The following is a 461,373-nucleotide window of genomic DNA, read 5'->3' on the forward strand; positions in this document are numbered from 1 at the left end:
CAAGACAGCGGCGGTTTCGTGGACCAGCTTATCGCCGACGAATCAGGGCGTAGCGGGTGGCTGCTGTTGCGGCTGCGTCGTCGGCGTGGCGGTGGTGCTTGCCGGTGGGGGAGCCGGTGTGGGCAGCACCAGCGCCGGGTTGGCCTGCACGGCTTCCAGTGCGCGGATCTGCTGCTTCACCGCATCGAGCTGCGCATTGGTGTTGTGCAGATCGCTACTAAGCGTGACGGCCTGCTGGCGCGACTGTTCCTGCGCCTCGGCCACCTGGCGGGCCTGTTGTTGCTGGTTGTTCGCATCCTGCTGCAGGCTACGCAGCTTGGCTTCGTTCACCGAGATCATGTGCTCGGCGTACTTGTTGCCGGCATCCAGGCGCAAGGTGTCGATTTCGACCTGGCCCAGCGTCTGCGTCTGCGCCACAAAGGTGCGGTAAAGGCTTTCGGCATCATCGAAGGAGTCTGTCTGCATCACGCGCCAGAACTCCTTGCCGTGAAACAGCACCACGTAATAGCCCAGCGTTTCCGGACGGAACAGCAGGCTTGCACCGTAGGTGCTGTTGTACGTCGTGCGTATTTCGGTGAGCTGGTGGTTATCGATCAGCTGACGCAGGCTCTCGACCGTATTCAACGGCACCCTGGGCGGCGTGGCGGCCGGAGCGGCCACCGCCTGGGGCATCGGGTTGTTGGCCGTGGCGGGTGCGCTGGCGCAGGCCGACGTGGCCATGAGGACCATGGTGCCCATGGCGAACAGCACACATCGTGGGCTCGCGCTGCGAGTCAAAGCCTTCATCCCGTCTTTCCCCTCTGATCGTGGTCGGCCCCGGGGCGCGCTTGGGCGCGCACTCCCTCCATGGCCGGGCCATCCGGGACAGTCTAAGGGTCTGCCCGGGGCGGTCAAGGGGCGGCGGCTTACAACGGGCGCCAACTAGTAGACCAACTGCACACCGTGACACTGCAATGACTGCAGAGACACCGTGCTGACGCCCAGGTTGATACCCAGCGCGCTGGTCAGCAGTGGGGTGAGGACCTGGGAGCCCAGGCTGTTCAGTGGCCCTTGCAGGGCCTGCACAACGAAGCCAAGCACCGCCACCAGGCTGTTGGGGAGCGAGGTCGATCCACCATTCATGGCGGTCTGGATGGCTGCGATGCAGGACGGCTGGTTGCCCAGCGCACAAACTGTCTGGGTGAGGACACCGCCCAGCAGGTTGACTACGCCGCCCAGCAGGTTACCCGTACCGGTGAGCAGGCCCGGTATGTTGAGGGTCAGCGTGCTGCCGAGGATGTTGCCAACGCTGCTGGTGGTGTTCTGCAGGAAACCCTGCAAGCCCGTCGTACTGCTCGAAAGCTGGTTCAGCGCCGCCGAAAGCTGGTTGAGGTTGGGGGTGAGTCCCGTATGGGATGCGACGTTGTTGTTCCACAGATCCGTTGCTAAAGGCAGGGAGATCCCCGACGAGCTGGACGGCGTCGTCGACTGGGTGATCAGTGCAGTCGTCAGCGCCGTGAACAGGTTGCTGACGGCCGTGCCGATGTTCAGCGTCGTGCCATTGGAAGGAATGTTGGCGGACGTACCGGCAGTGAGTGTGCCGGTGCCGTTAGCCGACAGGCCGGTCAGCGTGAATGGGTTGCCCACCTGGGCGAGCACCGCGCCGGCAGCCTTCACTGTCAGCAAGGGATTGGTGTTGGTGATGGGAATCTGCGCGCAACTACCCGCCGTACTGAAAGCGCTGGCCTGGGTGATGCCGCCCACACACATCTGCAGGATCGACGAGGTGACGTTGAACGTGGCCGTCTGCGGGCTGCCGTTCGTTGATGTGCAAAGGCTGGCGACCGTCGCCTGCGCGTTGACCAGGTCGATAGCGATGGGCAGGTTGAGGCTGATCGATACCAGCGGACTTAGCAGCGCCCCGACCAGCGGGATACTGGCGGAGTTGAACTGCACGTTGACGAAGGCACGCACCTGCGCGGTCGACGCCGTGGCACCGACACCGCCAATGCCGATCTGTGGTGGCTCGATCACCGCAAACGCGGTGCTGATGCTGAGCCCGGGTATCGCGCCGGCCGGCGTGGATAGGTTGCCACTCAACGCGTGCTGCCCCGTCGCCACGGCGACCGCCGTGCTGATCAGTTGCAGTGCGCTGACTTGAGCATTGAGCGCGGATTGCAAACCGGCCGAATCCGGCGCTGTGATCTGCGCAAACAAGCCCGATGTCGGCCCGTTGGAGCCCAGCGTCACCTGTCCGGGTGCACTGCCAATAGCCGCAGTAACCGCGTTGACCAGCGTCGCGTTGGCGCTCAGCAGTTGTTGTTGGCCTGCGGCATTGACCACGGCATTGAGCACGTCGATCAGGGCATGGGCCTGCACCGACGATGCGAGAAGCTGATTAAGCCCACCGACACTGATATTGGCCGGTATCTGCACACCAAGCTGATTGAGCAAGCCGGACGGCGTAATCGTGGCATTGGCGAGCCCCTGGTAGCCCACCAGCGACGCCTCGGGAATAGTGAGCCCGACAGCACTCAACGCCTGGCCCAGTGGCGATTGCCCGCTCACCGTCGCCAGCGTGCTGCCAATACTGAATACCGCGGTGGGCTCCTGGCTGGATGCCACTGCTTCGGCACTGACGTTGGGTAGGTTGCCGGCAAAACCCCAGATGGGCAGCACCGGGCGTTGTGCCACCACTTTCACCGCATTGGGCGTGGAGCCCGATACCGTCGTGCTGAAATGGTCGCTGATGCTGGCATTGGCGACCGGATCCCATGTGCCGCACTGGATCGTTAGCGTGCCGCTGCTGGTGAACTTGTTCTCGACCAGCGCGTTACCGCTCGCCGCGGTGTTGCCCATGTTGTTCGATGCGCAGGCAGTAAGCTGTTGCGCGCCCGCGAGCGCAGCCAGGTCCGCCACCCTCTGTGTGTCACGTCTGGCCCAGTAGAGATAGCCCACCTCAACCATGCCAAGCATGCTCAGGAGGAACAGCAGCATCAGCAACATGGTGACTGCCGTGGCGCCGCGCTGCACGCGGCCCGAGTGGTCGCGTACCCAACACCGTGATTTCCGTTCGTGGAAGGCGTATGGCATGGCGGTCACGGCATGTTTGAGGAGCCTGATCCGCCGGTGCTGTTCTTGGACACTGCGGCCTCATAGAACTCGGGGATCGGGTGTTCGAAGCTCTTGAGGTAGCGCTGATAGCTCGCCGAGGCTTGCTGGCCCGGTATGGGCAGCAGCTTGCCTGCGTGCGTGCCCTGCGCCTGCATGCTGAGTAACTGCCTCGTCACGTCACCGATCTGGGGCGTTGCATCGGCAACCGGCGTCGGTTGGACGGGCGCAGGCGTCGGTGAAGTGGCGGGCGCATTCGCGGCTGCGGGTGAGTCGGTGGGCCCAAGCATCTGTCCGGTGATCGGCGCCTGTTGCGCGCTCACACCAAGGCATGTCGTAGAGGCGATCAGCGCGATGGCAATCCATCGTGCGTGCACGCAAATCGTCGATGGCATCATGGCCGTGCCTCGTAAGCGGTGGCGTCGGTGGTGAAACGTTGCAGCATGCTGGCGGGCACGTCCGCCTTGGTGGATGTGCTGCGTATATCCGTGGTCGCGGCAATTGGCATCGCGGCGCGAGCAGGCGGCACGGCGGCCTGTCGCTGGCGTGAGGCGAGCTGCACCGCTAGTCGCCGCACGTCATCCTGGCTGTTGGCCGGTAACTGGCCGCGCTGCATGATCGCGTCCGCGCGCGTGGTGTCGCCGGTCAGCATCGCCCACAGGGCGAGATTGGCGATCACCTTGGCATTGGTTGGATCGAGCTCGGCTGCCATCGCCAGTGGATCTTTCGCTGTCGTCACTTGCCCGGCGCACAGGCGTGCGTAGCCGAGATCGCTGAGGTAGGCCGCATTCACTGGTTCCAGTTCGGTGGCCTTGAGCAGCGCTTCGTCAGCGCCTACTGGGTTATTTGATTGCGCATCGACCAGACCCAGCCCATGCCACGCCGCCGCGGCCTGGTCGCCGCTGAGCAGGCCGCGGTAGATGGTGCGCGCTGCGTCGAGCTGTCCCGTTGCCCGCAACGCATCGGCCTGACGGCGACGCAGCTCGGGCGCATCGCCGTAACGCTGCCGATAGGCATCGATGTGCGCGAGCGAGGCGTAATACGCGCCCTGTTGCTGCATCTGACGGATAAGGTCCATGTACACCGTCTTGTCATCGCGTGCGCTGGTGCTCGGCGCCACCAGCGATGCCGTTGGTGTGTGATTGGGATAGCCGCCAAGCGTCTTGCCGCAGGCGGCGAGCAACACGCAGGCCGACGCGGCGAACAGCCAGCGATAGACGGAGGGGCGATGGATCATGGTCAGTGTCCTTGCAGCTTGGTCATGCTGGCGATGAGCGAGATAACCGCCGGCCCTGCAAGCACGACCATCAGCGCCGGTATCAGGGTGAGCATCATCACCACGGTCATCTTCACGGAGAGCTTGCCGCTCTGCTCCTTCATGCGCAGCTTGCGCTGCTCGCGCAAGCGGTCACCGAACTGACGCAGCGGCTCCTGCACGGCGCCGCCGTGTTCGTGCACCTGCACCAGAATCTGCACGAGGGTCTTCAGGCCGTCGTTGTCGAACTCGCACAAGCGATGCAGTGATTGCATGCGTGAGCGTCCGCGCAGATACAGTGCGTTGGCGTCGCCTACTTCGCGGCTCAGCAATGGCATGGCTTCCTGGAAGCGATCGGCGACCATCTGCAGGCTCTGGTCCACGCTGAAGCCCACGCCTTGTAGGAGACGTAGCAGATCAATCAGGAGCGGTAGTTCGCTGTCGGCGCGCTTGCGCAGACGCTGGGCCCAGGCGCTCAGCGCAAACTTGGGCGCGATCAGGCCGAAAGCGGCCGCACCGATGAATACTACGAATGCACGGAATCCGCTCGGCGCTTGCCACAGCAGCACCGGCAAAGGCACCGCCATGGCCAGCGCAAGCCGCAGGCCCAGAAACACGGCGCGTCCCTCGCCCGTGTTGCGGTTGATCTGCCCGAGTAGCATGCGGTCTTCCGGCGTAATCAGCGCCTGCCCCAGCCGGCTGCGTTCAAAGCGCTTGCCCAGCAAGTCGAGCCAACGCACGACGACCTGCCAACCATGTTCCTCATGCTCCGTTTCGGCATCGGTGGTGCCGCTGGTGGAAGGAAGTTGCAGCGCGCGATCGATCACGCGGCTCTCCACGCGCCGTTGCCGCACGTGCCGCACCGCTTCGTTGGCGAGCAAGGCGAGGCCGGCGACCAGCGCCACGACCGCAACCACCATGATCCAACCCGTCTCCACGGCACACCCCCTGTAAGCAATCCCGTGCTGGCGCGACGCGCGCGACTACAGCGATTTGGCAAGGCGATAGAGCAACAGACCGCCGGTCAGCTCCAACACGAGCGCCACGAGCAGGAACTTGTGCCCCAGTGGTTCATAGAACATGGGCTTGAAGAAAACCGGATCGACCAGCGTCATGAAAGTCGCCACCGCTACCGGCAGCAGCGCCAGCACCCAGGCAGACATGCGCGTTTCCGATGTGATGGCCTTCAACTCGGCGCGCGCATGCGCGTGATCGCGCATGAAATCGCCCATGCGCTGCAGGATGTGATCCGAGCGGCCACCCACGCGCATGCCAATGCCAAGCACGGCGTGGAGCAGGGAAAGCTCTTCCAGATGGTAGGGCCGGGTCGCCAGCGCTAGCGCCTGGTCGAGATCCGCACCCGCGTGCATGGATGACAAGGTGCGATCCAGCAGGCTTCGCAAGGGCATCGCCACCGACTTGGTTGTGGTCTGGAATGCCATTGGCAGGCTGTTGCCCACGCTGGTCATGCGGATCATGCCGTCGAGAAAATCCGGCAACTGGGCAAGCAGCTTCTGTTGTTGCTTCTCGATGCGTCGGCGTAGCCAAAGCCATACCAGCGCGCTATACAAGCCAAGTACCAGCGGCATGGCGAGCACGCTGCTGATACGCCACCATGCGAGTAGCGCAAGCACGAGCCCGAAACACGCGATGACGGCATAAATTGCGCGGTTGGGCGGAAGATCGGCGCGCATCAGCAAGCCATCCGCGCTCTGAAGTAGCGCCCGCTTGCGCTGACCGGGTAGGGGCGGCGGCTGCATTCGCCGCTCGGCGGGTTGGTGTGTCACCAAGCGCTGCTCGATGCTCTCCAGACTCTTGCGCTGTTGCAGCCGTAGCGCGCTACCCCACCACAGCTCGATCGCGCCAGCGAGCAGCAAGAGCGTGATGGCGGCAAGGGCAAGCGACTGGATCATGCGAAAGGCCCGCTGCTTTCGCGCAGCATCTGCCGGAATGGCTCCAACTTGGTGGTATGCGGTTGCAGGCCCAGGCTCATCCAGCGGTCGACATCCTTACCGTCGCGGTCGACGAACGGGTCATGCCGGTACATGTCCTGCGTGGTGAGGATGTTGTCACCAACGCCGGTGACTTCGGTGATCGAAGAAATCACGCGACGGCCGTTGCTGAGTCGGGCGATCTGCACGATGAAATCCACCGCGCTCGCGATCTGGCGACGCAGGCTGTTCTCACTTCCCTGGAAGCCGGCGAAACCAGCGAGCATCTCGAGGCGATACAGCGCATCACGCGGCGAGTTGGCGTGGATGGTAGACATGGAACCGTCGTGGCCGGTGTTCATGGCCTGCAGCATTTCCAGTACTTCGGTACCGCGTACCTCGCCCACTACGATGCGGTCGGGGCGCATGCGCAGGCTGTTTCGCACCAGGTCGCGAATGCTCACTGCACCCTCGCCGTCGAAGCTGCCCAGGCGGCTCTCTAGGCGCACCACGTGCGGATGATTAAGCGAAAGCTCGGCAGTGTCCTCAATGGTGATCACACGCTCTTGGGACGGAATAAAGCTCGCCAGTGCGTTGAGCAGCGAGGTCTTGCCCGAGCTGGTACCGCCGGACACGATGATGTTGCAGCGACCGAGCACCATCGCTTCCAGTAGCGTGCGGATCGCGCGATCGAAGGTGCCTTTCTCCTGCAACTCGTCGGGGGTGAATGGGTCCTTGCGGAATTTGCGGATGGAGACGCAGGGCCCGGTGACCGACAGCGGCTCGATGATGGCGTTGAGGCGGCCGCCATTGGGCAGGCGGGCGTCCACCATGGGATTGGAGTCGTCCAGGCGACGTCCGAGCGGTGCCAGGATGCGACGCACGATGCGCAGCAGATGGTGGTTGTCGCTGAAACGGATGTTTTCGCGCCGGAGTATGCCGCCACGTGACACGTACACGTCATCGTGTCCGTTGATCAGGATGTCCTCGACGTCTGCATCCAGCAGCAGGTCGTCGAGGGGACCGAAACCGGTCAGTTCCTTAACTAGTGCACCGGATACCTGCTGCATCTCCGATTCGTTGACCGGGATGCGCCACTCCTGCACGAAGCTCGCGGTTTCCGTCTCCACGTACTTCGTAACGGTGCTGCGTGACCATGACGCAATGTCGATGCGCTGGTCTTCGATGCGATTGAGCAGGAACTCGTGCGCGGCGGACAGCACGTCCTGGAATTGCTGAGTTTGCTCGAACGGCAAGTCCGCCCCGTGCAGTCGGGCCGACACGTCCGCCCTGCGCAGCGCAGCGGCCAGCAACGCACTGGACGAGTTCAGCGGCGTTTCCATAGGTTACCCCCCAGTCGGTTGAGCAACGCTTTCAGGGACCCCTTGTCGGCCTCGCGCTTCACGCGCAGACGGAAGCGGGAGAGCAAGGGCGAGAGCGCGCGTACATAGGCATCGTTCGGCGAGGTTTCGTGCAACAGGGACCCGCGATTGGCCGCCGCGCGCAGCGGGCGCGAACGTTCCGGCAGGGTGGCGAGCAATGGCAGACTGAAGCGTTCCGACATGCGGGCGCCGGTAATGCCGCAGGCTTCGTCGTAGCGGTTCACCACCAGTGACACGCGCAGGTCGCGTGCTTGCGCACGTTCCAGTTGGCGCAGGCACGCATCCAGCGCCACCATTGAGCCAATCGACTGGTCGGTCACCAACCAGATTTCATCGGCCAGCTTGAGTAGTGAGTGAGCGACGTCGTCCAGTGCTCGACTGTCGAGATCGCACAACACTAGGTCGAACATGGAGAGCAGACGCTCCAGCAAGGGAGCGACTTCAGCGCCGGCGAGGCTGATGTTCCGCTCGCGCGGCTGCCCAAGCACGGCGGTGCCACTGGCATGGCGCGGCACCGCGGTACGGACCAGCGTGGCGTCGACCCGATTGGCGTTGCGCAGGGCGTCGTCAAGATGGAAGTCGCCGCCGGTGCCCAGGTAAAGGCCGACGTCGCCGCTGGAATGACCGAGGTCCAGCAGCATTACGTTGTTGGCGCTGTCCGGCGCATCCGTCTGCGGTTTGGCGGAAGCGGCCAGTGCGCCTAGATGCGCCGCCAAGGTGCTGCTACCCAAGCCGGGGCGAACGCCACACACCAGCACGAGCTGTCCGCGCTTCACTGCGCGGGCTGGCTGGCCCGAAGCAGCCGTTTTCAGCTGTTCCAGCGCGGTCTTCAATTGCTCGAGGATTTCCTCGTCGCCTGCGTCGATGTCGATGAATTCCTTCAGACCCGCGCGCATCGCACCCAGCACGCCCGCGCCGCGATCGGACGCAGCCGCGCCGATACCCAGCAGGGTCAGACCGGGGTCGAGTGCCATCAGCTGGCGCGCGATCTCTGCGGATGCATCCGTATAGCCCTTGGAGAAATCGAGCAGCACAAGACGAGGCTGATGTTGGTCCAGTACGCGGCGACTGGCCGAGAACTGGTTGCTGTCGCACCACGACAACGTCACCAGGTTGCGTAGGCGGGCAGAGAAGCGCTGCGCGTTGTTCTCGTCGGGCGAGTACAGCAGCAGCGTGGGTTCCAGTGTCGGCTTCGCGAGGGTCACTACAGTGGGATTCGCCTGCATCGCCATATCCTCAACGCGAGAAGCCAGGCAGTTGATCGGAACCTGCGGGGTTGAGCAGCCATGAGCCCCACACCGGCAGGTTGTTTTTTTCTTCACGCTCACCGGGCAGCGGAATCTTGGTATCCCTGGCGATTGGACGCACCAGATGCGGCGTCACGACCAACACCAGTTCCTTGTCCTGTCGGCTGTACTTCAGATCGCGAAAGAACGATCCGAGAATAGGGATATCGCCCAGCAAGGGAATTTTGTCGACTTGGCTGGTGATGCTCTGGCTTACCAGACCGCCGATGACGAAGGTTTCGCCGTCGCCCAGTTCCACGGTAGTGTCGGCCCGACGTGTGCTGATGGCTGGCACGGAGACGCCGTTGAGCACTACGGCGTTGGTGTAGTCCAGGTCGCTGGCCTCCGGCGCCACCTTGAGCGCAATGCGATCGGGCCCAAGTACCGTGGGTGTGACCGTGAGGCCGATGCCGAACGGCTTGTACACAATGGTGACGGTGCCCAGGCCCTGCGGCTCGGGAATGGGCAGCTCGCCGCCGGAAAGAAAACTTGCGCTCTGACCCGACAAGGCCACCAGCGTGGGTTCGGCCAGCACACGCGCCATACCGTCGCTTTGCAGCAGGTCGAGGTTGGCATTCCACGCATGCAGGCCGTTGGCGCTCTTGTGGCCCATGACCAGGTTGAAAGCTGAGGAGATCGCGCCACTGGTTGTGTTGGTTGAGGTGGCCGAGGTCAGCGGTGAGGTGAAGCCGTAGCTGAAGCCGTTATTGGTAGCATTGAAGTTGATGCCGATCTGGCTCATCACGGTCTTGTCGAACTCGACCACCTTCACTTCCACCTGTACCACGCCACCGCTGGAGACGCTGGACGCATCGATCACGGAGCCCTTCTCGCCAACGGCGTTCGTAGCAGCGGCCACGCCCCGCTCGTGCTCAAGCATGCTGTCAGCCTGGCCGTGCAGTACGGCCTCGTTGTCCTGCACGGCAATCTGCAGCCCGCTGTCATTCTGCAACGCAGCTTGCCCGGCACTGCGCACCTGCACGGACAGGCGCTGTGGCGTGGCATCGCCGCGCCGCCATAGCAACAGAGTGGTTTCGCCGGCTTTCTTACCGACCAGCAAGGCATCGCGCTGGCCTTTGAGCATGACGATGTCGGTCACCGAGGGATCAGCGATCGCCACGCGCTCGATATCGCCGGGCAGATGCCACGGCCGTTGTTCGTGCACCTGCAGCGCGATGGCTGCGTCGCTCACGCTGGCTGCTTGGCCTGCGGTCAACGGCAGAGCGGCGCACAGCAGGGTGATCCAGTGACGCTGACTCATGGGTTCACCGCCAGCGACGTGTGTGGAGCGGGTGCTGCGCCGGAGCCGCGGATGATCTCCAGTCCAGCAGGCGCCGATGCGCGCGACGTCGGCCGCGGTGCGGTCACCTTCGAGCGGCCGATCAGGCTCGGTTCGTCCACACCTGCATAAGCGCGATTCTCTGGCGAGGCCAGCCAGCCGCGCTGCTCACCAGTGAGATCGCCACGTGGCGCCAGTACCGTGGCTGGGGCTGGAAATAACAGGTTGCTCGGCATGCCGTCGTCACCGGGATGGCGCAGCGCGAGCGATAGCTTGCCGCTCTGTGCGCCCAGCACCAGTGGATCGATATCTTCCAGCGGCACCGCCAGCACGGCCATCTTCGGTGGTGGCTCGGCCTGTTCGGGTTTGGCGGGTGCTGATGTCGCCACGGCGCCGACGTTAGGCAAGTCGCGCACGCCATAAGCCAGCACGCGCAGGCGCGAGGCGAGCAGGCGACTTTCTGAGTGCTCTTTGGTGATGACCATGCCCGTGGGCGAAGGGTCGGCGATCTTCAATGTCAGCACCACATCGACGTAGTCGCCTGGTTGCACGCGGTAGCCGACACCAGAGATCTCGTCTACCGGCACCGCCAGCGCGCGCTCGCCAGGACGGATCTGCATGGCGATGGGATTGGAAAGCAGCGACGAGGTGATGACCGTGCCTTCGGGAATATTCACCCGCGGTACTTCGCCCACCAGGACATCGGGCTGCTCATAGCTGCCCTCTGGCGCAGCGGATACGGTGACTTCGCGCAGCGACGATGCCGCGATCACTTCGCCACCCGGCAGCATCTGCGTGGCCACCACGACATGGGCGACCTTGGTTGGAATGAGTGGTGCAGCTGGCGCTGCGGCCACGGGCGGCGGGACGGTTTCCGTTTCCTGTCGGCGCTTTCCGAGCGTAAAGGCAACCAGCGCCAGTACCGTCGCGAGGACGACTAGCAAAATGGCGGCGATGCGTGACACGTTGTGCATCTGAAGCGTCTCCTCCGGTTCGCGGTATTTGTCAGCTGCCTGCGGGGTTCATTTGCACGGTGGCCGAGCTGCTGAGGCTGGAACTCAAAACCCATCCGTACAGGGCCGTGACGCCGGGAATAAATGGGTGATTGTTGTAGTCGAACGAGGTGACCACGGTGATGCATTGCACGTTGGCGTTGCTCGGGCAGGCCGCGGCGGCGGACACTGCAACAGGCGTATAGGCGCCGCCAGGTGTGGGTGGCGTAGCGCAGCTGGCGGTTTCACCGGAGAACGTCAGCAGCCATGCCATGGCGTTCTGCGCCGCATTGCAGGCATTGGCCTGGCGCTGTGCCGGTGTGCCGTACTGGAGTGCCGCGCGCGCGCCCTCGGCAGAAGCGAGGGTCAGCGACTGCTGCGCTGCGAAAATCATCACGCCGTTGATCGTGATGAGTAGCATCGGCAGGATGCCCAGCATGAATACCAAGGCGAATTCAATCGCCGCGACGCCCCTCTGGCGTGAAGGGCGCGCGAACTGTCGCCGCGCGTTCATGGCTGCCCCCAGTGCAACAGTTCGGGGTGCAGCACCATAAGGATGGCAGCGATGCCTAGATAGGTTCCGTGCGGCAAGCCCATGCGGCCCTGGCGAGCGTGCATCGCGCGCTGCCACAGCGGCCACGCATGCAGCCGTTGCCGTGCCTGTGTGACGCCGGGTGCGTAAGCCAGTCGCGGCATGCGGAACACCAGCACGATCACGGCATGTACGCCCGTCAGCAGGCAGGCGATGATCCAGATCGGAAGGAGGACATTGGTGCCCAACAGGAAACCTAGCGTCGCGAAGAATTTCACGTCGCCCGCGCCCATGACGCGAATGGCATAGAAGGGCAGCATGGTGATCAGGCCCACCGCGAGCCCTGGCATCGAAGGCCAGAGGGGCGCCGACGTGCCAACGATCCACTGCAGCAGGCCAGCCGCGATCGCCAGCACAAGCGCAGCGGCGAGCCAGGTGTTGGGAATACGGCGTGCATACAGGTCACTCAGCGCGACCAGCACGCTGAGTACGACGGCAAGCGTTGGCAGTACTGCAGCCATGACGTTCCCCATGCGGCCGTCTGGCCATCCATGGCCGGCCCCTGTGATTGACGGCGTCGCCCCCCGGCGACGTTGCCCCGGACCCCCGATCAGGGAATCGCTTTCGTGATCGCCGTGAAGATCGCGGTGAACAAGGTTGTCAGCTGTCCACTGAAGGTCGTGGCGATAAATGCCGCGACAACGGCAGCCAGCACGCCGTATTCGATCGCGGTGATGCCATCTTCCTCAGTCAGAAACTTGCGAATCATGGTGTTCATGGTGTGTCTCCGTAGAGCCTTACGCTCTCGATTGCGCTGGTTTTGAACGACCCGCCTTGGGTTATCGACTGAAACGCGTCACCACTAAGCGGTCCGTGACTAGTCCGTTCGGACTATGGTCCATGGATGCATAGCCCGTGCCTTTAATCGGTCTAATAATACGAATGGCCAGTTGGATCGATGAAAAAATGGGTACACCGACCCGCGATCGATTATTTGGATCGATGAAATGAAAGATTCGTGAGGAGTCGTGAATTATGTGAAGACTTAATTCACGCCAGTTAATGGCAACAAACTGACGCAAATGATCACATTGCGTATCGCGACTACCAAAGAAATCCCCCCGTGCGTGTACGCTCCGGCCGTCCTGGGCGAAGTGATGTACGGCCACAGTCTTGTTCGGGCATGCGTGACTGCTTGCACAAAAACGGCAGACATGACGATCAATTATGTGATGCAATTCACAAACAGGTGGGTGGCATTTCAGCCAAAACGGTTTTTGCCGAATATGTGCATGGAGTAATGCGCATGAATTCTTTAATGCGCCTTATCACCAGGGAAAATCGGTAAGCCGATTAATAGGGAGCGTCGGAATTGGATGCCTCAGGGGGGGCAATCAATGGGAGTCGAGAACGACATCGGACTGAGAGTCGCCCGATCTCGTCACGCTGTGCGGCATCCTGAAGGTCTGTGAGCTCGAGCTGGTACTGCTCGGCAAGCAAGGCCCGAAGGCGCACGCCGATTCGTTGGCCTCCGAGCAGGCTATCTATTTCAGTGGCGAAGTGAACTTCGCCTTTCGTGGTCGTTTTGCACTGCCGCCGGGCTGGTGCCTGTTCGGCTACCTGCATCGGACCTCGCAGGAAAGTTGGTGCCACGGTACGCCGCTGGGTTCAGGCATGGCGTTCACGGTGCTTCCTGAGGGCATCAGCGAGTTCGTGCTCAGTAGCGGCAGTTGCGTCACTGGTGTGTTGGTGCCGCAGCAGCGGCTGGTGGACAAGTACCTGGAGCTCAACCCGCACCAACCCGACTTGCCGACGCGGGCTATTTCGCTATTTGCATTGTCGGACGACGAACGCGCGCGGGCTTTGCGCATGAAATTCGAGGCGTTGCGCGAGCGCGTGCTGCATCTGTCGCGGGAACCGGTCGCGCCGGACGTCGACGTGGACGGGCTGATCGAAACGCATCTCGTCGCAGCGCTGTCGGTAAAGCCGGAGGATCGGCCCGCCTGTTCGCGTGGTCGTCGCACGCACTACCTGGCGATGCAGCGCGCCGAAGAATTCATGCGGCGCAATCTGCGTCGGGACATCTATATAACGGAGCTGTGCAACGCGGCCGGTGTCAGTGAGCGCGCGTTGCGATATGCCTTCGACGACTTGCTGGGTGTCTCGCCCAACCGTTACCTGTCCATGCTTCGACTTTGTACGGCCTGCAAGAACCTCACGTTGTCCGATGCCAGCCGGCGCTCGGTGAAGTCGGTCGCACTCAGTTGCGGTCTGTGGGATCTCTCGCGCTTCGCCGATCACTATCGCCGCGTGTTCGGCGAGCGCCCGCGCGACACACTGATGCGCGCGCCGCCATTCGAAGCGGCCTGACCCAGCGTTTCCAGCATCTCCCATCCCGGGTGATGCCGCAGCTCACTTCTTCACGTCATTCCTACCCCGTGCCGGATTTGTGCAGGGTGCTGCCGTATTTGCCCTAGGCATTGCCGGATTGGCTTATGCCGTTGCCGGATTGGGACATCTGACGAGCGGCGCGATCGTTGTAATAGCCCCCAGCGTTGCAGGTTGCGCATGACGCGCGCCGGCAAAGCTCACATGGACCTGTATGCGCAGACACACAACGTGCACTGCGCCGGCCAAGAGGGGACACTTCAAATGAACCGTATCTATCGTCTCGTATGGTCCGAATCACGGCACTCATGGGTGCCTGCGTCGGAACTCTCCGTGCAACGCCGTCGCATGTCGCGCCAAGTGGGCTTTATGCCCTCGGCGCGCGCCCTGCTGGTGGGCGGCCTGGCGCTTTGCGCGCTGGCATACCACCCAGCCTCGCATGCGGAAAGCGCGGATGACGCCAAGCTCAACGATCTCATGGGTCTGGCGGCCAAGTACGATCATCCTGCGTCGCAAGCCACCGCTCCCGTGGCCGTGAGTGCCAGCGTGCAGCCGCTGTTGAATCGCGTGGCGGTGACGCTACCCGGCGATAACGATGTCGCGCCGTCTTCGTCTTCCACGCCATCCGCACATCGCAGCAAGGGTGTCGTGGCCAGTGTGCGTGCACGCGTGGGCATTCCTATCGTGCCGACCAGTCAGCAGATCGGCTCGGGCGTCACCATTCCCGCTGACCTGAAGTCGCGCGTGGGTGCGATGTCTGGCGGAGCCGACGTGGCTGCACTGGGGCAGGGCGTGGTGTCTGCGGTGCTTCCCTCCAATAACGATGTCGCGGATCGCAATCGCTCCGTGACATTGGCGGAGCATGCCAACGTCACCAGTTCACTGGTCGATAAGAATGCGCATGCAGCGCTGGGCGCCGATGGGCTTGTCCATCTTGGTACGCCCGCTGCTGCTCCCGTGGACCCGTTAGTTGCGTCCCTGGCGCCGGTGGATGCCACTGTTGGTGCGCGTGCTGCGGTGCTCGCCAGCAACGGCGATCTCGTTGACGCTCACGCGCACATCGGCGTTGCCGTGCCGGTGTTGTCCAGCACGCCGCTGGTGAACGCCAACGTTAACCTGCATGTCGGTGGGCAACTCGTTTCGTCGCTCGAACCTGTGTTGCAGCCGATCACCGGCAGCCTGGGTGCAGGCAACCTGGGTGGCGTTGTGGGCAAGCTGCCCGCGACGGTGGATGGCGTCAGTGGTGCCGTGAACGGCATCGTCGGTGGCGTCACCGCGGGTACTCCGCTCGCTGGCGTGACGGGCTCCGTGTTGCCGCCGGTGGAATCCACCTTGCACAACGTGGCAACCACGTTGGCGGGTACGGCGACGGGATCGGGCGCTGGTCTCGGTGGTGTGTTGGGTTCAAATGGGTTGGTATCCACGCTGCCCGCCACCGTCGATGGCGTGAATCACGCCGTGAACAGCGTGGTTGGCGGTGTTACCGCCGGCACGCCGCTCGCCGGTGTCACCGGTTCGGTGTTGCCGCCAGTCGAATCGACGCTGCACAACGTGGCGACCGCGTTGGCAGGTACGACGACAGGATCGGGTGGCGGCCTCGGTGGTGTGCTGGGTTCGAGCGGTCTGGTATCGACACTGCCCGCCACCGTCGATGGTGTGAATCACGCCGTGAACAGCGTGGTTGGCGGTGTCACCGCCGGAACACCGCTCGCCGGTGTCACCGGTTCGGTGTTGCCGCCAGTCGAATCGACGCTGCACAACGTGGCAACCGCGTTGGCAGGCACGACCACGGGATCAGGTGCAGGTCTGGGTGGTGTGCTGGGTTCGAGTGGCCTGATATCCACGCTGCCCGCCACGGTGGATGGCGTGAATCACGCAGTGAACAGTGTAGTTGGCGGCGTAACCGCCGGTACCCCGCTCGCTGGTGTCACGGGTTCGGTGTTGCCGCCAGTCGAATCGACGCTGCACAACGTGGCAACCGCATTGGCAGGCACGACCACGGGCTCGGGTGCAGGTCTGGGCGGCGTGCTGGGATCGAGTGGCCTGATATCCACGCTGCCTGCCACGGTGGATGGCGTGAATCACGCAGTGAACAGTGTAGTTGGCGGCGTAACCGCCGGTACCCCGCTCGCTGGTGTCACGGGTTCGGTGTTGCCGCCAGTCGAATCGACGCTGCACAACGTGGCAACCGCATTGGCAGGCACGACCACGGGCTCGGGTGCAGGTCTGGGCGGCGTGCTGGGATCGAGTGGCTTGATATCCACGCTGCCTGCCACGGTGGATGGCGTGAACGGCGCAGTGAACAGCGTGGTCGGTGGCGTTACTGCCGGTACGCCGCTCGCGAGTGTCACGGGTTCGGTGCTGCCGCCGGTGGAATCGACGCTGCACAACGTGGCGACCACATTGGCAGGTGCAACCACGGGATCGGGTGCCGGCCTTGGCGGCCTGGGTGGCGTGCTCGGTACGGGTAACGGCCTGGGTGGTGTGGTGTCCGGTGTCGTCACCACCGTCAACGGTGTCCTGAGTGGCGTAGCGGGCGTGGGTTCGGGCAGCGGCCTGGGCGGTCTTGGTGGCGTGCTGGGCGCGGGCAACGGCCTGGGTGGTCTTGTGTCGGGCGTGACGTCGACGGTGGGTAGCGTGCTGAATCCTGGCACCGGCGGTGCGGGCATCGGCAACCTTGGCGGCGTGGTATCGGGCCTCACCTCGACGGTCGGCAGCGTGCTGAATCCTGGGACGGGTGGCGGCCTCGGTGGCGTGCTCGGCTCGGGCAACGGATTGGGTGGCGTCGTAACGGGCGTGACGAACACGGTGACGGGTGTGGTCGGCGGTGTCACTGCTGGCACCCCGCTAGCCGGCACGGTGTCTGGTGTGGTGCAGCCTGTCGTAACCACGGTCAACGGTGTGCTCGGTGGCGTGGGTTCGGGCGGTGGCCTCGGCGGTGTGCTCGGCTCAGGCAATGGATTGGGTGGCGTCGTCACGGGCGTGACGAACACGGTGACGGGTGTGGTCGGCGGTGTCACTGCTGGCACCCCGCTAGCCGGCACGGTGTCTGGTGTGGTGCAACCCGTGGTTGCCACCGTTAACGGCGTGCTCGGTGGCGTGGGGACGGGTGGCGGCCTCGGCGGCGTGCTCGGCTCAGGCAATGGATTGGGTGGCGTCGTCACGGGTGTGACAAACACGGTGACGGGCGTGGTCGGTGGTGTCACTGCTGGCACACCACTCGCCGGCACGGTGTCCGGTGTGGTGCAACCCGTGGTTGCCACCGTTAACGGCGTGCTCGGTGGCGTGGGGACGGGTGGCGGCCTCGGCGGCGTGCTCGGCTCAGGCAATGGATTGGGTGGCGTCGTCACGGGTGTGACAAACACGGTGACGGGCGTGGTCGGTGGTGTCACCGCTGGCACTCCGCTAGGCGGCACGGTGTCTGGCGTGGTGCAGCCTGTCGTTACCACGGTGACCGGCGTGCTGAGTGGCGTGGGTTCGGGCGGCGGCCTTGGTGGCGTGCTCGGCTCGGGCAATGGATTGGGTGGCGTTGTGTCGGGCGTGACGTCGACCGTCGGCAGCGTGTTGAATCAGGGGACGGGTAATAGCGGCGGCCTCGGCAACGTGGGCGGCCTTGTGTCCAACCTGCCGGCGACGGTGACGGGGGTGACGAATACGGTGACCGGTGTGGTCGGCGGTGTCACCGCCGGTACGCCACTCGCCGGCACCGTGTCCGGTGTAGTGAAGCCGGTGGTGTCCACGGTCAACGGTGTGCTCAGTGGCGTGGGTTCGGGTGGCGGCCTCGGCGGCGTGCTCGGCTCCGGCAATGGATTGGGTGGCGTCGTGTCCGGCCTGACCTCGACGGTAGGCAGCGTGCTGAATCCGGCCGCGGGCGGTGCGGGCGCTGGCAACCTCGGTGGCGTGCTATCCGGCCTCACCACAACGGTCGGCAGTGTGTTGAATCCCGGCACATCCGGTGGCGGCTTGGGTGGCATCCTGGGTTCGAATGGTTCGTCGCTTGGCAAAGTCGTGCCCGACCTGGGCAAGACCGTCGGCGCTGTGACCTCTACCGTGGGCGCGGTACTCGCGCAGCCCAACGGCACGGGGCTGACGAATGTGCTTGGCCAGGACGGCACGGCGTCTTCGCTGCTCGGCAATCTCACCAATACCGTGGCTGACACGGTGAATAGCGTGCCGGGCGTGCAGCTGGGTCAGACGGGTAACGGCCTCACCTCTGGGCAGAACCTGATCGGCGCTATTCCGGGCGCATCGAACCTGCTCGACAAGGCGCTGCCAGGCGTAGCGTCGCTGCTCGGCGTAACGCCTGCGATTTCAGGCACGGGTGGTTCTGGCACGGGTACCGGCGCGGCCGGTGTGCCGGTGGTGCCCGCTCCGTCGGCAACGCCCACCGGTCTCATCGTCGGCAACGGCGGCGTCGTGGGTACAGCCGGCCAGTTGCTGGGCAGCACCACCAATGCGCTGTTCAACAACACTAACGGCTACGTGACCAACGGCGGCCTGCAGGTGAATGCGGCCAACTTCACGCAGGGTTATTCGGTAACCAGCGTGCTGGGTATTCCGGTGGTGAATGGAACGCCAGTGGGCACGGTACTCACCACGGTGGGTGGTGCCGCGTTGGGCGGCACCGGCAGCAACTCGCATCTGACGCTGATCGGCGCGGTGTCGTCGGACAGCTACATCACCAACATCAACAATGGCGCACCGGGTGGCCTGCTTGGGCTGGCCTTGCCGAACAGCGCGCCGGCCTGGGCCTCGACCTGCGCCAACGTGCTCGGCGTGGTGAAGACCTCCTGCTGGGCGGTAAATGCGGCGCAGGACTATCAGGTGCTGATGGGCGACGGCGCCACCGCCAATGGTTCGAAGGAAGTGGTGATCGGCACCAACGCCAGCCACACCTTGCCGGCCGAGACGGCGGCGGCTGCCTTCCCGGGCGCTGGCACCAACGACCCGAACAACCCGACCGGCGTACCCACGGACGACTACGCAGCACGCTTGGGCCATTCCGTGGTGATCGGCGACAGCGCCAGCGGCACGGCGAATGCGCAGACCATCATCGGCGCACAGGCAACGGCCTCGGTGGCCAACAGCGTGGCGCTGGGTTATGCCTCCAGCGCAACACGCGGCGCGCAGACCGGTTACACCGCTTACGGTCTGAGCACGCTGCAGAATTCCGCAGGCGAAGTGTCGATCGGTTCGCCGGGCCAGGAGCGTCAGATCACCAACGTTGCCGCAGGTAGTGCGGCGACCGATGCGGTCAACCTCGCGCAATTGCAAGCGGTGTCGTTCGCGGCGGGCAACGCCGTGCAGTACGACGATGCCACGCACAACACCGTCACCCTGAGACAGCACCGCCAGCACCAACGGCGGCGTCACGGGCGGCACCACGTTGAGCAACCTGCACCAGGGCGCCATCAGCGCCACCAGCACGCAGGCGATCAACGGTGCGCAGCTGTGGAACTGGACGCAGAACACCGGCAACGTCTACAGCAACTACAGCCTGTACAACGCTATCCAGAACATCAAACCCGGTAGCGGTGGTGGCACCACCACCACGGTGAAGTACTACAACGTCAACTCGACGCTGGCCGACTCCTCCGCCACCGGCGCCAACAGCGTCGCGGCTGGTCCGGTCGCGCAAGCCAGCGGCACCAATGCCGTGGCAGTGGGTAATGGTGCGAATGCGTCGGCAGATAACTCCGTGGCGTTGGGTTCGGGTTCGGTGGCCAATCGTGCGAACACGGTCTCTGTGGGCAGCACTGGCAACGAACGCCAGATCACCAACGTGGCTGCTGGCAGCGCGTCGACCGATGCGGTCAACCTGGGTCAGATGCAGGCGAGCATCACCAGCTCCACGCAGGGCACTGTTCGCTACGACACCAACACGGATGGAAGTACCAACTACAGCAGCGTCACGCTGGGCAATGGCAACGCTAGCGGCACCGCGATCCACAACGTCGCCGCCGGCACCGCCACTACCGACGCAGCGAACGTGGGGCAGTTGAATGCCGGCATCCAGCAGGCACAGAACTGGGCGCAGAACTACACCGACTCGCGTTTCAACCAGATCAACAGCCAGATCCAAAACGTGAGCAATCGCGCCAATGCGGGCATCGCGGCTAGCATGGCGATGGCTGGACTGCCGCAGTCGTACGAGCCGGGCCACAGCATGGCCGCCGTCGCCGCCGGCACGTTCCGCGGCGAATCGAGCATCGCCATCGGTGTGTCGACCATCTCGCAGGGTGGGCGCTGGGTCTACAAGCTCACCGGCAGCGCGGACTCGCGCGGCGATGCGGGCTTCTCAGTCGGCGCAGGGATGATGTGGTGAGGCGGATAGCGAACGTCGGATAACGATCAAGGGGAATCGTCATGCGAAACATCATCAACCTGAGGCGACTGCTACCCGCGCTGCTGGCGGCTGGCGTCGCGATGGCAGCGGGTAGTGCCACGCCAAGCCATGCGCAGACGGCGGATGCCGGGCCGAATTTTCCCGACCCGGCGCGCGCCACCATGCCGGAAGGCGCCTTCGTCAACGTGGAAAATCTGCGCAAGCTCGCACCCGGCATGACCAAGCAACAGCTCTACGATCTGCTTGGCACGCCGCACTTCAGCGAAGGCGTGTTCGGCGTGCATCGCTGGAACTACATCTTCGCCTTCCGCGAAACCGGCGGCGGCGTGATCAAGTGCCAGTTCCAGATCCAGTTCGACAAGGGTCACCTCGCACAGGCGTTCTACTGGAAGCCGGAATCGTGCAAGGACCTGCTCGCGCCGCCCGCACCACCGTCGGCGCCCACGCCGGCCGTCGCGCCGATGATGGCGCTCACCTTGTCGTCCGATGCGATGTTCGGTTTCGATAGCGCCACGCTCTCACCGGAAGGCAAAGCCAACCTCGATCGCCTGCTTTCCCAGGTGCAAGAAGCCAGCCATATCCAGGACATCATGATCATCGGCTACACCGACCGCATCGGCAGCGAGCGCTACAACCTCGCGCTGTCACAGCGGCGTGCCGAGTCCGTGCGCGATTACCTGGCCGCCCATGGTGTATCGCCCGCGGCGATGCAGGTAGCGGGCCGCGGCGAGGCCGATCCGGTCACGCAGTGCAACGACAAACGGCGGGATCGTCTGATCGCCTGCTTGGCACCCAATCGCCGCGTAGAACTGAAGGGGACAGCACGAGCGCAGATGTGACGTGTCGACGAGCCTGTCGTAGTCGGCACCGTGGCGGATCACATGGAAATTGGTGACCCCTCTACGGCGCCACCCCCTAGCGCCGACCGCCGTCACGGTGCCGACTACGACAGGTTCAAGGTACGAAGGAAACGAGGGCAGGCGTCGCGTACTCGCGCCGCTACAGGAGCAGGAGGAACGTGCGATGAAATCCGTCTATTCCGTTTGCGAACGCGAAGGTCGCCAGTGGTGCATTACGCTCGGCAAGCGTCTCGTGCGCAGCCAACTGTGCCCGGCGGTCGCCATCAAGCTGGCACGTCGCCTAGCGCGTGAACATCATGACGTGACCGGCGTGCCGGCACGCGTCGAATTTCTCGGCGGCAAGATGCCCATTGTGCTGGCTAACTATGGCATGCAGTGACCTGCATTAAGAGCCGCTAACAAAACTACTGCGCGACTATCAGGCGGGCGCTCGCTACGTTTTGTTAGCGACTCTTGGCCCTCCAAAAAAAGACCCTCGGCGTGTAGGCGCCGAGGGTGAGAAAAGCGGCGACCAGGGTCCATCGCCGCTGCGTGCTCGTTACAAGTCGATACCGAAACCCGCACCCACCGAGGTCTGCGATCCGCTGGTGGTTGCGCCTACGCTGATGTGCGCGGCGTTGCCTACCGGCGTGGCATAGCCCACCGAGATCGCCGAACGCGCACCCTGATAGCCCACGCCCGCCGAGATGCGGCCGATGCCCGTAGCGCCCGACGCGTTGATGGCCATCTGCGTCGACGCCGCGCCCATCGCGCCCTGGTCGTTGATCTTCTTGTTGACCTGCGTGAACTGGTCATTCATTTCCTGACGCAGGGCACCGATGCCGGAGTTTGCGTCGTAATTGGCAATGGCCTGGTTGGTATACGCATTGGCCGACTGCACCGCCTGCTGCGATGACGCATCGGTGTACGTCTTGGCCGTCTGCAGTGCCTGGGTCACCTGCGCGCTGACTTGTCCCACGTTGGTAGCGTCGGTGGCATTTACGCCGGCGGCGACATTGACGATCTGACGCTGATTGGACGTCGTGCCCACCGACACCGTGTTCGCCTGATTGGCCACCGAGCCCTGGCCCAGTGCCACCGCATTGGTGGCGCTGGCGGACGAACCCTGACCGACTGCTGTGCCGGAAGCTGCCGTTACGGAGGCGCTTTCACCCACTGCCACCGCGTTGGTCGCTGCGGCAGCGATGGTGGTGTTGGCGCCGACCGCCGTACTGCCATCGGCATTCACCTTGGCATTACCACCGAAGGCGGTGTCGTTGGGACCATGCGCGAGTGCGCCGCCACCCACCGCCGTGCCGTTGTCACCGCCCGCACCCACCATCGCACCGCTGCCAATGGCCACGGTATTGGCATCCTTGGCGCTGGCATTAGTCATGCTGTCACCCTGACCGTTCACGGCGAACGTGCCCGGCATGCCGCCGCCCGTGCCCAACTGCTGGCTCAGCGCGATGTAATCCGTGGTGAGCGTCGACAACGCGCCGTTGATGGTGTTGGTCGCACTGGTGAGCTGGCCCATATTCACCGCATCCATCGGCGCCACGCCGGCAGCGACGTTGTGGATCTGCGTACCGCTGGTGCCTTGCAACGTGATGCCAGCCTTGGTGGCGTTGTCATAGCCGATGGCCAGTGGATTGGCACTACCGCCAGATTGCTGCAACGTCGCCACATCTTGATTGAGCGCGGTTTCGCCGGAATCCAATGCAGAGATGGCCGAACCCACGTTGGAGTACGTCGTGCCTTGGACGGTGTACGACGGCACCAACCCATTGGCCACCGTGGCGCCGCCACCCAGTGCCGTCGCCACGGACGTGGCCGTCGCGGTGAGTTGCCCTAGGTTGACGGCATCCGTGCTTTGCGTACCCGCAGCAACATGGATGATCTGCCGCTCCGCACCCGTGGCGCCAACCGACACGCTGTTGTCGCGGTCACCCACCGAGTTCGCGCCGAGTGCGACTGCGTTGTTGCTGGTGACGGAGGTCGCGGTACCTAGCGCCGTGCCCTGCGCTCCGGTCACCTGTGCGGTCGCGCCCAGCGCGACGGAGTTGTCTGTCACGGCATTGGAGCCCGCACCAACGGCGATAGCCTGTGTGCCCGTTGCCGCAGCGGCAAAGCCATTGACCACCGCGTAATCACCGCTGGCGCCCGCACCTAAACCCATCACGGTGTCGCCTGTGCCAAGCGCCTGTGCTTGCGTGCCCACCACCGTGCCGTAAGCGCCACTGGCAGCCGCTTGGCTGCCAATAGCCACGCTCGCATCACCGAGCGCTTGTGCGGCGGTACCCACGGCGACGGCATAGTCGGTGCCCGTCGCGTTCGCGCTGTTGCCAATCGCCACCGTGTTCTGCTGAGAAGCATTGGCGCCCACGCCAATAGCGGTGGCGCCGTGGGCGAGGGCCTGCGCGCCAGGACCCACGGCCGTGGCGTAGTCGCCCGACGCCACGGCGGCGACGGGGTTGCCCGAGACGTCGAACGATTTTGGATTGCCACTGGAATCGACCACGTAACCGCCGATCGCCACGCTGCTCAGGCCCGTGGCCTGCGCGTTGGCACCGGCGGCGATGGCGTTGTAGTTACTGGCATTGGCGCTGTAGCCCAGTGCCGTGGCGTAGTTCGCGCCGGTGGTGGCGCTATGGCCGATGGCCGAGGAACCGATACCCATGGCGAAGGTGTTGCCGCCGATGGCGGTGCTGTAGTCGTCATTGGCAAAGCTGTTGTAGCCGACCGCGCTGCTCTCGGTGCCCATGGCGGTGCTCATGGCGCCGGCGGCAACGCTGTGAGTACCCAGTGACAAGGCCGAATCGCTGCCGTCGCCTGCGCCATCCGCAGAGAAATAAGGGTCGGCCGGCGTGGATACCTGTGGCGTCACCTGCGCCAGCTGCAGCGAAGGCGCTGCGGCGGTGGTGTCGGTACTCGTGCCCGTGCTGGCGGAAGAAGGGGCTGTACTGTCGGCCGCCATGGCGCCGGTGGCCAGCATCGAGCCGGTGGCAAGCGAGGCGACGGCCAGTATCGCCCTGGCGCGCCTGACGCTATTGCCCTTGCCGTGCGACTTCGCCAGTTCGCTGGCGACGACCAGCATGCCGCGCGCGGCATTCCATATCTTGCTGTGGATTGCGTTCATTGATTTCTCCCCGCTGGGTTTTCGGCGATGCCTGGCCTGCGTCCTGCCGTGGGGCGCGCATGGATGGCATCGCTGTCGGACGTATGGACGTCCATGGAATGGTGGGTTGGATGGCTTGATCGTCCGGCGCGCGATCGCTGTCGCACGCCGGAGTGGACTCAGTTGTAGGAGCCGAGCACCGAGACGCCGGTAAACACGGCCGGACTGGTCACCGTCACGTAATACGTTCCCGCCGTTGGCGCACGCACCACCACGGCTTCCGTGTTGGTGTTGGCGTGGGCGGAGACGTAGTCGTACGAGGTGGCGCTGGCCGCGCTGCCGCGCTTGACGTACAGCGACACATCGCCACTGCCGCCACTGGTGCGGAACGTCAGGGTGGTTGTGCCCGCGGGTACAAACAACGTGAACTGCTGGCTGCTGCCAGCCGGTCCCAGTGTGGTCACGGCCACGCCGTTACTGAGCGCGATCGGCGCTGCCGGTGGCGGATTGGTGGTTGCCGGGCTGCCATTGCCCCATATGTAGGCAAGGGCGTTGAACTGGCTGATGTCCAGCGAACCGAAGCCCGTGGTGAAGTCCCAGCCTGTGGCGGCGTTGTAGCCGTAGGTATGGCCGCCAAAGGCCACGCCGTTGTTGCCCGCGGTCACGTCGTGCAGCACGGCCGCATTATTCGGGAAATCGCGATACATCATGCTGGCCGGAAAGCCGATGGAGTTGTTGGCGTAGGTCTGCACGCGGGCAAACACGCCCACGAAGATTGGCGAAGCCAGACTGGTGCCGCCCACCGCGTAGCGCGTGCCATCGATGAAGATCTGCGCGCCCGTGTACGAGGATGCATCGAAAGCAATGTCAGGCACCTGGCGCACCGTGGCGCCAAGGCCAGAGGCCTGCCACGCCGGTGCGGTTTCGAACAGGCTCTTGCCGCCGGTGCTGGCCCAGATGCGTTCGTTGCCATCGTCCGCCGCTGCCACGCCATCGTTCCAGGTCGTTTCGCCGGCCCAGGCGGTACCGTTGGTCATCAGCTCGGTGCCGCCGACGGCGATCACGTTGGGCGACGTTGAGGGTTCGCTCACCGAGTAGGTCGAGAGGCTGAATGGTGAAGGCAGCACCACGCCTGCGCCGCTGGCGAACTCGCCGTCGGTGGTGACGTATACGCCCTGGTCGCCCGAGGCGACGGAGAACGTCTGGCCCTGCGCGACGGCCTGCGCGAAGACGGCGTCATCCGCTGCCTGTGTGCCGCTTTGATTGGCGATGGTTTCGTCTTCGCCCAGCGAGACGTTGATCACCTTGGCGAGCGTGGTATCCGTGACGGCGGCGTTGTAGGCCGCGGTGATGCCCGCGTCGGTCAGTTCTTCGTCTGCGGCACCGTCCTGTCCATTCGCCGCCGTGTAGAACACCAGCTGCTTCACACCGCCGGAGGTGCCGACGATGGACTGTGAGTCGAGGTTCCACTCCATGTCCGAGCTGGGGTCGTCGGAGAAGTCCACGGCCGAGCCGAGCGTCACCGGTACCACGCGGACGTTGGTGGCGTTCATCGCCACCGCCGTGGTCATGGTGTTGAGGTCCTGCTGCGTCTGTGTGAGATCACCCCAGGTAATGATGCCCACCGTGGTGTTGAAAGCTGTCGGTGTGCTGCCCGCGTCGTAGATCGTCGGGAATTGCGTGGGCGAGTGCGTCACCGCGGACGCCGTGCCCTGGGTAGCGACATTCGTCGTTGCCGTCACCGGCCTGCCGAGGAAGCTCAGCGGATGCTTGTGTTCAATGTTCTGCAGGCCGATCACCGAGCCGACAATGCCGCCGAGCGACTGCGGGACCATCACGTCGCTGTCGTTGCCGAAGCGTTGCTTGCCGTTCTCGGTGTAGGTCTTCATGGAGGCGTTGAACGCCGTGGCTACGGTGGCGGCATTGCCATCGGCATAGACCAGCGTGTTGTTCGGCGACACGGTGATACGGGTAAAGCCCGACTGCTGCAGGTGTGTCACGACGGCCTGTACCTGGGCATCGGTCGGCGCATAAGTCGCCTTAAATTGCGCAGGCGTGAGGAACTTGCCAAATACCGCGTTACCCGGTGTGTTCACGTTCTTGATGAACGCTTGCAGCTGGTCCGCGTTGCGCAGGTTCAGGCCAACGGCGATGTGCAGCAGCTTGCTGTTGGCCAACGGTGTTACCACCGCGGACACCTGCGGCTGGCCGTGGCGGTTGACGGCATAGTTGGTGTGCGTCACGGGTGCTTGCCCGGCGCGTGCCGACGATGTGGTTACCGTCTTCAACAGCGCGGCGTGGCTGTGGGTTGGCGCCCAGTCGCTCGCGTGCGCAGCCAGCGGGCTGAAGGCGAGTGCGAGGGCCATGGGCAGAAAGGCTTTGCGGGCGGGCAGGCCTGCATGAGTCGTACGAGTGCGGCTGGACATCTTCGATCCCCGGGATGCGTGGGGCCGGCGCGGCCCCAATTCGAATAGGCGCCCGACTGGCGCTTTACCAAGCGCGGATAACTAGCGACGATCCCGAGTACCCCATGCCTCGTTGCGCGAGGCATCCCCTGGTCTGCAGCGGCGACGTGCTAGCCAGACGACGGCTTGAATTCAGCTTTCACCAGACGCACTGCACAACACACGCACCCACTCCCACTATTTCTCACGCTTGCTCACGCAGCCCACGCAATCGCACGCAAGCCCTTGTGAGCAAGCCAGCGAATTCCAAAAAAGACCTGCTCGCGCTGTTGACGGAACGGACGTCACGCCCGCAGAGTGTCGGAACTTCCCTAGAACTACCGATGCCAGGCCGCATGAACGACGGAGCCTCGAAAACAAACGCCCGAACGCCCGATCGCGCGTGGCATGTCGGCGTGCTGGAAGACGACGCGCAATTGCGCGAAGGCATCATCATTCCAGGGCTTCGTTACTTCGGTTTTCAGGTGACGGGCGCGGGTTCGGTGGCGGAGCTGTATCGCCACATGTTGAGCAGGCGTTTCGACATGGTGGTGCTGGATATCGGCCTGCCTGACGACAGCGGTCTCAATGTGGTGAAACACCTGCGCGAAATTTCCACGCTTGGCATCGTCATGCTGACCGGAAACACAGGCATGGACGACCACGTCACTGCGCTGACGCGCGGCGCGGATGCGTTCCTCAACAAACCGGTAAACATCGAGGTGCTGGCCGCCACCTTGCACAGCGTGGGGCGCCGCCTTGTCGGCGTGGCTGGAGCGGGCGGTGCGGTGACGACGTCAGCGGGCTTGGGCCGCTGGCGGCTGGATACCGACGACTGGTGCCTGGTCACCCCCGTGGGGCAGGCGCTACCGCTGACCGCGCCGGAGCGTTGCATCCTGCGTGTGCTGATGGCGGTGCGCGGTGAGCCGGTGTCGCGCGAAAAACTGATCAGCGCGTTGACCTCCGACATTTATGAGTTCGACCCGCACCGCCTGGAAATGATGGTGCACCGGCTCCGCCGCAAAGCGCAGGATGCCGCGGGCCAACCGCTGCCGTTGCTCACGTCGCGCGGGCAGGGGTATCTCTTCGCCAGCGATGCTTGATTTTTTTCGTCCGTATGGACGTCCATTCAAAGCGGTATCGTTGATTCATCATGGAGCGGCAGGCGGATGACGAAGGCCGTTCCCTGCATCGGTGTGCTGGTGACGTCGATGACGCCGTGCGCGGCATCCACCATGCTGGACACCACGGAAAGGCCCAGCCCGGTACCGCGCCCGAACGGTTTGGTGGTGTAGAACGGCTCGAATACTTTGGCGCGGACGTCATCGCTCATGCCGACGCCCGAATCGGCTAGCGCGAGCTTCAGCATGGGTGGCGTGCCATCGCTTTCCAATCGCAAGGTAAACAAGCCGCCCTCGGGCATGGCATCTCGCGCGTTCGCGGCGATGTTAAGGATCATGAGTTCGAACTGGCCGCGATCAAGCTGCAAAAGCAGCTCGCCGGGCGATGCCTGGATGTCGAGCTGGATGTAGTTGCCCAGCAGTTGGTGCAGCATCGGCTCGAGTTCTGCTACGGCGGTCGCGGCGTCGAATACTTGGCTGACGCCTACTTCCTGCCGGCTGAAATTGAGCAATTTCCGGCTGATGGTGAGCGCGCGCAGCGCGGCCAGTTCGATGCCTTGCATGGCGTTGAGCAAGGCGGGTGTGCCCAGGTCGGCCAACTGCTCGCGTTGCGAGGCGTAGCCCAGTACCACGTTCAACACATTGTCGAAGTCATGGGCGACGCCACTAGCGGCGCGCCCGATGGCATCGAGCTTCTGCGAGTGGATCAACTGGTTCTGCGTGCGCTCGCGTTCCTCCATTTCCTGCTTCAGTCGCTCGTTGGCGCGGGCGAGCGCTTCGCCGCGCTGCAATGCGTCGGACAACATTTGGCGTAGGGCACGCGTGGTGCAGTCGATGGCATAGGCGACAAGGATGTAGGCGACCAGAAGCATGGGCAGCGCATGGAATGCCCACCAAAAATCCTTGGTTGCGCCGGGTAGCCAAAGCGCATCGGCGAGCTGTCCCAGCGCAAAGCAGCCGACGATGGCGGTGAACACGGTCCATAACGTGCGCCTACCGAGCACTACGCCTGCAATCGCCAGCAGTAGCGTCGGCGATGGGTCGGGTGGCGCATGGCGATAGCCGGTGGTTGCAAAATTGCCGGCCAACGTAAGCAGGTACACGCAAAGAAACAGCTGAATGCCACGGTTGAAGTGACCGCGCCGGATCATCAGTACACCGATCCATGCGCCCATGGTGAGGGCAATGTCTGCGATGAGATCGGTGATGTCGGCAGCCGACCACACCGTTGGCAATGCAGCGCTGGGTTCGGCATAGATGTAGTACAGGCGAACCAGCAACGCCTGCAGTCCGACCGCCATCATCAGGATCTGGACGAAGCGGGCGTTTAAACGATCAACAGGATCCCTTGTTGGTGCACGGTCCAGCCACTCCCTGACGGCCCGTAGTCCTGGAATGGTCACGCACTCCCCCAGAAAACGAACAACAATCGCCGCGTTTTTCCGATCCCCATCGGTAGACGCGACCTGAAGACCCCATTCTTCCGCGCTTGTCACGCGTGAGCAAGAGAAAATGTTGGTGAGGTTGGAGAGCTGCGTGCTGCTGGTGTGGGAGCGTGCGTGACTTGCCTGCTGACCTCACTGAATCTCCGGACGGCATCACACCAACGGGGCGCACTGCGCCTCATTCAACAGGTCGCCGCAGGTGAGCGTCGACGGGATCGGCTTTGGGGAGATCGCCGACCGTCGTGCCGTGGAAGCGGTTACGCAGCTAGCGGCCATTCGGGGAGGAATCGGGTGAATACGATCTACAGCAAGATCTGGAACTCGGCGCTGGGCGCCGTGGTGGTGGCTTCCGAGCTCGCACGTATGGCGGGCAAGGGACGTCAGCGTAGGGCGCGCACGCTCACTGTCACAGGTGTGCTCGTGCTGAGCATGGCCATGGCGAACGGTGTGCAGGCGGGGGTGACGCTGCCCACTGCGACGCCACCGACCACCACGCCCGCCAGTGGCACCACGACGACCGTGGTGGATCCCACTGGCGCCGTCGCAATTTCCGGTCCCGCCAGTGGCGGTACGACGACGGCATCGACCGCCGGCAGTAACGATGTCGCCGTGGGTTCCGGCGCAGTGACGTTGGGCAGCAATGGCACGGCGGTGGGCGCGGGTGCGCAATCGCAGGGTGACAACGGCACCTCGTTGGGTGCCGCCGCCAATGCCGTGGGTAACGCGGCCGTGGCAGTAGGCGCCAACGCCACCGCCACGGGTGCGAACAGCACGGCGGTCGGTACCGGCGCGCAGTCGCAAGGCGACAACGGCACGGCGGTGGGTAGCGCTGCCAACGCGGTGGGTAACGCCGCTGTCGCTGTGGGTGCGAATGCCACGGCGACCGGCATGAACAGTGTGGCGCTCGGTGCAGGCGCTGCTGCAGCGACGGATAGCAGTATGGCTTCGGGGCAGGGCGCGCAGGCGACGGGCTCGGCGGCCATGGCCATGGGCGCGGCCGCCGGCGCAACCGGCTCCAACAGCATGGCGCTGGGTCAAGGCGCGCAGGCGACGGCGAGTAACAGCATCGCGCTCGGCAACAGCACGGTGGCCGCCAGCTCCAGTTCCATCGCCATGGGCAGCAGTGCCAGCGTTACGGGGGTCTCCAGCAGCGTGGCGATCGGCCCGGGTGCGTCGATCACCAACCAGACGTTGGCGGGCACCACGGCGTTCGGTTTCTACCGCAACGATGTTGCGATGGGTAACGGTGCCTCTCTGTATGCGGCGACGAGTTCCGTGGCGATCGGTGCACAGTCGTTCGTCGGTGATACGTCTGCGACGCCTGCGCTGGTGACCTCTGCTACGGCGGTGGGTGTTGGCTCCAGCGTGCAGGCCTCCTATGGCACTGCGATTGGTGACATCGCTAGCACGTCAGGTACATACGCCACCGCAGTGGGCTACGGTGCGAGCAGCGTCGGCAATACAGCATCTGCGTTCGGCAGCGGCGCGAGCGCGTTCGGTGCGGGTTCCACGGCGCTTGGCGGAAATGCTCAGGCCAATGGCGCGGGTAGCATTGTCATCGCGGGTGGCGGCAATGGAGGCGGTGCTTACTCCGGCCCCAATTCGCCCAATACCGTGGTGATCGGCAACAGCGCCGAAGCGGTGGAAACGACAGACAGCAATGGCAACGCGCAGTTGGTGAGCAACAGCGTAGTGATCGGCAGCAACGCCATCTCGTATGGCGGCTTGAATGGCATCGCCATCGGCAATACCGCTGGCGTGGCGCAGGGCAGCATCGACGCTATCGGCATCGGTACGCGTGCCATCGGTTACGGCGAAGGCTCAGTGGCCATGGGTGCAGGCTCTTATGCCATCGGGCCGGGTTCGACTGCCGTAGGTGGATGGTTGGACATCAATGGAACCGGCGTCGTTACCGGCGCAGGTTCTGGCACTACGGTTTCGCCTGGCGTGGGTTCCAGCGCGTTTGGTGCCGGTGCGGAGTCGATCGGCGATTTCAGTGTGGCCATGGGCGCGGGTGCCACGGCGGCGGGTAGTTCAACGGGCTATCCCAACGCCAATCGTGCGGGTTACACCAATGCGGATCAAACCGCGGGCGCTATTGCCATTGGCTACGAAAGCTATACCAACGGCGATGGCAGCGTCGTGATCGGTCGTAATGCGCTCGCCAATGGATCACCTGATGGCAGCCTGATCAACGGCACGGCCATCGGTTCGCAAAGCGTGGCCTGGGGCACCGGCGCCGTCGCTATCGGCAGCAGCGCGGTCGCTGCGTGGACCAACGATCAGGCCATGGGCACCAATGCCTACGCGGGCGGTGGCACGGGTACGAACAACATGGCTATCGGCAATGGCGCGACGGCCGGTGACGCCTTGCGTGGCACCGAGAACAGCCAGAACCCGCCGCTGCCTCTGCCGAATATCAGTGACACGATAGCCATTGGCGCCTCGTCCAGCGCCACAGCCAATCAAGCGATGGCGCTTGGCGTGAGTGCGTCGGCGGCTGGCGTGCAGGCGCAGGCATTCGGTAACAACGCCATCGCCAATGGCGTTCAGAGCATGTCCAACGGATACATGGCCGATGCCGAGGGTGACTACTCGATGGCTCAGGGCTCGGGTGCCTATGCCGCGGGTACGGGTGACGTTGCGCTCGGTAGCGGTGCAGTGGCAACGGGTGCCAATGGCATGGGGACTGCCGTGGGCTATGGCGCAACGGTGACGGCACAGAACGCCGTGGCGATCGGTGCGAACTCAGTGGCTGATCGCGACAACGCGGTGTCGGTGGGTGCGGCGGGTGCGGAACGCCAGATCATCAACGTCGCTGCGGGCACGCAAGCGACCGATGCGGTGAACCTGTCACAGCTGCAAGCGGCGGGGTTGGTGGATGGCAACAACAATCCGCTCACGGCGGTGACTTACGACGACGCCACCAAGGCGGGCATCACGTTGCAAGGTGCCAACGGCACGCAGATCCACAACGTCGCTGCTGGCGTAGCACCGATGGATGCGGTGAACATGGGTCAGTTCACCAGCGCGACCAGCACCATCAACGGCGAGCTGTCGACGCTCACCACCGACTTCACCACGCTGACCCAGCAACTGGGCGCGGGCGGTGGCGGCATGCCCGGCACCTTCGCGGTGAACGGCCAGGGTGGCAGCATGACCAACGCCAGTGCCAACGGCGCCAATACGGTGGCGATCGGCAATGGCGCAGCGGTCGGTACCGGTGTCAGTGGTGACAACGGCACGGCGGTCGGCGGCGGGGCACTCGCGCACGGTCCCAATGACACCGCCTTCGGTGGCAACGCCAAGGTAAATGCCGACGGCAGTACCGCCGTGGGCGCCAACACCACCATTGCTGCTGCAGCGACCAATGCAGTGGCAGTGGGTGAAAGCGCGTCGGTGACAGCGGCTTCGGGCACGGCGGTTGGTCAGGGTTCGTCCGCCAGCGCCACCAATGCAGTGGCACTGGGTCAAGGGTCGGTGGCTAATCAGGCCAACACCGTATCGGTGGGTACGGCCACCAACCAGCGCCAGATCGTCAACGTGGCCGCCGGCGTGAATGCTACCGATGCCACCAACGTCGGGCAGGTCAGTGCACAGGTGACTCAGGCACTGCAGACCGCCAAGACGTATACCGATGCGTCATCGCAGCAGGCGGTGCAGTCGGCCAATGCGTATACCAACCAGGCCATTGCCAATTACGACGCAAACTCCGGCATCGGTGCGCTGCGTCAGGAAATGAATGATCAGTTCAACAACGTCAACCAGCGACTCGATCGCGTCGGTGCGATGGGATCGGCGATGGCGCAGATGACGGCAAACACATCGAACCTTGCGGGCGACAACCGCGTGGGCTTCGGCGCCGGCAACTACAACGGCCAGGGGGCATTCGCTGTCGGCTATCAGCGCGCGTTCGCCAGCAGCCACGCCAGTGTGTCCGTGGGTGCTTCGGTGTCGGGTTCCGAAACATCCGTCGGCGTTGGCGGCGGTTTCAGCTGGTAAGGCGAAAGGGCGCCGCATGGCGCCCTTTCCATGCCCATCAAATTGGAGAGATATGCATGAATCGTCTAACACTTGGCCGCATGGCCGTCCTGGCTGCGGCACTGGGTTTTTCCACGGCGCACGCCGCATCGATCGTCACCAGCACCGGCGCCACCATCAACGCATCGACCATGGGTGCGAATGACACGATCGACGCCTTTATCGTCACCTATCGCGACGGCACCGCCGAACGCAGCAACGCCAATGCCGTCGAGCAGAATATCGGCGTGGCCGTGACGCGCGCGAAGCTCGACGCGGCATCGCAGAAAGCCACACCCTCGAACGCCGTCAGCGTGCAGTGGAAGCGCAAGCTCGGCATCGGCGCCGATGTGGTACACACCAGTCGCAAACTGAGCCGCAATGAAGCAGTGGCGCTGATGCAACAGATCGCTGCCGATCCGGCTGTGGCGCACGTCGAGCCCGACGTGCGCATGCACATCGTCAAGGACATCGCGGCCAGCACAGTAAAGCCGGATGCCGTGGGCACCAGCACGCCCAACGATCCGTACTTCTCCTATCAGTGGCACATGCGTCCCGGCACCGGTACGGTGGAAACCATCGGTACCGACACGACCGGCTACGCTAACTATGGCGGCAGCAACGCGTCCGCCGCATGGCTGAACTACGACGGCACCGGCGTGGTGGTGGCCGAGATCGATACCGGCGTAACGCAACACCCCGACCTCAACCTGGCGTTGGCGAACGCCGGTTACGATTTCATCACCGCCGCAGCGACGTCCGGCCGCGCCACCGATGGCCGCGTGCCGGGTGGTTGGGATACGGGGGACTGGACGACAGCGGCCATGAATTGCGGCATCGCGAACAGCAGTTGGCACGGGACGCATGTGTTCGGCACGATCGCGGCAGTCACCAACAACGGCGTGGGCGTTACGGGCGTGGCGCCGGGTTCGCAAGTCATGCCGCTGCGCGCACTAGGTCACTGCGGTGGCGCGACTTCTGATATTGCCGATGCGATCACCTGGGCCTCGGGGGGGGGCGGTGCCCAACATGCCGGCGAACCCCAGTCCCGCGCAGGTGATCAGCATGAGCCTTGGCGGTCCTGGCACCTGCGAGGCGACGGATGCTTTCGGTAGCGCCATTGCCGGTGCTATCTCGCGTGGCGTCACCGTGGTCGTAGCCGCCGGCAACAACACCGACAACACCGCGAACTACTCGCCGTCGAGCTGCCCGGGCGTGATCACCGTGTCGTCGGTGGGTATCACCGGCAAGCGCGCGTTCTATTCCAACTACGGCAGCTATGTATCGATCGCAGGACCCGGTGGCGGCATCTACGCCAACGATGATCCCACCCAGACGACGACGCCGGACGCGGGCTTCGTATGGTCCACACTCAACGACGGCACGACCGCACCCGGTAACCCGATCTACGGCGAAATGGCCGGCACCTCGCAGGCGACGCCACACGTGGCGGGCGTGGTGGCCTTGATGATCGGTGCGGTGAAGGCTGCGGGCCAGCCCGCGCTCACGCCGCTGCAGATCCAGGAGGCACTGATTTCCTCGGCCCGTGTGTTCCCCGTCAGCGAGGGTGTCGCCTTTGGTAGCGGCGTCGTCGATGCCAATGCGGCCGTGCAAGCCGCGCTGAGTCCGACCATGACGGCACTACCATCGACGCTGGTAAGCAGCACGCCGGTAACGGTGGCGGGCAATGCGGGTACATCGCTGATCTACAGCATCACGGTGCCGGCCAACGCCACCAACCTCACCATTCGCACCATCGGTGGCACGGGGGATGTGTCGTTGTACGCGAAGGTCGGCGTGCCGGTGGCACCCAACGGTTCCAACGCCGACTTCTCGTCGGCCAAGCCGAATACCAACAACGAAGCGATCGTGCAGACGACGCCGGTCACGGGCACGTGGTACGTGCGCGTGACCGGCGTCAAGACCTTCGCCAACGTGCAGCTCACCGCGAGCTACACGGCGCACTGAGAAAGGGGGCATGTCGCCCGGTTTCCCGACGGGTCCAGAACCGTCGGGAGCCGGGCGCGTGTTTTTATCAGGAGGCCGGCGTATTGAGATAGTCGAGCGTCGCCTGCAACATCGACTCCATGCCGATCTTCATCGCGCCCTCGTCCATGAAGAACTTCGGCGAATGGTTGGCCGGCGCCTTGAGTGCGTCCTGCCCGGTCGGCGTTGAGCCGACGAAGAAGTACACGCTGGGCACTTCCTTCGCGAAATAGGCGAAGTCTTCCGAGGCCATCCACGGCTTCGCCTCGATCACATGGTCGCCGCCGATCGCCTTGCCGATGCTGGTCCGTACGCGTCCCGCCAGTGCGGGATCGTTGACCAGGATCGGGTTGCTGTCGCCCACCGGGATCTGCGTATCCACCGTGGCGCCGTTCGCTGCGGCAATGTGCTCTGCGATGCTCTTGAGGTTGTCGATCGCCTGCTGGCGCATGCCGGCATCGAAGGTGCGCAGCGTGCCTTGCAGCTCCACCTGATCGGGCACGATGTTGTAGCGGGCTCCGCCTTCCACGATGCCAAAGCTGAGCACGGCGGGTAGGTCGCCGATGTTGAGCTTGCGGCTGACGATGGTCTGCGCCGCGCTGATGATCTCAGCGGAGGTGACGATGGGGTCGACGCCGTTCCACGGCATCGCGCCGTGTGTCTGCCTGCCATGCACCACCAGCTTGAACCAGTCCGAACCCGCCATGGTCGGGCCGGGACGCACCGCCACCGTACCAACGTTGAGCGAGCTGACCACATGCATGCCGAACATCGCGTCGGGCTTGAAGTCGCGGAACACGCCTTCTTTCAGCATCAGCGATGCGCCGCCTTCCTCGCCTGCCGGTGCCCCTTCTTCGGCGGGCTGGAACACGAACATCACTTCGCCGGGCAAATCTTTCTTCATGCCGGCGAGCACGGTGGCGAGGCCGAGCAGCATCGCGGTATGCGAGTCATGACCACAGGCATGCATCACGCCGACCTGCTTGCCGCGGTACTCGCCCTTGGCTTTGGAAGCGAAGGGAAGATCTACCTCTTCGGTGACGGGCAACGCGTCCATGTCGGCGCGGATGGCGAGCTTCGGTCCCGGCTTGCCACCTTTGAGGATACCGACCACGCCGGTATGCGCGATGCCTGTGTGCACTTCCAGGCCCAGCTTCTTCAGCTGCGCCGCGACGAGGGCGGAGGTACGTGTTTCGCGGTTGCTGAGTTCCGGATGCTGGTGGATATCGCGCCGCCATGCAGTGACCTGCGGCAGCTCACCCTGCACGAGTTGCGTGGTATCGGCGGCGTGGGCCGTGCCAGCGATGACGGTGGCAACGGCCAGGGCGAGCGAGGTCAGGCGCATGGGATGTCTCCGCGTAAGGAACCCTGATCCTGGCAAGACGGATCAGCTTGCGTGGGTGCGCAGCACCATCGCACCGGCAGGCTACTCCGACCAAGGTCGATAGCCCGAAGAGCGCCGCAAACCCAGTGCTATGCTCGGTTCCCGACCCCAGAGAACCCTGTCATGTCCGGTGCGAGCTACGTCCACGGTGTCAGTTCGCAGCCGCTGCTTGGCGAGACGATCGGCACGTTGCTGGATCGCATCGCTGCGACTCATCCGGAGCGGCCGGCACTGGTGGTGCGCTCACAGGGCATCCGCCTCGATTACCGACAGTTTCATGCGGAAGTCGAACGCGTTGCCGCCGGGTTGCTTTCATTGGGACTTCAACGCGGCGATCGCGTCGGCATCTGGGCGCCGAATCGCGCCGAGTGGGTGGTGTTGCAGTTCGCGGCGCCGAAGGCGGGGCTGATCCTGGTCAACATCAACCCGGCCTATCGCCTGCACGAGTTGGAGTACGCGCTCAATAAGGTGCGCTGCCGCGCCTTGGTATTGCCGCGTCGCTTCAAGACCTCGCATTACCTGGACATGCTGATGGAGCTGGCGCCGGAGATCGCGGTGGCGACAGCGGGCGAGTTGCAGTCCGAGCGCCTGCCGTCATTGCGCGAGGTCATTCTGCTCGACGACGAAGCCGTGCCGGGCACGCGGCCGTGGCGCGAACTGGCAGCGCGCGCCGACGATGAATCGATGGCTCACTTGCGCGCCACGGAAAGCCAACTCGGTTTCGACGACCCGGTGAATATCCAGTTCACCTCCGGCACTACCGGCGCGCCTAAAGGGGCGACGCTCACGCATCACAACATCGTCAACAACGGTTTTTTTATTGGCGCCGCGATGCGTCTTACCGAGCAGGACCGGCTGTGCATTCCCGTGCCTTTCTACCACTGCTTCGGCATGGTGCTGGGCAATCTCGCCTGCGTGACCCACGGCGCGTGCATGGTGATTCCGGGTGAAGGTTTCGACGTGCTGGCCACGCTGGAGGCGGTGCAGGAAGAGCGCTGCACGGCCTTACACGGTGTACCCACCATGTTCATCGCAGAGTTGGAGCATCCCGAGTTCGGTCGCTTCGATCTCAGCTCGTTGCGCACCGGCATCATGGCCGGTTCGCCGTGTCCCATCGAGGTCATGCGCCGCGTGGTGAGCGAGATGCATATGAGCGAAGTCACCATCGCCTACGGCATGACGGAAACCAGCCCGGTGAGTTTCCAATCCACCACCGATGATCCGTTGGAGCGGCGCGTCAACAGCGTAGGCCGCATTCATCCGCACGTGGAAGTGAAACTGGTGGATGAACGCGGACGTATCGTGCCGCAAGGATCACCCGGTGAGTTGTGCACGCGCGGTTACTCCGTGATGCTCGGTTATTGGGAAGACGAGGCGCTAACCCGCGAGGCCATCGACGAAGCACGCTGGATGCACACCGGCGATCTCGCCGTGATCGACGAGGCGGGCTACTGCACCATCGTTGGTCGCCTCAAGGACATGATCATCCGCGGTGGCGAGAACATCTATCCACGCGAGATCGAGGAGTTCCTCTATACCCATCCCAAGGTGCAGGACGTGCAGGTGTTCGGTGTGCCGGATGAAAAATTCAGCGAGCAGGTATGCGCGTGGATTCGCCTGCGCGAAGGCTGCGAAGCTAGCGAGGCGGAGATCCAGAGCTACTGCCGCCATCATCTGGCGTACTTCAAGGTGCCGCACTACGTGCGCTTCGTCGACACCTTTCCGATGACGGTGACGGGCAAGGTGCAGAAGTACCTGATGCGCGAAGCCATGGTGGAGGAACTGGGTCTGCCGGTCGCCTGATCAGGGCGGCGGAGGGGTATTACTCGCCCCAGCGCACCGCCCGTCGCGACGGCATGCCCTGATGCGCGTCCAGCCACGCCGGCACGTCACCCGAGGGCAACGGGTAGGCGATGTGGAAACCCTGGGCCTCGTCGCAGGCCATACCCAGCACGCTTTCGTAGATGCTGGATGTCTCTACGCCTTCGACCACGACGCGGAAACCCATATTGCGCGCCAAGTCCGCGACGGAGCGGACAATGGCTTCGTCGTGTGGGCTGGTGCCCATGCCGCGCACGAAGGATTGGTCGATCTTCAAGCTCGTTGCTGGCATTTGCCGCAATGCGGCCAGATTGCTGTAGCCCGTGCCGAAATCGTCGATAGCGATGCCCGCGCCGAGCTGGCGGATGGCAGTGAGGTGACGTCGCGTGATGGCGCTGTGTTCCATCAACGTGCTTTCGGTGAACTCCAGTTCCAACGAGTCGAGCCCGATCTTGTGGCGCTCGGCGACGGCGCGTAGGCGGCCCACAAGGTCGGCACCCAGGTCACTGCTGGAAACATTGAGCGAGAGTTTGATGTCGTGGCCGGCGTGCCGCCATACGGCGAGCTGCGCAAGGCTGCGCTCCATGACCCATTGCGTGAGCGAGTGCATTAAACCAGCGCGCTCGGCCAGCGCCACGAAATGTGAGGGCGGCACGGAGCCCAGCGTGGGATGGTGCCAGCGTGCAAGGGCTTCCAACGCGACGCAGCGGCCGGTGTCCAGATCGATGCGCGGCTGATAGTGCAGATCCAGCTCCGCACCCTCATCGAGCGCCGCAGCCAGTTCGGTAACCAGCAAAAATTCCTGCCGTTGCTGCTCATCCTGCAAGCGGTTGTAGACCGCCCATCCGCGTGGACTCTGCTGCGCCGCATAAGACGCATTCATCACCAGCCGCAACGGATCACCGCCGCGCAGTTCAGTCGCGTTGATCTTCAGCAGGCCCACACCCGGTTGAATGGTCAGCGGGATGCCGAGACAGTCGAATGGCTGGCGCAGGCGTTTGACCAGGTCGTCCAGACGTGTGGTGTCATCGAGCAGATGATGATCAGGTAGCACCGCCGCGAAGCGCGTGGCGCCGACCTGATAGAGATGGGTGCCAGGGGGAATCCACGCCTGTACGCGCGCGGCCACGCCGCGCATCAGTTCGTCGGCATAGGCATGGCCCATGGCGCGGATGAAGGCGTTGAAGCGCTGCACCGGCGCCACGTCGACGGCCATCACCCAGGCGTGAGCCGCACCTTCGTCCAGATGTTTGCGCAGGTCGTCGAAGAACGCATAGCGATGCGGCAGTTGCGTGATGGGGTCGGTACGGCCGAGATAGCTACGCAGCACCACGCCGGTGCCGATCAGCGTCGCAGCATCGCGCAGAGCGGTTTGTTCGCTTTCGCTCAGCGCGGCGCGTGGTTGCGCATCCATCACACACAGCGCGCCGATATGCTGGCCGGTCAATGTGCCGACTGGCTCGCTGGCGAAGAAACGGATGGGTCCCGGTCCCGCGGTCAACGGCGGTACGGCATCGCGCAGGCGCTCGTCGTCAAGCGCATCGAGCACGACCTGCGGCGCAAGACTGCGCGCCGCCCGGAGCAACAAGGGATGCAGTGTGCGCGGGCCATCGGCAGGTACTTCATTGCCATCGGCAAACCAGTAAGCCGAGCCACTATTGAGCACCAGCGCCACCAACGGCACGCCGAGCGAGCGCGTGAGCAGACGCACCACGGCGTCGAACCCTGGCACGGCGAAACTTTCGGCTGAAGTCGCCTGTTCCGGGCGCAGTCCGACGCCAGGCGCAGAAGCCTGATGCCCAGCCGCGTGCTGCCCCGGACCCCATTCCGTGGTCGTGCGCATCACGTCATTGTCCCCTACGGGCCTGTGTGGTCCCGCTATGCATGCGAGGCTACTCCAGCCGCTCTGCCCATCGCAATGAGGCCAATGTATGTATGACGCCGTGTCGCGATTGCCTGCGACACGTAACGGTCACATGGCGATCACTACTTGATGCTGAAGTCGATCTCGACGGGATAGGGCGAAGGCTTGGCCGGCGGCGCGGGTAGCGTGAGGCCGGTGAAATGGCTCGCCATACATTTGGCCACGGGGATCTCGGGCTGCACCGTGATGTTGGCGAGACGCCCGTCAGTCGTGACGTCGGCCACCAAGGTGAAGGGGGACTTGTCCTGCGGCTGCGTGCCGGCAAGGCAAGCCTTGTAGGCGTCGGTGGTCGCGTTGCCGATGCGGTCCCACATCTGCTTTTGATAGGCCGGTCCGGTGGCGTCGCCTTCGGCCAGCTTGGCCTGGGTCACTCGCGCGTGGAAATCCGCGCCGGCGGTGGGACTCAGTTGCAGGGCGATGGCGAGGAGGATCGGCATGGTGGTTCCATGGGTGGTGGTGGCGGCACGTTAGCAGGTGCGGTGTTGGGTGGTTTGCGGTTTTGTTGGAGGTGTTGTTGTAGTTGGTGCTCGAGGGTTGGGGTGAGGGGTCAATCTAGCCCCATCGTTTGTTTCGTCATCCCTGCGAACCCCAAAAAAGGGGGCAAGGGCCGGAAGCGCTTTTCAACAGCCGAATGGCTGGTCATCCAGTGACTTTGCTTTCGGTTGTCGCGTGGTCTTGACTTGGCTCGCCTGCGGCGGGCTTTCGCCCTCCTACCGGAGGCCGAGTCACTTTCTCTTGCATGCCCAAGAGACAGTAACCGAAGAGAAGGGCACCCCGGATGAGTCGCCTTCCGGGCTACGCCCTCCAGGTACGCGGGCGGGTTCCGGGCTTTTCGACGGGGCTCCTGCCCCGGCGAAAGGAATCGGCATCCATGCCGATTCCCCTGCGGGCCTTTTCTCCACCCGCCCGCCGACTCATACGGGGCCCTGGAAGATCAAAAGCTGTAAGCAGACGGCTCGTGCAGCGTTGCTGCACATCGCATCGCGGTGGGTCGCGTTGCTGCGGCTTTGGGGCGCAAAGCCAAAGCAGAAGAGAAAGGTGATGTCGTTAGATGGCTAACTCTTCTTAGCAGTCGGGAGGTATTGCATCCCGTTTCACTAGCCGCAGCGATCGGAAAGCGCAGCGAAGCCCGCTTTAAGTCCTCTCCGCATCGACGCAATGTGCAGCTCTGCTGCACGAGCCGTGCGCTCTCGCTCTCGCTTTTGATGTACCGGGCCCCCTGTGCGGCGGTGAGGGGTGGACGATCAGGCCCGCAGGGGGATCGGCAAGGATGCCGATCCCTTTTCGCCAGGGCAGGAGCCCTGTCGAAAAGCCCGGCCGCCCCTCACGAACTGGCCGGCTTCACCGGCCAGCGCCAAGTGGGGGTGCCTTTTCTTCGGGTAACTTTTCTTCGGGCAAGCAAAGAAAAGTGACTCGGCCTCCGGTAGGAGGTCGAAACGCTCGCCGCGTAGGCGGCCAGATCGCCGTAGCGCGACAACCAAACGCAAAGTCACTGGATCCCTGCCTTCGCAGGGATGACCGTTTCATCGAAACGGTAAGGCGAGCACCCACCCCTCACCCCAACCCTCTCCCCTGAGGGGCGAGGGAGCACGACTGAGGCGCGCTTAGAGCGATCCGCAACAACGCGCATCAACTACGACAAATGCTCACTCGCGAGATATTCCTCACTCTGCATCTCAATCAACCGCGACTCCGTACGACCAAACTCCGCACGCAGCCGCTCACCGTCATACAACTCCGTAATCGGCGCAGCAGCGGACAAGATCAACTTCACTTTGCGATCGTAAAACTCATCCACCAACAACACGAAGCGCCGCGCCGCATCGTCGGTATAAACGGTGAACTGCGGCACGTTGGAAACAATCACGGCAGGGCCAGCCTTAGCCAGCTCAATGTAGTCGGACACAGCGCGTGGGCCTTCGCACAGTGCGGCGAAATCGAACCACAGGATATTGCGCGCGCGCTTGCGCACGGGAATGGGGCGGTCGTTGACGATGATGTCGCCACCGTCCTGCACCGTGCCTTCAGCCTGCGTGGTGAAAATGCGGGAGAGGGCGCGCTCGGCCTCCGGGCCCGGTGGGGTCTGGTATACCGCCGCTTGCGTGAGTGCGCGCAGGCGCCAGTCGTGCGAGGAGATCATCTGCACCACGCGGCAGTGCTTTTCGATCATCGCGATGGCCGGCAGGAAGCGGGCGCGCTGCAGGCCGTCTTTGTAGAGGTTTTCTGGTGCGGTGTTCGAGGTCGTCACCAGTGCCACACCGCGCTCGAACAGCGACTGCAGCAGCGTGCCCAGGATCATCGCGTCGCCGATATCGTTCACCAGGAACTCGTCCAGGCACAACACGCGACAGCGCGAGGCGATGTTAGTGGCGACTTCGATCAGCGGATCCTGTCGCTCGCCAAGTTCGCGCAATTGCTCCTGCACCTCGCCCATAAAGCGGTGGTAGTGCCGGCGCAGCGCCATGCCTTGCGGCAGACTTGCCACGAACATGTCCATCAGGAAGGTCTTGCCGCGACCCACGCTGCCCCATAGGTACAGGCCCTGCACGCCTTCGCGCGTGTCGTTGCCGAGCAGCGATTTCAGACGGCCAAACAGGCCGCTGCCGTTACCGCTGGCGGCTGCCGCGATGAGTTCGGCATGCATGCGGTCGAATTCAGGCAGCAGCGCTTGTTGTGCGGGGTCGGCTTCCCAGCGGTGCGCGCTGACGCCTTCGTGATAACGCGCACTGGGCGCGAGCGGGACGGAGTTACTCATGGGTACGGCGGACTCTTCGGATGCTCCGTGGGGACGCGGAGCATCGAACGGGGGGAGGGTAGGGCATCAATCCTGACGCAGCGGCGGCAGCCACGGCTGCACGGCGTGCTTGATGGCGCCGCGCAGATCCATCAGGCGACGGTGGAAGAAGTGGCTGGTTTCCGGCATGCGCACCAGTTCGGGTTTTTGGTCCATGCCGTCGATCCAGTCGAACACGGCCTGCGGGTCGACCACTTCGTCTTCCTCGCCCTGCACTACCAGCCAGGGGCAGGTGGGCAGTTGGATGTCTTCGAATGGCCAGCGGCCGGCCGGGGGCGCGATGCTGATCAACGCATCGGCGCGCAAACGCACTGCGTTGCGGATGGACACGTAGCTGCCAAACGAGAAGCCCGCCAGCCACAGCGCGTCGTTCGGGCGCAGCCGGCGCACCCAGGCGGCTACGGCGGCGAGGTCGTCGCCTTCGCCGTTGCCGTGGTCGTATGTGCCTTCTGACTCGCCAGTACCGCGGAAATTGAACCGGACGGTGTCCAGCCCCGACTCGCGCAGCGAGCGCTCCACCATCGTCACCACTTTGTTGTGCATGGTGCCGCCCTGCAGCGGGTGCGGATGGCAGATGATGGCGGTGCCGCGGCGTGCCTCTTCGGGCACGGCCACGTCGCTCACAGCTTCGAGCTTGCCCGCAGGCCCTTCCAGCGCGAAGCTGGCAGCCTGCTCAGGAAAACGGTCGGGTTGGGTAGGGATCATGACGGGGTTCATAAACACGATGATAACCGCCATGTGCCCCGGACGTTCGGGCGGACGGCGATGAATCATCTTGCGCATACATTGCTGGCGGGTGACGACGACCTGCTGCGGCTAGGCGGCTTGATGGGCGATTTCGTCCACGGTCAGCCCGATCCGGCGCTCCCGGCGAGGCTGATCGCCGGTATACGCCTGCATCGCGCGATCGACGTCTACACCGACAGTCATCCCGTGGTGGCGGAGGCACGCACACTGCTGCCGGCACCGTATCGCCGCTACGGCGGCATCCTGTTGGACATGTGGTTCGACCATTTGCTCGCGCGCGACTTTCCGCGTTGGAGTGATCAATCGTTGGACGCCTATTCGGCGGGCGTGCGCGAACTGCTCTATCGTCACGAGTCGCTGTTGCCGCCGGGCTTGTTGCGTTTCCGGCACTACATGGATGCGCATGCGCTGCCGGCAGGCTATGCGCGACCGGAGGAAATGGGCGCGGCGTTTGATGGCATCTCCCATCGCTTGCGGCGAGCCAACCCAGTGGGGGAGGCGTTGCCCGTGTTGGTGGGGCTGGACCGGCCGCTGCAGGCGACGTTCGAGACGTTCTTTCCCGAACTGAAGCAGTTCGCCGCGCAATGGATTGAGGCGAATTAGTCGCACAGCAGTCGTTCGCCCACGTAATCCACGAACGCGCGCAGCTTGGGCAGCATGTGCCGCCCTGATGGCCACAACAGGTAGAACGTGCCGCACACCTGGGCGTATTCGTCCAATACAGGCACCAGTTCGCCCGATGCCAGCGCTTTGCGCACCGCGTGTTCCGGCACGTAGGCAATGCCGCGCCCGCGCATGGCGAAGCAGACGCGGGTATCCACGTCGTTGCACACCATGGCGATGGGCACCTCGACCGCCGGCGGCACCGGCCACGCCTCCAGCTTGCCGCTGGTGGGGAAGCGGTAATGCAGACAGTCGTGTTGCGTCAGGTCAGAAGGGATGGTCGGCGTACCCCGGCGTGCCAGGTATTCAGGCGACGCGACCAGCAGTCGCCGGAATGTGCCAACGCGCCGGGCGATGAGGCGCGAGTCGCTCGGCACGCCAACGCGTAGCACGGCATCGAAACCTTCTTCGATCACATCGACGAGACGATCGTCGAAATCCAGGTCCAGCCGCACGTGCGGATAGGCTTCCATGAAGTCGGAGAGCACCGGCAGCACCAGGCCACTGACCAGCGGCAGGCTGACCCGCAGGGAGCCGCGGGGTTCGGCGAACTGGCTGTGCAGCTCCGCTTCGGCCAGTTCCAATTCACCCAGAATGCGCCGGCTGCGCGCCAAGAACTGTTGTCCCTCGGCCGTCAGCGCGATGCTGCGCGTGCTGCGGTGAAACAGGCGCACGCCCAACTGCCCTTCCAGCCGCGAGACGGCCTTACCCACGGCCGAGGCCGAGACGCCCTGCAGGCGGCCGGTTTCCACAAAACTCAGGTTGTCGGCGACCTGCGCGAAGGTCTGCAGCAGGCCCAGGCTGTCCACGTTCATGGATTGCGGAACTCCAGGTCCGTAAAGCCACGAACTCTACCCGTCTTTTTCCGTGGATGCGCGGTATCTAAGGTAGCGGTCCCCATTCCCAGGAAGGAGCGCCCCCATGACATCGAGCCAGAGCCTTGCGCTTGAGCCGGTTTCCGCCACCGGTCCGATTGATGCGGTCATCAACCTCGCCATCGACCAGCAGCGGCTGGTGGGCGCGGTCGTGCTGGTCCAGCACCGCGGCCGCGAGCTGTATCGCCGCAGCGCTGGCTGGGCGGATCGCGAGCACCGCCGGCCGATGCGCACCGACACGCTGTTCCGCCTTGCCTCGGTCAGCAAACCCATCGTCACCACGGCGGCGATGGTGCTCGCCGGCCGCGGCGTGGTGGATCTGGATATTCCGGTGACCCGCTGGCTGCCGGACTTTCAACCGCGCCTGGCCGACGGCAGTGCGCCGGATATCACCCTGCGCCAACTGCTGAGCCACCAGTCTGGCCTCGGCTACCGATTCCTCGAATCCGATGCGAGCGGCCCGTACGCGCAGGCCGGCGTGTCGGACGGCATGGACGCCAGCGGCATTACCCTGGCGGAGAACCTGCGCCGCATCGCCACGGTGCCGTTGCAGTTCGCGCCAGGCGAGGGGTGGTTTTATTCGCTGGGCATCGATGTGGCCGGTGGTGTGCTGGAGGCGGCGACGGGCAAGCGGCTGGACGAGATCGTCCGCGATACCGTCACCGGGCCGCTGGGCATGGCTGATACCGACTTTCATGCGCTCACTCCCGCGCGCCTGGCCACGCCGTACGTCAACGACGAGCCGGCACCACACGTGGTCGGCGAGGGCGAGATTGTCCCGCCGTTCCCCGATGTGGCGGGCATCATCTACAGCCCCGAGCGCGCGCTGGATGGCAGCGCCTTTGCCTCGGGCGGGGCCGGCATGGTGGGCACCGCCGATGACCTGATGCGTTTGCTGGAAGTGCTGCGCCAGGGCGGCGCGCCCATCCTCGATCACGCCTGGGTAGCGCAGATGGCACGCAACCACACGGGCGAACGCGGGCCGGAAGATGCGCCGGGCTGGGGTTTCGGCCTGGGCTTCTCAGTGCTGCGCGATCCCGCTGCTACCGGCACGCCGGAGGCCGCCGGCAGTTGGCGCTGGGGCGGTGCCTATGGGCATAGCTGGTTCGTCGATCCGGCGCGGGAATTGAGCGTCGTGGCCTTCACCAACACCCTTTACGAAGGCATGTCCGGTGCCTTCGTCACCGAGTTGCGCGATGCGGTCTATGGCGCGCTGGAGGGGACGCTATGAATCCCGCCGAGGAGGCGTTGCCACGCGACGCCTGCCTTCCCACCCCCGCACGCCTCCCGCTGCTAGGTCTGCTCGCGCTGGCCTGCGGTGCCTTCATCACGGTGCTTACCGAGTGCGTCGTCGCTGGCTTGCTGCCGGCCATGAGCCACGATCTCAGGATCAGCGAAGCGCTGGTCGGCCAGCTCACCACCATCTACGCCGTCGGCTCGATGCTCACGGCGATTCCCGTGGTTAAGTTCACCAGCCACTTGCCGCGCCGGCCGTTGCTGCTCGCGGCGCTGATCGGCTTTGCGTTGGTCAACAGCGCGATGGCTTGGTCGCAGTCATACGCCTTGATGATGGTCACTCGCTTCTTCGCGGGTGTGGCGGCAGGTCTGCTGTGGTCACTGGTGGCCGGTTACGCCAGCCGCATGGTGGCGCCGCATCAGCAAGGCCGCGCCATTGCCGTGGCGATGCTGGGTACGCCGCTGGCGATGACCATCGGCATTCCCGTCGGTACCTGGCTATCGCAGTTGATCGGCTGGCGCTGGGTCTTCGGCCTGATGTCGTTGCTGAGCCTGCTGCTGGTGGCCTGGGCACGCGCCACGTTGCCGCCAGTACCGGGCCTGCCGCCGCAGACCCAAGGCAGGCTGCGTGACGTGGTGGCATTGCCCGGCCTGCTGCCGGTGTATCTGGTGATGCTGCTCGCCGTGCTCGCGCACAACGTGCTCTACACCTATATCGCCCCGTTCGCCGCGCTGTCCGGCGCGCAGGCCTCATTGGACCGACTGCTGCTGCTGTTCGGCGTGGCATCGGTGGTGAGCATCGTCATCACCGGTGCGCTGATTGACCGTTGGATGCGGCCGCTGATGGCCATCGGCACCGGCCTGTTCCTGCTGGCCGCGCTGGCGATGGCGTTGTGGCCGTATTCGTCGGCGGTGCTGGTAGGGGCGGTATTGGTGTGGGGACTGGGGTTTGGCGGGGCGGCGACGCTGATTCAGACGGCGGTTGCGCGCCGTGCCGGTGACCAGCAGGACCTTGGTCAGTCATTGGTGGTGGTGGGGTGGAATCTGGCGATTGCCGGTGGTGGTGTGGTGGGTGGGGTGCTGCTTAAGACGGCGGGTGTGGTGATGTTGCCGTGGTCGTTGGTGGTGTTGTTGGTGGTGACGGTGGGGGTGGTGGTGCCGGCTAGGAGGGCTTGGGCATGAGGTTGCTCTAGCGTGAGCTCTTGGCTCCCTCGCCCCTCCGGGGAGAGGGTTGGGGTGAGGGGACGTTCTTGCCCCACTACTTCAAAAGAACCGTCACCCCTGCGCAGGCAGGGGTCCAGTGACTTTGGCTCTCGCTTGGTTGTCGCGTAGTCGCGACCTGGCTCGCCTGCGGCGGGCTTTCGCCCTCCTACCGGAGGCCGAGTCACTTTTCTTTGCTTGCCCAAAGAAAAGTAACCCGAAGAAAGGGCACCCCCACTTGGCGCTGGCCGGCGAAGCCGGCCAGTTCGTGAGGGGCGGCCGGGCTTTTCGACAGGGCTTCCTGCCCTGGCGAAAAGGGATCGGCATCCTTGCCGATCCCCCCTGCGGGCCTTTTCGTCCACCCCTCACCGCCGCACAGGGGGCCCGGAAGGTCAAAAGCGAAAGCGGACGGCTCGTGTAGCTGCGCTGCACATCGCATCGCGGCGGGTCGCGTGGCTCCTGCTTTAGCGCACAAAGCCAAGGCAGAAGAGAAAGACGATGCCGTTCCGTGGCGAGTTCTCCACACCGGTCGGGAAGCGTAGCGAGTCGGGAAGCGTAGCGAGGCCTGCTTTAAGTCCTCTTCGCGAGGGCGCGTTGCGAAGCGCTCCGAACTACCCGCTGTGTTCCACGGAACTAGCTTCGCGTCGTCGGCAGACGATCGAAACGCTCGCTGCGTAAGCGGCCGGATCGCAGTAACGCTCGAGGCGACAGCCAACCACTGACGCAACTGGATGACCAGCCATTCGGCTGTTGAAAAACGTCTCCGGCCTACGCAGGGATGACGGCTTAGATGAAACGGTGCGGCGAGCACCCACCCCTCACCCCAACCCTCTCCCCAAAGGGGCGAGGGAGCCAAAAGCGCGCGCAGCCCCCAACGACCCCCAAAAGAAAACGCCGCCCAAAGGCGGCGTCATCCGAAACTCCCGAAAGCGAGGACTTACTTCGCCTGATCCACAATCCAGTGCACCGCGGCCTTCACCTGATCATCCGTCAGCGCCGGATTACCACCCTTGGCCGGCATCATGTTGCCATCCGGCCCCTTGTAGCCATCCGTCGCATGCTTGACCAGCGTGTCGAGGCCCTCAGCGATTCGCGGACCCCAGCTGGACTTGTCGCCCAGCTTCGGCGCGCCAGCGATGCCCGCGGTGTGGCAGCTGTGGCAGAGGTTGTCGTAGATGGTCTTGCCGTCGGTGCTGCCGCCGTAGGCAACCTGCGCGGCGGCGGCCTTGGTGGCGGCGTCCTGCGCGGCCTGCATGGCGGCGCGGCCCGTGTCGCCCGCGTAGACAGCGCCGGCTGGCGCAATGCGCGCTTCGGTTTGGGCGGCGGTTTGCGGATTTACTTCTTTCGGCTCATGGTCGTAGATCAACCACGCGCCGCCGATCAGCAGCAGAGTCAGTACAGACAAGCCCAGGATCAGCAGGGAAAAGCTGCGCATGAAGCTCTGGTCGGATTTCGTCAGGGAACCGCTCACGCAATGACTCCAATTCAATGGACAGATCAAAGGACAGCCAGATGGCCGGATTAGCTTTGGTTCAGACAACAATTGGTCGAGTATAGACGAAGGCCGCGGCAAGTTTCAGTCGGGTGCCGGCGGCGTCGTGTCGCGCCTAAGTCGTACCTAAGGGGCCTCTGATTTCATGCAAGTTTCTTCATTTTGACGCGATAAGCTGTCAAAACCCTGCCATCGGTCATAGGGCACCCATGTCAACTGGCATTGTCTATTGCCGTTGAACTGACCCTATCCTTTCATACGACACATAGGTCAGGCGCGCGGAGCGCACCGGTGGGGTCGGGTGGCCTGTCTTTCATTCTGGGAGTTTTTCATGTCGCGTTTTTGGAAGATCGCGCTGATCGTTGTGGCCGTGATCGTGGTGGGAGGCATCGGCTTCCGTTTGCTGCATAAGCCTGCTGCCGAGGAAGGCGCGCAGGGGCAGCACGGTGGTCAGCACAAGGGACAAGGCCAGGGCGATGCCGCCGGTCAGGACAAGGATGCCGCGCCCGTGCCGGTGACGGTCGAGCCCGTGGTCAAGCAGGATGTGCCGGTGTATCTCACCGCGCTGGGCACCGTGCAGGCGCTCAACACGGTCACCGTGAATCCGCAGATCGGCGGCCAGATGCTCAGCATCAATTTCAAGGAAGGCCAGGAAGTGAAGAAGGGCGACCTGCTGGCGCAGATCGACCCGCGTCCGTTCCAGGCTGCCTACGACCAGGCCGTGGGCAAGCAGCAGATGGACGAAGCGCAGCTCTCCACCGCGCAGAGCACGCTCAAGCGCAACGACGCACTGGTGGCCAAGGGCTACGTGGCCCAGTTGGACATGGACACCTACCGCAACAACGTGGCCAACCTAATCGCCAGCGTGACGGCCGATAAGGCAGCGGTGCGCGCGGCCAAGGTCAACCTGGACTTTACCCGCATCATTTCGCCGATCGACGGCGTAGCCGGCATTCGCCAGGTCGACCCGGGCAATGTGGTCATCACGACGACCAATCTGGTCACGCTGACCCAGATCCACCCGATCTACGTGATGTTCAACCTGCCAGAGCAGAACCTGGAAGCAGTCCGCTCCGCATCGGGCAACGGCGACCCGCTGGAAGTGCTGGCGCTGGACCGCGCCGATGCGCACACCATTGCCGACGACGGCCAGCTCAATGTGATCGACAACCAGATCGACACCACCACCGGCACGTTCAAGCTGCGCTCGGTGTTCCAGAACACCAAGGCCGACCTGTGGCCGGGCCAATTCGTCAACGTGCGCCTGAAGGTGCGTACGGTGTCGGGCGGTCTGGTGATCCCGGCGCAGGCGGTGCAGCGCGGTCCGGACGGCGACTACGTGTACCTGCTGCAGCAGGACCAGACGGTCAAGATGCAGCCGGTGAAGGTGGCCAATGAGGTGGGCGACAGCCACGTCATGATCACCTCGGGCCTGGCGCTCAACGATCAGGTGGTAACGGAAGGCCAGTTCCGCCTCAAGCCGGGCAGCAAGGTCAAGGCGCTCAAGCCGGGCGAAGTGCCGGCAGCGCCGACGACGGCCGAGATGGACAAGGCCAAGAAGAATGCCAAGCAGCAGGGCGGCGGCGGTCGCCGCGGCGGCTAAGCGGGCGCAAGGGAACAAGGCAGCGGGGGCCGAGGGCTTCCGCTGCCGGTGGCCGGGCAAGGACGCGCCGCGTGCCGTCGCCGCCACCCCGACAACGCATTGCGCGAGCAAGCTGACAGCCACTCATTGACGGCAAACTTATGGGCTTCTCCACACTCTTCATTCGCCGACCCATCGCCACCTCACTCTTGATGGTGGCGGTGCTGCTGCTCGGTATCCTCGGTTACCGCGAGCTGCCGGTGTCGGCGCTCCCCGAGATCGACGCACCCAGTCTGGTCGTGACTACGCAGTATCCGGGCGCCAGCGCCTCGACCATGGCCTCACTGGTTACCACGCCGCTGGAGCGCAACCTGGGCCAGATCTCCGGCCTGAGCATGATGACCTCCGACTCGTCGGCGGGTCTCTCGACCATCGTGCTGCAGTTCGCGATGGACCGTGACATCGACATTGCGGCGCAGGACGTACAGGCGGCCATCAATCAGGCGCGTGGCACCTTGCCCCAGACGCTGCCGTATCCGCCGGTCTATAACCGCGTGAACCCGGCCGACGCGCCAATCATGACGCTCAAGCTCACGTCAGAGAGCCTGCCGCTGCGTGAGGTGAACAACTACGCTGACTCGATCCTCGCGCAGAAGCTCTCGCAGGTGCAGGGCGTGGGTCTGGTGTCCATCGCTGGCAACGTGCGCCCGGCCGTGCGTGTGCAGGTGAATCCGTCGCAGCTCGCCAATCTTGGCCTGACGATGGAAGACGTGCGCAGCTCGCTCACCGAGGCCAACGTGAACGCGCCCAAGGGCACGCTCAACGGCGCCACGCAGTCCTACAGCATCGGCACCAACGACCAGTTGGCGACCGCGGCTGAGTACAAAGACACCATCATCGCGTACAAGAACAATGCGCCGGTGCGTCTGTCCGACGTCGCCGCCGTGGTGGATGGCGTAGAGAACGACCAGCTCGCTGCATGGGCGAACGGCAAGCCCGCCGTGCTGCTCGACGTCCGTCGCCAGCCGGGCGCCAACATCGTGCAGACCGTGCAGCAGATCCGCGCGATCCTGCCGCAGTTGCAGGCCGTGCTGCCGGCGGACGTGCATCTGGACGTCTTCGCTGACCGCACCATCACCATCCGCGCCTCGGTGGAGGACGTGCAGTTCACCCTGATCCTCACCATCTTCCTGGTGGTGGCGGTGATCTTCGTGTTCCTGCGCCGCCTGTGGGCCACCATCATTCCGTCGGTGGCGGTGCCGCTGTCGCTGATGGGTACGTTCGGCGTCATGGCCTTCACCGGCATGTCGCTGGATAACCTCTCGCTGATGGCGCTTACCGTGGCCACCGGTTTCGTGGTGGACGATGCGATCGTGATGATCGAAAACATCGTGCGCTACATCGAGCAGGGCAAGGAAGGCAAAGAAGCGGCAGAGATCGGCGCGAAGGAAATCGGCTTCACCGTGCTGTCGCTGACCGTGTCGCTGATCGCGGTGTTCCTGCCGCTGCTGCTGATGCCCGGCGTTACCGGTCGCCTGTTCCACGAGTTTGCGTGGGTGCTCACCATCGCGGTGGCCATCTCCATGCTGGTGTCGCTGACGCTGACACCGATGATGTGCGCCTACCTGCTCAAGCCCGACGCACTGCCGGAAGGCGACGACGCGCACGAGCGCCACGCCGCCGCCGGCAAGAAGACCTGGTGGTCGCGTCTGGTCAATGTGTACGAGAGTTCGCTGGATTGGGTGCTCGGCCACCAGAGGCTGACCATCCTGATCGCGGGCGCCACCGTCGTGCTCACCGTGTTCCTCTACATCGTGATCCCCAAGGGCCTGCTACCCGAGCAGGACACGGGCCTGATCACCGGTGTCGTGCAAGCCGATCAGAACGTTGCCTTCCCGCAGATGGAACAGCGCACCAAGGCCGTGGCCGATGCGTTGCGCCGTGACAAGGCGGTGACCGGTGTAGCGGCCTTTATTGGCGCAGGCTCGATCAACCCGACGCTCAACCAGGGTCAGCTCAGCATCGTGCTGAAGGATCGCGGTGACCGTGACAGCCTCGACGACGTGGTGGCACGCCTGCAGAGGGAAGCTGCCGGCATTCCGGGCGTGGCCTTGTACCTGAAGCCCGTGCAGGACGTGACGCTGGACAGCCGTGTGTCTGCCACCGAGTACCAGTACTCGATGTCCGACGTGAATGCGGCCGAGCTTTCCAACTACGCCACGCGGATGACGCAGGCGTTGCGCGAGCGCAAGGAACTGGCCGACGTCGACAACAATCTTGCCGACCAGGGCACCTCGCTCAAGCTCACCATCGACCGCGAAAAGGCCAGCCGTCTCGGCGTGCCGGTGCAGACCATCGACGACACGTTGTACGACTCGTTCGGCCAGCGCCAAATCTCGACCATCTTCACCCAGCTCAACCAGTACCGCGTGGTGCTGGAAGTGGCGCCGCAGTTCCGCACCAGCACCGCGTTGCTCAACCAGCTCACGGTAAAGAGCAACGGCAGTGGCGCATTGACCGGTAGCAACGCCACGGCGTTCGGTCAGGTGGCGTCGAGCAACTCGTCGACCAGCACCGGCCTGGGCGTGGCCAACATCGGCGTGATCGTCGGTGCTGGCGGCACCATTCCGCTGGCCTCGCTGGCGACGGCCGAAGTCACCACTGCGCCGCTGGTGGTCAGCCATCAGCAGCAGCTGCCGGCCGTGACCATCTCGTTCAACCTCGCGCAGGGCTACTCACTGTCCGAGGCGGTTGATGCGATCCACGAGGTGGAACAGCAGTTGGACTTCCCGCCGCAGGTGCGCGGCCAGTTCATCGGCAAGGCGGCGGAGTTCTCCACCTCGCTGACCAATGAAGTGCTGTTGCTGGTCGCCTCCATCGTGGTGATCTACATCGTGCTGGGCGTGCTGTACGAGAGCTACATCCACCCGTTGACCATCATCTCGACCCTGCCGCCGGCCGGTGTGGGTGCCTTGCTGGCACTGCTCCTGTGCGGCATGAGTCTGTCGGTGGATGGCATCGTGGGTATCGTGTTGTTGATCGGTATCGTGAAGAAGAACGCGATCATGATGATCGACTTCGCGATCGAGGCGCAGCGCGAGGGCATGAAGCCGCACGAGGCGATCCGTCGCGCATGTCTGCTGCGCTTCCGCCCGATCATGATGACCACCGCTGCCGCCATGCTCGGTGCCTTGCCGCTGGCACTGGGCAACGGCATTGGCGCGGAGCTGCGCCGTCCGCTGGGTGTATCCATCGTCGGCGGCCTGCTGCTGTCGCAGTTGGTGACGCTGTACACCACGCCGGTGATCTACCTCTACATGGAGCGCTTCTCCGACTGGTTGCGCGAGCGTCGCGAACGCCGCGCGCTCGAGCAGGCGCAGACGCGCGGCGCAGTGTGATGACGCTCGACCGGCCCGGTATGCACCGGGCCAAGCAATAAGACCACCCAAGGGGCGCGGCCATCATGGCGCGCCCCTTTTGGCGTTATCCGGGCTCGACACAAGGATCGACATGGACATGACAAGGAAACCCCAGGTTTGCGTGCTCGGCAGCGCGGAACCGGGCTCGAAGGCGTACGAACTGGCAGGGCAGGCCGGTGCCTTGCTGGCGCGCGCAGGCATCACGCTGGTGAGCGGTTGCGGCAGCCCCGCCACGCGACATGCGGCGCAAAGTGCGATCGATGCGGGCGGCCTGGTCGTCAGCATCATCCCGAGCGGCACCATGCCGGCCGTCGACTGGCCGGCGACCGTGGTGATTCCGTGCGGCATGGGCGATGCGCGCAACCTGTTGATGGCGCTGGCCGGCGATGCCTGCCTCGTGATCGGTGGGCGCGCCGGCACCATTTCCGAAGTGTGCCTGGCCTGGCTTCATCATCGGCCGCTGTTGCCGCTGACCGGTTGCGGTGGCTGGTCGGATGGACTGCTGCAGAATCCGCCCGACGAGCGCGCCAATTCGCCCATCCTGCCGTGGGATTCCGTCGAGGTGCTGGAGGCAAAACTGAGGTCGCTTGGGCTGGTCCGCATTTAGACGTCTAAGTGCTGGATGTCTAAGCGACACCTAAGGGCTGCCGCCGTACCGTGAGCACCCATGCCCCGCACTGCCATTTCCGCCTTCGCGGGAATGGCGGTGCGGAAAGTCGAACTGCCCCGCAAGCGCAAGAAACTATCAACCAAATCTTCAGTCATGCGTTCTGCAGTCAATGTGCGGTATATACGTTTCTTCGTGCGTGCGCCGCTGACGCGGTGCGCGGCTTCTCTGAACACCCTCGCGCCTGGCGCGTTGTTTCTGGTTTCCTGACGGCATGAACATCTCCGGCCCCTTCATCCGCCGCCCGATCGGCACCTCGCTGCTTGCCATGGGCGTGTTTGTGGTGGGTCTGATCTGCTACGCGCTGCTGGGCGTGGCGGCGCTGCCGAACATGCAGTTCCCGGTGATCTTCGTGCAGGCCAGCCAGGCCGGCGCGAGCGCAAGCACCATGGCCTCCACCGTGGCCGCGCCGCTGGAACGGCACCTGGGCCAGGTGCCGGGCATCGACACCATGCGTTCGTCCAGTTCACTGGGCAGCACGCAGGTGTTCCTGATGTTCGAGACGGGGCGGAATCTGGATTCCGCCGCGCGCGACGTGCAGGCCGCCATCAACGCGGCACAGTCCGACTTGCCGAGTGGCCTCAACGCGCCGCCGAGTTACCAGAAAGCCAATCCAAACGACGATCCGATCATCGCCTTCGCGTTGACCTCCGAAACGCAATCGGCGCGTGAGCTGTATGACATCGCCGATTCGCTGCTCGCGCAGCGCATCCGCCAGCTCGACGGCGTGTCGGAAGTGGACATCCTTGGCGCAGCGACGCCGGCCGTTCGCGTTGATGTAAACCTGCGTCAGCTCAATGCGCTGGGCCTGTCGCCCGACCAGCTGCGCAACGCGCTCACCGCTGCCAACGTCACCTCGCCTCAGGGTTTCCTGTCGGACGGTAAAACGACCATGGCGGTGACAGCGAATGACTCGCTGCACACGGCAGCGGATTTCGCGGACCTGGTTATCGCGTCGAACAACGGTGTTCCCGTGCGCCTGTCGGATGTCGCCAAGGTGTACGACGGCCTGCAGGACGCGTATCAGGCGGCGTGGTTCCAGGGTAAACCGGCGATTTTGATGTACGTCTATCGCCAGTCCAATGCCAACATCATCGGCACCGTGGATCGCGTGAAGGACGCCGTGCCGCTGTTGCGCAGCTACCTGCAGCCCGGCACCACGCTCACGCCGTACTTCGACGGCACGCCGACCATTCGCGCTTCGCTACATGAAGTGCAGGCGACGTTGCTGATCAGCCTGGTCATGGTGATGCTGACCATGGCGCTGTTTCTGCGCCGCCTTGCACCCACCTTGATCGCCACCGCCGCCGTGCCGTTGTCGCTGGCTGGCGCCGCGATGGTGATGTACATCCTCGGCTTCACCCTCAACAACCTGACCCTGCTGGCGCTGGTCATCGCCATCGGCTTCGTCGTGGACGATGCCATCGTGGTGATCGAGAACATCGTCCGGCACATCGACCAAGGTATGACGCGCATGGAGGCGGCGCTGGCCGGCGCGAAGGAGATCGGCTTCACCATCGTGTCGATTACCGCCTCGCTGGTTGCCGTGTTCTTGCCACTCCTGTTCATGGGCGGCATCACCGGCCTGTTCTTCAAGGAATTCACCATCACGCTGGTGGCCGCGATCATCGTCTCGGCGTTCGTTTCGCTCACGCTCACCACCTCGCTGTGCGGCCAGTTCCTGAGTAGCCACGATCAGGACAAGCCCACCACGCGCGTCGGTATCGCCCTGGAGAAATTCCAGGCGGGCATGCTGGGTGTCTATTCGAAGTGCCTGAAGTTCTCGCTCAAGCATGCGCTCGTATTCTCGCTGACGCCGTTGGTGTTGATTGGCATCACCGTGCTCCTGTTCGGTCAGGTGAAAACGGGTCTGTTCCCGCCGCAGGACACCGGCCTGATTCGTGGCCGCGCGACCTCCGGTGCGACGGTGTCGTTCCAGGATGCGGTCGAACGTCAGCAGCGCCTGATCAATATGTTGCTGAAGGATCACGACGTCGCCCGCGTGGGTTCGCGCCTGGGCACCAGCCGCCAGGGTGCATCAGGCACGTTCGACATCGAGCTGAAGACACATGCACAGGGCCGCACGGACGACACATTCGCCGTGCTCGCGCGACTGAGCGCCAAGGCAGCGCGCTATCCCGACCTCAACGTGCGTCTGCGTCCCATCCAGGATCTGCCGAGTTTCGGCGGTGGCGGCGGCACCAGTCAGGGCGCGCAGTATCAGGTGTCGCTGCAGGGCGATGATCCCGAAGAGCTGACCCTGTGGCTGCCCAAGCTGGTTGCCGAACTGAAGAAGAACCCCAAGCTCAAGGACGTGGGCAGCGATGTCGACGACGCCGGCTTGCAGCAAAACATCGTGATCGACCGCGACAAGGCCGCGCGCCTCAACGTAGGCATCGGCACCATCGACGGCGCGCTGTACAACGCGTTCGGCCAGCGCCAGATCAGCACCATCTATTCCGACCTCAACCAGTACAAGGTGGTGGTCAACGCGTTGCCGAACCAGACGGCAACGCCCGCCGCCATCGACGCGATCTACGTAGCCAGCAACAGCGGCAAGATGGTGCCGCTCACCGCCTTCGCGCATCAGGAAGCGGGGCTGGCACCTACGCAGATCTCGCACGAAAACCAGTACACCGTGATGAGCATGAGCTTCAACCTCGCGCCGGGCGTGAGCATGGGCGAAGCGCTGCAGATCATCCAGGCGACCGGTTCGCAGATGCGTCTTCCGGGTGACATCCGTATCAACATCGGTGGTGATTTCCGCCGCTTCCAGCAATCACAGAGCGGCATGCTGTGGCTGCTGCTCGGCGCTATCGTAGTTGTCTACATCGTGCTCGGCATGCTGTACGAGAGCCTGATCCATCCGGTGACGATTCTTTCCACTTTGCCAGCGGCAGGCGTCGGTGCGCTGATGGCGCTGTGGATCACAGATACCGAACTGTCGGTGATCGCGCAGATCGCGTTGGTATTGCTCATCGGCATCGTCAAGAAGAACGCGATCATGATGATCGACTTCGCGCTGGTGTCGCGTCGCGAGCACGGGCTCAGCGCCTCCGATGCCGCCTACGAGGCAAGCATGGTGCGCTTCCGCCCGATCATGATGACCACCATGGTGGCGATTCTCGCCGCCGTGCCCATCGCCATCGGCCTGGGCGAAGGTTCGGATCTGCGTCGCCCACTGGGTATTGCGTTGATTGGCGGCCTGCTGATCTCCCAAAGCCTGACCCTGCTCAGCACCCCGGCGCTCTACGTGATCTTCTCGTGCCTGGCGGATCGTTTCAGCGCATGGCGCGCCAGGTTCCGTCAGCCGCGGCGCCTGCCCGCGGGCGAGAACGTCTGAGCGACTGCTATCCCTTTCAGGAGCGCAGCTGCGCTCCTGAAAAAAGCCTGCCGAACCATACCCTTGCGCATTGTTCCGGTCCGCGCTTTCGTGCTTCGCCCGAAATCGCGACAATAAGGGGCTTTCGTCCGCCCGTTTCGCCCCCATGTCGGTCGGCTCCGGACGTTTGGTGCGTCCGTGCGTGGCCCTGTCTGCGCGTCGCACCTTCCCCTTGGTAATGCCGCAGCCAGCGAGGTCATAGCAGACAATGTCGAACACGCCGAAGATCATTTACACGCTTACGGACGAAGCGCCGTACCTCGCCACGCATTCGCTGCTGCCCATCATCAAGGCGTTCACCAGCACCGCTGGTATCGCTGTCGAGACGCGCGACATCTCGCTGGCCGGTCGCATCATTGCCCAGTTCCCAGACATCCTGCCGGACAACCAGAAGATCGCCGACGACTTGACGGAACTTGGCCAGTTGGCGACCACGCCGGATGCCAACATCATCAAGCTCCCCAACATCAGTGCATCGATGCCGCAGCTCAAGAGCGCGATCAAGGAACTGCAGTCGCAGGGTTACGCGCTGCCGGACTACCCGGAAGACCCGAAGGACGTCAGCGAGTGGAACGTCAAGGCGCGCTACGATAAGGTCAAGGGCAGCGCCGTGAACCCCGTGCTGCGCGAGGGCAACTCTGACCGCCGCGCACCGCTCTCGGTGAAGAACTACGCACGCAAGCACCCGCACAAGATGGGCGCGTGGTCCAAGGATTCGCGGACGCACGTCGCCCACATGGACGGCGGCGACTTCTACGGTAGCGAGAAGTCCACCGTGGTCGACAAGGCCACCACCGTGAAGATCGAGTGGTTCGGCAAGGACGGCACCAGCAAGGTGCTGAAGGAAAAGACCGCGCTGAAGGACGGCGAGATCATCGACGCCGCCGTGATGAGCAAGAAAGCGCTGACCAGCTTTATCGACGCGCAGATCGCTGAGGCGAAGAGTCAGGGCATCCTGTTCTCGCTGCATCTGAAGGCCACCATGATGAAGGTCTCCGACCCCATCATGTTTGGTTTCGCGGTCAACGAGTTCTACAAGGACGTGCTGACCAAGCACGCCGACGCACTCAAGAGCGTGGGCTTTGAGCCGAACAACGGCATCGGTGACCTCTATGCGCGCCTCGGCCAGCTGCCGCAGGCCACGCAGGATGCAATCCTCGCCGATATCTCGGCGGAGTACGCCAAGCGCCCGGCGCTGGCCATGGTCAATTCCGACAAGGGCATCACCAACCTGCACGTGCCGAGCGACGTCATCATCGACGCGTCCATGCCGGCGATGATCCGCGACTCCGGCAAGATGTGGAACGCTGAAGGCAAGCTCGAGGACACCAAGGCGGTGATCCCCGATCGCAGCTACGCGGGCGTGTACCAGGCCGTCATCGAAGACTGCAAAGCACATGGCGCGTTCGATCCGGCGACCATGGGTAGCGTGCCCAACGTAGGCCTGATGGCGCAGGCCGCCGAAGAGTACGGCTCGCACGACAAGACCTTCCAGATCGCTGGCGACGGCGTGGTCAAAGTCATCGACGAGTCCGGCAAGGTGCTGCTGGAGCAGCCGGTGGAAACCGGCGACATCTGGCGCATGTGCCAGACCAAGGACGCGCCGATCCAGGATTGGGTGAAGCTCGCCGTCACGCGTGCTCGCCTGTCCAACACGCCGGCTGTGTTCTGGCTCGATATCAACCGCGCGCACGACGCGCAGGTGATCAAGAAGGTCGAGCGCTACCTCAAGGACCACGATCTGTCCGGCTTGGACATTCGTGTGCTTTCGCCGGTCGACGCCACCACGTTCTCGCTGGAGCGTATCCGCAAGGGCCAGGACACCATCTCGGTCACCGGCAACGTGCTGCGCGACTACCTCACCGACCTGTTCCCGATCATGGAGCTGGGTACCAGCGCGAAGATGCTCTCCATCGTGCCGCTGATGGCCGGTGGTGGCTTGTTCGAAACCGGTGCGGGCGGTTCGGCGCCCAAGCACGTGCAGCAGTTCCTGGAAGAGGACTACCTGCGCTGGGATTCGCTGGGCGAGTATCTCGCCATTGCCGCATCGTTGGAGCATCTCGCCAACCGCTACGACAACGCCGATGCTCGCGTGCTGGCCAAGACGCTGGACGAAGCCAACGGCAAGATCCTCGACAACAACAAGTCGCCGGCGCGCAAGGTCGGTGAGCTCGACAATCGCGGCAGCCACTTCTACCTCGCCATGTACTGGGCGCAGGCACTTGCCGCGCAGAACGACGACGCCAAGCTCAAGGCGAAGTTCGAGTCGATCGCGAAACTGCTCACTGAGAACGAAGCCAAGATCGTCGGCGAACTGAACGGTGCGCAGGGCAAGGCGGTTGATATCAAGGGCTACTACCACCCGAGCACGGACCTCATCACCCAGGCCATGCGCCCGAGCAAGACCTTCAACGACGCGTTGTCGTCGTTGGGCTGATCGCCTGTTTATCGGTGTATCAAAAGAAGGCCGCGAAAGCGGCCTTCTTTCATTCTGGTGCCTACCGTTTCGTCAGGCAGGCGGCCTGAATTGCTCAGTGTTGATGACAGGCCATGCACGAGTAGCTGCTTGACAGCATCATCGGCGTGGCGGGCTTCTGACCTGGCGCGAGTGCCGCGTTGAATGCCGCGACATTGGCCTGCGCATCGTGAATGCGCTGCTCCAGCACGTCGCGGTACGGCCAGCTCGCATAGTCCGGCGAGCGCTTGGCCAGGGCGTACACCTTTTGCGCGGTCTGCCAGTCGCCGGATTTGGTGAGCATGTCGCCCATGTTGAGCAGAAAACCTTCTTCGTTGTGTGGGGCAACTGACGAGTTGAGGCAGGCACGTGCATCGCGTGAGCCGGTGCTCGCTTTGAACATGACGTTGGAGAGTTGATCCAGGTTGGCGCCGTGACGGTCGAGCGTGGTGTGTGCGCACACCTCCAGGTTCTGCCACTGCTGGTCCAGCGCGCGCTTGAAGCCGTCGCTGTCAGCCGGTTGGTTGCTTGCCACATAACCCGCGGTGAAGAGATTGAAGGCCGGCCAGTCTTTGACGGCTTGCTGCATGATCACCGCACCCTGGTCGCGCAGTGCGGTATCGCGGTCGATCTGTGCCTCGGCCAGCATCGCGCTGGCCAGAAACCCTCGAAAGCGGGCGTCTTCCGGCGCCAAGTCCACAGCCTTTTGGAAATACTTGCGCGCCAGCACGGCATCATCGGTGATGCTGGCGGGCGTTCGATCGAGCCGGCTGCGCTCTGACAGCCGCCACATGTGCAGCCAGCCCACGTGGGCGGCGGTGACCGCATCGTTGGGGTTGCGCAGGTAAGCGGCGGTGCTTGCTTCCAGGCTGGCCTGGATCTTCGCGTAGTCGCCGCTCTGGAAGGTCTCCCAGAACAGTCCATCGGCCTGTAGCGCCGCGGGCTGGCGTGCCGGCGAGGCATCGGCATGCGCATGGCTGGCAAGCAGCCCCCCGGCAGCGGCCACGAAGAGGGTGGCGACAATCAAGGCGTTTCGCGCGGTAGTCTTCATCGTCGGTCATCCATGGCTGGGTCGGTAGGCCATAGACTGAACGTGACGCAACCCCGGCTGCAGGGTCGGTTATCAACTTTTGGCTCTGACAGCTGTCACTTTCTGAGGCAGGGCGCCCCAGGCAGGTTAAGGGGCGCATGAATGCCGATCTGGCCACCCCAGGTTGATGTTATGACCCTGTCGGATAATTCATTTCTCGAACATTCCCGTTACTGGAGCTACGCATGCGTCCACCGCTGTTAGCCGCTGCACTTGTTCTCGCGGCAAGCGCACCTGTTTTCGCTCAGACGTCTGGTGCACCCGCACCGGCGTCGACGTCCGCAGCCGTCAACCTGGATGCGGTCACCGTCAGTGGCGTGCAACCCGGGCCAGGACTGTGGAGGGTGAGCAAGGGCGACCACGTGATGTGGGTGCTCGGTACGCTTTCGCCGCTGCCAGACAAGATCCAGTGGAAGACCGACGAAATCGAGCAGACCATTGCCGGTTCGCAGGAGGTGCTGGGCCCGCCCTCGATCCAGCTCAAGCCCAAGACCAATTTCTTTGGCAAGCTGTTCCTGCTGCCCTCGCTGGTGGGCGCGCGCAAGAATCCCGACGGCCAGACGCTGCAGCAGATGGTGCCAACTGCCGATTACGCGCGCTGGCTGGTGTTGAAGAAGCAATACATCGGCAACGACAACGGTATCGAGAGCTGGCGGCCGATCTTCGCCGCGGTGGAGCTGTACGACAAGGCGATCAAGCGCTACGGCCTGACCTCGTCCGGTGGCGTGAAGGACACCGTGCGTAATCTCAGCCAAGAAGCACAACATCAACTTCAACACCGTGCGTTACACCATGCTGGTGGAAGAGCCGCGCAGTGCGGTGAAGACCTTCAAGTCCTCGCCGATGGACGATCGCGAGTGCTTTGGCCGCACGCTCGACACCGTGGAGCGCGATATGGGGCACATCACCGAGCGCGCAAATGCCTGGGCGACCGGCGACATCGATTTGCTGCGCAGCCTGCCGATGAACGACCAGCGCGAAGCCTGCCTGTCGGCGGTGACCGAAGCCGGTTTTGCCAAGCAGTTGGGTTTCAGCGACGTGCGACAGAAGGCGGAGGCGATGTGGGTTGCCGAGGCGGATAAGGCGCTCAATACCAACACACAGACCTTCGCTATGTTGCCGATGGAAGACGTGCTGTCGCCGAAGGGGTTGATCGCTCGCCTGAAGGCGCAGGGCTATCAAGTGGAGGCGCCGGATGGCAGCGACGCCGAGGGTCAGGCCACAACGCAACCGTAAAGCTGCGCCCCGTTTGTTGGGGCGCACCTTAGGGGTGATTACGCGCTTGCCTGGTCCAGCGCTGCAATCTCTTCCTTGTTCAATTGCAACTCCACACCCTTCAGCAGCTCCTTGAGCTGCGGAACGCTTGTGGCGCTCGCGATCGGCGCCGTAACGCTGGGACGTGCGATTAGCCATGCCAGCGCAACCTGCGCGGGCGTGGCGCCGTGGGCCGCAGCTACCTTATCCAGTGCAGCAAGCACGCCAAGTCCATGCGGGTTGAGGTACTTCTGCACCGCGCCGCCGCGCGCTGCGCTCTTGGCAAAGTCGGCTTCGCTGCGGTACTTGCCGCTGAGGAAGCCACTGGCGAGCGCGTAGTAGTTGATCACGCTCACGTTCTCCGCGACGACCAGCGGTTCCAGTTCCTTTTCGTAACCCTTGCGGCTGACCAGGTTGTATTCCGGCTGTAGCGTCTCGTAGCGAGGCAGGTGGTATTCGGCGGAAATCTTCAGTGCTTCGGCAAAGCGGTCGGCGACGTAGTTCGAGGCGCCGATCACGCGCACCTTGCCTTGCTCGATCAGCTTGCCAAACGCACCGAGTGTTTCGTGCAAGGGCACCGTCGCATCGTCTTCATGAGATTGGTAAAGATCGATGTAGTCGGTTTGCAGGCGCTTGAGCGAGCCTTCCACCGCCTGGTTGATATTCATCGGTGACAAGCCGGGATGCTCGGCCCACTTCGCCACCTTGGTAGCGATCACCACCTTGTCGCGTTTGCCGCTGCGCTTGAGCCACTTGCCGATAATCGTCTCCGATTCGCCACCGCGGTTGCCCGGCACCCAAGCCGAATAAACGTCCGCGGTGTCGATCAGGTTGAAGCCCGCGTCGACGAAGGCGTCGAGCAGTTCGAACGAGCGTTGCTCATCTGCACTCCAGCCAAAGACGTTGCCGCCAAAGGCGAGTGGCGCGACAGAAAGCGAGGATCGACCCAGGGGGCGCAGTTGCATGGATGTGCTCCGCATTCAATGTAGGGAATAGGGGGTTGGTGCATACTCGGGGACCTGAGCGAGTATACGCGCCGCCCATGTGAGGCCCGTGCGTAGCCGCGCCGACACTGGAGGAAGGCGAATGAAGAGCAAGGCAGCAACACTGCGGCGTGCGGTTTTGACGGGCGCCATTGTGATGGGTTTGTGCACGAGCGCCGGTATGGCTACGGCGCAGACGCTGACCCGCCCATGGAATGACACCACGCTGTCGCCCGATGCGCGCGCGAAGCTGCTGCTCGCACAACTCACGCAGGACGAGAAGTTCCAGCTTCTCCACAGTTATTACGCTGGGCCGGATCGTCCGGCTGACAAACCGTTTCCTAAAGGGGCGATCGCTTCGGCCGGTTACATCGCGCCAATTGATCGGCTCGGTATTCCCGCGCTGGAAGAAAGCGACGCAGGTCTTGGCGTAGCCAGTTCCAGCCGCATGCGCCCCGGCGACCACGCCACACCGCTGCCTGCCGGGCCAGTGACGGCAGCAAGCTGGGATCCGAAGGTTGCCTATCGTGGTGGCGCCATGATCGGCAGCGAAGCGCACAGCAAGGGTTTCAACGTGCTGCTTGCCGGCGGCATCAACCTCACGCGCGAGCCGCGCAATGGGCGCAACTTCGAGTATGCGGGCGAAGATCCCCTGCTTGCCGGCACCCTCGTCGGCGAAGCCATCAAGGGTATCCAGGACCAGCACGTCATCTCCACCATCAAGCATTTCGCGTTGAATAATCAGGAGACGGGTCGCAACACCATCAACGTGCAGATCGGCGAGCAGGCGATGCGGGAGTCGGATCTGCTTGCATTCGAGCTGGCCATTGAACATGGCAAGCCCGGTTCGGTGATGTGCTCGTACAACAAGGTCAACGGCGACTGGGCCTGCGAGAACGACTACCTGATGAATCAGGTGCTCAAGCGCGACTGGAAGTATCCCGGTTTTGTGATGTCCGACTGGGGCGGTGCGCACAGCGCGGCGAAAGCAGTGAACGCCGGCCTCGACCAAGAGTCAGCCGGTGAAGTGTTCGACAAGGAACTGTACTTCGACGCGCCGCTGCGCGCGGCGCTGGCCAAGGGCGAGGTGAAGCAGTCGCGCATCGACGACATGGTAGAGCGCATTCTGCGCAGCATGTTCGCGGTGGGCGTGTTCCAGTATCCCGCCGGCAAGGCGCCCATCGATTCGCAGGTCAACCTGAAAGTAGCGCGCGAAACGCTGGAGTCGGGCGCCGTGCTGTTGCGTAACGAACACGACACCTTGCCGCTGGATCTCAACAAGCTGCAGTCCATTGCCGTGATCGGCGCGCATGCCGACAAGGGTGTGCTCGCTGGCGGTGGTTCCTCGGTAGTCACTGCGATGGGCGGCAACGCTGTGCCTGGCATCGCGCCCACGACGTGGCCGGGGCCGGTGATGTATCACCCGTATGCGCCGCTCAAGGCGCTGCGTGATGCGGCGCCCAAGGCTAACGTGCAGTTCGCCGAAGGCAACGACGTAGCGGCTGCCGCTGCGCTGGCCGCGAAGTCGCAGGTTGCCGTGGTGTTTGTGCAGAAGTGGCAGACCGAATCGCTCGATTCACCGGATATGTCGCTGCCCGACAACCAGGATGCACTGGTCGAAGCCGTGGCCAAGGCCAATCCGCGCACCATCGTGGTGTTGGAGAACGGGAACCCCGTGGCCATGCCGTGGCTCGATCAGGTCGGCGCGGTGCTGGAGACGTGGTATCCGGGCGGCGACGGCGGCAAAGCCATCGCGAACCTGCTTTCCGGCAAGGTGAATCCCTCGGGCCGCCTGCCGGTGAGTTGGCCGGCGGATCTCTCCCAGCTGCCGCGCAAGGATCTTCCCGCAGCGGCCGGTGGCACGCCGCCCGATGCAGTGGACTACACCATCGAAGGTGCCAACGTGGGTTATCGGTGGTATCAGTCCAAGGCCATCAAGCCGCTGTTCCCGTTTGGCTACGGCCTGTCGTACACGCAGTTCACCCACGGCCCGCTAAAGGTCGACGCGAACGGCTACCAGTTGAAAGCCACGGTCGATGTCGCCAACACAGGCACGCACGCCGGTGCCGAGGTGGCGCAGGTCTACGTGCGCGTACCCGGTGCCAAGGCAGCCCGGCTTGCTGGCTATTCAAAGGTGTTCCTCAAGCCCGGTGAACACCGCACGTTGACCATTCCGCTGGAGCCGCGCCTGTTGGCCGACTTCGATGTTGCGAAGCATGGTTGGGTGGTACGAGGTGGTGACTACAGCGTTGCCGAAGGTTCTTCCTCGGACGCCGTCGGCACCGCCGTCAATGTGCAGCTCACCACCGGAAAGCTCTAACGCAAGGCGCCGGCTGTTGAGGCCGGCGCCTCCTGTCAGCCGCAACCGTCGTGGGCGAGCTTGGGCGGTGCCAGACCCTTGCGAGCCGTGGCCGTCACATTGGGCGTGCGTTCGCGCTTGCCAGTGGGGCGTGGCTTGGGTGTCGGCGTATCTGCCAGCCGACGGGCCAGTTCCGGGTCCGTAATGTGGCCATGCAAGAACAGCAGGTTCGTAAAGAGCGAGCTCATGACATCCTCCCGTCGTGCCATTGTTTGAGCGTTCGCTCAAGTTAGAGCCATCACGGATGGCGAAAAAGCGATATATTCGCAAGCCAGCCTTGAGGGATATTCAAGATGGCGCGCGTCTCGCTGGATCTTCTCCAACAGTTTGTCCAGGTGGCCCGGCTCGGCAACCTGTCGCGCGCTGCCGAACAGGCCAACCTCACGGTGAGCGCGCTCAGCCATCAGGTGCGGCAGTTGGAGCAGCGGCTGGAGCGCAAGTTGTTCGAGCGCGGCCCGCGCGGCGTGCAGCTCACCGTTGAAGGGCGCCGCTTGCTGGAAGCGGTGGGGCACCACTTCGATGGCATCGATCGCGCCATGGCGGGCTTTCGTTGTCGCCGCGACGACGTGCTGACGTTGAGCGCCATTCCCGGCGTCATGTCCAGCTGGCTAGTGCCGCGCCTGGCGCGATTGGTGGCAGCTCACCCAGAGCTGCAACTCAACCTGCAGTCCAGCGTGGAACTGGTCAACTTCGAGCGCGAGCCCGTGGATGCCGCCGTACGCTATGGTCGCGGCCCATGGCCGGGATTGATCACCGAGCGCCTGTTCGGCGAGTGGATCGCACCGGTGGCATCACCCGCCTTGCTGGAACGCATGAGCGAAGTGGACCCTAACGATCTCGGTCGTTGGCCACTGCTTGGCGATCCCGGTGACCGCTGGCGCGACTGGTTTGCGCAAAGCACCGGCGAGTTGCCGCCCCGGTACGTGGCTCACTTCGACAACACCGATGCCCTGCAACGCGGTGCGTTGGAAGGCATGGGCGTGGCACTGGGGCGCATGGTCATGGCGCGCCCGCTGATCGAGGCCGGCCTGCTCAAGGTGCTGGGCAACCGCTATCAGCAAATCCCCGAAGCGTATTTCCTGGTGTACCCCGAGCATGCGAAGGATCACGCAGGCCTGCGCACGTTCCGCGAGTGGCTGCTGTGCGAAGCCGGCAAGTACGCCGAGGCCATGTCGTACGCCACCGGCAACAATGGCGACCATGCCTTGTAAGAGCGCCAGGCCTCATCACAGGAGCATTGGCCTCTCGCAGTACGTGATCGCACTCACGTGAAAGACCGTCTCCAGCTTTTCATGCTCCACTAGACCGGATGGCAACGGTTATCCTTCGTCCATCCACCGTTTGTATACATAGTGGTCGGCAAGCTGCGCCCGTTATGCTGTGCGTGTTGTTTCGTGATTTTCGCTAGGGGTTTTCGATGAACAGCCGTGTTTTCCTGGGGCTGGCAGCCGTGCTGCTGGCGGCCTGCAGTGGTCATTCCGCGCCAGCCAGCGCGCAGGTGCAGGATCAGCCCGCCGCACTGGTGCCACCCACCAGCGCCAGTGATTTCACGGCGTCCCAGCTCGATCAGGTGGTTGCGGGTGACTGGCGTTCGCCGGACCACAAGGCACGCGACGTATATCGCCACCCCAAGGCAACACTGCAATTCTTCGGCGTTCGCCCGGATCTCACCGTTGTCGAAATCACCCCGGGTGGCGGCTGGTACACGGAAATCCTTGCGCCGCTGCTGCACGACAACGGGCACTACATTGCCGCCACCCCCAAGCCCGCCGTCGACGGTGAGGCTAGCCGTGACCTCAGCGGGTTGAAGGGGAAGTTCACCGCCGACCCCGCGCATTACGGTAAGGCCCAGATCGAAGAATTCGATCCCAAGGCGCCTTCATTCGGTGCCCCTGCTTCCGCCGACATGGTGCTGACCTTCCGCAACGTACATAACTGGGTCGAAGCCGATACGGCACCCGCCATGTTCAAGGCGTTCTTTGCCGTGTTGCGTCCTGGTGGTGTGCTTGGTGTGGAAGAGCATCGCGCTGCCGACAACGCAAGCCTGAATGCGGTAAAGGAGAGCGGCTACTTGCCCACCAACGTGGTGATCAAGCTTGCTACCGATGCGGGTTTCCAGTTGCAGGGTTCGAGCGAGATCAACGCGAACCCCAAGGACACCAAGGACTATCCCAAGGGCGTGTGGACATTGCCGCCCACGTTAACGCTCGGCGATCAGGATCGCGCCAAGTACCTCGCCATCGGTGAATCCGATCGCATGACACTTCGCTTCGTCAAGCCGGATGCCTCTGCATCCTCGGCGCCGACGCACTAAATACATGGAGAGCGGCGGTCCGCAACGGGCTGCCGTGGATGTTGCATGCTTATTGTGCTCAACAAACCTTATGGCGTTCTCTGCCAGTTCAGTGATGCGGATGGCCGCCCCACGCTAGCTGCGTTCGTCAAGCAAAAAGACGTCTATCCGGCGGGTCGCCTCGATCACGACAGTGAAGGTCTGCTCCTGCTGACCGACGACGGTCGCCTGGCGCACAAGCTCACTGATCCTCGGCACAAAGAACCGAAGACCTACTTGGTGCAGGTGGACGACCAGATCACCGACGAGGCCATCGATGCCCTTCGTCGTGGCGTCATGCTTAACGATGGGCTGACGCTACCTGCGCAGGCAGAGCATGCGGCCGAGCCCGACTGGCTGTGGCCGCGCGACCCGCCCGTGCGTTTTCGCAAACTCATACCCACCAGCTGGCTACGCCTGACGTTGCGCGAAGGCCGCAATCGACAGGTGCGCCGCATGACGGCGGCCGTGGGATTCCCCACGCTACGCCTTATCCGCGAGCGTATCGGCCCGTATGCACTGGATGGTCTCGCGCCGGGTGACGTACGCGTTGTAGGTTAACGCGTACAGCTAAATCGCTGAAATCCTAAGGCTTATTCGCACCACTCATCGGGTGGCTGTCGCTAAGGTAATTGAGCACATGGAAACCAAGGCTTAGCCGCTTTGATATCCATGGATGTTCGTTACTAAGTCGAAGGAGCAAGACATGAAAATCATACGGATGGCCGTGCTCGCCAGCGCCATTGTTGTCGCGGCGGGTTGCGTCTCGGAGAGCAAATACAAGAACGAAGTGGCGCAGTCCAACCAATACCAGGCAGACGATGCCCAGTTGACCGCGCTCAACAAACAGCTCTCCGCCAAGCTGGGTAGCGATGACGCCACCATCAAGCAACTGAAGGGAGAGTTGAGGGTCACCGTCGTCAACCAAGTTCTGTTTGCGGAGGGTGGCTACGCGCTCAACGCCAACGGCGAAAAGATCTTGGATAAGATTGCTCCCACGCTAGAGACCCTGAGCAAGCAACGTCTGGCCGTCGAGGCCTTTACCGACAACGTTCCCATTGGTGAAGCACTCAAGGCGCGCTTTCCCTCCAATGTCGAACTCTCCTCTGCCCGCGCAGACGAGGTGGTTCGTTACCTGGCGAAGAAGGGCGTATCGGATCGCATCATGTCCGCGCAGGGCTATGGCGAACGGCATCCCGTGGCTAGTAACGACACCCCGGAAGGTCGCGCCAAGAATCGCCGTGTAGAGCTAGTCATCACCAACGTGCCATTGCAATAAACCGCTCTGATCTACGCAATAAGGCCCCGCTACGGCGGGGCCTTTGCTTTTCAGGCCGGCGACAGCCCAAAGAATGCACGCGCAGTCGCCGTGCTGTGCGCGGCGGTCTCTTCCACAGGCTCATCACGGTCGCGCGCGATTTCGTTACAGATATGCCGCAAGTACATCGGCTCATTGCGCCGGTGTGAGGGTTGCGGCCTGACGGTGCGCGGCAGCAGGTACGGTGAGTCCGTCTCGATCATCAGCCGGTTAGCTGGAATATCCTTCACCAACTCGCGCAGGTGCATGCCGCGACGCTCGTCGCAGATCCAGCCCGTGATACCGATGTGGCAATCGAGCTCCAGGTAGTCGCGCATCGCCTCGCCCGTATCGGTAAAGCAGTGCACCACGGCCCCCGGCACCTTATCGCGATAGCGGCGCAGCAACGCGACGAAGTCATGGTGCGCATCGCGCTGGTGCAGGAATAGAGGCTTTTGTACGTCCACCGCAATCTGAAGCTGTCGCTCGAACACGGCGAGCTGCACATCGCGTGGCGAGTAATTGCGGTTGTAGTCCAGGCCCGTTTCACCCACGGCACGCACCTCCGGATGCATCGCCAGCTCGCGCAGGAGCGTATCCGTAGCGTCGTCGTACTCAATGGCATGGTGCGGGTGAACGCCGGCGGTTGCATAGAGCAAGCCCGGATGCGACTGGGCGAGCGCATATGCATGCGTGCTGCCATCCCGCGACGCGCCCGTCACCACGAGCTGAGCCACGCCATGATCCTTTGCACGCTGCAACACCGCATCGAAGTCGTGGTGGAACGACTCATGGGTAAGGTTTGCGCCGATGTCGATGAGTTGCATGGTGTCGCCGTGTGTACAGAGAAGAATCCTATTTTTCCAGAGTTCTTCGCTTACGCAAGTGCTAATTTTCAAGATGATACCTCCGCGCTGTTTGATGTCCTCCGATGCGAGATGGGTTGAATGCGAGGCGGTTTGCTTAAACCATGCGCGACAGTATCGGACGGCGCCTACTCAAGTAGTAGGAAAAAAGCCGCTGTTTGGATGGCCATATGGCCATTGTTGTATTCATATCCATGCGCCGATAGTCAAGACATCTTCGTCATTTGTTCGATCACCCGCCAGTACTGGGGAGTTACGTGGGTGAAGCCGGCAACGGCGAAGGCGTCCGGCCCGTTATGGCCGTCCAATTGCTTCATCGGGGAGTAACAAGCCAATGCCATGTTTCAAGTGTGCCGAAAGCTTCTTATCGACGCTCAAGAACGAACTAACACGCGGCAAGATCTTCGCCACCCATGAGGCAGCCAGGGCGGCGATCGTCGAGTACATCGAGGGCTTCTATAACCGCAAGCGGCTGCATCAAACGCTCGGCTACCGTACGCCTCTGGTTGTGGATGGCGAGGCGACGGGTGCTTAATTGCCGTGTCCGAAAAACCGGGCCATCTCAGAGTCGCCTTTTCCTGTTTGGCTGGTTGATTCCAGACCAAGCGCGCTTTTGTGAGAGGCTCCGTCGTCATCTGTCGCTGTGTCGGCCAAGAGCTCGACATGGCTGAATGCATATGACGGCTACCACGGCTCTTCGACAGGCGTACCGGTTCCCGCTTGTCGGGGTAAGCCGATGGCTTGAGCCCATAAGCACTAACACCTGATATGCCGGGGGTGATCTATCCCATCCCTGTGTCAGGGTGGTGACCTCGCCCTTTCATCTTGAAAGGGCCGGCGGCGGTCAACCTAAGGGGTACCTGGCTGGAGCAGGCTGAGCTTCTGATCCTTCGGGGGCTCGAATCAGGTCGGGCGGGTACGCCGTCCAAGCCCTCCGCAAAATATCGCGTACGGGCCCCATTCTCCTTTTTCGGCCCTTTGGGATCAGCAAGTGACGGCCACAACGCATCTTTACCCTCGGGGTACGGAACGCTGGCGCGAGAACGCGGTCGCATATGAGTGACCAAGGTGAGAAACCGTGCTCGCGCATTCGCTGGCGGGTGTGTTAACAATGCTTCTTCGGTGCTGTTTGGGGGCGGTACCTAAGCAGTCGAACCATTGGAAACGGGGTGAAGCATGTCGGCAGTCGCCAAGCCGGCGGCCAATGTGGAGGGTGCGGCGACGGAAAGCCGCGAGGTGGCGGTTTGTGCGCTGCTGGTCTCCCGTGGTCGGCTGAAAGATACAGACCTAGCACGCGCTCGCCGCCTGCATGAAGAATCCCCCGACGGCACGCTGACGGGTTTGATGGCGCGGCTGGGCCTGGTGTCCGAGCGCGACCTGGCCGAAGCGTGGTCGGAGTTGCTGGATACGCCGCTGTTGGCCGCGCGCGATGCGCCGGACATGCCGCCGGCGGAGCTCGACGTCTCCGTGCGCTTCCTGAAGCAACAGCACGTGGTGCCGGTGCGCGTGGGTGAGGACGGCGTGGCGCTGGTCGTCTCGGACCCGGCCGACCCCTACCCACTGCAAGCGATGCAACTGGCCGCCGGCCGCCCGGTCGCGCTGCGCATCGGTTTGCGCTCGGAAATCGAGGGCCTGATCGAGCGCTACTACGGCTCGGGCCGTTCCGCCATGGGCACCATCGTGGAAAACCTCGACGGCAGCGCCGCGGTAGAAGACGACGTCGAGCATCTGCGCGACCTCGCCTCCGAAGCGCCGGTGATCCGCCTGGTCAATCTCATCTTGCAGCGCGCCGTCGAACAGCGCGCCTCCGACGTGCACATCGAGCCGTTCGAAAACCGCCTCAAAGTGCGCTACCGCATCGACGGCGTACTGCACGAAGTCGAAGCGCCGCCCTCCAGCTCCACCGCCGCGGTGATCTCCCGCGTCAAGATCATGGCCAAGCTCAACATCGCCGAGCGCCGCCTGCCGCAGGACGGCCGCATCCAGTTGCGTGTGCAAGGCAAGGAACTGGACCTGCGCGTGTCCACCGTGCCGACCAGCTTTGGCGAATCGGTGGTGATGCGTATCCTCGACCGCGAATCGGTGGTGTTCGACTTCGCCTCCTTAGGCTTCACCGATAACTTCCAGCAACGCTTCGTCGACGTACTGGACCGCCCCCACGGCATTCTGTTGGTCACTGGCCCCACCGGTTCCGGTAAGACCACCACGCTGTACACCGCGCTGTCCCAGATCAACACGCCCGACGTCAAGATCATCACCGTCGAAGACCCGGTCGAATACCAGATCGAAGGGATCAACCAGATCCAGGTCAAACCGCAGATCGGGCTGGATTTTGCCGGCGCCCTGCGCTCCATCGTGCGCCAGGATCCGGACGTGATCATGATCGGCGAAATGCGCGACCTGGAAACCTGCCGCATCGCCATCCAGTCCGCGCTCACCGGTCACTTGGTGCTGTCCACCTTGCACACCAACAGCGCCGCCGGCGGCATCACCCGCCTGCTCGACATGGGCGTGGAAGATTACCTGTTGGGCTCCACCGTCAACGGCATCCTCGCGCAGCGCCTGGTGCGCCGCCTCGATCCGGAAACGGCGACCCCGTATGAAGCCCTGCCCGAAGTGATCGAGCAGTTCGAGCTGCACAAATACACCGACGAGCGCCCGATCCGCCTGTGGAAACCCGGCAGCAGCGCGGCCAACCCCAGCGGCTACCGCGGCCGTCGCGCCATCATGGAATTCCTGGTGATGACCGATCCGCTGCGCCGCATGGTGATGCAGCGTGCCGATGCCGGCGAGATCGAGCGCGTCGCGCGCAGCGAAGGCATGCGCACCATGTACGAGGATGGCATCGCCAAGGCGGTCGCGGGCGTCACCACCCTGGAGGAGGTGTTGCGTGTTACGCAAGAAAGTTGATGCGCGGATGCGCGTGGCGCAGGTGCGGCCATGAGCCAATTCCGCTACCGCGCTGTCAGCGCCACCGGCGACGTCTTGCAAGGCCAGATGGAAGCGGCCAGCGTCGAGGAAGTGGTCAGCCGCTTGCAGGACCAAGGCCACACGCCGCTCGATGCGCGCGCCGCCGACAGCGATGCCGGTGGCAGCGGCATCGCCGGCTGGTTCAAGCGCGGCCCGTTCACCGGCGACCAGCTCGCCCAGTTCACCCACCAATTGGCGACCTTGCTCGGCGCTGGCCAGCCGCTGGATCGCGCGCTGGGCATCCTGATAGACCTGCCCGAAGGCGCCAGCGCCAAACAACTGATCGAGCGCGTGCGTGATCGCGTGCGCGGCGGCACGCCCTTGTCGCAAGCACTGGACGACGAGCACAACGTGTTCCCCAAGCTCTACATCAGCCTGGTGCGCGCCGGCGAAGCCGGCGGTTCGCTGGAAGACACCCTGCGGCGCCTCGCCGATTACCTGGAGCGCTCCCAGCAACTGCGCGGCAGCATCATCAACGCGCTGATCTACCCCGCCTTCCTGATGGTCGGTGTACTCGGTTCACTGCTGCTGCTGCTGGCCTACGTGGTGCCCCAGTTCGTGCCGATCTTCGAAGACATGCAGGTGCCGATCCCGCTGATCACCCAGATCGTGCTGGCGGTGGGTGGCACCTTGCAGACCTGGTGGTGGGCCATCGCCCTGCTGATCGTGATGGGCGTGGCTATCGCGCGTGCGCGCCTGCGCGATCCGGCGGCCCTGTTGGCCTGGCACGGCCGCCTGCTGACCATGCGTCTGGTCGGCCCGCTGCTATTGAAAGTGCAGACCGCGCGCATCGCGCGCACGCTCGGCACCTTGCTCAAGAACGGCGTGCCCTTGCTCACCTCGCTCAGCATCGCGCGTCAGGTCACCGCCAACAAAGCGCTGGACCAAGCATTGGCGCAGGCCTCCGAGCAGGTCAAGGAAGGCGCCGGGCTGTCCTTCGCGCTGGACCAATCCCAGCGCTTCCCGCGGCTGGCCCTGCAGATGGTGCAGGTGGGCGAAGAAGCCGGCCAGCTCGACACCATGCTGCTCAAGGTGGCCGACACTTTCGAGCTGGAAAGCCGCCGCGCCATCGACCGCCTGCTGGCGGCGTTGGTGCCCGCGCTCACCATCGTGATGACGGTGCTGGTGGCGATCATCATGGCCGCGATCCTGCTGCCCATGCTCGACCTCACCAGCCACATTCAGTAACCCATCGAACGACGACGAGGTACCCCATGCGACAAAAGACTTTTGGCCGTCACCACGCGGCACGCGGCTTCACCCTGCTGGAAATGCTGGCGGTGATCGTGCTGATCGGCATCATCGGCGCGGTGGTGGTGACCCAGGTCGGCAAGAACGTCGACAAGGGCAAGTACGGCGCCGGCAAGGCGCAGCTCACCACGCTCAGCCAGAAGATCGAGAACTACGCGCTCGACAACGGCACCCCGCCGCAACAGCTGCAGGACCTGATGGCAAAGCCGGCCAACGCGCGCAACTGGCAAGGCCCGTACGCCAAAGAGTCCGAGCTGAAGGATCCCTGGGGCCATGAGTTTGGCTACAAATACCCCGGCGACCACGGCAGCTTCGACCTGATCTTCTACGGCCAGGACGGCAAGCCCGGCGGCGACGGTTACAACGCCGACGTCGGCAACTGGCAGTAAGACGATGCCGGCGAAGCCGCCACGCGCAAGGATCGACCGTACTCCACGTGCGGCGCGCGGCTTCACCTTGCTGGAAATGCTGGCGGTGATCCTGCTGATCGGCATCGCGGCGGCGGCGGTGGCGGTGTCGGTCACGCAGGGCCTGGCCAGTGCGCGCGTGAGCGCGGCGAGCGGCGAACTGGCCGCGGCGCTGCGTGGCGTGCGCACGCAGGCGATCGTGCACGGCAACGAGCACACCTTGGACGTCGACACGCGCGACAACACCTATCGCGCCGACCACGGCCCGGCGGTGCGCTTGCCCACGGGCATGCGCATCGGCATCACCAGCGCGAAGGAAGATCAGGTCAATAGCTACACGGGCCGCATCCGTTTCTTCCCGGATGGCAGCTCTACCGGCGGACATATCACCTTGCAGCGCGAGCGGCGGCAGTGGCGGGTGAATGTGTCGTGGCTGACCGGGGCGGTGAGTGTGGCGGATGTGAGTGCGAAGCGATGAGGCGCGCGCGTGGGTTTAGTTTGTTGGAGGTGATCGCGGCGACGCTGTTGCTCGCCATCGCTTTTGCTGCGCTGCTGAAAGTGGCGGGTGGTTCCATCCAACTGACGCGCAACGCGGACGATCATAGTCAGGCCGCGTTGTGGGCGCGTTCGCTGCTGGATACGGTGGATATCACCACGCCACTGCAAACCGGCCACACCGAAGGACGTTTCGACGCCAACTACCGTTGGCGGTTGGCGGTGACGCCGTGGAGCCCTGCGCCTGCCGGGCAGAACATACCCATGCGTGTGATGAAGCTTGATCTCGACGTGATCTGGGGGCCGCGCCTGCATGAGCGTTCGGCGCACTTCAGCACGTTGCGTGTGCTTGGCCCGGTGAAGACGTCGTGAAGCACGCCGCATCCCATCGCATGCAGGGCTTCACGCTGCTTGAAGTGCTGGGCGCGCTTGCGTTGTTCGCCATCTTGTTGATGGGCGTGTATTCCGGCGTGCGCACAGCGACGCATACGGTGCGCTCGGGCGAGGCAGCCATCGAGCGGGTGGATCAAGTGCGTTCGGCTCAGCAATTCTTGCGCCGCGAGTTGGCGCAGGCGCGTGCGGTGCCGTTGGCGCATACCGACAAGGGCGATCCGATCTATTTCAAGGGCGATGCGCACGAGCTGCGTTTCGTGGCGCCGTTGCCCGGCTATCTGGGTAGGCTGGGGCCGCAGTTGCAGGCATTGAAGCTGGTGTCCAACGGCGATGGCACATCGCGGCTGGAGGCAAGCTTTGCGCTGATGCCACCGGATGGTTCCGCACCGAAATCGTTGGGCGATCCTGAAGTGCTCGTTGATCACGTGCGCGACGGCACCTTCAGTTATCGCTCGCCGGACACTGCAGATCGCGCGGGCGACTGGCGCAACGCCTGGGACGACGTGCGCGCCATGCCGCGCATCGTGCGCATTGTGCTGCAGTTGGACGGCACCTCGACATGGCCAGAACTCGATGCGCCGCTGCGTGTGGACGCTGCGGCGATACAGGGGCAGCCGGCCGATCTGCTGCAAGGCCTGCAACGGAAGACCGTGCAATGAGCACGGCCGCGCATCGCCAGCGTGGTGTGGCCCTGCTCGTGGTGCTGTGGGCATGCACGCTGCTGGCGATCCTGGTGGGTGGATATGCGGTGTTGGCGCGCACAGAAGGATTACAGGCGCGTTACCAGTTTGCGCAGACGCAGGCGCACTACGCCGCCGAGGCCGGCCTGATGCGCGCTATCTATGCCCTGCAGGATCCGCAGACCGACCAGCGTTGGATTCCCGACGGACGCAGCTATCCGTTCGCCTTCGACGGCGCCAAAGTCAGCATCAGCATCATCAGTGAAACAGGCAAGGTCGATCTCAATGCCGCCTCGCCCGACGTTCTGAAGAATTTGTTCCGCGCGGCGGGCATGTCCGACATGGATGCGCAATCACTGGCGGGCAATATCGTGGACTGGCGCAGTTTTTCCTATTCACCGGCGGGCACGGTGCCCAACGCGGCCTACGCCAATGCCGGTCTGGACTACGGTCCCCGGCATGGCCCGTTTGGCACCGTAGAGGAATTGCAGATGGTGCTGGGCATGAATCCCAAGGTGTACCGAGCCGTGGCGTCGCAGGTCACGCTATGGTCGGGGCGTCCCGCGCCCGATCCGAACGTGGCGCCGCCGTTGGCGCTTGCCGCCGTTCCCGGCATGACACCGGCGCAGGCGCAAGCTATTGCTGCCTCCCGTACGGGCGCTCCGCAGCAGCCGGGCCTAGGCGCGATACAGGGAGTAACGCATAGTATCCGTTCGGAGGCCACGCTGGCTGACGGTACGCGCGCGATCTTGCGCGCGACGGTGCGATTACAGGGCATCCGCCCGGGCGCATTGCCGTATACCGTGCTGCGTTGGCAGGAGGGAGAGGGCGAATGAGTACGGCAACGCAGCCGCTGCAACTGCAGCTCGACCGCGCGCGTCGCGCATGGAGCAGTTCGCCCATGCCTCGCTTCTTTGCGTGGTGGGGCGGCGAATTGCTGGCGCTGTTTCCGGTGCGCTGGCGCGAGCGCTTCGGTGGCGGTGCGGCCTGGTATCTCCTGCAACTCGACGATGACGATTGGACGCTGCGCAAGGCCGGCACCGCGCCCGTGCTGGCACGCTGGAGCAGCCAGCTCGATGCGGCAGGTCAGCTGGTAGCACTGACCGATGCGTTGCGTGGCGTGGATGCCGAAGATCTGCGTTTGGCCTTGTGCCTGGACGGAGCAAACGTGCTTCGTCCCCGCCTCAACCTGCCGCTGGCCGCGCGTGACAATCTCGCGCAGATCGGTGCTTTCGAGATGGATCGACAGACGCCGTTCCGCGTCGAGCAAGTGCGTTATGACGTGCGCGAAGTACGCGCATCGGCACCGGCCGGCCGCTTTGCGGCGGAGTTGGTGGTGGTGCCTCGCCATACGTTGGATCCGGTGCTGGCGAAACTGGCCGCGTCGGGTCTGCAGGTGGATGCCGTGGACGTGGTCTCCGGTGCGGATCGTCTCGGCGCGAACCTGTTGCCTGCCGAACTTGCACCACGCCGCAAACATCCACGGCAACGCCTGAATCTGGCGCTGGGCGTCGCTGCCATTGTCCTGCTGTTGCTATCGCTGCTGCAGTTTCTGCACAACCGCGAGAGTGCGCTGGATCAGATGCGTACGGATGTCGAAGGCATGCGCACCGACGCGCAGCAGGTCGCAACGTTGCGGCAGCAACTGCAGGACAACGCCGGTGCCGCCGGTTTCCTGGCCGCACGCAAGCAGCGCACGGTATCGGCGTTGGCCGTACTGCAGGACATCAGTCAGCGCCTGCCGACCACGGCATGGCTGGAACGCCTGAGCATCGACAACACAGGGCAGGTTGGTTTTCAGGGACAGAGCCCGCAGGCGGCGCGTCTGGTTGATGCGCTGAAGGGCTCGCCTGTCATCACCGATGCGAACTTCCAGGGCACGATCCAGGTGGATCCCGCGACCGGCAAGGAACGCTTCTACATGGTGGCGCAGCTGCGCAAGCCCAACGACGCCAAACCGAAGGCAGCGCCCGCGACGCCCGCAGCGGCCGGCAGCGCGCCATGAAGCTGGCCGCGCTCAAGCCGCGCGACAGCCGCATTGCGGCGATCCTGCTGTTGCTCGTCGTGCTGGTGATCGCCTATTTCGCCCTGCTGCACTGGTGGTTCGTGGCGCCGCTGCAATCCATCCATGCCGAGATGGACGACCTGCGCGACACCCACGCGCGCTACGCCTCCGCCATTGCCGAGAAACCGCAACTGCAGCAGCGCATCGCTGCGATGGGCGCAGGGCAGGCGGCCAGTCACGCCTTCCTGCCCGAAGACGACCCCAACGCCGCTGCCGCCGGCCTGATGCAGCGCGTGGTCGATACCGTAGCCGCGCATCCGCAAGGCGGCGCCTGCGACGTCACCCAAAAAATGCCCGTCACCAACCCGCCGGCGGCGCCCGACGAGCCCTACCGCAAAGTCGCCGTGAGCATCAGCCTGCGCTGTGATGTGCAGCCGCTGGCCGAGACCTTGCACGACCTGGAGCAGGGCACGCCCTACCTGTTCGTCGATGATCTGAGCATCTACCGCAACCCGGTCGCCGCCATGCAACAGGCCGCCGCCCCGTTGGAAGTGCAGTTCACCCTGTCCGGCTACGTGCACCAGCCGCGCGCGAGCGGCGACGATGCCCAGGGCGGTGCGCCATGAACGCCGCTGCCCAACGCCGCCTGACCCCGATCCTCGGGGGTGTAGCCGTACTGTTCGGTGCGCTGCTGCTGACCCTGCTGCTGGGCGTGGGCCGCAGCGTGTCCTGGGGCGCGACACGCCCGGCCACGCCACTGCCGCCCGCACACGACCAAGGCCTGCCGCCGTCGGTACCGCTGGCCCAGTTCTCCGCCGTGTGGCTGCAACCGCTGTTCAACAACGATCGCAAACCGGTGATGCACGCCGCCTCCGGCGGCGCCAGCCTGGGCGACATGTCGCTCACCGGCATCATCCTCACCCCACCGCTGCATATGGCCCTGCTGCGCGACAAAAGCGGCGACCACAACGTGCGCGTGCGCGAAGGCGACAGCTTGCCCGACGGCAGCTGGCGCCTGGTCGAGCTCAAGCCGCGCGCCGCCGTGTTCGAATCCGGCAGCGGCCGCACCGAGCTGCAACTGCCCGCCGGTGCGCCCATCGACGTGCCCAAGCCCGACAGCAACCCACCGCCGGCCCCCGCGCCCGGTGCCGCGATAGTCACCCCCGCCCCCGTGCCGCAGAACGGCCCCATGCTCAACACCACCAACACGCCCAACCCCGCCTTGCAGTCGCCCAACGGGGCCGACGCGCAAGCCGACCGCATTCGCCAGTTGCGCGACGCCATCCAGAAGCGCCGTGCCCAACAGCAAGCCGCGACACCCGAGGGAGCCCACTAAGCCATGTCCATCCAGCGCACCTCGCGGTTCACCCGCATCAGCACCCTCACCCTGGCCTTGTGGCTGGCCGGCTGCCAGAGCTTGCCGCCGACCCACGACGACGGCGCGCTGCAGCGCGAGGCCCTGGCCGGCACTGAAAAGCCGGTGCCCGCGCCGTTGAACACCCGCAACACCCCGGCCGATCAGACCACCTCGCCCAAGCCCCAAGTCACCGAAGGCACCGGCCAGTTCGTGCGTGCCACCGGCCTGGCGCAACCGCGCAAAGCCGCCAGCGGCGACGGTGCGGTGACCTTCAACTTCGAGAACCAACCCGTACAGGCGGTGGTGAAAGCCATCCTCGGCGACCTGCTCAAGCAGAACTACACCATCGTGCCGGGCGTGCAGGGCAACGTGTCCTTCTCCACCGCCGAACCGGTGGACAGCAGCCAGGCCATTCCCATCCTGGAAACCCTGCTGTCGTGGACCAACAACGCCCTGGTCATGCGCGAGGGCCAATACGTGGTGATGCCGGCCAAGGACGCCGTGGCCGGTAACCTGGTGCCCAGCCTCAACGCCGTGGCCCCGCAAGGCGGCCTGCAGGCGCGGCTGTACTCCTTGCGCTACATCTCCGCCACCGAGATGCAAAAGCTACTCAAGCCCTTCGCCCGCACCGATTCCGTGCTGCTGGCGGACCCCTCGCGCAACGTGATCGTGCTCTCGGGCACGCCCTCCGAACTGGACAACTACCAGCGCACCATCCACACCTTCGATGTGGACTGGCTGCGCGGCATGTCCGTGGGCGTGTTCAGCCTGCAACACGCCAACGTCGGCGAACTCGGCCCGCAGCTTGACCAGATGTTCGGGCCCAAGAGCGACACCCCGCTGGCCGGCATGGTGCGTTTCCTGCCGATCGAACGCACCAATGCCATCGTGGTGATCAGCAACCAACCGCAGTACCTGCAGGAAGTCGGCGACTGGATCACCAAGATCGATCGCGGCGGCGGCAACGAGCCGGAGCTGTTCGTGTACGACGTGCTCAACATCAAGGCGTCTGATCTCGCGCAGTACCTGGGGCAGATCTATACCAACGGCAGCGGTGGCGGCGGCAACGCGGGCAAGGTCGGGCCGGGGCTCAATGGCTCCACGCTAGGTGCCAGCGACAATGCCAACGGCAACGCCAGCGGCATGGGCAGCACCGCCGGCAGCTTCGGCAGCTCGCCCTCGGTCAATGGCGTAGGTGGCGGTTTTGGTGGTGCGGGTGGCTTTGGTAGCGGCGGCACCGGCGGCGCCACGGGTGGCACGAGTGGTTTTGGTAGCACGGGCACGAGTGGTGGTTTGGGCAGCAGCGGCACGAGTGGTGGCGCGGCGGGTGGTCTATCCTCCTTCGGCAACAACAATGCCGGCAGCAGCGGCAACCAAGGCCAGCAATACGTGTCCGAAGATGGCTCCATCCGCATCAGTTCGGTGGACTCGAACAACCAGTTGTTGGTGCGCGCACGGCCCTCGCAATGGGCGGAAATCCAGCAAGCCATCAAGCGCCTCGACAACGTGCCGCTGCAAGTGCAGATCGAGATGCGTATTCTCGAGGTGGACCTCACCGGTCAGCTGGAGTTTGGAGTGCAGTGGTATCTGCAGGGGCTGGCTGGCAGCACACCGACCGTTGATGGCAATGGCAACATCAATGGCGCAACCAACATACCGCCCGGCGCACATCGCCAGATTTCGTTGGGCTCGGGCGGCAACCAATACGGTGGCGAGCCATTCTTCTATTCGTTCCTGAGCAGCAACGGTAAGTTCCAGGTGGCCATTCGCGCGCTGGAAACCAACGGCAACACCAAGACGCTGTCGGCACCGTCGCTGGTCGTGCTCAACAACCAAGTGGCGCATATCCAGGTCGGTGATCAGATCCCGATCAACCAAACGTCGATCGTGACGGGGCTCAGCACGGCGGGCACCACGGCTAGCAGCGTCAGCTACATCCCGACGGGTGTGATTCTGGATGTGCAGCCGCGCGTGAATCCGGGCGGCTTGGTTTACCTCAATGTGCAGCAGCAGGTGAGTGGCACGACGGGTAACGCCAACTCGCAGGGCAACTTCACCATCCAGCAACGCGCGGTGGGCACGCAGATCGCGGTGCAGAGCGGGCAGACCGTATTGCTTGGCGGTTTGATTCAGCAGCAAGAGGACAATACCGATACGGGTATTCCGGTGTTGAATCGTGTGCCGATCCTTGGCCGTCTATTTGGCACGACCAATCACAGCCGCAACCGCACGGAGCTGCTCGTGCTGATCACGCCGCGTGTGATCACCAGTAGTGAAGAGGCTAAGCAGGTGACCGACGAATATCAGCGCAGGTTTGAATCGTTGGCGCCGTTGAGGAAGGATAGTGGGGCGGCTGGGGCCAGTAATGGTGGGGCGGCGTCGCATCCGTAGTCACGCTTTTCGCGCTCCCTCTCCCCTTAGGAGAGAGGGTTGGGGTGAGGGGACATTCTTGCCTCACTACTTCAAAAGAACCGTCACCCCTGCGCAGGCAGGGGTCCAGTGACTTTGCGCTCGGTTGTCGCGTTGTCGCGACCTGGCTCGCCTGCCGCGGGCTTTCGGCCCCCTGCCGGAGGCCGAGTCACTTTGCTTTGTTCGCCCACGCACGCGCGGGAGCGCGTGCGTGGGCCAACAAAGAAAAGCGACTCGAGCATCCCACGGGACTAGCTTCGCGTCGTCGGCAGACGATCGAAACGCCCGCTGCGTAAGCGGCTAGATCGCGGTCACGCTCGAGGCGACAGCCGACCACTGATGACACTGAATAACGAGCTTCTCTGTAGTGAAGCGTTTCGGCACTGCGTCGGGATGACGGTTTCATCGAAACGATAAGGCGAGCACCCAACCTTTACCCCCTTTTCGGGGCTCACCCCAACCCTCTCCCCTAAGGGGAGAGGGAGCAGAGCGGCAGCGTGCTCGTGTACCCAATGGAACACCACCACAAGAGCACCAACAACGTCCCCAACGCAGGCCCGTTATCATTTACCCGATGAACACCCCTCCATCCTTCCCTATCACCCCACTGCTCCCCGAGATCAGCGCATCACTCGCCGCACATCCGCGCCTGGTGCTCGAAGCACCGCCGGGTGCGGGTAAGACCACGCAGGTGCCGCTGGCCTTGCTCGATCAACCATGGCTGGCGGGTGGCAAGATCCTGATGCTCGAACCGCGCCGCATCGCCGCGCGTGCTGCCGCGCAATTCATGGCGAAGCAGTTAGGTGAAGAGGTGGGGAAGACGGTCGGCTATCGCATTCGCTTTGAATCGAAGATCGGGCCCGCTACGCGTATCGAAGTGGTGACAGAAGGCATTCTTACTCGGCTGATCCAGGACGATCCCGAGCTCACCGGTATTGGCGCGATCCTGTTCGACGAATTCCACGAACGTCATCTCGCTGGCGATCTCGGCGCAGCGTTAGCGCTGGATGTGCAGGGCACTTTGCGTCCCGAACTGCGCATGGTGGTGATGTCGGCGACACTGGATGGCGAACGCATTGCGCAATGGTTGGATGCGCCGCGCATCAGCAGTCCGGGGCGCAGCTTCCCGGTGCGCATCGAGTATCCGGCGGCGCGCACGCAGGAAACGACGGAGCATCACCTCGCGCGCATTGTGCGACAGGCATTGGAAGAGAATGATGGCGACGTGCTCGCCTTCCTGCCGGGGCGCAGGGAAATCGCGCGCACGCAAGCTGTGCTGGCATCGTCGCTGGATGAGAATATCGACATCGTCGCGCTGCATGGCGAGCTCTCGATGGCGGAGCAGCAGGCGGCGTTGAGTCCGGCGGAGCCGGGCACGCGCCGTGTGGTGCTCGCCACGAATGTGGCCGAATCTAGCGTCACGTTGCCGGGTATTCGCGCGGTGGTGGACAGTGGGTTGGCGCGTGAACCGCGCTTCGATCCCAACTCCGGCTTCACGCGACTGGAAACGGTGACTATCTCGCAGGCGTCTGCCGATCAGCGCGCGGGTCGCGCGGGCCGTGTCGCGGAGGGCACAGCGTATCGGCTATGGGCGCAGAGTAAGCGATTGGATGTGTCGCGCACCGCAGAGATCGCTCAGGCCGAGTTGTCCGGTCTCGCGCTGGAACTCGCGGCATGGGGTGTCACGGCAGGCAGTGACAACGATCTGCCATGGCTCGATGCACCACCATCAGGCGCGCTGGCGCAGGCGCGTGAACTGTTGGTGCAGCTCGGCGCGTTGGCCATCGACGGACGCATCACGCGGCTAGGTCGCGAGATGCTGGAATTGGGTGCAGCACCTCGACTGGGCGCGGCTGCGTTGCGTGCCGAGCCAGAGCTCCGCTCCCTCGTCGCTGATCTGCTCGCGCTGATGGAGGCGCGTTCGCCACTGCGCGGTGAGCAGGCACGCTCCGATGATTTCCGTGCACGCGTGAGCGCGCTGCATGTCTGGCGTGATCGCCATACGGCCGGTGCGCGCGGTGGCGCGGACGGCGGTGCTCTCGCGGCGATCGAGCAGGCGAGCAAAGGCTGGCGTCGCCGCCTGGATCTTCGCTCCGCTGCGAGCGGTGTGCCAGACAGTCATGCCGTTGGCGATCTGCTGCTGCACGCCTTTCCCGATCGCGTGGCACGACGTGACGACAACAACCCGTTGCGCTACACGCTCGCCAACGGCCGCGGTGCGCGGTTGCACGAAAACACTGCGCTGCATGGCGAGCCGTGGCTGGTAGCGCTGGATGTGCGGTTCGATGCGCGTGACAGCCTGATACTTGCCGCGGCGCCCATCGACCTGCGGGTGCTTGAGCGTGACTATCCTTCGCAGTTCAGGCGTGAGCGTGCATTGCGTTGGAACGACGAGCGCAATGCGGTCGAAGCCTTCGATGAGCATCGCTTTGGCGGCATCGTGCTTGAGCGTCGCAGTGTGCCGGTGAAACCGGAAGACGCCTTGCCGGCGTTGTTGGCCGCGGTTCGCGCCAAGGGCATCGATGTACTGCCGTGGAGTGAGAACGCGCGTCGTCTGCGCGCTCGCATGCAGGCGCTGCGCGGGTGGATGCCGGAACTCGGCTTGCCCGATGTATCGGACGTGGCCTTGTTGGCGTCACTGGAAGCGTGGTTGGGGCCGTATCTGGATGGCAAGCGCCGGCTGGATGCGCTGAGCGTCGAAGAACTCTCGCAGGCACTGGGCTCGCTGTTCGATTACGAGCAACGTCGCCAGCTCGATGCGCAGGTACCGGAAAGCCTGACTGTGCCCAGTGGCATGTCGCGCCGGCTGGAATATGCCGAAGGCGAGCCGCCCGTGTTGGCGGTGAAGCTGCAGGAGCTGTTTGGCCTGGCCGACACACCGCGCGTCGCCAACGGACGCATACCGGTGACGCTGCATTTGCTCTCGCCGGCGGGTCGCCCCATCCAAGTCACGCAGGACCTCAAGGGTTTCTGGGAGCGCACCTATCCCGAGGTGAAGAAAGAGCTGAAGGGCCGCTACCCGCGGCACCCGTGGCCGGATGATCCGTGGACGGCGGCACCGACGCATCGCGCTAAGCCGCGCGGCACCTAGGCAGAAAAAAGGCCGCCGACCTTACGGTGCGACGGCCTGGGGAAAGTGTGTGTGGCTCAGCGGCCGATATCGCGCAGTCGCTTGCCGCTCATCAGATTGCGTTCGATCTGCTCCAGCGTGATGCCCTTGGTTTCCGGCACCAGCCAGAAGGTGAGCACGATGAACACGGCATTGAGCCCCGCATAGAGCCAGAACGTGTTGGCATTGCCGATGCCGTTGAGCAGGGTGAGGAACGTGATGCCCACGACCCAGTTGCAGCCCCAGTTGGTGAAGGTGGAGCAAGCGATGCCGAAGTCACGGCCCTTGAGCGGCTGGATCTCGGAACAGAGTGCCCATATCAGGGGGCCAGCGGACATGGCGAAGCCGACGATAAAGATAAGCAGCATCGCCACGGTGAAGATCTGCGCGCCGTGGTCGTGGATGCCGTTATGCATCATGGCGCCCACCACGCCCAGGCCCACGGTCATCACCGTGAAACCGGTGTAGAGGATGGGCTTGCGACCCCAGCGGTCGATCAGTGCGATGGCGATGAACGTGGCGAGCACGTTGGTCAGGCCGACCAGGGCGGTGAACCACATCTGTGCGGATGTGTCGTAGCCCATCAGCTTGAAGATGCGTGGCGCGTAATACATCACCACGTTCATGCCGGTGAATTGCTGCATCACCTGCAGCAGCACACCCAGCCATACGGAGCGGCGGAAGTTGCGGTTTTCCTGGAACAGGTGCCAGCCGCGCTGAGGCGTCTTGAGCTGCTCCTCGATGTCGGCGGTTTCGCGCGCCACCACCTCGCTATCGCCGCGCAAGCGTTGCAGCACGTCCAGCGCTTCCTGGCGACGACCACGCATCAGCAGCCAGCGCGGGCTGTCGGGAAGAAACAGCACGCCGAACAGAAAGAGCACGCCAGGAATGGCGATCACCCCGAGCATCCAGCGCCATGCGCCGTTGTAGCTGAAGGCCGTGTCGGAGAGAAACGCGACGAAGATGCCGATGGTGATCATCAACTGGTAGGTGGAAATCATCGCGCCGCGAATGTGCTCTGGCGCAACCTCGGCCAGATACAGCGGGGCCGTGAAGGAGGCAATGCCGATGGCGAGGCCAAGCACGACGCGCGCGGCGATCAACGTTTCCGGCGACCATGCCCCGCCGGACAGCAGGGAGCCGATCACGAACAGCGCGGCGCCGAGTACGAGCGAGCGTTTGCGCCCCAGATGCGCCGATAGCCAGCCTGCGCCCACCGCGCCTACTGCCGCGCCGAACATCATGGAGCTCACGATCCACTCGATGATGTGGTCGCTGACGTTGTACTCGGCCTGGATGAATTGCGTGGCGCCCGAGATGACGCCGACGTCGAGGCCGAACATAAGACCCGCCAAGGCGGCGAGTACGCAGACGAAAATAACGGTGGCCTTCGATTGCACCGAGGTTGGTGCGATGACTTGGGCATTCATGGATAGATCTCCCCCGCTGGCGATGTGTTTGCCTCTATGGGCTTTGTGTGGATGAACCGCGGTCCCTACGCGGCGGCGATGACGTGCGGTGGCGGACCGGCGAAGCGTGGTTCCGGCAAGCCGCAGAAGCCTGTTTCGGCGAAGAACAGCGCGCCGGCATAGGGCTGGGAGGCGAGCGCGGCTTCGTCGAGGCCGGCGCGCGCACTGGTGATGTAGAGCGTGGCGTAATTCGTTCCGCCAAATGCCGGTTTGGTTGGCTGTGAGGCGGGAACGTCGACGATATGGTCAAGTCGGCCGTCCGGCGTGTAGCGCACCACGCGGCCCAGTCCCCACTGGGCATTCCACAGTCCGCCTTCGTGATCCACGGCGGAACCGTCGGGTTCGCCGCGTGGATCGTCAAGCGTTACGAACGTCCGGATATTGGCGATGCGGTCACCGTAGTCACAGCGCTGGATGCGGCGCGTGGGCGAATCGCAGAAGTACATGGTGCCGCCGTCGGGGCTGAAGGCAATGCTGTTGCTGATCGCCACGCCGGGTAACGGCAAGCGTTCCAGCGTCAGGTCGTGATTCAGCCGCCAGAAGCCGCCGACGGTCTGCTTCGGTCCGGTAGCCGGCTCATGCAGCGTGCCGAACACGAAACGGCCCTGGCGATCGCAGACGCCGTCGTTGAGCCGGGTTGGCAGATCGGCTTCCACGTCGGTGACCGGCACGACCGCCTGCGTCGACGGATGGAAGAACGCCAGCCGCGAGGCGAGGCCCAGCAGTAGCCAGCCATCGGCTTCGCACAGCGCAAAGCTGGCGAGCCGCTCGGGCATGCTCCACTGGTGCAAGGCGCCATCGTGCGGGCGGTAGCGCCACAACGTGGAGGATTGGATGTCGGTCCAGTACAACACCTGCCCGCGGTCGCACCAGGTCACGCCTTCGCCCAGTGTGTTGTGCACCTGCATGGCGAGCGCGGCGCGCACGTTCATACCCAGCCTCCGTCGACGATGAAATCCTGCCCGGTACACATGCGGCTGTCATCGGAGGCAAGAAACAAGGCAGCGCGCGCCAGATCGTCGGCCATCAGGTAGCCGGGCAGGCATTGCACGCGGGCAATCTCTGCCTTGCCGGCATCGTCCAGCCATAGGCGGCGCTGCTTTTCGGTAATCACCCAGCCGGGCACCAGCGCATTGATGCGGATACGGTCGCTGCCCAGTTCGCGTGCGAGCCCATTGACCATACCGTGCACGGCGGCCTTGGCCATGGCGTACATGGGATAGCCGGCGTTCTTCTTCATCCAGCCGGTGGAGCCCAGGCAGATCACCGAGCCGCCGCCGAGCTTGCGCATATCCTCGCGCACGGCCTGCGTGGCGAAATATTGATGGCGCAGGTTGATCGCCATGTTGTGGTCGAACTCGGCTGTCGTGGTGTTGCCGAACTCGTGGCGCACGTCATTGGCGGCGTTGTTCACCAGCACGGAAACCTTGCCATTCATCTCACGCGCCGTGGCGATGGCCGCTTGGAGCGCGTCGAGCTGAGTCACATCGCGGCGGATGAACAGCGGGCGATGCGTGCAGGCGACGAGGCTTTCCGACAGTTGCTCGCCGCTAGCTTCGTCGATGTCGATAAAGGAGACGCGCGCGCCCTGCCTGGCGAAGTGCTCCACGAAGGCGGCGCCGATGCCGGTAGCGCCGCCGGTGATGAGCACATGGCGGCCGACGAGGCTGGGATAAGTAGCGAAAGGCATGCTTACCACTCCGCCACGCTACCGTCGGTATGGCGCCAGATCGGGTTGCGCCAGCGATGGCCCACGGCCGCGCGTTCGGCGACGTAGTCCTCGTTCACCGAGATGCCCAAGCCAGGACCTTGAGGGATAGTGACGAAACCATCGTTGTAGTTGAACACACTGCGATCCTTCACGTAATCAAGCAGATCGTTGCCGGCGTTGTAATGGATGCCCAGGCTCTGTTCCTGGATGAAGGCGTTGTGGCACACCGCGTCCAGTTGCAGGTTGGCGGCGAGCGCGATGGGGCCGAGCGGGCAGTGCAGCGCCAGGGCGACGTCGTAGGCTTCGGCCATCGCAGCGATCTTGCGCGTTTCGGTGATGCCACCCGAGTGCGAGGGATCAGGCTGGATGATGTCCACGCCACCCATCTGCAGCACGCGCTTGAAGTCGTAGCGCGTATACAGGCGCTCACCCAGTGCGATGGGGGCAGGTGAGATCGACGCCAGCTCCGGCAGCGCTTCCAGGTGATCGGAAAGCACCGGCTCTTCGATGAACATCAGCTTGAACGGCGCGAGTTCGCGCATCAGCACTTTGGCCATGGGCTTGTGCACGCGGCCGTGGAAATCCAGGCCGATGCCGATATGTGGACCCACCGCATCGCGAATGGCCTGCACGTTCTCGATCACCTGCTCGACCTTGGCGTGCGTGTCGACGTACTGCAGTTCCTCGGTGGCATTCATCTTCACAGCGGTGAAGCCGCGCGCCACGGCTTCCTTGGCGGCGCGCGCGGTATCGGCCGGGCGGTCGCCGCCAATCCACGAATACACGCGGATGCGCTCGCGCACCGGGCCGCCGAGCAACTGGTGCACCGGCTGGCCAAGATCCTTGCCCTTGATGTCCCACAGCGCCTGGTCGATGCCAGCGATGGCGCTCATCAGCACGGGGCCGCCGCGATAGAAGCCACCCCGGTACATCACGTTCCACAGGTCTTCGATGTGGCGCGGGTCCTTGCCGATCAGGTAATCGGACAACTCATCCACGGCGGCGGCAACGGTGTGCGCGCGGCCTTCCACGATGGGCTCACCCCAGCCGACCACGCCCGCATCGGTGTCGATGCGCAGGAACAACCAGCGTGGTGGAACGAGATAGGTGGTGAGGCGGGTGATCTTCATGCGGTCGTTCCTTGGGAAACCTGATGGCTGCGCCAGCCGTCGGCAAACGCGCGGGCACGCGCGGCGACGTCGCTGGCCGGGCGACCGGGCGCATAGAGCGCGGAGCCAATGCCAAAGCCGTTCGCACCGGCAGCGATCCACGGACCCATGGTGTCGGGTGCGATGCCGCCGACGGGCAGCACGGCGAGATCCTTCGGCAGCACGGCGCGCCACGCCTTGAGCACGTCGGGGCCCGCTTGTTCGGCCGGAAACAACTTCAGCGCATCGGCGCCAGCGGCGAGCGCGGCGAATGCCTCCGTGGGCGTGGCCACGCCGGGCACGCAGTAGAGTCCGGCCTGCTTCGCGGCGCGGATCACGCTGACGTCCGCATGCGGCATCACGATCAGGCGGCCGCCTGCATCGGCGACGCTTTTCACGTGCGCGGGATCGAGCACGGTGCCGGCGCCGATCAGGGTGTCGTCGCCCAGGGCGTCGACCATACGGCGGATGCTCTCGAACGGCTGCGGCGAATTCAGCGGCACCTCCAGCATGCGGAAGCCGGCGTCTACCAGTGCGCGGCCGATGTCCACGGCTTCGTCGGGCGTAAGGCCGCGCAGGATGGCGACAAGGGGGAGTGGATCAAGCCAAGACTTCATGGATTCATGCCGTTGCTTGCGTGGAGACCAGCCCGGCCGCCACGGCGATGCGCCAAAGCCCGTGCGATGTGGTCGCATCCGGCGCGGCGCGGAGGGTGAGGTCAAAGCGCGCTGCGGCGCGGACGTAGCGATCGCACAGCGGACCTTCGCCGACCATATGGATGCTGTCGTGCGGCGTGGCCCAGCCGCTGGCGAGAGCGATGCGCAATTCGTCGCCGATCAGCAGACCGGAGAGATAGTCCGGAACGGAAGCCGGTGGCAGCGAGCCATCCAGCATCAGTGTGCGCGCCGAGAACACGCGCGACAGTGCTCCCGCTGCTCCGCTATCGCGCGCCGCATCGACACCACAAAGGAAGGCGTGTTCATCGTCGATAGCCGGTGGCAGCTGTGCGCCGAGGATGGAATGTTCTTTCAGCAGACCGAACAGTTCGCCCGTCATCACCGTGGCGAAACCGGTCACCACACCATCGCGTAGCGACACCCATTTGCTGTGCGTACCCGGCAGCAACAGGCAACCATGGCGCGCTACGTCCGGCAGCAGCGCCGCCACGCCGACAACTTGGGTTTCCTCGCCGCGCATCACGTCGGGGCGCGATGGGTCGCGCAGCCCGGGCACGAGATGCAGCGTGCGGCCGTCAGGCGTCGTCATCGCGGTCAGTGCATCGGCAAGGCGATCGACGTCGGTGGGTGTGTCCAGGTAAGGCACTTCGCGCCAACCGTTGCGACTGCCAACCATGCCGCAGGCGATCACCGGCACATCCGGCCAAGCTTCTACGGCCAGCGCAAACGCCGCGCCGAACCCGCCTTCGGGAAGCTGGCGAATGCCATGAGGAAGCGCGCGCTTGTCGAGCACCTGGCCCTGGCTGTCATAACGGTACGCACGCAAATGCGTGCTACCCCAGTCGAGGCCGATGAGGTGTGTGTTCACTTGCTGGCTTTCCGGCGCATGCGCGTGCGGCTGCGCTGCAAGTTCTCGTGCGAGTCAGCGATCATCGCCTGCATCGTCTTGCGCGCCACGTCCGGCTGCTGGCGCTTGATCGCCTCGAACACCTTCTGGTGATAAGGCAGCGAATAGCGGAAATCGGTTGCGCTGCGCGCGGACAGGGTGAAGAACGTGCCCAGCGCCGTCTCGATCACCGAGAACAGCGACTGCATCAGTTCGTTGCCGGTGGCCTGCAGCACGGCGTCATGGAAGGCCAGGTCGGCTTCGGACCAGGCATCCAGCGTCTGCGCGGCGACCATCGCGTCATAGGCTTTTTCGATATCGATGAGCTGCGTGGCAGTGCGGCGGCGCGCGGCGGCAGCCGCAGCGGCCGGCTCGATGATCTCGCGCATCTCCACCAGCTTGTCGACGAAGTCGTCGGTCGGCATGGAGGCGCAGCGCCAGGCCAACACATCGGCATCCAGTTGGTTCCACTGGCGCTCTTCCAACACCCGCGCGCCCACGCCGGTGCGCGATTCGATCAGCCCCTTGGCAGATAACACCTTCAGCGCTTCGCGCAGGGCCGTGCGGCTCACCTGCAGGCTTTCGGCCAGGGATTCCTCTCGCGGCAGGATCTCGCCGGGCTTCACCTTACCGCTGACGATGCGTAGCCCGAGTTCATGCATGACGTGCCCATACAGGCTGCGAACGGTGATCGGCTTCATCATGAAATCCTCTGGCTCCCCGGTGCTGGCGACGAACGGATACGTACCTGTGCCGGTGCACCCGTAGGTTCGGCGTCCGGGTCGATTGTCATACAAACTGACTATAAGCGCCTTGCTCGCCCCGTGCCAAGTTGTTTTACGTGAAATTTTTGCGAGCTGGCGCCGTCTTACAGATGCCATCGGTGAAAGCAGCCAGGGTGGACGTGGCCCGACGATCGTCGGGTTTGAACGATCCGGACCCGCGTGGCAACCTCCTTCATTCCATCCCCCGGACGGCCAGCCGTCCGTGCCCATCGGAGTGTCCATGCCACGCAGGTTCCTCGTCTTCGCGCTCGCCGCGACCTTTACCACCGCCGCGTTCGCGGCGGTGCCCGCTCCCGAGCAGCCCGGCCTGGCGCAGATCCGCGAGCGGGACCTGCATGCGGACATCAGCTTCCTGGCCTCCGACGCGCTACAGGGTCGTCTCTCCCTGCAGCCGGGCGACGACGCGGCGGTGCAGTGGATCGCTTCCGAGTTCGACAAGGCCGGGCTCAAGCCCGCCGCGACTGACGCCCAGGGCAAGCCCAGCTTCCTGCAGGCGGTACCGCTGATCGAGTACCGACCGGACGCCAAGGCCACGAGTCTGGTGCTCAAGCGCAAGGGCAAGGACACCGAGTGGAAGGATCCGGAGGTGTCGGGCGCCTTCCCCACGGATCAGGACGTCTCCGCTCCTGTGGTGTTCGCCGGTTACGGCATCACTGCGCCGGAGCTGGGCTACGACGACTACGCCGGCCTCGATGTGAAGGGCAAGGTGGTGGTGGTGTTCGATCACGAGCCGCAGGAGACCGATGCGAAGTCGATCTTCAACGGTACCGGCAATACCCGCTATGCCACCGGTTACGTGAAGGTGCTAAACGCGCAGGAACATGGCGCGGTGGCGGTGCTGCTGGCACCGGAGCCTTCTCACAATCATCCCTCGCAACTGGAAGTGCGCAAGCGCATCGGTCACCAGGCTGAGCACGCGGCCAATCCCATTCCCGCGCAGGCGCTGGCGGACAGTCCCCTGCACATTCCCAGTATGGTCATCTCCGCCGATGTGGAAGACGCCCTGCTGAGCACCAGCGGGAGCACACCGAAAGCCTTGCAGTCGGGCATTGACGCCGACCTCAAGCCGCGCTCGCTGGTGCTACCGGATACCTCGATCAGCCTGCACTTGAAGAACAGCTCGCGTCGCGAGGCGACCACCTGGAATGCGGTGGGCCTGATCGAAGGCAGCGATCCCAAGCTGGCGCCGGAAACCATCATCATCAGCGCGCACCACGATCATGACGGCCAGGCCGGTGACAAGATCTGGCACGGCGCTGACGACAATGCTTCCGGCACGGTGGGTGTGGTGACGCTGGCGCGTGCGTTCGCGTCCAATCCCACCAAGCCCAAGCGCTCGATCCTGTTTGCCGTGTTCGCGGCGGAAGAGCGTGGCCTGCTCGGTGCGTACTATCTGGCCGCGCATCCGTTGCGTCCGCTGGACACCACGCGCGCGATGATCAACTTCGACATGATTGGTCGTGACGAGAAGCCCAGTCCGCAGACCGATGGGCTGATCGATATTCCCGCCGACACCAGCAATCGCCTTAATTTGATCGGCGCGGCGTATAGCCCGGATTACCAGCGCACCGTCGCCAAGGCGAATGCGGACGTGGGGCTCACGCTGGACGATCGCTTCGACCACGAGTACGCGTTGAACGTGTTCTTCCGCTCGGACCAGTTCCCGTTCGTGTTGCACAACGTACCGGCGTTCTGGTGGTTCACCGGCTTCCATCCGGATTATCACCACCCGAGCGATACGGCAGAGAAGATCGACTACCCGAAGATGGCGAAGATCCTCAAGCTGGCGTATCTCAGTGCATGGCAGTTTGCCAACGAGCTAACGCCGCCGAAGTTCGTGTCCCACCCGAGTGGTGAAAAGGCGCCGTAAGCGCACCGGCACACGTCGTTCGAAAACACCCCGGCTTGCCGGGGTGTTTTTCTATCAGGGGTTGAAAGTCACACGTGCCTGCGCGCGTTCGATCAATGCTTTCTCGATAGCCGGCCAGCGATCATGCGCTGCGCCGTGCTCGCCTAGCTGCGCTGCGCTGAATCCCGTGGGCGCGAGATCCTCGCCGTAGATCACCATCAGCTCCTTGCGTTTTTGCGCGTCGGGCAGATGGACCAGCCGCACATACATGCCATTGGCTGGTCGGGTATAGCCCTTCGCGGCGAGCAGGCGTCGCTGGTGCTCACCGTCCGAGTCTTTCTCGGCGGGCTGGCTGGCATCCTGCACCCAGGTGTCGAGATAGAAATCCAAACCGTTGATGGTGACGTGGCGCGAGCCCGAGTAGTCGTGATGCATGTCGGGGCGCTCGGGGATATAGGCCTCGAACTGCACCCAGTACAGGCGTTGGATGTGCTTGTCGGCATCGGCATCCACGAACAGGTGCATTTCGCAGTCGTCAAAGCCCAACAACAGCCAGCGGTCGGCGCCCACGTACTGTGCCGACGCAGGCAGGTCGATGCGTATCTTCGGGTCGTGGGTAGAGGTGACGGACGTGCCGCTCACCGTTCGTTCCGGCGTCTGTCCGTGTGCCGGCAGTGCAAGGCACGCCAGGGCCAGGGACGCGGTTGCCATCGTTTTCCACATGACTCACCTCGTCGTTTCGCAGAGGGATCAAGGCGCGTGTGGCGCCAAGCGCTGCCATAAGTGCGTGGCGACGAGGATGCCATTGCGTGCGATGTGCCGTCACATGTCATGTGGCATGGCGAAGGACAGGCCAGCCGTGTCCGCATACAAGATGCGGACACGGGAGTGTCTCAGGTGATCAGCCCTTGGCGGGGGCGTTCTGCTTCGCCATCTGTTGGCAGCCGTTGCTGAAGTTCCGCAGCTCGTTGCGTACCGGATCCATCTCCATCCAGAAGCCGTAGCGCACATTGCCGCCGCGGTCGGCGAGCCACGCGGCCATCAGGTAGGCGGATGGCAGTTGGTTCAACTGCGTCAGCGGAATGCTCTGGGTGAACACCACCGATGAGCCGACCGTAGAAATGTTCGCATGGTTGTCGTCGGCGGCGGGCTTGTCGTTGATCTCGAAGTACGAGTGCGTGGCCCGCGCCACCATCTGACGCGCCCGATCCGCGCCGATGGCGTAGTTCGCCGTGATGGAAAGGCCATCGGGGCGGCACTGAAGAATCAGGCGATGCTCGCCGTCACGCGCCTGCTGCGTGAGCGTGAGCGAGGTACCACCGTTAGCTGGGCCATAGACGGCGGTCGGCAACAGGCGACCGTTGTTGGCTAAGCCATCCTTACGCATCTGATCCGCATCGAGCCAGGTCACTTCGCCGCTCGGCGCGCTGCCGAACACCTGCGGATCCACGCCCATGTCCTTCAGGTAGGCCGTGGTCATGGTTGCGGAGGCATTGCCGGCTACCGGTTGCGCGCCAAAGCGGTCGCTGCCCGTGGGCGCCCAGCGAAACAGCCCGCCGGCATAGGCATAGGCGCACGCATCCACGCATTGAGACGCCTTCGGGAAGATGGGCTGAGTCGCGGTGCGTCGCGGCGAGCCCAGGTGCGTGGTCATGTTGCCTGCGCGGAACAGGCGGCCGAGCGCGATACCCGCAGCCAGGTCGCCGCCCGGGGAGTTGAGGTAGATGTCGCTGTTGGGCGGGATCTTGCGCGACTGGATCATCGCGCCCACGCGCTGCGCTGCGTCCGCGTCGATCAGGCCGTACAGGTAAACCTGCGGCACCTTGGCGACGGACAGTGTCATGCGGTCATCGTTGACCTGCACGGCCAGCTGGTTGCCGCTGGTGCCTTGCGCGGCATTGCGCGACGAGCCTTGTGCATGTGTCTGCATGGCTGCCGCGCCGCCAAGCAGCATGACGAGGGCACATAACGTTCTGCGAAGCGGAAATCCGGAGCGATGCGGGAGATGAGCGACTTGCACGTGAACGACCTGAGCATGCACAGAGATTGGCGAGTGTGCGGCAAAGTGGATGTCTCATGGGTGAAGGGGCGCCGCTGTCTTGTTCAATGTCCGGACGGGCGGACAGGGCCGGACGTCCGGGCGCTTGTCCGCGGACGCCGGGTCAGCCGGGCGCTGTCGGCCGCAAGTTACTGATCAAGTAGAGATCTTTCGCGCATCGCAACGCTGGCATGCCGCTTGCTCTATCCACCACAACGGCGCCGCACCGGAGTGCAGGGCGTCGAAGCATCATCCGGCGGAGCAGAGGGGCTCCACGGACTCATATCAGCCAGGAGAGCTGTCTTGAATATCTTGCGCACGTCCGCGTTCATCACGTTGTTTCTTGCTGCCGGTCTCGTTGCAGGCTATGTCCATGCCGACGAAGCGCCCACCAAACCCGCCACCGCCGCGACCACGCCGGACAAGTCGATGATCTCGCGCGACGAAGTGCGCCGCATCCTCGACAGCAACCGCATGATCATCACGCCGCAAGGCATCGACGAGAAGATCAAGCTGCACATCAACGGCATCGACCAGTGGATATCCATCCGTGGCAAGGACCGCCGCAATCCCATCCTGCTGTTCCTGCACGGCGGTCCTGCGTCGCCCGCGATGCCCGAGGGTTACACCTTCCAGACGCCGTGGGAGGACTATTTCACCGTCGTGCAGTGGGATCAGCGCGGCAGCGGCAAGACGTATCGCGCGAACAGCGAGGCCGCGATGGCTCCCGGTATGACCGTGGAAGGCATGACCGACGACGCTGCACAGGTGGCCCAGTATCTGCGCGAGCATTACCACAAGCAGAAAATCTTCCTGCTTGGGCATTCGTGGGGCACCGTGCTTGGGGTGCATCTCGCGCAGAAGCACCCCGACTGGTTCTACGCCTATATCTCGGTGGGTCAGGTGGTAAACGGCCGTCGCAACGAAGCCATTGGCTATAACTACGCACTGGGCCGCGCCAAGGCCGAAGGCAACACCAAGGCTATCGCTGAGCTCGAAGGCATTGGCCCGTATCCGGGCACGGCAAAGCTCACGCCGGAACGCATCGGCGTGCGAGGTCAGTGGGAGATGTACTACGGCGGTCTCGCCTGGGGTCGCAAGGACTTTCAGTTCGACGTGGATGCCGAGGAACTATCGCCCGATTACACACGCGAAGACCTGGGCGCCATCGACAAGGGCAGCCTGTTCTCGCTCAATCACCTGCTCGATGCGCTGCTGGACGTGAACTTCGATCACACCACGCACTTCGATTGCCCGGTGATCGTCTACGTGGGTGCGCACGATTTCACAACGCCGCATGAAACCGCGGAAAAATGGTTCGCCGATATCCAGGCGCCGTCCAAGCGACTGGTGAGCTTCGCCGACTCCGCGCACATGATGATGCAGGAGCAGCCGGGACGCTTTCTGGTGCATTTGGTCGACGATGCGCTGCCGCTGGCGCAAAAAGTGGGCGATGCGGCACCGGCGGAGGTCGTTCGCGACCACTGAAGGACGAGGCAAGAGCCGGCGCCCTTCGCTGGTTCTTGTAAAGCGCCTCGGGCAAAAGGCATATTGATCCCGCAGCAGCTTGCAGTCGGGAGTCACTATGCGGGTCCGTCTCGAAGACGTAGCACGTGCGACGGGCGTCTCGCCAAAGACGGTTTCCCGCGTTCTCAATGAAGAGCCTTCAGTAAAGGAATCCACCCGCCAGAAGGTGCTGGCGGCGATGGAGTCCATGAACTACCGCCCCAGCCCGGCGGCACGCGGGCTGGCGGGCAGCCGATCGTTCCTTGTCGCGATGCTTTACGACAACAACGACAACCCGGCGTCGACGTACCTGGCCGAAGTGCAGGACGGCGTGCTCGATGCATGCGATGCGCACCGCTACAGCATGATGGCGTGCCCGCTGCGCATGCAGGGACAGGATTTCATCCGCCGCGTGGATGCGCTGGTGTTCGATCATCACATCGACGGCGTTGTCATGACCCCGCCGCTCACCGACCACGCGCCCCTGCTTCAGCGCCTGAAAGAGCATGGCGTGCCGTACTCGAGCATTTCGCCGTTGCAGCACAGTGGCGCCATTGGCGTGTGCATGGACGAGCAGCAGGCTGCCAAAGCGCTGGTGATGCATCTGGTGGAATTGGGGCATCGCCGTATCGCCCATATCGTGGGCATTGCCAACCACGGCGCCAGCCGTTGGCGCATGGCTGGCTACAAGGATGCGTTGGCGGCCGGGGGCCTGCCGTTCGATCCGCGCTACGTGGTGCAGGGCGAATTCACCTTCGGCTCTGGCGTCATCGCGGCGCGCGAACTGTTTGCGCTGCCCGAGCTGCCCACGGCGATCTTTGCCGCCAACGACGATATGGCCGCGGGCGTGATGTGGGCCGCGAACGAGCGCGGCCTGAAGGTGCCGAGGGATTTGTCGGTCTGCGGCTTCGACGACACGCCGCTGGCCACGCAACTGTGGCCGCCGCTCACCACCGTGCGCCAGCCCAGCCGCGAGATGGGCAAGCTCGCCGCGCTGCAATTGATGGAACTGCTGCGGGGACGTGGCGGCCTGCTGGTGCAGGTGCCCTATGCGCTGCAGTTGCGCGAATCGACCTCGCAGGTGCCCTGAGGGCGGCCAGGTACTTCTAACGGTGCCGGGGTGGCTGCTGGTATGAGTGCCGCTTAATTGATTGATTTAAAATGACTTACTGGCCCGGTCGTCCTTTGTCGGGCCCGGGTTTGGGCGTGTTGCAACGCAAATTGACAGCGCTGTCATTTCTGTCAGTCTCGGCGGCACCCGACTCCGAGGGAGAGCCGGCCCCTGCCTGATGGAGAGAGTCGTGCTGGCTTCCGCTCGTCGCTTGCCTTGTATCCCGACTGTTCTTTTCGTGGCGCTGGCCTGTGCCGGCGCAGGCATCGCGCAGGCGGACGATGCGACGACCATGCATCCCGATGCGTGGCCGCGTGCTACCTGGCCGTTCCCACGGGACGCCGCGTTGGAAGCACGCGTGTCTGGTTTGCTGGCCAAGATGACGGTGGAGGAGAAGGTCGGCCAGTTGGTGCAGGCGGACATTCTCAGTGTGACGCCGGATGACGTACGCAACTACCACCTCGGTGCGATTCTCGCCGGCGGCAATTCCAAACCGCGCGGCACCGTCACGGCCACGGTGGACGAATGGAAGGCAGCGTCCGAGTCGTTCTATCGCGCCGCGATGGAAGCCAAAAGCAATCACCCGCCGATCCCGCTGCTGTTTGGCATCGACGCCGTGCATGGCCACAACAATGTCGTGGGTGCCACGTTGTTCCCACAGAACTCCGCGCTCGGCAACGCGCACGATCCGGAACTGATTCGCGAGATCGGCGAAGCGACAGCCGCCGAAGTGCGTGCCACCGGCATCAACTGGAGTTTCGCACCCACGCTCGCGGTACCGCAGGATGTGCGCTGGGGGCGATCGTACGAAGGCTATTCGCAGGATCCGAAGCTCGTCGCGCAGTACGCAAAGGCCATGATCGAAGGCCTGCAAGGCGAGGTTGGCACGCCGCAGTTCCTGAATGGTTCGCACGTGCTTGCTTCAGCCAAGCATTTCCTCGCCGACGGCGGTACCAAGAACGGCAAGGACCGAAGGGACGCACAGATCACCGAGGCTGAGCTGCGCGACATCCACGCGGCAGGCTACGTGCCCGCGATCGATGCGGGTGTGCAGGTGATCATGGCCTCGTTCTCCAGTTGGAACGGCCGGAAGATCACGGGCGACAAGGCGTTGATCACCGACGTGCTCAAGCAACGCATGGATTTCCAGGGACTCGTGGTCGGCGACTGGAATGCGCATGGGCAGGTGCCGCGTTGCACGAATGAGGATTGCCCGGTTGCCTACAACGCCGGCCTCGACATGCTGATGGCACCCGATAGCTGGCGCGGCCTCTACGAACACACGCTGGCCGAGGTGAAATCCGGCGTGATCCCGATGGCGCGGCTCAATGATGCGGTCGCGCGCATCCTGCGTGTGAAGTTTCGTGCGGGCTTGTTCGAGGCTGGCGCGCCGTCCTCGCAGCCCATCGTGCAGACGGCGAACCAGGTCGTCGGCAGCCCGGCGCATCGCGCCATTGCACGCCGTGCCGTGCGTGAATCGCTGGTGTTGCTGAAGAACAACGGCGACGTGCTGCAGCTCGACCCACGCAAGCGCATCCTGGTCGCGGGCGAAGGTGCGGACAACATCTCCCGGCAGAGTGGCGGCTGGACGCTCAATTGGCAGGGCACAGGGCTGAAGAACACGGACTTCCCGGGCGCGCAGTCCATCGGCGCCGGCATCGTCGCGCAGGTGAAGGCTGCGGGCGGTTCGGCGGAGATCGATACGGACGGCCATTTCACGACAAAGCCCGACGTCGCCATCGTCGTGTTTGGTGAAGACCCTTATGCGGAATTCCAGGGCGATATTCCTAATCTTTTGTTCCACCCCGGTGATGATCGCGACCTCGATCTCATTCGCCATCTGCGTGGCCAAGGCATTCCGGTGGTCGCCGTGTTCCTCAGTGGCCGCCCGCTGTGGGTGAATCGCGAGATCAATGCGGCCGATGCGTTCGTTGCCGCATGGTTGCCGGGCAGCGAAGGCGGCGGCGTGGCGGATGTGTTGTTGCGTAAGGCGGACAGCAGCGTCGCCAACGACTTCCACGGCAAGCTCGCCTACGCCTGGCCACGCACGGCCGTGGTGGGGCCGGGCGCACCGCAGTTTTCGTTGGGCTATGGCCTGACCTATGCCGATCACCATGCGTTGCCCAAGCTACCCGAAGCATCGGGCATCACAGGTGAGCAGATTCCGGTCGGTAGCTATCTCGATCGGGGCAAGGCTGTGCATGGCTATGCCTTCACGCTGATGGACGCCAAGGGCGCCTCCATGACGGGCGACGTGTCGCCTGTAACCACGCCGGACGGCAGCCTGCACATGGCCGCGCTCGACTACAAGGCACAGGAAGACGCACGTCGCTTCACCTGGCAGGCGGACAACGCTCAGTTGTCGATTCATGCACGTACGCCGCTGGATCTTGATCGCGAAACCAATGGCGACGTGTTGTTGGTGATGACCCTGCGCGTTGACGCGCTCCCCGCGCGGAACGTATGGGTAGCCATGGGCTGCGGCAGCGCTTGTCAGGGACGCGTGACACTCAGCAAAACCTTGTCGACATTCGCACCCGGACAGTGGGTGCGCGTGGGCGTGCCGTTGAAGTGTTTTCGCGCGGCGGGTGCGGATATGCACCACGTCGATCAGCCGTTTGTGTGGGGTGCGAGCAAGGGCGCGGACATCGCGATTTCCCGAGTCGCGCTGGGCACCGATGTGGATCAGGTGGCTGATTGCGTCAAGTGATGGAAGGGCATGCTTGGGTTGGGTGTCGCAGGCTCTGTAGGTAGGCGTAACTCGCCCTACGGGGTTGCTGGTCGGCAAGGATGCGTTAGTGGTTACGGGCCATGGACGGCTGGATGTCTATTTGCTTTTGCACAAAAAATGGCCACGCGAACATAATCAGTGGTCGAACAAAGCGCGTAACAGTAGGCCTGCGGAAGAGTTCGATGCCTTGCTGCCGCGCGTCAAGCTTCTGCAAGGGAACCGTTTTATGATCGCCATGACAGCGCTGTCATGACCAATAATGACAGCGCTGTCATCGTGGGGATGAGATCAGCCAGTCGCCGTCGAGGGCGGTGACGCCAACAATCCGAACGAATGGAGGGGAAGCCAGATGAAGTTGCGCTATTCGGCGTTGTATATCGCCATGTCCCTAGTGCTCGCACCGAGCGGGGTGCTGGCCGCGGATCAGGATGCAGCGCCGCAGAGCGCGCCTTCGCAAAATCCAGCGGCACCGTCCGACAAGAAGGTGAAGCAGCTCGATGCTATTTCGGTGACCGCGACCAAACGCGAGACGCCGCTGCAGAAAACCCCGGTGGCTGTCAGCGCCATCACGCCCGACACGCTCGACAAGGAGCGTGTCATGACGGTGCAGGATCTGACCAAGCTCGTGCCGGGCCTGCAGGGCACCAGCGAAGGCGACCATGGTGTCGTCACGATGACCCTGCGCGGCATCGGCAATGACAGCGCCAAGACCGAATACGCAGACCCGGAAGTGGCGACTTTTGTCGATGGCGTGTACACGCCGCGTGCGGAAGCCGCCTCGGGCCTGCTGCTGGACATGGATGGCGTGGAAGTGCTGCGCGGCCCGCAGGGCACGCTGTGGGGCCGTAACTCCACCGCAGGTGCCATTAGCTTTCAGACGGCCAAACCGGATATCGGCGCGGGCTTCTACGGTAACGCCCAGGTGGAAGCGGGCAACTATAACCAGATGGGCGCGCGTGCTGCGGTCAATCTGCCGATCAGCGACACGTTCGCCATGCGCGTAGCGATGGTGCATGAGCAGCACGACGGCTATGTGGATTACCAGAACCCGTCCAGCGAACTGCCGAGCGTGGCGCAGCAACAGCAGGCCTATCTGGCCTCAGGTGGCAATCCGGCGAAGTTCCAGCCGATCAATGCCGACCAGTACGTGCAGAGCGGTAAGAAGTACAACTCGCAGGATCAGTCTGCGGTGCGTGTGAGCGCGTTGTGGCAACCCAGCGATGCGTTCAAGTGGAATCTCTCGTACGAGTACTTCCTCGATCGCGGCACGCCCGACCTGAGCCTGATGCAGACGCCACGCCCCGGTCAGAACTTCTGGTCTGCCCTGATCGACACCGCACCGTACCTGGACCGCACCTCCAAGACGCTGCGTAGTCGCATGGACTGGAACATCAACGACGGCATGCAGCTCAGCTATATCGCGGGCTACAACCGTTATTCGGGCAAGAGCGACTACGATCAGGATGTCGGCGTTGCCGTACCCACCAGCTTCACCACCGGTGGCGTGTATCAGGACGACCGCACCAACTACTCCAACTATGAAAGCTGGAGCCAGGAAGTGGATCTGAAGTCCAGCGGACCACAGCTGGTCGATTGGATTGTTGGCGCCTACTACGCGTACGAAGACAACAACATCCGCTTCGACATCCCCATCATGAACGGCACCCAGTACGGTTCGGTGAACTGGCAGGGCTCCTTCATCCAGCCGAAGGAAACGGTGAAGTCGTCCGCGCTGTTTGGTCAGGCGACGTGGCATATCAGCGATCACTGGCGCCTGACGGGTGGCGCGCGCTGGTCGCACGACACCAAGGAAAACCAGGGCGGCATCAACTGGGGTTGGGATTACGATCCCACAGTGCCGCAGGTGCCGATCTCACCGGGTGTGTATCCCAATCCGTCCAACGGCTTCACCATCTCGCAGCAGAACACCGCCAAGTACAGCAAGAGCAAGCCGACGTGGCTGGTTCGCGTCGATACCGACATCAGTTCCAATGGATTGCTGTACGCCAGCGTTTCCACCGGCTACAAGTCGGGCGGCACGCAAGACGCCGGCACGCTTTATCAGCCGGAAACGCTGACCAACTATGAAATCGGCAGCAAGTTCACTTTCCTCGATGGCCACATGACGTGGAACTCGGCCATCTACTACGAAGACTTCAAGAACTTCCAGCTTTCCGCGCCCATCGTTTATCCAGACGGCAACCACGGCCTGGGCTTCTCCAACGTGGGCGGCAGCACGGAAGTCTTCGGCATCGAGTCGGAACTGGCGTACCAGCAGAAAGACGATCGGTTCAATCTGATCTTCTCGTCCATTCCCAAGAAGAAGCTTGGCACGCTGCAATACGCAGGCAGTAACGACTATCAGGGTCTGCCTGCCTGTCCGCCGGCGTCCAACCTTGCCAGTTGCATGAACGTCACCGGCAACGATCTGCCGCATGCGCCGAACGTCTCGCTCACGGCGATCTACGAGCATGATTTCCATCTCGGCAACGGTGGTCGCCTCACGCCTCGTTTGAGCGCGCAGTACCAGAGCACGCAGTGGCTGAGCTACTTCAACCTGGGTTCGGGTGACCAGCAGAAGGCGTATACGCGCGGCGATATCTCGTTGCGTTATACGGAGCCGGGTGACAAGTGGTGGGTCAATGCCTATGTGCAGAACGTGTCGGATGGAAAGATCCGCACCAGCGCGGCGCGCTTCCTGATGCCGGATGGATCGTTGCAGTACGTGTCGCAGTACCTCGCGCCACGTACCTACGGCGTGCAGCTCGGCGTCTGGTTCTGATGAGCAGGGCGGCTCCCCATGGAGTTCATGCCGCCCATGATTTGCCGTTCTGCAGGCGACGCTTCGGAAGGCGTCGTCGTCCCTCCCCTTGAATGGCGCTTTGCCGGGTCCACGTGGGGTGGCCCGGCGTTTCTTTCATGCCTTCGTTTGCGACAAAGCGCGGGGAGACTTCATGGCTCGTCTGAAGAAAGTGTTGATCGTCGGCGGCGGCACGGCGGGCTGGCTCGCCGCGTGCTATCTCGCCAAGGCGGTGAATGCGGTCGATCCGCAAAGTGTGCAGGTGCATCTGGTGGAATCGCCGGACATCGGTCTGCTCGGGGTAGGGGAGGCAACCTTTCCTTCGATCCGCGGCACGCTCGCTGCCATCGGTCTCGACGAACGTCGCTTCCTGGTCGGTGCGACGGCGACTTACAAGCAGGGTATCCACTACCGTCATTGGATTCGCCCGCCAGGCGCACCGGGTGCCGATCACTTCTTCCACCCCTTCAATGCACCGAGCCAGCGCCCCGGTGGGCCGGAACTGCTGCCGTACTGGCTGCTGGGCGCGGCGCCCGAAGGCATGCCATTCGCCGATGCGGTGTCGATGCAGACCGCGCTGGTCGATCATTCGCGTGCACCTAAACGATTCAATGACCCGGATTATCAGGGGCCGATGAACCACGCGTTCCATTTCGATGCGGCATGCTTCGCTCGCTTACTCGCCGAACACGGACAGGAAACCCTGGGTGTCAAACGCCACGTAGCGACGGTGGAGCGCACCGAGCTGGACGAGCATGGCGCCATCGCGCGTGTGGTGACCAAGGAACTGGGCGAGCTTACCGCCGACCTGTACGTGGACTGCACTGGCTTGCGCGGCATGTTGATCGGCAACGTCATGCAATCACCGTTCCGCAGCCGCGCCGACGTGCTATTTGCCGACCGGGCCGTGGCCATGCAGGTGCCTTATGAGAAGGCCGATACGCCGATCCCGTCCTACACCATTTCCACCGCGCAGGAGGCGGGTTGGATCTGGGACATTGGTCTGCAAAAGCGCCGCGGCGTGGGTTACGTCTACTCGTCGCGACATACGTCCGATGAGCGCGCGGAAGAAGTCTTCCGGGGTTACCTTGGTGCTGCCGCCGAAGGCCTCAAGGCCATGCACATCAAGTTCGAAACGGGTTATCGACCCGAGCATTGGCGCAAGAACTGCATAGCCGTGGGCCTCGCGGGTGGTTTCGTCGAACCGTTGGAATCCACCGGCATCGCGCTGATCGAGTTGGCGACGTATCTGCTTACGCACTTGCTTCCCAACGATACGGACGAGATGGAGCGTGCCGCGCGGCATTTCAACGAGATGATGGTGGCGCGCTATGACCGCATCATCGACTTCATCAAAATGCACTACTGTCTGAGCCAGCGTCGCGACTCGTCCTTCTGGATCGACAATGCCGATCCCGCAAGCATCCCGTACACCCTTCAGGACAAACTGGCGCAGTGGAAACATCGTCCACCGCATCGGCTCGATTTCGTCAGCGACCTCGAAATGTTCCTGGTGTCGAGCTGGCAATACGTGTTGTACGGCATGGAATTCGAGACGGACTTCAGTGCCATGCGCAGTGCGTATCCACGTGTGGATGAAGCGCGGCAGGAGTTTCGCAACATCCAGCTTGCCGCGTCGCAAGCACTGCATGATCTACCCGATCATCGGTCATTGGTGGAGCGGATGTGCCGGGAGTATCGGGAGCGCGCCTTGGCTTGACCCCCCCGATCTGCACGGCGTGCCAACCCTGAAGCATCCGGTTGCCGCGCCCATGGATACGGGGTGTCCGCGCATTAACCGACTTCACGACGGGCGGCGTTTGAACACCGCACGGTTCTCGAACACCATGCTGAGCACAGCCCAGAGGCCGCCGAACAGAATTCCGCCGAGGATCGTCGACACAAGCATGGAGTCGTAGAAGAACCGGTGCGCGGTCATGGCAACCCATATCGACGGTAGAAGCGCGGCCGCGGTCCACGGCCATGGTGGGCCATATCCGATCTCCGCATGACAACTGTGGCAGGCCTTATGGCCCCTGCGCACTTCGAGGGTGCAGTGAGGGCAGATGATGTAGTCAGGGGACAAGAAGGCCACCGTGGGGCGAAAGGCCACCACCGTATGCGCGGAACAGTATTCGTTCCATCGGATCAATCTGAAATGGCGGCCGTTCGGGCTAACCAGGTCACCGAGTGGGCGCTCGTCTTACTCTCGTCCATCCGATGCCTTCTGAATCACCTGAGCGACCGCTTTGGCGACCGTCGCAGGCTGATCGAGTTGAATGTCGTGCGACGTATTGGCAACGGTGACGAGACTGCTTCGCGTCGATGTGGCTGCGATGGCGGACTGGGTCTTCTCTTTGGCCAGCTCCAGCGATGCGCGGACGTCGGCGGGCGCATCTGCATAAGTGCCTGAGGCCGACAACACGATCATGGGCAGCGTACCGAGCGATGGCGTGGAGGCTGCCGGCTGACTGAATACGGTGAGGTTGTCGTGCAACTCCGACGACAACGTTTGCCAGAACGCCGGCTTGCGTTTGTAGGTCGCGATGGCCGCGTTCACTTCCGCGCTGGCTTGGGCGTTGCCCGCGGCGACGCAGCTTTTCAACGCGGGCGGTGGCGATGCCAATTCATGCTTTTCGGCAGCTTCCTTGCACTGGTCGATGAACGCAAAGCGATGTGTGGCCATGGCGTCTTCTTCCTTTGCCCATGCCGGCGCGTACGCCGCTACGTTCTGCGCGGGAGGATCGATCAGTACGACACCGGCTACATCGCCGGCGTAAGTGGCGGCATAGCGCCGTACGATGTTGGTGCCCAGCGAATGCCCAGCCAGGACCAACGGTGTCTTGAGCCCGGCTTTATGGATCAGGGCGTGCAGGTCGGAGACGTCGGCGGCCAGGTCACGTGGCATGGGGCCGAGGTCACTGAAGCCGTAACCGGCGCGGTCATATGAGCAGACCCGATAGTGCGCGGCGAGCAATGGCTGCAGGCGAAACCATGTGGTGGTGTCGGCATGTGAGCCGGACTCAAGCAGCACGGTGGGCGAACCATTGCCCTCGCAACGAAGGTTGAGCCTGCGATGGGGCGCGATCTCCACCGGTGTTCCCGCGTGGGCATAGCTGTCGGGAATGCTTTGCAGGAGGGGGACGTCAGCGCCTTCCGCGTGGGCAACGAACCCCCATACGGATAGCGGCAGCAAACAGGCGAACAGGCGACGGCTTCCTTTCACGACCTTCCCCTTGGTGCGCCACAGCCCGGCGAGCTGCTTGGCGTGCCTGGGAGTGGACTACCTGGGGGCGCGAAAGTTCGATGATACGTAGGTCGAGACGGCTGCGCCGCCGGTCACCAGGACCGGCGGCGCACCGAAACGAACGTCAATGCTCAGCGATAGTTGCGTACGTCGTTGATCGCATGGTCGACGGCGGCTTCTGCCTGGTCGACGTGCATCAGCGAGCGGTGCTTCAGCTCGCGAGTCATCGGATCATCTTCCTCGCGATTGAGGTCGTTATGCACCTTGGCCAGCAGATCGGCGGCCTGGTGCAGTCGACCCGGCTGGTCCATCGGCAAGTCCACCTGCGGATGGTCATTGAGATCCTTGCCGTCGTCATAGGCAGCGTGCTTGATCTCGCCGATAGCGCGGTCGATTTCGGTGATCGCGATGTCTTCCTGGCTGCTTACGGCGGCGTCGCCGGGACGATGCGAAATCATCCAGCGCGCTGTGCGCAGGTCGGACAGCGCGTGCAGGTACGCCGGATGACGCCCGGGCATATCGGCGTGGGCAGACAACGGCAACAGCACGGCGATACCGGCAGTCAGGATCATGCGTTTAAACAGCAACTTCATGCGGCCCCCTTGGGTGTGAAAGTGGCTGCATTATTCAGTGGCGTTGCTTGCGCATGCCTTGCTTCGCTGATGGTCGTTCAGTGGCCAGCGGGTGTCGGAGACGTGGCCGCGTGGAGCTGCCAACCGCACGCATTCCCGGTGATCTCAACAGTGCAGGCGAGATAGATCAGAAGCCGATCACGACCGGGAGCTCTCGCGCGTCCTTGTGCCACACACCGGTGTAGCCATTGCCCTGGGCGACCAGTTCGAAGGTCTCCAGGTCGCGGCCCTCCTTGCCGTTGGTCAACCGCAACGTGTTGCCATTGCGAGCACTGGACAAGGTTATCGGCAGTCGATATTTTTCGTAGAAATAGATCGCCGTTCCTGAGGATGCATCGCTGTCTGCCGCGACACGCATCGTTATCGACGCCGATCCAATACGACCGTGCAGCACTTGGCCGCGCGGCGACGAGGGCTGTTGTGGCTCGTCGTCGCCGAAGAACAGGGTGCGGCCATATGCGGTCAGGAAGCCACGTAGTTTGTCGTCGCTGATCCGTAGCGTGACATCACCCACGTCGTCGAGCGCACGCATGGCGTGGTTACTGCACCGCTCGGCGACAAACGTCACGCTCTTGGCGTCGGGTATGGCAAGTTTCAGATAGCGAAAGGTATCGCTTGAGTCGCTGGAGGTATCGCTTCTGGCTTCGGTGAGTCCAGCCAGGCACTGTTCGTTGAATCCTATGCGCTCATCCAGGTCTGCGTCGGCGTCCTTGGCTTTGTCTGGCGTGCCGGTCATGGCCTGCGTGCGTCGCTGCGCGCGTAGTTCCTTCAGCAGGGCGGTGTACTGGCGAGTTCGCTCCTGTTTCATCATGCGGACGATAGTGGTGCGAGCCTCGGGCGAAATGACGTCGTCCGCCGTGAAAGCGGCGCCCGTGGTTGCGTTGAAATGAAATGATTCAGTCCAATCCTCGCAGTAAGCGCCACAGCCATCGCGTTCTATGGTGATCGAGAGGATGTGCGCATCGTTACGACCGACCGTAAATCCGAGTGAGGTAATCGAATCCAGACGATAGCCGCTATTTGGGATATCGCTGGTAGCCGGCAGTGTGAAGCTTTTGCCGGTGCCTGTAGGTGCGGGTATGCCAACGATTTGCACATAGAGTGCCTCGTTGATGCGTTGCGCTTCCCCGCTGTGTGAGCTGGAAGAGACGAAGGGCATGACAATGGAGCCATTCGACCAGTCGCTCGTGTACGCCGGTGCATCCGCGCCAGACCAAGCCAGCGTGCGCGGAACGACGGAGAAGGCTTGCGCCGCTGCTACCTGACTGTGGGTGACCCATGCAGCCAGCAACGCCATGGCGGCGAGATAACGTGACCAAACACGCCGGGACGACTGTCCCGGTGTGTTGCAGACCTCGATGCGCCTGGAGGATAAGTACATGGTGGTCTGAATCCGTTCTTCACCAGATGCCTATGTTGCGGCGGCGTTCTGGCTCGCGGGGGCTGAAAAAATGGCGTGCGGAGGGCGGGCTGGACGAGGAGGCCCGTCAAGCGTAGCGGTCGGCCAACGCGTCCGTTGCATTCACCAACACGTCCACGATGGCCGGATCGGCGGCGCTATGTCCGGCCAGCACGATGTGGAACGCAGCTTCCGGCCACGCCGTGGCGAGGTCGTAGGCGTTCTTCACCGGGCAGATGACGTCGTAGCGGCCGTGCACAATAGTTGCCGGAATGCGCCGGATGCGGTCCACGTCGCGCAGCAGTTGATCAGGCTCCAGGAATACCTGATGGCGGAAGTAGTGCGCTTCGGTACGCGCGACGCTCACTGCCGCGTGCGGATTCTCGAAGATGCCCGGTTCGTTCGGATCGTGCACCAGCGTCGTGCTGCCACCTTCCCAGTTGCTCCACGCCATCGCGGCGGCCACGCGCACGGACTCATCGTCGCTGTCGAGGCGGCGCCAATAGGCTTCGACCATGTCGTCGCGTTCGTTCTCGGGAATGTGGGCGACGTAGTGCGACCAACGCTCAGGGAAGATCCAGCGCGCGCCGCCATAGAGCTCGTTGAACCAGCGCAGCTCGCCGGGGCGGCCAAGGAAGATGCCGCGCAGCACGAGCCCAAGCACGCGCTCCGGGTGTGCCTGCCCGTAGGCCAGCGCGAGCGTAGAGCCCCACGAGCCGCCGAAGACCACCCAGCGTTCGATACCCAGGTGCTCGCGGATCGTTTCGATGTCCCCGACGAGATGCCCGGTGGTGTTATTGCGCAGCTCCGCGTGCGGCGTCGAGCGACCCGCGCCGCGCTGATCGAACAGCACGATGCGATAGCGTGCGGGATCGAAGAAGCGGCGGTGATACGGGGACACACCCGAGCCGGGGCCGCCGTGCAGGAACACCACGGGCAGGCCATGCGGGTTGCCGCATTCCTCGATGTGCAGCTCGTGAATGTCATCCACGCGCAGGCGCTGGGTGCGATAGGGCTCGATCTCGGGGTATAGCTCGCGCATGGTGCTGCTCCGTCGGCGTACCGTCGAAGCATAGCCACCCCGTAGTGCTTGAGGAAACCGTGACCTACGGGGGAGTGGGCATGGCAGCTTGTCCGGCGGCGCCGGCCATCCCGTTCAGGAGGGCCGGCGCTCCGCGCGGCAAACCACGCCCATGCCGTGGGCGTCAGAGTTTGTAGTTGACGCCGAACATCACCGTACGTCCCCAGGTGTTGTAGTCGAGCGGTCGGCCGATCTGCGTGTTGTCGGGCAGGTTGGAGATCTGCTCGGTCTTGTACGGCGAGTTGGTGAGGTTGTAGATCTGCAGCAGCACCGACAGGCCGTTCCATTGGCCCTGGGTGAAGGCGTAGCCGGCCTGGAAATCGGTCTGCTTGTCGGCCAGCACCTTGTTGTAGCCCAACTGGTCGAACAGCGCGACGGCCTCGCCCGTGAACGAGGAGCGGTAGCGCTCCGTGATGCGGAACGACCAGCCGTACTTCTCGTAGTACAGCGTGAGGTTGGCGATCTTGCGCGACAAGCCGGGCAGGGTGGACGGCGCGCCCGGAATCGACGACACCGCGCTCACCGGAACGGTACTGTTGATCAGCGTGAAGTTGCCCTGCATGCCGAAGCCATCCAGCGCGCGCGCAACCATGCCGCCCTCCAGTGCGCCGGACAGTTCCAGACCCTGCATCTTGCCGCCGGTGCCGTTCAGCGTGATGAGGAAAAAGTCATTTTTAATGTGACGCTGACGTGCATCCCCCGATGATTGGCGCGGCATTCGGGCCGGCCGTCATGTCGTAGAGATCGCCGTTGTTGCCCTTGGTCCACCACACATAAGGGCCGGCGACGTACCGGACGCCCGACGCGGCGAGCGTGTCGACGAAGAGCATCGCGTTGCCCTTCACTGTGAGCATGGCGAAGCTCTGTCCGCCTTGGCGGTTGTAGTAGGTGACCTTGAGCGATTGGCCGCCGTGGCACTGGTAATCGCGCACCAGGGTGTTGTCGACGGGGATGGGCGGTAGATGTGTCGTGTCGGCCATCGCCGCCGTGCCAGCCAGCAAAGCTATGGCTGTGCATGCGATGCGCCTGCTGTAGTGGATGGTGTTCATGGCTCACTTCACCTCGTCGTAGACGTATTCGTGCTGGTCGTCGCGCAACACCAGCTTGCGGTTGTCCCCGCTGCCCGACACCACGAACTCAAAACCATCCGAACCCGGTGAAATGGTGACAAACGAGACGGAGCCGTCGTCGTTCTTGCGCGAAGCGACCTCGCTATGCCACGCGCCGAAATTGAATTCCAGGTTCTTGCCGCTGCGGTCCACCTGGATGCTGCCCACGGCGGGGTTGCGATAGTTGTCGGCCAGCTTTGCCACCTCGGCGGGATCGGCAGGCACGGTGAGGCGTTTTCGCTCAGCGGCGATCTGCGCCTTTAGGCGTTTCACGCCAGCATCGATATCACCCTGCGCCAGCGGCTTGCCGTCAAACAGCACTTCGAGCAGACGGCGTTGGAACGGGCCGCGGATGAAGACGCCGGCGTCGGCGTTGGTCAGGATCACGGCGCCCACACCCTGCTCGGGCAACCACATCATGTCGGAATGGAAACCGGTCAGGTCACCGCCGTGATGCACCACCGGCACGCCCCAGGTGTGATCCACCATCAAGCCCATGCCATAGGTAGCCGTGGTGCCTAGCGCCACGTTGGCCTTGCGTCGTTCGAGTAGCGATTGCCTGGACACGTAACGTTGGCCGTCGGGCAGCAGGCCGTCGTCCAGTTCCATCTGCACATAGCGCAGCATGTCGCTCACTGCGCTCCATGCTGCGCCAGCAGGGCGTGCCGCACGAACGGAATCGTTGATGCCCATGCCGGCAATCGCGGTATGGCCGTCCACGTCCAGGCCGTGTGGCGTGGCGTGGTTGCCAAGCAATGCGCGGTCGTAGTCAAACGTAGTGATCTTCATGCCCAACGGATCGAACACCTGCTTCTGCATGGCGAGGTCGTAGGCCGCGCCGAGCTCCATATTCGGATACAGCGCATGGGCGCCGATATAGCCGGCCGCCGCCGCCATCAGGTTCGAGTACTGGAACAGTTCGCCGAACTTGCTGGTCGGTTGCATGCCCGACAGCGCCTTCATCACCGTCTCTGGCGTGGCATCGCGGCTGTTGAGCAGCCACTCCATGTCCTGCCTCGGCATACCGGTGCAGGCGCAGATCAGGTGGCGCATCAACACTTGCTTGGTGGTCGCGGCGTCGCCCAGCCGGAACGACGGCATCACGTCCACGACCGGCGTGTTCGAGGTGAACTTCTTCTGGTCCACCTCGCGCGCCAGCATCAACGTGGTCAGCGCCTTGGTGTTGGAGGCGATCATGAACAGGGTATCGGCATCGACCGGCGTGGGCTTGTTGATCTCCCGCACACCGAGACCGCCGGCAAACACCACCTTGCCATGATCGATCAGGCCGATGGCCACGCCCGGCACGTCGTACGCCTTGCGCGCGCCATCCACGAAGGCCATCAGCGTCTCCACGCGCGCGGCATCGAGCGGATGCGCTTTCTTGCCGGCGAAACTCTCGCGTTTGTAACCCTTAGGCAGCAGGCGGTCGGAGATGGCACGTAGCTGCGAGGCGCGCTTCTCGGCCACCGCATTGGCCATGTCGTAGATCAGCACCGTGTACTGATTGCCATGTCGATAGGCAATGACGGTGACGCCACGTTTATCGTTAGCGGAGGTCTCGTAGTTGTAGACGCGGACCTGGTCCCAGTCGTCACGCGGTGCGGCGTCAGTGGCGACTTGCAGCGGCCACATCTTGGGCGGTGCGTAGGCTTTCCATGCCTGGGTGACGGCGTCATCGGGCGTGGTGGCCTTTACATCGACCAGCACGGCTTGCGAGTCCGCTTCAGGCGGGGCCAGCGTGACCTTGTTGCCAGCAGCGTGCATGGTCCAGTCGGCGGGTTGCACGAACTGCGTACCCGCGGATGTCGTTCTGGGCGTATCCGCCTTGGTGGTTGTATCGGCGGCTGGCGCGGCTGGTGGCGCGGCGGGCATGGCCAGCGATGTGGAGGCCAGCGCAAACAACCCGACAAATGCAACGCAACGCATCAACATGGAAGTACCTCGCCATAAGGGAGACGCTCTGTTGTCACGTGGGAAAACACAGCGCCGCGTGACGGGGTCGATGACACGGGTGGTGCCGGAAGTCTACACAGGTTGCCCGGCGGCGCCAGTGCGCTTGGGCGGCGGGACAAGCGAACGCTGACATAGGTCACGGCTATGACCATGGCGTCCATACATCCGGTTTCGTGCAGTGCATCCCGCTCATGTGCTTGACGGTGGTCGGCGGTTGTTTTTCCATGCACGGTACCGTTTGGCTATCTTCGCTTGTTCGCGGAAAATTCAACCATGAACACGACTGCTTCCTTACCCATACCCGACTTCCTCGGCCAATTGGCGGCATCCGTTACCCGCGCGCGCACCCTGGAGGAACTGGTGCGTCCCCTGCTTGAGCTGTTGCAGACCGTGACCGGGCTGGAGTCCACCTACCTCACCACCATCGACACCGATGGCGGCTACCAGTACATCCTGTTCTCGCGCAACACCAGTCGCCTGCAGATTCCCGAGGGCTTGGCGGTGCCGTGGGAAGGCACGCTGTGCAAGCGGGCGTTGGAAGAGGGACGCCCCTATACCGACGATGTCGCCAACTGCTGGCCGGATTCCGGTCCCGCGCGGGAGTTGGGCATTGCGACCTATGCGAGTACGCCGGTGCGACTGGACGACGGCACGCTCTACGGCACCCTTTGTGCTGCCAGCGGCGAGCGCAAACCGCTGGAGGATGGCGCTGATCAGGTGCTGCAGATGTTTTCGCGGCTGATCGGCCAGCAGATCGAGCGTGAACGCATGTTGCAGGCGTTGCAGCATGCCAACGACACGCTAGCGGTGAGTGCGTTGACGGATGCCACCACCGGTTTGCCCAACCGGCGCGCCTTGATGGAAGAGCTGCGGCGCCGTCTTGTAGCGCATGGCCCGGCGGGACGCGCGCTGGTCGTGGCCTTTGTCGATCTGGATCAGTTCAAGGCCATCAACGACATCTACGGGCACGACGCCGGTGATCGATTCCTCTCGGCCATCGGTGGGCGTATGCAGGGTACGGTGCGCTCTGGCGACTTCGTCGCGCGCTTGGGCGGCGACGAGTTTGTGGTGCTTTCCAGTCCTGCACATGACGAAGCGCTTGCCGTCGCTGACGCCTTGCGCAAACGCTTGCAGGAGGCGACCACGGGACGCTTTCATCTTGGTGCGCTGTCGTTGGACTACGCGGGGCCAAGCATTGGCAGCATCGTGTCGCTGTCGGGCGACGCGGAACCCGAAGCGCTGATCGCGCAGGCCGACGCCGCCATGTACGAGGTCAAGCGCGAGCGCAAGCAGTCGCAACCGCCGCGCTGAGTCGCGCTCAGTTCAGCGCTGCAGCGCGTAGTCCTTCACCGCGGACACGGCCCGGGCACATGCCGCTCACGCGTTTGTACAGGCGACGGAACGCCGCCTCGCTGCTATAGCCCAACTGTTGCGCAATGCCGGCCACGGATTGTTGCCGATCGCGCAGCATCTGCTCCGCTACGCTGACCCGCCATTGCGTGAGGTACTGCACCGGCGGCAACTTCATCAATTGCGTGAAGCGCTCGGCAAAGGCTGAGCGCGACATGCAGGCCAGCGCAGCCATGGATTGCATCGTCCAGGCTTTGCCTGGGTGATCATGCACCGCCTGCAACACGCGTGCGATACGCGGATCGGCGAGCGAGGCGAACAGGCCTTGACGCTCGCCGTTGGTGCGTGAGTAATCGCAGATGGCGAGCGTGAACAGCGCATCGGCCAGTTTATTGAGGAGCACGTGGCGACCGGCGCAATCGGCGTGCACTACCTCTGCCATGGTCGCGGCCAGTTGGCGGAAGGGTGCGCTGGCGCGTGACGCGTGAATCACCATGCACGACGGCAATGCATGATTAAGAGGGTGCTGGCTGGCGCCAGTGAAGCGAAACTCGCCGCAGATAAGGCTGGTATGCGGAATATCCTGTCCGCGCGCCTCCGCCAGGCGATGCGGTGTGCCATGCGGAAAGATCACCAGATCGCCCGCCTCCAGCGCCACGGTTTCATCGAGTTCATCGCACTCCACCGTGCAGGCGCCGGTGCCCACCAGATGGAACAACCCGCAGTCGATCCGGGGCGCGTCGGCAAACCACGTACCGCAGCGGTGAAGTTCGGCCACTACCTGCACCTGCAGCATCGACCGGTTGAGCAGCGATTCCAGCGCGGGTTCGACAAGCCTCGGGCGTGGCCCCGGCGGTAATGACAGGTTCGGTTCGATGTACATGGGCTTCCCTCCGGCGAATGTCTCCCTGAGACACTTCGCTGTGGGACGAGCCACGGTTACACCGTTGCCGTCAGGTCGTGTGGATGCGCCCAATGAGGCCCTCGTCCAGCCAGCGTCCGAGCAAGGTGGCCATGCGGGGCAGCGCGGCACTTGGGCCGTGGCGCTCGGCCTCACGCCCACATAGTTGCCCGAAGCACTCGCCATTCAGGGCGCCTTGGAGGGCGGGGAGTTCATCGGCTGCCACCACTCGGTAACGTACGTCCAGCGTCGGACGCCAGATGAGCAAGGGGCGTGTCCGCGTGAGCCGCCGCCGTGCGGGGCGCGACGATCCCCGATCGGCCGCGCGGCGGAACGCATCGACGTTGCACGTTGTGTGCAGCAACTGCGCGTGCGGCAGGAGTTGCAGCCGCATGGTCGCCCACGCGTCGGGGGATACGTTCGCGAGCTTAGTCGCGTCAACGGTAGCGTGGTCTGTCGCGTCGAATGCCACGGAAATGGCCCAGTCCAACCGGGCGGCCTCCGCCAGCGCGGGATGGTCGCGCCAGGGCTGCGTGGCAGCAAGGAAGGTCGCCAGTCCTTCTCCATGCCAGCGGATATTGAAGTGCTTGGAGGGGTGCGCGGCGACGTAGTCGTCCAGCAAATCCGCAAAGCGGCGGCCCGCGAGCAGCGACAAGCCTGGAAACTCCGTCGCCAGTGCCTCGCGCAGGCGAATGCGATAGCCGTGTTGGTAGACAGCCAGTCGGCAGGCCTCATCAGCCATCGCATCGCCGCGCAACAGGGCCAGATTCGGCGTCGCCGGCGAACGCAAGGCTTCGGCGAGCTGCAACTGCATGGCGCGAAGGTCGCTCACGCGGCCTCCTGCAGCAGCGCATTGGCGAGGGCGCGGGCGTGGTCCAGTTCCGCGCGCAGTTCAGCAAGCGGGGGAATATGGTCGTCACGCTCGATCATGGTGGATACATGGCCGAAGCGGCGCACGGCTTCCACATAGAGATTCCACACGGCATCGACTACGGGAGCGTCGTGCGTATCGATCAGCAGGTTGCCGCCCTGTTCGTGACCGGCGAGATGGAACTGCTGCACGCGCGCGGCTGGCAGGCCATCGAGGTAATCCAGTGACGAAAAGCCATGATTGTGTGCGCTTACGTGCACATTGTTGATATCAAGCAGGATCAGGCAGTCAGCCCGTTCGGCGACCGCTGCCAGGAACTCCCATTCGGTCAGCTGCGACTGCGCGAAGCGGATATAGCTCGATACGTTTTCCAGAAGGATGCGGCGACCGAGCCGATCCTGCACGCGTCGCACGCGATCCACCACGTGGACCAGTGCTTCCTCGGTATATGGCAGCGGCATCAGGTCGTGCAGGTTCACGCCATTCACGCCGGTCCAGCACAGATGATCGGAGATCCATGCGGGTTGTACGTGGCGGGCTAGTGCAGCGAGCTGGTCCAGATACGCCATGTTGAGCGGATCGGTGCCGCCGATGGACAGTGACACGCCATGCATCACCAGTGGGAAACGCTCACGGAAACGTTCCAGCCAGCGCAGCGGACGGCCGCCCGGTACCAGGTAGTTTTCGGAGACGATCTCCAGCCATTCCACATGGCCCGGTTCGTCGAGCAGCGCTTCATAGTGATCGACGCGCAGACCCAGGCCGAAGCCGAGATACGGTAAATCGCGAGAGGGTTGCTTGATGGTTTTCATGGCAAGGGATGGCGGGGCTTCCACACGGCGCGAAAGCCCCGCCTGCAGGTCTTATGCCTGCTTGACCGCAGCCTGAGCCGCGTCGCAATCGGACTGGCTCTTCTGCATGGTGAAGCCCTGGCCCTTGCACGCGTTCTGGCCCTTGCAGGCATTGGTGGCTTGCTTGCAGGCGCCGTGGCCCTTGCAGGACGACGAGTTCACGCACTTCACGCTGGCGGTGTCAGCAGCATTGCTGCCTGCGGTCTTCTCGGCTGCGGAGGCGGACATCGTGGAGGCGGCGAACAGGCCGGCAACCATCATCGCCATGGCGGCACCGTTGAGCTTGTTGGTCTTCATGGAAAACTCCTGTCAGGTGGTGATGGCCGCCACGTGGCGGCACAGGTAACGAACGTCGGGACAGACACGGGGGTGCGGCCGGTATCGACGTGTCCATTCTCGGCAGGCAAAGGCAGCACGGCTGTCCCCGTGCGTCCCCGATTTGTGCCCGATCGTCCGGCGATGCCGCACCTCGCTACAGACCGGACGGCGGGCAAGAAAGGGTGGACGAACAGACATGGCGGCGGGAGGACGGGGCTTACATCATCCCTGCACCTTTCCTCCACGGACATGCCGTCATGCGTCAGTTCATTGCCGACAAGGCATCGCGATTGCTCGAACAACTCCATCGTGTCGAGTGGGTCGGGCCGCTGGTGGTACGCCTAGTGTTTGGCTATTTCTGGCTGGAGACCGGCATCGCCAAGGTGCATAACCTCGACGGCTTTACCCAGCGCTTTGTCGGTTGGGGCGTTCCATTTCCCGCATTCAGCGCAGGGTTGTCGGCATGGACGGAACTGGTCGGCGGCCTGCTGATCATGCTCGGCCTGTTCACGCGGCTGGTGTGCATTCCCATGCTGATCAACATGGCGGTGGCGGTGACTCTGGTCGTGTCGGCCAACCTCATGAGTTTCGACGACTACGTGGAAGCTGACGAGATCGTCTACAGCCTGATCTTCTTCTGGCTACTCATCAGCGGCCCGGGTAAGGCCAGCCTCGACACATGGGTGGCGCGGGTGCTGGGCATCCGCACGGCGTCGGGAAACGCCTCGATACCTCGCCTCTCCCTGTACACCGCAGCCGATTGATCGTCTTACGCAGGAGTCGCCTTGTCATGAAAACAAACACACTACGTTTGAGCTTTGCTGCACTTGGGTGGTTGCTGGTGGGTTCTGCCGCCGCTGCAGAAGTGCCGTTCAATCAGGCGCAATATGCGCAGGCCGTGGCCACCGGCAAGCCGGTGGTCGTCTATCTGCATGCCGACTGGTGCCCCACCTGCCGTGCGCAGCAGCCCATCGTCGACCGCCTCTCGAAAGAGGCAAGCCTGAAGGACGTGACCATCTTCGTCGCTGACTTCGACAAGGAAACGGCGCTGGAGAAATCCCTCAAGGTGTCGCAGCAGTCCACCTTTGTGGTGTTCAAGCAGGGTCGCGAAGTGGCCCGCTCAACCGGACAAACCTCGGAAACCGCCATTCGCGCCGTGCTGGAGCAAGCCCTCTGATGGACTTCGGTGTCGGCACCTATGCGCTGGGTTTCCTCGCTGGCATGGCTACGTTGCTCTCGCCGTGCGTGTTGCCCATTCTTCCCATCCTGATAGCGTCGGCGTTGTCGCGGCACTGGTGGGGCGGGGCCATGCTCGCGCTGGGGTTGGCGCTGTCGTTCGCATTCACGGGCACGTTCATTGCCACGGTGGGCGCCTCCATCGGGCTCGATGCCGGCACCCTGCGCATCGTCGCTGCATCACTGATGCTGTTGTTCGGCGCGGTGATGTTGTTGCCGCCATTGCAGCGCGCTTTCGCGCGTTTCACGGCGCAGTTGGGCAACAAAGGTCAGCAGGCGCTGGGTTCGGTACGTGGCGAAGGTGGCTTCAGTCAGTTCCTGATCGGCCTGTTGCTGGGACTGGTCTGGAGCCCTTGCGTGGGGCCGACGCTAGGCGCCGCAACCACGCTGGCGGCGCAAGGCCGGAATCTGACGCAGATCGCCCTGCTGATGCTCGTGTTCGGCCTGGGCGCAGGGCTGCCGTTATTGGTGCTGAGCACCGTGTCTGGTGCGGCCGTGACGCGCATGCGCGGTGCGTTGATGTCGATCGGCGGTGTGGCCAAGTCGATGCTGGGGGCGTGTTTCGTGCTGATCGGTCTGATGGTGCTTACCGGCCTGGATCGTCGCTTTGAAGCCTTGGTGCTCTCCATCAGCCCGGACTGGCTGACACGGTTGACGACGTCGCTGTAAGAGCCTCTGGGTAGAGCCAGCTTCGTGCTTATTTGATCGAGCTGAGTAGCGCGGAAAGCCCAAGCCACAACAATTGCATGCCGATGCAGAACGTGACGAGCGCAAACAAGCGCATCACGATCTTGGTGCCCGCCGTGCCTAACCAGCGCTCCAGCGATCCGGCAAAACGCATGCACACATAGATGCTGGCGCTGAGCACCATGAGTGCCGCGACTACGCCCAGGAAATGTCCCGATGCAAGGCCTGTGCTAGGCGAACTGGTGCCCAGTGCAATCGCCACCGAAATGGAGCCGGGACCCACCATCAGCGGTAGCGTCAACGGATAGAACGCCTTGGCGTCCAGCGATGCGCCCGGGCTTGGCTTCTTGATGTCCTGCGTTTTTTCGTTGCTGTCGTCCTCGTCGGGCTTCTGCAACAGGTTCCAACCCGCCACCGCGATGATCAAGCCGCCGGCGACCCGCAGCACCGGAATGGAGATGCCGAAGAAGGTCAGCACGTAGGCGCCCATCAGCAGCGACACGAGCAGGATGGCGAAGCTGTTGACGGTGATGCGCCACGCCAGGTCCGTGCGCTCTGCGGGCGTGCTGTGGGGAATCATGCTCAGCACGATAAAGGCCGAGCCGATGGGATTGATGATGGGGAACAGGCCCGTGATGAGCAGCAGGGCGGTCTGGATGAAGTCCTTCAGCATGGTTCGCTGCTCCCGGGTATCTGGCGGCGATGGATGGGTGGTGCGCGTACATCGCAGCACGGACGGCTTGCCCGGGCAAGGTTATACCGGGCGGCAGCAACGTAGCACGGAGTGTGCGAGGTGACGCTGGTTCAAACGGCCGTCGGGGCGTCATCCTCCACCGCGAAATGGTGAAGGATGCCACCAAGGCTGCGTAGGTCCTGGCTATTGTGGCGCGCCACGCGATGCAGCGGCCCTGCCGAGCCGCCACGCAGGAAGCCCAGCCAGGCGGCCGGCGCTTCGGAACCGGGCAGGTCGTCTTCCCGCACCACCTGTAACAGTTGCCGTTCGGCGGTGGCGAGGCGGCAGTTTTCCCAGGCAGCACGCCAGCGCCGCCGTACCGGGTGCAACAGATCGATATGCGCCAGGCCCTCCAGCGGGCAGGCGCGCTGAAGCAACCGAAAACGTGTCTTGAGCAGCGGCGTGTCGTACGACTTGCCGTTGTAACTGACTAGTACCGCATCCGGGTGCAGCCACGATGCGAAGCAGTCGAGCATGGCCGCTTCGCCGGCCAGCGTGGTGATCAGTAGCTGACGTTCGCGAAAAGCGCCTTCGTGCCAGTCGCCCACGCCGATCATGAAAGCACGCGTGCCCGTGCCGCCGGCCAGGCCGGTGGTTTCGGTGTCGAACAGGAACAGGCGTTCGGGTGCAATCACGTCATCGACTCGGGCGAAGTCGGCATGGAACGTGGGTGGCGTCGGCGGCCATGCACTACGCGTCTCGCATAGCTGCAGGCCGGGTGCAATCGTTTCGCCCGGCAGCGAGGCTGGATCTGTGACCACGTTGCGTCGTGGTTTGCCTTGCGCGCGCTGGCGGATGCCGAGCAACTGGCGGATGTTGTCGGGCAGCGCGGGTCGCGGCTGTGTGGGTACTGGTGTGGGCGCGGGTGGCGTTACACCTGCCTGACGGCGCAGCCCGCGCAGTTTGTCGGCCAGCGCGCTCATAGCGCGACGATCAGGTCGAGCACGCGCGTGGCTAGCGATTTCAACGAGCGTTCGTTCTGCTCGTCCACGGCCAGCACCGGTCCGACGCAGGCGGGGCAGCCTGCGCGGCAGTCGCAGCGATGCACCAGCTCGCGCGCGAGGCGTACGAGGTCTTCGCGTCGCTCGAACAGCGGTGCGCTCAGGCCGACGCCGCCGGGGAAGGCATCGTAGAGATAGAGCGTGGGGATGAAGGGCCCCAACGTCGACGGCTCGCTTTCGCCAAAGCCGGAGCGGATCTGCGCACGGCCATTCGCATCGGGCGTGGCGAACCAGGCGCCGTCGCCACTGCCCACGGCCTTCTGCAGGTCGCGTGCCTCGGCCATCACCGCGACCGTCGCCACAATATGCAGCGCGTGCGCCGCTGCGAGGAAACCGTCCAGCGCCTCCTGCCGGTGGTCGAACGCCTGTTCCAGCGCACGTTGCGGCAACTGCCACCACACGGCGGTGGTGTGCAATTCCAGATCGGGAAGATTCACCGGGCCGTAGCCGATGTTCTCGTGCGTGTAGTAACGGATCTTCTTGTAGCCCGCCACACGACGCGCGACGTGCACCTCGCCATGGTGCGCGCTGCCTGCGCCCGCCGGCGAGCCGTCGAAGGCTTCCAGTACCTTGAGCTTGGTGTAGTCGATGGCGTCGGTGTAGTAGTCGACGTGGGTGCGCGTGACGAAAGCCTTGCGGCCGCTCCAATCAAGCCGATCCACCTGATACGGCACGGACTGGATCATGTGGATGGCACCCTCATACAGCGTCAGCGAGGCCGCGCTGAAATCCACCTCCGCCACGATGGTCTGGCGACCGTTGGTACGATCCACCACGACGAAGTTGCCGTCCGCCACCGAGCGCAGCGACACGGCGTTAGCGGGGTAGCTGTCGGCGATCCACTCGAAGCGTTCGCCTTCCTGATGCAGCACGCCTTCTTCCGTGAGCACGTGTAGCCATGGCGTAGCGTCCTGCGGGCCAAACAGTTCACCGTCCTTGAAGGGCAGCTCAAAGGCGGCGCAGCGGATATGGTCCAGCAGGATCAGCGGCTGGTCGGCCGCGATGCGCGCATGTTCCGGCGTCGCACCCTGAAAGAATTCCGGGTGGCGCACCAGGTACTGGTCCAGCGGATCGCTGCTGGCGACCAGCACGCCCAGCGATGCCTGCTGGCGGCGGCCCGCGCGGCCAAAGCGCTGCCAGGTAGCCGCCACGCTGCCGGGATAGCCGTTGAGCACCACCACGTCGAGTGCGCCGATATCCACGCCCAGTTCCAAAGCGGATGTGCTGACGATGCCGTCCACCTGTCCCGCGCGCATCTCACGTTCCGCCGCGCGCCGCTCGGTCGGCAGGTAGCCGCCGCGATACGCGCGGATGCGCGGCGGCTTGCGTGGATCGTTGTCGAATACGTCTTTCAGGTACTTGGTGAGCACTTCCACCATCAGGCGCGACTGCGCGAATACCAGGGTTTTCAGCCCTGCGCGGATCGCCGTGCGCGCGATGCGGTTGGACTGTGAGCGCGCCGATGCGCGTAGCCCCAAGTCCGGGTTCACCACCGGCGGATTCCACAGCAGCACGTGTTTTTCGCCCACCGGCGCGCCACTTTCGGTAATCGCGGTGACCGGCTGTTCGATCAGCGCGCTCGCGTGTTCCGCAGGATTGCCAATGGTGGCCGAGCACAGGATGAACTGCGGCGACACGCCATAGAACGCACAAACGCGCTGCAAGCGGCGTAGCACATTGGCCACGTGCGAACCGAACACGCCGCGATAGGTGTGTACCTCGTCGATCACCACATAACGCAGGTTTTCGAAGAACTGCGCCCACTTGGTGTGGTGCGGCAGGATGGCCTGATGCAGCATGTCCGGATTGCTCACCACGATATCGCCGTGCAGGCGGATCGCCTGCCGCGCATCGCCGGGCGTGTCGCCGTCAAAGGTGAACGCCTTCACGCCCAGCTCGCCGGCCTGATTGAGTTCCAGCAGCTCCGCCACCTGATCCTGCGCCAACGCCTTGGTCGGAAACAGAAACAATGCCTTGGCGCGCTGACGTATCGCCGCGCTGATCACCGGCAGGGTGTAGCACAGCGATTTGCCCGAGGCCGTAGGCGTGGCAATCACCACGTGCTCGCCGGCAGCGGCGGCATCCCAGGCCTGCGCCTGGTGTGCGTAAAGCTGGCCGATGCCACGCGAACGCAGCGCTTCCGCCAAGGCCGGGGGCATATCACCGGGCAGGGCAGCGAATTGCCCTTCGCGCCCCGGCAACACGAACGAGCCGGTGATGCGGTCGCCATAACGCTTCACCAGCCGCCGCGCCAGTTGATCACCGCCCGATACAGGCGCCGCCAGCGCGCCATCACCGCGCATCGCGCGTTGGGCCAAGGGGTTAGGCAAGGCGTTCATCGGTGCGCTCCGTCCGGGGACGGCATTGCACCTGTGGCGCGTCTCAATCCTTGAGACTTCAGGGATCGAGCGTCTCCCGTTGGGCTCTTCGGTACCAGCCGGCAACGGTGAGGCAACCCTATCCGATAAGCATCGCCACGAAGACAGTCAGGAAGGTAGCGCCGATCGCTCCGCAAATACCGGTGGTCGCCACTACGAATACCTTATGGTGACCCCATCGGTGATACGCGGAGCGGGCGAGCAGCATCAGCGCGATATAGCAGAGCGGCATCTGCAGAAGTTGTGCGTAACCGGACTGACCCTCGAAATCGGAGACGCCTTCGATATGTTTGGTAAGAACGAAGGACGCTACAGCGGATAACGGTATGCCGCTGATGAAACAGCAAATGGTGTACGCGGTTTTCCACGGGTTCTTCTTCGTACTGGGTTCATCGGTCATGGTGTTTCGGTGTCTCTATGAGCGCCTCGCGGGCGGGTAGGCCGGCCCCATGCGCAGGGTACCGGTGGGCGCGTTGGTTTGTCCGGCTGGTGCATAGACCTGGTTGGCTGTGCCCTGGATCATACCCATGGCGGCCGGGAGCAGCAGCCAGACGAACAGCCAACCTGTGGAGGCTATGGGACAGGCCTCAAACGCGCCTTGAGTGGCTATGCTCCATGCGTGGGGCGGGGCTCACTGGGGCACTGGCGAAGGCTCGCACCCGGAGGCACTTAAGTGTTTTCTAAGCTCGGTGCCGGATAATCCCAGCGTATCCGCCGTAGGGTGGAAGGAGTGTCGGGCGAGTGCATATTCTTCTGGTCGAAGACGACGCGCAGCTGGGATCGGCGATCCAGCGCGCACTGGAACGGCTGAGCTACACGGTGTCGTGGCTGCGCGATGGCCGTTCGGCGCTGGTTGCCATGCGTGATCGCACTGCCGATCTGGTGCTGCTGGATCTGGGGCTGCCTGGGCGTGATGGCATCGAGGTGCTGGTGGAGGCGCGACGCGCCCACGTGGAAACGCCGGTACTGGTGATGACGGCGCGTGACGACCTGTCCGCCCGCGTGGATGGGCTCGACGCGGGTGCGGACGATTACCTGACCAAGCCGTTTCACGTCGAAGAACTCGCGGCGCGCATCCGCTCGCTGACGCGGCGCATGCGTGGCCTGTCGGTCAACCGCATCGACGTGGGTGCGCTGAGCCTGGATGTGGGCACGTCGGAAGTGAGTTTTCGTGGCGACGTGGTGGAGCTCACGCGCCGCGAGTTTGCGCTGCTGCAGGCCTTGATGGAAAACGCCGGCAAGCTGGTGCGCCGCGAAAGCCTGGAGAACTCGCTCTACGGGCTGGATCACGTGGTGGGCAACAATGCGTTGGAAGTGCTGGTGCATTCGCTGCGCCGCAAGCTGAGCTTCGAGACGATCCGCAACGTGCGGGGCTTTGGCTACATGATTCCGCAGGACCCCAAGTGAGTCGATCCAGTCTGCGTTCCCGGCTTCGCTGGTTGATCCTTGGCGTCATCGCGCTGGTCTTTGTGCCGCTGGGTATCTACAGCATGCGGCGCACCATCAACGAGGTGAACGAGCTGTCGGACGGACGGCTCGCGCAATCGGCGCGCACGCTGCAGACGCTGGTTGACGACATTGGCCTGCCCGCCTTGCAGCGCCATACCGTCGAGTCGGGCGTGGTGGTGCCGATCACGGCCAAGTCCACGCAGGAACTGGTATTGCACGGCCATACCTACGAATCGGAAGTTGGCTTTCAGATGTTCGACCACAGTGGCCGAACGCTGATGGCCACCGGGAATCTCACCATGTTGCCGCCGCCGGATGCGGCGCACCCCGGCTTCCAGAATGTGCGCCTGGGCCGTTATCGCTGGCGGCTATTCACGCTGCCACCCACGCGGGATGGCGTGGTCGTGCGCGCCGCGGAGCGTTACGACAGCCGTCGCGACATCTCCATGGCCTTGTGGGTCGAACATGCGTTGGCGCCGCTGATCGCGCTGCCGGTGCTGGCGCTGCTGGTGGGCTGGGCGGTGCGGCGTGGTCTGCGGCCGCTAGATGCCCTGGCGGAGAAGTTGTCTGCACGCAAACCCGGCAGCCGCGACACGCTCGATGTGGTCGAGGCGCCGCGCGAACTGGAGCCAGTGCTGGATGCGCTCAACAGCCAGTTCACCCTGCTGGAGGAGGCATTGGAGCGCGAGCGCCGCTTCAGTGCGGACGTAGCGCATGAACTGCGTACGCCGATCGCCTCCACCATGATCAACCTGGAAAACGCCGAGGCCAGCCGCGATACGCGCGAGGCGGATGTGGCCCTGTCGGGTGCGCGCCAAAGCCTTGCCGCATTGGCGCGTCGTGTCGAACAACTGTTGTCGCTGGCGCGGTTGGAAGCCAGCTCGCGTACGGACCAGCACGTGGATGTCGACCTGCTGGCGGTATCGCGCACGGTCATCGAGGAACTGGCGCCGCTCATTGGCGACACGGACGTGGAGCTGGATGTGGCGCTGGCCGACGGGTCGCTAATGGTGCGCGGGAACGAAGTGGCGCTGGCCGCCATGCTGCGCAACCTGCTGGACAACGCGCTGCGCCACGTGCCGGCCGGCGGGTTGGTCAAGCTGACCGTCCAGCGTGAGCAGGACGAGGCGATGATCGATGTGATCGACAACGGCGAGGGCATCCCGCCCGAGCGCCGCGCGGCGGTATTCGCACGCTTCCATCGCGAGGCGAGCAGCCGGGGCGACGGCTACGGTCTGGGCCTTTCCATCGTCCAGCGCGCCGCGCAGATGCATGACGCTTCGATCGAGCTGCTGGATTCGCCGTTTGGGCGCGGCCTGCGCGTGTCCGTACGCCTTCCGCTAAGCCGGATCTGAAACCCGTAACGGCTGACACGTTTCTTTACAAAGAGAACGCTAAGAGATTTTCGGTAGGGTATGGCATCCCCATACCTTGTACGGACCGTCGGTGTTCCTTTCGTTTGCCAAGCCTCATGTCGATGGGTTCTTGCGGCCGTGCAAGGCTGCAGCCGTGCTGTTGGCCGCGTGCATCGCCGGCTGCGCCACCTATCAGGCCAAGCCGCTGCCGGAGCAGGCCTCGTCCGCCTCCTCACTGTCACAACTGCAGGGCTATGACTCGGCCGTGTCGCCGCTGGATATGGCGGCGGTCGAGCGCCTGGTGCTGTTGAACAATCCGGATCTGCGCAGCCAGCATGCGCGTCGGCAGGCGGCGCAAGAACAGCGTAAGCAAGACGGCGTGCTGCCCAACCCCGTGGTGGGCGGCAACGCGGGTTATCTGCTCTCCGGTGTGGGCGATGCCACCGCGTGGACGGCATCGATCAGCCAGGACATCACCTCGCTCATTACCTTGCGCCCCCGCCGCGAAGCGGCCCAGGCGGCCGCCGACGAAGTAGATGCCGGCCTGCTGTGGGAACAGTGGCAGGTCGTGGGCAAGGCGCGCCTGCTGGTGATCGATCTGGTCGAAGGCGAACGGCAGATCGCTCTGCAGCAGCAAGCGCTGGATGCGCTGGCGCAGCGTGAGTCGCGCATCGTCAGCGCAGTGAGCGCGGGCAACATGGAGCGCGTGGCGGTGGCGTCCGATCTGGCCGCCGCGGCCGATGCACGCACCGCGCTGAACGATCTGCAGCGTCGCCAGTTGGATCTGCATCAGCAGCTCAACGCGCTGTTGGGGCTCAAGCCCGACGTGGTCGTGCCGCTGGCGCAGACCTTGCCGCCGCCCAGCGTCGATGCCGCCTCCATCCACGAGCAGTTTGCCGATGTGAGCCGACGCCGGCCGGATCTGGTGGCGCTGCAACTGGGCTATCGCGCGCAGGAGGCGACCTTGCGTGCCGCCGTGCTCGCGCAGTTTCCCGCATTGGCCATCGGCTACGATGCTTCGCAGGACAACAGCAAGGTACGCAACGGCGGCCCGGCGGTGAGCTTCACGTTGCCGCTGTTCGACCACAACCAGCACAACGTGGCCATCGCCAAGGCCACGCGCGAGCAACTGCAGGTGGAATACACCGTGCGCCTCGCCACCTCGCGCGACGAGGTGGATGCGCTGCTGACGCACTACGCGCAACTCGATGTGCAGCGGCAGGCACTGGTGCCCGCCACCGACGATGCCGTGCGCGCTTCCGCGCAGGCAGGTCATGCCGCGCAGGCAGGCCTGTTGGACCTGCGCAACGTGACCGATCTCCATGTTGCTGCGCTCAATCGGCAGCTGGCGCAACTGTCGACCGAGCAAGCCATGCTCGAACAGCAGACTGCGCTGGAACTGTTGGTGGGACGCGGTATGCCGACTGCTCTTGAACAGGATGTAATGGCTCCATGACCCATCGACTGCCATGGATCGCTTCAGCGCTGGCTGCCAGCGTTTTGATGACGTGTTCGCTGACCGCCTGCTCCGGCGCGGAAACCCCCGACGATGCCGCCGTGAGTGCCGCTGTCGTCACCGTGCTACTGAAGCAGGGCAGCGTGCCCGATACAGTGCCCGCCTACGGTACGGCAGGCCCCGCCGCGGACGCGGCGCAAGTGGTGAGTGTGCAGGCGGCCGGTCGCGTGCTGCGTTGGAACGTCACTGCCGGTACATCGGTGAAGCACGGCCAAGCGCTGGCCACGTTCGCGTTGGCGCCGGCATCGGTGGCGGCCTATCAGCAAGCGGTCACGGCGCAGCAGCTGGCGGAGACGCAGCGTGCACACACCGCGCAACTGCTCGCGCAACAACTGGCCACGCGCGACCAGCTCGATCAGGCGGAGAAAGCGCTGCACGATGCGCAGTCCGCGCTGGATGCGCTGGTGCAGCAGCAAGGTCGCAACCCGACCGTGGACGTGACGGCGCCCTTCGATGGCACGGTGGCGACGGTTGACGCGCAGCAAGGCGACAACCTGCAGCCGGGGGCGCCGCTGCTCACGGTGCAACGCGGCGATGGCCTGGTGGTCACGGCAGGTGTAGAGCGCGATGCGTTGGGGCGCGTGCAGATCGGCGCCAAGGCCGAGCTGGTGCCCATCGATGGTGGTGAGTCCATGCACGGCACCGTGCGCCGCGTGGCAAGTACGCTCAATCCGCATACGCACCAGTTGGATGTGGAGATCGTGCCCGACGGCGCACTGATCGGTGGCGAAGGGTTCCGCGCCGACATCGTGGTGGGCCAGTGGCAGGGCTGGCTGTTGCCGCGCGATGCGGTGCAGGGTGATGAAGAGGATCGCCACGTATTCCAGGTGGCGAACGGCAAGGCCAAGAGCGTGCCGGTGAAAGTGCTGGGCGATGCAGGCGACGTGACGGTGGCCAGCGGCGCGCTCGACGCACACCTGCCACTGGTGACGGAAGGCGCCACGCAACTCGATGACGGCATGGTGGTGCACGCGCCGTCGGAGAAAGCGAAGCCATGAGCCTGCCGACGTTGCTGGCGCGGCACGCGCGTGCCATCGTCATCGTGGCTTTCGCGCTGGCCATCGCGGGCTTGGCGAGTTCGTTCACGCTGCCGGTGGGCCTGTTTCCGCAGGTGTCGTTTCCGCGGGTGGTGGTGGATCTCGACGCGGGCGATCGCCCGGCCGACCAGACCGCGCTGTTACTGACGCGACCGGTCGAGGAAGCCATTCGTACCGTGCCCGGTGTTGCGGGCCTGCGTTCGGAAACCACACGCGGGTCGGCGCAGATCTCGGTGGACTTCGGCTGGGGCCGCGACATGATCGCGTCCACGTTGCAGGTCGATTCGGCCATCGCGCGTGTGCTGCCAAGCCTGCCGGCCGGTGCGACGTACAACGTGCGCCGCATGGACCCGACGGTCTATCCGATCATTTCGTATGCGCTGCAATCGGACACGCTGTCGCCGGTGGCGCTGCGCGATCTGGCGCAGTATCAGATCGTGCCGTTGCTGGCCTCGGTGCCGGGCTTGGCGCGCGTCGACGTGCAGGGTGGCGAAACCGCCGAAGTGGAAGTGGAGGCCGATCCGCGCAAGCTGGCGCAGTACGGCCTGAGCCTGGACGATCTCGCCACGGCGGTGAATGGTGCGAACCAGCTCGAAGCGGTCGGACGTCTGCAGGACCGCAACCAGCTCTACCTCGTGGTGGCCGACCATTCACTGCAGCGGCTCGACGCCATCCGCAATATCATCGTGAAGAACGATGCGCATGGCTGGGTGCGCCTGTCGGACGTGGCTACCATCCGTGATGGCTATATGCCGCAGTGGGTGAAGGTGAGCGAAGACGGCAAGCCCGCCGTGCTGTTCAACGTGTACGAACAGCCGGACGGCAACGCTGTGCAGATCGCAGGGCAGGTGCGCGACAAGCTCGCGGCTTTCCGCTTGCCCAAGGGCGTGAAGCTCACGCCTTGGTACGACCAGAGCGAGCTGGTGGTGGAGTCCGCGCACAGTGTGCGTGACGCGGTGCTGATCGGCCTATTGCTCGCGGCGGCAGTGTTGCTGCTGTTCCTGCGCAACCTGCGCGTTACGCTGATTGCCATGCTGGTGGTGCCGGTGACGCTTGCCGTCACGGCGTTGCTGCTGCAGATATTCGGCATGAGCTTCAACATCATGACGCTGGGCGGCATCGCGGCGGCGGTGGGGCTGGTGATCGACGACGTGATCGTGATGGTGGAGCACGTGGCTCGTCGCGCCGGTGCGGCCGATGGCGGTGGCGAGGCGGCGGTGCTGCCTGCGGCACGTGAGTTCCTTGCACCGTTGACCGGTTCGAGTCTCGCTACGCTGATCGTGTTCGTGCCACTGGGCTTGCTCAGTGGCGTCACGGGTGCGTTCTCCAAGGCGTTGTCGGTCACCATGGCGTGTGCGCTGGTGGTGTCGTGGCTGGTCAGCGCTTTCGTGGTGCCGCCGTTGCTGCGGCGCTGGGTGGATTTTCGCCGCTGGCACGATCCGGGGCTGGCTCACGAGAGTTGGCTCGCGCGCTCACACGCGCGCTTGTACGACGCCTTCGCGCGTCGCCCCGCATGGTTGCTGGCGATGGTCATTCCGCTGCTGGTGCTCGGCGGTGTGGCGTACACGCACGTGGCCACCGGCTTTATGCCGTCGGTGGACGAAAGCGGCTTCGTGATGGACTACTACACCAAGCCGGGCACGTCGTTGCCGGAAACGGCGCGACAGGTGGGGCAGGTGGAGGCGATCCTGCGTTCCATGCCGGAGGTGGATACGTTCTCCCGTCGTCTAGGCACCGGCCTGGGCGGCGACCTTGGCCAGTCTTATCACGGCGATTTCTTTGTGCGTCTGAAGTCGGGGCACAAGCGCGCCACCGAGGAAGTGATGAGCGACGTGCGCGAGCACGTCGAGCACGAAGTGCCGGGCGTCGAGGTGGAATTGGCCCAGCTGATGGAAGACCTTATCGGCGACCTCACTGCGGTGCCGCAGCCTATCGAGATCAAGCTGTATTCGGCGGATACGAAGACGCTGGTGCCGCAGGCACAGCGCGTCGCCAAGGCCATCGCTGATATTCCGGGCGTGGTAGAGATCAAGGACGGTGTGCAGTTGGCCGGTGATGCGCTGAATGTGCAGATAGATCCGGACAAGGCGACGCTCGAAGGCATGACCGTGGCGACCGTGACACTGGCGATCAACAATGCGCTGACCGGCGTGGTGGCGACGCAGTTGCCTCAGGAGACCAAGAGCGTGGGCGTGCGCATTCGCATGCCCGATGCGATGCAATGGCGCTTGCCGCAACTGCTCGCGCTGCCGGTGCGCGCTCCGGATGGGCACGTGTTCCCGCTGAGCCGCGTGGCGAGCATCGTGACCGAGAACGGCCAGCCGCAGATTTCGCGAGAGAACCTGCAGCAAATGGTCGCGGTGACCGCGCGCATCGACGGACGTGGCATGGGCGCGGCTGTGGCGGACGTGAAGAAGCTGCTGGCGCAGCCGGGCGTGCTCGATGCGGATACGCGTTACGAACTTGGTGGCCTTTACCAGCAACAGCAGATCGCCTTCCTCGGCTTGGGCAAGGTGTTCCTGATGGCGCTGGTGGCTGAGTTTGTGCTGCTTTTGTTTCTGTATGGCCGGCCCGGTCTGGCGCTGGTGGTGATGGGCTGCTCGCTGTTCTCTGCCACGGCGGTGTTCATTGCACTGTGGCTGTGCGGTGTGGACCTCAACATCACCGCGATGATGGGCATGACCATGATCATCGGCATGGGCACGGAGATGGCGATCTTCTATGTGTCCGAGTACGTCACGCTGGCGCAAGGCATGCCGCCGTTGCAGGCCTTGCGTATGGCCAGCCGCGACCGCCTGCGCCCCATCACCATGACGACGCTGGCGGCCATCCTTACGCTGTTGCCGCTGGCGCTCGCCTGGGGACAGGGCTCGGGTATCCAGCAGCCGTTGGCTATCGCGATCATCGCCGGACTGACCTTGCAGTATCCATTGGTGCTGCTGGTGATGCCCACGCTGATTGGCCTGGCGATGGGGCACGGGCGACACGGTGATGACGGTACGGCTGTAGCAACGTGACAGCCATCGCGGGGCTATTTCAACACGGCGCAGAATGGTGCGGGCTCTAAGAGAACTGTAAGCAAGCGTTGCGCAAGATGTCGCCATGGATTCACTTGCTCATGGCTTGCGGCGGCTGCCTCCCGCCTTCTGGTTGCTATTGCTGCTGCCGTTGCTGGCGGTGTTGCCGCCTGTTCCGATCGATGAAACGCGTTACCTGAGCATCGCGTGGGAAATGCGGCAGACCGGGCAATGGGTCACGTTGCATCTCAACGGCGTGCCGTACTTCGACAAGCCGCCGCTGCTGTTCTGGCTTTTGAACGCGATCTGGACGGTGCTGGTTCCGACGCTTTGGTCCGCGCGGGTTCTGCTGTTGGTTTGTGGAATGGGCTGCGTGGTGCTGTGCGGGCGCGTGGAGCGGCAGCTCGCGCCGGAGGCTTCCGGCGTGGCGAGCTGGCTGATGCTCGGTTTGATGTTCTTCGTCCTGTACACGGGCGTGGTGATGTTCGACGTGCTGCTGTGCCTGTGCGTGCTGCTGGGCTTCGTGGCGATCGCACGCTATGTCCGTACGGGAGATCGCAAGGCGCTGTTGCTGCTGTTCGTGGCCAGTGTGCTTGGCGTGCTGACCAAAGGGCCGGTCATGCTGCTGCATCTGGCCGGTCCCATGCTGTTGGCGCCGTGGTGGTCCGAGCGCCGGCCGCGCGTATCCTGGCGCTCCGTGGTGGTCATGCTGCTGGTGGCCGTGCTGGGTGGCATGCCTGCGCTGGCGTGGGCATGGGCGGCCGTGCACCACCTGAACCCTGCGGACGCGCAGGAACTGTTGCTACATCAGACTGCGGGACGCGTGGTGCAGAGCTTTGCGCACAACCGGCCGTTCTGGTGGTATCTGCCATGGGCCCCCGTACTGTTGCTGCCGTGGCCGCTGCTGTTGCGATGGCGCCGCGTCCCTGCGGCAGCGCGCGCATGGCGCGAATCGCAAGCAGCCCGCTTCGGCTTGTGCGCGACGGTGCCTGCACTGGTGGCATTTTGCCTGGTGAGCGGCAAGCAACTGCATTACCTGCTGCCGGTGCTGCCTGGCGCAGCGATCCTGCTGAGCGCGTGGCTACGCCATGACGCCGCGCTGCTGGCGGTGAAACGACTGTGGTGGCTGGTGGCGGTGATCGTGGTGGTGTTCGTGTGGGCTGTGCTCAGGCCCGCGCCGCTCGACGACGCGTCGCTAAGTCACAGCAGGGCGATCTGGCTGTATGCCTTGTCGGCAGGTCTGCTGGTGATCGCCATGGTGTGGCTGTGGTTGGGACGTAACGTCGACTCAGCGGCACGCGCGGCACAGGCAACGTTGTTCCTTGCCTTGGCGATGCTGCCGCTGGTGCGTTTGCAGTTGCTCGACGCGCTCGACGTGCGCCCACTGGCGGCACTTGAGCACGAGCTGCGCACGCAGGGCGTGCCCATGGTGCGCACGACCAACGAACCGGGCTTGCTGACGTTCCTCGCGCGTATGCCGGCACCGCTGCCCGTAGCCGACGATCCGGTAGCCTGGTGTGTGGAGCATCCGAATGGCGTGGTGTTGGCTTACTCCGGGCGAGGCAGGCCTCCGGAGGAGGCGCTCACGAGCGCCAGGCTTGCCAATGGTTGGGTGGCATTGGTGTCGGCGCGTGCCGTGATCAACCGGCCGAAGTCGATCGATCGGTTTGGTGATCCGTCCAGCGAGTAAGAGCTGCTAACAAAACAGCTTCAGGGCCGATGGGCGCCATAGGCGTGATTCGCCACATCGCCGATCGCGTCAGGCGCCTCGGTCGGATCGGCCGACGTCGCCGGCACGATGAAGTCGCCGAGTTGCCCATACACCACCCGATTGCGGCCATCGCGCTTCGCCTCGAACAGTGCGCTTTCTGCGTCGATCATCAGCTGGCGAAGTTCGTAGCCACTCCGTTCGGTCGACGCCACGCCGAAGCTTGCGGTGATGATCACGTGGCGGGTTTCACCCCACAGCGGTGTGGCGGCGATGGCCTGGCGGATACGCTCCGCGCGTTCGCGGGCCTGTGAGGCGCTGCAGCCGGGCATGTAGATGGCGAACTCCTCGCCGCCAAGGCGTCCGAAGATATCGTGGCGGCGCAGATGGTGCTGGCATGCAGCGACGGCGCGCTTGAGCACCAGGTCGCCAATGACGTGGCCGTGCGCGTCGTTCACGTCCTTGAAGTGGTCCAGATCCAGCAGGACCAGGCAGGCATCGCGGGTGGATTTGGCCGCGACGCGCAGGGCGATCTCCGCTTCGTCGACAAAATGTTGGCGGCTGTGCACACCCGTAAGGCTGTCGCGCGTGGCCAAACGCTTGAAACGCAGTTGCGAGCGCTTGGTGCGCCATAGCCAGAAAGCGATGGAGGCCACGACGGTCAGCAGCAGGGCGATGTACAGCCGGCTGGTTTCCATGTCCTTGCGGTCGAGTCGGCGCTGAAGCTGCAGGATCTGGTTCTGCTTGTTGAGCGCGTCGACTTGCATCTTGTTCGCCAGCAGTTGTTGCCTGACTGTTTGATAGGCGATGGCGCGAGCCGAGACGTCGTTGAGGTAGCCCTTGTCGGCTTCCATGTACTTCTCGTGGTACTCCAGCGCACCCTGCGGGTTACCCTGCCGGTTCTCCACGTTGTAGAGCACTTTGTACGCCGTGCTGCGTGTCTCGGCGAACTCGTTGGGAACGGCGTCGGCAAGTGCAGCGTTGGCATACTTGCGTGCTTGCGTCACGTCCCCTTGCTCCCAGTAGGCCTGGGCGAGCAAGGTGTCGAAGTCCGCGAGCAGTGCAGGATAGTGGTACGACTTCACTTCGCCGTAGTGGGCAAGGAGCAGCGTGACGGCATCGTCGGCATGGCCCTGCTTGATCGCATAGTCGGCGCGCTCGCTACGCAGCCCATCGGCGAAAAGCTCCTGCTTGCTGTCGTGGCAAACGTCGATGGCGCGGTCGAAATCGGCGTCGGTGCCTTTGATCTTGCCGCTGTGATACAGCGCCTTGATCTTGAAGACGAGGCCCTGGCATGTGTGCCCGGCCAAAGCCGTGTCGTCGAGGATCTGCTGCGCGTAACCGATGGCCAGATCGTACTGGCCCGCGAAGGTCAGGAACTGCGCGGCTTCGCCCAGGGCCTGATAGCGGGCCTCGGGGTCTTTTACGGTTGGCAACTGGTCAATCAGCACGCTCAGTCGCGTGAAGGCATCCTCATAGTGCCGGCCGATGCCGAGGATATTGACCAGCGTGGCCGTGGCGCGTACCTGCAGGGTCGGGTCGCCCGACAGGTTGACGATTTCGGTGAGCTGCGGCAGGGCTTGGTCGTAGCGGCCCTGGAAAGCCACCTGCCAGGCATCCAGATAGCGCAGCCGCCATTGCTCGGATGACGACAATTCGGCGCTGCGCTGGTCGAGTTCGCTCAGCAGCTTGAGAAAGGCATCGTGGTCGGAAGTCTTGATGCGATCGGCCCGGTCCAGCATGGGCGCCGGGTCTTCTGCGGTGGCAGGCACGGCCGCGCGGGCCGCACCCACGGATGATCCCAGCAACAGGCATGCCGCCAGGAAAAGGTTCCGGCCAAGGGCGCCGGTACGAGGCATCGTCAGGTCAGCGCGAGGTCGTGGGGAGCGATAGCAGAGGGAGGTTTGGCGTTTTTGCTCGGCGTCTTCTTTTCTTCGCCGCCCTCATCCTCTTCCTTCTCTTCCTCTTCTTCTTCCTCGCCCTCCTTGCGTGGCACGGTCTGTAAGCAGAACAGCGGTGCCTTATCCAGCAACGCGTACAGATCCTCGACATTCCTGGCCAGAATCGCTTCGCAGGCCGATGCCTCGACCCGGGCGTCGGCCAGGGCAATGCTCAATTCGTCACGGCTCGCTTGGCGCAGATGCGCGTCGGTGCCCAGTTTTTCCAGAAATTCGATGATGTTCGACATGTGCGTCCCCCCCGGGTGGTGATAGTACGGTGACAGCGTGTAGGTGTCTCTCCCCCGGAATTAGGCATCTCTCACCAAGCCTCCCGCTACATCGCGAAGAAGATGCTAGCGCGCGCTCCCTCGACGAGGGCCGGCGGGACGGCAGGATCCGCGAAGGATGTCGGCGATCCTGAGATGGATGCGACAACGCTCGGATATCCGGATGAAAGGTCCCCCTGTGTCGCTGCGACAAGGCCGCCGCTGGATTTCCGATCATAGCCTTGTTTTTTGCGTCATATGTGCACGCCGGAGTTCTGATGAAAGGCACTGCGGAGAACGGCCAACGGCGCGTGGAAAGCTCAGTTGGCATGGTCGGCGGCACCGAGGAAAGGCAGCACCTCAGTGAGAAAGGCCTCCGTGTGTTCGCTATGCAGTCGGTGTCCAACCCCCAATGATCGGGCGGTTGCCTGGGGTAGCCGGGCGGCCAGTAGCGGAAGGCGTTTCGTGACGAGGCCATCGTCGTGGCCCGCCAGTAGCAGGCAAGGCGTTTGCAAAGTGGCGAGACGACGCCACCAATCGGGCATAGGTGCACGCAGTTCCGGCAGCACAGAGCGTGTCGCACGCAGATCGAAGCGTCGCAAGAAAACGAGGCGCAGCAGGCGACCCAGGCCCACAAGCTGCAGCGAGCGTCGCCATGCTGGCCCCGGTTGTGCCGAGGCAATGGCGGCCGCATCGGCGGCATCCTGCGGTGGCACGGGCGTTGCCTCCACGACCACTCGCCGGATGCGCCCCGGCTGGTGTGTCGCCAGCTTGAGCGCGAGATGGCCTCCCAGCGAATGGCCGAGCAGGCTCAGCTGTGACAGGTTCAGCGCGTCGAGCAAGGCGATCAGGTCCTGCTCGAAATCCATGAGCGCATAGGTGGACGTCCGCTCGCTGCGCCCATGGCCGCGCAGGTCGGGTGCGATGACCCGGAAACCTGCGTGGGCCAGCGCAGAGGCCGTGTCCTTCCAACTATCGGACTGGCTGGCAAAAGCGTGGATCAGCATGATCGGCGCGCCATCCTCGCGACCGCAGGTGCGGTAAGCCATGCGATGGCTGCGCACTTTCAGGAATCGATAGGTCGACAGGCGGCTTTCCATAGCATCACATCTGGCAGAGCGAATGCGGCCATGGTGCATGGCCTTCACAGTGTGAAACAGCGGGAAAGACGTCACTGGTTTGCACAGCAGGCGAATAGCTATGATCGGGCGATTGCCACCGAATCGGCACGACGATGTCGGCCGTGCCATAGAAGAATCCGGGCGCGTGGCGAGGCCTGACATGGGAGCTGGACATGCGATTCATGCGCTTTGAGCAGCACGATCGGGTTGGCCTGGCCGTCGATGCGGGTGATGGCTGGCGTGGGCGTTTCATTGATGAGGATGGCATCCCAGCCGATGTCAGCGCCATCGCAGCGAGCGAAGAGCGTGCGCGCTTGGCGCTGGTCGAACGCCTGCGTGAAGGCTTTGCCGTCGATACGAACCAGGTGCGTTACCTGCCGCCGAGCGCGAACCCGGGCAAGATCATCTGCCTGGGGCTCAACTATCGCGATCACGCGCGGGAATTCGACTCACCGCCGCCCGCCTACCCCACGTTGTTCGCTCGCTTTGTATCGAGCCTTATCGGGCATGGCCAGCCGCTGGTTCGTCCGCGTGTGTCGGACAAATTCGATTACGAGGGCGAGCTGGTGCTGATCCTCGGTCGTGGCGGCAAGCACATTGCCCAGGAAGACGCGCTCGATCACGTATTCGGTTACAGCGTCTTCAACGATGGCTCGATCCGCGACTACCAACTGCGTACGTCGCAATGGACCGTCGGCAAGAACTTCGACGGCACCGGCGCATTCGGCCCGTGGGTAGTGACGGCCGACGAACTGCCGCCCGGCGCCACCGGACTGACGCTGGAAACGCGCCTCAATGGCGAAGTGATGCAGCACGCGTCCACCAGCGACATGATCTTTGGCGTTGCACAGACCATTGCCATCATCAGCGAAGGCATGACGCTCGATGCCGGCGATGTGATCGTCATGGGGACGCCATCGGGCGTGGGCTACGGGCGCAAGCCGCCGGTCTACATGAAGCCCGGCGACGTTTGTGAGGTGTCCATTGAGCGCATCGCCACCTTACGTAACGCAGTAGTGCAAGAGGCGTGAGAAAGGCGGGCGCGTCCGCGCCCACCGGTGATGGTCACTTCTTCGTAGGCTTCTTGGTGGGCTTGCCATGCTTGGGGGGCGTAGTGGGCGAGCTGCCGCTACCCGTGGTCTTCAGTTGGGTCAGCGCATCGAGCAGCGTCTGGCCCTTGGGCGTGCCCAGGCCCGTGCATGCGTCCCAGCCCTTGGCGGCTGCGAACTTGCCGTTGTTGCCCTGCGTGATGTCGCGGAAAGCAGCGGTACCGATGGCGTAGAACGCTTCGTGCGGATCGCCTACGTTCTGCCCCAGTTGCTGGTTGAAGCGCGCAATCAGCGCGGCCCACAACGGTGCGACGGCACTGGTGCCACCAATCACCTGGCTCTGTCCATCCACCAGTACCTGGTAGCCGGTGTTCGGATCGGCATCACCGGCGACATCGGGCACACCGCGGCCCACGAAGCCGTTGGCGCCTGCAGGCACGTTGGACGATTGTTGCCAGGTGGGCAAGGCGAAACTCGCGCTGACGCCGCCGCCCGTGGCGCCTTCGTTGCTGGCCAGATCGTTCCACACGGTTTCGCTGGTGATGCTGGTGCCACTGGCGGCCAGCGAGGTGCCGCCGCAAGCCAGCGCGTACGGGCTGGACGCAGGGAAATCCACGTGCGGCTGGTTATCGCTCTCGCCATCAGTGAAGCCACTGTCACCGCACGCCACCGTGATGGTGACACCGAGCGCAGCGGCATCCTGCAGCGCGCTCTGCATCGCGCTCAGCGATGAAGCGGACCAGCCGTCTTCCGGGCCGCCCCAACTGATCGACATGACTGACGGGTGATTGGTGGTGTCGTGCGCCGCCTGCGAGATGGCCTCGTAGAAACCCTGGTCGGTATTCGGTGCGAAATACACGGCGATGTTGGCGCCCGGTGCGAGCGCGCCGATCACTTCCACGTCGAGCATCACTTCACCATCGGCATCACCACCGGGCTGGCTGGTGCCGCCCTGCACGGATACCACCGTCACCGTGGGCGCCTTCACGCCCAGCGATTGCATGTACTGCGTGAAGTCGCTCTGCGTAAAACCGCCGCCGAGTTCGATCACTGCCACCGTTTGCCCCGTGCCATCGACGCTCGCCGGAAACTGGTAGATCGAGCCCAGTTGCGGTGGCGTGTACGTGGTGGCCGGCTTGGCGGAGGGGCGGCGAAAATGCGGGCGTGCGATCGGCCGCGCGTCCAGGCCGAGCACGGCGATGACGGATGACGAGATCGTGCCGGGGAGAGACGGCGGAAGATGGCAACCGATCAATTCGGGGCCGCCGTCCGGCATCTGGTAACGGCCCAGTTGCACGCCGAACGCCTGCTGCAATTGCTGTGGCGTACCACGCAGATGCATCACGCGGCGATTGAGTGCGGAGCTTGTCTCGGTCAGGCCATGTTCGCTTGCGAACTTACGGATGATTTCCGCGTCCGCCGGGTCCGCGCCCCATTGGGTGCCGAAATCTTCACGGCGCAGCGCAGGCTTGTGCGGCCACGCCGCGGGCGAAGGGTGTTGACCACCGCGGTGCCGCATGACGATGGTGACGTCCATGGGTTCCGTTCCTTCGTGCGGTCCCAGGTACGTGGCCTCGTTGGCGAGCGGCCAGTGATGACGGCGGGCGGTGGTCGTGCTCATGGTCGAACTCCTTGGTGACAGGCTGGCTGAGACTGCACTTTCAAATGTTGCAGCGGGGTGTTCGTGGCGCCGGGGCATTCATGCATGGTGCGGTTTTGCCGTCTCACCGTCCGCGTCAACCTGCCTCCACGGCGTGCTGTCGCGAAAGCGCTAAAATGGGCAAATGTCTTGCCCGAGAGTTCGCCCATGAGCTACCCCGCCGTTCGCATGCGCCGCATGCGCCGCGATGCTTCTCCCGCGCGCTGATGCGCGAGAACACCTTGCTTCCCACCGACCTGATCATGGTCGCCTTCATCATCGAAGGTGAAGGCCAGCGCGAGCCGGTGCCGTCCATGCCGGGCGTGGATCGCGTGTCGATCGATGAGTTGCTAAAGCTGGCGGGCGAGTGCGTGCGTCTGGGCATTCCCGCGCTGGCGCTTTTCCCTTCGCCGGGTGCATCGGTGAAGAGCGAGGACGCACGTGAGGCGTGGAACCCCGATGCCCTGATGCAGCGCGCGACGCGCGCGCTCAAGGCGACGTACCCGGATCTTGGCCTGATCGGTGACGTGGCGCTGGACCCTTACACCACTCACGGGCAGGACGGCCTGATCGACGAGCACGGCTACGTGATGAACGAGCCCACCATCGAAGCGCTGATCAAGATGTCGCTGGCGCAGGCGGAAGCGGGCATGGATTTCGTGGCCCCGTCCGACATGATGGACGGACGCATTGGCGCCATCCGCGATGCGCTGGAAGACGCCGGTTACATTCACACACGCATCCTTGCCTACTCCGCCAAGTACGCCTCGGCGTTCTATGGCCCGTTCCGCGATGCCGTGGGTTCCGCTGGCAACCTGGGCAAGGGCAACAAGCACACCTACCAGATGGATGTGGGCAACAGCGACGAAGCGTTACGCGAGATCGAGCTGGACATCCACGAAGGCGCTGATGCGGTGATGGTGAAGCCGGGTATGCCGTATCTCGATGTGCTGCGTCGGGTGAAGGATGCGTTTGGCATGCCGACGTTTGTGTATCAGGTGAGTGGCGAGTACGCGATGTTGAAGGCTGCCGCGCAGAATGGCTGGCTGGACGAGAAGGCGGTGGTGTTGGAGTCGCTGACGGCGTTCAAGCGGGCGGGGGCGGATGCGATTTTGACGTATTTCGCGGTGGATGCGGCGCGGTGGTTGCGGGGCGAGTGATGCCACTTTTTGCTCCCTCGCCCCTCCGGGGAGAGGGTTGGGGTGAGGGGTCAATCTAGCCTCATCGTTTCTTCTAAGCCGTCATCCCTGCGAAGGCAGGGATCCAGTGACTTTGCTCTCGGTTGGCGCGTGATCGCGACCTGGCCGCCTACGCGGCGGGCGTTTCGACCTCCTGCCGGAGGCCGAGTCACTTTTCTTTGCTTGCCCGAAGAAAAGTAACCCGAAGAAAGGGCACCCCCACTTGGCGCTGGCCGATAAAGCCGGCCAGTACGTGAGGGGCGGCCGGGCTTTTCGACAGGGCCTCCTGCCCTGGCGAAAAGGGATCGGCATCCATGCCGATCCCCCCTGCGGGCCTTTTCGTCCACCCCTCACCGCCGCACAGGGGGGCCCGACGGTCAAAAGCGAAAGCAGACGGCTCGTGCAGCTGCGCTGCACATCGCGTCGTGGCAGGTTGTGTCACTACCTGGCTGGTTGTCCACGACGGTCGGGATGCGTAGCGACGACCGGCTTTAAGTTCTCTCCGCGACGGCGTTTCCGTTGCGCCAGTTCTGCGAGCTGCATATACGCGGCTGCGCGTCGAGGCGAGGAGGGTTCGGTGCGGGACGAGTCATCGATCGGCTTGGTCGATAGAAGCCTGCACCACTCACACATGGCGATAAACCCCCAAATCCGCCTGTACCCCCAACCCGTGCATAAACCCCGCCGGATCAAACCGCTCCTTCGCATAGCGCGCCTGCATCACCGCCTTCGCCGCCGACATATGCGACTCGTCGATCCACTCCACCACCGTCATCACATTGAACTCGCCACCAAGGTCCGGTTGAGTAAGCACCAGGTTCTGGCGGCAGCCCGGCAATTGGTCGAGCGCGCGTTGGGTCAGGTGGAGGCGTTCGAGGAAGGCGTTCCATGCGGCGACGGGGACGTTGAAACGGTCGATGCGGTAGACCGGCCTGCGATCGAAGGCGAGGGCGTGGCTCATGAGTGCTCATTCCGAGTGAAGTGCGTGGCACTCTAAGACCTCAACCAAAGTTGAGGTCAAGAGGTATCGGATGAGTCAGGTTCCCCAGCATGGCCTGCCAATGACGCTGAGCGTGGGCGAGGTGGCGCGTCGCAGTGGTGTGGCGGTGTCGACGCTGCATTTCTACGAGACGAAGGGGCTGATCCGCAGCGAGCGGACGGTAGGCAATCAGCGGCGCTATGCGCGTGCCGTGCTGCGGCGAGTCTCGTTTATTCGCGTGGCGCAGCGTGTCGGGATCTCGCTGGCGGATATCGCCTCGGCCCTCGCCACGTTGCCGGTCACAGCGGCGCCGGGGAGGGAAGATTGGGCGCGGCTCTCCGCTGCGTGGCGGGCGGAGCTGGACGAGCGCATCGCGCAGTTGAAGAAACTGCGCGACACGCTGGATGACTGCATCGGTTGCGGATGTCTGTCGATCGACCGCTGTCGTTTGCGCAATCCGAACGACAAGCTTGGTGATGATGGTGCCGGCCCGCAGCGACTGCTGGTGAAGAAATAGCGCGGCAGGCGCGAGTTACATCATTTCAGGCGTACTGCGCGACACCATTGCCGAACGACCAGTTTTCTTTGCCGGTTTCCAGCAGATTGATGAACACGTCCTGGGACCTCAGTCCTGGCTCTTTGCTGAGCAATTCAGCCGTGCGCTGGTAGAAGGCTTTTTTCTGTTCGATGGTGCGCGTGTTGTTGCAGGCGATCTGGATAATCACCAAGTCGTCAGTGCGTGGCACGTCCAGATAGTTCGGGTCGTAGTCGAACTCTTCCGCGTCATGCTGATGCACCAGGATGAAGCGGTCGTTCTGAGGCACGTTGAATGCCTCGACCATGGCGCGATAGACGCTGTTGCGGATGGCGGCGATGTGTTGCGCGCTTTTGCCGCGGCGAAGTGAGATGCGTACGAGGGGCATGGGGACTCTCCAGCGAAGGCTCAGGGTTGGGAGACGTGGCCGACCTCGTACCACTGGCCGGCGGATAAGGCGGGGCGCGGTTCGTCCCACAGGCGGAAGCTCACGCGCGTCCACGTAGTGGGTTCGAAGGCGCTGACGGCGCCGAGTGCGCCGCGCTCGATGTCGCGTTGAAGCTGTGCGCGATGTTCCTCGCGCAATACGTCGAGCGCGCTGTGCGGCGCTATGGCATGTATCTCGCGTGATGCAAAGCGCGCATGCCGCGCTTCGGGTGATAGATAAGCATCCCACACCGGCCACACGCGAATGGAGGGCCAGCCGAAGGCTTTCACCATATTGGCAAAGCCGTCACTACCCAGGAAGCGCTGCATGGCGGCGCTGTCCTTCCATACATAGAACGGCGCATACAGGTTTTCGCTCGACGACGGCCCGCGCTCCGCATACAGGTAGCTCTTCAAGAGCAGGCCGTCGAAGTGATCCAGCATGTGGCCTTTGTCGGCGATGCGCTGGCGGATGATGGCCATGTCGTAGTCGGTTGGCAGGGTGAAGCTGTACTGCATGGCGATCATGCGCGTGCCTCCTCGTCCTTCAATTCTCGCAGCCGTGCCACCGCAGACGCGGCGACGGGCCAGCCGGCATAGAAGGCCAGATGAGTCGTGAGCGCGACGAGTTCGTCATGGCGGATGCCGTTGTCGCGCGCACGCCGCAAGTGGAACGGCAACTGTTCGGTGCGGCCCAGCGCGATCAGCGCGGCGACCGTGGCAAGGCTGCGGTCACGCGGCGCCAGCGAGGGATCGCTCCATACCTCGCCGAACAGCACGCGGTCGGTGAGCTCGGCAAAAGCTGGCGCGACATCGCCAAAACTTCGCTGGCCGTCGTCGGGCTGGGTGTCCATGGAAAGCCTCCTCATGCTTGACGAGGACTAGCCTAAGGCGGAGAGTATCATCCCGAAAATCGGAAAATATTGGATTGATAGTCCAATAAAACAGGATGATTGCTATGCGGCGCATCACCTTCGATCTCGACGTACTGCGTACCTTTGTCACCGGTGTGGAAGCGGGCAGCTTTGCCAAAGCGGCGGAGCGCCTGAACCGCTCTACCTCGGCAGTGAGCGCGCAGCTGAAGAAGCTGGAGGAGCAGGCCGGCATGCCGGTGCTGCGCAAATCCGGCCGTGGCATGGCGCTGACCGAGGCCGGTGAAACCATGCTGGCTTACGCCCGCCGGCTGCTGGAGCTCAACGACGAGGCCGCCGCGGCGCTGCATGGGGCGGATCTCGAAGGTCGGGTACGGCTCGGCCTGCCGGAGGATTTCGGCGAAAGCCTGCTCACCGAGGTGCTGGGCCGCTTCGCGCGCTCGCATCCGCGCGTGCGGGTGGAGGTCCGTATCGCGCGCAACACCGAATTGCTCGATCGTGTCGGTTCCGGTCGCCTTGATCTGGCACTGGCCTGGGATGGTGGCGTGTCGACGCCGCATGAGGAACATATGGGCAGCATGCCGCTGCGCTGGATCGGTGGTGCGGATGGCGCACCCGCATGGCCTCGCGATGACGACGAACCACTCCCGCTGGTGATGCTCGAGGCGCCGTGCATCATGCGCACCGCCGCAACCACCGCCTTGGACCGGGCCAATATTCCCTGGCGTATCGCCTTCACCAGCGCCAGTCTCGCGGGAACCTGGGCCGCAGTGGCCGCAGGACTTGGTGTGTCGTTGCGAACATCCTACGGATTGCCACCAAGCGTGCGCGCGTTGTTGCCGCGTGAGACCGCGTTGCCGCCGTTGGGCGAACTGGGACTGCGCCTGCATCGTGCGGATGCCGAGTCGTCACCGGCGGTGGACCGCCTCGCGGCGATCCTCACTCAGCAATGGCAGGAACTGCCTCTGGCAGCCTGATTCGCGACGTGCATCGCTGATATCGCTGATCGGGGACGGTTTACACAGTAGCGCCGTGGAATAATGCGAATCCCCCGAATGGAGCGTGCGAGTGGATAGCCACCATTTCCTGGAAACGGCGCTGGTTTTCCTGGTGGCCACGGTCATCGCGGTGCCGTTGACCAAGCGCTTCCGGTTGGGCTCCGTGCTCGGCTATCTGCTGGCGGGCATCGTGATCGGTCCGCAAGAGCTGGGGCTGATATCCGATACCTCGGGTGTGGCGACCATCTCTGAGTTCGGCGTCGTGCTGATGCTGTTCGTGATCGGCCTGGAGTTGTCGCCGCAACGCCTGTGGGTCATGCGTCGGCAAGTGTTCGGCACGGGCCTCTTGCAGGTGCTGGCGACCAGCCTGGTTATTGGTGCGGCCGCCTACTACCTGTTCGGCTTCACGGTGAACGCAGCAGCGATCGTCGGCGGTAGCCTGGCGTTGTCATCGACGGCGTTTGGTTTGCAGATCCTCGCCGAGCGCAAAGAGGCTGGCACGGCCTATGGGCGCCAAGCCTTCGCCATCTTGCTGTTTCAGGATCTCGCCGCCATTCCGTTGATCGCCGCGGTGCCCTTGCTGGCGAGTGCATCGAGCAAGCATGGCTTCGATCCGTACGCGGTACTGCGCACCGCCGCGGGCATTGTGGCGGTGATGGTCGGCGGCCGCTATCTGTTGCGCCCGGTGTTCCGTTTCGTGGCCAGGGCGGACAGCGTGGAAGTGTCCACGGCGACCGCACTGCTGGTGGTGATGGGCACGGCGTGGCTGATGGAGCAAGTCGGCGTGTCCGCGACGCTGGGTGCCTTCCTCGCTGGCGTGCTGCTGGCGGACTCGGAGTACCGGCACGAGCTGGAATCGCATCTCGAGCCGTTCAAGGGTCTGCTGCTCGGTCTGTTCTTCATCAGCGTGGGCATGTCGATGGACCTGACCTTGCTGATCGAGCGGCCGGGGCTGATTGCTTTGCTGGTGGTGGGGCTATTGCTGCTCAAGGGCGCCTTGTTGTGGCCATTGGGTCGCATCGTTGGCGGGTTGGGCAATCGCGATGCAATGCGCCTCGCCGTGCTGCTTGCCTGTGGCGGCGAATTCGCGTTCGTCGTTCTCAAGCTTGCGCGTGAGCAGAGCCTCATTACCGACAGGCAGCATGGCCTTCAGGTACTTGCCATCACCTTGTCGATGGCGCTCACGCCGTTGATGGTGGCGGGGCTTGGGCGCGTGCTGAAGAAGTCCGAGACCAAGAAGCAAAAGCGCGAGTTCGACACCATCGTGACCGATTCGCCGCGCGTGATCATCGCCGGCTACGGCCGCATGGGGCAGATCGTGGCGCGCATGCTGCGCGCGCAGGGCATCCCGTTCGTGGCGCTCGATCATTCGGTGGAGCAGATCGATCTGGTGCAGCGCTTCGGCAAGTGGAGCGAGCTTTTTTATGGCGACCCGGCACGTCCGGAACTGCTACGTGCGGCACAGGCGGACAAGGCCGATGTGTTTGTGCTGGCCGTGGATGATCCGGAGGCCAGTCTGCGTACGGCGCGTGTGGTGCGGCGCATGTATCCCGGTCTGAAGATCATTGCCCGCGCACGCAATCGCCAGCACGTGTGGCGTCTGATGGATCTCGGTGTGGAAATGCCGGTGCGCGAGACGCTGTACTCCAGCCTCAAGATGACACGCCAGACGCTGGAAGCGCTGGGCATATCACCGGAAACGGCGGCCGATCAGGTCGAGCGCTTCCGCCGCCAGGACGCCGAACTGCTCAAGCGCCAATACCTGGTTTACGACGACGATGCGCGCATCGTGCAGACCACCCGCGATGCGCTGACCGACCTGGAGCAGTTGTTCCAGGCCGATGCCTCACCCGAGGCCAAGCGCGAGCGTGAAGAGCCCACGGACGCGAAGCCCAACGACGAAGACGTAACGCGCTGAGTTCTTGCGGGTACCCGGTGAGCGCGATTTCCTGCGCCCCGGAACGGCATAGGCGGCGTGGCAACTTACGTTCATCCGCAACTCATTTCGCCGCGAATGAGGAAAGATGGCGCCGCCAGAGGGTCGTGCCGCCGGGGGGGCGGGCCACCTGACGGATCGGGTTTTCCCGACGTCTATTCGACTTTGCATGAGCCAGCGCGCGGTACGCCATCCCGTCGTTATCCGTTTTGGACGATTGGGCGACACCATCTTGTTGCAACCGCTGTTGCACAAGCTCAGGCATCGCTATGGCGGTGCCTGCCGCCTGGTGTCGCTGGGCGACTGTTCGCGCGTGCTGTACGAGGGCAACGAAGACGTTGCCGAAGTGCGCCATTTCGATAGCCAGTACGGCGCCCTGTGGCTCAATCCGCAGCGCCTGCGTACGGCGCTGTCGCTGCGCGAGCTACGTGAGTCGCCGTTCTACATTTGCGAACCTGATGTGCGCACGCGCACCAAGGTGCGCCCCATGCTGGCGCTGGCGGGCATTCCGGCCGAGCACTGCGTGTTTATCGAAGACACGCCGCTGTACGAGGCCGAACACTGGGTGGATTGGTTGATGCGTTTCGCCGACGAAACGCCGCTGGCGTTCCGCGATGCGCTCTGTCCGGACCGCGCATGGCCTTGCGCGCCGCACCTGGAGCCGACCGCTGCGGAGTTGGACGAGGCAGGGCAATGGCTTGCCCATCACGATATGTATGGGCGCCCGCTGGTGCTGCTGCAGCCGTCGAACAAGCGCACCATGCGCTGGAATGGCGTGCGCAAGCGCGAGGACGACGACAAGTCTTGGCCGGTGGAGCGTTGGGCCGCACTTTGCACGGCGATCCTCGACCATATGCCTGAGGCGCGCGTGGTGCTGTGCGGCTCGGCGGCGGAGGCGGCTTATCTCGCCACCATCGGCAAGGCGGCGGGGCACGCCAACGTCATCACGCCGCGCGAGGGCCTGCCCTTGGGCCAGTTGCGTGCGCTGCTGCATATTGCCCACAGCATGGTGTCGGTCGACACGGGGCCTGCGCATTTGGCGGCCGCCGTGGGTTGTCCGTTGGTCGTGCTGTTCGGCAATCGCTGGCCGTCGATGTGGACGCCGCGCAGCGCTACCGGCAGCGCGGTGCATGCCATCGGCGGCCTGCCGGACGTGCCGCGTATCGATCACATCGGGCTGGATGAAGTGGCGCAGGCGTGGCGCCAGTTGCCGCCCCGTCCCGCTCCCATGGCTCGTCGCCCACTGCAGCAAGCGCTGAGGGCTTAGAGCCCGCTCAAATCTCCATTCTTGCCACTCGTCATTCCGGCGCAGGCCGGAATCCAGTGGCCTCGTCGCTCTGCTTTCGCGGAAGAGCTAACTGCGTTGACGCCTGGCGATAGCTGGCTGCTTTCGCTCCTGGATTCCGGCCTGCGCCGGAATGACGGTGAGGAAACCGAGAGCTCACGCGAGATCTTGAATGGACTCTTGCAGCCCGCGGACAACGGCGGGCTGCACTTACGGTGCCCGTTCGCTTCAGTCCGAGGGCTGAGCGGGCTGTCGCAACATCTGCCGTACGCTGGGAATGCTTCCCGTGCTTCGCGCGGCTAGTTCGTGGGCGATGTCGATGTAGCCGATCGCGCGTGCCACATCTGCGGCGGTGCGTCCGAAGGCATCTTCGGCTTGGCGATCCGCGCCGCGTGCCAGCAGCACGCGAGCCGGTGCGAGCAGCGCGTGCATCGCGCACGCATGCAATGCGGTCACGCCGCGCTGGTCGGCGTGTTCGAGCACGGCGCCGGCATCCAGCAGCACCGGCACCAGCGCACCGATGTGGGTGGGATCGCATTCACTGCCGGGGCGCAGGTGCGCACCCAGCAGCAGCAGCAGCGGTGTCTTGCCTTCCTTGTCGGCGAGGCTGACGTTGGCGTCGCGCTTGAGCAGGGCGTCGAACAGGCGTCGTGCACGCAGGCTGTCGTTGTGATCGAAGCCGTACTGCGCGGCGGCATGCAGCGCACCGTGTCCGCGCGCGTCGACCGCATTCACATCGGCACCGCCGTCGAGTAGTTGCTCGGCGATTTCGGGATAACCCATGGCGGCGGCGATCATCAGTGCGGTGGCGTCGCCGGGCAGGCGCTGGTCAATAGCGGCGTTGTTCTGCAGCAACAGGGCGACGAGCGTTTCGCGGCGTGCGCTGACGGCGGCGGCCAGTGGCGTCATGCCATTGGTGGCGGCGAGCGCGGCATCGGCGCCCTTGTCCAGCAACAGCGCAGCGACCTCGCGCTGGCCCGCACCGCAGGCATGCAGCAGTGCGGTGGCGCCCTGGCGATCCTGCGTGTCGACGGCAAAGCCGAGCTCCAACATGCGTTCCACCGCGGCGAGCGCGCCGGTTTTGGCGGCAGACGGCAAGTCTTCGGCGCGCAGCGGACGCGCGGGCCGTGCCCAGTCGCCCCAATTCAGCCAGCGCTCGACGGCTTCATGTTCCAGCGAGAGGCCGAGCGGCGTCTCGCCATTGACGTCAATGGCTTCCGGGTCAGCGCCATGCGCAACCAGTGAACGCACCAACGGCAGTGCGCGTTCGCCATGTTCCAGGGCGGCGAACAACGGCGTGCGGCCGCTGATGTCGCGCGTGTTCGGGTCGCAGCCGCGAGTCAGTAGCGCTTGCAGCAGTGTTGCGTGGCCGTACGTGGCGGCCAGGTGTACCGGGGTGCGCTCGCGTGCATCGGCGCCGAACGGGTCGGCACCGCGATCGAGCATCACCAGCGGCAGCGCTGCACCTTGTGCGCTGTCTTCCAGCTTCAGCAAGGCCTGCGCCAGAAGACCGGTGCCGGCCGGCGTTGCGCCGGCGTGCAGCAGGTCATCGACGGCTTCGGTGGCAGCCGGCAGTAGCTGCAGCAGGGCGTCGAACAGGCGGCGACCCAGCGGCGGCAGGGAAGGCTCCACGCCTTCTACGGTTTCCGCGTCGTCGACCAACTGGGGCTGCAGTCGCGCTTCGGGATCGAGCGCGTGGTCCAGCAGCCAGCGGCGACCGGCACTTTGTCCCGGTCCGGCCAGATCCAGGTATAGCTGGGCCAGATGCGATTGCGGCCAGTCGCGCACACGATGGGTAAAGGTGGACACCACAGCCCAATGGCCGAAGCGCAGCGCATCGAGCAGATGGGCGGGCGTGTCCGCGCCTTCGGGCATGGCATCCATGCTGAGGCTGGCGGGCAGCGGGGTTTCCGGATCGAGCAGGGCGACCAGATCCCAGCGACCAGCGGCGGCAGCGTAGTCGAGCGCGCTGCGGCCATTGCTGCCGGGGGTCTTGGGCTCTGCGCCGAGCGAGAGCAGGGCGCGCACGACTTCCGCATGGGCCTGCGGCGACTGGCAGGCCAGGGTGAGCGCATCGCGGCCATGGCTGTCGCGCGCACGGGCATCCGGTTGTGCTTCGGCCAGCAGCTTTACGATGCCGACGGCACCGGCGCGAGCGGCTTCCATCAGTGCTGTGCTGCCGTGGCGATCGGTGAGATTCACGTCTGCACCGGCCGCACGCAGCGCGCGGGCAATCTGTTCATGGCCTTCGGCCGCGGCGGCCATCAGCGCGCTACGGTGGCGTGCATCCACGGCGTTGATAGCGGCGCGATGCTTGAGCAACAACTTCACGCCTTCCACGTCGTCGTCCGGCACGCCGGCGGCGGCGACCAGGGCGGGTTCGCCATCGGCAGGCGTGGGTTTGGCGCTGCGCTCAAGCAGGAACTTGGCCACCGACCAGTTGGCCGCGCGGCAGGCAACCGCCAATGGGCTCAGGCCGGTCTTGTTGAGCGCGTTGATCGATGCACCTGCATCAAGCAGCATCGCCGCCACGATGGGTTCACCACTGAGCACCGCGCCGTGCAGCGGGGTATTGCCCTCGGCATCGGTGGCGAGGGCGCTGGCGCCGTTAGCCAACAGGGTCATCACCGCTTCGGCGCGGCCGTGCCAGCTGTCGCGGGTGGCGGCGAGTAGCGGCGAGAGACCACCGCTGGCGCGATTCACGTCCGCGCCCTTGGCGATCAGCGCGCGTAGCAGGCGCGTGTCGGGCAGTAGGGCAGCGAGCATCAGCACCGGGCGTTGGTCGCGGTCACCTTGCACAGGCGAGGTGTTCGGATCGGCGCCGGCTTCTACCAGCGCGAGCGCGCGCTCGATGTCGCCATCGCGCGTGGCTGCCAGCAGGGCGTGTGCTTGCTCAGGCGTGCCGGCGGTGCGCTCCTGTTCGCTGAGCTGGGGCGCCGGCTTGGGTGCGGGGGCCGGTGCAGGCGCATCGACCAGACCGCTGGCGGGCTGCCGCAGTGGGCGGCGGCTCTCACACAACAGCGCACGCAGTGTGCGGTTAGCGATGATCAGACAGCCCAGTGGCATCAGCACCACGCCGTAGAGCACCAAGGCCGCCGTGCGCAGTTCGGAAGGCAGCACGCCATAGAGGCCAGTCAGTGCAATGGCGACGAAGGCCAGCACCAGCAGCGACAGCGCGGCGGGCAGAAAGTGAGTGAAGAAGCGCTCTTCGCGCGACAGGTGGCGTCCGAACGCGAGGCTGCGTGCGGTGGCGGTGAAGATCCACGAGCCATCACTCTGCGCCGGATAGGCGTCATCCCACACGTAAACCAGGCCGAAGGCCGGCCATACGCGCCACAACGCGCCCAGCGCGATCACCAGCGCACCAGCCAGCAGCAGCGCCGCGCTTAGGCTGGGCGACTGGTTGAGCTTGAGCATCGGCCACGCCACCAGCAGGAACACCAGCACCACGTAACCGGTGAACATCACCAGATGGGCAGCACCTCGCCGCAGCACGGTGCGGCCAAAACGCGGTTCCGGATCAAAGCCGATCGCATGGCACACCGCCGCCATGGTCAGCGCATTGGCGGCCAGCAGCGGTATCAGCGCGAGCGGATGGGCGCCCAGCGCCGCGATGGCGGTGACGACCAGTCCGGGAATGAACCAGGCAAGGGCTTGTAGAAACGGAGGCGAGCGACGCGTTTTTGAATAGGCCATGGGCGCGGAGTATAGGAATCGTGACAGTGCCAGACGGTAATCCCGTGTTAACGGCGCCAGATGCGATCAACTTCAGTGATCGTGTTCAGTGATCGCGCTGCGGATCGTGCGGCGCACTCTTGTAAGCGAGATGGTTGGCCGTCGCCAGCGTTTCGTTGGGTGGTAGCTGCAGATGCCAGCCCTGCTCCTGGATGTGCTGGAGCACTTCCCTGGCATCCTGCTGGGGCAGCTTGCGCTCGCCGGACAGTTCAACCTCAAGCACAAAGCGCAGATCGCCGAGCATCAGGGACAGCGACTCGGGGATGCATTCGAAGTCGTCGCGGCGACCAAGCCATAAATAGGTATCGGGCTTGCGCTGGCTGGCGTAGACAAAACAGTGCATGGCGGCACCCGTCGGCAATAGATGAAGAGGGGCGCACCCGCAGGCGCGGTCTGTAAGCCTAACAGCCCCGTCTAGCCACGTCCCCTCCTTTCACTGTTACATCCAGTTTCCACCATACGTTTGCGTTTGCGAGACGGGGGATGGCGGCATCTTCGTTAATCGCCCACGAACGGTGGATATGAAGCGCCAATTCGTCGGGAACTTTGCTGCGACCGCACTTGCAAGCCCTGCGATGAGCCGGCAAAGTTCCGGCCAGGGGTCTCAAACGCGCGTATGAAAATCAGGCGACGACGTCAAGCCCCCGCTACTACCCGAAGCCAGATCAACGATAAGCAGGAGCATTGCTGATGCAGATGTCATTCCGTCAACTTTCACGTGCGGGCCGTCCGCTTACGCTCGCTGCGCTGAGCCTGGCGATCCTTGGGTCGCTTGCTGCGCCGCCGCGCGCCCACGCCAGTGCGTTCCAGCTGCACGAAGACAGCGCCGCCGCCATGGGCCGCGCCTACGCCGGTTCCGCTACCGCGGGTGGCGACGCCTCGGTCGTGGCCAACAACCCGGCTGCGATGAGCGACCTGAAGGGCACCTACTTCCAGGCCGACGTTACCGCCATCAACTTTGGCACCTCTTTCAGTGGCACCGCGCACGACGCGCTGGGCCGCCCGATCAACGGCAACGGTGGCGGCGATGCCGGCACCACCATGCCGGTCCCGGCTTTCTTCTTCGCCACCCAGCTTGGCGACAAGTGGCACGTGGGTGCGGCCTTTACGGTGCCGTTCGGCTTCCAGACCGAGTACGACAACAACTGGATCGGCCGCTACAACGCCATCAAGTCGAAGTTCGAATCGCTCGACGGTACCCTGTCGGTGTCCTATGACGTGAGCGACAACTTCGCCATCGGCGTGAGCGGCATCGCGCAGAAGACCTCGGCAGAGCTGACCTCGGCCATCAACTACAACGCCGTTGGCCTGGGCCTGGTGAATCAGGCAGTGCAGGGCGGCGCGATTCCGCCGGCCACCGGTGCTGCGCTTGCTCAGCAGGTCAACACCATCGTGCCGCCGGGTTCGGACGGCATCGCCCGCATCAAGGGTGACGATTGGGCCTACGGCTACCAGATCGGCATGCTGTGGAAGATCACGCCGAACGACAAGTTCGCGCTCGACTACCGCTCCAAGATTTCGCATCGCCTGGAAGGCACCGCCAATTTCACCGTGCCCTCCAACGTGCAGGCACTGCTGAGCAACCCGACCGTGGCAGCTCTGCTGGCCGGTGCGGGCGGCACGCCGTTCACCCACACCGAAGGCACCGCGCCGTTCACCACGCCGGCCGTGGCGACCGCCAGCTATTGGCACCAGGAAGAGAAGTTCGGCCTGGGCGCCGACGTGGCCTGGACCAAGTGGGATTCCTTCAAGGACCTCAACGTGTACTACGCCAACCCGGCGCAGCCCACCACGTCTGAAGCGTTCAACTGGAAGAACAGCTGGTACATCGCGATCGGTGGCGAGTATTACGCCAACGACAAGCTGACCCTGCGCGCCGGCCTCGCCCTCGACACCACGCCGACCCAGACGTCCACCCGCGATCCGCGCGTGCCCGATGGTACCCGTCAGCTGGTGTCCTTCGGCGCTGGCTACAAGATCAACGAGAAGTTCGTGATCAACGCGTCGTATGCGCATATCTTCGTCAACAGCGCGCGCATCAATGCCGCCAGCTCCACCGGCGACGTGATCACCGGCAGCTCGGACGACTACGGCAACCTGCTCAGCCTGTCGGCTCAGTACAAGTTCTAATCGCGGACTCTCGCGAAACGAACCGATACAAAAAAACCTCCCCGCGTGAGCGGGGAGGTTTTTTTATGGGTTAGTTCCGTGGGGCGATGACAGCGCTCTTTGAGAGGGCGAGTCGGGCCGTGCTTAGCCCACGCGCATCAGCAGCTTCAGCATCCGCTTGAACTGCGCACCATACGGTGGATTGAGCATGCCCGTGCCATTGAGCCGCGCCTGCCGGAACACGGGCTTCATGTGCGAGAACGTGCGAAAGCCCGCTTCGCCGTGATAGCCGCCGATACCCGAGGGGCCGACGCCGCCGAAGGGTAGGCCGTGCTGGGCGATGTGATACAGCGTGTCGTTCACGGTGACACCACCGGCGTGCGTGCGGGCAAGCACATGGTCGATGGTCGAGCGGCTTTCCTCGAACAGATACAGCGCAAGCGGTTGCGGATGAGCAGCGATGTAGCTGACCGCATCATCCACTGAGTCGTACGGCATGACCGGCAGCAATGGACCGAAGATCTCGTCCTGCATGACGGCCATGGTGTCGTTCACGTCGGTCAACATGACCGGCGCGAACAGGCGTTTGGCAGAGATGTCGTGGGCATCGCTCATCGGTTCGATGCGCGCGCCGGCCTTGATGGCATCGTCGCGCAACGTGCTGAGTCGCTCGTACTGTCTGTCAGAAACGATCGAGGCGTACTGCTGTTGCAGCCCGAGGTTGGGATAGAGCTTGCCGACCGTTTTACGTACGGCGGCCACGAAATCGCCCATGCGTTCGCGCGGCACCAGCACGTAGTCGGGGGCGATGCAGGTCTGTCCTGCGTTCACCAGCTTGCCGAACACAATGCGTTCCACCGCATGCTCAAAGCGTGCGCCGGGGCCGATGATGGCTGGCGACTTGCCGCCCAATTCGAGCGTCACCGGCGTGAGGTTGCTGGCTGCCGCGCGCATCACGTGATGGCCGACGGCGGTGGAACCGGTGAACAGCAGATGGTCGAACGGAAGTGCGGAGAAGGCCTGGGCGACATCGGCGTCACCCGTGACCACGACCACTTCATCCGCCCCGAAATAGCGAGCAACCTGCTCGGCGAAGAGCGCCGAGAAGCGTGGCGTGTACTCGCTCATCTTCAGCATCACGCGGTTACCCGCGGTGAGTGCGTCGATCAGCGGGCCTACCGCAAGGAAGATCGGGTAGTTCCACGGCACGATGATGCCTACGACACCACGTGGTTGCGGCATCAGCGTGGTGCGCGCAGGCAGGAACACCAGGTTGGCAAGCTTGCCCCGCGCGCGCATCCAGCGACGCCCGTTCTTCAGCGAATGACGGAGATTGGAGAGGCTGGGGTAGAGCTCCAGCAGTTCTGTCTCCTCCTTCGGGCGGTGGCCGAAGTCGTCGTTGATGGCTTGGGCGAACGCATCCCGCTGCTCGTTGAGCATTCGCTCCAGCGTGCGCAGGCGCGTTGCGCGGACGTCCCACGGTGGCATGGGGTCGCGCGCCTGGGCTTCACGCAGGCGCAGGAGGGTCGAGTGCAGCGAGGGTTGGGGCTTTTCCATGGTCAGAACTTCGCGCGTAGTTCCAGGCCCCACATGCGGGGCGGAGTGATGGTGGCGAACGGCGTGCCGAACACCGATGCACTGATGTTGTTCACGCCGGTCACGTAACGCTTGTTGAAGACATTGGTGCCGTACAACGCCACACCCCAGTGGTCACCCGGTGCGTGCCAGTCGATGCGGGCATCCGTGCGCTGTTCGCTGCTGCCGATCTTGAAGTTCGGGCTCACGTTGCACTGGCCCTGAAACTGCGAGTCGGCATTGCAGCGCGTCGCACCACGATAGGCCTGTGACAGGTCGAATTCCAGGTCGCCGTTGGCAATGCCGTGCACAGTGTAGGACAGCGAGAGCGCGCCGGAGAAGTATGGGGCGCCCGTCGGTTGGCCGGTGAGATCCGTGCCATCCGGCGCGACGGCTTTGCGATAGGTGGAGTCGATGTAGGCACCCATGAAATTGGCGCGGAAGCCGTCGATGGGTTGCCACTGCGCTTCAAGCTCCAGGCCCTTCGCCTCTTGGTCGCTGCTGTTCACCACGTAGATCGGCAGGCCGGTAGCGGGGCTGTTCGGGTCCAGCGCCAGCGACTGCATGTTGTTGTAGCGGTAGTAGTACACAGAGGCGTTGAGCAGCAGGTTCTGGTCCGGGAACAGGCTCTTGATGCCGCCCTCGTAGTTGATCACCTTCTCCGGTTGGAACGTCGAGCCCACCTGCACGCTGTTGTAACCGCCGGCCTTGTAGCCCTTGGTGATGGAGAAGTAGCCCATCACGTCCGGCGTGAACTTGTAGCTGGCGACCACGCGTGGGCTCCAGTTGTTCCAGGTATTGCTGGCATAGACAGGCATGCCGACCGCGCTGGTGAAGATCACATTGTTGCTGAAAGCGGCCAACGCAGCCTGCGCTTGCGGCGGGAGCATCTGCACGATGCCCAGCCCTTCCAGGCCGGCGATGGTGGCGTCGAGCTGCGGCGCGCTACGCGGCATGTTGTACCAGCTGAACTCTTTCTCATCGCGCGTGTAGCGCAAGCCGGTGGTGACGTCGAACTTATCGCTGACGTGCCAGATCACGTCGCCGAACGCGGCGTAGGCCTTGAAGTTACCGTCATTGCTGATGGATTCCTTCCACGGATCGCCCAGCAGCGTGAACGGGAGGCCGAACGAGGCCAGCGCGTTGCTGATGTCGGTGAGTGGCGTGCCCACGCCCAGCACGTTCTGCGCGAGTGTGTCGAGGCTGTTGGTGTTGATATCGGTTTCGCTGGTCTGGCGTGCCTGTTCCTGGTAGTAGCTCGCGCCAGCGACCCAGTCCATCAGGTCGTTGTTGCCCGACAGCTTGAACTCCTGATACCAGCTGTTGTTGTGCTCGATGTTGGCGGTGGCGAGATAGGTGACGACATGATTGGTGCCGTCATAGTCACCCTTGTTGTAGGTGTCGAAGCCGCGCCACGCCGTGGTGGAGACGAAATCACCCCAGCTGAAGGAGTGGTCGATCTGCAGTGTCCCGCCGTCGAAACGACGTGACTCGCGCGCGCCGATGGTGTCGTTGTAGAGAGGCGCGTGCAGCGGGTTGAGATAGGTGCTGGGATCGGGCGGGAAGGGTGCGCGCTCGTTGGTGTCGTTGGAAAGCGGAATCAGGCCGATCGCGGGTGCGGGCGGCTGGTCGAGCTTCTCATGGTCCCACGACAGCAGTACGCGCGTGTTGTCGGTGACGTTCCAGCGGAACACTGCGCGCGTGCCCCACTCGTTGTCCTCGCCATAGCGCTTGCCGGTGGCGGCATCCTTGATCCAGCCGTCGCTCTGGTTGTCCAGCACGCTCAGGCGCAGCGCCATGTCCTTGTTGATGGGTATGTTCACCAACGCATCGGCGTACTTGCGGCCGTCGTTGCCGAAGCGTACGCGGGCGCTGCCTTCTAACTTGTCGGTGGGCTCGTTGGTGACGATGGAGATCGCGCCCGCCGCTGCATTGCGGCCGAACAACGTGCCCTGTGGCCCCTTCAATACTTCGATGCGCGCGATGTCGTTGAAGGCGAGCAGCGAGCCACCGGAGCGCGCGGCATATACGCCGTTGATGTAGATGCCGACGGCCGACTCGGTGCCGATACCGAAGTTGCTGGTGGAGATGCCGCGTAGCTCATAAGTGGGCTGCGTCGGCTGGCTGGCGTCGATCACCAAGCCCGGCACGAAGATGTCCATCTTGCTGAGATCCGTCGCCGCCAGCGTGTCGATCTGCTTGGCGGTGACGATCTGCACCGGAATCGGCACCGACTGCACTTCCTGCGTACGGCTCTGCGCAGTCACGGTGACGTTGCCGAGCAGCTTGGCCTTCTCGGGGTCTGCGGCGGTGCTACCGCCCTGCTGCGAACTGCTGGTGCCTTGCTGTGGCGCAGGCGAGGCATCGTCACTGGCCCAGCCGTCGGCGGGCAGTGCACCGAGCACTAGAGTGCTGCCGAGCAGCAGGCGATGCAGGCAGGCGGACAACGGACGCGGACGGGTATTCATCAGCAGTTTCTCCCCTCGAATGAAAAGGCCGCGGCCCGAGGGCCGCGGCGTGCTGCTCCATTAATGAATCGCGACGCAGCCCCCCCGACTGCGCCGCAATCCATGCCTTGATCAGTGCCACGCCTTCGCGGTGCACCGTGCTTCGGCCCAGTTCCGGCATCATCGTGCCCGGGTCGGTCGAGCCCATCCGGAACGGCAGGATGGAATCGTCCGGCAAGCCGGGCACGATATCGAACAAGTGATCGCCCGTACCGCGTCCCGCGGCGACCGGCGGCTTGCAGATGCCGAGATGGCGGTCCTCGAGCACGCTCACGTCCAAGGTCAGGCCAGTGGTGTTAGCTGCGCCCTTGGGGTTGTGGCAGTGCCCGCAGTTGATGTCGAGATAAGCCCGTGCGCGTGCATCGAGCGAGGCGTGTTCGTCCGCCCAGTTCGCATTGCGCGGCGCATCGGCCGGTGCCGGCGCGCCGGTGAGGTAACCCACTTTCATCAGGTGAGCCAGTTCGTTTTCGTCACCCGTCGCGTAGTGATAGTCGCGGTTGAGGTGGCGTGCCTTCGGCCCGATTGGGTGGATCTTGCGCGTGACCCAGTCTTGCGCATGGCAGCTTGAGCACTGGCTTTCGTCGGGCACCACGTAGTTGAAGTCTTCGCGAGCCGCCTTGTCGTCCACCAGGGTCAGTGGAATCACTGCGCCCGTACGTGCAAGCAGTGCGTCGCTCTGGTCGTCCTTCCATACATAGGGAATCGCCGCCCAGCCTGCTTCGCGACGCACCAGGATGCGCGTCTCGATCAAGTGCACATGGGCCAGGTCGAGTCCTTCCCCGGCGAAATCCTTTGACGCGTCATACGTGCGAGCCACATCGCTGAACTTGCCGTCTGCCGTGCGCGGGTAATAGAAGGTCTTGCTGATAACGGTGCCGACGGGGAAATCGAAGGTGTCGGTCGGGTCGTACTTGGCAGAGACACCCGAGGGCATCCAGATCGTGCGCAACTTGTGCGCGTAATCGGTGAACAGCGGCGTGTTGAGGTCGTAGGGCACCACGCCCTGATTGAGCACGAGCTTGCCATCGCGTACTTCCACGACATGCCAGTCGCTGAGCCTCGGCGGGCGACCGTCCGCTTGGAAGGCCACCGGGTCCAGCCCCCGGTGGCAGGCAGCCACGAGCATCAATGCCAGCGCCAGGCCGGCACGCACGAACCACTTCGTCATCGTTGACTACCTCAGGCCTTCGGTTCCGGATCAAGAACGACCGGCGGCAGCTTGGGTAGCGTGCACTGGTAGGGCTTGGTGTCGGTGCTGGGATTCTTGTAGTCGTGCGGGCCGTCGGCGTTGATCACGCCGATGTCACCGTTCTGGATGCAGAAGCGATCCGACGCGGGCGGCATGCCGTCGACGAGGGTCTTCTCGTCCACATAGCCGTCCCAAAGGATGTCGGGGAACTTGCCGTTGATGCCGAACACCGCCGTCTTGAGCGTCTTCAGCTTGAGGCCGTCCGGCGAATCGCCGCCGCCCTTGAAGCGGTTGTCGTAGATGAAGATGCCCTTGGGGTACGGGTTGTAGTCGGCCGCGACACCCTTGGTGTTGTAGTAGTTGGTGGAGAAGTAGCTGGAGATGATGACGTTCGTCGTCTGGTTGTCGGCGATGTCGTTGTCGAAAATCTCCACCTTGTCGTTGGAGTTCACTACGACGCCTGCACCGCGCGGCACGCTGGCCACGGCCGCGCCCTTGGCGGCGAAGTTATCGGTGTTGTTGGCGTACACCTTGTTCTTGAACACGCGCGTGCTGTGGCCCGCCTGCGAGAGGTTGGGCATGTTGAACACCAGGATGCCGCCGGTATTGTTGGTGGCGATGTTGTCGTACACGTCGGCGTTCACCGAGTTCTCGATCTCGATGCCGGCTACGTTGTACTCGGCGCGGTTACGACGCACCACGATGGTGTTGGACTGGCCGACGTAGATACCGGCGTCGGAGGCGCCGATTACGACGGAATCTTCCACCAGCACGTTCTGCGTCTTCACCGGATACAGGCCGTAGGCGCCGTTGGTGGTCTTGGGGCCACCGGTCCACTCCACGCGTACGCCGCGGATGGTGATGTTCTTGCCCTGGTTGATCTTGAGCGCGTCGCCCTTGGTGTCTTCCAGCGCGAGGTTCTCGATGGTGAAGTCGTTCGCGTTCACCAGCAGGCCTTCGGGGCCGACCACCTGACCCTTGAACGACAGCACGGTTTTGTCCATGCCGGCGCCCTTGATGGTGACGCCATCGGTACGCAGGCTCAGGCCGCGCGTGAGGTGATAGTGACCCGCAGGAATATCGATGACGCTGCCAGGCTTGGCGTCCAGCAACTGTTCCTGCAGCTTGGACTCGAACGAGGCGTCGGTGCTGCTCTGTGCCGCCTGTTCTTCGTGATGGCAGGCCGACAGGGCCAACGGCAGGGCGAGAAACAATAGGATCTTGCGCATGGTCGCTTTCCTCCCCAGGAGCGGCTGGCTGCGTGACGTGACACTGTCCCGGAAACTGCAGTGCACAAGGGAGGGCAGAACGGACGGCTAAGGGGGGGTAAAGCGGCCAGTGTGACGATCGTTTAAATAACGTGACAGCTACTGAGTGCACGGAATCGGGGATATATCCGTTGATGGAACAAATCGCGTGTAGTCTGCGAAACCTAGTCGCAAGAAAACCTAAACGTAAAAACCGTGTAATTGCTGCGCATAAGTTTCACGAAAGTGAGTGGCGCAGATACTAAGCCTTGTATCAGGGAAGATTTCAGGTCGGGTGTGTCACCCGGCGTAGCACCGGACGCGTTGACCTCGTTCCATGTTTTTCCATCTTGGTGTTGCGTGAATATATCCAGCGTCAGTGCTGCACAAACGTCCCTGTCGCGCAGGGGTATTTACCGAATCCTGGTGTGTCGGCCGAACCATCGGCTCGGCAACACCATCTTGTTGACGCCGCTCATCCAGGAATTGGAACGGCTGTATGTCGGCGCGGAAATAGACATCCTTTCGGAAGGCGGCCTCGCGGAAGAGGTGTTCTCCACCTTCTTCAGCGTAAAGAACGTCTACTGCTTGCCCAAGCGCGGGTTTAAGCATCCGTTCGCGTTTCTGGCGATGTTGTTCGGCATCCGCAAGACGCAGTACGACCTGATCATCGATCCTTGCCTGGGCTCAGGCTTTAGCCGTGCGATGACACGCTACCTGCGCGGTCGCTACACGCTCGGTTTTAGCGATGACGCGAAGGGTTCGGGCCTGTCGCACCCCGTGCCGACTGCGGTGGCCGGCGACCATATGGCCCAGCGCCCCATCAACCTGCTGCGTTGGGCGCGGGCGCATTACTCGGGCGTGGTGGACGACACCAGTCACTATCCCTCGCTCGATATCCGGCTGACGGACGACGAGCGTGCGCTTGGCCGTTCGGTGGTGAACCAGTTGCTGCACGAAGCGCAGCAGGACGCCTCCCGTCCGGTCATCGGCATCTTCGCCAATGCCACGGGTGCCAAGCGCTACTCCGAATCCTGGTGGGCCGAGTTCATCACGGCGTTCAAGGAGATGAACCCGCAGGCGAACTTGCTCGAGCTGATTCCGATGCATGGGCACTCCATGCTTGGGGAGGCCTGGACGGGTTATTACTCCTCCGACATCCGTCGCATGGGCGCGGTGATGGCCAACATGGACCTGATGATCACGGCGGATTGCGGCGTGATGCACCTGGCCGTGGCGTCCAAGGTGCCTACCGTCGGCATGTTCTGCGTGACCGATGCCTCGGTGTACGCGCCTTACGGCATGGGTAGCTGCCCGTTGCTGACACACGGCATGTCCGCCCGTGAGGCGGCGGTGCAGGTGGTACGTGCTTTTCCGACGCTGCTGAAGGAAGGCGGCGTTTCTGGCGGTGCAACTGCCAGTCTTTCGTTGAATTGGGACGACGTGGGCGGGCATCCAGGTAATCTAGGCCACCTTAGCCTGTCCCATTGATGGGGTTTTACCGTGGATGATGCTGCGCGACGCTCCGGGTCGGTGACCCGGTGGCGTGACGAATTGCACGAGCCGATGGAGCGGTGGTTTCTGATGCTCGCGGCGTTGGTATTGCTGGCGGCGGGCATCGGTATGCGTACCCCCACGCCCTCCGACGAGCCGCGCTTCGCGTTGGTCGCCCATCAGATGGCGGCATCCGGCAACTGGCTGATTCCCCATCGCGGTGCGGATTGGTACTCGGATAAACCCCCCCCCTGTTCATGGCGGCGCAGGCCGCATCGCATGCACTGACGGGGGATTGGCGCATCGCCTTCCTGTTGCCGTCGCTGCTGGCCTCGCTGGGCACCTTGTGGCTGATCTACGACCTCGGGCGACGGCTATGGGGACATCGCGCCGGGCTGTGGGCGGCGCTGGCGCTGCTGTGCACCGTGCAGTTCGTCTTCCAGGCGAAACGCGGCCAGATCGACCCCACCGTCACGTTCTTTGTCACTGCGGCGAACGTCGGCATCCTGCGGCATGCGCTGTTAGGGCCGGACCGCCGCGCGTTGTGGCTCGGCTGCTTCGCGGCCGGGTTGGGCGTCATCACCAAGGGCGTGGGCGTGCTGGCCTTCCTGATGGTGGTGCCGTGGTGGTTCGCACGGAAATACCGCTGGCAAGGGTTGGCTCCCGCCGACGGCGGTATCGCGGTATGGCTCGGTGGTGCGCTGGCCTTCGTCGCCGCGCTGGCGCTTTGGCTGGTGCCGCTGGCGATCTACGTGCATACGCATGACAGCGCCGCCGCGCGTGCCTACGTCAACGACATCTTCGTGAACCAGACGGTGCACCGTTACGTGCATCCGTGGAACAGCTTCCAGCCACCGTGGTTCTACATCGAAGTGATCTTCACCTCGTGGTTGCCCCTGAGTCTTGCCTTGCCGGGACTGTTGCCGGCATGGCGACAGGCGCTGCGCGAGCGCGACGCTCGCGTGCTGCTGCCGTTGGTCTGGGCGGTGCTGGTGATCGTCTTTTTCAGTCTCACGCGCGCCAAGCGTGATGTGTACATCATGCCGGCGCTGCCGCTGCTCGCACTTTGCGCGGGGCCGTGGCTGAGCAGCATTCTAGAAAAGCGCTGGGCGCAATGGCTGGCCATCGGCTTCGTGCTCCTGCTGGCGTTGCCGCTGGTGGTGCTGGGCGCGCAGGCGCTGGTGCATCCCTCGGCGTGGATGCAGCGCTTCGCTGCGGGGCGTCAGCTCGGGGCGAATGCATCGTCGTTGTGGCTGGCGTTCCTGGTGATGGGTGTGTGGATGCTGGCGTGCGCGGCGTTGTTCCGCCTGCGTCGTGCCGGCATCGCCGTGCTGGCCGGCATGGCGGGCGTCTGGATGGTCTGGGGGCTGTGGGTCGCGCCGCTGTTGGCGCGCGCCAGCTCGCAGGAGCCGCTGGTGCGACGCGTGGAACAGGTCGTCGGACCGAACGCGAAGCTGGCGTTGGTGGCATGGAAGGAAGAACTGCCGCTGGCCTTCCATCGCAAGGTGGCCGATTTCGGCTTCGTCACGCCGTGGCATGAGCAGTTGGCAGATTCGATCCGCTGGCAGGAGCAGTCGCCTTCCGATCGCTGGGTGCTTGTGCTGTCGGACATCATGGCGCCTTGCGTCGACCCGGCGAAGACGCTGGACATGGGTGTGACCAGTGGCCGCGACTGGCGGCTATACCGGCTGGATGCGGTCGCGCCGGCTTGTCGCGGCGGCGTGGTGCCTGCGGGCGACGTGGATGATTGGGGCGGCATCGACCGGGGCCGCTGACCATCATCCGGTAATTCGCTTTTTCGTTCTCCGTAACCAGCGCACCTTGCGTCCTTTCGAGTTTCCAGTGTGACGACATCGACCTCCAGCTCTGTTTCGCCATCCACGCCGCTCCGTCGCCTGCAGGCTTCGGTGATGGCTATGCCGTGGCTATGGTGCTGGCTGGTGGCCGCGCTTATCGCCATCTTTCAGCACGGCCCGATGCCGATGTATTCCACGCGCACGTTGTCGGTGGCGTGGGAAATGTGGCTGCGGCAGAGCTTCCTGGTGCCTTACCTCAACGGTTTGCCGTACAGCGACAAGCCGCCGTTGCTGCTGTGGCTGATCCATCTCGGCTGGGCCGTTGGCGGCGTCGGCGACGTGTGGCCGCGCCTGTTGGAAGTTTTGCTCGGCGCGGTGCAACTGGTGCTGGTGCATCGGCTGGCGCAGCGTCTGTTTCCCGATCGCCCCATCGTGGCGCGGACCGCACCGTGGATACTCGCGGCTTATAGTTTTGGTTTCCTGTTCGGCCTGCAGGTGATGTACGAAGTGCTGCTCGCCGACTGCGTACTGGCGGCGCTGTTGTGCCTGGTACCGACGGAAAAGCGGGAGGCCCCGCGCTTCGGCTGGTTCGCACTTGCCGTGGGCCTGGGCTTGCTCAGCAAGGGCCCGGTGATGCTGCTTCATGTGGCACTCCCGTGGCTGCTGGGGCCGTGGTGGAACCGTTGGGCGAAACAGGAGCGTCGTCGCTGGTATATCGGTGGCGCGGTTGCACTCGTGGCTGGCCTTCTGCTGCTGTTGGCCTGGGTTCTCCTAGCCACCACCACCGGCGGCGAAACCTACCGTCAGAAGCTGGTCGTCCACCAGACCGCTGGCCGCGTGGTGGATGCGTTCGCGCACCGCGAGCCGTTCTGGTGGTATCTGACGGTGCTGCCGGTTCTGCTGTTTCCCTTTGTACTCTGGCCGCGCGTGTGGGTTGCGCTGGCATCGTTGCGCCGTCCGCTGGAAGTCGGTCTGCGATTCCTCGCGGCATGGCTGGTGCCTGTGTTCATTGGCTTCTCGCTGGTCAGCGGCAAGCAGCCTTATTACTTACTGCCGGAGTTCGGCGGATTCGCCTTGCTCATGGCGGCGTCTCTCGCCTTGCTGCAAGAGCGACGCCCCGTCGCATCACGCTGGCTTGGCCCGTGGCCGCTGGCGCTGGCGTGCGCGGTGGCGGGCGTGGCGTTGCTTTCCATGGAGTCACTGGTGCGGAGTGGGCACATCAGCGATCACCTGTTGATAGGTCTGACCCGGTACAGCATGCCGTTCGGCATCGCTTTCCTGCTGCTTTCCGTACCTCTGCTCGTGCTTCGCAAGGGCGAGTTGTATCGCGTCGCCATCGTCGGCCTCATCGCCGTCGTCACCGCGAATGGCCTGTTCACGCTCACGTTGTGGCCTGCCTACGACTTCACCCCAGTGGCGCGCATGCTGGCCCACGCGGAAGCGGGTGGCCGCCCGGTGGCCAACCTGGAATCGAACGACGGCCAGTACACCTTCCTGGGACGCCTTACCGAGCCGGTGACGCAGCTTCACAGCGTCAACGAAGTGAGGCAGTGGGCGCAGGCGCATCCGCAGGGGCTGGTGATCACCTATCCGCGCAGGCTATCCGCCGCGGCCCGCGCCAATGCCGTCTACATCCAGCCGTTCCGCGGCATCTGGCTCGCGGTGTGGCCGGTGTCTGCTTTCGTCGATGCGCAATCGCGCGGGCAGCTGGACGAATAGGCTCTTAGGCGGCGCGCTGTCGCGCACTGCGCGGCGGCATGCCGGTCCAGCGCTTGAACGCGCGACGGAATTCGCGTGGGTCGCTGAAGCCGATCTCCAGACCGATCTCGGCCACGCTGAGGGTGCCGCCGTGGAGTAGTTCCAGCGCACGCTCGGCGCGCACGCGGTCGTGGATTTCGCGGAACACACGGCCGCCTTCGGCCAGTCGGCGGCGCAGCGAGCGTTCGCTCATATTGAGCATGCGCGCCACGTCAGGCAGGCGTGGCTGGTTGCGCAGATGACTGCGTAGCAGACGCTCCACCGAGGCAACAACTTCCTGCTGGGGCCCATCGACATCGTGTTGTTGCGTGCACAGGGACAACGCTTGCTGCGCGGTCAGCGGGTTGTGCGTGGGCAGCGGGTGCTCCAGCCACCGCGCGTCGACCACGATGCGGTTGTGGCGCGCGCCGAACACCAGTTCGCACTGGAAGAACTCGGCATAGTCCTTTGCGCAAGCGGGTCGTGCGTAGGTCAGCTCCAGACGCATCGGCTGGAAGCCAGGGCCGGCCAGCTCCCGCGCAATGTCCAGCGAACTGGCGAACAGCTCTTCGCAAAGGAACGGTAGTAGCGGCGCATCGTTGAAGCGCGGCCACACGGCCAGCGCCACCTCGCGCTGGCTCAGCACTTCAAAACTCACGTCGACCAGGCTGCCACTCACGCGATGATGGGCAATGCCCACCTGCATGGCGTCGCCGAAGGTGGCGGAGGTCATCATGGCAAGGCCCAGCAGGCCAAAGCTGCCAAGTGTCTCCCCGCGCCCCACGGCCAAGCCCAGGCCCGGCTCCCCGGTGGCCTGTAGTGCCCGCCGGATCACCGAATGCGCTTGCCGATAGGAAATGCGCAGGGTCGGGTCGTTGAGCTGCTCACGCGTCAATCCTGAGCCTGCGAACCAGCCGTCGCAGCGCAACCCGCGTGACAGCGCCAGCTGGGTCAGGTGCACCAGAATGTTCGGCGGCGTTTCGGCCACGGTATAACGCGCGTCAGCGCCCGGCGGCGCAACGGCGTCATCAATGGCATGGCTGACGGCAACAGACGTCATGACTCAGCTCCCACCCCCTGAGCACGCCGGGCGACCCGGCGACACCCCTTGATCTATATCATGGTGTCAGGCCCATCGCCTTGCGCAATGCACAAGGCCGGGCGCCGTTGTCCCTCGGGAGAGCGCTGATGAGTACCATCCTGGCCCATTTTCGCCGTGCCGCCTGGCTTGGCCTGTTCCCCCTGGCTGCCTGCGCCCCCGTGCACGCGCCGGCACCGAACGTGCCCTCGGACGAGGCAATATCCGCCGTCGCATCGCTGCGGACAGCCGAGCTGCTACCGGCAGCACCCACAGCAGGTACGCCCCGTTACGACGCTGACCGGCAGGTATTCCTGGCCACGCGCAAGCTACAGGGCACGCCGCGCTGGACCCTGGCCCAGCAGGACGTGGATTACGCCACGCCCAAGCTGATGGGTGATTTCAGCTGCGCCATGGGTGTATCGCTGGACGCCGCGAAGCTGCCGAAGCTGGCGGCCCTGGTGGATGCCACCAGCAGCGCGGCGGATGCCTCCACCGCGCCTGCGAAGAAGGCCAACCAGCGGCAGCGTCCCTTCCTGATCGACGAGGGCGCGACCTGTCAGTCCACCGCGCAGCTCGCCAAGAGCTTCGACTATCCCTCCGGCCACGCCACGCGCGGCTGGGCAGTGGGGCTGGTGCTGGCGGAATTGGCGCCGGATCGGGCCAGCGACCTGCTGCTGCGTTCCCGCGCCTTCGCCGACAGTCGCGTGGTGTGTGGCGTGCACAACCTCAGCGCGATCGAAGCCGGCGCGATGAACGGTGCGTCGGTGGTGGCGGTGTTGCATGCATCGGAAACCTTCCAGGCAGAGCTGGCGGCGGCGCGCGTGGAGTTGGCGGATTACCGAAAGATGGCCCCGTCGAATGCGGGAACGCAGTGCAGCGCAGAACGTACCTTGATCGAAGCCACGCCCTACTGACGACTACGCGCCGGCCGTTGCTTCAGTTGACCGTCAAGGGTGTGGCTTGTCACTCTCGGAGTGTGCTCCTGCGGAAGAGGCGGCCGTCGCTTTCTTCCACTGCTGCACCCAGCCGGTTAGATCGGCGAGCTGCTTGTCCTGTCCATCGCGCATGGCCATGCCCACCGCCGCGCCGGCTACGTGGCCGGACGGATCGATCAGCATCAGCGTGGGATAGATGTTCACGCCCAGCGTATCGATCAAGGCTTGCCCGTCATGCAGCACAGGCCAGCGCAGGCCGCGGTCGTGCAAGAAATTTCGGGCGGTGTCTGCGTCTTCATAGGTAATGGCGACGAAGCCCATATCGCCGTTTGCCTTGGCGAATGCATTGAGCACAGGCACCTCGGCAATGCAGGGTGCGCAGTCGGCAAAAAAGAAACTCACCAGCGTGTAGCGTCCGCGCAGGTCACTCGAGTGCAGCGACTGACCTTGCAGTGAGGGCAACTCGAACGGCGGAAACGCACTGCCACGTCCGAAGGAGAAGCGCCCCGTGCCGGTAGTGGTGCCGGGTGGGCGCAGGCGCAGCATGGCGGTGTTCGCCTTGCTGTCACTGGTGCTGCTGTAGTCGCGGCCCGCCCCGAGCTGCTGCGCAAACGCGGCGTAGCTGACCGGCTTGCCGTTGGCGTCGAGGTAATGGACGTCGGGCGAGGAGCCCAGTTGCAACGTGGCGACGAAACGTTGTTCGTCATCCTGTGCGGGTGTGGCGTGGAGCGATGAGGCGAGCAATGTCAACGCCAGCATCGATGCGAGTCGTGCCGCGTACCGCATGCGGATCTCCCGTCGAAAGAAGAGGCCGGCGAAGATACGCCGGCCTCGTGTCGCGCTTACTCGCCGATGGTGAGCAGCGAAGCGTTGCCGCCAGCGGCGGTGGTGTTGATGGTGAGCGTGCGCTCGCCGGCAAAACGCAGCAGGTAGTGCGGGCCACCGGCCTTCGGGCCCGTGCCCGACAGACCTTCGCCGCCGAACGGCTGCACGCCGACCACCGCGCCGATCTGGTTGCGGTTGACGTAGCAGTTGCCCACGCGTGCACGGGTCTGGATGAACTCCACCGTGTCGTCGATGCGGCTGTGGATGCCCAGCGTCAGGCCGTAACCGGTGGCGTTGATCTGGTCCACCACTTTCGGCAGGTCATCGGCCTTCCAGCGGATCACGTGCAGCACCGGGCCGAAGATTTCGCGGGTCAGCGTGGCGAGGCCCGGGATTTCGTAGGCACGCGGTGCGAAGAACGTGCCGTTGCCGGTGGTCGCCGGATCGAGCGTCACTTCACCGATCTTCTTCGCTTCCTTGTCCATGCGCGCGGCATGGTCCACAAGGATCTTCTTCGCGTCCTCGTCGATCAACGGACCCACGTCGGTGGACAACTGGCCTGGATCGCCGATCTTCAGCTCGGCCATGGCGCCGGCGAGCATCGCATTGACCTTGTCGGCAATGTCTTCCTGTACGAACAGCACGCGTGCAGCGGAGCAACGCTGGCCGGCGGACTGGAACGCGGAGGAGATCACGTCCTTGACGATCTGTTCCGGCAGCGCGGAGGAGTCGGCAATCATCGCGTTCTGGCCGCCGGTTTCGGCGATCAACGCAGCGATGGGTGCGTTGCGCGCGGCGAGTGCGCGGTTGATCGCCCATGCCGTTTCGGTGGAACCCGTGAACGCGACACCCGACACGCGCGGATCGCGCGTCAGTGCGGCACCGACGGTGGCGCCGTCACCCGGCAGATACTGCAGCACATCGGCGGGAACGCCGGCATCGTGCAGCAGCTTCACGGCGACGTAGCCGATCAGGCTGGTCTGTTCGGCGGGCTTGGCGAGCACGCTGTTGCCAGCGGCAAGCGCGGCGCTCACCTGGCCCAGGAAGATGGCCAGCGGGAAGTTCCACGGGCTGATGCAGACGAACACGCCGCGGCCATTGAGGAACAACTGGTTGCTCTCGCCGGTCGGACCCGGCAACTGTTCCGGATGGCCAAACAGGCGGCGTGCCATGGTGGCGTAGTAACGCAGGAAGTCGGCGGCTTCGCGGATCTCGGCGATGGCGTCCGGCAAGCTCTTGCCCGCTTCGCGCACGCACAGTGCAATGAACTCACCACGGCGCGCTTCGAGCTGCTCAGCGGCGTGCTCAAGAATCGCAGCGCGGCTGGCGGCAGGCAGGCGATCCCACGCGTGATGCGCGGTAACGGCGTTGGCCAGCGCCTTGTCGACGGTGGCGCTGTCGGCGGTGACGTAGCTGCCCACGACCTGACGGCGATCGGCGGGATTGGTCACCTGCACGGTAGCGCCGGTGCTCTTGGCACCCGGCACCAGCGGTTCGGCGTTCCACGGACCGTTGTTGCTATGGATTGCCTCGGCGAGGGCCTTCAGTTCGTTGTCGTTGGAGAAGTTGACGCCCATGGAGTTCTTCCGAAGTTCACCGTAGAGATTCACCGGCAGGGGGATGCGCGGGTGAGGGATGGAGGCAAAGGAGCGCACGGTCTCGCACGGATCGGCGACCAGTTCGCGCACCGGCAGCGATTCGTCAACGACGCGGTTGACGAAGCTGGTGTTGGCGCCATTTTCCAGCAGGCGGCGCACGAGGTAAGGCAGCAGGTCTTCATGCGTGCCCACCGGTGCGTACACGCGGCACGGCACGTTGAGCCCGCCCTTATTAGCATCGGGCTTGCCGATCACTTCGGCGTAAAGGTCCGTGCCCATGCCGTGCAGGCGCTGGTACTCGTACGGACGACCCTGCGCGATGTGATGCACGGCGGCGATGGTATGCGCGTTGTGCGTGGCGAACTGCGGGTAGATCAGTGCCACGCCCGCGTCCAACAGCTTGCGCGCACACGCGAGGTACGACACGTCAGTGTTCGGCTTGCGCGTATACACCGGGTAACCGGAAAGGCCGTTTTCCTGCGCGCGTTTTACTTCCGCGTCCCAGTACGCGCCCTTCACCAGGCGCACGTACCAGCGGCGGCCGGAGGCACGCGCGGTTTCGATCAGCCAATCGATGACGAAGGGCGTGCGCTTGGCATACGCCTGCACCACGATACCGAGGCCGTTCCAGCCTTCCAACGAGGGATGCGCGAACACATCGCCAATGATGTCGAGCGAAAGCTCCAGGCGATCCGCTTCTTCCGCATCGACGGAAAGCGCGATGCCCTGCTTCATCGCCAGCTGCGACAGCTCAAGCAACTTGGCAGTGAGATCACGGCGTGCAATCTCACGCTTGGCCACTTCGTAGCGCGGGTGCAGCGCGGAGAGCTTCACCGAGATCGACGGTGCATCGGTGTGATTGGCGAACGGACCACGCGACCCGATCGACGCGATCGCGTTGCGGTAATCCTGCTGGTAGCGCTCAGCGGTTTCGCTGGTGAGCGCCGATTCGCCCAGCATGTCGTAGGAATAGCGATACATCGCATATTCCTTCTGCGCGCAACGATCCAGTGCGTCGCCGATGGTCTGCCCCATCACAAACTGGTGACCCATGATGCGCATGGCCTGACGCACGGCAAGGCGAATCGCCGGCTCACCTGCGCGGCCCACCAAGCGGCGCAGCGCGCCGGTGAAATCGTGGCGGGTTTCTTCGGACAGCGTCACCAGCTTGCCGGTGAGCATCAGGCCCCAGGTCGACATGTTGACGAACACCGACTCGCTCTGGCCCAGATGCTTCTTCCAGTTCGCATCGCCCAGCTTGTCGCGGATCAGCTTGTCCGCGGTGGTTTTGTCGGGGATGCGCAGCAGGGCTTCGGCCACGCACATCAACAGCACGCCTTCTTCCGACGAGAGGTCGTACTGGCGCATGAAGGATTCGACCGCGCTCTGGTCCTTGGCGCGGGCCCGCACGCGGGTCACCAGCTCGGCGGCCAGGTCGATCACCTTTTCGCGCTCGACAGCGGGCAGGGTGGCTTGGGCAAGCAGGTCGTTGACCGCTTCGGTTTCGTCGCGCAGCCAGTTGGCGGTAATGCGCGCACGCGCCGGCTCCACGCCGGTCGGCAGTTCGGGACTGAGAATGAGCTGTGTCACTAGAGTTTTAGCCGAGACGTTGGTGGGGCGGGGAATCGCGGGATTGTACTTGTGGGGGAATACGCACGCACCCGTACGTGGTGCTGCGGTGCGGCAGGGCATGCCGCCGACCTACATATATATGTGGGCGGGGCAGGAGAACCGGTAGAGAGGTGCCCGGGCCGGATGTTCTGTCGCCCTACGGCATGAGAACGGGGGCGGCAGATTGACATGTGGCAAACCGTCGCACCCCTCGCGCGACTCACGGAGGCCGACCCGGGCACGTCGGAAGCCCATTGCCCAAGCCCATGACAATTCACACAATCGCACGGAGACACACGTCGCGCGCATGCCGACAGACACAGCGGCGCGCGTTCATCCTTGCTTCAAATCAAGCACATGCGGCGTTGTTGCTCCCCGACGCGCTCGCGGCCTATCATGCCTGCGTTCCAGGCACGCCGGGTTCTCATGATCGTGCTTCGACCAGCAGTGGCCGGCTTGCCGTGCGCGACGATGTGGCTCAAGCCCAATCGCGCCCTCAGCCGCCGCGACCTGCGTCGACTGATCGGAGGCCTGGCAGCGCTGGCGCTGACGACGGCCGTGTTGGGAGCATGGCAGGGGAATGTCTTTGCTCCTTTATTCGCACTGGTCGAGTCCACCGCGGTGGCTTTCGCCTTGGGCGTGGCTTGGCGGGCGGGCGACCGCAGCGAACGCATCACCCTCGACGAGTCGTCGCTGGAGGTGCAATCCCTGCCAGGTCGGCGAAGTGCGCGCTTTCAGACGTACTGGGTGCGTGTACAACTGGTGTCTGGCCAAGGGAGAGGCCGTCTGTTGCTGACGTCGCACGGACGGGAGCTGGAAATCGGGGCTTTCCTCGGGGAAGAGGAGCGTGCCGAGCTGTCAAGGAAACTCATGGTGCTGCTGGCGGAGTTGACTCAAAAGCAGCGCAGGTAGGTTCAACAAAGGTGCATCACGACATGACATCTGGCGGCATCAGGCCTGAGTGGTATCAAGCGAGCGGTCACGGCAGCACTCTTCGCACTCACGATGTTCGGCGGCGTGGCGCTCGCCAATCCGCAGCCCGGGCAGTTGAACATGACCCGCGGCGTATCCACCTGGTCGCCTGAGGCTTACTTCCTCAACAACGTTGCCTTCGGCGTTTGCGTCGTTATCGGCATCCTTGTGTTCGGCGCGATGTTCATCGCCATGTTCCGCTTCCGCAAATCACGCGGCGCAGTGGCCGAAAAGTGGTCCCACAACACGACGCTGGAAATCGTGTGGACCACCATCCCCGTCATTATCCTGATCGTGCTGGCTTATCTCGCCACGGGCGGTCTGCGCACGTTCGCCGACACCACGGGTTCGGAAATGACCGTCAAGGTCACCGGTTACCAATGGAAGTGGCGCTATGACTACGTCGACTACAAGGGCAAGGCGATCGACAAGGTCGGCTTCATGTCCAAGCTCGACAAAGAAAGCGACGAGACGCGCCAGCTGAATTCGGGCCTCGACCCGAACGCAGTGAAGGTCGACGGTTACAACACCTACCTGATCAACGTGGACAAGCCGCTGGTGGTACCGGTCGGCACCAAGATCCGCTTTGTCATCACCGCTGGCGACGTGATCCACTCGTGGTGGGTGCCGGCGCTGGGCTGGAAGATGGATGCCATCCCGGGCATCGTCAACGCGGCCTGGACCAACATCACCGAGCCGGGTGTGTACCGCGGTCAGTGCGCCGAGTTGTGCGGCCAGGATCACGGCTTTATGCCGATCGTGGTGAAGGCGCTGCCGAAGGCCGAGTTCGAGAAGTGGCTGGCCGATCAGGAAGCCGAGGCCAACAAGCCCGCGCAGCCTGCCGCTCCAGCGGCGGCTTCCACCGCTGCCGCACCCGCTACGGCGCAGGCGACCGACGCACCTGTTTCGCAGGGCCATCAAGGCTGAGCAATCAGCCCATCAACAGCATTCGCATTTAGGTAGAGGTGTAAGGCATGGCCCACGCAGCTACACACGATCATCACGATGATCACCACGGCGCGCCCAAGAATTTCTTTGTGCGTTGGTGCATGTCCACCAACCACAAGGACATCGGCACGCTCTACCTGGTGTTCTCGCTGTTGATGTTCTTCATTGGCGGCAGCTTCGCGATGGTGATCCGCGCGGAGTTGTTCAAACCCGGCTTGCAGCTGGTGCAGCCGTACTTCTTCAACGAAATGACCACGATGCATGCGCTGGTCATGATCTTCGGCGCGGTGATGCCGGCCTTCGTGGGCCTGGGCAACTGGATGATCCCGCTGATGATCGGTGCGCCGGACATGGCGTTGCCGCGCATGAACAACCTGTCGTTCTGGATCTTGCCGTTCGCCTTCGCGCTGCTGCTGTCCACGCTGTTCCTTCCGGGCGGTGGCCCGGCCGGCGGCTGGACCATGTACCCGCCGCTGTCGCTGCAGGGTGACTCGGTGGCGTACCTGGTGTTCGCGGTGCACTTGATGGGTATCAGCTCCATCATGGGCGCGATCAACATCATCGCGACCATCCTCAATATGCGCGCGCCGGGCATGGATCTGCTGAAGATGCCGGTGTTCGTGTGGAGCTGGCTGATCACGGCGTTCTTGCTGATCGCGGTGATGCCGGTGCTGGCGGGTGCGGTGACCATGCTGCTCACCGACAAGTACTTCGGCACCAGCTTCTTCAATGCCGCGGGTGGTGGTGATCCGATTCTGTTCCAGCACATCTTCTGGTTCTTCGGTCACCCCGAGGTCTACATCATGATCTTGCCGGCCTTTGGCCTGGTGTCCGAGATCATCCCGACCTTCGCGCGCAAGCCGATCTTTGGTTACAAGGCGATGGTGTTCGCCATTGCCTCGATCGCCTTCCTGTCGTTCATCGTGTGGGCGCACCACATGTTCGCAGTGGGTCTGCCGCTGGGCGGCGAAATCTTCTTCATGTACGCCACCATGCTGATTGCGGTGCCGACGGGCGTGAAGGTGTTCAACTGGGTCAGCACTATGTGGGGCGGCTCGATGACGTTCGAGACGCCGATGCTATTTGCCGTGGCGTTCGTCATCCTGTTCACCATCGGTGGCTTCTCCGGCCTGATGCTGGCCCTGGCCCCGGCGGACTTCCAGTACCACGACTCGTACTTCGTGGTGGCGCACTTCCACTACGTGCTGGTGACCGGCGCGATCTTCGCCATCATCGCCGCCACGTACTACTGGCTGCCCAAGTGGACCGGCCACATGTACTCGGAGACCTGGGGCAAGATCCATTTCTGGAACAGCGTGATCTGGGTGAACGTGTTGTTCTTCCCCCAGCACTTCCTGGGCCTGGCTGGCATGCCGCGCCGCATCCCCGACTACAACGTGGCATTCGCCAACTTCAACATGATCAGCTCGATCGGCGGCTTCCTGTTTGGCGCTTCGCAGCTGATCTTCGTGGGCGTGATCATCCACGCGGTGTGGTTCTCCAAGAAGAAGGCTCTCGACCGCGTGTGGGAAGGCGCCAGGGGCCTGGAGTGGACGCTGCCGTCGCCGGCGCCGTACCACACGTTCGAAGTGCCGCCGGTGATTCACGACGAAGAACTGGCTCACGGCCACACCGACGATTGATACCAAGCATGATCGCTCCGGCCTTGTGCCGGGGCGACGGGAAGCGAACGGATGAACCAGTCATCGACAACAACGATCGAGCAGGCCCGCAAGAAGGGCGTCCGACTCACCGTCACGGTGTTCGGCGGCATTGCCTTCGCGATCTTCGTGCTCTCGTTGTTGCAGGGGCTGAAGTACTCCTGACGCGACCGCTGTCGCATTTCCATGTCGTACCGTTGACGTAGACAGAGCGTTCCACAGGGATCTCACATGGCTCAGCAAGAAGGCGTTTATTTCGTTCCATCCAAGAGCCAGTGGCCGATCGTGGCCGCGGTGGTCATGTTCGTGACCGTGCTCGGTGCCGCGCATTGGCTGAATGCGCCGCCGGGTGAGGCGACCCTTGGCAAGGCGCTGCTCACCATCGGGTTCCTCGGCATCCTGTTTATGTTCTTCGGATGGTTCCGTTCGGTGATCCGCGAATCACTGGCGGGCAACTACAACAACCAAGTGGATCGCTCGTTCCGCATGGGCATGATGTGGTTCATCTTCTCCGAGGTGATGTTCTTCGGCGCCTTCTTCGGCGCGCTGTTCTACGCCCGCATGTTCGCGGTGCCGTGGCTCGGCGGCGAAGGCCATGGCGTGCTGACCCACCAGTTCCTGTGGGACAACTACGCGGCTTCGTGGGGTGCCAGCGGCGGTGGCGGTCCGGGGCGCATCGGTGGCTCGTTCCAGACCGTGGCGCCGTGGGGCCTGCCGCTGCTGAATACGCTGATCCTGCTTTCCTCCAGCGTCACCGTGACCATTGCGCACCATGCGCTGAAGGCAGGTCATCGCGGGAAGATCCTCGTGTTCCTCGGCCTCACTGTGCTGCTGGGCGCCACCTTCCTGTGGTTCCAGGCGCACGAGTACATCGAAGCCTACAAGGAGCTCAACCTCACGCTGCAGAGCGGCGTGTACGGCTCGACCTTCTTCATGCTCACCGGCTTCCACGGCATGCACGTGACGCTGGGCACGATCATGCTGGCGATCATCTGGCTGCGCGTGGCCAAGGGTCATTTCACCAAGGAGCACCACTTCGCGTTCGAAGCGGTGGCCTGGTACTGGCACTTCGTCGACGTGGTGTGGCTGGGTCTCTTCATGTTCGTCTACATTCTCTGAGGCGCTGACGCGTCGCAACAAAAAGCCCGCCGAATGGCGGGCTTTTTGTTGGATCCGCCGCCGCCCTGAGGACGCGCTCCGGGATGGAAAAACGAAGGCCCGCCAGTGGCGGGCCTTCGGGGAACCAGATGTCGCAAGCGAGGCGCCAGCGACGGCGGGAAGCTACAATTACTGGCCCACGCCATGCGGATGGAGCCAGCCCATCCAGATGCCAAGCACGACCATCAGGATGAGCAGCACCGACAACCCGATACGGCGCGTCAGCGCCCACACCGTGCGCTTGCTGCCTTCCTTATCGGTCATCATGAAGTACAAGGCCTGACCAAGATTGAACAACACCACCAGCAGCAGAATCACCAGCGCATATTTGTAGATGGTTTCCACGTGATAGGTCCGAACGTTTTTGACATCCGCAGTATAGCGGTCGTGCACGGTGCCACTGCGTGAAGTGGCTGCGCCGTCCGTCGTGGTTTGCGCTGCTGCTCACGGTGGCTGGCGCCTTGCTTTTCATACGTTTGGGCGTGTGGCAGCTGCATCGCGCGGACGAAAAAGAGCAAATTCTGCGGCGGTATGCCACAGCGGAAACAGCTGCCCCGCGCGACTTTGCCGCAGTGGCCTCGAATCCCCCCGTCGATGCGTTTCCACGCATTCGCGTGGAGGGTGAGTACCGCACTGATCGTCTCTACTTGCTGGACAACCCGAAACACGATCAGCGCGGCGGCGTGGAAGTCTATGCGCCTTTCCGTCTGCGCAGCGGCGACCACCTGCTGCTGGTGGACCTCGGCTTTCTACCCGGTAACGGCACCGACCAGGCGCCACAATTGCCGCCGTTGCCCACGGGTGTGCAAACGCTGCAGGGTCTCTATGTGCCGGCGCCTGGGGTCGGTTTCGAAATGGGTGGTAATGCGTTGGCACGCCAGACGCAGTGGCCCAAGACCACCGTCTACCTGGAGCTGCCGCAAGTGGCCGCTGACCTTGGCACCGCGCTGTATCCGCAGGTGCTCATCCTTGATGCGGAACCTTCCTCCATCTACGTGCGCGAGCACACCATCGACTTCTCGGCGATGCCGCCAGCGCGCCATCGCGCTTATGCTTTCCAGTGGTTTACCTTCGCCGTCGCGGCGGTAGTGATCTTGCTGGTACTGCATCGTCGTCGACCTTCCCGATCGGACAAACCATGAACTCACCTGATTCCACCGCGTTGCGTAAAAGTCGCCTGAAGCTGCTGCTGATCGCGCTGGTGTTCGCTGCGCCGATCATCGGGGCGATGTTGCTGACGCTCTCGGGCTGGCAGCCCAGTGGGAAGGCCAACGGCCAGCCGGTCACGCCGCAGCGCAACTTCGCCGCGGAGCAGGTGCCGGTATCCCTGACCAATGGCGATACCTGGGCGTGGCGCGCCAGCGAGCCGCAGCTCACGCTGGTAGCGCTGGTCGGGCCCGATTGCGCGAAACAATGCATGGATGTGCTCACCAAGATCGCCGCGGCGCGCATCACACTCAATCAAAACGCATCGCGCTTGCGCCTGCTGTACGTGGGCAAGCCGCCAGTCGATGCTGCCGCCAGCGGCATGACGAGTTATTGGAAGCTGGGCCAGGATTCGATGGGGGCCTTGGCACCGTTCACGCCGACCACGCCCGACACGGTCAATGCGCTGTTGGTCGAATCAGACGGTACGGCGCTGTCGTTCTATCCCGCGGGCTTCGATCCCACCGGCTTGCGCAAGGACCTTCAGAAGGTGATCCGCTGATGACCGCCCGTTCCATCAGAGTGCTGCGCGGCCTCGCGTTGCTCGCGGCCGTGTTCGCCTTTGGCGTGGTGATGTTTGGCGCATTCGTGCGCTTGTCCAACGCCGGTCTTTCCTGCCCGGACTGGCCGACTTGCTATGGCCGCGCCGCGTGGCCGGAGCAGCAGCATGAGATCGCGCAGGCCAATCAGGCTTTCCCAGATCGCCCGTACGAAACGCACAAAGCGTGGCGCGAGCAGGTGCACCGCTTCCTCGCGGGTACGTTGGGCACGCTGGTGCTGGCGCTTGCGTTGGTGGCCAGCTGGCGCCGGCCATGGGCGCGCTACGCGGTGATCGTCGGTGCGATCTGCGCCGCGGTAGGCGTCGGGATGTACATCAAGGGCGAGCACCACTGGTCGTTATGGGTGTCACTCGCGGCCATAGGATTGCCACTTATCGCGGCCATGGGACTCGACCGGCCGGGCGCATGGCGCATCAGCGTGCTGGCCTTCGCCGTGGTCGTATTCCAGGCCATGCTTGGTATGTGGACGGTGACCTTGCTGCTGAAGCCCATCGTGGTCATGGGCCACTTGATGGGCGGTATCACCACGTTCGCCTTGCTGGCCTATGCCGCGTTGCGGTTCGCGGGCGTTAGTGCGCCCAACGACAGCTATGCCGGTCTGCGTGCGGCGGTGGTAGTCGGCATCGTGCTGTTGCTGGCGCAGATCGCGCTGGGCGGTTGGACGTCCTCCAACTACGCGGCGCTCGCCTGCGGTACGGACTTCCCCAAATGCCTGGGCCAGTGGGCTCCGCCCACCGATTTCCATGAAGCCTTCGTATTGTGGCGCGGCATTGGCGTGAACTACGAAGGTGGCGTGCTCGATATGGCCGCGCGTAGCGCTATCCAGATCACGCATCGCATCGGTGCGTTGGTGGTGTTCTGCTATCTGGCCTGGCTGTCGCACCGCGTATCGCGCCGAGGCCTGCGCGCGCAGGGGCTGGCGATTGCTGTGGTGTTGGTGGCGCAAGTGCTGCTGGGCATCAGCAATGTGCATTTCGGGCTGCCTTTGCCGGTGGCAACGCTGCACAATGGCGTGGCTGCGCTGCTGTTGTTCACCCTGCTGGCTACGCTGGCGCGCACGCAGAAGCGTCATGGCGACGCGATGTTTCTTTCCTACGGACACCGTTGACGATGAGCAGACGTTTCCATGAGTACCTGGAACTGACCAAGCCGCGCGTCGTCGCGCTGCTGGTGTTCTGCGCCGTCATTGGTATGTTCCTCGCCGTGCCCGGCATGCCGCCGTGGCGTGCGTTGGTGTTCGGCACGCTGGGCATCTGGATGGCGTCGGGCTCAGCCGCCGCGTTCAATCACTTGATCGATCAGCGCATCGACAAAGTGATGGCGCGTACCGCGCATCGCCCGCTCGCCACCGGGCAGCTCACGCCGCGCCAGGTGTTTACGTTTGCCCTTGTTCTGGGCGCGCTGTCGATGGTGGAGCTGGTAGTGCTGGTCAATCCGCTGACCGCGCTGCTCACCTTCGGTGGCTTGATCGGCTATGCCGTGGTCTATACGGCTTACCTCAAGCGGGCGACGCCACAGAACATTGTGATTGGCGGGCTGGCTGGCGCGATTCCGCCGGTGCTCGGCTGGACAGCGGTGACGGGTGCGTTGCATCCGTTCGCACTGCAGCTTTGCCTGATTATTTTCGTGTGGACGCCGCCGCATTTCTGGGCGCTGGCAATTTTCCGCCGCGACGATTATTCGCGTGCGCAGGTGCCGATGTTGCCGGTAACGCATGGCGTGGTGTTTACGCGCTGGCACGTGTTGTTCTACACGATCCTGCTGGTGCTGGTGACGTTGCTGCCGGCGCTGACGGGGTATAGCGGGATGGTGTATCTGGGCGGCGCGGTGGTGTTGGGTGCTGGTTTTCTGTATTACGCGGTGCGGTTGCTTAATCCGCCGGATGAGTTTTTCGCGATGAAGGTGTTTAACTATTCCATCGTGTACTTGATGGCGTTGTTTGCGTTTTTGTTGGTGGATCATTGGTTGATGGAGCCGTTGGTGCAGCATCAGGGTGTGGTGCTCGAGCGCACCATTTGACGTTGTTTTCTCCCTCTCCCCTGTGGGGAGAGGGTTGGGGTGAGGGGTCAATCTAGCCTCTCCGCTTCATAAAAGCCGTCATCCCTGCGAAGGCAGGGATCCAGTGACTTTGCTCTTGGTTGTCGCGTCGCGTCGACCTGGCCGCCTACGCGGCGGGCGTTTCGACCTCCTGCCGGAGGCCGAGTCACTTTTCTTTGCTTGCCCACGCACGCGCAGGAGCGCGTGCGAACGGCGGAGCCGGCCCGAAGGGCGAAGGGCAGGATGCCCGGAGTAAAGAAAGTAACCCGAAGAAAGGGCACCCCGGATGAGGCGCCTTCCGGGCTTCGCCCTCCAGGTACGCGTGCGGGTTCCGGGCTTTTCGACGGGGCTCCTGCCCCGGCGAAAGTGGCTGGCATCCGTGCCAGCCACCCCTGCGGGGCCTTCTCTCCACCCGCCCGCCGCCTCATACGGGGCCCGGTAGATCAAAAGCCAGGGCGAAGGACAAAAGCCAAAAGCCAAAAGCCAAAAGCCAAAAGCCAAACCGTAAAGCGAATGCCCATCTGTGGGGCGCCTTGTGCGCGACTTCAGTGCGGCGTTGTCACTGAACCCTGCGAGCTTCCGTTACGGCCGCCCTCACATCCCACCCCAACCCCTGAACGCAGCAACTTTCGTCACCCCAAGCCCCTGTCATAGGGTTGACACTTCTGCACCGCAGCAAGACAATGCGCGCGCCACCGGGCGCAACCTGCCCTCAGTGGCCTCTGTCCTATCAACCCAAGGCATATGGACGTTTACCCTAGTCGCAACGTCGACATCCGCGAGCATCGGGTGCCGGCATTGCATTACAAGCTGATCTGCTGCGGCGACCGCCTGCGGTCGGCTGGCGCTTTCCTGGACTAGGGAAGACCGGCCCTCCCCTGACGGCGCCACAGCGCCGTTAACGAGGAGAAAGGGCCATGAAGCTCCTTCGCGATTTCTTTCGTCTGCGTGTTGCCCGCTCGGGCCGCCGTATGGATTCCCGTTCCTGGACGATCACCGTGCCGGCTCCGTTGAGCCAGGCGCAGGATGTTCCGTCGTCCGAAGCTCACCGCCTTTCCGACGCTCCCCGTGGCCATCAGGTCGCGCGCCGGAAGGAACATGCCGTTTCGCAAGCGCATCGTCATCTGCAGCTGGTATCCAGTCACTGATGAAGACCTCGTCGCGCCTTGTGCTGCCGCGTAAGGGCTGGCCTCCGCCAGTTCCGTGGTGCCCAGGGCGGCGAAGTCCGTAATGCAGGTCTTGGCGTCACTCGCGGGGTAAGCCCCGCCGGCTCGCTGGTCCGGCCCAGATGTCCCGATTTCACGGAAGCGAGTCATGTTGAAGCACTCCACCCAGACGGTCCCCAACAAGGCGGCCGGCTCGAGCGCCGCCGCGCCGGTGCGCGTGGTCGTCGCCCAGGAGGCGTTCCGCCATAACGAGGCGCTGTACGCGGCCCTCGATACCAGTGCCGCTGGGCTCAATGAAGAGCAGATCAGCGAGCGCCTGGACCGCGATGGCCTCAACGAGGTCTCGCACGAGAAGCCGCCGCACTGGTCGGTGCAACTGCTCAAGGCGTTCAAAAACCCGTTCATCATCGTGCTGCTGGTGCTGGCGGTGGTGCAGGTGGCAACGGACAGCAGCGATCTCACCGGCCCGATCATCATTGCGGTGATGGTGGGCATCAGCGTGCTGCTGAGCTTTACGCAGGAATACCGTTCCTCGAAGGCAGCGGAAAAGCTCAAGGCAATGGTGCGCAACACCGCCACGGTGACGCGTCGCGCCTCGGACGGCCACAGCGAACGCATCGAAGTGCCGGTGGGCGAGCTGGTCGCGGGTGACATCGTGCATCTGGCCGCGGGCGACATGGTGCCGGCTGACCTGCGCCTGGTTTCGGCGAAGGACCTGTTCATCAGCCAGGCCATCCTCACGGGTGAGTCGCTGCCGGTGGAGAAGTCGGCACCCGCGCACGTGCACAGCGGTGAGGAGCTGGAAGGCAGCGCGCACAACGACAACCCGCTGGATCTGCCCACCATCTGCTACATGGGCACCAATGTCGTGAGCGGCACTGCCACGGCGGTGGTGGTGGCGACGGGTGCGCGCACGTACCTGGGCTCGATTGCGCGGACCATCGTCGGCCAGCGCGTGCAGACCAGCTTCGACAAGGGCGTGAACAGCGTCAGCTGGCTACTGATCCGCTTTATGGCGGTGATGGTGCCGATCGTTTTCCTGATCAACGGTCTGGACAAACACGACTGGCTGCAGGCGTTCCTGTTTGCGCTGTCGGTGGCGGTGGGCCTGACGCCTGAGATGCTGCCGTTGATCGTGACGGCGAATCTCGCCAAGGGCGCTTTGGCGATGTCCAAGCGCAAGGTGGTGGTGAAGCGTCTGAACGCGATCCAGAACTTCGGTGCGATGGACGTGTTGTGTACCGACAAGACCGGCACCCTCACGCTCGACAAGATCGTGCTGGAGCGCCACCTGGATCTGTACGGTGAGGAATCGGACGAGGCGCTGGAATACGGCTACCTCAACAGTCGTTTCCAGACCGGCCTGAAGAACCTGATGGACAAGGCGGTGCTGACGCATCGTGACCTGGAAGAGGTCGCGCAGCACTACCGCATCGTTGACGAGATCCCGTTCGATTTCCAGCGCCGCCGTATGTCGGTGGTGCTGGGCAACGGTGATGGTCACGAGCTACTCGTGTGCAAGGGTGCGGTCGAGGAGATGCTGGCGATCTGCTCGTCGGCGATGGCTGGCGACGAAGTCTTGCCGATGACCGACGAGATGCGCGCGGACATCAAGGCGATGACGCGCGGCCTCAATGAGGACGGTCTGCGCGTGCTTGTGGTCGCTATCAAGCGCCAGCCGCCGGCCAGCCGCGCCTACGGCGTGGCAGATGAAAGCAACCTTATCGCGGTCGGCTGCCTGGCCTTCCTCGATCCGCCGAAGGACAGTGCAGCCACCGCCATCGCGGCGCTGCATCACCACGGCGTCGAAGTGAAGGTGATCACCGGCGACAACGAGGCGGTGACGCGCAAGATCTGCCGCGAAGTGGGGCTGGATGTCGAGCACTCGGCGCAGGGCAAGCACATCGAGCCGTTGAACGACGACGAGCTGGATGTGCTGGTGAAGCGCACGACGGTGTTCGCCAAGATGTCGCCGCTGCAGAAGGCGCGCGTGGTGAAGTCGCTGCAGCGTCAGGGCCACACCGTGGGCTTCCTGGGCGACGGCATCAACGATGCGCCGGCGTTGCGTGAAGCCGATGTGGGTATCTCGGTGGATACCGCCACCGACATCGCCAAGGAATCGGCGGACATCATCCTGCTCGAAAAGAACCTGATGGTGCTGGAAGAGGGTGTTATCGAGGGTCGCATCACCTTCGGCAACATCATCAAGTACATCAAGATGACGGCCAGCTCGAACTTCGGCAACATGTTCTCGGTGCTGATCGCGAGTGCGTTCCTGCCGTTCCTGCCGATGTTGCCGTTGCAGATTCTGGTGCTGAACCTGCTGTACGACATCTCCCAGCTGTCCATTCCGTTCGACCGCATGGACGACGAGTACCTGCGCAAGCCGCGCAAATGGGACGCCAGCGACATCGGCCGTTTCATGGTGTGGATCGGTCCGGTGAGCTCGATCTTCGACATCACCACGTTCCTGCTGCTGTGGTATCTGTTCGGCGCAAATTCGCCGGAACACCAGTCGTTCTTCCAGTCCGGTTGGTTCATCGAGAGCTTGCTCACGCAGACCTTGATCGTGCACATGATCCGCACGCGCAAGATCCCGTTCCTGCAGAGCATCGCCTCGGCACCGGTGCTGGCGCTGACCACGGCCATCATCATCATTGGCATGTACGTGCCATACACGGACCTTGGCGCGAAGATCGGCATGATGCCGATGCCGGGCGTGTACTTCGGCTGGCTGGCCGCGACGGTGCTCACGTACTGCGTGCTGACCCAGCTGATGAAGTTGGTCTATATCCGGCGGTACGGGCGCTGGCTGTAAGCTGAGGTCACGGCGGCCGTGGCCGCTGTGACCATCCGGTTGGTCGTTCCGTTGCGAGCGGAACGACGACGATGCGGGCTGGCGGCTTGCCGTGGGCGGTCGTCGCCGGTTGGCCATTCCATAAGGACGCCGCCAAGGCGTTTCGTCTGATCACAGACTCCCGCAAGGGAGTGCGTGGATGCTCTTGCGTCACGCTTCAACAAGGGAGGTCATGCCATGAAAGGCACCTTCGCTCTTCTCGACATTGCCGGTTACGTTGCCCTGCTGCTGTGGGGCACCCACATGGTCACCAGCGGCGTGCTCCGTGGTTACGGCAGCATGCTGCGCCGCTGGATGGGTCGCTATCTCGGCCATCGTCCCGCTGCGCTTGGCTTCGGCGTGTGCGTCACTGCACTGCTCCAGAGCAGTACCGCTACCGGCCTGATGGCTACTTCATTCGCTGCCAGCGGTTTTCTTGGCCTGGCTCCCGGGCTGGCCGTCATGCTTGGCGCCAATGTGGGTACCACGCTGATCGTGCAGGTGATGTCGTTCGACATCTCCATCGTGGCACCCGTGCTGATCCTGATCGGCTTCACCATTCATCGCCGCACGGACGATGTGAGCTACGAGAACCTCGGTCGCGTCGCCATCGGCCTGGGCCTGATGCTGCTCGCTCTGCATCTGCTGGTTGGCGCGATGGCGCCGGTGGAGAACGCCGCGGTACTGCACGCCATCCTGCAGAGCCTGGCCAGCGAGCCGGTGCTCGCGATGCTGGTGGCCGCGGTGCTGACCTGGGCCTGCCATTCCAGTGTGGCGGTGGTGCTGTTGATCGTGTCGCTGGCGACTGCGGGCGTGGTTGACGCGCCGGGGGCGCTCGCACTCGTGCTGGGCGCCAACCTCGGCAGCACTATTCCCGCGTTGATGGAGGCGCATACGCCGTTCGCTCGCCGCTTGCCGATGGGCAACCTGATGGTGCGTGCGTTTGGTTGTGTGGTGTGCCTGCCGTTGCTGCCGTTGATCGCGCACTGGTTGGCTCCGCTCGGCGCCTCGCCGGCGCGCATCGTGGTGAACTTCCACACCGCGTTCAACCTGGCCCTCGCGTTGATCTTCATCGTGCCGGTGGAAAGTCTGGCACGCCTGCTTGTGCGCCTGCTGCCCGAGCCCCCCAAGCCCAATGATCCGGGTGTGCCCCAGTATCTGGATGAGGGCGCGCTGGATTCAGCCAACGTCGCGCTGGCGAACGCAGCGCGTGAATCCATGCGCATGGCCGATATGGTGGAGAGCATGCTCAAGGGTCTAGTCGAGGTGTTCGGCAAGGACGATCGCACGCGCGCCGCTGCCGTTAGCCGCATGGACCCTTCGCTGGACAAGCTGGGCATGGCTATCCGCGAGTATCTGGCGGATCTTGGTGGTCAGGCGCTGAACGAGGAAGACGGCGAACGCAGCCAGGAGATCCTCGCGTTCGTCATCAATATCGAGCACATCGGCGACATCACCGCTAACAACCTGATGGAGTTCGCCGCCAAAAAGGCAGCCAGCGGACAGGACTTCTCTGCAGACGACATCCAGGACCTGGCCGCCATGCACACGCTGGTGATGGAAAGCCTGCGTCTGGGCCTCACCGTGTTCCTGCGTGGCGATCTGCGCGCGGCGCAGCAGCTGATTGCCCGCAAAGAGGCACTGTGGCGGCTGGAGAACGAGGCGTCGGAGCGGCACATCAAGGCGTTGCGCGAGCGTCGTGACGGCGGTGGTGGCGGGGACGTCTATCTGCGCATCCTGCGCGATCTCAAGCGCATCCATTCGCACCTGGCGGCGCTGGCCTACCTGCCGTTGGAGCGCGCCGGCCTGTTGCAGGATCGCCTTGTGCGCGAGCCCGCGACGACCTGACGTAAGCCTCGCTGGCTACCGTATTCAACTTGTAAAGGAGCAACGGCACATTGGACCCGGACCCATCGACTGAGATCGAATTTTCTTGCTGACGACGCCGTCCTCGTTCCTGCGCGTACTCCTTCCGGAGTGATTCCCGCGAGCGGTGGCTGACGTCGGTCACACCGCGAGCGGGGCATGCGTTTCAGCTCCAGGCGATCTGAAACGCCATCCCCTTCGCAAATACTTCTCCGCTGCCGGTACGGTGGTGGAGAGCAGCCGCATGCCAAATATTTGCAGGGGAATCCCCATGTTTTACCGCCTGTCCCGCACTTTCATTGCCCTGTCCATCGTTTCGCTGCTCGCCGGCTGCGGCCACCGTGCCGGCGACCAGGCCGTCGCACCGGCTTTCGTGGACGACCATGGGGTGCTGCGCGTGCCGGATGGTTCGCCGCTGCGCAAGGAACTGGTCATCGCCCCGGTCCAGATGCAGGCCGCGCCGCACGCCATGCAGTTCCCCGCGACGGTGGAGGCCGACCCTGCGCGGACGGCGAATGTGCTGGCGCCGCTCACAGGCCGCATCAGCGATCTGAAGGTTGGGTTGGGCGACCACGTGACCCGCGGCCAGCTGCTCGCAGTGATCGATTCGGGCGATATGGCGCAGGCCAATGCGGACGTGGTCAAGGCCACCGATGCGCTCGCCCTGGCCAAGAAGGCGCTGGATCGCGCGCGGGGTGTGCAGCAGGCGGGCGGCAACGCGGTGAAGGATCTGGAAACCGCGCAGAGCAACGACAACCAGGCCCAGGCCGAGATGGACCGCGCGCAAACCCGCCTGCGCGCCTTGAGCGCCGAAGGTCAGCAGGGGACGTCGCGCAGCATCCGCATCACGGCACCCATGAGCGGCTACATCACGGCGCTGAGCGCCGCTCCCGGCACCTACGCTAACGATGCCACCGCCGTGCTGATGACCATTTCCGATCTCGATTCAGTCTGGATCACTGCCAACGTGCCGGAAGCCGACGTCGGCCACATTGCCAAGGGGCAGGCGATGGACGCGACGTTGTCTGCCTACCCAGATCAGGCCTTCCATGGCCAGGTGAGTTTCGTCAGCCAGGTGCTGCAGTCCGATACGCGTCGCGACATGGTGCGCGCAGTGTTCTCCAACACGGATGGACGCCTGAAGCCGAACATGTTCGCCCAGGCCAGCATTGCCGTGCCGCAGCCCGCACAGGTGCTCGTGCCGCAATCCGCATTGCTGATGAACAACGACAACACCACCGTGTTCGTGGAAGTGTCGCCGTGGACGTTCGAGCGCCACACCGTGGAGCTGAGCTACGACGAAACGGCGGGTGCCCGCGTACTGAAGGGCCTCAAGGCCGGCGATCGCGTGGTGGTGAAGGGCGGGGTTCTGCTCAATGATTAACGCGATCTTCCACTTCTGCTTCCAGAAGCGCGTGCTCTTCATCGTCGTTTCGGCGCTGGTGTTGTGCTTCGGTTATTACTCGTGGACGCAGTTGGCCATTGAGGCCTATCCGGAGCTGAGCGACGTCACCGCTCAGGTGACCACGCAGGTGCCGGGTCTCGCCGCGGAGGAAATCGAACAGCAAATCACCATTCCGCTGGAGCGTGGCCTGTCGGGAACGCCGGGCCTGGTGAGCATGCGTTCGAGCAGCACGTTTGGCCTGTCGCTGATCACCCTGGTTTTCAAGGATGGCGCCGAGGATTACTGGTCACGCCAACGCGTGATGGAGCGCATCAGTCAGGTGACCTTGCCGCCGGGCATCACGCCCGGGCTTGATCCCGTGTCCGGCCCGGCAGGCGAGATCTATCGCTATACGCTTGAATCGACCAGCAAGAATCTGATGGAGCTGTCGGAGCTTCAGCGTTGGGTGGTGGTGCCCGCGTTGGAGCGTGTGTCCGGCGTCGCCAACGTGGACATCTTTGGCGGCTTCACCAAGGAGTTCCGGTTGGAACTCGACCCGAACAAGCTGCTGAAATATGGCGTTAGCGTCAGTCAGGTCAGCAGTGCGATTTCCGCCAACACCGCCAATGCAGGCGGAGGGCGCATCACCCGCGGTGAGCAGTCGTACATCGTGCGTGGCATCGGCATGGTGCATACGCTGAAGGATCTGGGTGATGTCGTGGTGACCCAGAGCAATGGCGTGCCCGTGCTCGTGCGCGATCTCGGCAAGCTGGAGTACGGCCATCAGGTTCGCGAGGGCATTCTCGGTAAGGACAACAACCCCGATACCATCGAGGGCATCGTCGATCTTCTCAAGTATGAAAATCCTTCTCGTGTGTTGGAGGGTATCCACTCCACAGTCGCTGAGCTGAACAAGCAGCTCGCGGCGCAGGATGTGCGCATCGTGCCGTATATCGACCGCGATGACCTGGTCGAGGCCACCAAGGAAAAGGTCTTCCACACCGTGATGGAAGGCGTGGGCCTCGTGTGCATTGTGCTGATCCTGTTCCTGGGCAGCCCGCGCTCGGCCATGGTGGCGGCGGTGGCCATTCCCATGTCACTGGTGACGGTGTTCATCCTGATGCAGTTCACGCATATGCCGGCGAACTTGTTCTCGCTGGGTGCTATCGACTTCGGTGTGATCGTGGACGGCACCATCGTGGTGACGGAAGCCATCTTGCGGCGCCGCGAGGAGAAACCCGAGGCCGTACTCACCGAAGACGACGTGATGACGGTGACCAAGCATGTGGGTCGCTCGATCTTCTTCGCTACATTGATCATCGTCACTGCTTACTTGCCGTTGTTCGCGTTCGAGCATGCTGAGGGCAAGCTGTTCCGCCCGATGGCCTTCACCGTTGGTTATGCGCTGTTGGCGGCCTTGCTCTGTACGGTCACGCTCACACCGGGATTGGCGTATATCGCACTGCGCAAGCCGCGGAAGATCTTCCACAACAAGCCGCTGGAGCGTCTGCAGCGCGCGTATACAAACTCATTGGGCCGCCTGCTGGGCAAGTTGCCGATTGTGTACTCGGTGGCCGGCGTCGCCTTTGCCGGCGTGCTGATACTGGGTATGACCATTGGCCGCGAATTCTTGCCCGAGCTGGACGAAGGCTCGCTGTGGCTGCAGGTGCAGATGCCCACCGGTCTGTCGCTGGACAAGGCCAGTGCCATGACGGCGGATTTGCGTCGCGCAGTGCGCGAGTTTCCCGAAGTGTCCTTCATCGTCACCCAGTTGGGTCGCAATGACACGGGTACCGACCCGTGGACACCGTCACACGTCGAGTCCGGCGTGGGACTGAAGCCGTACGACAAATGGCCGGATCATGAGAGCAAGGCGGAGTTTCTGCGTCGCTTCAATGCCCGCATGCAACAGATCCCCGGCATCTCGGTCGGCATCAGCCAGCCTATCGTTGACGGCGAGAACGACATGATCGGTGGTGCGCACAGCCCATTGGTGTTGCGCATCTATGGCGACGACCTCAGCGAACTGCGCCGCATCGGTGGCGAGATCGTGGACGTGTTGCATGGGGTGCGTGGCACGGCGGATGCATCGATCTTTCAGGAGCCGCCGATCCCGCAGCTGGCGATCACTGCCGATCGCGATGCGGCGGCACGCTACGGCATCAATGTCGGCGATATAAGCAATCTCATCCAGACGGCCATTGGTGGATCACCGATCACGCAAGTATATGTGGGGGACCGCACCTACAACGTGACGGCACGCCTCTCCAACGAGACTGCAAACAGCCTGGAAGCCATCGGCCAGTTGCCTTTGACCTCTGCCAGCGGGGCGCAAGTACCGTTGAAGCAAGTGGCGGATATCCGCTACAAGACGGGCGAAAGCACCATCGCACACGAGCAGACCAAACGGCAGATCACCATTCGTGTGGACAACCGTGATCGCGCGCTTTCCGAGTACCTTGCTGATGCGCAAGCCCAGATCGATGCCAAGGTGCATTTCGACAAGCAGGCCTATCAGCTGCAATGGGCTGGAACATTCGAGAATCAACAGCGAGCGCAGGCCCGTCTCGTGGTGGTGATGAGCTTGGTGCTGGCGATTATGCTGGTGTTCCTGTTCTTCGAATTCGGCAAGCTGCATCAGGCGGTGATGGTATTGGCGGTCGTTCCGCTGGCGACCGTCGGTGGCCTGATTTCACTGCACGTGCGCGGGGAGACGCTCAACATCGCTACTGCTGTGGGCTTCATCGCGTTGTTCGGTGTCGCGGTACAGAACGGCATCATCATGGTGGCCAACATCAACCGCGTGCGTAAGGAAGGCCTGCACCTGCGTGATGCCGTGCTGGAAGGCGCTACCGAGCGCTTCCGTCCCGTGTTGATGACGGCCACCGTGGCCAGCGTAGGCATGTTGCCGGCAGCGCTCGCCACCGGCATTGGCACTGACGTGCAGCGCGGACTCGCCACCGTGGTGGTGGGCGGTCTACCTATCGCGACACTGCTGACGCTGTTCATCCTTCCGGGGTTCTATTTCGCCATCGAGCGATTCATTGAGCGCCGTCGTCGCCAACATCGTCCGCACCCGTCGAAGGTGCTGTGATCATGAAAAAGACCACGTTCCGTCACTCGTTCCGTCCGTTGCTCGCATGGAGCATCGCCGTTGCTCTTGCCGGTTGTGCCGTCGGGCCGAACTACAAGCGGCCCCAGGCGCCCGAAGCCACAGAGTACGCACCCACGCCGATCGCACGGGATACCGCGTCGGCGACCGGCCCAGGCGGCGAGTCGCAGCATCTGCTGCAGTCCATGGATATTCCTGGCCAGTGGTGGACGCTGTTCCACTCCGAGCCGCTCAACGCGCTGATCGACGATGCGCTCAAGCACAACGCGGACGTGGAAGCCGCGCACGCCTCACTCAAAGTGGCGTGGGAGGCCGTGTATGCACAGCGCGGTGCGTATTTCCCCCAGGTCAACGCTAACGCGAACTCCACGCGGACGGATACCGCTAACGACGTGGCCAGCGGTGCAGCGTCCAATGCGAGTCTCTACAACCTGACCACGGCGCAGGTTAGCGTGTCGTACGTGCTCGATGTGTGGGGCGGCAACCGTCGCCAGGTGGAATCGCTGGTGGCGCAAGCCAATCAGCAGCGCTATCAGTTGGAAGCCACCTACCTCACGTTGACCAGTAATGTGGCGAATGCGGCCATCGAGCAAGCCTCGTTGCGCGCGCAGATCCAGACGACGCACGAGATCATCGAAGCGCAGACGCGCATTCTCGATACCTTGCAGCGACAGCGCACGCTGGGCGACGTATCCGACGCGATCGTGGCCGCCCAGGTCACAGCGCTGGAGCAGAGCAAGGCCACGCTACCGCCCCTGGACAAGCAGCTGGCGCAGCAGCGCGATCTGCTGGCCACTCTGACCGGCCGCACGCCGGATCAGCGCATCGATGCACAGTTCACGCTGGACAGCCTGCGGCTTCCCTCCGACCTGCCGCTCAGCCTGCCGGCGCAACTGGTGGAACAGCGACCCGACGTACGCATGGCGGAGGAACAGTTGCATTCGGCCAGTGCGCAGGTGGGTGTTGCGATCGCCAATCGGCTGCCCAACGTACAGATCAACGGTTCGTTTGGCGGGACCTCGGAAAAGGCCAGCCAGGTATTCAGCGCGGGCAGCGGTTTCTGGAGCCTGGGGGCGTCAGTGACGCAGCCTTTGTTCGATGGCGGCACACTCAAGCACAAGCAGCGTGGTGCGGAAGCAGCCTATACGCAAGCTGCCGCGCAGTACCGCAGCACGGTACTTCAGGCGGTGCAGAACATGGCCGACACTTTGCACGCCATTGATGCGGATGCTCAGGCGCTGGCGGCCAACGAACGCGCCGAACGCGCAGCGGCGCATAGCCTCGATGTGGCGAAAAAGCAGCTGGCGTTGGGTGACCTGAGCGAAAGCGCCATGCTCGCTACCGAGCTGGCGTGGCAGCAGACGGCGCTGGCGCTGGTGCAGGCACGGGCCGCGCGTTATGCCGATACCGTTGCCTTGTTCCAGGCGTTGGGTGGCGGTTGGTGGCATCGCAAGGATGTGGAAGACGTCGCTACGGGGCGTACAGACGGCTCGCACTGAACCATAGGGCTGGCGCTGCAGTGATGCAGTGTCAGCCTTCCAGCTCGATGCCCAGGCTGTCCAGCAGGGCAACCGCTTCCGGTAGCGAGAAGCGTGCGCGCTTGATGTCGTTGTGGAATACGTCGATGCGGTAGTTCTGTGCTTCGACGAAGTTGGCCCGTCCGAGCCGAGTGCGCGCAAATACGCTGTCGCGCAAGTCGGTGCCGTGAAAATCGGCGTCCTCGCAATTTGCGTCAGTGAAATCCACATCCAGCGCGCGGCATTCGATCAGCACGAACTCGCGCAGGTCCAGGCCGAAGAACGAGGAGTCGTTGATCACGCAGCGCTCGAAAGCGAGGGCCTTGGCCATGCGTACGCGCGGCCAGTGGGCGCGAGTCCAATCGATGCCCACCATCTTGCAGTCGATGAAACGGGCCGCATCGAAGCCGCTGCCGGTGAGCTTTGCCAGGCTCAGATTGCACTCGCGGAACTCGCAGTCGCTGAAACGGCAGCGCGCCAGCGTGGCCTCGCTGAACTGGCAGCGGACGAAGCTGCAGTCGTGGAAGCGGATGCCATCGAGGGCGGCGCCGTTGGCTTGCACGTCCTCGAACGTCGCGTCGTCGTAGGCGTTATCGGTCCAGGGCAGGGCAGTCATGCGTGGATCAGCGCGAGCCCGGCTCGCACGCCACGCGCCGCTTATGGCGCCACCACAGCACCAGTGCCACCAGCAGCACTGCGCCGCCGACCAGCCACAGGCCGTTCTGGCCACGATGGATCCATTTGGCGAGCCACTCGTGATTGTCGGCGCCGAAGTAGCCCAGATACACCCAGATCGGCACGCTGATCAGCGCGGCCAGTCCGTCGAGCAGGAAGAAGCGCAGGAAGGTCACGCGGTGTGTAGAGCCTGCGGTGATGAACACCGCTGTGCGCATGCCGGGCAGGAAGCGTGCGATGAACATCAGGCGGTTGCCGTAACGCTCGAACTTTTCCTGCACCTTGGCGTAGCGCTCGGGCGTGAGCACGCGCGCTACGAAACGCAGCTTGAGGATGCGTGCACCGAAGTGATGGCCAAGCAGGAACATGCCCGCGTCGCCCACCAGTACGCCAGCCATACCGACACCGAACATGGTGTGCACGTTGGCGTAGCCGAGGCCGGCGATGACACCACCGGCGACGAGGGTGATGTCCTCGGGCAAAGGCACGCCGGCGCCGCACAGCAACAACGCGAGGAATACCGCGAGGTAGCCGTTCTCAGCGAACACCGTGATCAGTCGTTCAAGCAGTTCCATCTACATCCATGCCTTGGCGGACTACCCAATGCTTCACAAGAGGATTCGATGATCCCATACGAAGACGTCCATACGCTTGTCGCAGCGCAGGATGTCCCATGTTCCCTCTTCCAAATGGCATCGCTGGGGCGAGGCGGGCATCTTGCCGGGTGGTTGGTTAGAACCCTGTTGTGTCGTGCCGGGGGCGCCCGTGGGGCGTCGTGTCAAGCGGAAGGCCTGGTCACCCGTGCGGCGAGCAGCTCGCGCAGTTCCGCTTTTTCTGCGCTGTCCAGCGCGCTCTCGCGGCTCTTGGCGGTGAGCCAGTCGCGGCGTTGAATCACCGCCTGCTGTTCCATGCGCCGCAATGCGTCGAAGAACTCGGCGCGCTGCGCTTCCGGTTCCCCCACGACCATGGCCGCCATCAGCTTCTGTAGGGCGGGGTACTCGGGGCGCTCGGCGAAGTGTTCCACCAGCATGGCCGGGTTGATGCCCGGCCGCGATCGCGCTATGTCGATCAGCTCGGCCAGCAGTTCCACGCCGGGCTTGTCCATGCGCAGGAAGCCGTACGGTCGTTCTACCTGATCGGCGGCGCCGGGTTGCGCCAGCAGCAGAGCGATGGCGCTGCGCACCAGCGAGCGTTGCACCACGGTGGGACGATTCACCGATGTGCGCGGTGCGGGTGTGGTGTCCATGGTCGCGCGCGCGCCAGTACGTTTTTCCAGCTCCTGCGCCATCAGGTCGCGGAACGCGCCGTCAGGCAGGCGGGCGATCAGAGGGCGTGCACGTTCGGCCAGGCGCGCACGGCCGTCCAGGCTGCCGGTGTCGACGTCGTGTGCCAGCTCGCCGAAGAAATACTCGGAGAGCGGCGTCGCGGCTTTCAGGCGTTTCTCGAAACCGTCCTTGCCTTCCTTGCGGATCAGCGTGTCCGGGTCCTCGCCATCAGGCAGAAAAAGGAAGTAGGCCTGCCGACCGTCGCGCAGGCGTGGTAGCGCCGATTCCAAGGCCTTCCACGCGGCGGCTCGGCCGGCGCGGTCGCCGTCGAAGCAGAACACCACGTCGGGCGCGGCGCGGAATAGCACTTCGGTGTGCTCCGGCGTGGTCGCGGTGCCCAGCGTGGCCACCGCGATGGGCAGGCCGGCCTGGTGCATCGCGATCACGTCCATGTAGCCCTCGACCACCACGATGCGCGCAAGGCTGGGGTTGGCCTGTTTCACCTGCCATAGCGCGAACAGTTCGCGGCCTTTGTGGAACAGCGGCGTTTCTGGGGAGTTGAGGTATTTGGGGCCAGGCTCTTTTTGAGGAGTGCGGGCAGGGGTGCCCGCTTCTTGACCTTCGCGCGCAGGAGGCGCGCTGGAAATAATGCGGCCGCCGAACGCGATCACACGGCCGCGTCGATCGAGAATGGGGAACATCAGGCGTTCGCGGAACCGGTCGTAACGGTTGCCACGCTCGTTGCTGGCCACCATGCCGGCTTCGTTGAGCAGCTTCATGCGGCGGTCGTTGCCGCCCAGAGCCTTGATCACGCCGTCGAAACCGGCGGGAGCCCAACCGATACGGAAGCGCTGGATGGTCTGCGCATCCAGTCCGCGCTTCTTGCAGTAAGCCTGCGCTTCGGCGCTGCGCGGCAGTTCCTTTTCGTACCAGCCGGCCGCAGAGTCGAGCAGCGAGTAGAGATCGGTCTTGTCCTCGCGTGGACGATCATCACCGCCTTCGCGCGGCACCGTAAGGCCGACCGATTGCGCCAGTTCTTCCACCGCATCGGGGAATTCCAGACGCTCGTAGTCCATCAGGAACTTCACCGCGCTGCCGTGCGCGCCGCAGCCGAAGCAGTGGTAGAACTGCTTGGCGGGGCTCACGTAGAACGACGGCGAGCGTTCGTTGTGGAACGGGCAGCAGGCGGTCCATTCGCGGCCGGCTTTCTTCAGCGGCACGCGCCGCTCGATCACGTCAACGATGTCGACGCGGGCAAGCAGTTCATCGATGAAGCTGTCTGGGATACGTCCGCGCATAAGGCGCTTAGTTTATCGGCTGTGGCGTGCTGGCGGGCGCGTTTCTGGCCGCGCGTCCCCCGATCCGGGCCGCACGGCCCACTGTGCCTGTCATCGGGCTGCCCTATGCTGTGGTCGGGGAAGCCGTCACGGCTTGGGGGTGACATGGGGAATGTATTGGGGATGGCCCGTTCGGGCCTGCAGGTGCGTTTTCGTCCTGCCGCACCGGAGGACGTCGATGTGGCGGTGCCGCTGATCTATAGCTCTGGCCCGACAGCGTTTGATTACGTGTTTGCCACCCGCGATGGCGATGATGCACAAGCCTTTCTGCGGCACTGCTTCGTCGATGGTGCAGGTGAGTTCGGTTGGCGCAACCACTGTGTGGGCGTGGTGGACGGCCGGGTGGTGGCGGTGGGGGCCGGATATGGTGCCGACATCAAATGGTCCTTCACTCTTGCGGCAGCCCGCCAGATCCTGGGGTACTACGGGACGCGGCGCGCACTGGGCGCGATAGCGCGTGGGTTGCGGCTAGAGTCGGTGATACGGCCACCCGACGGCGACATGCATTACCTAGCGCATCTGGCGGTGGTGCCGGAGTTGCGCGGCCGTGGCATCGGCCGCGCCTTGGTCGATCAATTGGTCGGTATGGCGCGCGATGCGGGTCGGAATCGCATCACCCTGGATGTCGCCGTCAGCAATCCCCGCGCCGAGGCTATGTACCGACGGACGGGCTTCAAAGTCATTGGCGAGCGCAAATCGCGGCTCGCCAACGAGCAGGGGCGTGTGCCCGACCATCGGCGCATGGAGCGCATCATCGACTGAGCTACGCCAGGTGGATCAGACCGACCACGGCCAGCAAGGCGAGCAGGAACAGGATGATGAAGATCGCGAACAGGATCTTGGCGATCCCTCCGGTTACGCCGGATAGCGTGCCGAAACCAAGCCAGCCGGTCACAAGGGAAACGATGGCGAGGATGATGGCCCATTTCAGCATGTGGCACTCCCGTGGGGAAACGATGCCGCCGGTCTGGCTGGTGGCGCCCCTGTTCTAGGTTTCCGCATGTGAAAGCTATGCAGCAAGCGTGTGCATGGCGCCGGGTGTCGTTCATGCCATCTAAGGTGTGCCGTTAAGGAACGGACCACGACTTGAGGCAGGGGCGGGGTGCTGCAGGAGCTTGCTAGCGTTGGGGCGCCGGCCTCAAGGAAGGCCAGGGGAGGAAGATCATGCGTTATGGATGGACGGGGCTGGGCGCCGCATGCCTGCTGGCTTTTTCGGCACACGCACAGGAAGCATCCCTGCTAAAGCGCTACGAGCACGTGCAGGCGCTGAACAACGAGTCGTGGACCCTGCTCAGTGCGCAGCCAAGCGATCCGCAGAAGCTGGCCAGGGCGGTAGAGGCGCTGAAGGCCTCGCTGGCGGAATCCGGGGAACTCCAGGCCGATATCGACAGCACGACATCGCTCGACGTCGCGGGCCGCCAATGGGATGCCCAGTTCCGTCTGGCGAAGGCCTATGCGCAGCTTGGCGAGCGCCCGCAGGCACTCGATGCCTTGGAGGCCTTGCTGAAGCAGGGCTGGGTCAGTGCATCCGCGGGCCAGCAGATAGCCGAGGAACATGCCTTTGATGGCCTGCATGACGAGCCGCGTTACCAGTCTGTGCTTGCCGCACTGAAACGGCTGGATTCGCAATGGAATGCCCCATCGATAGCGACGGCATCGGATGAACTGGACGAGGCCCATCGCATCGCCGGCCTGTCGCTGTACTGGTCGGAGGCGCGCTACAACTTCGCGCATTTCGACTTGGTGCCGGACCTCGACTGGAATCAGGCCTATCTGGATTTCCTGCCGAAGGTGGTTGCGGCGAAAAACCTGCATGACTACTACGACGTCATGATGCGCTTCGCTCCCTTGCTGCACGATGGCCACACCAACATCTATCCGCCCAAGACGATGTGGGACGAGTTCTATGCAAAGCCACCCATTCGCACCGCGATGGTCGATGGACATGTGCTGGTCATCGTCGTCTTCAGCCCGAAGGTGGCGCCGCAGGTGCACGTCGGCGATGAGATCGTGACGATCGATGGAGAAGACGTCCGGCGTTACGCACAGACTCACGTGGCGCCCTATATCAGTAGCTCGACACCGCAGGACGCGCTTCAGCGCACCTACGATGACCAGTTGTTGCAGGGTGACCATCGCAAGCCCGTGGCGCTGGGCCTGAAAGATGCGTCCGGCCGTGTGCGCACGATCGAGCTGTCCCGCGAAAAGGATCCCGCCGCGAAACCGACGCCCCCGGCCGAGTGGCGCATGCTGCCGGGCGGGGTGGCTTATCTGGCCCTCAACGAGTTCGGTAGCGACGATGGTGTGAAGGCTTTTGAACACGCACTGCCGCAGATCCTTCGGGCCAAGGGCCTGATCCTGGATCTGCGCAGAAACGGCGGTGGCTCGGACCTGATGGGCGCCCGGATCCTGAGCTATCTGACCGACCAGCCCATTGCGGGCAACCGCAGTCGGTCGCTGGAGTACGTTCCCTTGTTCCGTGCCAACGACGGCGCCTACGTTGCTTGGAAATCGCTGGGCGACGGTGGCACGTTCCAGGAAAAGCACGAGCAGCGCTACCCCGGCCCCGTCGTGTTGCTGATCGGCCCGCGCACCTACTCGGCAGCGGAAGATTTCGTGGTCGCCTTCGACACGTTGAAGCGCGGCGTCCTGTTGGGCGAGGCGACAGGCGGCAGCACGGGACAGCCACTGCACTTCACGTTGCCGGGCGGTGGCATGGCGCGGATCTGCGCCAAGAGCGACAGCTATCCGGATGGTCGCGAATTCGTTGGCAAGGGCATTGCGCCGCACGTCATGGTGGCGCCGACGGTGGAGGATATCCGGGCGGGGCGTGACCCCGTCATTCAGCGCGCTCTGGCCGTGCTGGCCGGCAAGGACGCGCTGAAGGGAACGCCAGCGCCCTGAGGCGCTGGCGGGCAGGCCGGGCGATCAGCCGGCCAAGCGTGCCTTGATGCGGCCCGACACCACGCCCATGTCGGCGCGACCAGCAGCCTTTTCCTTCACGGCGGCCACTACCTTACCCATGTCGCGGGCGGAGCTGGCGCCGGTCTCGGTGATGGCGGCGGTGATCAGGGCGTCGATTTCCTCGTCGCCGAGCTTGGCCGGCAGGTAGGTGTCGATCACCTTCATCTCGGCGTGCTCTATGTCAGCCAGGTCCTGGCGATTGGCCGCCTCGAACTGGCTGATGGAATCCTTGCGCTGCTTGACCATCTTCTCCAGCACGGCCAGCGTTTGCACGTCGTCGAGCTCGATACGCTCGTCCACTTCGCGCTGCTTGATCGCGGCCAGGATCAGGCGGATCACGCCGAGGCGATCCTTCTCGCCGCTGCGCATGGCGGCCTTCATGTCGTCAGTGAGCTGCTGCTTCAGGGTCATGATCTTTTCCTTGGGAAACACAAAAGCCGGCGTTGCTGAGGCAACGCCGGCTAGTGCAGGTCTACTGACTTAGCGGCAGCGGATGGACGCGCCAGCTGCCAGGCTACCTGTCATGGCGCCTAATGGAACAAGGCGCCAGAAGCCACAAACCGTCCGCAGAGCGGACGAAGGGCTCAGTACAGGCGCGTACGACGCGACGTGTCGCGCGAGAGACGACGCAGGTGACGCTTCACGGCTGCAGCGCGCTTGCGCTTACGCTCCTGGGTCGGCTTCTCATAGAACTCGCGCTTGCGGGTCTCGGCCAGGACGCCGGCCTTTTCGCAGGTGCGCTTGAAGCGACGGAGGGCAAGCTCGAACGGCTCGTTCTCGCGGACTTTTACGCTGGGCATGGAAACTCCAAGTGGTAGACTGGCTCGCCTGAACGGGCCGTTTGAATACGGTGAGCCGCGAAGTATAACGTGGAAACGACAGCAATTTCAAAGCCCCAATACAGCCCAGTGGTGAACAAGCCAGTGCTGGGCATCGAGACCTCCTGCGACGAGACCGGCGTAGCCCTGCTGCGCTGGGAACCGTCCGCGCCCGGTACCGGTCTCCTTTCACATACCCTTTACAGCCAGATCAAGCTGCACGCTGAGTACGGCGGGGTGGTGCCGGAGCTGGCCAGCCGTGATCACGTGCGCAAGCTGCTGCCGCTGGTGCGCGAGGCGCTGGCGCAGGCAGGGCTTACCCCGGCTGACCTCGGCGGCGTTGCCTACACCGCCGGTCCAGGCTTGGTCGGCGCCCTGCTGGTGGGGGCCTCTGCTGCCCGGGCCATGGCCTGGGCGCTGGGCGTGCCGGCCATCGGCGTGCACCACATGGAAGGCCACCTACTGGCTCCACTGTTGGAGGAAGACCCGCCGGAGCCGCCATTTGTGGCGCTGCTGGTCTCGGGTGGCCACTCCATGCTGGTGGAAGTGAAGGGCATCGGCGAATACAAAATCCTGGGCGACACGCTGGACGATGCCGCCGGCGAGGCCTTCGACAAGACGGCCAAGATGATGGGCCTGCCGTATCCGGGCGGTCCCGCGCTGGCCAAGCTGGCGGAGCAGGGTAGACCGGGCGCGTTCCGTTTCTCGCGCCCCATGACCGACCGCCCCGGCCTCGATTTCAGTTTCTCGGGCCTGAAGACCCAGGTGCTGCTGGCCTGGCAACAGTCGGACAAGAGTGAACAGACGCGTGCCGACATCGCTCGCGCCTTCGAGGAAGCCATTGTCGACACCATGATCATCAAGTGCCGTCGCGCGCTGCAGGCCACCGGGGCGAAGCGCCTGGTGATTGCCGGCGGCGTGGGCGCCAACAAGCGGTTGCGCGCCGAATTGGCCGCGGCCGGTGCGAAGGATGGCTTCAAGGCGTACTTCCCGCGCTTGGCCTTCTGCACGGACAACGGCGCGATGATCGCCCTGGCCGGCGCGATCCGCCTGGCACATGGCCAGTATCAGGACGAATCGGTGCAGGTGTTCCCACGCTGGGACCTGGAAACGCTGCCGCCGGCGGTGTGAGCTCGCTTTTCCTGCAGGCAGATCGGTAACCTATCCGGATGGATATCGTTTTCATCGAAGACCTGCGCATCGATGCCGTCATCGGCATCTACGACTGGGAGCGCCGTGTGCGCCAGACGTTGTCGTTCGACATCGAGATGGCGTTCGACAACACCCTCCCCGCCGCGAGCGACGACATCACGCTCACGCTCAATTACAAGGACGTGTCCAAGCGTCTGATCGACTACGTCAGCGACTCCAGCTTCGGGCTGGTAGAAACGCTGGCGGAGCGTTGCGCCGCGATCATCCGCGAGGAATTCGGGGTGTCGTGGGTGCGGCTGAAGCTGTCCAAGCCCGGCGCCGTGCGTGGCGCGAAATCGGTGGGTGTGCGCATCGAGCGCGGCACGCGCCCGCAGTGAAGCGTTGAAGCGATGGCACGCGTCTACCTGAGCCTGGGTTCTAACCTCGAACCCGTGCACCACCTCAATGCCGCGCTGGATGAATTGCGCGCGCATTTCGGCGCGATGTCCGTGTCGCCGGCCTATCGCAGTAAGTCGGTGGGCTTCGACGGGGCAGATTTCGTCAACCTCGCGGTCGGGTTGGATACCGACCTTTCTCCCGAAGCGCTCAACGATTGGCTGCACGCACTGGAAGATCGCCACGGCCGCCGCCGCGACGTGCCGCGTTATTCCGACCGCACGCTGGACGTGGACATCGTGCTCTATGACGACCTGGTACGGCGTGGCAAAGGGCACCTGGACATTCCGCGCAAGGAGCTCAAGCACGCCTTTGTGCTCAAGCCCATCGCGGACATCGCGCCCCAGCTTCGGCACCCGGTGAGCGGGCAGACCATGCAGGCCTTGTGGCAGGCATTTCCCGCAGAGAGCGAGCCGCTGGAGCCAGAACCGCTCTGACCGCGGCTGCACTGTCGCGGGGGCGCCGCAGCTGCTAGAAATCGCGCATCCATCACGGGACGGGGAGAAAGGGGTATGGCAGGTCGTTTCGCACGCAGTTGGAGTCTGATGAAGGCCAGCGCCGACGTATTGCGCTCGGACAAATCTCTTTTGATGTTTCCGTTGGCCTCCAGCATCTGCTGTCTGCTGGTCGCCGCGAGTTTCCTGATCCCGGTGATCGCCGCCATGGTGGCTGCCGGTGACGTGGCGGAGCAGGGGCATCGCATGACCGCGGGCGGTTATGTGTTGATGTTCCTGTTCTACCTGGCGCAGTACCTTGTAATCATCTTCTTCAATACCGCACTTGCCGCTGCTGCGCTTGCGCGCCTGCGTGGGGAAGAAACCAGCTTTGGCGAAGGTATGGCGGTTGCCCGTTCGCGCATCGTGAGCATCGTCGGCTATGCATTGATCGCCGCCACGGTGGGCCTGGTGCTGCGTGCGCTGCAGGAGCGCCTGGGCTTGATTGGGCGCCTTGTGGTCGGTTTCCTCGGCCTTGCGTGGACCGTGGCGACCTTCCTCGTCGTGCCGGTGCTGGCCAGCCAGGACGTGGGGCCGACGGAAGCGATCTCGCGCAGCGTCGAACTGCTCAAGCGCACCTGGGGCGAGAACATCATCGGCAATGCCGGCATCGGCGTGGTGTTCGGCCTGCTGATGTTCCTTGCGATCGTGGTCGCGGCCCTGCTGGTCGGCGGTGCCTTCGCTACGCAATCGATGGCCGCGATCATTGTTGCCATCGTGATCGTGGTGGTGGGACTCACCATGCTCGGCCTGATCCAGGCATCGCTGCAGGGCATCTATGCCGCTGCGTTGTATCGCTATGCCGAGGACGGCGAAGTGGGCTACGGCTTCGACCAAGCCATGTTGGAGCAGGCGTTTAAGCCGAAGAAGTAAACACGTGCGCCATCGGGAACGTCATGTGGCCGCGCATCGTCGCGGCCACATGCGTTTATACGGACAGCGTTCGGCCGCCATCCACGCGAATGATCTGCCCGGTGACGAATGGAGCATCGCGCAACAGCCACAGCACCGCACCGGCGACGTCTTCCGGCGAGCCTGCGCGACGTAACGGAGTGCGCGCGAGCATGGCCTGCTGATCGTCATAAGGTTTGCCGTCGCTGGGCCACATGACGGCGCCGGGCGCTACGCCGTTGACCCGCACGTCGGGGCCCAGGTCCAAGGCGAGCGAGCGCGTCATCGCTTCCAGTGCGGCTTTCGCCATGCAATAGACAGGATGGTTAGCGAGAGGTCGCTCCGCATAGATGTCCACCATGTTGACGATAGCGCCGCGTGCTTCGCGGAGTGCAGGCGTCGCGGCCTGCGCGATGAAGAACGGTCCCTGCGCATTCGACGCGAACAATTCGTTCCACTGCGCTGGCGTGGCTGTGCCGACCGGTGTGGGATAAAACGCCGAGGCGTTGTTGACGAGCGCATCGAGGCGGCCGAAGCGACCGACTATGCGCTGCACCATCACCGGCAACACGTCGAGATTGGCCAATTCGGCCTGCACAGTGAAGGTGCTATCCGCGCGCTGGCGCTCCAGCGAGGCGGCGAGCAGTTCGGCCTCCGCCGCGGAGTGGCGGTAATGCAAGGCAAGGTCATAGCCTGCGGCATGCAGGGTGCGCGCTATGACGGCGCCGACGCGCTTGCCTGCGCCGGTGATCAGGGCGACGGGGCGCTCGTGGCGTGGACTCATGCGGTGCTCCTGCGTAGCGCGATCAGGCGGAGAGCTTGCCGCAAAGCGTTAGTGGCGTCATCCCGCGGGCGTAGCCGTTTCTGCGTCGGGTTCGTCGGCGGGCGGTGTTTCGGTGGTGAATGGCTGGCCGAACATGGCGATGGCGGTACGTGCCACCTGCGCGGTGTCGTAGTACGCGTAGCCACCCACGCCCATGGCACCGACCAGCGGCAGCCAGCGCGAGATGCCGCTACCGATGGCACGTTGGGTGACCTTGATGCCCACGGTCTTGGCCACGCGTTCGATCACGGAGTAAGTGATGCGCCGGAACAACAGGCGATCGCCTACGCGTACCACCAGATCGCGAAACGCCTGCGCGGCGGTATGGCGAAACAGGCACCACAGCATTTGCTCGCGCCCCAGTTCCTGATGCTGGCCGTAGGCAGCGGCGATGTCGCTGACCATCTGGGCTTGGATCTTCCAGATGGCGATGACTTCGGGCAGCACCGTCAGCCACCCGAGCGGCCCCGGGGGCAGGGCCAGCGAGCCGGCAGTCAGCCCAGCCCGCTGCTGGGCCCGTGCGGCGAGGCGGCGGGCTTCCTTCTCGGGATCTTTGGCCCCGGGCACGTTGCTGCCGGGGATCTGGCTCACGAAGTCCAGGATGGCCTGGGTCACGCGGCTGTGGTCCTGGATCACGGCCGGAAGCTGGGAGGACGACTTGGGCATGGTGCAGCTCGGTGGGGCGGCACAAGCCGCATGGCGCGCCCAGTCTAGGCCGCCCGGGTGAAATCCCGCTGAGCCAGGGCCCGCCGGGGCTGAACGAGGGAACTTGTCCGGGCAGGCATGACTTCTGGGGCAGGCGCGCCCTGGGGTAGAATGGCAATGTTATAACGTATCGAAAATAACAACTTCACCGCCCCTTTCCGGAAAACCGATGAAACGTACCTTGCTTGCCTTGAGTCTTGCCGTTGCGCTGGGAGCCGCCCCGGCCGTTTTCGCCCAGACAGCCGCGACCCCGGACACCAGCACTGTCGCCCCCAGTTCCAGCGGTGGCGGCAGCGATACGGACAGCACCAGCGCCACTCGCAACAAGCCTGCCAAGGTGAAGCAGCTGAGTGCCGTGGACGTGACCGCCGCGCTCGACCAGGCCCGCAATTCGCTGTCGCCCGACACCGGCAGCAGCCAGTACGTGATCGACCAGAAGGCGATCCAGGCCATGCCGCTGGGCGATTCGACCCCGCTGAACCAGGTAGTCCTGCAGGCGCCGGGTGTGGTGCAGGACTCCTACGGTCAGCTGCACGTGCGTGGCGACCACGCCAACCTGCAGTACCGCATCAATGGCGTGATGTTGCCGGAGTCGATCTCGGGCTTTGGCCAGGCCCTGGATACCCGCATGATCCAGAGTGTGACGCTGCTCGATGGCGCACTTCCCGCTCAGTACGGCGAGCGCACCGCCGCGGTGGTGGACATCACCACCAAGTCGGGGCACGACCTGGGCAACGGTGGCAGCGTAGGTATCACCGGCGGCTCGTTCGGTACGGTGAATCCGAATGCTTCGATCTGGGGCAGTAATGATCGCTGGAGCTACTTCCTCACGGCGAACTATCTGGAGAACGACGTAGGTATTGAGAATCCGACCTCCAGCCGCAAGCCGATTCACGACCGCACCAATCAGGTGAAGGCGTTCGGCGACATCAGCTATCTGATCAACAACGATACGCGCCTGAGCTTCATCTTCGGCGCGGCGAACAACCGTTTCCAGATTCCGAATAACCCGAACCAGCAGCCGCAGTTTGGCTATCTGGACACAGTGAATTTCAACTCGGCCAACCTCAACGATCGCCAGAATGAGCAGACGCGCTTCGGCACGCTCTCGTTGCAGGGCAAGCTGGGTGATACGGCGTACCAGGTCTCGCTGGGGCAGCGTTACAGTGGCCTGCAGTACATCCCCGATGACATCGGTGACCTGATGTTCACGGGTGTGGCGGGCAACATCAACCAGAGCGATCGCGCCAGCACGCTGCAGGCAGACTTCTCTACGCCGTGGGGCGGCACGCACACGTTGCGTTACGGCATCTATGGCAACTTCGACAAGGCCACCACCAACACCAATTCGCTGGTGTTTCCGGCGAACCCGGATGGCAGCCAGGCGAGCACGGTGCCGTTCAACATCTTCACCAGCAGCAACATCACCGCCAAGACATGGGCGGCCTACGTGCAGGACGAGTGGAATATCGGCGACAACTGGACGCTGAACTACGGCCTGCGTGGCGACAGCTACGAGGCTGCCCGTACCGAAAGCCAGTTGAGCCCACGCGTGGGTGTGGTATGGCAGGCCACCGACAGCACCACCGTCCATGCCGGCTACTCGCGTTACTTCACACCGCCGGCGACGGAGCTGATCTCGTCCAAGAACATTGATGCGTTCGCCAACACCACCAACGCGGTGCAGGACTACGGCAACAACACGCCGCTCGCCGAGCGCTCCAATTATTACGATCTGGGTGTCCAGCAGACGATCGGTTCGGCGTGGACGGTGGGCCTCGACGCCTACTATCGCGACGTCAGCCGCCTGCAGGATGAAGGCCAGTTCGGTACGGCGCTGGTGTACTCCACGTTCAACTACAAGTACGGCCGTGTCCGCGGTCTTGAGTTCTCGCTCAACTACGATTCGGGCCCGATCACCGCGTACTTCAACATGGCCTACAACCGAGCCATGGGTAAGGACGTGATCACGAGCCAGTACAACTTTGCACCCGCAGAACTGGCGTACATCGCGGACAACTGGATCCATCTGGACCACGATCAGAAGCTGACTTCGTCGGGTGGCATCAGTTACGCCTTCGCTGACAACACCAAAGTGGGTGCCAACTACCTGTTCGGTAGCGGCTTGCGCGAAGAAGGCCTGGTCCCGAATGGACGGTCGCTGCCGTACTACTTCCAGCTCAACCTCAGCGTGTCGCATGACTTCAACTTCGACAGCACCGGCACGTTCCACACGCAACTCGCGCTGATCAATGCGCTGGATCGCACGTACGAGCTGCGCAGCGGCACCGGTGTTGGTGTTGGCGCGCCGCAGTACGGTCCGCGTCGTGGCGTGTACCTGTCCTTGCAGAAGGACTTCAGCTTCTAAAGTCAGCTGGGCCGGTGCCCCCGCCATAGCCTTCCTCCCCCTCACGAGGCTATGGCGGGGCATGGGTTAAACTTGTCGCGTTCTCCTGCAGGCAACGCGCATGTCTTCCCGACTTCCTGATCCTGGCGCCGACGAACGCGCCCACTCCGACCGATTGTTGACACGCCTGCGCGAGGAAATCGCAGCGCATGGTCCCATGCCGTTCTCGCAGTACATGGAGCGTTGCCTGTACGCGCCTGGCCTGGGCTACTACAGCGCGGGCAAAACCAAGTTCGGTGAAGCGGGTGATTTCATCACGGCGCCGGAGTTGGGCGATCTGTTCGCGCGCTGCGTGGTCAATGCCACGTATCCGGTCATCCAGATGCTGGGTGATGACGCTGATTTCCTCGAGCTGGGCGGTGGCAGTGGCGCCTTTGCCGAAGCCGCGCTCAAAGCGTTCGCCGCCCAGGGTACGGTGCCGCGCCGTTACTACATTCTCGAACCCAGCGCTGACCTGCGCGAACGCCAGCGTGAGCGTCTGTCCACCGCTCTGCCATCCGAACTCTTTGCGCATGTGCTGTGGCTGGATCGTCCGCCGGAACAGGACTGGCAAGGCGTGCTGTTCGCCAACGAGGTGATTGATGCCTTGCCGACCACGCGCTTCGCCATGCGCGCGGGTGAGGTTTATGAGGAATACGTCGCGCTGGATGGAGAAGGCCGCTTGATGCGCGTGGATCGCCCCGCCGACGCGCTGGTGTCGGGCGCCGTGCGTCATGTCGAGCGCGATCTCGAAACGGAGTTTCCTGACGGATATCGCTCGGAAGTCCTGCCGCAGCTGCCTTACTGGATCCAGGCCGTCGCGGGTTCCCTCACTGCCGGCATGATGGTGTTGGTGGACTACGGCTACGTGCGCAGCGAGTACTACCTGCCCGAACGCAACGATGGCACTTTGCGTGCGTTCTATCGCCATCGCTCGCACAACGATCCGCTGCACCTGCCGGGCCTCAACGACCTGACGGCATCGGTCGACTTCACTGCGCTGGCCGAAGCCGGCAACAGCGCCAGCTTTGGGGTGGCCGGCTATATGCCGCAGGCACAGTTTCTGATTGGCAGCGGGTTGCAGGACGTTTTTGCCGCTGCTTACGAAGCGGCACCCGACGAAGCGGCGCAATACAACCTTGCCCAGCAGGTGAAGAAGCTCACGCTGCCCGACCAGATGGGTGAGCGCTTTCAGGTCATGCTGTTCGCGCGTGGCATGGACGTGTTGCCGCTGCCGGCCGAGCTGCTGGAAGCGGATCAGGGTGACCGGCTCTAAGCACTACCGCCACGGGTAAGCCCATGGCGGAAGGTTATGCATGAACGTCGAGGGCCGATCCATCAGGTTTCTGCGTAGCTCGCGATGACCGGCGAACATGGGCGGGGCATGGCACCCCTATAACCTGCAGGACGACTGTGATCCTGCAGGTGCAGACAGATACGTCGCTGCCGTGATCAGGGCTGGGCCGGTGTACTGCCACTGGTGGAGGACGGCGCCGGCAACACAGGCTTATTGTCATCCGGGCGCTTGACCAGTTGGCCGTGTTTGAACAGGTACGCAGCGATCTGATAGTAGGCCGTGGCGTCGTCGACCTGACTCTGATCCACGGGCACGTTCGGCACTGCGTCGCCGTTGTCGAAGTTCGGCTTTACCTGCTCCAGCTTACGCTGCGGCTCGAGCACGGTGAGCACGTCGCCGTGCAGGTAGCCGAGTTTTTCGTAGGTGGCCGGGAAGGCGCGTTCGCGGCCGGGCTCGAGCTGGAAGAGGTCGGCGCCGAAGAAGCGGCTGCGATAGCTGAAGTTCAACAAGCCCATCAGCGTCGGGATGATGTCGACCTGCCCCATTTGCCGCGTGACGCGCTGCGGTGGGATGTTCTTGGGCGAATAGATCCACAGCGGGATGTGATAACGGTTGATCGGCACACTGGTGCGGCCCGCGCTGGAGGCGCAGTGGTCGGCGGTGATCACGAAGACCGTGTCGTCAAAGTACGGCTTGCCCTGGGCGCGCTTGAGGAAGTCGGCGATCGACCAGTCGGTGTACGCCACGGCGGCTTCGCGCGTGCCGTTCTTCTCCGGTACGCGGTTGGCTGGCACGGTGAATGGACGATGGTTTGACGTCGTCATGATGTGCAGGAAGAACGGCTTGCCCTGTGCATGGGCCTCGTCCATCTGCTTGAGCGCCAGCGTGTAGAGATCTTCGTCGGCGACGCCCCACACGTTTTCGTGGTGGATGGTTTCACCCTTGGCGATATCGTTGCGATCCACCGCGCGATAGCCGTTGTGCGCGAAGAAGTAGTTCATGTTGTCGAAGTAGCCGTAGCCACCGTAGACGAAATCGGACTGATAACCGCGGTCATTGAAGACATTCGCGGCAGAGAACAGATTCTCGTTGTTGTGCGCCTTCACGATGGAGTCGCCCGGCGTTGGCGGCACCGAGAGCGACAGTGCCTCCAGGCCGCGCACCGTGCGGGTGCCGTTGGCGTAGAGGTTGTCGAAGAACATGCTCTTGTCGATCAGTGCGTCGAGATTGGGCGTGATGTCGCGCTTGTCGCCGAACTCCTTGAGGTAGTCGGCCGACAGGCTTTCCACGCTGATCAACACCACGTTGAGGTGCTTCTCCGGGCCCGTATGGCGGATCTCGCGGGTCAGATCGTGCGGATCGTCGCTGACGTAGGTGGCTTCGGGCGTCTTCACCAGTTCGCGCACGCGCTTGAATGCCTCGTCGTCAGGCAACGTGCGGTAGAAGCGCGAGTAGTCGAGGTGGCTGCTGCGGAAGGCGGCGACGAACTCGTAGACGCCATTGCCGGCCAACTCGTTCACGTAGGCGTTGTCGGAGTGGTCCTTGAAGGTACCCTTGATGCCCACGGCCGTAACGACCGTGATCAGCAGCCACACCAGCACTACCTTACCGCGCTGGAGGAAGGTGCTGCCGCCGTTGCGTGCCTTGAGGCCGCTACGGCTGAGCCACACGACCACCAGCGTGGCCAGTGCCAGCAAGCTGATCCAGGTGCCCAGTGGATAGGACTCGCGGATGTTGCCGATCACTTCGGTGGTGTAGACGAGATAGTCCACCGCAATGAAGTTAAAGCGGGTGCCGAACTCACCCCAGAACACCAGCTCCGACGCGGCCACGAACAGCAGGCCGAACAGCAGCACCGCGGCGCCGACGTAAAGCAGCCATTGCCCCAGGCGCGAGACATAGATGCGTTCCGGCACTAGCCACAGGTACAGCACCAACGGCCAGGCGAGGTAGATGAAGGCGATCAGGTCGTAACTCAGACCCACGCCGAACGCGTAGGCCCAGTACAGCGGGTTATGCGGTACACCGCCCCCGACCATGAAGAGCAGCACGATGCGGGTGAGCGCACCAATCAGCACGTAGCTGATGGCCAGCCACCACAGCGGGCGAAACCGCTGACGCAGCGGCGAGATCGGTTGGGGCGCAGTCGGCACGGAGAACTCCGGAAAAGCGGAAAACAGAGGTCAGGCCAAGAAACGGCCGGGCGGCATGATTGGGTGACCGCGGTTATATTTGGAGCCGGTTTAGCGGCGCCAAGTCAGCGAACAGATAACCTTCTACCCTATTCCGGGTTGTCTTTCATCTGGCTTTGTCGGCGGGAGGCTTCTGCACCGCAGCAATGGCGGTGGCGCGAGCGGCTGCCATGGCCTCGCCGATGGCAGGCCCCTGAAGGCCTTCGGCCACGAAAGGCTCGGAGCGCACGGCGGCCGCGGCATCGCGAGCGCGCTGCAGATAGTCCGCCTGCGGGTAGGCGTCCTCTTCGTGGCCCAGGCGGCCCCGCTTGTCGGCCTCGCAGGCGGCGAGGAACAGCGAGAGCCTCTCGGGACGCCGCAATGCGTCCAGCGACGTGAGCAGACGCAGCACGGTCGACGGCTTCAGCTCGAAGGCGCGATGCGTGTTGAGGTGTTCCCGGCATACCAGCTCGGCCAGCGCGGCGTGTTCCGTGGGCACCTTCAGGCGTTCCGCCAGTTGCCGCAGTGGTGCGACGCCAGCGTGTTCGTGACCCAGATGACGCGGTAGCACGTCGGCGGGTGTCAGTGCCTTACCGAGGTCATGGGTGAGCGCGCAGAAACCCACCACGTCGTTGCTGGGCGCAATGCGGGCTGCCATGTCGAGCACCATCTCCACGTGTACACCCGTGTCGACCTCTGGATGAAATTCCACGCGTTGTGGCACGCCGTAGAGCGCATCCACTTCGGGGAACAGTACGGCCAATGCGCCAGACTCTCGCAGCACGCGCAGGAACGCGGACGGCTGCGCTTCGGTCAATGCCTTGCGCGTTTCCTGCCACACGCGCTCCGGGACGAGATGATCGACCTCTCCATCTCGCACCATCTGCTGCATTAGCTGCATGGTCTCCGGGGCCACATTGAATCCCAGTGGCGCGAACCGCGCGGCGAAACGAGCCACGCGCAACAAGCGCACCGGGTCCTCGGCGAAGGCAGGCGACACGTGGCGCAGCAGGCGTTGTTCCAGGTCGCGCGCGCCGTGGAACGGATCGACGAGATGGCCGTCCTCACCTTGCGCCATGGCATTGATGGTGAGGTCGCGCCGTGCCAGATCTTCTTCCAGGGTCACCGACGGATCGGCGTGGAAGGCGAAGCCGTGATAACCCCGGCCCGTCTTGCGTTCCGTGCGCGCGAGCGCGTACTCCTCGCTGGTGCGGGGATGGAGGAATACCGGGAAATCCTTGCCCACTGGGCGGAAACCCTGTGCCAGCATGTCGTCGGGCGTCGCACCGACCACAACATGGTCGTGATCGGTGACGGATCGGCCCAGCAGGTTGTCGCGGACGGCGCCGCCGACGAGATAGATGCGCATGGATGGATTCTGCCATGCGCGGCGCGATAAACCTGCCATTTACGCTTGTGCGCGACGCAGTGCGCTGCTGTAGAAAGTCACTTAGCGTCCGGCGGAGCGCGCCACGGAAAGTCGCCGTTGCCGAGCGGGTTCCTTCAACAGCACGGGCAGCCACGGGGCCAGCGGCTGTGGCGTGATGCCCAGGGCCGCATAGCCGTCCACCTTGCCGATCGAATCGGTACGCAAGGAACGGAAATTGTCGAGCGAGAACGGTTTGCCCGGCAGCCACTGGGCCACTTGCGCCTGCAGGCGGCCCAGGCCGTCCGGCAGCGAAATGATGGGCGTGTGCACGCCGATGGTGTCGCGGATCATGCGCACGATGTCACCCAGCGTCAGTACGTCCGGGCCATACAGTTCGAAGCTCTGGTCTACGCCCAAGCCATCGTCGCCGATGCAGCGTGCCATCGCCTCGGCGACATCGCCCGCCCAGGTCGGGGCCATGCGCGAAGTGGCGCGGGCGAGTGGCAAGGCGGGCATCTGCCGCAACAGAGCGGCGAAACGGTCGACCAGGCCTCCGCCCGCGCCGAACATCACGCTGGGCTGGTAGATGGTCCACTCCATCGATGAGCGCCGGACCAGTGCTTCCGCCTCGCCCTTGCTCTTGAGGTATTGCGACAGGCCCTGGCCCGCCTTGAGCGCGCTCATATGGTGCAGGTGCGTTACGTTGGCGGCCTGGCAAGCGCCGAGGATGCGTTGCGTCAGCTCCACATGTGCGTGCTGAAAGGTCTGCTCACCGAAGGCGTTGAGGATGCCGACGAGGTTGATCACCGCGTCGGCGCCTTCGAACTGGCGACGCAGCGCGTTGGCGTCATAGACGTCCACACTGCGGGTGCGTACGCCGGGTAGCACACTCATCGCGCGTTGCCGCTCACGGTTGCGCGAGAGCAACAGGATGCTGTGACCGTCTTTCGCCAGTCGCGGCAACAGATGTGAACCGACGAAGCCGGTGCCGCCGAGTATGACTAGTTGTTTGGTTTTCACCGTCACGTGCTGTCTCCGGCTCATCGTGTGCCGCTGCTGCTGGCCGCGGCGGGCGGCAGCAAGCTGCTCGCAGGTGCGGCTGAGGCGGCTTCCGCCGGCGTGGGTGGTGCTACCGCCGGGCACCCTGCCAGCTTACGCTCGCTATGGCTGTCCGGCAGCATGTAGGTCTGGCCGATAGGCGTCAGCCAACGCGACAGGGTCACCGCATTGCCATGCTGGCGCCAGTCGTAGATCACCGCGAAGGACATCACGCGCGCCACGTACTCACGCGTTTCCTTGTACGGAATGGTGGCGATGAACAAGTCTGGCGGCAGCGTGCCACGCGCTTCCAGCCACTGGTCGACCTTGCCGGGGCCGGCGTTGTAGGCGGCACTGGCCAACCATGGCGCGCCGTTGAAGCGATCTGCCATCTGCGCGAGGTAGCGCGTGCCCAGGATGATGTTGGTGATCGGGTCGTACAGCGAGTCGCCGCCGGTCCAGGTGACGCCGTTTCGCTTGGCGACCAGGGCTGCCGTCGAGGGCAGCAACTGCATGAGGCCGCGTGCGTCAGCGCCGGAGCGCGCGTCGGCCATCCACGCACTTTCCGCGCGAAGAATGGCGTAGGCCCACGACGGATCGATGCCTGCTTCCTTCGCCTGCGGTACCAGGCCGTCCTGGCTGGCGAGCGGGAAACGCTGCTCGTAATAGCGCAAGGCATCGCCGGTGTTGAAGGTGAACACAGCGCGGTCGTACCAGCCGCGGCGATTGGCAAGATCGACGGCGAGTTTCAAGGTATCCGGATCGGCACCGTCGAGTGCCTGCGTCCATTCGCGGCGTGCCTGCTTGGGCAGACCGACAGCATAGAGTTCGAACGCACGCACCAGCCCCTGGTTGGCGAGCAGGGTGCGTTCGCGTTGTGGGTTGCTCTTCAGATCAAGCTGGCAGATGCCATAAGGAGCGTTGACGCGGTCGGCAGCAAGGAAGCCGAAGAAGGTCGGCTCCGCCGCCAGGCCGCCAAGCACCTGTTGTGCCTCGGCATCGCGTCCCATCTGCGTCAGCGCACGGGCGCGGAACCAGCGCCATTCACCATCCTGCTGTTGCGTGGCTGGCATGGCGTCGATGGCGGCGAGTACGGCGGTCCAGTCCTGCTGGGCCAGGGCAGCGCGCACGCGCCATTCGCGGCTCGTATCGGTCTGCACCGAGGCCGGCAACGCGATCAGGCGTGACAGCGCACTCGCGTCGTAATCGGTGGCATGGAACAAAGCCAGTGCATACATCACGCGGTTACGCTGATCCGGCGTGAACGCGAAATGGCTCTGCAGCTTCTGCCATGCAATGTCCGCGGTGACCGACTGGCGGCGTGCCAGGCGCTCCAGCGCCAGCATGGCGGCTTGCCGGTTGCGCGGCGAGTCGGGCCACTGGTTCGCTGCCACGGTAGCGGCGCCCGCGTCACTCAACGCCGACGCGATGCGGCGCGCGGATTCGGCATCGGCCGCAGGCAGCCATGCGGCGAGGCTATTGATGGTGCCCGGCTGCACGGCGTCGGCTGCACGGTCGATGCGGTCCCACAGACGCGGCGTGGTGAGCAGCCCCTGGTCATGCGCTGCGCTAAGCACCGGATCGCAGGCGCTTGGCAGTTTCGGCTTGGACCACAGCGCGGCAAGATCGCGATCGAAGTTGAGCTGCGTTCCCTTGCTCAACTGGGCCTGCAGGGCGTTGCAGCTGAGTGCGTCGCCGAGGCCGGGCTGGTACATCGCGAGAAAACCATCCCAGTCCTGCCGGCGTGCCAACTCGGTGAGAAAGTCGCGACGCAGGTCGCTCGTGGTGAGCTGGCCTGGATAACGCTTGATGTAGTCATCGACTTGCGGGCGCTGAATCTGGCGGATGTCATGCGTCAGCGAGGCCGCCTCAAGATACGGATACAGCGGGTAGTCCTGCAGGCTACCGGCGAGGCTGCGCCAGCTATCGCCGCCCTGCTGGGCGGCGGCATAGGCCTGTTTGAAGGCAGCGCGCTGCATCTCGGTCGGCTCGGCGGCTGCGGCCGCACCCGCCAGCCCCAGGCCAGCAACGATGATGAGCAGGCGTTGGGCGATTCGCCGCGGTGCTGCGTGCAGTGACATGACTACTCCTTCCTTGTGCCGATACCGGCGCAGTGTAGATCGCGGTTCCGCAGAAGGCGGCGCGCTGCGCTGGACAGGGCAGGATGGCTAATGCCCGCTGAGCGCGACGTGAAACAGGCTCTTGAGCCGAAGATGTGCATGGCGTGAGCGGGTCGCCTGTTAGAATCGTCCTCCCGAGGCGCCGGGTCCGGCGCATACCAGGAAGTGCATGTCGCCCCCGTCCTCGCCGTCGTCCCGCGTTGCTCCGATCGCATGGCTGATCCTCATCCTGGCCATGCTGTGTGGCGCGGTCTGGTGGTGGCGGATCGGTCGCCCTGTGTCGTTGCCTGATGCGCCGACGGCGCGCATTGCCTGCGTGTCCTATGCACCTTTCCGCAAGCCGGGCGAAACGCCGCTCGATCCGCATGCGTTCATCAGCCCCGAACGCATCGATGCGGACTTGAAGGCTCTTTCAGAGCGCTTTGATTGCGTGCGCACCTATTCGCAGGGCTTCGGCCTCAATGCCGTGCCGGCCATCGCGCAGAAGTACGGTATGAAGGTGCTGATGGGCATCTGGCTGGGTCGCGACAAGGCATTCAACGAGCGCGAAGTGACGAACGGCATCGCCACCGCCAAGGCGTACCCGGAAGTGATCCGCGGCGTGATCGTCGGCAATGAAGTGCTGCTGCGCGGCGAGCAATCGCCGGAAGCGCTGACCGGCTATATCAAGCAAGTCCGCGATGCCTTGCATGACGAGCATGTCCCGGTGACGTATGCGGATGTGTGGGAGTTCTGGCTGCGTTATCCGCAGATTGCCGACTCGGTCGACTACATCACCATTCACATCCTTCCGTATTGGGAAGACGAACCCGTGCCGCCGCAAGATGCGCTTCAGCACGTCGCTGCCGTCTATGCACGCATGAAGGCGCGTTTCGCAGGCCGTGCCGTGATGATCGGCGAAACGGGTTGGCCCAGCCAAGGTCGCCCGCGTCGACAAGCGAGTGCGAGTTTGGTGAACGAGGCCCGTTACCTACGCGACTTCCTGCGCTATGCGGGTAGCGTGGACATGCCCTACAACGTGATCGAAGCCTTCGACCAACCCTGGAAGCGCGATCAGGAAGGTACGGTCGGTGGCTACTGGGGCATCTTCGACGTCAATGCGAAACCCAAGTTCGGCATGCAAGGGCCGGTGACCGAAGAGCCGAACTGGATCGTCGGTTGGTATGCGGGTGCCGCAGGTGCGGTGCTGTTCCTGCTGACCGGTTTCTGGCGTCGTGAACTGGGCAATACGAGTAGCCGTATCGCGCTGGCGATAGCAGGTTTCGCCACAGCCACGTCTATCGCCTGGCAGGGGCGTCGGATGATCTTCGATTGCCGCAATCAACTGGAGTGGGTGTTCTCCGGCCTGCTCTGCGCGCTGGCGCTGCTTTCGGCGATCTATCTCGCGCGCCGCATCGCTGCGCGACTGGCTGGTGCGTCGCTGCATTTGCCGGATAGGCGCCTGCGGTTCCTGTGGATGTTCGGCCTGGCGTTCTACGATCTGCTGTTGGTCTTCGATGGCCGTTATCGCGACTTCCCGCTGGGCCTGTTCTGGCCATCGGCGGTCGGCTTCCTGATCGCCTCGCTGATGGAAACCCGCACGAATTGCGTGGTGCCCATGGTGGAGGAGCGCTTCATGAGCTGCGTGCTGCCGTTGCTCGCTGCTGTGGTGGTGGCGCAGGAGGTCGGACTCAATCCCTCGACCTGGCTATGGCTTGGCGTGAATCTCGCGACCGCCGGTGCGGTGATGATCGAGTGGCGCCGCGCCGTTCGACTGCAGGCGCACCAGGCGCAGGCAGCCCACCAATAGCGCAAACGCGCCCGGCGCGAAGCAGTACAGGATCACTGCGACCAGTCCCGTTGCCGCGGCAAGCCACGCGGCGAACGGCTTCTTCCACGACAACGCCAGCACGGCGGCGGCCAACGCCGCCCAGCCGTAGATGCCCATCTGGTAGCTGTAGGTGGCGGACATGCGCAGCGGGGCAAGAATGAAGCCCATCACCGTTGCGTGCCGCGCGGTGCATTCGAGCGACTTCATCGTATCGCACAGGTGCGCGACGTCCGGCGATTCGACCAAGCCGTAGCGCAGCGCATAGGCGATCACGCCGATGATGATCAGCGACAGCCATGGCAAGGTCAGGCGTAGGATTCGTTTCATCGGCGCGTTCGGTACATGCGGGGGGCGATATGGCCGGGCAGGCGGATTTCAGCCGCGATCGGCAAGTGGTCGGAGAAAGCCTGCGGCAGCGCCCACACTTTGTCGAGATGGATCTTCTCGGACGTGAGAATATGGTCCAACGCGCGCTTAGGTTTCCAACTGGGAAAGGTGGGCGTCGATTGGTCGGGTGGCACGAGGCTCGATGTGGCGAACAGATGCTTCATCTCCGCGCTGCGCACCTCGGTATTGAGGTCGCCCATCAGCACCGCATGCGGATAGTCCTGCAAGAGCTCCGCGATAAAGCCGAGCTGCTTGGCGCGGGCGGGTGCGCTCAGCGAGAGATGGGCAATCATCACCGCCAGTGCATCGGTACCTTCGCCAAAACGCGCCAGTAGCGCACCGCGCCCGGGAATGCGGCTGGGCAACGGATAGTCGAGCACGCTGGTGGGCTCAATGCGGCTGATCAGGCCGTTGGCGGAGTGGGCCAGACGGGCCATCGGACGATTGGGCTGATGGCTCCAGAACGGCATGCCCGCCGCTTCGGCGAGGTAGCGCGTCTGGTTGAGGAAGCCTGAGCGCAGACTACCGGCATCGGCTTCTTGCAGGCCGATGACGTCGAACTGCGGCAGCACTTCAGCCAGCCGATCGAGATTCTCCAGCTTGCTGCGACCCGGCAGCACCGCATTGATGCTGCGGGTGAGGTATTCGCTGTACCGCTGCACGCTGGCACCGGCCAGGATATTGCAGCTCAGCAGGCGCAAACGTCGCTCTGGAGCGGGGGCGGTGGAGGTATCGGGGCGATTCATCAGGCGGGCAAGGTAGTCGCAAAAGGTTGACCGCCGCCATCGTGGCGGCGGTCAGACGCTGGAAACGTCAAGGATGCCCGTCCGGTTGTGAACGCGGGGAAAGCTCCTACGGGGCTTACTTGGCGTTGGTTAGCTCGCGCTTGGCCAGCCACTGGGTAACGGCCGACAGCTCGTCCAGCGTCTTCACGTTGGCGGTGCGGTACTTGCCATCGACCACGATGGTCGGCGTGCCGTCTACCTGCCAGGCCTTCACCAGCTCCATATCCTTGCGGATCTGCTGGGTCACCTCGTCGGAGGCGGCGATGCGCATGAAGTCGTCGCGCTTCACGCCGTGAGCAGCGTAGAAGTCGGCCAGCTCATCCAGGGTGGAGATCGGGTAGTGCTCGTCGAACTTGGCCTTGAACAGCTCCAAATGCGTCTGTTCCGCCACGCCCAGCTTCCGCGCCGCGTAGTAAGCGCGGGCGTACGGCACCCATTCGTCACTGAAGGCGGCCGGAAGCAGCTTGAACGTCACGCCCGGCGGCAGTTGCTTGCGCATCTGGTCCGCGATGGGGGCGAAGTGGGCGCAGTGGACGCAGCCGTAGGAGAACACCTCGACCACTTCCACCTTGCCTTCGTTACTGACGCGATGGGCGGGGGCCGGCAGCGTCACGTACTCGGTGCCGTCGGTATACGGTGCGGCGTCATTGGTGCCAGTTGCCGTGCAGGCGCTGGCAAGCAGCAGGCCGGCAATGAGGCTCAGCGCGCGCAGGGGGGGCAAAACGCTTGAACATGGGTCGTACTCTTTGAGTGTGGCTGAGGGGGGGAGAGGTTATTCGGCGCGGCTTACTTGCCGGCCGCTTCCTTGGACACCAGCCACTTCACAAGTTCGATCGTCTGGTCGTAACCACCGGCCGAGCCCGGCGTCAGGCGGTACTTGCCATCGACGATGATGGTCGGGGTGGAATCCACGCCGTAGGCCTTCATCAGGTCGTCCGAGCGCTTCACCTTGGTGTTGATGGCGAACGAGCTGGCTACCGCTACGAATTCCTTCGGATCGGCGCCGAACTTGGCATAGACCTTGGCGGCGTCGTCCAGCGTGGGCAGTGCGGAGGCTGGCTTGAGGCTGGTTTCGGTCTTCATGGCGCTCAGTTCCTTCGTCGTCCACACGGCGTCATACATGGCGTCGTTGGCCTTGTCGGCCACGCCCAGCGCCTGCGCGGTGAGGAACGCGCGCTGCAGCATCGGCCAGTTCTCCTGCGGCATGAACGACGCCGGCAGGTAGGCAATGGAAGCGTTGGCAGGCAGCTGCTTCACCAGCTCGTTCATGGTCGGGTGGAACGCGCTGCAGGCCGGGCAGCCGTACGAGAACACTTCGGCCACTTCGATCTTATTGGTGTCGCTGACCTTGGCCTGTGCCGGCTCGATGCGGAAGTAGTGCTTGCCCTCCACCCACTTGCCGTCATCCACAAACGGTGTGGCCGGGGCGGCGGGGGCGGCCGGAGCCTGTGCCGTGGTGCTGGCAGCGGCCGGCGCGGCCGTGCTGGCGGCTGCCGGAGTGGCGGCCGTGGAGGCGGCCGCCGGTGGCTGTGCGGCTGGCGCGGTGGCTGCCGGCGCCGGCTGCGGGGCCTGGCGAGCGTTGTCGTTGTTGTTGCTGCAGGCGGCGAGCGCGAGCAGGGCGGTACACATGAACGACAGACGCTTCAGCATGGTGATCCTCAATACTTTCACTTGGCTTGTAACGGACACGCCGGCCAACGGCCGGCGTGTCGGGGGCGTTTACTTGGCGGCGGAAGGGCCCGCGCCTTCGGCGGCGTGCAGGCCTTCGACATAACTGGCGACGGCGGCGATGTCCTTCTCGTCCAGCTTCTTGGCGATGCCCGGCATGATCTGCGCGTGGGCATCCTCGCCCCAGACGGTGCCGTCGTGCCAAGCCTTCAGCGTGGCCTCGATGTACTGCGCGTGCTGGCTGGTGAGTTGCGGGTACATCGCGCCCGGGTTGCCGCGGCCATCAATGCTGTGGCACGCCATGCAGGCCGGTACGCCCTTGCTGGTATCGCCCTGGCGGTAGAGCTGCTGGCCGCGCTCGACCAGTGCCTGGTCGGCCACGCCCGGGAGCGCGCTCTTGCTGGCGAAGTAAGCGCCGATGTCATGCATGTCCTGCTCGGACAGCGGTGTGGCCATGCCGAGCATGATCGGGTTCTGGCGCTTGCCGGACTTGAAGCTAGCGAGCTGGTGGACGATGTACGCCTCACTTTGGCCAGCGAGCTTGGGGTACTGGGGGTCGGTCGAGTTGCCGTCCATGCCGTGGCAGGCGCCGCAGACAGCGGCTTTACCCTGGCCGGCGGTGGCGTCACCCGGTTTCACGGCGGCAGTGGCTTCGGCCGGCTTGGCGGCTTGTTCGGCGGCAGCAGGGGTGGCGGAGGTGGCCGCCGGGGCGGGATTCTTGGCTTCCTGGGCGAAGATCGCTCCGGAAGACAACGCAAAAACGAGGGCTACGGCATAACGAACTACAGCGGGCCGGAAACCGGCAGGCCGAAAACTCATACACTTGTCTCCCGAAATACTGCTGTGGCTGCACGGTCCGCGCTGGCCAGCACGTCCGCAACTGGCAGAAACTCCCGGATTATCTCTGCGCCACCTTACCTGGTCAAACCATGTCCAATCCATTGCAGGGAGCCCAGTTTGTACTGGCCGCCCACCAAATTTCGCAGCTTCCGAGTGACGATGGCGCCGAAGTCGCGTTCGCCGGTCGCTCCAACGCCGGCAAGTCCAGCGCGCTCAATACCTTGACAGCGCATCGCGGGCTTGCGCGCACTTCGAAAACACCCGGTCGCACGCAGCAGATGGTGGCGTTTTCGCTGCCTCCGTTGGCCCAGGGTGAAGGCGTGCCTGCGCTGCAGGCGCGACTAATTGACCTACCCGGCTATGGCTACGCCAAGGTGCCCGAAGCCCTGCGCGAGCATTGGAAGAAGGAGATCGATGCTTATCTGCATCAGCGCCGCAGCCTGCGCGGTGTGGTGTTGATCGCCGATATTCGCCATCCGCTCAAGGACTTCGACCGGATGATGCTGGACTTCTGCTTCGCCACGCACCTGCCTTGCCACCTGTTGCTGACCAAGGCGGACAAATTGTCGCGGAACCAGGCCGCGCAGGCGCTGGCGGCGCTGCGCAAGGAGTTCGCCGCTGGCGGCATACAGGCGACGGCTCAGGTGTTTTCCTCGCAGGCACGGACCGGCGTGGAGGAAGCGCGCGACATGGTGATGCGTCTGCTCAACACGCCGCGACAATAAAGCATGCGCCGGCATGGCCGGCGCTGCGTTTTCAGCGCTTGTCGAGCGCGTCCATGAAGATGGCGCACAGTGCTTCCATGCCAGCGCGATCTTCGTCGTCGAAGCGGGCCACGGACGGGCTATCCACATCCCATACGCCGAACAGACTGCCATCACCACGCACCAGCGGCACGACAATCTCCGATTGTGACGCTGCATCGCAGGCGATGTGCCCGTCGAACGCGTGGACGTCGCGCACGACTTGCGTTTCACGCGTCTGCGCGGCGGTGCCGCACACGCCGCGACCCAGTGCGATGCGGATGCAGGCCGGCTTGCCTTGGAACGGCCCCACTACCAACTCGGTGCCGTCGTAGAGATAGAAGCCACACCAGTTGAGATCGGGAACGCCGTGATAGATCAGCGCGGAGAAATTCGCCGCATTGGCGATCATGTCCGGCTCGCCTTCGATCAGGCCGCGGGCCTGGCTGCACAGGTCTTCGTACTGTTCGTGTTTGCTGGCGTAGGCCTGCGTCTTCACTTCATACATGGGATCGGATCCTCTTGAGTCGTCCGGCGTCGCTGGCGTCAGGGGCGCGAGGCGCGGGCGGTCGAGCACAAAGGACGTATTATGCGCCGGTGAGGCGCCGTCGGCACGGCAGTGCCAGGCTCCGCCATCAGGGGAAAGCTCATGTCGACTTTGTTTATTGCAGGCACCGACACTGGCGTCGGCAAGACCCATGCGACCTGCGCGCTGCTGCATGCGCTGCATGCGCGTGGCATCCACGCGTGCGGCATGAAACCCGTGGCCAGTGGCTGCGTGGAAACACCGGACGGGTTGCGTAACGATGATGCCCTGGCGCTGATTGCTGCGGGCGGCGCACCCATGCCCTACGAGTGGGTGAATCCGGTGGCGCTGCGCGAACCGTTGTCGCCGAATCTGGCTGCGGCGCGCGAAGGCGTAGAGATCCGACTTGCCCCGCTATACGAGGCTTTCGAGCGCCTGCGCGGTATGCACGACGCGGTGCTCGTCGAAGGCGTGGGTGGCTGGCTGGTGCCGCTGTCACGCAGCTTGCTGGCCTCGGACATTGCCCGTCAGTGGCAATTGCCGGTGGTGCTGGTCGTCGGTCTGCGGCTGGGTTGCCTCAATCATGCTTTGTTGTCCGCCCGGGCTATCGCCACGGACGGTTGCCGACTGGTGGGTTGGATCGGTAATCGCATCGATCCGGCGATGGAAGCCGTGGACGAGAACATCGAAACCCTGCGCCATCATCTGCCCGCGCCGTGCCTGGGCATACTCCCGCATGGCGTAGCGCCGCACGACGCGGCGGCTCATCTGGACCTGTCGCTGATCTTGGAATGACGTTCACGCGGCGCGTGCTGGGATGCACGCGTCCACACCGCAGGAGGCACCCATGAGCACGCGCAGCCACTACTACCTCTCCATCGCCGATCTCGCGCAGGCGCGCGGACCGGTGCAGGCACTCAGCTACGACGGTGCTGGCCCGAACGATCTTGCTGCTGCAGTGCAAAACGCGATGCGCACGCCGGAATTGTTCGAGCACTGGCGTGCCATGCAAGATGAGCCGGATGACGTGGACCCCTCGCTTGGAGCGGTTGATCCGCAAGCCACCGCGAGCGCGCGGGTCGCTGACCTGCGCACGGACATGGACCTGATCACCGACCTTCCCATGAGCATCGTGCGGCACCGGCTCAACCTGCTGATTGGCAACAGTTGGCAGTTGCGGGATATGCGCAAGGCCTGATCCCCCCCGCGTGACATGTTGCGTCGCGCCCGCCGCGGTGCGGCGTCCAGTACTTCCAGCCCTTGGCACCCGAGCCGGCGTATGGTTAGTCTCAGGGTTCGTTTGTCACGTTTCCATGGGGAACCCCGATGCTTCGTCTCCGCACTCTCAGTCATAGCCACCACCATCGCGCTCGCCGCCTGCTCGCAGCAGTCGAACGAGCAGGCACAGCAGCCCGCGCCCGCACCGGCGAGCACGGCGCCGGCCAAGGCCTCCACGGCTGCTCCCGCTCCTGAAGTCAGTGCGGTGAATCCGTTCCTGGAGCAGAGCACGCTGCCGTTCCAGGCACCGCCGTTCGACAAGATCAAGGACGGTGACTACCAGCCCGCCTTCGAAGAAGGTATGAAGCAGCACCTGGTGGAGATCCAGAAGATCGCCGACAACCCGGATGCGCCGACCTTCGAGAACACCTTCGTCCCGATGGAGAAGTCGGGCCGGTTGCTGACCCGCGTGATGCAGGCATTCAACGCCGTCAGCGGCGCCAACACCGACGACACGCTGCAAAAGGTGCAGGAAGACGAGGCGCCGAAGTTCGCCGAGCACCAGGACGCTATCGTGATGAACGACAAGCTGTTCGCGCGCATCGAGACCATCTACAACCAGCGCGATTCGCTCAAGCTCGATCCGGAATCCAAGCGCCTGGTCGAAGTGACCTACAAGAATTTCGTGCGCGGCGGCGCCAAGCTGTCCGAGGCCGACAAGACCAAGCTCAAGGACCTCAACAAGGAAGAGTCCAGCCTGAGCACCCAGTTCACCAACAAGCTGCTGGCCGCAACCAAGGCCGGCGCGCTGGTGGTGGACGACAAGAGCAAGCTCGATGGCATGTCCGAGGGCGACGTTGCCGCCGCTGCCGAAGCCGCCAAGGCCCGCAAGCTCGACGGCAAGTGGGCGGTCACGCTGCAGAACACCACGCAGCAGCCGGCGTTGGAGAACATCAATGATCGTGCCACGCGCGAACAGCTGTTCAAGAACTCGTGGGATCGCGCCGAGCACAGCGATGCCAACGACACGCGTGACCTGATCGCCCGCATCGCCCAGATCCGCGCCGAACAGGCGAAGCTGCTGGGTTACCCGAACTACGCCGCGTGGAAGCTGGAAGACCAGATGGCGAAGACGCCTGAAGCGGCGATTGGCTTCATGGACAAGCTGGCTCCCGCCGCTACCGCGCGCGCCGAGAAGGAAGCCAAGGACATCCAGGATGTGATCGACCAGCAGAAGGGTGGTTTCAAGGTCGAGGCATGGGACTGGGAGCACTACTCCGAGCAGGTGCGCAAGGCCAAGTACGACCTCGATGAATCGCAGGTCAAGCAGTACTTCGAATTGGACAACGTGCTGCAGAACGGCGTGTTCTATGCCGCCAACCAGCTCTACGGCCTGACCTTCAAGGAGCGCAAGGACATCCCCGTCTGGCAGCCTGACGTGCGCGTGTTCGAAGTGTTCGACAAGGACGGCACCTCCATGGCGCTGTTCTATTGCGACTACTTCAAGCGCGACAACAAGAACGGCGGCGCGTGGATGAGCAATCTGGTTGACCAGTCCAAGCTGCTGGACACCAAGCCGGTGGTGTTCAACGTCGCTAACTTCACCAAGCCCGCGCCGGGTCAGCCGGCCCTGCTGTCGTCGGACGACGTGATCACCATGTTCCATGAGTTCGGCCATGGCCTGCACGGCATGTTCGCCAACTCGCAGTACCCGAGCCTGTCGGGCACCGCGACCGCGCGCGACTTCGTGGAATTCCCGTCGCAGTTCAACGAGCACTGGGCCAGCGATCCGAAGATCTTCGCCAACTACGCGAAGAACTATAAGACCGGCGAGCCGATGCCGCAGGACCTCGTCGACAAGCTCAAGAAGTCCAAGACCTTCAACAAGGGTTACGACATGACCGAGCTGGTCGGTGCCGCGCTGCTCGACATGAGCTGGCACAGCCTGTCGGCCGATACGCCGAAGCAGGATCCGGACAAGTTCGAGATGGACGCGCTCACCAAGGCCAAGATCAACCTGAGCTACGTGCCGCCGCGCTACCGTTCCAGCTACTTCCAGCACATCTGGGGCAACGGCTACGCTGCCGGTTACTACGCCTACCTGTGGACGGAAATGTTGGCTGACGATGCCTTCCAGGGCTTCGAAGACAAGGGCGGCCTGACCCGCGAGAACGGCGATCGCTTCCGCGCGATGATTCTCTCGCAGGGCAATACGCAGGATCTGGCAACCCTGTACAAGAAGTGGCGCGGCAAGGATCCGAGCATCGAGCCGATGCTGCTGAACCGTGGCCTCAAGGAAGCGCCGCAGAAGAAGTAATTGCGGCCATGTGCTGAAAAGGAAAAGGGCCGGCTATGCCGGCCCTTTTTATTGCGAGCGAGCCATGGAGCCCGCGTGTGGACCAGATGCAGATCATCGTCACGAGTGAGCACACGACACTTTGTGCTGCCCTTCTTGATCTGCTTTCCTCAATCCGGGGCTAGGCAACCTTAGCCCAGGGGTATCTTTAGTGCCCCGCACTTTCACCGGCATCGGGCCCACCGCCAGGACGCTGATTGAATTCCACCCAATGGCGTAGCTCGACCCACGCAGTCGCGATCTGATCCGGCGTAAAACCACAATGCGCATAGCCTTTGGCGTCGGTGAACGGTTGCTGCGGCACACGCATGGGGGGCAAGGCTTCTTGAACCAGGTTCTGATCATTGCCGCTGTCGTGCACGGCCTTCAGCAACGCGCTCTCTTCTAACTCGCTCGGCACTAACGGATCGACGGAGTTGTAGATAGAGATCAACTTGGTATTGAACTTGCCCGTCGCCTTGTGCCATTCGGTGGCATATGCGAGAGCGCGTGGGTCGGCACGGATCCGCTGGATGTCCCGGTTCAATGCATGGGTTTCGTCGACGCTCAGATAGGGACTGGAGTAGACCTTAGCCGTGTTGTCGTAGATCGACCCGCCAAAGGTTGTTTCTATATCGTCCATGCCATAACTGACGGTCACAATCGGTTGAAGAAAAGAACCCAAGTCCTTTTCTGCACCCGTGGCGGCCGCGATGTTATCGATCATGCGTTGCTCAGGGCCGGTAGGGTTCGCCTGCGCTGCTGCGAATAATTTGACGATGGGGGCGGCCAGTCGTTTCAACTGCATCAACGTGTAAAGCGGCGTTACCGATTTGAACGCTGGCGATGTCCAGGTGGATAGTGCTGAATGATCGATGCGCTGATCACCGGGGAGGCTATAGGCCGTGCCATGCGTGAAGTAGTTATAGGCGGCACGCAGATCGATAAGATGGCCAATTTCCCCCGGCCAACTGTCCACCACACCACATGCGGCCAAGGCACCCGAGAAGTCGGCGGGATACCGCTCGATCAGGCCCTCAGTAATGTTGCCGCCCATGGAAGCACCAATCAAATAAGCACGCGTGCTTCCGAACCGAGTCAAGAACTGGTTCAACCGATGGGTGTTCTCAATGCCGGTCTGCACGCCTATGCCCGCTTTATCGTAGGCGCTCAGTCCAACGGCGAAACCTTGTGAATAAGGAATTCGATAGACCCCGAAGTCATCACCCTTCAGCGGGTTGTCGGTGATTTCGATGTTATTGCGAGTGCCTGGAGGGCTGTATCCGTTCGCAAACAATACGGCCTGTTTATTCCAGCGCCACGGGATAGCCAGCGAGAACGCGCGACCATCGAGCTCTCCGTTCAATCGCATGCCACCGTCATCCAAGGGTGCGCCAGTGACATCCTGCGCACCGGCCCGTTGAGCGGCTTGCACCAGCGCTTGTTGGTCCGCACTCAACTTCGTGCGCGAGCAGCCCGCAAGCATGACGACGAAGGCCACACTGAGTGTGAGGCTCAAGCCCCTCACTAAACGTTCCAATCTGGTCATAACTTAGTGCTCCATATAGCCATTTGAACGGCGCTAAACGATGACGAGCCATGCCCTCGCATCAGAAACTCCCGGTTACGCGAAGCATGAACGTGCGCGGTTGCATGTAGTTCACGTCGTGCCAGGGCACGCCGCCAACGTCGGCGAAGCCGGAGTAGGAGGAGGTGATTCCGTGCTTGTTGGTGAGATTGGTGACCGTTAGCGAGAACTCGGGGTACGTCGGCAATGAGGATGTTCCCAAACGAATTTGCGCGTCGTACTCGCTATAGCCATAGATGGAATCGGGCTGGTTGATGCCGTAGCTGGTGCGCCCAATGAAGGCCTGGCTAAGGTAGCCGCCGATGTACCAGCTGCTACCCAGACTATGCTGATAGTCGGCGGTGGCTGCTGTCTGCCACTTCGGCGACAAAGGCCACGGCGTACCCGAGGGCTCGATCTGGCCCGTGGAGACTTCGAAGGGTTGCTTGGTGCGGGCGCTATCGTAGGTGGCCGACAGGTGGAAGCTGAGCCCCGGCACGGATCGCGGCAAGTAGGCGGATGAAAGCTCCACGCCTTTGCTGACAACGCGACCTACGTTGTCGATGTACGAGCTCAAGCCATCCGCGACGAACACCAGTACCTGCGGATTTTTCCAGTTCTCATAGAAGGCGGTGGCATCGAACGAAAGCGTGCGATCAAACCACTGGCTACGTAGGCCGAATTCGTAGTTCCAGATAGTGTCCGTTTTGAACTGGTTCGGGACGGGCGCGACAGAGAACAGACCCGCCGTACCCCATTGCAAACCGCCTACGCGATAGCCCTTGGAGACGGACGTGTAAAGCATCGCGTTGTCATTGATGTTCCAACTCAACGCAGCTTTCGGATTGAAACCATCGTTGTGAACGGTGCCCTGATTCAATAGCCCTTGGGGATGGCCGCTTATGTCTACCAGTAGGCCAGTGTTGTTCACCCAGCCGCCTGAAAAGGCACGATAGAAGCGCCCTCCCAGGCCGAAGTTGAACCCATCACCAAGGTCGCGGCTAACATCGAAGAACGCGGCTTCCTCGCGTACCTTGATGTTCATTTGGATGTTGACGTAATCGGGTTGGCCAAAGAGATACCAGGCGTTACCGAGATCCGGCAACACTTGGTTGAGCAACCCCACAGTGGTCGGCACTGGCAGGCTCGGCGAACCCAGCGCAAGCACGTCCTCGCCCCGAATCTGTTGGCGCATGCCATAGATACCCGCCACCCAGTTCCAGGGTGAATCCGGGTTGTTGGATACCAAACGGATCTCCTGGCTAGCGGTACTGGAACGGCTTTGGTCGATGGTATTGGCGATCGGATAGATGTCCCCGGCGACCACCGCGTTGGAGCCCTCGTTCACCTGATCGAGATCCTTGCGTACGTACCCGCTTTCAGAGATCAGTTTGAACTTGCCGAAGTCGTCGTCCACCTTTAACGACGCCAGATTGAAGCGCTGACTGTTGGGGCTAAGCCGTGGACTGACGCTATTGACCAGGTCGCCGTTGCGATTGTCCGCAAGGCCATCGTCATCACGCTTGTTTTCCTGGTTGGCAAACATCAGTTGAATATTCAGCGGGTCGATCGGCTTCCACGCCAGAATCGCGCGGCCACCGGTTTGGCGTCCGCGCTCGCTGTCTTTGCGGTTGAGTTGGGTGTTGTCGATGTAACCCGGCAGCGCCTGGTCATAGGCCACCACACGAAGCGCCAGGCGGTTGTTCTTGTCGAGTGGTAAGTTCAGTGCGGCGCCGCCACCAAAGGCGTTACTACCTCCGTCAACAGCGCCGTACTGGAGATAGTACTTGCCACCCCACTGCCCGAACTCCGGCTGGTTGGGTACATAGCGCACCGCGCCGTTCAAAGCTGCCGCACCATACAAGGTGCCTTGAGGGCCTTTGAGTACCTCGACGTCCTGCATGTCGAAGGGATTGGGATCGACACTCAAGCGTGGCGCGTAGTAATCGGTCAGAGAGAGATCGTCGAATAGCAAGCCCGTGGTGGGGTTAGTGTTGGCTTCGCTGGATATGCCGCGAACCGTGATGCGTTGATCACCATTACCAGCCGAGGTGACCGAAATGCCGGGCACCAATTTGACAATATCGTTGATGTTCTGCGTGCCACGCTTGTCCAGATCGTCGGCCGTGATCGCATTGATCGTGGCCGGAATCTTTTCGACCGATTCCTCACGCTTCGTGGCGGTCACTACCACGGCTTGCAACTCCGTCGGCTTGGTCGTGGGGGTAGCGGCCTTAGGCGAACCCGAAGTGGACGCTGAGGAGGTGCCGGGAGAGGACGCGGATGATGGCGGGCTCGATGTGTCCTGCGCATGCAGTCCTTGTATGCCGAGCCCGGCGCCGGCCAGCACCAATGCCAAAGAGCGATAGAGCTGCTGCTGTGCCATTCGTTTCATTTGCGTCCCCTCGGTCAACATCTCGTTGCAGATAGAGAAGGGCACAAACCGGTGGTGATACGCGGCGACCGATTGGTATCGATATCATGACGCTGCGAAAAATTCGCCCGGATGGAGCTTGGGCGGACTTGGATCGGCCGAGCCTTCACGTTTTCACGATCAGTCTGCAGGACCAGCGGTCGCCAAGAATTCCAAAAAAATCCGATTATTTTGGAATAGGGCTTTTGGGCAATTCGATTGTGATGGGGCACCCGAGATCACTGGCCGCCCCTTGGAGCCGGTGCGGCGGGCTACGCTCTTCTACTGCGAAGGTCATGTGACCATGCCCCTACGTTATCCACCGGCCCATAGCGAACATCACGCATACCCTTTGCATATCGGCCAGCTCTTTCGCTCTGCGCTCGATACGCATAGCGATCAGGTGCTCGTGGGGAGTGATGGTCAGCGGTTCGACTATCCTTCGTTCGGCGCACGGGTGCACCAGTTGGCGCACGCGCTGACCGCGCTGGGCGTTGGCCCGGGAGATGTCGTCTCGGTGATGGACTGGGACAGTCACCGGTATTTGGAATGCTATTTTGCCGTTCCGATGCTCGGAGCCGTCCTGCACACCGTCAACGTTAGGCTATCGCTGGAACAGATGGCTTACACGTTGGATAGCACCGGTCCGAGCGTGCTGTTGTTTCATAGTGACTTCGAACCGTTGGTGGCTCAGATTGCGCCGCGCCTGTCGCCGATCGTTCCATTGGTTTTCATGCGCGATCAGCCCTCGTGCGCATCCCGGCTGGAGCTGGTTGGCGAGTATGAGGAGTTGATCGCTCGCTATCCCAATGACTATCCGTTTCAAGATGTGGACGAACTGGCGCAAGCCACGACCTTCCACACAACGGGCACCACCGGGCAACCCAAGGCGGTAGGATTCAGTCATCGTCAGCTCGTACTGCACACATTGGCCGTGATGGGTGCGCTAGGCACACAGCCCGCTGGTCAGGGTTTGCGCCGCGGCGATGTGTATATGCCAATCACGCCGATGTTTCACGTGCATGCATGGGGTATCCCATTTATTGCGACCGTGCTCGGGTTGAAACAGGTGTATCCAGGGCGTTACGAAGCTGCGCGATTGCTCAAGCTACGCAGAGAAGAGAGCGTCAGTTTCTCGCACTGTGTGCCAACGGTGCTGACCATGATTCTGGACGCCTTCTCGTCGGAGGACCATGTGGAGCAACCTTGGACGATTCTCGTGGGTGGCTCGGCGCTCTCCCGAGACCTCCACCGCAGAGCCGCTGCGCGCGGAATCACGGCAGTGACGGGATACGGCATGTCAGAAACCGCACCCGTATTGTCCATTGCCTTTTCCTTCGCAGAACCGGCCGATGCGAGGGAAGAGAGCTTGTGTAGTGCGGGTCATCCGGTGCCCTTGGTGCAGCTTCGCATCGTCGACGAGGCCATGACGACGTTACCGGCGGACGGCGACGCTTGTGGCGAGTTGGTGGCGCGCGCACCGTGGCTGACATCGGCCTACCGGGGAGATGTTGCGGCGTCTCGGCAACTTTGGAGTGGTGGGTGGCTTCACACCCAAGATATGGCGAGCATCACCTCGGACGGGCGCGTTGAGATTCGCGACCGATTGAAAGATGTGATCAAAACGGGTGGGGAATGGATCTCTTCGGTGACGATGGAGATGCTGATCGCTAAGCATCCCAACATTGCCGCTGTCGCCTACGTTGGCATTGTTGATGCTCGGTGGGGTGAGCGACCGGCGGCATTCATCGTGCCCAAGGAGGGCGCATCCATCGATACGGAAACGTTGCGCGCGTATTTGGCTCCGCATGTGGAGAGTGGCGCGATTAGCCGTTACGCCTTGCCGGATCGGTGCGTGGTCCTTGAGCGACTGCCGCTGACCAGCGTCGGCAAAATTGACAAGAAAGCATTGCGTGATCAGCTGGAGCAGGAGCGCACGCAATGAAATCGCCTCTCCACGGCGGAGGATGCGCGGAAGGATGGAGCGAGTAGTGCCAGCTAGGTTGATTGGTGGTGCTTGCGATACTGACCGGGGCTCATGCCGGTTTCTTCTTTGAAGACGGTTGCCATGTGGCTTTGGCTGTTGAAGCCTGCGTCAATGGCGATGGCGACGAGTGATTGGTCCGTCGTTTCGAGCCGGTGCCTGGCCAGACTGACGCGCTCAGCGATCACGCATTGGAGTGGCGTCATGCTGAGGTGATGCTTAAACGCCGCGATGAGATCCTGCTTGGACACCCCGGCCTGTGCGGCCAGCCCTTCCAAGCTAATTTTTTCAGATAACCGCTGCTGGATGAAGGTAAGTAGCCGGTGGATACCCTCGTTTGAAAGCGTGCGGTGGTGAGTAGCCCGGCTTCGGCGAGCCGTTGGCGACAGGAAGTTGCCATCAGGCGACGTTTCTTCGGGGTGCTCGCCGAATCGCCGATGGTACTCAAGGCGAAATCCGGACGTGTTGACGAAGCCGCGGTCCCGGATCCAGGTTTCGTCCGGGTGTGGGGCGTCACCAGACCTGAGTTCATCGCGGGCCCGTTCCAGCCGCTCGCGGTACAACATCTGGCGGGGAGTCACTCCCTCGAAATGAAGAAAGCTGTGATTGAGCGAGGCCGTGCTGCAATCCAAATAGGCGGCCACGTCTTCACTGGTGATGTCAGCGTGAGCCTGCTCAACGATGAAACCCTTGGCTCGGTTCACCTGTGCCCGCGACAGCCGCTGCATCGCCATGAATGCGTCGCTGTAGGTGTGCGGGTGCATTTGCATGAGCAACGAGATGGCGTAGTCCGTCAGATTGTTTTTCATCAGTTCGGGGACGGCGCTGACGTGCATGAGCGAGTCCATGCTCATCGTTACCGCCGCCCACAGCGCGCTCAACTCATGAGAGAACGGCTGCCCTTTGAAGATCGGTGGCAAATCGAGTGAACGGCCTATCCAGCGGGAACAGAAGTCCAGCAATTTCTGCTTGCTGATATGGACGTTCTCGTAGGCGAGGCCTTCGTGCCCGGCGATTTGTTGAACCGGTACGACGATGCCTGATCCGACCCTGGATGACTCGGTGCCGAGTTGAAAGGTGTTGTTCGCGGATGCGAACTTGATAAAGAAGGTTTCCCCAATATCGGGGCTCACATGAACTTTGACCGGCGCGTCGTAGTGGGTATGGCTATACCCAATATGGCCGAACTCGCGGCCGCGTCTTTCCGAGGAAACGTTTTTCACGCGGCAGAGGGGATCAATTCGTACGGCGTCGAAACCATAGATTTCCGACAGGCTATGGCGAATGGCATCGATGCCGCTGACCCTGTACGCGTCGGCAGAGCTATGGGCCAGTTCCATTTCTTGTAGATCGATGGACATTTACTCGCGATCCACGTTTTGGTCGTTGCAGCGATGGCCGCCGGGTTCGACGTACGGGCTCGAAGCTATGGACATCCTTTTGGGGAGTCAATTTGCGCTGCAATAGACGCTGTCTGTTGCGCCGCAGCAATATGAGCTGACTATTCACGGGACTCGATCGTGCGATCGGGGCCCGGTCCGATGGGTGGCTATACGCCAAGGATCCAATCCCCGGCAAGACCAAGGGCCGACGAAACGTCGACCCTTGAGTAGCAGCAGCGCCCCGTTACTTACCAACGGCTATCGCAGCCTGTTCGATCCATTGGGCCACCGCACCTGGGTTGGATACGTAGACGGCGTGGCTTCCCCCCCACTTCCTTGACGGTGGCGCCGGCGCGCCGGGCCATGTCGCGCTGGGCGGGCGGCGGGATCATGTGGTCGTCGCCCGCGACCAGATACCAGCTTGGCTTGGACTTCCACGCAGGGGTGGTCACCGCGCCCTGGAGGGCCGCGAGACCCCACGGCACTTGCGAGTCAGCCATGAAGCGGGCGGTCTGGGTGTCGACATCCGCAGCGAAGCTGGCCTGGAACTTCTCGTTGTCCAGCAATAGAAAACCGTCCTGGGGCGGCAGAATCGGCGGCACTGGCGCACCCGGCGGCGGGTTCGCGATCAGCGACGCCACGGACTCGCCGGCATCCGGGGCAAACGCGGTGATATAGACCAGTCCGGCCACCTTGGGATCGTTGCCAGCCTCGGTAACCACCACGCCGCCGTAGGAGTGGCCGACCAGGATGACTGGCGCCTTCTGTCCTGCGATCACGCGCTTGGTGAATGCCACATCCTCGGCCAGCGAGGTCGTCGGGTTCTGCACTATGGTCACGTCATAGCCACGGCTCTTGAGCTGCTGGTAGACACCCTGCCAGCCGGAGCCGTCGACAAAGCCGCCGTGAATGAGAACGATGGACGCCTGGTTGTTCGTTGCAGTGTTCATGTGAGCCTCCCGTCTGTGATTGCGCTCTGGTGGAGAGCGGACGGGTACAGATTGCTCGCGGGGCCACGCGGCCAATATCCACTTTTCGCAGTACTATCCAGTTTCCGCAACGACTTGATCGGTTGATGGAGAAGCCCCCTGTGACGCATCTCCAGACCAACGACCTCGAAGAGGTGCAATCCGTCGTTGCGGGCATCTACTGCGCACATTCCGTGCTGACCTCCGGCGGTGCCAGCGCGGACGCCGCTGGATTGGACCTGATCCGGCGGGCACCGCAGCCAGTCGTCAAATTGCATTACGGACGCTCAGTCCGGATTGATGCCGGGACTTTCCCGCGCCTCATGCTCATGCAGACGTGCCTCGACGGCAGCGGCGCGGCGGAACAGGGCTCGCTGCGTGCAGAACTGCGACGCGGCCAGACCGTTCCGTTGTCGCCAGGACTCGCGACGCGGCTGGCGTTCGATAGCCGCTTCGCGCAGCAATCAGTTCGTCTCGACATCGAGCGGGTTGAAGCGCTTTGCAGTTCCTGGTTGAACGTGCCAGCGCTTGATCGCCCGTTACGGTTCGACTTGAATCCTTTCTCTGCGGCACTGGAACAAGCCTGGAGCCAGGCCGTTGGTTTGATCGTGAGCTACGCGCGCAGCGGTTTGCTGCTTCCCGCATCGGCGATCGCCAACCTGGACGAGTTCATCGTCTCGCTGGTGCTCTCCCAGCATCCGCATAATTACAGCGACGACCTGCGTCGCCCGCAAAAAGGGCTTCCGCCGCGATTGGTTCGCGAGGCCGAGCGTTTGATGCGCGACGGAGAACTCCATCAGACGCCAAGCAAGATAGCCGCGGAGCTTGGCGTCAGCCTGCGCACCCTGGAGCTGGGATTTCGCGCCGTGCATGATTGCTCACCGAGCGAATTCCTTAGAAGGGTGCGCGTCGCTAAGGCGCGTGAAACCTTGCTCGCACCGAAGGCTACGACATCGGTGACCGAGGTCGCGCTTGCTAACGGCTTTCTGCATCTTGCAAGGTTCAGCGCCTATTACCGGGAAGTATTCGGTGAGTCACCAGTCCACACGTTGCGCCGTAGTCAGCCTAGAGGAACGCTTGCGATGGCTGTCGGGTGACGGACAACCTGATACCACGTGGCCGTCAGTCATGGCCCCGAGTGCCTACCGTTGGTTACCTGCATCGTGGGGTTCACGGACCCAGGTGCAGTTCCTTGTCGAAAGCATCGTCGACGTCGCAATAGTTGGCGCGGGCTTTGGTCGAGCGCGTGGCCCGAAAGTAGAACGCCGGATGGCCGGGCAGGCCTTCTTCGTTTTCAGTTAGCTCGTAGTAATCGAAATGCACAGGCGCGTCGTCGGCATAGCTTTGTCCAAATTCGCGATTGGCGATGATCAGCAAGGCAGGTTGGCTCTTGCCGCCAGAGAGCAAGCGCATGTCGTGCAGCACGCAGTCCGCGCCACCGCTGATAGTGACGCCGTACCGTTCGTTCTCTTCACCCTTCTGCTTCTCAAACACCGGTACGAGGCTCCAGGCCTCCTTGCCATCGTCGCCCTTATCTCGCAGATAAAAGGTGGCGAGGGTGAAGCCGTGCGCATTGAAGTTCTCGCGCGAGGCGAGCACTACCGTGACGTCGTGGTCCTGCAGTCGCACCTTGTTGGGGCCGTTGATCAGCGGAATCGCTTTGTAACCCGCCAGTTCATCGGCATGCGCCACAACGCCGCCGGCCATGACGAACGAGATCATCGCCGCACCGAATATCCTCAGAACCTTGTGCATGACCTTAGCCGCCCTCGCCGCAGCCGACGTCGGCTGCACCCATGTGGTCGAAGCCGATAAGCGTTACCGCGGTTTGTCCTTGCGTGGGGTATTGGACATCGGTGTCCATGATGTTCTGCGGCCACGCGTGTGCTTTTTGCTCTGCGACGCTCAACTTGCTGGCGGCTGCACGGGGCAGATGGAACGCCTGGCGTACCTGCGCTTCGCTCCAGGTTCCCTTCAGCGTGATGCTCACGGCCTGCAGATTGCCATGCTCCCAACTCAGAACGACATGTGTCGCGAGCGGGTGTACCTCCGTGGCGAGACGGTCCGGGAATTCGGGGCCTTCGTAATAAGCATCCGGCGTCTTGCAGATATCGCCGCGATTCTGATAACCCTTCAATGCACAATTGAAGCGCGTATCGCGGTAACCCAGCGTCTTCTCAGTGAAGCAGCCGTAATCCGCTGGCGACATGCGAAGCCACGAACGAACGTCGATGCGTGGCGCTGCAAGTGCGGCGTCCACCGTGGTCTGCGCCGTGGCCATGGAGGACACGGCTAAAAGCCCAAAGGCAATCCATTTCTTCACGATCTTCCCTGAAGCGTCGAAGGAGGGGGGGAGGGCGCTATGGTAGGGGAGTCGGGACAGCGGCGATATCAGTCACTTGATTTGCCGTGAGCGTCCAGCCAGGGCGCAAGGGATACAAACCATATGTTGTCGCTACCGTTGTCCCACGACTGCATGCGAGTGATGTCCGCTTGGGCTTGTTCCAGCGTTCGCGGATAGTGCACGGGTAGGGATCGGGTGCTGCTGAAATACAGCGTGCGGTGATCGGGGCTCAAGTGTGATCCCCAAGGACCTTTTACGTTGATGTTCTCGCCGAGGTCCACTGGCTTGCCCCAGCCTTCGCTATCGCGGAAGGCGATGTAGAGACGATCCGGGTCGTCCTTGCCTCCGAAGTTCGCATCGAACACGATGAAGGATTCATCTGGCGCCACGGCGGGGTCGAGCTTGTGCGCGGTTGCATCGCCCAGGTTCACCGGTACGGGAGGCAGATAGGTACCGTTGCGGTATTGCGAGCGAAACAGACGGAAGTCGTCCTCCTCCCCGGGGCGCTGGAAATACACGCTGCCATCCGCGGTCACGGCGGGGGCATAAGTGCGAGAACTGCTGTTCACTACATCCGGCAGTCTTACCGGTTGGCCCCAACCGTTGCCTTTGCGATCCACACGCCATAAATGACCGCCGGAGCCGGGCCGCACCTTGCCGCTGGCCATCACTGCATCAAGTGCTTTGCCGCCTTCGTGATCAGGGCGGTTGGAAGAAAAGATCAGAAAGCTGCCGTCCGGCGCCATCGCAGGATCGTGATCAAGCCATTGCCCCGAGAATGGCGCCACTGTTGGCGAGCTCCAGATGCCGTTCACGCGATGTGACACCATAATGGCCGCGTTGGGCCAGTTGATGCGATCGAAGAAGACAGTATCGCCATCGGGCGTAAATGCTGCGGAGTCCTCGTTGGCGGGGCCGGAAATCACGCCGGGCGCAAACACCTGGGGTGCATCGGATGTCACCGATTGCGCGTATACGCTCGTTATCAGGACCGTCGCGCTGCACAGGGCGGTCAACCAACGGGACAGACGCTTCATGCAATCGATCCTTCTGCGGAATGGGAACGACGGGGCGTACTTCGGGGCGGCGCCATTCTTGCGTTCGTGCCTGGGCGAATGGACGTGCTTGAAGTCATGCGGCCGGAGCGGAGATGGGCTCTTGCCAAACTCGGCTGTGCTATTTGCACGCCCTGCACTGTGCCGGTGGCCTGTCGCGTGCAGACGGACCGCCATCTGACGTTGACCAAGTCGACATGGAGTGGGGTGCGGCGTCACCATCCACTTGATCACGCTGGGGTGAGGTGCCTGGTGCGCTTCTGACCGTGCTTACGTCACTTGTGGCTGGGGCGCCTTGCCGTTGCGACACGGGTTCTCGACGGAAGGGCGCCGCCATTTCGGCGGCGTCATATCAGTTTGGACGAGAAGAAAAGCATCGCCATTGGGTAAGCCAGAACGGCGGCGGCCACTGTCAGTACAACCTGGAGCTTTGGAGGCAGGTGGCGCAGCAGCGGACAGGCTGGAGCGAGAAGGGCTTCTGCGCGGTAGATGCTCACACCTCCGCCCATGACCAGAGGGAACAGCCAGAAAATCTGCAAGTAAACGAAAAGAAGAACATCTTGGCGAGTTAGCTCCGTTCGATGCCGAAGAACGGCGATGCTCACGCTTAGAACGAATATGGCGACCAGGGCGCTTTGCATGGCGGGCGCGACATCCACGGTCCATGTGCGTGGCGTCGTTGCCAGAGGGGCCAAGTTGTTCCACAACGTCGCAAGAGGATTGTGCATCCCGTGACCGTATTTCTCCTGAACCTTGAAGAAGGCCATCCAGTCGCCGACTTCCATTCGATGCAAGGTGAGTACCGCGATAAAGCCGAAGAAAGTGAGCGCGGCGGCAATCAGGCCCACTTTCAACATGGGCAACGAGCGATCGCGGTACGTGGTGACGAGCGTATAGATGAGCGCGACAGGGGCCAGCAGGAAACCAGTGGAGTAGCTGAAGGACGCGAGTGCGCCGGCGGCACTTGAAATGAAGGCTCGTCGTTCAAGCAGGCCGCAAAGCGAAAGCGTTGCGAAAAACGTGAATACCGATATGGGAAAGACGGCGTGGTAGTAGATGTTCCCCGGGAATACCGCAGCCAGGAGCAGGCATAGAAGATTGCGGTAATTTAATACGCCCCCCAGAAGCTTTATCCAAATGAGCCATAGCGTTCCGAGCTGAAACAGTGTCGAGAGCACCATGCCGGCGAGAGAGGCCGAGACGCCTGTCCACGAAACTACGCGGATCATCAGGGAGTAGCCTGGGAACCATCCTGCGTTGCCGCACCAGGCATTGGGATCCATCCCTGCTACGCGGGAACATGAAAAGAACTCGTAGCCAGTATTGGCGATCGCAAGATAATGACCCGAGTCAAATCGAGTGTGCATCGCCGGGTCCAGAGGATTGCTAGCACCCGAATGCAGGGCAGTCAGGCCAATCAACAGACGCGCGAATAGCAGCGCGACCAAAGGCACTCCCCATGCCAGGGCAAGGTCCTTGGCGTTGTTTCTTTCGATATGGATATTCAAGTTGAGTCTTCATCACTGCGCATTCGCATGCTCGTCCAGGAACTTCCTGGTCGATGTGGTTTTCGCGTTTACGCAACCCCTGTTCGCAACCATGCGCAGCTGTCCGCCACGCACGCCCCTTAGGGATCCTTGAACCTAATATCTTTCGGATCCGTCGCGAAATATTGCCATGTTTCGGCAAGTTTTTAATGTGCACAGGCTTGTCGGGGGAACTTGTGTGCATGGGAATGGCTGTAAATAAGACGTATTCTTACTTTTTGAGCCGAATCTGCCATTGGGGCAGCGTCGTTTCACTTTCGGTTGCCTGTGCGCTGCCGCGTTGCCAGGCGCTGATATCCGATGACTAGCGTCGCCGTCATGTACACGGCAATCGTTGCATCAGGGCGCGGTGCACCCCTTTCTTCCCACACCCGAACGTGGCGGTGTGAAGATTGTGACCCTGCTCAATGCCCAGACGCAGCCATGGCATGGCTACTACTACCTGCCGCACATGACGTTGTCGCATCCCGTAAACGGTGACGCGTTACCGCAGCACATGCGCCTGGATACTCCTAGCCCGGCGCGTGGTTGATGAATGGGCGCGAAGGGTCTGGACGCCTGAATCACAAATGAGATAGATTCTCATTTAGATGGCGCCCTCTTAGCTCTCCCAGGGGCGTCCTGTTTCACTTCGGCCGCCAGCTCGGGCAGCAATTCGCCTTCTTTGCCAGCTAGCCGCGTGACTACCACGCTTGGCAAAGGAATGATTTCACATGCTGCGTTCTACCCCGCTGGCCGCCGTTATCGGCGCCCTGTTGTCCCTGCCTGTCTTCGCCGCGGAGCCGGCTGCGCTCGCGCCTGATGCGAAGTCCGCCACCGATCTGCCGGCCCTGCAGGTTACGGCGCTTGCGCCGACCATCGAACTCAACACGCCGGGTACAGTCTCGGTGATCGATCGCGTGCAGATGGACCGCCATCTGACGCTGACCATCCGCGACCTGGTGAAGTACGAGCCAGGCGTTTCGGTGATCGGCACGGCCGGCCGTTTCGGCCTGGATAGCTTCAATATCCGTGGCCTGTCGGGTAACCGTACCCGCATCGAGATCGACGGCGTGTCCATGCCGGCATCGTTCGGTGCGAATGTGGCCGGCGGCAGCTTCCGTGCGGGGCGCAACTTCATCGACCTCGACGACGTCAAGCAAGTGGACATCGTGCGCGGCCCGGCGTCGGTGCTCTATCCCTCCGATGCGCTGGGTGGCGTGGTGAGCCTGAGGACAAAAGATCCCGCCGATTACCTGCGCAACGACGGCAAAAACTACATCGCGGTGAAGGAGCAGTACGACAGCACCGATCGCAGCCTGTCGACCACGGCCACTCTCGCTGGCGGTGATGCGCGCAACGGCGTGCTGTTCGTGGCTAACCATCGTGAGGGCAACGAGACCAGCAACATGGGTGATGTCGGCGGCACGGGCGCCACGCGCACGCGTCCCGACCCGATGACGTATCAACTGGATAGCTTCCTCGGCAAGTACGTGCACACGGCTGATAGTGGCCGTACCGATCGCGTCACCGTGGACGGTTCACAGACGCGCACGCGCACCGATTCTTTGTCCAGCGTGACGGGTAGTACGAGCTTCTACCGCTCACAGGACGAGGACATGCGCTTCCGTGCAAGCGTGGGGCAATGGTTCCCACGGTTCGACAGCGTGATGGCCGATACGCTGGATTGGAACGCGTACTGGCAGAAGAGCCGCACCCGAACCAACACCCAGACGGATACGGCGACCGTGCTGCGCTTCTACGAGAACCTGCCGCTGCAGGAGAAGGTGGCGGGCGGAAAGATCGTGGCTGTGAAGTCGTTGGGTGAAGGCTCGGCGGTGGGCCAGTCCATCAGCTACGGCGCCGAGCTGTCGCGCACCGATGCGGAATCCAGCGTCGACGGTTATGGGGTGAACAAGAAAACCGGCGCGACCGGCAAGACGAAAGCCTTCCTGCCGGGCAACTATCCCCTGCACCTGATTCCTTCCAGTGAAACCGATCGCTACTCGATCTTCGGTCAGGATGAAATTGGCCTGATGGATGGACGGTTGTTGCTCACTCCCGCCGTGCGCGTGGATCGCTACGAGTACAAGCCAGACGCCGACGCGCTCTATTCGGCCTACAACCCCGGTTACGTGCCCCAAAACTACGAGAAGACCCATGCGTCACCGAAGTTCGGTGCGCTGTGGCGCTTCAATGACACGTTGAGCGCGTACTTCAACTATGCACAAGGTTTCCGTCCGCCGCTTTACAGCGAGATTGCCGGTGCGTGGAACGAGCAGCCGTTCCCTGGCTTCAACATCGCCTTCCTGCCTAATGCCAACCTGAAGGCCGAAACCAGTCGGGGCTTCGAGCTCGGTTTACGCGGCAAGGGCGAGGCCGGCTGGTTCAATGTTGCCGCGTACTACAACCGTTATCGCAACTTCATCTGGTCGGGCTACCAGCTTCCTGCATCGCAGGTGCCTGGTTGGGTGCAGGTCATGCCTGGGATGAACTTCTACTACCAGGCGGTGAATGCACCCAAGGCCTTTATCAAGGGCGCCGAAGCGAGCGGTGCGCTGCGCCTTGCGCAGTTCAGCGATGCGCTGGAGGGCTGGACGCTCAGGGGCAATGCTTCTATTGCCACGGGCCGGCTGATTGAGCCGGGTGACACGGGCTACAGCCCGCTCAACACCGTGGACCCCGCCAAGCTCGTGCTGGGTGTGAGTTACGACGCCACGCAATGGGGCGTGGAGCTGATCGGTACCGGTGTGCGGCGCCATACCGCGCTCGATAACCCGGCGGACTTCCGCCCCGGCGGCTACGCCACCTTCGACCTGTATGCGCACTACACGCCCATCGAAAACCTGGAGCTCTTTGCCGGCGTGAGCAACCTGGGTAATCGCAAGTATTGGGATTGGGGCAACTTGAACGGCGGCACCTTGGGCAACCTGGTGACCGGTAACGGCCTCAACGACTCCGGCACCGGTGGCGTTCCTGCCGATCGCCTCACCATGCCCGGTCGCACCTTCAGCGTTGCCGCCAAGATCGCCTTCTGAGAGGAGCGTCGTCATGCTCGATAACACATCTTCCCCTGCATCTGCCTTGTCTATTCCCGAACTGCTGGACGCCTCGCGTCGCTTGCGCGAGCAGGAGCCTGGCCTACGCGCACGCGATCTCGCCGATCGCCTCGGCGTGAGCGAAGCCGAGCTGGTCGCCAGCCGTTGTGGCGATGGCGTCACGCGACTGGAAGGCCCGTGGGCGGCACTGATCGAAGCGTTGCCCACGCTGGGACACGTCATGGTGCTCACCCGCAACGACAGTTGCGTGCATGAAAAGAAAGGTCGCTTCGACCACATCGAGATCGGCGGTGTGATGGGCGTCGTATTGGACGAGGCCATCGATCTGCGGATCTTCCTGAAGCACTGGGTGTTTGGCTTCGCCGTGCGCGAGAACTCGCGTGGCCGGTTATTGCAGAGCCTACAGTTCTTCGACGCCGACGGACGCGCGGTGCACAAGATCTACCTGACCGAACACAGCCATCACGACACGTGGTCGGGGCTGGTCGGCCGCTTCGCAGCCGCAGTGCAATCGCCGCTGCTGGCGATTCATGCGGTGGATGATCCGCTGCCGTGGAAGGTCGAGGACGACGAAGTGGACGTAGTGGGGCTGCGTGAACGCTGGCGCCGCCTGCGCGATCCGCATGACTTCTTTGCCATGCTCAAGAAGCACCAGGTGACGCGCACGCAGGCATTGCGTCTGGCAGGACGCGAGTTCGCGCGCCAGGTAAACAACGACGCGATCCGCACTCTACTCGAGTCAGCCGCCGCCACCGGCTTGCCCATCATGGTGTTTGTGGGGTCGCCCGGCGTGGTGCAGATTCATACGGGGCCCGTAACCAATATCAAAGTGATGGGGCCATGGCTCAACGTGTTGGACGATGACTTCAACCTGCACTTGCGCGAAGACCACATCACCGAAAGCTGGGTCGTGCGCAAGCCCACGCCCGAGGGCCATGTGACATCGCTTGAACTTTACGATGCGCGCGGCGGGCAGATCGTGCAGCTCTTTGGCAAACGCAAGCCAGGGATACCCGAACTGGAAGCGTGGCGCGCGCTGGCCGAAAGCTTGGCGGATCGGGAGGCCGGTCATGCGTAACCATCATCTGCGTGTGCTGGGAATCTGCCTGCTGGGCTCGATGGCATGGGTTGTTCATGCGGGCGATGCGCCGGTGCGCGTCGTTGCCCTGGGTGGCGACATTACCGAAATCGTCTATGCGCTCGATGCGCAAAATCAGCTCGTGGGTGTAGACAGCACCAGCCTTTGGCCCGAAGCCGCGACCAAGCTGCCTGACGTGGGGTACGTCAGGCAGCTCGCGGCGGAGGGCGTTTTATCGCTGCATCCGCAGCTCATTCTTGCGACACACGATGCAGGTCCCGCTACGGTAGTGACGCAACTGCACGACGCCGGCGTGCGTATCGTCAGCATGCCTGTGACACGTACACCGGAGACGGTGGTCGCCAAGGTGAAACAGGTGGGCGCCGCACTTGATCGCGAATCTGCTGCGAATGCGCTCGCCGCGAAGCTGCAGGCCCGATATGCCGATCTGTTCAAGGCGGTGGCCGCCATGCCGCGGCATCCGCGGGTGGTGTTCCTTATGTCGGCCGGCGAGGGAGGCCCCAAGGCGGCGGGAAAGGACACGGCAGCGGACAGTGCCATCACCCTCGCGGGTGGCGTGAATGCGGGCCAGGACTTCACCGGCTACAAGGCGGTTTCGCCCGAGGCGCTGGCAAAGCTCGCTCCCGACGTCATCCTGTTGATGCGTGAACGCGAGAATGATGTCGGCGGCGTCGATGGCGTACTCAAGCTGCCGGGCATTGCCATGACGCCGGCCGGCCGCGCGCGGCGCATCGTGTTCGTCGACGGCCAGGCATTGTTGGGCTTCGGTCCGCGTAATGCGGAGCACGAGCAGGCGTTGCAGCGCACGCTGGTCGCCGTGCAGCCATGAATGCCGTGACCGCGGAACACCCCCGGCTTCGTCGCGCGAGCGGCTTCCCGGTTACGGCCCTGGCGGCATTGCTGCTCGTTGCGGCCATCATCGGCATGGCGAGCGGCGCGATGCCGCTTGGCGCAAGCGAAGTGGTGGGCGCGTTGTGGCGCTGGCTGACAGGCCAGGCCATGCAGGCCGACGACGCCGTGGTGCTGATGTTGCGCCTGCCGCGCGTGCTGATGGCGACACTCGTTGGCGCGGCCCTGGCCTGTAGCGGTGCCACCATGCAGGGCTTGTTTCGCAACCCGTTGGTGGAGCCGGGGTTGGTGGGCGTATCCGCCGGTGCGGCCTTGGGCGCCATCGGCATGATTGTGCTGGGTGGCGGTGTGCTCAGCGTGTTACCGAGGGTGCTCGCATCGTTTGGCGTGGCGGCTGCTGGCTTTGTCGGTGGCCTGGCGGCGACGGCGGTGGTCTATCTGATTGGCAGTCGTCGCCCGGGCGTGGCGACTTTGCTTCTGGCTGGCGTGGCGATCAACGCGATCGCGATGGCGGGTGTGGGCGCCCTCACGTTTGCCGCCAACGAGCACCAGTTGCGCGACCTGAGTTTCTGGACGCTCGGCAGCCTCGGTGGCACGGATTGGTCGCGCTTCTTTGCCGTTGCTCCGCTCATGGTGTTGCCCCTGTGTCTGTTACCTCGCCATGCGCGGGCTCTGAATGCCTTGTTACTTGGCGAGCAGGAGGCAGCGCTGTTGGGGTTTCATCCCGAACGCCTGCGGCGACAACTGATCGTGTGGGCGGCGCTGGCCACCAGCGCCGCGGTTGCCATGTGCGGTGTTATCGGTTTCGTCGGCCTGTTGGTTCCCCACGTAGTGCGCATGGCGTGGGGACCGGATCATCGGTTGCTGCTGCCCGCTTCTGCCTTGATAGGGGCATCCCTGCTGATCGGCGCGGATGCGGTAGCGCGTGTCGTGGTAGCGCCCACCGAACTTCCCATTGGCGTCATCACGGCCTTGCTGGGTGGGCCGTTCTTCCTCTGGTTGCTGTTGCGCCTGCGCATCGGAGAGTCGACATGAATATCGCACTCGATTGGCACGCTGCATCCGCCGCGACAGCGAGTCACGCGCTGGAGGCCATCGACGTGCATCTGAGCTATGGCAGTCGCCGTGTGCTGCAGGGCATCCATCTGCGCGCGCAGCCCGGTCGGCTGTTGGCTCTGATCGGTCCCAACGGAGCGGGCAAGAGCAGCCTGCTCGCCGTGATGGCCGGGTTGCGTCGGCCATCACTGGGTGACATGCATCTGGATGGTCGTGCTATGCATGCGTGGCCACCGAATGAACTGGCCAGGCGTCGCGCCATGCTGTCCCAGCGCGTGCAGTTGGGCTTTGCCTTCCGTGTGGAAGAAGTGGTGATGCTGGGGCGGAGCCCGCACGGCGTCATGTCGACACGTGAGGCGGATCTGCGCATCGTCGACGCCGCCATGCAAGCCACGCGTGTGCTGCATCTGCGCGAGCGCAGCTATCTGGCGCTATCCGGCGGCGAACAGCAGCGCGTGCAACTTGCCCGCGTGCTGGCGCAAATCTGGGATTGCCAGCACGCGCCCGGCTGGCTGCTGCTGGACGAGCCCGAGGCCGGGCTGGATATTGCGCATCAGCACGACATGTTGCTGCATGCGCAGACGCTGGCACGGCAAGGCTTTGGTGTGGTCGTCGTGCTGCACGATCTCAATCTCGCCGCGCGCTACGCGGACGACATCGCGTTGCTCGCGCAAGGGAGGTTGATCCGGCATGGTGAACCGACGCATACGCTGGATGCCGATGTGCTCTCACGCATCTATGGCATGCCACTGCAACGTTCGCTGGATGACGAGGGTCGATGGCTTGTCCATCCGGCACGGCGAAGCGCTTGATACCACCCATAAAAAAAGCCCCGCGCGGTGGCGGGGCTTTTTGTGTGAACAGCTGCAGTTCAGTACGCGAACTCGCGGAACACTGGATCGACACTGCCGTTCCACGGGCCGTTGAACAGTTCGAGTTTGCGTTCGGCCGGGGTCTGGTTGGCTTCCACGATCTCGATCAACGGCTCTAGGAAGATGCTCTCGTCCGCGCCGCTGTTGTTGAGGCGTGCACGGCGTTTCAGGCCATGGCTGGCGATCTTCAGCGTTTCCGCAGCCAGCTCGCGCACGGCGTGCGTGCGGAACGGAAGCTTCAGTGCTTGGCGCGGCACACCGTCGCGCAGGGCCTGGCGCTCTTCACGGGTGAAATCCTTCACCAAATCCCAGGCAGCCGTCAGTGCGTCGTCGTCGTAGAGCAGGCCTACCCACAGCGCGGGCAGGGCACACAGGCGGTTCCACGGGCCACCGTCCGCGCCGCGCATTTCCAGGTACTGCTTGAGGCGCACTTCCGGGAAGGCAGTGGTGAGGTGGTCGGCCCAGTCCTTCATGGTGGCGAGTACGCCAGGGACAGCCGGCAGTTCACCCGCCATGAAGCGTTTGAAGTCCTGCCCGGAAAGGTCGATGTACTGGCCGTTCTGGTAGCTGAAGTACATCGGCACGTTGAGCATGTAGTCGACGTAACGCTCGTAGCCAAAACTATCTTCGAACACAAAGTCGAGCATGCCCGTACGGTTGGGGTCGGTGTCTTCCCATACGTGCGAGCGGTACGACTGGTAGCCGTTTGGACGTCCGTCGGTGAACGGCGAGTCCGCGAACAAGGCTGTGGCGATGGGCTGGAGCGCGAGGCTGGTGCGGAACTTGCGCACCATGTCTGCTTCGCTGTCGAAATCCAGGTTTACCTGCACGGTGCAGGTGCGGGTCATCATGTCCAGGCCGAGGTTGCCGACCTTGGGCATGTATTCGCGCATGATCTTGTAGCGGCCCTTGGGCATCCACGGCATTTCTTCGCGGCGCCACTTGGGCTGGAAGCCCATGCCCAGGAAGCCCATGCCAAGACCCTCGGCGATGGAGCGCACTTCGGTCAGGTGGCTGTTGACCTCGCGACAGGTCTCGTGGATCGACTCCAGCGGTGCTCCGGAAAGTTCCAACTGGCCGGCCGGCTCCAGCGTGATGGATGCCTTGTCGCGTGACAGCGCGACCGGGGCGTCACCTTCGCGCGCAACTTCCCAGCCGTAGCGCGAGGCCAGTGACTCCAGCAGCACGCGGATACCGCGGTCGCCCTCGAAGGTGGGCGGGCGCAGGGTATCGGTGAGGAAGCCGAACTTTTCGTGCTCGGTACCGATGCGCCAGGCATCGCGCGGCTTTTCCCCGGCGGCCAGGTACTCGACGAGCTGCTGACGGCTGCCGATCGGGGTGCTCTTCACGGCACTGGGTATGGACACGGGGAACTCCTTGAAGGACTGCCCCCAACCTTGGGGGGCGAGGCATCCTGAATTCAAAGTGCCGATTATCCGAACTTTCGAAGTTAGGGCGTCCTGACCAGGATCAGCGCACCCTAGGCGGTCGCCGGGAAATCGATGCGCATCCGGACGCCGCGCCCGGACGTGCCGTCGAGGATACTCAAACGGGCGCCGTGCACACGTGCCACTTCGTCCACGATCGCCAGGCCCAGGCCGCAGCCGTCCGAGCCGTCGCTGGTGCTCCGCACGCTGCGATAGAAGCGCTCGCGCACCTTCTGGCGCTCTGCGATGGGAATGCCGACGCCGCTATCGTCCACCTCCAGGAAGGGGTGGTTGTCCGCGATGCCGCAACGGATGGTGATGTTGCCGCCGTTGGGCGTGTGGCGAATGGCGTTGTCGATGAGGTTGTTGAGCACCTCGTGCAGTAGCCAGTACACGCCCGTGACATGGACCGGCTGGCTGTCCGCACCAAGGTCGATGCCGTGGGCGATGGCGCGGTCCAGGGAGCTGTCGATGACCTCGCCGATCAGGTGCGTCAGGTCCACGGCGGTGAAGTGGCTCGCACGATGGGCCGAAGGCTCGGCGCGCGCCAGCGTGAGCAGCTGATTGGCGGTATGGGCCAGGCGGTCGACGCCGCCCTGCAGCAGGCTGATCCGTTCCTGCAGGTTGGTGCCTGCGGTCTCGCGGGACAGTACTTCCAACTGGGCCTTCAGGCCGGTCAGCGGCGTGCGCAACTGATGCGCGGCGTTGGCAAGGAAGTGTTGCTGCGACAGCACCGAATCACGCACGCGCCCCAGCAGGGTATTGAGCGACTCGACCAGCGGCAGCACTTCCGCAGGTACCTCGTCGGTCTGTAGCTGGTTAAGCGCGACGGCGGGGCGGCCGGAGATCTGCCGGCTCAGGCGCTGCAGTGGGCGCAGGGCGATGCGGATGCCGATCAACGCGATGATCAGCACCGCGGCCATCTGCAGGGTGTCGTTGATGAGGAAGGCTACGTCCAGCCGGTGCACCGCTCGGTCGCGACGCGCCGGCGTTTCCGCCACGGTCACAACGAGCGGGTCGCCCGTTTCGTTGGTGCGGTAACTGGCAAGGCGGAACGGTTGGTTGCGGAAGGTGACGTTGGCGTAGTTGAAGCCGTCCGCTGATTTGTTGTCCGGGGCGACCGGCAGCTCGGGCGAGCCGGCCACGGTGGTGCCATCGGGCAGGCTGACGCGGTAGAAGAAATGCTCGTCCGGCATCGCCCGCAATGGCAGGGGCGGGCGGGGCGGCAGGTTGACGTCGAGCTGGCCGTCACCACGGGCATGGATGCGCGCGACGATGGCCAGGGCCGCGCGCGACAACGAGTGGTCGAAGGCGCTGTGGATCGGGCTGACGATGACGTGGTGATCGACCGCTACGCCTGCCACCAACAACAGGAACAGCGGCGCGAGCAGATAGCTCAGCAGCCGCCGGTGGACGCTGGTGGGGCGTTTGCGGTCGGCCATCGTCGAAAGGTCAGGCGTCCTCGAGGCGATAACCCAGCCCGCGGATGCCACGTACGGTGGCCGAGCTGCCCAGCTTGCTGCGCAGGCGCGAGACGTGCACTTCGATGGCGTTGCCGGAGATGTCTTCGCTCCAGCCGGTGATGGCCTGGGTCAGTCGTTCCTTGCTCACCACGCGACCGCTGTGGTGTGCCAGACACTCCAGGATCGACCATTCGCGACGGGTGAGTTCGAGCACTTCGCCCTTTTCGTTGAGGGCCCGACGCCCGGCCAAGTCGATGCGCAGGCCGCCAATCACGATCTCGTTGGCGGCAGCGGCGGTGGCGCGGCGAATCAGGGCGCGGCAGCGCGCGGCCAGTTCGGGCAGGGCGAACGGCTTGACCAGATAGTCGTCGGCACCCAGATCCAGCGCATTGATGCGGTCGTCCAGGCCATCACGAGCGGTCACGATCAGCAGGGGCAGCGAGCTGCCACTACGGCGCAGGCGGCGCACCAGCGACAGGCCGTCTTCGCCCGGCAGGCCCAGGTCCACAATGGCCAGGTCGTAATGCGTGTCGGACAAGCGCGACGCCACGGATTCGGCGTCACCGACCGCGTCGACCACGTAACCAGACCCGATCAGGCCACGGGAGATGGCATCGGATACGAGAGAATCATCTTCGACGAGCAGGATGCGCATAAGGCACGTCATGGCAATGGTTTGGTCATGCTAACAGGCACGCCTTTCAGCTCGCCGTCGTCGGAACCGTCTGAAAGCGGGGTTGGCGCAAACAAAAAAGCGCCTGCCGGGGGCAGGCGCTTTCGCGGACCGTCACAGGGGAGGCGGAGGCCTCAGTAACGGGGCACGGTCGGATCGATGTCCCGGGCCCAGGCGTCCATTCCGCCTTCGACATTGAAGACCTTGGTGAAGCCGTGCGCGGCAAAGCGCTCGGCCACACCGCGGCTGGACACGCCGTGGTGGCAGATGAAGGCGATTGGCGTGTCCTTCGGCAGGGCGGCCAGGGTTTCGTAGCCTTCGTCTTCCAGAATACGGGCCTGGGGCAGCGGGGCAGCGGCGGCACGGCCGTGGGCCGGGCGCACGTCGACCAGGGTGATGTCGCCGGCGGCCAGGCGCTCCTTGAGCTGCTGCACGGTCAGTGTGCCGATCTCCTGCGCGCCCGGGAACTTCAGGCTCAGGCCTTCGCCCTGCACGGTGGACACCCAATCGATCACGATGCCCTTGGCGCGCTGGGCGCTGCCCGGGTCGAAATGGACGGCAATGCCGTTGGCCGTTACCACGATGTCGTGGTCGCTGCCCGGCGCGAGCTGGAACCCGGCGCTGTGGTCCGGGCCGATCTCCAGATGCAGGGCCAGGCCCTGGGCGTTGGCGGTGCCCTGACGGATGGCCTCGGCAGCCTTGTCGGTGATGGTGATCTCAGGCGGCGTGCGATCCGGCGCGGCGGCACCGAACAGCTGGTGCAGCTCACCGGAGGCGTACATCTGGCGAATGATGTCGGCGCCACCGACCAATTCGCCGCCCACGTAGAGCTGGGGAATGGTCGGCCAGTCGCCGTAGGCCTTGATGCCCTCGCGGATCTCCGGATCTTCCAGCACGTTGACCGTGTGGTAGTCCGGCAGCAGCTCGTTGAGCGTGTTGGTCGCGGCTGCCGAGAAGCCGCACATCGGCTGCTGGCGGTTACCCTTCATGAACAGCACCACGCGGTGGCTCTGCAGCAGGGATTCAATACGTTCGCGGGTGGCGCTGTCGAGGGACATGGAAGACTCCGGCAAAGAGGGCGGATTGTAACTCTTGGGATATGTCGGCGCTTTGAGGGGGATGCAAGGGGGTGGGCGAGGGGGGGGGGCTCGCCCCAGCGTTTCGATGTAAGCGGCCACATGATTTGCGCAGCAGGGACTCTTGGTTTGCGTAGCCGGAGTCGGAAGTTTAAACGGGCCTCAAGGGGCCATTCAAAGGGCGTTTGAACACCCCTCAAACGCTGTCACTTCGAGGCTTTCTTGTGCCGACCCGGGAAGGCCGCCCCCTGCAGGCTGGCCAGGTGGGTGGCGTCCCTGGGTTCCGGCGGCAGCTCGACCTTTAGGCGCTCGGCCAGGCGCTGGATCGGGGTGCTCCAGGTGTTTCCGTGGAGGCTCAGGTGGTGCAGGACTACGCAGGCGCGCAGCCCGTCGATTGCCCCGTCTGTCTCCACCATCCCGAGTAGGTGCGCCTGGACCAGGGCGATGGCCGTGATCACGCTCGTTACGCCGATCCGGGGCGCGCAGGCGTCCAGCCAGGGCGACGGCGGATCCAGCTCCTCGACCCTCCAATGGGGGTCCGCCATCGACCAGGTATGCGGCCCCGTCTTTCGCCGCTGGTACGACAGGTCGATCAGGCGCATCTGGAGCTTGGCCAGGGAGCAGCAGGCGGCGATCAAAAGGGCACGGGCTTCGTCCATCCTTGGAAGCGTAGGCCGCCCCCGTCTCAGGGCCTTAGAACAACCCGGCTGGCTCGGCCTGGATGTCCCAGGAGAAGATCAGCACCTCACCCACCTCCTTTGCCCTGGAGCCACCGCCCACCGTGTAGGTGTGCTCTGCCCGCTCGATGTGGAACCGACCGAACAGCTCCCGGATCGCTGGATGATCATTGAGGGTCATGATGGCGCGTCCCTTGAGGCTGGCCAGCGTCCGCTCCAGCGCCTGGTACTGGTCCCAACCGAAGTCCACACCGTAGCCCTCGGTCTCCCAGTACGGCGGGTCCATGAAGAACAGCGTATGTGGCCGGTCGTACTTGGCGACGCAGTCTTGCCAGGGCAGATGCTCGATGTAGGCGTTGGCCAGGCGAAGGTGAGCTGCGGAGAGCGTCTCCTCGATGCGCAGGAGGTTCAGCCCTGGTGGCGCCGTCGTCGCGGTTCCATAGGTCTGTCCCTCGACCTTGCCGCCAAAGGCCGACTGCTGCAGGTAATAGAACCGCGCTGCGCGCTGGATATCGGTGAGCGTCTCGGGCCTGGTCACCTTCATCCACTCAAACACCTTGCGGCTCGACAACGCCCACTTGAACTGCCGCACAAACTCTTCCAGGTGATGTTGCACCACGCGGTAGAGATTGATCAGCTCGCCGTTGATGTCATTGAGCACTTCCACGTCGGTGGGCGCTTTCATGAAGAACAGCGCGGCGCCGCCAGCAAAGGGCTCCACGTAACAGGTATGCGTGTTGTCAAAGAACTTAAAGATCCGATCAGCCAGCCGGCGCTTTCCGCCGATCCAGGGAATGATGGGCATTGCCATCTTGCAATCTCCACATTTGAGAACGAGGTTCCGTAGGCTTCCCGCGCCACGCGTGGCTAGGGGCCTCGCTGATCCACGTTGCTTCGTGGAGAGGGCTGATCGGTTGCCGCCGATCGGTGCCCCGAAACTTTCACTAACGGGCCTTGATCAGAGGCTCACGCCGCACTTCTTTCCGATCCACTTTTCCGCACCGACGACGTTCGGTAACGACAGCACGTCGAACACGAGGATGAAGCCATAGATGCTGCCGTCGAAGTAGTTCTGTTGGCCGTTATCAGCGGCGTTGTTGTAGGCGCCCAGCAACAGGCGCAACGATGGGTTGTAGTCGATACCGGTATCGGGCGTGAAACTACCTGTGGTGCCCGCAGCAGCGTTCACACGCGAGACGACATTGCCGTTGCCCGTGCTGCGGTCGGCATAGCCAGAAAGCACAAAGGGTGTCGTTGCGGTTGAAGCAAACGAGCCAGTGGCCACGCCACTGTTGGAGTTGAAGTTGGTCTGCTGGCTTCCTGCATTCGGCTGCTGCCAATAGCGCCCCACTGTGCCGGCGGCCTGAGCGCGTGCGTAGAAGGTGCCACTGGTCGATGCCGAGTTGGGATTGCCACCCAGGATCGACATGAACGACGACGTGCGCGGAGCCAGCGCGGCACCATTACCGGCCGACATGAACTGGCTGGCGGCTGACGACAGCGCCAGGTAGTAGTTGTTGTTGGCATCCTTCTGGAGCTTGGGTGCCTGAGACGACGTCGTCTGGCTGAAATGGTTGTTGTTGCCCGACTTGTCTTTCATGAGCAGCACGCTCTGGCCAGGTGCCGTCACGGGAACGGTGCCCGCTGCATCCTGAAAGAGAGTGGAGAGATCCGATGGATCCCACCAGCCGCCACGCTGCCCGGAGGAAAACATCTGCGCCGGGCTAAAGTTTGACGATGACCGGCGACTCGATAGAAGGCCCGCCAGGAACGTCATGCCAGGTCTCCCACGACGGTCGCGGCGTCGTTCGCATGGAACACCAAGGCGATCACCGATCGCACGACGCGGGTGCTGACAGAAGCCGCTGTATCAAGCGTGACACCGCTAGCCGGCACCAACGTGACTTGGCCCGCGCCCCCCTGCTTAATGTAGATCACGGTCTTTTGCTTTATGCCCTGGGGCACCGTCACGGTGATGGCGCTTGCGTTGGTCGCCACGACCAACGCGCCCTTATCGGTCCCCTGAAGCACATACGCAGTGCCCACTTGGTTGTTCACGGACGTGATCTCGCCCGCGACCGCTTTCGTCGTAGAGGGGAGATCCGCGATCGCTTGCGTCGTTATCTGGGAAGCGGTGCCACCTTGCAGGCCAACAACGGTTTCCGTGCCCGTCAGTGCCCCAGATAGGGGGAGCTGGGAAAATTTGGGGTTCGACATGAGGCGTTACTCCGCTTGATAGGAACCGCTGCCGTCTTCGGTGCTGTAGTTGCCTGTCCCGTCTTCGGTGGCATAGAACACGATGTCGAGCTGCGTGATGGTGAGATTGATGCTGTAGTGCTGGAGGCTCGTGAGGCCATTGCACTGCGACTCCAGCTCAACCCGATAGGCGCCTTCAAACGAAGGCACGTAAGAGACCGAGGTGCCGGGGATGCCATTGATCTGGACAACCAGGTTATTGCTGGCGTCATAGATGCGAGCGTTATAGGTGGTGCCGATATCGGGACCGATGTTGCCGGCCGTCGTATCGATAAGCTGATCATCCTGTAGGAGGCGCGAGCGATGCGCCCAGCTCAGCGCAATGTGACCGGTGATAGCGGGCGTTCCCCACGGCGAAGCGCCGTTCAACTGCACCGCCCCCGGCGGATATGGACGGGAAGCGCGCTGCTGGAGCTGGATCGAAGAGGTGGGTGCGCTGTTGATATCGAGCGTACCTTGCGAGGTCCGCGTGAGCGCCCGAGCATTGACCGTTTCGCCGTTGAAGTACTGCGTTCCATCACTGCCGGTAAATTCGTCGTAGAACCATACCTGCGCACCGGCGGGATGTTGCGCAGGGATCGTGTCCAGGCAACCTCGCGCGATCGTCGCGGTCTCCGCCACGGGATCGAAGGCATCGAGGCGACAGATTTCGTTCTCGATGATGAGCGCGGTGCCGACCTCGACTTCAGAAAGATCGATGCCACCGGACATGGCGATGACGGTCGCCGCCTCCGACGTGTTGGAGACCTGCATGGCCATCGGGCACCAGCTGCCATCGCCGACATTGGCGTAGGCCGCGCCGGCACTCGTCCACAACTGGTAGTTGTAGGCCATCGTGCTCGGTCGCACGGCCAGCAGGCCGACGTAGCCGGCGTTCGCCGGCAGCGATTGCGCCTGGCTGCTACCGAGCACCTGCACCAGTTCGCGATATGGCGCCTCGATCAGCTGCTGATAGGGCGCCGGCAACGGGTTGGGATTGGGTGGCACCCAACCACTGGTCTGCTCGGCCACATAGGCGATATCGGGCATCGAGAACACGTCGACCACACACGTGAGCGTGATCTCGCCTTTGGTCAGCGTGCCGTAGTTCGCATCACCGACGCGAAAGACCAGCGGCGACGGCCCGATGCGAGGATGGGTCAACTGGAACACATCGCCTGGTGCCAAGTCGCGTGCGGTGCGTTTGAACTTTGCCTCAAGCCTTCCCAGCGGCAGGCTTCGCGCACGTAGATCGCGCTGACAGACGCGGGCCGCGAGTCCATACGTCGGGATCCAGCTGTAGTCCGCCGTGTCGAAAATGACGCCATCCTGCGCTTGCACGGAACCCAACGCCTGGATGGATACAAATCGGTCGGTGTTCGTAACCGGGTCATGGTAAGTGACCTGCAACTCGTTCACCGAGTTGGTCGCGGTGCTGGCCTCATAGGACGTGATGTCGATGACATCGTTCGCCGTGAGCTGGAGAAGTTTCGAAGGGTCGTAGCCGCCGCGAACAAGCTTGAGCTCGATCAAGCCCGTCGTGCGGTTCTCTCCGCAGACAGCACCGATATGGTCGCAGACCCGTTGAACGAACGCCTCGGCCGTTGTTTGCTGGGAGTCAAATACCGCACTCAACCCAAAGCCTTCGGATACCAGCTGGTCGGCAGCCGCCTTGAAGCTGGCCAGGTCAATGAATGAGCCATCCACGCCCGCGCCCCAAAGACTATTGGTGCATGCCTCATAGACTATGTGTGCCGGGTTCATGGCCTTGATATCGCCTTCCAGCGGGATCACGGCAGCTTGCGGATACCAGACGGGGCCATCCCAGCCCGACAACGCACGACGTCCACGGAACGACCAAAGGCGCGGCGAACGCGTATTGGCGCCCGTCTGACCGCCGCGATAAACGCCAGTGGCGCGCAGACGATAGGCGGGTTGGTCGGGGCCAAGCTTCGAGACCAGGTAGTCATTGGCTACCTGCGTTGCTTCGCCCATCTGCAGATCGAAGCCACCGACGATACCGCCTTCGTACTTGTCACCACCGAGCAGGTTGGGCGCATTGATGTTGATGCGCCCGCTGGTGGTTTGGCTACCCGTCCATGCGACCTTCTTGTCGACAAAGATGGTGACCAGCTCATCGAGCGACAGGCACAGGCCAAAGAGCCAATCCAGGTAGTACCGATAGCCGACAACTTGTTTCTTTGAGCTTCCCATCAGCCAGTGACCTCCGCCCGCGCGATGGCGACCATGCGCCGCGCAAAGGCATCATCGAGCTGCTCGAACACGTCGATCGGCAGGCCCTGCTCCACGAACTGGTGCAGATCGATGCCATGATGTTGGCACCAGGCGCGAACGCCGGGCGCACACAGCGCCTTCTGCCCACTGAGACTGGCTGCGCGTGCGTGACGCATGGTGACAAGGATAGCCATCACTTCTTGCTGCCTTTCTGCTTGATTTCGGTATTACGTGGGTTGCCGTAATAGAGGGTCACCGGATCGATGTTCACGTCACCGAAGATGACGATGATGGGCTGGCCGTCTTTGACGGGAGTGATCGACAGGTTGGAGTCGGCGCGTGGGGGCTTCGGTCGCGGCGTCATCGCGTACTGGATGAGCGCCGCAACGACCATGAAGGCGAGCTGGATCCACATTAGAAAATGATGCTCCCATCGGTCGGGCTTTGATCAGGGATGTTGGGTGCACCGCCGTAGTTCGGCAGGTTGTTGTAGTACTTGCAGTCCGCGATCGTCTTGTTGCATCCGGGATAGGCATTGAGCACGAGCCCAGCGGCGAAATCGACGGAGCCCGCATCAATGCTGATCGACGTGCCGACATGGCTCTCGATGGTGCGGTGGTCGATCACGCCATCGGCGTTCGTCCAGCTGACATAGCCACCCGCGAAGCGCCCATCAGGGAGCGCCGCGAATGCCGGCGACTGCAGTGTGACGCCGCTAGCGGCGCTCAACGTGGCAACGACCTTGTGCGCTTCTGGATCAACGCCGCAACCATCGCGGTAGAGGGCATACGGGCACTGACGACACCAACGCAATCGCAAGCCAAGGCGGCGAAAGTTGGCGTAGATGGGATCGCATGAAAGCTTGACGCCGCTGCTCGCCCACTTGACCTGCGTCACACGACCCGCCCATTCCACGACGGCGTCGGTATCACCCTCGTGCTGCGACCACACCCGAAGATTGACCGGGTCTTTGGGCGGGGCGAAGCGGAACAGTTCGGCGACCGCGAAACCCTGCGGAGCTGTGATGGTCCGCGTCTGCTGGCGGATCTCTTGCGACGCCTGGATGGCATCCATATCGATCGCGGTTGGCACATAGATCTGGTTCTGCCAGGTCATGGGGCGATCCGCAGTCGTATGGCACCAGTGTTTGGACTGGCGCCAGAAATCGAACAGCATCAGCGGCGCGCCACCGAGGTCGGCGCTTTCGCGGGCTTCAAACGTCACGGGGATCAGCCCTCCAGGTGAGATCCACGAACGCATAGCCGTCGATGGTCTGCGTGTGCGTGATCTTGATGTTGTCGCTGTCGAGCCGTGACAGCGTGAGGAACGAGATCGCGCGAACGTTGGCCGGCGCGAAGCCGATGTCCATCGCCACGTCGAGCGATAGACGCTCAGTCGATGCGTCGAGCTCGGTCCAACCGATCAACCGGCGGTAGCGGATGGTGCCATCGTTGAGTTCGATGCGGATATCACGACGGCCGATCTGGCCACGAAGGAAGCGGGTATAGCCACTCCACTCCACATCGATCGTTTGCGCACCGTTCTGGACCTGGTCGACCAGCACCAGGTCATCATTCCAGCTCGGCACCCAGATGCTACTGGCGCGACCGGCCAGCGCGTAGAGCAGCGATCGCATGGCGGCGCGATCGAATGCACCGCCATCAAGGATGAAGCGGTGCGTATGGCTGGGAAGACCGACGCCAGCGGTGTCGTCGACATCCGCGACGCCGGTGCCCGGGTCGGTCACCACGATCATCCGGTTAAATATGGTGGTCGGCTCCTCGACCGTATTCGGGCGCCGCTCCATCACCGGAAAGCTCCGATACGCCGATGCGCCTGCGTTCGGCGCCCAGTCGCACGGTTCCACCGTAATGAACGACGGGCTGACCGTGCTGTAGTTGCTCGTGTGGCGCTTGAGCGTGGGAAACGACGCCAGGCGCACGGTTCGCACCGGATAGATCCGCGCGGATCCACGCGGCCATGCGTTGGCCGTGGGGTGCGTCAGTGCGAGGCCGGCGGCCGTCACGCTGTCGATCTCCAGAATCTCGTAGGTCACGGCGTCGGCGATGATCATCGCGAGGCCGCCGGCGACGTAGTCACGGTTGGTGGTGTCGCTGGCGATCGAGAGCGAGCCCTGCAAGACGTCGCTGTTCAACGGCGAGCCATCGGGCCAGATCGGGAGCGCCCACACACGACTGGACCAATCAAACAGCGCCGCTTCCATGTAACGGCGCTGTTGCGCAGTGAGCATGGCGTCGAAGTCAAACGTGCGACGGGGAGCGATGCGCAGTTGCCGGCGTTGTTCCACACCAGAGAGCGGCGTCAGGATGTCCGTGAGCCAGCCGATGGTCTCGGTGACGCCGTCGCCGCCCCAATCGGGCACCTGCGTCCAGCCGGTGATGCGGTTGCCCGTGATCTCCGCGGACTGCGGAGGCAGTCCCTGGAACGTCCAGGTGATCAAGGCATCCACCACCGGAGGGCCATCGCTGCCGACACTGACCGTCCATGTCAGCTCCTGGCCCGGTCCAAACTCCGCCGGTGGCACCACCGGCGGCACGATCGCGACACCGTCAGCGCCTTGCGTCGTCACGGTAGCGAGCGTCTGCGGACGATCAAGCCACGCGTTCCACACCGCGATCGATCGCGTCTGCAGACTGACGACGTTGCCCAGGGCGAGCAGTGCGGGCGTGATATGGATACGGTTGTACCAGTCGCCAAAGAAGCTGGGCGATTGCTCGCCCTGGCGGGCGATGCTCGACACGTCCACCACGCCATGCGCCGTGTAGTGACCCGTGCTCGTGGCCGCGCTCAGCTGGGCACCAAAGGGCTGCACCACCGCGTCGCGCGTATCCAGCGCATTGGTGAGACCTGCGCTGGCGGCGAACAGGCAGGAGGCGGCGAGGATCGCGTTCGTCATGGGATCTTCTTGAACGCGAAGGCGTAGTTGCCCGACGAGATCACCGGGCTATTAATCGTTCCGCTGGTCGGTCCCTTGCTGCATGCAGGAAGCACACGCCACGTATCGGCGCCGATGACGATCTCGTCGCCGGCATTGATATAGGACATGTTGACGAGGCGAACGTCTGGCACGTCGCCGACATAGGAGTACGTGCCGCCAGACGCGCGCTCCAGAAAGATGGGAAGCGTGAAGAACGGCGCAAGGGCGTTGAACTGGTTGGGCGTGCGGCTCCAGCCGCGATGCTGTGTTCCAGCGCGCTGCACCGGCATGAGGGCGCGTGTCGGGCTCGGCCGACCCGGTCCAAACCAGTAGAACGTTCCGTCTACCGTCGCCCCCACGAAGCCCGACGTCGATGCTTGGCTCCACGGAACGTAGTTGCCGCCGATATCGGGAACGCTTCCCCACGTGCCCGAGAAATCCCACTGTGTCGTCTGAAAGTACGTGCACGGCGCGGCACCACCGACCGTGTTGAGCTGGCCAGCATGGATATGCAGAAACACACCGGCCACCCTCTCGACAACGACGTGCAGATAGGTGTTGTTCGGATCAGTGAAGAACTGATAGCTGGCATAGGGGCCGACGCCCGGGTTCGCGGTACCGACCGGCGAGACATTCGGCTGGGATCCCACGGGCTGGCCAGCTGTGTAACCCGTAGCGCCTTGAATGTTGATGTTGCCCGCATTGGCGCGCCACCAGAGGAAGCACGAGCCCTTGTGCATGGCGAGCGTCCAGTCGTCACCGCTGGTGTTGTTGGAAAGGTCGATCGCCCAGCCCGCATTGCCCGCAAACGTGGCAAGGGCCTGCAAGAGCAGCGAGGGACTGTTGGCGGTTCCAGGCTGATACATAGCGTCACTTCATCCTGACGGCGGCGTAGCTGCTCTGGCTGCTACGGAAGATGTTGGGAAACTGCTGCCACGTATCGCCATTGATGGCGTAGGTGTCTTCAGCACTGCTGCCCGCGCCAGTCACAAAACCCAGGCCATCGAACTCACCCCATACGTTGCCGGTGGTTTGCGAGCTGCACTCCATGCGCGCGGGGAACACCGAGTACGTACCATCGAGGTTCGGTGCCATCCAGTTCATCTGGTTGCTTTGGTCGTATTGCCACGGCCAGACATTGTTGGTGGAGTCCTGCGATGGATTGGCGGTCGCGGGCACCCAGTTGCGCACCGTTTGCCACGTCGCGTCGGTGGTGAAGAAGAACGCGCCACAGCCATCCCAGAAGGCCATGTGCGTCCAGTCAGCCTGCGAATAGCGCTGGCTCGCATTGACACCTGATGCGCCAATAAAGAGCGGCATGCGGTGCTGGCCAGGCGTGCCATAGCGATTGGGAAACCCGAGGTACATCCACTCGTATACCGTGCCGACCTTGGCGATCAGGATGACGCGCTGACCGTTGGCGATGAACCAGTAGGGGATCGGCTTGCCCGGCTGATTCCACAGATAGGTGAAGGCGCCCGGCGAACTGTTGGGCTGGTTCTCGAACGTATTGCTGGACACGTAGCCCAGCGCGCCGCGCGCTTCCCAGTTCCAGTAGTCCGAAGCCACGTTGTGGAACGCGCGCAGGTTGATGAAGATCTGATCGGTGTTCGCCAGCCCTGGTGCCTTCAGGTAGTAGGTCTGGTCGATGGTGTTTCCATTGACGAGCAGGGGTGCGTTGCTCTGCGCGACGATGGTCCAGGCTTGGCTGGCATTGACCAAGTCGGTCGACGTGGTGAGGAAGGTGACCAGCTTGCTGAGCAGGTCCAGATAGTCGTTGGCATTGCCCGATGAAACGGCCATGTCAGCCTCCAATGGAGCGCTTCACGCGCGTCGGGTTGTTGTCGATGGTGTTCAAGATGTGCTCCTGGCCGTCGCTGCTGTCGAGGTAGTCCTTTACCAGCGAGTGGTGAGGCACGTTGATGAGGGAGAGGTTGATCGGGGGCTGCCCGCTACGCATGCCGGCGTCGCGGCTCGGGAACAGCGGCGACTGACTGGCGCGTGCGGCCAGTGGCGCGACGTAGCCACCATCGGAGAAGCCGGGGAAATGACCGGACAGGCCTGCCACGCCGTGGGTGTTGAGGTCATCGAGCATCGAGCGCACGCCCGGCTGTGCGACAACCGCCGCGCGCGTGACGTGCTCTCCACCATGCACGACGCCTGCGACCTCGGTATGTCCGATGTCTCCGGTATAGCCGCCTTCGGAATAGCCACCAGAGTCGGCGGCGAAGTTGAACCAGTACGAGCCATCATTCGCGGCGCTGCTCGCACCGCCTGATCCAGAGCTGCCGAACAAGCTGGTGAGCATGTTGATCCAACTGCTGCCACCGCTGCTCGATGCCGAGCTGCCGGTGGCGGCCGCCGCGATCGAGCCGGCCGCGACCGTGCCGGCGTCGACAATGGCAGTGGAGATCGTGGTGCCAGCAGTGCCGATCGACGTCGCAGCCGTCGCGCCAGCACTGCTGATCGCCGTTGCTGTGGTTGCCGAGGCGGAAGTGCCGGCCGACGCGCCGATGGTCTGGCCACTGCCACCCAGGAGCTGGGATAGCCACGACGTGGCACCGCTGAGCTGATTGGTCAGCATTTCCGACAGCTGCTGCGAGGCGATGCGCTGCAGACCGCGTGCCAGGTCGAGGAACAGCGTGTTCAGCAGCTCGCGTGCATTGGTGATGCGCGTTCCAAGGCCGTTGAACACGTCATCAAACGAGCTTTGAAAGTCGTTGCGAACGCTGGTGGTGATCTGGTCCGTTTCCAGACCGAGCCGCTCCATCTCGCTCCGCAGCTGTTGAACTTGCTCAATGACCTTCGGATCGGCGGTAGCGTCGGCCAAAGCCTGAAGCTTAGGCAGCTCTGCAGAAATGGCCTCATAGGTCTGCTTGTGCAGGTCGAAGAGCTGCTGCTGCGCCTCGACCTGGTTCAGCTGGCCAGCCTGCAGTCGCGCCTGGATATCTTGCTCCTGGCGCTGCTGGTCAGACTGCACGGTCGAGATGTCGCTGCGGAGAGCACTCAGCTGTGCCTTAGCGGTCTCGACATCGATGATGACCTTGATTTTCGCCGCCGAGGCAGTGTCGCCGTTGAGGTTCGCCGAGCGCAGCGCCTTGGAGTACTGGTCCTGAATACGAAGCGCTGCGGCTTCACCATCCTGGCCCGTGGCACGCAGGTAGGCTTCTTGTAGCCGGCTGGCGTCTTCGATTTTCTTCTCGGCCGCTTGGTGCTCCTGGTCATCGAGCACGGCGCGCTTGGCCGCCGCGTCAGCGCGGGCCTTGGTGATCTGGGCGTCGATGCCCTGGACCTGCTGATCGATGCGAATCCGTTCGGCGGCGTTGTTGCCGTGACCGGCGATCGCCGCCTTCTCGCTTTCGAGCTCGGCGATCTGCTTGGACTCCAGATCGTCGATGTTCTTTTTCTTCTGAGCCCAGTAGTCGTTGTCCGATACCGTGCCGGCCTTGCGGGCGGCATCGAGCGTGTGCTCGGCGTTGGTGAACGCATCGGTGTAGAGCTGCAGTTGTTGGCGCGCCTGAGCTGTATCCGCTGAAAGGCCGGCGCGATCGGCGGCTCCGGCCGAGCGATCGGTGAACTTCTTCTCGACGTCCGCGCGCTGTGCGTCATACGCACCGCCAGAGAACTGCACCTTGCCCTGAGCATCGACGACGTTGGTGACGTCCTTCAAACGCGGGTTATTGGCCGCGTTGGGGTCGTTCCACATGGCGAGGAACTGCTGATCGAGTTCGTCGAGTGCGTGCTTGCGCGCGGTGGGTTTGTCGTATTGCTCCTGGCGCTTGTCGAAGCCGGCGTTGGCCTTCAGCGCAGCGTCGTTCAGACGACTGTTCTGCGCCGCCTGGTCCGCGTCGCTCTGCGCCTTGGTGACGCGGGCCTGCAGCTCCTGCAGGCGAGCCTCATCGGCTGCGCTGAAGGTTTCCTTGGCACCTGGGATGTGGTCAACCAGGCCAGCGCCGAGGACCGTATTGAGCGTGCGACCGAAGGTGCTGTAGTTCCCCTCCTGGGCGAAGGCTTTACGACCCTGCAGGGCATATAGCTCGTTCTGATCGCTAGCCGTGCCCAGAGCGACCGACGTGCCTTGCTTCATCTTCTCCCAGGCACTCGATACCTCACCGCCCAGATCGCGCCACACCTTCGTGAGGCCGGTCACATGCTCTTTGACGTCGTCGATGCGGGTAATGGCGGCCTCGTGGAAAGCACGTGCCTCCACGTCCTGTGCTCCCTGCACATCGCCGGCTTCCTCCAGCGCCTTGATCTGGTCGTAGACCGCCGTCGTCAGGTAGTGGAACTGCTCATTCGCTTTCATGGCACCAGTGGTGGTGCCGTCGAAGAAGCGAAGCGCTTCCTGTGATGCCTTCTCGGCGTTGGCGCCAGTCAGCTCGCCGATATCGGCAGCGGCTTGGGCAACGGACGCGAGCGACTGCTGCCCAACCTTACCGGATTGCGCAAGTTGATCGATGATCTCGCGCGACGTGGAAAGCTTGGTATTAGCCGAGGTGATACCCGATGCCATCTGTTCGAACGAACCTGCCGTCAGGCCGACACTGTTGCCGGTAACGTCGATGGCTTCATGCAGCTTGGCTTCGTCATTGGCGGCAGACAACGCGGCGGCCGCGAACGTACCGAGCACGGCAGCCGCGCTGGCGATCGAAATGCCGGTCGTGGTGAAAACACTACCGAGCAGGCCCGTCGCGTTGGCCAGCGTGAACGACGTCTGTTCGAAGCGACCCCAGTTGCCATTGGCAGCATCGGCGCCGAGGCGGCCGAGTTCCCGGCGAGCAAAGGCATTGTTCAGGCCGCCACCGCCGTGGCCACCACCGCCGTTGCCGCCTCCATTCCCGCCGCCGTTTCCGCCATTGCCACCGCCGCCGGGTCCATTCCTACGGCGCTGCTGTGCGAGCTTGTCCTCGATCTGATTCAGGCGCTCCAATGCCGCCGTTTGCTCGGCGGTGCTGAGGGTGCCCTGGCGCATCATGTTGTCGAGCTGCGCCTCGATCGCCGCGAGCTCTTCCGTGCTCTTGGCTCCGCGCTTGAGCGAAGCCTCCAGGGCAGCTCGCTCCTGGACATTGCGCGCCACCGTCGCACCCGTGCGCTGCACGGACGCCAAGGAACGCTGATACGCCGCGACCTCAGCGTCCGTGGCACGCGTAGTGGCAGCAGAAGCCGCCACGGCTGCTGTCGCGGCGTTGGCCTGTTCGGTCTGCGCAGCGGCGGCTTCCAGGGAAGCCTTGACCATCGCCGAGATGCGGGTGGACGCGGCGTCAGCCGCTTCCCCCTGTGCTGCCAACACGGTGGTGGTGGTTTCTGCGGATTCGGCCAGGCTGACCTGGGCGGCCTGGGCCTGTGCCGAGGAGGTGGCGATGGACGCCAAGCCATCGGCCGTGGTGGCCAACCTGGTCAGGGCATCCGCCGCCCGCGTGGCGGCCTGGGCGATCTGGTCGTTCGCCACACCGACTTGCCCGAGATTGGTCACCCCCGCCTTGGTATCGGCGGTGACTTTGAGGGCTAGATTGAGTTCGGCGCCAGGCGACGACACGCGGGCTTCTCCTTCATTTGCGCAACTGATGCAGCCAGGCCGACACTTCCGCGCCTCCGCCCATGCCGGCGTTTATCTCTTCTGTCCTATCTGCGCGGGCGCGGCGCTCACGTCGGAGCGCCGCCCCGTAGAACAGGTTCAACTGGCGGCGTGTGTAGCGTCCGAGCTGCTCGGGGCCGCCGTGCCCGTGGGCGATGAGGGTTGCGTAGATGTCGGCCCATCGGTCGCCTTGACCCGGTCGAGGCGCAAACGCCGCGTTGCGCTCTCCACGAAAAAATCGCGGTTGACCGCCCACCAGGTCAGCACGATGTTTTCGGTGTCCAGGGCGCCCAGCTTGCGAACCCACGCTTCGTCGACGTGCGCAGCGCGGGCGACCAGTGTCGCCACCACATCAGCGTGTGGCGCCAGGACGTCGAGCACCTCATCGGCGTCCAGGGTCTCCTTCATCTTGAAGGCCTGATACAGCGCCTGGACGATGAGGTTGGTCAGCGGGCGGAGTTCCAGGCTTTCCTCGAACTCGTACTCAGCCACCACCACCGTCTGGCCCGCGATCGGCACCTGGCGCTTGGAATGGATGACCGAAATATCGTCGCGGCCGTCATCCGGCCGCGACTCGTCAGGGTGCATCTTGCGGGCCATCAGGTGCTCACCCGCTCGATGCGACCGAAGCCACCCAGCGTCGGGTCGGCGGCGTTGAGCGGGTCATACAGCACCGAACCACTGCACGGCAGGCTGCCATAGCCGTCGTTGATGACATCGAGCTGGCTGATCGGGTCGATGCGCAGGCGATACAGGCGGATCAGTACGGCGTCGCCCGTCTCCGTGTCCACGCCATCGAGCACGAAATAACGCTCCGGAGCCGGCTGGGTGAACATCGCCACGTTGGTGGCACCGGCATAGGTGTACGCGGCCTTGAACGGCTGCGTGAACGTGCCGACGTTGTTCATGATCACGATGCCATTGTTGTTGGCGGCCACCGGCGACTGCGGGATCTGGTAGTTGGCCGGAGGAACAGTCTGCGGCGTCGCGGAGCTGTCGGTGATGGCCAGCGCCGAGATGCCGTTCTGTGCCAGCTTGATGTTGTCGCCAGCAACCACCTGCGGGAGTACTTCGCCGGTCACCGTGCCGCCCGCCACGACAAGCGGCGTGGCATACATGCCCACAGCCAGCGCGCCGGGCGACCACTGCTTGAACGTCATCGACAGATCGCACTTGGTCTGCTTGATCATGCGACCGATCTGCTGGCGCAGGCCGGTGTAGCTGTCGAATGCGTCATCCGTCGACGTGCTCAGCTTGATCTGGCACGGCGTGACGTCGCCCACCCACTGCAGGGATGCCGGACCACCGTTGGCCTGGCGAGTGCCCAGGAGCACGCGCCCCTGGAACGAGAACAAACGGGGATTGGTGTTGGTGCTCATTTCGCGCTCGTGTCCTGCGTGGCAACCGCGCTACCGGTCGTGGGGGTCGCCGCCGGAGCGGCCGCCAGTGCGCTGGCGATCTGCTGCACCTCGCCCTGTGCAGCCTCGGCCTTCGCATCGGCCTTATCGATCGCAGCAGCGATCTCGTCGGCGTGCGGAGCCGGGTTGTCCTTCGTGGCGAGCTTCTTGGCCTCGGCCTTGATCGCGTCGAAGGCTTCCTCGATCAGATCCTCGCCTTTGAGCCAGATGGCATCGATCAGCGGCACGTCGATCTGCGCGCCGGCTTTGTAATCGGTGCCGTTGTGCGTGTGGTCGAACTTCAACGTGATCTTCATGGGATTACCTCTGTAGGGAGTGCTGGGTGCGGTAGACGTCGGTCCAGAGGACGTTGGCCTGGTCGTAGTCGACCAAGTCGCCCTGGACGAACTGGGTGGGACGTGCGCCGGGGAGCTTGGGCACCCATCCCATGAATGCGGAACGGACCTGACCGAGCAGCGGCCGGAGCAACTCCGCTGCATCGATCCCGCGCGTAGAGGCGCGGTAGTTGCGTGCGATCACCACCACGCCGAAGGTGACGCCGGCATGCTGCTCACCGGTCGTGTTGCCGACGTTGGGGATGCCCTTCTCACGGGCCAGCAGCACGAAGGCGCAGGGCGGCCGGAAGTCGCGGAGGCTTTTCACCGCCGCGTACTCCACTGCGCCAAACACGCCGCCCGTCAGGAGCGGCGCATTGGTCTGCAGCTGCGTGATAGCGAGCTCGATGTCGAAGGGCTCGAAGTTCACTCGTAGATCTCCCACGGACCCGGGCGATAGGTCTGATCCGTCGTGGTCTGCGGGATGCCGATGCCTGGAACCGTGGTGGTGTCGCCGATGCCCAGCGAGAACTGACCGATCGCCGTCTGCTGCAGCAGCTTCAGTGCGTCCTGGTAGTCACGAGCGATCGGGTCCGTCCGAGCGTCCGTGATGCGGTCCTTGTGCAGCATGTAGCGAGTGATCTGGCGCGCCCACGCCGTGACGATGCTGGGAATGGGATTGAGCGGCAGCGTGTAACCACGCTTGGCCAGGAAGCCTTCGATCAAACCATCCGCATCGGTCTGTGCATCCGTGACGCGCGCCATCGCCTGATTGGCGATGGCGACGTCTGCCGGCGACCAGGCGCTGGTGTCGTTGCCGCGCAGCACCGCATCCATCAGCTGCGCGTCGACGACAGGAACGCCATCCGGGGTAGCCACCTGTGCGATCTCGGTGGCGCCCGGGCGTTCGGCAAGTTGAGCGGCAGTGATATACACGGGGCGCGCTTACTTCACCGGATCCTTCGGCGGTACCTGGCTGCCGTCATCCTTCTTGGCGGCCGACTTCTTGACGGTGACCTTGGCGTCGTCTGCCGCGTCTTCCAGCACGCCGGCATCACGCAGATAGGTGGCGTTTTCGTCGTTGTCGTCGAGCTCGATGACAGCGCCGAGCGGAACCGGCTTGCCGTCGTGCTTGAGAGTCGACTTCACGGTGAACTTCGACATGGAATGTTTCTCCTCGGAGGGTCACCGGCCGGGCTCTCCCGGCCGGTGCCTATCTCGCGCTTCGTGGGGTTATGACGTGACGCGGCTTAGTTGCCAGCGCCCTGGATGAGGAAGCCGGCCTGCATGCCGGAGAGCACCGGCGTGTAGTCGAACGTGACCGGGTACACCCAGCTCTTGGTGTTGGGATCCCAGTACGGCTGCTCGACCATCGGCATGCCTTCGATGTGGTAGGTGTAGGCGAAGCTCGGCTCTTCGGCGTTCGCGCTGGCATCGCCGCCACCCGAGGGAGCGACATAGGCGAGCACCACGTCGGGGCCCCAGACATCGCCGAACGCGTCGGTGACCGGATCCGCCGCCACCGCCGCACCCACGGCGACGTTCGGGATCTCCCACAGGCTGGCGAGAATCGCCGTCGTCACCGAATCGCGACCGGTGTATTTGATGCGGTCGAGGATCTGCGGGTTTTCCTTGCAGTTCTTCAGCGCCTTGGGCGAGATGATCGCCGTGTTCGGATACAGGCCCACCGTGGAGCGGATCGCTTCGCGGCCAGCCTGCACGTCGCTGATCGGCGTGCCCGTAGCCGAACTCCAGAGGCTCGTGCCGCTGAGTGCGAGCTTGTGGTTGGCGTCGAAGTTGGCGGCGTTGCGCGCCATGTTGGCGCAGGCCACCTCTTCGCCCAGCGTCATCACGTTCATGACGGTGTTGACGGCGCGAGTCGCCAGGTCGATGCCCGGAACCACGCTCGCGTCGCGCATCAGTTCGCGCGGCACGCTGCCTTCCAGGGAGTTCGGCACGATGGCGTACGGTGCGCCCTGGTAACCAAACTGGATGCGCTTGGTGGCGGAGCCCGGCGCGCGGGCGGTGTTGACCAGGCGGAACGACGACTTGTCGAACTGGATCACCTTGCCGCCGTAAGCGGCCACCGGCGCCAGCGGGAAAAGCTGACGGGAGACCAGCTGCGCCTGGCGATAGCCACGGGCATGCTGCGACAGGATGGGATCGACGATTCGCGCCTGGCCGGGCGAAAGCTGTGCGGTAGTGGTCATGGACTCTCTCTCGATGCGATGGGGGGGCAGAAGGCGCGTCGGCGAACCGGGCGTCAGTTCGGGATCAGGGAGACTTCGATCGTCTGGCCCTGCGCCGACGCTGCCTCCAGGGCAACGGCGACGGCGACACCGGCAGCCTTCGGGATTGCATTGCCATTGGCGTCGGACTGCAGACGCTGGCCAGCCGTGATCGCAGCACCGGCGATCACCACGGTGGTACCGAGCGTGTCGGCCGGGAACAAGTCGCCCGGGTTGGCATTGGTGCGTGCGACACCGGCGGCGTTGCCGCCCGCCGCTGAGGTGGCACCGGTGTAGTCGACAAAGGTCTGGGCGTTGACGGCAGCAGTGGCCTGCAGCGTCAGGGTAAGGACGGGATGGTTCTGAGACATGGCCGCTCCTGGAGTGGTGTCGGGCGTGAAAGGGGATCAGCCGCCGACCGCGCGGACGGCGTCGACCAGGCTGGTGTTGGGGTGCTGTGCTTGGTAGGCCTTCGCCTTCTCCAGGAGCGCCAGGCGATCGCGATCGACGGTGGCGTCCACCGGGGCGGCGAAATGGACCGGCTCATCGTTGCTGCCGTTGTCGCGGCTGAGTTCGCGGCCGTAATGCACGCGCGTCGGCAGGCCCTTCAGCAGCTCGCGGAACGCGTCCGCTGCCGGCTTGCTGACGGTGGTCTCGCCTTCGGCGAAGGAGATCGGCGCGTCGGCGCCCGGCAGCGCGAGCAGCAGCTCGACCACCGACGCCTTCTCGCGCGGCAGGAGGCGCCCTTCCTTGACCAGGTTCTCGGCGAAGTCGGCCGCGTCATTGCGGCGTGCCTGCTTTTCCTGGTTGGCGATGCGCTCTTCTCGGGCCTTGAGGTCGGCATCGCGCGTGTTGAGCGCGGTTTCGCGCGCAGCGAAGTCAGCCGCTGCCTGGTCGTTCTGCGACATGGGTTCTTCCTCGGTGGTGTGGTGTTCGGCAAACGCCGCAGTCGGCGTGGCCACGGTGGCGGCCGAGGACGACTCCAGCGACGCGAGTGCGTCATCGGGCAGCGTCTCGACGACGGACGGGTCGGTCTTGGAGAGGTGAGCGCGCAGCCCACGGAACAGCTGAGCGAGTGCCGCACCCAGTCCCTTGGTGTTCTCGTCGGCAAACTCGACGGTGACCTGGTCACCCTCGGCAAAGCTGGCCGCCGGCAGGCCCTTCACGGCCGGCGCGGCGGCGCCCAGGAAGCCCACGTGGCGCAGATAGAACTGGCCCGGCTTCGGATTGCCGGGCGTGTTGGGCATATACAGCGATGCGCTGATCTTCTTGTAGCGCCCTGCGTTGACGGCCTCGGCGAACTCCGGCGCGACCTGGTGGGGCTGGGCAAGCAGGACATCACCCTCGACGCGGAGCTGTTGCACCCAGCCGTAGGCCGGCGCGTCGATGGAAGGGTGGCCCACGACGAGAGGCGCGCCATCGTTGGCGGCGTCGTAGTTGCGGGCAATCTCGGCGAGGTCGGCCGGACTGACGTCGACCTGGCGGCCGTCGACGGCCGTGTGGCGGCCGGCACGGAAGATGGCGAGGGGCTGGGCAATGTCCATGCGGCCAGTTTCGGGACCGGGGCATCGCCAGGGAGAACGAAAACCTTCGCTCCTTTCGGGCCGGGTCGATCACGGCCGAGGGACGAAAAGAGGGGTGATCGAAGCCTACGCCGCCGGGTCGATGCCGAGCAACCACCCCGACCGGCCTTCGAAGGCGTTTAAAAGCCGTTTGAAAGCGCCGAGCCACCCGTTGCGCATGGGGTAGCCGCGACCCGGGGGGGCTCAGCGGCGCTTCTGGGCGGTTTTAGCCGGCGTCCTCCTGGCCAGCCGCCACACCCTGCAGGTACTCCTGGGTCATGGCCAGGATCTCGTCACTATCTGTCTGGCTCACCCCAAGCCACGGCCGTGCCGGAATAGTGATCTCGTAGGCCGGCAGCGTCACCCACTGCGCGAAGTTCGATTTTCGCTTGCTGACGAACAGGGGTTGCACTTCATCCTTGGTGGCATGGAAGTACGCCTGCTGAGAGCGAGCGGCGATGCTGATAGAACCACCGAACTGCTGGATGGCGCCGTAGGGTCGATCTGTGCCAAAGGCCAGCTCATTGCCTTGGACTTGATAGCGCAGTGTGCCTCGCAGCAGGTTGTCATACACCAGCAGCGGTGCGCCGGGGCGTGCTTTCTCCTTGCGCCTGGCATAACGCGGCGAGAGCGAAGCCCACGGTACGCCATCGGGCGAGGCCTTCGCGTCCCAGCGTTCGTTGTGGGCGATCAGCAGGTATTCGCCAATCGAGCGCATCAACGGCTCGGTGTTATCCAATGCGTTGGCCACGCCCTGGATCGCCACCATCGCGGCGCGGCCGTTGAATTCGATCTGAGCACCTGACATCGCAAATCTCCTACAGCGCGCCGTCGATCAGCACCAGGTCGCCAGATTCCCTGGAGGACTGCAGTGCGGCTTCGTCGAGCGCACCGATGGTTCGCACGGCGTTCGTCAGGTCGGTAGCCTGCGTGCCCTGCAGCTCGTAGCCGACATGGATCGCCGCGCGCCGACCATTCGCGACGTCGGCCACATAGACCAGGAGCCGCTGCCGCGCATCGAGCAGTACGGCTAGCGGCTGCCTGAGCGCCTGGGGCAGCACGCGTAGCGCTGCCTTGGGAAGGCCGGTGCGGTCGGCGTTGTCGAGTGTGTGTGTGACCACCGAACCCTGCATGGTGACGGCCGCAGTCGCGGGCTCTATCCCGGCCTCGGCTAATGCCGTCACTACCTTCGGTGACAGCGCCCCCGCGATGGTCGATAGCTCAGACGACGCCGGCATCGCTGCCTGCTTGAGCCACTGCCCGTATTGCGCATCGAGCGCACGTGTTGCCGTGGTGTTCGATAGCACCTCAGCCGCGCTCCGCGCCGCTGCGTCGGCCGGGAACCGTGCCGACTTGGCCAGCGTGTCCACGACTTGGTTACCGAAGGCGGATGCGCCTGGCGTGTATCCGAAGCCGGGATCCACGCCGGCCGGGGTTTCCACGACGCGCGGTGATGGCCCCTTCGAACCGACTGTCACTTCCTGCATGTCGTCGGCCGGTGCCGTGTCAGGACCGTGCTTGCCGAGACGGATCAGATCCCGTTGGCTCAGCGACTCGATGGTGCACTCGCAACCCCAGCCGTTCGGCGCGAAGTGCGTCTGCCACCACGGATCATCGGCGTGCAGGATCAGGCCGTTCCACGCCAGGTGCATCGGGCGCGGATGCAGCACGCTGTCGCTATGCCGGTAACGCCAGAAGGGACGCAGCGCCTTGACCGCCTGCAACTGCTCGTAGCGGCCGGCCGCATAGCTGGTGCGAAGGTTGGTTTCGTAGATGACGCGGCTGCGCCAGTTGCGCCCGCCGTTGTAGCTCCAGCCGTACTTCTCGACGATCTGATCGAAGTCCTTACGGAACGATGCTAGCGTGCCGCCCTGGCTGATCGCTTTGTCGACGGCGTCTCGGAAGTCGGCCACCAGATCATCGCGATTGGCACCGGCCACCACGAACGCGTGGTCGTGCTGTTCCTGCCAGATATCCGTCCACGCGTTCGTGGACAGATTGAGCTTGCGTCGGAAGAACGCGATCTGCTCTTGAAAGGGCAGCGATGCGAGTTTGATGGAGGCGTCAGCCACGGTCCTGCGCCTTCCGCGTCAGATGCCAGCCCTGGCAGTGCGGGCAGCGATAGACCCGAAGGTGGCGAACCCGGGCTTTCCCGGCGACACGCGCAGCGGCACGCAGGGCTTTCGCCTCACTGTGGTGCCGGATCTTCCGCTGGCAGTTGCGCTCGCTGAGCGTGGCGTTCATGCGCCACCTGCAGCGTCCACAATGTCCTGGCGGCCCACCAGGTGCGCGGCAGCGAGCGCCTGACCCATGATGGTGCTGTAGTCGTCGAGCGACATGCTGGGCTGCAGCTTGAGCACCGCGTCGCGCAGCTCTTCAAGCGACGTCGCCTTCTCGACCAGGTTGCGCAGCTGATCCACCCAACGGGTCATCACCGGCTGCATCGCGCGATCGAGGTTGTCGGTCATACGCGAGGCGGCATCGACTGGGTTGGTCCCCTCGGCGAAGGAGGCGGCCGCACCAGGCGTGACATCGCCAGGCTTGCCGGTGGGATCCGCGCCCGGCGGAAGATCCAGGGTGACGTTGGTAGCGGGAGGCGCGCTCTCGACCCACTCGCCGCCGTAGGTGTCCTGGATGTAGCGTAGCGACGGCTTGAAGCCCATGCCGGCCACTTCCTTGTCGCGATCGGCGCGTTGCTTCAGATCCTCCGGTTCGTCGACCACACGGTAGACGCGCGGCGGCTGTGCCGAGGAGAAGTTCCAGGCGGTTAGCCAGCGGGCGATGGTGAGGTTGAAGCTCTCGCAGATGAGATCTGCGTCGGCCTTGACGAGATCCTGGCGCACGTCGTGCTGCATCTCGCTCTTGTACTGGCCACCACGCGATTCGCTGGTCATGGACTGGCCGATCACCACCTTGGCGATCATCTCGTCCATCTTGTCGTCGAGAGCTTTGTAGTCGGCGGTGCCGGAGCGCGCCGCTTCCAGCAGCGTCAGCTCCATACCCTTCGGCAGGATGATGCCCGAGTCGGTCTGCACGGCCAGCGTGGCACTCAGCAGCGCAGCACGTTCGGCGGGCGTCGCGGCCTGGTCATAGTTGCCCACGGCGGTGGGCATGCCGAACTTCTCCAGGAACGTGAGCCAGAACTTCAGGCCATTGCGCTTGAACAGCGTCGGCCAATAGAGCCAATGCGCCAAGCCGAGTCCATACGGTTCATCGTCGTTGTCCGCGCCAGTGGCGAAGTTCCAGAAATACGGCGACTCGCACAATTCGCCCGGCACCATGTTCTCGTAGGTCAGCAGGCGCAGCTTGGCATCCTTGTCGAAACGGAAGCGGCGTCGATTGCGCACGCGAATCGCATCGAGAGTCACCTTGCTTCCATCGCGGGCGTAGATAGCTTCGGCAACGGCGTAGCCGTAAAACACGCCGTAGTGCATCTTGCCTGTCACATTGTCCCAGCCGATCTGCTGTAGCTGTTTCTCCACGAATGCAGCGGCCTGCTTATCGACGCGCGCTTCGGAGGCAGGATCCACGCGCCACTCGCACTGCGTGATGGCCAAGCGGCGCTGCTGCAGCACCGTCTGCACCTGCGGCTCACTCAGCACGTTCTCGTAGACGCGGTAGTCGTCGCCACGCCGATTGAGGAGGCGGTCCTGCGGCACCAGCAGCGGGCCAAGGTAGCCGCGCGTAATGTCGCGGCCCATGCCGATGGTGGCAATCTCTCGGTGCTGTTCAGGCACCGGTGGCGTGTTCTGGTAGGTGTCGGTCATGAGATGAAGCCACCGAAGTCGTTATGGCCTGGCACGGTGCCGAAGCCGGTGTCCGTGAATCGAATGCCTGGGCTGTCCTGCATCATGTCGAAGGAGGCACGCGGGCCTGCGCTCTGAAACTCGATGGGCGTGCCGAGGTTGCGGCTGGCGTAATGCATGAGGGCAATAGAGATCGCGGAGTCGCCGTGGCGCTTCGTGCCGTCCTTGCCGGTCGATCGCTCATCCGGCACGCGGGCGACGCCGCGAATCAACTTGACCAGACGTAGATCGGATGCCGTGTCGGCGTCTCTGGGCAGCTCGATCATGGCGTCCTGGAACGCGGCCTTGAGCGGCGGCATCTGCTCGCGGTACCAGTTCTCGGTGAACATCACGAGCTCGATGCGACCAAAGCCGTATTTCTGGGCGAGGAACTCCGCGACCGCGTTGCCATTGCCGCGTGCATCCACCGCGGCCTTGCTGAAGCGCGGCAGGCGATCGCACACGAAATAGAGGATCTGTTCCTGCTGGCGATGCGGCATGTTCCGCAGCTCCAGCATCAAGGGCACGCGCCGCGTCAAATCCTTGAGGATCTGGCCCACCGTGATCACCGAAAGGTCACCGCTGCGACCGAAGTCCTCGCCGACGACACTGGTCAGATCGGGATCGAGCTGCGCCAGCACCGGTGCCACTTCATCGTCGAGCCACTTCTGGATGACATCGCGGCGGTGTGCGTCAGGCTCGCGCTCGAAGCCTTCCGGGCACGCATAGCGCAGTACCTTGCCGCCGCTGCTCATCCGGGCTTCGATCAACGTGCCCGTCAACCAGGAGCCGGAGCCCTGGGACGGAATCACATCGAGCTCTTCCGTCGCTGCATCGCCGTAGGTCTTGCGGATAGCCGCCTTCCACGCCGTCTCGGTCTCTGGCGTCCAGTCCTTCTGCTGACGCAGGCAAATGCGCTGATACAGACCTTCGTCGCACGCGTCATCGAACGTGATGCGGTGCAGACTGCCCAGGCGCTTGCCCGAGCGAATATCGTCGACCAGCTGATTGAACGGATTGTCGGTGCCGTCGTGCGTGGAGATCACGCGGACCTTGCCGCCCCACATCAGCAGAGCGATCGCCGCCTTGAGCAGTTCCTCCAACTGGCCGTGGAACGCCGCCTCATCGATCACGACGACGCCCTGCTTACCGCGCAGGTTCGCGGGACGACTGGACAGCGCGACGATGCGAAAGCCAGAGGCGAAGCGGATCGTGTACGTCTTGATCGACTTCTCTTCCTTGCCCTCTTCGAACAGCTCCTCGCCTTCCTCGATCGCGCCGGCCGCCTGGTTGAAGATGCGCGCCCACATGGCGCAGGCCTCGATGTATTCGATGGCCATGTCCATGTTGTAGCCGATGTAATACACGTTCATGCCGCCGGCACTGCGCTCGGCACCGGCGATCAGCACGTCATCGCCAGCCTCGGCCCATGTAAGACCCGTTCGACGACTCTTCTCAGCGACCTTAAAGTCGGATTTGTCCGCGACCCAGCGCTGCTGGTACGGCAGGAACGCCGCTGGCACGTCGCTATCGACCGTGCTCGGCATGTCCGCTTTCAGCTGCTCGTGCAGCGTGCTGGCCAGCGGGCGCTTGGTGAGATCCTTGGTCATGCAATTCCCAGGATCTGCTTGCGGATGGTTTCGGCGGCCGAAGCGCTTAGGCCGCCAGCCTTCACCGTGGCAGCGAGCTTCTCTTCCTGCTCCCTGGCCAGCGCTTCGCGGGCTTCCTTCGCGATCACCTGGCGCTCGGCCAGGCTCATCTTGCGCGCCTCTAGGACGTTGCGAGCGCCACGCGCCAAGGCTGCTATTTCCTTGATCGACAGTTCCTCCTCGGCGTCGTTGGCCTTGAGCGCTGCGTGGGTGGCCAGCGTCGTCACAGCCTGCACCAGGAGCTGGCCAGCGCGGTCGTTCGGATCCTCGCCCAGCTCGGAGACCAGGGCGTTGCTGGCCGCCTGGATATCGCGCATGCGGCCGGCGAGCTCGCCGAGGTTCTGGCTATATCGACCGAGGGCGCTGCGACTGGGGAGGTCCGCACTCGGGAACCGCTCGGCCACCTTGGCCAGCAGCTCATCGAGCGTGTATTTGTCCTCCCGCAGCAGCTTCTCCAGATAGGCGCGCTGGTCGGCCGGTAGGCGTTTGATGGAACTCTGGCGTGGCATCGGCGTTACCGGGGGCTGGGCCGGCTGACGCCGGGCACCGTGCATTCGCCAGCGACCACGTCGGCGCCGCGCGGCTTGAGGGTGCAGAGGTAGAGGCCATCTACCTCCGGGATCGGCTGAAGCTCCAGCAATCCCTGGTCGCGCAGCCAGTGAATGTCGGTGGCCACGTCATCGCGCGTGGCCAGCACACCGAGGTACTGCAGGCCGGCACGAAGGTTGGAGCTGTTGAAGCGATACCCGGGCTGCTCCGACAGGAGCCGCAGGATCACCAGTCGGCGATCCTCGCGCAGGCGATCAGCAAAGGTCTTCATCTAGTTGTTCTCCAGAAGATGGTCCTGAATGCTTTTGAGCATCTGAGTCATGGTTTGTGTCTGACCGCTGATCGCTGCGACGCTCTCCACGACTTCGCTGATGTCATCGCGCAGGTCGGTGAGGTCGCGATGCGTCGGCATCGTGTTCACGCGCGCTTCGAGATGAGTGAGGCGATCAGCGAGTAGGCGGTTGTCGGTCGTGAGTGCACGCACGTCCGCAGACTGCGTGCCGATATCGTCAGTAAGGCCTCGCACATCCGCAGATTGCGTGCTGATGCGCCAGCCAACGGCCAGCAACCCCAGCAAATTGATCACCAGCAATCCAATGACGACGGTGGAAACGGTGTCGCTCATCGGCCATGCATCCGTTTACGCTGTTCGTAGTCGTGCGCGCAGCTCGCGCACCGACTGGTTTTCCCTGCTAGCACGATCAGGCGCGCAGGCTCGATTGGAAGGTCGCAATCGATACATAGGCCTTCGATGCCATCCTTTCGTGGCTCAAAGCTCGCCGCTATACGCTCGGCTGCGAGACGCAGCGCACGCTCGCGATCAGCGGCCTCGCTTTCCTGGGCGCGGTCCATGTCATCGCTCACGCAGCGTTCCCCATTGCGAAAGATCCCTGCTGTCCAAAGTCGGTCATGGTTGTGGCGTAGTGATGGTCTTGGTGGTGGCGCGGTCGGAGTTCGCCTCTTCGAGCTTCCCGCGCCAGTCCTCAACCCACAGCAGCGCATCGATCAGGCAAACGGCTGGCACGCCCAGATACGTGCAGTTCGAGGCGGGCGGATTGGGTTCAGCGATCGGTGCGGTCAGCTTGTCATCGACGGGCCGATAGGCCGGTACTGGCACCTCAATGACTGACGGCGGGGGCGGTGTGGGTTTGGCCTGATGGCTGGAACAACCGCTGAGCAACAGCAGGACACAGAGGCATACGCACCAGTTCGGCGCAGTCGGGGCTTTCATGGGCGGCTTTCCTTTCGGCGTTCTGGCGCTGGCGAATGGCGGTGGCCAGCTTGGCGTTTGTCTCGTCGCGCTCGATGAGCGCTTTGTCGGCCACTTGCTTTGCTACTTCGGCGGAGCGCTTCTGTGCATCGAGCGATCGCTTGATGTTGTCCAGCGCGGAGGCGGAGGCCTGGGCACGGGCGTCGGCTGCTCGTGCCTTCCCTTCGGCATCGATCACCTTGGCGCTCGAAGCGGCAGTGGCGCTCTTGAAGCCATGCGAATCGCCGATGGCATACGCGCTGAAGGCAACCGCTCCCACGAGGACAAGTTCAATGCCAATCTCGCGCAGGCTCATGTGCACACCGCCTTTCCGCCCCAGCCAGCGGCAACATAGGCGGGCTCCAATGTGAGAAGGATCCGCTTCACGTAGGCACGGTTCTCCTGAAAGGCGCTGGTGCTGCGGACTCGGTAGTCCGCCGTGTTATCGAACCAGCGAAGCTGATCGCGGCCGTTGGCTTGGGCAAGTGCCTGTTCACGGCGCAGCATCGACTCGCCGCCGTTGTATGCGCTAAGGGCAAAAGCCCAGTTACTGCATGCGCCACGTCCTGGGTTGCGTGTCAGGAGCCAGTGGTCATAGACAGCGGCGGCGCGAGCTGACCAGGCGGGATCCCACGGATCGTAGGGACCAAGCTGGGGGAACTTCGCGGACAGCCAGCGTCCCGTCGCCGGCATGAACTGAGCGAGGCCCTCGGCGCCCGCCGGGCTCTTGGCGTTTGCGTTCCATACCGATTCCTGGTGCAACTGCGCGGCGAGCCTTGCCGGTGACGAATCAACGCCCCATTCCTCCGCCGAGGCCTGTTCGACCTGGAGTCGAAGGCGAGCGGAAACATCCGGGATACGTACTGTCTGCGCATGGGCGCTGGAAGCACCGAGCCAGATGATCACGACACCCGCGAGTAGGAGGAAATACGGCGTCCACTCGCGCCAGCGCGGAAGCTTCAGGCCCATCCGCTGCGCGGTCCACCCAGCGACAAGCCACATGGCACCCCACAGGATCAGGAGGAGACCGCCGATCACGGCATCAATCCTGCTGCCACGATCACGGCCGCCATCACCAGCGCGCGACGCGACTGAGCCATCGAACGTTCCAGGCCGTCGAGTTGATTCGGGCGCGAGTTCCAGGAGGCAGCGCGGTCGAAGCCGTAGCCGAGCACTGCCGCCAGGCTCAGCTTGCTGATCACCCAGAGATAGGAGCCGAACTTGGCCGGATTGATGAAGCCACCGATCAGCGCCAGCAGAAGTACAGAGAACAATGCCCACAGCAACATGCGGCCACCGTCATCGATGATGGCGGCAAAGCGCTGATAAGCGGCGCGCAAAGCGTCTTTAGGGTTCGACATCCGGGTCTCCTGATGAGAGGTGCCGGCGCGGTACCAGGGGGAGGAGTACCGCGCCGGCGAGGCAGGCGCGCCAAGGGGGTAACGCGCCGTGCCGTCAGGATCAGGGATGGGTATGTTCGGAAGGGAACGAAAAACTTCGCTGTAGGAAGCCACCAATTGCTGGTGTCAGGAGTGCCCTACACGCCGCCGAGCATATTCGCAGTAACATCCGCGCCACAAGTCACAAGGGGAACATCATGAAGCTTGCGATGCTGTTGGGGCTGGCCCTTCTTGGGGCAGCAGTTTCGGCGCATGCCGATGAGCTTAAGGGCGACGCCATTGTCTGCGAGACGCCTGAACCGCTGGCAATGTTGGCAAAACCAAACCTTGCGGGGCAGCCCGGTAGCGTGGTGATGAAGCGGGTGGACGCCACAGCAAAGTTCTACAAGTTGTCCGGTCAGGCTAACGGAACGCTAGCCGAAATGACCGCGCAAGAAGATCGAATCAGGGCAGCTGGTCAGCTCTCAGGTAACTCATCAGCTCAGGCGACGCAGGCAGTAGCCAATCAGCAATCCGCAACGACGCAGCAAAATGAGGCCGACTCATTCCTTCGTAGATGCGCCACAACTGGCTCGGACGTGCAGCAAGTTTCAGTCATCGAGCGCCATCCCATTTCGGGAGAGGTCAAGATCCGAGCGATGATCAAAGGCGCGAGCGCTGATGTATGGACAATCGCTACTTATCTGCGCTGATGCTCAGCTATCAAACAGGCTTCCTTGCATCTTCCGCAGGAAGATGACCCGCTGCTCAGCCGCAATCTGTTCCACGCGGCGCTCGGTGATCCCGTAGCGCCGCGACAAATCGGCCTTGTTTCGCCCGTTGTATTCCAGGTAGATGCGCCGATCGCGCAGGGCGCCCCTCAGAGAATCTCCACAAGGAAGATAGATCTGGCGACCACCGAGGTATTCGCCGATCGCCAACGCCGCCTGCTGGGCTTCGCTGATCGCGTCATCCTCTGAGCGACCTCGTTTGACAAACAATGCCCGGAGCACGTCGACCAGTTCCGCAAGCGTCGACGGCCAGCGGTCGCTGGGGGGCTCGATGCCCGCAAGAGAGGCATCGGTGGCGGCGTCCTCAAAGAGATCCGACACTGCGTTCTCCGAATAGGTAAGTCAAATACGAGCGGCAAGCCGCATTACGGCTCGCCACGAACATCTAGGCGATCAGGTATCTTTTGCTTGGTGCGCCGGATAGAAGCCTTAAGGCGCTTCTCTTCCCGGGCCAGGCGTTCGACGCTTTCGTTCAACGCCTTGATGCGGTCTCGGACGATTCGATAGTCGCGCCAAGCCATCTGTAAGGACTGCCCGTTGCGTGCGATATAGTCGAATGGGTCGAGCATTGCGCAGCACGCATCGCAACGTACAGTTCGTTCATGCGTGTCGATCTGCAGCGAACGGTGGTTGCAGTGAAACACAGGCGAAGAGCTCTTCACTTCCATCGGACACGGCGGAAGATCGTCGCTCGGTTTGAAGATATGGATGACTTTCTCGTCGCTCATCAGTCGTATCCCCCTAGTTGCGTTGGTTCGTGTTTGCGCCGCTCATCGTTGGTGCCGGCGTAATAGGCGCGCTTGAGAAGCGAATGGACGATGCCCTGGTAGACGGGCCGGATCGTCGAGACCTCACGCTGGAAACGGGTGCGCCACAGCTCTTGCCAGCGCCTCTTCCTCTCCTCGACTTCTTCCCGGTGCATGATCATTCCCTCTCAAAGCCGAGGGGGAGCGGTTGCTTAGTGAGCCGGCGAGATTTCGGTATGACCTGGCCGTCCGGCATGTGGATCTGACCTGACCGCACGTTGCGATAGGAGACGTTCACCTGGTCGCCAGCCACATAGACGAATTCGAGATCTCCTTCGTAGTGCTCCTCGCACTCAACAGCTTGCGTGAGAAGCTGCACGACCTTCATGCCAGCAGCCGCTGGCATGAGGTAGTCGCGGTAGCCGATCTTGAAAACGCACATCTGTTCGCTCTTTGGCTTCGTAGCCATCACTTCCTCCGATTGGCATTGATCTGAAGCGCCGCCACCAAGCGATGCAGTTGGTCTGGCTTGAGCCACTCGACGCGCTGGACGCGGAACATGCGTTTGGCCGTAGCGTGCGCGTAGGCCCACGGCTTGCCGCGCTCGGCCAGAATGGCGCTTACCTTCCCGACCATTGCTGCCAGCTCGTCCCTTACGTTCTGGGGAGCGTCCGGTAGCTCGATCGCCGACTGCATCTTCTTCTGGGCTTCGCCTGCAAGCCGCCGCATCTCGTCCAATACCAGGGAACGGCCCTTCGCATCGAGGTCGGCTGCGCTGGATACGCCACCAACGCGCTGAAGCAATGCCACGTAGGTATCGCGATCGAGGTGCAGGCGCTTGACGGCCATCACGTGGATGGCCGCCAGTTGCTTGTTACGCCGCGCTGATGCGGCGGATGTCGTTGTGACCGTCATGGCCGCTTCCTCGGAACCCACTTCCGTCCGGCCTGCTGGGATCGGCCGCCCGAACGCGCGAAGGCAGCCCACCGGAACGCAGTCGATCGACCTACCTCCCAGCGATGCTGGATCTCGTCCACGCTGGGAGGCTTACGCAGGGTGCCGAGCCAATAGGCGATTTCGGCGGGAGATCCGAGCGGCACAACTACACCTCCAACTGCAGCTGCGCTGCGACCTTGGTGGCGTTCGCCGCCCAATGCGCCCACGACGCCAGGAAGAGCGAGCGCACAGCCACCTTTCCCGGCCAGCTGTAGTAGACGCGGCCAGAGGCGATGCGCTCGACCTCGCGGGTTTCATCGCCGACCGTTACGGCGTCGCCCGGCTGAGGGTCGACGCGGGGATCACGTGATTGGGTCATGGTGTCACTCCACCCGGCGCAACGATCCAGATCGTCACGCACGGAATCAGGTTGATGCAGAGGCGGCGATTGGCGCGCGACCAATGCGCGCCAATCCAGAGGCTTCCGGGACGAAATAAGACGCCGGCCTTCACGCTGCCTCCCGCTTGAGGGCCGCCGGAATGTCCTGCGGATCCATCACGGGGCCCCACGCGTAGATCGGCATGAGGATCGGCTCTTCGCTGCCGGAAATGACCCAACAGTTAGGGTCAGTGGCGCTGCGCCAGGCCATCATCACCACGCCGACGTCATCGCTGGCGTCATAGGCGCTGACGAATACATCAACAAGCGGCGGTGGCGACGTTGCAGTCACGTCGTTCCAGCCAGGGAAATCGCCAGTGTGGATGTCAGGAAGAAACTGACGCTGGCCAGCGCGATTTAGGATCGACCATTTGACATCCGCGCCGAGGCCCTGTGCCAGCCCCTTCAGGCCAGCCAGAACATCATTGAGCTTCTCTTCGGCGAAGTCCGTCACATGCCGCCAAGAGCCCGCAGTATTGATTTGAAGTGTGAGCATCACTCTGCTCCTTGATAGATGGCGCTGACGCACAGATGTGCGAGCTTCAGCGTGATGGCGCGGGTTTCGGGCGCGATGTCCGCTGCGTGATCATTTGCTTCGAAGAAGGCGATGGTGAGTCCGGCAATCACCCGGGCGTCGCTGCTCGCATCTGGGTTATCCAAGATCTTCCTGGCGTCGTCGCGGTTGAGCGTGATTTGGGCCATGTCACACCGCCGCGATGTCGAGTGGGAGGGCCTGATAAGCGCCGTTCGAATCGCGTTTGTAGAAGCGGACGTAGCTCTTGCTTCCCACGACCTGGACGGCCTCACCTATCGCGTCCATCGCCCTGCGCCAGCGCGCGTCCTGGATATCCAGCCGCTTGAGCGCCAGCACACTCCCGGTGCGGATCTTGCCGCTGGCGTCGACGCGGAAGGCGTCCTGCACCAGGAGGGCGATCTCGGGCCGGGCATCGACCGTCCACTCGCGCAGGCAGGCGTTGATCAGTTCTTTGGCCGCCTGCAGGCGTTCGTCGAAACTGATGCTTTCCTGGATCGAACGCTGCACGCGCAGCTCGCCGTCGAAGGACAGCAGCGACACGTTGCCCTTGGTGCCACCGACCTTGACGTCGTATTCGCCCACGCTCAGCTCGACGAAGGCGGCGAGTTCCGCGAAGGCATCGCGCTTGAATTCGGCGATGACCTTGTTCACGACCTCCGCCTTCGCCATCAGGGAGCGCACCAACTCGTCGCGCATCTTGTCGATGGTCTTGATCTGGCTTTCGGGCACGAGGCGACCCTTGGCATCCTGCCAGTGGCCTGCGGGGATGGTTTTCTCAATCATGTTTCATGTCCTTGTCGTCTTGCTGCGCCTCGAAGTTGGCGCGGTGCATGTGGTGGAGCGTGTCGCGGTACCGCTCGCCCAGCCAGGGCGGTGCGTGGTCTTCGTCGTCGTCGGGATTCGGGCAGCGCACGTGGCTGGCCAGTGCGGGCGGTAGGGTGGTGTCCTTCACGACCGCCCCTCCGCAACCCACGCATCGAGCGCCCGCTGGCTGGCATCGACTGCGCCCTTCAGGCCGGAGTAGATGGCGGGATCGGCGATGCTGATCAGATACATGTCGAGCGCATCCCGAGCCGTATCGCGGTTGAACTGCAACGCCTTGAGCACGTTCTCACTGCGCTGCACTGCTACACTGAAGTTGCGTCTCCGCTCGGTGACGCCCTGCGCTTGTTTCCGCTTGGCGCGCGGCGCTGCCTTTGCACCGGCGCCATCGGTGCCTTTGCGCCGGGTGTGGTCGTAACCAGGCGCGATGCCGTAGTGAGGCTTTCCCTCATCCAGCGACACCACCAGTTCTCCTGCGCGCTTGCGCTGCCCAAGGATCGTGTTGACGGTGTTCCGGTCCGTCCCTTCCGGGAGGGCCTGCATGATGCTGTCGAGGTTGAGCGTGATGCCGGCGTCGATCAGGACGCCAAAGATGTCGCTGGTCAGGGACATGGTCTAGCTCCTCCGTTGAAGGCGATGGCGACGGCGCCGACTGCGTGCTTTGCGGTTCTTGACGTGGCCGTTGTGCTTCTTCGGCCGAGTGCCCGGTTTTTGGTGGCTCGGCGAGCGGCGAGCCGAACGACCCCGAGCATCGATGTCGTAGGTGACCGGAAACGAAACGGCAGGCAGCGAGGGGACTGAGAGGAATGCGGATCCCAGGATGGCGATGGCGAGGCGGCGCATGAACATCGCATCAGGCCTCCACGGCCATGCCAGCGTTGCGACGGACCGTGCGGACGGTCCACTGCACGCGGCAGCCACTGATCATCGCGACCATTACATGCTCGCGGTGCTGGTCGAAGGTCTGGCTCTTGTGGAGCGCACCCTTGACCTGGTCACCCTTGGGCTCGCCATCGAGCGTGATCACCGGCCGCGCACTGCGGACGGCGATATCGGTCACAGTGGCGCCGGCTTCGTCGAGGACATGGATGGCAGCGAGCACGTTGCAGGTGGCAAGACGGAGCAGTTCATTAAGCGGATTCATGGGTCTTCTCCAGCGGCAGCCCGAGCTGCCCGCGTAGATCCGGCATGGCGACGCGCCGCATGGCGCTGATCTGCCGGAGGGATGTCATGGATCGCGCCAGGAGGAATTCGCAGGCGCGGTTGAGTTCGGTGCTGTTGGCGGCGATGTAGTAGCCGTGCGTGGGCTCAGCGCAGATCGCGTGGCCGGCCATGCGAAGGGCGACGATCACATCGCGCAGCTGGCGTTCGGCTGCGGTGTTTCGGTGCCCGAGGATGGCGACTACCAGTTGCTCGGCGGTTTGCCCGTTGTCCGCGCCCACCCGCAGTGCTGATCGCACGGCGTGCGGCGTCAATTCCTGCTGAATGGACTCGGTGTGCATGGGCTAGGCCTGCACGTCGATGCCGCCGGTCCGTTCGACCTGGCTTCGGTGGGTTACCTCGGACGTTGCCAGAGCCACCAAGCCAGCGGCGTCGAACACCACGAGCGTCTCGGCACGGCTATCGTGGACCCCGAGCATCAGAGGATCATTGTCCAGCTGATAGATGGTCCTACCGCTGCATTCCGCGACCTTCTTCGCCTGCCTGACGATGAGCCACGCAGGCGCACCCTTGATGATGTGACGGGCGACGCTGCTCATCGTTCGCTCCCCATCAGCTCTGCCGCCGCCGCGCGCACGTCTTCGCAGCACACCGGGCGACCGCCATCAGCGGCAGCGTGCATGGTGGCCAAGCGCAGCACCTTGGTCAGGGAGCGCAGCGCGCCGCTGCCCGTGGCGATCGACACCAGGGTGTTGCGGCACTTGGCATCCTCGATGCCCCAGGCCTTGATGATCGACAGGATGTCGGCCTCAGTGACCTTCTTGATGCTCAGGCGCTTGCCGACACGGCTATACAGACGGTCCAACTGCTGGGCATTGCGACCACCCGCCATACGGGCGAACACACCGTCATTGCCGACCAGGGCAATGCCGATGCCCGTCACGTCGTAGATGCTGCGGATCTGATCCAGGGCCGGTACCGAGAGGTGCTGCGCTTCGTCGAGGATCAGCAGGCCGTTGGTTTCCTTAACCTTCTTGATGATGGCCTTGGACATCCGGCGTGCACCACCACCTGGCGACAGACCGAGGGCGTCGCAGATCTCTTCCAGGGCCGTCACGACGCCAGCCGTGCTGGGCGACATCGTGGCAATCCATACGTTGGGGCTGTTCTCGTTGTAGTGCTTCAGCGCTTCGCTCTTGCCGACGCCAGCCACGCCGTGGACTACGGCGATATCGCCGGCCATCTGGGCATAGCCAAGCGTGCCAAGGATGCGCGCGCAGGTCGGGGTGTTGACGTAACCAGGTGCGACGGGCATCTGGCCGCCAGCGGCGCGGCGGTTGGTGTCGTGGTCAAGCCACAGGCGCATCTTCTGCTCGACGCCTTCGTTATCGCCGAGGTACTTGCCGTTGAGCCACTGGTTCAGGGTGGTCGGACTGACACCGGCCTCTTTGGCCAGCACGGACTGGCTCAGCCGCTTGTCGCGGTTCTGCGCCGCGCGGATCTGTTCACGCAGTTCGTTGTCGCCCTGATAGATTGTGGTGACGGTTGCGGTATCGCTCATGTTGCTCCCCTTGCGTATGGGTGGTTATTGGGTGTTGCCGTGTCCTAGTCGCAGCGGTGCGCCAACACCGCTGCGGCGCTAGATCTCTTGTTCCTTGCGCTGCCTGGCCTGCTGGAACATCAGCAATTCGAGAGCGCTCGGGCCTTCGGTACCGGTCGCAGCGAGGCGTTCCGGTTTCGGATCGGGTTTCTTGCCGTGCAGACCGAATACCGGCGCCACGACAGCGGCGCTGGGAAGATTCGGTGCGTGTGTGGGCGGCAACTGAGCTGCCACCTTGGCGGCATCCAACAGGCGCTCCGCCTCTAGCATCTGCTTGGCGGCCTTGCGGTACTGCTTGCGGCCACGAGCGTGTTCACGCGCCGCATTGACGTCGGCGAAGCCCACGGCAGCGATGCACGGCGCCGTCGCGATGAACGTACCGTCGAGCGCGTAGACGTGCGCTTCTCCCTGCAGGTGCCAGGGATCAACACGCAGTACGACCTTGCGGCCGGCATACTCGCTTAGCGCTTCGGTCCAATAGCGATTGCCGTCGAGGCGCACGCTGCCGTCGACCGAACTGGCGGTGACGGCTTCGGCAGCGAGGAGCAGCAACCGCAGCTGCTCCTCGCTGACTCGGCGCACGACGGTGTTGGCGTAGTTCTCGTTGAACACCGTGTCGAAGCTCCTGCCTTTGCAGACCTTGGTGCGGCGTCCCTGGCGTGCGTTGTGTTCGTGAATCTCGCTCGTGACGACGCGCTCAAACTCAGTCCATTCGATCGCGCGGCTGCCGTAGTTCTCCGGCTTGTTGGTAGGGCTGTTGCCCACGTAGGCGCCCGCGAAGGCCGGGTGCTTGGAGATGCGCTCGCAGAAGTCGAGCCAGGCGCGCTCGATGGGCTTGGCCTGGCCGTGATAGGGCGATACCCAATGCACGCCGTCGGCGCCAACGAGTGTGGTGATCAAGCCGGCAGGATCTTCTTCACGCACCTTGAAGCGGTAGCGTGTCGGTGTGCCACCGGTCATCCATTTGCTCGCGAAGGCGCGGCCGTTATCCAGGTACACGCTGCTTGGGACGCCATAGATGCGCAGCATGTCGCCGAAGCTCAGGCGCACGACGTCACTGCTCTCCTGGTCGCACAGGCGCCATGCCAAGATCTTGCCGCTGTAGAGATCCTGCCAGCCCAGAATGCACGGACGTCCTTCGCTCCCATCGGGGAAGCGCACGCGGATATCCCATTTGTGGCCATCGGCATTCACGGCCTCCAGTGCGGCGAACATGCTGCGATCGCGCTCCTGTGCCGGATACGAGCGCATGAGTGCCTCTTCGCCCTGGCGTGCCAACAGACGGACGGCGCGCGGCAACTCGCGCTCGATGCGGCGTGTGAAGGTCTTCAGGCACGGCAGCGTCCAGCCGCTTACCTTGGCGATACGCTGCAGGCGGTCGTAGCAGCTGCTCGCCGTAGGCTGTTCCACGCGCAGGTAGTCAGCCTTGAACAGCTCCCACGCCTCGGGTTCAATCTCGGCCGTCGACGTGCGACCGCTGTAGTGCGGCACCAGCAATGCCAGCCAGTCCTTTGAGTCCGCGCCTTCGACAGCGGCTTGCCAGCGCGCAATGGAAGCAGCGCTGACATTGGTGCCGGCCATCTGGAGCTGCACAGCAACAATCTCTCGCGCCTGCATCAGTGGCGTGTTGTTGATTACCAAGGTGCGCACCGCATGCAGGGCCTTGAGGCGATTTGCGGCCTTATCCTTCTGGTCCTGCTTCACCGCGTCGTAACGCTGCCAGGCCGAGCGAATCTGCGCATCGCTGCGGGCCATCGTCACGGTGGGGCGTGCAACCGATGCCGGCCGCTCGCGAAACAGGATGGCTGCCTGGGCCTCCGGCGGCAGCGAGCTGAAGCCGTATTCCCAGCCCTTGCCGTGCTGCCGGGCGCGACGCTGCCAGCCATCACGTTCAGCGCGGCTGTTGATTCGGCGTTCTGTGCCCGGGAGAGACGGGAGACCAGCGAGATCCGATGCGGTGTACCAACGCTCAAACGCCGTTCCATCGGCCATTAACGGACCCTCCGGCGCAGGTCTTTGAGTTCTTTCAGCCGGGCATCGGTGGAATCGCGCTCGCTCATCAAGCGCCCGATTTCCGCATCAATCGTTTCGGCGCCGACCGTCAGGCGGCCACCGTGAATGCCTGCGTGCCAGCTGGCCAGCGACGTGGCCTTGCAGACGACTTCCAGGACGGGTGCGAGCCACAGCGGGCAGTTGAAATCCTCGCGGGCCGGCGCGGTGTAGCTGTCCAGCATGTTTTTGGTGACGTCCTTGCCAGTGAGCCGGCTCGCGACAGCGGCCACCTCATGACGATCCATCCCCGCGCGATGGGCATCGGCCAGCATGCCCGCGATCAGCTCGCAGACGGTCGCGCGATAGTCCATTGATCCCGGTAGGAGCCGTGGCTGCTTCGGGATGTCGAACAGATCCCCGCTGTAGGCGCCCCCATGCGCCCGCCGCGTCATTGCACGCCCCCGATGGCGAAGAAGCCGGACCGGATCTGATCCACGGTGCGGACCAGGAGGGCGCCCGAGGCATCGCTGGCTACGTAACGGTCGGCGCCATCAGCCCAGATCACGCGCCAGTTGGCATGAGCGTCGACCAGCTGGCCGGTGCCTTCGTCGGTCTCCGGCTGGCGGCTCTCCAGGAGGCAGCCGACCGGGAACGACGGGTGGCGGGCTGGGCGCCGATTCGAAGATGCAGCCGCGAGGCTGCGGGCATAGATAGATGCCATGTTTAACCCCCTGCAGGCTTTTGTGGATTGCGGCCGGAGCCCGGGGTGGTAGCCTTGGGAACGACCGTGAAGTGGGCCGGACGAAGCGGCTTGGAGCCGGGCGTGCGATTGGATGTGCCGTCGGCGTTGTAGCGAGTTGGCCAGACGTCCTGCGGCTGCATGTCCAGGGCGCTGGCGATGATTCGTTCCGCCTTGGGGTACGGCCGGTGCATCGCATGGGCGATGGCGGTTCGGGACTTGTAGCCATTGGCCACGGCCAGTTGAACAAGCGACCAGCCCGCTTTTCGCAGTGCTGCCACGATGTCGGCCGGGTGCCAGTCCTGCGGGGCTGGCTTTTTTCGGACGGCGCTTGTGGTCATGTCTGTGTGGTCCCCTTTAGGTGGTATCTACGGTGTAGACAGTACGCATATCTTCTAGCTTTAGCAAGAGAATTTGCGGCGTCCGATTCGATCTTGATCCGCAAATTTGCGTGTTCACGTTTAAGGGCTTTTAATTCAATGACTTCCAGCAAATCGGACGCAGCTGCACTGAATCGGACGCAAGGTCCGATTCCTTGCCCGGGAATCGGACGCAGAATTGCGGCTGTGGCGGACGTCGTGGGAACTAGAAAATATGCGGCTGAAACGATGGGGGTCTCACCAGATGCCCTTCAGCGCTATATCCGGGATGACAACAACCCGACGTTTGATGCCGTCGCCAAGCTGTGCCATGCGGGGAATGTGAGCTTGGTTTGGCTCGCGACCGGCCAAGGCGAGATGGCTGAAAACCCTTGGAATCAGCCTTCTTTTGCTGTCTCTCAAACGACGAGACTGAATAGTGAAATCTTGCGCGAGGCGGTCAAATTGCTTCGAGCCATCTATGACCTCGTGGGCGCCAGGTACGACATGGAGGCCGATCCGGATCTCCTGGTCGAAACCTATGCGTTCCTCGCAGATCACGACGGGCAATGGACGTCGGCTGATGTGATCGATTTCAGCAAGCGCCTGGCAGACCGTCGTCGGGCGAAGGAGAGGCAGGATGCAGAGGGACAGGGGACTTCAAGCTCAACGACTGGCGGAGCTGGTGCTGGCTCGGGCAAGGCAGGACGTATTCCAGGACAGGGCAGCTGGTAGCAGCTCGCGGAGCAAAGGCCCGCTGGGAACGATTCGGCGTAAATATCTGATCCATCAAGCTCGGCAACTCGCCTGCCGATACAGTCTTGAGGAACAGCTCAATGGCTTTGTTTTGGCTGCTGGGCGCGAGGCGATTACGGGCCTGGACCCGACAGATCTGGAGGCCTTAGTCGAATGGCTGGAGGATCTCGGTGGCCGTGTGGCGACCGCGTGTGATCCGCCTCACGCGCCACCAGCCAGGTGACCGGAAGAACGGAATGGCGAATCCCAACGACCTCGGGCCCAAAGCAAGGGCCCTCTACGAGGCGGTTAAGAAGATCAAAGAGGAGCAGGAGGCGGCGGAACGTGAGGCTGCGGGCCGTCCACAAGCCACGCAGGCCGAGATCGAGGGCGCGATGGTCGATGACTTCCAGGCCTACCGGGAGTGGGTCGAGACGCATGGTGACGAGTTCCAGGAGTTGATGGACAAGCACGCCCACGAATTCCCGGAATTTGAGGATGAGCCCTGGGAGGAGATGCCGCCGCCAGGCGAGTCCCCGGCATGGTTCAAGGATCCGCCCTCTGAAGAGGAGCTTCATTCGTTTGCTGGAGCGGCGGTTGCTCCCGTGGCTCCGGCGCAGGGCGTCCTCGGTGATGACACGCTTGGGCGCCTGATCCAATACTGCATGCCATTTTGCAGGCGCTGGGTGCCGCGCTACTTCAAGGTGTTCGCCCCTCTCGCCATCCTGTTCATTGTGGTGAGGTTCCGGCAGCAATACCTGAGGTCGGGCGTACCCTGGTATCAGTTCGGCCGCTGGCTTGATGCAAATGACCCGATGATCGTCCCGAAGATGATCGGGCTTGGCGCCCTCGTAGCGGGCTGGGTCGTATTCATGTGGCTGGCTGTCGATGCAGAACGTGCAAGGGTCCGCCGTAAACGCGATTTAAAGGCTGCTTAAGCCGCCATTGATGCCGGCTTCAATTCGCAATCCTAAAGTCCCACTGGCTGTTGTTTGCCTGATTTAGCAAACTGAGCGCTACTCGCGTCGGCGCGGACGATATCTATCGGAAGTGGCGCCGTTGCTGGTTTCGTCCCACTCTGTCCCGTTATTCGGCGCTATATCCCGATTCCTCAAACCGGGTGTCCCCCAACATTCGATGAAACCGTCATCCCTGCGAAGGCAGGGATCCAGTGACCTTTCGCCCGGTTGTAGCGCCACGGCGACTTGGCTCGCCTACGCGGCGGGCGTTTCGCCCTCCTACCGGAGGCCGAGTCACTTTTCTTTGCATGCCCAAAGAAAAGTAACCCAAAGAAAGGGCACCCCCACTTGGCGCTGGCCGGTGAAGCCGGCCAGTTCGTGAGGGGCGGCCGGGCTTTTCGACAGGGCTCCTGCCCTGGCGAAAAGGAATCGGCATCCATGCCGATTCCCCTGCGGGCCTGATCGTCCACCCCTCACCGCCGCACAGGGGGCCCGAAGGTCACAAGCGAAAGCAGGCGGCTCGTGCAGCTTTGCTGCACATCGCACCGATGCGGAGAGGACTTAAAGCGGGCTTCGCTACGTTTTTTGATCGCTGAGGCTAGATAAAGCTCGCGCTACGCTTCCCGACCGGTGTGGATAACTCGCCACCTAACGGCATGGCTTTTCTCTTCTCCCCTAACTTTTCGTACTAGAGCAGGCACAACGCGACCTACCGCGATGCGATGTGCAGCAACGCTGCACGAGCAGTCTGCATACAGCTTTTGATCTTCCAGGGCCCCGTATGAGGCGGCGGGCGGGTGGAGAAAAGGCCCGCAGGGGAATCGGCATGGATGCCGATTCCTTTTCGCCGGGGCAGGAGCCCCGTAGAAAAGCCCGGAACCCGTACGCGTACCTATCGGGCTTTAGCCCGATAGGCGACTCATCCGGTGTGCGCTTTCTTTGGGTTACTTTTCTTTACTCCGGGCATCCTGCCCTCCGCCCTTCGGGCCGGCTTCGCCGTTCGCCCGCGCTCCTGCGCGTGCGTGGGCAAGCAAAGAAAAGTGACTCGGCCTCCGGCAGGAGGTCGAAACGCCCGCTGCGTAGGCGGCCAGATCGCCGTAACGCACGAGACGACAACCGATCACTGGATGACCAGCCATTCGATTGTTGAAAAGCGCATCCCGCCCTTGCCTCTATTAAACAGGGTGCACTCGGATGACGCGGTAGATCTCGCTCGTCGCGCCCTACGCCGCCGGCCTCAACTCCGTCAAATCCAGCTTCGCTCGCGTCAGCGGCGCCAGCGCCAGCGCCGCGGCAGGCGAGGGCAGCACCAGTTCACGACTAGCGCGCCCCAGCGGCGCGTACTGCTCGCTCCAATGGATCAGCTCCATCGCGCCGGTGTGGTCTTCCACCAGTACGGTGCAATGCTCTACCCAGTCGCCGTCGTTGAGGTACAGCACGCCATCCATGTCGCGCACGTGGCCGAAGTGGATGTGGCCGCAGATATGGCCGTCGAAACCGCGCTCGCGGGCGTCGTTTGCCACGCGTTCCTCGTAGGCGCGGATATAGGCCAGGGCTTTGCCGATATGCGATTTCACGATGATCGATAGCGGTAGATAGGGCAGCTCAAGGCGGCTGCGCATCGCGTGGACCCGTCGATTGGTCCAGCAGATGAAGCGATGCATCACTTCCCCCAGGTGCACCATCCATGTGCGCCCGACTTGCTCCGGATCGAATTCGTCGCCGTGGCTGACGTGGTAGCGACGGCCGTCGGCGCCTTCGTGCACCGCATCCAGCTGGATCTTTACGCCGCCGAAACTCTGACCGGCTAATCCGCGCACCGGCGCGTCATGGTTGCCGGGGATGTAGATGACCTCGACGCCTCGGCGAGCAAGGTCCAGCACTTCCGCGATGACCGCGCCGTGGTCGGCGTGCCACCAGGTGCGTCGCGCTAGTGCTTCCATGTCGATGATGTCGCCGACGAGGTACAGCTTTTCGCAACGCAGTTTGCGTAGGAAGTCGAGCAGGTATCGAGCCTTGCAGTCGGGCGTGCCCAGATGCACGTCAGAGATGAAGGCGCTGCGGCAGTGAAAGGTCGCCATGACAGTCTCTCCCGGTGGTTACCGGGATGCCAGAATGCCGTGTCTACGTCACCGTGGGATGGCGGGAAGATTGCAGTGTGGTTTCCGCGCAAGCCCAGCGATTTTCCCTATGGGAGCGATACGTCAGTCGGCGAGCATCGCCAGGGCGGTCGGCACCGCCGCTTCTGTCCACAACGCGTACTGCGCGGCGGACGGGTGCAGGCCATCGTCCGCCAACAGTGCGGGGTGCTGGCGGGAAATGCCGGTGATGTCGACGAAGTACGCGCCATGGCGCTCCGTTTCGTCGCGGGCGATAGTGTTATAGACGTCCAGTTCGTCGGCGATGCGCAGCACGTCGCGGCCGCTGCCGTGGGCAAACGGCGTAACGCCCCAGTCGGGAATGGACAGCACCAGCACGCGCTCAGCACGCTGACCGGCCAGGCTGATGGCGCGGTCGAGCATGCGGAGGAACTCGTCGCGGTAGTCATCGGCGCTGCGGCCACGGTACTGGTTGTTCACGCCGATCAGCAGGCTGACCAGGTCGTAGGGCGGCGTGAACGTGGCGGCGTCCATCGCGGCAGACAGCTCGTCAGTAGTCCAGCCGGTGGTGGCGATGATAGTCGGATCGTCCAACGCCACCTTTTCGCGGCGCAGGCGCACGGCCAACTGCACCGGCCAGCGACCGGCTTCGGGCACGCCTTCACCGATGGAGTACGAATCGCCTAGTGCGAGATAGCGCCGCACGCGTCAGGCAACCGCGGCCGCGCGCGGCTTCTGCGTCCGGGCCATACCGGAAAGCACGCGCTCGATGCGTTCGAACACTTCGCGCAACTGCTCCGGCGGTGGCAGCAGGGTCAGACGCAGGTGGCGGCTGTGCGGCACGTTGAAGCTGCTGCCGGGCACCACCAGCACCGATTCCTCCTCCAGCAGGCGCAGCGCGAAGGCGTTGTCGTCGAAATCGGCGATGCGATCGGCGCGCACGCGGGGGAACGCATACAGCGCACCCGCTGGCGACACCAGATCGAGGAACTGGCTGGCGGCTACACCGTCCAGCACGGCGCGGCGCGCCTCGTGCAGGCGGCCGCCCAGCGCGGTGAGCGCGTTGATGGTCGGCGCGGATTCCAGCGCGGGGCGCACGGCCCATTGCGCGGTGACGTTGGCGCACAGCCGCAGCGCGGCCAGCAACTGCAGGGCGTCGCGATAGTCCGCGGTGCGTGAAGGATCGCCCGAGAGGCTCATCCAGCCCACGCGGTAACCGCAGGCGCGATGCACCTTGCTCAGGCCGCCGAAGCTCACGCAGGGCACGTCGCCGGCGACAGATGCCAGCGGCTGGAAGGTGGTGCCGTCGTAGAGGATCTCGTCGTAGATCTCGTCGCTGAGCAACAGCAGACGGTGACGTGCGGCGATCTCGACAATGCGTTCCAGCAGCTCGCGCGGATACACCGCGCCGGTCGGATTGTTCGGGTTGATCAGCACCAGGGCGCGGGTGCGCGGGGTGATCAGCGATTCGATTTCTTCCGGGTCGGGCAGGTGGCCGTTTTCCGCCAGGCAGCGGTAATAGCGTGGCTTGCCGTCGTTGAGGATGGTGGCGGCGCTCCACAGCGGGTAGTCCGGGCTGGGCAGCAGCACCTCCTCACCCGGTTGCAGCAGGGCGCGCAGGCTCAGGTCGATCAGCTCGCTGACGCCGTTGCCTACGAAGATGCGCTCCACTTCCACGCCGCGCGCACCGCGCTGGCGCTGCTGGGCGGCGATGGCCTCACGGGCTTCTTCCAGGCCCTGCTCGTGGCCGTAGGCCTCACTGTCGTGCAGGTGGCGGGCAATGGCCTCGCGCAGGTGGGCCGGGGTTTCGAAACCGTAGCGGCCGGGGTTGCCGATATTGAGCTTGATAATCGGCAGGCCAGCGGCCTCCAGCTCACGGGATCGCCGGGTGAGGGCGCCGCGGATTTCATAGCGCACGTCCGCCAGGTGCGCACTGGGTTTGATCGAGGCCAACGCAAGCGTCCTTCGTCTTGGTGTTGTTGCGGCGCAAGAAAGCGGCCGTCAACCCGATGCTAACAGCGTCCCTGCGTGGGGTGGGAGTCAAAAAGCTCCGTTTCTCGGGCTTTTTTGGGGCCGGACATCCCTTGGGGTGTTTTGCATCATCTATGTGGAATGAAACAGGGCATCCCAAGGCATAATGAGTGCCCATGATGGCCCCCGAAATCATCGAACGACTGCGCCGCATCGGCTGGCGTGGCGAGACCCTGCCCTCCGAGGGCAGGCAGTTGGCCCGCGTGGTCGCCCAACACCGCGCAGGCTACGAACTGCACGACGGCGAACACCTGTTCGGCGCCCAGCCGGCCGGTCACTTCCTCAAGCGCAGCCTGGACCCGGCCGATCGGCCATCGGTGGGCGACTTCGTGGAAATCGAGGCCGGCAAGCCCCCGCACATCGTGCAGGTGCAGCCGCGGCGGACCGTCCTTTCCCGGGCGGCGGCCGGCGAGCGTTACGAGCGCCAGATCATCGCCACCAACATCGACTACGTGCTGGTGCTAACCGGCCTGGATGGCGACTTCAATCCGGCGCGCATCGAGCGCTACCTGTCGCTTACCGAAGGCTCGGGCGCCCAGCCCGTGGTGCTGCTGAGCAAGCTCGACACCCGCGAAGATGCAGCCGAACTGCTGGCGGCGCTGCGGGCACGGCTGCCGCAAGGCACACCCATCCATGCCATCAATGGCAAGGATCCGGCCAGCATCGACGTGCTGCTGCCCTACCTGCAGCCTGGCGACAGCGCCGTGCTGGTGGGTTCGTCCGGCGCGGGCAAATCCACACTTACCAATACGTTGCTCGGCACCGAGAGGATGGCGACCAGCGCCGTGCGCGGTCACGACAGCCGTGGCCGCCACACCACCACCTACCGGGCGCTGCTGCAGCTACCTAGCGGCGGCTGTCTGATCGATACCCCTGGCATGCGTGAGCTCAAGCTCACCGGCGAGGAAAATCTGGACTTGTTCGCCGACATCGACGTGCTGGCCGAGCAATGCCGGTTCGCCGACTGCGGCCATGGCAGCGAGCCGGGTTGCGCCGTACAGGCGGCGCTGGACAGCGGCGACCTGTCCGCCGAGCGCTGGCGCAACTATCTGAAACTGCGCGACGAGCGCGAAGAACAGGCGACTACGCTGGAAGCCAAGCTGCGCAGGCAGCGCGGTGGGCGGCCTGCGGCCAAGCCGCATGGCAACCGACACCCGCGCGATCGGGAATAGTTGAACGCCGCGGTTTTGCTGCCTTCTGGCCGGAAGGCACTAGTATCGGGGCATCGTGGTTCGGGGAGCGGGCATGCAGCGGCTGTCGTCGCGTTGGACGTTTTTTTACAAGCGGCTGTTCCCTTTGTTCTGGTTCGGCATGGTCGCCATCAGCGTAACCGGCATGTGGATAGATCCTCACAGCGCGGGAAAGCGAGTCGAGCCCTGGGCGGCGCTCATGCCCCAGGTTTTCATGGTGATCATCGGATTCGTGATCTTCAAGATCTTCATCTTCGATCTGGTCGATGAGGTGTGGCTGACCGGCGACCACCTTTTGGTCAAAAATCGTGGTGATCAGGCAAGCGTCGCGCTCGACAACGTGATGAACGTAAGCGTCACGACGTTGATTAATCCGCCCCGTATCTCCCTGACCCTTCGCACAGAGTCTTCCCGCCTGGGCAAGACGATTGCCTTCGTGCCAGCCGGTCGCCAGAGCCTATTTGCAATGTTCAAGCCTAATCCCATTGCCACGCAGTTGATCGAGTCCGTGGACGCAGCGCGCCGGAGGACGGCATGAACGTCGACGCCACCCGCTTCAGTCCCGAGTTGCAACGCTACGCCGACCTCGACCAGCGCCTGCTGGCGGCGGTGAAAGGCATCCGTATCCTGCCCACGGTGGCCTGGCCTGCCTCGCTGGAAGACCGCATGATCGCGGCCTACGCGAAAGGCCAGTTCACGCTGCCGGAGGTGAACTACCACGTGCCTGACCTCTCCGCCGAGCGCGCCGAACTGGCTGCGATCGAGCGCGAGGCGGGCTATGACGACCCGCTGGGCGAGTACCTGTGCCGCACCGCCGAGTCATGGCGCATCGCGGCTGAAATGCTCGAAGCGGTGGGCACTGATCAAGTGACGGCGCCGTCCATCGTGCTGTATGGCCGCCCCGGCGACGTGATTCCCGGCAGTGACCGCAGCAACCTCGATGCGGCGCGCTACTTCGTTGAGCTATCGGACGAACTGGGTTCGGACCTGATCGCGGACGACGTGAACGTGGCGATTTCCGCCGACGAACTGCGCGCGGACTTGAGCAAGACGCTGGATGATTTCTTCGGGGAGCCGTTGATTTCCGTGGAAGTGGATCCGGAACTCACCGCCAAGGCCGCCGCTGGCGCCACCCGCATCCGCCTGCGCGGCGGCACGCGTTTCACCGATTACGACCGGCACCAACTGCTGGCGCACGAAGCGTTGGTCCATTCGCTGACCGCGCTTAATGGGCGCGCGCAGCCGCTGCTCGCCTCGTTTGGGCGCACTTCGCCCCGCGTCACCGCTACCCAGGAGGGGCTGGCGGTGTTCGCCGAACTGATCTCTGGCGCCATCGACATTTCGCGGCTCAAGCGCATCAGTCTGCGCATCCTGGCGATCGACATGGCGCTGGGCGGCGCGGATTTCGTCGAGGTCTACCGGTTCTTCAGCGAGTGCGGGCAAAACCCGGCGGACAGCTTCCACTCGGCGCAGCGTGTGTTCCGCGGTGTGCCACTCACCGGCGGCGCGGCGTTCGCGAAGGACAACGTCTACCTGTCAGGCCTGCTCACCGTGCACACCTTCTTCCGCTGGGCGCTCAAGCAGCGCCGCATGGACATGTTGCGGAACCTTTTCGCCGGCAAACTGGCGCTGCACGATGTCATTAGCCTGCAACCGTATTTCGAGTCCGGCGCGATTGCTGCGCCGCGATGGCTGCCGCCGTGGATGCAACATGCTCACGGACTGGCGGGCAAGCTGGCCTTCTCTTTGTTCGTCAATCGTATACACATGGGCAAGGTGCAGGCGGAGACGTTGTCGCTGAGCCTGTAGGTTTCAATCGGTGCGAGCGCACGCTGTGCGCGCTCGCACCGTGAAGGCACCATTGCATACCAGTTGTGTGAATCATTGCGTCACCATGCTGCACCGCACGGTCGGGAGAGAGGTGTCGCCGGTGATACCATTGCCCGATACCGCTGTTGCGGCCCCGATTCCCCATCACATTCGATCCTCTATCCCATGGCCCTTACCGAAGAACTGCGCCTCGCCGCTCTCGAGTACCACCGCCTTCCGCGCCCCGGCAAGATCAAGATCGCCGCCACCAAGCCCATGGTCACGCAGCGTGACCTGGCGCTGGCGTACTCGCCCGGCGTGGCCTATGCCTGCGAGGCCATCGTCGAAGATCCGAACGCCGCCAGTGAGATGACCGCGCGTGGCAATCTCGTCGCCGTGATCACCAACGGCACCGCCGTGCTTGGTCTGGGTGACATCGGTCCACTCGCCGGCAAGCCGGTGATGGAAGGCAAGGGCGTGCTGTTCCAGAAGTTCGCCGGCATCGATGTGTTCGACATCGAGATCAACGAGCGCGACCCGGACAAGCTGGTCGACATCATTGCCTCGCTCGAACCGACCTTCGGCGGCATCAATCTTGAGGACATCAAGGCGCCGGAGTGCTTCATCGTCGAGCGCAAGCTGCGCGAGCGCATGAAGATCCCGGTGTTCCACGACGACCAGCATGGCACCGCCATCATCGTGGGCGCGGCCATCGTCAACGCGCTGGAAGTGGTCGGCAAGAAGATCGAGGACGTCAAGCTCGCCACTACCGGCGTGGGCGCCGCGGGCATCGCGTGCCTGGACATGCTGGTGGCGCTGGGCCTGAAGCCCGAGAACATCCTGGCGTTCGATCGCGAAGGCGTGCTGTATACCGGCCGCGACCAGATGGATCCGGACAAGCAGCGCTATGCGCGCGATACCGACAAGCGCACCTTGGCCGAGATCGTCGCGGGCGCGGACGTGTTCCTTGGCCTGTCCGCTGGCGGCATCCTCAAGCCGGAAATGGTCGCCACCATGGGCGACAAGCCGGTCATCCTGGCGCTGGCCAACCCCAATCCCGAGATTTCGCCGGAAGACGCCAAGAAGGTGCGCCCGGACTGCATCATCGCCACGGGCCGTTCGGACTACCCGAACCAGGTCAATAACGCGCTGTGCTTCCCGTACATTTTCCGCGGCGCGCTGGACGTTGGCGCCACGGGCATCAACGAAGCGATGAAGACCGCCTGCGTGCGCGCCATCGCCGAGCTGGCTCGCATGGAAGCCGGTGACCTCGCCAGCGCCTACGGCGGTGACATCCCGACCTTCGGTCCTGAGTACCTCATCCCGCGTCCGTTCGATCCGCGCTTGCTGGTGATGCTGGCACCGGCGGTGGCGCAGGCCGCGATGGATTCGGGTGTTGCTATGCGTCCCATCGTGGATATGGACGCGTACAAGGAGAAGCTCGGCCAGTTCATCTATCGCACCGGCCTGCTGATGAAGCCGGTGTACGAGCGCGCGCGCGCGGACATCAAGCGTGTGGTGTACGCCGAGGGCGAGGAAGAGACCGTACTGCGCGCAGTACAGACGGTCATCGATGAGCGCCTTGCGTTCCCGATCCTGATCGGTCGCCCGAGTGTGATCGATACGCATATCGATCGCCTTGGTCTACGTATGCGCAAGGGCGTGGATTTCGAAATCACCAACATCGACGACGATCCGCGCTTCAACGAGTACTGGCAGCAGTACCACGCGCTCACCGAGCGCCGCGGCGTGTCGCCAGCGGCGGCAAAGAACCTGATGCGTTCACGTCCCACGCTCATCGCCTCACTGATGGTCGAACGGGGCGAAGCCGACGCGATGATCTGCGGTCTGGTCGGTCGCTTCCACAAGAAGCTCGGCTACATGCGCAGCATCTTCGGCCTCGATCCGGGCGTGTCGTGCACCTCGGCAATGACCGGTGTGATCAACGACCAGGGTGCGTGGTTCTTCCTCGACACGCACGTGCAGTGCGACCCCACCGCCGAGCAGATCGCTGAGGCGACGCTGCAGGCCAGCTATCGCCTGAAGCTGTTTGGTATCGAGCCGAAGATCGCGCTGCTCTCGCATTCCAACTATGGCAGTCACGAGAACGCCAGCGCGGCCAAGATGCGCAAGGTGCGCGAGATTCTCGTGCAGCGCGGCCCCAAGCTCGACATGGATGGCGAAATGCAGGCAGACACCGCATGGGACGAGGCACTGCGCTTGCGCATGTTCCCCAACACCACGCTGTCCGGCCGCGCCAACCTGTTCGTGATGCCGAACCTCGACGCCGCCAACATCACCTACAACATGGTGCGTGTGATGACTGATGGCGTGGCCATCGGTCCGATCTTGATGGGCATCAACAAGCCCGCGCACATCCTCACGCCGGCGGCGACGCCGCGTCGCGTGGTGAACATGACGGCGATTGCGGCAGTGGATGCCCAGATTCGCCAGACGCAGAGTGAGCGTCGTAGCTGAGGGCAGGCTGGATTGATGTTTTGCGAGAACGGGGCCTTGATGGCCCCGTTTTTGTTTTTGGTGGTTTGCTTTACTGCTATGGCTAGTGGATTTCGAAAGCTTGGTGGCGCAGCTTTTGGGGAGAGGGTTGAGGTGAGGGGGCGATCTAGCCTCACTGCTTTTTCCTTGCCGTCCTCCTAGCGAAGGACGGAATGCGAAGCGCTGGCGTTATGAGCACTCAATTTGCCACAGGCTTGGCCGGTGTTTTGAGGGGTGGTACTCCCGAGGAAACGGGCGTGGCCTCATCCCGCAACAGTGTGCGTGGTAGCGCGAAATTATTGAAAATGCGCTGCGTGAACGGGTTGTTGGCCTTCTCAGCGCTGATGCGATAGCGCATCGCACCACCGTCATCCGCGGTAAAGCTGAGGTCCACACTCGTGGGTGTCGTGCCGGTGAGCTGTGCGCGGCTCAGCAGGCGGAACATCGACCAGGGCCCGCGGAACACCAGGCTACTGCTGTTGCCGCTGCTGTTGATCAACGTGACGCGACTGTCGGTGCTGCTCCCCAAGCTGTTCGGCCAGATCAAACCCACACTGTTGCTGGGGCCATGATCGTAGGAGATCAACTGACCTTCGATGCCGAGGACGCTACTGCGCCGATTCGGTGTCAGGCCAAGGGGTGTCACGTTGAACTGCACACTGAGCGCACCGCGATTATTGAAGAACGCATCGCGGATACGATTCGCCGCTTCGAGCTGAGTCAGTACATCGGTGCGCACCAGGTAGCCGCCACGTCGCTCCGAGTACAACGCATCAAGATTGTCCTCCAGGAACATCTTCAGGTACTTATCGCGGAACTGCTGCAAGCGCCCCTGAGGACCGAAGAATGCTTCGAAATCCTCCAGCGAGGCGTCCGAGGCGACGGCCGGGTTGAACGGGTAGCGTCCCGCCAGGTGCTCGCTGTAGAAACTGTACACATCGGTGTCCCAGCGGCGCTCCAGTTCGCGAAGGGCTTCGATCAAGAGTACCTGCGAGGATTCGTCTGCGAGCTTTTTCACCTGTCCGTTCAACGGCTCCGGCAAGCTGGCTGCCATACGCTGCAAGATCCCGAAGGGATCCTGTCCCTTCAATGCAAAGCGATCCACCACCATGGCTAGCGCCGCCTTGCCACGATCGGGGCTGTCTTGCACGCTCTTCACCGCATCGCGGACATTGCCAATGGCAGTCATGGTTTCATCCAGATAGGCCGGCTTATCGCTCTTTGCCACCAGGAGATCCGTCAGCGGTGCGAACGACCGAGCGATATCAGCGCCCAACTGACGGTTGGCCGCTTCGTTGGCGGACGTGGGCGCGTTGCCCTTACCGTCAGCCGGCGTCGGTGGATTGAGCTGGGTGTTGTCCCGTACCGTTTCCACGAGACGACGCATCGGCGCCGCGGGACTGGTGATGCTTTCGAGGACAGCCACTGCCTGGCCGATGTCGTTGAAGTCCACGATGTCGAGCCGGTTAATGGCCTGGCGCCAGTTCGCCATGTAGTCGGCGGTGTAAATGGTGCGAACGCGGCCCGCCAGCGCCAGCCTGTCGGCGTCGGAGTAATCGATGTGGCTGCGCTGGCCCAGCGTCCACTCGTCGATCATGGCCAGTTCGGTCACGTCCCGGCTGTGCGGTTCGAAATAGTCGTGGAAACCCCGAGCGGTGAGCAGCGCGTCGATCTGCGCGCCGGGCAGCTTGGTGTCATCCGCCGTGCGGATTTGATAGACGATATCGAACGCCGGGCCGATCTCGTGGCGCAAGTCCAGCGGAGCATGCAGGACGTCGCCCGCCTGCTGCTGCATAGTCATATAGACACGTTGCGGCGTGGGAATCTGGCGCAGTTCCTGCTGTACCTCCGTTACGCGCTCGCGATACTGGGGCAGATCAGCATCGGCATATTTCATGGCGTAGTCGAGATGACGCATCAGGTCATTCTGCGTGCCGCCATCGCCGGGGAACGCCTTCTGCCAGTATTTGGCCATCCAATCTTCAACGATGGGCGCGCGCCGATTCGGGCGATCTTCGATCATGCGATACACGCGCAATGCGGCCAGCTCATCGTTGCTGTTGGCCGGCGCGCTATTCATGGCTTCTATGACACCGCCTGCCAGCTCCGGCAGGAATCGCTTGGATAGCAATTGCAGATAAGCTTCATCTACTTTGGGACCGATACGGCGACCTTGATACAGGCCCATGTCGGACACTACGGGCCAGGCGTTGCGGTAATCGCCATACACCGTGACCGCATCGCGGATCTGGTCCAGCGGTACCAACACGTTTCGCCCGGTAGCGTCGGTAGTGGTGTCGACCTGCTTACCACTGAAATCCCGACTCTTGGCCAATACGTTTAATGCCAGGTCCCGGTTCAACGTGTAGTAGTGGTACCAACCCGCCGTGATCAGCAGGCCGCCTAGCGTCGCCACACCCAGGTTGATCATCAGCGCACGTTTCTTGTCAGCAATGACTTTGACGTTATCGCCAGCCAGCCCTGCCTCGGGATAGATGATCCGCTGAAAAATATGCTGGGCAAAGTAAACCGTGCCACGCCCTGCCGGTTGTGCCTTTGACACCACCGTTTCCAGCTTGAACGCCTCCGCCGCAGCGTCCACGAACGCATTGGTCAGCAGGCCCTCCTGATAGACAGAGGAGAAGTACACGCCCCGCGGCAGTGCAGGCGCACCCGAGCGATCCGCTCCAAGCACGTCGGACAGATAGCGAAGCAAGATCGGCCGCAGGCCATCCAGCTCGCGAGTGAGCGAAAATAAGCCTTCGCGTTGCTCTCGTTCGAACGGCTCGCTTAGCGCATCGAACACTTGCTCGTTCAGGCGCGTCACCATCGCCCCGTAGCGCTGGGACAGCTCCGCTATCCACGCATCGAAGTTCTTCACCGACTCCAGCGTAAAGGTGAAGCCGAATATGTCCTCACGCAGGGTGCGCGACAGGCGCGAGAAGAACGTGCCAAAACCGTCGAGCCGATCTGCCTTAGTCAAGACGACGTAGACGGGCGGGCGCGTACCCAATTGAGCGCCCAGTTCACCCAGGCGCGTACGCAGCAGCGTGGCCTGCGCCTTGCGGTCGCTCGGCTTCTGATTGAGCAGCTCAATGACGTCGACCACTAGCACCACGCCATTCAACGGGCGACGACTGCGGTTGCGTCCCAGCCAATCAACCAGGTTGTCCCACAGGCGGGGCAACGTACCTGCCGGTATAGCGACCTCGGGCTTGCCGGAAGTGCGCTTGCCCTCCATGGCGGACTGCTTCTTATCCTCCGAGGTGATATCGCTTTGCGACGCGTCCCCCTTGAGGTCGGTAGAAGCGCGTGGCTCGTTCTGATCCACCAGCTGACCCGGTACATCAATCAGCACCGCCTGATCGCCCATCCACCAGTCAATGGCGAAGGCGAGATCCGGGTCATCCGTCCGCTTGCTCGCGGCCTTGGTGGTATCGGTGAGATGGAAGTTTTGATTTGACCGATTGATGAAACTGGTTTTGCCAGCGTCCTCCGCACCCATCACCAGATACCACGGCAACTGGTACAAGCTATGTCGGCCGGGCACGCTGGCTTTGAACACAGACAGGCTTTGGTCAAGCCAGCGTTGCTGGGCTTCGACGTATTTCACCCACTCAAACGACTCTCGCTGCTTGGCTTGTTCCTCGCGTTCTTTGAGCTCCTTGTTGTGGCGATATAGCGCCAGTGCCCACACCAGCGTGGGCAACATCAGCAGCAGCAACGTCAGCAGCACACGACCGGCCAGCGATGCGAGCGGCTTCTTGTCATGCCACGTCCATTGGGGGCCGAGCCACCAGATGGCAACGAGCAGAAAGACGATGCCTAGCAAGAGCAACACGGGCGTTGCACTCTTGAATTGGCGCAACAGGCCCGTCCCATAACGCTTGAAGAGTTCCGAAACATACGACATGGCTAAACTTCCTTAAAAATGTTCCTGGTGCGCTTCCTGCGGTGCGCTTGCACTACTCGCGCTTACCGGGCGTTGCGAGCGGCGCAACACGTAGTGTGGTTTTGTTGGGTAGCCGGACCCGGACGACGAGCGATTGAGCATCACCAACTGCCATAGGGGATACCGTGGGCGTCCACGTACTTCCTGGCTTCTTCGGAGAGTGGATAGGCGTACTCCTTCCCTTTGCCCTGCCACGGCCCGAGTGGTTCCACCTCGGCTTGACCGCGCTGAATTTCCATGGGCTCGAAGCCAATGCCCACCAGCCAGACGATGGTGTGCCCACCCGGCGCGACGCCAAGCGTGATATCGCTGCGGCAGCTCATTTGCGTCTGCCCGCGCCAGGTGACCAGTTCCTTCTTCACCAGCGCCTGCCGCATGGTTTCCGGCACGGTGAAGTGCCACATATAGGTTTGCGGCTCGGCGAGAGACTGCCAGCGCACACGCACTTCCATGGGGGCCCCGGCCCAGTCGAAGTGGGGGCCGCCACCGCCGCCTTGCAGGTTGCTCCATCCGGAGGTTTGCCCCAGCTCGCCAACGACGCCTTGCGGAATCTTTATCCAGCGGCCTTGCTCGTCCTTCACTTCCAGCGTTTCTATCCACGCTTCCATATATCTCGGTGCGACAGCCTCGATCGCCCAATGTCCGCAGAACGGCGGAATCAGCCGCTTGATCTCAGCATCGGTATAGGTGTGCTCGCCGGCGCACGCCGACATGCAGACCAACAGCACAAGTACGCCGAATGAACGCCATTTCATGGGCTGTTTGCTCCTCAGTGTCCGGGCTTTTGCGGGTAGGTGTTGCGCCTGCGCTCCGGTGCCGGACGCATGGCGTACAACAGCTCGGGCCCCGAGGGCGTGCCGTTGGGTTTCTTGGGTGTCGGCGCCCAGCTCAGTGGGTTCCAGGTGGCGGACTGGTGCAGGTAGCGGGTGCGCAGCAGGCGTTCTTCGTCCTTGGTAAGCACGCCTTTGAGTGCGCCGCCACGGCGCGCATGGGCCAGCAGTTTTTGATAGATGGGTTGCAGTTCATTAGGCAATGAGAGTGCGGGCACGTCGTCCGGTGACTTGCTGAAAGGCACGCCTGCCTCTTGCGCCAGCGTATGCATGATGCGCAACGGGATCAGTTGGTATTCACCACGCACCCAGCGTTGCAGAACCACGGCGGCGGTGACGAACAGACGGCGCTCCGGGGCCACGCTGCGGTGATCGTAGCGGCGGCTTTCGCCCGTCCAGGTCTGGATAAAGAGTTTCTTGTCGAGGGTGCCGTTGGTGGTTCTGGTGTCGTCGGGGTCCAACAGTTCGCCAGGAAACCAGCCGTTCTTATCCATGTCGCGGGAGGCGTGCCACCAGGCATTGCTATCCCCGAGCTCGGTGCCTACGGCCTCGTCGCTGGTTTGCGGCTGGCCAAGTATCAGGTGCTCCCACGCTAACTCCAGCGCATAGCCACCGCCTACATCCGAGTGCACGCCGTACAGGCGGATCTCCTTGTGCGGGCTCGCGTGGTTGAGCGCAAAGTTGTAGCGGCACTCGTCGTCCGCAATGAAGTGGAGCACAAGATCGGCGCAGTCCTTGGGCAGGTACAGCTTGACCGGATCGTCCTTGTCGTTGCCGGGTATGCCCATGGCGGCCACACTTTCGAACAGACCTATAAAGCGGATACGAAGATCGTTTTTGCTGGTGCCCCAGGCGGTCTTGAGCGGCAGGCCGGCATCGCGTAGAGCATGCGCCATGGCGCTTTCGGGGCCGGCGTGGAAAATCAGATTGGCGAAGTGACGCGTGGCGGTGGCGCCGCGGCTGAAGCCAAACAGATCGAACTCGATGGCGTCGATGATGATGTTTGGGTTAAGGCGATGGAGTTTGTCTATTTCATCGATCACCTTCTTCATGGCCTGCTCGGCGCGAGCAATGACGCCGGTAGGGCCCTCGCCGGTGGCGGTGGCCAACATGCTGTCCTTGTGCTCGGCCAACGTGGCGATGCCTTCGATATACACCTTGTGATAGATGTGTAGACGGCCATCGACCTCTGTTTTTGCTTCACCGAGAGTGCGCGTTTCTTTGTACAGATCAAATAGCCGATGCACATTGGTCCCGTCGCCACCGTAGCTGGCGCCATCCGCGTTGTTGTTCTTCAGGCAACTTTCAAACATCCGATCAAGCACATCGGGGTGCTGTTCCAGCGGCGGGTTGACGACCAGCGGGTCGCACATCTTGTGCGCGCGGGTGCTGTTAGTGAAGTTGTTGCCGGTGCCGTCGTGGAACACGCCCACACGAATCACCACATGCACGGCATCAGCGGTGCGTGCGGCCTCGAAGGCTGCAGATGACACATCGCCAGCGGCGCTACTCGCCGGTGGCGGCGCCGTACCCAGCGCGTCGCTCAGTGGGGCCTTGGGCAGATCCAGGTCGGTAAGGCCGGAGTCGTCCTCTATCCAGAAGTCATCGAACGAGCCGATCAATCGTGCGCCACAGGCCGTGCGCATGCCTTCTACGGCGGGTGCATACCCCAGCAGCGGTTTCACCGATTGCACAATGGGAAAGACGCCGTTGCAGGTGGGGCAGTACACCATGTGCCCAAGGCCTGCTACCGCGTGTCCTTTGTGGCTGGCGATGCCATAGCCCTGCAGCACGCGGCCGCCGTGATCGGTGAGGCAGCAGCAGGTAATGCCTTTACGCTTGGTCATGGGGTCGTCCTTGCACGGGTTTATGGAATGCGCGCGCGGTGTCAGTGGCGCTTACCAACTGCCATAGGGGATGCCGTGGGCTTCGACGTACTTTTTGGCTTCGTCAGATATGCGTACATATCGCCCTTCGTGTTGCCCTTGGTCGGGTCCTAGCGGTTCCACCTCGGCTTGACCGCGCAGGATCTCCAACCGCGGTACCGCGCCAGCCCCTACCCACACAACGGTGTGGCCACCGGGCGCCACGCCGATGGTGATGTCACTGCGGCACTCGATAACGGTTTTCCCCTGCCACAACACGGATTCTTGCTTGACGAGCGCCTGACGCAGGCGGTCAGGCACCGTGAAGTGCCACGTATACGTTTGCGGCTCGGCCAGTGACTGCCAGCGCACGTACACCTCCATGGGCGCCCCGGCGCTATCGATCGCGGCTCCGCCGCCCAGCCAGGGGCCATCGTCCCAGCCGGTGGTTTTTCCCAAATCGCTTACGACGCCCTGCGGAATCTTTACCCAGCGGCCACGGTCGTCTTTCACTTCCAGCGTCTCGACCCAGGCTTCCATGTATTTGGGTGCGACGACACCCATGGACCAATGGCCGCAAAAGTCGGCTTTGGGCTTCGACGGTTCGTCGGCACACGCCGATACGCACACCAGCAAAATCAGCAGCCCCAAGCCACGGAGCTTCATGGCGAGTCGGTGGCTATCGGTGCTGGCTTTGCGCACTGGTTTGCCATGCAGGTACCCACTCGTGCACTGCCGTACCTTGGTATCTGCCGGTGAAGGCATTTGCCCTTTCGTGTGCTGCATGCGTGCTACCCCTTGCGTGTCGGTTCGATAAGCGCCTGCGCGGGCTGTTGCCGCACCAGGTGTTCGTACAGCGACGGCTCCCATTGCTCGGCCGGCGTGCTTTGCATGGCGCGCACCACGCCGGCGTAAAGATCATCGGCCAGCCACGACAACCCGCGCGAGGCGAGCAGGTCGGCAGCGATGACGGTGGCGTAGCAGCGCTGGCGTGGGGCGCTGTGGCTGGTCTGCAGGTCTTGCAGGCGGCGCAGTACGACTTCCACGCCTTCGTTGTCGAGCTGCGCGACGAGTTCGTCGCGCAGGTTGCCGTACTCCTGCACGTGGGCAGCATTTGCCGAGTCGGCGGCACCGCTTAGCCAGTTCAGGGTTTCTTTGTCGACAAAAGGTCGGCCGTCGTTGAAGCATAGGTCGGTGAGCGTGGGTATGCGCCGCACGAAGCGTTCGGTGGCGTGGCGAATGGCGTCGGCCACTTCTTTCATTTCCAGCCGCGCGGCGATACCGGCGGCAAGAAAACTGCCACGTATCCAGTACGGCGAGGAAGCTACACTTTTTTCCACGCGCTGCAGCAGCACAGGGTTGACGACGTTGTTGCGCAATGCTTCTTGATAGCTCTGAACAATGTCGGCAGGCACGCCCATCAATTCCGTGCGCTGTTCACGACGTACAGGGGGCGCAGCATGCAGATGGGCCCACAAGGCAAAGCGTCGTAGCTGGTAGCCGGTGGGGTCGTAGGGGTCTTGCTGATTGATGAAATCGGCGACGGCGAGCAAGGAGCGGCGGTTGTCGCGCTCCTCGCCCAGCTTGAGGTTGCTTGGCGTGCTGAAGAACGCCTCGCTGATGGCGGTGCCACCGGTTTGCCCTGGCGATGGCGTGGGTGTGATGGGCACAGCGTCGGGAAAGCGCGCGGCTTCGGCTTGCTGGTGAAGTTTGGTTTCCAGCTTGGCCAGCGATGCGGCATCGAGCTGCGCGGCGGCGGCGCTTGCCTGCAGGCGATCCAGCGCTTGTTGTGCGGCCTCCTGTTGCTTCTGACTGAAGCTATGCGGATCAAGCGTGGGAAGCGCCTGTGTCAGGCGCTCGATCAGCACCGCGGCCATTTTTCGTTTGGCGAGATAACCCGTGGGGCCGGGCTTGGGATAGCCGGTTTCCCAGTAGTGCTGGACCATGCCGGCGAGTACGCCAGCGGCTTCGACCCACTGAGGCCAGTTGCGCGCACGCAGCCGCGCAGTGATGAGGTGGCCGGCGACACGGAAGTGCTTGCTTTGGTCGACGAGGTACTTGCGAGCGCCTTTGTCGATGGATGGCCAATCCATGCCAGACTCGTTCAGGCCGCCCAGCTTGACCATTTCCTGATCGATGGTCTGATAGGTGGTGTCTTCTTCGTTGAAGTGGCCAGCGGGCTGTTGTGCGCTGATGGGCGCAAGCAGGGCGGCGAGATCGAGGGGGACAAAGTCGATCACCAGTGACACGCCTCCCGCTGCTGTGCGATGAGGTCACGCAGATCGGTGGCGTCGAAAATCAAACCATCGAGTGGCGCGTAGTCGCTTTCGGTTTGCAGGCGGCTGCCGCTGGGCATGCGCTTGAGCGTGTCGATGGCAACCAGGCCACGACCGGCATCGGTGATGGTGCCCACGTCCAACACTTGCCATGGCGCGGCATCGGCGACGGGCGCATCGTCCATTAGCAGACGCATGCGTATGCGGTTGTGGGGGATGGACTGTGCAGTGATGAATTGGAGGCGCGTGATGCCCGACAGGCAGCTAATGGCTAGCACCGGCCGGGGCGCATCGCTGCCAAGCGCCGGTGCGGAGATAACAATTTGCGTGGCGTTGTCGCTGTTCTCGCGGGAGCGTGACAGTAGAAAGTGGTGATCTTCCGCCTTGCGCATCGCTTCATTTCTCTGGACCAGCCCGACGATGGAGGGTATGGCAACAGTGCTTGCTCCCGCATTTGCCGGAGCGGTGGAACTGGATGCCGTGGCGGCTAAGGGAACTGGGGTATGCGCCACCGTGTCGAAGCACGCGAGTCGCTGCACCCCTGACATGATCTTCGTGCAATCGGGTGTCTGAGGCGTAGCCGTCAGGCTGGGGGCATTGTCGTCGTGGTTGCATGCGGCGAGACCCAGCATGAGCAAGCACGGAAAAAGTGGCTTCATAGGGAATCCATCTCCCGGTCCAGGTTCCATTTGCGGCACTTGTAGGCCAGGGTGCGTTTAGGAATGCCCAGGCTCTGCGCGGCCTGACTGCGTGATCCGTTGAGCTGCCTGAGGCGGTCGCCGATCATCATGCGTTCGAAGGTGTCCACTGCCGCTGTCAGGTCGGTCATCGAGAGAAGGCCTTGCAGTGGGGCAATGTCGTGCGTTGTCTGCATATCCGAGGGCGCCATCAGGGCCTGCACGATCTCGATATGGATCGGCTTGCCTTGCCCCGTGCGTTCCGCGGCGGCCAGTACGAGATTACGAAGCTCGCGCACGTTGCCAGGAAGGGCCTGGCAACGTAGCCAAGCCAATGCGGCGTCGGAAAAACCGGCCACGTGGGCGTGGTGTGCGCGGTTGTACTGAAGCAGCACATGCGTGGCGATGGCGGGGATGTCGTCGGCACGCTCGCGCAACGGCGGCAGGTGGAGCGATTGCTGCCGGATGCGGTAATAGAGGTCCTCACGGAACTGGCCTTCGCGAATGCGCCGCGGCAAGGGTTGATGCGTGGCGCAGATAAGGCGGAAATCCGACTCGCGCTCCTTGGTTGCCCCGACCGGTCGATATTTTTTTTCGTTGAGGACACGCAGCAAGGTGCCTTGCAACGCGAGTGGCATGTCGCCGATTTCATCGAGGAACAACGTGCCACCATGGGCTTCCGCCACGAGACCCGAGCGCGTTTGCGTGGCGCCCGTGAAGGCGCCGCGTGTGTTGCCGAACAATTCGGCTTCAATCAGCTCTTTGGGGATGGCCGCGCAGTTGACGGGAACGAACGGGCCGCCTCGCGTGGATGCCTGATGGATTAACCAGGCAGCGTGATCTTTGCCTGAGCCAGTCTCACCAGTGATAAGTGTGGACAGGTCAGAATCGGCCAGTCGCAACATATCGCCGCGGATATGCCGGGTGATGGCGCTTTCGCCGACAAATTCCGAGGCGAGCAAACGTTTGGCGCGATGGTCGTCGCGATCGGTTTCTAGTTTGCGGCGAACGGTTCGTTCGTAGTGGATGTTCTCTTCGGTGCTGACCATATCGCTCAGGCGCGCGAACAGGCGCTCATGCGTGTCCAGCAATGCTTGCCAGAGCGGGTCCGCTTGCAACGTGCGCAATGCGCGGGAGGTGCCGAAGAACACGAGCACGCCCACCATTTCCTGCCGTGTAGTTTTAAGTGGGAGCGCCAGCAGCGCCAGCGCGGATGGCGAGTGCTCACGTAGTGCGTCAAAGCTCTCGCCAACACCGACCAGTCGCGTCATGTCGTCCACGTGGCATGGCTCCCCCGAGTTCAGGCAATAGACCACGGGGTTGTCCAGTTCGTTGGTATCGAGCACGGGCAGCTCACCGCATATGGGCATCACGCTGGTCAGAGGTAGCAGACGGTCGCCGGCGGCATTGCGCCGATAGCAGCACGCGCCCTGCCATCTACCGATAGGAACGATGTCGTCCAGAAAGGCCTGGGATAAGGCAGTCGGCTGCGTCGCCATGGCCATGGCACGGACGAGTTGGGCGACTGCAACGGCGTCCATGTCGCGCCCTTAACCCAGTGTGGCCGTAAAGGCGGAGCCGTTCCACGTAAGCAGTGCGCTCGCAAGGGGTTGGCCGCTGGCCATGCGCTGCAGAACCGCAAGCGACAGCGGCGGCAGCAGCTCACCGTCGATGCACGCATCCAGCATGCGAGCGCCATTCTCATGACGTGTACAGCGACTACGCAGCTCGTCGGTCGCACTGGCATCTACCACCAAGGTGGCGCTATAGCGCGTGGCGAACTGAGCAATAAGGCGCTGCATGCGGGCATCGATGATCTCGCCGAGAACGCTGTCGTCCAGGTAGCGGTAGGGGACGACCTGCATGCGCGCGAGCAGGGCCGGCTTGAAGAAACGCATGATGCGCGAGCGAAGCGTCTCTTCATCCAGATCGCAGAGCGATCCATCCTGTTGGTCGAAGCCAAGGTTGGAGGTGAGGAAGAACAGGATGTTCTTGCAGTCGATCAAGCGCCCCTCGCCATCAGCGAGCTCACCTTTGTCAAAGGCCTGATAGAAGATGTTGAGAACTTCGGGGTGGGCTTTTTCAACCTCGTCCAGCAACACCACAGCGTAGGGTCGCTGGCGAATAGCTTCGGTAAGCACGCCGCCCTCGCCGTAGCCGACATAACCGGGTGGCGCGCCGAGCAGGCGCGATACGGTGTGTTTTTCCTGGTACTCGGACATGTTGATGGTGGTAAGGAATTGCTTGCCACCAAACAGCACGTCGGCCAGCGCGAGTGCGGTTTCCGTCTTGCCAACGCCACTGGGCCCCACGAGAAGAAAAGCGCCGAGCGGTGTGCCGGGCCGCCGTAGATCGGCCATGGCCGTGAGCAGGTGCTTATGCACGCGCTCGATGGCGGTGTCCTGTCCTTTGACGCGTTCTCTCAGCAACGCGGGCAGGGCGCTCAAACGCTCCATGCGATCACTCGTCATGGTGTTGGCGGGTATGCCTGTCCAGTCGGCAATGACCTGCGCGATCTGCTCACGTCCGACATCGGGAAAGAGCAAAGCGCCCTCGCGCTGAAGTTCGGCTAGTTGCACCACGCTGGCGCTCAAAGCGTCACGCATGGCGTTTTCGTCAAGGGCTCCATCCTGCGGGTGGCCCTCGCCCGGTGGTTGGCGCAGTGCGATGATCTTGTCGACCAGTTGCTTCTGCTGTTCCCAGTCGTGGTGAAGCTTCTGGGCTTGCAGGGCGATCCGGCCGCGTTGGGCTTCCAGGTCGTCGATGCGCTGCGGATCGACGGCGCGGCCAAAGCGAGCATCACGCCGGAGGAGATCAATTTCGGCGACTATTTGTAACTGCTCGTGTTCCAGCGATGACAGCTTGCGTGGCGGTTCGGCAAGCGCCGTTGCGACGCGGGCACAGGCGGTATCCAGTACGTCGATGGCCTTGTCCGGTAGTTGGCGTCCCGCCAGATAGCGGGCGGACAACGTTGCCGCCGCCTGTAGCGCGTCATCTGCAATGATGACGTTGTGCGCCTTCTCATAGACCATACGCAGGCCACGCAGAATGTGCACGGCTTGCTCTTGGCTCGGTTCATCCAGCTTGACCAGTTGGAAGCGGCGTGACAGGGCGGGATCTTTCTCGAAATATTTCTTGTACTCCGACCAGGTGGTGGCGGCGATGGTGCGCAGCTCGCCACGCGCGAGTGCCGGCTTGAGGAGGTTGGCCGCATCGCTACCACCGGCGGCATTACCGGCGCCGATGAGGGTATGGGCCTCATCGATAAACAGGATGGTGGGGCGCGGTGATGCCTTGACCTCGTCGATGACGGCTTTGAGTCGCTTCTCGAATTCGCCTTTGATGGCCGCCCCGGCTTGCAGCGCGCCAAGATCCAGTCCCCACAGTGCGACCTGTTGCAGCGGCGCGGGTACCCGACCCTCCACAATGCGCAACGCCAGACCTTCCACCACAGCGCTTTTGCCCACACCAGCGTCGCCCACCACGATGGGATTGTTTTTACGGCGACGCGAGAGGATGTCGATCATCAGATCGATCTCGCTATCACGACAGAGCACTGGGTCGATGCGGCCTTCGCGAGCCTGCGCCGTGAAATCATGGCCGTACTTGGAAAGGACGGAATCCGCTTCGCCGGCCGGCTGTGCCAAATGTGCTGTCGATGCTTCCGGTGTTTCGGCCGAGCTGGCGAGCAGTGTGGCGAATTGCTTGCGAAACGATTCCCGGTTGATGCCATCCAGGAGGCGTATGGCTGCGAGTGGCAGATAGCGGGCAGGGTTGAGCAACGTCGCGAGCAACAGCGTGCCAGTGCGGATCATGGATTGCCCGAGCTCCAGCGAACCGAGCATCCACGCCTCCTGAAGCAGCTCCACGAGCAACGGCGAGAACGCCGGATACTGATCGTTACCACCGCTTTGCTCCGGGAACGTACTAGACAGAGCCTGTCGTGAGACATCAACGTCCAGGCCCGTCTGGCGCAGTACTAGGCGGATATCGCTCAGAGGGTTGTCTAGAAGTTTGAACAGCAGATGCGGCACCGTTACTTCTGCGCCGCGTTGGCTGATACAGAGGCTGGCCGCTTCTTCAAGGCCATGGCGGCACGTGGGGTTCAGCCGCTCGATAAGTGTCGGTAGATCAATTCTGATCATGCAGTAAAGACTCGTCCGTTGATGTCTAGCTCACTCGTCATCTTGAGTACTGCTTTTGGACCACACCGCAGCGGCACAACCTCACGTGGGTATGAGCATGCGTTTTGAGTCCAACAAACTAGCTAAGCATCTTGTTCGACCTACATCCATAGGACGTGTCTTGTTTTCGGCGAGGAACTTTCACGCACCACGTGACCATGGCGCGTCGGGCAATTTACTTCGTATTTTTTTTAGACTTTTCCGATTGTCGTGGTGGGTGACTATTGAGTAGCGTGCTCAACCGAATTTCTATCGTTGCACCTCTTATTCGGGCTGCTCGCGAACAGCGACACCCATCATGCAAGTCTTGCTACTTCGTTCCCCGATGACGCGAGGCTCTACGCTCTTGGATGGGCAGGCATGGCAACTCGACGAATAACGGCATAAGGGTGCTTGGCTCGTTTTTGCAGTATCCACATGGAGTTGTTATGGCGAAGAAAGCAGGATCCGTCGCACCGCAGGAACGCATCAACATCAAGTACGTTCCTGCTACAGGGGACCAGCAAGCAGAGATGGAGCTTCCTCTGAAGCTGCTGGTCACGGGTGATTTCAAGGGCCATGGTGAGCACGAGGCTTTGGAGGATCGCCAAGCCGTTCGGATCGACAAGGACACGTTCGACAACGTGATGACCGAAGCCAAGCTCAACCTCAAGATGGAGGTACCTTCCGCGCTGGGCGAACGCGCAGAAGACGACACCATCAACGTTGACTTGCAGTTCAAATCGATGAAGGACTTCAGTCCCGACGCCATCGCCAAACAGGTTCCTGAACTTAGCAAACTGCTGGATCTGCGCGAGGCTTTGGTGGCGCTCAAGGGGCCGCTCGGCAATGTGCCGGCATTCCGCAAGCAGCTTCAGACGTTGCTCTCTGATGAAAAGGCGCGCGCCACGTTAGCCAGCGAGCTCAACTTGGTCCTTGACCAGCCCATCAAATCCTGAGCGGTTACGGCCTCGATCGCTGAATCGTCCCGTATCACATGACATCGCGTCGTTAAGGAAAACCCATGGCACAGAAGAGCACCGCGGCCGCCACGGCCACCCCTGTTTCGTCCTCGTCGGGTCTGCTGGAGCAGATCATGGCCCACACCCGCATTGAGCCCAGCCATGAAGGCTACGCGGTCGCCGAGCGCGGCGTGGCGGCCTTCATTGCGGAAATGCTGAAGACCGACGAGCACGAGCAGCCGGTAAACAAGCAGCTGGTCGACCAGATGATCGCCGAGGTTGATCGCAAACTCAGCCAGCAGATGGACGCCATCCTCCACCAACCCGCGCTTCAAGACCTGGAGTCGGCGTGGCGTGGCCTTCAGCTTCTGGTTGAACGCACGGATTTTCGCGAGAACATTCACATCGAAGTTCTCCATGTCACCAAGGACGAGCTGCTGGAGGACTTTGAAGGCGCCGCCGACATCACCCGCAGCGGTCTCTATAAGCATGTTTACACGGCCGGCTATGGTCAGTTCGGTGGCCAGCCAACCGCCAGCATCATCGGCAACTACACGTTCGGCCCGTCCGCGCCTGACATCAAGCTGTTGAGCTACGTAGCATCCGTGGGCGCGATGGCGCATGCACCGTTCGTTTCGGCGGCGGGTCCGGAGTTTTTCAATCTGACCAACTTCCAGGACCTTCCTAACCTCAAGGAAGTGAAGGACATCTTTGAGGGACCGCGTTTTACGAAGTGGCGTGGCCTGCGTGAGTCGGAGGACGCACGCTACCTCGGTCTGACCATGCCGCGCTTCCTGCTTCGTCAGCCGTACGACCCACTGGAAAATCCGACTCGCAGCTTTGTGTACCGCGAAGCCATTGATGGCGACCACGCTAACTATCTGTGGGGCAATACGGCATTTCTGATGGCTTGCCGCATCACGGAAAGCTTTGCGAAGTATCGTTGGTGTCCGAACATCATTGGCCCGCAATCCGGCGGCGCGGTGGACGATCTCCCGGTTCACCTCTACGAATCACTGGGCCAATTGCAGGCCAAGATTCCAACGGAAGTTCTGGTGTCGGATCGCAAGGAGTTCGAGCTTTCGGAGGAAGGCTTCATCCCTCTCACGATGCGCAAGGACAGCGACAACGCAGCCTTCTTCTCCGCCAATTCGGTGCAGAAGCCGAAGGTATTCGCGAAGACCGCGGAAGGGCAGCAGGCGCAGACCAACTACAAGCTGGGCACGCAGCTACCGTATATGTTCATCATCAATCGCCTGGCGCATTACATCAAAGTGCTGCAGCGCGAGCAGATCGGCAGTTGGAAGGAGCGTCAGGATCTCGAGCGCGAGCTCAACGGCTGGCTCAAGCAGTACATCGCAGATCAGGAGAATCCTTCCTCGGATGTGCGTAGCCGTCGCCCGCTGCGTGCCGCTCACATTGAGGTGCAGGACGTCGCTGGCAACCCGGGCTGGTATCAGGTCTCGATGGAGGTGCGTCCGCACTTCAAGTACATGGGTGCCAACTTCGAGCTGTCGCTGGTGGGCCGACTGGATCGCGAATAAGAGGGCAGCATCATGCCGCGGTCCCCGGGACGGGGAAGTCTGTGGGAAAGGCTGGAGCCGGATGCACCGCCTCAGCGTATGCGGACCCGGCAGCAGATGGCGGCCGAACGGATTCATGCCGTCAAGCATCATCTGCAGTGGCTTCTCAATACTCGTCAGGGTTGCTCGCAGAGCAGCCCTGACCTGGGTTTGAGCGATTTCAATGATGCCGCTATCGGGAGTGCGGACCTGGTGTTGCGCGTTCGCCAGGATATCGAACGGCTGGTGGCGACGTATGAACCACGCGTGCAGGTGATGGGCGTGCGCGTCTGCCCCGACCCTGATCAGCCGCTGGACCTCCATTTCCGATTGGATTGCGTAGTTCCTGTTCACAACGCGGATGAGCAGGTCGAAATCGATCTGCTCATCCGTCATCAGGATCAGTCAGCACGTGTCGCTTAGCCACAAGGAAAGCACGAGCCCATGTCGTTACGACACAAGTTTCGCGAAGAAATGGACTATCTTCGCCGGCTTGGCCGCGAGTTCGCTAAGGACAATCCGCAACTGGCGCGATTCCCGGGGGACGAATCGGCCGATCCGGACGTCGAGCGCTTGCTCGAAGGCTTTGCTTTTCTCACGGCCAAACTGCGCCTGAAGATCGAGGATGATTTTCCGGAGCTGACACATTCGTTGTTGCAACTGCTATGGCCGAACTATCTGCGTCCGTTGCCTAGCGCGACGATCGTGCGTTTCGACCCGATGGACCAGGCCATCACGCAGCGGCAAGAGATACCTAAGGGAACCCGCATGCTGTCCCGGCCCGTGGATGGCGTTCAGTGCGAATTTCGTACCTGCACAAATGTCGTGCTGTATCCCTTTCGTCTTCGCGAGGTCAGTGATGCGCACACTCGCGAGAAGTCGATCGTTCGTATTGATCTGTCGACGACGACCGAAAATGCGCTCAATACGTTCGACTGTGACCAGATCGATTTTCATTTAAGCGGCGGCGACGTCACCTCCACGACGGTGTACCTCTGGTTGGCCAAGTACCTGCACGAGATCCATCTCGTGATAGATGGCGAGGTTCGCAAGATACCGCCGCAGCGGGTGACGTTTCCCGGATTCAATCCCGATGAGGCACTACTTCCCTATCCGAAGAATGTCTTTGATGGCTATCGGATCCTGCAGGAGTACTTCATTTTTCCGCAGCGATTTCACTTCTTCAGCCTCAATGCGCTTCGTTCGATATGGCCCGCCAAGTCTGCTACCGACGTTCGCCTCGAGTTTCATTTCTCGCGGCCGATGCCGGCCGATATACGGCTGCGCACCGCTGATATCTCGCTGTACTGCGCGCCGGCGGTCAACCTTTTCGTCCGCGATGCAGAGCCGATTCACCTAAACGGCCACGCTGTCGATCAGCGTTTGGCCCCCACTGGTCATCGCCCTGACGCCTATGAGATTTTCAGTGTCGACGCCGCCGATAGCTACCAGCGGGAAGCCAACGGCCAGCGCGGTCATCGGTTGCGCACCTTTCATCCGTTTGAGTCGCTGCAGCACGAGATCGAACACGCCCAGGGGCGGACGGCGCTTTACTACCGCACGCGACTTCAGCAAGCAATGACTGACGATGGCGTCGTCCATCGAATTGCCTTTGTCCGTGCCGATGAGAGGGCCTACATCGGTCAGGGCGAAACAGTGTCTCTGTCGCTGACCTGCAGTAATCGTGACTTGCCGCAGGCGCTTGGCGTGGGTGATATCTGCCTAACGACGCAGACAACGCCCATGTATGCGAGTTTCAGCAATATCACGCCGCCGACACCAGCCTATCGGCCGGTGCTGGATGGAGCGCTGCTGTGGACCCTGATCTCCAACCTCTCGCTCAATTACCTGTCCTTGCTGTCGGCAGAACCGCTGAAGGCGGTCGTTCGCGCGTATGACTTCGCGGCGCTGCATGACATCCGGCATGCGCGTGCGACGCGCAAGCGCCTGGCCGGTGTACAGGAGGCTGTGACGCGGCCTGCCGATGTACTGATGAAGGGGTTGCCCATACGCGGGCTGAAAACGGAGCTGAAGCTCGATCAGTCGGCGTTTCTTTGCGAGGGTGACCTTTACCTCTTCGGCACGGTGTTGAGCCACTTCTTTGCGTTGTACGCCAGCATCAACTCGTTTCATCAACTGAGACGTCATCAACGTCAGCAACAATGAAAACTATCAATGGCCATGGCAGATCGGCAAGCAACCACAGATCTAGCCGACATTCTGCTGGCCGGGGCGAAGAAGCATGATTTTTTTCGCCTGTTGGAGCAGTTGCACGGCTTGCATAGCGATGATCTTGAGGCGATTGATGCGGTCGAGCCCGAGCATCAACGCATCCGCCTGAGCAGCTATGCGGGCCTGGGTTTTCCTGCGTCGGACATCATGCTTGCCGAACGTATGCCGGCCGACGCGCGTAGCGACTACCGGGTACAGGCCAGTTTCTTTGGCCTGCACGGACCCGATTCCCCCTTGCCGAGCTATTACCTGGATCGTCTGGCCTACGAGTATGGCCAAGGCGTGGGTGTTCGCCCGGCATTTCTTGATTTCTTCAATCACCGCTTGCTGACCCTGCTGCATCAGGCATGGCGAAAATATCGTTACTACGTTCGCTTTCAGCGGGAGGCTAAAGACCGCTTTTCGCGCTACGTCTTCGCTTTGATTGGCCTCAATGACGAGGAGTTGCGTGGTGCTACGCCTATTCCCTGGAGCCGCCTGCTCAGTTATGCCGGCCTGATCGCCAGCCGTAGCCGTTCGCCATCCGTGGTTGCCGGCATCATTGCGCATTGCTTCGACCTGACCGCCGTCCGCATCCAGGAATTTGAGCAACGGTATATGGACGTTCCGGAAGCGCAACGTCTCTCGCTGGGAAAGCGCAACGGCGTGTTGGGCGACAGCTTCGTGATCGGTAGCCGAGTTCGCACCCGGCACAGCAAGTTCACTATCGTCATTCCCGACCTGGATCAGTCGCGTTTTCGCGAGTTTCTTCCCAGTGGCGAAAACTTCGACCGTCTGCGGAAGTTGATCGACTTTCTGCTTCGCGACCCATCCGCCTATGACCTGGAGCTGGGGCTGAGGCAGGAGGAAGTGCCGCCCTTCAACCTTGGCAAGCACGGCGGCAGTCATCTCGGCTGGACCAGCTTTGTGGATCAAAAGGGCCTTCGCAAGGCATCCCGTGTTCGTATCAAGGTGCGCCTATGACTGTTACCGCCGTTTCGCACCACGTGATGCTCGTGGTCACAAACCCCCAGTCTCTCCAGCACGGCAGTACGCCCCGCCATCGTTTCGACCGCACCGGCGGCACAATCGGTTGCCGTGCTGCCAATTGGATTCTTGCAGATCGTCAGGATCGCATTGAACCCATCCATTGTGAGATCTGCCTCGAAGATGGTCATTTTTGCGTGGTTGATCGATCCGGCCAGACGCATATCAATGGCGCTCACGCGCCCATCGGGCTCGGTGTTGGCGCGCGTCTTAGTGAAGGCGACACGCTTCTCGTCGGTCCCTATGTACTGACAGTGCATCTTCATGACGTTGAAGATGCGTCAGGTGATCCATCGTCATCCAGCGTTGACGAGTTATTCGGCGGACAAGGGCATGACTTGCTCGGTGCAGTGGGCGATGTGTTCCAGGCATCGGCGACGCCGGCCCCCATGCAGGAGGGACTGGCCGCCTTTCACGCGCTATCGGTGCCTGATGCTAGTCGCACGGACCTCGACCCTCTCCATGCGTTGGATGCCGCGGAGCGTGAAGCGGCGCCGCTAGCACTTGGCCCACTCGATCCTACCCACTATGGCCTGTCGCCATCCAAATCACAGGCGGACCTAGGCGCCACTCGCTTTGAGGCGGTGCACGGCGCACCCCCTATTCATTCTGGAGAAATACCCATGACCCAACGACGTATGGATACGACACAGGCCGAGCACTGGATGTCGACGCAGCAGTCCAGTGGTGGTGACCCACGCCAGCTGGTAATACCCCTGCTGGAGGGGTTCGGTACGTCGCTGGGCTCGGTGGACGGTCCGATGGCCTATCGCTTGTTGCTGGAATGCGGTCAGGCGCTACAGGCGGCCGTGCTGGGACTCACTGCGTTGTACCGTGCGCCTGCGGGGAGCGATGACCGGTTGGCGCTGCTGGGTCGGACGTTGCAGCCCATCGAGGACAACCCGCTGCGGCTCGGCCTGAACTACGAAGATACCGCTCGCGCGCTCTTCGGTAGCGATCGGAGCGTCGTACACCTGTCGGCCAAGGCGGCGGTGGAAGAGAGTCTGGCGCAGGTGCGGAATCATCAGGAGGCTATCGTGCAGGCCATTAGCGCCGGACTGGACGCACTGCTTCGCTCCTTCTCGCCAGACGCGTTGTTGCAGCGCTTCCAGCGCTATCAACCTGACCCGGCGCAGGCATCTGATACCGACGACTGGGCGTGGCGGATGTACACGCACTATTTCAACGAACTGGCCTCTTCGCGGCAGTTGGGTTTTGAAAAGCTGTTCTGGGAAGTGTTTGAACAAGCTTATGACCGTGCGCTTCGCGCGGAGGCGCAATGAGGTTGTATCGCGCCTCCGCGCTGCTGCTAGCTGCCATGAGCGCGGCTAGCTGCAGCACGCTCGGATTTCATCAAAAAGACGCTGATGCGCCGACGCAAGTGGCGCTAAGCCTTTATGCGGCACCGAACGTTAACCCCAACCCCGACACCTTGCCACCGGATACCGCTGCATCGGCAATGCAGACTCCGGAGATGACGGCGGTGACGGTGGATACTCAGGCGAAGGAAGGACCCTATCTTGTTAATCTGGCCGGCACCAGCAAAGCGGAGCTGGCAGAGAAGATGAAGGCGTTGCTCGATTATCTGCAAAGCCCAGATGAGGGCAAACCTACGCCGCAGATATCTTTGCAAGTGACGCATGCTGCAGATACTTCCGGTACGGTGAGTCGTGCTGCACCAGTGGCAACGTCTACCGACACCGGTGCGGTAGCCTCGGTCGTTCATACCGCGGCCGCGACGACGGCTGCCGTTGCCCCTTACGTTCCAGGCATGCCCGCGGTTGTCGGCAAGATGGCATCGGGCGTTGCGAGTTTGGCCCCTGCAACTGCACCTGCCGTTTCTGCATCATCGCCAAAAGCGGATGCGCTGGCGCTGAAAGCGGAGCCCCCCCATTACGCCTGGTGGCGAGACGCTGACCATGGACGTGCCGGTTCCACTTCGAGCGGGCGGCGCGGCGCATGCCAAAGCCCCCGCTCTTGGCCAGTACGCTGATGGCTCATCTGCCTTGCCTTCCACCGAGGACAGTGCATATAGCGCCATGGCTGGTACGCCTATCGCCTTCAAGATCCTGCAGCTAAAGGACGATTCAGTCTTCCTCAATGCCGATCATGACCTGCTGATCAAGGATCTGAAAAAGACACTGGGTAGTACCTACGTTGATGATGACGACTACGTACTTCAGCCGGGCCAGTTCAAATACGTCGAGTTCAAGAAGATCGACAAGAACACCCGTTATATCGCTGTGCTCGCCAACTTTCACGACCAAACCAGCGCGATCTGGAAACAAGTCATGCGCGTCGAGTCGGGCGGGCACAAGTACTCCGTTCTGGTACTGCTTCAGAACATGGACGTCGGCATGGTGGATGAGAGCTATCGCCAGCCGCCAAGGAACAAATCATGACGACAAAAAATCCGGTCATCTGGAGTGAGGGGTTGTTCGTCAAGCCTCAGCACTTCCAGCAGCAGCAGCGTGCACTGGAGCACCACACCAATCAGCGCGTCAACGCAGTCAGTGAGCACCTTTACGGTTTCAGCGAGTTGGAGATCAACCAGGAATACTTAAGCTTCGGCAAGATCGCTATCGTGCGTGCTCGTGGCGCCATGCCTGATGGCAGCGTGTTCGACATCCCTACCGACCACGCGCCACCCGTGCCCCTGGCCATCACCGAGGCCTCCACCGCCAACCAGGTGGTTTATCTCACGCTGCCGCTGAAATCCGAGGGGGTGCTCGAAGTCCAGTGGCCCGATTCCTATGCCCACATGCGTTATGCAGCGCGTGCCGAAGAGGTTAGGGATACCCACAGCCAGGAAGGCGATTACGTCTCCATGGATGTAGCCTCCCTCAACCTTCAGCTCGCTTTGGAGCGCGATGACCGCAGCGCGTTCACCGGTATCGCGCTGTGCCGCATTCTGGATCGGCGTCCGGACGGTAGCCTTATTCTGGACGAGACGTTTTATCCCACGAGCCTGTCGCTCAACGCTGTTCCGCCGCTCCAGCGATTTCTCGGCGAAACGGCAGGCCTGATGCGCGAGCGGGCCAAAAACATTGCCGAGCGCATCGGTTCTCCCGGGCAGTCCGGCGTGGCTGATGTCACAGACTTCAACCTGCTGCAGGTGCTCAACCGGCTGCAACCCTACTTTCAGCATCTATCCCGGTTGCGCCATCTGCATCCGGAGCAACTGTATGTTGCCTTCAGTCAGGCATGCGGCGAACTGGTGACCTTCACAGACGAAGGTAGGCTCCCTCAAGAGTACCCGGCGTACCAGCACGACAACTTACGGGTTTCGTTTCGCATGCTGGAGGAGACCCTGCGTCGTTCACTCAGCACCGTGCTGCAGCCGCGTGCCGTGTCGTTGCCCATCGTCAGGCAGCAGTACGGCATCCTTACGGCGGCGGTGCAGGACCGCAGCTTGCTGGCAAGCGCGGACTTCATTCTGGCCGTGCGTGCGCGCATGCCATTGGAGAAACTGCGCCAGCAGTTTGTCCAACAAGCGAAGATAGCGTCGATGGAGAAACTGAGCGAACTCGTCGGTCTCCAACTGCCGGGTATTCCGCTCTGCCCCTTGCCTGTGGCACCTCGCCATCTGCCATTCCATGCCGGGTTCACCTACTTCCAGCTCGATCGCACGCATCCAACCTGGCAGATGATGCGCGACACCGCCGGCTTCGGCTTCCACATTGCCGGCGATTTCCCCGAGCTCGAACTCCAATTCTGGGCCATCCGGAGCGAATGACATGACCGCCTCGAACACCGCACGCCCTAGCGGCGGCTTTCTGCGTTCCGCACCCGCTTCCGTGATCGCTCAGAAGCAGAATATTGGCTTTGAAACCATCGCCTCTATCGACAACGATGCTGACCTGGGCTTTTCGCTGCGGGGCCATGGCTACAACCCTCTGGTGGATGCAGCGCTTCCGCTCTTTGGCCTGGTGATCCGTCTGCGGCGGGTCAACGAGTGCAAGGATGTCAAATCCTTGTATGGCGCCGTACGCGACCAAATCGCCTCGATAGACGAAGAGGTGCGCAAGCAGGGCTACGATGGCGCGACGCTACTCGCTTACCGCTATGCCGTGTGCTCATTCGTCGACGAGGCCGTCATGCAGACGACCTGGGGAGCCCACTCCCTGTGGGCGGAACGTTCCCTGCTTAGCCACTATCACCAGGAAACGTGGGGCGGCGAGAAGTTCTTTACCGTCCTCTCGCGCATGTTGATGGACCCGAAAAGGTACCGCGACGTACTGGAGCTCAAGTACATGTGCCTTTGTTTGGGTTTCAAAGGCAAATACGGCGTACAGCACAACCATGGCGAATCCCTTCAGGGGATCATCCGGAAACTGCACGCCGTTCTTCGCGATATGCGAGGAGATGCGCCCGAGCAGTTGACGGATGCGCAGGATCATGTCGCCACACGTCGCTACAACGTGGGTCGACAGCTACCTTGGTGGACGCCTTGGTTAGCCGTGCTTGGTGCTTTGGTCGTCGTTTATGGGCTGTTTGCGATGAGCCTTCATCACACGACAGATGATGTGCTTCGCTCGCTGGAGACCATGCTCAAGCGATAGATGGGGAGACCCGCCGGCATCGTCGTCGGTAGCCGCGATGGCGCCGATCGTCACTGGACTTTCTCTTGGTGTAAGCCGCGAAGAAACAGGGAGCGGGCAATGAATTGCCCGCTTGGGCAAAAGATTGCCCACTTTGCAGGCCGTGCAATCAATCACTTAGCGAGCATCGGGCAACCCATTGCCCGATCTAGCCGGAGAAACGGGGATGTTGGGGCTCGCGAGTGCAAGCGCCTGCGGCCTTTTGTTCGAAAACTTCTCTTATTCGCTTGATATGCATGCGCTTTTTATCGGCCCTCTCGTGTTGGCATGGCGATTGCTGTAGGCGTGATATCCATCCCTTTCTGGATGGCTCCCGGCCCCGCGGCCGTCTTCATTACGACAAAGGACTTTGTCATGCCAACACCCGCCTATATCAGCATCACCGGCAAGACCCAGGGCAACATCACCAAGGGCGCCTTCACCGCCGACTCCGTCGGCAACGTCTACGTGGAAGGCCACGAGGACCAGATCCTCGTGCAGGAAATCGAACACCGCGTCACCACGCCGACCGATCCGCAGAGCGGTCAGCCGTCGGGCCAGCGCGTGCACAAGCCGCTTGTGTTCACCTGCGCGCTCAACAAGGCCGTGCCGCTGATGTATCAGTCGCTCGCCTCCGGCGAAATGCTGCCCAGCGTCGAAGTGCAGTGGTTCCGCACGTCGGTCGATGGCAAGCAGGAGCACTTCTTCACCACCAAGCTCGAAGACGCCACCATCGTGGACATCAACACCGTGCTGCCGCATGCGCAGGACACGACGAAGTCCGACTACACCCAGTTGATCAAGGTGGCCATGGCCTACCGCAAGATCACTTGGACCCACAGCATCGCCGGCACCGAATCTTCGGATGACTGGCGCAAGCCGATGGAAGGCTAAAGGTAAGCAATCGCCACGATCCGCCCTGCCGCGGGTCGTGGCTTCGCTGGGTTCAATGACCATCGAACGCCGTGTATCGACTCGCAAGGAGGCACCATGTCTCTTCAGCCCGATCTTCGTTTCACCTTTCAACCTGCCAGCGGCCTCGCCGTTCAAGTGGTCGAGTTTCGTTTAGAGGAATCCCTGTCCTCGCCCTTCAAGCTGAGAGTTGATCTCAGCTCCGAAAACCCAGCCCTGCTTACGATCTGGCACGGCGAGCAAGGCATGCGCTATGTCCACGGCATAATTTCCAGCGTCGAACAGGGCGCAACAGGCTTTCGGCGGACGCGTTACGCTTCCCGACCGTTGTGGAGTACTCGCTGCATTACGGCATCGTCCATCTGCTTTGGCTTTCTGCACTAGAGCAGGAGCAACGCGACCTGTGAGTGCGATGTGCAGCTCCGCTGCACGAGCCTTCGGCTCGGCGCTTTTGACCCTCGGGCCCCCTGTGCGGCGGTGAGGGGTGGACGATCAGGCCCACAGGGGAATCGGCAGGGATGCCGATCCCTTTTCGCCAGGGCAGAAAGCCCTGTCGAAAAGCCCGGCCACCCCTCACGAACTGGCCAGCTTCACCGGCCAGCGCCAAGTGGGGGTGCCCTTCTCCTTGGTTACTTTCTCTTGGGCATGCAAGAGAAAGTGACCCGGCCTCCGGCAGGAGGGCGGAAGCCCGCCGCAGGCGAGCCAGATCGCGACCACGCCACAACCGAGCGAAAGGACACTGGACCCCTGCCTGCGCAGGGGTGACGGTGCTTTTGAAGTAGTGAGGCAAGAGTGTCCCCTCACCCCAACCCTCTCCCCGAAAGGAAGAGGGAGCCAGGTGGTCGCGAAATCACAATCAAGCAAAGCAACCAACCCCATACCGCACCTCATAAGAAAGACGCCGCAAGCAATAGTCACCCCGACCAAAGTCGAACCCACTCCCCCATCTCCATTCGCCCCCGTATTGTCTCGATCCAATTGGCGAAAAACCCCGCCGGAGCTACACTCGGAGGGTTTCCCGCCTCTCACCCAGAGGCGATCCACCTATAGCCGCGCCAAGCCCCCGGCGCCGCGGAGAGAAGCTCCCCATGGATCAGCTCGACGACATCCTTCATCAAGACCTCGACCCGACCGAAACCCAGGAATGGGTCGAATCGCTCAACGCCGTCATCAACCACGATGGCACTGAGCGTGCGCACTACCTCTTGGAGAAGATGGTCGATTCGACACGCCGGGCCGGCGGCTACCTGCCGTTCAACCCGACGACCGAATACGTCAACACCATTTCGCCGGGCAACGAAGCCAAGATGCCGGGCGACGCCGCGATGGAATGGCGCATCCGCACCCTGATTCGCTGGAACGCGATGGCGATGGTCGTGCGCGCCAACCGCAAGCCGGGCGAGCTGGGCGGCCACATCGCTAGCTTCGCGTCGTCGGCCACGCTGTACGACGTGGGCTTCAACCATTTCTGGCGCGCGCCGAGCGCGGACCACCCGGGTGACCTGGTGTTCCATCAGGGCCACTCCAGCCCGGGCATCTATGCGCGTTCCTTCCTGGAAGGCCGCATTGCCGAGGAACAGCTCGACCTGTTCCGCATGGAAGTCGCCGGCCACGGCCGCGGCCTTTCGTCGTACCCGCACCCGTGGCTGATGCCGGATTACTGGCAGGTGCCGACGGTGTCGATGGGTCTGGGTCCGATCCAGGCGATCTATCAGGCGCAGTTCTGGAAGTACCTGGAACACCGCGGCCTGGTGCCGAAGACCGACCGCAAGATCTGGTGCTTCATGGGCGACGGCGAAACCGACGAGCCCGAGTCGCTTGGCGCCATCTCGTTGGCCGGCCGCGAAGGCCTGGACAACCTGGTGTTCGTGATCAACTGCAACCTGCAGCGCCTGGACGGTCCGGTGCGCGGTAACGGCAAGATCATCCAGGAACTGGAAGGCGTGTTCCGTGGCGCCGGCTGGAATGCCATCAAGGTCATCTGGGGCAGCTACTGGGATCCGCTCCTCGCACGCGATACCAAGGGCGTGCTGCGCAAGCTGATGATGGAAACCGTCGACGGCGAGTACCAGGCGTGCAAGGCCTTCGGTGGCGCGTACACGCGTGAGCACTTCTTCAACAAGTATCCCGAAACCCGCGAGATGGTCGCCAACCTGTCGGACGACGACATCTGGCGCCTCAACCGCGGTGGTCATGATCCGCACAAGGTTTACGCGGCCTACAACCAGGCCGTGAACACCAAGGGTATGCCCACGGTGATCCTCGCCAAGACGGTGAAGGGTTACGGCATGGGCGCGGCCGGTGAGTCGCAGAACCCGACGCATCAGCAGAAGAAGCTGGACGCGGACGCCGTGCGCCACTTCCGCGACCGCTTCAACATTCCGGTGACGGACGACAAGCTGGCCGATGTGCCGTACTTCCACCCGGGAAAGAACTCGCCGGAAGTGGAGTACATGATGGAGCGTCGCCGCGCGTTGGGTGGCTTCCTGCCGCAGCGTCGCCGTCACGCCGACGCCAAGCTCAAGACGCCAGAACTGCAGGCGTTCGAGCAGATCACCAAGGGCACGGGCGAGCGCGAAATTTCGACCACCATGGCGCTGGTGCGCGGCATGAACCTGCTGCTGCGCGATAAGCAGATCGGCGAACGCATCGTGCCGATCGTGGCCGACGAAGCGCGTACCTTCGGTATGGAAGGCATGTTCCGCCAGATCGGCATCTACGCGCCGTTCGGTCAGAAGTACCGTCCGCAGGACGCTGACCAGCTGCTGTACTACCGCGAAGACCAGAAGGGCCAGGTGCTGCAGGAAGGCATCTCCGAGGCTGGCGGCATGGCAGCCTGGATGGCGGCGGCCACCAGCTACAGCATCAGCAACCAGGCGATGCTGCCGTTCTTCATCTACTACTCGATGTTCGGTTTCCAGCGCATCGGCGACTTGGCCTGGGCGGCAGGCGACATGCGCGCGCGTGGCTTCCTCATCGGTGGCACCGCTGGCCGCACCACGCTCAACGGCGAAGGCTTGCAGCATGAGGACGGCAGTTCGCATCTGATGGCTGGCGCGATTCCGAACGTGAAGTCGTATGACCCGACGTTCTCCTACGAAGTCGCGGTGATCCTGCAGGACGGCACCCGTCGCATGGTGCAGGAGCAGGAAGATGTCTACTACTACATCACCGTGATGAACGAGAACTACAGCCACCCCGATCTGCCGCAGGGCGTCGAGGAAGGCATCATCAAGGGCATGTACCTGTTGAAGGATGCCGGCAAGCCGAAGAAGGGCGAGCCGCGCGTGCAGCTGCTGGGTTCGGGCACCATCCTGCGCGAAGTCATCGCCGCGGCTGAGTTGTTGGAGAAGGACTTCGGTGTCACCGCCGATATCTGGTCCTGCCCGAGCTTCGTCGAGTTGCGTCGTGACGGTTTTGATGCCGAGCGCTGGAATCGCCTGCATCCGGAAGCCGAGCAGCGACTGCCGTACGTCACCGGTCTGCTGCAGGGCCATCAGGGTCCGGCCGTGGCGGCCACCGATTACGTGCGCGAGTACGCCGACCAGATCCGCGCCTTCATGCCGGACGGTATGCGCTACACCGTGCTGGGTACCGACGGCTTTGGCCGTTCGGACACGCGCGAGCACTTGCGTGGCTTCTTCGAAGTCGATCGTTACTGGATCGCGCAGGCGGCTCTTGCGGCGCTTGCGAAGGAAGGCAAGGTCAACGCCAAGGATGTTGCCCGCGCCATCAAGACCTACAAGCTGGATCCGGACAAGCCGAACCCGCAAACGGTCTGAAGCCGGTGGTGTTCCTGTGTTGAAAAAGCCCGCCTTATGGCGGGCTTTTTCTTGGACGGTGTCGCGAAACGCCATGCCAAGGGATGTCGATAAGCGGAAGGCTAGCCGATACAACGCGGGACGGTTCCGTCACCATAGAGCACTCCTCACTCACGGCCCGGCGTTACGTCATGGACCGCTTTGAAAGCATGGCAGTGTTCGTTGAGATCGTACGCACCGGCAGCCTGACCGCCACTGCCGAAAGATTTGGCCTGTCGCCAAGCATGGTTGGCAAGCACCTGAATGCGCTGGAGGCTCGCCTCGGCACAAAACTGCTTCATCGCACGACACGCCGCCACCAACTGACCGAAGCGGGCGCTCTGTATTTCGAGCGTTGCCGGGACATACTCGATCGGGTCGAGGCGGCCGATGACGATGCAGCCGCACTGCGTGGTGATCCCTCGGGGCAACTGCGCATTGCAGCACCGATCTCGTTTGGCGTGACGCAACTGGCGCCCGCCATGGCGGCATTTCAAGCGAAATATCCGGGCGTCGATATCGAGCTGGTGCTCACGGATGCACCCGTCGACCCGGTCGGCGACGGCATCGATCTGGCGTTTCGCATCGGGCCGCTGGCCGACTCGTCACTGATTGCACGATCGTTGCCGCCGTACTATCGGATGGTCGTCTGCGCCTCGCCAGATTATTTGGCGAGGCGCGGCACCCCAGCAACACCGGACGATCTGCTGACACACGATTGCCTTGGCCATACCCGTTGGGGACCGCGCCACGCATGGCGATTCGAAGGGCACGATGGCTTGCACGAAGTGCCCGTGACCTATCGGCTGCGTGTTGATAACGGTCCTGCGCTACGCGAGGCTGCGCTGGCCGGCGGTGGCATCATCCTGCAGCCGCTTGGCCTGGTGAAAACCGACCTGGAGACGGGACGCCTGCGCCGATTGCTCGAGGGCTATTCGGCGCGTGGTCGTGACTTCTACCTGCTTTACGCGCGTGACGTGGAACTGCCAGCCAAGTTGCGGGCATTCGTCGAGTTCGCGCTCGATCACTTTTCGACGAGGGACTCCGAAGGCTGAGTAGCGGCAAAAACCTCGGCCGCAACGCCCAATGCATTGTTGACCGCTGCACCGCCGGCATAAAACATCGTCTGCAAGATCGCCTCGATGATTTGCTCGCGCGATGCGCCGGCCACCAGCGCCGCTTCGATGTGCGCCCGTAGTTGCGGCAAGAGATAGCCTTGCGTCACGCAACACGCGATCACCACCAGTTCCCGCGTCGCCAGATCAAGTCCGGGGCGGTCCAGCACGCCGGCGAATGCCCACTGCATGGTCATGGTCAGGAAATCAGGGCAGATGTCCTCACGCGATTCGGCCAATTGCTGGCCGCTATGTCCGCCATGCAGGCGTTCAAACAACGCCAGTCCGCGTGCGTAGGTCTCATCCCTGGAAAGAAGCTGCTGGGTCATGTCGAGGCTCCTGGTGAACCGCCGGGGTTTGGCGGGCACAGGAAGTGTGGCTCGACGGACGCTCGTCAAAAACGCGGATGCAGTGAAATGACTTCACACTCTGGGTGAGGAATCAGCCACGTCGATGGCGGAATGCCTTCTCCCCGGGCAATGACGCGCAGCAATAAAAAACCCGCCTTTCGGCGGGTTCTTTCGGTCACGAGCCTTGTTCAATCGTCGTCGCGGCTGCGGAAAAGATGACGCAGCAGGAAAAACGCGCCGACGGTGCCCGCAATGATGGCCGTGGTTGCCACCGGGTGGCGGGTCACGTTGCGGCGCAGGCGGCGGTATTGGTAGTTGGCTTCATCGGCGAAATCCTCTGCGGCATGGCCGATGCGGCGAGCGTAGGTGTTGCGGCTGCGGCCGAAACGGCGGCCGGCGTCGCGGCTACGTTCCATCAATTCGTCCGCCCGGTCGGCAGCTTCGCCGGCATAGTGACGAACGCGGTCACGGACGCCGTTGACGGTGTTTTCAAGGTCATAGTGACGGCTCATGGCGTCCTCCTTGCAGTAAGGGTTCTCACGTTGCCAGCGGCGGTGTGAGCGGTGCGTAAATGATAGAGCGCACTGTTCAGCCGCGATGTCGGGAAGGGATGAAAACACTGTGGCCGCCTGACGCAAGCGTGCGTGCAATGGCCTGCCGCACGGGTGCCAGCGTTTGGCTGGCCTGCAACAAGGCCGCGCGAACGCGACGTGCGACAGGGCGATCATCGGTGTACACCGTGACGATGGTCATGGTCGCGGCGTACAGCGGCCACGTGGCGCGCCTATGCATGCGCTGATAGCGCAGAAGCAGATCCGGCGAGGCGATATCCCTTCCGCCCTTCACGGCCTGTTGGATCAATGAAGCCAGCGTCTCGACACTCCGCAGGCCGAGATTGAAGCCATGTGCCGTGACCGGATGCATGCCCACCGCGGCATCTCCGATCAGAGCGAAGCGTTGGGCCGCGAAGCGTCGGGAATACACGCCGACCAAAGGATACGCATGGCGTGTCGAGGTGAGCCGCATCGCGCCGAAACGATGGTTGAAACGTCGGCCCATTTCGGCGTTGAAACTGTTGTCGTCCATGTCCATGAGTCGCCGCATGTTCTCGGGCGGTAGCGTGACCACGGTGGATGCCTCGCCGTTGCGCAGGGGCAGTAAGGCCAAGGTTTGTGCATGACCGAACCATTCCAGCGCTTCGTCGCCATGAGGTTTCTCCAGCGCCATGCGGCAAACCAGCATCGTTCTGCCAAAGTCGTGCATGTCGGCGGCAATACCTGCGTCGCGCCGCAGCCGTGAGAAGCGGCTGTCGGCGGCGATCACCAGCTTCGCATTCACCTCGTTGCCGTTCGACAGGTGCAGCCGCGCTATAGAGTCGTTCAGCACGACGCTTTCGACCGACGTGCCGCATGCCAGGGTGATGTGTGGCTCGTGTTCCACGCTGGCATACGCGGCGCGGCGTATACGGTCGTTGGGGACGAGAAAGCCCAGCTCCGTATCATCCCGGCGGTGTGGCGTGACGTGGAGGCCGTGCTCCACATCGCCATTGAGCACGCGCGCGCTGCGTAGTGGAGAGATATCGGCAGGGCCGAGCCGCTGCCAGATACCGAGGTCGCGCAGGATGCGGACGGATCGCGGTGTCAGTGCGATCTCGCGCCCGTCGTACGGCGGCTCCTGCAACACATCCTGCGACTGCTGTTCGATGACCAGGAGGCTAAGGCCCGTATCAGCGAGCGACCGGGCCAGGCAAAGTCCGGCGGGGCCGGCGCCGACGATCGCGATATCCACATTCATGGCATAGGTTGCGATGGGGAGTTATCCCATCCTAGCGCCCGCCGTTTCGGCAGCCTTGATGCGTATCAAGGCGCGCTAGGCGATACCTCGTTCGTCGTGGTGAGTGCTTTGAACTCGCGGCGCACGACATCGCTGCACAGCCGCCACGCGATCCAGCCAAAGATGGCCGCGAGCGCCACAGGCCGGAATATCGCTTCCACCCGCTGGAGCGCCATCACTTGCTCCATCCATGCGCGGAAGAAGGGCGGTACATTGGCTGACATGTGCGCCCTGCATGACCTGTTGCGATGCCAGTTGCCTGACCTTAGATCGTGTCGTTGGCGCCCGTCGGTTCGATCGTCTGTAGTTCCGTTCGCAGGCTTTGCCGTTTGCGCAGGGTGGGGAACATAGCCATCCAGAGCCCCACCACCACCAGTGTGCCGATGCCGCCGATGAGGGTGGCGTTGACCGCTCCCGCCCATGCCGCAAGCAGCCCGGATTCGAATTCACCCAACTGATTCGACGTGTTGATGAAGATGGCATTGACTGCGCTGACGCGCCCGCGCATGTCGTCAGGGGTGTCCAACTGCACGAGCGCGCCGCGGATCACCATGCTCACCATGTCGAACGCGCCCAGTGCGAACAATGCCGCAAGCGAAAGCCACAACACCTTGGACACAGCGAACACCAGCGTAGCCAGTCCGAAGCCAGCGACGGACGCGAACATGATCGGGCCGACGCGGCGTTCCATGCTGTGGCGGGCCAGCCACAGCGACATCAGCAGCGCGCCCACGGCAGGCGCGGCGCGCAATAGTCCCAGGCCCCAGGGGCCGGTGTGCAGGACATCCTTGGCGAAGATGGGCAGTAGTGCCGTCGCGCCACCCAGCAACACGGCGAACAGGTCGAGTGAGATCACGCCGAGCACGTCGGGGCGGCGGCGAATGAAATGCACGCCGGCGAACAGTGTCGTCAGTGTGGCTGGCTCGCGCTTAGGCTGCGCCTGCTCGTAGCGCAGGTGCCCCATCAGCAGCACGGCGATCAGATACAGCACCGTGCACACGGTATAGACCGTGCCTGGGCCGGCGACATAAAGCAGGCCGCCCACGGCCGGGCCCATGATCATCGCAGCCTGGCCCGCTGAGGCGTTGGCGGCCATGGCACGCGGCAGGATGGCCGATGGAACCAACGCTGGCAGCATCGATTGCATGGCCGGGAATTCGAACGCCTTGGCCACGCCGATAACGAATATCAGCGCGAGGATCATCGTCTCCTGCGCCAGATGCATCAGGGTGATGGCCGCGAGCACCGCAATAGCCAGCATGTCCACGATCTGCCCGAACATCACGATGCGGCGCCGCTCGAACTGATCGGCCACGTGTCCGGCGGGCAAGGCCAGCATCACGGAAGGAAAGAACTGCACGAGGCCAATCAAGCCTGAGATCCAGTGCGCGTCCGGTGACGGCATAGATCTGCCAGCCCACGGCGACCGACAGCATCTGAAAGCCGAAGCTCGAACAGATGCGAGCAAACCAGAATTGCACGAATGCGGGGTGTGAACGCAGCGAGTCCGCGGAAGCTTGCGCGGGGGATGGCGTCATGAGGCGATCCTTGCGGGGATGCGACCATTATCGGCAGGTGACGCCTCCAGGCAAAGCACCTCTGCTTCATAAGGATGTGAACGCGCCTTGCCGTTTGCCCTCCTACGGTGGAGACGACCTCCAAACGTGCACACGAATGCGGCCGGTATCCGCCGCATCGAGCATCGGGATTCCACCATGGGCAGCGAGACCTGAGCCCCGCTGCCCAGAGAGCTCATGCACGCTGCGTCTGTTCGGTGAAGGAGAGGGAAGGCGACGCTGCACGTGGCACGGCGTCGAGCCCGAAGAGCGGACGCAGCCAGCGCGTGCGGCGAATCACGTATTCATGCAGCACCGCGCAGCCGCCGACCGTACCCAGCAACGTCAGCGTCGGTTCCAGCACCGGACCCAGCTTCAGCGGGATCAGCCAGTAGGCGACGGCCAGCAACACGCTTTGATGCAGGATGTACCAGGGAAACACTGCTTCGCGCGCATAGGGCAACCAGCGGAACGGACGGTTGAGGTATTGGTGACCCCAGCCCAGCACGGCGGCAATGGCGCTCCACATATAGACGAAGTGTAGTGCGTGCTCGCACAGGTGAAACGCGGCGTGCGTGGAGGCGGACCAACTGCTCATGCCGAGCAGATCACCCAGGCGATCCAGCACCACAAAAGTGGTGAAGCAGAACAGCGCTATGCCCAGCGAGCGGTGGCGCAAGCGCGCCAGCTCCTGCCATAGGCCCTGATGCGTGCCGATGGCGTAACCGTAGAGAAACATCGTGGCGTAGCCGGCATGGGCGTACCAGTCGTGGAACAGGGCGTGGTTCTGGGGAAAGCGGGCCGCCAACAGCAGGTTGTAGGCAAACAGCGGCAAGGCGGGCAGCACCAGCAGCGGCCAGCCGCGCAGGTGGTGGATGGCCGCAATGACGCGCTGCCCCGTCGACGACTCCAGCGCCGGTAGCAGCACGATCAACAGCAAGGTGTAGATCCACACGTACGGCAGGTACCACAAGTGGTTCCAGGTGACGCCGAACTGCCACCCATCGAAGGCCCCGGCCGGCCAGGGGCCGCCCGTGTAATAGCGCAGCAGAAAGTGGCCAAAGCCCGGCTCCACCAGCCCGTCCGTCACACCCTGGACATAGGGTTGGATGGGAATGACCACGGCCATGCCAAACAGCAGCGGCACCAGCAGGCGCACCGTGCGCTTCCATGCCAGTGCCGGCAGAGTCAGCCGCCCGCGAAGGAAGTGCACCGCCATGCCGGAGATCAGGAACAGCAGATCCATGCGCCAGAAGCTGGAAGCCAGCATGGGGTACTCCAGCCAGTCGCCGATGTAAGAGCTCTTGAGATGGAACTTCCAGTCGTCCGCCGGGCCGACGTAGAGCATGCCCAGGTGGTAGAGGATCAGCAGGCCGAAGGCCAGCACGCGCAGGGCGTCGATGTCGTGGCGGCGGTTCATGAGCGGAACTCCGTGGGAAAGTGCCGCGCATGCTCCGCCGTAGCCACCCCCGTGTCGCCCGCTAAGTGATTGATTGACCACAAACAGGGATGAGTGGCGAGCAGCGAGGGACGAAAAGGGCGGGTTCGGTCGCCGCTGCACGTAGAATCCGGGCATGACCACCAAGCCGGCCTTCGACTACGCCCGTTTTCTACGCTGGCGCCGACCTTTCGAGATCGGCTTCTGGGTCGTCTCGATGACGATCAACACCGTATTCAATGGTGTGGTGGCGTGGTTCGACGACACGTATCGCACCCACCGGGCTGACAGCATCGAGCCGTGGATATGGGAGGCGACCAGCAGCCTGGTGATCCTGGCGCTGGTGCCCTTCGTGGTGATGGCCAGCCGCCGTTGGACGCTGCGCTTCGACAACTGGCGGCAGAACCTGAAGATCCACCTCGCGCTCAGCGTGCCGTTCTGCCTTGCGCACGTAGGCCTGATGGTCTTGCTGCGCACGATCGCCTACCGGGCCATCCTGGGTTGGCACTACAACTTCGGCAGCGACTGGCCACAGCAACTGGGGTACGAGTACCTGAAGGACGTTCGTACCTACTTCCTGTTCCTGGCCATCATCGGCGGCTATCGCCTGCTCATCCTGCGCCTGCAAGGCGAGGCCAGCTTGCTGGCGGAGCCGGACGAAGGGCCACCGGTGGAACCGGTCGACCGGCCGGAGCGTTTCCTCGTACGCAAGCTGGGCAAGGAATTCCTCGTCGCCGCGCGCGAGATCGAATGGCTGCAGGCTTCAGGCAACTACGTGAACATGCACGTTCGCGGCCGTGACTACCCGCTACGCGCCACCATGGCCGGCATCGAAGAACGCCTCGACCCTTCGCGTTTCGTGCGCGTGCACCGCAGTTATCTGGTGAACCTCGACTACCTCACCGAGATCGAACCGCTGGATACCGGCGATGCCCGGTTGACCATGCGCGATGGCGCTACGCTGCCGTGCAGCCGCCGCTTCCGCGTGCAACTGCGCGAACGCTTCGGCGACACGCCCGTCAGCGCGTGAGCTTCTAGCGATAGGAGACATGAAGGTTGCGTCTCCATTGGCCCTCGTTCCACTCTTAGTGCCTACCCGCCACAGGAACCCGTCCATGAAACAGCGCCTACATCTCGCCGCCAGCACGCTCGGCGCCTTGCTCGTGCTTGCGGGCTGTTCCCAATCCGGCGATCAGGCACAGGCGCCGCAGCAAGCGCCGGCGCCGGCTGACGATTCAGCCGACAAGCTCAACACCTATCACCAGCTCCAGCGCATCGGCAACGACGAGATGGCGGTGACGATGGGCAAGGAAATCCTCAGTCGCTACCCCAACAGCGATGCTGCCAAGGAAGTGCAGCAGAGCCTGCCGGCGATCGAGCAGCGTTATAAGGAAAACAGCGAAAAGAATCGCTTGGCCGGCCTGTGGCTGTACCAGGTTTCGCCGATGGAAGGCGGTACGCAATCTACCGCGACTATTTACACCAGCCAGCCTTCGGGTGAGGAGCGCGTGCGCCTGGTGCTGCGCCGTCATACCGAGTGGGGGCAGAACGCCTTTCTGTTCAATGGCGGCCCACACGGTTTTGTGTGCAAGGGCGTGTGCTCGATCAAGGCCACTTTCGACGGCAAGCCGGGTACGATCGCCGCGTTCGCACCGACCACTGGCGAACCTGCGCTTCTGTTCAAGGACGACAAGGGCTTTATCGCCCAGTTGGAGAAGGCCAAGAAGATCACCATGGACGTGACGCTTCAGGACGGTGAGAAGAAGCAAACGCTGGTGTTCGAAACGGGCGGCTTCGATCCGACCAAGTGGCAGGTCGTCGCCAAGTCGCCCGCCAAAAAGAAATAACGTGCACCCGCACGGAGCTCATGCGTTTGTACGTCCAGCACTTACGGAGATGATATTCATGGCAGCCAAACATCTTCTTGCCGCCGTCGCTGTAGTTGCCGCCCTCGGCGGTTGCACACGCGTGGGCAAGGATTACACCTCCCGCATGGAAGCACGCCAACAGGCGTACGTTGCCGCGGCCGGTGATCCGGTCAACAGCTTTCACTACTTCAGCCTGTGGTCGTGGGAGCCGCTCAGTGATGAGCAGTTGGCCATCTATACGCGTTCCAACGAGGCGTGGCTGATCGATCTCGACGGCCGCTGTCGCAACCTGGAATTCACCAACCACATCGCCTTGACGTCCAGCGCCAGCGAGGTATCGGTGAAGTTTGACCGCGTGCTGACGGGTCCGCCGGATCCGCCGTGCTTCATCAAGCAGATTCGGCCGGTGGATTTGAAGAAGCTTGATTCGCCGCAGCAGGGTAAGCCGCGTGAGGTGGAGGAGACGGCTCGGCCGGCGAAGTGAGGGGGGCAATCTCGCCTCACCGCTTCATTTAAGAACCGCCACCCCTGCGCAGGCAGGGGTCCAGTGACTTTGCGCTTGGTTGTCGCGTCGTCGGCAGACGATCGAAACGCCCGCTGCGTAAGCGGCCAGGTCGCGCTAACGCACGAGGCGACGACCATACTCACGGCTACTGGATCCCTGCCTGCGCAGGGATGACGGCATAGACGAGACGGTGAGTCGAGATTGACCCCTCACCCCAACCCTCTCCCGAAGGGAAGAGGAAGACGCCAGTCCGATCAGTTGAGAAACAACTTCTCCGCCAACTTCGCCAACGGCTTCTCCATCGCATTCTGCAACCGCGGCGGCAACTCCAGCGGCTTCAGCAGCATCTTCACCGTCATCTCCGCCGGAATATTCCGCCGCAACAAATCCTGCGCACGCCCCGTGATGCGCTTGAACTCCGCTTCGTTCTCCTTCAAGTGCGGATAGCACTGGTTGAACACATGGCGCAGGGCAATGTCGCTGTCTTCGCTGCGGATCTCGTTCACGCGGCGCAGGATGGTGCGGAACACTTTGTAGCGGCTGAAGCCTTCGCGTTCACGGTACAGGCGGAAGTGATGGTAGAAGTTTTTGTAGTGGCGGACTTCGTCGCTCTTGATGTGGCCGGTGAGCTGCTTGAGCACAGGTTCGTCAGTGATGTCGTTGAGCGCGCGATACAGGCTGGCGGTGCCGGTTTCCACCACGCAGCGGGCTGCCAGTTCCAGTCCGCGGCTGGGTTCCAGTTGTTCGGCGGTGCACACAGCGCCGTACTCGGCCCAGAACGAAGCGAAGCCTTTGTCCCAGTCGAACTCGGGCCACACGGCCTTCACGTAGGCGGCGAGGGCATGGCCGTGCTGCAGTTCCTCGTGCTCCCAATGCTGGCTGAGCCATGTCTGCAGGGTTTCATCGCCAGCGAAATGGTCGACGAGGTTGTGCGTATATAAGTCCGAACCACTTTCGACGAACGAGGCGCTGCAGAGCAGGAAGAACAGGTCTTCATTCTGGCGCACGCGGGGGATGTCGATCTGACTGAAATCCAGGCTATCCAGAGTCCAGGGCAACGATTGGGTGTAGCTCACGCGGTCTTTCCTGTGCGGGGGCCATAGGACTGATGTGGCGCACGACACGGCGCCAGCCCGGCATGACGATCATGTGACAGCATACGACGAGAGACGGCGACAGGGGATTAACGGGCGCCGACCCGGGGCCGCGTAGGGTATTCCGTCAGGTCAGCGGATCACCGTGACGGGCACATGGGCGTGCTCCAGCACGTCGCCGGAGACCGACCCGAGCAGCCAGCGGGCAAGGGCGCCACGCTCGGTGTGGCCGATCACGACATGATCCACGTGGTGTTGGCGCACCTGCTCGAGCAGCACGTCTCCCGGGCTGCCCCGCACGACCTCGGCGTCGATCAGCGATGCGGCACCGGGTACAAGTTGCTTCACGTCCTCAAGCAATCGCGAGCAACGCTGGCCGCCTTGGTCGGTCATCATCAGCGCACAGGTATCTGCGCTCCCCTCGGTCACCTGCAACACGGACACGACGCGGACGCGACCGCCGGTGGCCTGCGCCAATTCCACGGCAAAACGAACCGCGCGTTGCGAGGTGGGGGAACCGTCATAACCGACCAGCGAGTACTTGAGCATGCATGACCTCTTGGCGGGCAGGCGTGAGGTAGCGGACGTGCTGTATCGACTCCGTCCGGAACATTCTGGCCTGCGGAAAGCAGCTTCAGCCTAATCCTCGGCGGGTGCTCGCGCTACGGTGGCGAGCATACCGAGCGACCTGCGTGTCGCGCGGTACAGGAAGGCGCAACCCACCGTCTCTGCTTGATTTTTTCAAGTCCAGCGTTAGCGCCGAACGGGTGTTGTTAACGCGTCGTCCTGCGATATGCACGTGGCGTTCACGGCAACTACCGAGGATGGACCCACTGAGGTTCACCGCTGGACGGCCGGAACGAGCCGGCCACCGCGACGGTTGGTGTTCCGGGTTCCCTTTCGAGACAAGGAGAAGGTGATGATCAAGCGTACGTTCGGTATGGCGGCTCTGGTGTTTGCCTGTGCGGGAGCCGTGACGGCATTGCCAGTGGCATCGGCCAGGGCGGCCGACGCAGACGTGAAGTGCGACCTGAGCTTCAGCCTCTCCGGCTGGTCACTCATCTATAAGCACGCCGAAGGCAGCGGTACGGTGGTGTGCAGCAACGGTCAGAGGGCCAAAGTGAAGATCAGCGTCCACGGCGGCGGGATCACTGCCGGCAAGTACCGCATCGACAACGGCAAGGGTGACATCACCCATGTGCGCAGTATCGACGATGTGTTCGGCGATTACGCGCAGGCAGGCGCCGAGGCCGGTGTGGTCAAGAGCGGAGAGGCGCAGGTGTTGTCCAAGGGCACTACCTCACTGGCGCTGCACGGCAGCGGTGAGGGCGTGAACCTGGGTATTTCAGTGGGCGCGTTCTCCATCACCCGCGAATAAGCCGAGCCTTGCTGCAGTACACAAAGGGCGCCGCATGGCGCCCTTTGTTTGGGTACGCGTAAACTCTGCGGGTTATCCGGTTGGAGTGTCGTCATGCGTCGCTTGTGGTTCCTGTGCTTGCTGAGTCTCTTGCTTGGGGTGTTCGTTCCGGCCCATGCCGACGAGCCCGCCTCTGTCATGCCCCAGGCAGGGCAGTCGGCCCCCGATTTCCGCCTTGAGGATCAGAACGGCAAGTGGCATACCCCGGCCGATCACAAGGGCCACTGGGTGGTGCTGTATTTCTACCCGAAGGACTTCACGCCGGGCTGCACCACCGAGGTCTGCACCTTCCGCGATGACGTGGCCAAGCTGCGCCAGCAAGGTGCCGACGTGCTGGGCGTGAGCCTGGACGATGTGAAGTCGCATGCAGAGTTCGCGGCCAAGTACCACGTGCCGTTCCCGCTGCTGTCCGATGCCGACAGCAAGACGGCCCAGGCCTATGGCGTGCTCGCCTCCAAGATGGGCTTTAAGTACGCGCGCCGAACCACCTTCCTGATCGACCCGCAGGGCAAGATTGCCAAGGTCTACCAGGACGTGGATCCGGAAAAGAACTCGGCGCAGGTGTTGTCCGATCTGGCTTCGCTGAAGGCGGCCTCCTGATGCCGCTCACCATGCGTAACGACAAGGGCTTCGCGTTCTGGCGCATCGCCGCGTGGCTGATCCTGTTGCTGGCCGCTTATGGCTGTCTGCAGTACATGACCCATGCCGGGCAGTTGTGGCAGGCGCTGAAACCGCTGCCGGCTTCGGACTCGGGCGACATCCTCCAACTGCAGAAGATGCTGGCGTGGGATGTGCTGTATTTCATCATCGCTTTCGCGCTGGTGGTGATCTGTGCCGGCGCGATCCTTCGCCAGGCCTGGGCGCGTGGCAGCCTGCAGGTGGCCTGCGTGTTGCTGGCCATCGGCTGGGGATTTGTCGGCGGTTTGATACTGTTTTCGCAGTGGCGTGAATTCAGTCAGGCGGTCGCGGTGACCAATGCGCAGTCGTCACTCGACACGGCATCGCAGCTGGCGCTGGCGCACATGCACCGCAGCTTCCTCATTGCCATGGGCACCAAGATTGCCGGCGCGCCGGCATTGCTTTGGCTGGCCTGGTGGCTGGGTCGTCCGCAGATACGCGCTCAGTTCCGCAAACTTCGCTGAACCGGCGAGCGACCCCGATTCAGGTGCGGTTGCCGCAGCGCGGGTTATCGCTGGGGCATCGTCCGTTCCGGGTTTTTCCATGCGCCTGCGTTGCCTAGCCGTTGCCCTGATCCTGCCGCTTACCAGCACAGTGCTGTGCGCGCAGGATTTGGCGACCACCTGCCATGCCACCAGCAGCTACGACCTGACGGTAACGCCTGATCACCTTCTGTTCGATCGTTCGCAGCCGCTGCCTCGTCAGGTCGAATTGCGCGATGGCGCCTTGCGCACGGACGGCACCGCCGTATCGTTGCGTCCGGACGATGAGGACCGGCTAGCCCTGTTCGAGCGCGAGCTGCGTGCCCTGGTGCCGCGCGCGAAGGCAGTCGCATACAACGGCGTAGACATGCTGGTTGCCGCCATGCACGACGAAGCAGCCCGCCTTTCACTGGATCCCAACACGCGCACGGAGCTGGACCAACGCGTGGCCGCCCGCGCCGCCGAGCTCAAGCAGCACTTGGCTTCCAGCAACAGTACGCACGATTGGCAGGGCAACCTGGCCGACCAGTACGCCAACCAGTTGGTCTCCGACCTGACGCCGCTGCTGGCCAATGACTTGGGCCAGCAGGCCATCAATGCAGCCATGACCGGGGACCTGCAGGCGGCCGCCAGCCTCCGTGACACGGCGGCGGACCTCGCTACCCAGTTGCGCCCGCGGCTGGAGCAGCGGATGCAGGCGCTTTCGCCGCAGGTACAGGCCCTGTGTCCTGCGGTTCAGCGTCTGGCGGAACTTCAGCAAGGCATTCGCAGCGCCGGTGGCCAACCTCTGAATCTCCTTCAGGTGGGCCAGTAAAACGGGGGCTGAGCATGAGTTCCGCTTTCGCCTGGGGTTAACCTTCTGCTAAGTGGCGAAGGAAGAGGATGGCAATCGCTATCGTTTCACGCACCGCAGGAGGCGACCTCGTGTCGCGCGTACCAAACTACAACGCCCTTATCCGACGGGGCATCGATGATCAGGCCCTGTACCGACGGGCCCTGGTGCAAGTCCGCGAGCCAGGGCTGCAAGCGCTGCTGGCCGAGAATTTGCAAACGTTGAATGCTCTGATCGGTGATCTGCAGGCGCAAGCCCACGCCGCCGGGCGCAAGCCGGCCCGTCATGGCACCCTGGCAGGCGTCATCCGCAGCGGGCTGGCGGAGTTGGTGACCAGTATGGCGTCCAACCGGGATTCGGCGTGGGTGCAATGCTTGGCCCGCAACGAATGCGTGCTGCTGAACTGCTTCGAGCGACAGATGGCGCAGGCCTCGGACGAATCGGCGCGTGTGCTGAGAGTCCAGTTGTCCCGCCTGCACGGTATCCATAAGGATATGCACTGCTTGGCCGGAACCACCCACGGTTAACCGGTCGTCTCAGTGACAAGGAGGGCATGTGCCGGCGACCCCCACGGACGTCCTGGATTTCTGGTTCGACAGCGCCTCCCAGGCGCACTGGTTCGAGCGTAGCGATGCGTTCGACGCCACGATCCGCGAGCGCTTCGGCGAAACGCTGGAGGCTGTCTGGCGCGGCGATCTGAACCATTGGGCGCAGGCCCCCGCTGGTTGGCTGGCCCTGTTGATCGTCCGCGACCAGTTCAGCCGCAATCTTTACCGCGACGATGCCCGCGCCTGGTCGAATGACCCGAGCACGCAGGTCATCGCACTGGATGGCATCGCCCGTGGCTTTGACCTGCAGTTGCCGCCGCTCCAGCGCGTCTTCGCCTACATGCCGCTGGAACACGCGGAAAGCCTGGTGCTGCAGCGGCATTGCGTGGGCCTGTTCGAGCGGCTCTTGGCGAGCCAGTCAGCCGCAGTACGTTCCCGTTACGAAGGCTTCCTTGATTACGCCCGCCGTCACCACGATGTGATAGAGCGATTCGACAGGTTTCCCCACCGCAACGCCGTTCTTGGTCGCGCGGATACGCCTGCGGAACAGGCCTATCTCGCGACGCCGGGAACCGGCTTCTAAGCGTCACCGCCGACACGGAGTTCATCATGCGCCGCTATCTCCTCATCGCCCTGTTGCTCTTGAGCGCAACTGCCTATGCGAGCAGCACGTACCGTGTCGGAAGCCAGGTACTCACCGTCGGCGACAGCGCAGCACGCGCCATGCAGTTAATGGGCAAGCCTGACTTCAAGGAGCCCGTGGAGAGCGACTTCGGCGGCTACCAGGGCGAGCGCTGGCAGTATGTGCGCGATGACGGACGCATCGTGATCATCACCATCATCGACGGCAGGGTGTCGGATATCGCCGATCGCTCGCGCTGAGCGAATGACGCCGGCGTGCGGGCAGGACCGACACGCTAACGCGGCGTCGAGCGAATATCGCGCACCTTGACCCAACGATAGGGTGACCTCTCCGCGCGTCATGCGCAGCGAGAGGGAATGGGCGATGCGTCGAGGTCTCGGGCTGGCCATGCTGGTGTTTGCGTTTGCTGCCTATGCAGGAGGAGGAACCCTGCGCGTGGGTAGCCAGGTGCTGGTGGTGGGTGACAGCGCCACCCGGGTGGTCGAACTGTTGGGCAAGCCGGCCTATCGCTCGCAGGCCAAGTCGACGGCCAGTAGCGGGCGGAGCGGGAAGAAAGGCGGAAAGTCATCCGCGACCGGTGGCCAGCAATGGCAATACCGGCAAGGCAGCCGGCTAGTCACCATTGTCGTGGCGGACGGCAAAGTGGCTGCCATCCGGGACGACGCTCACTAAGCGAGATGGCGGGCCGCGGGCCGCTCATGCGATAAGAAGGGCGATTCCAGGGAGATCGCCTTATGTCCGACGTGGCCCCCACGGTGGAGAACCACACGCCGAGCCTGTTGCGCATGCGTGCGCCAGGAGCGCACGGCAAGGTCACCAATATCGAGTTGTTCTTCGACCTGGTGTTCGTCTACGCGGTGACGCAGCTGTCGCACACGTTGCTGCACGACTTGTCCATCGTCGGCGCGCTGCACGTGCTGGTGCTGTTCCTGGCCGTGTGGTGGGTGTGGATCTTCACCGGATGGATCACCAACTGGCTGGATCCGGAACGTTTGGCCGTGCGCTTGCTCGTACTAGTGCTGATGTTCGCCGGACTGCTGTTGTCGACGGCGTTGCCCGAGGCGTTCGACGGTCGCGCCAAGGTGTTCGCCTTGGCCTACGTCGCGATGCAGGTAGGGCGCTCCCTGTTCATGATCTGGGCTCTGCGCCATGCGGGTCAGGCGGCGCGTTTCAACTTCTATCGCATTACGATCTGGCTGTCGCTGACGGGCGTGCTGTGGATCATCGGCGCATTTGCTTCAGGCGATATCCGCCTGGCGTGGTGGGCGGTGGCCTTAGGCATCGAATACCTTGGGCCGGCGGCGTTTTTCTACGTGCCCGGTCTCGGGCAGTCCTCCACCAGCGAGTGGGACGTGGAAGGCGGCCACATGGCCGAACGCTGCAGCCTGTTCGTGATCATCGCGTTGGGCGAATCGGTGGTGGTGACGGGCAGCAGCTTCGCCGACGGTGCCCGCACGGCGGATCTCTGGCTGGCCTTTGTGATGGCCTTCATCGGTTGCGTGGCGATGTGGTGGATTTACTTCGACATCGCTGCAGAGCGTGGCAGCCGTTCGATTCGCCAGTCGGCCGATCCCGGTCGCACGGCGCGCATCGCCTACACCTACCTGTATCTGCTGATTGTCGCCGGCATCATCGTGAGCGCCGTGGGCGACGAACTGAGTTTGGCTCATCCGCATGCCGTGGCGGAAAGGGCGCAAGTCGCCGTGCTGCTGGGTGGGCCTGCGTTCTATCTGCTTGGCAACGCGCTATTCAAGCAGGCCGTCAATCGGACCAATATGCCTTTGTCGCATCTGGTGGGGCTAGGGTTACTGGCGATCCTGCTATGGCCTGCGCAGAGCATGATCATCATGTCGCTGGCGATGGCAACCACGCTGGTGCTGGTGGTGGTCGCCGCATGGGAGACCTTGTCGTTGCGAAGCGTTCGGCGCGAGCTCTACGGCGCTGCGGAAGAGTAACCGAGAGGCGTCGACTGCAGCTCGTCGAGCAGGTCTTGCGCGCTCCAGGAGCGCCGCGATTGTTCGGCCTCGTGAAGTAATGCCACCAGCCGTGCGTTCACCGGAGCCGCCACGTGGTGTCGCTCTGCGAGACGTACGACTTCGCCGTTGATCGCGTCGACTTCTGTCGGCCGTCCACGCTCCAGGTCTTCCCACATCGATGAGCGAGCGACCGGATCGATCGCCAACAGTCGGGACGCGAGGCGACGAAACCAGGTGTCTGGCATCTCCAGCACGCGCGGCAGCCATGGCGGCGGCAGCGGCGTGAGTTTGGCGGGGTGGATACCCGCCGCAGCGAACACGGCAATCGCTTCGCGCTGCGCCAACGCAAGGCAGCGCCGCCAATCGCGCTGCGAAAGCTCTTCCTTCAGCGGTACGTTAGCCAACGCGTTGATGGCGTTGTTGAGGTTGAGCAATAGCTTGGCAGCAAGCACCGCAGGCATATCGGTACGTGGCATGAGCGCGAGGCCGGACGCCTCGAACACCGGCAGGAATGCCTTGAGCGAATCGTGCGCCTCGACCATCAGTTCGCCGCTGGAACCCTGGTGGAAATCGCCGGGAATGCGCTGCAATACGTTGAACGGCACCATGCCGGCGAGCACCGGGCGACCCGGCAGCGCCTCGCGCAAAATGGCCGCGTTGTGCAGGCCATTCTGGAAGCTCACCACCGGCACGCCTGGCGCGATGACGGGCGCAAGCTCCCTCGCCACGGTTTCCGTGGCCGAGGATTTCACCGTCACCAGCACTAGGTGTGCCTTGGCGGCGGCGAACGGGTCCACCTGTAGTTCCAGATCGCGCGTGGCTACGTGTTCATGGGCGCCTTGCAGATCGCTCCAGTCGAGTCCGCCGTGGATGCGCCACGCATCGATGACGCGGCGACGGCCGATGCAGGTGATTCGCGCGTGCTCATGCAACCGGGCCGCAAGATAGCCGCCCACGCTACCCGCGCCGTAGATGGCGATGCGTGGCAGCGCATGCGCGCTCATGCGACGACCTTTGCCGCAGCGCGACCCGCAATGCGGCCGGAGAACAGGCAGCCGCCCAGGAAGCTACCTTCCAGCGCGCGATAGCCGTGCAGACCGCCGCCGCCAAACCCCGCCGCTTCGCCCACGGCGTAAAGACCCGGCAGAGGTTGGCCGTCGTGGTCAAGCACGCGCGCATCGAGATCGGTTTCCAGTCCGCCCAGCGTCTTGCGTGTGAGGATATTCAAGCGCACCGCGATCAGTGGACCGTTTGCCGGATCGAGCAGACGATGCGGTTTGGCCACGCGCACCAGCTTGTCACCGCGATAGCGACGCGCGTTATGGATGGCCATCACCTGACCGTCTTTGGCGAACGGATGATCGAACTGGAGATCGCGCGCCTCGACTTCGCGATGGATATGCGCGACGTCCAACAGGGTGTTGCCGGCCAGTGCATTCATACCGGCGACCAGTTCTTCCAGCGTGTCACGCACGATGAAATCGCGGCCATGCTGTTTGAACGCTTCGACCGGCGCGGGTGCGCCCTTGCCGATCGCACGCTTGGCGACCTGGCGCCAGCTCTTGCCGGTGAGATCGGGATTCTGTTCCGAACCCGACAGCGCAAATTCGCGGCGGATGATCTGCTGATCCAGGATGAACCAGCTGTAGTCGTGGCCGGTGCGACGCAGGTGCTCCAGCGTGCCCAGCGTGTCAAAGCCGGGCCACAGCGGGCCGGGCAGGCGATGGCCGGCGGCGTCGAACCAGAGTGACGACGGCCCGGGAAGAATGCGGATCGCATGCTTGGGCCAGATCGGATTCCAGTTCTCGATGCCTTCGACGTAATGCCACATGCGATCGCGATTGATCAGCCGTGCACCTGCGTTTTCGCTGATGCCAAGCATGCGGCCGTCCACATGCGCCGGCACGCCGCACAGCATGTGCGCGGGTGGCGGACCGAGACGTTCGGGCCAGTTGCGTCGCACCAGTGCGTGATTGCCGCCGATACCGCCCGAGGCCACGATCACCGCCTGCGCACGCTGCTCGAAGTCATGCAGCACATCGCGCGAACTTGGCTTGCCGCGATCCATGCCATCGGGCGCGAGTACATTGCCGCGCACACCGACGACGGCACCGCCTTCCACGATGAGTTCGTCTACGCGATGGCGGAAGCCAAACTGCAACAGGCCCTTCGCTTGCGCTGCACGCGCACGTCGCACGAAGGGTTCAATCACGCCTGGACCGGTGCCCCAAGTCACATGAAAGCGCGGCACTGAATTGCCGTGGCCGATGGCGCCGTGGCCACCGCGTTCGGCCCAGCCCACCACGGGAAACCAGCGCATGCCCATGGCATGCAGCCACGCTCGTTTTTCGCCGGCGGCGAAATCCACATACGCCTCGGCCCAGCGGCGCGGCCAATGGTCCTCAGGGCGATCGAAGGCCGCCGTACCCATCCAGTCGGTCAGCGCCAGCGCGTGAGAATCGCGCACACCCATGCGCCGTTGTTCCGGCGAGTCGACAAAAAACAGTCCTCCGAACGACCAGAACGCCTGTCCCCCCAGGCTTTGCTCCGGTTCCTGCTCCAGTACCAGTACACGCTTGCCGGCGTCGGCCAACTCTGTGGCGGCCACCAGCCCTGCGAGGCCGGCTCCCACCACGACCACATCGCACCCGTCCCGCATCCCCCGCCTCCCCGTGGCGATTTGCGTTCCCGAACCCCGAACTTAGCGTGCCCGGGCGGGCATTCCTAGGCGCGCTGCGTCATAGTCCAAAAGTCGCCCATGACCGACGGCACGGCATGACCACAGGCCCATGCCGGGTATCCATGCTGTGCTGCATCGTGACATTCGACGACGCGCGACGGACGCGCCTAACGCTGCACACGGAGGGAAGCGGGATGCGTACCACCCTGATGGCTTGCACGCTGGTGGCGGGACTGGCCCTAGGTGGTGCGGTTCATGCGCACGATGTCGAGATGCGCGGTAGTCGCTGCGGCTTTTCCACGGATTACGACGTGCAGGTCACGCCCGGCGGCATTGCCTTCCATCGCGAGAATGGCACGCCAGTCGACGTATTCATGCATGACGGTCGTCTGCGCGTGGATGGTCGCGAGGTGGCGGTGAACGGCGAGGACGCCGCACGCCTGCGCGATTACGAGCGACAGGTTCGCCAGTTACTGCCTGACGTGGCCGACGTGGCGCGTGAGGGCGTGAACATGGGTTTTGGCGCGATGCGCACCGTGTTGATGACGTTCGCCGAGAACGACGACGAGCGCCGTCGCATGGTTGGCCGTCTCGACGAGAATCACCGCCAGGCCATGGCACGCGTTGACAACGGACTTGGCCAGGGCACCTGGAAGGCCATGGACATGGAACGGGTGGTCGAAAAGAGCATCGAGACCTCGGTATCCGACTTGGTGGCCAAGGTGGCAGGCGAAGCCGTGGAAGCTGCGCTTTCCGGCGACCGAAGCAAGGTGGCGGCGCTGGAGGCGCGCGCCCAGACACTCGATACCAGTATCGATCGCGAAATGAGCAAGCGCTCGGACGAACTCCATCGTCGCGTGGACGCGCTGTGCCCGCGGCTGGATTCGCTCGATGCACTGCAGCAGCGATTCCAGTTCCGCTTGCAGGACGGCTCACGGCTGCAACTGCTCGCAGATGACGACACAGACAACAACAAGAAGCTATTCACAGCCACGGATGGTGCGCGCGCCGGCAGAGGCGACTCCGCGCACTGATCCATCGTCGGGGCTCCCCAGCACGACTTTCGGACCATGCTGGTTCCCCCGGCATGGTCCCTTTTGCATGTACGGGAACAACAGAACCTTGATTGGCGTGCTGCTAGGCTCGCCCGGTTTTTCCTTCGAGAGAGCCGTGATCCATGCACCAGCTTCTGGCCCGCCCGCCGCTTTCCGAGCGCACCATCACCATGCTCATCAATCTCAGCCTTGCGCTGTTGATGCTGTTGATCGGCCTGTGGCTGGCGGCGCGGCTAGCCAATATCGGGCGTCGCGCCATGCAGCGCGCCAACTTGGATGAAACCCTTGTCGGCTTTCTGCGCAACCTGATCTACGGCGTGCTGGTCGCGGTGCTGATCGTGATGGCGCTACAACAGGCTGGCGTGCCATCGGCGCCGCTGGTGGCGGCGCTGGGCGCAGGTGGCCTGGCCATTGGCCTTGCCCTGCAGGGCACGCTGAGCAATCTGGCGTGGGGCGTGCTGCTGATCCTGTTTCGCCCGCTGCGCGTGGGGGACTACGTCCGCGCCGGCACCGTGGAGGGCACGGTGGAGGGCATCAGTCTTATGTACACGCTGCTGGTGATGCCCGATAACCGCGAGGCCGTGGTGCCGAACGCCAAGATCGGCTCCGATGCCATCATCAATTTCAACCGCCGCGGTACGCGCCGTTTCGAGCTGAAAGTGGGCATCGGCTACCAGGATGATATCGGCAAGGCGATGGGGCTTATCCGCGAGCTGTTTGCGGCCGATGAGCGCATCCTGCGCGATCCCGAGCCGGGTGTATGGCTGGACAGCCTGGGCGACAGCGCGGTGGTGCTGGTGATGCGCGCCCATACCCGCTGCGCGGATTCCTGGGCGGCCCAGACCGATTTTCTGCGGGCAGTGAAAGAGCGTTTCGATGCCGAAGGCATCAGCATTCCGTTCCCGCAGCGGCAAGTGACGGTGGTGCAGGGGCGCGTCTCGGAGCAGACCACCTGACCAAGTGGAATGCACCGGAAGCCCTGGATGGGGCGACGCATTCCGCAACCCCGCGACGGACCGTACGAAACCTTAGACAAAAGTCGTGCATACTTATGCGAATGGTGCCTTCAACCGATCCAAAAGCGTCCGGAACCGGGTCTCGTTCGCTATGATTAAACCCTTATGCATGCGGCCGTCATCCCCGCCGGCTCGCCATCGCCATCCGTAGGAGAAACCATGGCCGACCTTAAAGAAGCACGCGTCCCCGATATCGGCAGCGAGAACGTGCCGGTGATCGAAGTGCTGGTAAAACCCGGCGACAAGGTGGCCAAGGAGCAGGGCCTGGTCACGCTGGAGTCGGACAAGGCGACCATGGAAGTGCCGGCCCCGTTCGCGGGCACGGTGAAGGAAATCAAGCTGAAGGTGGGTGACGAGGTGTCCGAAGGCACCCTTATCGCCATCATCGAGGCCGACGGCGAAGCGGCCGCGCCCGCTCCCAAGCAGGCTGCGCCGGCCAAGGCAGAGGCGCCCTCCAAGGCAGCCCCCGCGCCGGCTCCCGCTCAGGCACCGGTCGCCGCGCCCGCCGCTGGCGGCGGTGGCGTGCAGGAAGTGAAAGTGCCGGATATCGGCAGTGAGGACGTACCCGTCATCGAAATCCTGGTGAAAGTGGGCGACACCATCGCCAAGGACCAGGGCCTGATCACGCTGGAATCGGACAAGGCCACGATGGAAGTGCCGGCCCCGTTCGCCGGTGTGGTGAAGGAGATCAAGGTCAAGCTCGGCGATGAGCTGTCCGAGGGCAGCCTCATTGCGCTGGTCGAAGCTGCCGGTGGTGCACCCGCCGCTGCGCCGGCTCCCGCGCCTGCTGCCGCCCGGGTCGAAGCACCCACGGTCGAAGAGAAGCCCGAGCCGGTTGGCGGCCGTAGCGTGCTGCCGGGTAACGCGCCGGAAGGCGATGTGGCGCCCACGGCGCGAGCGCCGTTCGACTCCAAGATCGTCATGCCGGGCGACGCCCCGTATGCCAGCCCGGCCATCCGCGCTTTCGCGCGCGAGCTGGGCGTGGACATCCGTCAGGTGAAGGGCAGTGGTCGCGGTGGTCGTATCCAGCGCGAGGACGTCACCGGTTACGTGAAGCATGCGCTGGCCTCGGGCGCGCGTCCGGCCGGTGCGCCGGTCGCTGCTGGCGGTGGTCTCAATCTGCTGCCGTGGCCGAAGGTCGACTTCAGCAAGTTCGGCGAGGTCGAAGAGAAGGCGCTGTCGCGCATCCAGAAGATTTCGGGCGCGAACCTGGCGCGTAACTGGGCGATGATTCCGCACATCACCCAGCACGAAGACGCCGACATCACCGAGCTGGAAGCCTTCCGCAAGAAGCTTGGCGAAGAGAACAAGGATCTCAAGGTCACCCCGCTGGTGTTCCAGATCAAGGCGGTGGTCGCGGCGCTGAAGAAGTTCCCGCAGTTCAATGCCTCGCTGGACGAAACCGGCGAGAAGCTGATCCTCAAGAAGTATTTCCACATCGGTATCGCGGTGGACACGCCCGATGGCCTAGTGGTGCCGGTGATCCGCGACTGCGACAAGAAGGGTCTGCTGGAGCTCGCTGCAGAACTGAGCGAGATTTCCAAGAAGGCGCGCGACAAGAAGCTCGGCCCCAAGGAAATGTCGGGCGGCTGCTTCTCCATCTCCTCGCTCGGCGGCATCGGCGGTACGGCGTTCACGCCGATCGTCAATGCACCGGAAGTGGCCATCCTTGGTGTGTCCAAGGCAGCCACCAAGCCGGTGTGGAACGGCAAGGAATTCGCGCCACGCCTGATCCTGCCGCTGTCGCTCAGCTACGACCACCGCGTGATCGACGGCGCGCTCGCCGCGCGCTTCGCTTCCTACCTCGCACAGCAGCTCGGCGATATCCGCCGCCTGCTCCTGTAATTGCTCCCTCTCCCCTTGCGGGAGAGGGTTGGGGTGAGGGGGCGGCCTTGCGTCGCCCTCACATGCGTAGCGAAAAGAACTAAAGGATTCCCCATGGCAAGCACCATCGAAATCAAAGTCCCCGACATCGGCGGTAACGACAACGTGCCGGTGATCGAGGTACTGGTGAAGGTCGGCGATACCGTCGCCAAGGAACAAAGCCTGATCACGCTCGAATCGGACAAGGCCACGATGGAAATTCCGTCGAGTGCCGCCGGCGTGATCAAAGAGCTCAAGGTCAAAGTAGGCGATGAATTGTCCGAAGGTGCGGTGATCGCCGTACTGGAAGTCGCTGATGGCGCCGCCAAGGTCGATGCGCCCAAGGCCGCCGCTCCGGCACCTGCTCCCGCTCCCGCCGCAGCACCCGTTGCCGCTGCTGCGCCGAAGGCGGCCGGTGTGTCCGGTCGCACCCCCGATATCGAATGCAAACTCGTGGTGCTCGGCTCCGGTCCCGGCGGCTACACCGCCGCGTTCCGCGCCGCCGACCTCGACGTCGATACCGTGCTGGTGGAGCGCTACGCCTCGCTAGGCGGCGTATGTCTCAACGTGGGCTGCATTCCGTCCAAGGCGCTGCTGCATGCCGCCGCCGTGATTGACGAGGCCGAAGCGATGGCCGCGCACGGCGTGAGCTTTGGCGCGCCGAAAATTGACATCGACAAGCTGCGCGACTTCAAGACCAAGGTAGTCGGTAAGCTCACCGGCGGCCTGTCCAGCATGGCTAAGCAGCGCAAGGTGCGCACCGTGCAGGGCGTGGGCACCTTCATTTCGCCGAACGAAATGGAAGTCCAGACGGCCGAAGGCACCAAGCTTATCCGCTTCGAGAACGCCATCATCGCGGCGGGCTCGCAGTCGGTGAAGCTGCCGGCCTTCCCGTGGGATGACGAACGCATCATGGATTCCACCGGTGCGCTTGAGCTGAAGGAAGTGCCCAAGAAGCTGCTCGTCGTTGGCGGCGGCATCATCGGCCTGGAAATGGCCACTGTGTACTCTGCGCTTGGCAGCGAAGTGACCGTGGTCGAGTTCATGGACCAGATCATCCCGGGTGCTGATGCCGATCTGATCAAGCCGCTGGCGCAGCGTCTCAACAAGAAGCTCAAGGGCGTGCATCTCAAGACCAAGGTAGTGGATGCCAAGGCCACCAAGAAGGGCATCGAGGTCAGCTACGAAGGCGAGAGCATCCCCGAAACCACGCTGTTCGACCGCGTACTGGTCGCCGTGGGACGCTCGCCCAACGGCAATAAGATCGGCGCGGACAAGGCCGGTGTGGCCGTCACTGACCGTGGCTTCATCAACGTCGATACGCAGATGCGCACCAACGTGAAGCACATCTACGCCATCGGTGACCTGGTGGGCCAGCCGATGCTGGCGCACAAGGCCACGCATGAGGCCCGCGTCGCGGCGGAAGTCGTCGCTGGCATGAAGAGCTACTTCGACGCACGCGTGATCCCGTCCGTCGCCTTCACCGATCCGGAAGTGGCATGGGTGGGCGTCACCGAGCGCGAGGCGAAGGAAAAGGGCCTCAAGGTCGGCGTGGGCAAATTCCCGTGGGTGGCCAGCGGCCGTGCCATTGGCATTGACCGCACCGAAGGCTTCACCAAGCTGATCTTCGATGAGGAAACCCACCGCATCGTCGGTGGCGCCATCGTCGGCCCGCATGCGGGCGACCTCATCAGCGAGATCTGCCTGGCGATCGAGATGGGCTCGGAAGCATCCGACATTGGCCTCACCATCCATCCGCATCCCACGCTGGGAGAGTCGGTGGGCATGGCGGCTGAAGTCTACGAAGGCACCATCACCGATCTGTACATGCCGAAGAAGAAAAAGTAATCGGCTGGCAGTGACACGATAGAAAGAGCCCGGGAATCCCGGGCTCTTTTTTTTGCCGCGATCAGTTCGATTCGGTGAACTGGATAGACGGCGTCGAGCCACCGGTTGCGGTACAGGAGCCGAGGTTCAGGTTGTTGCTCTCACCCGTGGAACCCGAGTTGGCCACGCACGACGGCACCGCAGTGGAGCCATCCGTCACCGCCAGCTTCACCGTAATGGACGAGCCGCTGTTGAACTGGGCTTCCGAGCCGCCAGCGTTGCCGACCACGTTGAACTCGCCAACCTCCCACACCTTGGCCAGATACAGCACGCTATCCTTGCCGCTGGAGCTGTAAGCCTTGGTGCCGTTGGTGAACACCACGGTGTCATTGCCGCCGCTGGTCACGGTGCCCGTGAGCTTCACGTTGCCAAGCGCGGTAGCTGCAACGTCCGGCGCAGTGGCTGCGGCGCTGTTCTTGTAGCAGTCACCTGCTCCGTCGCTGCCAAAACCGCTCGGGCAGCTCGATCCACCGTAGCCGATCAACCAGTACTGCATGAACACCGCGGCCGAACCCTGTACTTCGTAGTCCGGCGCATAGACGAACTGCTGCCACACGGTGCAACCGGAGTGGCCCTTGCAAGCCGACGTGGTGTCGTCAAAGCTGGAGTTGATCTGCAGCGAGTACTCATTCGCGCCTAGGATGCCGCCGCCGCCATACGCAGCAACGCCAACGCCGGTCTCCGACGTCACGCCCGTTACCGACGGGAAGCTGCCCACCGCTTGCGTGATCAGGCTGCTGGTCTGGATCGTGTAGTCATTGCCGTTGCCGGCGGTCTGCGCGGCACCGTTGTGGAACAGCTTGAAACGCGGCACCGGCGCAACACGCGGCGTAACTTCGTGACAGGCGGACTGATGCCAGATAACGCTGGGATACGTGGCTTCAAAGCAGCCTTCCGAAGGCGTGGCGATGTGCGCCATGCTCTCGCGCCAGCTGCCCTGGGCCTGTTCTTCCAGCGTGCCGATCCGGTTCGAAGTCTGGGCGGATACGACGGCGGGAATACAAGCGGCGGCGATCAGGCCGGCGAGAAGAGCGATCTTGGTTTGTGCACGCATTGAAATTCTCCCTGGAACGCGATTGGTCATTGGTTTTCGACCGCGGAGGATTCCGACGGCCGATGACAGACAACAACTCACCTACACGCCAGCAACCGGTGGGTTGCAGCGAATCTCTTGCGGTTTCATTGGCCCCTTCTGGACGGTAGAAGGTGAAGCGATCACATCTCGATCACGAGTGCCCGAAAAAAGCGCTACCCCCAAGCACTCTGCAGCGTTTGGTAACCCATACGTCATGCACTTGCAAATCGAAAAATAGTACGTCGCTCGATGTAAGGAACGCGACAGATAGCGTTGCATCGATCAAACCGACGCGAGGCCTTGAGAACAAAGAGAATCTGTCCGCACTTTTGTCATTGCGCGGGAGCTCGCGCGAAAGGGTGCTCGCAAAAAAGCACGAGTGTGAAAATCATCATCACGACGGTCTAATGCAAGGCTCGTTCATTGCTGTCGTGGGTGTTCAAAAAGTGCTTGAAAATAGGCACTTTCTATGTGATGAAAATATCTGTGATGCAATTTGCATTTCGCGCCAAACGACATGGCGAAGTTGTGATTGCCTCGTGAAGTCTCTCGGTGCTGCACATGCCGCCGACGGCAAGACGGATCATGTGTCGACGACGGTGGCTTGCGGCCAGGTGTTCTGTCGCGAAAGTGCAGTGCGCCTGGGGCGGCGCATTCAGCACCACCAGGCGATACCAGCTATATGGAGGTGCGATGCCGTTGAGGATGCCCGCTACCTGGGCGAATCATCTTTCTGCGGATGCAAGCGCGGCCTTGATCGGTACGGATGCGTCCTTCAGGTAGTCGATGGTGCCCTTCGAGCTGATGATCATCTGCTGGGACACGCTGAGGAACTCTACTGGGTCTACATCCTTGCCCAGCCGGATGCGCGTCTGTAGATCGATCATGCGTGGTGCGTTCAACGCAACAGTGGCGTTGTGCGTGGTCCAGCTCGCTGCGTCGCGCAACGCAGCGTAAGCGACCGCATAACGATGCAGGCGCTCCGCGTCGATCCATGTCGCCGACTGGTTGGCGACGGCGACATCCCATGCCTGGCTATTGAAGGCCGGCCAGTTGATAGCGAGCGCGAAGCCTTTGCTCCGCTCGCGGATGTGTTTGTTGATCTCCGCATCCGGCAAGCCCTTGCGCACGTCTTCGTTGATGGCGGCATCCAGCGCGACCAATGGCTCGAGCTTCTTCTCATCCAAGTCGATGGTGGCCTGGATATCGTGCAGCGTATTGGTCAGCTCGGCATCGATCTGCGCGCTGGCATGCTCCGCGGCATGCCGCTGGTGCGCATGCTCAATCCACTGTTCAAGGCCCAGCGCGGTGAGGATGCTGAGCACGATCATCAGATAGTGCTGCAGGAATTCGCGCAGCGAATGCATCTTCACTTTGGGGACTTCAAAATGCATGGGGTTTTCGTCCATGGGATAGGTAAGTGCCTTGCGCCAGCGCGTTGCCGCACAGGGCGTCATTCGGAGTAGCCAAGCCGCTCCATCATCGGCCGGAGTATCGGCAGAACGGGTTCGAACTTGTCGCGGTAAGCCTGCCATCGGCCCACAGCCTTGCGATGGATGCCCTCTGTTACCTGCGCGTAGCTCGGCGTACTTATGTAGCCCTTGCCGCGCGCGTGCTCGGCGAAGCGCGCCATGGGTGCACTATCGTCGAGCTGCAGGAACTCGCCGAGCCGTACGAGATGTTCGTCGAAACGCGACACCACCGATTCATAACGCCATTCGAGCACACGAGGAGCGAACACTTCCACGTGGCGGAACCAATGCTCGAAGGCGTCCACGTAGCCTCGCGCCAGTCGCTCCAGTGACGAGCACAGCACCATGAAGGCGGGCGAGCGGAACGGCTGCATGTAGCAACTCAGAAGCACGTCACAGGGATGGCGCAGGCACATGATGATGCGGGCATCCGGGAACAGCCGCATGATCATCGGCAGGCACAGCATGTTGAGCGGATTCTTGTCGACCAGTTGGCGGCTGCCGAGATCCGGAACGACACGTCGGACGACACCGGCGTAGATGTCCCGCAACTGATCGGTATTGGCCTGCGTGAGTGAGGCCAGATCCGCTGGATAGGATTGGCCGGCCAGTTGCATGCGCTTGATCAGCTCATAGACGAATGCGCGCTCATCCATCGAGCGAAAGGCAGGATGCGCATCCAGCATCTGTTCGAGCAACGTTGTCCCCGACCGTGGAAAACCGACGACGAATACCGGACTGTCCTGGCTGCGAGGGGCGCGCAGCGCCGACCAGCCATCGTAGGCGCGCCGGTCAACGGCATGCTCCACCATGTCGAGCGGCTGGCTACCTTCGGTCAGAAGCTCGGGCACGAAGTCGCTCGCGAACCGCAGCTGGGCGGCGTGCGCGGCGTCCAGCGCATGCCAGGCTTCATCGTGGCGCCCCTGCTTGTTGCGAATGGAGGCCACGCTGAAGGCCGCATTCGCCTGGAGATGGGCATCGCTGCGTTCGTGCTGGAGTTGTTCAAACCATGTCGCGGCCTGCTCCAGCTGACCCTGGCGGGACGCGATGTTCGCGTGCACTTGCAGGCCGGCGTGGCGGAGCTCCCACTCGCCAGGTGAGAGAGACGTCAGGACGTCCAGCGGCAACTGGCTCAACTCGGCGCAGGCTTCGTCGATCTGGTTGCTGCGTTCAAACATGGAGGCGCGCATGGCGACGATGCGCCTTTCCATGGATGGCCGTTCCGGCCCTTCAGGCAGGATCGCCTGGGCCAGCGTGCGGAACGCCGCGTCCTGGTAGCCCAGGCTGGAAAGAATGGTGGCTAGGATCAGCGCCTGATCGGCGGCCTGTGGCGGCCACGTATCGGCACCGTCGAGCATGACTTCTGCGCCACGCGTGTCGCCACAGAAGTGGCAGGCGTACGCCGCCTGCAATCGAGCTTCGATGAAGTCTGGCGCTAACCCCACGGCTTGCAGCAGCGTCTCGCGTGCCGTCAGCCAGCGTTGCTGATGCGCATACAACAAACCGAGGTTGTAATGCACTTCGGCTTGCGATGGCGCAAGCTCGATGGCCCGGCCAAGTGCCTGTTCGGCGAGCGCGTAGTCACCCGCTTGCCTGGCGGCAAGGCCAAGGTTATTCCAGTACTCGGAGACGTGTGGCTTGCGCTGCACGAGTTGGCGAAAGAGAGCCACTGCACTTTCGGGGCTTCCTGTTGCCTGGCGCGCCGCTCCTAGCAGAAGCAGGACCATGTCGTCGGCGGAAGCGAGATCGCGAACCGATTCGCCCATGGCCTGCACGTTGGTCATGTCGCCCGCGTTGTATGCGGCGAGCATGCTCTCGACCAGTGCTTTGGAAGACGATGCAGGCGTAATCATCGCTCGATCTTATCAGCCATGTGGCCGCATCGTTCGATGCGGCCACAGGCTTTTCCAGCGTTTAGAACTTCACGGTGGCACGTGCCCAGTAGTAGCGGCCCATCACGTCATACGTTGCCGTATCGACGTTGTAGTTCAGGCCGTTCTGGTACACCAGCGGCGGGATGCGGCCGGTGAGGTTGTCGATGCCCACGTCGAAGCGCGTGTGGAGCGTCGGCCATTCGTAGCCAGCCTGGATGTTGTGGTACGTGATGGCACCCATCGGTGTTGCCACGGATGCACCGGTATCGGCGTAGGCCGTGAGGTTCTTCAGGTGGTCGATGTAGCGACTCTGCCACTGGGCGCTCCAGTTGCCGAGCGACCAGTTCAACGTCATCGTGCCACGCCAGCGGCTGATGTTGCCGAACTGCTGGGTATACGTGCCCGCATAGTTGATGGTTGCCGCGCCCGGTGCACCCGGCGTGGCGTCGTTCTTGTACGTATCGATGTAGGTGGTGTTGAGCGAGGCCTTGAAGTTGCCGGGATCCACGCCAGCCACGTTGAAGTGCGGAATGGCGTAGTTCAGCGTGAAGTCGACGCCGCTGGTGCTCAAGTTGCCGAGATTCACATATGGCGTGTTGACGTAGTTGATGCCGCCCGGGATCGACGTGCCGTTGCCGTAGCGGTTGATGTAGGAGCAGTACGGGCTGCCGTTGTCGGCGAAGCACTGGTTCAGCACCGTCTGCGCCTGGATGATGGTCAGCATGTCCTTCAGGGTGATGCGCCACAGGTCGACCGTGGTCGATGCACCTTCCAGCCAGCTCGGCGAGTAGACGAAGCCGACGTCATACGACTTGCCCTTTTCCGGCTTCAACGTGGCGCCCACCGGCACTGCACCCGAGTAATGGCCGGCAATCTGGGTGTTGAGGACGCTGGTGTAGTTGGTGTTCGGCGGCATGAACTGGCATGCCGTCGCGTGCTGCTGCAGCTGCGCCGCCGACAGCCCGTAGCAGGGATCGTTGACGGTCGGGTTGGTGATGGTCTGGCCGTCGTACAGTTCATCCAGGTTCGGTGCGCGGAACACTTGCGAAACCGTGCCGCGGACGAGCAGGTCGGCGATCGGGCGATACTCGATCGCGAACTTGCCGTTGGTGGTGTTGCCCGAGGTGTTGTAATCCGAATAGCGCAGGCCCAGGTCGACGTTCAGCGAGTAGGCCCAGGGCTGTTCGCTCAGCAGCGGAATCAGCGTTTCGGCGTACACCTCCTTCACCGTCTGGTTGCCGCTGGCCGGCGAGCCGCAAGCTTCCTGCAGCACGACGCAGGTGCCCGTCTGGACGTTGAGCAGTGCATCGCTGGTCACGGTGTAATCCATCGTGTTCTTGCGATACAGCACACCCGTGGACAACTGCATGGCGCCCGCCGGGAGGTCCCATAGCTCGCCGGAGGCGTTGGCCTGGAATTGCTTCATGACGTTGGTCATGGAGTAGATCGGATTGCTGACGCCCTTCTTGAGCAGGGCGGTCACGCTGGGGTCGGCCTGGTCGAAGACGTTGGCGCCCGCATTGATCGCCGCCTGGAAGGCGGGGATGTTCACTTCGTTGTAGTCGGTCTGTACGCGATGCGTGCGGCCGTAGTCGATGCTCGCATCCCAGATCCAGCTGCTCTGGCCAAAGTTACCGCGCAGGCCCGCATTGACCTGAGCGTTGTCGGTGCTGAAGGTGTGCACGCGATTGCCGACGCCGGTAAGGCGGGTGCTGATCAGGTTGTTGCCGGCCACCGCCGGATCGCCGAAAGCCACTCCGAATGGGTTGTTCGGATTGTTGGCGGCCACCGACCAACCGTCGGTGCCGCTGGTCGGTGCAGGTGCGTCCTGGCCGGACGAATGCGTGTGGTTGTAGAACGCATCGCCGAAGAACGTCACGTAGTCGTTGATCTTGTAGTTGCCAAGCACGAAGACGTTAGTGCGTTCGGATTGCGTCTGGATGTAGTTGAAGGCGTTGTAGTTGTAGACGTCGCTGGCGCTGTTGAAGCAGCGGTAGTTGCCAGGGCTGCTACCGTTGCCGCTGGCCAGCGTGACGAGGCCGGAGCTGCAGCCCGCAGGCAGGTTCGGATTACCTGCAGGTAGCTGGAACTTACCGGTGGGCACGGTATGCGAGCCGGAGATCTGCGGGCCGGAGCTGTACAGCGACAGCTGATGGGCCGAGAAACTGCGACGCGTGGCGATAACCGGGTCCTGCTTGTTGTAGTCGATGCCGGCGACGATGTTGCCCTGGTCGCCGCTGGCGCCGACGGTGAACTGCGCGCCATTGCGCTGGCCGTCACCATGCGAGGAGATACCGTCGTTGACGCTCAGCTCGGCGCCCTTGTAATCCTTGCGCAGGATGAAGTTCACCACGCCGCCCACGGCGTCGGAGCCGTAAACGGTGGAGGCGCCGTTGGCCAGCACGTCCACGCGCTCGACCATGTTCTGCGGAATCATGTTGAGGTCGGCATTCGCCAGGCGCTGGCCATCGATCAGCACCAGGGTGCGTTCAGTGCCAAGGCCGCGCAGCGAGACGCGGGCGGCGCCGTCGCCGCCTTCCAACGTCGGGCTCGCCACGCCACCGCCGTTGCTGTTGTTCTGCGTATTGGTCGCGTTGCCCGAGACGCTGGGCAACTGCTGGATCACGTTGCCGAGGGTGGGGCTGCCATTGTTGGTGATGGCATTGCGGTCGAGGGTCACGACCGGGCTGGCTGTTTCGGCATCCACACGGCGAATCAGCGAGCCGGTGACGGAAACGGCGGTAAGGGTCTTGGCGCTGGACTGCTTCGGTTGTTCGGTGGTGCTGGTGCTCTGGCCTTGTGTGTTCTGCGCGTTCTGCGTATTCGATGCGTCCTTGCTGGTAGCGGCGTCCTGTGCCTGAGCCATGGCGGCCGTCGATGCGATACCGACAGAAAGCGCTAAACGTACCGCTATTGATAGACGATTGTAGTTGGACTGCATGAATATCTCCCCGAATTCATAGGCAAAAGAATCCCCGCTATAGGCGCCTGGACGTCTATAGGTGTTGCACCTCTTTTTGGGTTCCCCGCAGCCACTCTTTCAGGAAATTGAGATCGAGACAAGGGCTCTTTAACAATTCTTGCGGTTGTCGATCACTTTTTGAGTGGTTTCACTTGAAACCAAGCTTGGCGAACAGATCGCTCTGCGCAGCGAAGCTTTCGGCCTCGACGAATCCGGCGAGCCCAACGCCTACCAGTCGATAGCGCGTCTCTGCGGGACGTTCCACGCGATCACGCAGCGCACAAGCGATGTCCGCAACTTCCTGCGCTGACTCGGGGCGTGATGATGGTGTGAAACTGCGAGTCAACGTATGGAAGTCCGACGTCTTGAGCTTGAGCACCACCGTGCGTGCAATGCGCGCATGCGCACCGGTCGCCTCGTGTTGGTGGGCGGCCCAGGTTTTTTCCGCCAGCCGTCGAATGTGCGGCTCGATGTCGTCCAGCATGAGGTCGCTTTCGAACGTGTCTTCCGCCGACACCTGCAGCGTCGGCCGATCCGGCTGCACGGCGTGCTCATCGATGCCCAGCGACAACTCATGCAGGCGCACACCCCAGCGGCCGAAGCGTTGCTCGAGCTCCATCGCACCAAGGGTTCTCAGGTCAGCCACCGTAGCGATACCCAGCTCGGTCAGTTTGGCTTCCATGACCTTGCCGACGCCCGGTAGACGACCGACCGGCAGCGGTTTGAGAAAGGCATCCACCTGGTGTGGCCGTATTACAAACAGGCCATCGGGCTTGCGCCAGTCCGACGCGATTTTCGCGAGGAACTTGTTCGGGGCGACGCCTGCCGAGGCGGTGAGTTGGGTTTCCTCGCGAATGGCCGCGCGGATGGCTTCCGCGGTGGCCGTAGCCGAGGGCAGGTGGGTGTGCGTGGTGGTAACGTCGAGGTACGCCTCATCCAGGGACAAGGGCTCGATCAGATCGGTATGGCGGGCGAAGATCTCGCGCACTTGCCGGGACACGGCCTTGTAACGTGCGAAATCGGGCGGCACGAAGATCGCCTGTGGGCAAAGCCGCTCCGCGCGTACGGCAGGCATGGCCGAGCGCACGCCGAACGTGCGTGCTTCGTAACTCGCCGCGCAGACCACCGAGCGCGCGCCACGCCAGGCCACCACCACGGGCTTGCCGCGCAGCGACGGATCGTCGCGCTGTTCCACAGACGCGTAGAACGCGTCCATATCGACATGGATGATCTTGCGGGATTGGGCGGCACAACGGACGACGAGACGGATGGGGTTGCACAGTCAAACACGAAACGCGCCGGTTGGCGCGTGGCGTTGCGTCATCGCGCTTGCGTGCCCTGTCGTGCGCCGCCACCCGAACCTGGCACACGCCGCGCGGCTATGGCTTCCTCATTGCCACGGCGTATGCAGGCTCTCATCGACGCGCTGTTCGTCCAGCTCGACGAAGGTATTGAGGTCAAAGGTATCCAGCCGGAAGCGCTGCGCAGCGGTGAAGAATGCCATCAGCGACAGGATGCGCTGCGGGTTGCGCGCCCACGGTGGCACGTAAACCGCGTGCGCGATCAGGCCGTCCTGCAGATAGGGGCTGAGCGTGATGACATCGGTCGTGGTCACGCGTCCCGCGAACAGCAGCGGCAGCATTTCCACATGGCCGGCTTGCAGCACCTTGCGGATGAACACGTAGATGACCATGACGCCTTCCAGGTAGGCGCCGTCCTTGGTGAAGCAGATGCGGCCGCGCGGATCGCCACCACGGAAGATACGCGCCGCGCTTTGGTAGCTTTCCACCGGCGACTGGCCCGCGTCCAGAAAGCCACGGAACACCTCGATGAAATCGGCACCATCCAGCGCGTTCTTGACGGCGACGACGCGCAGCGCGATGCGCCGAAGCCGGTTGAGATCGATGGCGCCCGTGATGATCTCTGAGAACGTCGCCAACCCTTCCTGCGCGCGCGTGGTGCGCGGCGCGCCCAGGCCCAGCGTCTTGAAGTACGGCTGATGCTTGCCGTTGAGCAGGGTTGCTGTGTGCACAAAGGCTTCGTGCTCGGTGAGTTGTTCAAGATCCAGCGCGGAGAACAGCGCACTCGAGCGAAGGTTGATGCTCTTGCTTCCCGCCGTTGCTTTCGACGGCAGGTCCGGATCGAGCACGACTTCCACTTTGTCCTTGTCGAAGAACGGGCCCAGTCGCTCGCGTAAACGCTGGGCAAATTCCTCAGCGGGGATGTCCGCCGGCACGTGGGGTATGCCTTCGCGACTGATCAGGTCGTCACTGATGGTGAGCAGGTCCTTGGCCGCATCGACCGCGTTGGACGTCTGCCCGGGATAGATCGTGTCGGGGCGGCCGTACAGCGCCGTCGAGCAGCGCGTGAATGCCTCCGTGCCAATGCTCATCAGCATCTGTGCCGCGGTGAGGTAGCTCCACGCCGTCTTGAACAGCCAGTCGCCAATGGGGTGGCCACGGTCCAGCTTGGCCATGATGGCCTTCAGCGTGGCCATCTCGGCGGTGAGGTCGGGATGACGGACGGGCGGTTGCGGCAGTTCGGGGCGGCCCTTTTCGTAGGAGGCCATGAACGCCGACTCCATCGACTGCGGCCAGTCGATGGCCTTCAGTACGCGGATTTTCTTGCCGACGGCGACCAGTGCGCGGTCGCATTCAAGCAGGGGGGGCGAGGATTTTGTCGTCCTCGGGACGGGCGACGCTTGCGACGGTGCTCATGGTGCCTCCGAACGATCGTCAGTGGGGATGCGCAGGGGATCGCGTGAGTGACGCAAGTCGGGACTATCGTGCCGTTCGGGCTTGGTCGGAAGCGAAAAACTACTGGTCGCCATGAGAAATCGTCGTGTGGATTGCCGTCCGCGTCCCGCATGGGTGCCGTGGGGCTCAAGGGCGTGCGGTCAAGTCGTGCTCACCGGGAGCCGGGTCGCGTAGGCAAGGCGTCAGTCGTACATCGTGGCGCAGTCCGCTATCTTCGGTGCTCCATCCATCGTGCAGGACCCTGCGCCGCCCCATGACCGCTGAGACATCTACTTCATACGTGCGTCGCCTGGGCACCTGGGATGCGGCGGCCATCGTGATCGGTGGCGTGATCGGCGCGGGCATCTTCCGCAGCGCCTCGACGGTGGCCGAGCGCACGTCGTCCGGCGCGCAGCTGCTGACGCTCTGGGCCGTGGGTGGCCTGCTCACGTTGGCGGGTGTGCTCTGCTACGCGGAGCTTGGGGCGCGCAGGCCGCAAGCGGGCGGCGTCTACATCTATCTACGCGAAGCCTTTGGGCAGCTTCCGGCCTTCCTGTTCGGCTGGACCATGGCGCTGATCAACTACCCCGGCAGCGTGGCGGCGGTGGCGACCACCTTCGCCGATTACTTCTGCACGGCGATCGGGTTGTCTCCGCAGTTGTGGGTCAAGCCGGTGGCGGCCGGCGCCATCGCCTTTATCGTGGGCGTCAACTTCTTCGGCATCCGCGCCGGTTCGCGCATGCTCAACCTGTTCACCCTGCTCAAGCTGTCGGCGATTGCGCTGGTCGTGGTGGTCGGCGTGATCCTCGCCCATGGGCAGTTCGGCCAGGTGCTGGCGACCGACACCACGCACGTCATGCCGTCCAGTGCGATCCTTGGCGCGTTGCTGCCGGTGCTCTTCACCTACGGTGGTTTCCACTACCTCAACGATCTCGCTGGCGAAGTACGCGACCCGCAGCGCACCTTGCCCCGCGCGCTTGGCCTGGGTTTGGGCGGCGTGGTGGTGTGCTACGTGCTGGTGAACTTTGCCTACCTCGCGGGCCTGGGGCATGCGGGGCTGGCCGCGAGTCAGGCGCCAGCCGCCGACCTGATGCGCCACCTGTTCGGCCAAAGCGGCGCCACGCTCATTGCCGTGGGCATTGCCTGTTCCACCTTCGGCTACTGCGGCATCGCCATCGCCGGTGGTGCCCGCGTGCTGCAGACCATGGGCGCGGACGGCATGCTGTTCAGCGCCGTGGGCCGCATCCATGCGCGCTCGCACGCGCCGCGCGTGGCGCTGGCGGTGCTGGGTGGCTGGGCCATCGTGCTGGTGCTCTCCGGCAGCTTCGGTCAACTGGTCGACTACACCACGGTGGGTGAGTGGCTATCGCACGCGTTCGGCATCGCCACGCTGTTCTGGTATCGCCGACGTTTCCGCGACGAGCCGTCGCCTTATCGCGTGCCGCTGTACCCGTTGTTGCCGATACTGTTTGTCGGGACTGTGCTGGGTGTCATCGTGGTCACATCCATCCATTCGCCGGGTGACGCCGGCATGAGCTTGCTGCTCATCGCGATGGGCGCGCCGGTGTATTACGCGTGGCGTGCGTGGCAGCGGAGAGCAGCATGAAATTGCGTTCATGCGTGACCTTGATCCAGCAAGGTAGCCTTCAGACGGCGCAGGCATACTGCCGCCATTTCCTTGCGTCGAGCCCCCGATGAACCGGATCGCTCCCCTTGCTGTTGCCTGCCTGTTCGCCCTCGCGGGCTGCCATAAGGCCAGCGATACCGATCGGGCCGACCTCAGTCGAGCGGCCGCCGCTGCGCCCGCTACGGCATCCAGCGCCAGCACTGCGCCGGCCCCCGCGACGCCGCAGACCACGCTCGATCACGTGACGCTCGACGGCAAGCCCGTCACGGTCGACGACATGTCGTTGCAGCGCTACGTGTTCCAGCCGTCGCCGCAGCCGCAGGTGACGGTGCTGCTGGATAAGGGTGATTGGTCGAAGGAAGGTTCGCTGCGCGTGGACATGCAGAACGCGATGTCCTGGGCCGTCACGCTTACCGTCGACATTGATGGCGCGAAGCCGAGTGAGCATCTACATGCCACCGTTGGCATTCCCGCCGGCCCGCCGCAGACCCTGGTGATTCCGTTGCATGCCACCTCGCCGCGCGCGATGGGCATGCAAGCCGGGCCGCCGATGCCTTATGTGTCGGGCGGTAAGCGGCTGTTCGTGGCGACGACGGTGGAGGGTTCGCTCGATCTCTCGCACGTGAAGTCGGTTCGCCTGAGCATGCCTGCGCCAACGGCGGCGCAGACCCTGCTGTTCGGCAAACTGGACACCTCGCGTGGCGATCACGACCTGCGCGACGCCTACACCGGCATCGTCGACGCCTGGGGCCAGTACACGCGCGGCCAGTGGGCAGGCAAAGTGGATTCCGACGATGCCTTGCGTGGCACGCCTCATCCCAAGCCCGAACCCAAACTCAAGGCAGGCGCCGCAACGGCTGCCGCTGCGATGCCTGCTGCACCGGCAACGGCGACAGCACACAAGGGTTTCGACCGCTATGGTGGGCGTACCGATGTTGCTGCGTTCAAGGGCACCGGTTGGTTCCGCACCGAACAGCGCAACGGCCGTTGGCAGTTCGTGACGCCGGAAGGGCACGCGTTCTTCTCGCTGGGCGTGAACGTCGTTGATGACGACGGCGGTCGCACGTATATCGAAGGCCGCGAGTTCATGTTCAAGGACTTGCCGCCCGACAGCGGTCGCTGGGCACCGTTCTACGGCACCACAGGCAAATCCGCCGGCGACCAGACGGCATCGACCGGCATCGCGTTCCACCAGGGCAAATGGTTCGACTACTACTCGGCCAATCTGTTCCTTGCCGATGGCCGCCACTGGCGACAGGCATGGCGTGCGCGCACCATTGATCGCCTTGACCACTGGGGCTTCAACACGCTGGGCAATTGGAGCGATGACGCGCTGAGCCAGATGCATCGCAAAGCGTATACGCGATCGGTGAACATCGCCGGCACGTTCGGCAATGTGTCCAGCGGCTACGACTACTGGGGGCGTATGCCCGATCCGTTCGATTCCCGCTTCGCACAGGCCGCCGATACGGCCGCGGCGCAGGCGACAAAGGAAGTGCGCGACGATCCGTGGATGCTGGGCTATTTCGCCGACAACGAGCTGGCGTGAGCGGGACAAGGCCCGCAGGGCCGCTGGGGGCTGGCACAGGGAACCTTGCGCGGCGAGGCGCGCAGCCCGGCCAAGCAGGCGTTCATTGCCGAGCTGAAGAAAAAGTACGGCACGCCAGCGAAGCTTGCTTCGGCATGGGGCATCACGCTGGACACGTGGGAAGCACTCAACGCCACCAACTTTGCCGCGCCCAACCCGGACGACGCGCATCCGGCCATCGCCGATGACTACAGTGCGTGGCTGCGCACGTATGCGGATCAGTACTTCCGCACAGTCGCGCAGGCGATCCACAAACATGACCCGCATCACCTGTTCTTGGGCGGGCGTTTCGCCGTGAACACGCCAGAGGCGGTCGCCTCATGCGCGCAGTTCTGCGATGTAGTGAGCTTCAATGGGTATGCCGACGTGCCCGAACACGCGTTCGATGCGGAGGCCTTTGCCAAGCTCGGCAAGCCGGCGTTGATCTCCGAGTTTCATTTCGGTTCCGACGATCGCGGTCCATTCGGCAAGGGTGTCGCGCCGGTATGGAACGAACAGCAGCGCGGCGAAGCGTATGCGCATTACGTGGCTGATGCGGTGGCCAATCCCGCCATCATCGGCGTGCATTGGTTCCAGTACGTCGACCAGCCCGTGACCGGGCGCCTGATCGACGGCGAGAACGCGCACATCGGCCTGGTCGCCATCACTGATCGGCCGTTTACGCACTTCATCGATGCGGTGCGCGAAGCCAATCACAAGACCGGCTATTGAGCGAAGCGCGCTCCGGCAATGAAGCGCGCGGTCAGGCCAAGCTGGTCGCCGCGCCAAACGCCACGGCCATCACCGCTGCCACCGCCATGCACGCGCTGGCAGGGCGGACGCGATGGGCGTCGACGCGAGGGATGAGCCGCCACAGTACGAACACGCCGATCAGCATGTCCACTACCAGCGCGCCGCGCAGCAGTGGTGAAGCGAGCAGCGGCGCATACGGCGGTTTCGTGTGTCCCTCGTGCATGGCGACACCGGCGACGAGCAGCAGCCCGATGAGGTTCCATACCAGGCAGGCAAAGTAGGTCCGGTTGAACACCACGGGGCAGCGCTCAGCCCAGCGCAACACCGACCACGCAATGATCGCGAAGAACAGCGCGCCGATGCTGCTGTAGAGCACCCACCAGAGCAGGGTGCTGACGAGAGTGAGCAGGGTGGTCATTAGACAATGTTCCTATGTTTGCTCGTCATTCCGGCGCAGGCCGGAATCCAGTGGCGACGGTGTTGGATTGTCGCGTGGTCAATCGATAGTGTTTGGCAACGGTCGCGAGATTACATGGCAAAAATCGAACGCTGACGCCACTGGATTCCGGCCTGCGCCGGAATGACGAGTGGGTGAGGCGATTAGATTCCCGCGCGGCGCAGCAGCTTGTCCATTAGCCACGCCGGCCCTACCAGCAGGTACGCCAGGTCGGTGAGGAAGCTCGGTCGCCGACCTTCGATGACATGGCCGATGAACTGCCCGACCCATGCCACCACGAAAACCCCGATAGCGGTGAGCAACAGCGTATGCGGCCCCAGCGCGCGATAGGCGAATTCGGTCAGCACGCACAACAGCACCAGCGCAACGAACAACGCGGCGGCAAGACGGTGCGATTGCTTCCAATACCAAGTGAATGCAAGCACCAGCGCACATACCGACCAGAACCCAGGGCGGCCGACCATCGACGGTACCGGGATGGTCCACATCATGGCGATGGCGCACCACACGATCAGCGGCACGCAGACCCAGTGCAGCAGGCGGTTGGTCGGGTGCTGGTGGTCACTGCTGTAGCTGTCGAGCCAGCCTTGCATGCCTTGCGTCGATCCGGTCGATGCCATCAGTGCGCGCCACTTTTCGAGAAAAGGTTGAGGACCAGTACGCCGGCCACGATCAGGCCGATGCCCAGCATCGCAGGCAGGTCCAACTTCTGCTGGTAGGCCACCACGCCGATCAACGCGATCAGCGCGGTGCCGACGCCCGACCATACCGCGTAGGCAATGCCGATGGGAATGTGGCGAAGAGTGAGGCTAAGACAATAAAAGGCGATGCCGTAACCGATCACCACGGCAATGCTCGGCAACCAGCGGCTGAATCCATCGGAGGCTTTCAGCGCGCTGGTGGCGATGACTTCGGCAAGGATGGCAGTGCCAAGCAGCAGCCAGGCCTTCACGGGATCAGTCCAGCGTGATGTCGGCCAGACGCTGCAGCGCTTCAGCGTACTTGCCGGCGGTGGCTGCGATCACATTGGCGGGCACATGTGGGCCGGGCGCCTTCTTGTTCCAGTCCAGCGTTTCCAGGTAGTCGCGTACGAACTGCTTGTCGTAGCTCGGCGGGCTGATGCCCACCTGATAGGAGTCGGCCGGCCAGAAGCGCGAGGAGTCGGGCGTGAGCATCTCGTCCATCACGTAGAGCTTGCCGTTCTCGTCGGTGCCGAACTCGAACTTGGTGTCGGCAATGATGATGCCGCGCTCGGCCGCGTACGCGGCCGCCCACTTATAGATGGACAGCGTGGCCTCGCGGACCTGCTCGGCAAGCTCTGGGCCCACGGCGGCCACGACGGTGTCGAAGCTCACGTTCTCGTCGTGGTCACCCACGGCGGCCTTGGTCGACGGCGTGAAGATCGGCGCCGGCAATTGCTGAGCCTGCTTGAGACCCGTCGGCAACTTGATGCCGCACAGCGAGCCGGTGGCCTGATAGTCCTTCCAGCCCGAACCGATGATGTAGCCGCGCGCGATCGCTTCCACCGGCACCGGCTTCAGGCGGCGCGTGACCACGGCGCGCTTCTCATACAGCTTCAGGTCGGTGCCGACGGGCAGCACGTCGGCCAGCGGCACGTCGAGCAGGTGATTGGGCACAAGGTGTGCGGTCTTGTCGAACCAGAAATTGGAGATCTGCGTGAGCATTTCGCCCTTGCCCGGAATCGGGTCGGGCAGCACCACGTCGAACGCCGAAAGGCGGTCGCTGGCCACGATCAGCAGGCGGTTTTCCGGCAGCGCGTAGACGTCGCGCACCTTGCCACGGTGGATCAGGTCCAGGCCCGGGAGGTTCGATTGCAGCAAGGTGGTGGGCACGGTCTTTCGCTCCTGGGTGGCCGGCCTGCGCGGCAGGACGGGAAAACGGGGAAGACGGCCCGGAACAGGCCGGCGATCAAGCGGGCAATTGTAGCGGGTGCGGCCTGGGCGCGAGGCGTGGGCCCGATGGGGCATATCCGGGCGGGCCTTTCGGCGGCTGCTAGAATCGGCGCTTTTTGAGCCCGGGTCTTTGTCATGGTCCAGCCGCGCCATCACCGCGCATCGCTCGTCCGGAGCCTCGCCGCTGCCTCGCTGGCGTGGGGCGTGCTGGCGTCGGCCCATGCTGCACCCCAGCCCAAACCCGCACGGCTGGGCCTATGCGCGGCCTGCCACGGCGAAACCGGCATGGCGCAGATCCCGGGCGCCCCGAATCTCGCGGGGCAGAAGCTGGACTACTTGCGCGAAGCGCTCAAGCAATACCGGGACGGTCGCCGTAACGTGCCGCTGATGCGCGCAGCGATCGGCCCCATGAGCGATACCGACCTCGATGAACTGGCACGCTGGTACAGCGCGCAGACGCCGTCCATGCCGTCCAACCAAGGCAACCCATGAATTTCACCTGGACCATCTGGCTCGCCCTGCTTGGGCTGATCTTCGGCCACGGACTGCCCGGTGCCGTCGTCGGCGGCATCACCGGCTTCATCATTGACAGCTTGCGCCAGGGCCAGCGCCGTCGCGCCACGCCCGAAGCGGGCGGTTACATCAGCCCGCTGTTCGCTCTGCTGGGCGCCGTGGCCAAGTCCGATGGCCGCGTGTCGGAGGCGGAAATTGCCGTCACCGAAAGCCTCATGCAGCGCATGGGCCTGGAGCAGGACCAGCGCAAGCATGCCATCGCGGCCTTCAACGCGGGCAAGCAGCCGGAGTTCGACGTCACCCCGGCCATCGAGCAATTGCGCCGCTGGGTGGGCTTGCGTCGCGATCACGCCTTCCCCGTACTCGACGTGGTGATCGTCACGGTCTTGGCCGAAGGCAATCCGCCACCGGAGAAAATGGCCATCCTGCGCCAGCTCGCCTTCGCGTTGCGTGTGAGCGACATGGAGTTGATGGCGCTGATGGCGATGAAGGGCTACGCCTGGAATGCCACGGGCGGCGGTTCGCGCGGTTACGGCTCGCGCGGCAACGGTGGCAGCTACGTGCCGCCCCAACGCTACACGCAGGGGCCGGACCCGTACACCGTGCTGGGCATTTCCCGCGACGTGGACGATCGCGCTGTGAAGCGCGCCTATCGCAAGCTCATTTCCGAACACCATCCCGATCGCCTGGGTGACCTGCCAGAGACCATGCGCAAGCAGGCCGAGTCGCGCGCCAGCGAGATCAATGCTGCCTACGAGCGCATCAAGACGGAACGCGGCTTCAAGTAAACCGGGCGTCCACGTGTGGGGGCGCACCCTGTGCGCCACTGCCGTCGCCTTGAAACCCCGGATCGCGCATGTCGGCGCGCTCCTATAGGAAGAACGAACATGAGCAAGCAATCCAACGTCATCGCCCCGTCCATCCTCTCCGCCGATTTCGCGCGCCTGGGCGAGGACACCGCCAAGGCGCTGACTGCTGGCGCGGACTGGGTGCATTTCGATGTGATGGACAACCACTACGTGCCCAATCTCACCATGGGCCCGATGGTGCTCAAGGCGCTGCGTGACTACGGCATCACCGCACCGATTGACGTGCACCTGATGGTGAAGCCGGTGGACCGCATCGTGCCGGACTTCGCCAAGGCTGGCGCCAGCGTGATCAGCTTCCATCCGGAGGCCAGCGAGCATGTGGACCGTACCATCGGCCTGATCAAGGACTCGGGCTGCCAGGCCGGTCTGGTGTTCAACCCGGCCACGCCGCTTTCCTGGCTCGACTACGTGATGGACAAGCTCGACCTGATCCTGCTGATGTCGGTGAATCCCGGCTTCGGCGGGCAGAAGTTCATTCCGTCCGCGCTGGACAAGCTGCGCGAAGTGCGTCGCCGCATCGATGAGAGCGGCCGTCCGATCCGCCTGGAGATCGACGGCGGCGTGACGGCTGCCAATATCGGCGCGATCTCCGCTGCAGGTGCTGACACCTTCGTGGCTGGTTCCGCCATCTTCAATACGCCGGACTACAAGGCTGTGGTCGAGGCCATGCACAAGGAACTGGCCGCGGTACGCGGCTGAGAGTCACCAACAAAACTACTGCGCGACCGCCAGGTGGGCGCTCGCTACGTTTTCTTGGCGACTCTGAGCAGGCTCTAGAAAAGAAAATCCCGGCGCGAGGGCACCGGGATAAGTTTCGTCGGAACGACGTGTGAGGAGACCACACGACGGCCGGTGATCCACGGCAAGAACCATCGACCGTCAGGAACTCAGACCGGGATTTTGCGGTTTGGTTCCCGTCCTTGCGTCGTCACCTTGCGATAGCGCTTTGTTAACACGCAAAAAAAATCCCCGCCTTTCGGGCGGGGAAGGAACGTGCCTAGAGGAACGGCTTTACACGGGCTGCCAGTCGGGGTCGGGTTCATCCGCCCCAGCGGCCGGCGCACTTCCATGCGCACCAGCCGCTTCCAAGGCTTCCACGGCGGAAGACAGGAAAGGGTCGTTCAGGTCGATATCGTTCACGAGCGATCTCCTCAGTGCAGGCTCATGACCAGCCCCAGCAGCAGACCACCCAAGGCGAGCAACACGCGCAGGGGCTCGAAGCCGCGCAGTTCAGCATTGGGGTCGACGTTGGGCTGGCCGGTGGGACGCATGGACGAAGGTTCCTGGGTTGACGACCCCATTGAGCGACTCCCGGCGGGCATGGCTCGGGGCTCGAATGTGGCAAAACGCGGGCAAGATCGGCCCATGCCCGGGCAGGCGAACCAAGCTGTGAACCGTGCACATCAGAGTGTGGCGCCACGCCGGCCCGGCATGGCGAAACGCGGGCAGCGTGGCCAGACGGCTTGCGAACCTTGAGCTCAGGCTGCACGCTGCGCGGCGTTGCCATCTCGGAGTGAATCATGGGCCGCAGTATTGCCATCGTCGAAGACGAACCGTTGATCCGCGCGAACTACGTCGAAGCGCTGAACCGCTTTGGCTATGAAACGCGCGGCTACGGCTCGCGGCAGGAAGCCTCCAGCGCCTTCGCCATGCGCCTGCCCGAGCTGGTCATTATCGACATCGGCCTGGGCGACGAGCCCGAGGGCGGTTTCGACCTGTGCCGCGAGTTGCGCGCCAAGTCGGCCACGTTGCCGATCATCTTCCTCACTGCACGCGATTCCGACTTCGATGTGATCTCCGGCCTGCGTCTGGGCGCGGACGATTACCTCAGCAAGGACACCAGCCTGCACCAGCTGGCCGCGCGCATCGCGGCGCTGTTTCGCCGCATCGAATCGCTCAAGGTACCGACCAGCAGCGAGACGGTGATCGAGCACGGTCCGCTCAAGCTCGAATCCGAGCGCATGCGCATCACCTGGAACAACGAAGAGATTCCGCTCACCGTCACTGAGTTCTGGATGGTGCACACGCTGGTGCGCTTCCCCGGCCACGTGAAGAATCGCGACCAATTGATGCGCGAGGCGGAACTGGTGGTGGACGACGCCACCATCACCTCGCACATCAAGCGCATCCGTAAGAAGTTCATCGCCGTGGCACCGGAATTCGATGCCATCGAAACGGTGCATGGCGTGGGTTATCGGTGGAAGCCTTGATGAAGCGTTGGTGTTTTGCGTTGTTGCTGTTGTTGGTGATGTCAGCCGTGCAGGCGGCCAGTCCTGGCGACAAGAGCGTCATGGTCTACGGCCAGGCGGATCGTGACGTGCCGGGCTGGGCCATCCTCACTGATCTGCCCGATGGCTGGACACAGGACTGCTGCATGTACGCCAAGGCGATTGGCGTGAATCTGGTGCTCTATAAGGGCGAATGGACGGGTGAGCCCGATCGCGTGATGGTGCTCAATGTCTGGCCGTCCAAACTGTCCTCGCTGGAAGCCGAGTTGCAGGACGACCGGCACCACTACCTGGACCGGGACCCCAAGGGTAAGGTCAGCGAGCTCGCGGTGGATAACAAGTCGATGACGTGCCGTGGCGTGCTGTACGAAGGCACGGATCACAAGGACGACGCGGTGGTGTTTTGCGACCCTGGCCTCGCTACTGACATCCGCTTGAGCTGGTCGATGACGCTGGCGCACGACGATGCGCAGAAGCAGGATCTGCTCTCGCTGTTTCGCCGCGTGGCCGGGCAATCGCTCTACATGAAGCAAGGGGCTGGCAAACAGGGCGCCGCCAAGACGCAGCATTGAGCCACGTTTTCGGTATCGTCGCCCCATGACCCTCCGCCGCAAGCTCCTGCTCGTCGCTCTCTGTACGCTGGCCCTTCCCATGGCCGGCTGGCTTTACGTGCGCCAGATGGAAACGCTGCTGCGCGAAGGCCAGGCGCAGGCGCTCACCGCCTCGGCGCGTGCCATGGCGCGCAGCCTGGTGGTCACCGATGCGCCGCTGCCGCCAGCCGGACCTGTGTGGTACGTACAGGACGCTGCAAATCCCATCACCATCGACGGTTACGGCGACGACTGGGCGCCGCTGACGCCGTGGAGCCAGCCGCTGGACAAGCGCGGCAAGCTGCTGCTCGCCGCCGATGCAGACTGGCTCTACTTGTACGCTGATGTGCGCAGCGCGCAGCGCACCCGCGCCGATGCGGATGATCCCGGTGCCTTGCGCGCCGATCACCTCGTGCTGAGTCTCGGCAAGGGTGGGCAATCGCGCCGCTTCTTGATCGCCAGTGCCGCGCCCGGGCCGGTGACGCCTCGCCCGTTGGATCCGCCGGTCGACGGCCTGCCCGCGCGCATTACCGTGCAATGGCAGGAAGACGGCAGCGGCTATCGCGTGGAACTGCGCGTGCCGCGCAGCGGGCTCGACAGCCTTGGCTTGGCGGTATTCGATCCGGCGACGGGCGGCGACCCCGAGGCGGTGCAGAGCCGTCCGCTGGTCAACTATTCCAAGGCTTTGTCAAAGGAGTTGGGCCTGCTGGCGCTCGACGGAGTCCAGGCGCGCGTGCTCGCGCCACAGGGCTGGTTGTTGGCGCAGACCGGTCGCTTGACGACGCCCACCATGGCGCCAAGCGATCAACCGGGCTGGTTTGCCGCGCTGGTCTATCGCTCCCTGCTGGCCGATCAGGTCGACGATGCAGAGTTGTGGACGCAAGACGTGCCGCGCCTGGATGTCACCGAAGTGCGCGAAGCAAGCTCTGGCAAACCAGCTACGTTGTGGCGGCAGGGTGAGGCACGGGGCAGTGTGGTGCTTGCCGCTGCGGTGCCGATCGAGCGGGATGGACAAGTCGTCGGTGTACTGCTGCTTGAGCAGGCCAGCCGCGCCGTGCCCCTGTTGGCCAATCGTGCCTTGTTGGGTTTGTTGCTGACGAGCTTTGGTGTGCTGCTGGTGGCAGGCGCCATCCTGTTGATTTTCGCCACTCGTCTTAGTCTTCGCCTGGGGCGTTTGCGTGATGCAGCGGAGCGCGCGCAGTTGAACGATGGACGTCTGGATGGCCCCTTCCCGATGACCTCCGCAGAGGATGAGATTGGCGATCTGGCCCGCAGCTTCGAGCGCCTGTTCGAGGTGGTGGGCGGTTACACCGACTACTTACGGACGTTGGCGTCCAAGCTTTCGCATGAATTGAACACGCCGCTGGCCATCGTCAAATCGTCGCTCGACAATCTGGAGCACGCATTGCAGGAGGGCAACGCCATGCCGCCCGATGCGCAGCCCTACATGCAACGCGCTCGCGACGGCGTGGCGCGGCTGGGCCAGCTGGTGCGTGCGATGAGCGAGGCCAGCCGCATGGAGCGTGCGATTGCCGCGGCCGAGCCGGAAGACGTGGATCTGGTCGCGGTGGTGCGTGGTTGCAGCGACGCCTATCGCCCGCTCGCGGGTACGCGGCGGATGGAAGCCGTGCTGCCCGACGAGCCCATGACCATGCACTGCGCACCGGAACTGATTGCGCAGGCGCTGGACAAGCTGTTCGACAACGCGTTGTCCTTCACTCCCGAGGGTGGCTGGTTGCGCCTCACGCTGCGTACCACCAGTGGCGGCGCCGAGATCGAACTGGCAAACCAGGGGCCGCCGCTGCCGGCGGCGATGCAGGGCAGGCTGTTCGACTCACTGGTCAGCCTGCGCGACAAGGCCACGCCGGGCGATGCGCCGCATCTGGGTCTGGGTCTTTACGTGGTGCGCCTCGTTGCCGAGCGTCATGGTGGTGTGGCGATCGCCCGCAACCTGGACGACGGCAGCGGTGTAGCGTTCACCCTGCAACTGCATGGGATGCCGCGTCAGCGACTTTGAGCAGCCGCTGACGGTAAGCGCGATTCGCTACTTGGTTTCACCCAGCGTCCAGCCACCACCGCCCGGCATCACTGCGAATTGCCGCACGGTGGTCGCTGCGCAGTCGGCCGGCTTGTCTGTGCACTGAGCCAGCGTGACACGCAAATGCTGGTCGTCCACCAGGTCGAAATCCGCGAGTTTCGTACTCGCCAAACTTGCGGCCTTGTCGAGCACGGTGCCGATGAATACGCCGTTGTGGAACACGTACAACTGCAACTCACTGGGGTGGCACTGGTTGTCAACCGCCACCGCAGCTTCCGCGACGTAAGTGTCGCCCTTGCGTTGTGCGCGGCCGGTGAGCAGGCGTTCGCCGGTGAGCAGGAAGCGATCCTCCTCATTCTTCGGCTCGGAGGTACGTGTCACGCATTGGGTCGCGGCGACGGTGCCCGGTGCGCCATGCGACAGCGGCTTCAACGGTCGCGGGACATAAGGTTGCGCCACCGGCATCGGGGCCGGGCGATGCATCCACATCACCAGCGCGGTGGCGCTAAGCACCACCGCAGCCATGGCCACGACGCGACCTTGCAGGGCAGGGCGCGGATGCAGATACACCAGGGTGCACAGGGCCAGCAGCAAGGCGAACGGCGACGCGGGATGCCAGAACAACGCCAGCAAGGCGACCAACGCCGTGACGATGGCCGCGAAGGAGAAAGCCTTCCTCTCCGGCTTGGTCACGGGCGCGGCAGGTAGCGGCGGTGGCTGGTGGGGCGCGGGGGTGGTGACTTCAGGCTCGAGCGTGGCCGTGTCGTCGATAGGGTGCTGCGTTGGTACCTGCGCCTGCGGTGGCAGCGGCGGCGGTTCCTCCGCTGCTGGAGTGGGCGTCCAGGCAAACCAGGTCTGGCCACCGTCGTGGCACCACTGGTCGCCCGGTTCGGCGTAGCGCTCCAAGGCATCCTCCGGCAAGGGGCCACGCACCTGGTTGTCACGGCGCAGCCACACCAGCCGGTCGCCGTCCGGCCATACATCGGCTTCGACGCCCAAGGCGCGCAACTGGGTCGCCTGCGCGTCGGCGGTCTCGGCATCCAGGCCGAGGCGGATGATCAGCGGCGTCCGCGCGAACACGCGCTCGCGAAACCCTGCCATCTCCATGCCGAAGGCTGCCGCCATGCGTTCGTGCACGGCGTCCGGGTCCTGGCCGTCGAGCAGGCGGCCGGAAAGTACCAGGCAACAGCGGTCCATACCCATCGATTCCCCCTGCGGATGCCGTCATGTGCACCGATGCCGCAAGGTTAGGCGTGCTAGCCCGGGCGAACAAGCAGACTCTTTCTTAGCGCTGGGCTTCGGTTCGTCGGCTTCCTGCCCCTACAATGGCCGTTCAAGCTTGGCCATCCGGATCCCCCACGTGATTTCCCGAGACGATTTCGACGCGCTGGCAGCGCAGGGTCATACCCGCATTCCGCTGGTGCGCGAGGTGTTTTCCGACCTCGACACGCCGCTGTCGGTATACCTGAAGCTGGCCGACGGCCCGTATACCTTCCTGTTCGAATCGGTAGAGGGCGGCGCGACGTGGGGGCGCTATTCGATCATCGGCCTGCCTGCCAAGCGCGTGTATCGCCTGCGCGGCCACGAGCTGGAAGTGGAAGATGCCGGCGAGGTCACCGAGCGCCGCCACGTGGACGATCCGCTGGGCGAGATCGAAAACCTGCGCAAGCAATACGACGTGCCGCGCCTTCCGCAGCTGCCCGCTTTCAGTGGCGGCTTAGTTGGTTATTTCGGCTTCGAGACCATCGGCTACATCGAGCCGCGCCTTGCCCGGTGGGATCGCCCCGACGAGCTGGGCACGCCCGACGTGCTGCTCATGCTCGCGGAAGAAGTGGCGGTATTCGACAACCTCAAGGGCCGCCTGTACCTGATCGTGCATGCCGATCCTTCGCAGCCGCACGCCTATGCCGAAGCTCAGCGCCGACTCGACGCGCTGGTGTACCGATTGCGCCAAAGCGGCGTGTCGTACCCGCAGCTCAACCAGGGCACGGCGCTGGACGAAGGCGACTTCAAATCCTCCTTCACCAAGGAGGAGTTCGAGGCCATGGTGGAGCGCGCAAAGGAGTACATCCGCGCCGGCGACATCTTCCAGGTGGTGCCTTCGCAGCGTCTCAGCGTGGGCTTCAATGCCCGCCCGGTGGACGTATACCGCGCGCTGCGTGCGCTCAATCCTTCGCCGTACATGTACTTCGTGGACCTGGGAAATACGCAGATCGTCGGTTCCTCGCCGGAGATCCTCGCGCGCCTGAAAGACGGCAAGGTTGTGGTGCGTCCGCTGGCCGGCACGCGCAAACGCGGTGCGACCGAGGAAGAAGATCAAGCGCTGGAGGCGGAACTGCTCGCCGACCCCAAGGAGCGCGCGGAGCACGTGATGCTGATCGACCTTGGGCGCAACGACATCGGCCGCATCAGCGAAACGGGCAGTGTGGAAGTGAGCGAGTCCTTCGTGGTCGAGCGCTACTCGCACGTCATGCACATCGTTTCGCAGGTGCAAGGCAAGGTCCGCCCGGACGTCGGCTACATGGACGTGCTCAAGGCCACCTTCCCGGCAGGCACACTCAGCGGTGCGCCCAAAATCCGCGCGCTGGAGATCATCCAGGAGTTGGAGCCGTACAAGCGCAACATCTACGCCGGTGCGATCGGCTGGATTGGCTGGTGGGGCGACGCGGACACGGCCATCGCCATCCGCACCGCCGTGATTCAGGATGGACGTCTACACGTCCAGGCCGGCGCGGGCATCGTATACGACTCCGACCCGTCGTCCGAATGGGAAGAGACGATGAGCAAGGGGCGCGCTCTATTCCGTGCCGTGGCCCAGGCTGCGAAGGGCCTATGAGCATGCGTCGCATGAGGCGGCCCGCAACGTGGACCTGCGCCCTCGGCCTGGGTAGTTCATTGTTGCTGGCGCCGCTGCACGCGCGTGAGCCTGAAACCCCGCCCGTCTGGCACGATGACGCCACCTCTCGGTTCGAGGCGCTGGCGTTGCTGCAATCGCTCAACGCTGAACTGCTCAGCCATCCCAGCGCCACGCTCACACTGGAGCGCTGGTGCGGCGAGCACCATATGGCGGCCGAAGCCAAGGTCGTCGCGGAGCGCGTGCAAGGCGAAGACAAACCGCTGCCTGCCGACGGACGCACCCAGTTGCAGATCGGCCCTGATGAGCCCGTACGCTATCGTCGCGTGCAGCTCACCTGCGGCGGACACGTGCTGTCAGAGGCAGACAACTGGTACGTGCCATCGCGCCTTACCGAGGCGATGAACCACGAACTCGATACCACCGACACGCCATTCGGCAAGGTGGTGCAGGCGCTGCATTTCCGTCGCCAGACCCTGTCGGCGGAACTACTATGGTCGCCGCTACCGAAAGGCTGGGAGAGCGAAGCCAACCTGCCCACATCCAGCGGCGCGGTGCTTTCCATGCCCCATCACGTTCTGCAGCACAGAGCGTTGTTGTTCGACGAGTCGAATCGTGCGTTTAGCCTCGTGGTCGAGAGCTATACGTCACAGGTGCTCGCCTTCGCTCCCGCAGCCCCGCATCGGCCATAAGTTAGATATCCCGCCACTCGTTTTCTCCCGTGGCTTCGATAAGAATGCGTGAGCGCAGTCACAGGGGGCTGGCTGCCAGGCATCGGGCCGTCGATCGACGGGATCTCCGTGCAACACCTACGCGATGTGCATCACGCCGCCGATGTCCCACCCCTTGCTACGGACATCCATGGGGGAGTGTCCGGTGAATGCCTGGGGTGCCAAGTCAGGGGAATGACATGAAGCATTTATGGAAGAAGGGCGTCGTGCTTGCGTGCGCCTTGAGCGTGTCCGCGTGCGCGTCGATCGTCGGTGGGCGCTATCAGAAGGTACAAGTGGAAACCCGCGCCGCTGACCAAAGCATTCGCGCTGATTGCACGCTGAGCAACGGCGAGAGCCAGGTCCACGTGACCACGCCGGGCACCGCCACCGTTCACCGTTCGTCGCACGATCTCAACGTGAGCTGCCAGAAGGACGGCAAGCAGATTGCGCAGCAATCCTACGATTCGACCATCCGAGGCATGGTCTGGGGCAACCTCATCTTTGGCGGAGTGATCGGCTTGACGGTGGACTTATCGGACGGTGCCTGGCGTCACTATCCGGACAAGCTGAGCGTGCTGGCGTCCTCGTCGTATGCTGCCGTGGGCGGCTATGCCAACCCGGGCGGGGCAGGTACAGCAAGCTACGCAGCGTCGTCATCGCCCCAAGCCAACGGCCTGGCCAGTCTCGACAGCCGCGTCAGCAAGACGATGTTCAACGCGGCGCAGAACGTGGCGGCCGCGCGCCAGTGTGACCGTGCGATCCACGTGGTGATGGTGGACGGCCAGCGGGCGATGTTCCGTTCGCAGTGTCCGGTCTCTGGCGACGTGCAGATCGAGTGCGCTGGCGATGCCTGCGTGGCCATGCAGCCCATGGGCGTCGCGAGTTATTGAACAGGCTCTAACCTCGCTTTGAGGGAGCCGGCTGTCGGCCAGGCTCCCGTGAGTGTTTGAGATTGTTCCTATGTTTTGAGCCGTTGACGCTCACTACCTTTTCGGAATCCCGAATCAAGCCGTTGGCGAACGCCCGGCACGGAGGTTCCGCATGGTTTCCCCTGTTGTCGAATACGTCGTCACACGCAAGCGTGGCGAGGGTTGGAACGTCGTGCGCAATGGCGCGCCGATTGGGCGGCGCTATGTGCTGGTCAGCGCATTGGAGTTGGCCACACATCTCGCCGAACGCGAGGCTGTGCGCAGTGGGCAAAATACGCGGGTGGTCATGGATCGCGAGGAGACCCACTGCTTGCCCAGCTACCGCCCGTGGCGCCAGGCCGCCTGATTCACTTCGTCAGGAACAGTTGCCCGATGGCCAGCGCTGTCGGGTAAGGCTCTGGGTCGTTGCGGTTGCTGAGCAGGATCACCGTCAGATGCTGCTTCGGCCAGCGGATGATGACGTTGCGAAAGCCCATGCTTTCGCCTGAGTGCCATAGCACATCACCATGGATGCGCCAGCCAAAGCCGTAGCTATCGACGTCGGTTTCGCCGCTCACCTTATTCTGCGCGCTGAAGGCAAGCTGGCGAGAGGCATCGGACAGCAGGCGGTGGTCGTAGAGTGCTGCATCCCACTTCGCCAGATCATCGATGGATGAGTAGATGCCGCCGTCGCCGCGCGTCGCGCTGGTGGGGCTTTGGTCCGTCTGCACCCAATGGCCGCCGTCCTCGCTATAGCCATAGGCGCGATGCGTCACCGCCGGTCCGCCGCGCACGTAGAGCAAGGTATGCGCCATGCCTGAGTGGCTGGAAGATATTCTTACCCAGAAAGTCCTGCAGCGATTGGCCGGATGCGCGCTCCACGATGAGCCCCAGCAACACGTAGCCGCCATTGCTGTAACGATAAGACGTGCCTGGCGCGAAATAGTTGCGTGGTTCGGCGGCCAGCATGCGCAGCACGTCGGCGTCATGGATCTGCGCGGTCTGGTCTGCGGGCATCAGGTCTTCGTAATCGATCAGGCCGCCGCCATGACTGAGCAACTGGCGGATGGTGATCTGCTCGTGCGCTGCAGGAAGCTCCGGCAACCAGTGACGCACATGATCATCAAGGCTGAGTTTGCCGCGTTCCGCCAACAGCAAAATGGCCGCCGCCGTGAACTGTTTGCTGACAGAAGCGAGCCGGTAGTTGGTGGCTGGCGTCGCGGTCTCATGCGTCTCCAGGTTGGCTTGGCCGTAGCCGCGCTTCACCAGTGGCTTGCCATCTTTGATGACCAGTAGCGATGCTCCCGGCGCGTCACCCTGGTAGCGGGCCATCAGCGCATCGACATCGGGGGTGGAATCCTTGCCGTGCGCGAGTCCGGCGACGAACAGCGTGGCGGCCAGCAACGGAGCTAACTTGCGCATCATGTGTCGTCTCATGGTGTGGCGGGGTCTTACTGCACGGGTACGTCGTAGATGGTGTCTGGCGTGGGCTCGGGTGCGAGCGTGTAGTGCCACCACTCCATCGCATAGTTGCGGAAGCCTTCCCGCTCCATTGCGCGCTTGAGCACTTCGCGATTTGCATGCTGCGCGGGCGTGGCCTCGGGTGAGTCGGTATTGGCGAGCGTGCCGAAGTAATCGAAGTCCGTACCCATATCGAGCGGCGTGCAGTGCGTATCGGCCGCATCGCATTGCATCAGCGTGAGATCTACCGTGGCACCACGGCTGTGGCCGGAGACGGGCGCGATGTAGTCGCCCAGCAGGGCGCTCTTGTCGAGCTTGGGATAGTGCGCGGCCTTAGTGCGTTGATCAGCCAGGTCACCAGCCCAGCGTACGAAGTGCTTCACGGCGCGGGCCGGGCGATAGCAGTCGAACACGTCCAGCCGCTGATGGTGGGGACGAAGATCGCGCTGTACGCTTGCCAGTGCCTCGGCCGCCGGCTTGAGTAGCAGGCATTTGGCGGCGAGATAACCATCGACGGGTTCTCCGACGAAGTTATCGCTGCCCGCGTACTTGATGTCCTCGGCAATATCCGGTGCCAGTGGATGGATGTCGACCAGGCCTGCTTGTACCGCCGTCTGTGCGGGCGATAGCGTCGGTGTGCCGTCGGCATGGGCTGCACAGGCCAAGAGCGACCCTCCGAGTGCCACCAAGAAGCGCCGCTTCATCAGCTCAGTTCGCATGGTTCGCGGTGGCCCGCTGGGTTACCTCGCCCCAGACGCGTAGCAGGTTGCCACCCCATATCTTGGCGATGTCGGCATCGCTGAAGCCGGCTCGCCGTAGCGCTGCGGTCACGTTGCGGGTCTGCGTAGCATCGTTCCAGCCCGCGAGGCCACCGCCGCCGTCGAAGTCCGAGGCGATACCGACGTGATCGATACCGGCTACCTCAACCATGTGCTTGATGTGGGCGACGTAGTCGTCCACGTTAGGCGGCGGGAGTGCGGCGTCGATGCGCTTCATGCCGTCGATGTAGGCAGGCAGGTACTCGTGCTTTTCGCTAGCGAAGCTTTTGTCGCCGGTCTGCTTCGCGACCTGTGCCTGCAATGCTTTCATTGCGAGATCACGGGCGGGATCGAGGCGGATGAATTCCTGCACTGCCACGGCCTGGATCACGCCACCCTTGGCGGCGATGGCGCGCAACAGATCGTCGGAAAGGTTACGCGGATGGTTGTCGAGTGCACGGGCAGAGGAGTGCGAGGCGATCACCGGTGAGGTGGATAGGGCAAGCACCTCGCGCACGCAGGCATCGGAGGAATGCGAGACGTCGACCATGATGCCCAACTGGTTGGCACGCTTGACGACACTGCGGCCGAAGTCGGTGATGCTGTACTCGGGGAGTGGCGTGTCGCCAAGGTCGGCTTCCGGTGTGGAGCTGCTGCAGAGATCGTTGTTGCCCATGTGAGCCAGCCCGACGTAACGCGCGCCGCGTGCGAAGGCGGCGTCGAGATTCTTGATGTCATGGCCCAGCGAGTAGCCGTTCTCGACGCCAATCATCGCCGAGAGACGGCCCGCGGCCTTGTTGGTGCGTACATCGTCGGGCGTCCTGGCCAGTCGGATCTGGTCGGGGTACGCCTTCAGCATCAGGTCGATGTCGTCATACTTGGTTCTTGCCTGCGCGACGGCGTGGGCCCAGCCTTTGGGCGTCAACGGCCCCTGGTCCACGTAGACGATGAAGAACACGGCATCGAGCCCGCCGCGTTGCATCTTGTCCAGGTCCACTTGCAGTGGCGTCTGTTTGCCGAAGTCGAAGCGGGCCTCGCGCATGTAGGCGAAGGGAATATCCACATGGGTGTCGAGCGTGATCGGCGGATCTTTCTGCGCGACGGCGGTGGTACTGCCTAGTGCGATAGCTAGCGCGATACCGAGCTTGCGGACAGTCTTCATGCGGTCTCCCAGTGTTTGGCCAGTTGTTCGCCGGCGACTATCTCTTCGAACGTTTGCCGCTGTCGCACCATCGCGTAGCGACCCTTGTCGACCATGACTTCTGCGGCAAGCGGGCGAGAGTTGTAGGTGGATGCCATGGAGGCGCCGTAGGCACCGGCGGTGCGGATCATCAGCAGGTCGCCAGCGGCACAGGTCGGCAGGGTGCGGGCTCTGGCGAAGGTGTCGCCGGTTTCGCAGACCGGCCCTACGATGTCGTACGCGGTCATCGGGCGATGCTCCCCGTCTATCAGCGCGATGTCATGCCATGCATCGTACAGGCTGGGGCGGGCGAGATCGTTCATGGCGGCATCAAGCACCAGGAAGTCGCGTTGATCACCATGTTTGACGCGGATCACGCGCGTCAGCAGCACGCCGGCTTCGCCGACCAGATAGCGACCGGGCTCGAATAGCAAACGGCCGTCGAAACCGGCCAGCGCTTCGCGCACGGTGGCCACGTAGTCGGCAGCATCGATAGGATGGTCATGGCCCGCGCGATAGCAAACACCCAGCCCACCACCCGCGTCGATGCTGTTGATCGGATGGCCCTGCGCAACAAGCTCGCGCCAGAAGGCGGCTACGCGTTGCATGGCCTCCTGGAAGGGCTGGAGGCTGAGGATCTGCGAGCCGATATGCACGTGCAGTCCGTCCAGTTGAACGTGGCTCAGTTCATGGCGTGCTGCGAACCATCGTCGCGCCTCGTCGATGCTTACGCCGAACTTGTTCTCCGCTTTGCCGGTCGAAATCTTGGCATGCGTGAGTGCGTCGACATCCGGGTTGATGCGGACGGCGGCACGGGCGATGGTGCCCTTGGAGCGCGCAACCCGTTGCAGGGTGAGCAGTTCGTCGTGCGACTCCACATTGAAACGCAGGATGCCTGCGCCGAGTGCCTCAGTGATCTCCAGTTCACTCTTGCCCACGCCGGAAAAAACGATGTGTTCGGGCGGTATGCCGGCCTGCAGCGCCCGCCAGAGTTCACCCGCCGAGACGATGTCTGCACCTACACCATGCTCGTGCATGAAGCCGAGCACGCCACGATTCGAGTTCGCCTTGACCGCAAAGCAGATCAGCGCATCCGTGCCGCGCAGTGCGGCCTGCAATGCCTGGATGCGTTCGCGAATCGAGCGGGCGGAGTACACATATAACGGCGTGCCCAAGCGCGCAGCCAACGCGCGGAGGTCCACATCGTCGAGCGTGGCGAGTGGTGAAGTGGTTGCCAGCGTCATGGTCGCACCTGGTGCCTTGTCGTCCTGCGGAGGATGCGTCCCATCATTTCCGGTCTCCTTCGAATCCGCCGTCATAGAGGGAGCTGCTGCCATGTGAACTCATAGTCCCACTGGTCGAAGTACAGATTGCCGCCGCGCCACTCCAGCTCGCCGCGCTGCGAATCCACGGTTTCGGAGCGGATGAACTGCTTGGGCGGCACGAAGGGCTGGCTGAAATCGCTGTTGAACGCGATGCGGTAGGCATCCAGGCCGCCGAGGTAGAACCATTGCAGGGCAGGGTTATCGCCCTTGGCGGGTTGCAGCTGGCCGAAAGTCACGTCCATCGGCACCCAGCCGTAGGGGGCAAGGTAGAGCTGCCCCCAGTCGTGGATGTTCTCGTAGCTGCCGTCGGAGAAGATCCAGCCCGACTGCCAGCGCGCTGGGATGCCGTTGAGGCGCAGCAGCGCAATCAATAGCATGGTCTGCTCGCCACAGTCGCCGTGGCCGGCATGCAGCGTGTAGTCGCTGAGGTTGCTGATGGTGGAGTACTCGCGCGCACCGGCCCAAGGAATTTGATCTACGGCCGCGAACAACTTCTGCGCGATGCGGTAAGGATTCTTCTCGTTGCCAACGATCTTGTGCGAATAGGCGCGCAGGTCGTCAGTGAAAACGATATGCGGTGCGCGCTCCGCGATGTACGGAGCAAGCTCTGGCGTGATCTTTGTCGGCCCCACTTTCGAGGCATCGATGTCGTGATACTGCGCGTAAATGGTCAGCTCGTAGGTCACCGCGAACAGGGTGGGTTTGCCGGTTTCGGCCTTCCTTTCCATGTACGCCGTGCGCTGCAACACACTTGCCGGAGCGACGCGCGCGCCGGCCGGCTGGCTGTCGATCAATCGCACGCCGTCCTGTTGCCCCGGTAATTCGCGGGGGAAGGGCAGCCACGCGCGGATGGTTTCGCCGGGAGGTACCGCATCGGCGCGAACGGTGACGGTCTCCGTCACCCGTACGTGATTGGGCGTGACGCTGCTGCGGTGCGTGGCGAGCGCTTCACGCCGCGCGGCGCGGTGATGATCGTTGAGCGTCTCCATGGGATCGTCGTTGGACGGTGCAGGATGCGCGCGCCGCCCTGCTGCCTCCTTGCTGAGCAGAAACAGGTTATTCGGCGCGCGCTTGAAGTAGAGCGTGTGGCCGTCGATCACCTGATGCTCGATCAGACCTTGCTGATCCCAGCGCGCGAACTCCGCATCGGAGAGATCGGGAATCTGCTTGCGCACGCGTGCCTTGGCCGCGTCGATATCCAGCGTGAAGTCGAGCAGGATACGGCGCATGCGTTCGCGCTGGAACAACAACGCCTCTCGCGTCTCCGATGGAAGACCTGGCTGCGCGAGCGCCTTGTCGATGTCCGCATCGGCTGCCTTGAATTGCCCGGCATCGATCAGCGCGACAGCGTGCGGCACGGGTGAATCATCGACGCTCGACGGCATCGCCACGGGTGAAAGGCAGCAAAGCACCAGCGCCATCGGCAGTGCGCGCAGGCGTCGTAAAGCGAAAGAGGGTGATTCCGTCCGCACCTGCCGCTTCCCCAAGAACAAGGCGAAGTCGCTGTTTAGCATGGCTTGCAAATGACGGTCAATAAATTATGCTTCGGCCGTCCATTGCATGAATTAGATATTCCAAAAGTTGTGTAAGGTATTCCAAAAACGAATGTGATCGGGGAGTCAGAGGGGACACATGATCCATACGGCCTGGCCTTATCTCGCTGTCATGTTGCTGGCGGCGGGCTTGTTTCCCGCTCTCGAGCGGCGCTTCCATTGGCGCTTCTTCGAAGTGCTCCCGCCCATCGTGCTGACCTACCTACTGGTCACCGCGCTCGCGGTCACGGGCCTGTGGCAGGTCAACGACGAAATTCGCGGCACGCAGAGCCTGCTGATCGAGCACATGGTGCCCGCGCTGCTGTTCCTGTTGATGATCAACTGCGATTTGCGTGCCATCTACCGGCTAGGGCCTCGTGTGCTCGCCGTGTTCTTCGTCACCATGGTCTGTTTGTTCGTTGCCTTCGTCGGCACCTTCCTGATGTTTCGCTACTGGCTCCCGGGCAATGCCTGGCAGCCGCTGGCCGCGCTGTCGGGCAGTTGGATCGGTGGCACGGCCAACATGGTGGCCGTGAAGCAGGCTATCGGCATGCCGGACCGTTTGCTGGCCTTCTCTTTGCTCACCGACGCGCTGTGCTACTCCATGTGGGTCGTTGTGCTGTTCGGGCTGGGTCGCGTGGCCACGCAGTTCAATCGTTGGACACGCGCCAAGTCGAGCGCGGACATGGTGGTGGAGGAAACCCGCAACAACGGCCCGACCACACCCGACAACGTGCTGTTATGGCTGGGCATGGCGCTGGCGGCGGCGGCTTTCTCGGCGTGGCTGGCTGATCGTCTGCCCACGTCGGACATGATCTCCCCGACCACCTGGACCATCATGCTGGCCACGGCGCTGGGTCTGGTTGCGGCGCATACGCCGCTGGCCCGCTTTGCGGGCGCCAACACCATTTCTAGTGCCTTGCTCATCAGCGTGGTGGCGATCCTCGCTTCGCAAAGCAACTTCGACGGCATCGGCTCGGCGCCGCTCTACATCGGCTGCGGTATCTGCATCATCGTGATTCACGCGGTGCTGCTCGCCCTGGCGGCGCGTCTGTTCCACTTCGACCTGTACCTGTGTGGCATCTCTTCGCTGGCCTGCATCGGCGGTGTAGCCGCCACACCCATCTTGGCGGCGAGCTACTCCCGGTCACTGGTGCCGGTGGGCATTTTGCTCGCGTTGCTCGGCTATATCCTCGGTACGGGATTCGGTCTGCTGGTGGCGTCGGTGATGTCGTCGCTGGCCATTGCCTAGGAATCATCATGCGATCCATGCCTCGCCTGACGTTCTGCCTGATCGCCGCCCTCGCGGCCGCGCCGTCATTCGCGGACAAAGGGCCTGCCGCCGTTCTTGTGCCGCCATCCGGCGTCATCGGCATCGCTAACAATGCGATGCTCGGGCCGGACTTCTGGATCAAACAGTCGACACAGTCGGACCAGGTCTTGCTGGACGCCGTTGAGATCGGCCAACGAAACGCCAACCTGCTCAAGGTCGATCCGTCCATGCATGACCTGCATGCGATGCCGGCGCAGCTTGACCGTGCAACGGTCACGGGCTGGATCAACGACCTTTCGCAGTATCCGAAGCGCAAGCTCTATGACATCAAGGGTCAGCCCGTACCAGAGAGCGTGCACGACCAACTGACGGACGCGCTGGCGCTGGATGTCGTACCGGCGCAGCAATCCAGCCGCTACGGCATGATCGTGCAGCGCGCTGCGTTGCGTACGTTTCCGACCGATACGCGCGTGTTTACATCGACAGACGACACCGATATTGACCGCTTCCAGGAAACGGCGGAGTTCCCGGGCACGCCTGTACTCATCGCGCACACTAGTCGTGACGGGCGTTGGCTGTTCGTGGTGAGTCCCCGTTACGCGGCGTGGACGCATCGCGAGAACGTCGCCGAAGGCACTGCGGCCGATGTGCTGGCGTATGGCGGTCGTGCGCCGTACCGGGTGGTGACTGGCGGCACGATACGCACGGTCTTTACGCCCGAGCAGCCTGCCGTATCGCAGCTGCAACTGGACATGGGCGTTGCCGTGCCGGTGGTGTCCAATCAACCCGCCGACCAGCCGGTGAACGGCCAGTCGCCGTATGCCTCCTACGTGGTGGATCTGCCCATCCGGCAGGCGGACGGCAAGCTCGCCTTTTCGCCAGCGCTGATCCAGCGTAACGCGGATATGCAGGATGACTTCCTGCCGCTGAGCGAAGCGAACATCATCCGGCAGGCCTTTAAATTCCTCGGTGAACGCTACGGTTGGGGCCATGACTACGACGGGCGTGATTGCAGCGGTTTCGTCTCGGACGTCTACCGCAGCCTGGGCGTGCAGATGCCCCGCAACACGAGCAAGCAGGCGATCAGTCCTGGTTTTACTCATCAGGCATTCGGCGATAAGGACAGTCACGACGAGCGGCTCAAGGCGGCGATGGCGCTCAAGGTGGGTGATCTCGTCTACATCCCGGGGCACGTCATGATGGTGATCGGCAAGCTCGACGGCGAGCCTTACGTGATCCACGACACCAGTGGCATTTCCTACCGGGATGGCACGGGTGGCATGCGCCGGGTCAAGCTCAACGAAGTGTCGGTGACGCCTTTGTTGCCGCTGATGTACGACGACAAGCACACCTATGTCGACCGCATGACCAGCATCGTGCACGTGCGCCCGTGAACGCGTTTCCATCCCCGTCACCCATCGAAGACAGGAAGTTGCCGAGCCCTATGAAGATCACCGACATCCAATTCGGCATGCTGCGGGTGCCGTTGAAGACGCCGTTCAAGACGGCGCTGCGCACGGTCAACCAGGTCGAGGACATTGTGGTGATGGTGCATACCGACACCGGCCACGTGGGTTACGGCGAGGCACCGGCGACGGCGGTCATCACGGGCGATACGCATGGTTCGATCGTCGATGCGATCCGGCACTACATCGCGCCACGCCTGACCGGCCAGGACGTCGCCGACCTCAACCGGCTTACGCAGTTGATCCAGACTGCGATGGAACGCAACACCAGCGCCAAGGCCGCGGTAGAGATCGCCCTTTACGACCTGTGGGGTCAGATGTACGGCGCGCCGCTATACAAGCTGCTCGGTGGCGGTGACCCGGTGATCACCACGGACATCACCATCAGTGTCGACTACATCGACAAGATGGTGGCTGACTCCATCAGCGCCGTGGATCGCGGTTTCGAATCGCTGAAGATCAAGGTAGGCAAGGATATCGGCGTCGACATTGAGCGCGTCAAGGCGATCTATGCAGCGGTGGAGAATCGCGCGCTGCTGCGCCTGGACGCCAACCAGGGCTGGACGGCCAAACAGGCGGTCTATGCCCTGCAGACGCTGGAAGATGCGGGTGTGCGGCTGGAACTGGTCGAGCAGCCGGTCAAGGCGCGCGACCTGGAAGGCATGCGCTACGTCACCGAGCGTGTGCACACGCCCATCATGGCCGACGAAAGTGTGTTTGGCCCCATGGAGGTGATGGACCTGATCCGCATGCGCGCCGCCGACATCATCAACATCAAGCTGATGAAGACGGGCGGCATCTCCAACGCCATGCGCATCGCTGACATTGCCGGCATGTACGGGGTGGAGTGCATGATCGGTTGCATGCTGGAGAGCAGCATCAGCGTGGCGGCGGCCGTGCACGTAGCAGTGGCCAAGTCGGCAGTGATCACCAAAGTCGACCTGGATGGTCCGTCGCTGTGCCAATACAACCCTGTCGACGGCGGCGTGGTGTTCAACGAATCGGAGATCTCGGTCACCGATGCGCCTGGGTTGGGCATCCGCGAAATTCGCGGCCTGGAAAAGTTGGAAGCCTGACATGTCGCCGCTGGTGAAAATCCGCGCCGAACGCGACCAGATGTCGGCGGTCGAACGGCGCGTGGCCGATTTCATCCTGGAGAACGCACAACTGTTGCGCGACTACTCGTCGCAGCAGTTGGCGGATGCGCTGGGTATCAGCCAGTCCAGCGTGGTGAAGTTCACCCAGAAGTTGGGCTTCAAGGGGTATCCCGATCTCAAGTATTCGGTGGGTGAAGCTATTGCGCGCGCCGACAATGGCGATGCTGCGCAGGTGGCGGCACACGTACCGGCCGCCGCGGACGAGTCGCCGGCGGGCAATCTGTGGCGGTGCAAATCCGCTTCGGAAGAAGAAACCCGCCTCATCAATGCACCCGAAACACTGCAGGCAGTAGCCGACGCCATTGCTGTGGCGGGCGCCGGTGGCAAGGTGTTCATGATTGGTCTGGGCGACGATGACATGTACGCGCGCGGCTTTGCGCAGCGCTTGTCGTTGCTCGGCATCCCCTGCGTGCACCACGTTGATGCAGGGCGCATGGCCGCCAGTGTATCCGCCGCCGGTGCGGGCGATATTTTTCTGGTGTTCTCCGAGCAAGGGCAGCATCCGGCGCTGTGCAAGATCGCTCGTTTCTTCCGCGAGCGCCGCGGGCGGTTGATCACGGTGACGCGACATACCTCCAACCCATTGCGTGCGCTGGCGGATATCGCACTACTGGTATCGGCGCACGATGAGCGGCCGTACATCCAGCCGGTGCTGTACCAGTCGGCGCTGCAGCATCTGCTCGATGGCGTGTTTGTGCAGTTGTGCGAAGGCGACGAGCAGCGTCATCTGCAGCTTCTCGCCAATCTCGAACGCATCCAGCAGATGCTGGATCCCTGAGTCACTCCACCAACGGCATCGCATGACTATGTCCATTCATCGCTTTCCGGTCCGCCGTTTTCTCGCCGCCGCACTGGCAGCCGCTGCCATCGGTCCCTCCGTGGCGGCCAGCGGCGATGTCGATTGGCAGGCATCGCGTCAAATGGTGCTGGTGATTACGCCCGACTGGAATGCGGATCATGGCGTGCTACGCGCCTTCGAGCGAACGGGCGACGGCTGGAAGCCGGTGGTGGATGCGCAGGCCGTCACCGTGGGTCGATCCGGCGCCGCCTGGGGCTTGGGCTTAAACGAGCCGCAATCGGACGGGCCGCAGAAGCACGAAGGGGATGGCCGCGCGGCGGCCGGCGTCTATCGCGTCGGTGAGGTATTCGGTTATGCCGCCAGCGGTGGCACGCGCATGCCCTATGAAGAGATGACGGATACCGATTGGTGCGTCGATGTGGACGGCTCGCCGTACTACAACCAGATCGTTGACGCGAAGAAGGTGGGGGAGAAAGCCGTGGCGGGTGCGAGCGAGCCGATGCGACGCGACCTGCACCTTAATGGCGATCAGCGTTACAAGATCGGCTTTGTCATCGAGCACAACGCTAAGGGAAAGTCGGGTGGCGGTAGCTGCATCTTTGCGCATTTGTGGGCATCGCCCACTGACGCAACTGCAGGATGCACGGCCATGCCCGAACCAGTCATGCGCCGGCTGTTGGCCTGGATGAAACCCGAAGATCAGCCGGTGTTCGTGTTGCTGCCGCAAAGCGAGTACGTGCGGTTGCGTGCGCCGTGGCATTTGCCAGTGTTGGGGAAGCAGCCTTGAGCCCCACCACGCGGGTCCTTATCGGGCTGGTGCTGGGTGCCTCAGGTGGTCTTGCCTTGGCCGCGTGGTCCCCAACGGTTGCCGTGCAGGTGGCGGATGCCGTGCAGCCGTTGGGTCGGCTGTGGCTCAATGCGTTGCAGATGACGGTCGTGCCGCTGGTGTTCGCCCTGGTGGTCGTGGGCGTGAACACGGCCAGTGATGCCGCAGCGTCGGGACGTATCGCGCGCCGGGCCATTGTGGCGTTCATTCTGATCTTGACCGGCGGCGCGCTCTTTGCGGCTGCCGCCGCCCCCCGCCTGTTCGCGTTGTTTCCCCGCAATCCGTCGCTGACGACGGCACTCGAAAGCGCCGTGGCGACACACTCGCCGGCGGCCACGGGCGCTGTGGGATGGGCGGAGTGGTTCAACGGCATTGTGCCGTCGAATGCGATCAATGCGGCAGCACAAAGCGCGATGTTGCCGTTGGTTGTGTTCGCGCTGTTCTTCGGCTTTGGTCTCACGCGTATCGCGGCGGAGCGCCGTATCTTGGTCGTATCGTTCTTCCAGGCCATCGCGGACACCATGATCGTGATCGTGCGCTGGGTGTTGTGGGTGGCGCCATTGGGCGTGTTTGCGTTGATCCTTGCGGTGTGCGCGCGTGCTGGCGTGCACATGCTGAGCGCCCTGGGCATCTATGTGCTGGTGGAATGCATCCTTTACCTCTGCCTGACCTTGTTGATGTTGCCGGTGGCGGTCGTGTGGGGTGGCGAGACGCTGCGGCGGTTTGTGCCCGCGCTGGTGCCGGCGCAGATCGTCGCGGCCAGCACGCAATCGTCGCTCGCCTCGCTGCCGGCGATGCTGGAGAGTGCGGAGCGGCGGCTCGGTTATCCGTCACAGGTGAATGCGTTGGTGCTGCCGATGGCAGTCAGCCTGTTCCGCCTGACGAGCCCGGTGCAGTACGTGACGTCTGCGTGTTTCATTGCATGGGCCTATGGTATCGACGTTGGCATGGCGCCGTTGTTCGCCGCCGCGCTGCTGGCGGTAGTGATCAGTCTCGGCTCGGTGGGGCTGCCCGGCGCTGTGAGTTTCATGGCGACCAATCTCCCGGTGGCGCAGGCGATGGGCGTGCCCGTGGGGCCACTGGGCCTGATGCTCGCCGTCGATGCCTTGCCGGATGCACTTGCCACCTTGGGCAACGTGACCGCCGACCTTACCGCCACCAGTGTGGTGGCCCGTCAATCCGCCAGGGAAAGTGAGACTGCATGAGTACGCTGCACGAGGCTGACATCATCGTGATCGGAGCTGGCATGGCCGGGGCCTCCGTGGCTTATTTCATGGCGCCGCACGCGCGCGTGCTGGTGCTGGAGCGTGAAGAGCATGCAGGCGTGCATTCAACCGGTCGTTCGGCGGCGTTGTTCTCCGAAACCTACGGCTCTGCGCAGGTGCGCGCACTCACCCGAGCCGCGCGCCGCTTCTTTGATCATCCACCGGAGGGCTTCGCCAGCCACACCATTCTTTCGCCGCGCGGCTCGCTCAGCGTAGGCACTGATGCGCAGATTGAGCAGGTCCACGCGCTGCACACCGACATGGCCTCGCGTACGCAGGGTCTTCGGGTGGTGGATGCGGCCTGGTTGCGCAATACCGTCCCCGTACTTCGACCGGAGATGGCGCAAGTCGGGTTGTACGAACCGGGCGCTGCGGATATCGACGTGAACGAACTGCACCAAGGCTTCTTGCGTGGATTGCGCGCGAGAGGCGGTCAGCTTCGCGTACGTGTCGACATCCGTTCGATTGAGCGCGGGCCGGGGCATTGGTTCGTCGATGCGGGTGACGAATGCTTCCGCGCGCCGCTGCTGGTCAACGCCGCCGGCGCCTGGGTGGACCAAGTTGCCGCGCTGGCCGGTGTGTCATCGCTGGGCATCCAGCCGAGGCGTCGCTCGGCTTTCCTGTTTGAGCCGCCATCGGGTATCGACACGGCAAGCTGGCCGTTCGTCACCGACGTCGAGGAGACGTTCTATTTCAAGCCGGATGCCGGGCTGTTGTTGGGTAGCCCCGCCAATGCCGATCCGGTGACGCCACACGACGTGCAGCCGGAAGAGCTCGACATCGCCATAGGCATCCATCGCATTGAAGAAGCGACGACGATGACCATTCGCCGCCCCACACGCACTTGGGCAGGCTTGCGCTCGTTCGTGGCCGACGGCGATCTCGTCGGCGGTTTCGAGCCGGGAAGGAATGACTTCTTCTGGGTAGCAGCCCAGGGTGGCTACGGCATTCAGACATCGGCCGCCATGGGCGAGGCCTGCGCCAACCTCGCGCTGGGGCGCCCACTGCCCAGCCATGTGCAGGATGCCGGTGTGACCGCCGCGATGCTCGATCCCTCCCGCCTGAAGGGCTGATTTCGCGCCGTACGGACCCCGAGATGGCGGGCATGTAGCCCGCCACTGGAAAAGTTGCCGTCGTTACTTTTGCCTGTCGGCCCGTTTGTGCCCGTCTCCTACGGCAGTCATGCTGCACCGCGGCGACCCTGGCCGCTACAATCGGTGTAACCAGCGGCCCAGCCGATGGCCATCCCCTCGGCACGAGACTCGCAGGTTCCGCCGCTTATGCTCCTGATGATCGACAACTACGACAGCTTTACCTTCAACCTCGTGCAGTACCTGGGCGAGTTGGGGCAGGCAGTGAAAGTGGTGCGCAACGATGCGCTGGACGTGGCGGGTATCCGGGCCCTGAAGCCCTCCCACATCATGATTTCCCCTGGCCCCGGCACGCCGGACGATGCGGGCGTGTCGCTGGATGTGCTGCATGAGCTGGCGGGCGAGATCCCGGTGTTCGGCGTGTGCCTGGGTCATCAGGCCATTGGCCAGGTGTTTGGTGGCAAGGTGATCCGTGCCAAGCAGATCATGCATGGCAAGACTTCGCCGGTGCGCCATCGCGGGCAGGGCGTGTTCGCCGGGCTGCCTGATCCGTTCGAGGCCACGCGCTACCACTCGCTGGTGGTGGAGCAGGATTCGCTGCCTGATTGCCTCGAGGTTACCGCGTGGACGGAGAACCCGGACGGCAGCATCGACGAGATCATGGGCCTGCGCCACAAGACGCTGCCGGTCGAGGGTGTGCAGTTCCATCCGGAGTCGATCCTCACGCAGTACGGTCATGATCTGCTGCGCAACTTCCTGGGCCTGCCGCTGAAGCTCGCTGCATGAACAGCGCCGGGACTGTGGGGCGCCGCGTCACCATCACGCCGCAGGAAGCGCTTCAGCGCACCATCGAACATCGCGAGATCTTCCATGACGAGATGATCGAGCTGATGGGGCAGATCATGCGCGGTGAAGTGAGCCCGCTGATGACGGCGGCGATCATTACCGGTCTGCGCGTGAAGAAGGAAACCGTGGGCGAGATCACCGGCGCGGCACGCGTGATGCGCGAGCTGTCCGCCAAGGTGGATCTGCCGCCGCACGAGCATTTCGTGGACATCGTGGGTACCGGTGGTGACGGCGCCTCCAGCTTCAATATCTCCACGGCGTCCATGTTCGTTGCTGCCGCAGCGGGCGCGCGCGTCGCCAAGCACGGTGGTCGCAGCGTGTCGTCCAAGTCGGGCAGCGCCGACGTACTGGAAGCGCTGGGCGCGGTGATCGACCTGCCGCCCGCCCAGGTGGCGCAATGCATGGAAGAAGTCGGCATCGGCTTTATGTTTGCGCCCAATCATCATCCGGCCATGAAGGTGGTGGCGCCGGTGCGCAAGGAAATGGGCGTGCGGACTCTGTTCAACATCCTGGGTCCGCTGACCAATCCCGCGGGCGCGCCCAACATCCTGCTGGGTGTGTTCCACCCCGACCTGGTGGGTATTCAGGTGCGCGTATTGCAGCAGCTGGGCGCGAAGCATGCCCTGGTGGTCTGGGGTCGCGACGGCATGGACGAGATCTCGCTGGGCGCGGCCACTCTGGTCGGCGAGCTGCGTGATGGCGAAGTACGCGAGTACGAGGTGGAGCCGGAGGATTTCGGCCTTGCCATGGCGTCCAGCCGGAACCTGCGTGTCGAAAACGCCGAGGAGTCGCGGGCCATGTTGCTGGAAGCCCTGGAAGGCCGTCGCGGTGTGCCGCACGATATCGTGTGCCTCAACGCGGGCGCAGCGCTGTACGCGGCCAACGTGGTGGATTCCATTGCTGCGGGCATTGAGCTCGCGCGTTCCACCATTGCCAGTGGCGCAGCTCGTGCAAAAATGGACGCATTCGTCGCCGTGACGCGGCGACTGGCCGGCGCGGGCTGACGCTCACGCCCTCTTCATGCACTGACCTATCAAGCTTTTGCCATGACTGACATTCTCCAGCGCATCCTGACCCGCAAGACTGAAGAAGTTGCCGAGCGCAGCGCGAGGTTGCCGCTGGCCGAACTCTCCGCGCGCGTGGCAGATCTGCCGGAAACGCGCGGCTTTTCGGCCGCCATCGAGGCGAAGATCGACGTCGGCCTGCCTGCCGTGATCGCCGAAGTGAAGCGGGCCAGCCCGAGCAAGGGCGTGATCCGTCCGGACTTCGACCCGGCGGCGATTGCGCGCAGCTACGAGAAGGGCGGCGCAGCTTGCCTTTCCGTGCTCACCGACAAGGATTTTTTCCACGGCAGCGAAGACTTCCTGCAGCAGGCGCGTGCGGCGTGTTCGCTGCCGGTGCTGCGCAAGGATTTCGTGATCGATCCCTATCAGGTGTACGAGGCCCGGGTGATCGGTGCCGACTGCATCCTGCTGATCGTGGCTGCTTTGGGCGACGCCGCCCTGCTCGAGCTTTCGCTGCTCGCCGCTGATCTCGACCTCGACGTACTCTGCGAAGTGCATGACGCGGAAGAGCTGGAACGCGCGTTGGCGCTTCCCGTGCCCCTGATCGGGGTCAACAACCGCAACCTGCGCACTTTCCACACCTCGCTGGATACGTCGCTGGAGCTGCAGCAGCTGATGGAATACGACCGCATCCTGGTCAGCGAGTCGGGCATCCACACGACTGATGACGTGGCCACGCTGCGCGACGCTGGCATCAATGCTTTCCTGGTCGGTGAGGCGTTCATGCGCGCTGATGATCCCGGTGCGGAATTGCAGCGCCTGTTCGCCTCGACGTAAACACACGCCAGGCATCGACGTATGACCACAGCGGAAACCAGTCTCGGGCCGGCAGCGGCCGAAGCGGCCGTGGCCTCGCCGCGAACAGTGCTGTTCGATTTCGACGGCGTGCTGATCCATGGCGATGCCTTCTACATGTTCATGCGTGATCGCTACCAGCGCTCGTGGCTGCGGAAGCTGGGCGCCCTGTGTGCGCTGCCGTGGATGCTCATCGTGTCGCTGTTCTCCCGCAGGCTGGCGGAGCGGGCGTTGGTCCACGTGGGGCTGATCGGCCTCAACGAGCAACGTTATCGGGCGGCGGCCGAGGCGTTTGGCGCGAGCCTGGTGCGACGTCCGAAGCAGTTCTGCCGCGATGGCCTGAATGCCCTGCGCCGCCACCAGGCGGACGGCGACCGGGTGATCGTGGTGACTGGCTGCGAACACGTGCTGGTCAGCCACATCCTGACCCAGCTCGGGCTGGGCGGCATCGAGGTATTGGCGTCGCACCTACGTCCGGGCCTGCTGGGCATGCGCGTGAAGCTGCACAACGTGGGGCGTCGTAAGCCTGCACAGCTGGCGGCTTTTGGGGTTAGCGAGTGGCATGTGGCCTATAGCGACTCGCTGGTCGATGCCCCCATGCTGAAGCCTGCGGCGGAGGCTGTGCTCGTCAATGGCACGCCCAAGCTCTGCAAGAAGCTGGAAAGGGCGTTGGGTCGCACCATTACGCGCGTCGACTGGTTCTAACCGGCATTTACCCCGTTCGGGTGCACCCTGTGCGCGGCCGCGGGGCGGGGAGGTTCGTCCTGTGGCTGGCGATGCTTGGAATGGCGTCGCGGGAGTCGGGCTTGTCCCGGCCCGGGGATCGAATTACGTTAGCACTTACATAATAGGTTCGAGGGTAGTCGGATGTACCTCCCTTCGCTTGCCCAGCTGGCGCTTGGCAGCCGGCTGAAGTCGCTTAGCGACCATTTCTACGCGGCCGTCGACGAGGTCTATCGCACCTGCGGCGCCGGCATCGAATCGCGCTGGTTCCCTGTGCTGCGCTTCCTTTGGGAGAACGGAGAAACCACCGTCAGCGACGTGGCGCAGGCTATTGGTCAGACGCATTCGGGCGTCAGCCAATTGGCCGACAAGCTGGTGGACGCTGGCCTGGTCTGCCGCAAGAAGGACGTCCAGGACGGTCGCCGCAGCCTGCTCGCGCTGACTGACAAGGGACGGGCGGATCTGTCGGCGCTCGGCCCGATCTGGGTGTCGGTGCGCCGGGGCATTGTGAAATCGCTGGGCGAGGAAGGGCTGCGAACGCTGCTCGACGCCTTGGCCGCGACCGAAGCCGCCGTGCAGGAGCGGCCGGTGGTCGAGGCGATGCTGGCCGAGCATGCCGTGCTGACCGCGGCGGCGCTGGAGGTGGTGCCTTACGAGCCCGCCTTGAAGGAGCACTTCTACAGGCTCAATGCCCAGTGGCTCGAGCGCCACTTTCGCATCGAGGATATCGATCGCGAGATGCTGGGTGACCCGGAGCGTTACGTGCTCGCCTCCGGCGGGGCGATCTTCTTCGCGCGCCTGGCGGGTGAGGTCATCGGCACCTGTGCTCTGCTGCACGAGTCTCCCGGCGTCTACGAGTTGTCCAAGATGGGCGTGGACGAGACCTTCCGGGGTATGGGGGCCGGCCGTTGCCTGTTGGCGGCGGCTATCGCCGAATTTCACCGGCGCGGCGGCAAGGAGTTGTTCCTGGAATCCAACAGCCGCCTGAAGACGGCGTTGCGCATGTACGAGCAGGTCGGTTTCGTGCTGCAGCCATCGACGCGCCCGGGCTCGCACTACGAGCGTGCGGACGTTTATATGGTCTACCAGCCGGACAGGAAGCGCAGCGCCAACGCCTGAGCTGCCTGGCTTTGCGCAAAAAAAAAACCCGGCCGAGGCCGGGTTCTTTAAGTACGGATGGCAGCGGGTTCAGCGCGTTCCGCGGACCACGATGGTTTTGCCAGCCACATCGATCATGCGTTGCTCTTCCAACTGCTTGAGCACGCGGCCGACCATTTCGCGCGAGCAACCCACGATACGGCTCACTTCCTGGCGGGAAATGCGGATCTGGGTACCTTCCGGGTGGGTCATCGCATCCGGCTCCTGGCACAGGTCCAGCAGCGTCTTGGAGATGCGATTGGTGACGTCCATGAAGGCCATGCGACTGACCTGGCGCGAGGTACGCAGCAGGCGATGGGTCAGCTGAGAGCCGATGGCGAACAGGATCTTCGGGCATTCCTCGCGGAGCGGACCCTCCATCAGCTGGAACAGGCGCTCGTAGCTGATCTCGGCCATCTCACAGGCGGTGCGGGTGCGCACCATCGATTCGCGCTGAGCCTGCTCCACGAACAGGCCCATCTCCCCGATGAACTGGCCGCGGCGCAGGTAGGCCAGGATCAGCTCTCGGCCTTGTTCGTCCTCGGTGCAGACGGCCAGTGAGCCGTCCACAATGTAATAAAGCGTGTTGGCGGGGTCTCCCGGACGGATGATCGCAGTCTTGCCCGGGTAGCGTCGGCGATGGCAAAGCGCCAGAAAGCGCTCCATCGAGGCCGGGTCCGGTGCGAAGTTAGCTGGCGCCTGGGAACGTTCAAAGGCTTGCTGAAGCTGGTATTTGAGTTGCGCCACGTTAGATCCCGTAAGATTCAAACGGGGTCCGCAAGCGTCCCCCGACAGTCCAATCCTTCCCCCCCTCCGGGCATTATGGCAAACTAACCGACCTGCCGAAGGTTCAGTTTTCCTTTTTTTTGCCGCATACTTCACGGTCTTTCGGACGCGATCCCTTTGTCGCGATCCGGTCACAAGGGTCGTGGAAGCTTCGTGCTTTCACGTCGAATTATCCAGCGGGGACCCTTGTAGCTAACCCGCCTCTACTGCTGGCCCCATCCCCGGCCATGGAGAGTCGTTGTGGTGAAACCGCTTCCCCGCCTGCGTTTGCAGGGCTTCAACAACCTGACGAAGGCTCTGAGCTTCAATATCTACGACATCTGCTATGCAGTGTCGGAAGAGCAGCGCCAACGCTACATCGAATACATCGATGAGCAGTACGACGCCGACCGCCTCACCCAGATCCTTACGGATGTGGCCGAGATCATCGGCGCCAACATCCTGAACATTGCACGCCAGGACTACGATCCGCAAGGCGCCTCCGTCACGATCCTCATCTCCGAGGAGCCGGTGGTAGAGAAGCTGGGCCGTGACACGATCTCCGATGCGGTGGTCGCACACCTGGACAAGAGCCACATTACTGTCCATACCTATCCGGAAACGCATCCGCACAACGGCATTGCGACCTTCCGCGCGGACATTGACGTGGCCACCTGCGGCGTCATCTCGCCGCTGAAGGCCCTGAACTACCTGATCGACAGCTTCGAGTCGGACATCGTCATCGCCGACTACCGCGTGCGCGGCTTCACGCGCGACGTGAAGGGCAAGAAGCACTTCATCGACCACAAGATCAATTCCGTGCAGGACTATCTGGCCAAGCACATCCGTCAGAAGTACGAGATGTTCGACGTCAACGTGTACCAGGAAAACATGTTCCACACGAAGATGCACATCAAGGACTTCGACTTGGACACGTACCTGTTCGAGGCCCACGCGGACGACCTCTCGTTCAAGGAGCGTCAGCGCATCGAGTCGCTGCTGCGTCGCGAGATCGAAGAGCTCTTCCACGGACGCAACCTGATGTAACGAAAAACCCGCCGAAAGGCGGGTTTTTTTATTCCTCCTCGCCCCTACGGGGGAGGGGCGGGGCTCGCGACGACGTCGCGATGTGGCCTTCAAACCCGATAAGCCACCGCCTTCATCACCATCGACGTCAAATGCATCACGCCAGGGATGGGAAACGGCAGATCAATGCCGCCACGCTCACGCGCGGCGTGAGCGTGGCGGATCTCATCGGCCTGCATCTGCGATAGCACGGCGCGCGAGCGTTCGTCTTGCGGGGGCAGTTTGTCGAGGTGTTCTTCCAGGTGCGCTTCCACCTGGCGCTCCGTTTCCACGACGAAACCCAGGCTCACCGGGTCGCCTGCGAGCGCGGCGAGCGCACCGATGGCATAACTGCCCGCGTACCACAAAGGGTTGAACAGGCTGGGGCGGCTATCCAGCTCCTTCAGGCGATCGGCGCACCAGGCGAGGTGATCGGTTTCCTCGGCGGCGGCATGCAGCAGGTGTTCGCGGATGTCTTCGTTGCGCGCCAGTGCGGCCTGACCGTCGTACAGCGCCTGTGCGCACACCTCGCCCGTATGGTTGATGCGCATGAGGCCGGCGGCATGGCGGCGCTCGGCATCGTCCATATCGGCTTCTTCGAACGTGTCGGCCGGCGAAGGGCGGGCCGCTTCCGGCGCGCCGGACACGGTTTCCAGTGCGCGTTCGATGCCAGCCAGCAGGCGGTCGAGCGGGGAAAGCGTGCGTGCGTTCATGGCGAGTTCTCCAATTGCTGCGCCAGCAGCGTAAGCGGATGCATGTGCGGCCAGTGCGCACCATGTTTATCCATGCCTGCAGCCAAGTGCAGGCGGCATCCGATATTGGACGACAACAACTGCTGTGGCGCCAAGATGGCGATCTGTCCCAGTACGCCATCGCGAAGGCGCGCTGCGCGCTCCGGGAACTCCAGCATGTGCGTACCCGCTGCCCCGCAGCAGTGTGGCGGGCGCGGCACCACCGCAAGGTCCAGCGACGGCACTTTGCTCAAAAGTTTCTGCAGGGCCGATTCGCTACGCGCGACATTGAGTTGCGTGCAGGGCAAATGCAGGGCGACGCGCCGTTCCAGTGGGCGAAAGCTCAGGCGATCCATGCGTTCCGCAAGCAGGGTCACCGGGTCGGTCACACTGACATCCGGAAGGGCACGGCGCAGCGCGCCCAGGCAGCCGGGCGTCACCGTAACGAGTTGCGCAGCGCCAGCATTGCGCCAACTGTCGCGCACGCGTTCGGCAAGACGATCGGCCATTTCCATCTCGCCACCGTGCAGATCCATCGCGCCACAGCAAAAAGCGGGCAGCCGGTGAATGCGGTAGCCCACCGCCTGCAGCAACGTCACGGCAGCGCGCTCAGCTGTTTCGTCTTCGACGCTAGCGACACAGCCAGGGAAGATAGCCACCACGGTTTGGCCGGCTTCCGGGGATGGTGCGAGCGATGCCGGCAAGGCGGTTCCGTCATCGGACCAAGTGGCTAGCGCGGCACGCCACGCGGAATTCGCCGGTAGCCGGTCGGTGAGGCGCTTCTTCCAACGCTCCAGGCCTGTAGCGTCGGCGACCCGCGAGGCAAGGCGCAGCAACGTGGGCTGCTTCAGCATCGCCAGCAATTGCCGCGGACGCTCCGGCGCGGGACCGATCAGTGCACGCGTTTCCACCAGCAACTCGTCGTATTTGACGTTGGCTGGGCATACGCGTTGGCAGTTGAGACAGCCGAGGCAGTGATCCAGGTGAATGCGCAAGGTAGCTGTGGGTTCCGCATCGCCTCGGGCCAATGCCGCAGCAATGGCAATGCGGCCCCGCGGGGATTCCGCCTCATTGCCGTCCAGGCCATAGGTGGGGCAGGTTGGCAGGCACAGGCCGCACTGCACGCACTGGTCGGCGAGGGCAGCGATCTTCTGTTTTCGAGTATGGGGGGGGCTTTTCAAGCGCCATAGTGATCATGCTATCATTGCCAGCTCGCATCCCACCGGTCGGTGGGCTTGCGCGATTGATGAAAACTCCGTTATCATCTCGCGCCTTTGTTCCACCGATTATGTGTACCGCCCTTGAGGCGGCAGCCCAGGTATTCTGAAATGAAAACGTTCAGCGCCAAGCCGGAAAGCGTCAAGCGCGATTGGTTCGTGATCGACGCCACGGATAAGACGCTCGGTCGTCTCTCGACCGAGATCGCACGCCGTCTGCGCGGCAAGCACAAGCCGGAATTCACCCCGCACGTCGATACCGGCGATTACATCGTTGTGGTCAATGCTGAGAAGGTCGCCGTCACCGGCGCCAAGCTGGACGACAAGATGTACCACCGCTTCACCGGTTACGTCGGCAACCTGAAGACCACGAGTCTCAAGGATCTGCTGGCCACGCATCCGGAGCGCGTCATCGAAATCGCCGTCAAGGGCATGCTGCCGAAGAATCCGCTCGGCCGCGCGATGTACCGCAAGCTCAAGGTGTACGGCGGCGCCGAACATCCGCATACCGCTCAGCAGCCGCAGACGCTGGAACTCTAAGGAATCATTATGGCGATCCAGCAGAACTACGGCACCGGCCGCCGCAAGACCTCCGCCGCTCGCGTGTTCCTGCGCAAGGGCAGTGGCGCGATCACGGTCAACGGCAAGACCCTCGACCAGTTCTTCGGTCGTGAAACGTCGCGCATGATCGTGCGTCAGCCGCTTGAGCTGATCGAAGCGACCGACAAGTTTGACGTCAACGTCACCGTTGCTGGTGGCGGCATCACCGGCCAGGCTGGTGCGATCCGTCTCGGTATCGCCCGCGCCCTGATCGAATACGACGAAACCCTGAAGTCCCAGCTCCGTAAGGCTGGCTTCGTGACTCGCGACGCCCGCGAAGTCGAGCGCAAGAAGGTCGGTCTGCACAAGGCCCGCCGCGCTACCCAGTTCTCGAAGCGCTAATAACGCTTCGACTGGCCGGTGCAACAAGTCAGAGCGCACCGCTCAGCAGGGTTTTGGGAGATCGTCTAACGGTAGGACAACGGACTCTGACTCCGTTTATCTAGGTTCGAATCCTAGTCTCCCAGCCAGAAACAAAAAGCCCGCCTTTATGGCGGGCTTTTTGTTTCTCGTTGGGAGGGTTCAGGAGACGAACCCCGTTCGACAAATTTGTCAGGAACAAATTTGGACAGCGCAACGCGCTGGCCCCGTAGCGCGTAGCGCGAAGGGTGAGCCCCAAGGATGGGGCGAACAATCCCAGACTCACACGCTAGCGAAAGCCCAAAACAAAGCCCGCTCCCATGCCGGGCTTTTTGTTTTTCGTTGGGAGGGTTCAGGAGACGAACCCCGTTCGACAAATTTGCCTGGAGCAAATTTGGACAGCGCAACGCGCTGGCCCCGCAGCGCGCAGCGCGGAGGGGTGAGCCCCATGGATGGGGCGAACAATCCCGGGCACGCACGCTAACGAGGGCCCCAGCAAAGCCCGCTCCAATGGAAAGCTTTCTGTTTTTCGTTGAGACACGGTAGACGGTAGGCGAACTGTCGTTCGAGAGACCTGCCCGCAATAGCAAGACTGCGTGCAACGCCAGCCATGTACCTCAGGACACAAAAAAGCCCGCCATAAAGGCGAGCTTTCTGTCCCGCACCCACTAGGCCTTACTCCCCCCGCTGCAACTCAACCTCATGCGCCCGCTTCACGTAATCCTGATAAGCCGGAATCGCTATCGCAGCAAGCATCGCAATCACGAAGATGGGAATCAGCATGAGGAAATAGAACGCGCCTTTGGGCGGCTTCGGGTTGCTCGAGCCGGTCTCCTTCCAGCGCGAAATCCAGCTCAGTTGGCCTTGCAGGTAGAACGTGGTGAAGAAGAACAACGTGACGCCACCGATCTCCACCGGCAGGTGGTATTCGGCGAGCTTGCGCTTGATGGAGCCAGCCATCGAAAAGTACGAGACGTACCAGAGCACGTAGTAGGCGAGTGAGAGCAAGCCGCCGAGACCCGATCTCCTGCTGTCCGCCGATATCACTTCACCAACGATGAGGCAGGCCAGGCCGGCGACCAGCATGGTGGTGGCCTTGCTGTCGCTGTCGATCTTCTTCACCCAGTTCGCTTGGATAAATGGCCAGACGATGGTGAAGATCCCAAGCGTAAGGATGCTGAACAGAAACACCAGACCCCAGTGCAGGGACGGCGGTGCGGGAAGGTTGCGACGGCTCAGAGTCTCGGACGCATCGTCGTCGTGCGATGCATAGCTGGCACCAGAGGGGCTTGGTGCCGGAGCACGCTCGTCGTAGCTGTAGGTCGGGCCAGGGCGATCCTCCGCGACAAAGACAGCGGGAGCGCTTGCCGCTGCCTTGGGTACTGGCGGGGGTGGCGTCGGGCTAGCGGCTTCTTCCGGGAACAGGGAGGACAGTGGCACCCATTCAGGCATGCCTTTATGCCAGGCCAGCGTATCGGGCCCGAAGCGCCCCTCGGCTATCCAGCGGCGTACCTCGTCTTCAGCGAAAGGGCCGCTCTTCTGCCCATTCTGCGCTATCCATATCTTCTCGCCGTTAGGCATGCCGAGTCCCCTTCCTGTCTGGAGTCACTGATTGCGAAGGCCTGCGCACGAGCAGGCGATGAAGTGGTTGCGCCTGGAGCCGTATGCCGCCCCTGCGGGGAAAGCCATGCAGGTACGACATGGAAAGCGCGATGCGAAGCAGACGGAATGAGACGTGTAGACGAAACCGCCCCTGCGCGTATTCAGCGCAAGCCTTGGTGCGGTCACGATGACAATTCCGCCTGTCGCCGGTGGTGCCGGGCACAGTCGGGTAAGCGATATGTTCCATCCACCGCTCCTGGTCCCCGGAAAAGAGCCTAGCGGTCGCTCGCTGGCGGTACAAGTTGGGCGTTGGGATTCGCTCTCCTGCACGACATTCACAGCCCAAGGACAGGATGGCGCCGAACCTTGCTGCCAGTCGCCGGCGATGCCGGTCAACTCATGAGCCGCCGATGCTCCAGTCCACCGCGCCAGAGGTCGATGCCGCTCCCAAGCCAACGGAGGAGCGCGAGTCGAGTGTGCTGGCGCCGCTGACGGTGCCGGTGTTCCGGCAGATCTGGATCGCCAACCTGTTCGGCAACCTGGGCACGTGGGCGCAGTCGGTGGCGGTGGCCTGGGTGATTACGGCGGCGCACGCCAGCCCGATCATGGTGGCGATGGTGCAGGTGGCATCTGCGATGCCATTGGTGGTGCTGTCGATTGCCACGGGCGTACTGGCCGACAACTACGACAAGCGGAAGATCATGCTGGTCGGTCAGGTGGTGGAGATGGCGGGCGCTATCTTCCTTACGGCGCTGGCTTTCGTAGGCACGCTCGACCCGACCTTGCTGATACTCGCGGTGCTTTGGATCTCGCTGGGCAGTGCTATCACCGTGCCGGCATGGCAATCGGCCGTAGGCGAGCAGGTGCCACATCGCATGGTGAGTTCGGCGGTGCTGCTCAACGGCGTCAACTACAACGTGGCACGCGCGGTCGGGCCCGCACTGGGCGGTTTGCTGCTCAGTGTGCTGGCGCCCAGTTGGGTTTTCCTGGTCAACACCATCAGTTACGTCGGTCTGATCGCGGCGTTGTGGTACTGGCAGCGCGAGCTGCCCGTTCGCACCTTGCCGCCCGAGCGCATGGGCGAGGGCGTCGTCGCGGCCATGCGCTTCACGTGGAATTCCACCGTGACGCGCCTGGCGATGTTGCGTTCTTTCATGTTTGGCTTCACTGCGAGCGTGATCTGGGCTCTGCTGCCGCTGGTGGCGCGCGAACGACCGGACGGAAGTGCCACGCTCTATGGCTACATGCTGGGTACGCTGGGTTTGGGCGCGATCCTGGGTAGCGTGCTGGTACCGCTGTTGCGCCGGCTGCTGGGATCCAGTCGCCTGATCAGTGCTGCCGCTTTCACCCTGGCCGTCATGCTGCTGTTGCTGGGTTACGCCGGCTCGTTGGCAGTGATCATGCCGGCATTGGGCGTGGCTGGTGCATGTTGGATCGCTGCATTGACCGAGTACAACGCGAACGTGCAATTGCTGGTGCCGGACTGGGTGAAGGGGAGGGCGTTGGCGCTCTATCAGACCGCGCTTTATGCCGGCCTCGCCATTGGCTCGTTCCTGTGGGGACATCTGGCGGAGACCATGGGTGTGTCCGGTGCCATCCTATCGGCGGCGGTCACCATGGGCATCACCGCGTTCCTGATGTACCACTCGCAGTTTCCGCAGTTCGATGCGGGCAGCGTGAAGCCGGCGATGCGCCCAGGCGATAAGCGGCCGGTGCTCGCGTTCGATCACGAGCGCGGCGATGTGGTGATGGCGATCGAGTATGTGATCGCTCCGGAGCAGGCTGGTGAATTCATGGCGCTGGCCGATGACCTCAGGCATCTGCGATTACGCAATGGCGTGCGCTACTGGGGCTTGTATCGGGATGTGCGCAGGGGCGAGATCTGGCGTGAAGTGCTGTTGATCGAAAGCTGGTTGCAGCACTTGCGCATGCTCGATCGCATGACGCTGGCGGACAAGGCGTTGATCGATCGCGCACGCACGCTGCACCAGGGGTCGGAACCGCCCAAGGTCACGGTGAGCGTCGCCTACGATTCGATGCCGTCTGCGACCGATATGACGTAAAGGCCATCAACGGCGGTGGTGGCTGACGAGCCCTCAAGCAAAAACGCCTCCCGGGGCCGGGAGGCGTTTTTTTCCTGCGCGATGAAGCGGACTTACATCACTTTGTCGCCCACCAGCACCACATCCGCTGCGCGGCGCGCGAACAGGCCCACGGTGACGATGCCCGGGATCTGGTTGAGGTCGTTCTCCAGGCCCACCGGGTCGGTAATCTGCCAGCCGTGCACGTCGATCACCCAGTTACCGTTATCGGTGATCACGCCGTCGCGCCACACCGGGTTGCCGCCGCGCTTGACGATCTCCCTACCGATCAAGCTGCGCGCCATCGGAATCACTTCGATGGGCAGCGGGAACTTGCCCAGCAGCGGGACCTGCTTGCCCGAGTCGATGATGCAGACGAACTTGTCGCTGGCCTCGGCAATGATCTTCTCGCGCGTGAGCGCAGCGCCGCCGCCCTTGATAAGGCGCTTGTGTGGATCGCATTCGTCGGCACCGTCCACGTAGAGCGTGAGTCGGCCGGTGGCATTGAGATCGAGCACGGGGATGCCCACGCGCTTCAGATGCGCGGTCGACTGGTCGGAACTGGACACCGCGCCTTGAATGCGATCCTTCAGGTCGGCCAGTGCATCGATGAAGAAGGCGACGGTAGAGCCGGTGCCGACGCCGACAATGGCTCCATCTTCGACGTAGCGGATGGCGGCTTCGCCGGCCTGGCGTTTTTCGTTGGCGCTCATGAGCGTGGGTTCCAATAAGGGGAAGAGTTATTCCATCGTCAGGATGTGGCGCCATTCCTCGGCGCCCACCGGCATGACGGAGAGTCGGTTGCCCTTGCGCACCAGCGCCATGTCGGCGAGCGCGGGTTCGGCCTGCAGTTGCTTGAGCGTGATGGTGTGCTTGAGCTTCTTCACGAACTTCACGTCCACCAGCGCCCAGCGCGGGTTGTCGCGCGAGCTGGCGGCATCGAAGTACTTGCTCTTCGGGTCGAACTGGCTGGGGTCGGGATAGGCGTCGGTGGCGACTTCGGCAATGCCGACAATGCCCGGTTCGGCACAATTGGAGTGGTAGAAGAAAATCCTGTCACCCACGCGCATGCCATCGCGCATGAAGTTGCGTGCCTGGTAGTTGCGTACGCCGTCCCAGGCTTCCTGACCCTTTTTCTTCAGGTCGTCGATGGAGAAGGCATCCGGCTCCGACTTCATCAGCCAGTATTGGGTGTTCTTACTCATGCGCTGGCTTCTCCATCCTCGCTGGTGGCGTGGCAATCGATCAGTTCCTGATCGGTGGCGATGAAATCGAGCGGCACGTCCCAGGGTTCTTCATCGATCTCGGGCAGCTCCTGGAATGCGTAGGCGATGCCGACCAGCAGTGGTTCGGTCGGGCGCACCTGCTCGTTGAGGAAGGCAAACGCGCGGTCGTAATAGCCCCCGCCCGTGCCCAGCCGGTTGCCCCGGCGGTCAAAGCCCGTCAGTGGCACCAGCACCAGATCGAGCTGGAAGGGTTCCAGCAGCTCGCTTGGCTTGGCGGGTTCAGGAATGCCGTAGCGGTTGGGCTGGACGTCCTCGCCGGACTGCCATGGCGCGAAACGCAGCTGATGGTTCGGGCCTATCACCGGCAGCAGGAACTGCTGTCCCCGCGTAGCCAGCGGCGGAATGACGAGGTTCAGCGGCAACTCGCCGTCGCAGGCCCAGTAACCGGCCACTCGCGCGTCTGTAAGGTACTCGGGGAGTTGTTCCAGGCTGCGGCGCAGCCCCTGAGCCGCGGCGATCCGCTGCGGGGGCGTCAGGGCGCGGCGCTGTTCGGCCAGTTGCCGGCGTAATTCGCGTCGCTGGGCGTTGGCGTCCACGTTCGCGTCTCCTGCAGTGCGAGCGGCCCCTGAATGGACGGCGCCGATGGGCGTTCGCGAGCCCTTTGCACTTGCGGCGCCTTTCGGCGCCGCAAGTAGGGAATGAGGTGGCGTTAACCGCGGTGCCGCTGCCCACCAAACGACCTTGATCCACGATGGATCAGGTGGGAGGGCGACATGGTCTCAAGGCTTTCCGCACGCGGCGGACATGCACAACGACCAATGAAAAGCCGACCCGGGGCCGTATTTAGGAACAAGGCAAATGTAAGAGTGTGCTGGCGCACACCGCAGATAACGCCGTGGACTATTTTATGTGGGCAGCGAGTGCGGCTTCAAGCTTGCGACGCAATGCGGTGATGCCGTCAGTCACGCTCTGATCAGAGCCAGTGTGCTGCTTGCGCAGCGCCAGGAACTCGTGCGTGACGCTGATAGCCGCCAGCACGGCCAGGCGGTCGAAGCCCGGCGCCTTGGCGTTGGCACGCAATTCGCGCATCTTGCGATCGAGGTAGGCGGCGGATTCCAGCAGCCCTTCGCGCTCTTCCGGCGCGCAGGCGATCAGGAATTCGCGATCCACCAGTCGCAGGGCGACCGGTTCGTTGGCGGTGGTACCCAAATTGCTCTCAGCCATTGTTCTCGAGCGCCTTCAGTCGCTGGATCATTGCCTCGACACGGCTGCGCGCCTGTTCGTTGCGTGCCATGAGGCCGGCACGTTCACTGGCCAGCTGTTCCTGGCTGTGGCGCAGGCTGCGGTTTTCCTCGTTGAGGCGACGCACGGTGTCAAGCAGCCGGTCGACTTGTTCGCCGAGGGCTGCAAGCTCTTGCTTGACGGGGTCTGGCTTGACGGAATCGGGCACGCTCATGGGCGGAAACTATAACAGGAGGCCTGCCGAAAGCAGCAGGCTGGCGGACGTTCTGGGAACCAGTGCATTAAACTCGTGCATTGTCTTGAAAGGAGCCCCGCCATGACAGCAAACGAGCCCATTGGCTACGACGAATTGGACGCCGCGGCAGCCCGCCTGCAACTGGCGGAGGATGCGAGTGGCCTGCATGGATCGCTATGCGGGTTCCTGGCCGGTGGTGGCCGCGTGGGCCGACAATCGTTGGTGGCGGTGTTGCACTTGGATGCCGAGGCCGCCACGCCGTCGCCGGGCGATCAAGCGTTGCTGGAGCGCCTGGTTAAGCAGACGGAATCCGAGCTGGCCGACCCCGAGCTGGGTTTCGAGCCGTTGCTGCCGGCGGACGATCGGCCGGTGACCGAGCGCGCCGATGCCCTCGTTGACTGGTGTCGCGGTTTCCTCGGTGGCTTCGGTCTGGGCGGCGCCGAGACGCACGGCAAGTTGTCCGATGAAGCGCAGGAGATCCTCAAGGATCTCGGCACCATCGCGGCATCGTCCTTCGAATTTGGCGAGGAGGCTGAAGATGAGGATTCGCTGATCGAAGTCCATGAGTTTGTGCGCATGGGCGCGATGCTGCTGTTTGCGGAATGCTCGAACCGCCACGATTCCAGCAACGACACCGTGCATTGAATATTTCGTCCGAAGAGTACGCTCGTCGGCGCCGCCAGTTGATGCGCATGGCGGGCGAGGATGCTGTGCTCTTGATCGCCGCCGCGCCCGAACGTGTACGCAACGCGGATGCCAACTGGCCGTATCGGCAGGATTCGGATCTGCATTATCTCTCGGGTTTTCCCGAACCCGATGCCGTGCTGGCGCTGTTGCCGGGCCGCAAGCACGGCGAGGCCGTGCTGTTTTGTCGTGAGCGCGACGAGGAACACGAGCGCTGGCACGGTGAATCCATCGGCACCGATCGTGCCGTGAGCGAACACGGCATGGACGATGCGTTCCCCATCGACGACATCGACGACATCCTGCCCGGCATGATCGAGGGCAGGGCGCGTGTCTACTGCCATTTCGGTCGCGAACCCGAGTTCGACGCCCGCTTACTGAGCTGGATGCGTCGTCTGCGCCAGCTGCGCGGGGGCGGTGTGGTGCCGAAAGAGTTCGTGGCGTTGGGGCATCTGCTCCACGACCTGCGTCTGTACAAATCGCGCGGCGAGCTGAAGCTGATGCGTGACTCGGCATCGATCGCCGCCGAGGCGCATCGTGCGGCCATGCAATCGGCCATCGCTGGCCGCCATGAATACGAAGTGGAAGCCGAGATCCTGCGCGTTATGCGCAGCCGCGGTGCGGTTCCGGCGTTTCCACCCATCGTGGCCGGTGGCGCGCATGCCTGCGTGATGCATTACACAGCCAATCGCGCCATGTTGCGCGATGGCGAGCTTTTGCTGGTGGACGCCGGTGCGGAAGTGGATTGTTATGCGTCAGACATCACCCGCACCTTTCCCGTAAATGGCCGCTACAGCCGCGAGCAGCGCGCCCTGTACGAAGTGGTGCTGGCTGCGCAGCTGGCGGCCATCGACGAAGTGCTGCCCGGGCGTGCGTTCAGTGCGGCGCACGAGGTGGCCGTGCAGGTGATTTGCGAAGGGTTGTGCGCACTCGGCCTGATCAAGGGCGCGGCTGACGATGCCGTCGCCGACGGCAGCTACAAGCGTTTCTTTCCGGCCAAGACCGGGCACTGGCTAGGCCTCGATGTGCACGACGTCGGCGACTACCGCGTGGATGGCGAGCCGCGCGTGCTCGAGCCGGGCATGGTGGTGACGGTTGAGCCGGGCATCTACGTGCCGCCGGGTGATTTCACCGTGGCCGAACGCTGGCGTGGTATCGGTATCCGCATTGAAGACGACATAGCGGTGACCAAGGATGGCCACGACGTGCTGACCGACGGCGTGCCCAAGGATGCGGACGAGATCGAGGCCCTGTTGGCTTCGCGTTGAGCTGCTTCTTCGTGGTGGGAGCGCACCGCGTGCGCTCCCACCATGCATTGGCCGTCACCGCCCTGGTGGGTGCGGATCCTTGCGTTGATGTGCTTCGTCGGTTGCCTGCACCTCGTACCACATGGCATTGAGGATGCCGAACGCTGTAGCCAGGCCGAGGCCGAGAATCCAGGAGAAATACCACATGGCGTCGTTCCTCTCTCAGTAGCCGTGGCCGGAGTGGCGCACGTGGTCTAGCGTGACGCGGCCGCGCATCACGTGGTACACCCAGCTGGTGTAGATGATGATGATGGGCATGAAAATAATCGTCATGGCCAACATCAGTCCCAGCGTCCCCTGACTGGATGACGCATCCCAAACGGTGAGGCTCGAACGCGGGTCAAGGCGCGACGGCAGCAGGAACGGAAACAGCGCAAAGCCGGCAGAAAGAATGGTGCCCGCCACCATCAGGCTACTGCATATGAAGCCGCCCAACCCCTTTTTACCCACGGTGAGCTGCACGCCGATGGCGCCGGCAAAACCGAGTACGGGGGCCAGCCAGAAATACGGGTGCTCCATATAGCTGGCGAACCAGCTGCTGCCATGCGCCACCTGCTTGAAGAGCGGATTGGATACGCCATCCGTCACCACTGGGCCGACGATGGCGTAGCCGGGCACGCCATAAGCGAGCCAGATGCCAGCGACGACGTAGAGCACCACATAGGCAAGCGTGGTCCAGCGCGCCACGCGAACGGCACGGTCGGCGATGATGTGGTCAGCCTTGTACGCTGCCCAGCAGGCGCCGTGGGCCAGCAGCATGCTCAGCGAGACCAGGCCGGCGACCAGTGCGAACGGATGCAGCAATTCGAAGAAGCTGCCATGCCAGCTCATGCGCAGATCGTCGTCGAATTGAAACGGCGCACCCAGGAACAAGTTGCCGAAGGCTACGCCCGAAATCAGCATCACCACGATGCCGGATGCGGTCAGCACGTAGTCCCACACGGTGCGCCAGCGTTCGTTGTGCACCTTGCCGCGGAAGTTGAAGCCCACAGGCCGCAGGATGAGTGCTACCAGCACCAGGAAAATCGCCAGGTACATGCCGGAGAACGACACCGCATAAAGCTGTGGCCACGCCGCAAACGCCGCGCCGCCGCCCAGCACGAACCACACCTGATTGCCTTCCCAGGTGGGCTCGATGGTTTCCAGCATCACCAGCCGCTCGTCTTCGGTCTTGCCTAGCACGCGCAGCAGCGCTGCGATGCCGAAATCGAAGCCATCCATGATGGCAAAGCCGATCAGCAGCACACCGAGCAGGGCCCACCAGATCACGCGTAGCGTTTCATAGTCGAACATGGCGTTCTCCTCAGGCGTGGGCCGGTGCGGTGGTGACGGCGGGCGCCGGTTCGGTCGGCGGCCATAGGCCGAGTCCGTCCGGGCCCTTCTTCGCGTACTTCACCATCAGCACGGCATCGATGATGGCCAGCACGCTGTAGAACAGCACGAAGCCCGCCAGCGATGTCCACACCTGTCCGGCCGTGACGCTGGACACACCCAAAGCCGTCGGCAGGATGCCTTCAATAGACCAGGGCTGGCGGCCGTATTCGGCCACGATCCAACCCAGTTCGGCGGCAAGCCACGGCAACGGCAGGCTCCACAGGGCGAGCTTGAGCAGCCAGCGGCGCTTGTCGAGCTGGCGCTTACTCGCCTGCCAGAACATAACGCCGAACAGCAGGATGAAATAGAAGCCGCAGGCCACCATCAGGCGGAATGACCAGAACAACACGGGCACATTCGGGATGGTGCTGTCGGCCGCCTTCTGGATATCCGCTGGCGTGGCCTTGCGCGGGTCGTCCATGAAGCGCTTGAGCAGCAGCGCATAACCCATGTCCTTGTCGTGCGTGGCCAGTACATTCTTGGCCTGCTCGTTGTTCTTGTCCTGGCGCAGCGCCAGCATCGCGTCGTAGGCGAGGATGCCGTTGTTGATGCGGCCCTTGGTGTCTTCCACCAAATTGGCGATGCCCGGAATCGGTTTGTCGATGGAACGCGTGCCGATCAGGCCCATCACCCACGGGATGCGCAACGCATAGTGCGTGGTGTGGTTCTCCACGTCCGGCACGCCGATCAGCGTAAAGGACGCGGGTGCGGGTTCGGTTTCCCACATGGCCTCAATGGCCGCCATCTTCATCTTCTGGTTCTCGGAGACGGCGTAACCGGACTCATCGCCCAGCACCACCACCGACAGCGCGGCGGCCAGACCGAAGCTGGCGGCGACCGTCATCGAGCGCTTGGCGAAATCGGTGTTGCGTCCCTTCAGCAAGTACCAAGCGCTGATGGACAGCACGAACATCGAGCCCACCACGTAGCCGGCGCTTACCGTATGCACGAACTTGGCTTGGGCGACGGGGTTGAACATCACCTCGGTAAACGAGGTCACCTCCATGCGCATGGTTTGCGCGTTGAAGGCCGAGCCCACCGGATTCTGCATCCAGCCGTTGGCGATGAGGATCCACAGCGCGGAGAGGTTGGTGCCCAGCGCGAGGAACCAGGTGGTCAGCAGATGCGACACCCGCGACATGCGGTTCCAGCCCATGAAGAACAGGCCGACCAGCGTCGCCTCGAGGAAGAACGCCATCAGGCCCTCGATGGCCAGCGGCGTGCCGAACACGTCGCCCACGTAATGTGCGTAGTACGCCCAGTTCATGCCGAACTGGAATTCCATGGTGACGCCAGTGGCGACACCCATGGCGAAGTTGATGCCGAACAGCACGCCCCAGAACTGCACCATGCGCTTCCAGACTTCGCGCCCGGTCATCACATAGACACTCTCCATGATGGCGAGGATCCACACGATGCCCAAGGTGAGCGGCACGAACAGGAAGTGATAGAGCGCGGTCAGCGCGAACTGCAGGCGTGAGAGCGTGACGACATCGGAGTCGATGATCATGGGCTGTCTGCTTGCGGTGAGGAAGAGGAGGGTGCCGGTGCGAGCAGATGCTCGATGGCGGAAGGGCGGGTATCGGGTCGGGCGTAGTGTGCTGCGACTACCCACCAGATCAGCGAAATAAAGGCGATCTTGGCGAGCACCAGCAAGATCAACTCGCGCCCCAGTCGACGCAGTGGCGGCCTAGGTGGGTCGATGGAACCCGGGCTTGAACGGGCCGGCTCAACGGACGGCGTGGGCATGCTTCAGACCCCTGGTTTTACCTTGGGCGAGCATACGCAAGGAATGTGAAGTTGTCGTGCGGGACGATGACGCAGTGGTGGATAGCCGCGTGGGCTGAAATGTCACTACGAGCGTGGGGCGTCCTGGTGTAGGTGTTTTTACCTACGGCCTGCCCGGGGCTTCCGGGCAGGCTCCTTCAAAAAGTGTTTCGTGCTTGCTGCTCAACCGATGAGTGCAAAGGCGTCGCGCGTGAGGTTCTCGGGTGCGCCATCGGTGCACACCACGTCGTCTTCGATGCGGATGCCGCCATAGGGGCGGAAATGCGCTACACGTGACCAGTCGATATCGGCGGATACCGGTTTGGCACGCAGTTCGTCGAGCAACATGTCGATGAAGTACAGACCAGGTTCGATCGTCACCACCATGCCTGGTTCGAGCACGCGGGTCATGCGCAGGTAGGGGTGACCCTGGGGCCGCGCGATGGCGCCGCCCGTTTCCGACGCCTGGAAGCCAGACACGTCATGCACCTGCAGGCCGATGGGATGACCCAGGCCATGCGGGAAGAAGGCGGCGGTGACACCCGACGCCACGGCGCTCTCTGCGCTCATGCGAATGATGCCGTGCTCGCGAAGCACATCGGCCAGTACGTGGTGCGCGTGGATATGCAGCTCAGGGTAGCTCTGGCCCGCGCGCACCTTCGCCACGAAGCCTCGCTGCGCCACATCGACGCTGTCGATCAGTGCCTGGAACTCGTCGTGACCCTTGGCGGCGTAGGTGCGCGTAATGTCACTCGCATAACCTGCGGCGCTGGCGCCCGCATCGATCAGGAACGAGCGGCTTTCCGCTGGCGCCTTGCGGTCGAAGTGCGTGTAATGAAGCACGGCGCCGTGTTCATTTAGACCTACGATGCTGGCGTAAGGCAGTTCGGCGTCGATCTGGCCCGCTGCGGCGAGATACGCCATGTGGATGCCGAACTCGCTCTCGCCCGCGTGGAAGGCGTGCTCCGCGGCGCGGTGCGCACGCGTGCCGATGCGGCTCGCCTCGCGCATCAGTTCCAGCTCGTACGGTGTCTTGTACGAGCGGTGCCAGTGCAGATAGTCGAGTACAGCCTGCGGGTTGTTTGCTTCGGCGCCTGGCACCTCTGGGCACTCCGGACCGAGGATGGCGCGACGCGTATATTCACCGGGCAGGAGGGCGACGGCATCGGTGGCGTTGCGCACGATCTCGATGTCGAAGTGCTCGACCCAGTAGCCGCTTGGTGCTGCGGGCACCACATGCCAGTAATCCTTGGGCTGCAGATAGATCAGCTTCGGTTTCTTGCCCGGCGTGTAAACGATCCAGCTCCCCGGGGTGTCGGTCAGCGGCAGCCAGTGGCGGAAATGCGGATTCGCGACGAAGGGGTAGTCCTGATCGTCGAGGAATTTGCGCAACGGCGATCCCGCCGCGATCACGAGGTGATCGAAGCCGCCCAATGCGAGCGCCTTGTCGGCGCGCTGGCGCAGGGTGGCGAGGTGCTGGGGATAGAGGGGGGGCGAGGCGGTCTTGCATGTTGACTCCGGGGAGGCGCCTGGGTGTTTGGGCGTTGGGGCGAAGGGGAGGGGGACATGATGGCGCGGTGGGGGCGGCATCGCCAGTTTTGGGGGGCGCACTTTGCTCCCTCTCCCTTTTGGGGAGAGGGTTGGGGTGAGGGGTCGATCTAGCCTCGCCGTTTCATCTTTAGCCGTCAGCCCGGCGGAGGCCGGGGTCCAGTAGCGGTATCGCTTGGTTGTCGCGTGGTCGCGACTTGGCTCGCCTGCGGCGGGCTTTCGCCCTCCTACCGGAGGCCGAGTCACTTTTCTTTGCTTGCCCACGCACGCGCAGGAGCGCGTGCGAACGGCGAAGCCGGCCCGAAGGGCGAAGGGCAGGATGCCCGGAGTAAAGAAAGTAACCCGAAGAAAGGGCACCCCCACTTGGCGCTGGCCGGTGAAGCCGGCCAGTTCGTGAGGGGCGGCCGGGCTTTTCGACAGGGCTCCTGCCCTGGCGAAAAGGGATCGGCATCCCTGCCGATCCCCCTGGGGGCCTTTTCGTCCACCCCTCACCGCCGCACAGGGGGCCCGAAGGTCAAATGCGAAAGCCCACGGCTCGTGCAGCTTTGCTGCACATCGCGTCGTGGCAGATCGCGTTGCTCCTGCCTTACAGCGCAAAGTCAGGGCAGACGGACGATGCCGTTACGTGGCGAGTTCTCCACATCGGTCGGGAAGCGTAGCGACTACCTGCTTTAAGTCCTTTCCGCCACGCCGCGGTGCGAAGCGCTCCGGGGTACCCGCTGTGTAGAGGCGAAGGTGGCCAAGCAACAACGTTCCTCACCCGTTCGGGCTTATCCCAGCGGCATGCTACGGGCGTTGGCCTGTCAGGCCATTTCTTTGGGTTACTTTTCTTTTGGGCCAGTAAATGAGGTTCTATATATACTCTCTATGTCGCTCAAGGATGACCCATGCAGGACGCACGAAACATCAAGGTCTATAGCTACTTACGCTTCAGTGATGCCCGGCAGGCAGCCGGCAGCAGCGCCGATCGACAAACCCAATACGCGGCCGCTTGGGCCATGCAGCGCCAACTTACGCTGGATCAATCGCTCTCCCTCCGGGATGAGGGGCTCAGTGCCTATCACCAGCGCCATGTGAAGCAAGGGGCGTTAGGGACCTTCCTCCAAGCCATCGATGACGGCCGTATCCACGCCGGGTCTGTCCTGGTCGTGGAGAGCCTCGATCGCCTGAGTCGCGCCGAACCCCTCCAGGCCCAGGCGCAGCTGGCCCAAATCATCAACGCAGGGATCACGGTGGTGACTGCCAGTGATGGCCGGGAGTACAACCGAGAGCGCCTCAAGGCCAATCCCATGGATTTGGTCTACAGCCTGCTGGTGATGATCCGCGCGCACGAAGAAAGCGACACCAAGAGCAAACGGGTCAAAGCAGCGATCCGCCGCCAGTGCGAGCAGTGGCTGGCCGGCACCTATCGGGGCCGTATCCGCCACGGGCAGGACCCTCAGTGGCTTCGGTGGGAAGACGGTGCATGGCACCTGATTCCGGAGCGGGTCGCGGCGGTGCAACAGGCCATCGAATGGTTTCGGGCCGGCCACGGCGCCACCACGATTGTCGATCGTCTCCAGGCGGTCGGCTTGTCCATTTCTCACCGTGGCTCGTCGGTATCGCATTTGTACAAGCTCTTTCGCCTGCCCGCCCTCCAGGGCGTCAAAACGCTGTCGATCGATGAGACCGCGTATGCGCTAACGGCGTACTACCCACCGATCCTCCGCACCGAGGCCTTCGACGAACTTCAGGTACTCATCCGCCAACGCGGACGGCGCAAGGGCAAGGGGGATATCCCCGGCATGATCACCGGCATGCGCCTCACCACCTGCGGGTACTGCGGATCAGCGATGGTGGCGCAGAACCTTATGCGTCGGAAGCGGGATGCACAGGGCCAGGTCCAAGACACGTATCGCCGTCTGGCCTGCAGCTCCGGTACCACACACCGTCGGTGTCCGGTCGGCGGCAGCACCAGCGTCGCGCCGATTGAGCGGGCGTTGCTCGACTTCTGTTCGGACCAAATGAATCTGCATGCCCTGGTCGACCCGGCCGCCGTCCATGAGCCGGCTCGGCAAAAGCTGGCTATCGCCAAAGCCCGCGCCGCGGACGTGGAAACACAGTTGGGGCGCTTGACCGACGCTTTGTTGCACGACGAGGGGGCCGCTCCCGCCATCCTCGTGCGTAAGGTGCGCGAATTGGAAGACGCGCTGGAGCCGTTAAAGCGCGAGGTGGTTCAAGCAGAACACGAGCTGGCGACGGTATCCCGGAAAGCGCCAGTCGCCGCGGACGCCTGGCGTGCCGTGGTCACGCGCGTGAAGCAGCAGGAGGCTGACGCCCGTCTTCAGGCACGCCAGCTTATCGCCGATACCTTCGCCCGGCTGGTGGTGTATCACCGCGGGGTCGAGCCGAGCGACGGCGCCGACACGGCGCTCGACTTGGTGCTCGTCCCGCATGGCGGCCCCTCGCGGGTGCTACGCATCGACCGCAAGACCGGGGCATGGCTTGCTACGGAAGACGCGATTGGAGCCCAACCACGCAGCACGGACAATGGTCGGCTATCCCAATAGAGAAGAGCGCGCCTAGTGCATGGATTTGAGGCCTTTCGACTAGCGAGAAGCAAGGACCTACAAAGCATCTCGAAAGCCACAAGAGGCGAGATGGAAGCCGATGAGCTGCTCTCCGAAGCCTTCTTTCTCGCGATGGAGATCGCGGAAAAAACGCGCCATTCTCTCAACCTCAATTTGGCTTCCGATCAGGAGCTCCTTCTTCGGTGGCTCAATGCCAAATTTGTCCGTTTCGCCGACAAGACAATGCGGCACAGCGTCAAGCTGGACGAGGGATGGGACGATGATGGGGACGATTGGAGCAGAGGTACGAGGCTAGCCAATGCGCTAACGGCTCCGGCCACTTATGACCCCCTCAATCATCAAGTGATGGTTGAAGATGATCAGCAACAGATGAGCGCAGTAGAAGCTAGCTATACCGAAGCTGCCGCCTACACGATCCTACTGATCGACCGAAGCTGGGACTTTAAGAGGCTTGCGGATGATCTCCATCTTGGCCGAACAAAAACTCTCCGAGCCAGAGTCGCGCGCGCGGCTGACAAAGCGCTCTGGCAATCTTCCTTGTTCGACGGTATCGAGCGCATAGATCCCCAGTTCATGCCCACTCGCTCACGTGGCACCAAACGGGCTCTGACGGCCCTTCGCCATTGGTTCGCGCGGTGGAGGAGCTATCGAGCACCGGCCCCTCATCGGCCCAATCCAGCCCCACGAACACTGTGAAATCGTCATCCCGATGGGTGCGCATACCTCTCCGCGCATATCCCGCACGCTTCTAGCTGCGGAGCGTCCGCTTCGGGTCGGAAGCGGACCTGTTCGAGGTCACCCTTATTTCTTCGACAGCTCGTGAAAGAATTCTAGTTGGACCTCAGAGATGTGTGGCGCCCCTTCCACATCTCGCCTGGTCCACACATCGCGCTCGTCCTCAATCGGGAAATAGGTCTCCATGGCGTGCGCCCAACACCCGCCCACGAATGCCGACCAAGCCCCCGCGATATTTCCTATGTCGTCGAGGATCTTCTCAAGGCTGGCCGACACATCGTCGGCAACCGCAAGCCGCTTGAGCAGAGCGTGATTGGCGACCAGATCGGCGACGTAGTACAGCGAGTTACCGCTGGTATCAGCAAGGATGATTTCCCATGCCTCATCGTCGCCGATTAGCTCCGGCGATGCTGCGATCTGATCCTTGTCGTAGTGGAAGCCAAATTCATTTCGGATGGTGCGAACCAGGCAATCGGCGCGGCCGAAATACTTCGCCATGACGGAGAGTGAGTCTGCCGCTTCGGCGCCGATCGTGTCGGCATCCCATGTCTGGCCCAACCTATTTGCATAAAACGCTCTGCCCAAAAATTCCCAGGCCTCGAGAAGCTTCCCGGCAAGGAGCCGAACAAGCGTCAGCGTTTGGGTGGCATGTATACGGAGCAGGAGCGCGTCGCCGTCCCCTCCCGATACCGCCGATGCCACAGCCAATTTTTGGAGAACCATGATTTCGTTGGCGATGTGGCCAATGCCAAGCAAAAACGTCCGCTCAACTTCCGGCATGGCGAGCAGGCGCTCTTTCCGGATAGGGACCTGATGAATTTTCATAGCTCAGCCAGGTTGGACGAGGAGGTCAGATCGGTGATCCAAGGACGGCTTCAATTTTCGTGCGGATTACGGTGACGGCTGACCAGCGTTCAGGCACGGCCTGAACAACGCGCCGGTGTTGGTCGCCCTGCTGCTGTTGCCCAATCCGGGCCGTTCCCCAAGGTCCGCTGTGGGTCGGAAGCGGACAGTCCTCAAATCCTAGCTGGTACTTCGCGGCGTGAGCGATTGCGCTACTGCGTGCCAAAAAGCGTGCGCCTCGGCGTTGCCCTGACTCGAAGCCTGCTGCGCGTATCTCTCGGCGTAGAGATGTGCCTCCCTACCATGGCGCTCGCCAAGCTCGTGCGCCGCCCTCGAAACTTCGATGTAGTCGAGCTTCTCGTCGCTCATCCATGGCTCCTTGGCAAAACGTCCGCTTCGGGTCGCAAGCGGACATATTCTCAGCTACTTATTTCGCTTCCGCGATCGGCGCTTTTTCCAGCTGCGTTGCTGGTCGTCGTCGGGTGTCGAAGCGCTCGCATTCCGACCATCTTTCAGCCTCATCCTGGCCAAATGAATGATCACGATGGCACCGGCAACTGCGACAACTGCGTAATCAACCCAGTCCCACTTGTACCAACCAGAGCCTACAAAAGCCGCGAACATCAAGCGTGATTCATCCCCAAACATCGATCCCGCCCCCTCGGCAATCCATATAGGTAGCTGTCCGCTTCGGGTCGGAAGCGGACAGTTTACTCAGCCGTACACACCAGGGCCGTATTAGCGCAGAGTCTGGCGCAAAGGAACGCAGACGCCCGGCGCCGCGGCTGCGAATCCGCCTCCGGCTCGACTTCGGCGGCTAGATTGCCCAGAGAGCTCGGCAAGGAACTCAGCCCGACCATTTCGCACAGAAAGTCGAAGGAGTAATAGCCGTCATCCTCGGCATCGGCAGGAGGGCCTTGTAAGGCGAACTCCAAGCCTTCTGCGCTCGCTATGAACCCTGGAACCTCGTCAAACCGATCGGTCTCCACCAGCGTTAGGGGCGCCAGGAAGATATTCAGTTCTTCGGCAACAGCGTCCAGCGTCCGATCCGCAGCGATAATGACTGCACCCCAGTAGCGCTTTGTCATCCTCTCCCCCTGAGAGCCTGGTCCATTCCGTTAGGTCCGCAATGGGTCGAAAGCGGACCTTACGTTAGTCCCGTGCAACCATCTTCGGCCTTCACATTCTCAGAACTGCCAACGAAACGTTGCTCAGCCAAAAGTACGATGACCTGGAGCCCCCAAGTGGAGAATATCGGGAGCTCTTTGTCTTCCTCAGTCTGTGGACGAATCGGCAGGAAGCCCGCTTGAACGCGACTGTTTCTAGGATACTGCGCTCCACGGAAGATCCATGGAGCGACTTGGTCATCCTCATTCGCCCGCCATCCTCGAATCAGTCCGCCGCATAGGCGAATAGTGTTGAGGTGTACTTGGCCTTGAGCAATGCAAGCTGAGCCGCGTATCGCCTCGGCAGAAGGGATCAACGCTCCGTGCCAATTCAGCAGGCCGGCAAGAAAGCCGGTTCTAGAGCGCGGCTTCAATTCGACGATCCGACCGCATGCAAAAGAGCCGTCGGATAGCGGGATGTCCCAGAAGTGCCCTGCACGCAACTGACGAGTTGAGGTGGGTAAAAAAGGGTAGCTATCCATTTCATTCCTTGAAGACCCTGTAACTGATGACTGCTTTGGGTCCAGCCTGTGTGAAAACACCCCGTAAGCGAACGCACCGATCCTAACGTCAAACCAAGCCGGAGTGTCGCATGAAGCGATTCGTCGAAGGGGTGGATCGAACGCAGAGCGTGCTGTTCCCCGAACGGCTGGACGACTACATCGACGAGGACAATCCCGTTCGCGTCGTTGACGTCTTTGTGGATGAGCTGGATCTCGGCGAGCTGGGTTTTGAAGGGGTCACGCCAGCCGTCACCGGCCGCCCCGGCTATCACCCGGCGACGCTGCTCAAGATCTATATCTACGGCTATCTCAACCGCGTCCCGTCCAGCCGCCGACTGGAGCGTGAGGCCCAGCGCAACCTGGAACTGATCTGGCTGACCGGCCGCTGTGCGCCCGACTTCAAGACCATCGCCGACTTTCGCAAGGACAACGGTCCGGCCATCCGCCGCGTATGCAGCCAGTTCGTGCTGTTATGTCGCCGGATGAAGCTGTTCACCGAGGCCGTGGTCGCGATCGACGGCAGCAAGTTCAAGGCGGTGAATGGACGGGACCGCAATCTCTCCGAGGCCAAGCTCAAGGCACGCCAGGCGCAACTGGACACCAGTGTGGCGCGCTATCTGGCGGAACTGGATCGTGCCGATCGCGAGCATGGCCGGCTACCGGAAGCACGCGTCGCGCACCTCACGCAAAAGCTTGCTACGGTGCGTGAGCAGATGCAGCGGCTCGGCGCCTTGGGTGAGCGCATGCGCCAAACACCCGATCAACAACTCTCTCTGACCGATCCCGATGCGCGCTCGATGGCCACGCACGGTCGTGGCTCAGGCGTCGTCGGCTACAACGTGCAGGTCGCTGTCGATACAACACACCATCTGATCGTGGCGCACGAGGTCACCAACGAAGGCCACGACCGCGATCAGCTGGCCACCATGGCCGGGCAGGCACGCGACGCGATGGGACAGGATGCCCTCACCGCGCTGGCCGATCGGGGCTACTACAAGGGCGAGGAAATCCTTGCTTGCGAACAAGCAGGCATCACGCCACTCGTACCCCAAACCCAAACGTCCTCCAGCGCCGCCGCCGGTCGATTTACTAAGCAGGACTTCCGCTACCACGCCGACATCGATAGCTATCGCTGTCCCGCCGACAACGTGGCTACGCCTCGTATGAGCACGGTCGAGAACGGCAAGAAGATCCACGTCTACTGGCCGTCGGCATGTCCGACCTGCCCGCTGCGTGCCAAATGCACCACCAGTCGTTATCGACGTCTTCGACGGTGGGAACACGAAGCCGTGCTGGACACGATGCAGCGGCGGCTGGACGAACACCCCGACGCGATGCGCGTACGACGACAGACCGTCGAACACACCTTCGGCACCCTCAAGGCGTGGATGGGCTACACCCACTTCCTCACGCGAACATTGCCGCGTGTGGCAACGGAAATGAGTTTGCAGGTGCTGGCCTACAACATGAAGCGGTTGATGAAGATCATCGGCGTGAGGCCGTTGATGCAGGCCATCATGACCTGATCATGTTTCTTACGTTCGTTGCTTTGCTCGTGCAATGAACGGAGTCACGCCCTTACCAACAACTTCCGTTTTGCATTTTCACACGGCCTCGGTCGAAAGCAGACATTGTGCGCGCTCCAATCTCACCTGACGAGTTTCCCGGTGCCTGGATCAAACGCCACCTTCTTGCCATCTTCGCGCTCAATCACCAAGTGCCCTACAGCATCCAGATAGACGGCTTTCTCCCACTCGTAGTGCGATACCGTCTCAGATAGCTGACCCCTGCTTTGGTAAAGATCACCAAGGGCAATGGATTTCACCATCCCCTCGGATCCATAGATGCGAAGGACATCCACATCCATGTTCGTGTCTTTCGGGATCAGGTTGAGCCCTGGGTAGCCGATGATGATGCGGCTGCCATCATCAGTAACTAGTAGCCATTGATACCAGCCCGCGACCTTCCATAAGAGGGGCATCTCACCTCGACGACTGAGCGTAGTTTCTCGCGTGACGGGGTCAGATGTGGCGCAGTACTCACCTGACGGAGAGCACGCAGTGACTTTGGCAGGGGTGGTAGCGGCGAATCCGCGCGCGAGTAGCCTGCCAAGCACAGCACCATGATGCAAAAGAGCAACCTACCCATGAACCCTCCCATATCAAAAAGGTCCGCTTCGGGTCGACAGCGGACGCTTCGCTACCTGCTAATTGGCCTTGACCACGATCAGGTCGACATCATCACCTAAACCCGTGAGCCTGTCGGCCAGATGCACATGGCCGAAGCCTTGGCTCTCCATCTCATCCGCCAGTTCGGCGAGCACCTTGGCGATGGCCCTGAGTTCAGCCGGATTGGTCAGGATGCTAGCTTCCGAGAGACGCATCGGCTTCTCCTGCGCTCCGTTACCTTCCTCGTATCCAAAAAGCTTCATGCTTGCCTCGATCCGGTTTTTTTGAAACTTTTCGCTTTGGGTCGGAAGCCGGCATTCCTGCTCACGCTTTTGGCCGCGAAACGTGAGTAACGAACCCGGCCACGGCAACTAACCAACCAAGCACCATTACTGCGTATCCCAGCCCGTGCCACCAAATGACGCCGAGAGCGAAGCCAGCTGCCGCAATGGCTAGGCCAGCAATACCAACCCGCACGCCAAGGAAACGCTTGTCCGTGAAGATGATCTTCAAATCGAGATCGCTGTCGACCATCAAGTCCCCCCAATTTCCCCTGCTCGCCCCGAGAGGCTAGTTGCTCTGCGTCGCGTAATGTCCACTACGGGTCGAAAGCGGACGCCCAGCTTCGACTGACCCCACTGAAGTTCAGGGCGCGGCGATGCTCTTGTTAAACAAGATCTCGGCGACCTTTATGGCCTTCTCTTTATCAGCAACTATCAACATGACGGTGCCTTGGCTAAAGGGGCCATACAGGCCAGCGTGAGCCACGTAGCGCCCGCCTTTCACAAACGCCAGCTCGCGGCCCTGGGATCGAGCTGAGAGATCGTTGAGCGCATTCGTCCTTACGGGATCAATGTGCAGTCGCAGCGCGTAGTCATCGGCCAGCTTGTTATGTCCCAAATCGATGGAAACAATCTCTAGAGAGCTCAGACCACTCGCCTTATCGATGCAGAGGCGACTTTGATCTGCCGGGTCCGGCGATCTACTGGCGATCCACACCATATTGCTTGTCTTTGTCTGTGCGTCGCAGACAACCCGAATATCAAAGTTTGTGTCCGATGCGGGACTCGTCGATGCACTGCTAACTCCTGCTAGCAACAGCCCAAACGCGCTCACCAGATTCATCGTCAGCCCCTTCGTCCATGCAAGTTTGAGCAATCATCGAATCGCGAAAGCTCCCTTAGGTTGACACAGCCAATGTCCGCTATGGGTCGGGAGCGGACTTTACCTAACTCCAATTTATTCTTCCTTCGGACGCCCTGGGATGCTTTCTGCAAATGCAGGGTCAATCCACGCGTGCTTAACCTGACCGCGTTTTAGAACTGCAACCGGACGAGGCTCCAAGCCGCCAAGGAACTGCTCGAACGTGTCGGCGATCACTGTGAACTGGCCGTCTTCATGGTCCCAAAACACGACCTGATCCGTGTGACGTAAAAAGTAGTTGCCGCAATCGTCCTCGGCGAACACCTCGCCGCCCGTTAGGCTCAAAGCCTTCGGTGCCGTTCCGGTGATGGGCCGCAACGCTCCGAAAATCTCCCCAGACCTGGATCGAAAGACCTTACCTACCGCATCGACCGGAAGCATTCGTGTCCCCTAGATACGAAATGAACTATGTCCGCTGTGGGTCGAAAGCGGACATCAACCGCTTGGCGACAGCTCCTCCGGAAGCCGGCCATGCCGCCCCCAAGTTGCCATCGTCGAACGCTGAAGGTGTACCTAACTCGCTAGGCATTCACTTGCCACTATCGGAGTCCGCATCGTGCACTCGCACTCCGGTAGGCCCAACGTGGTAGCCATGGAAACCTTCTACCTCGATGTCGTAGACGCGAACCTTAAGAAAAGGGTCAGCCGAGAATGCCTCGGCCGGTTTGCGCTCACTGTAGTAAGCACCGTCACCGCCGATGCGTCTCCAGCCGTGGGTGAAGTCTCCCTGTACGCCTTCGCACACGTGATCGTGGAATTCGGGCTCCCAGCCCACATTCGGGCTGGCCGTCCTATAAACAGGGCCGACATCAATCACATAAATCAATCTGCCATTGGCCAACTGCAGCCGTTGCCCTGACATAAGTCGTTGCGCTTCAGTCCAGCCGGCCCCGTCAACCCAAAATGCATGGTTGCCCCCGGTGCGTAAGACATGGTCGCTCAAATTGTCAGTGCCCTGATAACGAAGGCTGACGACTGCCCGCTCTTCGAGAGGGATCGTGCGTACAACGTCGCGGTGAACCCGACTCCCAGTGGAATCTGGTCCTGACAGCACACGATCACCGACCTTGATTTGCTCTATGGGAATGAGACCCTTATCGGTCCACACAAGTGTTCCAGCAATGAATCCTCCGCCGATACGAGAGGGTTGGACTACGCCATAGCTTGCCATGGGTTCTCCGATCACCGAGGCATTCCCTTGGTATGAGATCGCCGTCGCTACTGCCCCGTGCTCGCATTGGGGCGAACTCGGAAGCGGTTATGAATGGTTATCCGTTGTTTAGTAGAAAGAATCCCCGGCGATCAACGTAGATGTCCGCTTCGGGTCGGGAGCGGACCTTACTAACTTGCTGCTTCCCGTTCCTGCCGCCAGGTTCTCCTTCGGTTCAAGCGGACGACTAGAACGAGCACTGAGGTACCCCGCACTGGCTTACCAATTTCTGCTATACCCCACACGTTCTCGCGGCATCGACTGGATACAGTACTTCGGCTAGGCCAAGCTTACGGAGATCATCTGCACGACGATGGAAATTCCCATCACTAGTCACGAGACGGGACCAACCGTGATAGATACATGACCAAGCAACCACAGCGTCACACAGTTGATTGCGCCATTTGGAGTTCATAGTCGCATCAGCCGGTGGCGGCGCGCCTGAGTTAGGAAACAAAGTTCCGTAGAGTCGGACGGCCAAGTCTTCCATTTCCTGATTCGACCAGAGCGCATGGTCCCATAAGGACACGTCCCATATCATTAGAGGAAGGAGAACGTGTACCCCGGCAAGCCCAGCGCGACGAAGTTTCGCCTCGAAGGCCGAATAGTCACGGCCAGCATGTCCGTCGGACTGGTTCTCAGACGCGCTGACTGCAACAACCGCTAGACCTATCTTGCCGCCACGCCAGACTTCGATCAGGGCCCGGAGTCGCTTTGCATTGGGGCGATCTTCCTCTAAATCGATGATGCAATTTGAATCGAGGACAAATCTTTTATCCATTTCTGTAACCCGATAAGGCCGCAGCAAGCTATTTGGCGGAACATCTTCTTTGGGTCGAAAGCGGACGTTCCGCCTAGCGACCCCAAGATCAAGTTGTGTCAATTCCGCACTGGAAAAATCTTAAGCAACTGCGCGAGGCCTTGAACCGACGACTGCAACTGCGTTTGATCGAAGGCGAAGGAGAACGCAAGCGTATTTCCTATCCCCGGTTGATCCGCTGCGCGTCCAGTCAGACGAATGTGGCCTCGGCCATCACCAACCAGATCGAGGCTTAGCTGCTCTTCCAAGGTCCTGAATTTCGCCTGCCCCGTAAGCGAGTCATACAGCTTGGCTGCTTCCCCGTGAAATGCTTCTATTTCACTGGTAAGAAAGCTTGCGCTGAAGAACCCCGTGAAGCCGCCAGCCTTCAATTCCACGGCGACGGACAGCCAGTTGTCATCGAAGTACTCTCCAGCTGGTTCGCGCTCATAGCCGAGAACATCCATCCTTAGCTGTTCGCCACCGTCACCTACAAAGAGAACCGAGTCCATTTCATTCCTTAAGCCGGATATGCGTGCTGGGCATCTCGAACATCATGACAAGGTCCGCTGCGGGTCGAAAGCGAACCTTATCTGCTATTGAACAATCCGTCCGCTATGGCACGGCTGTACTCGTCGTCGCGGTAGCCTGGACAACGCCTTCTCAGCTCGCTAATCAACGGCACGTAGGCTGTAGCCGGCTTCTCGTTAGGATTGGAAACGTGATCCCAGCGCCCTTCCCGAACTTCCAACGCTAGCTTGTATCCAGCTTCTGCAAGCCGTTCCGAGGCCATCACAATCCCCCTGTGTCGATGACAATTTTAGGTCCGCTGTGGGTCGGACGCGGACCTAATCACCGTACCAGTTCGACCGTGTCACATGCGGCGTGAGCCTGCACCGGAAGGCGCCATTACACGCATCAGCCTTGTTCATTCCACGACCACCGCTCTACGAAGAAATGCCTTGAGCGGCCCGGGTGAGAAGCCGGACATCTGACTGTCGAGGTAGAACACCCAGAAGTTATGCCGAACTAACATGCTCAATGCATTTCGATAGAAATACTCGCCCCCCAACCCCTCGGCATGGGGCTGTGGCGGCAAGGTGCTCCATACGGGTATGTCCGCCTGCTTGTATGTAGCCGTTACTTCCAGGCCGTCGTAAACAGTGATTAGGAGATTGACGGTATTGCGCGTTTCACTGCGTGTAAATCGCACGTCGAAATGAGCCATACCCAGTGCCATCTTTCTCATCTTTACATCGAGACCTTCCCCCTTCAGATCGAGATAGGTCGTGCCTTCAATCGCGTCCCTTCGGTGGAGATAGGCGTTGATGACATGCCAAACCTGCCATTCGGTCGACTCTCCTACGGGCGGCGTGAACCACATGCACATGCACCCCTCATTCGAGCCCACCTGTACGCCAAGAGCGCTCGGCGATGACGTATAGAAAATTTCGCCGGGTAGCCTGGGAGCCATCAGTCCATCATCGACTCTCATGCTCCGCGGTATTCGTATGACTCGAACGATCTCCGCAGAACTGACGGGATTCGGGCGTCGGCTGATCAAAGCGGGCAGCAACGTGTTCATGCCGAGCAGGAAAGATACGCCCACAAATAAAACAGCGCGCCATGCTCTGGATACCTTGATGAACGTTATGACCCACGCTGACAACAGAAGATTGATGGCAGACGGGATGAACCACGATCCAAAGAGAAGGTAGAAGGCGCCTCCAAACATGCCAGACTGGGGATGCAAGGCGAAGACAAAGAGGGCCGCCAGGGTGAGTGCAATGCCGGGTAACGCCAAGATCTTCACGAAACCATAGTGTCGGCCGGTCAGCGATAGATCCGACATGAGCACCTCCTTGTAATTGGGTTGTGTCGCCGTCTCTGTCTCTTGTTCCGTCGCTAGCGTCCGCTCTGCGCTGGACACGGACCTCCCAAGCGATTCGTACAAGGCAGCAGAATCATCCACTTTCTATGGTGCGAACCGGTTCCTTACCAGCGGCCACCCAAATTTCGTCGCCAGATTGCATGACCAGTACGTACTTGCCTGGCTCTACGCAGTCCACTTCCAACAATGCCTGAGATGGTCCCCAGGGCCGTTCGGCGGGGATGCTCATCTCGGTAACGTCGTCGAAGGCAATCGAAAACGGACGTTGCAAGTCCTGATCTGGCGCCCCATGAAAGCGGAGCGTGCATCGGCGCGCACTCCACTCGAACTCAATCGAGGTCAGCGTTGCGTCGTGTAAGTTCGACAACGCTTCGGGTACGTCCCTCATATTTGCCCCTTCCCTGTCCCACTTTGAGCATACCCATAATGTCCGCTTCGGGTCGGAAGCGGAACTTAGCTCCGTTGTTAATCGGCCCGACGGACAAGGACAAGTTCTTCGTCGTCTTCAGGGTAGTGCACCAGCCCGGCAAAGTCGGTGTCGATCATTGCGCCGGTACCCAGGTATTCCCAGTCCTCGCCACCGGGCAAATAGCTCTTTTCATCAATCGCGGCGATCACCACTCCGTGATACCGACCATCGATTTCGACCACATCACCAGCGAGAACCCTTTGTCCATCCGCGTACTTCATCGCCGGTCTCCGTGTGGTCCATCAACGATGTAACGATGTCCGCTTCGGGTAGAAAGCTTATTCCTGTTGCAGCCTGCGTCTGGCCAACAAAGTCCGTGTCAGCGCTGCCAATGCGCAACAGATGCCGCCGGCGAAGCACACCCAGAATAGCCAAAGAAAGACAACAGGTCGCCCGCACCGGGCAAGCTTGGAATCGAGAGCGAAGGTCCCGTCGCAGGCCGCGTATGACAGCGAAAAGCCACTGACCGCGTACACCCAAAATATGGCAGCAAAAATGAGCATGCCGGCCATAGTCAGGATGAGCCACTTCTGAGTTCGCCTCCGCTTCGTCATGTCATTCCATCGCCATGTCCGTGATGTCCGCTCTGGGTCGGGAGCAGACCTTACACTGCTTGTTCTACGCCAAAGAATCTAGGGTCTTTCGCCAGAGCTTGCGCAAGGTCGGACCAAACCCCTTCAAGCGCCGTTCCGTGGCTTTGAGCGCAGGTGTGCGCAGCGGAACGAGTGGCGGCAACGAAGGCGGAAAATGCGTCGACCGAGAGCTCCCGGAGATCGACGAACATCATGCCCTCATGGTCATAAGGGCGATATGCATTCGCGAATTCCGCGTCAGCAGGATTTGCCATGGACAGACGTATTTCTTCAACCAAATGGTCGAAGCTCGCCGAGCTCAACGGCAAACCTGCACCCTCTGAAATCAAGATCGTCCCGGCCATCTATCCCCCCTTCCTCAAGCCCGCAAGAATGTCCGCTTCGGGTGGCGGCCTCAACCGGACATTACCTGACCGTCAGCTTCTTCAGCTGACCGTCCACCAAGCGCCACATCACGAACACGACCAGAAGTTCTCCAAGCGCTCGGCCGATATCGGGACCAGAGCCAAAAAGATCGCTGCCGGAGTAGTGCTGCAGGACGAAGAACCCCGCCACGCAAATCGCAAGCCACACACCCCTGGCCACTTTACTTGCCGTTATGCCCCGCATATCCGCTCCTCGGTGCCGAATTCGTCATGACAATCTGAGCCGCTGATCAAGGTCCGCAAAGGGTCAACAGCGGACCTAGCCTGATACTGTCAGACACGACCAATGTCTTCCAAAGAAAGGTGGTACTCCGCTCCCGTGACCGTGACGACGAGCTCAATCAGAACCGCAGGGCCCTCAGGCATGCGCGCAACGCACGCCACAACGGCGAACAAGTTCACATCGTTGGACCGGAAGAACGTCACAGTCTCAGAAGGAATGGCTCGATCAGGCTCTTCGCTAGTTTCGACTAGGCACGCTGCGAGATCGGCTTCAATAGCCTTTGCGGGTTCGCGCCCATAGGCGAGTGCGTAACCAAGCCGATCAGCGAGGACGCCGAACTTGCGATCCATGAGCAGCGCCGCTGCTTCCGCGCCGAGCGCAGACAGATTTTCCTTGTCGATTTGGTCATCGGCTAGTTGCATACCACCTCCCTGTCTTAGGTCCGCATTGGGTCGAAGGCAGACATTTACTTCTCCTGCTTTTAGGCCGTTGTGTGCCAGACGTAGTGAACAAACGAGTCCGGGGCGCACAAGACGATCTCCCAGCGGTCAGGCCCATCCTCCAGAACATAGGTGGGCCACGAACAACTATCGGGCAACGCAACGCCAGCAAACCGCTTCAAGTAGCCCCGAACCAAGCCGTAGCCGAGCTCATCGCCAAATGCCATGACATCACCTAGAAGCGGTCTTTCGCCAGCGACGGACTCTAAGCGGGCTGACATAAAACGCTCAATGTCAGGGAATGGAAAATTGCCCCGTTCCGCGACAGCAATCTCCAGATGTTCCTCCGTAGAAGGATCATCAAACTCGAATTGATCGACCTCGATCGTTCGCATGTCGCCCCCTATCGCCCAGTTGGGCCCTGGCATCCTGCCCGATACCACCCCAGTTCGACCATGCTTTCCTGACTTCCCAAAAGCGTCCGCTTCGGGTCGGGAGCGGACCTAAAGATATTCCAAATCACCGCCACCAAAGTGACTACTTGCTTGAAAAGTGGCCCAGTGCTGCAAGCGCCAAAAGAAGCAGGATGGCCAACGCAAAGGCGCCGAACATTGCGGCGAACGTTCTTAGTAAGAGCTTCTTCATGCCGCAACGATGCTGAAGGAGTAAGGCCTTCTCATTTGATGCAATGCCTGGCTCGTCTCCCGTGAGCTGATCGGGGCGTAGCACGAAGGCAACCTGCCTTTCGTTGTTGAACCAGAAGGGCCATTGCCGCCCCACTTTGGCGTAAACCCTCTGGATATCCCGCACCAAGACGTACGTTCTCGCGTGAAAAGCCACAAATGAAAATATGCCTATGGGGGCAGGAAAGGCCGCCAGCGCAATCACCAAGTAAAAAGGCCACTCGCTGTTCATGTCACTTCCTGGTGTGGCATCTAAGACCCGCCCACTTCTAAGGTCTGCTTTGGGTCCAGCCTGTGTGAAAACACCCCGTAAGCGAACGCACCGATCCTAGCGTCATACCAAGCCGGAGTGTCGCATGAAGCGATTCGTCGAAGGGGTGGATCGGTCGCAGAGCGTGCTGTTTCCCGAACGGCCGGACGACTACATCGACGAGGACAATCCCGTTCGCGTCGTCGATGTCTTTGTGGATGAACTGGATCTCGGCGAGCTGGGTTTCGATGGGGTCACGCCCGCCGTTACGGGCCGCCCCGGTTATCACCCGGCGACGTTGCTCAAGATCTATATCTACGGCTATCTCAACCGAGTCCCGTCCAGCCGTCGACTGGAGCGCGAAGCGCAACGTAACCTGGAACTGATCTGGCTGACCGGACGCTGCGCGCCCGACTTCAAGACCATCGCCGACTTCCGCAAGGATAACGGTCCAGCCATCCGCCGCGTATGCAGCCAGTTCGTGCTGTTGTGTCGCCGGATGAAGCTGTTCACCGAGGCCGTGGTCGCGATCGACGGCAGCAAGTTCAAGGCGGTCAATGGACGTGATCGCAATGTCTCCGAGGCCAAGCTCAAGGCACGCCAGGTGCAGCTCGACCACAGCGTGGCGCGCTATCTGGCCGAGCTGGGTCAGGCCGATCGCGAGCCCGGCCGGCTACCGGAAGCGCGCGTGGCGCACCTGACGCAGAAGCTCGCCACGGTCCGCGAGCAGATGCAGCAGCTCGACGGTTTAGGCGAGCGCATGCGCCAAGCACCGGATCAACAGCTTTCCTTGACCGATCCCGATGCCCGCTCCATGGCCACGCACGGCCGCGGCTCGGGCGTCGTTGGCTACAACGTGCAGGCCGCCGTCGATACCCAACATCACTTGATCGTAGCCCGCGAGGTCACCAACGAGGGCCACGACCGCCATCAGCTCGCCATCATGGCTGGGCAGGCGCGCAAAGCGATGGGACACGAGGCACTCACCGCGCTGGCCGATCGGGGCTACTACAAAGGCGAGGAAATCCTTGCCTGCGAACGGGCGGGCATCACGCCGCTCGTGCCTAAAACACAGACATCCCCCAGTGCGGCAGCGGGACGCTTCACCAAGCAAGACTTCCGCTACGACGCTGACACCGATGTGTATCGCTGTCCCGCGGGTGAAGTCGCCACGCGTCGCATGAGCACCGAGGAGAACGGCAAGACGATCCACGTCTACGGGTCATCGGCATGCCCCACCTGCCCACTGCGCGCGAACTGCACCACCAGTCGCTATCGACGCCTGCGACGCTGGGAACACGAGGCGGTGTTGGACGCCATGCAAACGCGTCTGGACGAACACCCCGACGCGATGCGCGTGCGACGACAGACCGTCGAGCACACCTTCGGCACCCTCAAGGCGTGGATGGGCTACACCCACTTCCTGACACGAACGCTGCCGCGCGTCGCGACAGAAATGAGTTTGCAGGTGCTGGCCTACAACATGAAGCGAGTGATGAAGATCCTGGGTGTGAGGCCGCTGATGCAGGCGATCATGGCCTGATGGCATCTGTTCGCATCTTCGTGCTCCGCTCGCATGGCGAGCGGAGCAAATCATCTAACGTCACCATCGGCTATACGTTTTCACACGGCCTCGGTCGGAAGCAGACCTTTTTGCCGCTCACGGACGCCGCCAGAATGGTTCGCCGTCCAGTGCCTCATAGTCAGCCAGTGGCCGCTTCTTATCTGTCATGAAAGCTGGTACGTCAGTGGTCCCAACTCGCACGGGTTGGTAGATCTTCCACGACTCGTAGAACAACTTTGCCGAAGCGACGCACACATCAAATGTATCAAAGTACCTAGCGAACACTAGGCCTAGTGTCGCTAGATTCGATTTGAGCCGACTCGAGGAATTTGGCAGCACATCAAGAGCTGACCAATCGACAGCGGCGCTGGGAATGGTGCTGAACACATTCCTAACCTCGGCCATGAGTCCTGAGGTCTCGTCCAGATCGTCTTGTCGGACATAGCGCCTATAGAGCCGGTCGGTCAGCAAACTCCAATTCTTATCGGTACTCGCCGCCGCGTAGGCCGAAATGCAGTCAAAAAAGAGCGTCACGTCTGATACCGGGCCAAGCTCGCACATCGAACTTCCGCCACAGAAACCAATATTCCGCATACGTCCAAGCTCCGGGTAGCGCGTCATGCAAGACAAGAACTGTCCGCTGTGGGTCCGCTTCGGGTCGGAAGCGGACATTCTTCAATCAAAGTCGATGCCGCTCGCCTTTGACCAGGACAATGGCTCACTTTGCAAAACCAACGCCGGCTCGTACATCGCTCGGATCGGCAGGAAGGCAGATGGCGATGGCACTTCGCGACGGGGTGCTCGGCTCGGAAAACGCGCCAACATCCACTATCAACCCCTTTGGCCCTATTTGGACAACCGTGGTGCCATTCGCGATGTATAGCGACCGTATCAGGTATCGCTTGCTGGGCGGATCGCAATGGAGGTCGAGTGAATGGCCTGACGTGCTTCGATCCAACGCGAACTTCTGGCTCTCTAGCTGCCGGAGCGCCTGCGGGTCGGCACCCAGCACCAGATAGTTGGAGGCGGGCACTCGCTTGAAGTCGCCACCCCAGTCCTGGAATGAGGGCGGCTGAAGCCAGTCGTCCTGGGAGTGAGCGAAGCGGCTTGGCAAGAGAAGCGCGATTCCGAGCAGGACAAGCCACTTCATTCTTGCCACCTGCGTGCGCAATTGATTCCGTCCACGACATCTCCTCACTCAGAATTAGGTCCGCTTTGGGTCGAAAGCGGACGTCTCTTAGCCGCAGCGAATCGTGCAGTAAGTCAACCCAATTCCGACGCCCGAAAGCCGTCTATCGCCCACCGGATACCCAGCAATAGAAGTGCCGGAGCCATCACGCCCACAATGACAGTGGAGATCAGGCCCTTGATGAGGTGATCCGGCGTCAGCAACTCCGACCGCAGCGCCACAGATATCAACCAAGGTACCCAGGCGACGACGTAGCAACGGGTAATTCCACGCTTCCAATTCACACTCACCCCCCACCTTCCTTGTCAGTCCAGTATGCGACGAATAAGTAGGCGATCCCCTTGCCGGGTAATCGACTCACCAACGCCTCTGTGGAACTGTCCGCTCCGGGTCGGAAGCGGACACCTAACTACTTATACGTCGCCGGTGGCCGTCGCCAAGTACCTTTCAGCGTCGGCCAAGAAAGACCTGAGTGCTTTTTAACGACTCAAGCCCGCGTACTGACTTCCTCGCAACATACTGTCGAAAAACAAAACCGCCTACCTGGCACAAGCAAGTGCGGAGTATGGCGCTCCCACCACACGGCGGCCGTTGGCGAATGTAACCGCAGCGATTCAATCGCGGACAGCACCTCAACGGCATAAGCCACTGAAGGTTGCTCCACGGAGAGAATGCCTAGAAGGCGTTTGACGCGCGCGAGCAGGCCACGATCTTTGCCGAGCACACCCTGCGTGATCCAGATGCCGGGCTGCGGTCCCTTGGTCTCCGCAAGCGGAAGGACGATGCCAATCCAGGCGGCGCGGATACGTTCTGGCGCCTCGCCGGGAGGCATTGCGATGATGCGTATGTACCTCATGGAACATCCTTTCCTCATATCCCTCGGAAGGGGCGGCGCGTCATTTAGTCCACGATGTCCGCTTCGGGTCGGTAGCGGACCTAACGTTATTTGGTGCAGCCCATCAGCAGGACGTAACCTGGCCCGCAATGATTAAGTTCACGCGCTGATTTAGCAGCTTGACCCAGAGCCAGTTGAGTCTGTCGGCTCCTCCCGAGCAGGCACCCTTGACCTTTCCGTCAAAGTTGAAGGCTTGCCAGGCGCCTAATCGGTGAGAAGGTGCCCCGAACTGGTCCCTGACGTCAGTTGACGTCATTCCAAGCCACCCGTGATGGTCGAGCAGTGCTGCCGCTGTTGCCTCTGGTAGTGCTGGGCAGTCGTTACTAGCACTGACTGTGGACGCTTGTTCGCCGACCAGGCTCGTCACGAGGTGTTCTGTGCCACCCATTTCCCCGCTCGAAACAATCCAAATCCGCTGGCCTTTCTGGGGCAGGCTGTAGCAGAGCCAGTACTCACTCTCACCTGCATCGCCCCGATGATCAATCATGCCGAGGCGGGTAGCAGCGACGACGTCAACGAGTGTCGTCTTCTCAAAGTGCACCGCGGTTGGGCCTAGCATGAGTCCACCCGCAGGCGCACCACGCGACATCGGCGACCACGTCATCTCGCTAATGGGAGGCGCGGGCGGGGGCGTGGAAGCTGCTACAGCTCCAGCACAACAGATCAAACAAATGGAAACGACGACTCGAACCATATCCCTATCCTCGAGATGTCCGTTTTGGGTGGGAAGCGGACATTAACTGACGTTGCTTGCGAGCTACATCTCAAAAGAAATTCTTTACCAGCACGTAGACGACGAAGGCAAAAAATGCTGCGGCAACCGTCCACCAAACGATCTTTTCGCTCTTCGTTTTTGGCGATGTGCCCCCGACACCCGACATGGCGAATCTCTCCTTTGTTTAAGTCCGCTTCGGGTCGGAAGCGGACATCACTCTACGGATCACCGCGATCCAGAACCTGCTCGTATAACGCTCGTGCCTGCGGCCATATCCCCCAGGCGTCGGCGTTCCTTCCCAAGCGCGAATGCGCAATCGATGATGCCAAGCCCCATTGGAATGGCTCGAATCAAAGAACGAGGGGGAGAACATGCTGAACCTGTTGCATGCTCAATGACCTGAATCTTCATGATCTTCTTGCCGATACTCTGGCCGCCAAATCCATCCTTGAAGAGCCAGTACACAAAGCAGAGAGCGAGGGAAACTTCGCCGACGACATTTGAGTAACTGAGCGACATCGTGATGAAGCTTCCGTAGCTAACTAGAAATGTGACACCCAACGGCAGAAGCACATCAATGAGCTGGGCCGCAATGCGCGCCTCTATCGAGGCGAGCGACGAATGCTTGATCCGGAAGTTACGGACTTTTTCGGTGGCTTTCGCAGAATCGTCGTCGTTCTCGCGATTCAACACCTCTGCCTCTAGCGCCTGCCGGGCAGCATCCGTCAATTCCGTAGACCGGAGCCGTAGCAATTCGTCAGTAGATAGACCTGCGTAATGACGTCGCAGATGTTGAAGATCAGAACTAACCATAGATAATACCTCCCCTGAGAATAGCCATACTCAAAATGTCATTTGTTTTCGCGAAAGTCGCAAGGTCTGCTATGGGTTGCGACTTCAGGCGGTCGTTGCAACACATTGTTGGAATCGCTCGGCTGGTGTTTCGAAATTCAGTGTTTGTCGCGGACGTCCATTCAATCGCCTGGCTACCGCATCGAGTTTAGCCTGAGAGTACACCGATAGATCGGTACCCTTCGGGAAGTACTGCCGTAATAGCCCGTTGGTGTTCTCGTTCGAACCGCGCTGCCATGGATGTTGCGGGTCGCAGAAATAGACCTGGATATCGGTCGCCAGCGTAAAGCGCTGGTGATCGGCCATCTCCTTGCCGCGATCCCAAGTCAGTGATTTGTAAAGCTCCCGGGGGGAGTTTGTGTGCGTGCTTGATGAGCGCGTCGATCACAGTTTGCGTATCTCTGCCGTCGACTTTCACCAGCATGACTAAACGTGTGTGACGTTCGACGAGTGTGGCAATCTGAGTGTTGTGGCTCCCCATGATCAGATCACCCTCCCAGTGGCCGGGTACGGCGCGATCCTCGACTTCGACCGGACGCTCGCGGATGGAGATCATGTCGGTGAGCTGGCCGTGGTTGTCCGTCTTCTGCGTGTGGTGGCGCGACCGGCGCATCGAGCGGGTGCGCCGCAAATGCACCAGAAGCTCTTTTTTCAAGGCACCTCGGGCCTGGATGAAAAGGCTGCAATAGATGGTCTCGTGCGACACCTGCTGCTCCTCTTGGCCGCCTGATCGGTGCTTGAGCCACCCTGCAATCTGCACCGGCGACCACTCTAGCTGCAACTTGGCGGCCACGAGCTTGGCTTGTACGCGATGCTTCCTCAGCTTGCAGGCCTTGGGGCGGTGCCCCCGGTCCCAGGCACGCTGATCGGCCTGGTTCGCTCGATAGTCATCCCGACCACCATTACGGCGAATCTCCCGACTGATCGTGGATGGCGCCCGATGAAGCTGCAGGGCAACAGACCGGAGCGAGCATCCTAGCGCCACCGAGCGAGATATCTCCTCTCGTTCCGCCAGCGTGAGGGCACGCGGGGCACGATGGCGTGGGGCCGGCCGAATACCCCCCGTCCGTACCAGTACCTGGCGTATCGAGGAATGGCGGGTATCAAATAACTTGGCGATCTGATGCAACGACTCGCCTCGCTGCCAGCGATCGAACATCAGCGCCTTCTGGGCGTCTGTGAAATGCTTCCGGGGTACCGTCGTCATGGGCAACACTCCTTCCGCTTGCGCGTCTATAGTGTGTTGCGTTGACCGGTTGAATCCGCAGTCGGAAGCGGACACTCGAGCCAAATTAAACTGGGTCGAACTCGGCGCGGTTCGTCGTTAAAGAAGCGGACATCCAGCTGATTCTGAGGTGTTTGAGGCCAGTATCCACTCATGGCTCATCGTCTGACGACATCCCCCGATAAGCGCCAGATGTAAAGCGCGTCTTGGTTGAGGGCCGCCAATCCGGCTTGGTACATTCGTCGCCGAACAACCTCATGGTGCCAACGGCGCGAGTTGGTGTCGTTTGTTCTAGGGTGATGCGATTTCCTGCACAAACCCCGGTCGACACTAGGTCCATCCCAGCCGCCAGACCGTCGTTAGCACCGTGATCTAGTTCCAGCCGATACCGGCACTCGAATTGGTCGGCATGGCTATCGTGCAGCCGATTCGCTGAGACCACGCCGACTTCCAGGGGCGCTTCGCGAATCAGCGACTGCTGAGCAGGTGGCAGGATAGGCACGCCGAATACCTTGCGCCGTTCATCTCCCTTGCGCATGAGAAACAAGCCCTGCGCACCTTTCCGCGGCTCATCACCCAAATTCACTGCGCTGGCGAACGCGGGAAGTTCCTTCTCGGAAATCATGTACATGCGTTCGCCCCAGGCGACAGGCACTACGTGGTCAGCAAAGCCGAGGCCCCTCTGATCGTTGGGCTGCTCATACTTCAGCAGCAGGCTGCCATCCGCTTGAGGAATCACCCTTCCCTTGTTAGCGGTGTAGGTACCAAGGCATCCCTGCCATGTGGCAGCAACGCCAGAAACGGGCGCGAGAGATAGAGACACGTTCGCGCCCTCACCATCGCCGAAATAATAGTCGCCCGCCCAGGCAACTCTCGGAGTAATCGAATTTTCTTTGGCTATAGCGGCGCGTTGTGCGTCAACGGCATGTTGGAAGGCGTCTTGTGTTGCAATGCCTTGGGAGTTCTCCGTCTGAGGGGGCGCTGGCTGGGCTGGGAATGCATAGCCAAGCGACGCGACGGCCAGCAAGCACGCAAGCGCAAAAAACCTTTTGTATCGCATGTCCCTCTCCCTAGAACGCGACTATAAAGATCATCACCCGTTAGGTCCGACATGGGTCGAAGGCAGGCATATCTGAACGGGCCATACTAGGCAGAACGCCCCAGCCTTTGCTTCACACGACCCCATGCCCGCGTGCCACCCTCCCAAACCTCGAAGACCTTGCCCTCTTCGAACATTGGCAGCGCCACGTCAAACATGAGTAGCCATACGGCGGCTTCGAAGGTCGCTCCGGGAGCCTGTTCTCCATCGAATCTAAGGAGAGCTGACCAGTGCTCGCCGCTCAGCCCAAGAACGGTACGCCACTCGCCTCCCATCAATGGAACCTTGCGGCCACCTGCTTCCGTAGGAAGTAGCTCAATGTCCGCTACAAAATCCGGCAATTCCCTCGCGATCATGCTCTGCTCCAACTAAGGACGAACCGCCCGCTACGGGTCGGAAGCGGACATTCCCCACGACGCGACTAGTCTTCTGAGTGTTCGTAAACATCCAAACCGAGCTCTATGCCTCTTTCGCCCAAAGCAAGCAGATGCGTAGGCGATAAGGAGAGTCCGTTATTGCCGGAATTCATGAATAACCCGACGAATAGGTCGATTCGACACGTCTCCCTGACGGTCGCCCAGGCAGCCATGTCACTGGTCAGCGCCCCAAGCAGCTCATCGATCTGCCCGGGCAAATCTTCGGGCTCGATCCGCTCAACTTGCAGGCGCCAAAGGCCAGTACGCGCGACGCGCACCGCCCCAGTCGTCTGGCCGACGATCTGCTCGCCCTTGCGCTCGGAAGCGGTTGGTTCGCAGCCAAGCAACTTAGAGACATCTTCGGGAACGAGAGAGTCACCGAAGATGCGGAGCGTTGCTTGTGAATATCCGAATGGCCCCACACCTGCTCTCCAGTCTTAAATCTCAGTAAGTGGTCCCAATGGACATTTGCCATGTCCGCTTCGGGTCGGGAGCGGACCTATCGCTTCTACTCCAACCCACGGGCAACCAATCGCCCCAGCGGCTTCGAAAAAACGATCACCAACACGCCAAAAGCCACATACCCGGCGTTGCCAATGATTGTGTGCGTTGGATAGCGCTGCACCTCGACACCGAGGGCCATCTCCGCGAAGTAGAGGCTCCAGATGAAGGCGAGGAACACGGTCCAAGTCGTTCCAGCTAGCCGAAAAATCAGCGTCGCAATCCGTTGATAGCTCGTCATAAGTCCCCTAGTTAACGATCTCCCATGACCCCGTTCGGTATGGCCGGTATGGGTCGGAAGCAGACTTCCAAAAAGCCCGCTCGCGCAGCTAGCTTAAGCCAAGAGCCAGTTCTCGACTGACCGCCAAGTAGCTCGCCTTGTCGCAAATATGAACCAGACGCACTGGCCTCTTTGCGGCTTCGGCAAACACCTTCGGCTTCTGTGTCCCTGGGTATCTCCAAATGATCTTGGATACCTTTGGGAGAATCATGATCTCGGGACACCTATCTGGAAGCCCCGGCCTGGAGCGAAACAGATACGGAAGGCTTCTCCAGGCCACTCGGAGCATGCACTGAGACCGGGGAACATCAAGGAGAATAATTGTGTCCGCTATCCGGAGAAGTTCGTCTGACACACCATCGACGATCCAGCTCTCGTTTCTAGCGATGGCCAATTCCGCCTCTCGGCGCTCGCTGGGACTGGCCTTCTGCCAGCCGGGGCGCCATACGACAGTGTCCATTCCGAAATAGGGCAGCCCACTCAGAGCCGCAAGCCGACGAGCAAACGTGGTCTTACCTGCTCCGGCGTTGCCTGTCACCAATACTCGTTTCACCACCGACTCCAATCCCTAGCAAGCGGACACTTGATCAGTTTCAAAAGCGGCACCAACGGTTGGCTGTACTTGGTGCTAGACCAGCGACCGCCAGTTCGCCATCGCGTAGATGGCCGACCAATACACCATCGGCGATGCAAAAGCACAGAACCAAGCCAGTAAAGGGAGGCACAAAGCTGAGTTGATCATGGCCACGAAGGGTCGCAGAGGTTCCCCGCCAGCGAGCATGATGCCGTTATAGAGAGTTGGAAAGCCGATAATTCCTCAGATCTCCCAGTGCCCATGGGATGAGTAGCGCAAAGAACGCATAGAACGCCAGCGCACGGTTATCTCCAATGGACTCTGAAGGCTGGCGCTTGCGCCACTCCCGAACGGCCACCCTAATGACTTTGGAAAACGGCCAGTAGACGAACAGCAATAGCGGTAGATACAGAAGAGCCAGGATCCACTGGACTGAGAGAACAAAGGCACACCGCGATGGGTCGACTGAAAGACTAGCCATCCTTTGGACAGAAGGCGAAATACTTGACCCAAGTGCAATAGCTCCGTCTGCCATCGAATGCTCGGCCAACGTGTTGAACACGACATACGATGCGAAGCCAGTTGCGAGATTGAAGCCGATCACCACAAAGAGTGGACGGAAATCAATGCGACCCTCAAGTGCGAATTCTCGCCTCATGAAGAGATTGGCCATTCCTGTTCCCGTGGTTCCCCCTGAAATTCAACTGGCTCGATCCATCCATAGCTTCTTCGAACTGTCTGCTATGGGTTGCGGATTCAGCTGGTCGTTGCAACACACTAAAGACTGCGCGAGTAGCGGGAGTGTTGCAACGACCAGCTGAATCCGCAACCCATAGCAATGAGATGGCCTCCTCTCCGTCTTCGGCATCAAGTGCCAGACTGGAAGCGATTGAACCAGTCGTTGGCGAAGAGGAGTCCACCCATGAAGCTTACGCGCATTGGAGTCGACGTGGCCAAGCAGGTCTTCCAGGTCCACGGGGTCGATCGACACGAGCAACCGGTATGGCGTCGCCGCTTGTCGCGAGATCGTTGGTTGAAGGCCGTCTCGGAGGTGGCCGAGCCGGGATGTGTGGTCGGCATGGAAGCCTGCGGTGGTGCGCACCACTGGGCGCGCGAACTGCAGGCGCGTGGTTTTCGCGTGAAGCTGATAGCGCCGCAGTTCGTGAAGCCGTATGTAAAGAGCAACAAGAACGATGCCAATGACGCCGAAGCGATCTGCGAGGCGATGAGTCGGCCGAGCATGCGCTTTGTGAGCGTGAAGAGCATCGACCAACAGGATCTGCAGGCGATGCACCGGGTGCGATCGAGCTTGGTGGAGCAACGCACCGCGAAGGGCAATCAGATCCGCGGCCTGGTCGCGGAATACGGGTTGGTGGCATCCAAGGACATGTCGTCGCTGCGGCATGCGATCCCTGCGTGGCTCGAGGACGCTGACAACGGCCTTAGCATGCGCTTCCGGCAACTGCTCGAAGGGCTATGGCGAGACCTCCGCATGCTGGACGTTCGCATCGTAGAACTGGACGGCCAAATCAACGAAGCGGCCAAGGCCAACCTCGATGCGCGTCGGCTGCAACAGTTGCGTGGTGTTGGCCCCGTGGTCGCCACCGCACTGATCGCGTGCGTGGGCGATGCCAAACAGTTTGCCAACGGCAGGCAGATGGCCGCGTCATTGGGGCTGACGCCACGGCAGCACAGCTCCGGCGGTAAGGATCGTCTGTTGGGCATCAGTAAGCGCGGTGATACCTACGTCAGATCGTTACTGGTGCATGGCGCCCGCGCGATGCTGCGGACGGCGCCGTGCCACGACGACTCGTTGAGCCGCTGGGTCACCCGCCTCTCCGCCCGCGCCCATCCGAATGTGGCCTGTGTGGCGATGGCCAACAAAACGGCGCGCATGGCCTGGGCCATGCTACGCCATGGCACCAACTACCAACCGGCGCTGGCGGCCGCCTGAGAGGAACGTCCGAAAGCATCTCTTCAACGATTGCGAAGCCCCCGAGTGATGACGTACCGGTCGGACCGGCGTCGGCAAAACCCTGAAAGGTCCGTGTGCTCAGAGCACGCCATAGCGATTGGGCGCCGACGCGCGACTAGCTCATCGTGGCCCGGCACCGCCTGACGGTGCAGCGTTTAGAGGCCGGATATACGTAGGCAGTCGACACGGACGCCAGAGCTAGGGGATGCTTGGCAAAGGGGAGGAGTCCATATACGGACCTAAGACGGCGTGAACTTCAGGAGTCAGGCTTTGAGCGGGTATGCCAATTCCATTGTGTTGCAACACCTGGAGCAAGCCCTCCGTGACTTGCTATCCGGACGTGGCAGCCTGACTGAAGGTGTGAGGGAAGTAGTCCAATGGGCTCACTCGAATCATGGCTTGGACGGCGAACTCTTCCGGATATTCGTAGGCGTCGATTCGGACACCGATAGATTTCCTCTTGGGGCAGTTCGCGAGAAGTGGAGCGAAAGTGCGCTTCGGGATGTCGATGCCGAACGACTCGCAGCTGAGGATCACTACCGAGAGCTGGTGATGGACAGCAGCCGATCACTTCTCGAGGCCGTAGTTGCCATTCGGCCGAGGGCGACCTATACCGATCCGCGTTTGGGCTAAGGTCCGCTTCCGACCCATAGCGGGCTTCGCTGTCTACGTTAGGCCTCAAGAGGCCAGTGCGCCGTACCCTGGCCGATCCACAGATATCAAAAGGCATACAAGCAGGATGCATAGCCAAAACAGAGACTATCTTCGCCGGTTGCTTGATTGGAACCGACTCCATCTGACGTCAACCAGCCCACTCAGCGATTCGGACATTGCAGAGGTTTTCGCGCCACAGTTCGTCGTCAAGGCCAACGGCCGCACTCACCCTGCCAATCATCAGAACTACCTGGAGTTCCTCAACGGCTTCCGGCGAAATGTTCACGCGATCGACTATGACCTCCACGAGGAGGTTGCGGAAGGCTCGAGCATCGTGGTGGCCATGACCGCGCGCGTCACGCGCATTGGCGGCGCAGTGGACAGGTTTGAAGCCATGCTTCTGCTCACCTTTGATCAACAGGGGTTGGTCGAACTCTGGCAAGAGGTCTACATACAGTCCTGATTTCAATCTTGCCGATGCGAGTGCTCATGGCGAGGTCCGCTCCCAACCCGAAGCGGACAATTTGTCGACCAGACACGGAGGACATATGGCTGGCCCGGACTACCTGATTGCCCATGCCTGCTTCAAATGTCGCAAGAGTTTCAAGATTCGCGCGCATAGAGAGAAGAATGCGAACTGTCCGCACTGTGGCGGACTGCTGAACTTCATGGGACGCTCATTTCGTGCGCCCAAGCGACGCGATGTTGATCAGTGGAGAAAGGTACAGCGCCTTCATCAGGCGGACTTTCGCTTTTTTAGCTATCGCAGTGTGTCTGGACCTTCACTGCCGTCAAAATTGGCCGATGTTGAGTCTTTCATAGCCGAGAATCCGGCACACCCCATGCGGGTAACCGAGAGATATTGATTAGAGGCGTCCGCTTCCGACCCGGAGCAGACACGGCCAGCCAGCACACGGCGGCTCGCTATGGAGAGTTTATTTCCGAGCCTGATATCACGCTTCTGGAGAATATCAGTCCTATTTTCAGATCGAGGCACGAGAGACCGTCTTGACTGCATATCTGGAATTTCGCCACCGCATAGCCGGCAACCGGGCCATCTGAGGTGGTGCAGAGGCCCGGGGCGCATCGTCCACTGATTCGAAGCGCGAGCCGTCAAGTACGTTCAGTCGTTTCCCCGTACGCGCAGCGTCAATCCCTTGAGGAAGTTTCGAAGCAGTTGGTCTCCGCAGAGACGGAAATTCTTATGACCGGGTTGGCGGAATAGGGCGGTGAGTTCCGGCTTGGAGATCGGGAAGCCGGCATCCTGGAAAGCTTGGTGCATGTCGACATCCTTGAGCTGGAAAGCGACACGAAGTTTCTTCATCACCACGTTGTTGGTAACTCGTTTTTCAATCGGTCGCGGTGGGAGGCTTTCATCTTTACCGCGATAGTGGAAGACCAAGCCATCAAGGAAGTGTGCGAGTACCTGATTGCTGCACTCGGCGTAACCCTCTTCATCGTCCTTCTTTAGGAACGCTTGCACGTCCGTTTTATCGATCGGGATATCGGCATCAGACAGCTTGACGATCTCAACAACTTTGTTGTCGCTGAGATCGAGCATGTAGCGAACGCTGCGTAGTACGTCGTTGTTGATCATTGCCTGTCCTATGGTGCCGCGCCCCAGTGGCTTTTGGGCGTTGCACTTGTCAATTCGTGGTCCTGGCTGGGAACAAGCCAACGTCCCATTTTGGCGATATGCGCCGAGCCTGGCAGAGAGCGTTGCTTACTCACCGCTTTCGCCAGTCATCCGTAAATCGGGGTGACTTCGCGGCTGCTGGCCCAATTTTAGCTCAGCAACGCTCACATATCGGACTTTATTGGTGTGCAGGTATCAAGAAGTGCCGGTCGCGAGCAGTCAATTGAGCCGCGCTAAAGACGGCGTGGAGTCGATGTGTGCATGTAGGACAGTGCATTCTGCGTACTCCGGTCAGGCCGAACATCATTTCCGGCAAGCACCGAACACCCTGCTAGCGCTGACCAGGGCGCCGTCGGGTACTGTCGTTTATATTCTGGGAAGGTCCGCTTCCGACCCGGAGCGGACATCGGCGGCAGCCCTTCTCAACCTGTTTGAGAGACGCGAGACTAGTCCGGTGTCGTGGGTAGATGGACGCGATGCCCGCATGGCGAAACAAAGTCTTCTGCAAATTTTGGTGTTTCGATGCCGCACCATGGAGCAAAGGCATCACAACAGGGGGAGTTTATGAAATACAGGAAGTGTGTCGTCTTGGCCTCTTTATGGCTGGCCGGTTGCGCGGTCGGCGTCAACTTCACTAAGCCAGCCGATGATCGTCTGGTCGTGGGGGCGAGTAAGGAGGCGGACGTGTTAGCTGAGCTTGGCAAGCCGAACTTCAAGAGCGCCAAGGTCGTCAACGGCGAGAGCCTGACCATGGACACTTACGCTTACGCAGTCGGCGGCAGCGCCGATGGCGTATTGCCTGGTGTGACGCCAGCACGATCACTGGCAGTGGTGTTCAAGGACGGCCTGTTGGTGGAGAAGGAATACACCAGCTCGTTCAAGACCGACGCAACGCTGTTCGACGTGGACAAAGCTAAGTCTATCAAGCCGGGTATGGCTATGGAGGAGGTCAAAGCCCTGCTTGGCAACCCCAGTGGCGAGGCGGTGTACCCGATAACGTCGTCGCAGACGTCCCGCGGGGTCCTTTACAGCTTTACGGAAACCAAGGGCTTCAAGTCCCAGCGCAATATGTTGCTTGTCGAAATCGACCGTGATGATCGGGTGACAAAGTCCGATTTCACTCAGGTCGGCCAGCTCTAACTTATCGACCCGGCAGTCACCGGCGTGCCGGCGACTGTCGTGAAAGTCCGCTTGCGACCCGTAGCGGACGCTGCAGAATATGAAATCTGAGGCCACGCTATGAGATTGGGAAGCGCATATTTCTTGGGTTTTTGGATCATTGCACTGGCATATGGTGAAGCTCAGTCGATCTGTGCCAAGGAAGCCCCAATAGCAGATTCGACTCCTCAGGTTTTCCGGGACGCCAAAGCCATGCTTGGCCAAGAAGTCGCCGTCAAAGGAGTTTTGCGCTGGACGTTTGAGAATAGAAACCTCTTCCCGTTGGGCACTGATCCCGATGAGCCATCTCAGGTCTACTGCCTGCCAGTACTTATCGGCCGAACGGACAGTGCCCTGCAAAGAATCGCCGAATCGTTCGATCGCTCGGTCGTTGTGGTCAAGGGCCGAATTATTGACCCAGCACCTCCGGGCCAGGCCATCATAGGATCATGTAAGCCGATCGGGATCGAAGTTCAATCGATCGAGCCAACCAAGAAGTGAAATTCCCTACCTGACCAAGGACGGGGGTAACGTCCGCTTTCGACCCGGAGCGGACATTCCCTTCAAGTAGTGTTGGCTTGTCGTAGTTCACGGAGGAATTATGAAATACATAGTCGGCTACACCCTCGGTTTGACCTTTGCCGCGTTGGGCATGTTTTTAGGAGTCTACTTCGCGTGGAAAGGCTTCTCCTCCGAACCTTACAGTGGACTTGAGTTGGGCTACTTTTGGGGTTACATGGGCTGTTTTTTGGGTTGTTCTTGCGCCGTCATAGGGGCGTTGACGGGGCTTTCGCTAAAGAGCCATTCGCACAGATCGGCTCTCTCCTAAAAGCGGCGTAAAAAAAGTCCGCTTTCGACTCGAAGCGGACACCCACATATTGCCAGGCACTACCCAAAGGAGCAGGGCGACGTGACCTTTTCAAGCGGCTTCCTGAAAACGGTCTGTGCGGCAGGCATGACAGCGCTAGTTAGTGTCAACGCGGGGTGCGCGTCGTTGAATCCGTATGCAGTGGCGGGCGCGCATATGCTCGACCCTCCACATGCGAAATTCTGCTGGGTGAAGAAGGGCTCGCCCATTTTTGGGCATACGGAGAATTGTGAAAACGATCAAGCGTCCGCTAGCTTGAAAAAGTGCTTGGACAAGCTTGAGCAGACTTCCCACTGGTTCAGTCCATCGGACGAGGCAGAGGGAAAGATCATGCAATGCATGAACAGCGAAGGCTGGGATCGTGCTCTCATAGAAGGGGCCATCCTTGGATGAGATGGGCTGTCTGGGCGGACGTCCGCTTCCGACCCATAGCGGACATCAGCTAACGGCAAGATCTGGTGGGATTGACGCGCACGACCATCTATCAAAGAGCCAAGTGACCTATGAAGGAAATCATTTTCGCGGTGCTTCTTGCAGTGCTTTGCATTCCTGCGGCTTCTGCTGACGTCTGCGGCAGCCCAGGAGAGAAGCCCAGTGTCAAAACGGTTGTCGTAAGCCTCCCTGGCAAGCCTGCAGAGGCCGCCTTCTATTATCGGGTGGATTCGTTTTACACGGTGTTTGTCAGTCAGGCGGATATGAGGTCGTTCCTGGACAAACTCGATCCGTCTGCAGCATCGCTGCCGCTGTTCAAGGCTATTCGTGCGGATATGCCGTTACACGAGGATCGCGACCTTTTTCATTACAACTTTTCTGATTGGTGGCGCCTGAGGCCCTTAGAATCCGCCGTGGCGGACTTACTCGACCATGGGAAGGCGTCCCTGGTGGAGATAGGTGGGGATAGTGTCAAAAAGATCACGATCGTTGAAGAGAGAACCCCAAAGCATACGCTGGCGCGGTTTTACGATGGCAAAAAGGGCGAAAACCAGTTTCTGTTCCTTCCCGGATGCATCGCGGATTGACATACGTACGGGTTGAGGTGGCTCGCTGCTGGCGTTGGAAAACATCGCGGCTTGTACCAGCAGGAGCAGTCCGCTTTCGACCCATAGCGGACATGGAAGCCAGACGTCTGTTCAGTATCCCGGAGGTCACGGATGGACATGAAAAGATCGATACGTGTGGTTTTGAGCTGGTCAGCTTTTCTGATGCTTGCAGTGACCACCCGGGGGGAGTTTCGCAAGTGAGGTCGCGGTGCAATCCACGCCGAACAACTATCTCAAGCTGAAGGATTCGGCGAAGTTCAGCAGCGCGCCCTATGTCTGGGAACGCACAAAGGGAAGAAAGCACATTGTTGTCATCGGCACAGATCATCTGCTTGATCCGCGGTCGCCCATGTACCGTCGCATGGCAGCGATATTCGACCGGGTCCAGCCGCAATTTATCCTTCACGAAAGCGTGGCGCCCGACGATCTCTCGACAGAGACCCGAGACCAGGCGATTCGGCGCGGGGCTGATCTTGGGTTCACTGTGCAGCTGGCGAGACAGCTAGGGATTCCCACCGAAAGCGGCGACGCGCCCGCACGAGAGGAAATGAACGAGCTTCTGGCACGTCATTCCGCGAGCGAGGTATTTGTTTACTTGGTTTCCACACGTCTCGTGGGGAGCTATCGGAATCCTGACCTGAGCGAGGATGCCGCCGAATATCCCGCATTCTTCGATTCCCAGATCATAGGGAACGGGGTCCCGGTGCAAGAGGGCTGGGAGACATGGGATGGTTTCTTGCGTGAATATCGCCGGGTTGCCGGGCGTTCGCTCGCTTCGAAAACCTGGGATCCTCAACTTCTGGATCCGACGTTGAACACGAGCAAGCTCAATGAGGTTGCACGAACCTCAGACGCCCTGAGGGATCAATTCCTTCTCGCTGCGATTCGCACGTCTTTACAAAGATACGATCGCGTCATTGTCGTTTTCGGTAGTGCTCACGTGGTTGAGCTTGAACCTTCGTTGGAAGAGATGCTAAAGAATCAGCATTGATCGGGCATGTCAGTTAAGCAAGGGGGCTTAGAGACGATCGAATCCGGAGCAGGGTTTGTCCTGACATCAGCAGATGGTTAGCCGGATGGTTGCGGATCCAGTGTCCGCTTCCGACCCATTGCGGACAGTTCACCGAAGGTGAGGAGTGGTGCTTGGAATTCCTGATCGGCCGACGAGCTAAGGCGCTATCTTGCGTCGCGGCACTTGCGCTTGCCTCCGCGTCGTTCGGAGCTGCTGCAAGCACAAGCTATGAGATCTACACGGGCAAGGGTGAGCCCGAGTGCGAGTATCTTGCAGCGGCGCTCCAGAAAGCACGAATTGCTGACATGACAGTATCGCAGCTTTGTCAAACGCAGCAAAAGCCTATCGAGCAGTGGCTAAAGGCGGTCCATATTCGCGATCTCGCTTGGGTGCCATACCCAACGTCCGACCCGGTGCAGCTTGAGAAGTCGATGATCGAATCGACCATCGCGGACAAAGACCTGCCCAAGTTCGCAACAGGCATCCGCGAATCGTTAGAGGTGATGAAAAGGTTGTCGGCAGACGACAACTACTTCTTTCAGGTCGCATCGTTGAGTTTTTCAGGGCGATCTGTTTACGTGTTGCAGTTGCAACAGAAGCGATGCCCAAACGTCAACGTCTGGTCCGATACCGGGATAGGCAACGGGCTTTTTAGTGACAAGGAATTGAAGCGGGGGCTGGGGAGTAGCCTGTTAATGCCGGGCGAGGTTATCTCCTTTTTCGGAAAGCCCGCGACCTTCAGTGTCGTGAGGCATCCGTCCTATCGCAACAGTCCAAAGATGATCAGCGCGCAAGTGGCGTTGATCATCTGGGAGCCAGACAAGGCGGCCGGAGCGGGCACGCGTATACAGTGCGAGCTATCCATTCCGTCCCAAGTTCGCTAGGTGCAGGAATCGACAAGGGTCAGAATCGTTCGCTAAGTTGGTGTCCGCTTTCGCCCCGAAGCGGACCTAACTAAGACCTCGGACATCAAGGTGGCCGAGGTGTGAGGCCGTCATGGCGGACAGTGTTACAGCGGCGGAACCTAGAAGTCTGGGCAGGCTTACCACGCCATTGTTTTTGACAGGAGCATCCATTGATCCGTTTGGCAAATTCCGGGTTGGCCGGAGGAGTTTTCTGCGTGGCGGCTGCGACAGCGGCGCTAACACACCACACAGCCTTTGCAGAAGATGCACCCAGAGTCACTACCGTTGATGCAGGCAAGACAGTCGATATCGCTGGAGTGAAAAATATCCTGATTCTTGCAGACCACCCAAAGGGGAGCATCATCCTGCTGACCGGCGGCGACGGGCGCCTGAATGTCATGGCCGGCGCGCGTTTCACCGATGGTACCGACAATGTTTTGATTCGCAATCGCGACGCGTTTGTGGGCGCCGGATATGACGTGCTGCTGGTAGACCTTGGAACAGACCTCGCTACCGCTGTCGATTATCTTGCCAAGTTGAAGCGCCCAGTGATCGTGATCGGTACGAGCAAAGGCACACAGCGCGCGGCAGAAGGTTTGGCAAAGGGTGCCAAGCCGGACATGCTAGTACTGTCTTCGGGCTTTCTGAGCGAAGCATCTGGCCCGGGCGACAGCGTCACTTCATTACTGAGATCGCCAACGCTGCTTCCACCGACATTGGTGATCCATCACCGCGATGACCACTGTCGATGGACAAACCCCGCTGGCGTTGCGCCCTTCCAGACCTGGGGCGCTGGCCGCGTTGAGGTGGTGTGGCTAAGTGGTGGCCTGGATGATGAGGAGAATCCGTGCCGTTTCAGTGCTCATCACGGCTTCGCTGGCCTTGATCACACATTTACCTCACAGATCCTGGAGTTCGTCCAGAGATAGAGGCACAGTTATTGCGCGCAATGCCTGCCTTCGACCCGGAGCGGACCTTGCAGGGCACCCAAAACACACTTCGGATTAAGCGGTTACCCATGACACGCTGTGCTAAAGCGCTCTGGCTGGTTCTACTTCTAAACGCCGCCATGATGGCGGGTGTCGTGGCATACGCTTTGGGTAACGCTCCGTTTCAAGCCTACGGCGAAGCGCTGAAGTGGTTTGGGCTGGGAGCGCTCTTGTCGGCAGTAGCCCTAGCACTCGCCAACATGGGCGGGATGGATACTCGGGGCGAGGGGTATAGCCTTAATGACGCGCCGCCACAGGTCGTGCGCATTGCTATTGGGGTTGCCGGGTGCGGGGTACTGGCAGCGGGCGTGCTTGTGAAGGGTCTTATATCGACCGTCTCGCTGCTAGGGAGCTAAAGTCTGCTTTCGACCCGAAGCGGACCTAAGATTTCGGGGTCGATCAGACGCAACATGCCAGTGACTGGGGAAAACGGTGGACCACATGGACCAGGTGAAAGGCCGGACTATTGCTACTCGCAACCTGCTCTACGGGGTGGAAGGTAACCACGCGAAGAAAGCATTCACAGTCTGCATTGGTGAACCGTACCTCATCACCGAAGAGTCACCAGACTTCGAGTTTGCTCCCGGGGCTACGGCATGCTGCATTAGTTTCATAGGCTTACCGGAGAGGCCGCACGTTGTGCATGGGGCCGATGGCATTCAGGCGCTGGAGCTGGCCGTCAGTTCGATGGAATCGTACTTGCGGCGGCTAAGTCGAAAGTACGAGTTCTATTTTCCAGATTCGGGGGAGTCGTACTTTGATGATTGAGGCTCCCGTTTTTCGGGGCAATTAGCCGTCAAGCAGAACGCCCCATACTGTCTGCTTCCGACCCATAGCGGACCTTGTTGGGAAAGTCTTGAGTTCACAAAGCGAACTAGGGGGGGGATTGGTGATGATGCGGCGACTTGTGGTCTTGCTCGGTGCTCTACTGTTGATGTCGAACGCGTTCGCAAGCGCGACCGAAGAGGTGGCGAAGAAACAAATCGAGTCAAGCATGCTGGTGAGCGGAACGGTCGAGATCAACCCAGACGGAAGTGTTCGGGCTTATGCCATCGATCAGGCGAAGAGCCTTGGACCGGCACTCAATGAGTTCATCCGGCAGGCGGTAATGACGTGGAAATTTCGCATTGATACGAAGGAGCCGGTTATAGCCAAGGCAAAGATGACGCTGCGCTTGGTTGCGAAGTCCGTGGACGAAAAACACGACACCCTGACCATTGGTAGCTCCAGCATCGGGGAGAGCGACGAGGCGCCGAGTGACTCAATCTCTTGGGATCGTCGACTGGCACCGACATATCCGAAAGCAGCTATGGATTCAGGCCTGACGGGAGTGGTCTACGTGCTGGTGATGGTCGACAAGGACGGGACCGTCAAGAACGCGGCAGTCGAACAAGTCAACCTCACTTCCTACCAACCGGGCTGGAGAACGGACGTAATGCGGAAAATCTTGGCGGATGCCGCGTTGAAGCCGACCAGCCGCTGGACATTCCATGTGCCTACGACCGGCAAGCAGGTCAGTGCCCCATATTGGTTGGCGCGCGTGCCCGTCGCGTTCACAAGCTTTGGCGATTCGCGTCGGGAGCCATTCGGTCAATGGCAGACTTATCTTCGTGGCCCTCGCCAGTCGATCTCTTGGGTCGACAATCCAAGCCTTCTCGCTAGTAATCCTGACACTGTGCCAGATGGCGCAGTTAAAACGGTCGGTTTGGAGTTGCGGAAGCTCGAAGGAAGCGATGGGACCTGATTTGCGGATGGCGATTAGTGTGCCGCAGTGATGTACCGCGAAGTCGAATCTCTTTCTGGAATTGGACTTGGCGGCTGGAGCTTGCAAAGCGTCCGCTTCCGACCCGAAGCGGACAGACTTCAAAAGGGAAAACATGGCCGAGAAGGATGACAGCTGGCTCACCGATCAGGCGGATCACCTAATCGGCGTCACGCTTACACGTCGCGAATGGGCTCCGGCCTCCGTCCGTGACGATCATGACCATTGCGCACTCTGTTGGGCCAAGTTCGCGAAGCTCGGCCTGCCTGGCGAATTGCATGTGGGGTGGTGTACATCGGATATGCGGCACTGGGTCTGCCAGCAGTGTGTCGACGACTTTAAGGTTCGCTTTCGGTGGGTTTTGAACGACAACCCGAATCTTGAGATTGATTGAATCGTCCGCTTCCGACCCGAAGCAGACATTCATTGGGCCTTAGATAGGGTCTTCAAATTCAAGGCGAGGCTTGTGCCAAACGTAGAAGCGTCACCTGCTTTAACTCGTGTTGCGAGCGTTGTCGTGCTCGCAGTCGGCCTGTATGTCGGATGGATGAGCTTTTACAACGCTAAGCACCATTCGTTGGCTCCGGCCAGCACGGTTGAGCAGGCGTTGGATGAAATCGGTAACCCTGATACGGTGACTGTCACGCAGAGGGCCCGGGTCTTTGACCGAGGCAGCACTATCTACGCCCAAAAGTACTTCGTCTCTAAGGAAACGCCGCAAGAGATCACCAGTCGCTACATCGGCGAGTTTCAAAGCAAGGGTGGCACCGGGTCGGCGGTGTCAGAGGCGAGGACTACGCTTCAAGGTTCTGCAAAGACAAGCTTCTTGGGACACTTTATTTCTACGGTGCCCAGAATGACGGGGCCGCCTTCTCTGTAACTGTGCGGACAGGTGGAAGTGCGATAGACGTATGTGGGTGATGCGTGATTGCCTTTCGCAGGTAATATCCGCTTTCGACTGCGACTTCAACCGGTCGACGCAACACTTTGATGAAATCATTTTGCTTAGAAAATCAATCTTCTACGCTTTCTTGGCAGCCTCTCTAGCAGTCCTGCTGTGCTAGTAAGTCGGATTACCCTGGATTTAAGGCACTTCCAGCCTGCTGGCCATCATGCGATGAATCTGAGCCTGGATGCCATGACAACGCATTTTCTGCTGAGACAGTGTCGGGGTGTTGCGTCGACCCGTTGAAGTCGCAACCCAAAGCAGACATCGCCGTCACGGGCATTGCCCGTTGAGTCTGGGGCGAAAGTCCTTGGCGTCTTACAAGGGGAACCTTGCCGCTAATACCGGCACCCGGTTCAAAGGGGACGTTCTGACATATGGAGCCTTGTAATGAGATCTGTAGGGCGCTTAGCGAGTGTGGTCGGCTTGATGTCATGCGCGGTTTCGGCGCACGCCGGCTGGTATGTCATCCGCAACTATGAAGGGCAAGTTGGCAGCTTGCCGATACACGCCTCGCTTCAGAGTTACACCTTTGGTTCCGGACAGAATCTGGAAGGAAGCTACTACTACGACAGTCATCGCGCCCCGATCCCGCTTTACGGAAAGGCCACCGGAGGCGTGATCGCTCTATGTGAAGTCCATAACGCGGCTGAGTTCGACAAGCACATAGCTACGGGCGCGGCATTTTCTGCCGACACCTGTCCGTTTCAACTCGCGGCAGACGGCGACCATTTGCGTGGAACATGGAGCGATGGCGCCCACCGCTATGATGTTGCCCTGAAGGAAGTCGGCGCGTTAGACGATACGTCGTCAACCGCCAACATCCACGGCGAGTTGGTCATCCCCTATTGGGGGCAAACCGCGACGCACGGTTTTTTCGGCATCTACAGGAAGGTCGGCGACGGCTTGCTCGTCGATCACATTGACGTGGTCAACAAACGAACGGGAAAGACCGATCAGGTCATCTGGACCGGAAAAGCGGGTAAAGCCCTGGATCAAGAGGCACAGGATTGCTATTTTGGCTTCTACATGACGCCGATTTACATGAACGTTCAGAGTGATGGAGAGGCTGGCTCAGTTCAATTGAATTGCTACACCAAGAGCTCTCCGGACCAAGTGATACACCTTCAACTTGATTCCAAAACCGGGCGCTACCGGTCCTTGCATGCTGGAATCTGACGCCGCTCGGCCAAGGCTGATGATGTGACTTTCAGTAGTGTCTGCTATCGACCCGAAGCGGACGTTAGCGTTAGAACTGACAGGGAGAGGACATGTTGCGGAGGGGTTCTGGGTTGGCATGTCTCGCGGCGCTTTGTCTTTATGTTGCGGCTGTTGATGGGCAAACGGTATCCGTCCCACTGGCGAGCGAACCATGCGACAAGGCCTGCCAACAGCAGAGGCTAGCCGCTCTTTTCAGAACGGTGGACGCGGCGGACACGTCTCGGCGACCGGCCTGTAAGGGCCGGAGCATCCAATGGAGTGATGACATGCAATATGCGATCAAGCTGGTCGATGACGGCGGTGCATTCGTGGCAACGTGTCGCGACCTGCCGACGTTCAATAGCGTCGGCGACACGGTGGAAGAAGCGCTGCACGAATCGGTCGATGCCATCGCGCTGGTGTTGCAGTCCTACATGGACGATCGCCAGCCGATCCCCGTGACCACGGACAAGAAGCGTGGCGAGCATTGGGTGGTCCTGCCGGCGCTCGATGTGGCCAAGGTTGGGCTGTACCAGGCCATGCAGGCCAAGGGTGTGCGCAAGGCGGATCTCGGTCGCATGTTGGGCATGCACGCGCCACAGGTAGATCGCCTTCTGGATCTGACGCACAAGTCGAAACTCGAGCAGGTCGAGGGAGCGCTGGGTCAGCTCGGCTATCGGGTCAACGTGTCGGTGGAGCCGATGGGCCGTCGTCACGCGGCGTAGGTTGGCGGATTGGTCATAGCATTTGGAGCGGGTATGTCAGGTAGCGGAAGCGATGTGTTTACGGGTGACGGCCATGACTGGCACAACCGGGCGCAGTTGAATTTCACCCACTAAGTGCCTTGGCACGCCTATGTGGCCGGATACAAGGAAGCCGCTGACCGTCTCGTCGCTGGCATCGCGGAAGGGCAGCATGGCCAGGACATGCTCGTCTTTCCCATCCTTTTTCTGTATCGGCATTACCTTGAAGTGAGCATCAAGGAGCAGATAAAGGAATGCCAGCCACTGCTTGGCATTACGCCACCAGCCAAGCCAAAGCGTAAGGAAGAGCGTATCCTGTCGGCACAGGGCCATGATCTAGATGGCCTTTGGTCGTATCTAAAAGGCCTTTTGCCTGGTGTCTATCCCGGTATTCCAGTCGTTGTGCTGGAAGAAATCGATCGGGTGGTTGAGGCGTTTCATCGGCACGATGAAGCCGGCGACGCAGCGCGTTACCCGGTACCTTGGCGGGCAGCGAACGCTGTCAGGGTTGAATGCGATCAACCTGCGCAAGCTATCGGAGGATATGGACCGAGCTGATAACAGCTTCACGCAGATTGGTGGTGGCATCGACTACATGCACGAAATGGCGCAATACGCTGCCGAAGCAAACGCGGAATAGATAGGTTGGCAAGACCCATCAGGCGAAACACAGCCCCGCTTCGGCGGGGCTTTTTTTGTGCCCAGGTCATCGGCTGTCGCGATCGGGGTGAGTGATAGCCGGCGACAGCTCGCACCGCACGCAGCCAGGCCGTGGTGGGGCGGGCCGTCCTGTCCGACTGGTTCGGCCCGGAATGTGGTCAAAGAATGACCAGTTCGGCCCGTCTTGCTCCTGGCGCGCGCGGTCATCCCCCCTCCTCGCCTGCGCGCTTCTCCCGCCGCTTTTGATGCAGGTGATGCATCTGGCCAAATGGCGCCACACGTAGGGCCATCGGTTACTCGTGGGCGCGTGGCGTGATGCAGTTTGATGCACCCGTGGACTGAGTGAGCCCACCGGATGGCCGGCGATGGATGCATCGCGGCGATGCAGCGGCAGGGGGTCGCCAAGGGCGCTCCCTTAGCAGGACGACTCGCGCCGTTCGTCCACGATCAGCGGGGGCCTCCGGTCGCTTCGGGCCAGCCATGGCGAAGGACGCCACCGGTATCGGTTCCGGAAAAGGTAATTTTGGTAATCGGCCTCCCGAAAGGCAGGTTAACTCGTTGAATATCCCGATAAATAGGCATGATTCAAAAAGGTAATTTCAAGGTAATAAAAATTACCCTTCTTGATAAGTAATTGAATTTACCAGTAAAAATAAAGAGAAAAATTACCTTTCGTGAGGGTCATCGGATCACCCTTGAATTACCTTTTGATTACCTTTTGCCGCACGACCCAACTCGCTGTTGTTAAAGATAAATCGGGCGATCCGTCAGAAAAATTACCAAAATTACCCTTTTCCGACGAAGCCACCCATTGGGGCGACGAAGGATACGGGATGGCCTTCCTCGTTCGTCACCGTTCACCATCGACAGCCACTTAGAGCCGTTCCCCCGGGCTGTGGATCGCGTACCGGAGGCCCCACCTGCGTCGTTCGCGTATCGGCGAGAGCCATCTCGTTCGTTTCTTCCCTCAGCCCTGTCGAGGACGTCGCCCTATGACGCCCCCGAAGGAGCGATGGCGTGGATAGGGGCTCAATCGTAGGGGCCGAAGCCATGCCCCCGCGCCATGCGATAAGCCGGTGAGGCGGCTCATAATCGGTTGGCATGTCCTTGGATGGCGGTCGACCCGTTGGCCGTGATGGAACATAAGGGTCAAGCGTTAGCCACGCACCAGGGTCTTAAACGGCCTTCACGGCAAGCCCTGGCAAGGGGCGGGCAAAAAAAAGCGGCCATGAGGCCGCTCGGTCATGCCTTACTGCAGCCCAGCCGGTGGGCTCGAGAACACGCGAAGATGCCCTTCGCCGATCAGGAAATTCTTGTAGCAGGCCAGCGTGACATTCCAGGCTTCCCTGGCCACGGTGGGACCGGCCTCAATCACGTTGCCGTGCTCGTCGATAATCGCAAGCTGTGCTTTACGCCCTTCGTGAGTCCGGACGGACAACCCTTCAAAGCACACCGCCGAAAGGGTCACGCTGGCCAGTCCACCGGTAGCGGGAACACCGATCATGGCGAGACTCGCCCTGGCAAGAGCGTCTTCCACAGGGCGTAAGGTGCTGGAGCATGAGGCATGTCGTGGGGTATCCCTTGTCGTGATCGTCATGCCATAAAGCGTCGCGCACGCTCCGTGCGCCGAGCAAGGACGAGCTGTTCTGTGGGAGGCTCTACAGAACTTCTCAGGTTAGTAGGATGCGTAAAATGGCTTGACTGGCCCTGGATGCGCTGATCCGTCTCAGCGCCTAACTGCCGCATCTAGCCCCAGTAAATGCAAGGGAGGGGCGCTCCAGCACCGCCAGGCCCAACCACAAGAGCTGCAGTCGGCCTGCTCGTTCGGTGCACGGAATGCACCGGGTTTCGTTCGACGGATCGAGAGGAAACCCTGTCGGCCATCGCACAGAACTATTCAACGCACTGCATGGCCAGCCTGCATGGTTTATATAGACTTGACTGTGGGCCCGCAAAAGAAAAGTGACTCGAGCGTCCCACGGGGACTAGCTTCGCGTCGTCGGCAGACGATCGAAACGCCCGCTGCGTAAGCGGCCAGATAGCGGTAGCGCACGAGGCGACGATCATACTCACGGCTACTGGATCCCTGCCTTCGCAGGGATGACGGTTTCATCGAAACGGTACGCCGAGCACCTAACCCTCTCCCCAAAGGGGCGAGGGAGAAAAGCAGAAGCCGCCTGCGTGCCCCATGCGAGGGCCGCATTTCGGCGCGACATGCCGAAACAAACAACACCCACCTAATCCCTCTCCGGCTGCTCCAACCAAGCATCCAACAACGCTGCATCCGCATCATCAATCGCCACGATGCGATACCCCGCCCATACCTGCCCAGGACTGGCCGCAGCCTCGTGCCACTGCTCCTGTATCCCGACTTCGATGCTCTGCGGTGTGCTGCCCAACCCGGGCAGGGTCAGGCTCACCTGATAGATGGCTTCACTGCGCGGTGGGCGCGTGCTGATCAGCAGCATGCCGTTGGCGGAAAGGTTGCCGAGATGGCCGATGGGCTGGCCGGTGATCACATCAGTGACCACGGCGGTGAAATTGGCACGTTTGCGCAGGGCGCGACGTTGGTCGATGGACGCCACGTTCTCGCTCACGTCGAGGCTCCGGGGCGTGAGTGTGTGGCTTGGCTGCTGGTGATCTGGCGCAGGTGGCTGGTCAAGGCGTGCCAGGCGCGATCAAGCAGGCTTTCCTTCATCGGAGGCATTTCACGCACGCGGCCGCAGGCCATTTCGTGTGCGAGGTGCTCCAGCGTCATTTCCTGGCTGCGCAGGCCGCGACGGGTGACGAACAGGCTGTTGCCAGACACCGGCGAGTACCAGGCCAGCTTGCGCTGGGTGATGCGGCCGTTGGCTGGATCGATGAATTCGAACCAGCTGCCGAACGGTAACTGGCGCAGGCGCTGGCGAATTCGCCGTTCCGGTGAATCTGCCGCGGGGCTGGATGCGGGTGTCGCTGCTGCTGCCGGCGTCGGTGTCGGTGTCGGTGTCGGTGCGGCTGTTTCCGGTGACACCTGTTCGCCCAGCCGTTGGCGTTGTTTGAGCTTGAGCGCCAGCTCGGTGGTCGTAGCGGTTTCCTGGCTGGCCGGGCTTTGCGCGGGAATGCCCAGCAGGCGCTGTGCGACCTGCACAGCTTCCTCGGCGTGCATGCCGATTTGCTGCAGGCCGGCTTCCACTTCTGCCTGCAACAGATGGCGATCCGTCACCGGATGCTGACCGAGCAGTTGATCAGTGGTGCGCAAGCGCGAGGTGAAGGCTTCGCTGTCTTCACCGTGGCGCAGGAGCGTTAGCGCAAGCACGTCGGACCATGCACGTTCGAGCAGGGTGCGCAGCAGGCCGCGCGGGTTGTATCGTTCGAAGCGTTCCGTCATCAGTTCAGCGGCGCGATGGCGTGCCTGCTCGAGCCGTTCACGACCCTGCATGGCCTCCACTTGGCGTCGCTCGGCGATTTGCGCCTTGCGGTTGAGCAGGCCAAGATGATGTTCGATATCGGCCAGCAGGCTGGTATAGAGGCCGGTGCTGGGCGGTTCGCGCCGCGCACGGTCGACCAGTTGGATCAGCTTGGCTTCAAGTGAGCGATCAATGTCGCCATCCGGGCCGTCCAGCCAGTCATTTGCCGCGTCGGTGACTACGCCCAGTAGCTTGCGCGCAGGGTGTTCACGCTGGTTGAAGAAGTCCTGGTCTGCCACCGCCATGCGCAGCAGCGGCAATTGCAGGTCGCCCAGCAGCGAATGCGCATTGCCC

Annotated in this window: 418 protein-coding genes, 1 tRNA gene, 1 other RNA gene and 8 pseudogenes (1 of these 428 only partly in view); 193 read left to right on the plus strand and 235 right to left on the minus strand. The window is 62.8% G+C overall.

Features of this window, described 5'->3' with window-relative positions; genetic code table 11:
- Positions 1-42 precede the first annotated feature (42 nt).
- From DYST_RS16150 to DYST_RS16210, 13 genes are all read right to left on the minus strand, one after another.
- Entirely contained in the window at positions 43-786 is a 744-nt protein-coding gene (locus DYST_RS16150) for a DUF2968 domain-containing protein (protein WP_239946618.1), read from the minus strand.
- 135 nt (positions 787-921) lie between these two features.
- Positions 922-3,072 carry a TadG family pilus assembly protein gene (locus tag DYST_RS16155; protein WP_239946624.1) on the minus strand — a complete coding sequence of 717 codons (2,151 nt, stop codon included), beginning with the start codon at positions 3,070-3,072 and terminating at the stop codon, positions 922-924.
- Positions 3,073-3,077: 5 nt separating this feature from the next.
- A complete protein-coding gene (locus tag DYST_RS16160) occupies positions 3,078-3,488 on the minus strand; it encodes a DUF3613 domain-containing protein (RefSeq protein ID WP_239946626.1) in 411 nt (136 codons plus the stop codon).
- Positions 3,485-4,327, minus strand: coding sequence for a Flp pilus assembly protein TadD (locus DYST_RS16165; RefSeq protein ID WP_239946628.1), 843 nt, complete (start codon positions 4,325-4,327; stop codon positions 3,485-3,487). The genes DYST_RS16160 and DYST_RS16165 overlap by 4 nt, the downstream gene beginning before the upstream one ends.
- Before the next feature lie 2 nt (positions 4,328-4,329).
- On the minus strand, positions 4,330-5,265 hold the full coding sequence (locus DYST_RS16170) for a type II secretion system F family protein (RefSeq protein ID WP_239946630.1): 936 nt from the start codon (positions 5,263-5,265) through the stop codon (positions 4,330-4,332).
- 63 nt (positions 5,266-5,328) lie between these two features.
- Positions 5,329-6,258 carry a type II secretion system F family protein gene (locus DYST_RS16175; RefSeq protein ID WP_239946631.1) on the minus strand — a complete coding sequence of 310 codons (930 nt, stop codon included), beginning with the start codon at positions 6,256-6,258 and terminating at the stop codon, positions 5,329-5,331.
- Positions 6,255-7,619 (minus strand): CpaF family protein, encoded by a 1,365-nt coding sequence (locus DYST_RS16180; RefSeq protein WP_239946632.1) that lies wholly within the window; start codon positions 7,617-7,619, stop codon positions 6,255-6,257. The genes DYST_RS16175 and DYST_RS16180 overlap by 4 nt, the downstream gene beginning before the upstream one ends.
- Complete coding sequence (locus tag DYST_RS16185; protein WP_239946637.1) at positions 7,604-8,884, minus strand: AAA family ATPase; 1,281 nt, start codon at positions 8,882-8,884, stop codon at positions 7,604-7,606. Before DYST_RS16185 ends, DYST_RS16180 begins: the two co-directional genes overlap by 16 nt.
- A gap of 10 nt (positions 8,885-8,894) precedes the next feature.
- Positions 8,895-10,205 carry a type II and III secretion system protein family protein gene (locus DYST_RS16190; RefSeq protein ID WP_239946638.1) on the minus strand — a complete coding sequence of 437 codons (1,311 nt, stop codon included), beginning with the start codon at positions 10,203-10,205 and terminating at the stop codon, positions 8,895-8,897.
- Complete coding sequence (gene cpaB / locus DYST_RS16195) at positions 10,202-11,197, minus strand: Flp pilus assembly protein CpaB (RefSeq protein WP_239946640.1); 996 nt, start codon at positions 11,195-11,197, stop codon at positions 10,202-10,204. The genes DYST_RS16190 and cpaB overlap by 4 nt, the downstream gene beginning before the upstream one ends.
- 31 nt (positions 11,198-11,228) lie before the next feature.
- Positions 11,229-11,729: a TadE/TadG family type IV pilus assembly protein gene (locus DYST_RS16200; RefSeq protein WP_239946642.1), complete on the minus strand. Its 501-nt coding sequence runs from the start codon at positions 11,727-11,729 to the stop codon at positions 11,229-11,231.
- Entirely contained in the window at positions 11,726-12,268 is a 543-nt protein-coding gene (locus tag DYST_RS16205; RefSeq protein WP_239946644.1) for an A24 family peptidase, read from the minus strand. The genes DYST_RS16200 and DYST_RS16205 overlap by 4 nt, the downstream gene beginning before the upstream one ends.
- An 89-nt stretch (positions 12,269-12,357) precedes the next feature.
- A complete protein-coding gene (locus DYST_RS16210; protein ID WP_239946646.1) occupies positions 12,358-12,525 on the minus strand; it encodes a Flp family type IVb pilin in 168 nt (55 codons plus the stop codon).
- 746 nt (positions 12,526-13,271) lie between these two features.
- On the opposite strand from DYST_RS16210, the gene DYST_RS16215 reads away from it, so the two are divergent.
- The 6 genes and pseudogenes from DYST_RS16215 (at position 13,272) to DYST_RS16235 (ending at position 21,720) form a co-directional block, all read left to right on the plus strand.
- Complete coding sequence (locus tag DYST_RS16215) at positions 13,272-14,117, plus strand: helix-turn-helix domain-containing protein (protein WP_239946648.1); 846 nt, start codon at positions 13,272-13,274, stop codon at positions 14,115-14,117.
- Positions 14,118-14,399: 282 nt separating this feature from the next.
- Positions 14,400-14,498: pseudogene (locus DYST_RS24365) on the plus strand (ESPR-type extended signal peptide-containing protein); the annotation flags it as partial.
- 4,458 nt (positions 14,499-18,956) lie between these two features.
- Positions 18,957-20,061 (plus strand): annotated as a pseudogene (locus DYST_RS24370) (YadA family autotransporter adhesin); the annotation flags it as partial.
- Positions 20,062-20,091: 30 nt separating this feature from the next.
- Positions 20,092-20,460 (plus strand): annotated as a pseudogene (locus DYST_RS24375) (YadA family autotransporter adhesin); the annotation flags it as partial.
- A 41-nt stretch (positions 20,461-20,501) separates the two neighbouring features.
- Positions 20,502-21,320, plus strand: a complete 819-nt coding sequence (locus tag DYST_RS16230; RefSeq protein WP_239946652.1) for an OmpA family protein — start codon at positions 20,502-20,504, stop codon at positions 21,318-21,320.
- 184 nt (positions 21,321-21,504) lie between these two features.
- Positions 21,505-21,720 (plus strand): hypothetical protein, encoded by a 216-nt coding sequence (locus DYST_RS16235; RefSeq protein WP_102301767.1) that lies wholly within the window; start codon positions 21,505-21,507, stop codon positions 21,718-21,720.
- 159 nt (positions 21,721-21,879) lie between these two features.
- On the opposite strand, the gene DYST_RS16240 is transcribed toward DYST_RS16235, so the two are convergent.
- Together DYST_RS16240 and DYST_RS16245 are read right to left on the minus strand one after the other, a co-directional pair.
- Positions 21,880-24,459 (minus strand): ESPR-type extended signal peptide-containing protein, encoded by a 2,580-nt coding sequence (locus DYST_RS16240; protein WP_239946653.1) that lies wholly within the window; start codon positions 24,457-24,459, stop codon positions 21,880-21,882.
- 158 nt (positions 24,460-24,617) lie between these two features.
- The gene (locus tag DYST_RS16245) at positions 24,618-26,864 is read right to left on the minus strand and encodes a protease pro-enzyme activation domain-containing protein (RefSeq protein WP_239946655.1); all 2,247 of its coding nucleotides are present in this window, start codon (positions 26,862-26,864) and stop codon (positions 24,618-24,620) included.
- 374 nt (positions 26,865-27,238) lie between these two features.
- Here DYST_RS16245 and DYST_RS16250 point away from each other — a divergent pair, with 374 nt between their 5' ends.
- Positions 27,239-27,985: a response regulator transcription factor gene (locus DYST_RS16250; protein WP_239946657.1), complete on the plus strand. Its 747-nt coding sequence runs from the start codon at positions 27,239-27,241 to the stop codon at positions 27,983-27,985.
- Between the two features lie 26 nt (positions 27,986-28,011).
- Here the strand turns inward: DYST_RS16250 and DYST_RS16255 are convergent, their stop codons facing one another.
- Entirely contained in the window at positions 28,012-29,307 is a 1,296-nt protein-coding gene (locus DYST_RS16255; protein WP_102301771.1) for a sensor histidine kinase, read from the minus strand.
- A 432-nt stretch (positions 29,308-29,739) separates the two neighbouring features.
- Between DYST_RS16255 and DYST_RS16260 the strand changes: the two genes are divergently transcribed.
- The 3 genes from DYST_RS16260 to DYST_RS24040 are packed head-to-tail and all read left to right on the plus strand — an operon-like array spanning position 29,740 to position 35,436.
- The gene (locus tag DYST_RS16260) at positions 29,740-33,450 is read left to right on the plus strand and encodes an ESPR-type extended signal peptide-containing protein (RefSeq protein ID WP_239946662.1); all 3,711 of its coding nucleotides are present in this window, start codon (positions 29,740-29,742) and stop codon (positions 33,448-33,450) included.
- Positions 33,451-33,506: 56 nt separating this feature from the next.
- Entirely contained in the window at positions 33,507-34,583 is a 1,077-nt protein-coding gene (locus DYST_RS24035; RefSeq protein ID WP_275666848.1) for a S8 family serine peptidase, read from the plus strand.
- Entirely contained in the window at positions 34,534-35,436 is a 903-nt protein-coding gene (locus tag DYST_RS24040; RefSeq protein WP_275666850.1) for a S8 family serine peptidase, read from the plus strand. Before DYST_RS24035 ends, DYST_RS24040 begins: the two co-directional genes overlap by 50 nt.
- Positions 35,437-35,503: 67 nt before the next feature.
- Here DYST_RS24040 and DYST_RS16275 read toward each other — a convergent pair whose 3' ends face one another.
- The gene (locus DYST_RS16275; protein WP_239946664.1) at positions 35,504-36,799 is read right to left on the minus strand and encodes an amidohydrolase; all 1,296 of its coding nucleotides are present in this window, start codon (positions 36,797-36,799) and stop codon (positions 35,504-35,506) included.
- Between the two features lie 162 nt (positions 36,800-36,961).
- Here DYST_RS16275 and DYST_RS16280 point away from each other — a divergent pair, with 162 nt between their 5' ends.
- Positions 36,962-38,641 (plus strand): AMP-binding protein, encoded by a 1,680-nt coding sequence (locus DYST_RS16280; protein WP_239946667.1) that lies wholly within the window; start codon positions 36,962-36,964, stop codon positions 38,639-38,641.
- A 19-nt stretch (positions 38,642-38,660) separates the two neighbouring features.
- Here DYST_RS16280 and DYST_RS16285 read toward each other — a convergent pair whose 3' ends face one another.
- The 4 genes from DYST_RS16285 to DYST_RS16300 all read right to left on the minus strand — a co-directional run bounded on the left by DYST_RS16285 (position 38,661) and on the right by DYST_RS16300 (position 44,082).
- Positions 38,661-40,502, minus strand: a complete 1,842-nt coding sequence (locus DYST_RS16285) for a putative bifunctional diguanylate cyclase/phosphodiesterase (RefSeq protein WP_239952136.1) — start codon at positions 40,500-40,502, stop codon at positions 38,661-38,663.
- A 143-nt stretch (positions 40,503-40,645) separates the two neighbouring features.
- Positions 40,646-41,020 carry a peptidase C13 gene (locus DYST_RS16290; RefSeq protein WP_239946669.1) on the minus strand — a complete coding sequence of 125 codons (375 nt, stop codon included), beginning with the start codon at positions 41,018-41,020 and terminating at the stop codon, positions 40,646-40,648.
- A 1,196-nt stretch (positions 41,021-42,216) separates the two neighbouring features.
- Positions 42,217-43,338, minus strand: a complete 1,122-nt coding sequence (zapE, locus tag DYST_RS16295; RefSeq protein WP_239946670.1) for a cell division protein ZapE — start codon at positions 43,336-43,338, stop codon at positions 42,217-42,219.
- Between the two features lie 66 nt (positions 43,339-43,404).
- Complete coding sequence (locus tag DYST_RS16300; RefSeq protein ID WP_428993922.1) at positions 43,405-44,082, minus strand: alpha/beta hydrolase; 678 nt, start codon at positions 44,080-44,082, stop codon at positions 43,405-43,407.
- Between the two features lie 60 nt (positions 44,083-44,142).
- Between DYST_RS16300 and DYST_RS16305 the strand changes: the two genes are divergently transcribed.
- On the plus strand, positions 44,143-44,727 hold the full coding sequence (locus DYST_RS16305; RefSeq protein ID WP_239946672.1) for an ACP phosphodiesterase: 585 nt from the start codon (positions 44,143-44,145) through the stop codon (positions 44,725-44,727).
- Here the strand turns inward: DYST_RS16305 and DYST_RS16310 are convergent.
- A complete protein-coding gene (locus DYST_RS16310) occupies positions 44,724-45,602 on the minus strand; it encodes a LysR family transcriptional regulator (protein ID WP_239946674.1) in 879 nt (292 codons plus the stop codon). The genes DYST_RS16305 and DYST_RS16310 overlap by 4 nt on opposite strands.
- Before the next feature lie 106 nt (positions 45,603-45,708).
- Between DYST_RS16310 and DYST_RS16315 the strand changes: the two genes are divergently transcribed.
- Positions 45,709-46,893, plus strand: a complete 1,185-nt coding sequence (locus tag DYST_RS16315; RefSeq protein ID WP_239946676.1) for a serine hydrolase domain-containing protein — start codon at positions 45,709-45,711, stop codon at positions 46,891-46,893.
- Complete coding sequence (locus tag DYST_RS16320) at positions 46,890-48,080, plus strand: MFS transporter (RefSeq protein ID WP_239946678.1); 1,191 nt, start codon at positions 46,890-46,892, stop codon at positions 48,078-48,080. Before DYST_RS16315 ends, DYST_RS16320 begins: the two co-directional genes overlap by 4 nt.
- Positions 48,081-49,035: 955 nt before the next feature.
- Here the strand turns inward: DYST_RS16320 and DYST_RS16325 are convergent.
- The gene (locus DYST_RS16325; RefSeq protein WP_428993991.1) at positions 49,036-49,557 is read right to left on the minus strand and encodes a c-type cytochrome; all 522 of its coding nucleotides are present in this window, start codon (positions 49,555-49,557) and stop codon (positions 49,036-49,038) included.
- Between the two features lie 364 nt (positions 49,558-49,921).
- Here DYST_RS16325 and DYST_RS16330 point away from each other — a divergent pair, with 364 nt between their 5' ends.
- The 6 genes from DYST_RS16330 (at position 49,922) to DYST_RS16355 (ending at position 61,077) form a co-directional block, all read left to right on the plus strand.
- Positions 49,922-51,193, plus strand: a complete 1,272-nt coding sequence (locus tag DYST_RS16330; protein WP_102303119.1) for an efflux RND transporter periplasmic adaptor subunit — start codon at positions 49,922-49,924, stop codon at positions 51,191-51,193.
- Between the two features lie 140 nt (positions 51,194-51,333).
- Positions 51,334-54,570, plus strand: a complete 3,237-nt coding sequence (locus DYST_RS16335) for an efflux RND transporter permease subunit (protein ID WP_102303118.1) — start codon at positions 51,334-51,336, stop codon at positions 54,568-54,570.
- Between the two features lie 118 nt (positions 54,571-54,688).
- Positions 54,689-55,198 carry a Rossmann fold nucleotide-binding protein gene (locus DYST_RS16340; protein ID WP_158241326.1) on the plus strand — a complete coding sequence of 170 codons (510 nt, stop codon included), beginning with the start codon at positions 54,689-54,691 and terminating at the stop codon, positions 55,196-55,198.
- Positions 55,199-55,258: 60 nt separating this feature from the next.
- Positions 55,259-55,468, plus strand: coding sequence for a hypothetical protein (locus DYST_RS16345; RefSeq protein ID WP_239946680.1), 210 nt, complete (start codon positions 55,259-55,261; stop codon positions 55,466-55,468).
- Between the two features lie 4 nt (positions 55,469-55,472).
- Entirely contained in the window at positions 55,473-58,601 is a 3,129-nt protein-coding gene (locus DYST_RS16350; protein ID WP_102303115.1) for an efflux RND transporter permease subunit, read from the plus strand.
- 247 nt (positions 58,602-58,848) lie between these two features.
- On the plus strand, positions 58,849-61,077 hold the full coding sequence (locus tag DYST_RS16355; protein WP_102303114.1) for an NADP-dependent isocitrate dehydrogenase: 2,229 nt from the start codon (positions 58,849-58,851) through the stop codon (positions 61,075-61,077).
- A 94-nt stretch (positions 61,078-61,171) separates the two neighbouring features.
- Here the strand turns inward: DYST_RS16355 and DYST_RS16360 are convergent, their stop codons facing one another.
- The gene (locus DYST_RS16360) at positions 61,172-62,146 is read right to left on the minus strand and encodes a hypothetical protein (protein WP_239946682.1); all 975 of its coding nucleotides are present in this window, start codon (positions 62,144-62,146) and stop codon (positions 61,172-61,174) included.
- Positions 62,147-62,550: 404 nt separating this feature from the next.
- On the opposite strand from DYST_RS16360, the pseudogene DYST_RS24045 reads away from it, so the two are divergent.
- Both DYST_RS24045 and DYST_RS24050 read left to right on the plus strand, forming a co-directional pair.
- Positions 62,551-62,856 (plus strand): annotated as a pseudogene (locus tag DYST_RS24045) (TraB/GumN family protein); the annotation flags it as partial.
- A gap of 109 nt (positions 62,857-62,965) precedes the next feature.
- On the plus strand, positions 62,966-63,421 hold the full coding sequence (locus tag DYST_RS24050) for a TraB/GumN family protein (protein ID WP_275666853.1): 456 nt from the start codon (positions 62,966-62,968) through the stop codon (positions 63,419-63,421).
- A 38-nt stretch (positions 63,422-63,459) separates the two neighbouring features.
- Here DYST_RS24050 and DYST_RS16370 read toward each other — a convergent pair whose 3' ends face one another.
- On the minus strand, positions 63,460-64,404 hold the full coding sequence (locus DYST_RS16370; RefSeq protein ID WP_239946684.1) for an aldo/keto reductase: 945 nt from the start codon (positions 64,402-64,404) through the stop codon (positions 63,460-63,462).
- Between the two features lie 121 nt (positions 64,405-64,525).
- Between DYST_RS16370 and DYST_RS16375 the strand changes: the two genes are divergently transcribed.
- Positions 64,526-66,742 carry a beta-glucosidase family protein gene (locus DYST_RS16375; protein WP_239946686.1) on the plus strand — a complete coding sequence of 739 codons (2,217 nt, stop codon included), beginning with the start codon at positions 64,526-64,528 and terminating at the stop codon, positions 66,740-66,742.
- Between the two features lie 35 nt (positions 66,743-66,777).
- Here the strand turns inward: DYST_RS16375 and DYST_RS16380 are convergent, their stop codons facing one another.
- Entirely contained in the window at positions 66,778-66,969 is a 192-nt protein-coding gene (locus tag DYST_RS16380) for a hypothetical protein (protein ID WP_102303109.1), read from the minus strand.
- A 105-nt stretch (positions 66,970-67,074) separates the two neighbouring features.
- Here DYST_RS16380 and DYST_RS16385 point away from each other — a divergent pair, with 105 nt between their 5' ends.
- From DYST_RS16385 to DYST_RS16400, 4 genes are all read left to right on the plus strand, one after another.
- Positions 67,075-67,992, plus strand: a complete 918-nt coding sequence (locus tag DYST_RS16385) for a LysR substrate-binding domain-containing protein (protein WP_239946688.1) — start codon at positions 67,075-67,077, stop codon at positions 67,990-67,992.
- Positions 67,993-68,198: 206 nt separating this feature from the next.
- Entirely contained in the window at positions 68,199-69,095 is an 897-nt protein-coding gene (locus DYST_RS16390; protein ID WP_239946690.1) for a class I SAM-dependent methyltransferase, read from the plus strand.
- A 45-nt stretch (positions 69,096-69,140) separates the two neighbouring features.
- Positions 69,141-69,674 carry a pseudouridine synthase gene (locus DYST_RS16395; protein WP_239946692.1) on the plus strand — a complete coding sequence of 178 codons (534 nt, stop codon included), beginning with the start codon at positions 69,141-69,143 and terminating at the stop codon, positions 69,672-69,674.
- A 145-nt stretch (positions 69,675-69,819) separates the two neighbouring features.
- The gene (locus DYST_RS16400) at positions 69,820-70,392 is read left to right on the plus strand and encodes an OmpA/MotB family protein (RefSeq protein WP_239946693.1); all 573 of its coding nucleotides are present in this window, start codon (positions 69,820-69,822) and stop codon (positions 70,390-70,392) included.
- Between the two features lie 50 nt (positions 70,393-70,442).
- Here the strand turns inward: DYST_RS16400 and DYST_RS16405 are convergent, their stop codons facing one another.
- On the minus strand, positions 70,443-71,237 hold the full coding sequence (locus DYST_RS16405) for a TatD family hydrolase (protein WP_239946694.1): 795 nt from the start codon (positions 71,235-71,237) through the stop codon (positions 70,443-70,445).
- A 391-nt stretch (positions 71,238-71,628) separates the two neighbouring features.
- Here DYST_RS16405 and DYST_RS16410 point away from each other — a divergent pair.
- From DYST_RS16410 to hrpB, 13 genes and pseudogenes are all read left to right on the plus strand, one after another.
- Positions 71,629-71,811: pseudogene (locus DYST_RS16410) on the plus strand (IS3 family transposase); the annotation flags it as partial.
- A 641-nt stretch (positions 71,812-72,452) separates the two neighbouring features.
- Entirely contained in the window at positions 72,453-74,186 is a 1,734-nt protein-coding gene (gene gspE, locus DYST_RS16415) for a type II secretion system ATPase GspE (protein ID WP_239946695.1), read from the plus strand.
- A 30-nt stretch (positions 74,187-74,216) separates the two neighbouring features.
- Complete coding sequence (gspF, locus tag DYST_RS16420; RefSeq protein ID WP_239946696.1) at positions 74,217-75,434, plus strand: type II secretion system inner membrane protein GspF; 1,218 nt, start codon at positions 74,217-74,219, stop codon at positions 75,432-75,434.
- 26 nt (positions 75,435-75,460) lie between these two features.
- Positions 75,461-75,886: a type II secretion system major pseudopilin GspG gene (gene gspG, locus DYST_RS16425; RefSeq protein WP_102303101.1), complete on the plus strand. Its 426-nt coding sequence runs from the start codon at positions 75,461-75,463 to the stop codon at positions 75,884-75,886.
- 4 nt (positions 75,887-75,890) lie between these two features.
- Positions 75,891-76,382, plus strand: coding sequence for a GspH/FimT family pseudopilin (locus DYST_RS16430; RefSeq protein WP_102303100.1), 492 nt, complete (start codon positions 75,891-75,893; stop codon positions 76,380-76,382).
- Positions 76,379-76,771 (plus strand): prepilin-type N-terminal cleavage/methylation domain-containing protein, encoded by a 393-nt coding sequence (locus tag DYST_RS16435; protein ID WP_239946697.1) that lies wholly within the window; start codon positions 76,379-76,381, stop codon positions 76,769-76,771. The genes DYST_RS16430 and DYST_RS16435 overlap by 4 nt, the downstream gene beginning before the upstream one ends.
- On the plus strand, positions 76,768-77,451 hold the full coding sequence (locus DYST_RS16440; RefSeq protein WP_343214833.1) for a prepilin-type N-terminal cleavage/methylation domain-containing protein: 684 nt from the start codon (positions 76,768-76,770) through the stop codon (positions 77,449-77,451). Before DYST_RS16435 ends, DYST_RS16440 begins: the two co-directional genes overlap by 4 nt.
- Entirely contained in the window at positions 77,448-78,308 is an 861-nt protein-coding gene (locus DYST_RS16445; RefSeq protein WP_239946699.1) for a general secretion pathway protein GspK, read from the plus strand. Before DYST_RS16440 ends, DYST_RS16445 begins: the two co-directional genes overlap by 4 nt.
- A complete protein-coding gene (locus DYST_RS16450; protein WP_239946701.1) occupies positions 78,305-79,477 on the plus strand; it encodes a PilN domain-containing protein in 1,173 nt (390 codons plus the stop codon). The genes DYST_RS16445 and DYST_RS16450 overlap by 4 nt, the downstream gene beginning before the upstream one ends.
- The gene (gene gspM / locus DYST_RS16455; RefSeq protein ID WP_102303096.1) at positions 79,474-80,103 is read left to right on the plus strand and encodes a type II secretion system protein GspM; all 630 of its coding nucleotides are present in this window, start codon (positions 79,474-79,476) and stop codon (positions 80,101-80,103) included. Before DYST_RS16450 ends, gspM begins: the two co-directional genes overlap by 4 nt.
- Positions 80,100-80,813, plus strand: a complete 714-nt coding sequence (locus DYST_RS16460) for a general secretion pathway protein GspN (protein WP_239946703.1) — start codon at positions 80,100-80,102, stop codon at positions 80,811-80,813. Before gspM ends, DYST_RS16460 begins: the two co-directional genes overlap by 4 nt.
- Positions 80,814-80,816: 3 nt before the next feature.
- On the plus strand, positions 80,817-83,225 hold the full coding sequence (gene gspD, locus DYST_RS16465) for a type II secretion system secretin GspD (protein WP_239946705.1): 2,409 nt from the start codon (positions 80,817-80,819) through the stop codon (positions 83,223-83,225).
- Positions 83,226-83,817: 592 nt separating this feature from the next.
- A complete protein-coding gene (gene hrpB, locus DYST_RS16470; RefSeq protein ID WP_239946707.1) occupies positions 83,818-86,334 on the plus strand; it encodes an ATP-dependent helicase HrpB in 2,517 nt (838 codons plus the stop codon).
- Between the two features lie 56 nt (positions 86,335-86,390).
- On the opposite strand, the gene DYST_RS16475 is transcribed toward hrpB, so the two are convergent.
- The 7 genes from DYST_RS16475 to DYST_RS16505 form a co-directional block, all read right to left on the minus strand.
- Positions 86,391-87,782, minus strand: coding sequence for a sugar porter family MFS transporter (locus DYST_RS16475; protein ID WP_239946708.1), 1,392 nt, complete (start codon positions 87,780-87,782; stop codon positions 86,391-86,393).
- 65 nt (positions 87,783-87,847) lie between these two features.
- The gene (locus tag DYST_RS16480; RefSeq protein ID WP_239946710.1) at positions 87,848-88,753 is read right to left on the minus strand and encodes an SMP-30/gluconolactonase/LRE family protein; all 906 of its coding nucleotides are present in this window, start codon (positions 88,751-88,753) and stop codon (positions 87,848-87,850) included.
- The gene (locus DYST_RS16485) at positions 88,750-89,511 is read right to left on the minus strand and encodes an SDR family NAD(P)-dependent oxidoreductase (protein WP_239946712.1); all 762 of its coding nucleotides are present in this window, start codon (positions 89,509-89,511) and stop codon (positions 88,750-88,752) included. The genes DYST_RS16480 and DYST_RS16485 overlap by 4 nt, the downstream gene beginning before the upstream one ends.
- A 2-nt stretch (positions 89,512-89,513) precedes the next feature.
- A complete protein-coding gene (gene dgoD, locus DYST_RS16490; RefSeq protein WP_102303088.1) occupies positions 89,514-90,662 on the minus strand; it encodes a galactonate dehydratase in 1,149 nt (382 codons plus the stop codon).
- A complete protein-coding gene (locus tag DYST_RS16495; RefSeq protein WP_239946714.1) occupies positions 90,659-91,297 on the minus strand; it encodes a 2-dehydro-3-deoxy-6-phosphogalactonate aldolase in 639 nt (212 codons plus the stop codon). Before DYST_RS16495 ends, dgoD begins: the two co-directional genes overlap by 4 nt.
- Before the next feature lie 4 nt (positions 91,298-91,301).
- On the minus strand, positions 91,302-92,225 hold the full coding sequence (locus DYST_RS16500) for a 2-dehydro-3-deoxygalactonokinase (protein WP_239946715.1): 924 nt from the start codon (positions 92,223-92,225) through the stop codon (positions 91,302-91,304).
- The gene (locus DYST_RS16505) at positions 92,222-93,238 is read right to left on the minus strand and encodes a FadR/GntR family transcriptional regulator (protein ID WP_239946716.1); all 1,017 of its coding nucleotides are present in this window, start codon (positions 93,236-93,238) and stop codon (positions 92,222-92,224) included. Before DYST_RS16505 ends, DYST_RS16500 begins: the two co-directional genes overlap by 4 nt.
- Before the next feature lie 10 nt (positions 93,239-93,248).
- Here DYST_RS16505 and DYST_RS16510 point away from each other — a divergent pair, with 10 nt between their 5' ends.
- Complete coding sequence (locus DYST_RS16510; RefSeq protein WP_239946718.1) at positions 93,249-94,898, plus strand: M20/M25/M40 family metallo-hydrolase; 1,650 nt, start codon at positions 93,249-93,251, stop codon at positions 94,896-94,898.
- Between the two features lie 54 nt (positions 94,899-94,952).
- Here DYST_RS16510 and DYST_RS16515 read toward each other — a convergent pair whose 3' ends face one another.
- Complete coding sequence (locus tag DYST_RS16515) at positions 94,953-95,588, minus strand: hypothetical protein (RefSeq protein WP_239946727.1); 636 nt, start codon at positions 95,586-95,588, stop codon at positions 94,953-94,955.
- A 190-nt stretch (positions 95,589-95,778) separates the two neighbouring features.
- Positions 95,779-96,807: a hypothetical protein gene (locus DYST_RS16520; RefSeq protein WP_239946728.1), complete on the minus strand. Its 1,029-nt coding sequence runs from the start codon at positions 96,805-96,807 to the stop codon at positions 95,779-95,781.
- 411 nt (positions 96,808-97,218) lie between these two features.
- Between DYST_RS16520 and DYST_RS16525 the strand changes: the two genes are divergently transcribed.
- The 5 genes from DYST_RS16525 to DYST_RS16545 all read left to right on the plus strand — a co-directional run bounded on the left by DYST_RS16525 (position 97,219) and on the right by DYST_RS16545 (position 106,783).
- Entirely contained in the window at positions 97,219-98,403 is a 1,185-nt protein-coding gene (locus DYST_RS16525) for an alpha/beta fold hydrolase (RefSeq protein ID WP_239946729.1), read from the plus strand.
- Positions 98,404-98,500: 97 nt separating this feature from the next.
- Positions 98,501-99,511 carry a LacI family DNA-binding transcriptional regulator gene (locus DYST_RS16530; protein WP_239946733.1) on the plus strand — a complete coding sequence of 337 codons (1,011 nt, stop codon included), beginning with the start codon at positions 98,501-98,503 and terminating at the stop codon, positions 99,509-99,511.
- Between the two features lie 199 nt (positions 99,512-99,710).
- Complete coding sequence (locus DYST_RS16535; RefSeq protein ID WP_428993923.1) at positions 99,711-102,242, plus strand: glycoside hydrolase family 3 protein; 2,532 nt, start codon at positions 99,711-99,713, stop codon at positions 102,240-102,242.
- Between the two features lie 370 nt (positions 102,243-102,612).
- Positions 102,613-105,045 carry a TonB-dependent receptor gene (locus tag DYST_RS16540; RefSeq protein WP_239946735.1) on the plus strand — a complete coding sequence of 811 codons (2,433 nt, stop codon included), beginning with the start codon at positions 102,613-102,615 and terminating at the stop codon, positions 105,043-105,045.
- Between the two features lie 172 nt (positions 105,046-105,217).
- Positions 105,218-106,783 carry a tryptophan halogenase family protein gene (locus DYST_RS16545; protein WP_239946737.1) on the plus strand — a complete coding sequence of 522 codons (1,566 nt, stop codon included), beginning with the start codon at positions 105,218-105,220 and terminating at the stop codon, positions 106,781-106,783.
- Positions 106,784-106,867: 84 nt separating this feature from the next.
- Here the strand turns inward: DYST_RS16545 and DYST_RS24055 are convergent, their stop codons facing one another.
- From DYST_RS24055 to DYST_RS16580, 8 genes are all read right to left on the minus strand, one after another.
- Positions 106,868-107,002 carry a hypothetical protein gene (locus DYST_RS24055; RefSeq protein ID WP_275666855.1) on the minus strand — a complete coding sequence of 45 codons (135 nt, stop codon included), beginning with the start codon at positions 107,000-107,002 and terminating at the stop codon, positions 106,868-106,870.
- A 264-nt stretch (positions 107,003-107,266) separates the two neighbouring features.
- A complete protein-coding gene (locus DYST_RS16550) occupies positions 107,267-108,289 on the minus strand; it encodes an alpha/beta fold hydrolase (RefSeq protein ID WP_239946740.1) in 1,023 nt (340 codons plus the stop codon).
- 152 nt (positions 108,290-108,441) lie between these two features.
- Positions 108,442-108,903 (minus strand): hypothetical protein, encoded by a 462-nt coding sequence (locus DYST_RS16555; RefSeq protein WP_199178953.1) that lies wholly within the window; start codon positions 108,901-108,903, stop codon positions 108,442-108,444.
- A gap of 166 nt (positions 108,904-109,069) precedes the next feature.
- Complete coding sequence (locus DYST_RS16560) at positions 109,070-110,323, minus strand: hypothetical protein (protein WP_239946741.1); 1,254 nt, start codon at positions 110,321-110,323, stop codon at positions 109,070-109,072.
- A gap of 106 nt (positions 110,324-110,429) precedes the next feature.
- Positions 110,430-111,383 carry a prolyl aminopeptidase gene (gene pip / locus DYST_RS16565; RefSeq protein ID WP_239946743.1) on the minus strand — a complete coding sequence of 318 codons (954 nt, stop codon included), beginning with the start codon at positions 111,381-111,383 and terminating at the stop codon, positions 110,430-110,432.
- Positions 111,384-111,546: 163 nt separating this feature from the next.
- A complete protein-coding gene (locus tag DYST_RS16570) occupies positions 111,547-112,140 on the minus strand; it encodes a hypothetical protein (RefSeq protein ID WP_343214835.1) in 594 nt (197 codons plus the stop codon).
- Positions 112,097-112,471, minus strand: coding sequence for an MliC family protein (locus DYST_RS16575; protein ID WP_239946745.1), 375 nt, complete (start codon positions 112,469-112,471; stop codon positions 112,097-112,099). The genes DYST_RS16570 and DYST_RS16575 overlap by 44 nt, the downstream gene beginning before the upstream one ends.
- 3 nt (positions 112,472-112,474) lie before the next feature.
- The gene (locus tag DYST_RS16580; protein ID WP_239946746.1) at positions 112,475-114,466 is read right to left on the minus strand and encodes a serine hydrolase domain-containing protein; all 1,992 of its coding nucleotides are present in this window, start codon (positions 114,464-114,466) and stop codon (positions 112,475-112,477) included.
- Positions 114,467-114,760: 294 nt separating this feature from the next.
- On the opposite strand from DYST_RS16580, the gene DYST_RS16585 reads away from it, so the two are divergent.
- Complete coding sequence (locus DYST_RS16585; protein WP_102303074.1) at positions 114,761-115,798, plus strand: sensor domain-containing diguanylate cyclase; 1,038 nt, start codon at positions 114,761-114,763, stop codon at positions 115,796-115,798.
- Between the two features lie 7 nt (positions 115,799-115,805).
- Here DYST_RS16585 and DYST_RS16590 read toward each other — a convergent pair whose 3' ends face one another.
- From DYST_RS16590 to bufA2, 4 genes are all read right to left on the minus strand, one after another.
- Positions 115,806-116,720 (minus strand): AraC family transcriptional regulator, encoded by a 915-nt coding sequence (locus DYST_RS16590; protein WP_239946748.1) that lies wholly within the window; start codon positions 116,718-116,720, stop codon positions 115,806-115,808.
- 70 nt (positions 116,721-116,790) lie between these two features.
- Positions 116,791-117,570 (minus strand): DNA-binding domain-containing protein, encoded by a 780-nt coding sequence (locus tag DYST_RS16595; protein ID WP_239946749.1) that lies wholly within the window; start codon positions 117,568-117,570, stop codon positions 116,791-116,793.
- Positions 117,567-118,421: an MNIO family bufferin maturase gene (gene bufB / locus DYST_RS16600; protein WP_239946751.1), complete on the minus strand. Its 855-nt coding sequence runs from the start codon at positions 118,419-118,421 to the stop codon at positions 117,567-117,569. Before bufB ends, DYST_RS16595 begins: the two co-directional genes overlap by 4 nt.
- Before the next feature lie 51 nt (positions 118,422-118,472).
- Entirely contained in the window at positions 118,473-118,757 is a 285-nt protein-coding gene (bufA2, locus tag DYST_RS16605; RefSeq protein WP_102303070.1) for a BufA2 family periplasmic bufferin-type metallophore, read from the minus strand.
- Between the two features lie 278 nt (positions 118,758-119,035).
- Here bufA2 and DYST_RS16610 point away from each other — a divergent pair, with 278 nt between their 5' ends.
- Genes DYST_RS16610 through DYST_RS16620 form a run of 3 tightly spaced genes read left to right on the plus strand, consistent with a single transcriptional unit; the run spans position 119,036 to position 120,683 of the window.
- Positions 119,036-119,542: a DoxX family protein gene (locus tag DYST_RS16610; RefSeq protein WP_239946753.1), complete on the plus strand. Its 507-nt coding sequence runs from the start codon at positions 119,036-119,038 to the stop codon at positions 119,540-119,542.
- 26 nt (positions 119,543-119,568) lie between these two features.
- Positions 119,569-119,955 carry a thioredoxin family protein gene (locus DYST_RS16615; protein ID WP_102303068.1) on the plus strand — a complete coding sequence of 129 codons (387 nt, stop codon included), beginning with the start codon at positions 119,569-119,571 and terminating at the stop codon, positions 119,953-119,955.
- Entirely contained in the window at positions 119,955-120,683 is a 729-nt protein-coding gene (locus DYST_RS16620; protein ID WP_239946755.1) for a cytochrome c biogenesis CcdA family protein, read from the plus strand. The genes DYST_RS16615 and DYST_RS16620 overlap by 1 nt, the downstream gene beginning before the upstream one ends.
- Before the next feature lie 28 nt (positions 120,684-120,711).
- Here DYST_RS16620 and DYST_RS16625 read toward each other — a convergent pair whose 3' ends face one another.
- The 4 genes from DYST_RS16625 to DYST_RS16640 form a co-directional block, all read right to left on the minus strand.
- The gene (locus DYST_RS16625; RefSeq protein ID WP_239946756.1) at positions 120,712-121,374 is read right to left on the minus strand and encodes a MarC family protein; all 663 of its coding nucleotides are present in this window, start codon (positions 121,372-121,374) and stop codon (positions 120,712-120,714) included.
- 131 nt (positions 121,375-121,505) lie between these two features.
- The gene (locus tag DYST_RS16630; protein WP_239946758.1) at positions 121,506-122,357 is read right to left on the minus strand and encodes a ribonuclease H-like domain-containing protein; all 852 of its coding nucleotides are present in this window, start codon (positions 122,355-122,357) and stop codon (positions 121,506-121,508) included.
- The gene (locus DYST_RS16635) at positions 122,354-124,738 is read right to left on the minus strand and encodes a DEAD/DEAH box helicase (RefSeq protein ID WP_239952139.1); all 2,385 of its coding nucleotides are present in this window, start codon (positions 124,736-124,738) and stop codon (positions 122,354-122,356) included. The genes DYST_RS16630 and DYST_RS16635 overlap by 4 nt, the downstream gene beginning before the upstream one ends.
- A 154-nt stretch (positions 124,739-124,892) precedes the next feature.
- Entirely contained in the window at positions 124,893-125,213 is a 321-nt protein-coding gene (locus DYST_RS16640; RefSeq protein WP_239946760.1) for a hypothetical protein, read from the minus strand.
- A 341-nt stretch (positions 125,214-125,554) separates the two neighbouring features.
- Here DYST_RS16640 and DYST_RS16645 point away from each other — a divergent pair, with 341 nt between their 5' ends.
- The 6 genes from DYST_RS16645 (at position 125,555) to DYST_RS16670 (ending at position 134,877) form a co-directional block, all read left to right on the plus strand.
- Positions 125,555-126,220: a response regulator gene (locus tag DYST_RS16645; RefSeq protein WP_102303063.1), complete on the plus strand. Its 666-nt coding sequence runs from the start codon at positions 125,555-125,557 to the stop codon at positions 126,218-126,220.
- Positions 126,217-127,617, plus strand: a complete 1,401-nt coding sequence (locus DYST_RS16650; protein ID WP_239946761.1) for an ATP-binding protein — start codon at positions 126,217-126,219, stop codon at positions 127,615-127,617. Before DYST_RS16645 ends, DYST_RS16650 begins: the two co-directional genes overlap by 4 nt.
- Before the next feature lie 154 nt (positions 127,618-127,771).
- Positions 127,772-129,073 carry a TolC family protein gene (locus tag DYST_RS16655; protein ID WP_239946762.1) on the plus strand — a complete coding sequence of 434 codons (1,302 nt, stop codon included), beginning with the start codon at positions 127,772-127,774 and terminating at the stop codon, positions 129,071-129,073.
- Entirely contained in the window at positions 129,070-130,131 is a 1,062-nt protein-coding gene (locus DYST_RS16660) for an efflux RND transporter periplasmic adaptor subunit (RefSeq protein WP_239946763.1), read from the plus strand. The genes DYST_RS16655 and DYST_RS16660 overlap by 4 nt, the downstream gene beginning before the upstream one ends.
- Positions 130,128-133,187 (plus strand): efflux RND transporter permease subunit, encoded by a 3,060-nt coding sequence (locus DYST_RS16665; RefSeq protein ID WP_239946765.1) that lies wholly within the window; start codon positions 130,128-130,130, stop codon positions 133,185-133,187. The genes DYST_RS16660 and DYST_RS16665 overlap by 4 nt, the downstream gene beginning before the upstream one ends.
- 85 nt (positions 133,188-133,272) lie before the next feature.
- The gene (locus DYST_RS16670; RefSeq protein WP_239946767.1) at positions 133,273-134,877 is read left to right on the plus strand and encodes an ArnT family glycosyltransferase; all 1,605 of its coding nucleotides are present in this window, start codon (positions 133,273-133,275) and stop codon (positions 134,875-134,877) included.
- 20 nt (positions 134,878-134,897) lie between these two features.
- Here the strand turns inward: DYST_RS16670 and DYST_RS16675 are convergent, their stop codons facing one another.
- From DYST_RS16675 to DYST_RS16685, 3 genes are all read right to left on the minus strand, one after another.
- Positions 134,898-136,688, minus strand: a complete 1,791-nt coding sequence (locus DYST_RS16675) for a tetratricopeptide repeat-containing diguanylate cyclase (RefSeq protein WP_239946769.1) — start codon at positions 136,686-136,688, stop codon at positions 134,898-134,900.
- A gap of 68 nt (positions 136,689-136,756) precedes the next feature.
- Entirely contained in the window at positions 136,757-137,083 is a 327-nt protein-coding gene (locus DYST_RS16680; protein ID WP_102303056.1) for a hypothetical protein, read from the minus strand.
- A gap of 338 nt (positions 137,084-137,421) precedes the next feature.
- Entirely contained in the window at positions 137,422-138,201 is a 780-nt protein-coding gene (locus DYST_RS16685) for an alpha/beta fold hydrolase (RefSeq protein ID WP_239946771.1), read from the minus strand.
- A gap of 194 nt (positions 138,202-138,395) precedes the next feature.
- Here DYST_RS16685 and DYST_RS16690 point away from each other — a divergent pair, with 194 nt between their 5' ends.
- The gene (locus tag DYST_RS16690; protein WP_102303054.1) at positions 138,396-139,253 is read left to right on the plus strand and encodes a fumarylacetoacetate hydrolase family protein; all 858 of its coding nucleotides are present in this window, start codon (positions 138,396-138,398) and stop codon (positions 139,251-139,253) included.
- Positions 139,254-139,287: 34 nt separating this feature from the next.
- On the opposite strand, the gene DYST_RS16695 is transcribed toward DYST_RS16690, so the two are convergent.
- Entirely contained in the window at positions 139,288-140,892 is a 1,605-nt protein-coding gene (locus DYST_RS16695; RefSeq protein WP_239946773.1) for a S53 family peptidase, read from the minus strand.
- Positions 140,893-141,078: 186 nt separating this feature from the next.
- Here DYST_RS16695 and hemB point away from each other — a divergent pair.
- Positions 141,079-142,070 (plus strand): annotated as a pseudogene (gene hemB, locus DYST_RS16700) (porphobilinogen synthase).
- 187 nt (positions 142,071-142,257) lie between these two features.
- Here hemB and DYST_RS16705 read toward each other — a convergent pair.
- Positions 142,258-142,404 (minus strand): hypothetical protein, encoded by a 147-nt coding sequence (locus tag DYST_RS16705; protein ID WP_239946775.1) that lies wholly within the window; start codon positions 142,402-142,404, stop codon positions 142,258-142,260.
- 309 nt (positions 142,405-142,713) lie between these two features.
- A complete protein-coding gene (locus DYST_RS16710; RefSeq protein WP_239946777.1) occupies positions 142,714-143,049 on the minus strand; it encodes a hypothetical protein in 336 nt (111 codons plus the stop codon).
- A 70-nt stretch (positions 143,050-143,119) separates the two neighbouring features.
- Between DYST_RS16710 and soxR the strand changes: the two genes are divergently transcribed.
- Positions 143,120-143,584, plus strand: coding sequence for a redox-sensitive transcriptional activator SoxR (gene soxR, locus DYST_RS16715; RefSeq protein ID WP_102303050.1), 465 nt, complete (start codon positions 143,120-143,122; stop codon positions 143,582-143,584).
- 25 nt (positions 143,585-143,609) lie between these two features.
- Here the strand turns inward: soxR and DYST_RS16720 are convergent, their stop codons facing one another.
- Genes DYST_RS16720 through DYST_RS16730 form a run of 3 tightly spaced genes read right to left on the minus strand, consistent with a single transcriptional unit; the run spans position 143,610 to position 144,882 of the window.
- Positions 143,610-143,990, minus strand: a complete 381-nt coding sequence (locus DYST_RS16720; RefSeq protein ID WP_239946778.1) for a tautomerase family protein — start codon at positions 143,988-143,990, stop codon at positions 143,610-143,612.
- 20 nt (positions 143,991-144,010) lie between these two features.
- Positions 144,011-144,556, minus strand: coding sequence for a DUF4865 family protein (locus DYST_RS16725; RefSeq protein ID WP_239946780.1), 546 nt, complete (start codon positions 144,554-144,556; stop codon positions 144,011-144,013).
- Positions 144,553-144,882: a carboxymuconolactone decarboxylase family protein gene (locus DYST_RS16730; RefSeq protein ID WP_239946782.1), complete on the minus strand. Its 330-nt coding sequence runs from the start codon at positions 144,880-144,882 to the stop codon at positions 144,553-144,555. Before DYST_RS16730 ends, DYST_RS16725 begins: the two co-directional genes overlap by 4 nt.
- A gap of 104 nt (positions 144,883-144,986) precedes the next feature.
- Between DYST_RS16730 and DYST_RS16735 the strand changes: the two genes are divergently transcribed.
- From DYST_RS16735 to DYST_RS16745, 3 genes are all read left to right on the plus strand, one after another.
- Entirely contained in the window at positions 144,987-145,877 is an 891-nt protein-coding gene (locus DYST_RS16735) for a LysR substrate-binding domain-containing protein (RefSeq protein ID WP_239946783.1), read from the plus strand.
- Between the two features lie 91 nt (positions 145,878-145,968).
- Positions 145,969-147,816 carry a monovalent cation:proton antiporter-2 (CPA2) family protein gene (locus DYST_RS16740; RefSeq protein ID WP_102303045.1) on the plus strand — a complete coding sequence of 616 codons (1,848 nt, stop codon included), beginning with the start codon at positions 145,969-145,971 and terminating at the stop codon, positions 147,814-147,816.
- A gap of 187 nt (positions 147,817-148,003) precedes the next feature.
- Complete coding sequence (locus DYST_RS16745; RefSeq protein ID WP_239946788.1) at positions 148,004-149,101, plus strand: glycosyltransferase family 9 protein; 1,098 nt, start codon at positions 148,004-148,006, stop codon at positions 149,099-149,101.
- A gap of 246 nt (positions 149,102-149,347) precedes the next feature.
- Here DYST_RS16745 and DYST_RS16750 read toward each other — a convergent pair whose 3' ends face one another.
- Both DYST_RS16750 and DYST_RS16755 read right to left on the minus strand, forming a co-directional pair.
- On the minus strand, positions 149,348-151,885 hold the full coding sequence (locus DYST_RS16750) for an ankyrin repeat domain-containing protein (RefSeq protein ID WP_428993992.1): 2,538 nt from the start codon (positions 151,883-151,885) through the stop codon (positions 149,348-149,350).
- Positions 151,886-152,900: 1,015 nt separating this feature from the next.
- Complete coding sequence (locus tag DYST_RS16755) at positions 152,901-153,197, minus strand: YcgL domain-containing protein (protein ID WP_239946791.1); 297 nt, start codon at positions 153,195-153,197, stop codon at positions 152,901-152,903.
- Positions 153,198-153,544: 347 nt separating this feature from the next.
- Here DYST_RS16755 and DYST_RS16760 point away from each other — a divergent pair, with 347 nt between their 5' ends.
- On the plus strand, positions 153,545-154,984 hold the full coding sequence (locus DYST_RS16760) for an OmpP1/FadL family transporter (protein WP_239946792.1): 1,440 nt from the start codon (positions 153,545-153,547) through the stop codon (positions 154,982-154,984).
- A 123-nt stretch (positions 154,985-155,107) separates the two neighbouring features.
- Here the strand turns inward: DYST_RS16760 and DYST_RS16765 are convergent, their stop codons facing one another.
- The 4 genes from DYST_RS16765 to DYST_RS16780 are packed head-to-tail and all read right to left on the minus strand — an operon-like array spanning position 155,108 to position 161,463.
- On the minus strand, positions 155,108-156,520 hold the full coding sequence (locus tag DYST_RS16765) for a coniferyl aldehyde dehydrogenase (RefSeq protein ID WP_239946794.1): 1,413 nt from the start codon (positions 156,518-156,520) through the stop codon (positions 155,108-155,110).
- Positions 156,521-156,522: 2 nt separating this feature from the next.
- Positions 156,523-159,006, minus strand: a complete 2,484-nt coding sequence (locus DYST_RS16770; RefSeq protein ID WP_239946796.1) for a TonB-dependent receptor — start codon at positions 159,004-159,006, stop codon at positions 156,523-156,525.
- Positions 158,906-160,213, minus strand: coding sequence for an SO2930 family diheme c-type cytochrome (locus DYST_RS16775; protein WP_239946798.1), 1,308 nt, complete (start codon positions 160,211-160,213; stop codon positions 158,906-158,908). The genes DYST_RS16770 and DYST_RS16775 overlap by 101 nt, the downstream gene beginning before the upstream one ends.
- An 11-nt stretch (positions 160,214-160,224) precedes the next feature.
- On the minus strand, positions 160,225-161,463 hold the full coding sequence (locus DYST_RS16780) for a parallel beta-helix domain-containing protein (RefSeq protein WP_102303037.1): 1,239 nt from the start codon (positions 161,461-161,463) through the stop codon (positions 160,225-160,227).
- 480 nt (positions 161,464-161,943) lie between these two features.
- Here DYST_RS16780 and DYST_RS16785 point away from each other — a divergent pair, with 480 nt between their 5' ends.
- The 3 genes from DYST_RS16785 (at position 161,944) to DYST_RS16795 (ending at position 166,490) form a co-directional block, all read left to right on the plus strand.
- Complete coding sequence (locus DYST_RS16785; RefSeq protein WP_239946800.1) at positions 161,944-162,972, plus strand: glycosyltransferase family 9 protein; 1,029 nt, start codon at positions 161,944-161,946, stop codon at positions 162,970-162,972.
- 260 nt (positions 162,973-163,232) lie between these two features.
- Complete coding sequence (locus DYST_RS16790; RefSeq protein WP_239946802.1) at positions 163,233-164,750, plus strand: ArnT family glycosyltransferase; 1,518 nt, start codon at positions 163,233-163,235, stop codon at positions 164,748-164,750.
- A gap of 69 nt (positions 164,751-164,819) precedes the next feature.
- A complete protein-coding gene (locus DYST_RS16795) occupies positions 164,820-166,490 on the plus strand; it encodes an ArnT family glycosyltransferase (protein WP_239946805.1) in 1,671 nt (556 codons plus the stop codon).
- Between the two features lie 4 nt (positions 166,491-166,494).
- Here the strand turns inward: DYST_RS16795 and DYST_RS16800 are convergent, their stop codons facing one another.
- The gene (locus tag DYST_RS16800; protein ID WP_239946806.1) at positions 166,495-167,568 is read right to left on the minus strand and encodes an AraC family transcriptional regulator; all 1,074 of its coding nucleotides are present in this window, start codon (positions 167,566-167,568) and stop codon (positions 166,495-166,497) included.
- Between the two features lie 128 nt (positions 167,569-167,696).
- On the opposite strand from DYST_RS16800, the gene DYST_RS16805 reads away from it, so the two are divergent.
- Positions 167,697-168,503: an acid phosphatase gene (locus DYST_RS16805; RefSeq protein ID WP_239946808.1), complete on the plus strand. Its 807-nt coding sequence runs from the start codon at positions 167,697-167,699 to the stop codon at positions 168,501-168,503.
- A gap of 33 nt (positions 168,504-168,536) precedes the next feature.
- Here DYST_RS16805 and DYST_RS16810 read toward each other — a convergent pair whose 3' ends face one another.
- Together DYST_RS16810 and putA are read right to left on the minus strand one after the other, a co-directional pair.
- Positions 168,537-169,310 carry a TlpA family protein disulfide reductase gene (locus tag DYST_RS16810; protein WP_239946810.1) on the minus strand — a complete coding sequence of 258 codons (774 nt, stop codon included), beginning with the start codon at positions 169,308-169,310 and terminating at the stop codon, positions 168,537-168,539.
- Between the two features lie 56 nt (positions 169,311-169,366).
- A complete protein-coding gene (gene putA / locus DYST_RS16815) occupies positions 169,367-172,537 on the minus strand; it encodes a bifunctional proline dehydrogenase/L-glutamate gamma-semialdehyde dehydrogenase PutA (RefSeq protein ID WP_239946812.1) in 3,171 nt (1,056 codons plus the stop codon).
- Positions 172,538-173,029: 492 nt separating this feature from the next.
- Here putA and DYST_RS16820 point away from each other — a divergent pair, with 492 nt between their 5' ends.
- From DYST_RS16820 to DYST_RS16835, 5 genes are all read left to right on the plus strand, one after another.
- Positions 173,030-173,470, plus strand: coding sequence for a DUF2244 domain-containing protein (locus tag DYST_RS16820; protein WP_102303129.1), 441 nt, complete (start codon positions 173,030-173,032; stop codon positions 173,468-173,470).
- A gap of 93 nt (positions 173,471-173,563) precedes the next feature.
- Positions 173,564-174,457 (plus strand): cytochrome c oxidase subunit II, encoded by an 894-nt coding sequence (gene coxB, locus DYST_RS16825; protein ID WP_239946820.1) that lies wholly within the window; start codon positions 173,564-173,566, stop codon positions 174,455-174,457.
- Positions 174,458-174,504: 47 nt separating this feature from the next.
- Positions 174,505-176,121: a cytochrome c oxidase subunit I gene (gene ctaD / locus DYST_RS16830; protein WP_102303030.1), complete on the plus strand. Its 1,617-nt coding sequence runs from the start codon at positions 174,505-174,507 to the stop codon at positions 176,119-176,121.
- Positions 176,122-176,172: 51 nt separating this feature from the next.
- Entirely contained in the window at positions 176,173-176,304 is a 132-nt protein-coding gene (locus DYST_RS24060; RefSeq protein WP_255409216.1) for a hypothetical protein, read from the plus strand.
- A gap of 66 nt (positions 176,305-176,370) precedes the next feature.
- Complete coding sequence (locus DYST_RS16835; RefSeq protein ID WP_239946822.1) at positions 176,371-177,258, plus strand: cytochrome c oxidase subunit 3; 888 nt, start codon at positions 176,371-176,373, stop codon at positions 177,256-177,258.
- Between the two features lie 168 nt (positions 177,259-177,426).
- On the opposite strand, the gene DYST_RS16840 is transcribed toward DYST_RS16835, so the two are convergent.
- The gene (locus tag DYST_RS16840; protein WP_019464088.1) at positions 177,427-177,642 is read right to left on the minus strand and encodes a twin transmembrane helix small protein; all 216 of its coding nucleotides are present in this window, start codon (positions 177,640-177,642) and stop codon (positions 177,427-177,429) included.
- Between the two features lie 59 nt (positions 177,643-177,701).
- Here DYST_RS16840 and DYST_RS16845 point away from each other — a divergent pair, with 59 nt between their 5' ends.
- The 10 genes from DYST_RS16845 to DYST_RS16890 all read left to right on the plus strand — a co-directional run bounded on the left by DYST_RS16845 (position 177,702) and on the right by DYST_RS16890 (position 192,963).
- Positions 177,702-178,439 carry an SURF1 family protein gene (locus DYST_RS16845; RefSeq protein WP_239946823.1) on the plus strand — a complete coding sequence of 246 codons (738 nt, stop codon included), beginning with the start codon at positions 177,702-177,704 and terminating at the stop codon, positions 178,437-178,439.
- Positions 178,436-179,005 carry a hypothetical protein gene (locus DYST_RS16850; RefSeq protein ID WP_239946825.1) on the plus strand — a complete coding sequence of 190 codons (570 nt, stop codon included), beginning with the start codon at positions 178,436-178,438 and terminating at the stop codon, positions 179,003-179,005. The genes DYST_RS16845 and DYST_RS16850 overlap by 4 nt, the downstream gene beginning before the upstream one ends.
- On the plus strand, positions 179,005-180,171 hold the full coding sequence (locus DYST_RS16855) for a COX15/CtaA family protein (RefSeq protein ID WP_239946826.1): 1,167 nt from the start codon (positions 179,005-179,007) through the stop codon (positions 180,169-180,171). The genes DYST_RS16850 and DYST_RS16855 overlap by 1 nt, the downstream gene beginning before the upstream one ends.
- Positions 180,172-180,173: 2 nt before the next feature.
- Positions 180,174-181,082, plus strand: coding sequence for a heme o synthase (cyoE, locus tag DYST_RS16860; protein WP_102303025.1), 909 nt, complete (start codon positions 180,174-180,176; stop codon positions 181,080-181,082).
- Positions 181,083-182,017: 935 nt separating this feature from the next.
- Positions 182,018-182,248 (plus strand): hypothetical protein, encoded by a 231-nt coding sequence (locus DYST_RS16865; RefSeq protein WP_239946827.1) that lies wholly within the window; start codon positions 182,018-182,020, stop codon positions 182,246-182,248.
- Positions 182,249-182,414: 166 nt separating this feature from the next.
- Complete coding sequence (mgtA, locus tag DYST_RS16870) at positions 182,415-185,084, plus strand: magnesium-translocating P-type ATPase (protein WP_239946828.1); 2,670 nt, start codon at positions 182,415-182,417, stop codon at positions 185,082-185,084.
- 216 nt (positions 185,085-185,300) lie between these two features.
- A complete protein-coding gene (locus DYST_RS16875; RefSeq protein WP_239946829.1) occupies positions 185,301-186,950 on the plus strand; it encodes a Na/Pi cotransporter family protein in 1,650 nt (549 codons plus the stop codon).
- A 289-nt stretch (positions 186,951-187,239) separates the two neighbouring features.
- Entirely contained in the window at positions 187,240-188,352 is a 1,113-nt protein-coding gene (locus DYST_RS16880) for an efflux RND transporter periplasmic adaptor subunit (protein ID WP_239946830.1), read from the plus strand.
- Positions 188,345-191,446 (plus strand): efflux RND transporter permease subunit, encoded by a 3,102-nt coding sequence (locus DYST_RS16885; RefSeq protein WP_239946831.1) that lies wholly within the window; start codon positions 188,345-188,347, stop codon positions 191,444-191,446. The genes DYST_RS16880 and DYST_RS16885 overlap by 8 nt, the downstream gene beginning before the upstream one ends.
- A 2-nt stretch (positions 191,447-191,448) precedes the next feature.
- Positions 191,449-192,963, plus strand: a complete 1,515-nt coding sequence (locus DYST_RS16890; protein WP_239946832.1) for an efflux transporter outer membrane subunit — start codon at positions 191,449-191,451, stop codon at positions 192,961-192,963.
- 31 nt (positions 192,964-192,994) lie between these two features.
- Here the strand turns inward: DYST_RS16890 and DYST_RS16895 are convergent, their stop codons facing one another.
- The 3 genes from DYST_RS16895 to dnaG form a co-directional block, all read right to left on the minus strand.
- Positions 192,995-193,597, minus strand: a complete 603-nt coding sequence (locus tag DYST_RS16895; RefSeq protein ID WP_275666859.1) for a pentapeptide repeat-containing protein — start codon at positions 193,595-193,597, stop codon at positions 192,995-192,997.
- A gap of 7 nt (positions 193,598-193,604) precedes the next feature.
- Positions 193,605-194,231, minus strand: coding sequence for a DedA family protein (locus DYST_RS16905; protein ID WP_239946833.1), 627 nt, complete (start codon positions 194,229-194,231; stop codon positions 193,605-193,607).
- A 203-nt stretch (positions 194,232-194,434) separates the two neighbouring features.
- On the minus strand, positions 194,435-196,219 hold the full coding sequence (gene dnaG, locus DYST_RS16910; RefSeq protein ID WP_239946835.1) for a DNA primase: 1,785 nt from the start codon (positions 196,217-196,219) through the stop codon (positions 194,435-194,437).
- Positions 196,220-196,381: 162 nt separating this feature from the next.
- Here dnaG and DYST_RS16915 point away from each other — a divergent pair, with 162 nt between their 5' ends.
- Entirely contained in the window at positions 196,382-197,020 is a 639-nt protein-coding gene (locus DYST_RS16915; RefSeq protein WP_239946837.1) for a GNAT family N-acetyltransferase, read from the plus strand.
- 1 nt (position 197,021) lies between these two features.
- Here the strand turns inward: DYST_RS16915 and DYST_RS16920 are convergent, their stop codons facing one another.
- Positions 197,022-197,192 (minus strand): DUF1328 family protein, encoded by a 171-nt coding sequence (locus DYST_RS16920; RefSeq protein ID WP_239946839.1) that lies wholly within the window; start codon positions 197,190-197,192, stop codon positions 197,022-197,024.
- 230 nt (positions 197,193-197,422) lie between these two features.
- Here DYST_RS16920 and DYST_RS16925 point away from each other — a divergent pair, with 230 nt between their 5' ends.
- Positions 197,423-199,162, plus strand: a complete 1,740-nt coding sequence (locus DYST_RS16925; protein ID WP_239946841.1) for a S41 family peptidase — start codon at positions 197,423-197,425, stop codon at positions 199,160-199,162.
- 24 nt (positions 199,163-199,186) lie between these two features.
- On the opposite strand, the gene DYST_RS16930 is transcribed toward DYST_RS16925, so the two are convergent.
- On the minus strand, positions 199,187-199,633 hold the full coding sequence (locus DYST_RS16930) for a GatB/YqeY domain-containing protein (protein ID WP_102303014.1): 447 nt from the start codon (positions 199,631-199,633) through the stop codon (positions 199,187-199,189).
- A 173-nt stretch (positions 199,634-199,806) separates the two neighbouring features.
- A complete protein-coding gene (gene rpsU, locus DYST_RS16935; RefSeq protein ID WP_014404075.1) occupies positions 199,807-200,022 on the minus strand; it encodes a 30S ribosomal protein S21 in 216 nt (71 codons plus the stop codon).
- 123 nt (positions 200,023-200,145) lie between these two features.
- On the opposite strand from rpsU, the gene tsaD reads away from it, so the two are divergent.
- The 4 genes from tsaD (at position 200,146) to DYST_RS16955 (ending at position 202,994) form a co-directional block, all read left to right on the plus strand.
- Complete coding sequence (gene tsaD, locus DYST_RS16940) at positions 200,146-201,171, plus strand: tRNA (adenosine(37)-N6)-threonylcarbamoyltransferase complex transferase subunit TsaD (RefSeq protein WP_239952141.1); 1,026 nt, start codon at positions 200,146-200,148, stop codon at positions 201,169-201,171.
- A gap of 38 nt (positions 201,172-201,209) precedes the next feature.
- Positions 201,210-201,569 (plus strand): dihydroneopterin aldolase, encoded by a 360-nt coding sequence (folB, locus tag DYST_RS16945; RefSeq protein ID WP_239946842.1) that lies wholly within the window; start codon positions 201,210-201,212, stop codon positions 201,567-201,569.
- A 12-nt stretch (positions 201,570-201,581) separates the two neighbouring features.
- Positions 201,582-202,064, plus strand: coding sequence for a 2-amino-4-hydroxy-6-hydroxymethyldihydropteridine diphosphokinase (folK, locus tag DYST_RS16950; protein WP_102303012.1), 483 nt, complete (start codon positions 201,582-201,584; stop codon positions 202,062-202,064).
- A gap of 75 nt (positions 202,065-202,139) precedes the next feature.
- The gene (locus tag DYST_RS16955; protein WP_239946844.1) at positions 202,140-202,994 is read left to right on the plus strand and encodes a DUF6159 family protein; all 855 of its coding nucleotides are present in this window, start codon (positions 202,140-202,142) and stop codon (positions 202,992-202,994) included.
- Between the two features lie 55 nt (positions 202,995-203,049).
- On the opposite strand, the gene DYST_RS16960 is transcribed toward DYST_RS16955, so the two are convergent.
- Together DYST_RS16960 and DYST_RS16965 are read right to left on the minus strand one after the other, a co-directional pair.
- The gene (locus DYST_RS16960) at positions 203,050-203,796 is read right to left on the minus strand and encodes a pteridine reductase (RefSeq protein WP_239946846.1); all 747 of its coding nucleotides are present in this window, start codon (positions 203,794-203,796) and stop codon (positions 203,050-203,052) included.
- A 57-nt stretch (positions 203,797-203,853) separates the two neighbouring features.
- Positions 203,854-204,501 carry a hypothetical protein gene (locus DYST_RS16965; RefSeq protein ID WP_239946848.1) on the minus strand — a complete coding sequence of 216 codons (648 nt, stop codon included), beginning with the start codon at positions 204,499-204,501 and terminating at the stop codon, positions 203,854-203,856.
- 208 nt (positions 204,502-204,709) lie between these two features.
- Between DYST_RS16965 and DYST_RS16970 the strand changes: the two genes are divergently transcribed.
- Positions 204,710-206,908: a TonB-dependent receptor gene (locus tag DYST_RS16970; protein ID WP_239946850.1), complete on the plus strand. Its 2,199-nt coding sequence runs from the start codon at positions 204,710-204,712 to the stop codon at positions 206,906-206,908.
- Between the two features lie 100 nt (positions 206,909-207,008).
- Positions 207,009-208,202, plus strand: coding sequence for a class I SAM-dependent methyltransferase (locus DYST_RS16975; protein ID WP_239946852.1), 1,194 nt, complete (start codon positions 207,009-207,011; stop codon positions 208,200-208,202).
- A gap of 176 nt (positions 208,203-208,378) precedes the next feature.
- Here DYST_RS16975 and DYST_RS16980 read toward each other — a convergent pair whose 3' ends face one another.
- From DYST_RS16980 to DYST_RS16995, 4 genes are all read right to left on the minus strand, one after another.
- On the minus strand, positions 208,379-210,376 hold the full coding sequence (locus DYST_RS16980; protein ID WP_239946854.1) for an LTA synthase family protein: 1,998 nt from the start codon (positions 210,374-210,376) through the stop codon (positions 208,379-208,381).
- Between the two features lie 145 nt (positions 210,377-210,521).
- Complete coding sequence (locus DYST_RS16985) at positions 210,522-211,763, minus strand: multifunctional CCA addition/repair protein (RefSeq protein ID WP_239946855.1); 1,242 nt, start codon at positions 211,761-211,763, stop codon at positions 210,522-210,524.
- A gap of 81 nt (positions 211,764-211,844) precedes the next feature.
- Positions 211,845-212,783, minus strand: coding sequence for a complex I NDUFA9 subunit family protein (locus DYST_RS16990; protein WP_239952142.1), 939 nt, complete (start codon positions 212,781-212,783; stop codon positions 211,845-211,847).
- A gap of 20 nt (positions 212,784-212,803) precedes the next feature.
- Entirely contained in the window at positions 212,804-214,882 is a 2,079-nt protein-coding gene (locus DYST_RS16995; protein WP_239946856.1) for a transglycosylase SLT domain-containing protein, read from the minus strand.
- 208 nt (positions 214,883-215,090) lie between these two features.
- Between DYST_RS16995 and DYST_RS17000 the strand changes: the two genes are divergently transcribed.
- Positions 215,091-216,710, plus strand: coding sequence for a glycoside hydrolase family 17 (locus DYST_RS17000; RefSeq protein ID WP_239946857.1), 1,620 nt, complete (start codon positions 215,091-215,093; stop codon positions 216,708-216,710).
- Here DYST_RS17000 and DYST_RS17005 read toward each other — a convergent pair.
- The 5 genes from DYST_RS17005 to DYST_RS17025 form a co-directional block, all read right to left on the minus strand.
- Positions 216,609-217,058, minus strand: a complete 450-nt coding sequence (locus DYST_RS17005) for a hypothetical protein (RefSeq protein WP_239946858.1) — start codon at positions 217,056-217,058, stop codon at positions 216,609-216,611. The genes DYST_RS17000 and DYST_RS17005 overlap by 102 nt on opposite strands.
- A complete protein-coding gene (locus DYST_RS17010; RefSeq protein WP_102303001.1) occupies positions 217,055-217,864 on the minus strand; it encodes an endonuclease/exonuclease/phosphatase family protein in 810 nt (269 codons plus the stop codon). Before DYST_RS17010 ends, DYST_RS17005 begins: the two co-directional genes overlap by 4 nt.
- Positions 217,865-217,979: 115 nt before the next feature.
- Positions 217,980-218,624, minus strand: coding sequence for a thiol:disulfide interchange protein DsbA/DsbL (locus DYST_RS17015; RefSeq protein WP_239946859.1), 645 nt, complete (start codon positions 218,622-218,624; stop codon positions 217,980-217,982).
- Positions 218,625-218,689: 65 nt separating this feature from the next.
- Entirely contained in the window at positions 218,690-219,553 is an 864-nt protein-coding gene (locus tag DYST_RS17020; protein WP_239946862.1) for a thiol:disulfide interchange protein DsbA/DsbL, read from the minus strand.
- A 69-nt stretch (positions 219,554-219,622) separates the two neighbouring features.
- A complete protein-coding gene (locus DYST_RS17025; protein WP_239946864.1) occupies positions 219,623-220,390 on the minus strand; it encodes a c-type cytochrome in 768 nt (255 codons plus the stop codon).
- 110 nt (positions 220,391-220,500) lie between these two features.
- On the opposite strand from DYST_RS17025, the gene yihA reads away from it, so the two are divergent.
- Complete coding sequence (gene yihA, locus DYST_RS17030) at positions 220,501-221,136, plus strand: ribosome biogenesis GTP-binding protein YihA/YsxC (RefSeq protein WP_239946868.1); 636 nt, start codon at positions 220,501-220,503, stop codon at positions 221,134-221,136.
- 31 nt (positions 221,137-221,167) lie between these two features.
- On the opposite strand, the gene DYST_RS17035 is transcribed toward yihA, so the two are convergent.
- Positions 221,168-221,662, minus strand: a complete 495-nt coding sequence (locus DYST_RS17035) for a GAF domain-containing protein (protein ID WP_239946869.1) — start codon at positions 221,660-221,662, stop codon at positions 221,168-221,170.
- A 141-nt stretch (positions 221,663-221,803) separates the two neighbouring features.
- Here DYST_RS17035 and bioD point away from each other — a divergent pair, with 141 nt between their 5' ends.
- The 3 genes from bioD to dcp all read left to right on the plus strand — a co-directional run bounded on the left by bioD (position 221,804) and on the right by dcp (position 225,215).
- Entirely contained in the window at positions 221,804-222,475 is a 672-nt protein-coding gene (gene bioD / locus DYST_RS17040) for a dethiobiotin synthase (protein WP_102303217.1), read from the plus strand.
- 52 nt (positions 222,476-222,527) lie between these two features.
- A complete protein-coding gene (locus DYST_RS17045; protein ID WP_239946871.1) occupies positions 222,528-222,878 on the plus strand; it encodes a hypothetical protein in 351 nt (116 codons plus the stop codon).
- Between the two features lie 153 nt (positions 222,879-223,031).
- The gene (gene dcp / locus DYST_RS17050; RefSeq protein WP_428993993.1) at positions 223,032-225,215 is read left to right on the plus strand and encodes a peptidyl-dipeptidase Dcp; all 2,184 of its coding nucleotides are present in this window, start codon (positions 223,032-223,034) and stop codon (positions 225,213-225,215) included.
- Positions 225,216-225,402: 187 nt separating this feature from the next.
- Here the strand turns inward: dcp and DYST_RS17055 are convergent, their stop codons facing one another.
- Both DYST_RS17055 and DYST_RS17060 read right to left on the minus strand, forming a co-directional pair.
- Entirely contained in the window at positions 225,403-226,782 is a 1,380-nt protein-coding gene (locus tag DYST_RS17055; protein WP_239946887.1) for a hypothetical protein, read from the minus strand.
- 61 nt (positions 226,783-226,843) lie between these two features.
- Positions 226,844-229,195: a TonB-dependent receptor gene (locus DYST_RS17060; RefSeq protein WP_239946889.1), complete on the minus strand. Its 2,352-nt coding sequence runs from the start codon at positions 229,193-229,195 to the stop codon at positions 226,844-226,846.
- Between the two features lie 322 nt (positions 229,196-229,517).
- On the opposite strand from DYST_RS17060, the gene DYST_RS17065 reads away from it, so the two are divergent.
- A complete protein-coding gene (locus DYST_RS17065) occupies positions 229,518-231,158 on the plus strand; it encodes a long-chain-fatty-acid--CoA ligase (protein WP_239946891.1) in 1,641 nt (546 codons plus the stop codon).
- Positions 231,159-231,211: 53 nt separating this feature from the next.
- Here the strand turns inward: DYST_RS17065 and DYST_RS17070 are convergent, their stop codons facing one another.
- Together DYST_RS17070 and DYST_RS17075 are read right to left on the minus strand one after the other, a co-directional pair.
- On the minus strand, positions 231,212-232,558 hold the full coding sequence (locus DYST_RS17070; RefSeq protein WP_239946893.1) for an AraC family transcriptional regulator: 1,347 nt from the start codon (positions 232,556-232,558) through the stop codon (positions 231,212-231,214).
- Positions 232,559-232,827: 269 nt separating this feature from the next.
- The gene (locus DYST_RS17075) at positions 232,828-233,529 is read right to left on the minus strand and encodes an alpha/beta hydrolase (RefSeq protein WP_239946895.1); all 702 of its coding nucleotides are present in this window, start codon (positions 233,527-233,529) and stop codon (positions 232,828-232,830) included.
- Between the two features lie 140 nt (positions 233,530-233,669).
- Here DYST_RS17075 and DYST_RS17080 point away from each other — a divergent pair, with 140 nt between their 5' ends.
- On the plus strand, positions 233,670-234,644 hold the full coding sequence (locus tag DYST_RS17080; RefSeq protein ID WP_239946897.1) for an AraC family transcriptional regulator: 975 nt from the start codon (positions 233,670-233,672) through the stop codon (positions 234,642-234,644).
- 73 nt (positions 234,645-234,717) lie between these two features.
- On the opposite strand, the gene DYST_RS17085 is transcribed toward DYST_RS17080, so the two are convergent.
- From DYST_RS17085 to DYST_RS17100, 4 genes are all read right to left on the minus strand, one after another.
- Entirely contained in the window at positions 234,718-235,302 is a 585-nt protein-coding gene (locus DYST_RS17085) for a carbapenem self-resistance protein CarG family protein (RefSeq protein ID WP_239946899.1), read from the minus strand.
- Positions 235,303-235,306: 4 nt separating this feature from the next.
- On the minus strand, positions 235,307-235,870 hold the full coding sequence (locus DYST_RS17090; RefSeq protein ID WP_239946901.1) for a hypothetical protein: 564 nt from the start codon (positions 235,868-235,870) through the stop codon (positions 235,307-235,309).
- A 68-nt stretch (positions 235,871-235,938) separates the two neighbouring features.
- Positions 235,939-236,928 (minus strand): hypothetical protein, encoded by a 990-nt coding sequence (locus DYST_RS17095; protein WP_239946902.1) that lies wholly within the window; start codon positions 236,926-236,928, stop codon positions 235,939-235,941.
- A gap of 365 nt (positions 236,929-237,293) precedes the next feature.
- Positions 237,294-238,454 carry a hypothetical protein gene (locus DYST_RS17100; protein WP_239946905.1) on the minus strand — a complete coding sequence of 387 codons (1,161 nt, stop codon included), beginning with the start codon at positions 238,452-238,454 and terminating at the stop codon, positions 237,294-237,296.
- A 424-nt stretch (positions 238,455-238,878) separates the two neighbouring features.
- On the opposite strand from DYST_RS17100, the gene DYST_RS17105 reads away from it, so the two are divergent.
- From DYST_RS17105 to DYST_RS17130, 6 genes are all read left to right on the plus strand, one after another.
- Positions 238,879-239,025 carry a hypothetical protein gene (locus DYST_RS17105; RefSeq protein ID WP_239946907.1) on the plus strand — a complete coding sequence of 49 codons (147 nt, stop codon included), beginning with the start codon at positions 238,879-238,881 and terminating at the stop codon, positions 239,023-239,025.
- 181 nt (positions 239,026-239,206) lie between these two features.
- Positions 239,207-241,510: a TonB-dependent hemoglobin/transferrin/lactoferrin family receptor gene (locus DYST_RS17110; protein WP_239946909.1), complete on the plus strand. Its 2,304-nt coding sequence runs from the start codon at positions 239,207-239,209 to the stop codon at positions 241,508-241,510.
- 13 nt (positions 241,511-241,523) lie between these two features.
- A complete protein-coding gene (locus tag DYST_RS17115; RefSeq protein ID WP_239946910.1) occupies positions 241,524-242,609 on the plus strand; it encodes a hemin-degrading factor in 1,086 nt (361 codons plus the stop codon).
- Complete coding sequence (locus DYST_RS17120) at positions 242,602-243,459, plus strand: heme/hemin ABC transporter substrate-binding protein (RefSeq protein ID WP_239946912.1); 858 nt, start codon at positions 242,602-242,604, stop codon at positions 243,457-243,459. The genes DYST_RS17115 and DYST_RS17120 overlap by 8 nt, the downstream gene beginning before the upstream one ends.
- Positions 243,456-244,514 (plus strand): FecCD family ABC transporter permease, encoded by a 1,059-nt coding sequence (locus DYST_RS17125; RefSeq protein ID WP_239946913.1) that lies wholly within the window; start codon positions 243,456-243,458, stop codon positions 244,512-244,514. The genes DYST_RS17120 and DYST_RS17125 overlap by 4 nt, the downstream gene beginning before the upstream one ends.
- Positions 244,511-245,347: a heme ABC transporter ATP-binding protein gene (locus tag DYST_RS17130; protein WP_239946914.1), complete on the plus strand. Its 837-nt coding sequence runs from the start codon at positions 244,511-244,513 to the stop codon at positions 245,345-245,347. Before DYST_RS17125 ends, DYST_RS17130 begins: the two co-directional genes overlap by 4 nt.
- A 59-nt stretch (positions 245,348-245,406) precedes the next feature.
- Here the strand turns inward: DYST_RS17130 and DYST_RS17135 are convergent, their stop codons facing one another.
- The 37 genes from DYST_RS17135 to DYST_RS17310 form a co-directional block, all read right to left on the minus strand.
- Positions 245,407-246,774, minus strand: coding sequence for a glutamate--cysteine ligase (locus tag DYST_RS17135; RefSeq protein ID WP_239946915.1), 1,368 nt, complete (start codon positions 246,772-246,774; stop codon positions 245,407-245,409).
- Positions 246,775-246,887: 113 nt separating this feature from the next.
- Complete coding sequence (locus DYST_RS17140) at positions 246,888-248,276, minus strand: sensor histidine kinase (protein WP_239946916.1); 1,389 nt, start codon at positions 248,274-248,276, stop codon at positions 246,888-246,890.
- 10 nt (positions 248,277-248,286) lie between these two features.
- Positions 248,287-248,952: a response regulator gene (locus DYST_RS17145; protein WP_102303235.1), complete on the minus strand. Its 666-nt coding sequence runs from the start codon at positions 248,950-248,952 to the stop codon at positions 248,287-248,289.
- 152 nt (positions 248,953-249,104) lie between these two features.
- Positions 249,105-250,028, minus strand: coding sequence for a Grx4 family monothiol glutaredoxin (gene grxD, locus DYST_RS17150; RefSeq protein WP_239946917.1), 924 nt, complete (start codon positions 250,026-250,028; stop codon positions 249,105-249,107).
- A gap of 224 nt (positions 250,029-250,252) precedes the next feature.
- Positions 250,253-250,705, minus strand: a complete 453-nt coding sequence (locus tag DYST_RS17155) for a hypothetical protein (protein ID WP_239946918.1) — start codon at positions 250,703-250,705, stop codon at positions 250,253-250,255.
- A gap of 34 nt (positions 250,706-250,739) precedes the next feature.
- The gene (locus tag DYST_RS17160) at positions 250,740-251,534 is read right to left on the minus strand and encodes a DNA adenine methylase (RefSeq protein WP_239946920.1); all 795 of its coding nucleotides are present in this window, start codon (positions 251,532-251,534) and stop codon (positions 250,740-250,742) included.
- Between the two features lie 147 nt (positions 251,535-251,681).
- A complete protein-coding gene (locus DYST_RS17165) occupies positions 251,682-252,500 on the minus strand; it encodes a hypothetical protein (protein WP_239946921.1) in 819 nt (272 codons plus the stop codon).
- Positions 252,497-252,940, minus strand: a complete 444-nt coding sequence (locus DYST_RS17170) for a hypothetical protein (protein ID WP_239946930.1) — start codon at positions 252,938-252,940, stop codon at positions 252,497-252,499. Before DYST_RS17170 ends, DYST_RS17165 begins: the two co-directional genes overlap by 4 nt.
- Before the next feature lie 6 nt (positions 252,941-252,946).
- Positions 252,947-255,172 (minus strand): phage tail protein, encoded by a 2,226-nt coding sequence (locus tag DYST_RS17175; protein ID WP_239946931.1) that lies wholly within the window; start codon positions 255,170-255,172, stop codon positions 252,947-252,949.
- Positions 255,172-255,387: a hypothetical protein gene (locus DYST_RS17180; RefSeq protein ID WP_239946932.1), complete on the minus strand. Its 216-nt coding sequence runs from the start codon at positions 255,385-255,387 to the stop codon at positions 255,172-255,174. The genes DYST_RS17175 and DYST_RS17180 overlap by 1 nt, the downstream gene beginning before the upstream one ends.
- A complete protein-coding gene (locus tag DYST_RS17185; RefSeq protein ID WP_239946933.1) occupies positions 255,387-255,608 on the minus strand; it encodes a hypothetical protein in 222 nt (73 codons plus the stop codon). Before DYST_RS17185 ends, DYST_RS17180 begins: the two co-directional genes overlap by 1 nt.
- Positions 255,608-256,417, minus strand: a complete 810-nt coding sequence (locus DYST_RS17190) for a phage BR0599 family protein (protein WP_239946937.1) — start codon at positions 256,415-256,417, stop codon at positions 255,608-255,610. The genes DYST_RS17185 and DYST_RS17190 overlap by 1 nt, the downstream gene beginning before the upstream one ends.
- Positions 256,407-258,110 carry a hypothetical protein gene (locus DYST_RS17195; protein ID WP_239946939.1) on the minus strand — a complete coding sequence of 568 codons (1,704 nt, stop codon included), beginning with the start codon at positions 258,108-258,110 and terminating at the stop codon, positions 256,407-256,409. Before DYST_RS17195 ends, DYST_RS17190 begins: the two co-directional genes overlap by 11 nt.
- Positions 258,107-258,997 carry a hypothetical protein gene (locus tag DYST_RS17200; protein ID WP_239946941.1) on the minus strand — a complete coding sequence of 297 codons (891 nt, stop codon included), beginning with the start codon at positions 258,995-258,997 and terminating at the stop codon, positions 258,107-258,109. The genes DYST_RS17195 and DYST_RS17200 overlap by 4 nt, the downstream gene beginning before the upstream one ends.
- A 4-nt stretch (positions 258,998-259,001) precedes the next feature.
- A complete protein-coding gene (locus tag DYST_RS17205; RefSeq protein WP_239946943.1) occupies positions 259,002-259,934 on the minus strand; it encodes a hypothetical protein in 933 nt (310 codons plus the stop codon).
- A 1-nt stretch (position 259,935) separates the two neighbouring features.
- Positions 259,936-263,667: a phage tail length tape measure family protein gene (locus DYST_RS17210; RefSeq protein ID WP_239946945.1), complete on the minus strand. Its 3,732-nt coding sequence runs from the start codon at positions 263,665-263,667 to the stop codon at positions 259,936-259,938.
- A 138-nt stretch (positions 263,668-263,805) separates the two neighbouring features.
- Complete coding sequence (locus DYST_RS17215; RefSeq protein WP_239946946.1) at positions 263,806-264,306, minus strand: DUF6631 family protein; 501 nt, start codon at positions 264,304-264,306, stop codon at positions 263,806-263,808.
- Entirely contained in the window at positions 264,306-265,085 is a 780-nt protein-coding gene (locus tag DYST_RS17220; protein ID WP_239946948.1) for a hypothetical protein, read from the minus strand. The genes DYST_RS17215 and DYST_RS17220 overlap by 1 nt, the downstream gene beginning before the upstream one ends.
- Complete coding sequence (locus DYST_RS17225) at positions 265,082-265,420, minus strand: DUF7210 family protein (RefSeq protein ID WP_239946949.1); 339 nt, start codon at positions 265,418-265,420, stop codon at positions 265,082-265,084. Before DYST_RS17225 ends, DYST_RS17220 begins: the two co-directional genes overlap by 4 nt.
- Positions 265,421-265,424: 4 nt before the next feature.
- The gene (locus tag DYST_RS17230; protein ID WP_239946951.1) at positions 265,425-265,868 is read right to left on the minus strand and encodes a phage tail terminator protein; all 444 of its coding nucleotides are present in this window, start codon (positions 265,866-265,868) and stop codon (positions 265,425-265,427) included.
- A complete protein-coding gene (locus DYST_RS17235) occupies positions 265,865-266,374 on the minus strand; it encodes a DUF1320 domain-containing protein (protein ID WP_239946953.1) in 510 nt (169 codons plus the stop codon). Before DYST_RS17235 ends, DYST_RS17230 begins: the two co-directional genes overlap by 4 nt.
- A 9-nt stretch (positions 266,375-266,383) precedes the next feature.
- Complete coding sequence (locus tag DYST_RS17240; RefSeq protein ID WP_239946955.1) at positions 266,384-266,602, minus strand: hypothetical protein; 219 nt, start codon at positions 266,600-266,602, stop codon at positions 266,384-266,386.
- An 86-nt stretch (positions 266,603-266,688) separates the two neighbouring features.
- Positions 266,689-267,648: a hypothetical protein gene (locus DYST_RS17245; RefSeq protein ID WP_239946957.1), complete on the minus strand. Its 960-nt coding sequence runs from the start codon at positions 267,646-267,648 to the stop codon at positions 266,689-266,691.
- Positions 267,649-267,701: 53 nt separating this feature from the next.
- On the minus strand, positions 267,702-268,037 hold the full coding sequence (locus tag DYST_RS17250) for a capsid cement protein (RefSeq protein WP_239946959.1): 336 nt from the start codon (positions 268,035-268,037) through the stop codon (positions 267,702-267,704).
- Between the two features lie 36 nt (positions 268,038-268,073).
- Positions 268,074-269,210 (minus strand): phage protease, encoded by a 1,137-nt coding sequence (locus tag DYST_RS17255; RefSeq protein WP_239946961.1) that lies wholly within the window; start codon positions 269,208-269,210, stop codon positions 268,074-268,076.
- Positions 269,211-269,454: 244 nt separating this feature from the next.
- Complete coding sequence (locus DYST_RS17260) at positions 269,455-270,036, minus strand: phage virion morphogenesis protein (RefSeq protein ID WP_239946963.1); 582 nt, start codon at positions 270,034-270,036, stop codon at positions 269,455-269,457.
- Positions 270,037-270,046: 10 nt separating this feature from the next.
- Positions 270,047-271,300 (minus strand): phage minor head protein, encoded by a 1,254-nt coding sequence (locus DYST_RS17265; RefSeq protein ID WP_239946964.1) that lies wholly within the window; start codon positions 271,298-271,300, stop codon positions 270,047-270,049.
- Positions 271,301-271,468: 168 nt separating this feature from the next.
- Positions 271,469-272,995 (minus strand): DUF935 domain-containing protein, encoded by a 1,527-nt coding sequence (locus DYST_RS17270; protein WP_239946965.1) that lies wholly within the window; start codon positions 272,993-272,995, stop codon positions 271,469-271,471.
- Positions 272,992-274,623, minus strand: coding sequence for a hypothetical protein (locus DYST_RS17275; RefSeq protein WP_239946967.1), 1,632 nt, complete (start codon positions 274,621-274,623; stop codon positions 272,992-272,994). Before DYST_RS17275 ends, DYST_RS17270 begins: the two co-directional genes overlap by 4 nt.
- Positions 274,620-275,171 (minus strand): phage protein Gp27 family protein, encoded by a 552-nt coding sequence (locus tag DYST_RS17280; RefSeq protein WP_239946968.1) that lies wholly within the window; start codon positions 275,169-275,171, stop codon positions 274,620-274,622. Before DYST_RS17280 ends, DYST_RS17275 begins: the two co-directional genes overlap by 4 nt.
- 5 nt (positions 275,172-275,176) lie before the next feature.
- Complete coding sequence (locus tag DYST_RS17285) at positions 275,177-275,482, minus strand: VpaChn25_0724 family phage protein (RefSeq protein ID WP_239946970.1); 306 nt, start codon at positions 275,480-275,482, stop codon at positions 275,177-275,179.
- The gene (locus DYST_RS17290) at positions 275,483-275,836 is read right to left on the minus strand and encodes a DUF2730 family protein (RefSeq protein ID WP_239946971.1); all 354 of its coding nucleotides are present in this window, start codon (positions 275,834-275,836) and stop codon (positions 275,483-275,485) included.
- Positions 275,833-276,213: a TraR/DksA C4-type zinc finger protein gene (locus DYST_RS24380; protein WP_428993924.1), complete on the minus strand. Its 381-nt coding sequence runs from the start codon at positions 276,211-276,213 to the stop codon at positions 275,833-275,835. Before DYST_RS24380 ends, DYST_RS17290 begins: the two co-directional genes overlap by 4 nt.
- A complete protein-coding gene (locus DYST_RS17295) occupies positions 276,119-276,328 on the minus strand; it encodes a hypothetical protein (protein ID WP_239946972.1) in 210 nt (69 codons plus the stop codon). The genes DYST_RS24380 and DYST_RS17295 overlap by 95 nt, the downstream gene beginning before the upstream one ends.
- Position 276,329: 1 nt before the next feature.
- Complete coding sequence (locus tag DYST_RS17300; RefSeq protein ID WP_239946976.1) at positions 276,330-276,776, minus strand: hypothetical protein; 447 nt, start codon at positions 276,774-276,776, stop codon at positions 276,330-276,332.
- A complete protein-coding gene (locus tag DYST_RS17305; protein ID WP_239946979.1) occupies positions 276,773-277,498 on the minus strand; it encodes a transglycosylase SLT domain-containing protein in 726 nt (241 codons plus the stop codon). The genes DYST_RS17300 and DYST_RS17305 overlap by 4 nt, the downstream gene beginning before the upstream one ends.
- A complete protein-coding gene (locus tag DYST_RS17310; protein WP_239946981.1) occupies positions 277,495-277,821 on the minus strand; it encodes a putative holin in 327 nt (108 codons plus the stop codon). Before DYST_RS17310 ends, DYST_RS17305 begins: the two co-directional genes overlap by 4 nt.
- Before the next feature lie 236 nt (positions 277,822-278,057).
- Between DYST_RS17310 and DYST_RS17315 the strand changes: the two genes are divergently transcribed.
- Entirely contained in the window at positions 278,058-278,552 is a 495-nt protein-coding gene (locus tag DYST_RS17315) for a hypothetical protein (RefSeq protein ID WP_239946984.1), read from the plus strand.
- Positions 278,553-278,555: 3 nt separating this feature from the next.
- Here the strand turns inward: DYST_RS17315 and DYST_RS17320 are convergent, their stop codons facing one another.
- The 19 genes from DYST_RS17320 to DYST_RS17410 all read right to left on the minus strand — a co-directional run bounded on the left by DYST_RS17320 (position 278,556) and on the right by DYST_RS17410 (position 287,941).
- Entirely contained in the window at positions 278,556-278,951 is a 396-nt protein-coding gene (locus DYST_RS17320; protein ID WP_239946985.1) for a Mor transcription activator family protein, read from the minus strand.
- Positions 278,952-278,995: 44 nt separating this feature from the next.
- Positions 278,996-279,358 carry a hypothetical protein gene (locus DYST_RS17325; RefSeq protein WP_239946986.1) on the minus strand — a complete coding sequence of 121 codons (363 nt, stop codon included), beginning with the start codon at positions 279,356-279,358 and terminating at the stop codon, positions 278,996-278,998.
- On the minus strand, positions 279,358-279,552 hold the full coding sequence (locus DYST_RS17330) for a hypothetical protein (RefSeq protein WP_239946988.1): 195 nt from the start codon (positions 279,550-279,552) through the stop codon (positions 279,358-279,360). Before DYST_RS17330 ends, DYST_RS17325 begins: the two co-directional genes overlap by 1 nt.
- Before the next feature lie 2 nt (positions 279,553-279,554).
- Complete coding sequence (locus DYST_RS17335) at positions 279,555-279,845, minus strand: hypothetical protein (protein ID WP_239946990.1); 291 nt, start codon at positions 279,843-279,845, stop codon at positions 279,555-279,557.
- A complete protein-coding gene (locus DYST_RS17340; protein WP_239946991.1) occupies positions 279,845-280,291 on the minus strand; it encodes a regulatory protein GemA in 447 nt (148 codons plus the stop codon). The genes DYST_RS17335 and DYST_RS17340 overlap by 1 nt, the downstream gene beginning before the upstream one ends.
- 187 nt (positions 280,292-280,478) lie before the next feature.
- Entirely contained in the window at positions 280,479-280,691 is a 213-nt protein-coding gene (locus tag DYST_RS17345) for a hypothetical protein (protein WP_239946992.1), read from the minus strand.
- Positions 280,692-280,821: 130 nt separating this feature from the next.
- Entirely contained in the window at positions 280,822-281,250 is a 429-nt protein-coding gene (locus DYST_RS17350; RefSeq protein ID WP_239946994.1) for a hypothetical protein, read from the minus strand.
- Positions 281,247-281,453 carry a hypothetical protein gene (locus DYST_RS17355; protein ID WP_239946996.1) on the minus strand — a complete coding sequence of 69 codons (207 nt, stop codon included), beginning with the start codon at positions 281,451-281,453 and terminating at the stop codon, positions 281,247-281,249. The genes DYST_RS17350 and DYST_RS17355 overlap by 4 nt, the downstream gene beginning before the upstream one ends.
- 1 nt (position 281,454) lies before the next feature.
- Positions 281,455-282,069: a DUF3164 family protein gene (locus DYST_RS17360; protein ID WP_239946998.1), complete on the minus strand. Its 615-nt coding sequence runs from the start codon at positions 282,067-282,069 to the stop codon at positions 281,455-281,457.
- The gene (locus DYST_RS17365; protein WP_239947000.1) at positions 282,062-282,238 is read right to left on the minus strand and encodes a hypothetical protein; all 177 of its coding nucleotides are present in this window, start codon (positions 282,236-282,238) and stop codon (positions 282,062-282,064) included. The genes DYST_RS17360 and DYST_RS17365 overlap by 8 nt, the downstream gene beginning before the upstream one ends.
- Positions 282,235-282,720: a hypothetical protein gene (locus DYST_RS17370; protein WP_239947002.1), complete on the minus strand. Its 486-nt coding sequence runs from the start codon at positions 282,718-282,720 to the stop codon at positions 282,235-282,237. The genes DYST_RS17365 and DYST_RS17370 overlap by 4 nt, the downstream gene beginning before the upstream one ends.
- Positions 282,721-282,961: 241 nt before the next feature.
- Entirely contained in the window at positions 282,962-283,252 is a 291-nt protein-coding gene (locus DYST_RS17375) for a hypothetical protein (protein ID WP_239947004.1), read from the minus strand.
- On the minus strand, positions 283,239-283,610 hold the full coding sequence (locus DYST_RS17380; RefSeq protein WP_239947014.1) for a hypothetical protein: 372 nt from the start codon (positions 283,608-283,610) through the stop codon (positions 283,239-283,241). The genes DYST_RS17375 and DYST_RS17380 overlap by 14 nt, the downstream gene beginning before the upstream one ends.
- Positions 283,611-283,613: 3 nt before the next feature.
- Positions 283,614-283,868 (minus strand): hypothetical protein, encoded by a 255-nt coding sequence (locus DYST_RS17385; RefSeq protein ID WP_239947015.1) that lies wholly within the window; start codon positions 283,866-283,868, stop codon positions 283,614-283,616.
- Positions 283,865-284,830 (minus strand): AAA family ATPase, encoded by a 966-nt coding sequence (locus tag DYST_RS17390; protein ID WP_239947016.1) that lies wholly within the window; start codon positions 284,828-284,830, stop codon positions 283,865-283,867. The genes DYST_RS17385 and DYST_RS17390 overlap by 4 nt, the downstream gene beginning before the upstream one ends.
- Before the next feature lie 78 nt (positions 284,831-284,908).
- The gene (locus DYST_RS17395) at positions 284,909-286,861 is read right to left on the minus strand and encodes a transposase domain-containing protein (RefSeq protein ID WP_239947018.1); all 1,953 of its coding nucleotides are present in this window, start codon (positions 286,859-286,861) and stop codon (positions 284,909-284,911) included.
- Positions 286,861-287,232, minus strand: coding sequence for a hypothetical protein (locus DYST_RS17400; protein WP_239947019.1), 372 nt, complete (start codon positions 287,230-287,232; stop codon positions 286,861-286,863). The genes DYST_RS17395 and DYST_RS17400 overlap by 1 nt, the downstream gene beginning before the upstream one ends.
- 77 nt (positions 287,233-287,309) lie before the next feature.
- Positions 287,310-287,582, minus strand: a complete 273-nt coding sequence (locus tag DYST_RS17405) for a hypothetical protein (protein ID WP_239947020.1) — start codon at positions 287,580-287,582, stop codon at positions 287,310-287,312.
- Between the two features lie 2 nt (positions 287,583-287,584).
- A complete protein-coding gene (locus DYST_RS17410) occupies positions 287,585-287,941 on the minus strand; it encodes a helix-turn-helix domain-containing protein (protein ID WP_239947021.1) in 357 nt (118 codons plus the stop codon).
- Between the two features lie 225 nt (positions 287,942-288,166).
- On the opposite strand from DYST_RS17410, the gene DYST_RS17415 reads away from it, so the two are divergent.
- Positions 288,167-288,694 carry a helix-turn-helix domain-containing protein gene (locus DYST_RS17415; protein WP_239947022.1) on the plus strand — a complete coding sequence of 176 codons (528 nt, stop codon included), beginning with the start codon at positions 288,167-288,169 and terminating at the stop codon, positions 288,692-288,694.
- Between the two features lie 257 nt (positions 288,695-288,951).
- Positions 288,952-289,632: a hypothetical protein gene (locus tag DYST_RS17420; RefSeq protein ID WP_239947024.1), complete on the plus strand. Its 681-nt coding sequence runs from the start codon at positions 288,952-288,954 to the stop codon at positions 289,630-289,632.
- A 1,244-nt stretch (positions 289,633-290,876) separates the two neighbouring features.
- Here DYST_RS17420 and DYST_RS17425 read toward each other — a convergent pair.
- From DYST_RS17425 to DYST_RS17435, 3 genes are all read right to left on the minus strand, one after another.
- Complete coding sequence (locus tag DYST_RS17425; protein WP_102301438.1) at positions 290,877-291,734, minus strand: UDP-2,3-diacylglucosamine diphosphatase; 858 nt, start codon at positions 291,732-291,734, stop codon at positions 290,877-290,879.
- 123 nt (positions 291,735-291,857) lie between these two features.
- Positions 291,858-292,457, minus strand: coding sequence for an SGNH/GDSL hydrolase family protein (locus DYST_RS17430; protein WP_239947026.1), 600 nt, complete (start codon positions 292,455-292,457; stop codon positions 291,858-291,860).
- Positions 292,458-292,460: 3 nt separating this feature from the next.
- Positions 292,461-293,705, minus strand: coding sequence for an aminotransferase class I/II-fold pyridoxal phosphate-dependent enzyme (locus DYST_RS17435; protein ID WP_239947030.1), 1,245 nt, complete (start codon positions 293,703-293,705; stop codon positions 292,461-292,463).
- A 194-nt stretch (positions 293,706-293,899) separates the two neighbouring features.
- Here DYST_RS17435 and rsgA point away from each other — a divergent pair, with 194 nt between their 5' ends.
- The 4 genes from rsgA (at position 293,900) to DYST_RS17455 (ending at position 299,260) form a co-directional block, all read left to right on the plus strand.
- Positions 293,900-294,955, plus strand: a complete 1,056-nt coding sequence (rsgA, locus tag DYST_RS17440) for a ribosome small subunit-dependent GTPase A (protein WP_239947037.1) — start codon at positions 293,900-293,902, stop codon at positions 294,953-294,955.
- Positions 294,956-295,028: 73 nt separating this feature from the next.
- Positions 295,029-295,511: a hypothetical protein gene (locus tag DYST_RS17445; protein WP_239947039.1), complete on the plus strand. Its 483-nt coding sequence runs from the start codon at positions 295,029-295,031 to the stop codon at positions 295,509-295,511.
- Positions 295,508-296,782 carry a flavohemoglobin expression-modulating QEGLA motif protein gene (locus DYST_RS17450; protein WP_239947041.1) on the plus strand — a complete coding sequence of 425 codons (1,275 nt, stop codon included), beginning with the start codon at positions 295,508-295,510 and terminating at the stop codon, positions 296,780-296,782. Before DYST_RS17445 ends, DYST_RS17450 begins: the two co-directional genes overlap by 4 nt.
- A 186-nt stretch (positions 296,783-296,968) precedes the next feature.
- Positions 296,969-299,260: an NADP-dependent malic enzyme gene (locus DYST_RS17455; protein ID WP_239947043.1), complete on the plus strand. Its 2,292-nt coding sequence runs from the start codon at positions 296,969-296,971 to the stop codon at positions 299,258-299,260.
- A 217-nt stretch (positions 299,261-299,477) separates the two neighbouring features.
- On the opposite strand, the gene tssM is transcribed toward DYST_RS17455, so the two are convergent.
- From tssM to tssH, 8 genes are all read right to left on the minus strand, one after another.
- The gene (tssM, locus tag DYST_RS17460; protein ID WP_239947045.1) at positions 299,478-303,191 is read right to left on the minus strand and encodes a type VI secretion system membrane subunit TssM; all 3,714 of its coding nucleotides are present in this window, start codon (positions 303,189-303,191) and stop codon (positions 299,478-299,480) included.
- 140 nt (positions 303,192-303,331) lie between these two features.
- Positions 303,332-303,985 carry a DUF2931 family protein gene (locus DYST_RS17465; RefSeq protein ID WP_239947047.1) on the minus strand — a complete coding sequence of 218 codons (654 nt, stop codon included), beginning with the start codon at positions 303,983-303,985 and terminating at the stop codon, positions 303,332-303,334.
- Between the two features lie 14 nt (positions 303,986-303,999).
- Positions 304,000-305,907, minus strand: coding sequence for a phospholipase effector Tle1 domain-containing protein (locus DYST_RS17470; protein ID WP_239947049.1), 1,908 nt, complete (start codon positions 305,905-305,907; stop codon positions 304,000-304,002).
- A gap of 51 nt (positions 305,908-305,958) precedes the next feature.
- Positions 305,959-306,690 (minus strand): DUF2931 family protein, encoded by a 732-nt coding sequence (locus DYST_RS17475; RefSeq protein ID WP_239947051.1) that lies wholly within the window; start codon positions 306,688-306,690, stop codon positions 305,959-305,961.
- A gap of 26 nt (positions 306,691-306,716) precedes the next feature.
- Positions 306,717-308,165: a type VI secretion system protein TssA gene (gene tssA, locus DYST_RS17480; protein WP_239947053.1), complete on the minus strand. Its 1,449-nt coding sequence runs from the start codon at positions 308,163-308,165 to the stop codon at positions 306,717-306,719.
- A complete protein-coding gene (gene vasI, locus DYST_RS17485) occupies positions 308,162-308,860 on the minus strand; it encodes a type VI secretion system-associated protein VasI (RefSeq protein ID WP_239947061.1) in 699 nt (232 codons plus the stop codon). Before vasI ends, tssA begins: the two co-directional genes overlap by 4 nt.
- Positions 308,857-310,419 carry a sigma 54-interacting transcriptional regulator gene (locus DYST_RS17490; protein WP_239947063.1) on the minus strand — a complete coding sequence of 521 codons (1,563 nt, stop codon included), beginning with the start codon at positions 310,417-310,419 and terminating at the stop codon, positions 308,857-308,859. The genes vasI and DYST_RS17490 overlap by 4 nt, the downstream gene beginning before the upstream one ends.
- A gap of 9 nt (positions 310,420-310,428) precedes the next feature.
- Positions 310,429-313,023, minus strand: a complete 2,595-nt coding sequence (tssH, locus tag DYST_RS17495; RefSeq protein ID WP_239947065.1) for a type VI secretion system ATPase TssH — start codon at positions 313,021-313,023, stop codon at positions 310,429-310,431.
- 467 nt (positions 313,024-313,490) lie between these two features.
- Here tssH and tssB point away from each other — a divergent pair, with 467 nt between their 5' ends.
- From tssB to DYST_RS17565, 14 genes are all read left to right on the plus strand, one after another.
- On the plus strand, positions 313,491-314,000 hold the full coding sequence (gene tssB, locus DYST_RS17500; protein ID WP_239947067.1) for a type VI secretion system contractile sheath small subunit: 510 nt from the start codon (positions 313,491-313,493) through the stop codon (positions 313,998-314,000).
- 65 nt (positions 314,001-314,065) lie between these two features.
- Positions 314,066-315,547 carry a type VI secretion system contractile sheath large subunit gene (gene tssC / locus DYST_RS17505; protein ID WP_239947069.1) on the plus strand — a complete coding sequence of 494 codons (1,482 nt, stop codon included), beginning with the start codon at positions 314,066-314,068 and terminating at the stop codon, positions 315,545-315,547.
- Positions 315,548-315,559: 12 nt separating this feature from the next.
- Positions 315,560-315,988, plus strand: coding sequence for a type VI secretion system baseplate subunit TssE (gene tssE / locus DYST_RS17510; protein ID WP_275666867.1), 429 nt, complete (start codon positions 315,560-315,562; stop codon positions 315,986-315,988).
- Between the two features lie 21 nt (positions 315,989-316,009).
- On the plus strand, positions 316,010-317,731 hold the full coding sequence (tssF, locus tag DYST_RS17515; protein ID WP_275666868.1) for a type VI secretion system baseplate subunit TssF: 1,722 nt from the start codon (positions 316,010-316,012) through the stop codon (positions 317,729-317,731).
- 9 nt (positions 317,732-317,740) lie between these two features.
- Positions 317,741-318,760, plus strand: a complete 1,020-nt coding sequence (gene tssG / locus DYST_RS17520; protein ID WP_239947077.1) for a type VI secretion system baseplate subunit TssG — start codon at positions 317,741-317,743, stop codon at positions 318,758-318,760.
- Between the two features lie 26 nt (positions 318,761-318,786).
- Complete coding sequence (gene tagH, locus DYST_RS17525; RefSeq protein ID WP_239952143.1) at positions 318,787-320,106, plus strand: type VI secretion system-associated FHA domain protein TagH; 1,320 nt, start codon at positions 318,787-318,789, stop codon at positions 320,104-320,106.
- Positions 320,103-320,816: a hypothetical protein gene (locus DYST_RS17530; RefSeq protein ID WP_239947079.1), complete on the plus strand. Its 714-nt coding sequence runs from the start codon at positions 320,103-320,105 to the stop codon at positions 320,814-320,816. Before tagH ends, DYST_RS17530 begins: the two co-directional genes overlap by 4 nt.
- 46 nt (positions 320,817-320,862) lie before the next feature.
- Positions 320,863-321,225: a type VI secretion system lipoprotein TssJ gene (gene tssJ / locus DYST_RS17535; RefSeq protein ID WP_239947083.1), complete on the plus strand. Its 363-nt coding sequence runs from the start codon at positions 320,863-320,865 to the stop codon at positions 321,223-321,225.
- A complete protein-coding gene (tssK, locus tag DYST_RS17540) occupies positions 321,222-322,559 on the plus strand; it encodes a type VI secretion system baseplate subunit TssK (protein ID WP_239947084.1) in 1,338 nt (445 codons plus the stop codon). The genes tssJ and tssK overlap by 4 nt, the downstream gene beginning before the upstream one ends.
- Before the next feature lie 61 nt (positions 322,560-322,620).
- Positions 322,621-323,385, plus strand: a complete 765-nt coding sequence (gene icmH, locus DYST_RS17545) for a type IVB secretion system protein IcmH/DotU (protein ID WP_239947087.1) — start codon at positions 322,621-322,623, stop codon at positions 323,383-323,385.
- A 393-nt stretch (positions 323,386-323,778) separates the two neighbouring features.
- Positions 323,779-324,297, plus strand: a complete 519-nt coding sequence (locus tag DYST_RS17550; protein WP_239947088.1) for an Hcp family type VI secretion system effector — start codon at positions 323,779-323,781, stop codon at positions 324,295-324,297.
- A gap of 96 nt (positions 324,298-324,393) precedes the next feature.
- On the plus strand, positions 324,394-324,699 hold the full coding sequence (locus tag DYST_RS17555; protein ID WP_239947089.1) for a hypothetical protein: 306 nt from the start codon (positions 324,394-324,396) through the stop codon (positions 324,697-324,699).
- A 704-nt stretch (positions 324,700-325,403) separates the two neighbouring features.
- Positions 325,404-328,097 carry a pyruvate dehydrogenase (acetyl-transferring), homodimeric type gene (aceE, locus tag DYST_RS17560; protein ID WP_102301431.1) on the plus strand — a complete coding sequence of 898 codons (2,694 nt, stop codon included), beginning with the start codon at positions 325,404-325,406 and terminating at the stop codon, positions 328,095-328,097.
- Between the two features lie 170 nt (positions 328,098-328,267).
- Positions 328,268-329,170, plus strand: coding sequence for a LysR family transcriptional regulator (locus tag DYST_RS17565; RefSeq protein ID WP_239947090.1), 903 nt, complete (start codon positions 328,268-328,270; stop codon positions 329,168-329,170).
- Here the strand turns inward: DYST_RS17565 and DYST_RS17570 are convergent.
- The 6 genes from DYST_RS17570 to DYST_RS17595 all read right to left on the minus strand — a co-directional run bounded on the left by DYST_RS17570 (position 329,140) and on the right by DYST_RS17595 (position 334,389).
- Positions 329,140-329,559 carry a carboxymuconolactone decarboxylase family protein gene (locus DYST_RS17570; protein WP_239947092.1) on the minus strand — a complete coding sequence of 140 codons (420 nt, stop codon included), beginning with the start codon at positions 329,557-329,559 and terminating at the stop codon, positions 329,140-329,142. The genes DYST_RS17565 and DYST_RS17570 overlap by 31 nt on opposite strands.
- Before the next feature lie 209 nt (positions 329,560-329,768).
- Entirely contained in the window at positions 329,769-330,092 is a 324-nt protein-coding gene (locus tag DYST_RS17575; protein WP_102301428.1) for a hypothetical protein, read from the minus strand.
- A 76-nt stretch (positions 330,093-330,168) separates the two neighbouring features.
- Positions 330,169-331,374: a 5-demethoxyubiquinol-8 5-hydroxylase UbiM gene (gene ubiM, locus DYST_RS17580; RefSeq protein ID WP_239947094.1), complete on the minus strand. Its 1,206-nt coding sequence runs from the start codon at positions 331,372-331,374 to the stop codon at positions 330,169-330,171.
- 65 nt (positions 331,375-331,439) lie between these two features.
- Positions 331,440-331,637: a hypothetical protein gene (locus tag DYST_RS17585; RefSeq protein WP_239947100.1), complete on the minus strand. Its 198-nt coding sequence runs from the start codon at positions 331,635-331,637 to the stop codon at positions 331,440-331,442.
- 41 nt (positions 331,638-331,678) lie between these two features.
- A complete protein-coding gene (locus DYST_RS17590) occupies positions 331,679-332,818 on the minus strand; it encodes an MFS transporter (protein ID WP_239947101.1) in 1,140 nt (379 codons plus the stop codon).
- Between the two features lie 347 nt (positions 332,819-333,165).
- Positions 333,166-334,389 (minus strand): acyltransferase family protein, encoded by a 1,224-nt coding sequence (locus DYST_RS17595; protein ID WP_239947105.1) that lies wholly within the window; start codon positions 334,387-334,389, stop codon positions 333,166-333,168.
- A 154-nt stretch (positions 334,390-334,543) separates the two neighbouring features.
- Between DYST_RS17595 and DYST_RS17600 the strand changes: the two genes are divergently transcribed.
- From DYST_RS17600 to DYST_RS17610, 3 genes are all read left to right on the plus strand, one after another.
- Entirely contained in the window at positions 334,544-335,437 is an 894-nt protein-coding gene (locus tag DYST_RS17600; RefSeq protein ID WP_102301423.1) for a LytTR family DNA-binding domain-containing protein, read from the plus strand.
- Between the two features lie 85 nt (positions 335,438-335,522).
- Positions 335,523-336,254 (plus strand): hypothetical protein, encoded by a 732-nt coding sequence (locus DYST_RS17605; protein WP_239947106.1) that lies wholly within the window; start codon positions 335,523-335,525, stop codon positions 336,252-336,254.
- Between the two features lie 58 nt (positions 336,255-336,312).
- Positions 336,313-336,759 carry a DUF6491 family protein gene (locus tag DYST_RS17610; RefSeq protein WP_239947107.1) on the plus strand — a complete coding sequence of 149 codons (447 nt, stop codon included), beginning with the start codon at positions 336,313-336,315 and terminating at the stop codon, positions 336,757-336,759.
- Between the two features lie 275 nt (positions 336,760-337,034).
- Here the strand turns inward: DYST_RS17610 and DYST_RS17615 are convergent, their stop codons facing one another.
- Positions 337,035-337,856, minus strand: coding sequence for a ferritin-like domain-containing protein (locus tag DYST_RS17615; protein WP_102301421.1), 822 nt, complete (start codon positions 337,854-337,856; stop codon positions 337,035-337,037).
- Positions 337,857-338,006: 150 nt separating this feature from the next.
- The gene (locus DYST_RS17620) at positions 338,007-338,423 is read right to left on the minus strand and encodes a universal stress protein (protein WP_102301420.1); all 417 of its coding nucleotides are present in this window, start codon (positions 338,421-338,423) and stop codon (positions 338,007-338,009) included.
- A gap of 370 nt (positions 338,424-338,793) precedes the next feature.
- Here DYST_RS17620 and DYST_RS17625 point away from each other — a divergent pair, with 370 nt between their 5' ends.
- The 9 genes from DYST_RS17625 (at position 338,794) to DYST_RS17665 (ending at position 344,429) form a co-directional block, all read left to right on the plus strand.
- Positions 338,794-339,252, plus strand: a complete 459-nt coding sequence (locus DYST_RS17625; protein ID WP_102301419.1) for a hypothetical protein — start codon at positions 338,794-338,796, stop codon at positions 339,250-339,252.
- 93 nt (positions 339,253-339,345) lie between these two features.
- Positions 339,346-339,891: a peroxiredoxin gene (locus tag DYST_RS17630; RefSeq protein ID WP_239947108.1), complete on the plus strand. Its 546-nt coding sequence runs from the start codon at positions 339,346-339,348 to the stop codon at positions 339,889-339,891.
- Positions 339,891-340,433: a hypothetical protein gene (locus tag DYST_RS17635; RefSeq protein WP_102301417.1), complete on the plus strand. Its 543-nt coding sequence runs from the start codon at positions 339,891-339,893 to the stop codon at positions 340,431-340,433. The genes DYST_RS17630 and DYST_RS17635 overlap by 1 nt, the downstream gene beginning before the upstream one ends.
- Before the next feature lie 79 nt (positions 340,434-340,512).
- Positions 340,513-341,265 (plus strand): DUF2884 family protein, encoded by a 753-nt coding sequence (locus DYST_RS17640; RefSeq protein WP_239947109.1) that lies wholly within the window; start codon positions 340,513-340,515, stop codon positions 341,263-341,265.
- Positions 341,266-341,375: 110 nt separating this feature from the next.
- On the plus strand, positions 341,376-341,810 hold the full coding sequence (locus DYST_RS17645; RefSeq protein ID WP_239947110.1) for a PA2169 family four-helix-bundle protein: 435 nt from the start codon (positions 341,376-341,378) through the stop codon (positions 341,808-341,810).
- A 28-nt stretch (positions 341,811-341,838) separates the two neighbouring features.
- A complete protein-coding gene (locus tag DYST_RS17650; RefSeq protein WP_239947112.1) occupies positions 341,839-342,414 on the plus strand; it encodes a DUF924 family protein in 576 nt (191 codons plus the stop codon).
- 26 nt (positions 342,415-342,440) lie between these two features.
- Complete coding sequence (locus DYST_RS17655) at positions 342,441-342,713, plus strand: DUF2845 domain-containing protein (RefSeq protein WP_102301413.1); 273 nt, start codon at positions 342,441-342,443, stop codon at positions 342,711-342,713.
- A 124-nt stretch (positions 342,714-342,837) separates the two neighbouring features.
- A complete protein-coding gene (locus DYST_RS17660; protein WP_239947121.1) occupies positions 342,838-343,146 on the plus strand; it encodes a DUF2845 domain-containing protein in 309 nt (102 codons plus the stop codon).
- A 62-nt stretch (positions 343,147-343,208) separates the two neighbouring features.
- Entirely contained in the window at positions 343,209-344,429 is a 1,221-nt protein-coding gene (locus DYST_RS17665) for a low temperature requirement protein A (RefSeq protein ID WP_239947122.1), read from the plus strand.
- Here DYST_RS17665 and DYST_RS17670 read toward each other — a convergent pair.
- Both DYST_RS17670 and DYST_RS17675 read right to left on the minus strand, forming a co-directional pair.
- Entirely contained in the window at positions 344,408-345,454 is a 1,047-nt protein-coding gene (locus tag DYST_RS17670; RefSeq protein ID WP_239947125.1) for a 2-dehydropantoate 2-reductase, read from the minus strand. The two genes, DYST_RS17665 and DYST_RS17670, sit on opposite strands and share 22 nt — an antisense overlap.
- Complete coding sequence (locus tag DYST_RS17675; RefSeq protein WP_239947126.1) at positions 345,451-347,109, minus strand: FAD-binding dehydrogenase; 1,659 nt, start codon at positions 347,107-347,109, stop codon at positions 345,451-345,453. The genes DYST_RS17670 and DYST_RS17675 overlap by 4 nt, the downstream gene beginning before the upstream one ends.
- 215 nt (positions 347,110-347,324) lie before the next feature.
- Between DYST_RS17675 and DYST_RS17680 the strand changes: the two genes are divergently transcribed.
- From DYST_RS17680 to lpdA, 4 genes are all read left to right on the plus strand, one after another.
- The gene (locus DYST_RS17680) at positions 347,325-348,164 is read left to right on the plus strand and encodes a DUF2884 family protein (protein ID WP_239947127.1); all 840 of its coding nucleotides are present in this window, start codon (positions 347,325-347,327) and stop codon (positions 348,162-348,164) included.
- 143 nt (positions 348,165-348,307) lie between these two features.
- A complete protein-coding gene (locus DYST_RS17685) occupies positions 348,308-349,141 on the plus strand; it encodes a mechanosensitive ion channel family protein (RefSeq protein WP_239947129.1) in 834 nt (277 codons plus the stop codon).
- A 219-nt stretch (positions 349,142-349,360) separates the two neighbouring features.
- Positions 349,361-351,046, plus strand: coding sequence for a dihydrolipoyllysine-residue acetyltransferase (aceF, locus tag DYST_RS17690; protein ID WP_239947131.1), 1,686 nt, complete (start codon positions 349,361-349,363; stop codon positions 351,044-351,046).
- A gap of 93 nt (positions 351,047-351,139) precedes the next feature.
- Entirely contained in the window at positions 351,140-352,912 is a 1,773-nt protein-coding gene (gene lpdA / locus DYST_RS17695; protein WP_239947132.1) for a dihydrolipoyl dehydrogenase, read from the plus strand.
- Positions 352,913-352,973: 61 nt separating this feature from the next.
- Here lpdA and DYST_RS17700 read toward each other — a convergent pair whose 3' ends face one another.
- From DYST_RS17700 to DYST_RS17725, 6 genes are all read right to left on the minus strand, one after another.
- Positions 352,974-354,005 (minus strand): hypothetical protein, encoded by a 1,032-nt coding sequence (locus DYST_RS17700; protein ID WP_239947134.1) that lies wholly within the window; start codon positions 354,003-354,005, stop codon positions 352,974-352,976.
- Positions 354,006-354,751: 746 nt separating this feature from the next.
- The gene (locus DYST_RS17705; RefSeq protein WP_239947136.1) at positions 354,752-355,420 is read right to left on the minus strand and encodes a hypothetical protein; all 669 of its coding nucleotides are present in this window, start codon (positions 355,418-355,420) and stop codon (positions 354,752-354,754) included.
- A gap of 59 nt (positions 355,421-355,479) precedes the next feature.
- Positions 355,480-357,351 (minus strand): tetratricopeptide repeat-containing sulfotransferase family protein, encoded by a 1,872-nt coding sequence (locus DYST_RS17710; RefSeq protein WP_239947138.1) that lies wholly within the window; start codon positions 357,349-357,351, stop codon positions 355,480-355,482.
- Between the two features lie 61 nt (positions 357,352-357,412).
- Positions 357,413-360,313 carry a TonB-dependent receptor domain-containing protein gene (locus DYST_RS17715; protein ID WP_239947139.1) on the minus strand — a complete coding sequence of 967 codons (2,901 nt, stop codon included), beginning with the start codon at positions 360,311-360,313 and terminating at the stop codon, positions 357,413-357,415.
- 169 nt (positions 360,314-360,482) lie between these two features.
- Positions 360,483-361,604 carry a DNA polymerase IV gene (gene dinB / locus DYST_RS17720; protein ID WP_275666980.1) on the minus strand — a complete coding sequence of 374 codons (1,122 nt, stop codon included), beginning with the start codon at positions 361,602-361,604 and terminating at the stop codon, positions 360,483-360,485.
- 120 nt (positions 361,605-361,724) lie between these two features.
- Entirely contained in the window at positions 361,725-362,903 is a 1,179-nt protein-coding gene (locus DYST_RS17725; protein WP_239947150.1) for a flavohemoglobin expression-modulating QEGLA motif protein, read from the minus strand.
- Positions 362,904-363,343: 440 nt separating this feature from the next.
- On the opposite strand from DYST_RS17725, the gene DYST_RS17730 reads away from it, so the two are divergent.
- The 3 genes from DYST_RS17730 (at position 363,344) to DYST_RS24205 (ending at position 366,995) form a co-directional block, all read left to right on the plus strand.
- On the plus strand, positions 363,344-364,675 hold the full coding sequence (locus DYST_RS17730) for an APC family permease (protein WP_239947152.1): 1,332 nt from the start codon (positions 363,344-363,346) through the stop codon (positions 364,673-364,675).
- A gap of 88 nt (positions 364,676-364,763) precedes the next feature.
- On the plus strand, positions 364,764-366,245 hold the full coding sequence (locus DYST_RS17735; RefSeq protein ID WP_343214836.1) for a hypothetical protein: 1,482 nt from the start codon (positions 364,764-364,766) through the stop codon (positions 366,243-366,245).
- A 45-nt stretch (positions 366,246-366,290) separates the two neighbouring features.
- Positions 366,291-366,995: a hypothetical protein gene (locus DYST_RS24205; protein ID WP_343214837.1), complete on the plus strand. Its 705-nt coding sequence runs from the start codon at positions 366,291-366,293 to the stop codon at positions 366,993-366,995.
- 31 nt (positions 366,996-367,026) lie between these two features.
- Here the strand turns inward: DYST_RS24205 and DYST_RS17740 are convergent, their stop codons facing one another.
- From DYST_RS17740 to DYST_RS17755, 4 genes are all read right to left on the minus strand, one after another.
- Positions 367,027-367,434: a hypothetical protein gene (locus tag DYST_RS17740; protein ID WP_239947154.1), complete on the minus strand. Its 408-nt coding sequence runs from the start codon at positions 367,432-367,434 to the stop codon at positions 367,027-367,029.
- Positions 367,435-367,616: 182 nt separating this feature from the next.
- The gene (locus DYST_RS17745) at positions 367,617-368,093 is read right to left on the minus strand and encodes a DUF962 domain-containing protein (RefSeq protein ID WP_239947156.1); all 477 of its coding nucleotides are present in this window, start codon (positions 368,091-368,093) and stop codon (positions 367,617-367,619) included.
- The gene (locus tag DYST_RS17750; RefSeq protein ID WP_102301395.1) at positions 368,093-368,425 is read right to left on the minus strand and encodes a DMT family transporter; all 333 of its coding nucleotides are present in this window, start codon (positions 368,423-368,425) and stop codon (positions 368,093-368,095) included. The genes DYST_RS17745 and DYST_RS17750 overlap by 1 nt, the downstream gene beginning before the upstream one ends.
- 4 nt (positions 368,426-368,429) lie before the next feature.
- Entirely contained in the window at positions 368,430-369,326 is an 897-nt protein-coding gene (locus DYST_RS17755) for a phosphoribosylaminoimidazolesuccinocarboxamide synthase (RefSeq protein ID WP_239947158.1), read from the minus strand.
- Between the two features lie 195 nt (positions 369,327-369,521).
- Between DYST_RS17755 and DYST_RS17760 the strand changes: the two genes are divergently transcribed.
- The 3 genes from DYST_RS17760 (at position 369,522) to rpe (ending at position 371,467) form a co-directional block, all read left to right on the plus strand.
- Complete coding sequence (locus DYST_RS17760; RefSeq protein ID WP_239947160.1) at positions 369,522-369,878, plus strand: c-type cytochrome; 357 nt, start codon at positions 369,522-369,524, stop codon at positions 369,876-369,878.
- Entirely contained in the window at positions 369,875-370,687 is an 813-nt protein-coding gene (djlA, locus tag DYST_RS17765; RefSeq protein ID WP_239947162.1) for a co-chaperone DjlA, read from the plus strand. Before DYST_RS17760 ends, djlA begins: the two co-directional genes overlap by 4 nt.
- Positions 370,688-370,786: 99 nt before the next feature.
- Positions 370,787-371,467, plus strand: coding sequence for a ribulose-phosphate 3-epimerase (gene rpe, locus DYST_RS17770; RefSeq protein WP_239947163.1), 681 nt, complete (start codon positions 370,787-370,789; stop codon positions 371,465-371,467).
- A 312-nt stretch (positions 371,468-371,779) separates the two neighbouring features.
- Here the strand turns inward: rpe and DYST_RS24065 are convergent, their stop codons facing one another.
- Complete coding sequence (locus DYST_RS24065) at positions 371,780-371,908, minus strand: hypothetical protein (RefSeq protein ID WP_255409192.1); 129 nt, start codon at positions 371,906-371,908, stop codon at positions 371,780-371,782.
- Between the two features lie 380 nt (positions 371,909-372,288).
- Between DYST_RS24065 and pdsR the strand changes: the two genes are divergently transcribed.
- The 3 genes from pdsR to DYST_RS17785 are packed head-to-tail and all read left to right on the plus strand — an operon-like array spanning position 372,289 to position 375,603.
- Positions 372,289-372,978 (plus strand): proteobacterial dedicated sortase system response regulator, encoded by a 690-nt coding sequence (gene pdsR, locus DYST_RS17775; protein ID WP_102301390.1) that lies wholly within the window; start codon positions 372,289-372,291, stop codon positions 372,976-372,978.
- Positions 372,978-373,568, plus strand: coding sequence for a hypothetical protein (locus DYST_RS17780; RefSeq protein ID WP_239947164.1), 591 nt, complete (start codon positions 372,978-372,980; stop codon positions 373,566-373,568). The genes pdsR and DYST_RS17780 overlap by 1 nt, the downstream gene beginning before the upstream one ends.
- A 25-nt stretch (positions 373,569-373,593) precedes the next feature.
- Positions 373,594-375,603, plus strand: coding sequence for an ATP-binding protein (locus tag DYST_RS17785; RefSeq protein ID WP_239947167.1), 2,010 nt, complete (start codon positions 373,594-373,596; stop codon positions 375,601-375,603).
- Between the two features lie 27 nt (positions 375,604-375,630).
- On the opposite strand, the gene DYST_RS17790 is transcribed toward DYST_RS17785, so the two are convergent.
- Positions 375,631-376,821 carry a hypothetical protein gene (locus DYST_RS17790; RefSeq protein ID WP_239947170.1) on the minus strand — a complete coding sequence of 397 codons (1,191 nt, stop codon included), beginning with the start codon at positions 376,819-376,821 and terminating at the stop codon, positions 375,631-375,633.
- Positions 376,822-376,984: 163 nt separating this feature from the next.
- Here DYST_RS17790 and trpE point away from each other — a divergent pair, with 163 nt between their 5' ends.
- The 4 genes from trpE to DYST_RS17810 all read left to right on the plus strand — a co-directional run bounded on the left by trpE (position 376,985) and on the right by DYST_RS17810 (position 380,466).
- Entirely contained in the window at positions 376,985-378,460 is a 1,476-nt protein-coding gene (trpE, locus tag DYST_RS17795) for an anthranilate synthase component I (protein ID WP_102301386.1), read from the plus strand.
- Positions 378,461-378,471: 11 nt separating this feature from the next.
- Positions 378,472-379,170 carry a chorismate--pyruvate lyase family protein gene (locus DYST_RS17800; RefSeq protein WP_239947171.1) on the plus strand — a complete coding sequence of 233 codons (699 nt, stop codon included), beginning with the start codon at positions 378,472-378,474 and terminating at the stop codon, positions 379,168-379,170.
- A gap of 218 nt (positions 379,171-379,388) precedes the next feature.
- Positions 379,389-380,081 (plus strand): hypothetical protein, encoded by a 693-nt coding sequence (locus DYST_RS17805; protein WP_239947173.1) that lies wholly within the window; start codon positions 379,389-379,391, stop codon positions 380,079-380,081.
- A gap of 151 nt (positions 380,082-380,232) precedes the next feature.
- A complete protein-coding gene (locus DYST_RS17810; RefSeq protein ID WP_239947175.1) occupies positions 380,233-380,466 on the plus strand; it encodes a hypothetical protein in 234 nt (77 codons plus the stop codon).
- Position 380,467: 1 nt separating this feature from the next.
- Here the strand turns inward: DYST_RS17810 and DYST_RS17815 are convergent.
- From DYST_RS17815 to DYST_RS17835, 5 genes and pseudogenes are all read right to left on the minus strand, one after another.
- A pseudogene (locus DYST_RS17815) lies at positions 380,468-381,521 on the minus strand (serine hydrolase domain-containing protein).
- 29 nt (positions 381,522-381,550) lie between these two features.
- A complete protein-coding gene (locus DYST_RS17820; RefSeq protein WP_239947177.1) occupies positions 381,551-382,264 on the minus strand; it encodes a M15 family metallopeptidase in 714 nt (237 codons plus the stop codon).
- Positions 382,265-382,268: 4 nt separating this feature from the next.
- A complete protein-coding gene (locus DYST_RS17825; RefSeq protein ID WP_239947178.1) occupies positions 382,269-383,480 on the minus strand; it encodes a dipeptidase in 1,212 nt (403 codons plus the stop codon).
- Positions 383,477-384,742, minus strand: coding sequence for a diaminopimelate decarboxylase (lysA, locus tag DYST_RS17830; protein WP_239947179.1), 1,266 nt, complete (start codon positions 384,740-384,742; stop codon positions 383,477-383,479). Before lysA ends, DYST_RS17825 begins: the two co-directional genes overlap by 4 nt.
- Positions 384,743-384,813: 71 nt before the next feature.
- Positions 384,814-386,208 (minus strand): transglutaminase-like domain-containing protein, encoded by a 1,395-nt coding sequence (locus DYST_RS17835; RefSeq protein ID WP_239952144.1) that lies wholly within the window; start codon positions 386,206-386,208, stop codon positions 384,814-384,816.
- A 247-nt stretch (positions 386,209-386,455) separates the two neighbouring features.
- Between DYST_RS17835 and DYST_RS17840 the strand changes: the two genes are divergently transcribed.
- The 12 genes from DYST_RS17840 (at position 386,456) to DYST_RS17895 (ending at position 398,779) form a co-directional block, all read left to right on the plus strand.
- Complete coding sequence (locus tag DYST_RS17840; protein WP_239947180.1) at positions 386,456-387,607, plus strand: DUF819 domain-containing protein; 1,152 nt, start codon at positions 386,456-386,458, stop codon at positions 387,605-387,607.
- Positions 387,608-387,624: 17 nt separating this feature from the next.
- Positions 387,625-389,022 (plus strand): SH3 domain-containing protein, encoded by a 1,398-nt coding sequence (locus DYST_RS17845; protein WP_239952145.1) that lies wholly within the window; start codon positions 387,625-387,627, stop codon positions 389,020-389,022.
- 50 nt (positions 389,023-389,072) lie between these two features.
- Positions 389,073-390,170, plus strand: a complete 1,098-nt coding sequence (locus DYST_RS17850; protein WP_102301380.1) for a dipeptide epimerase — start codon at positions 389,073-389,075, stop codon at positions 390,168-390,170.
- A 1-nt stretch (position 390,171) separates the two neighbouring features.
- A complete protein-coding gene (locus DYST_RS17855) occupies positions 390,172-391,029 on the plus strand; it encodes a MurR/RpiR family transcriptional regulator (RefSeq protein ID WP_239947181.1) in 858 nt (285 codons plus the stop codon).
- A 28-nt stretch (positions 391,030-391,057) separates the two neighbouring features.
- Positions 391,058-391,837 (plus strand): L,D-transpeptidase family protein, encoded by a 780-nt coding sequence (locus DYST_RS17860; protein ID WP_239952146.1) that lies wholly within the window; start codon positions 391,058-391,060, stop codon positions 391,835-391,837.
- A complete protein-coding gene (locus DYST_RS17865) occupies positions 391,834-393,081 on the plus strand; it encodes a dicarboxylate/amino acid:cation symporter (RefSeq protein WP_239947183.1) in 1,248 nt (415 codons plus the stop codon). Before DYST_RS17860 ends, DYST_RS17865 begins: the two co-directional genes overlap by 4 nt.
- Positions 393,078-394,214 (plus strand): NAD(P)/FAD-dependent oxidoreductase, encoded by a 1,137-nt coding sequence (locus DYST_RS17870; RefSeq protein WP_239947185.1) that lies wholly within the window; start codon positions 393,078-393,080, stop codon positions 394,212-394,214. The genes DYST_RS17865 and DYST_RS17870 overlap by 4 nt, the downstream gene beginning before the upstream one ends.
- 207 nt (positions 394,215-394,421) lie before the next feature.
- Positions 394,422-395,018 (plus strand): anthranilate synthase component II, encoded by a 597-nt coding sequence (locus DYST_RS17875; RefSeq protein WP_239947187.1) that lies wholly within the window; start codon positions 394,422-394,424, stop codon positions 395,016-395,018.
- A complete protein-coding gene (trpD, locus tag DYST_RS17880) occupies positions 395,015-396,082 on the plus strand; it encodes an anthranilate phosphoribosyltransferase (protein WP_239947189.1) in 1,068 nt (355 codons plus the stop codon). Before DYST_RS17875 ends, trpD begins: the two co-directional genes overlap by 4 nt.
- Positions 396,083-396,124: 42 nt before the next feature.
- On the plus strand, positions 396,125-396,919 hold the full coding sequence (gene trpC / locus DYST_RS17885; RefSeq protein ID WP_239947191.1) for an indole-3-glycerol phosphate synthase TrpC: 795 nt from the start codon (positions 396,125-396,127) through the stop codon (positions 396,917-396,919).
- A gap of 21 nt (positions 396,920-396,940) precedes the next feature.
- Complete coding sequence (locus tag DYST_RS17890; protein ID WP_239947192.1) at positions 396,941-397,642, plus strand: haloacid dehalogenase-like hydrolase; 702 nt, start codon at positions 396,941-396,943, stop codon at positions 397,640-397,642.
- Positions 397,643-397,804: 162 nt separating this feature from the next.
- Complete coding sequence (locus DYST_RS17895; protein WP_239947194.1) at positions 397,805-398,779, plus strand: bifunctional helix-turn-helix transcriptional regulator/GNAT family N-acetyltransferase; 975 nt, start codon at positions 397,805-397,807, stop codon at positions 398,777-398,779.
- Between the two features lie 69 nt (positions 398,780-398,848).
- Here DYST_RS17895 and crp read toward each other — a convergent pair whose 3' ends face one another.
- A complete protein-coding gene (gene crp, locus DYST_RS17900) occupies positions 398,849-399,544 on the minus strand; it encodes a cAMP-activated global transcriptional regulator CRP (protein ID WP_239947202.1) in 696 nt (231 codons plus the stop codon).
- Between the two features lie 279 nt (positions 399,545-399,823).
- Here crp and speD point away from each other — a divergent pair, with 279 nt between their 5' ends.
- Positions 399,824-400,609 carry an adenosylmethionine decarboxylase gene (speD, locus tag DYST_RS17905; RefSeq protein ID WP_019465856.1) on the plus strand — a complete coding sequence of 262 codons (786 nt, stop codon included), beginning with the start codon at positions 399,824-399,826 and terminating at the stop codon, positions 400,607-400,609.
- An 89-nt stretch (positions 400,610-400,698) separates the two neighbouring features.
- On the opposite strand, the gene coq7 is transcribed toward speD, so the two are convergent.
- Positions 400,699-401,340, minus strand: a complete 642-nt coding sequence (gene coq7 / locus DYST_RS17910; RefSeq protein ID WP_102301370.1) for a 2-polyprenyl-3-methyl-6-methoxy-1,4-benzoquinone monooxygenase — start codon at positions 401,338-401,340, stop codon at positions 400,699-400,701.
- Positions 401,337-402,539 carry a (Fe-S)-binding protein gene (locus tag DYST_RS17915; protein ID WP_239947204.1) on the minus strand — a complete coding sequence of 401 codons (1,203 nt, stop codon included), beginning with the start codon at positions 402,537-402,539 and terminating at the stop codon, positions 401,337-401,339. Before DYST_RS17915 ends, coq7 begins: the two co-directional genes overlap by 4 nt.
- Positions 402,540-402,686: 147 nt before the next feature.
- Between DYST_RS17915 and rplM the strand changes: the two genes are divergently transcribed.
- From rplM to DYST_RS17930, 3 genes are all read left to right on the plus strand, one after another.
- Entirely contained in the window at positions 402,687-403,115 is a 429-nt protein-coding gene (rplM, locus tag DYST_RS17920) for a 50S ribosomal protein L13 (protein WP_102301368.1), read from the plus strand.
- 9 nt (positions 403,116-403,124) lie between these two features.
- Positions 403,125-403,517, plus strand: a complete 393-nt coding sequence (gene rpsI, locus DYST_RS17925; protein ID WP_102301367.1) for a 30S ribosomal protein S9 — start codon at positions 403,125-403,127, stop codon at positions 403,515-403,517.
- Between the two features lie 54 nt (positions 403,518-403,571).
- A tRNA-Gln gene (locus DYST_RS17930) sits at positions 403,572-403,645 on the plus strand.
- A gap of 565 nt (positions 403,646-404,210) precedes the next feature.
- Here the strand turns inward: DYST_RS17930 and DYST_RS17935 are convergent.
- Positions 404,211-405,116 carry a GYF domain-containing protein gene (locus DYST_RS17935; RefSeq protein WP_239947207.1) on the minus strand — a complete coding sequence of 302 codons (906 nt, stop codon included), beginning with the start codon at positions 405,114-405,116 and terminating at the stop codon, positions 404,211-404,213.
- 431 nt (positions 405,117-405,547) lie between these two features.
- On the opposite strand from DYST_RS17935, the gene DYST_RS17940 reads away from it, so the two are divergent.
- Complete coding sequence (locus DYST_RS17940) at positions 405,548-407,200, plus strand: MFS transporter (RefSeq protein WP_239947209.1); 1,653 nt, start codon at positions 405,548-405,550, stop codon at positions 407,198-407,200.
- A 92-nt stretch (positions 407,201-407,292) separates the two neighbouring features.
- Here the strand turns inward: DYST_RS17940 and rpiA are convergent, their stop codons facing one another.
- From rpiA to DYST_RS17970, 6 genes are all read right to left on the minus strand, one after another.
- The gene (gene rpiA / locus DYST_RS17945; protein WP_239947211.1) at positions 407,293-407,931 is read right to left on the minus strand and encodes a ribose-5-phosphate isomerase RpiA; all 639 of its coding nucleotides are present in this window, start codon (positions 407,929-407,931) and stop codon (positions 407,293-407,295) included.
- A 27-nt stretch (positions 407,932-407,958) separates the two neighbouring features.
- Complete coding sequence (locus tag DYST_RS17950; protein WP_102304807.1) at positions 407,959-408,423, minus strand: EVE domain-containing protein; 465 nt, start codon at positions 408,421-408,423, stop codon at positions 407,959-407,961.
- On the minus strand, positions 408,420-409,040 hold the full coding sequence (locus DYST_RS17955; protein ID WP_239947213.1) for a 5-formyltetrahydrofolate cyclo-ligase: 621 nt from the start codon (positions 409,038-409,040) through the stop codon (positions 408,420-408,422). The genes DYST_RS17950 and DYST_RS17955 overlap by 4 nt, the downstream gene beginning before the upstream one ends.
- 110 nt (positions 409,041-409,150) lie before the next feature.
- A non-coding RNA gene (gene ssrS, locus DYST_RS17960) (6S RNA) lies at positions 409,151-409,337 on the minus strand.
- 7 nt (positions 409,338-409,344) lie between these two features.
- A complete protein-coding gene (locus tag DYST_RS17965) occupies positions 409,345-409,668 on the minus strand; it encodes a cell division protein ZapA (RefSeq protein WP_102304809.1) in 324 nt (107 codons plus the stop codon).
- A complete protein-coding gene (locus tag DYST_RS17970; RefSeq protein WP_102304810.1) occupies positions 409,661-409,900 on the minus strand; it encodes a TIGR02449 family protein in 240 nt (79 codons plus the stop codon). The genes DYST_RS17965 and DYST_RS17970 overlap by 8 nt, the downstream gene beginning before the upstream one ends.
- Positions 409,901-410,002: 102 nt before the next feature.
- Between DYST_RS17970 and DYST_RS17975 the strand changes: the two genes are divergently transcribed.
- Together DYST_RS17975 and DYST_RS17980 are read left to right on the plus strand one after the other, a co-directional pair.
- Complete coding sequence (locus tag DYST_RS17975; RefSeq protein ID WP_239947215.1) at positions 410,003-410,566, plus strand: UPF0149 family protein; 564 nt, start codon at positions 410,003-410,005, stop codon at positions 410,564-410,566.
- Positions 410,524-411,873, plus strand: a complete 1,350-nt coding sequence (locus DYST_RS17980; RefSeq protein ID WP_239947217.1) for an aminopeptidase P N-terminal domain-containing protein — start codon at positions 410,524-410,526, stop codon at positions 411,871-411,873. The genes DYST_RS17975 and DYST_RS17980 overlap by 43 nt, the downstream gene beginning before the upstream one ends.
- Before the next feature lie 54 nt (positions 411,874-411,927).
- Here DYST_RS17980 and cydX read toward each other — a convergent pair whose 3' ends face one another.
- The 5 genes from cydX to pepQ form a co-directional block, all read right to left on the minus strand.
- Positions 411,928-412,059: a cytochrome bd-I oxidase subunit CydX gene (gene cydX / locus DYST_RS17985; protein WP_102304813.1), complete on the minus strand. Its 132-nt coding sequence runs from the start codon at positions 412,057-412,059 to the stop codon at positions 411,928-411,930.
- 15 nt (positions 412,060-412,074) lie between these two features.
- Complete coding sequence (gene cydB / locus DYST_RS17990; protein ID WP_239947219.1) at positions 412,075-413,205, minus strand: cytochrome d ubiquinol oxidase subunit II; 1,131 nt, start codon at positions 413,203-413,205, stop codon at positions 412,075-412,077.
- A 10-nt stretch (positions 413,206-413,215) separates the two neighbouring features.
- Entirely contained in the window at positions 413,216-414,793 is a 1,578-nt protein-coding gene (locus DYST_RS17995; RefSeq protein ID WP_233202797.1) for a cytochrome ubiquinol oxidase subunit I, read from the minus strand.
- On the minus strand, positions 414,793-415,035 hold the full coding sequence (gene cydP, locus DYST_RS18000) for a cytochrome oxidase putative small subunit CydP (protein WP_239947221.1): 243 nt from the start codon (positions 415,033-415,035) through the stop codon (positions 414,793-414,795). Before cydP ends, DYST_RS17995 begins: the two co-directional genes overlap by 1 nt.
- A 201-nt stretch (positions 415,036-415,236) precedes the next feature.
- Positions 415,237-416,643, minus strand: coding sequence for a Xaa-Pro dipeptidase (gene pepQ, locus DYST_RS18005; protein ID WP_428993925.1), 1,407 nt, complete (start codon positions 416,641-416,643; stop codon positions 415,237-415,239).
- An 845-nt stretch (positions 416,644-417,488) separates the two neighbouring features.
- On the opposite strand from pepQ, the gene DYST_RS18010 reads away from it, so the two are divergent.
- Positions 417,489-419,150 carry a recombinase family protein gene (locus DYST_RS18010; protein WP_239947223.1) on the plus strand — a complete coding sequence of 554 codons (1,662 nt, stop codon included), beginning with the start codon at positions 417,489-417,491 and terminating at the stop codon, positions 419,148-419,150.
- A 90-nt stretch (positions 419,151-419,240) separates the two neighbouring features.
- A complete protein-coding gene (locus tag DYST_RS18015) occupies positions 419,241-419,867 on the plus strand; it encodes a hypothetical protein (protein ID WP_239947225.1) in 627 nt (208 codons plus the stop codon).
- A gap of 105 nt (positions 419,868-419,972) precedes the next feature.
- Here the strand turns inward: DYST_RS18015 and DYST_RS18020 are convergent, their stop codons facing one another.
- The 3 genes from DYST_RS18020 to DYST_RS18030 form a co-directional block, all read right to left on the minus strand.
- On the minus strand, positions 419,973-420,731 hold the full coding sequence (locus DYST_RS18020; RefSeq protein WP_239947226.1) for a hypothetical protein: 759 nt from the start codon (positions 420,729-420,731) through the stop codon (positions 419,973-419,975).
- Between the two features lie 198 nt (positions 420,732-420,929).
- Positions 420,930-421,118 (minus strand): hypothetical protein, encoded by a 189-nt coding sequence (locus DYST_RS18025; protein WP_239947228.1) that lies wholly within the window; start codon positions 421,116-421,118, stop codon positions 420,930-420,932.
- A gap of 341 nt (positions 421,119-421,459) precedes the next feature.
- On the minus strand, positions 421,460-421,837 hold the full coding sequence (locus DYST_RS18030) for a hypothetical protein (RefSeq protein ID WP_239947230.1): 378 nt from the start codon (positions 421,835-421,837) through the stop codon (positions 421,460-421,462).
- Between the two features lie 670 nt (positions 421,838-422,507).
- On the opposite strand from DYST_RS18030, the gene DYST_RS18035 reads away from it, so the two are divergent.
- Positions 422,508-423,944, plus strand: a complete 1,437-nt coding sequence (locus DYST_RS18035; RefSeq protein WP_239947231.1) for an IS1182 family transposase — start codon at positions 422,508-422,510, stop codon at positions 423,942-423,944.
- Positions 423,945-424,066: 122 nt separating this feature from the next.
- Here the strand turns inward: DYST_RS18035 and DYST_RS18040 are convergent, their stop codons facing one another.
- From DYST_RS18040 to DYST_RS18085, 10 genes are all read right to left on the minus strand, one after another.
- Positions 424,067-424,399: a hypothetical protein gene (locus DYST_RS18040; protein ID WP_239947233.1), complete on the minus strand. Its 333-nt coding sequence runs from the start codon at positions 424,397-424,399 to the stop codon at positions 424,067-424,069.
- A 225-nt stretch (positions 424,400-424,624) separates the two neighbouring features.
- Complete coding sequence (locus DYST_RS18045) at positions 424,625-424,849, minus strand: Imm32 family immunity protein (RefSeq protein ID WP_239947235.1); 225 nt, start codon at positions 424,847-424,849, stop codon at positions 424,625-424,627.
- A gap of 61 nt (positions 424,850-424,910) precedes the next feature.
- Complete coding sequence (locus DYST_RS18050; protein ID WP_239947237.1) at positions 424,911-425,120, minus strand: hypothetical protein; 210 nt, start codon at positions 425,118-425,120, stop codon at positions 424,911-424,913.
- 111 nt (positions 425,121-425,231) lie between these two features.
- Positions 425,232-425,711, minus strand: coding sequence for a hypothetical protein (locus tag DYST_RS18055; protein WP_239947239.1), 480 nt, complete (start codon positions 425,709-425,711; stop codon positions 425,232-425,234).
- Positions 425,712-425,825: 114 nt separating this feature from the next.
- On the minus strand, positions 425,826-426,170 hold the full coding sequence (locus DYST_RS18060) for an SMI1/KNR4 family protein (RefSeq protein WP_239947240.1): 345 nt from the start codon (positions 426,168-426,170) through the stop codon (positions 425,826-425,828).
- Between the two features lie 148 nt (positions 426,171-426,318).
- Positions 426,319-426,960: a polymorphic toxin-type HINT domain-containing protein gene (locus tag DYST_RS18065; RefSeq protein ID WP_239947242.1), complete on the minus strand. Its 642-nt coding sequence runs from the start codon at positions 426,958-426,960 to the stop codon at positions 426,319-426,321.
- 918 nt (positions 426,961-427,878) lie between these two features.
- On the minus strand, positions 427,879-428,310 hold the full coding sequence (locus tag DYST_RS18070; protein ID WP_239947244.1) for a WapI family immunity protein: 432 nt from the start codon (positions 428,308-428,310) through the stop codon (positions 427,879-427,881).
- Between the two features lie 416 nt (positions 428,311-428,726).
- Positions 428,727-429,650, minus strand: a complete 924-nt coding sequence (locus tag DYST_RS18075; protein ID WP_239947246.1) for a hypothetical protein — start codon at positions 429,648-429,650, stop codon at positions 428,727-428,729.
- A gap of 504 nt (positions 429,651-430,154) precedes the next feature.
- Entirely contained in the window at positions 430,155-430,379 is a 225-nt protein-coding gene (locus DYST_RS18080; RefSeq protein ID WP_239947248.1) for a hypothetical protein, read from the minus strand.
- Between the two features lie 383 nt (positions 430,380-430,762).
- Positions 430,763-431,005, minus strand: coding sequence for a hypothetical protein (locus DYST_RS18085; RefSeq protein ID WP_239947250.1), 243 nt, complete (start codon positions 431,003-431,005; stop codon positions 430,763-430,765).
- On the opposite strand from DYST_RS18085, the gene DYST_RS18090 reads away from it, so the two are divergent.
- Positions 431,004-431,390 (plus strand): hypothetical protein, encoded by a 387-nt coding sequence (locus DYST_RS18090; protein ID WP_239947252.1) that lies wholly within the window; start codon positions 431,004-431,006, stop codon positions 431,388-431,390. The genes DYST_RS18085 and DYST_RS18090 overlap by 2 nt on opposite strands.
- A gap of 59 nt (positions 431,391-431,449) precedes the next feature.
- On the opposite strand, the gene DYST_RS18095 is transcribed toward DYST_RS18090, so the two are convergent.
- From DYST_RS18095 to DYST_RS18105, 3 genes are all read right to left on the minus strand, one after another.
- A complete protein-coding gene (locus tag DYST_RS18095; protein WP_239947254.1) occupies positions 431,450-431,821 on the minus strand; it encodes a hypothetical protein in 372 nt (123 codons plus the stop codon).
- A gap of 59 nt (positions 431,822-431,880) precedes the next feature.
- Entirely contained in the window at positions 431,881-432,234 is a 354-nt protein-coding gene (locus DYST_RS18100; protein ID WP_239947256.1) for a hypothetical protein, read from the minus strand.
- A 142-nt stretch (positions 432,235-432,376) separates the two neighbouring features.
- Positions 432,377-432,754 carry a hypothetical protein gene (locus tag DYST_RS18105; RefSeq protein WP_239947258.1) on the minus strand — a complete coding sequence of 126 codons (378 nt, stop codon included), beginning with the start codon at positions 432,752-432,754 and terminating at the stop codon, positions 432,377-432,379.
- A 124-nt stretch (positions 432,755-432,878) separates the two neighbouring features.
- Between DYST_RS18105 and DYST_RS18110 the strand changes: the two genes are divergently transcribed.
- Positions 432,879-434,315 carry an IS1182 family transposase gene (locus DYST_RS18110; protein WP_239947260.1) on the plus strand — a complete coding sequence of 479 codons (1,437 nt, stop codon included), beginning with the start codon at positions 432,879-432,881 and terminating at the stop codon, positions 434,313-434,315.
- A 739-nt stretch (positions 434,316-435,054) separates the two neighbouring features.
- Here DYST_RS18110 and DYST_RS18115 read toward each other — a convergent pair.
- From DYST_RS18115 to DYST_RS18150, 8 genes and pseudogenes are all read right to left on the minus strand, one after another.
- A complete protein-coding gene (locus tag DYST_RS18115) occupies positions 435,055-435,486 on the minus strand; it encodes a hypothetical protein (protein WP_239947262.1) in 432 nt (143 codons plus the stop codon).
- A 526-nt stretch (positions 435,487-436,012) separates the two neighbouring features.
- Positions 436,013-436,381, minus strand: coding sequence for a hypothetical protein (locus tag DYST_RS18120; protein WP_239947264.1), 369 nt, complete (start codon positions 436,379-436,381; stop codon positions 436,013-436,015).
- Between the two features lie 979 nt (positions 436,382-437,360).
- Positions 437,361-437,864, minus strand: a complete 504-nt coding sequence (locus DYST_RS18125) for an RDD family protein (protein ID WP_239947266.1) — start codon at positions 437,862-437,864, stop codon at positions 437,361-437,363.
- Between the two features lie 168 nt (positions 437,865-438,032).
- Positions 438,033-439,194 (minus strand): annotated as a pseudogene (locus DYST_RS18130) (IS30 family transposase).
- 169 nt (positions 439,195-439,363) lie between these two features.
- Positions 439,364-440,272 (minus strand): hypothetical protein, encoded by a 909-nt coding sequence (locus DYST_RS18135; RefSeq protein ID WP_239947268.1) that lies wholly within the window; start codon positions 440,270-440,272, stop codon positions 439,364-439,366.
- 460 nt (positions 440,273-440,732) lie between these two features.
- Positions 440,733-441,149 (minus strand): DUF4279 domain-containing protein, encoded by a 417-nt coding sequence (locus DYST_RS18140; RefSeq protein WP_239947272.1) that lies wholly within the window; start codon positions 441,147-441,149, stop codon positions 440,733-440,735.
- Positions 441,150-441,235: 86 nt separating this feature from the next.
- Positions 441,236-441,469: a hypothetical protein gene (locus tag DYST_RS18145; RefSeq protein WP_239947273.1), complete on the minus strand. Its 234-nt coding sequence runs from the start codon at positions 441,467-441,469 to the stop codon at positions 441,236-441,238.
- An 827-nt stretch (positions 441,470-442,296) separates the two neighbouring features.
- A complete protein-coding gene (locus DYST_RS18150; protein ID WP_239947274.1) occupies positions 442,297-442,755 on the minus strand; it encodes a hypothetical protein in 459 nt (152 codons plus the stop codon).
- 249 nt (positions 442,756-443,004) lie between these two features.
- Here DYST_RS18150 and DYST_RS18155 point away from each other — a divergent pair, with 249 nt between their 5' ends.
- Complete coding sequence (locus tag DYST_RS18155; protein WP_239947282.1) at positions 443,005-444,036, plus strand: IS110 family transposase; 1,032 nt, start codon at positions 443,005-443,007, stop codon at positions 444,034-444,036.
- Between the two features lie 760 nt (positions 444,037-444,796).
- Positions 444,797-445,174: a nuclear transport factor 2 family protein gene (locus tag DYST_RS18160; protein WP_239947284.1), complete on the plus strand. Its 378-nt coding sequence runs from the start codon at positions 444,797-444,799 to the stop codon at positions 445,172-445,174.
- Positions 445,175-445,834: 660 nt separating this feature from the next.
- Here DYST_RS18160 and DYST_RS18165 read toward each other — a convergent pair.
- Positions 445,835-446,308 (minus strand): DUF1456 family protein, encoded by a 474-nt coding sequence (locus DYST_RS18165; RefSeq protein ID WP_239947286.1) that lies wholly within the window; start codon positions 446,306-446,308, stop codon positions 445,835-445,837.
- Between the two features lie 627 nt (positions 446,309-446,935).
- Here DYST_RS18165 and DYST_RS18170 point away from each other — a divergent pair.
- The 13 genes from DYST_RS18170 to DYST_RS18230 all read left to right on the plus strand — a co-directional run bounded on the left by DYST_RS18170 (position 446,936) and on the right by DYST_RS18230 (position 456,952).
- Positions 446,936-447,487 carry an outer membrane protein assembly factor BamE gene (locus DYST_RS18170; RefSeq protein ID WP_239947287.1) on the plus strand — a complete coding sequence of 184 codons (552 nt, stop codon included), beginning with the start codon at positions 446,936-446,938 and terminating at the stop codon, positions 447,485-447,487.
- 123 nt (positions 447,488-447,610) lie between these two features.
- Entirely contained in the window at positions 447,611-448,006 is a 396-nt protein-coding gene (locus tag DYST_RS18175) for a hypothetical protein (RefSeq protein WP_239947288.1), read from the plus strand.
- A gap of 409 nt (positions 448,007-448,415) precedes the next feature.
- Entirely contained in the window at positions 448,416-448,766 is a 351-nt protein-coding gene (locus DYST_RS18180) for a hypothetical protein (RefSeq protein ID WP_239947289.1), read from the plus strand.
- Between the two features lie 110 nt (positions 448,767-448,876).
- Positions 448,877-449,392, plus strand: coding sequence for a hypothetical protein (locus DYST_RS18185; protein ID WP_239947290.1), 516 nt, complete (start codon positions 448,877-448,879; stop codon positions 449,390-449,392).
- Positions 449,393-449,621: 229 nt separating this feature from the next.
- A complete protein-coding gene (locus DYST_RS18190; RefSeq protein ID WP_239947291.1) occupies positions 449,622-450,404 on the plus strand; it encodes a hypothetical protein in 783 nt (260 codons plus the stop codon).
- 152 nt (positions 450,405-450,556) lie between these two features.
- Positions 450,557-451,309 (plus strand): hypothetical protein, encoded by a 753-nt coding sequence (locus DYST_RS18195; protein ID WP_239947292.1) that lies wholly within the window; start codon positions 450,557-450,559, stop codon positions 451,307-451,309.
- Positions 451,310-451,500: 191 nt separating this feature from the next.
- A complete protein-coding gene (locus tag DYST_RS18200; RefSeq protein WP_239947293.1) occupies positions 451,501-452,259 on the plus strand; it encodes a hypothetical protein in 759 nt (252 codons plus the stop codon).
- Positions 452,260-452,760: 501 nt separating this feature from the next.
- Positions 452,761-453,087 carry a hypothetical protein gene (locus tag DYST_RS18205; RefSeq protein WP_239947294.1) on the plus strand — a complete coding sequence of 109 codons (327 nt, stop codon included), beginning with the start codon at positions 452,761-452,763 and terminating at the stop codon, positions 453,085-453,087.
- A 124-nt stretch (positions 453,088-453,211) separates the two neighbouring features.
- Positions 453,212-454,063 carry an energy transducer TonB gene (locus DYST_RS18210; RefSeq protein ID WP_239947295.1) on the plus strand — a complete coding sequence of 284 codons (852 nt, stop codon included), beginning with the start codon at positions 453,212-453,214 and terminating at the stop codon, positions 454,061-454,063.
- A 133-nt stretch (positions 454,064-454,196) separates the two neighbouring features.
- Complete coding sequence (locus DYST_RS18215; RefSeq protein ID WP_239947297.1) at positions 454,197-454,475, plus strand: hypothetical protein; 279 nt, start codon at positions 454,197-454,199, stop codon at positions 454,473-454,475.
- 72 nt (positions 454,476-454,547) lie between these two features.
- Positions 454,548-454,961 (plus strand): hypothetical protein, encoded by a 414-nt coding sequence (locus tag DYST_RS18220; RefSeq protein ID WP_239947299.1) that lies wholly within the window; start codon positions 454,548-454,550, stop codon positions 454,959-454,961.
- 456 nt (positions 454,962-455,417) lie between these two features.
- Positions 455,418-456,206, plus strand: coding sequence for a hypothetical protein (locus tag DYST_RS18225; protein WP_239947301.1), 789 nt, complete (start codon positions 455,418-455,420; stop codon positions 456,204-456,206).
- Positions 456,207-456,514: 308 nt separating this feature from the next.
- Positions 456,515-456,952 (plus strand): type II toxin-antitoxin system HicB family antitoxin, encoded by a 438-nt coding sequence (locus DYST_RS18230; RefSeq protein WP_239947306.1) that lies wholly within the window; start codon positions 456,515-456,517, stop codon positions 456,950-456,952.
- 36 nt (positions 456,953-456,988) lie between these two features.
- Here DYST_RS18230 and DYST_RS18235 read toward each other — a convergent pair whose 3' ends face one another.
- Complete coding sequence (locus DYST_RS18235; RefSeq protein WP_239947307.1) at positions 456,989-457,303, minus strand: hypothetical protein; 315 nt, start codon at positions 457,301-457,303, stop codon at positions 456,989-456,991.
- A 94-nt stretch (positions 457,304-457,397) separates the two neighbouring features.
- Between DYST_RS18235 and DYST_RS18240 the strand changes: the two genes are divergently transcribed.
- Entirely contained in the window at positions 457,398-457,610 is a 213-nt protein-coding gene (locus tag DYST_RS18240) for a hypothetical protein (protein WP_239947308.1), read from the plus strand.
- A gap of 1,269 nt (positions 457,611-458,879) precedes the next feature.
- Here DYST_RS18240 and DYST_RS18245 read toward each other — a convergent pair.
- From DYST_RS18245 to DYST_RS18255, 3 genes are all read right to left on the minus strand, one after another.
- On the minus strand, positions 458,880-459,134 hold the full coding sequence (locus tag DYST_RS18245) for a hypothetical protein (protein ID WP_239947309.1): 255 nt from the start codon (positions 459,132-459,134) through the stop codon (positions 458,880-458,882).
- 733 nt (positions 459,135-459,867) lie between these two features.
- Positions 459,868-460,227: a PilZ domain-containing protein gene (locus DYST_RS18250; RefSeq protein WP_233202795.1), complete on the minus strand. Its 360-nt coding sequence runs from the start codon at positions 460,225-460,227 to the stop codon at positions 459,868-459,870.
- Positions 460,224-461,373, minus strand: the final stretch of a protein-coding gene (locus tag DYST_RS18255; protein WP_239947311.1) for a DUF1631 family protein. Its footprint extends 1,160 nt past the window's final position; only the last 1,150 of its 2,310 coding nucleotides appear in the window; its start codon lies off the right edge, out of view; it ends in the stop codon at positions 460,224-460,226. The genes DYST_RS18250 and DYST_RS18255 overlap by 4 nt, the downstream gene beginning before the upstream one ends.

It is taken from the genome of Dyella terrae, from assembly GCF_022394535.1.
Lineage (GTDB): Bacteria > Pseudomonadota > Gammaproteobacteria > Xanthomonadales > Rhodanobacteraceae > Dyella.

What these genes read in the sequence shown, in the direction of transcription:
- DYST_RS16150 (WP_239946618.1), bottom strand. Translation starts at nt 786, where the DNA reads ATGAAGGCTTTGACTCGCAGCGCGAGCCCACGATGTGTGCTGTTCGCC.
- DYST_RS16155 (WP_239946624.1), bottom strand. Translation starts at nt 3,072, where the DNA reads ATGCCATACGCCTTCCACGAACGGAAATCACGGTGTTGGGTACGCGAC.
- DYST_RS16160 (WP_239946626.1), bottom strand. Translation starts at nt 3,488, where the DNA reads ATGATGCCATCGACGATTTGCGTGCACGCACGATGGATTGCCATCGCG.
- DYST_RS16165 (WP_239946628.1), bottom strand. Translation starts at nt 4,327, where the DNA reads ATGATCCATCGCCCCTCCGTCTATCGCTGGCTGTTCGCCGCGTCGGCC.
- DYST_RS16170 (WP_239946630.1), bottom strand. Translation starts at nt 5,265, where the DNA reads ATGGTGGTTGCGGTCGTGGCGCTGGTCGCCGGCCTCGCCTTGCTCGCC.
- DYST_RS16175 (WP_239946631.1), bottom strand. Translation starts at nt 6,258, where the DNA reads ATGATCCAGTCGCTTGCCCTTGCCGCCATCACGCTCTTGCTGCTCGCT.
- DYST_RS16180 (WP_239946632.1), bottom strand. Translation starts at nt 7,619, where the DNA reads ATGGAAACGCCGCTGAACTCGTCCAGTGCGTTGCTGGCCGCTGCGCTG.
- DYST_RS16185 (WP_239946637.1), bottom strand. Translation starts at nt 8,884, where the DNA reads ATGCAGGCGAATCCCACTGTAGTGACCCTCGCGAAGCCGACACTGGAA.
- DYST_RS16190 (WP_239946638.1), bottom strand. Translation starts at nt 10,205, where the DNA reads ATGAGTCAGCGTCACTGGATCACCCTGCTGTGCGCCGCTCTGCCGTTG.
- cpaB (WP_239946640.1), bottom strand. Translation starts at nt 11,197, where the DNA reads ATGCACAACGTGTCACGCATCGCCGCCATTTTGCTAGTCGTCCTCGCG.
- DYST_RS16200 (WP_239946642.1), bottom strand. Translation starts at nt 11,729, where the DNA reads ATGAACGCGCGGCGACAGTTCGCGCGCCCTTCACGCCAGAGGGGCGTC.
- DYST_RS16205 (WP_239946644.1), bottom strand. Translation starts at nt 12,268, where the DNA reads ATGGCTGCAGTACTGCCAACGCTTGCCGTCGTACTCAGCGTGCTGGTC.
- DYST_RS16210 (WP_239946646.1), bottom strand. Translation starts at nt 12,525, where the DNA reads ATGAACACCATGATTCGCAAGTTTCTGACTGAGGAAGATGGCATCACC.
- DYST_RS16230 (WP_239946652.1), top strand. Translation starts at nt 20,502, where the DNA reads ATGCGAAACATCATCAACCTGAGGCGACTGCTACCCGCGCTGCTGGCG.
- DYST_RS16235 (WP_102301767.1), top strand. Translation starts at nt 21,505, where the DNA reads ATGAAATCCGTCTATTCCGTTTGCGAACGCGAAGGTCGCCAGTGGTGC.
- DYST_RS16240 (WP_239946653.1), bottom strand. Translation starts at nt 24,459, where the DNA reads ATGAACGCAATCCACAGCAAGATATGGAATGCCGCGCGCGGCATGCTG.
- DYST_RS16245 (WP_239946655.1), bottom strand. Translation starts at nt 26,864, where the DNA reads ATGTCCAGCCGCACTCGTACGACTCATGCAGGCCTGCCCGCCCGCAAA.
- DYST_RS16250 (WP_239946657.1), top strand. Translation starts at nt 27,239, where the DNA reads ATGAACGACGGAGCCTCGAAAACAAACGCCCGAACGCCCGATCGCGCG.
- DYST_RS16255 (WP_102301771.1), bottom strand. Translation starts at nt 29,307, where the DNA reads ATGATGGCGGTCGGACTGCAGGCGTTGCTGGTTCGCCTGTACTACATC.
- DYST_RS24035 (WP_275666848.1), top strand. Translation starts at nt 33,507, where the DNA reads ATGAATCGTCTAACACTTGGCCGCATGGCCGTCCTGGCTGCGGCACTG.
- DYST_RS24040 (WP_275666850.1), top strand. Translation starts at nt 34,534, where the DNA reads ATGAGCCTTGGCGGTCCTGGCACCTGCGAGGCGACGGATGCTTTCGGT.
- DYST_RS16275 (WP_239946664.1), bottom strand. Translation starts at nt 36,799, where the DNA reads ATGCGCCTGACCTCGCTCGCCCTGGCCGTTGCCACCGTCATCGCTGGC.
- DYST_RS16280 (WP_239946667.1), top strand. Translation starts at nt 36,962, where the DNA reads ATGTCCGGTGCGAGCTACGTCCACGGTGTCAGTTCGCAGCCGCTGCTT.
- DYST_RS16285 (WP_239952136.1), bottom strand. Translation starts at nt 40,502, where the DNA reads ATGCGCACGACCACGGAATGGGGTCCGGGGCAGCACGCGGCTGGGCAT.
- DYST_RS16290 (WP_239946669.1), bottom strand. Translation starts at nt 41,020, where the DNA reads ATGCCGATCCTCCTCGCCATCGCCCTGCAACTGAGTCCCACCGCCGGC.
- zapE (WP_239946670.1), bottom strand. Translation starts at nt 43,338, where the DNA reads ATGAGTAACTCCGTCCCGCTCGCGCCCAGTGCGCGTTATCACGAAGGC.
- DYST_RS16300 (WP_428993922.1), bottom strand. Translation starts at nt 44,082, where the DNA reads ATGATCCCTACCCAACCCGACCGTTTTCCTGAGCAGGCTGCCAGCTTC.
- DYST_RS16305 (WP_239946672.1), top strand. Translation starts at nt 44,143, where the DNA reads ATGAATCATCTTGCGCATACATTGCTGGCGGGTGACGACGACCTGCTG.
- DYST_RS16310 (WP_239946674.1), bottom strand. Translation starts at nt 45,602, where the DNA reads ATGAACGTGGACAGCCTGGGCCTGCTGCAGACCTTCGCGCAGGTCGCC.
- DYST_RS16315 (WP_239946676.1), top strand. Translation starts at nt 45,709, where the DNA reads ATGACATCGAGCCAGAGCCTTGCGCTTGAGCCGGTTTCCGCCACCGGT.
- DYST_RS16320 (WP_239946678.1), top strand. Translation starts at nt 46,890, where the DNA reads ATGAATCCCGCCGAGGAGGCGTTGCCACGCGACGCCTGCCTTCCCACC.
- DYST_RS16330 (WP_102303119.1), top strand. Translation starts at nt 49,922, where the DNA reads ATGTCGCGTTTTTGGAAGATCGCGCTGATCGTTGTGGCCGTGATCGTG.
- DYST_RS16335 (WP_102303118.1), top strand. Translation starts at nt 51,334, where the DNA reads ATGGGCTTCTCCACACTCTTCATTCGCCGACCCATCGCCACCTCACTC.
- DYST_RS16340 (WP_158241326.1), top strand. Translation starts at nt 54,689, where the DNA reads ATGACAAGGAAACCCCAGGTTTGCGTGCTCGGCAGCGCGGAACCGGGC.
- DYST_RS16345 (WP_239946680.1), top strand. Translation starts at nt 55,259, where the DNA reads ATGCCCCGCACTGCCATTTCCGCCTTCGCGGGAATGGCGGTGCGGAAA.
- DYST_RS16350 (WP_102303115.1), top strand. Translation starts at nt 55,473, where the DNA reads ATGAACATCTCCGGCCCCTTCATCCGCCGCCCGATCGGCACCTCGCTG.
- DYST_RS16355 (WP_102303114.1), top strand. Translation starts at nt 58,849, where the DNA reads ATGTCGAACACGCCGAAGATCATTTACACGCTTACGGACGAAGCGCCG.
- DYST_RS16360 (WP_239946682.1), bottom strand. Translation starts at nt 62,146, where the DNA reads ATGAAGACTACCGCGCGAAACGCCTTGATTGTCGCCACCCTCTTCGTG.
- DYST_RS16370 (WP_239946684.1), bottom strand. Translation starts at nt 64,404, where the DNA reads ATGCAACTGCGCCCCCTGGGTCGATCCTCGCTTTCTGTCGCGCCACTC.
- DYST_RS16375 (WP_239946686.1), top strand. Translation starts at nt 64,526, where the DNA reads ATGAAGAGCAAGGCAGCAACACTGCGGCGTGCGGTTTTGACGGGCGCC.
- DYST_RS16380 (WP_102303109.1), bottom strand. Translation starts at nt 66,969, where the DNA reads ATGAGCTCGCTCTTTACGAACCTGCTGTTCTTGCATGGCCACATTACG.
- DYST_RS16385 (WP_239946688.1), top strand. Translation starts at nt 67,075, where the DNA reads ATGGCGCGCGTCTCGCTGGATCTTCTCCAACAGTTTGTCCAGGTGGCC.
- DYST_RS16390 (WP_239946690.1), top strand. Translation starts at nt 68,199, where the DNA reads ATGAACAGCCGTGTTTTCCTGGGGCTGGCAGCCGTGCTGCTGGCGGCC.
- DYST_RS16395 (WP_239946692.1), top strand. Translation starts at nt 69,141, where the DNA reads ATGCTTATTGTGCTCAACAAACCTTATGGCGTTCTCTGCCAGTTCAGT.
- DYST_RS16400 (WP_239946693.1), top strand. Translation starts at nt 69,820, where the DNA reads ATGAAAATCATACGGATGGCCGTGCTCGCCAGCGCCATTGTTGTCGCG.
- DYST_RS16405 (WP_239946694.1), bottom strand. Translation starts at nt 71,237, where the DNA reads ATGCAACTCATCGACATCGGCGCAAACCTTACCCATGAGTCGTTCCAC.
- gspE (WP_239946695.1), top strand. Translation starts at nt 72,453, where the DNA reads ATGTCGGCAGTCGCCAAGCCGGCGGCCAATGTGGAGGGTGCGGCGACG.
- gspF (WP_239946696.1), top strand. Translation starts at nt 74,217, where the DNA reads ATGAGCCAATTCCGCTACCGCGCTGTCAGCGCCACCGGCGACGTCTTG.
- gspG (WP_102303101.1), top strand. Translation starts at nt 75,461, where the DNA reads ATGCGACAAAAGACTTTTGGCCGTCACCACGCGGCACGCGGCTTCACC.
- DYST_RS16430 (WP_102303100.1), top strand. Translation starts at nt 75,891, where the DNA reads ATGCCGGCGAAGCCGCCACGCGCAAGGATCGACCGTACTCCACGTGCG.
- DYST_RS16435 (WP_239946697.1), top strand. Translation starts at nt 76,379, where the DNA reads ATGAGGCGCGCGCGTGGGTTTAGTTTGTTGGAGGTGATCGCGGCGACG.
- DYST_RS16445 (WP_239946699.1), top strand. Translation starts at nt 77,448, where the DNA reads ATGAGCACGGCCGCGCATCGCCAGCGTGGTGTGGCCCTGCTCGTGGTG.
- DYST_RS16450 (WP_239946701.1), top strand. Translation starts at nt 78,305, where the DNA reads ATGAGTACGGCAACGCAGCCGCTGCAACTGCAGCTCGACCGCGCGCGT.
- gspM (WP_102303096.1), top strand. Translation starts at nt 79,474, where the DNA reads ATGAAGCTGGCCGCGCTCAAGCCGCGCGACAGCCGCATTGCGGCGATC.
- DYST_RS16460 (WP_239946703.1), top strand. Translation starts at nt 80,100, where the DNA reads ATGAACGCCGCTGCCCAACGCCGCCTGACCCCGATCCTCGGGGGTGTA.
- gspD (WP_239946705.1), top strand. Translation starts at nt 80,817, where the DNA reads ATGTCCATCCAGCGCACCTCGCGGTTCACCCGCATCAGCACCCTCACC.
- hrpB (WP_239946707.1), top strand. Translation starts at nt 83,818, where the DNA reads ATGAACACCCCTCCATCCTTCCCTATCACCCCACTGCTCCCCGAGATC.
- DYST_RS16475 (WP_239946708.1), bottom strand. Translation starts at nt 87,782, where the DNA reads ATGAATGCCCAAGTCATCGCACCAACCTCGGTGCAATCGAAGGCCACC.
- DYST_RS16480 (WP_239946710.1), bottom strand. Translation starts at nt 88,753, where the DNA reads ATGAACGTGCGCGCCGCGCTCGCCATGCAGGTGCACAACACACTGGGC.
- DYST_RS16485 (WP_239946712.1), bottom strand. Translation starts at nt 89,511, where the DNA reads ATGCCTTTCGCTACTTATCCCAGCCTCGTCGGCCGCCATGTGCTCATC.
- dgoD (WP_102303088.1), bottom strand. Translation starts at nt 90,662, where the DNA reads ATGAAGATCACCCGCCTCACCACCTATCTCGTTCCACCACGCTGGTTG.
- DYST_RS16495 (WP_239946714.1), bottom strand. Translation starts at nt 91,297, where the DNA reads ATGAAGTCTTGGCTTGATCCACTCCCCCTTGTCGCCATCCTGCGCGGC.
- DYST_RS16505 (WP_239946716.1), bottom strand. Translation starts at nt 93,238, where the DNA reads ATGGGCACGGACGGCTGGCCGTCCGGGGGATGGAATGAAGGAGGTTGC.
- DYST_RS16510 (WP_239946718.1), top strand. Translation starts at nt 93,249, where the DNA reads ATGCCACGCAGGTTCCTCGTCTTCGCGCTCGCCGCGACCTTTACCACC.
- DYST_RS16515 (WP_239946727.1), bottom strand. Translation starts at nt 95,588, where the DNA reads ATGGCAACCGCGTCCCTGGCCCTGGCGTGCCTTGCACTGCCGGCACAC.
- DYST_RS16520 (WP_239946728.1), bottom strand. Translation starts at nt 96,807, where the DNA reads ATGCAGACACATGCACAAGGCTCGTCGCGCAATGCCGCGCAAGGCACC.
- DYST_RS16530 (WP_239946733.1), top strand. Translation starts at nt 98,501, where the DNA reads ATGCGGGTCCGTCTCGAAGACGTAGCACGTGCGACGGGCGTCTCGCCA.
- DYST_RS16535 (WP_428993923.1), top strand. Translation starts at nt 99,711, where the DNA reads ATGGAGAGAGTCGTGCTGGCTTCCGCTCGTCGCTTGCCTTGTATCCCG.
- DYST_RS16540 (WP_239946735.1), top strand. Translation starts at nt 102,613, where the DNA reads ATGAAGTTGCGCTATTCGGCGTTGTATATCGCCATGTCCCTAGTGCTC.
- DYST_RS16545 (WP_239946737.1), top strand. Translation starts at nt 105,218, where the DNA reads ATGGCTCGTCTGAAGAAAGTGTTGATCGTCGGCGGCGGCACGGCGGGC.
- DYST_RS24055 (WP_275666855.1), bottom strand. Translation starts at nt 107,002, where the DNA reads ATGACCGCGCACCGGTTCTTCTACGACTCCATGCTTGTGTCGACGATC.
- DYST_RS16555 (WP_199178953.1), bottom strand. Translation starts at nt 108,903, where the DNA reads ATGAAGTTGCTGTTTAAACGCATGATCCTGACTGCCGGTATCGCCGTG.
- DYST_RS16560 (WP_239946741.1), bottom strand. Translation starts at nt 110,323, where the DNA reads ATGTACTTATCCTCCAGGCGCATCGAGGTCTGCAACACACCGGGACAG.
- pip (WP_239946743.1), bottom strand. Translation starts at nt 111,383, where the DNA reads ATGCGCGAGCTATACCCCGAGATCGAGCCCTATCGCACCCAGCGCCTG.
- DYST_RS16570 (WP_343214835.1), bottom strand. Translation starts at nt 112,140, where the DNA reads ATGCCGCGCCAATCATCGGGGGATGCACGTCAGCGTCACATTAAAAAT.
- DYST_RS16575 (WP_239946745.1), bottom strand. Translation starts at nt 112,471, where the DNA reads ATGAACACCATCCACTACAGCAGGCGCATCGCATGCACAGCCATAGCT.
- DYST_RS16580 (WP_239946746.1), bottom strand. Translation starts at nt 114,466, where the DNA reads ATGTTGATGCGTTGCGTTGCATTTGTCGGGTTGTTTGCGCTGGCCTCC.
- DYST_RS16585 (WP_102303074.1), top strand. Translation starts at nt 114,761, where the DNA reads ATGAACACGACTGCTTCCTTACCCATACCCGACTTCCTCGGCCAATTG.
- DYST_RS16590 (WP_239946748.1), bottom strand. Translation starts at nt 116,720, where the DNA reads ATGTACATCGAACCGAACCTGTCATTACCGCCGGGGCCACGCCCGAGG.
- bufB (WP_239946751.1), bottom strand. Translation starts at nt 118,421, where the DNA reads ATGAAAACCATCAAGCAACCCTCTCGCGATTTACCGTATCTCGGCTTC.
- bufA2 (WP_102303070.1), bottom strand. Translation starts at nt 118,757, where the DNA reads ATGAAGACCAACAAGCTCAACGGTGCCGCCATGGCGATGATGGTTGCC.
- DYST_RS16610 (WP_239946753.1), top strand. Translation starts at nt 119,036, where the DNA reads ATGCGTCAGTTCATTGCCGACAAGGCATCGCGATTGCTCGAACAACTC.
- DYST_RS16615 (WP_102303068.1), top strand. Translation starts at nt 119,569, where the DNA reads ATGAAAACAAACACACTACGTTTGAGCTTTGCTGCACTTGGGTGGTTG.
- DYST_RS16620 (WP_239946755.1), top strand. Translation starts at nt 119,955, where the DNA reads ATGGACTTCGGTGTCGGCACCTATGCGCTGGGTTTCCTCGCTGGCATG.
- DYST_RS16625 (WP_239946756.1), bottom strand. Translation starts at nt 121,374, where the DNA reads ATGCTGAAGGACTTCATCCAGACCGCCCTGCTGCTCATCACGGGCCTG.
- DYST_RS16630 (WP_239946758.1), bottom strand. Translation starts at nt 122,357, where the DNA reads ATGAGCGCGCTGGCCGACAAACTGCGCGGGCTGCGCCGTCAGGCAGGT.
- DYST_RS16635 (WP_239952139.1), bottom strand. Translation starts at nt 124,738, where the DNA reads ATGCGCGGTGATGGCGCGCTGGCGGCGCCTGTATCGGGCGGTGATCAA.
- DYST_RS16640 (WP_239946760.1), bottom strand. Translation starts at nt 125,213, where the DNA reads ATGACCGATGAACCCAGTACGAAGAAGAACCCGTGGAAAACCGCGTAC.
- DYST_RS16660 (WP_239946763.1), top strand. Translation starts at nt 129,070, where the DNA reads ATGACCCATCGACTGCCATGGATCGCTTCAGCGCTGGCTGCCAGCGTT.
- DYST_RS16665 (WP_239946765.1), top strand. Translation starts at nt 130,128, where the DNA reads ATGAGCCTGCCGACGTTGCTGGCGCGGCACGCGCGTGCCATCGTCATC.
- DYST_RS16670 (WP_239946767.1), top strand. Translation starts at nt 133,273, where the DNA reads ATGGATTCACTTGCTCATGGCTTGCGGCGGCTGCCTCCCGCCTTCTGG.
- DYST_RS16680 (WP_102303056.1), bottom strand. Translation starts at nt 137,083, where the DNA reads ATGTCGAACATCATCGAATTTCTGGAAAAACTGGGCACCGACGCGCAT.
- DYST_RS16685 (WP_239946771.1), bottom strand. Translation starts at nt 138,201, where the DNA reads ATGGAAAGCCGCCTGTCGACCTATCGATTCCTGAAAGTGCGCAGCCAT.
- DYST_RS16690 (WP_102303054.1), top strand. Translation starts at nt 138,396, where the DNA reads ATGCGATTCATGCGCTTTGAGCAGCACGATCGGGTTGGCCTGGCCGTC.
- DYST_RS16695 (WP_239946773.1), bottom strand. Translation starts at nt 140,892, where the DNA reads ATGAGCACGACCACCGCCCGCCGTCATCACTGGCCGCTCGCCAACGAG.
- DYST_RS16705 (WP_239946775.1), bottom strand. Translation starts at nt 142,404, where the DNA reads ATGGATGCCGATCCCTTTTCGCCAGGGCAGGAGGCCCTGTCGAAAAGC.
- DYST_RS16710 (WP_239946777.1), bottom strand. Translation starts at nt 143,049, where the DNA reads ATGAGCCACGCCCTCGCCTTCGATCGCAGGCCGGTCTACCGCATCGAC.
- soxR (WP_102303050.1), top strand. Translation starts at nt 143,120, where the DNA reads ATGAGTCAGGTTCCCCAGCATGGCCTGCCAATGACGCTGAGCGTGGGC.
- DYST_RS16720 (WP_239946778.1), bottom strand. Translation starts at nt 143,990, where the DNA reads ATGCCCCTCGTACGCATCTCACTTCGCCGCGGCAAAAGCGCGCAACAC.
- DYST_RS16725 (WP_239946780.1), bottom strand. Translation starts at nt 144,556, where the DNA reads ATGATCGCCATGCAGTACAGCTTCACCCTGCCAACCGACTACGACATG.
- DYST_RS16730 (WP_239946782.1), bottom strand. Translation starts at nt 144,882, where the DNA reads ATGGACACCCAGCCCGACGACGGCCAGCGAAGTTTTGGCGATGTCGCG.
- DYST_RS16735 (WP_239946783.1), top strand. Translation starts at nt 144,987, where the DNA reads ATGCGGCGCATCACCTTCGATCTCGACGTACTGCGTACCTTTGTCACC.
- DYST_RS16745 (WP_239946788.1), top strand. Translation starts at nt 148,004, where the DNA reads ATGAGCCAGCGCGCGGTACGCCATCCCGTCGTTATCCGTTTTGGACGA.
- DYST_RS16750 (WP_428993992.1), bottom strand. Translation starts at nt 151,885, where the DNA reads ATGCTCGCTGCCCTACTGCCCGACACGCGCCTGCTACGCGCGCTGATC.
- DYST_RS16755 (WP_239946791.1), bottom strand. Translation starts at nt 153,197, where the DNA reads ATGCACTGTTTTGTCTACGCCAGCCAGCGCAAGCCCGATACCTATTTA.
- DYST_RS16760 (WP_239946792.1), top strand. Translation starts at nt 153,545, where the DNA reads ATGCAGATGTCATTCCGTCAACTTTCACGTGCGGGCCGTCCGCTTACG.
- DYST_RS16765 (WP_239946794.1), bottom strand. Translation starts at nt 156,520, where the DNA reads ATGGAAAAGCCCCAACCCTCGCTGCACTCGACCCTCCTGCGCCTGCGT.
- DYST_RS16770 (WP_239946796.1), bottom strand. Translation starts at nt 159,006, where the DNA reads ATGAATACCCGTCCGCGTCCGTTGTCCGCCTGCCTGCATCGCCTGCTG.
- DYST_RS16775 (WP_239946798.1), bottom strand. Translation starts at nt 160,213, where the DNA reads ATGACGAAGTGGTTCGTGCGTGCCGGCCTGGCGCTGGCATTGATGCTC.
- DYST_RS16780 (WP_102303037.1), bottom strand. Translation starts at nt 161,463, where the DNA reads ATGCGCAAGATCCTATTGTTTCTCGCCCTGCCGTTGGCCCTGTCGGCC.
- DYST_RS16790 (WP_239946802.1), top strand. Translation starts at nt 163,233, where the DNA reads ATGGCGGCGCAGGCCGCATCGCATGCACTGACGGGGGATTGGCGCATC.
- DYST_RS16800 (WP_239946806.1), bottom strand. Translation starts at nt 167,568, where the DNA reads ATGACGTCTGTTGCCGTCAGCCATGCCATTGATGACGCCGTTGCGCCG.
- DYST_RS16805 (WP_239946808.1), top strand. Translation starts at nt 167,697, where the DNA reads ATGAGTACCATCCTGGCCCATTTTCGCCGTGCCGCCTGGCTTGGCCTG.
- DYST_RS16810 (WP_239946810.1), bottom strand. Translation starts at nt 169,310, where the DNA reads ATGCGGTACGCGGCACGACTCGCATCGATGCTGGCGTTGACATTGCTC.
- DYST_RS16820 (WP_102303129.1), top strand. Translation starts at nt 173,030, where the DNA reads ATGTGGCTCAAGCCCAATCGCGCCCTCAGCCGCCGCGACCTGCGTCGA.
- coxB (WP_239946820.1), top strand. Translation starts at nt 173,564, where the DNA reads ATGTTCGGCGGCGTGGCGCTCGCCAATCCGCAGCCCGGGCAGTTGAAC.
- ctaD (WP_102303030.1), top strand. Translation starts at nt 174,505, where the DNA reads ATGGCCCACGCAGCTACACACGATCATCACGATGATCACCACGGCGCG.
- DYST_RS24060 (WP_255409216.1), top strand. Translation starts at nt 176,173, where the DNA reads ATGAACCAGTCATCGACAACAACGATCGAGCAGGCCCGCAAGAAGGGC.
- DYST_RS16835 (WP_239946822.1), top strand. Translation starts at nt 176,371, where the DNA reads ATGGCTCAGCAAGAAGGCGTTTATTTCGTTCCATCCAAGAGCCAGTGG.
- DYST_RS16850 (WP_239946825.1), top strand. Translation starts at nt 178,436, where the DNA reads ATGAACTCACCTGATTCCACCGCGTTGCGTAAAAGTCGCCTGAAGCTG.
- DYST_RS16855 (WP_239946826.1), top strand. Translation starts at nt 179,005, where the DNA reads ATGACCGCCCGTTCCATCAGAGTGCTGCGCGGCCTCGCGTTGCTCGCG.
- cyoE (WP_102303025.1), top strand. Translation starts at nt 180,174, where the DNA reads ATGAGCAGACGTTTCCATGAGTACCTGGAACTGACCAAGCCGCGCGTC.
- DYST_RS16865 (WP_239946827.1), top strand. Translation starts at nt 182,018, where the DNA reads ATGAAGCTCCTTCGCGATTTCTTTCGTCTGCGTGTTGCCCGCTCGGGC.
- mgtA (WP_239946828.1), top strand. Translation starts at nt 182,415, where the DNA reads ATGTTGAAGCACTCCACCCAGACGGTCCCCAACAAGGCGGCCGGCTCG.
- DYST_RS16875 (WP_239946829.1), top strand. Translation starts at nt 185,301, where the DNA reads ATGAAAGGCACCTTCGCTCTTCTCGACATTGCCGGTTACGTTGCCCTG.
- DYST_RS16880 (WP_239946830.1), top strand. Translation starts at nt 187,240, where the DNA reads ATGTTTTACCGCCTGTCCCGCACTTTCATTGCCCTGTCCATCGTTTCG.
- DYST_RS16885 (WP_239946831.1), top strand. Translation starts at nt 188,345, where the DNA reads ATGATTAACGCGATCTTCCACTTCTGCTTCCAGAAGCGCGTGCTCTTC.
- DYST_RS16890 (WP_239946832.1), top strand. Translation starts at nt 191,449, where the DNA reads ATGAAAAAGACCACGTTCCGTCACTCGTTCCGTCCGTTGCTCGCATGG.
- DYST_RS16895 (WP_275666859.1), bottom strand. Translation starts at nt 193,597, where the DNA reads ATGACTGCCCTGCCCTGGACCGATAACGCCTACGACGACGCGACGTTC.
- DYST_RS16905 (WP_239946833.1), bottom strand. Translation starts at nt 194,231, where the DNA reads ATGGAACTGCTTGAACGACTGATCACGGTGTTCGCTGAGAACGGCTAC.
- dnaG (WP_239946835.1), bottom strand. Translation starts at nt 196,219, where the DNA reads ATGCGCGGACGTATCCCAGACAGCTTCATCGATGAACTGCTTGCCCGC.
- DYST_RS16915 (WP_239946837.1), top strand. Translation starts at nt 196,382, where the DNA reads ATGGCCCGTTCGGGCCTGCAGGTGCGTTTTCGTCCTGCCGCACCGGAG.
- DYST_RS16920 (WP_239946839.1), bottom strand. Translation starts at nt 197,192, where the DNA reads ATGCTGAAATGGGCCATCATCCTCGCCATCGTTTCCCTTGTGACCGGC.
- DYST_RS16925 (WP_239946841.1), top strand. Translation starts at nt 197,423, where the DNA reads ATGCGTTATGGATGGACGGGGCTGGGCGCCGCATGCCTGCTGGCTTTT.
- DYST_RS16930 (WP_102303014.1), bottom strand. Translation starts at nt 199,633, where the DNA reads ATGACCCTGAAGCAGCAGCTCACTGACGACATGAAGGCCGCCATGCGC.
- rpsU (WP_014404075.1), bottom strand. Translation starts at nt 200,022, where the DNA reads ATGCCCAGCGTAAAAGTCCGCGAGAACGAGCCGTTCGAGCTTGCCCTC.
- folB (WP_239946842.1), top strand. Translation starts at nt 201,210, where the DNA reads ATGGATATCGTTTTCATCGAAGACCTGCGCATCGATGCCGTCATCGGC.
- folK (WP_102303012.1), top strand. Translation starts at nt 201,582, where the DNA reads ATGGCACGCGTCTACCTGAGCCTGGGTTCTAACCTCGAACCCGTGCAC.
- DYST_RS16955 (WP_239946844.1), top strand. Translation starts at nt 202,140, where the DNA reads ATGGCAGGTCGTTTCGCACGCAGTTGGAGTCTGATGAAGGCCAGCGCC.
- DYST_RS16960 (WP_239946846.1), bottom strand. Translation starts at nt 203,796, where the DNA reads ATGAGTCCACGCCACGAGCGCCCCGTCGCCCTGATCACCGGCGCAGGC.
- DYST_RS16965 (WP_239946848.1), bottom strand. Translation starts at nt 204,501, where the DNA reads ATGCCCAAGTCGTCCTCCCAGCTTCCGGCCGTGATCCAGGACCACAGC.
- DYST_RS16970 (WP_239946850.1), top strand. Translation starts at nt 204,710, where the DNA reads ATGAAACGTACCTTGCTTGCCTTGAGTCTTGCCGTTGCGCTGGGAGCC.
- DYST_RS16975 (WP_239946852.1), top strand. Translation starts at nt 207,009, where the DNA reads ATGTCTTCCCGACTTCCTGATCCTGGCGCCGACGAACGCGCCCACTCC.
- DYST_RS16985 (WP_239946855.1), bottom strand. Translation starts at nt 211,763, where the DNA reads ATGCGCATCTATCTCGTCGGCGGCGCCGTCCGCGACAACCTGCTGGGC.
- DYST_RS16995 (WP_239946856.1), bottom strand. Translation starts at nt 214,882, where the DNA reads ATGTCACTGCACGCAGCACCGCGGCGAATCGCCCAACGCCTGCTCATC.
- DYST_RS17000 (WP_239946857.1), top strand. Translation starts at nt 215,091, where the DNA reads ATGTCGCCCCCGTCCTCGCCGTCGTCCCGCGTTGCTCCGATCGCATGG.
- DYST_RS17005 (WP_239946858.1), bottom strand. Translation starts at nt 217,058, where the DNA reads ATGAAACGAATCCTACGCCTGACCTTGCCATGGCTGTCGCTGATCATC.
- DYST_RS17010 (WP_102303001.1), bottom strand. Translation starts at nt 217,864, where the DNA reads ATGAATCGCCCCGATACCTCCACCGCCCCCGCTCCAGAGCGACGTTTG.
- DYST_RS17020 (WP_239946862.1), bottom strand. Translation starts at nt 219,553, where the DNA reads ATGCTGAAGCGTCTGTCGTTCATGTGTACCGCCCTGCTCGCGCTCGCC.
- DYST_RS17025 (WP_239946864.1), bottom strand. Translation starts at nt 220,390, where the DNA reads ATGAGTTTTCGGCCTGCCGGTTTCCGGCCCGCTGTAGTTCGTTATGCC.
- yihA (WP_239946868.1), top strand. Translation starts at nt 220,501, where the DNA reads ATGTCCAATCCATTGCAGGGAGCCCAGTTTGTACTGGCCGCCCACCAA.
- DYST_RS17035 (WP_239946869.1), bottom strand. Translation starts at nt 221,662, where the DNA reads ATGTATGAAGTGAAGACGCAGGCCTACGCCAGCAAACACGAACAGTAC.
- bioD (WP_102303217.1), top strand. Translation starts at nt 221,804, where the DNA reads ATGTCGACTTTGTTTATTGCAGGCACCGACACTGGCGTCGGCAAGACC.
- DYST_RS17045 (WP_239946871.1), top strand. Translation starts at nt 222,528, where the DNA reads ATGAGCACGCGCAGCCACTACTACCTCTCCATCGCCGATCTCGCGCAG.
- DYST_RS17055 (WP_239946887.1), bottom strand. Translation starts at nt 226,782, where the DNA reads ATGACCAGATTGGAACGTTTAGTGAGGGGCTTGAGCCTCACACTCAGT.
- DYST_RS17060 (WP_239946889.1), bottom strand. Translation starts at nt 229,195, where the DNA reads ATGAAACGAATGGCACAGCAGCAGCTCTATCGCTCTTTGGCATTGGTG.
- DYST_RS17065 (WP_239946891.1), top strand. Translation starts at nt 229,518, where the DNA reads ATGCCCCTACGTTATCCACCGGCCCATAGCGAACATCACGCATACCCT.
- DYST_RS17070 (WP_239946893.1), bottom strand. Translation starts at nt 232,558, where the DNA reads ATGTCCATCGATCTACAAGAAATGGAACTGGCCCATAGCTCTGCCGAC.
- DYST_RS17075 (WP_239946895.1), bottom strand. Translation starts at nt 233,529, where the DNA reads ATGAACACTGCAACGAACAACCAGGCGTCCATCGTTCTCATTCACGGC.
- DYST_RS17085 (WP_239946899.1), bottom strand. Translation starts at nt 235,302, where the DNA reads ATGCACAAGGTTCTGAGGATATTCGGTGCGGCGATGATCTCGTTCGTC.
- DYST_RS17095 (WP_239946902.1), bottom strand. Translation starts at nt 236,928, where the DNA reads ATGAAGCGTCTGTCCCGTTGGTTGACCGCCCTGTGCAGCGCGACGGTC.
- DYST_RS17110 (WP_239946909.1), top strand. Translation starts at nt 239,207, where the DNA reads ATGCTGCGTTCTACCCCGCTGGCCGCCGTTATCGGCGCCCTGTTGTCC.
- DYST_RS17115 (WP_239946910.1), top strand. Translation starts at nt 241,524, where the DNA reads ATGCTCGATAACACATCTTCCCCTGCATCTGCCTTGTCTATTCCCGAA.
- DYST_RS17120 (WP_239946912.1), top strand. Translation starts at nt 242,602, where the DNA reads ATGCGTAACCATCATCTGCGTGTGCTGGGAATCTGCCTGCTGGGCTCG.
- DYST_RS17125 (WP_239946913.1), top strand. Translation starts at nt 243,456, where the DNA reads ATGAATGCCGTGACCGCGGAACACCCCCGGCTTCGTCGCGCGAGCGGC.
- DYST_RS17130 (WP_239946914.1), top strand. Translation starts at nt 244,511, where the DNA reads ATGAATATCGCACTCGATTGGCACGCTGCATCCGCCGCGACAGCGAGT.
- DYST_RS17140 (WP_239946916.1), bottom strand. Translation starts at nt 248,276, where the DNA reads ATGGCCGACCGCAAACGCCCCACCAGCGTCCACCGGCGGCTGCTGAGC.
- DYST_RS17145 (WP_102303235.1), bottom strand. Translation starts at nt 248,952, where the DNA reads ATGCGCATCCTGCTCGTCGAAGATGATTCTCTCGTATCCGATGCCATC.
- grxD (WP_239946917.1), bottom strand. Translation starts at nt 250,028, where the DNA reads ATGTCCCTCGACAGCGCCACCCGCGAACGTATTGAATCCCTGCTGCAG.
- DYST_RS17155 (WP_239946918.1), bottom strand. Translation starts at nt 250,705, where the DNA reads ATGGACGAAGCCCGTGCCCTTTTGATCGCCGCCTGCTGCTCCCTGGCC.
- DYST_RS17160 (WP_239946920.1), bottom strand. Translation starts at nt 251,534, where the DNA reads ATGGCAATGCCCATCATTCCCTGGATCGGCGGAAAGCGCCGGCTGGCT.
- DYST_RS17165 (WP_239946921.1), bottom strand. Translation starts at nt 252,500, where the DNA reads ATGACGTTCCTGGCGGGCCTTCTATCGAGTCGCCGGTCATCGTCAAAC.
- DYST_RS17170 (WP_239946930.1), bottom strand. Translation starts at nt 252,940, where the DNA reads ATGTCGAACCCCAAATTTTCCCAGCTCCCCCTATCTGGGGCACTGACG.
- DYST_RS17175 (WP_239946931.1), bottom strand. Translation starts at nt 255,172, where the DNA reads ATGGGAAGCTCAAAGAAACAAGTTGTCGGCTATCGGTACTACCTGGAT.
- DYST_RS17180 (WP_239946932.1), bottom strand. Translation starts at nt 255,387, where the DNA reads ATGGCTATCCTTGTCACCATGCGTCACGCACGCGCAGCCAGTCTCAGT.
- DYST_RS17185 (WP_239946933.1), bottom strand. Translation starts at nt 255,608, where the DNA reads ATGTGGATCCAGCTCGCCTTCATGGTCGTTGCGGCGCTCATCCAGTAC.
- DYST_RS17195 (WP_239946939.1), bottom strand. Translation starts at nt 258,110, where the DNA reads ATGACGAACGCGATCCTCGCCGCCTCCTGCCTGTTCGCCGCCAGCGCA.
- DYST_RS17200 (WP_239946941.1), bottom strand. Translation starts at nt 258,997, where the DNA reads ATGTATCAGCCTGGAACCGCCAACAGTCCCTCGCTGCTCTTGCAGGCC.
- DYST_RS17205 (WP_239946943.1), bottom strand. Translation starts at nt 259,934, where the DNA reads ATGGCCGTTTCATCGGGCAATGCCAACGACTATCTGGACCTGCTCAGC.
- DYST_RS17215 (WP_239946946.1), bottom strand. Translation starts at nt 264,306, where the DNA reads ATGGCCCGCAAGATGCACCCTGACGAGTCGCGGCCGGATGACGGCCGC.
- DYST_RS17220 (WP_239946948.1), bottom strand. Translation starts at nt 265,085, where the DNA reads ATGAGCACCAACACCAATCCCCGTTTGTTCTCGTTCCAGGGGCGCGTG.
- DYST_RS17225 (WP_239946949.1), bottom strand. Translation starts at nt 265,420, where the DNA reads ATGAAGATCACGTTGAAGTTCGACCACACGCACAACGGCACCGATTAC.
- DYST_RS17240 (WP_239946955.1), bottom strand. Translation starts at nt 266,602, where the DNA reads ATGTCGAAGTTCACCGTGAAGTCGACTCTCAAGCACGACGGCAAGCCG.
- DYST_RS17245 (WP_239946957.1), bottom strand. Translation starts at nt 267,648, where the DNA reads ATGACCACTACCGCACAGCTTTCGCCCGGCCAGGCGCGAATCGTCGAT.
- DYST_RS17250 (WP_239946959.1), bottom strand. Translation starts at nt 268,037, where the DNA reads ATGTCTCAGAACCATCCCGTCCTTACCCTGACGCTGCAGGCCACTGCT.
- DYST_RS17255 (WP_239946961.1), bottom strand. Translation starts at nt 269,210, where the DNA reads ATGGACATTGCCCAGCCCCTCGCCATCTTCCGTGCCGGCCGCCACACG.
- DYST_RS17260 (WP_239946963.1), bottom strand. Translation starts at nt 270,036, where the DNA reads ATGTCAGGTGCTCAGATCGAATTCAACGGCCGCGCCGCGATGGTGGCG.
- DYST_RS17270 (WP_239946965.1), bottom strand. Translation starts at nt 272,995, where the DNA reads ATGACCGACACCTACCAGAACACGCCACCGGTGCCTGAACAGCACCGA.
- DYST_RS17275 (WP_239946967.1), bottom strand. Translation starts at nt 274,623, where the DNA reads ATGACCAAGGATCTCACCAAGCGCCCGCTGGCCAGCACGCTGCACGAG.
- DYST_RS17280 (WP_239946968.1), bottom strand. Translation starts at nt 275,171, where the DNA reads ATGCCACGCCAGAGTTCCATCAAACGCCTACCGGCCGACCAGCGCGCC.
- DYST_RS17285 (WP_239946970.1), bottom strand. Translation starts at nt 275,482, where the DNA reads ATGAAGACCTTTGCTGATCGCCTGCGCGAGGATCGCCGACTGGTGATC.
- DYST_RS17290 (WP_239946971.1), bottom strand. Translation starts at nt 275,836, where the DNA reads ATGAGCGACACCGTTTCCACCGTCGTCATTGGATTGCTGGTGATCAAT.
- DYST_RS24380 (WP_428993924.1), bottom strand. Translation starts at nt 276,213, where the DNA reads ATGCGCTGCTGTGGGTTGAGGACTGGCGCGGGAAGCTCGAAGAGGCGA.
- DYST_RS17300 (WP_239946976.1), bottom strand. Translation starts at nt 276,776, where the DNA reads ATGAGCCTGCGCGAGATTGGCATTGAACTTGTCCTCGTGGGAGCGGTT.
- DYST_RS17310 (WP_239946981.1), bottom strand. Translation starts at nt 277,821, where the DNA reads ATGTCGAACCCTAAAGACGCTTTGCGCGCCGCTTATCAGCGCTTTGCC.
- DYST_RS17315 (WP_239946984.1), top strand. Translation starts at nt 278,058, where the DNA reads ATGAAGCTTGCGATGCTGTTGGGGCTGGCCCTTCTTGGGGCAGCAGTT.
- DYST_RS17325 (WP_239946986.1), bottom strand. Translation starts at nt 279,358, where the DNA reads ATGAGCGACGAGAAAGTCATCCATATCTTCAAACCGAGCGACGATCTT.
- DYST_RS17330 (WP_239946988.1), bottom strand. Translation starts at nt 279,552, where the DNA reads ATGCACCGGGAAGAAGTCGAGGAGAGGAAGAGGCGCTGGCAAGAGCTG.
- DYST_RS17335 (WP_239946990.1), bottom strand. Translation starts at nt 279,845, where the DNA reads ATGGCTACGAAGCCAAAGAGCGAACAGATGTGCGTTTTCAAGATCGGC.
- DYST_RS17340 (WP_239946991.1), bottom strand. Translation starts at nt 280,291, where the DNA reads ATGACGGTCACAACGACATCCGCCGCATCAGCGCGGCGTAACAAGCAA.
- DYST_RS17345 (WP_239946992.1), bottom strand. Translation starts at nt 280,691, where the DNA reads ATGACCCAATCACGTGATCCCCGCGTCGACCCTCAGCCGGGCGACGCC.
- DYST_RS17355 (WP_239946996.1), bottom strand. Translation starts at nt 281,453, where the DNA reads ATGGCCCAAATCACGCTCAACCGCGACGACGCCAGGAAGATCTTGGAT.
- DYST_RS17360 (WP_239946998.1), bottom strand. Translation starts at nt 282,069, where the DNA reads ATGATTGAGAAAACCATCCCCGCAGGCCACTGGCAGGATGCCAAGGGT.
- DYST_RS17370 (WP_239947002.1), bottom strand. Translation starts at nt 282,720, where the DNA reads ATGTCCCTGACCAGCGACATCTTTGGCGTCCTGATCGACGCCGGCATC.
- DYST_RS17375 (WP_239947004.1), bottom strand. Translation starts at nt 283,252, where the DNA reads ATGAATCCGCTTAATGAACTGCTCCGTCTTGCCACCTGCAACGTGCTC.
- DYST_RS17380 (WP_239947014.1), bottom strand. Translation starts at nt 283,610, where the DNA reads ATGCACACCGAGTCCATTCAGCAGGAATTGACGCCGCACGCCGTGCGA.
- DYST_RS17385 (WP_239947015.1), bottom strand. Translation starts at nt 283,868, where the DNA reads ATGAGCAGCGTCGCCCGTCACATCATCAAGGGTGCGCCTGCGTGGCTC.
- DYST_RS17390 (WP_239947016.1), bottom strand. Translation starts at nt 284,830, where the DNA reads ATGAGCGATACCGCAACCGTCACCACAATCTATCAGGGCGACAACGAA.
- DYST_RS17395 (WP_239947018.1), bottom strand. Translation starts at nt 286,861, where the DNA reads ATGGCCGATGGAACGGCGTTTGAGCGTTGGTACACCGCATCGGATCTC.
- DYST_RS17400 (WP_239947019.1), bottom strand. Translation starts at nt 287,232, where the DNA reads ATGGACTATCGCGCGACCGTCTGCGAGCTGATCGCGGGCATGCTGGCC.
- DYST_RS17405 (WP_239947020.1), bottom strand. Translation starts at nt 287,582, where the DNA reads ATGGCATCTATCTATGCCCGCAGCCTCGCGGCTGCATCTTCGAATCGG.
- DYST_RS17410 (WP_239947021.1), bottom strand. Translation starts at nt 287,941, where the DNA reads ATGACCACAAGCGCCGTCCGAAAAAAGCCAGCCCCGCAGGACTGGCAC.
- DYST_RS17420 (WP_239947024.1), top strand. Translation starts at nt 288,952, where the DNA reads ATGGCGAATCCCAACGACCTCGGGCCCAAAGCAAGGGCCCTCTACGAG.
- DYST_RS17425 (WP_102301438.1), bottom strand. Translation starts at nt 291,734, where the DNA reads ATGGCGACCTTTCACTGCCGCAGCGCCTTCATCTCTGACGTGCATCTG.
- rsgA (WP_239947037.1), top strand. Translation starts at nt 293,900, where the DNA reads ATGATGGCCCCCGAAATCATCGAACGACTGCGCCGCATCGGCTGGCGT.
- DYST_RS17445 (WP_239947039.1), top strand. Translation starts at nt 295,029, where the DNA reads ATGCAGCGGCTGTCGTCGCGTTGGACGTTTTTTTACAAGCGGCTGTTC.
- DYST_RS17450 (WP_239947041.1), top strand. Translation starts at nt 295,508, where the DNA reads ATGAACGTCGACGCCACCCGCTTCAGTCCCGAGTTGCAACGCTACGCC.
- DYST_RS17455 (WP_239947043.1), top strand. Translation starts at nt 296,969, where the DNA reads ATGGCCCTTACCGAAGAACTGCGCCTCGCCGCTCTCGAGTACCACCGC.
- tssM (WP_239947045.1), bottom strand. Translation starts at nt 303,191, where the DNA reads ATGTCGTATGTTTCGGAACTCTTCAAGCGTTATGGGACGGGCCTGTTG.
- DYST_RS17465 (WP_239947047.1), bottom strand. Translation starts at nt 303,985, where the DNA reads ATGAAATGGCGTTCATTCGGCGTACTTGTGCTGTTGGTCTGCATGTCG.
- DYST_RS17470 (WP_239947049.1), bottom strand. Translation starts at nt 305,907, where the DNA reads ATGACCAAGCGTAAAGGCATTACCTGCTGCTGCCTCACCGATCACGGC.
- DYST_RS17475 (WP_239947051.1), bottom strand. Translation starts at nt 306,690, where the DNA reads ATGCCTTCACCGGCAGATACCAAGGTACGGCAGTGCACGAGTGGGTAC.
- vasI (WP_239947061.1), bottom strand. Translation starts at nt 308,860, where the DNA reads ATGAAGCCACTTTTTCCGTGCTTGCTCATGCTGGGTCTCGCCGCATGC.
- DYST_RS17490 (WP_239947063.1), bottom strand. Translation starts at nt 310,419, where the DNA reads ATGGACGCCGTTGCAGTCGCCCAACTCGTCCGTGCCATGGCCATGGCG.
- tssH (WP_239947065.1), bottom strand. Translation starts at nt 313,023, where the DNA reads ATGATCAGAATTGATCTACCGACACTTATCGAGCGGCTGAACCCCACG.
- tssB (WP_239947067.1), top strand. Translation starts at nt 313,491, where the DNA reads ATGGCGAAGAAAGCAGGATCCGTCGCACCGCAGGAACGCATCAACATC.
- tssC (WP_239947069.1), top strand. Translation starts at nt 314,066, where the DNA reads ATGGCACAGAAGAGCACCGCGGCCGCCACGGCCACCCCTGTTTCGTCC.
- tssE (WP_275666867.1), top strand. Translation starts at nt 315,560, where the DNA reads ATGCCGCGGTCCCCGGGACGGGGAAGTCTGTGGGAAAGGCTGGAGCCG.
- tssF (WP_275666868.1), top strand. Translation starts at nt 316,010, where the DNA reads ATGTCGTTACGACACAAGTTTCGCGAAGAAATGGACTATCTTCGCCGG.
- tssG (WP_239947077.1), top strand. Translation starts at nt 317,741, where the DNA reads ATGGCCATGGCAGATCGGCAAGCAACCACAGATCTAGCCGACATTCTG.
- tagH (WP_239952143.1), top strand. Translation starts at nt 318,787, where the DNA reads ATGCTCGTGGTCACAAACCCCCAGTCTCTCCAGCACGGCAGTACGCCC.
- DYST_RS17530 (WP_239947079.1), top strand. Translation starts at nt 320,103, where the DNA reads ATGAGGTTGTATCGCGCCTCCGCGCTGCTGCTAGCTGCCATGAGCGCG.
- tssJ (WP_239947083.1), top strand. Translation starts at nt 320,863, where the DNA reads ATGGCTGGTACGCCTATCGCCTTCAAGATCCTGCAGCTAAAGGACGAT.
- tssK (WP_239947084.1), top strand. Translation starts at nt 321,222, where the DNA reads ATGACGACAAAAAATCCGGTCATCTGGAGTGAGGGGTTGTTCGTCAAG.
- DYST_RS17550 (WP_239947088.1), top strand. Translation starts at nt 323,779, where the DNA reads ATGCCAACACCCGCCTATATCAGCATCACCGGCAAGACCCAGGGCAAC.
- DYST_RS17555 (WP_239947089.1), top strand. Translation starts at nt 324,394, where the DNA reads ATGTCTCTTCAGCCCGATCTTCGTTTCACCTTTCAACCTGCCAGCGGC.
- aceE (WP_102301431.1), top strand. Translation starts at nt 325,404, where the DNA reads ATGGATCAGCTCGACGACATCCTTCATCAAGACCTCGACCCGACCGAA.
- DYST_RS17565 (WP_239947090.1), top strand. Translation starts at nt 328,268, where the DNA reads ATGGACCGCTTTGAAAGCATGGCAGTGTTCGTTGAGATCGTACGCACC.
- DYST_RS17570 (WP_239947092.1), bottom strand. Translation starts at nt 329,559, where the DNA reads ATGACCCAGCAGCTTCTTTCCAGGGATGAGACCTACGCACGCGGACTG.
- DYST_RS17575 (WP_102301428.1), bottom strand. Translation starts at nt 330,092, where the DNA reads ATGAGCCGTCACTATGACCTTGAAAACACCGTCAACGGCGTCCGTGAC.
- ubiM (WP_239947094.1), bottom strand. Translation starts at nt 331,374, where the DNA reads ATGAATGTGGATATCGCGATCGTCGGCGCCGGCCCCGCCGGACTTTGC.
- DYST_RS17585 (WP_239947100.1), bottom strand. Translation starts at nt 331,637, where the DNA reads ATGTCAGCCAATGTACCGCCCTTCTTCCGCGCATGGATGGAGCAAGTG.
- DYST_RS17590 (WP_239947101.1), bottom strand. Translation starts at nt 332,818, where the DNA reads ATGCCGTCACCGGACGCGCACTGGATCTCAGGCTTGATTGGCCTCGTG.
- DYST_RS17595 (WP_239947105.1), bottom strand. Translation starts at nt 334,389, where the DNA reads ATGAACCGCCGCCACGACATCGACGCCCTGCGCGTGCTGGCCTTCGGC.
- DYST_RS17600 (WP_102301423.1), top strand. Translation starts at nt 334,544, where the DNA reads ATGACCACCAAGCCGGCCTTCGACTACGCCCGTTTTCTACGCTGGCGC.
- DYST_RS17605 (WP_239947106.1), top strand. Translation starts at nt 335,523, where the DNA reads ATGAAACAGCGCCTACATCTCGCCGCCAGCACGCTCGGCGCCTTGCTC.
- DYST_RS17610 (WP_239947107.1), top strand. Translation starts at nt 336,313, where the DNA reads ATGGCAGCCAAACATCTTCTTGCCGCCGTCGCTGTAGTTGCCGCCCTC.
- DYST_RS17620 (WP_102301420.1), bottom strand. Translation starts at nt 338,423, where the DNA reads ATGCTCAAGTACTCGCTGGTCGGTTATGACGGTTCCCCCACCTCGCAA.
- DYST_RS17625 (WP_102301419.1), top strand. Translation starts at nt 338,794, where the DNA reads ATGATCAAGCGTACGTTCGGTATGGCGGCTCTGGTGTTTGCCTGTGCG.
- DYST_RS17630 (WP_239947108.1), top strand. Translation starts at nt 339,346, where the DNA reads ATGCGTCGCTTGTGGTTCCTGTGCTTGCTGAGTCTCTTGCTTGGGGTG.
- DYST_RS17635 (WP_102301417.1), top strand. Translation starts at nt 339,891, where the DNA reads ATGCCGCTCACCATGCGTAACGACAAGGGCTTCGCGTTCTGGCGCATC.
- DYST_RS17640 (WP_239947109.1), top strand. Translation starts at nt 340,513, where the DNA reads ATGCGCCTGCGTTGCCTAGCCGTTGCCCTGATCCTGCCGCTTACCAGC.
- DYST_RS17655 (WP_102301413.1), top strand. Translation starts at nt 342,441, where the DNA reads ATGCGCCGCTATCTCCTCATCGCCCTGTTGCTCTTGAGCGCAACTGCC.
- DYST_RS17660 (WP_239947121.1), top strand. Translation starts at nt 342,838, where the DNA reads ATGCGTCGAGGTCTCGGGCTGGCCATGCTGGTGTTTGCGTTTGCTGCC.
- DYST_RS17665 (WP_239947122.1), top strand. Translation starts at nt 343,209, where the DNA reads ATGTCCGACGTGGCCCCCACGGTGGAGAACCACACGCCGAGCCTGTTG.
- DYST_RS17670 (WP_239947125.1), bottom strand. Translation starts at nt 345,454, where the DNA reads ATGAGCGCGCATGCGCTGCCACGCATCGCCATCTACGGCGCGGGTAGC.
- DYST_RS17675 (WP_239947126.1), bottom strand. Translation starts at nt 347,109, where the DNA reads ATGCGGGACGGGTGCGATGTGGTCGTGGTGGGAGCCGGCCTCGCAGGG.
- DYST_RS17680 (WP_239947127.1), top strand. Translation starts at nt 347,325, where the DNA reads ATGCGTACCACCCTGATGGCTTGCACGCTGGTGGCGGGACTGGCCCTA.
- DYST_RS17685 (WP_239947129.1), top strand. Translation starts at nt 348,308, where the DNA reads ATGCACCAGCTTCTGGCCCGCCCGCCGCTTTCCGAGCGCACCATCACC.
- aceF (WP_239947131.1), top strand. Translation starts at nt 349,361, where the DNA reads ATGGCCGACCTTAAAGAAGCACGCGTCCCCGATATCGGCAGCGAGAAC.
- lpdA (WP_239947132.1), top strand. Translation starts at nt 351,140, where the DNA reads ATGGCAAGCACCATCGAAATCAAAGTCCCCGACATCGGCGGTAACGAC.
- DYST_RS17700 (WP_239947134.1), bottom strand. Translation starts at nt 354,005, where the DNA reads ATGCGTGCACAAACCAAGATCGCTCTTCTCGCCGGCCTGATCGCCGCC.
- DYST_RS17705 (WP_239947136.1), bottom strand. Translation starts at nt 355,420, where the DNA reads ATGCATTTTGAAGTCCCCAAAGTGAAGATGCATTCGCTGCGCGAATTC.
- DYST_RS17710 (WP_239947138.1), bottom strand. Translation starts at nt 357,351, where the DNA reads ATGATTACGCCTGCATCGTCTTCCAAAGCACTGGTCGAGAGCATGCTC.
- DYST_RS17715 (WP_239947139.1), bottom strand. Translation starts at nt 360,313, where the DNA reads ATGCAGTCCAACTACAATCGTCTATCAATAGCGGTACGTTTAGCGCTT.
- DYST_RS17725 (WP_239947150.1), bottom strand. Translation starts at nt 362,903, where the DNA reads ATGGCCTCCTACGAAAAGGGCCGCCCCGAACTGCCGCAACCGCCCGTC.
- DYST_RS17730 (WP_239947152.1), top strand. Translation starts at nt 363,344, where the DNA reads ATGACCGCTGAGACATCTACTTCATACGTGCGTCGCCTGGGCACCTGG.
- DYST_RS17735 (WP_343214836.1), top strand. Translation starts at nt 364,764, where the DNA reads ATGAACCGGATCGCTCCCCTTGCTGTTGCCTGCCTGTTCGCCCTCGCG.
- DYST_RS17740 (WP_239947154.1), bottom strand. Translation starts at nt 367,434, where the DNA reads ATGACCACCCTGCTCACTCTCGTCAGCACCCTGCTCTGGTGGGTGCTC.
- DYST_RS17745 (WP_239947156.1), bottom strand. Translation starts at nt 368,093, where the DNA reads ATGGCATCGACCGGATCGACGCAAGGCATGCAAGGCTGGCTCGACAGC.
- DYST_RS17760 (WP_239947160.1), top strand. Translation starts at nt 369,522, where the DNA reads ATGGTCCAGCCGCGCCATCACCGCGCATCGCTCGTCCGGAGCCTCGCC.
- djlA (WP_239947162.1), top strand. Translation starts at nt 369,875, where the DNA reads ATGAATTTCACCTGGACCATCTGGCTCGCCCTGCTTGGGCTGATCTTC.
- rpe (WP_239947163.1), top strand. Translation starts at nt 370,787, where the DNA reads ATGAGCAAGCAATCCAACGTCATCGCCCCGTCCATCCTCTCCGCCGAT.
- pdsR (WP_102301390.1), top strand. Translation starts at nt 372,289, where the DNA reads ATGGGCCGCAGTATTGCCATCGTCGAAGACGAACCGTTGATCCGCGCG.
- DYST_RS17780 (WP_239947164.1), top strand. Translation starts at nt 372,978, where the DNA reads ATGAAGCGTTGGTGTTTTGCGTTGTTGCTGTTGTTGGTGATGTCAGCC.
- DYST_RS17785 (WP_239947167.1), top strand. Translation starts at nt 373,594, where the DNA reads ATGACCCTCCGCCGCAAGCTCCTGCTCGTCGCTCTCTGTACGCTGGCC.
- DYST_RS17790 (WP_239947170.1), bottom strand. Translation starts at nt 376,821, where the DNA reads ATGGACCGCTGTTGCCTGGTACTTTCCGGCCGCCTGCTCGACGGCCAG.
- DYST_RS17800 (WP_239947171.1), top strand. Translation starts at nt 378,472, where the DNA reads ATGAGGCGGCCCGCAACGTGGACCTGCGCCCTCGGCCTGGGTAGTTCA.
- DYST_RS17805 (WP_239947173.1), top strand. Translation starts at nt 379,389, where the DNA reads ATGAAGCATTTATGGAAGAAGGGCGTCGTGCTTGCGTGCGCCTTGAGC.
- DYST_RS17810 (WP_239947175.1), top strand. Translation starts at nt 380,233, where the DNA reads ATGGTTTCCCCTGTTGTCGAATACGTCGTCACACGCAAGCGTGGCGAG.
- DYST_RS17820 (WP_239947177.1), bottom strand. Translation starts at nt 382,264, where the DNA reads ATGAAGCGGCGCTTCTTGGTGGCACTCGGAGGGTCGCTCTTGGCCTGT.
- DYST_RS17825 (WP_239947178.1), bottom strand. Translation starts at nt 383,480, where the DNA reads ATGAAGACTGTCCGCAAGCTCGGTATCGCGCTAGCTATCGCACTAGGC.
- lysA (WP_239947179.1), bottom strand. Translation starts at nt 384,742, where the DNA reads ATGACGCTGGCAACCACTTCACCACTCGCCACGCTCGACGATGTGGAC.
- DYST_RS17835 (WP_239952144.1), bottom strand. Translation starts at nt 386,208, where the DNA reads ATGCCGTCGAGCGTCGATGATTCACCCGTGCCGCACGCTGTCGCGCTG.
- DYST_RS17840 (WP_239947180.1), top strand. Translation starts at nt 386,456, where the DNA reads ATGATCCATACGGCCTGGCCTTATCTCGCTGTCATGTTGCTGGCGGCG.
- DYST_RS17845 (WP_239952145.1), top strand. Translation starts at nt 387,625, where the DNA reads ATGCCTCGCCTGACGTTCTGCCTGATCGCCGCCCTCGCGGCCGCGCCG.
- DYST_RS17850 (WP_102301380.1), top strand. Translation starts at nt 389,073, where the DNA reads ATGAAGATCACCGACATCCAATTCGGCATGCTGCGGGTGCCGTTGAAG.
- DYST_RS17855 (WP_239947181.1), top strand. Translation starts at nt 390,172, where the DNA reads ATGTCGCCGCTGGTGAAAATCCGCGCCGAACGCGACCAGATGTCGGCG.
- DYST_RS17860 (WP_239952146.1), top strand. Translation starts at nt 391,058, where the DNA reads ATGTCCATTCATCGCTTTCCGGTCCGCCGTTTTCTCGCCGCCGCACTG.
- DYST_RS17870 (WP_239947185.1), top strand. Translation starts at nt 393,078, where the DNA reads ATGAGTACGCTGCACGAGGCTGACATCATCGTGATCGGAGCTGGCATG.
- DYST_RS17875 (WP_239947187.1), top strand. Translation starts at nt 394,422, where the DNA reads ATGCTCCTGATGATCGACAACTACGACAGCTTTACCTTCAACCTCGTG.
- trpD (WP_239947189.1), top strand. Translation starts at nt 395,015, where the DNA reads ATGAACAGCGCCGGGACTGTGGGGCGCCGCGTCACCATCACGCCGCAG.
- trpC (WP_239947191.1), top strand. Translation starts at nt 396,125, where the DNA reads ATGACTGACATTCTCCAGCGCATCCTGACCCGCAAGACTGAAGAAGTT.
- DYST_RS17890 (WP_239947192.1), top strand. Translation starts at nt 396,941, where the DNA reads ATGACCACAGCGGAAACCAGTCTCGGGCCGGCAGCGGCCGAAGCGGCC.
- DYST_RS17895 (WP_239947194.1), top strand. Translation starts at nt 397,805, where the DNA reads ATGTACCTCCCTTCGCTTGCCCAGCTGGCGCTTGGCAGCCGGCTGAAG.
- coq7 (WP_102301370.1), bottom strand. Translation starts at nt 401,340, where the DNA reads ATGAACGCACGCACGCTTTCCCCGCTCGACCGCCTGCTGGCTGGCATC.
- rplM (WP_102301368.1), top strand. Translation starts at nt 402,687, where the DNA reads ATGAAAACGTTCAGCGCCAAGCCGGAAAGCGTCAAGCGCGATTGGTTC.
- rpsI (WP_102301367.1), top strand. Translation starts at nt 403,125, where the DNA reads ATGGCGATCCAGCAGAACTACGGCACCGGCCGCCGCAAGACCTCCGCC.
- DYST_RS17935 (WP_239947207.1), bottom strand. Translation starts at nt 405,116, where the DNA reads ATGCCTAACGGCGAGAAGATATGGATAGCGCAGAATGGGCAGAAGAGC.
- DYST_RS17940 (WP_239947209.1), top strand. Translation starts at nt 405,548, where the DNA reads ATGCTCCAGTCCACCGCGCCAGAGGTCGATGCCGCTCCCAAGCCAACG.
- rpiA (WP_239947211.1), bottom strand. Translation starts at nt 407,931, where the DNA reads ATGAGCGCCAACGAAAAACGCCAGGCCGGCGAAGCCGCCATCCGCTAC.
- DYST_RS17950 (WP_102304807.1), bottom strand. Translation starts at nt 408,423, where the DNA reads ATGAGTAAGAACACCCAATACTGGCTGATGAAGTCGGAGCCGGATGCC.
- DYST_RS17965 (WP_102304809.1), bottom strand. Translation starts at nt 409,668, where the DNA reads ATGGCTGAGAGCAATTTGGGTACCACCGCCAACGAACCGGTCGCCCTG.
- DYST_RS17970 (WP_102304810.1), bottom strand. Translation starts at nt 409,900, where the DNA reads ATGAGCGTGCCCGATTCCGTCAAGCCAGACCCCGTCAAGCAAGAGCTT.
- DYST_RS17975 (WP_239947215.1), top strand. Translation starts at nt 410,003, where the DNA reads ATGACAGCAAACGAGCCCATTGGCTACGACGAATTGGACGCCGCGGCA.
- DYST_RS17980 (WP_239947217.1), top strand. Translation starts at nt 410,524, where the DNA reads ATGCTCGAACCGCCACGATTCCAGCAACGACACCGTGCATTGAATATT.
- cydX (WP_102304813.1), bottom strand. Translation starts at nt 412,059, where the DNA reads ATGTGGTATTTCTCCTGGATTCTCGGCCTCGGCCTGGCTACAGCGTTC.
- cydB (WP_239947219.1), bottom strand. Translation starts at nt 413,205, where the DNA reads ATGTTCGACTATGAAACGCTACGCGTGATCTGGTGGGCCCTGCTCGGT.
- cydP (WP_239947221.1), bottom strand. Translation starts at nt 415,035, where the DNA reads ATGCCCACGCCGTCCGTTGAGCCGGCCCGTTCAAGCCCGGGTTCCATC.
- pepQ (WP_428993925.1), bottom strand. Translation starts at nt 416,643, where the DNA reads ATGCCGCCCCCACCGCGCCATCATGTCCCCCTCCCCTTCGCCCCAACG.
- DYST_RS18010 (WP_239947223.1), top strand. Translation starts at nt 417,489, where the DNA reads ATGCAGGACGCACGAAACATCAAGGTCTATAGCTACTTACGCTTCAGT.
- DYST_RS18015 (WP_239947225.1), top strand. Translation starts at nt 419,241, where the DNA reads ATGGAAGCCGATGAGCTGCTCTCCGAAGCCTTCTTTCTCGCGATGGAG.
- DYST_RS18020 (WP_239947226.1), bottom strand. Translation starts at nt 420,731, where the DNA reads ATGAAAATTCATCAGGTCCCTATCCGGAAAGAGCGCCTGCTCGCCATG.
- DYST_RS18025 (WP_239947228.1), bottom strand. Translation starts at nt 421,118, where the DNA reads ATGAGCGACGAGAAGCTCGACTACATCGAAGTTTCGAGGGCGGCGCAC.
- DYST_RS18030 (WP_239947230.1), bottom strand. Translation starts at nt 421,837, where the DNA reads ATGACAAAGCGCTACTGGGGTGCAGTCATTATCGCTGCGGATCGGACG.
- DYST_RS18035 (WP_239947231.1), top strand. Translation starts at nt 422,508, where the DNA reads ATGAAGCGATTCGTCGAAGGGGTGGATCGAACGCAGAGCGTGCTGTTC.
- DYST_RS18040 (WP_239947233.1), bottom strand. Translation starts at nt 424,399, where the DNA reads ATGCCCCTCTTATGGAAGGTCGCGGGCTGGTATCAATGGCTACTAGTT.
- DYST_RS18045 (WP_239947235.1), bottom strand. Translation starts at nt 424,849, where the DNA reads ATGAAGCTTTTTGGATACGAGGAAGGTAACGGAGCGCAGGAGAAGCCG.
- DYST_RS18050 (WP_239947237.1), bottom strand. Translation starts at nt 425,120, where the DNA reads ATGGTCGACAGCGATCTCGATTTGAAGATCATCTTCACGGACAAGCGT.
- DYST_RS18055 (WP_239947239.1), bottom strand. Translation starts at nt 425,711, where the DNA reads ATGAATCTGGTGAGCGCGTTTGGGCTGTTGCTAGCAGGAGTTAGCAGT.
- DYST_RS18060 (WP_239947240.1), bottom strand. Translation starts at nt 426,170, where the DNA reads ATGCTTCCGGTCGATGCGGTAGGTAAGGTCTTTCGATCCAGGTCTGGG.
- DYST_RS18065 (WP_239947242.1), bottom strand. Translation starts at nt 426,960, where the DNA reads ATGGCAAGCTATGGCGTAGTCCAACCCTCTCGTATCGGCGGAGGATTC.
- DYST_RS18070 (WP_239947244.1), bottom strand. Translation starts at nt 428,310, where the DNA reads ATGGACTCGGTTCTCTTTGTAGGTGACGGTGGCGAACAGCTAAGGATG.
- DYST_RS18075 (WP_239947246.1), bottom strand. Translation starts at nt 429,650, where the DNA reads ATGTCGGATCTATCGCTGACCGGCCGACACTATGGTTTCGTGAAGATC.
- DYST_RS18080 (WP_239947248.1), bottom strand. Translation starts at nt 430,379, where the DNA reads ATGAAGTACGCGGATGGACAAAGGGTTCTCGCTGGTGATGTGGTCGAA.
- DYST_RS18090 (WP_239947252.1), top strand. Translation starts at nt 431,004, where the DNA reads ATGGACAGACGTATTTCTTCAACCAAATGGTCGAAGCTCGCCGAGCTC.
- DYST_RS18085 (WP_239947250.1), bottom strand. Translation starts at nt 431,005, where the DNA reads ATGGCAAATCCTGCTGACGCGGAATTCGCGAATGCATATCGCCCTTAT.
- DYST_RS18095 (WP_239947254.1), bottom strand. Translation starts at nt 431,821, where the DNA reads ATGCAACTAGCCGATGACCAAATCGACAAGGAAAATCTGTCTGCGCTC.
- DYST_RS18100 (WP_239947256.1), bottom strand. Translation starts at nt 432,234, where the DNA reads ATGCGAACGATCGAGGTCGATCAATTCGAGTTTGATGATCCTTCTACG.
- DYST_RS18105 (WP_239947258.1), bottom strand. Translation starts at nt 432,754, where the DNA reads ATGAACAGCGAGTGGCCTTTTTACTTGGTGATTGCGCTGGCGGCCTTT.
- DYST_RS18110 (WP_239947260.1), top strand. Translation starts at nt 432,879, where the DNA reads ATGAAGCGATTCGTCGAAGGGGTGGATCGGTCGCAGAGCGTGCTGTTT.
- DYST_RS18115 (WP_239947262.1), bottom strand. Translation starts at nt 435,486, where the DNA reads ATGAAGTGGCTTGTCCTGCTCGGAATCGCGCTTCTCTTGCCAAGCCGC.
- DYST_RS18120 (WP_239947264.1), bottom strand. Translation starts at nt 436,381, where the DNA reads ATGAGGTACATACGCATCATCGCAATGCCTCCCGGCGAGGCGCCAGAA.
- DYST_RS18135 (WP_239947268.1), bottom strand. Translation starts at nt 440,272, where the DNA reads ATGCGATACAAAAGGTTTTTTGCGCTTGCGTGCTTGCTGGCCGTCGCG.
- DYST_RS18145 (WP_239947273.1), bottom strand. Translation starts at nt 441,469, where the DNA reads ATGACGAGCTATCAACGGATTGCGACGCTGATTTTTCGGCTAGCTGGA.
- DYST_RS18150 (WP_239947274.1), bottom strand. Translation starts at nt 442,755, where the DNA reads ATGGCCAATCTCTTCATGAGGCGAGAATTCGCACTTGAGGGTCGCATT.
- DYST_RS18155 (WP_239947282.1), top strand. Translation starts at nt 443,005, where the DNA reads ATGAAGCTTACGCGCATTGGAGTCGACGTGGCCAAGCAGGTCTTCCAG.
- DYST_RS18160 (WP_239947284.1), top strand. Translation starts at nt 444,797, where the DNA reads ATGCATAGCCAAAACAGAGACTATCTTCGCCGGTTGCTTGATTGGAAC.
- DYST_RS18165 (WP_239947286.1), bottom strand. Translation starts at nt 446,308, where the DNA reads ATGATCAACAACGACGTACTACGCAGCGTTCGCTACATGCTCGATCTC.
- DYST_RS18185 (WP_239947290.1), top strand. Translation starts at nt 448,877, where the DNA reads ATGAAGGAAATCATTTTCGCGGTGCTTCTTGCAGTGCTTTGCATTCCT.
- DYST_RS18205 (WP_239947294.1), top strand. Translation starts at nt 452,761, where the DNA reads ATGGACCAGGTGAAAGGCCGGACTATTGCTACTCGCAACCTGCTCTAC.
- DYST_RS18210 (WP_239947295.1), top strand. Translation starts at nt 453,212, where the DNA reads ATGATGCGGCGACTTGTGGTCTTGCTCGGTGCTCTACTGTTGATGTCG.
- DYST_RS18215 (WP_239947297.1), top strand. Translation starts at nt 454,197, where the DNA reads ATGGCCGAGAAGGATGACAGCTGGCTCACCGATCAGGCGGATCACCTA.
- DYST_RS18225 (WP_239947301.1), top strand. Translation starts at nt 455,418, where the DNA reads ATGAGATCTGTAGGGCGCTTAGCGAGTGTGGTCGGCTTGATGTCATGC.
- DYST_RS18230 (WP_239947306.1), top strand. Translation starts at nt 456,515, where the DNA reads ATGCAATATGCGATCAAGCTGGTCGATGACGGCGGTGCATTCGTGGCA.
- DYST_RS18235 (WP_239947307.1), bottom strand. Translation starts at nt 457,303, where the DNA reads ATGGCCCTGTGCCGACAGGATACGCTCTTCCTTACGCTTTGGCTTGGC.
- DYST_RS18245 (WP_239947309.1), bottom strand. Translation starts at nt 459,134, where the DNA reads ATGATCGGTGTTCCCGCTACCGGTGGACTGGCCAGCGTGACCCTTTCG.